This is a genomic window from Botrimarina mediterranea (assembly GCF_007753265.1).
GTDB classification, from domain to species: domain Bacteria; phylum Planctomycetota; class Planctomycetia; order Pirellulales; family Lacipirellulaceae; genus Botrimarina; species Botrimarina mediterranea.
This window is the reverse complement of the sequence record NZ_CP036349.1, coordinates 288358-749730: the sequence shown is the minus strand read 5'-3', so window position 1 is coordinate 749730 and position 461373 is coordinate 288358. Positions and strand designations below refer to the sequence as shown.

General features: G+C 65.3%; 370 protein-coding genes, 4 tRNA genes, 1 other RNA gene and 1 pseudogene (2 of these 376 cut by a window edge). 228 read left to right on the top strand and 148 right to left on the bottom strand.

What is annotated here, in order from left to right:
* A protein-coding gene (locus Spa11_RS02960) for an MGH1-like glycoside hydrolase domain-containing protein (protein ID WP_197529694.1) crosses the window boundary here: on the top strand, nucleotides 1-1071 show its 3' portion. Its footprint begins 552 nt before the window's first position; only the last 1071 of its 1623 coding nucleotides appear in the window; its start codon lies off the left edge, out of view; it ends in the stop codon at nucleotides 1069-1071.
* On the top strand, nucleotides 1068-2267 hold the full coding sequence (locus tag Spa11_RS02955; RefSeq protein ID WP_145107261.1) for a glycosyltransferase: 1200 nt from the start codon (nucleotides 1068-1070) through the stop codon (nucleotides 2265-2267). Before Spa11_RS02960 ends, Spa11_RS02955 begins: the two co-directional genes overlap by 4 nt.
* Nucleotides 2268-2383: 116 nt before the next feature.
* Here the strand turns inward: Spa11_RS02955 and Spa11_RS02950 are convergent, their stop codons facing one another.
* On the bottom strand, nucleotides 2384-3283 hold the full coding sequence (locus tag Spa11_RS02950) for an AraC family transcriptional regulator (RefSeq protein WP_145107258.1): 900 nt from the start codon (nucleotides 3281-3283) through the stop codon (nucleotides 2384-2386).
* Nucleotides 3284-3424: 141 nt separating this feature from the next.
* On the opposite strand from Spa11_RS02950, the gene Spa11_RS02945 reads away from it, so the two are divergent.
* The 5 genes from Spa11_RS02945 to Spa11_RS02925 all read left to right on the top strand — a co-directional run bounded on the left by Spa11_RS02945 (nucleotide 3425) and on the right by Spa11_RS02925 (nucleotide 11083).
* The gene (locus tag Spa11_RS02945; protein WP_145107255.1) at nucleotides 3425-4312 is read left to right on the top strand and encodes a phytanoyl-CoA dioxygenase family protein; all 888 of its coding nucleotides are present in this window, start codon (nucleotides 3425-3427) and stop codon (nucleotides 4310-4312) included.
* 89 nt (nucleotides 4313-4401) lie between these two features.
* Nucleotides 4402-5655: a Gfo/Idh/MocA family protein gene (locus Spa11_RS02940; protein ID WP_197529941.1), complete on the top strand. Its 1254-nt coding sequence runs from the start codon at nucleotides 4402-4404 to the stop codon at nucleotides 5653-5655.
* An 88-nt stretch (nucleotides 5656-5743) separates the two neighbouring features.
* Nucleotides 5744-6433: a DUF2461 domain-containing protein gene (locus Spa11_RS02935; RefSeq protein ID WP_145107247.1), complete on the top strand. Its 690-nt coding sequence runs from the start codon at nucleotides 5744-5746 to the stop codon at nucleotides 6431-6433.
* A 374-nt stretch (nucleotides 6434-6807) separates the two neighbouring features.
* Nucleotides 6808-9507, top strand: a complete 2700-nt coding sequence (ppdK, locus tag Spa11_RS02930; RefSeq protein WP_145107243.1) for a pyruvate, phosphate dikinase — start codon at nucleotides 6808-6810, stop codon at nucleotides 9505-9507.
* A 238-nt stretch (nucleotides 9508-9745) separates the two neighbouring features.
* The gene (locus tag Spa11_RS02925) at nucleotides 9746-11083 is read left to right on the top strand and encodes a redoxin domain-containing protein (protein ID WP_145107241.1); all 1338 of its coding nucleotides are present in this window, start codon (nucleotides 9746-9748) and stop codon (nucleotides 11081-11083) included.
* Between the two features lie 109 nt (nucleotides 11084-11192).
* Here the strand turns inward: Spa11_RS02925 and lpxA are convergent, their stop codons facing one another.
* Nucleotides 11193-12062 carry an acyl-ACP--UDP-N-acetylglucosamine O-acyltransferase gene (lpxA, locus tag Spa11_RS02920; protein ID WP_197529693.1) on the bottom strand — a complete coding sequence of 290 codons (870 nt, stop codon included), beginning with the start codon at nucleotides 12060-12062 and terminating at the stop codon, nucleotides 11193-11195.
* A gap of 284 nt (nucleotides 12063-12346) precedes the next feature.
* Here lpxA and Spa11_RS02915 point away from each other — a divergent pair, with 284 nt between their 5' ends.
* A complete protein-coding gene (locus Spa11_RS02915; RefSeq protein WP_145107228.1) occupies nucleotides 12347-12685 on the top strand; it encodes a scaffolding protein in 339 nt (112 codons plus the stop codon).
* A 146-nt stretch (nucleotides 12686-12831) separates the two neighbouring features.
* Here the strand turns inward: Spa11_RS02915 and Spa11_RS02910 are convergent, their stop codons facing one another.
* The 3 genes from Spa11_RS02910 to rsmG form a co-directional block, all read right to left on the bottom strand.
* Nucleotides 12832-13977: a cysteine desulfurase family protein gene (locus Spa11_RS02910; RefSeq protein ID WP_197529692.1), complete on the bottom strand. Its 1146-nt coding sequence runs from the start codon at nucleotides 13975-13977 to the stop codon at nucleotides 12832-12834.
* Between the two features lie 228 nt (nucleotides 13978-14205).
* Nucleotides 14206-14550 (bottom strand): DUF3467 domain-containing protein, encoded by a 345-nt coding sequence (locus Spa11_RS02905; protein ID WP_145107219.1) that lies wholly within the window; start codon nucleotides 14548-14550, stop codon nucleotides 14206-14208.
* Between the two features lie 156 nt (nucleotides 14551-14706).
* On the bottom strand, nucleotides 14707-15420 hold the full coding sequence (gene rsmG / locus Spa11_RS02900) for a 16S rRNA (guanine(527)-N(7))-methyltransferase RsmG (RefSeq protein WP_145107208.1): 714 nt from the start codon (nucleotides 15418-15420) through the stop codon (nucleotides 14707-14709).
* Nucleotides 15421-15684: 264 nt separating this feature from the next.
* On the opposite strand from rsmG, the gene Spa11_RS02895 reads away from it, so the two are divergent.
* Together Spa11_RS02895 and truB are read left to right on the top strand one after the other, a co-directional pair.
* The gene (locus Spa11_RS02895) at nucleotides 15685-16350 is read left to right on the top strand and encodes an O-methyltransferase (protein ID WP_145107203.1); all 666 of its coding nucleotides are present in this window, start codon (nucleotides 15685-15687) and stop codon (nucleotides 16348-16350) included.
* A gap of 116 nt (nucleotides 16351-16466) precedes the next feature.
* Nucleotides 16467-17366 (top strand): tRNA pseudouridine(55) synthase TruB, encoded by a 900-nt coding sequence (gene truB / locus Spa11_RS02890; protein WP_145107197.1) that lies wholly within the window; start codon nucleotides 16467-16469, stop codon nucleotides 17364-17366.
* A 216-nt stretch (nucleotides 17367-17582) separates the two neighbouring features.
* On the opposite strand, the gene Spa11_RS02885 is transcribed toward truB, so the two are convergent.
* A complete protein-coding gene (locus Spa11_RS02885) occupies nucleotides 17583-18749 on the bottom strand; it encodes a hypothetical protein (protein WP_145107194.1) in 1167 nt (388 codons plus the stop codon).
* A gap of 304 nt (nucleotides 18750-19053) precedes the next feature.
* Between Spa11_RS02885 and Spa11_RS02880 the strand changes: the two genes are divergently transcribed.
* The 6 genes from Spa11_RS02880 (at nucleotide 19054) to Spa11_RS02855 (ending at nucleotide 30928) form a co-directional block, all read left to right on the top strand.
* The gene (locus Spa11_RS02880; RefSeq protein ID WP_145107187.1) at nucleotides 19054-22041 is read left to right on the top strand and encodes a DNA translocase FtsK; all 2988 of its coding nucleotides are present in this window, start codon (nucleotides 19054-19056) and stop codon (nucleotides 22039-22041) included.
* 153 nt (nucleotides 22042-22194) lie between these two features.
* Nucleotides 22195-22944: a hypothetical protein gene (locus tag Spa11_RS02875; RefSeq protein WP_145107182.1), complete on the top strand. Its 750-nt coding sequence runs from the start codon at nucleotides 22195-22197 to the stop codon at nucleotides 22942-22944.
* A gap of 377 nt (nucleotides 22945-23321) precedes the next feature.
* Nucleotides 23322-24149: a glycosyltransferase gene (locus Spa11_RS02870; RefSeq protein WP_145107179.1), complete on the top strand. Its 828-nt coding sequence runs from the start codon at nucleotides 23322-23324 to the stop codon at nucleotides 24147-24149.
* The gene (locus Spa11_RS02865) at nucleotides 24139-25290 is read left to right on the top strand and encodes a glycosyltransferase family A protein (protein WP_145107176.1); all 1152 of its coding nucleotides are present in this window, start codon (nucleotides 24139-24141) and stop codon (nucleotides 25288-25290) included. The genes Spa11_RS02870 and Spa11_RS02865 overlap by 11 nt, the downstream gene beginning before the upstream one ends.
* Nucleotides 25291-25415: 125 nt before the next feature.
* The gene (cimA, locus tag Spa11_RS02860) at nucleotides 25416-26981 is read left to right on the top strand and encodes a citramalate synthase (protein ID WP_145107173.1); all 1566 of its coding nucleotides are present in this window, start codon (nucleotides 25416-25418) and stop codon (nucleotides 26979-26981) included.
* 713 nt (nucleotides 26982-27694) lie between these two features.
* Nucleotides 27695-30928: a valine--tRNA ligase gene (locus Spa11_RS02855; protein ID WP_145107165.1), complete on the top strand. Its 3234-nt coding sequence runs from the start codon at nucleotides 27695-27697 to the stop codon at nucleotides 30926-30928.
* 149 nt (nucleotides 30929-31077) lie between these two features.
* Here the strand turns inward: Spa11_RS02855 and Spa11_RS02850 are convergent, their stop codons facing one another.
* The 6 genes from Spa11_RS02850 to rpmI all read right to left on the bottom strand — a co-directional run bounded on the left by Spa11_RS02850 (nucleotide 31078) and on the right by rpmI (nucleotide 37188).
* Entirely contained in the window at nucleotides 31078-32466 is a 1389-nt protein-coding gene (locus Spa11_RS02850; protein ID WP_197529691.1) for an AMP-dependent synthetase/ligase, read from the bottom strand.
* A gap of 93 nt (nucleotides 32467-32559) precedes the next feature.
* Nucleotides 32560-34620 (bottom strand): phenylalanine--tRNA ligase subunit beta, encoded by a 2061-nt coding sequence (pheT, locus tag Spa11_RS02845; protein ID WP_145107147.1) that lies wholly within the window; start codon nucleotides 34618-34620, stop codon nucleotides 32560-32562.
* 38 nt (nucleotides 34621-34658) lie between these two features.
* Nucleotides 34659-35060, bottom strand: a complete 402-nt coding sequence (locus Spa11_RS02840; RefSeq protein ID WP_145107136.1) for an SMI1/KNR4 family protein — start codon at nucleotides 35058-35060, stop codon at nucleotides 34659-34661.
* Between the two features lie 84 nt (nucleotides 35061-35144).
* Nucleotides 35145-36251 (bottom strand): phenylalanine--tRNA ligase subunit alpha, encoded by a 1107-nt coding sequence (gene pheS / locus Spa11_RS02835; protein WP_145107126.1) that lies wholly within the window; start codon nucleotides 36249-36251, stop codon nucleotides 35145-35147.
* A 166-nt stretch (nucleotides 36252-36417) separates the two neighbouring features.
* Nucleotides 36418-36837 (bottom strand): 50S ribosomal protein L20, encoded by a 420-nt coding sequence (rplT, locus tag Spa11_RS02830; protein WP_145107118.1) that lies wholly within the window; start codon nucleotides 36835-36837, stop codon nucleotides 36418-36420.
* A gap of 147 nt (nucleotides 36838-36984) precedes the next feature.
* Nucleotides 36985-37188: a 50S ribosomal protein L35 gene (rpmI, locus tag Spa11_RS02825; RefSeq protein ID WP_145107114.1), complete on the bottom strand. Its 204-nt coding sequence runs from the start codon at nucleotides 37186-37188 to the stop codon at nucleotides 36985-36987.
* 314 nt (nucleotides 37189-37502) lie between these two features.
* Here rpmI and Spa11_RS02820 point away from each other — a divergent pair, with 314 nt between their 5' ends.
* The 3 genes from Spa11_RS02820 (at nucleotide 37503) to Spa11_RS02810 (ending at nucleotide 42316) form a co-directional block, all read left to right on the top strand.
* Nucleotides 37503-38903 carry an ammonium transporter gene (locus Spa11_RS02820; protein WP_391503302.1) on the top strand — a complete coding sequence of 467 codons (1401 nt, stop codon included), beginning with the start codon at nucleotides 37503-37505 and terminating at the stop codon, nucleotides 38901-38903.
* 400 nt (nucleotides 38904-39303) lie between these two features.
* Nucleotides 39304-41280 carry an acetate--CoA ligase gene (gene acs, locus Spa11_RS02815; RefSeq protein ID WP_145107107.1) on the top strand — a complete coding sequence of 659 codons (1977 nt, stop codon included), beginning with the start codon at nucleotides 39304-39306 and terminating at the stop codon, nucleotides 41278-41280.
* 436 nt (nucleotides 41281-41716) lie between these two features.
* On the top strand, nucleotides 41717-42316 hold the full coding sequence (locus Spa11_RS02810) for a Uma2 family endonuclease (protein ID WP_145107104.1): 600 nt from the start codon (nucleotides 41717-41719) through the stop codon (nucleotides 42314-42316).
* A 103-nt stretch (nucleotides 42317-42419) separates the two neighbouring features.
* Here the strand turns inward: Spa11_RS02810 and Spa11_RS02805 are convergent, their stop codons facing one another.
* Nucleotides 42420-43448 carry a hypothetical protein gene (locus Spa11_RS02805; RefSeq protein ID WP_145107101.1) on the bottom strand — a complete coding sequence of 343 codons (1029 nt, stop codon included), beginning with the start codon at nucleotides 43446-43448 and terminating at the stop codon, nucleotides 42420-42422.
* Nucleotides 43449-43688: 240 nt separating this feature from the next.
* Between Spa11_RS02805 and Spa11_RS02800 the strand changes: the two genes are divergently transcribed.
* Nucleotides 43689-43985, top strand: a complete 297-nt coding sequence (locus tag Spa11_RS02800) for a hypothetical protein (RefSeq protein ID WP_145107098.1) — start codon at nucleotides 43689-43691, stop codon at nucleotides 43983-43985.
* Nucleotides 43986-44009: 24 nt separating this feature from the next.
* Here Spa11_RS02800 and Spa11_RS02795 read toward each other — a convergent pair whose 3' ends face one another.
* From Spa11_RS02795 to Spa11_RS02785, 3 genes are all read right to left on the bottom strand, one after another.
* The gene (locus Spa11_RS02795) at nucleotides 44010-44693 is read right to left on the bottom strand and encodes a hypothetical protein (RefSeq protein WP_145107093.1); all 684 of its coding nucleotides are present in this window, start codon (nucleotides 44691-44693) and stop codon (nucleotides 44010-44012) included.
* 62 nt (nucleotides 44694-44755) lie between these two features.
* Nucleotides 44756-45598 (bottom strand): hypothetical protein, encoded by an 843-nt coding sequence (locus Spa11_RS02790; RefSeq protein WP_231933129.1) that lies wholly within the window; start codon nucleotides 45596-45598, stop codon nucleotides 44756-44758.
* A 223-nt stretch (nucleotides 45599-45821) separates the two neighbouring features.
* Nucleotides 45822-46517 (bottom strand): response regulator transcription factor, encoded by a 696-nt coding sequence (locus Spa11_RS02785; RefSeq protein WP_145107087.1) that lies wholly within the window; start codon nucleotides 46515-46517, stop codon nucleotides 45822-45824.
* A 251-nt stretch (nucleotides 46518-46768) separates the two neighbouring features.
* Between Spa11_RS02785 and Spa11_RS02780 the strand changes: the two genes are divergently transcribed.
* Nucleotides 46769-47359: a sigma-70 family RNA polymerase sigma factor gene (locus Spa11_RS02780; RefSeq protein WP_145107082.1), complete on the top strand. Its 591-nt coding sequence runs from the start codon at nucleotides 46769-46771 to the stop codon at nucleotides 47357-47359.
* Between the two features lie 13 nt (nucleotides 47360-47372).
* Nucleotides 47373-49874: a protein kinase domain-containing protein gene (locus Spa11_RS02775; RefSeq protein WP_145107079.1), complete on the top strand. Its 2502-nt coding sequence runs from the start codon at nucleotides 47373-47375 to the stop codon at nucleotides 49872-49874.
* 6 nt (nucleotides 49875-49880) lie between these two features.
* Here the strand turns inward: Spa11_RS02775 and Spa11_RS02770 are convergent, their stop codons facing one another.
* Both Spa11_RS02770 and Spa11_RS02765 read right to left on the bottom strand, forming a co-directional pair.
* Complete coding sequence (locus Spa11_RS02770; RefSeq protein ID WP_197529689.1) at nucleotides 49881-50483, bottom strand: NfeD family protein; 603 nt, start codon at nucleotides 50481-50483, stop codon at nucleotides 49881-49883.
* 145 nt (nucleotides 50484-50628) lie between these two features.
* On the bottom strand, nucleotides 50629-52962 hold the full coding sequence (locus Spa11_RS02765) for an NfeD family protein (protein ID WP_145107066.1): 2334 nt from the start codon (nucleotides 52960-52962) through the stop codon (nucleotides 50629-50631).
* A gap of 251 nt (nucleotides 52963-53213) precedes the next feature.
* Here Spa11_RS02765 and Spa11_RS02760 point away from each other — a divergent pair, with 251 nt between their 5' ends.
* Nucleotides 53214-54806, top strand: coding sequence for a prenyltransferase/squalene oxidase repeat-containing protein (locus tag Spa11_RS02760; RefSeq protein ID WP_145107061.1), 1593 nt, complete (start codon nucleotides 53214-53216; stop codon nucleotides 54804-54806).
* A gap of 367 nt (nucleotides 54807-55173) precedes the next feature.
* Here the strand turns inward: Spa11_RS02760 and Spa11_RS02755 are convergent, their stop codons facing one another.
* Entirely contained in the window at nucleotides 55174-56016 is an 843-nt protein-coding gene (locus tag Spa11_RS02755; RefSeq protein ID WP_145107057.1) for a hypothetical protein, read from the bottom strand.
* A 187-nt stretch (nucleotides 56017-56203) separates the two neighbouring features.
* The gene (locus Spa11_RS22720; RefSeq protein WP_197529688.1) at nucleotides 56204-60256 is read right to left on the bottom strand and encodes a hypothetical protein; all 4053 of its coding nucleotides are present in this window, start codon (nucleotides 60254-60256) and stop codon (nucleotides 56204-56206) included.
* A gap of 250 nt (nucleotides 60257-60506) precedes the next feature.
* Here Spa11_RS22720 and Spa11_RS02745 point away from each other — a divergent pair, with 250 nt between their 5' ends.
* The 3 genes from Spa11_RS02745 (at nucleotide 60507) to Spa11_RS02735 (ending at nucleotide 64401) form a co-directional block, all read left to right on the top strand.
* Nucleotides 60507-61874, top strand: coding sequence for an outer membrane protein assembly factor BamB family protein (locus Spa11_RS02745; protein WP_145107049.1), 1368 nt, complete (start codon nucleotides 60507-60509; stop codon nucleotides 61872-61874).
* A 195-nt stretch (nucleotides 61875-62069) separates the two neighbouring features.
* Nucleotides 62070-63590 (top strand): MATE family efflux transporter, encoded by a 1521-nt coding sequence (locus Spa11_RS02740; protein ID WP_145107043.1) that lies wholly within the window; start codon nucleotides 62070-62072, stop codon nucleotides 63588-63590.
* A gap of 334 nt (nucleotides 63591-63924) precedes the next feature.
* Nucleotides 63925-64401: a CBS domain-containing protein gene (locus Spa11_RS02735; RefSeq protein WP_197529687.1), complete on the top strand. Its 477-nt coding sequence runs from the start codon at nucleotides 63925-63927 to the stop codon at nucleotides 64399-64401.
* A gap of 605 nt (nucleotides 64402-65006) precedes the next feature.
* Here Spa11_RS02735 and Spa11_RS02730 read toward each other — a convergent pair.
* From Spa11_RS02730 to Spa11_RS02715, 4 genes are all read right to left on the bottom strand, one after another.
* A complete protein-coding gene (locus Spa11_RS02730) occupies nucleotides 65007-65777 on the bottom strand; it encodes a hypothetical protein (protein ID WP_145107036.1) in 771 nt (256 codons plus the stop codon).
* Nucleotides 65778-66115: 338 nt separating this feature from the next.
* Nucleotides 66116-67918: a TIGR03545 family protein gene (locus tag Spa11_RS02725; protein WP_145107031.1), complete on the bottom strand. Its 1803-nt coding sequence runs from the start codon at nucleotides 67916-67918 to the stop codon at nucleotides 66116-66118.
* Nucleotides 67919-67964: 46 nt separating this feature from the next.
* Nucleotides 67965-68492 (bottom strand): TIGR03546 family protein, encoded by a 528-nt coding sequence (locus Spa11_RS02720; protein ID WP_145107028.1) that lies wholly within the window; start codon nucleotides 68490-68492, stop codon nucleotides 67965-67967.
* Nucleotides 68493-68607: 115 nt separating this feature from the next.
* Complete coding sequence (locus Spa11_RS02715; protein ID WP_145107022.1) at nucleotides 68608-70791, bottom strand: pentapeptide repeat-containing protein; 2184 nt, start codon at nucleotides 70789-70791, stop codon at nucleotides 68608-68610.
* A 248-nt stretch (nucleotides 70792-71039) separates the two neighbouring features.
* On the opposite strand from Spa11_RS02715, the gene Spa11_RS02710 reads away from it, so the two are divergent.
* The 6 genes from Spa11_RS02710 to Spa11_RS23430 all read left to right on the top strand — a co-directional run bounded on the left by Spa11_RS02710 (nucleotide 71040) and on the right by Spa11_RS23430 (nucleotide 75867).
* Nucleotides 71040-72047: a TerC family protein gene (locus Spa11_RS02710; RefSeq protein ID WP_145107015.1), complete on the top strand. Its 1008-nt coding sequence runs from the start codon at nucleotides 71040-71042 to the stop codon at nucleotides 72045-72047.
* 174 nt (nucleotides 72048-72221) lie between these two features.
* Nucleotides 72222-73238: a flotillin-like protein FloA gene (floA, locus tag Spa11_RS02705; protein ID WP_145107009.1), complete on the top strand. Its 1017-nt coding sequence runs from the start codon at nucleotides 72222-72224 to the stop codon at nucleotides 73236-73238.
* Between the two features lie 27 nt (nucleotides 73239-73265).
* Nucleotides 73266-74060 (top strand): hypothetical protein, encoded by a 795-nt coding sequence (locus tag Spa11_RS02700; protein ID WP_145107005.1) that lies wholly within the window; start codon nucleotides 73266-73268, stop codon nucleotides 74058-74060.
* Nucleotides 74061-74099: 39 nt separating this feature from the next.
* Nucleotides 74100-74330, top strand: a complete 231-nt coding sequence (locus Spa11_RS02695) for an FmdB family zinc ribbon protein (protein WP_145107002.1) — start codon at nucleotides 74100-74102, stop codon at nucleotides 74328-74330.
* Nucleotides 74331-74888: 558 nt separating this feature from the next.
* Nucleotides 74889-75728: a hypothetical protein gene (locus Spa11_RS02690; protein WP_145106998.1), complete on the top strand. Its 840-nt coding sequence runs from the start codon at nucleotides 74889-74891 to the stop codon at nucleotides 75726-75728.
* A 4-nt stretch (nucleotides 75729-75732) separates the two neighbouring features.
* Nucleotides 75733-75867 carry a hypothetical protein gene (locus Spa11_RS23430; protein ID WP_261342281.1) on the top strand — a complete coding sequence of 45 codons (135 nt, stop codon included), beginning with the start codon at nucleotides 75733-75735 and terminating at the stop codon, nucleotides 75865-75867.
* Between the two features lie 674 nt (nucleotides 75868-76541).
* On the opposite strand, the gene Spa11_RS02685 is transcribed toward Spa11_RS23430, so the two are convergent.
* Nucleotides 76542-76625: transfer RNA gene (locus tag Spa11_RS02685), tRNA-Leu, on the bottom strand.
* A gap of 344 nt (nucleotides 76626-76969) precedes the next feature.
* Between Spa11_RS02685 and Spa11_RS02680 the strand changes: the two genes are divergently transcribed.
* Entirely contained in the window at nucleotides 76970-78088 is a 1119-nt protein-coding gene (locus Spa11_RS02680) for a DUF1559 domain-containing protein (RefSeq protein WP_145106994.1), read from the top strand.
* Nucleotides 78089-78521: 433 nt separating this feature from the next.
* Here the strand turns inward: Spa11_RS02680 and Spa11_RS02675 are convergent, their stop codons facing one another.
* The 3 genes from Spa11_RS02675 to Spa11_RS02665 form a co-directional block, all read right to left on the bottom strand.
* The gene (locus tag Spa11_RS02675; protein ID WP_145106991.1) at nucleotides 78522-79253 is read right to left on the bottom strand and encodes an exosortase-associated EpsI family protein; all 732 of its coding nucleotides are present in this window, start codon (nucleotides 79251-79253) and stop codon (nucleotides 78522-78524) included.
* A gap of 212 nt (nucleotides 79254-79465) precedes the next feature.
* Nucleotides 79466-80338 (bottom strand): hypothetical protein, encoded by an 873-nt coding sequence (locus tag Spa11_RS02670; RefSeq protein WP_145106988.1) that lies wholly within the window; start codon nucleotides 80336-80338, stop codon nucleotides 79466-79468.
* A 122-nt stretch (nucleotides 80339-80460) separates the two neighbouring features.
* Nucleotides 80461-81357, bottom strand: coding sequence for a polysaccharide biosynthesis/export family protein (locus Spa11_RS02665; protein ID WP_197529686.1), 897 nt, complete (start codon nucleotides 81355-81357; stop codon nucleotides 80461-80463).
* 73 nt (nucleotides 81358-81430) lie between these two features.
* On the opposite strand from Spa11_RS02665, the gene Spa11_RS22715 reads away from it, so the two are divergent.
* The 3 genes from Spa11_RS22715 to Spa11_RS02655 all read left to right on the top strand — a co-directional run bounded on the left by Spa11_RS22715 (nucleotide 81431) and on the right by Spa11_RS02655 (nucleotide 85771).
* Nucleotides 81431-81622 (top strand): hypothetical protein, encoded by a 192-nt coding sequence (locus Spa11_RS22715; RefSeq protein WP_197529685.1) that lies wholly within the window; start codon nucleotides 81431-81433, stop codon nucleotides 81620-81622.
* A 328-nt stretch (nucleotides 81623-81950) separates the two neighbouring features.
* A complete protein-coding gene (locus Spa11_RS02660) occupies nucleotides 81951-83135 on the top strand; it encodes an exosortase/archaeosortase family protein (protein WP_145106979.1) in 1185 nt (394 codons plus the stop codon).
* Nucleotides 83136-83464: 329 nt separating this feature from the next.
* Entirely contained in the window at nucleotides 83465-85771 is a 2307-nt protein-coding gene (locus tag Spa11_RS02655; RefSeq protein ID WP_145106976.1) for a tyrosine-protein kinase domain-containing protein, read from the top strand.
* Nucleotides 85772-86146: 375 nt separating this feature from the next.
* Here Spa11_RS02655 and Spa11_RS02650 read toward each other — a convergent pair whose 3' ends face one another.
* Nucleotides 86147-86566, bottom strand: coding sequence for an RrF2 family transcriptional regulator (locus Spa11_RS02650; protein WP_197529684.1), 420 nt, complete (start codon nucleotides 86564-86566; stop codon nucleotides 86147-86149).
* Between the two features lie 99 nt (nucleotides 86567-86665).
* A complete protein-coding gene (locus tag Spa11_RS02645; RefSeq protein WP_231933128.1) occupies nucleotides 86666-87454 on the bottom strand; it encodes a phosphoadenylyl-sulfate reductase in 789 nt (262 codons plus the stop codon).
* Nucleotides 87455-87734: 280 nt separating this feature from the next.
* Here Spa11_RS02645 and Spa11_RS02640 point away from each other — a divergent pair, with 280 nt between their 5' ends.
* On the top strand, nucleotides 87735-88451 hold the full coding sequence (locus Spa11_RS02640; RefSeq protein WP_197529683.1) for a YbaN family protein: 717 nt from the start codon (nucleotides 87735-87737) through the stop codon (nucleotides 88449-88451).
* Nucleotides 88452-88523: 72 nt separating this feature from the next.
* On the opposite strand, the gene Spa11_RS02635 is transcribed toward Spa11_RS02640, so the two are convergent.
* Nucleotides 88524-89375: a hypothetical protein gene (locus Spa11_RS02635; RefSeq protein WP_231933126.1), complete on the bottom strand. Its 852-nt coding sequence runs from the start codon at nucleotides 89373-89375 to the stop codon at nucleotides 88524-88526.
* Between the two features lie 273 nt (nucleotides 89376-89648).
* The gene (locus Spa11_RS02630) at nucleotides 89649-91451 is read right to left on the bottom strand and encodes a phospho-sugar mutase (RefSeq protein WP_145106961.1); all 1803 of its coding nucleotides are present in this window, start codon (nucleotides 91449-91451) and stop codon (nucleotides 89649-89651) included.
* Nucleotides 91452-91717: 266 nt separating this feature from the next.
* Between Spa11_RS02630 and Spa11_RS02625 the strand changes: the two genes are divergently transcribed.
* The 10 genes from Spa11_RS02625 (at nucleotide 91718) to Spa11_RS02580 (ending at nucleotide 103369) form a co-directional block, all read left to right on the top strand.
* Entirely contained in the window at nucleotides 91718-92620 is a 903-nt protein-coding gene (locus tag Spa11_RS02625) for a cytochrome c (RefSeq protein ID WP_145106958.1), read from the top strand.
* 418 nt (nucleotides 92621-93038) lie between these two features.
* Nucleotides 93039-93344: a hypothetical protein gene (locus Spa11_RS02620; RefSeq protein WP_145106953.1), complete on the top strand. Its 306-nt coding sequence runs from the start codon at nucleotides 93039-93041 to the stop codon at nucleotides 93342-93344.
* Between the two features lie 314 nt (nucleotides 93345-93658).
* Nucleotides 93659-94315 (top strand): RNA polymerase sigma factor, encoded by a 657-nt coding sequence (locus Spa11_RS02615; protein WP_145106947.1) that lies wholly within the window; start codon nucleotides 93659-93661, stop codon nucleotides 94313-94315.
* A 361-nt stretch (nucleotides 94316-94676) separates the two neighbouring features.
* Nucleotides 94677-95966, top strand: coding sequence for a complex I subunit 1/NuoH family protein (locus Spa11_RS02610; RefSeq protein ID WP_145106942.1), 1290 nt, complete (start codon nucleotides 94677-94679; stop codon nucleotides 95964-95966).
* Nucleotides 95963-96607 (top strand): NADH-quinone oxidoreductase subunit J family protein, encoded by a 645-nt coding sequence (locus tag Spa11_RS02605; RefSeq protein ID WP_145106939.1) that lies wholly within the window; start codon nucleotides 95963-95965, stop codon nucleotides 96605-96607. The genes Spa11_RS02610 and Spa11_RS02605 overlap by 4 nt, the downstream gene beginning before the upstream one ends.
* Nucleotides 96604-96951: an NADH-quinone oxidoreductase subunit NuoK gene (gene nuoK, locus Spa11_RS02600; protein ID WP_145106936.1), complete on the top strand. Its 348-nt coding sequence runs from the start codon at nucleotides 96604-96606 to the stop codon at nucleotides 96949-96951. The genes Spa11_RS02605 and nuoK overlap by 4 nt, the downstream gene beginning before the upstream one ends.
* Nucleotides 96952-96990: 39 nt before the next feature.
* Nucleotides 96991-99099 (top strand): NADH-quinone oxidoreductase subunit 5 family protein, encoded by a 2109-nt coding sequence (locus Spa11_RS02595; RefSeq protein ID WP_145106927.1) that lies wholly within the window; start codon nucleotides 96991-96993, stop codon nucleotides 99097-99099.
* 4 nt (nucleotides 99100-99103) lie between these two features.
* Nucleotides 99104-100840 carry a complex I subunit 4 family protein gene (locus tag Spa11_RS02590; protein WP_145106921.1) on the top strand — a complete coding sequence of 579 codons (1737 nt, stop codon included), beginning with the start codon at nucleotides 99104-99106 and terminating at the stop codon, nucleotides 100838-100840.
* On the top strand, nucleotides 100809-102449 hold the full coding sequence (locus tag Spa11_RS02585) for an NADH-quinone oxidoreductase subunit N (protein ID WP_145106914.1): 1641 nt from the start codon (nucleotides 100809-100811) through the stop codon (nucleotides 102447-102449). The genes Spa11_RS02590 and Spa11_RS02585 overlap by 32 nt, the downstream gene beginning before the upstream one ends.
* A 146-nt stretch (nucleotides 102450-102595) precedes the next feature.
* Nucleotides 102596-103369, top strand: a complete 774-nt coding sequence (locus tag Spa11_RS02580; protein ID WP_145106911.1) for a TatD family hydrolase — start codon at nucleotides 102596-102598, stop codon at nucleotides 103367-103369.
* A 145-nt stretch (nucleotides 103370-103514) separates the two neighbouring features.
* Here Spa11_RS02580 and Spa11_RS02575 read toward each other — a convergent pair whose 3' ends face one another.
* Nucleotides 103515-104246 carry a hypothetical protein gene (locus Spa11_RS02575; RefSeq protein ID WP_145106908.1) on the bottom strand — a complete coding sequence of 244 codons (732 nt, stop codon included), beginning with the start codon at nucleotides 104244-104246 and terminating at the stop codon, nucleotides 103515-103517.
* 314 nt (nucleotides 104247-104560) lie between these two features.
* A complete protein-coding gene (locus Spa11_RS02570) occupies nucleotides 104561-105418 on the bottom strand; it encodes a transposase (RefSeq protein ID WP_145106905.1) in 858 nt (285 codons plus the stop codon).
* A 258-nt stretch (nucleotides 105419-105676) separates the two neighbouring features.
* Here Spa11_RS02570 and Spa11_RS02565 point away from each other — a divergent pair, with 258 nt between their 5' ends.
* Nucleotides 105677-106741, top strand: coding sequence for a M42 family metallopeptidase (locus tag Spa11_RS02565; protein ID WP_145106900.1), 1065 nt, complete (start codon nucleotides 105677-105679; stop codon nucleotides 106739-106741).
* Nucleotides 106742-106784: 43 nt separating this feature from the next.
* On the top strand, nucleotides 106785-107024 hold the full coding sequence (locus Spa11_RS02560; protein ID WP_145106895.1) for a hypothetical protein: 240 nt from the start codon (nucleotides 106785-106787) through the stop codon (nucleotides 107022-107024).
* A gap of 12 nt (nucleotides 107025-107036) precedes the next feature.
* Here the strand turns inward: Spa11_RS02560 and Spa11_RS02555 are convergent, their stop codons facing one another.
* From Spa11_RS02555 to Spa11_RS02540, 4 genes are all read right to left on the bottom strand, one after another.
* Nucleotides 107037-107471 (bottom strand): TA system VapC family ribonuclease toxin, encoded by a 435-nt coding sequence (locus tag Spa11_RS02555; protein ID WP_145106890.1) that lies wholly within the window; start codon nucleotides 107469-107471, stop codon nucleotides 107037-107039.
* A complete protein-coding gene (locus tag Spa11_RS02550; protein ID WP_145106883.1) occupies nucleotides 107468-107719 on the bottom strand; it encodes a hypothetical protein in 252 nt (83 codons plus the stop codon). The genes Spa11_RS02555 and Spa11_RS02550 overlap by 4 nt, the downstream gene beginning before the upstream one ends.
* A 53-nt stretch (nucleotides 107720-107772) precedes the next feature.
* Nucleotides 107773-108927: a ribosome small subunit-dependent GTPase A gene (gene rsgA, locus Spa11_RS02545; protein WP_145106879.1), complete on the bottom strand. Its 1155-nt coding sequence runs from the start codon at nucleotides 108925-108927 to the stop codon at nucleotides 107773-107775.
* Nucleotides 108928-109040: 113 nt separating this feature from the next.
* Nucleotides 109041-109508: an FHA domain-containing protein gene (locus tag Spa11_RS02540; RefSeq protein WP_145106874.1), complete on the bottom strand. Its 468-nt coding sequence runs from the start codon at nucleotides 109506-109508 to the stop codon at nucleotides 109041-109043.
* Between the two features lie 389 nt (nucleotides 109509-109897).
* Here Spa11_RS02540 and Spa11_RS02535 point away from each other — a divergent pair, with 389 nt between their 5' ends.
* The 7 genes from Spa11_RS02535 to Spa11_RS02505 all read left to right on the top strand — a co-directional run bounded on the left by Spa11_RS02535 (nucleotide 109898) and on the right by Spa11_RS02505 (nucleotide 117570).
* On the top strand, nucleotides 109898-111166 hold the full coding sequence (locus tag Spa11_RS02535; protein ID WP_231933124.1) for a M16 family metallopeptidase: 1269 nt from the start codon (nucleotides 109898-109900) through the stop codon (nucleotides 111164-111166).
* Between the two features lie 205 nt (nucleotides 111167-111371).
* Nucleotides 111372-112604, top strand: a complete 1233-nt coding sequence (locus tag Spa11_RS02530; RefSeq protein ID WP_145106871.1) for a M16 family metallopeptidase — start codon at nucleotides 111372-111374, stop codon at nucleotides 112602-112604.
* A 238-nt stretch (nucleotides 112605-112842) separates the two neighbouring features.
* Complete coding sequence (locus Spa11_RS02525) at nucleotides 112843-113337, top strand: CbiX/SirB N-terminal domain-containing protein (RefSeq protein WP_145106864.1); 495 nt, start codon at nucleotides 112843-112845, stop codon at nucleotides 113335-113337.
* Between the two features lie 143 nt (nucleotides 113338-113480).
* Complete coding sequence (locus Spa11_RS02520; RefSeq protein ID WP_197529682.1) at nucleotides 113481-114548, top strand: hypothetical protein; 1068 nt, start codon at nucleotides 113481-113483, stop codon at nucleotides 114546-114548.
* Between the two features lie 514 nt (nucleotides 114549-115062).
* On the top strand, nucleotides 115063-115707 hold the full coding sequence (locus Spa11_RS02515) for a hypothetical protein (protein WP_145106861.1): 645 nt from the start codon (nucleotides 115063-115065) through the stop codon (nucleotides 115705-115707).
* A gap of 213 nt (nucleotides 115708-115920) precedes the next feature.
* Nucleotides 115921-116859: a cysteine synthase A gene (cysK, locus tag Spa11_RS02510; RefSeq protein WP_145106854.1), complete on the top strand. Its 939-nt coding sequence runs from the start codon at nucleotides 115921-115923 to the stop codon at nucleotides 116857-116859.
* A gap of 237 nt (nucleotides 116860-117096) precedes the next feature.
* On the top strand, nucleotides 117097-117570 hold the full coding sequence (locus Spa11_RS02505; RefSeq protein WP_145106844.1) for a YhcH/YjgK/YiaL family protein: 474 nt from the start codon (nucleotides 117097-117099) through the stop codon (nucleotides 117568-117570).
* Nucleotides 117571-117673: 103 nt separating this feature from the next.
* Here the strand turns inward: Spa11_RS02505 and Spa11_RS02500 are convergent, their stop codons facing one another.
* The 6 genes from Spa11_RS02500 to Spa11_RS02480 all read right to left on the bottom strand — a co-directional run bounded on the left by Spa11_RS02500 (nucleotide 117674) and on the right by Spa11_RS02480 (nucleotide 124084).
* The gene (locus Spa11_RS02500) at nucleotides 117674-119974 is read right to left on the bottom strand and encodes an NEW3 domain-containing protein (protein ID WP_145106831.1); all 2301 of its coding nucleotides are present in this window, start codon (nucleotides 119972-119974) and stop codon (nucleotides 117674-117676) included.
* 253 nt (nucleotides 119975-120227) lie between these two features.
* Nucleotides 120228-121328, bottom strand: a complete 1101-nt coding sequence (locus tag Spa11_RS02495; RefSeq protein WP_145106820.1) for a prenyltransferase/squalene oxidase repeat-containing protein — start codon at nucleotides 121326-121328, stop codon at nucleotides 120228-120230.
* A 177-nt stretch (nucleotides 121329-121505) separates the two neighbouring features.
* Complete coding sequence (locus Spa11_RS22710; RefSeq protein WP_197529681.1) at nucleotides 121506-121643, bottom strand: hypothetical protein; 138 nt, start codon at nucleotides 121641-121643, stop codon at nucleotides 121506-121508.
* Nucleotides 121640-122134: a Minf_1886 family protein gene (locus tag Spa11_RS02490; protein WP_231933122.1), complete on the bottom strand. Its 495-nt coding sequence runs from the start codon at nucleotides 122132-122134 to the stop codon at nucleotides 121640-121642. The genes Spa11_RS22710 and Spa11_RS02490 overlap by 4 nt, the downstream gene beginning before the upstream one ends.
* Nucleotides 122135-122229: 95 nt before the next feature.
* Nucleotides 122230-123288, bottom strand: a complete 1059-nt coding sequence (locus Spa11_RS02485) for a PSP1 domain-containing protein (RefSeq protein WP_145106810.1) — start codon at nucleotides 123286-123288, stop codon at nucleotides 122230-122232.
* A gap of 58 nt (nucleotides 123289-123346) precedes the next feature.
* On the bottom strand, nucleotides 123347-124084 hold the full coding sequence (locus tag Spa11_RS02480; RefSeq protein WP_145106801.1) for a response regulator transcription factor: 738 nt from the start codon (nucleotides 124082-124084) through the stop codon (nucleotides 123347-123349).
* 315 nt (nucleotides 124085-124399) lie between these two features.
* Between Spa11_RS02480 and Spa11_RS02475 the strand changes: the two genes are divergently transcribed.
* Entirely contained in the window at nucleotides 124400-124759 is a 360-nt protein-coding gene (locus Spa11_RS02475; protein ID WP_145106795.1) for a 4a-hydroxytetrahydrobiopterin dehydratase, read from the top strand.
* 346 nt (nucleotides 124760-125105) lie between these two features.
* Here the strand turns inward: Spa11_RS02475 and Spa11_RS02470 are convergent, their stop codons facing one another.
* Together Spa11_RS02470 and Spa11_RS02465 are read right to left on the bottom strand one after the other, a co-directional pair.
* Nucleotides 125106-125354: a hypothetical protein gene (locus tag Spa11_RS02470; RefSeq protein ID WP_145106787.1), complete on the bottom strand. Its 249-nt coding sequence runs from the start codon at nucleotides 125352-125354 to the stop codon at nucleotides 125106-125108.
* A 67-nt stretch (nucleotides 125355-125421) separates the two neighbouring features.
* A complete protein-coding gene (locus Spa11_RS02465) occupies nucleotides 125422-125697 on the bottom strand; it encodes a BON domain-containing protein (RefSeq protein WP_145106776.1) in 276 nt (91 codons plus the stop codon).
* A gap of 145 nt (nucleotides 125698-125842) precedes the next feature.
* On the opposite strand from Spa11_RS02465, the gene Spa11_RS02460 reads away from it, so the two are divergent.
* Complete coding sequence (locus Spa11_RS02460) at nucleotides 125843-126865, top strand: YhdH/YhfP family quinone oxidoreductase (RefSeq protein WP_145106767.1); 1023 nt, start codon at nucleotides 125843-125845, stop codon at nucleotides 126863-126865.
* A 186-nt stretch (nucleotides 126866-127051) separates the two neighbouring features.
* Nucleotides 127052-127687, top strand: coding sequence for a hypothetical protein (locus Spa11_RS02455; protein WP_145106762.1), 636 nt, complete (start codon nucleotides 127052-127054; stop codon nucleotides 127685-127687).
* 9 nt (nucleotides 127688-127696) lie between these two features.
* Here Spa11_RS02455 and Spa11_RS02450 read toward each other — a convergent pair whose 3' ends face one another.
* On the bottom strand, nucleotides 127697-128293 hold the full coding sequence (locus Spa11_RS02450) for an anthranilate synthase component II (RefSeq protein ID WP_145106759.1): 597 nt from the start codon (nucleotides 128291-128293) through the stop codon (nucleotides 127697-127699).
* 208 nt (nucleotides 128294-128501) lie between these two features.
* On the opposite strand from Spa11_RS02450, the gene Spa11_RS02445 reads away from it, so the two are divergent.
* From Spa11_RS02445 to Spa11_RS02435, 3 genes are all read left to right on the top strand, one after another.
* On the top strand, nucleotides 128502-129689 hold the full coding sequence (locus Spa11_RS02445) for a M20/M25/M40 family metallo-hydrolase (protein ID WP_145106754.1): 1188 nt from the start codon (nucleotides 128502-128504) through the stop codon (nucleotides 129687-129689).
* A 234-nt stretch (nucleotides 129690-129923) separates the two neighbouring features.
* Nucleotides 129924-130208, top strand: coding sequence for a (2Fe-2S)-binding protein (locus Spa11_RS02440; protein ID WP_145106749.1), 285 nt, complete (start codon nucleotides 129924-129926; stop codon nucleotides 130206-130208).
* A 139-nt stretch (nucleotides 130209-130347) separates the two neighbouring features.
* Nucleotides 130348-130965: a DUF4254 domain-containing protein gene (locus Spa11_RS02435; RefSeq protein WP_145106742.1), complete on the top strand. Its 618-nt coding sequence runs from the start codon at nucleotides 130348-130350 to the stop codon at nucleotides 130963-130965.
* 29 nt (nucleotides 130966-130994) lie between these two features.
* Here Spa11_RS02435 and Spa11_RS02430 read toward each other — a convergent pair whose 3' ends face one another.
* The 6 genes from Spa11_RS02430 to Spa11_RS02405 form a co-directional block, all read right to left on the bottom strand.
* On the bottom strand, nucleotides 130995-132425 hold the full coding sequence (locus tag Spa11_RS02430; RefSeq protein ID WP_145106739.1) for a hypothetical protein: 1431 nt from the start codon (nucleotides 132423-132425) through the stop codon (nucleotides 130995-130997).
* A gap of 122 nt (nucleotides 132426-132547) precedes the next feature.
* Nucleotides 132548-133729, bottom strand: a complete 1182-nt coding sequence (locus tag Spa11_RS02425) for a glycosyltransferase family 4 protein (RefSeq protein WP_145106729.1) — start codon at nucleotides 133727-133729, stop codon at nucleotides 132548-132550.
* Nucleotides 133726-135063: a nucleotide sugar dehydrogenase gene (locus Spa11_RS02420; RefSeq protein WP_145106716.1), complete on the bottom strand. Its 1338-nt coding sequence runs from the start codon at nucleotides 135061-135063 to the stop codon at nucleotides 133726-133728. The genes Spa11_RS02425 and Spa11_RS02420 overlap by 4 nt, the downstream gene beginning before the upstream one ends.
* A 109-nt stretch (nucleotides 135064-135172) precedes the next feature.
* Nucleotides 135173-136075, bottom strand: a complete 903-nt coding sequence (locus tag Spa11_RS02415; RefSeq protein WP_145106709.1) for a glycosyltransferase family 2 protein — start codon at nucleotides 136073-136075, stop codon at nucleotides 135173-135175.
* Between the two features lie 17 nt (nucleotides 136076-136092).
* On the bottom strand, nucleotides 136093-137073 hold the full coding sequence (locus Spa11_RS02410) for a polysaccharide pyruvyl transferase family protein (RefSeq protein WP_145106703.1): 981 nt from the start codon (nucleotides 137071-137073) through the stop codon (nucleotides 136093-136095).
* A 20-nt stretch (nucleotides 137074-137093) separates the two neighbouring features.
* Nucleotides 137094-138611, bottom strand: a complete 1518-nt coding sequence (locus tag Spa11_RS02405) for a lipopolysaccharide biosynthesis protein (RefSeq protein ID WP_145106700.1) — start codon at nucleotides 138609-138611, stop codon at nucleotides 137094-137096.
* 266 nt (nucleotides 138612-138877) lie between these two features.
* Here Spa11_RS02405 and wecB point away from each other — a divergent pair, with 266 nt between their 5' ends.
* From wecB to Spa11_RS02325, 16 genes are all read left to right on the top strand, one after another.
* Nucleotides 138878-140020, top strand: coding sequence for a non-hydrolyzing UDP-N-acetylglucosamine 2-epimerase (gene wecB, locus Spa11_RS02400; protein WP_145106697.1), 1143 nt, complete (start codon nucleotides 138878-138880; stop codon nucleotides 140018-140020).
* A gap of 341 nt (nucleotides 140021-140361) precedes the next feature.
* Nucleotides 140362-141096, top strand: coding sequence for a TerC family protein (locus Spa11_RS02395; protein WP_145106694.1), 735 nt, complete (start codon nucleotides 140362-140364; stop codon nucleotides 141094-141096).
* A gap of 148 nt (nucleotides 141097-141244) precedes the next feature.
* Complete coding sequence (locus Spa11_RS02390; RefSeq protein ID WP_145106687.1) at nucleotides 141245-142276, top strand: aldo/keto reductase; 1032 nt, start codon at nucleotides 141245-141247, stop codon at nucleotides 142274-142276.
* A 73-nt stretch (nucleotides 142277-142349) separates the two neighbouring features.
* Nucleotides 142350-143216: an RNA polymerase sigma factor SigJ gene (sigJ, locus tag Spa11_RS02385; protein WP_145106684.1), complete on the top strand. Its 867-nt coding sequence runs from the start codon at nucleotides 142350-142352 to the stop codon at nucleotides 143214-143216.
* 216 nt (nucleotides 143217-143432) lie between these two features.
* Nucleotides 143433-143897 carry a carboxymuconolactone decarboxylase family protein gene (locus tag Spa11_RS02380; RefSeq protein WP_145106681.1) on the top strand — a complete coding sequence of 155 codons (465 nt, stop codon included), beginning with the start codon at nucleotides 143433-143435 and terminating at the stop codon, nucleotides 143895-143897.
* Between the two features lie 225 nt (nucleotides 143898-144122).
* Complete coding sequence (locus Spa11_RS02375; protein ID WP_145106678.1) at nucleotides 144123-148319, top strand: lamin tail domain-containing protein; 4197 nt, start codon at nucleotides 144123-144125, stop codon at nucleotides 148317-148319.
* Nucleotides 148320-148537: 218 nt separating this feature from the next.
* Nucleotides 148538-149800 carry an RNA polymerase sigma factor gene (locus Spa11_RS02370; protein ID WP_145106674.1) on the top strand — a complete coding sequence of 421 codons (1263 nt, stop codon included), beginning with the start codon at nucleotides 148538-148540 and terminating at the stop codon, nucleotides 149798-149800.
* A gap of 248 nt (nucleotides 149801-150048) precedes the next feature.
* Nucleotides 150049-150630 carry a DUF1579 domain-containing protein gene (locus Spa11_RS02365; protein ID WP_197529680.1) on the top strand — a complete coding sequence of 194 codons (582 nt, stop codon included), beginning with the start codon at nucleotides 150049-150051 and terminating at the stop codon, nucleotides 150628-150630.
* A gap of 101 nt (nucleotides 150631-150731) precedes the next feature.
* The gene (locus Spa11_RS02360; RefSeq protein WP_145106665.1) at nucleotides 150732-151202 is read left to right on the top strand and encodes a VOC family protein; all 471 of its coding nucleotides are present in this window, start codon (nucleotides 150732-150734) and stop codon (nucleotides 151200-151202) included.
* 47 nt (nucleotides 151203-151249) lie between these two features.
* Complete coding sequence (locus tag Spa11_RS02355) at nucleotides 151250-151684, top strand: YciI family protein (RefSeq protein WP_145106661.1); 435 nt, start codon at nucleotides 151250-151252, stop codon at nucleotides 151682-151684.
* Entirely contained in the window at nucleotides 151681-152019 is a 339-nt protein-coding gene (locus Spa11_RS02350; RefSeq protein ID WP_145106658.1) for a YciI family protein, read from the top strand. Before Spa11_RS02355 ends, Spa11_RS02350 begins: the two co-directional genes overlap by 4 nt.
* Before the next feature lie 146 nt (nucleotides 152020-152165).
* Complete coding sequence (locus tag Spa11_RS02345; protein WP_145106655.1) at nucleotides 152166-152594, top strand: YciI family protein; 429 nt, start codon at nucleotides 152166-152168, stop codon at nucleotides 152592-152594.
* 15 nt (nucleotides 152595-152609) lie between these two features.
* Complete coding sequence (locus Spa11_RS02340; RefSeq protein WP_145106649.1) at nucleotides 152610-152903, top strand: hypothetical protein; 294 nt, start codon at nucleotides 152610-152612, stop codon at nucleotides 152901-152903.
* A 4-nt stretch (nucleotides 152904-152907) separates the two neighbouring features.
* Complete coding sequence (locus Spa11_RS02335) at nucleotides 152908-153645, top strand: DUF899 domain-containing protein (RefSeq protein WP_145106646.1); 738 nt, start codon at nucleotides 152908-152910, stop codon at nucleotides 153643-153645.
* 168 nt (nucleotides 153646-153813) lie between these two features.
* On the top strand, nucleotides 153814-154314 hold the full coding sequence (locus Spa11_RS02330; protein WP_145106642.1) for a VOC family protein: 501 nt from the start codon (nucleotides 153814-153816) through the stop codon (nucleotides 154312-154314).
* Between the two features lie 179 nt (nucleotides 154315-154493).
* Nucleotides 154494-154853 (top strand): YciI family protein, encoded by a 360-nt coding sequence (locus Spa11_RS02325; protein ID WP_145106640.1) that lies wholly within the window; start codon nucleotides 154494-154496, stop codon nucleotides 154851-154853.
* 210 nt (nucleotides 154854-155063) lie between these two features.
* Here the strand turns inward: Spa11_RS02325 and Spa11_RS02320 are convergent, their stop codons facing one another.
* The 3 genes from Spa11_RS02320 to Spa11_RS02310 form a co-directional block, all read right to left on the bottom strand.
* A complete protein-coding gene (locus Spa11_RS02320; protein WP_145106629.1) occupies nucleotides 155064-158102 on the bottom strand; it encodes a VWA domain-containing protein in 3039 nt (1012 codons plus the stop codon).
* Between the two features lie 25 nt (nucleotides 158103-158127).
* Nucleotides 158128-158811 (bottom strand): hypothetical protein, encoded by a 684-nt coding sequence (locus Spa11_RS02315; protein WP_145106621.1) that lies wholly within the window; start codon nucleotides 158809-158811, stop codon nucleotides 158128-158130.
* 94 nt (nucleotides 158812-158905) lie between these two features.
* Nucleotides 158906-160033 (bottom strand): prenyltransferase/squalene oxidase repeat-containing protein, encoded by a 1128-nt coding sequence (locus tag Spa11_RS02310; protein WP_145106613.1) that lies wholly within the window; start codon nucleotides 160031-160033, stop codon nucleotides 158906-158908.
* Between the two features lie 384 nt (nucleotides 160034-160417).
* On the opposite strand from Spa11_RS02310, the gene Spa11_RS02305 reads away from it, so the two are divergent.
* Nucleotides 160418-161305, top strand: coding sequence for a DMT family transporter (locus tag Spa11_RS02305; RefSeq protein ID WP_145106602.1), 888 nt, complete (start codon nucleotides 160418-160420; stop codon nucleotides 161303-161305).
* 309 nt (nucleotides 161306-161614) lie between these two features.
* The gene (locus Spa11_RS02300; RefSeq protein WP_145106591.1) at nucleotides 161615-163264 is read left to right on the top strand and encodes a hypothetical protein; all 1650 of its coding nucleotides are present in this window, start codon (nucleotides 161615-161617) and stop codon (nucleotides 163262-163264) included.
* Between the two features lie 7 nt (nucleotides 163265-163271).
* On the opposite strand, the gene Spa11_RS02295 is transcribed toward Spa11_RS02300, so the two are convergent.
* The gene (locus Spa11_RS02295; RefSeq protein WP_145106580.1) at nucleotides 163272-164561 is read right to left on the bottom strand and encodes an SBBP repeat-containing protein; all 1290 of its coding nucleotides are present in this window, start codon (nucleotides 164559-164561) and stop codon (nucleotides 163272-163274) included.
* A gap of 426 nt (nucleotides 164562-164987) precedes the next feature.
* On the opposite strand from Spa11_RS02295, the gene Spa11_RS02290 reads away from it, so the two are divergent.
* Nucleotides 164988-165515 (top strand): DUF4199 domain-containing protein, encoded by a 528-nt coding sequence (locus Spa11_RS02290; protein WP_197529679.1) that lies wholly within the window; start codon nucleotides 164988-164990, stop codon nucleotides 165513-165515.
* A 70-nt stretch (nucleotides 165516-165585) separates the two neighbouring features.
* Here the strand turns inward: Spa11_RS02290 and Spa11_RS02285 are convergent, their stop codons facing one another.
* Nucleotides 165586-166329 carry a class I SAM-dependent methyltransferase gene (locus tag Spa11_RS02285; protein ID WP_197529678.1) on the bottom strand — a complete coding sequence of 248 codons (744 nt, stop codon included), beginning with the start codon at nucleotides 166327-166329 and terminating at the stop codon, nucleotides 165586-165588.
* 97 nt (nucleotides 166330-166426) lie between these two features.
* Nucleotides 166427-167005, bottom strand: coding sequence for a TetR/AcrR family transcriptional regulator (locus tag Spa11_RS02280; protein WP_145106529.1), 579 nt, complete (start codon nucleotides 167003-167005; stop codon nucleotides 166427-166429).
* Nucleotides 167006-167177: 172 nt separating this feature from the next.
* On the opposite strand from Spa11_RS02280, the gene mddA reads away from it, so the two are divergent.
* From mddA to Spa11_RS02255, 5 genes are all read left to right on the top strand, one after another.
* On the top strand, nucleotides 167178-167936 hold the full coding sequence (gene mddA, locus Spa11_RS02275; protein WP_145106519.1) for a methanethiol S-methyltransferase: 759 nt from the start codon (nucleotides 167178-167180) through the stop codon (nucleotides 167934-167936).
* 299 nt (nucleotides 167937-168235) lie between these two features.
* Nucleotides 168236-168811: a hypothetical protein gene (locus Spa11_RS02270; protein WP_145106508.1), complete on the top strand. Its 576-nt coding sequence runs from the start codon at nucleotides 168236-168238 to the stop codon at nucleotides 168809-168811.
* Nucleotides 168812-168950: 139 nt separating this feature from the next.
* Nucleotides 168951-169307, top strand: coding sequence for a hypothetical protein (locus Spa11_RS02265; RefSeq protein WP_145106499.1), 357 nt, complete (start codon nucleotides 168951-168953; stop codon nucleotides 169305-169307).
* A gap of 204 nt (nucleotides 169308-169511) precedes the next feature.
* On the top strand, nucleotides 169512-170660 hold the full coding sequence (locus Spa11_RS02260; protein ID WP_197529677.1) for a phosphatidylinositol-specific phospholipase C1-like protein: 1149 nt from the start codon (nucleotides 169512-169514) through the stop codon (nucleotides 170658-170660).
* The gene (locus tag Spa11_RS02255) at nucleotides 170657-171058 is read left to right on the top strand and encodes a DUF2237 family protein (RefSeq protein WP_145106481.1); all 402 of its coding nucleotides are present in this window, start codon (nucleotides 170657-170659) and stop codon (nucleotides 171056-171058) included. Before Spa11_RS02260 ends, Spa11_RS02255 begins: the two co-directional genes overlap by 4 nt.
* Nucleotides 171059-171070: 12 nt before the next feature.
* Here Spa11_RS02255 and Spa11_RS02250 read toward each other — a convergent pair whose 3' ends face one another.
* The 3 genes from Spa11_RS02250 to metG all read right to left on the bottom strand — a co-directional run bounded on the left by Spa11_RS02250 (nucleotide 171071) and on the right by metG (nucleotide 174437).
* Nucleotides 171071-171415: a hypothetical protein gene (locus Spa11_RS02250; protein ID WP_145106471.1), complete on the bottom strand. Its 345-nt coding sequence runs from the start codon at nucleotides 171413-171415 to the stop codon at nucleotides 171071-171073.
* A 202-nt stretch (nucleotides 171416-171617) separates the two neighbouring features.
* A complete protein-coding gene (locus tag Spa11_RS02245; RefSeq protein WP_197529676.1) occupies nucleotides 171618-172289 on the bottom strand; it encodes a Uma2 family endonuclease in 672 nt (223 codons plus the stop codon).
* 39 nt (nucleotides 172290-172328) lie between these two features.
* Nucleotides 172329-174437 (bottom strand): methionine--tRNA ligase, encoded by a 2109-nt coding sequence (gene metG / locus Spa11_RS02240; protein ID WP_145106466.1) that lies wholly within the window; start codon nucleotides 174435-174437, stop codon nucleotides 172329-172331.
* A gap of 432 nt (nucleotides 174438-174869) precedes the next feature.
* Between metG and Spa11_RS02235 the strand changes: the two genes are divergently transcribed.
* Both Spa11_RS02235 and Spa11_RS02230 read left to right on the top strand, forming a co-directional pair.
* The gene (locus tag Spa11_RS02235) at nucleotides 174870-176294 is read left to right on the top strand and encodes a trypsin-like peptidase domain-containing protein (protein ID WP_197529675.1); all 1425 of its coding nucleotides are present in this window, start codon (nucleotides 174870-174872) and stop codon (nucleotides 176292-176294) included.
* 177 nt (nucleotides 176295-176471) lie between these two features.
* Entirely contained in the window at nucleotides 176472-177713 is a 1242-nt protein-coding gene (locus tag Spa11_RS02230; RefSeq protein ID WP_145106448.1) for a hypothetical protein, read from the top strand.
* A 91-nt stretch (nucleotides 177714-177804) separates the two neighbouring features.
* Here Spa11_RS02230 and Spa11_RS02225 read toward each other — a convergent pair whose 3' ends face one another.
* A complete protein-coding gene (locus Spa11_RS02225) occupies nucleotides 177805-178269 on the bottom strand; it encodes a RidA family protein (protein WP_145106445.1) in 465 nt (154 codons plus the stop codon).
* A 212-nt stretch (nucleotides 178270-178481) separates the two neighbouring features.
* Nucleotides 178482-178874, bottom strand: a complete 393-nt coding sequence (hisI, locus tag Spa11_RS02220; protein WP_145106438.1) for a phosphoribosyl-AMP cyclohydrolase — start codon at nucleotides 178872-178874, stop codon at nucleotides 178482-178484.
* Nucleotides 178875-179083: 209 nt separating this feature from the next.
* Between hisI and Spa11_RS02215 the strand changes: the two genes are divergently transcribed.
* Nucleotides 179084-179734, top strand: a complete 651-nt coding sequence (locus tag Spa11_RS02215; RefSeq protein ID WP_197529674.1) for a glycosyltransferase — start codon at nucleotides 179084-179086, stop codon at nucleotides 179732-179734.
* Between the two features lie 508 nt (nucleotides 179735-180242).
* Entirely contained in the window at nucleotides 180243-180806 is a 564-nt protein-coding gene (locus tag Spa11_RS02210) for a helix-turn-helix domain-containing protein (protein WP_145106430.1), read from the top strand.
* 391 nt (nucleotides 180807-181197) lie between these two features.
* Here the strand turns inward: Spa11_RS02210 and Spa11_RS02205 are convergent, their stop codons facing one another.
* On the bottom strand, nucleotides 181198-181998 hold the full coding sequence (locus Spa11_RS02205) for an inositol monophosphatase family protein (protein WP_145106422.1): 801 nt from the start codon (nucleotides 181996-181998) through the stop codon (nucleotides 181198-181200).
* Between the two features lie 852 nt (nucleotides 181999-182850).
* On the opposite strand from Spa11_RS02205, the gene Spa11_RS22705 reads away from it, so the two are divergent.
* Both Spa11_RS22705 and Spa11_RS02200 read left to right on the top strand, forming a co-directional pair.
* Nucleotides 182851-183531 carry a hypothetical protein gene (locus tag Spa11_RS22705; RefSeq protein WP_197529673.1) on the top strand — a complete coding sequence of 227 codons (681 nt, stop codon included), beginning with the start codon at nucleotides 182851-182853 and terminating at the stop codon, nucleotides 183529-183531.
* Between the two features lie 116 nt (nucleotides 183532-183647).
* Nucleotides 183648-184505 (top strand): PDZ domain-containing protein, encoded by an 858-nt coding sequence (locus Spa11_RS02200; RefSeq protein ID WP_197529672.1) that lies wholly within the window; start codon nucleotides 183648-183650, stop codon nucleotides 184503-184505.
* Nucleotides 184506-184821: 316 nt separating this feature from the next.
* Here Spa11_RS02200 and Spa11_RS02195 read toward each other — a convergent pair whose 3' ends face one another.
* Both Spa11_RS02195 and Spa11_RS02190 read right to left on the bottom strand, forming a co-directional pair.
* The gene (locus Spa11_RS02195; protein ID WP_145106408.1) at nucleotides 184822-186060 is read right to left on the bottom strand and encodes a hypothetical protein; all 1239 of its coding nucleotides are present in this window, start codon (nucleotides 186058-186060) and stop codon (nucleotides 184822-184824) included.
* A gap of 49 nt (nucleotides 186061-186109) precedes the next feature.
* Nucleotides 186110-186742 carry an ATP-dependent Clp protease proteolytic subunit gene (locus Spa11_RS02190; RefSeq protein WP_145106401.1) on the bottom strand — a complete coding sequence of 211 codons (633 nt, stop codon included), beginning with the start codon at nucleotides 186740-186742 and terminating at the stop codon, nucleotides 186110-186112.
* 287 nt (nucleotides 186743-187029) lie between these two features.
* Here Spa11_RS02190 and Spa11_RS02185 point away from each other — a divergent pair, with 287 nt between their 5' ends.
* The 5 genes from Spa11_RS02185 to Spa11_RS02165 all read left to right on the top strand — a co-directional run bounded on the left by Spa11_RS02185 (nucleotide 187030) and on the right by Spa11_RS02165 (nucleotide 191690).
* Nucleotides 187030-187773: a DUF4339 domain-containing protein gene (locus Spa11_RS02185; protein ID WP_145106396.1), complete on the top strand. Its 744-nt coding sequence runs from the start codon at nucleotides 187030-187032 to the stop codon at nucleotides 187771-187773.
* 17 nt (nucleotides 187774-187790) lie between these two features.
* Nucleotides 187791-188345, top strand: a complete 555-nt coding sequence (locus Spa11_RS02180; protein ID WP_145106391.1) for a hypothetical protein — start codon at nucleotides 187791-187793, stop codon at nucleotides 188343-188345.
* Nucleotides 188346-188491: 146 nt separating this feature from the next.
* Nucleotides 188492-189037, top strand: coding sequence for an HIT family protein (locus tag Spa11_RS02175; protein ID WP_145106386.1), 546 nt, complete (start codon nucleotides 188492-188494; stop codon nucleotides 189035-189037).
* 281 nt (nucleotides 189038-189318) lie between these two features.
* Entirely contained in the window at nucleotides 189319-190455 is a 1137-nt protein-coding gene (gene dgt / locus Spa11_RS02170) for a dGTP triphosphohydrolase (protein ID WP_197529671.1), read from the top strand.
* Nucleotides 190456-190613: 158 nt separating this feature from the next.
* Nucleotides 190614-191690, top strand: coding sequence for a PIN/TRAM domain-containing protein (locus tag Spa11_RS02165; protein ID WP_145106368.1), 1077 nt, complete (start codon nucleotides 190614-190616; stop codon nucleotides 191688-191690).
* Between the two features lie 59 nt (nucleotides 191691-191749).
* Here Spa11_RS02165 and Spa11_RS02160 read toward each other — a convergent pair whose 3' ends face one another.
* From Spa11_RS02160 to Spa11_RS02145, 4 genes are read right to left on the bottom strand one after another with little or no spacing between them, the layout of a single operon-like run.
* Nucleotides 191750-192745 (bottom strand): alpha/beta hydrolase, encoded by a 996-nt coding sequence (locus tag Spa11_RS02160; protein ID WP_145106363.1) that lies wholly within the window; start codon nucleotides 192743-192745, stop codon nucleotides 191750-191752.
* Nucleotides 192746-192750: 5 nt separating this feature from the next.
* Complete coding sequence (locus Spa11_RS02155; RefSeq protein ID WP_145106357.1) at nucleotides 192751-192960, bottom strand: AbrB/MazE/SpoVT family DNA-binding domain-containing protein; 210 nt, start codon at nucleotides 192958-192960, stop codon at nucleotides 192751-192753.
* A 37-nt stretch (nucleotides 192961-192997) separates the two neighbouring features.
* Nucleotides 192998-193921: a class I SAM-dependent methyltransferase gene (locus tag Spa11_RS02150; RefSeq protein ID WP_197529670.1), complete on the bottom strand. Its 924-nt coding sequence runs from the start codon at nucleotides 193919-193921 to the stop codon at nucleotides 192998-193000.
* Complete coding sequence (locus Spa11_RS02145; RefSeq protein WP_197529669.1) at nucleotides 193918-194760, bottom strand: undecaprenyl-diphosphate phosphatase; 843 nt, start codon at nucleotides 194758-194760, stop codon at nucleotides 193918-193920. The genes Spa11_RS02150 and Spa11_RS02145 overlap by 4 nt, the downstream gene beginning before the upstream one ends.
* A 131-nt stretch (nucleotides 194761-194891) precedes the next feature.
* Between Spa11_RS02145 and Spa11_RS02140 the strand changes: the two genes are divergently transcribed.
* The 3 genes from Spa11_RS02140 to Spa11_RS02130 all read left to right on the top strand — a co-directional run bounded on the left by Spa11_RS02140 (nucleotide 194892) and on the right by Spa11_RS02130 (nucleotide 199249).
* Nucleotides 194892-195875: an MBL fold metallo-hydrolase RNA specificity domain-containing protein gene (locus tag Spa11_RS02140; RefSeq protein ID WP_145106341.1), complete on the top strand. Its 984-nt coding sequence runs from the start codon at nucleotides 194892-194894 to the stop codon at nucleotides 195873-195875.
* Between the two features lie 198 nt (nucleotides 195876-196073).
* Nucleotides 196074-197918 carry a tetratricopeptide repeat protein gene (locus Spa11_RS02135; protein WP_145106338.1) on the top strand — a complete coding sequence of 615 codons (1845 nt, stop codon included), beginning with the start codon at nucleotides 196074-196076 and terminating at the stop codon, nucleotides 197916-197918.
* Nucleotides 197919-197938: 20 nt separating this feature from the next.
* Complete coding sequence (locus Spa11_RS02130) at nucleotides 197939-199249, top strand: polysaccharide biosynthesis/export family protein (protein WP_145106331.1); 1311 nt, start codon at nucleotides 197939-197941, stop codon at nucleotides 199247-199249.
* A 124-nt stretch (nucleotides 199250-199373) separates the two neighbouring features.
* On the opposite strand, the gene cutA is transcribed toward Spa11_RS02130, so the two are convergent.
* From cutA to Spa11_RS02115, 3 genes are all read right to left on the bottom strand, one after another.
* Nucleotides 199374-199688 (bottom strand): divalent-cation tolerance protein CutA, encoded by a 315-nt coding sequence (gene cutA / locus Spa11_RS02125; RefSeq protein ID WP_145106322.1) that lies wholly within the window; start codon nucleotides 199686-199688, stop codon nucleotides 199374-199376.
* Between the two features lie 88 nt (nucleotides 199689-199776).
* Entirely contained in the window at nucleotides 199777-201129 is a 1353-nt protein-coding gene (locus Spa11_RS02120; protein ID WP_145106312.1) for a hypothetical protein, read from the bottom strand.
* A gap of 261 nt (nucleotides 201130-201390) precedes the next feature.
* Nucleotides 201391-202551 (bottom strand): aminotransferase class I/II-fold pyridoxal phosphate-dependent enzyme, encoded by a 1161-nt coding sequence (locus Spa11_RS02115; protein ID WP_145106304.1) that lies wholly within the window; start codon nucleotides 202549-202551, stop codon nucleotides 201391-201393.
* A gap of 331 nt (nucleotides 202552-202882) precedes the next feature.
* Here Spa11_RS02115 and Spa11_RS02110 point away from each other — a divergent pair, with 331 nt between their 5' ends.
* Both Spa11_RS02110 and Spa11_RS02105 read left to right on the top strand, forming a co-directional pair.
* A complete protein-coding gene (locus tag Spa11_RS02110; protein WP_231933121.1) occupies nucleotides 202883-203617 on the top strand; it encodes a sigma-70 family RNA polymerase sigma factor in 735 nt (244 codons plus the stop codon).
* 157 nt (nucleotides 203618-203774) lie between these two features.
* A complete protein-coding gene (locus Spa11_RS02105) occupies nucleotides 203775-204725 on the top strand; it encodes an anti-sigma factor family protein (protein ID WP_145106295.1) in 951 nt (316 codons plus the stop codon).
* 62 nt (nucleotides 204726-204787) lie between these two features.
* Here the strand turns inward: Spa11_RS02105 and Spa11_RS02100 are convergent, their stop codons facing one another.
* Nucleotides 204788-206026 carry an AI-2E family transporter gene (locus Spa11_RS02100; RefSeq protein WP_145106291.1) on the bottom strand — a complete coding sequence of 413 codons (1239 nt, stop codon included), beginning with the start codon at nucleotides 206024-206026 and terminating at the stop codon, nucleotides 204788-204790.
* Between the two features lie 352 nt (nucleotides 206027-206378).
* Between Spa11_RS02100 and Spa11_RS02095 the strand changes: the two genes are divergently transcribed.
* Genes Spa11_RS02095 through Spa11_RS02075 form a run of 6 tightly spaced genes read left to right on the top strand, consistent with a single transcriptional unit; the run spans nucleotide 206379 to nucleotide 208507 of the window.
* Nucleotides 206379-206798, top strand: a complete 420-nt coding sequence (locus Spa11_RS02095; protein WP_145106284.1) for a CsbD family protein — start codon at nucleotides 206379-206381, stop codon at nucleotides 206796-206798.
* 46 nt (nucleotides 206799-206844) lie between these two features.
* Nucleotides 206845-207132 carry a hypothetical protein gene (locus Spa11_RS02090; protein ID WP_145106277.1) on the top strand — a complete coding sequence of 96 codons (288 nt, stop codon included), beginning with the start codon at nucleotides 206845-206847 and terminating at the stop codon, nucleotides 207130-207132.
* Nucleotides 207132-207683, top strand: coding sequence for a hypothetical protein (locus Spa11_RS02085; protein ID WP_145106268.1), 552 nt, complete (start codon nucleotides 207132-207134; stop codon nucleotides 207681-207683). Before Spa11_RS02090 ends, Spa11_RS02085 begins: the two co-directional genes overlap by 1 nt.
* On the top strand, nucleotides 207646-207846 hold the full coding sequence (locus Spa11_RS23545; protein ID WP_391503300.1) for a glycine zipper domain-containing protein: 201 nt from the start codon (nucleotides 207646-207648) through the stop codon (nucleotides 207844-207846). The genes Spa11_RS02085 and Spa11_RS23545 overlap by 38 nt, the downstream gene beginning before the upstream one ends.
* Complete coding sequence (locus Spa11_RS02080) at nucleotides 207843-208301, top strand: phage holin family protein (protein WP_145106263.1); 459 nt, start codon at nucleotides 207843-207845, stop codon at nucleotides 208299-208301. Before Spa11_RS23545 ends, Spa11_RS02080 begins: the two co-directional genes overlap by 4 nt.
* Complete coding sequence (locus tag Spa11_RS02075; protein WP_145106259.1) at nucleotides 208301-208507, top strand: hypothetical protein; 207 nt, start codon at nucleotides 208301-208303, stop codon at nucleotides 208505-208507. Before Spa11_RS02080 ends, Spa11_RS02075 begins: the two co-directional genes overlap by 1 nt.
* A 138-nt stretch (nucleotides 208508-208645) precedes the next feature.
* On the opposite strand, the gene Spa11_RS02070 is transcribed toward Spa11_RS02075, so the two are convergent.
* Nucleotides 208646-209548, bottom strand: coding sequence for a vWA domain-containing protein (locus Spa11_RS02070; RefSeq protein ID WP_145106254.1), 903 nt, complete (start codon nucleotides 209546-209548; stop codon nucleotides 208646-208648).
* Nucleotides 209549-209895: 347 nt separating this feature from the next.
* Between Spa11_RS02070 and Spa11_RS02065 the strand changes: the two genes are divergently transcribed.
* The 4 genes from Spa11_RS02065 (at nucleotide 209896) to Spa11_RS02050 (ending at nucleotide 214677) form a co-directional block, all read left to right on the top strand.
* On the top strand, nucleotides 209896-210351 hold the full coding sequence (locus Spa11_RS02065; protein ID WP_145106247.1) for a hypothetical protein: 456 nt from the start codon (nucleotides 209896-209898) through the stop codon (nucleotides 210349-210351).
* Entirely contained in the window at nucleotides 210351-211001 is a 651-nt protein-coding gene (locus Spa11_RS02060) for a hypothetical protein (RefSeq protein WP_145106236.1), read from the top strand. Before Spa11_RS02065 ends, Spa11_RS02060 begins: the two co-directional genes overlap by 1 nt.
* Nucleotides 211002-211663: 662 nt before the next feature.
* Entirely contained in the window at nucleotides 211664-211897 is a 234-nt protein-coding gene (locus Spa11_RS02055; RefSeq protein ID WP_145106230.1) for a hypothetical protein, read from the top strand.
* A 149-nt stretch (nucleotides 211898-212046) separates the two neighbouring features.
* A complete protein-coding gene (locus tag Spa11_RS02050; protein ID WP_145106225.1) occupies nucleotides 212047-214677 on the top strand; it encodes an alpha/beta fold hydrolase in 2631 nt (876 codons plus the stop codon).
* 321 nt (nucleotides 214678-214998) lie between these two features.
* Here Spa11_RS02050 and Spa11_RS02045 read toward each other — a convergent pair whose 3' ends face one another.
* Complete coding sequence (locus Spa11_RS02045; protein ID WP_145106220.1) at nucleotides 214999-215805, bottom strand: response regulator transcription factor; 807 nt, start codon at nucleotides 215803-215805, stop codon at nucleotides 214999-215001.
* A gap of 561 nt (nucleotides 215806-216366) precedes the next feature.
* Nucleotides 216367-217179 (bottom strand): CAAX prenyl protease-related protein, encoded by an 813-nt coding sequence (locus Spa11_RS02040; protein WP_145106217.1) that lies wholly within the window; start codon nucleotides 217177-217179, stop codon nucleotides 216367-216369.
* 406 nt (nucleotides 217180-217585) lie between these two features.
* Between Spa11_RS02040 and fusA the strand changes: the two genes are divergently transcribed.
* From fusA to Spa11_RS01990, 10 genes are all read left to right on the top strand, one after another.
* A complete protein-coding gene (fusA, locus tag Spa11_RS02035; RefSeq protein ID WP_145106214.1) occupies nucleotides 217586-219703 on the top strand; it encodes an elongation factor G in 2118 nt (705 codons plus the stop codon).
* Between the two features lie 255 nt (nucleotides 219704-219958).
* A complete protein-coding gene (locus tag Spa11_RS02030) occupies nucleotides 219959-221899 on the top strand; it encodes an NHL repeat-containing protein (protein ID WP_145106203.1) in 1941 nt (646 codons plus the stop codon).
* A gap of 187 nt (nucleotides 221900-222086) precedes the next feature.
* Entirely contained in the window at nucleotides 222087-222503 is a 417-nt protein-coding gene (locus Spa11_RS02025) for a hypothetical protein (protein ID WP_145106199.1), read from the top strand.
* Nucleotides 222504-222777: 274 nt separating this feature from the next.
* Nucleotides 222778-224139: a PQQ-binding-like beta-propeller repeat protein gene (locus Spa11_RS02020; protein WP_145106191.1), complete on the top strand. Its 1362-nt coding sequence runs from the start codon at nucleotides 222778-222780 to the stop codon at nucleotides 224137-224139.
* Nucleotides 224140-224449: 310 nt separating this feature from the next.
* Nucleotides 224450-227428 carry an excinuclease ABC subunit UvrA gene (gene uvrA / locus Spa11_RS02015; RefSeq protein ID WP_231933119.1) on the top strand — a complete coding sequence of 993 codons (2979 nt, stop codon included), beginning with the start codon at nucleotides 224450-224452 and terminating at the stop codon, nucleotides 227426-227428.
* 270 nt (nucleotides 227429-227698) lie between these two features.
* Nucleotides 227699-229144 carry an alkaline phosphatase PhoX gene (locus Spa11_RS02010; protein WP_145106177.1) on the top strand — a complete coding sequence of 482 codons (1446 nt, stop codon included), beginning with the start codon at nucleotides 227699-227701 and terminating at the stop codon, nucleotides 229142-229144.
* Nucleotides 229145-229192: 48 nt separating this feature from the next.
* Entirely contained in the window at nucleotides 229193-229390 is a 198-nt protein-coding gene (locus Spa11_RS02005) for a hypothetical protein (RefSeq protein WP_145106172.1), read from the top strand.
* Between the two features lie 293 nt (nucleotides 229391-229683).
* On the top strand, nucleotides 229684-230604 hold the full coding sequence (locus Spa11_RS02000) for a hydroxypyruvate isomerase family protein (RefSeq protein ID WP_145106169.1): 921 nt from the start codon (nucleotides 229684-229686) through the stop codon (nucleotides 230602-230604).
* Nucleotides 230585-231292 carry a 4'-phosphopantetheinyl transferase family protein gene (locus tag Spa11_RS01995; RefSeq protein WP_231933117.1) on the top strand — a complete coding sequence of 236 codons (708 nt, stop codon included), beginning with the start codon at nucleotides 230585-230587 and terminating at the stop codon, nucleotides 231290-231292. The genes Spa11_RS02000 and Spa11_RS01995 overlap by 20 nt, the downstream gene beginning before the upstream one ends.
* 371 nt (nucleotides 231293-231663) lie before the next feature.
* Nucleotides 231664-232722 carry a thioredoxin-disulfide reductase gene (locus Spa11_RS01990; RefSeq protein WP_145106163.1) on the top strand — a complete coding sequence of 353 codons (1059 nt, stop codon included), beginning with the start codon at nucleotides 231664-231666 and terminating at the stop codon, nucleotides 232720-232722.
* A 284-nt stretch (nucleotides 232723-233006) separates the two neighbouring features.
* On the opposite strand, the gene Spa11_RS01985 is transcribed toward Spa11_RS01990, so the two are convergent.
* Nucleotides 233007-234386 carry an MFS transporter gene (locus Spa11_RS01985; protein ID WP_145106158.1) on the bottom strand — a complete coding sequence of 460 codons (1380 nt, stop codon included), beginning with the start codon at nucleotides 234384-234386 and terminating at the stop codon, nucleotides 233007-233009.
* Nucleotides 234387-234828: 442 nt separating this feature from the next.
* Here Spa11_RS01985 and asnS point away from each other — a divergent pair, with 442 nt between their 5' ends.
* The 5 genes from asnS (at nucleotide 234829) to Spa11_RS01960 (ending at nucleotide 239928) form a co-directional block, all read left to right on the top strand.
* Entirely contained in the window at nucleotides 234829-236235 is a 1407-nt protein-coding gene (gene asnS, locus Spa11_RS01980) for an asparagine--tRNA ligase (protein WP_145106155.1), read from the top strand.
* Between the two features lie 61 nt (nucleotides 236236-236296).
* Nucleotides 236297-237106 carry a dihydropteroate synthase gene (folP, locus tag Spa11_RS01975; protein WP_231933114.1) on the top strand — a complete coding sequence of 270 codons (810 nt, stop codon included), beginning with the start codon at nucleotides 236297-236299 and terminating at the stop codon, nucleotides 237104-237106.
* Between the two features lie 152 nt (nucleotides 237107-237258).
* On the top strand, nucleotides 237259-238542 hold the full coding sequence (locus Spa11_RS01970; protein WP_145106151.1) for a glutamate-5-semialdehyde dehydrogenase: 1284 nt from the start codon (nucleotides 237259-237261) through the stop codon (nucleotides 238540-238542).
* A 126-nt stretch (nucleotides 238543-238668) separates the two neighbouring features.
* Nucleotides 238669-239772: a flagellar motor switch protein FliM gene (gene fliM / locus Spa11_RS01965; RefSeq protein WP_145106147.1), complete on the top strand. Its 1104-nt coding sequence runs from the start codon at nucleotides 238669-238671 to the stop codon at nucleotides 239770-239772.
* An 82-nt stretch (nucleotides 239773-239854) separates the two neighbouring features.
* Nucleotides 239855-239928: transfer RNA gene (locus Spa11_RS01960), tRNA-Arg, on the top strand.
* Nucleotides 239929-240094: 166 nt separating this feature from the next.
* Here Spa11_RS01960 and Spa11_RS01955 read toward each other — a convergent pair.
* Both Spa11_RS01955 and larC read right to left on the bottom strand, forming a co-directional pair.
* On the bottom strand, nucleotides 240095-240478 hold the full coding sequence (locus Spa11_RS01955; RefSeq protein ID WP_145106144.1) for a hypothetical protein: 384 nt from the start codon (nucleotides 240476-240478) through the stop codon (nucleotides 240095-240097).
* Between the two features lie 100 nt (nucleotides 240479-240578).
* Nucleotides 240579-241784 (bottom strand): nickel pincer cofactor biosynthesis protein LarC, encoded by a 1206-nt coding sequence (gene larC, locus Spa11_RS01950; RefSeq protein WP_145106140.1) that lies wholly within the window; start codon nucleotides 241782-241784, stop codon nucleotides 240579-240581.
* Nucleotides 241785-241990: 206 nt separating this feature from the next.
* Here larC and Spa11_RS01945 point away from each other — a divergent pair, with 206 nt between their 5' ends.
* From Spa11_RS01945 to Spa11_RS01930, 4 genes are all read left to right on the top strand, one after another.
* The gene (locus Spa11_RS01945; RefSeq protein WP_145106137.1) at nucleotides 241991-242860 is read left to right on the top strand and encodes a hypothetical protein; all 870 of its coding nucleotides are present in this window, start codon (nucleotides 241991-241993) and stop codon (nucleotides 242858-242860) included.
* Complete coding sequence (locus Spa11_RS01940) at nucleotides 242860-243264, top strand: nucleotide pyrophosphohydrolase (RefSeq protein ID WP_145106134.1); 405 nt, start codon at nucleotides 242860-242862, stop codon at nucleotides 243262-243264. The genes Spa11_RS01945 and Spa11_RS01940 overlap by 1 nt, the downstream gene beginning before the upstream one ends.
* Nucleotides 243265-243348: 84 nt before the next feature.
* On the top strand, nucleotides 243349-244512 hold the full coding sequence (locus Spa11_RS01935) for an ATP-grasp domain-containing protein (protein ID WP_145106131.1): 1164 nt from the start codon (nucleotides 243349-243351) through the stop codon (nucleotides 244510-244512).
* Nucleotides 244513-244539: 27 nt separating this feature from the next.
* Nucleotides 244540-245025 (top strand): YfcE family phosphodiesterase, encoded by a 486-nt coding sequence (locus Spa11_RS01930; RefSeq protein ID WP_145106128.1) that lies wholly within the window; start codon nucleotides 244540-244542, stop codon nucleotides 245023-245025.
* A gap of 86 nt (nucleotides 245026-245111) precedes the next feature.
* Here Spa11_RS01930 and rimI read toward each other — a convergent pair whose 3' ends face one another.
* Complete coding sequence (gene rimI / locus Spa11_RS01925) at nucleotides 245112-245636, bottom strand: ribosomal protein S18-alanine N-acetyltransferase (RefSeq protein WP_145106124.1); 525 nt, start codon at nucleotides 245634-245636, stop codon at nucleotides 245112-245114.
* A 432-nt stretch (nucleotides 245637-246068) separates the two neighbouring features.
* Between rimI and Spa11_RS01920 the strand changes: the two genes are divergently transcribed.
* On the top strand, nucleotides 246069-247877 hold the full coding sequence (locus Spa11_RS01920) for a hypothetical protein (protein ID WP_145106121.1): 1809 nt from the start codon (nucleotides 246069-246071) through the stop codon (nucleotides 247875-247877).
* 13 nt (nucleotides 247878-247890) lie between these two features.
* Nucleotides 247891-248796, top strand: coding sequence for a glycosyltransferase family 2 protein (locus Spa11_RS01915; RefSeq protein WP_231933112.1), 906 nt, complete (start codon nucleotides 247891-247893; stop codon nucleotides 248794-248796).
* Nucleotides 248797-248883: 87 nt separating this feature from the next.
* Here Spa11_RS01915 and Spa11_RS01910 read toward each other — a convergent pair whose 3' ends face one another.
* The gene (locus Spa11_RS01910) at nucleotides 248884-250041 is read right to left on the bottom strand and encodes a glycoside hydrolase family 18 protein (RefSeq protein ID WP_231933111.1); all 1158 of its coding nucleotides are present in this window, start codon (nucleotides 250039-250041) and stop codon (nucleotides 248884-248886) included.
* A gap of 193 nt (nucleotides 250042-250234) precedes the next feature.
* Here Spa11_RS01910 and Spa11_RS01905 point away from each other — a divergent pair, with 193 nt between their 5' ends.
* Complete coding sequence (locus Spa11_RS01905; protein ID WP_145106114.1) at nucleotides 250235-251062, top strand: hypothetical protein; 828 nt, start codon at nucleotides 250235-250237, stop codon at nucleotides 251060-251062.
* A gap of 118 nt (nucleotides 251063-251180) precedes the next feature.
* Here Spa11_RS01905 and Spa11_RS01900 read toward each other — a convergent pair whose 3' ends face one another.
* The 8 genes from Spa11_RS01900 to Spa11_RS01865 all read right to left on the bottom strand — a co-directional run bounded on the left by Spa11_RS01900 (nucleotide 251181) and on the right by Spa11_RS01865 (nucleotide 261339).
* Nucleotides 251181-252422, bottom strand: a complete 1242-nt coding sequence (locus Spa11_RS01900) for an endonuclease/exonuclease/phosphatase family protein (RefSeq protein ID WP_197529667.1) — start codon at nucleotides 252420-252422, stop codon at nucleotides 251181-251183.
* 124 nt (nucleotides 252423-252546) lie between these two features.
* Entirely contained in the window at nucleotides 252547-253488 is a 942-nt protein-coding gene (locus Spa11_RS01895) for an LOG family protein (RefSeq protein WP_231933109.1), read from the bottom strand.
* A 307-nt stretch (nucleotides 253489-253795) separates the two neighbouring features.
* The gene (locus Spa11_RS01890) at nucleotides 253796-255217 is read right to left on the bottom strand and encodes an MBL fold metallo-hydrolase RNA specificity domain-containing protein (RefSeq protein WP_145106108.1); all 1422 of its coding nucleotides are present in this window, start codon (nucleotides 255215-255217) and stop codon (nucleotides 253796-253798) included.
* Between the two features lie 95 nt (nucleotides 255218-255312).
* Nucleotides 255313-255681, bottom strand: coding sequence for a prepilin peptidase (locus tag Spa11_RS01885; RefSeq protein ID WP_145106105.1), 369 nt, complete (start codon nucleotides 255679-255681; stop codon nucleotides 255313-255315).
* A gap of 27 nt (nucleotides 255682-255708) precedes the next feature.
* The gene (locus tag Spa11_RS01880) at nucleotides 255709-256992 is read right to left on the bottom strand and encodes a TlpA disulfide reductase family protein (RefSeq protein ID WP_145106100.1); all 1284 of its coding nucleotides are present in this window, start codon (nucleotides 256990-256992) and stop codon (nucleotides 255709-255711) included.
* Between the two features lie 113 nt (nucleotides 256993-257105).
* Nucleotides 257106-259067: a UbiD family decarboxylase gene (locus Spa11_RS01875; RefSeq protein WP_145106097.1), complete on the bottom strand. Its 1962-nt coding sequence runs from the start codon at nucleotides 259065-259067 to the stop codon at nucleotides 257106-257108.
* A gap of 98 nt (nucleotides 259068-259165) precedes the next feature.
* A complete protein-coding gene (locus Spa11_RS01870) occupies nucleotides 259166-259798 on the bottom strand; it encodes a methyltransferase domain-containing protein (protein ID WP_145106094.1) in 633 nt (210 codons plus the stop codon).
* Nucleotides 259799-260103: 305 nt separating this feature from the next.
* Nucleotides 260104-261339, bottom strand: a complete 1236-nt coding sequence (locus Spa11_RS01865) for an acyltransferase family protein (protein ID WP_145106091.1) — start codon at nucleotides 261337-261339, stop codon at nucleotides 260104-260106.
* 224 nt (nucleotides 261340-261563) lie between these two features.
* Here Spa11_RS01865 and Spa11_RS01860 point away from each other — a divergent pair, with 224 nt between their 5' ends.
* The 4 genes from Spa11_RS01860 to feoB all read left to right on the top strand — a co-directional run bounded on the left by Spa11_RS01860 (nucleotide 261564) and on the right by feoB (nucleotide 273043).
* Nucleotides 261564-262739: a Gfo/Idh/MocA family protein gene (locus tag Spa11_RS01860; RefSeq protein ID WP_145106088.1), complete on the top strand. Its 1176-nt coding sequence runs from the start codon at nucleotides 261564-261566 to the stop codon at nucleotides 262737-262739.
* A gap of 278 nt (nucleotides 262740-263017) precedes the next feature.
* Nucleotides 263018-270490, top strand: coding sequence for a type I polyketide synthase (locus Spa11_RS01855; RefSeq protein ID WP_145106085.1), 7473 nt, complete (start codon nucleotides 263018-263020; stop codon nucleotides 270488-270490).
* A gap of 261 nt (nucleotides 270491-270751) precedes the next feature.
* Nucleotides 270752-271021, top strand: a complete 270-nt coding sequence (locus Spa11_RS01850; RefSeq protein WP_145106082.1) for a FeoA family protein — start codon at nucleotides 270752-270754, stop codon at nucleotides 271019-271021.
* A gap of 60 nt (nucleotides 271022-271081) precedes the next feature.
* Nucleotides 271082-273043, top strand: a complete 1962-nt coding sequence (gene feoB / locus Spa11_RS01845; RefSeq protein WP_145106079.1) for a ferrous iron transport protein B — start codon at nucleotides 271082-271084, stop codon at nucleotides 273041-273043.
* A 265-nt stretch (nucleotides 273044-273308) separates the two neighbouring features.
* Here the strand turns inward: feoB and Spa11_RS01840 are convergent, their stop codons facing one another.
* The gene (locus tag Spa11_RS01840; RefSeq protein ID WP_145106076.1) at nucleotides 273309-273890 is read right to left on the bottom strand and encodes a DUF6580 family putative transport protein; all 582 of its coding nucleotides are present in this window, start codon (nucleotides 273888-273890) and stop codon (nucleotides 273309-273311) included.
* Nucleotides 273891-274046: 156 nt separating this feature from the next.
* Entirely contained in the window at nucleotides 274047-274502 is a 456-nt protein-coding gene (locus tag Spa11_RS01835; protein WP_145106073.1) for a DUF4430 domain-containing protein, read from the bottom strand.
* Between the two features lie 125 nt (nucleotides 274503-274627).
* Between Spa11_RS01835 and Spa11_RS01830 the strand changes: the two genes are divergently transcribed.
* Nucleotides 274628-276907, top strand: a complete 2280-nt coding sequence (locus Spa11_RS01830; protein WP_145106070.1) for a 3-hydroxyacyl-CoA dehydrogenase NAD-binding domain-containing protein — start codon at nucleotides 274628-274630, stop codon at nucleotides 276905-276907.
* A gap of 67 nt (nucleotides 276908-276974) precedes the next feature.
* Entirely contained in the window at nucleotides 276975-278135 is a 1161-nt protein-coding gene (fadA, locus tag Spa11_RS01825; protein ID WP_145106067.1) for an acetyl-CoA C-acyltransferase FadA, read from the top strand.
* On the opposite strand, the gene Spa11_RS01820 is transcribed toward fadA, so the two are convergent.
* The 6 genes from Spa11_RS01820 to Spa11_RS01795 form a co-directional block, all read right to left on the bottom strand.
* Nucleotides 278132-278725: a hypothetical protein gene (locus tag Spa11_RS01820; protein ID WP_145106064.1), complete on the bottom strand. Its 594-nt coding sequence runs from the start codon at nucleotides 278723-278725 to the stop codon at nucleotides 278132-278134. The genes fadA and Spa11_RS01820 overlap by 4 nt on opposite strands.
* Before the next feature lie 127 nt (nucleotides 278726-278852).
* Nucleotides 278853-279518: a potassium channel family protein gene (locus Spa11_RS01815; RefSeq protein WP_145106061.1), complete on the bottom strand. Its 666-nt coding sequence runs from the start codon at nucleotides 279516-279518 to the stop codon at nucleotides 278853-278855.
* A gap of 108 nt (nucleotides 279519-279626) precedes the next feature.
* Nucleotides 279627-281036 carry a TrkH family potassium uptake protein gene (locus Spa11_RS01810; protein WP_145106058.1) on the bottom strand — a complete coding sequence of 470 codons (1410 nt, stop codon included), beginning with the start codon at nucleotides 281034-281036 and terminating at the stop codon, nucleotides 279627-279629.
* Between the two features lie 93 nt (nucleotides 281037-281129).
* Entirely contained in the window at nucleotides 281130-282851 is a 1722-nt protein-coding gene (locus Spa11_RS01805; RefSeq protein WP_145106055.1) for a zinc metalloprotease, read from the bottom strand.
* A 246-nt stretch (nucleotides 282852-283097) separates the two neighbouring features.
* The gene (locus Spa11_RS01800) at nucleotides 283098-284360 is read right to left on the bottom strand and encodes an MFS transporter (protein WP_145106052.1); all 1263 of its coding nucleotides are present in this window, start codon (nucleotides 284358-284360) and stop codon (nucleotides 283098-283100) included.
* Between the two features lie 18 nt (nucleotides 284361-284378).
* Nucleotides 284379-284969, bottom strand: a complete 591-nt coding sequence (locus Spa11_RS01795; RefSeq protein ID WP_197529666.1) for a methyltransferase domain-containing protein — start codon at nucleotides 284967-284969, stop codon at nucleotides 284379-284381.
* A 36-nt stretch (nucleotides 284970-285005) separates the two neighbouring features.
* Between Spa11_RS01795 and Spa11_RS22700 the strand changes: the two genes are divergently transcribed.
* The 5 genes from Spa11_RS22700 to Spa11_RS01775 all read left to right on the top strand — a co-directional run bounded on the left by Spa11_RS22700 (nucleotide 285006) and on the right by Spa11_RS01775 (nucleotide 293016).
* Nucleotides 285006-285236: a hypothetical protein gene (locus tag Spa11_RS22700; protein ID WP_197529665.1), complete on the top strand. Its 231-nt coding sequence runs from the start codon at nucleotides 285006-285008 to the stop codon at nucleotides 285234-285236.
* Nucleotides 285237-285425: 189 nt separating this feature from the next.
* Complete coding sequence (mfd, locus tag Spa11_RS01790; protein ID WP_145106045.1) at nucleotides 285426-288704, top strand: transcription-repair coupling factor; 3279 nt, start codon at nucleotides 285426-285428, stop codon at nucleotides 288702-288704.
* Between the two features lie 63 nt (nucleotides 288705-288767).
* The gene (locus tag Spa11_RS01785; RefSeq protein WP_145106042.1) at nucleotides 288768-289970 is read left to right on the top strand and encodes a peptidylprolyl isomerase; all 1203 of its coding nucleotides are present in this window, start codon (nucleotides 288768-288770) and stop codon (nucleotides 289968-289970) included.
* Nucleotides 289971-290124: 154 nt separating this feature from the next.
* The gene (locus tag Spa11_RS01780) at nucleotides 290125-292239 is read left to right on the top strand and encodes a DCC1-like thiol-disulfide oxidoreductase family protein (RefSeq protein ID WP_145106039.1); all 2115 of its coding nucleotides are present in this window, start codon (nucleotides 290125-290127) and stop codon (nucleotides 292237-292239) included.
* 438 nt (nucleotides 292240-292677) lie between these two features.
* Nucleotides 292678-293016: a hypothetical protein gene (locus tag Spa11_RS01775; protein ID WP_145106035.1), complete on the top strand. Its 339-nt coding sequence runs from the start codon at nucleotides 292678-292680 to the stop codon at nucleotides 293014-293016.
* 10 nt (nucleotides 293017-293026) lie between these two features.
* Here the strand turns inward: Spa11_RS01775 and Spa11_RS01770 are convergent, their stop codons facing one another.
* The 3 genes from Spa11_RS01770 to Spa11_RS01760 form a co-directional block, all read right to left on the bottom strand.
* Complete coding sequence (locus Spa11_RS01770; protein ID WP_145106031.1) at nucleotides 293027-294826, bottom strand: potassium/proton antiporter; 1800 nt, start codon at nucleotides 294824-294826, stop codon at nucleotides 293027-293029.
* A gap of 227 nt (nucleotides 294827-295053) precedes the next feature.
* Entirely contained in the window at nucleotides 295054-296454 is a 1401-nt protein-coding gene (locus tag Spa11_RS01765; RefSeq protein WP_145106024.1) for an excinuclease ABC subunit UvrC, read from the bottom strand.
* 159 nt (nucleotides 296455-296613) lie between these two features.
* Nucleotides 296614-297423 carry a c-type cytochrome gene (locus Spa11_RS01760; protein ID WP_145106021.1) on the bottom strand — a complete coding sequence of 270 codons (810 nt, stop codon included), beginning with the start codon at nucleotides 297421-297423 and terminating at the stop codon, nucleotides 296614-296616.
* A gap of 171 nt (nucleotides 297424-297594) precedes the next feature.
* On the opposite strand from Spa11_RS01760, the gene Spa11_RS01755 reads away from it, so the two are divergent.
* The 8 genes from Spa11_RS01755 to Spa11_RS01720 all read left to right on the top strand — a co-directional run bounded on the left by Spa11_RS01755 (nucleotide 297595) and on the right by Spa11_RS01720 (nucleotide 305374).
* Entirely contained in the window at nucleotides 297595-298098 is a 504-nt protein-coding gene (locus tag Spa11_RS01755) for a MarR family winged helix-turn-helix transcriptional regulator (RefSeq protein ID WP_145106017.1), read from the top strand.
* Between the two features lie 78 nt (nucleotides 298099-298176).
* Nucleotides 298177-298758 carry a YceI family protein gene (locus tag Spa11_RS01750; protein WP_145106013.1) on the top strand — a complete coding sequence of 194 codons (582 nt, stop codon included), beginning with the start codon at nucleotides 298177-298179 and terminating at the stop codon, nucleotides 298756-298758.
* 118 nt (nucleotides 298759-298876) lie between these two features.
* The gene (locus Spa11_RS01745) at nucleotides 298877-299830 is read left to right on the top strand and encodes a hypothetical protein (RefSeq protein ID WP_145106010.1); all 954 of its coding nucleotides are present in this window, start codon (nucleotides 298877-298879) and stop codon (nucleotides 299828-299830) included.
* Nucleotides 299831-299948: 118 nt separating this feature from the next.
* Entirely contained in the window at nucleotides 299949-300461 is a 513-nt protein-coding gene (locus Spa11_RS01740; protein WP_145106008.1) for an RNA polymerase sigma factor, read from the top strand.
* Nucleotides 300458-301837, top strand: a complete 1380-nt coding sequence (locus tag Spa11_RS01735) for a hypothetical protein (RefSeq protein WP_145106005.1) — start codon at nucleotides 300458-300460, stop codon at nucleotides 301835-301837. The genes Spa11_RS01740 and Spa11_RS01735 overlap by 4 nt, the downstream gene beginning before the upstream one ends.
* A gap of 116 nt (nucleotides 301838-301953) precedes the next feature.
* Complete coding sequence (locus Spa11_RS01730) at nucleotides 301954-303315, top strand: serine hydrolase (RefSeq protein ID WP_145106002.1); 1362 nt, start codon at nucleotides 301954-301956, stop codon at nucleotides 303313-303315.
* 136 nt (nucleotides 303316-303451) lie between these two features.
* Nucleotides 303452-304393, top strand: a complete 942-nt coding sequence (locus tag Spa11_RS01725; RefSeq protein ID WP_145105999.1) for a rhomboid family intramembrane serine protease — start codon at nucleotides 303452-303454, stop codon at nucleotides 304391-304393.
* Nucleotides 304394-304465: 72 nt separating this feature from the next.
* The gene (locus Spa11_RS01720) at nucleotides 304466-305374 is read left to right on the top strand and encodes a TIGR01777 family oxidoreductase (protein WP_145105996.1); all 909 of its coding nucleotides are present in this window, start codon (nucleotides 304466-304468) and stop codon (nucleotides 305372-305374) included.
* A gap of 379 nt (nucleotides 305375-305753) precedes the next feature.
* Here the strand turns inward: Spa11_RS01720 and Spa11_RS01715 are convergent, their stop codons facing one another.
* From Spa11_RS01715 to Spa11_RS01700, 4 genes are all read right to left on the bottom strand, one after another.
* Nucleotides 305754-308858 (bottom strand): hypothetical protein, encoded by a 3105-nt coding sequence (locus Spa11_RS01715; protein ID WP_145105993.1) that lies wholly within the window; start codon nucleotides 308856-308858, stop codon nucleotides 305754-305756.
* 38 nt (nucleotides 308859-308896) lie between these two features.
* Nucleotides 308897-309247 (bottom strand): hypothetical protein, encoded by a 351-nt coding sequence (locus tag Spa11_RS01710; RefSeq protein ID WP_145105988.1) that lies wholly within the window; start codon nucleotides 309245-309247, stop codon nucleotides 308897-308899.
* A gap of 48 nt (nucleotides 309248-309295) precedes the next feature.
* Complete coding sequence (locus Spa11_RS01705) at nucleotides 309296-309793, bottom strand: KdsC family phosphatase (RefSeq protein ID WP_145105983.1); 498 nt, start codon at nucleotides 309791-309793, stop codon at nucleotides 309296-309298.
* Between the two features lie 126 nt (nucleotides 309794-309919).
* Nucleotides 309920-311020, bottom strand: a complete 1101-nt coding sequence (locus Spa11_RS01700) for a KpsF/GutQ family sugar-phosphate isomerase (protein ID WP_145105980.1) — start codon at nucleotides 311018-311020, stop codon at nucleotides 309920-309922.
* Between the two features lie 804 nt (nucleotides 311021-311824).
* Between Spa11_RS01700 and Spa11_RS01695 the strand changes: the two genes are divergently transcribed.
* The 3 genes from Spa11_RS01695 to Spa11_RS01685 all read left to right on the top strand — a co-directional run bounded on the left by Spa11_RS01695 (nucleotide 311825) and on the right by Spa11_RS01685 (nucleotide 313861).
* On the top strand, nucleotides 311825-312367 hold the full coding sequence (locus tag Spa11_RS01695) for an RNA polymerase sigma factor (protein ID WP_145105976.1): 543 nt from the start codon (nucleotides 311825-311827) through the stop codon (nucleotides 312365-312367).
* A 17-nt stretch (nucleotides 312368-312384) separates the two neighbouring features.
* Entirely contained in the window at nucleotides 312385-312978 is a 594-nt protein-coding gene (locus tag Spa11_RS01690) for an anti-sigma factor family protein (protein ID WP_145105973.1), read from the top strand.
* Between the two features lie 238 nt (nucleotides 312979-313216).
* The gene (locus Spa11_RS01685) at nucleotides 313217-313861 is read left to right on the top strand and encodes a DUF4252 domain-containing protein (protein WP_145105970.1); all 645 of its coding nucleotides are present in this window, start codon (nucleotides 313217-313219) and stop codon (nucleotides 313859-313861) included.
* Nucleotides 313862-314117: 256 nt separating this feature from the next.
* Here Spa11_RS01685 and Spa11_RS01680 read toward each other — a convergent pair whose 3' ends face one another.
* Nucleotides 314118-315227 carry an aminopeptidase gene (locus Spa11_RS01680; RefSeq protein ID WP_145105967.1) on the bottom strand — a complete coding sequence of 370 codons (1110 nt, stop codon included), beginning with the start codon at nucleotides 315225-315227 and terminating at the stop codon, nucleotides 314118-314120.
* A gap of 195 nt (nucleotides 315228-315422) precedes the next feature.
* Here Spa11_RS01680 and Spa11_RS01675 point away from each other — a divergent pair, with 195 nt between their 5' ends.
* The 5 genes and pseudogenes from Spa11_RS01675 to Spa11_RS23540 all read left to right on the top strand — a co-directional run.
* A complete protein-coding gene (locus tag Spa11_RS01675; RefSeq protein WP_145105964.1) occupies nucleotides 315423-317369 on the top strand; it encodes an acyl-CoA dehydrogenase family protein in 1947 nt (648 codons plus the stop codon).
* Nucleotides 317370-317496: 127 nt separating this feature from the next.
* Nucleotides 317497-317751, top strand: a complete 255-nt coding sequence (locus Spa11_RS01670) for a DUF2442 domain-containing protein (RefSeq protein WP_145105962.1) — start codon at nucleotides 317497-317499, stop codon at nucleotides 317749-317751.
* A gap of 88 nt (nucleotides 317752-317839) precedes the next feature.
* Nucleotides 317840-319507: an amidohydrolase gene (locus tag Spa11_RS01665; protein ID WP_145105959.1), complete on the top strand. Its 1668-nt coding sequence runs from the start codon at nucleotides 317840-317842 to the stop codon at nucleotides 319505-319507.
* A 139-nt stretch (nucleotides 319508-319646) separates the two neighbouring features.
* The gene (locus tag Spa11_RS01660; protein ID WP_145105956.1) at nucleotides 319647-320477 is read left to right on the top strand and encodes a carboxylesterase family protein; all 831 of its coding nucleotides are present in this window, start codon (nucleotides 319647-319649) and stop codon (nucleotides 320475-320477) included.
* Between the two features lie 98 nt (nucleotides 320478-320575).
* Nucleotides 320576-322057 (top strand): annotated as a pseudogene (locus Spa11_RS23540) (DUF7453 family protein); the annotation flags it as partial.
* An 8-nt stretch (nucleotides 322058-322065) separates the two neighbouring features.
* On the opposite strand, the gene Spa11_RS01655 reads toward Spa11_RS23540, so the two are convergent.
* From Spa11_RS01655 to Spa11_RS01645, 3 genes are all read right to left on the bottom strand, one after another.
* Nucleotides 322066-323262 carry a GNAT family N-acetyltransferase gene (locus Spa11_RS01655; RefSeq protein WP_145105953.1) on the bottom strand — a complete coding sequence of 399 codons (1197 nt, stop codon included), beginning with the start codon at nucleotides 323260-323262 and terminating at the stop codon, nucleotides 322066-322068.
* Nucleotides 323263-323476: 214 nt separating this feature from the next.
* Nucleotides 323477-324454: a cupin-like domain-containing protein gene (locus Spa11_RS01650; RefSeq protein ID WP_145105950.1), complete on the bottom strand. Its 978-nt coding sequence runs from the start codon at nucleotides 324452-324454 to the stop codon at nucleotides 323477-323479.
* 224 nt (nucleotides 324455-324678) lie between these two features.
* Nucleotides 324679-325947: a hypothetical protein gene (locus tag Spa11_RS01645; protein WP_145105945.1), complete on the bottom strand. Its 1269-nt coding sequence runs from the start codon at nucleotides 325945-325947 to the stop codon at nucleotides 324679-324681.
* 305 nt (nucleotides 325948-326252) lie between these two features.
* On the opposite strand from Spa11_RS01645, the gene Spa11_RS01640 reads away from it, so the two are divergent.
* Complete coding sequence (locus tag Spa11_RS01640; RefSeq protein WP_145105942.1) at nucleotides 326253-327221, top strand: histone deacetylase family protein; 969 nt, start codon at nucleotides 326253-326255, stop codon at nucleotides 327219-327221.
* 115 nt (nucleotides 327222-327336) lie between these two features.
* On the opposite strand, the gene Spa11_RS01635 is transcribed toward Spa11_RS01640, so the two are convergent.
* Both Spa11_RS01635 and Spa11_RS01630 read right to left on the bottom strand, forming a co-directional pair.
* Nucleotides 327337-328437: a hypothetical protein gene (locus Spa11_RS01635; RefSeq protein ID WP_145105939.1), complete on the bottom strand. Its 1101-nt coding sequence runs from the start codon at nucleotides 328435-328437 to the stop codon at nucleotides 327337-327339.
* Between the two features lie 195 nt (nucleotides 328438-328632).
* Nucleotides 328633-329943, bottom strand: coding sequence for an MFS transporter (locus Spa11_RS01630; RefSeq protein ID WP_197529664.1), 1311 nt, complete (start codon nucleotides 329941-329943; stop codon nucleotides 328633-328635).
* Between the two features lie 580 nt (nucleotides 329944-330523).
* Between Spa11_RS01630 and Spa11_RS01625 the strand changes: the two genes are divergently transcribed.
* Nucleotides 330524-331384 carry a TIGR03009 domain-containing protein gene (locus Spa11_RS01625; protein ID WP_145105933.1) on the top strand — a complete coding sequence of 287 codons (861 nt, stop codon included), beginning with the start codon at nucleotides 330524-330526 and terminating at the stop codon, nucleotides 331382-331384.
* A 173-nt stretch (nucleotides 331385-331557) separates the two neighbouring features.
* On the opposite strand, the gene Spa11_RS01620 is transcribed toward Spa11_RS01625, so the two are convergent.
* Nucleotides 331558-332772, bottom strand: coding sequence for a glycosyltransferase (locus tag Spa11_RS01620; RefSeq protein WP_145105930.1), 1215 nt, complete (start codon nucleotides 332770-332772; stop codon nucleotides 331558-331560).
* Between the two features lie 624 nt (nucleotides 332773-333396).
* On the opposite strand from Spa11_RS01620, the gene Spa11_RS01615 reads away from it, so the two are divergent.
* The 10 genes from Spa11_RS01615 to Spa11_RS01570 all read left to right on the top strand — a co-directional run bounded on the left by Spa11_RS01615 (nucleotide 333397) and on the right by Spa11_RS01570 (nucleotide 354746).
* The gene (locus Spa11_RS01615) at nucleotides 333397-334509 is read left to right on the top strand and encodes a type IV pilus twitching motility protein PilT (protein ID WP_145105927.1); all 1113 of its coding nucleotides are present in this window, start codon (nucleotides 333397-333399) and stop codon (nucleotides 334507-334509) included.
* A gap of 78 nt (nucleotides 334510-334587) precedes the next feature.
* Nucleotides 334588-336312 (top strand): GspE/PulE family protein, encoded by a 1725-nt coding sequence (locus Spa11_RS01610; protein ID WP_145105924.1) that lies wholly within the window; start codon nucleotides 334588-334590, stop codon nucleotides 336310-336312.
* 103 nt (nucleotides 336313-336415) lie between these two features.
* Nucleotides 336416-337744: a type II secretion system F family protein gene (locus Spa11_RS01605; RefSeq protein WP_145105921.1), complete on the top strand. Its 1329-nt coding sequence runs from the start codon at nucleotides 336416-336418 to the stop codon at nucleotides 337742-337744.
* Between the two features lie 66 nt (nucleotides 337745-337810).
* On the top strand, nucleotides 337811-338980 hold the full coding sequence (locus tag Spa11_RS01600) for a type II secretion system protein (RefSeq protein ID WP_145105918.1): 1170 nt from the start codon (nucleotides 337811-337813) through the stop codon (nucleotides 338978-338980).
* Nucleotides 338977-340197 carry a type II secretion system protein gene (locus tag Spa11_RS01595; protein ID WP_315851339.1) on the top strand — a complete coding sequence of 407 codons (1221 nt, stop codon included), beginning with the start codon at nucleotides 338977-338979 and terminating at the stop codon, nucleotides 340195-340197. Before Spa11_RS01600 ends, Spa11_RS01595 begins: the two co-directional genes overlap by 4 nt.
* Before the next feature lie 118 nt (nucleotides 340198-340315).
* Nucleotides 340316-341728 (top strand): prepilin-type N-terminal cleavage/methylation domain-containing protein, encoded by a 1413-nt coding sequence (locus Spa11_RS01590; RefSeq protein ID WP_197529663.1) that lies wholly within the window; start codon nucleotides 340316-340318, stop codon nucleotides 341726-341728.
* A gap of 114 nt (nucleotides 341729-341842) precedes the next feature.
* Nucleotides 341843-343225, top strand: a complete 1383-nt coding sequence (locus Spa11_RS01585; protein ID WP_145105909.1) for a hypothetical protein — start codon at nucleotides 341843-341845, stop codon at nucleotides 343223-343225.
* Nucleotides 343226-343346: 121 nt separating this feature from the next.
* On the top strand, nucleotides 343347-352361 hold the full coding sequence (locus Spa11_RS01580) for a hypothetical protein (RefSeq protein ID WP_145105906.1): 9015 nt from the start codon (nucleotides 343347-343349) through the stop codon (nucleotides 352359-352361).
* A 32-nt stretch (nucleotides 352362-352393) separates the two neighbouring features.
* Nucleotides 352394-352915 carry a TlpA disulfide reductase family protein gene (locus Spa11_RS01575; protein WP_145105903.1) on the top strand — a complete coding sequence of 174 codons (522 nt, stop codon included), beginning with the start codon at nucleotides 352394-352396 and terminating at the stop codon, nucleotides 352913-352915.
* A gap of 433 nt (nucleotides 352916-353348) precedes the next feature.
* Nucleotides 353349-354746: an MATE family efflux transporter gene (locus Spa11_RS01570; protein WP_145105900.1), complete on the top strand. Its 1398-nt coding sequence runs from the start codon at nucleotides 353349-353351 to the stop codon at nucleotides 354744-354746.
* A gap of 112 nt (nucleotides 354747-354858) precedes the next feature.
* Here Spa11_RS01570 and Spa11_RS01565 read toward each other — a convergent pair whose 3' ends face one another.
* The 3 genes from Spa11_RS01565 to Spa11_RS01555 form a co-directional block, all read right to left on the bottom strand.
* Complete coding sequence (locus Spa11_RS01565) at nucleotides 354859-356559, bottom strand: GspE/PulE family protein (RefSeq protein WP_145105897.1); 1701 nt, start codon at nucleotides 356557-356559, stop codon at nucleotides 354859-354861.
* Nucleotides 356560-356846: 287 nt separating this feature from the next.
* On the bottom strand, nucleotides 356847-357812 hold the full coding sequence (locus Spa11_RS01560) for a hypothetical protein (RefSeq protein ID WP_145105894.1): 966 nt from the start codon (nucleotides 357810-357812) through the stop codon (nucleotides 356847-356849).
* 52 nt (nucleotides 357813-357864) lie between these two features.
* The gene (locus tag Spa11_RS01555; RefSeq protein WP_145105891.1) at nucleotides 357865-359940 is read right to left on the bottom strand and encodes a tetratricopeptide repeat protein; all 2076 of its coding nucleotides are present in this window, start codon (nucleotides 359938-359940) and stop codon (nucleotides 357865-357867) included.
* 248 nt (nucleotides 359941-360188) lie between these two features.
* Between Spa11_RS01555 and ychF the strand changes: the two genes are divergently transcribed.
* The 4 genes from ychF to Spa11_RS01540 all read left to right on the top strand — a co-directional run bounded on the left by ychF (nucleotide 360189) and on the right by Spa11_RS01540 (nucleotide 364812).
* Complete coding sequence (ychF, locus tag Spa11_RS01550) at nucleotides 360189-361277, top strand: redox-regulated ATPase YchF (RefSeq protein ID WP_145105888.1); 1089 nt, start codon at nucleotides 360189-360191, stop codon at nucleotides 361275-361277.
* A 506-nt stretch (nucleotides 361278-361783) separates the two neighbouring features.
* Nucleotides 361784-362587, top strand: a complete 804-nt coding sequence (locus Spa11_RS23185; RefSeq protein ID WP_231933106.1) for a hypothetical protein — start codon at nucleotides 361784-361786, stop codon at nucleotides 362585-362587.
* Nucleotides 362588-362647: 60 nt separating this feature from the next.
* The gene (locus Spa11_RS01545; protein WP_145105885.1) at nucleotides 362648-363493 is read left to right on the top strand and encodes an ATP-grasp domain-containing protein; all 846 of its coding nucleotides are present in this window, start codon (nucleotides 362648-362650) and stop codon (nucleotides 363491-363493) included.
* 137 nt (nucleotides 363494-363630) lie between these two features.
* Nucleotides 363631-364812 (top strand): acyltransferase family protein, encoded by a 1182-nt coding sequence (locus Spa11_RS01540; RefSeq protein ID WP_145105882.1) that lies wholly within the window; start codon nucleotides 363631-363633, stop codon nucleotides 364810-364812.
* 175 nt (nucleotides 364813-364987) lie between these two features.
* Here the strand turns inward: Spa11_RS01540 and Spa11_RS01535 are convergent, their stop codons facing one another.
* The 4 genes from Spa11_RS01535 to Spa11_RS01520 form a co-directional block, all read right to left on the bottom strand.
* Nucleotides 364988-366022, bottom strand: coding sequence for a glutamate--tRNA ligase family protein (locus tag Spa11_RS01535; protein ID WP_145105879.1), 1035 nt, complete (start codon nucleotides 366020-366022; stop codon nucleotides 364988-364990).
* 68 nt (nucleotides 366023-366090) lie between these two features.
* Nucleotides 366091-367626, bottom strand: coding sequence for an L-piperidine-6-carboxylate dehydrogenase (amaB, locus tag Spa11_RS01530; RefSeq protein ID WP_145105875.1), 1536 nt, complete (start codon nucleotides 367624-367626; stop codon nucleotides 366091-366093).
* Between the two features lie 122 nt (nucleotides 367627-367748).
* Nucleotides 367749-368873, bottom strand: coding sequence for a saccharopine dehydrogenase family protein (locus Spa11_RS01525; protein ID WP_197529662.1), 1125 nt, complete (start codon nucleotides 368871-368873; stop codon nucleotides 367749-367751).
* A 127-nt stretch (nucleotides 368874-369000) separates the two neighbouring features.
* The gene (locus Spa11_RS01520) at nucleotides 369001-369804 is read right to left on the bottom strand and encodes a DUF1338 domain-containing protein (RefSeq protein WP_145105872.1); all 804 of its coding nucleotides are present in this window, start codon (nucleotides 369802-369804) and stop codon (nucleotides 369001-369003) included.
* A gap of 371 nt (nucleotides 369805-370175) precedes the next feature.
* Here Spa11_RS01520 and Spa11_RS01515 point away from each other — a divergent pair, with 371 nt between their 5' ends.
* The 6 genes from Spa11_RS01515 (at nucleotide 370176) to rpoN (ending at nucleotide 375098) form a co-directional block, all read left to right on the top strand.
* A complete protein-coding gene (locus Spa11_RS01515; RefSeq protein WP_145105867.1) occupies nucleotides 370176-370436 on the top strand; it encodes a hypothetical protein in 261 nt (86 codons plus the stop codon).
* Between the two features lie 14 nt (nucleotides 370437-370450).
* Nucleotides 370451-370801 (top strand): hypothetical protein, encoded by a 351-nt coding sequence (locus Spa11_RS01510; RefSeq protein ID WP_145105864.1) that lies wholly within the window; start codon nucleotides 370451-370453, stop codon nucleotides 370799-370801.
* 107 nt (nucleotides 370802-370908) lie between these two features.
* Nucleotides 370909-371003, top strand: an RNA gene (ffs, locus tag Spa11_RS01505) — signal recognition particle sRNA small type.
* Nucleotides 371004-371139: 136 nt separating this feature from the next.
* Nucleotides 371140-372720 (top strand): DNA polymerase III subunit gamma/tau, encoded by a 1581-nt coding sequence (gene dnaX, locus Spa11_RS01500; protein WP_197529661.1) that lies wholly within the window; start codon nucleotides 371140-371142, stop codon nucleotides 372718-372720.
* Nucleotides 372721-372881: 161 nt separating this feature from the next.
* Nucleotides 372882-373247 (top strand): YbaB/EbfC family nucleoid-associated protein, encoded by a 366-nt coding sequence (locus Spa11_RS01495; RefSeq protein WP_145105861.1) that lies wholly within the window; start codon nucleotides 372882-372884, stop codon nucleotides 373245-373247.
* Nucleotides 373248-373589: 342 nt separating this feature from the next.
* Nucleotides 373590-375098 carry an RNA polymerase factor sigma-54 gene (rpoN, locus tag Spa11_RS01490; RefSeq protein ID WP_145105858.1) on the top strand — a complete coding sequence of 503 codons (1509 nt, stop codon included), beginning with the start codon at nucleotides 373590-373592 and terminating at the stop codon, nucleotides 375096-375098.
* 134 nt (nucleotides 375099-375232) lie between these two features.
* On the opposite strand, the gene Spa11_RS01485 is transcribed toward rpoN, so the two are convergent.
* From Spa11_RS01485 to Spa11_RS01475, 3 genes are all read right to left on the bottom strand, one after another.
* Nucleotides 375233-376021, bottom strand: a complete 789-nt coding sequence (locus tag Spa11_RS01485; RefSeq protein ID WP_145105855.1) for a WecB/TagA/CpsF family glycosyltransferase — start codon at nucleotides 376019-376021, stop codon at nucleotides 375233-375235.
* Nucleotides 376022-376114: 93 nt separating this feature from the next.
* On the bottom strand, nucleotides 376115-377419 hold the full coding sequence (locus tag Spa11_RS01480; protein ID WP_145105852.1) for a glycosyltransferase: 1305 nt from the start codon (nucleotides 377417-377419) through the stop codon (nucleotides 376115-376117).
* A 176-nt stretch (nucleotides 377420-377595) separates the two neighbouring features.
* Entirely contained in the window at nucleotides 377596-378162 is a 567-nt protein-coding gene (locus Spa11_RS01475; protein WP_231933104.1) for a PH domain-containing protein, read from the bottom strand.
* A gap of 160 nt (nucleotides 378163-378322) precedes the next feature.
* Here Spa11_RS01475 and nrdR point away from each other — a divergent pair, with 160 nt between their 5' ends.
* The 3 genes from nrdR to hemW all read left to right on the top strand — a co-directional run bounded on the left by nrdR (nucleotide 378323) and on the right by hemW (nucleotide 380531).
* A complete protein-coding gene (gene nrdR / locus Spa11_RS01470) occupies nucleotides 378323-378793 on the top strand; it encodes a transcriptional regulator NrdR (protein WP_145105845.1) in 471 nt (156 codons plus the stop codon).
* 337 nt (nucleotides 378794-379130) lie between these two features.
* Nucleotides 379131-379203, top strand: a tRNA-Ala gene (locus Spa11_RS01465).
* Between the two features lie 197 nt (nucleotides 379204-379400).
* Nucleotides 379401-380531, top strand: coding sequence for a radical SAM family heme chaperone HemW (hemW, locus tag Spa11_RS01460; protein WP_145105842.1), 1131 nt, complete (start codon nucleotides 379401-379403; stop codon nucleotides 380529-380531).
* A gap of 217 nt (nucleotides 380532-380748) precedes the next feature.
* On the opposite strand, the gene Spa11_RS01455 is transcribed toward hemW, so the two are convergent.
* Together Spa11_RS01455 and Spa11_RS01450 are read right to left on the bottom strand one after the other, a co-directional pair.
* Entirely contained in the window at nucleotides 380749-381315 is a 567-nt protein-coding gene (locus Spa11_RS01455; RefSeq protein ID WP_145105839.1) for a hypothetical protein, read from the bottom strand.
* 391 nt (nucleotides 381316-381706) lie between these two features.
* A complete protein-coding gene (locus Spa11_RS01450; protein ID WP_145105836.1) occupies nucleotides 381707-382522 on the bottom strand; it encodes a uracil-DNA glycosylase in 816 nt (271 codons plus the stop codon).
* A gap of 488 nt (nucleotides 382523-383010) precedes the next feature.
* On the opposite strand from Spa11_RS01450, the gene der reads away from it, so the two are divergent.
* Nucleotides 383011-384390 carry a ribosome biogenesis GTPase Der gene (der, locus tag Spa11_RS01445; protein WP_145105833.1) on the top strand — a complete coding sequence of 460 codons (1380 nt, stop codon included), beginning with the start codon at nucleotides 383011-383013 and terminating at the stop codon, nucleotides 384388-384390.
* Nucleotides 384391-384489: 99 nt separating this feature from the next.
* Nucleotides 384490-385659 (top strand): DUF1570 domain-containing protein, encoded by a 1170-nt coding sequence (locus Spa11_RS01440; RefSeq protein ID WP_145105830.1) that lies wholly within the window; start codon nucleotides 384490-384492, stop codon nucleotides 385657-385659.
* Nucleotides 385660-385949: 290 nt separating this feature from the next.
* Here the strand turns inward: Spa11_RS01440 and Spa11_RS01435 are convergent, their stop codons facing one another.
* On the bottom strand, nucleotides 385950-386945 hold the full coding sequence (locus tag Spa11_RS01435; protein ID WP_145105828.1) for a hypothetical protein: 996 nt from the start codon (nucleotides 386943-386945) through the stop codon (nucleotides 385950-385952).
* Between the two features lie 312 nt (nucleotides 386946-387257).
* Between Spa11_RS01435 and Spa11_RS01430 the strand changes: the two genes are divergently transcribed.
* The 7 genes from Spa11_RS01430 to Spa11_RS01400 all read left to right on the top strand — a co-directional run bounded on the left by Spa11_RS01430 (nucleotide 387258) and on the right by Spa11_RS01400 (nucleotide 395161).
* Nucleotides 387258-387623, top strand: a complete 366-nt coding sequence (locus Spa11_RS01430; protein WP_145105825.1) for a hypothetical protein — start codon at nucleotides 387258-387260, stop codon at nucleotides 387621-387623.
* Nucleotides 387624-387986: 363 nt separating this feature from the next.
* Nucleotides 387987-388994: a transglutaminase-like domain-containing protein gene (locus Spa11_RS01425; RefSeq protein WP_197529660.1), complete on the top strand. Its 1008-nt coding sequence runs from the start codon at nucleotides 387987-387989 to the stop codon at nucleotides 388992-388994.
* A gap of 394 nt (nucleotides 388995-389388) precedes the next feature.
* Nucleotides 389389-390369: a glycosyltransferase family 2 protein gene (locus Spa11_RS01420; protein ID WP_145105819.1), complete on the top strand. Its 981-nt coding sequence runs from the start codon at nucleotides 389389-389391 to the stop codon at nucleotides 390367-390369.
* A 39-nt stretch (nucleotides 390370-390408) separates the two neighbouring features.
* A complete protein-coding gene (locus Spa11_RS01415) occupies nucleotides 390409-392343 on the top strand; it encodes an ABC transporter ATP-binding protein (RefSeq protein WP_145105816.1) in 1935 nt (644 codons plus the stop codon).
* Nucleotides 392344-392425: 82 nt separating this feature from the next.
* Nucleotides 392426-393064: a class I SAM-dependent methyltransferase gene (locus Spa11_RS01410; protein ID WP_145105813.1), complete on the top strand. Its 639-nt coding sequence runs from the start codon at nucleotides 392426-392428 to the stop codon at nucleotides 393062-393064.
* Nucleotides 393065-393096: 32 nt separating this feature from the next.
* Nucleotides 393097-394119, top strand: coding sequence for a glycosyltransferase family 2 protein (locus tag Spa11_RS01405; protein WP_145105810.1), 1023 nt, complete (start codon nucleotides 393097-393099; stop codon nucleotides 394117-394119).
* 31 nt (nucleotides 394120-394150) lie between these two features.
* Nucleotides 394151-395161, top strand: a complete 1011-nt coding sequence (locus tag Spa11_RS01400) for a glycosyltransferase family 8 protein (protein WP_145105807.1) — start codon at nucleotides 394151-394153, stop codon at nucleotides 395159-395161.
* Nucleotides 395162-395198: 37 nt separating this feature from the next.
* Here the strand turns inward: Spa11_RS01400 and Spa11_RS01395 are convergent, their stop codons facing one another.
* The gene (locus Spa11_RS01395) at nucleotides 395199-395762 is read right to left on the bottom strand and encodes a hypothetical protein (RefSeq protein WP_145105804.1); all 564 of its coding nucleotides are present in this window, start codon (nucleotides 395760-395762) and stop codon (nucleotides 395199-395201) included.
* 256 nt (nucleotides 395763-396018) lie between these two features.
* On the opposite strand from Spa11_RS01395, the gene Spa11_RS01390 reads away from it, so the two are divergent.
* The 11 genes from Spa11_RS01390 (at nucleotide 396019) to Spa11_RS01340 (ending at nucleotide 409305) form a co-directional block, all read left to right on the top strand.
* On the top strand, nucleotides 396019-396585 hold the full coding sequence (locus Spa11_RS01390) for a sigma-70 family RNA polymerase sigma factor (RefSeq protein WP_145105801.1): 567 nt from the start codon (nucleotides 396019-396021) through the stop codon (nucleotides 396583-396585).
* Complete coding sequence (locus Spa11_RS01385) at nucleotides 396578-398368, top strand: LamG domain-containing protein (RefSeq protein ID WP_145105798.1); 1791 nt, start codon at nucleotides 396578-396580, stop codon at nucleotides 398366-398368. Before Spa11_RS01390 ends, Spa11_RS01385 begins: the two co-directional genes overlap by 8 nt.
* Nucleotides 398369-398408: 40 nt before the next feature.
* Nucleotides 398409-399362, top strand: coding sequence for a DUF1559 domain-containing protein (locus tag Spa11_RS01380; RefSeq protein ID WP_197529659.1), 954 nt, complete (start codon nucleotides 398409-398411; stop codon nucleotides 399360-399362).
* On the top strand, nucleotides 399355-399801 hold the full coding sequence (locus tag Spa11_RS01375; RefSeq protein WP_145105792.1) for a hypothetical protein: 447 nt from the start codon (nucleotides 399355-399357) through the stop codon (nucleotides 399799-399801). The genes Spa11_RS01380 and Spa11_RS01375 overlap by 8 nt, the downstream gene beginning before the upstream one ends.
* 138 nt (nucleotides 399802-399939) lie before the next feature.
* On the top strand, nucleotides 399940-400785 hold the full coding sequence (locus Spa11_RS01370) for a LamG-like jellyroll fold domain-containing protein (protein ID WP_145116881.1): 846 nt from the start codon (nucleotides 399940-399942) through the stop codon (nucleotides 400783-400785).
* A gap of 45 nt (nucleotides 400786-400830) precedes the next feature.
* Nucleotides 400831-401898 carry a LamG-like jellyroll fold domain-containing protein gene (locus Spa11_RS01365; protein WP_145116880.1) on the top strand — a complete coding sequence of 356 codons (1068 nt, stop codon included), beginning with the start codon at nucleotides 400831-400833 and terminating at the stop codon, nucleotides 401896-401898.
* Between the two features lie 56 nt (nucleotides 401899-401954).
* Nucleotides 401955-402950 (top strand): dockerin type I domain-containing protein, encoded by a 996-nt coding sequence (locus tag Spa11_RS01360; RefSeq protein WP_145105788.1) that lies wholly within the window; start codon nucleotides 401955-401957, stop codon nucleotides 402948-402950.
* An 83-nt stretch (nucleotides 402951-403033) separates the two neighbouring features.
* On the top strand, nucleotides 403034-404164 hold the full coding sequence (locus tag Spa11_RS01355; protein WP_145105785.1) for a dockerin type I domain-containing protein: 1131 nt from the start codon (nucleotides 403034-403036) through the stop codon (nucleotides 404162-404164).
* Nucleotides 404165-404286: 122 nt separating this feature from the next.
* A complete protein-coding gene (locus Spa11_RS01350; RefSeq protein WP_145105782.1) occupies nucleotides 404287-406557 on the top strand; it encodes a dockerin type I domain-containing protein in 2271 nt (756 codons plus the stop codon).
* A gap of 11 nt (nucleotides 406558-406568) precedes the next feature.
* Nucleotides 406569-408407: an MGH1-like glycoside hydrolase domain-containing protein gene (locus Spa11_RS01345; RefSeq protein ID WP_145105779.1), complete on the top strand. Its 1839-nt coding sequence runs from the start codon at nucleotides 406569-406571 to the stop codon at nucleotides 408405-408407.
* Nucleotides 408408-408516: 109 nt separating this feature from the next.
* Nucleotides 408517-409305 (top strand): 3-keto-disaccharide hydrolase, encoded by a 789-nt coding sequence (locus Spa11_RS01340; protein WP_197529658.1) that lies wholly within the window; start codon nucleotides 408517-408519, stop codon nucleotides 409303-409305.
* 174 nt (nucleotides 409306-409479) lie between these two features.
* On the opposite strand, the gene Spa11_RS01335 is transcribed toward Spa11_RS01340, so the two are convergent.
* Nucleotides 409480-410688: a TolC family protein gene (locus tag Spa11_RS01335; protein WP_197529657.1), complete on the bottom strand. Its 1209-nt coding sequence runs from the start codon at nucleotides 410686-410688 to the stop codon at nucleotides 409480-409482.
* A 661-nt stretch (nucleotides 410689-411349) separates the two neighbouring features.
* On the opposite strand from Spa11_RS01335, the gene Spa11_RS01330 reads away from it, so the two are divergent.
* Nucleotides 411350-412231: an ankyrin repeat domain-containing protein gene (locus tag Spa11_RS01330; RefSeq protein WP_145105771.1), complete on the top strand. Its 882-nt coding sequence runs from the start codon at nucleotides 411350-411352 to the stop codon at nucleotides 412229-412231.
* 130 nt (nucleotides 412232-412361) lie between these two features.
* On the opposite strand, the gene Spa11_RS01325 is transcribed toward Spa11_RS01330, so the two are convergent.
* A complete protein-coding gene (locus tag Spa11_RS01325) occupies nucleotides 412362-412664 on the bottom strand; it encodes a hypothetical protein (RefSeq protein WP_145105768.1) in 303 nt (100 codons plus the stop codon).
* A gap of 109 nt (nucleotides 412665-412773) precedes the next feature.
* Nucleotides 412774-412847, bottom strand: a tRNA-Val gene (locus Spa11_RS01320).
* 216 nt (nucleotides 412848-413063) lie between these two features.
* On the opposite strand from Spa11_RS01320, the gene Spa11_RS01315 reads away from it, so the two are divergent.
* Nucleotides 413064-413264 (top strand): hypothetical protein, encoded by a 201-nt coding sequence (locus tag Spa11_RS01315; RefSeq protein ID WP_145105765.1) that lies wholly within the window; start codon nucleotides 413064-413066, stop codon nucleotides 413262-413264.
* Between the two features lie 21 nt (nucleotides 413265-413285).
* Here Spa11_RS01315 and Spa11_RS01310 read toward each other — a convergent pair whose 3' ends face one another.
* The 3 genes from Spa11_RS01310 to Spa11_RS01300 form a co-directional block, all read right to left on the bottom strand.
* A complete protein-coding gene (locus Spa11_RS01310; protein ID WP_145105761.1) occupies nucleotides 413286-413714 on the bottom strand; it encodes a gamma-glutamylcyclotransferase family protein in 429 nt (142 codons plus the stop codon).
* Nucleotides 413704-415101: a M64 family metallopeptidase gene (locus Spa11_RS01305; protein WP_145105758.1), complete on the bottom strand. Its 1398-nt coding sequence runs from the start codon at nucleotides 415099-415101 to the stop codon at nucleotides 413704-413706. The genes Spa11_RS01310 and Spa11_RS01305 overlap by 11 nt, the downstream gene beginning before the upstream one ends.
* A gap of 81 nt (nucleotides 415102-415182) precedes the next feature.
* Nucleotides 415183-416157: a UDP-glucuronic acid decarboxylase family protein gene (locus Spa11_RS01300; protein WP_145105755.1), complete on the bottom strand. Its 975-nt coding sequence runs from the start codon at nucleotides 416155-416157 to the stop codon at nucleotides 415183-415185.
* Between the two features lie 177 nt (nucleotides 416158-416334).
* Between Spa11_RS01300 and Spa11_RS01295 the strand changes: the two genes are divergently transcribed.
* The gene (locus Spa11_RS01295; RefSeq protein WP_145105752.1) at nucleotides 416335-417750 is read left to right on the top strand and encodes an Nramp family divalent metal transporter; all 1416 of its coding nucleotides are present in this window, start codon (nucleotides 416335-416337) and stop codon (nucleotides 417748-417750) included.
* Between the two features lie 162 nt (nucleotides 417751-417912).
* On the opposite strand, the gene Spa11_RS01290 is transcribed toward Spa11_RS01295, so the two are convergent.
* From Spa11_RS01290 to Spa11_RS01275, 4 genes are all read right to left on the bottom strand, one after another.
* On the bottom strand, nucleotides 417913-419562 hold the full coding sequence (locus Spa11_RS01290) for a DUF4832 domain-containing protein (protein WP_145105749.1): 1650 nt from the start codon (nucleotides 419560-419562) through the stop codon (nucleotides 417913-417915).
* Between the two features lie 172 nt (nucleotides 419563-419734).
* Nucleotides 419735-420316: a 3-keto-disaccharide hydrolase gene (locus Spa11_RS01285; protein WP_145105745.1), complete on the bottom strand. Its 582-nt coding sequence runs from the start codon at nucleotides 420314-420316 to the stop codon at nucleotides 419735-419737.
* A gap of 306 nt (nucleotides 420317-420622) precedes the next feature.
* Nucleotides 420623-422779: a hypothetical protein gene (locus Spa11_RS01280; protein WP_197529656.1), complete on the bottom strand. Its 2157-nt coding sequence runs from the start codon at nucleotides 422777-422779 to the stop codon at nucleotides 420623-420625.
* Nucleotides 422780-422869: 90 nt separating this feature from the next.
* Complete coding sequence (locus tag Spa11_RS01275) at nucleotides 422870-423892, bottom strand: MJ1477/TM1410 family putative glycoside hydrolase (protein WP_145105742.1); 1023 nt, start codon at nucleotides 423890-423892, stop codon at nucleotides 422870-422872.
* Between the two features lie 134 nt (nucleotides 423893-424026).
* Here Spa11_RS01275 and Spa11_RS01270 point away from each other — a divergent pair, with 134 nt between their 5' ends.
* From Spa11_RS01270 to Spa11_RS01260, 3 genes are all read left to right on the top strand, one after another.
* Nucleotides 424027-425031: a DUF1559 domain-containing protein gene (locus Spa11_RS01270; protein WP_145105740.1), complete on the top strand. Its 1005-nt coding sequence runs from the start codon at nucleotides 424027-424029 to the stop codon at nucleotides 425029-425031.
* A gap of 103 nt (nucleotides 425032-425134) precedes the next feature.
* A complete protein-coding gene (locus Spa11_RS01265) occupies nucleotides 425135-426550 on the top strand; it encodes a PQQ-dependent sugar dehydrogenase (protein ID WP_197529655.1) in 1416 nt (471 codons plus the stop codon).
* A 70-nt stretch (nucleotides 426551-426620) separates the two neighbouring features.
* The gene (locus Spa11_RS01260; RefSeq protein ID WP_145105734.1) at nucleotides 426621-427199 is read left to right on the top strand and encodes a glutathione peroxidase; all 579 of its coding nucleotides are present in this window, start codon (nucleotides 426621-426623) and stop codon (nucleotides 427197-427199) included.
* A 203-nt stretch (nucleotides 427200-427402) separates the two neighbouring features.
* Here Spa11_RS01260 and Spa11_RS01255 read toward each other — a convergent pair whose 3' ends face one another.
* Both Spa11_RS01255 and Spa11_RS01250 read right to left on the bottom strand, forming a co-directional pair.
* Entirely contained in the window at nucleotides 427403-428359 is a 957-nt protein-coding gene (locus tag Spa11_RS01255; protein ID WP_145105731.1) for an alpha/beta hydrolase, read from the bottom strand.
* Complete coding sequence (locus Spa11_RS01250) at nucleotides 428356-429078, bottom strand: RsmD family RNA methyltransferase (RefSeq protein WP_145105728.1); 723 nt, start codon at nucleotides 429076-429078, stop codon at nucleotides 428356-428358. Before Spa11_RS01250 ends, Spa11_RS01255 begins: the two co-directional genes overlap by 4 nt.
* Nucleotides 429079-429227: 149 nt before the next feature.
* Between Spa11_RS01250 and Spa11_RS22695 the strand changes: the two genes are divergently transcribed.
* From Spa11_RS22695 to Spa11_RS01220, 6 genes are all read left to right on the top strand, one after another.
* Nucleotides 429228-430376, top strand: coding sequence for a peptidylprolyl isomerase (locus tag Spa11_RS22695; RefSeq protein ID WP_197529654.1), 1149 nt, complete (start codon nucleotides 429228-429230; stop codon nucleotides 430374-430376).
* Between the two features lie 523 nt (nucleotides 430377-430899).
* Complete coding sequence (locus Spa11_RS01240) at nucleotides 430900-431874, top strand: LysR family transcriptional regulator (protein WP_145105725.1); 975 nt, start codon at nucleotides 430900-430902, stop codon at nucleotides 431872-431874.
* 66 nt (nucleotides 431875-431940) lie between these two features.
* The gene (locus Spa11_RS01235; protein ID WP_145105722.1) at nucleotides 431941-436623 is read left to right on the top strand and encodes a glutamate synthase-related protein; all 4683 of its coding nucleotides are present in this window, start codon (nucleotides 431941-431943) and stop codon (nucleotides 436621-436623) included.
* Nucleotides 436624-436631: 8 nt separating this feature from the next.
* The gene (locus Spa11_RS01230; protein WP_197529653.1) at nucleotides 436632-437042 is read left to right on the top strand and encodes a four helix bundle protein; all 411 of its coding nucleotides are present in this window, start codon (nucleotides 436632-436634) and stop codon (nucleotides 437040-437042) included.
* A gap of 80 nt (nucleotides 437043-437122) precedes the next feature.
* Nucleotides 437123-438697: a glutamate synthase subunit beta gene (locus Spa11_RS01225; RefSeq protein ID WP_145105719.1), complete on the top strand. Its 1575-nt coding sequence runs from the start codon at nucleotides 437123-437125 to the stop codon at nucleotides 438695-438697.
* A gap of 154 nt (nucleotides 438698-438851) precedes the next feature.
* On the top strand, nucleotides 438852-439268 hold the full coding sequence (locus Spa11_RS01220) for a DUF4870 domain-containing protein (RefSeq protein ID WP_231933102.1): 417 nt from the start codon (nucleotides 438852-438854) through the stop codon (nucleotides 439266-439268).
* A gap of 119 nt (nucleotides 439269-439387) precedes the next feature.
* Here the strand turns inward: Spa11_RS01220 and Spa11_RS01215 are convergent, their stop codons facing one another.
* Entirely contained in the window at nucleotides 439388-439753 is a 366-nt protein-coding gene (locus Spa11_RS01215) for a hypothetical protein (protein ID WP_145105716.1), read from the bottom strand.
* Between the two features lie 359 nt (nucleotides 439754-440112).
* Between Spa11_RS01215 and Spa11_RS01210 the strand changes: the two genes are divergently transcribed.
* From Spa11_RS01210 to Spa11_RS01185, 6 genes are all read left to right on the top strand, one after another.
* Nucleotides 440113-440364, top strand: coding sequence for a hypothetical protein (locus Spa11_RS01210; RefSeq protein ID WP_145105713.1), 252 nt, complete (start codon nucleotides 440113-440115; stop codon nucleotides 440362-440364).
* A gap of 584 nt (nucleotides 440365-440948) precedes the next feature.
* On the top strand, nucleotides 440949-441623 hold the full coding sequence (locus tag Spa11_RS01205; RefSeq protein ID WP_145105710.1) for an ABC transporter ATP-binding protein: 675 nt from the start codon (nucleotides 440949-440951) through the stop codon (nucleotides 441621-441623).
* 116 nt (nucleotides 441624-441739) lie between these two features.
* A complete protein-coding gene (locus Spa11_RS01200; RefSeq protein WP_145105707.1) occupies nucleotides 441740-443272 on the top strand; it encodes an ABC transporter permease in 1533 nt (510 codons plus the stop codon).
* 195 nt (nucleotides 443273-443467) lie between these two features.
* Nucleotides 443468-445159: a hypothetical protein gene (locus Spa11_RS01195; protein ID WP_145105705.1), complete on the top strand. Its 1692-nt coding sequence runs from the start codon at nucleotides 443468-443470 to the stop codon at nucleotides 445157-445159.
* 289 nt (nucleotides 445160-445448) lie between these two features.
* Complete coding sequence (locus Spa11_RS01190; protein ID WP_145105702.1) at nucleotides 445449-446174, top strand: DUF4190 domain-containing protein; 726 nt, start codon at nucleotides 445449-445451, stop codon at nucleotides 446172-446174.
* Between the two features lie 83 nt (nucleotides 446175-446257).
* A complete protein-coding gene (locus tag Spa11_RS01185) occupies nucleotides 446258-446785 on the top strand; it encodes a DUF3299 domain-containing protein (protein ID WP_197529652.1) in 528 nt (175 codons plus the stop codon).
* A 32-nt stretch (nucleotides 446786-446817) separates the two neighbouring features.
* Here the strand turns inward: Spa11_RS01185 and Spa11_RS01180 are convergent, their stop codons facing one another.
* The 3 genes from Spa11_RS01180 to Spa11_RS01170 form a co-directional block, all read right to left on the bottom strand.
* A complete protein-coding gene (locus Spa11_RS01180) occupies nucleotides 446818-448332 on the bottom strand; it encodes a coiled-coil domain-containing protein (RefSeq protein ID WP_145105696.1) in 1515 nt (504 codons plus the stop codon).
* 359 nt (nucleotides 448333-448691) lie between these two features.
* Nucleotides 448692-449648: a C-terminal binding protein gene (locus tag Spa11_RS01175; protein ID WP_145105693.1), complete on the bottom strand. Its 957-nt coding sequence runs from the start codon at nucleotides 449646-449648 to the stop codon at nucleotides 448692-448694.
* A gap of 106 nt (nucleotides 449649-449754) precedes the next feature.
* On the bottom strand, nucleotides 449755-451830 hold the full coding sequence (locus tag Spa11_RS01170) for a thioredoxin domain-containing protein (protein ID WP_145105690.1): 2076 nt from the start codon (nucleotides 451828-451830) through the stop codon (nucleotides 449755-449757).
* A 613-nt stretch (nucleotides 451831-452443) separates the two neighbouring features.
* On the opposite strand from Spa11_RS01170, the gene Spa11_RS01165 reads away from it, so the two are divergent.
* Nucleotides 452444-453292 (top strand): TIGR01457 family HAD-type hydrolase, encoded by an 849-nt coding sequence (locus Spa11_RS01165; RefSeq protein ID WP_145105687.1) that lies wholly within the window; start codon nucleotides 452444-452446, stop codon nucleotides 453290-453292.
* A 514-nt stretch (nucleotides 453293-453806) separates the two neighbouring features.
* Here Spa11_RS01165 and mnmA read toward each other — a convergent pair.
* Nucleotides 453807-454961: a tRNA 2-thiouridine(34) synthase MnmA gene (gene mnmA / locus Spa11_RS01160; protein WP_145105683.1), complete on the bottom strand. Its 1155-nt coding sequence runs from the start codon at nucleotides 454959-454961 to the stop codon at nucleotides 453807-453809.
* Between the two features lie 161 nt (nucleotides 454962-455122).
* Between mnmA and prfB the strand changes: the two genes are divergently transcribed.
* Nucleotides 455123-456245, top strand: a protein-coding gene (gene prfB / locus Spa11_RS01155; protein WP_391503299.1) for a peptide chain release factor 2 whose coding sequence is annotated in 2 segments (ribosomal slippage) — nucleotides 455123-455191 and nucleotides 455193-456245 — 1122 coding nt in all. Because the reading frame shifts where the segments join, the coding sequence is not laid out codon by codon here.
* A gap of 44 nt (nucleotides 456246-456289) precedes the next feature.
* Nucleotides 456290-456901, top strand: a complete 612-nt coding sequence (locus Spa11_RS01150; RefSeq protein ID WP_145105677.1) for a hypothetical protein — start codon at nucleotides 456290-456292, stop codon at nucleotides 456899-456901.
* 278 nt (nucleotides 456902-457179) lie between these two features.
* Here Spa11_RS01150 and Spa11_RS01145 read toward each other — a convergent pair whose 3' ends face one another.
* Nucleotides 457180-457986: a 3-keto-disaccharide hydrolase gene (locus Spa11_RS01145; RefSeq protein ID WP_145105672.1), complete on the bottom strand. Its 807-nt coding sequence runs from the start codon at nucleotides 457984-457986 to the stop codon at nucleotides 457180-457182.
* Nucleotides 457987-458556: 570 nt separating this feature from the next.
* On the opposite strand from Spa11_RS01145, the gene Spa11_RS01140 reads away from it, so the two are divergent.
* On the top strand, nucleotides 458557-459606 hold the full coding sequence (locus tag Spa11_RS01140; RefSeq protein WP_145105669.1) for a hypothetical protein: 1050 nt from the start codon (nucleotides 458557-458559) through the stop codon (nucleotides 459604-459606).
* A gap of 88 nt (nucleotides 459607-459694) precedes the next feature.
* On the opposite strand, the gene Spa11_RS01135 is transcribed toward Spa11_RS01140, so the two are convergent.
* The 3 genes from Spa11_RS01135 to Spa11_RS01125 all read right to left on the bottom strand — a co-directional run.
* Nucleotides 459695-460132 carry a KOW domain-containing RNA-binding protein gene (locus tag Spa11_RS01135; RefSeq protein WP_145105666.1) on the bottom strand — a complete coding sequence of 146 codons (438 nt, stop codon included), beginning with the start codon at nucleotides 460130-460132 and terminating at the stop codon, nucleotides 459695-459697.
* 526 nt (nucleotides 460133-460658) lie between these two features.
* On the bottom strand, nucleotides 460659-460934 hold the full coding sequence (locus tag Spa11_RS01130) for a putative signal transducing protein (protein ID WP_145105663.1): 276 nt from the start codon (nucleotides 460932-460934) through the stop codon (nucleotides 460659-460661).
* A 104-nt stretch (nucleotides 460935-461038) separates the two neighbouring features.
* Nucleotides 461039-461373 carry the 3' portion of a hypothetical protein gene (locus Spa11_RS01125; RefSeq protein ID WP_145105660.1) on the bottom strand. It continues 34 nt past the right edge of the window, so only the last 335 of its 369 coding nucleotides appear in the window; its start codon lies beyond the right edge, outside the window; it ends in the stop codon at nucleotides 461039-461041.

The following is a 461373-nucleotide window of genomic DNA, read 5'->3' as shown; positions in this document are numbered from 1 at the left end:
CGTGACGACCCCGGCTGGCTAGGCGCGATGTACGAACCGCTCGCCGCCTATCACGAATGGCTGAAAGCTAATCGGCGACTAGAAGGCGGTCTCTATGCTTGGCTTCATCCGTATGAGTCCGGCATCGACAACTCGCCGCGGTTCTCGACGCTCGATGAAAGCCGCTTCGCCGACACGACGCATTTGGCGGCGCCCGACTTCACGACCTACATGGTGTTGCAGTGCGAGGCACTGGCGGAGTTAAGCGACTTGCTCGACCGCGAGGACGCGCCGACCTATCGTCAAGCCGCCCAAGGCCTCCGCGACGGGATGAACGATCGTCTGTGGCACGCCGGGGACGGGGTGTACTACGACCGTAACGAAACGTCGGGGGAGTTTGTCCGCTCGAAGACGATCGCCTCGCTGTTGCCGCTGTGGGCCGGCGCGCCGACGGACGCCTTCGCCGATCGGTTGCGAGACCAAGCGATGGACCCCGAAGCGTTCGGGACCACCGTTCCGCTGCCGACGGTTGCACGCAACGACCCCTTCTTTGCCAAGGACATGTGGCGCGGGCCGGTTTGGATCAACACGGCGTATGCGGTGTTGCAAGGGTTAGCGCGTCACGGCTACTTGGAAGAGACCGCGTCGCTGGCGTACCGGCTGTGTGATGGGGTCTATCGCACGTTCGGCGAGTGCCGGCGGTTCTTCGAGTTCTACGACCCCGACCGTTACGACATCGAAGAGCTCGGCCGCAAAGCGGGTAATCGCTGGAAGCACTTCACGCTCGGAAGCAAGCCGGTAGGCGAGTTCGTCGGCTGGACGGGCCTCGTCAATACGATCGTCATCGAGACGCTCGTCGGCTTCCACCATGTCGCGGGGCGCCGCGTGCTGCGGCCGCTGTTGCCGAAGGAGGCCGAGGGCGTGGCGTTGAACGTTCGTCTGCCCCAAGAAGGTCTCGATATCACGGTTGAACGAGAGGGGGACCGAGTGCTAGCGACGGTAAGATCGCTTGGTCTAACGCAGCGGCTGGAGATCGGCTTTGGCGAAACCGCGAACATCGACATCCCGGCCGGTGAGGAGACAACGCTATGAAGTTCTGCGACATCACGCTCTCGTACACCGAGACCAGCGGCGGCATCCGCACGTACATCGACGCCAAGCGTGAGTATCTCAATCGACACACAAATCATGAGCACGTGCTGATCGTCCCCGGCGAGACCGATGAGGTCATCGCCGAGGGACGCAATACGACGCATCGCATCGCCAGCCCCTACCTGCCCGGCTGCAAGCCGTACCGCGTCTTCTGGCGGCCCGACAAGATCAAGCAGGCGCTCGACGAGTCGGCGCCGGACGCGGTCGAGCTGGGCAGCTTCTACGTTTCGCCCTGGCCGGCGTTCCGTTACCGCCAGCAGCAGCGCGACGCCGGCCGGAACGTCGTCGTCGGTGGCTACTTCCACAGCGACATCGCCGACGCCTACGTCGGCGGCCCGATCCGTGACATGCCGCACTGGAACGACTTGACGGATTGGCTCGAAGACCGATTGGCCGACCTCGCTGAATCGGGCGCCGAGGCGTACGTCGGATCGGTCTTCGAGCGCTGCGACGTGCGACTCGCCGCGTCACCGGCGCAGGCGACTCGTTTGCTCGAGTACGGCGTCAACGGCTACGTGGACGTGGTCCCGCTCGGCGTTGATGTTGCGCGATTCCATCCCCACAAACGCAGCGAGGAGAAACGCGCCGAGCTTGGCGTCGCCCCGGAGGAAACGCTGTTGATGTTCGCCGGTCGGCTCGACGTCGAAAAGCGACCGCTGCACTTGGTTGAAGCGATCAAACAGCTCGACCCGAACCTGAAAGTGAAGCTAGTGCTCATCGGCGAAGGCCCGCAGCGCGAAGAGCTCGAAGTGCTCGACGACAATCGCGTCGTCGTGCTGCCGTATGAATCCGACCCCGAACGATTCGCCACGCTAACCGCGTCGGCGGATGTCTATGTCACAGCGGGCGCTCATGAGACGTTTGGCCTCTCCGTTGTCGAAGCACAAGCGTGCGGCTTGCCGGTGGTTGGCGTGGAAGGCGGAGCGCTAGTGGAGCGTGTGCCGAAGGATTTGGGGCGTCTAGCGCCGGTGGACGACGCCGCTGCATTCGCCAGAGCGATTGAAGAGGTGATCAAAGACCGCGAAGCGATGGGCGCAGCGGCGCGGCGGCACGTCGAGGAGAAGTTCAGCTGGGAGCCGTGCTTCGAGAAGTGGCTGGAGGCTTATGAGCGGGCGATGCGTTCGCAAAAAGCATGATCCTGTGGGAGGGGTCTCCAGACCTCGATTACGGCGTCGAGGCGAAGACGGCATGGTGCGCGTCATCGGGGTCTGGAGACCCCTCCCACAGCCATCGGCTCGATGACCAAGACGAATCACGCCGGCGCAACGAAACACTCGCTGCGATACGCGCGCGGGCTCTTGCCGACACTCTCTCGAAACCGCCGATTGAAATTCGAGAGGTTTGTGAAGCCGACGGCGAACGCGATCGAGGCGACGGCTTCGTCCGACTCGATAAGCCGTCGTTTAGCGTGATCGATACGCACCTCGTTGAGGAACTCGACGACGCTGCGACCCGTGTAGCGGCGGAACGCCCGGCAGAGCGTCGCCCGCGACACGCCGACCGCTTGCGATAGGTCGTCGAGCGACAACGGCTCGTGGAAATGATTGACCAGAAGATCGATCGTGCGTGACACGGTCTCCGCATGCGCGGCGTGGCTGCCGACGACGAACGGTTTGCTGCTGAGCCGTGTGGCGTGGCGTTCACCGCTGGCGAGCTGATCGAGGACGCCGAGCAAATCGGCAAGGCGGCGGAGATTGGAACGCCGCGGCATGTCGCGTAGGACTCCGCCAACAGAGATCGCGACGCGTCTTGGGAAGAGCAAGCCGCGTCGCGAAGCTTCCCACAGCGCGTTGAGGCGCGCCGTCTCGCGCAACGAGCCTAGCGGGCCGCTCGGGCCGATGTCCCACTGCAACGCGACGCCGCTCGACTGGCGGAGACCGCTCCAGTAGTGCGGCACGTCGGCGCCGATCAGCACGAGCTCGGGCGAATTGATCTCGCCGATGTGATCGCCGCAGAACCGCACGCCCGAACCGGAATGGACGTAGGTCAACTCAACCTGCCGGTGAGCGTGCCAACGGGCGCCGCTGCCGTCCAAGGGCGCCGATCTCCGGGGGCTGACGCAAACGCGCACGTCCGCCAGCGACGCACTCCAACGCAGCAGCCGGAGCGACTGGTCGGGGAGCGTTTCGATCGCTTCGCGGTAGATCGGCATCGGGGCGCTCAACCGGCGGAGAAGAGGGGCTGATCCGATAGTACCAGTTTCTGCTTCGATGTGTGGAGACTTTTCCCGGGCGAAAGCCCTACAAAGGGGTCCAACAACTCTTGGCCCCCTCCTCCCTTACGGCTTCAGCACATGGCGGCTCAGCACACGGCAACTCAGCACACGGCAACGGGGACCTCTGCCGACACGACCAGTCCCGTTCGCGGCGACGAGTACTTCCTCACGCCCGAACAGGTCCGCGCGTTCCATGAAGACGGCTACGTCGTGCTCGATGGCTTTCTCTCGGAGGAAGAGTTGGCGCCGCTCGAGGCGATCTACGACCGCTTCATCCGTGGCGAGGTGCTCGGCATGGGCCGCGACTTCTGCGACATGAGCGGGCCGTATACGCGGGCGTTCGAGGACTTCGAGTTGGTGAACGCGGTGCTGCCGCGGGTGTACGAGTCGGCGCTCATCGACAACCTCTACGAACGCCGCGCGGCGTCGGTATCGCGTCAGTTGCTAGGCGACGACGCGACGCTCGACTACGACCAGTTCCTCGCCAAGCGGCCTCGCAAAGGGGGCGCGCAGTTCGCTTGGCACCAGGACCTCGGTTACTGGCCGGCGACGCCCGACATGAACACGCTCACGGCGACTTGCTCGCTGGCGCTCGACGACGCCGACGACGACAATGGTTGCTTGCAGGTGGTTCCCGGATCGCACCTCGAGGCCGAGCTGCGTCCGCACCGCCCGGTCTTCAAGCCATCGACCAATGGCGAGCGGGACGGCGGGCACACGCTCGCGGCGCAGCTTGAGGCCGACGACAAGGTCGTCTCGCTGCCGGTGAAGCGGGGTTCGATCAGCGTGCACAACGAGCGGATCCTCCACGGGTCGCCCGGCAACGGCTCCGACCGCTGGCGGCGGACGTACATCGTCGCGTTCCGCCCGAAGGCGATCGTCGATTACGAGCGCGGCGTTGGCTTCACACACTCGCACAACGACAAGGTGCAGTGGCAGACTTTGCTCGAAGCGCTTGAGAGTTGATCCCGTCATTTAGCCCCCCGTCAATGACGGAGGGCTAAGTGCGCTCGTGGGCTTTAATGTCACTTCTCTTCTTCTCACAGGGCGGCCCTATGCACACTTCACGTCGTGAATTCTTGAAGCACGCCACGGCGCTCGCCGGCGTCGCTTGCACCGGCAGCGCTTGGGCGGGCGCCGCGAATGATCGTCTCAACCTTGCCTTTGTCGGTTGCGGCGGCATGGGGAGCGGTCACCTCGGTTGGGCGCTGCAACAGCCCGACTTGCGTGTTGTTGCGTTGTGCGACGTAGACGCCAATCACTTGAAAGGCGCCGCCGCCAAAGCGCCGGACGCTTTCACGAGCGGCGACTTCCGTGAGGTTGTCGGCCGCGACGACGTGGACGCGGTCTTCATCGCCACACCCGATCACTGGCACGCGCTGGTGGGGATCGCCGCGGCGAAGGCCGGCAAACACGTCTATTGCGAGAAGCCGCTCACCAACTCGATCGGCGAAGGCCGGGCGTTGGTGAACGCGGTGAAAGACGCCGGCGTTGTCTTGCAGACGGGGTCGCACGAGCGATCCAACCCCGGCGCGGCTGTCGCCAAGCGGCTCGTCGCCGAGGGTAAGCTTGGCGAGGTGAAGACGGTGCGCATCCATCTGCCCAACGCCGACCCGCACCTGCAAGAGGTCGAGAACTTTACGTCGCCGCCGCCCGACCGCGATCCGCCGGCGGGGCTCGACTACGACTTTTGGCTCGGGCACACGCCGGTGATGCCTTACAACGAGAAGCGTTGCCATTTCTTCTGGCGGTTCCACCGCGCGTACGGCGGCGGCGAGATCACCGACCGCGGCGCCCATGTGATCGACCTCGCGCACATGATCCTCGGCCTCGACGATACCGGACCCGTGCGAGTCAATGCCGTCGGCACGCCGCCCAAGGGCGACTTCTACGACGCGTTCATCACGTTCCGGTTTGAAAACGAGTACGCCAATGGCCTACGGATGATCGGCGACAACAGCGGCCCCCGTGGGCTGACACTCGAAGGTACCGAGGGAAAGCTCTTTGTCGCGGTGCACGGCTGCGCGCTGTCGGCGGAGCCGGCGTCGCTGTTGGAGGGCGTCTCGCTGCCGGGAATCGACCCGTACGCGACGCATCGGCGGAGCCTGCTCGACGCGATCCGCAGCGGCAGCGGCGAGGTCTCGGCCCCGGTCGGCGCGGGACACCACACAGCGGTTGCCTGCCACCTCAACAATTTGTCGATGCTGACGGAGAAGCCGTTCGCTTGGGACCCGGTGGCGGAACAGTCGGATTCGGACGAAGTGAACGAAATGCTCACACCGAAGATGCGGGCGCCGTGGGTGCTGTGACGGCGGCGAGAATGGTTGCGGTCGGAAAGCGTTGTCGCCTAGAAATGACAACGCTCCTCCCGCCACGCCACGTCAACGTCCGATACCCATGCCCACTTTCACCGGTTTCCCGCTCGGGCTGCTGCACTTCCTCGAAGAGCTGTCGCGGAACAACAACAAGCAGTGGTTCGACGCCAACAAGGCCAGGTACGAAGCGGAGGTGCGCGAGCCGGCTTTGGCGTTCATCGCGGCGATGGAGAAGCCGCTGCGGAAGGTGTCGCCGCACCTTGTCGCGGCGCCGAAGAAGGTGGGCGGGTCACTGATCCGTATCCACCGCGACGTGCGGTTCGCCAGCGACAAGACGCCGTACAAGACGAACGTCGGCGTCCAGTTCCGGCACGAGGCGGGAAAGGACGTTCACGCGCCGGGCTACTACCTGCACATCGCGCTGGACGAGTGCTTCCTCGGCGCGGGTGTGTGGCATCCCGACGCGCCGGCGCTCGCGGCGATCCGTGAGCGGATTGTCGAAGAGCCTGCGCGCTGGAAGCGGGTCCGAGACAACAAGTCGTTCCGCACGCGATGGTCGCTCGAAGGCGATTCGCTCAAACGCCCGCCGCGTGGTTACGACGCCGACCACCCGTATATCGAGGACCTCAAGCGCAAAGACCACATCGCCGGCATGCCGCTCGATCACGACGAGCTGTTTTCCGGGGGCCTCGTGAAGCATGTCGCCGACGCGTTTATGAAGACGAAGGGGTACGTCGGCTTCTTGTGCGACGCGCTCGGTTTGCCGTTTTGACTCGCAGAGCCACCGGCTGCATGGCAAGCCGGGAGCGTCAGCGACCCGAGTGACGGGGGCACACACTTCGATTCTGTGAGCCGTGTACCCGCTTCCCTCCGGTCGCTGACGCTCCCGGCTCGCCGTGGTTCGCTGTTGCTACGCGGGACCTCTCTCGCTGCCCCGGTTGACGGGGGCGGGGGGGCGTGGTTAGGCTCCCGGCTTATTTTCCCGAGATAATCGGGCCCGATTAGGGTGCGCGCGGCCCACGCCGCGGGACCACCCCTGCCAACGGGCCCAAAAAAGCAAGCGGCTCGATCGGCGAGCCCGCCTCCCAGCAACTGGCTCGTCGCAATACGGGCTCCCACCCTACAGCAGACAGGACACAGGCCGTCATGGCTAAGAAGCAGCCCACGAAGACCTCGGCCGGCAAGGCCGGCAAGATGGTCTACTACTTCGGCAAGACCCGCACCGACGGCGACGCGTCGATGAAGATGATCATCGGCGGCAAGGGCGCCAACCTGGCTGACATGACCTCGATCGGCCTGCCGGTGCCCGCCGGGTTCACGATCACCACCGAGTGCTGTGGCGCCTACAACAAGGCCGGCGGCAAGTTCCCCAAGGGGATGATGGACGAGGTCCACGCCGCGGTGAAGACGCTCGAGAAGGAGTCGGGCAAGAAGTTTGGCGACTCGAAGGACCCGCTGCTCGTCTCGGTCCGCTCCGGTGCGGCCGTGTCGATGCCGGGCATGATGAACACGATCCTCAACCTCGGCCTCAACGACGAGTCGGTCGCCGGCCTCGCCAACGCGACGGGCAACGAGCGCTTCGCCTACGACGCCTACCGCCGCCTGATCAACATGTACGGCGACGTCGTGATGGAAGTCCACCACGAGTACTTCGAAGAGGCATTCAGCAAGATCAAGACGAAGTACGGCGCGAAGGACGACAACGACGTCCCGACCGCGGGCCTCATCGAACTGGTGAACGCCTACAAGCAGGTCTACAAGAAGTACACCAAGAACGACTTCCCGCAGGACCCGATCGAGCAGCTCGCGCTGGCGATCGAGGCGGTCTTCAAGAGTTGGAACGCCGACAAGGCGATCAGCTACCGCCGCATTGAGGGCATCACGGGCCTCGCAGGCACCGCGGTGAACGTCCAGTCGATGGTGTTCGGCAACATGGGCGACGACTCCGGCACCGGCGTCGCGTTCACACGCAACCCGTCAAACGGCGACAACAAGTTCTACGGCGAGTTCCTCGTCAACGCGCAGGGCGAAGACGTGGTCGCCGGCATCCGCACGCCGCAGCCCGTGGCCGAGATGCCGAAGTGGAAGTGCGACGCCGACAAGACGATCGGCAAGAAGGTCCACACCGAACTGATGGCGATCAAGGACAAGCTCGAGAAGCACTACAAGGACGTGCAGGACATCGAGTTCACGATCGAGCGCGGCAAGCTGTACATGCTGCAGACGCGCAATGGCAAGCGCACCGGCATGGCGGCCGTGAAGATCGCCTGCGACATGGTCAAGGAGAAGCTGATCGACGAGAAGACCGCCGTGATGCGGATCCCGGCCGGCGACCTGACGCAACTCTTGCTGCCCTCGTTCGACCCGGCGGCGAAGAAGAAGGCCTCGGCTCTGACGATCGGCCTGCCGGCTTCGCCGGGCGCCGCGTTCGGCAAGCTCGCCTTCTCCGCCGACGAAGCTGTCGAGCGCGCTCACTCGGGCGAGAAGGTGATCCTCGTCCGCAAGGAGACGAGCCCCGAGGACGTCGACGGCATGCACTCCGCCGCCGGCATCCTCACCAGCACCGGCGGCATGACCAGCCACGCGGCGGTAGTCGCCCGCGGCTGGGGCAAGTGCTGCGTCGCCGGCGCCGGCGCGATCCACATCGACGAGAAGGGCAAGAAGATCACCGTCGGCGGCAAGACCTACGGCGTGAAGGACGTCCTCTCGATCGACGGAACGACGGGCGAGGTCTTCGCCGGTGAGATGCCGACGGTCTCGCCGAAGATGTCGGGCGACTTCGCCACGGTGATGGGCTGGGCGGACAAGCACCGCAAGCTGGGCGTCCGCACCAACGCCGACTCGCCCGAAGACGCCAAGCGCGCCCGCGAGTTTGGCGCCGAGGGCATCGGCCTGTGCCGCACGGAGCACATGTTCTTCGAGGGCGAGCGCATCCTGCCGATGCGCGAGATGATCCTCGCCGAGACGAAGTCGGCTCGTGAAGCGGCCCTGAAAAAGCTGCTGCCGTTCCAGCGGAAGGACTTCGAAGGCATCTTCAAGGCGATGGCCGGCCTGCCGGTCACGGTCCGCCTGTTGGACCCGCCGCTGCACGAGTTCGTCCCGCACGACGCCAAGAGCCAGGGCGAGTTGTCGAAGGCGACCGGCATTCCCGTGAAGGACATCGCCGCCCGGGTCTCGCAGTTGCACGAAGCGAACCCGATGCTCGGCCACCGCGGTTGCCGTCTGTCGATCACGTATCCGGAGATCCTCGTGATGCAAGTCACGGCGATCACCGAGGCGGCGATCAACTGCGTCAACAAGAAGATCGACGCCAAGGCGGAGATCATGATCCCGCTGGTGGGCACGGTGAAGGAGCTATCGATCCTCCGCGAGCTCGCCGAAGAGACGATCGCCAGCGTGATCGAGGCGAAGAAGTTCAAGGGCAAGCTCGACATCCTCATCGGAACGATGATCGAGATCCCCCGCGCCGCGCTGACGGCCGATGAGATCGCCGAGCACGCCGACTTCTTCAGCTTCGGCACCAACGACCTCACGCAGATGACTTTCGGTTACTCGCGCGACGACGTGAACACGTTCCTGCCGGACTACATCGGCCAGGAGATCCTCACGAAGGACCCGTTCCAGTCGATCGATGTGTCGGGCGTCGGCCAGCTCGTGGCGACCGCCGTCGAGAAGGGCCAGTCGGTCAACAAGAAGATCAAGCTGGGCATCTGCGGCGAGCACGGCGGCGATCCGGCGTCGATCCAGTTCTGCCACAACGTCGGCCTGAACTACGTTTCGTGCAGCCCGTTCCGGGTGCCGATCGCCCGCCTCGCAGCGGCCCAGGCGGCCCTGTCGAAGGCCTGATCGACGCGACTTTGATTTCGAGCGCAACGGCCCGTTCCGCCTCGGCGGAGCGGGCCGTTTGTATTGGCGGCGCTCTTGCGTGAGGCGCCGTACGCTGGCGGCTCTCCACCGCTCGCGGGGGGTGGCTATTTCTGAACTTTATGTCGCCTGCGGCGTTGGTAAAATAGAAGGCTCCGTCGGCCTCCTGTGCGAGCCTCCCTGGCCGGGGCTCTCTCCACCGCACACCGCTAAGGCAGATATGCAACGTCCCTTTACCCGCCACCTGACTCTCGCCGCCCTGGCGCTCGCTTGCGGGCTTACCGCCTCGCCGGCGCAGGCGGCTGATCCCGACCCGATGGCGCTGCTCACCGACGCCGCCCAGGCGGTCGCCGACGCGCCGTCAGCCTCGGTCGATCTGCGGGTGCAGACGAAGCTGGTCCGTGACGAGAAAGCCGACGAGCAATCGGCCTACTTCGTCTACCGCACGGCGCCCGAGGGACGGTTCGAGTTCAAGAACGTCGCGGAGGACGGCGGCGCGACGCCGACCGGTTATCACGTCGTCGGCAACGACGGCGTGACGATCACCGCGATCCTCAGCGGAAAGCGTCACATGCTTTCGGCGAGCGACGACGGCATGGCGGCGTTTGTCCGTTCGCCCAGCGCCTCGACCATCGGCAGCGGGCTCGGCGGCTTGGCCCTGGCGTTCTTCAGCCCCGCCGCGATCGCCGAAGTCGCCAGCGGCGTCACCGCGAGCGAGTTCGTCGGCGTCGAAGAGGTCGATGGCGAGAAACTACTCCACGCACGCTACACGGTGAACGACGAGTTCCCCGTCGATGTTTGGTACCAAGCCGAGGGCGAGCCGCTCGTCCGCCGTGTCCAGCCGAGTCTTCTCGACACGCCGGGCGTGCAGCAGATGGCGTCGCGCTACGAGACGTTTGACTTCTCGGTCACGTTCGAATTCACCGGATGGAAGACCGACGCCGGGCTCACGAAGAACGAGATCGCCGTGGTCGAGCCGCAGGACTCCCAATTACTCGACTCGCTGTACGCGCCGCCGAAGGAGCCGCCCCACGCGCTGCTCGGCAAGCCGGCGCCGCCGTTCGAGCTGCCGACGCCCACTGGCGAGACGGTGAGTTTCAGCAAGCCGGCCGGCGAAGGCGCGACGCTGCTAGAGTTCTGGGCGACGACCTGCCCGATCTGCGTCCAGGCGATGCCGGCGCTCGAGAAGCTGCACGAGAAGTACGCGGCCGAGGGCCTCGATTACTACGCGGTCAACGTCGGCGAGTCGGCCGAGGACGTGGCGACTTTCCTTGAGCGACGGGAACTCACGCCGCGGGCGCTACTCGATGAGAACCAAGAGGTCGCCGACGCTTTCCACGTCGGCCCGATCCCGCTGATCCTGCTGATCAACGCCGACGGCCGCGTGCAGGTCGCACAGGTCGGCTTCGACCCGAAGACCGCGGAAAAGCTCGACCAGCAGATCGGAGCCACGTTGCGTGGCGAAGACGTCGCAGCGGCGCAGCTCGAAGAGGTCCGCAAGGCGGAAGCCCAGCGCGTCGCGGAGCGAGAGCGGTTGCGTTCGCTACTCGACGGCTAGTTGGCGAGCCCACGATGTTAGTCGTGGGTGTGAAGCACGACCAAGACGTCAAATCGAACGGTGATGTCCACCCACCACTAACGTGGTGGGCTCGCCACGAAGCGGTGCTTCAGCCCGCGCGGCGCTTCGATTTTTGCTCGGTCATCTCGAGGACGGGAGCGTCCATCGCGTCGTCGATTACGCGGATCGTGCCGCCCGGCGGAGAGCGTCTCTCGCGAGCGTAGCCACGCGACGTGTCGCGAAGAAACGGTTCGAGCTCGGCAGCGGGCCCCTCCTGGAACCTTTCGGAGAGCATCATCAAGCGGTCGGCGAACGACTCGCCGCTGCGGTAGATGATCCGGTAGGCCTCTTTGATCTCGGCCATCTCTTCGCGGCTCATGCCCGAGCGGCGGAGGCCGACGCGGTTGAGTCCGACCACGGCGCCGGTGTCGCCATCGATGGTGACGAACGGCAACACGTCTTGGACGATGCGGGCCATGCCGCCGACCATCGCGATGCGGCCGACGCGGCAGTGCTGATGGACGGCGCTGCCGCCGCCGAGGAAGGCCCGCTCGCCCACGGTGACGTGGCCGGCGAGCATCACGTTGTTCGTGAGGATGACGCGGTCGGCCACCACACAGTCGTGGGCGACGTGCGACGCGACCATCAGCAGGCAGTCGTTGCCGATGCGGGTGACGCCCTGCTCAGTCATTGCCAAGTGGACCGTGACGTTCTCACGGAACACGTTGCGGTCGCCAACAACGAGCCGACCCGGAGGGCCGGTTGGGGCGGCGAGCTGGGGAAGGCCGCCGAGGACCGCCCCTTCCGAGAGCGCGTTGTCGCACCCGAGGGTAACGCCCGACTTCACGGTCGAGCGGGGTCCGAGCTTGCAGCGGTCGCCGATCTCGGCGCCGGCCTCGACCATGGCGAAGGGACCGATCTCGACGTCACGGCCGATCTGAGCCGTCGGATCAACAACCGCGCTTGGGTGTATCGACACGGGGAAACCCGCTTTTGCTGGCGTGCTAGCTTGCAGAGCCGCGATGGCCCTTGGCGGAGGGACTGTGAGCTCCTTCTCACAGCGTCGCCAGCCGTTGGTATCGGACGGCGTGGCGGCGCCGTGTGAGCCGGATCGGGTGATTCTCCCGAGCCGCCCTAGGACCCCTGCCTCCTCGCGGCGTCTCTCCTACAATCAAAGGCCTGTCGCGGTCCAGATCGGTCTTGAAGAACGCCGATTCGCCGCACCTGCTAGCACGCCCCCGCCTCCAGAAACGCTCCGCTACCATGTCCGATCCCATCGCCCTGTACGACGAAGCCGACAAGCTGAAGGCCGCCGGCGACCTCGAAGGCGCGGCCGCCAAGCTCACCGAGGCGATCGCCGCAGACGACTCGTACGCCCTGGCCCACTCGGCCATGGCGGTCGTGCAGCAGAAACTCGGGGCCCACGACAAGGCGATCCAACACGCCCAACGGGTCTGCGAGCTCGAACCGAAGGACGCCTTCAGCTACACGGCGCTGAGCGTCACCTACCAACGCGCCTACGCGGGAACCGGTGACACGAGCTTCATCCAAATGGCGGAAGACGCGATGGCCAAGAGTCGGATGATCGAAGCGGGCGGCTGAGTGTTAGGAACCACGGATTACACGGCGGGGCACGGATGAAGGGCCGAACCGGGGGCTGAGGCCCCGCGGCTGATGAAGATTGCCTGTCAACATCAGCCGGCACGCCTTAGCGTCCGGTTCTTCGATCCAGCACCGGGCGAGGCGAACTACGACCGCAGGCGTTCCCACGCCGCTAGCAGCGCGTCGGCGGCTGTTTCGATCTCCGATTCTTCGGTGTACCAACCGAGCGACAGGCGCATCGCCCCGGCGGCCTCGGCGGGTTCGGCGCCGATGGCGCGGAGCGTTGGGCTGAGGGAAACGCCGACGCTGGGGTCGCCACTCGCACACGAGGCGGCGCAGAGCTCGGGCACGGCGGCGAGTAGGTCCGTTGCCGCGACACGCGGCAGGGCGACGCAGAGCGTTCCCGCCAGCCGGTGTTCGATGGAGGGTCCGTAGAGACGCGAGTCTTCGGCGCCGGCGATCAATCGTTGTTCGAGTCGATTGGTGAGCGTCCGCAAGCGCTGCGTGGAATCGCCGAGGCATTGCTGGGCGACGCCGGCGATCGCGCCGAAGCCGACGAGGCCGGCGACGTTCGGCATGCCGGCGCGTTGGCCCGACTCGTGGCTTGCGCCCCAGAGCTGCGGCTCGACAGGGACGCCGCGTCGCACGTACAGCGCGCCGACGCCCTTGGGGCCGTAGGCCTTGTGGGCCGAGAGGCTCATCAGGTCGATGTCGAGTTCGCGAACATCGAGCGGCAGCTTCGCCAGCGACTGCGCCGCGTCGGTGTGGAAGAGGACGCCTTCGCTCCGACAGATCGTCGCGATCTCGGCGATCGGCTGCACGACGCCGATCTCTTCGTTGGCGTGGACGACGCTCACGAGCCGCGTCGAGGGCCGCAGCGCTTCGGTGATCGCGTCGGGCGATACGTGTCCGCACTTGTCCACTTCAACGACGGTTAAGTCGGCGCCGAGCCGTGACAAGAACCTCGCCGGGCCTTGGACAGCGGCGTGATCGACGGCGGAGACGATCAGGTGCGGCGTCTCGCCGGCACGGAGGACGGGTTCGACCAAGCCGCGGAGCGCGAGGTTCGACGCCTCGGTGCCGCTGGAGGTCCAGACGATCTCGTCTGGCGCGGCGCCGATCGCCATCGCCAGCTTCGCGCGAGCGTCTTCGATCGCCTCCGCGACCACGCGGCCGGCCGTGTGTTCACCGAGCGGGTCGGCGAAGCGGTCCGCCAGGTACGGCAGCATCGCCTCTTGCGTCACGGGCGCCAGAGGGGTGGTCGCGTTGTAGTCGAGGTAGATCGATCGCACAGCAAGTTGCCCCAGCCAACCAACGAAAAAAGCGGCCCGGGAACCACGGTTCCCGGGCCGCTACAAACGTAGGTCACGCTGAGGCGCGCTGGCCGCCCGACTGCCGGAAGAATCGTTTCAACCGGATCGACCAGTCGTCAGGGGTCAGTAATCAGTAGTCAGGAGATGTCAGCTCATCCGTGCGGTAGCACGCCCTGACTACTGACTCCTGATACCTGACTACTGATTTCAGTTCTGCTGTTTGACGACGCGCTTTTGGACGTCGGTCTCGAGCACGCCAAACGCCTGCTCGTGCCTCTGCACCGAGAGGTGCAGGGCCTGGAGCATCCGCTTGGCGGTGAAGTAATTGGTGACGATCCGCTGCTTGACCTGGACGGGCTCGGTCGGCACGCCGTAGGGCTGCGAGTTGAGGCCGAAGTCGAGGATCAACTCCTCGGGGGTGCCGGTCACGCGGCAGAAGTTGGCGTAAAGACAGACCGCGTCCTTGTCCTCGACCTCGACACGCTGACGCGCGGCGGTTTCGGGTTGGGCTTGGGCGGGCTTGGATTCGGGGGTTTCAGGCTTGTCGGCCATGGGGTTCTCCTTCGTGATGAGACGGAGTCGTAGGGGTCGGCCGACACCGGCCGCGACAACATCGACACCGCCAATCTACCGGAGCATCCGCCGGTTGGCCAGCAAAGGATTGCTTGCGGGGCGCCAGCGGATACACAACTGTTACATTCAATAAAACTAGCGCCGCTTGCCCGGCTTGCCAGACGCGGGCTTCTCAGCCCGGGTGACGGTCAGCACGGTTGTAACGGCGCCGTTATGAGGGTTCTCGTACTCGGCAATGCGGCGAAGGTCGAAGCCCTTCATCAGCCCGCGGTGCCGCGCTTCGCCGCGCTCATCGGGCCAACTCGGGCCCTTGAGCAACACCAGCCGCTTCCACTGCTCGTGGTGAGGTCGCAACCAGAACATGAACTTCCACAGCGGGCCGACGCCCCGCGCGATGAGCGTGTCAAACTTCGGCGCCTGCGAGCTGCGTTCGACAACGGCCTCGACCCGCGCGGCGTAAACCGTCACGTCGAGGCCCAGCTTTTCGACCATGTCGAAGAGGACGTTCGCCTTCTTGTTGACCGACTCGCAGAGGTAGACTTTGAGATCGGGCCGTAAGATCGCCAGCGGGATACCGGGCACACCACCGCCGGAACCGATGTCGAGCACCTTCTCGCCGTTAGGGATCAATAACGAGAGCTGCGCCGTGTCGAACAGGTCGCGCGTAACGAACTTCTCGACCGTCGTGTGGCGGGTGAGGTTGAGTTTCTCGTTCCAGTCCCACAGCAACTGGCGATAGTTGTCGAGGCGCGACATCGCCTCGCGCGAGAAGCCCAGCCCGCAACGGGCGGCGACCTCGGCGAGGGTTTCTTCGGCAACGGGTTCGTCAGATTTGTCGGCTTCGGCCAAGTCGGCTTCTCACAATCGGCTGAGGTTGAGATCGTCTCGCAAAATCATGTCTTCAAACTGTGGGAGGCGTCTCCAGACGCCGATGACGCGCACCATACCGTTTCGGTAGGGGCCGCTTCGGTAGGGATACCGTAATCGCGGTCTGGAGCCCCCTCCCACAATCAACATTGCAAGGTTTCTGCGGGACGCTGCCGCCCCTGTCGTCCCTCCGTTATCCTTTATTCAAAGCCGCTCGTACACTGACCCCTCTTCGCTCCCTGACGCATGTCTCACGAACCCTGGGCTGCCGTTGACGACTATGTCGCCCCCCGTCTCGCCGGGCACGACAACGCCCTCAGCAGCGCTCTAGCGTCCAGCGTCGCGGCGGGGCTGCCGGAGATCGCCGTCTCGCCGCTGCAGGGGCAGATGCTACATGTCTTGGCGAAATCTGTCGGCGCCCTCAAGGTGCTCGAGGTCGGCACGCTGGGGGGCTACAGCACGATCTGGCTCGCCCGGGCGTTGCCCGACGGCGGCCGCGTCGTGACGCTCGAAGCCGACCCGCACCACGCCACGGTCGCCCAGTCGAACCTCCAGAACGCCGGCGTCATCGACTCGGTGGACCTACGCGTCGGGATGGCGATCGATACGCTGCCGCAGTTGGAAGCCGAGGGCGCCGGGCCGTTCGACTTGGTGTTCATCGACGCCGACAAGCCGTCGATCCCCGAGTACTTCCAGTGGGCCCTCAAGCTAACGCGGCCCGGCAGCCTGATCGTCGTGGACAACGTCGTCCGCCGCGGCAAGCTCGCCGACTCCGAAAGCCGCGACGAGGACGTCCTCGGCTGCCGCCGCTTGATCGAGATGCTCGAACACGAGCCACGCGTCACTTCAACGGTCGTGCAGACGGTTGGGGCGAAGGGGCATGATGGGTTTGCGTTGGCGGTCGTGCTTTAGCATCGAAATGACGAATGACGAAGCACGAATGACGAACCTGTCGGCTGCGTCGTGATCCATCCGAGAGGTTCGTCATTCGTCATTCTTGCTTCGTCATTTCACAACCAATCTTCTAAGTGGCTAGTCTTTTTGGTCTGCTCAACATCAACAAGCCCGCCGGCGTCACGTCGCGCGACGTGGTCAACCGCGTGCAGTGGCTCTTGAAGCAGCACGCGAAGGCGACCGGCGAGAAGGCCGCGAAGGTGGGGCACGCGGGGACGCTCGATCCGATCGCGACGGGCGTTCTTGTGCTGTGCGTTGGCCCCGCGACGCGGCTGATTGAACAAGTCCAGCGGCAGCCGAAGCGTTACCGTGGCACGTTCCTCCTCGGCCGCCGCAGCCCGAGCGACGACATCGAGTTGCCGAGTGAAGAGCTGCCCGACGCTCCGATTCCGACGCTCGCGGAGATCGAAGCGGCGCTGCCGAACTTTGTTGGCGAGATCGAACAGACCCCGCCGGCCTACTCCGCGATCAAGATCGGCGGTGAGAAGGCCTACGACCTCGCCCGCGCCGGCGCCGCGCCCGACATGCAGCCGCGACGCATTCGTGTTCACGAGCTGTCGGCCGTGCGTTATGAGTATCCCGAGTTGGTGCTCGACATCCACTGCGGCAGCGGGACGTACGTCCGCGCAATCGGCCGCGACCTCGCTAACTCGCTCGGCACCGCGGCGGTGATGTCGGCGCTAGAGCGGACCGAGATCGGCGAGTTCCGCGTTGAGGATGCGTTGCACATGGACGCCCTCGACGAGGAAACCGTCACCGCCCTGCTCTTACCGGCCGCGCTGGCGGTTTCCAACTTGCCGCGGATCGAGGTGAGTTACACCGAGGTCCAAGAGCTTCACAACGGGCGCTTTCTCGATCGCCCCAAGGCGCCCCGCGGGGACGAAATGGCGGCGTTCGACGCCAGCGGTCGGCTGATCGCTCTGATGAAGCCCCGCGGCAACGGGCGTTTGCAGCCGACGCATGTGTTTAAGTAGTAAGTAGTCCCGTAGGGACGGCAGCGCGTAGCCAGGGGCGCAAGCCCCTGGGGCAAGTCGAGACATTCTGTGGAAGCCCCGGAGGGGCGACAGCAGCGTCGCGTCCAAGTTGCTGTCGCCCCTCCGGGGCTTCTACGTCGATCGAGCACTTCCAGGGGCTTGCGCCCCTGGCTACGCGCTGCCGCCCCTCCGGGGCTCTCTAAATGCGAACGCGTTCTAAAACTCGTACGTCAGTCCGAGCGTCCAGTAGTCGTAGAACAGGGTTTCGCCGTCGCGGGGGTAGACGCCGAAGTCGGGGGCGATCCACGCGGTCGCGAGGGTGGCGTTGTGGAACTGCGTGGCGAGCGCGCCACGCCAGCCGCCATCGATCCGCAAGTAGGGCGTCAGTCGGCAGCTCGCCATTAAGCGTATTTCGTTGAGCCACGCGACATGCTCTTCGCCATACGCGGTGAAGGTATCGGTAGTGCGAGCGGTCGCAGGTCGGTTCAGCGCTCCGGGAATCACTTCTTCGCCGAAGACACTCTGCTGCCGGTAGTCGATCCGCTGGTAGCCGAGCGTCGTCAACAGCACCGACTCGAACCGCCAGATGTCGCTCTCGGCGACGGCGCCGATTCCGACCTGCGGTCCGATCAGGTCGTGATCAACCTGCGTGGCGACCCAGGTCGTTCCCAGGATGCTTCCGGTGCCAACAAACGAAAAATCGCTTTCGAGTTTGGCGTAGCGAAGGCCGAAGGTTGTGTACGCGGCGAACTTGGTGGTTTCGAGCGCGCGGCGGACGCCTGTGCTGTGGGCCTCGGCTGGCGAGCGCCAATTGCCAACCACTTCGTCTCCACCCGAGACAGCGACCCCGTCCATGAGGGCTTCACCGCGCCAACCGGTCAAGAGCGAATTGGCGCCGGCGTCGCCGAACAGCACGTGCTGCTTCATCAACTCGCCGCCGCTAACCTTAAAAGTCTCCGTCGCTTCGATGCGATTGAAAAACACATTCCCGACGTCGTAGAGAATGAAGCTGGCTTCGTGATACGCAATCAGCCCATCGCCATCCGGGTCGTCATAGAGCCTCACCACTCCGGGGCTGCCGTTTCCGTTGAGGTCGTCGGCAAAGCGAGTATCGTTGCCTACGGCGACCATGTCCCAGTCGCTCTGGCTGTCTGCAAAGACATCATTGGAGAGGCTATAAGCGGCTCCGACCTCGATAGTCGATAAAGATAGCGACGCCGTGTTGCCCGACACTTCGTCGGTAGAGCAATAACCTGGCGTGGCCCCGATTTGAAAGAACGACCGGAACGCCGGCGACGGTACTTCGGCCCGAGCGAGGGCGCCCCCGATGACAATCGCCGCCACGATCACAACGCCGACGGCGGCTAACGTGCAGCATCGCATGCGTACGGTGAGTTCTCATTCGGGGAATAGACCAGAGCAGGCGTTCTAGCAGGCGCGGCGGCCCGCCGCAGCGGGAGTTTGCTACTAGTGCCGGCTGGGAGTGTCAGCCGTGTGGCGCCGGTTGTGACGCCGGCACGTTTTTCAACGTTGCTAGCGGCGCCGGCGATTTGCCTCTTGGGCGTGAGCTAGGGGGGCCGATCGTTAAGCGATGCGGAGGTGGTGCGCGCCGTGGTCGGGTCGACACGGCTCATGCCCTGCCCCCAAAGGTCTAGCCTCTAGCCTCTAGCCTCCAGCCACTCCCCTGTTGTTCGAAGACCGTAGTCCGAAGTTCGACGTGGTCGCCCTCACGCTCGCCGCTGTGGCGATGCTCGTGGCGATCGCGCTCGTGACTTACGACCCGGCCGATCCGCCGGGGGGACGCGTCTGGCCGCCGGTGGAGCAGGTCCACAACGGCTGCGGCGCCGCGGGGGCGTGGGTCGCCCACTCGTTGATCGAGATGCTCGGCCTCGGCGCCTACTACGCGGCCGGCACGCTCGGCGTCGTCGCAGGGTTGTTGGTGGGCAAGCGTGAGATCGACCAGCCCGTCTTGAGGTCGCTCGGCTGGGCGTTGTCACTGGTCGGCGTCTCGACGGCGTCGGCGATCGTGTTTCAAGGCTGGTCGCCCGGGCCGCTGGTTGGCGCCGGCGGCTACGTCGGGGCGATGGTGCAGACGTGGCTCAGCGCGAACTTCGCAACGGCGGGTTCGCTGCTGATCGCGGCGGTGATGCTTGTGTCGGGGCTGATCTTGGCGTCCGACTACGTTGTCTTCCGCGCCGCCGCGCAGACCGCGAGCGTCTCGGGGACCGCGCTGGTCGCCGCTGGTAAGCTGACGCAGGCCGTCACCGAGAAGCTGGGCGTGAAGCGTCTGGCGGGGCTTCGCACGGACCTTGATGGCGTCGCTGGCGAAGAAGCAGCGGACGGCGCCGACGCCGAGGAGGAATGGGACGAAGAAGTTGAGGACGAAGTGGAGGAAGGCGACGAGGCCGAATCCGACGAAGATGAGTGGGAGTACGAAGACGAAGAGGAAGACGAGGCCGAAGATGAAGGGCCTGCGATCTCGACGCCCGCGACGAAGCTGGCCGGCGCCGCGGCGGCGGTGGGGGGGATGATTGCGGGGGCGTTGCGGGGGAAAGCGGGAGCGGACGAGGAAGACGCTGCCTCTGGTGAGTCCGCCGCGGTCGGGGACGACGCGGCTCACGTTGAGGCGCCGCCAGAGAAAGAGAAGGTGGCGGTTCGGAAACCCAAGGCTAAGAGTGAGCGGGAAGAGATTCTCGAGTCGCTCGATAAGGCGGACTTGCGCACCGAGTACGCCAGCGATTACGAACTGCCGCCGATCGATCTCTTGTTGCCGCCCGAAGAGATCTCTTACGACCAGCACGAGAAGGAGGTCCGCCGCAAAGCGAAAATCCTCGAAAAGACGTTCCAGAGCTTCAACCTCAACGTCAAGGTCGTCGAGGTCGAGACCGGGCCCGTTATCTCGCAGTATGAGGTTGAGCTCGAGCCGGGCCTACGGCTCTCGAAGATCACCGGCCTGTCGGACGACCTGGCGATTGCGCTCCGCGCGCCGAGCGTGCGTATCGTCGCGCCGATCCCCGGCAAGAACACCGTCGGCATCGAGGCGCCCAACGACACTCGGCAGGTCGTCCGTCTGCGCGAGGTGATCGAAGAGACCGACGGCCAAGCCCGGCGGATGAAGATCCCGATCTTCTTGGGCAAGGACGTCGCCGGCAATCCGATGGTCGTCGATTTGGCGGCGCTGCCTCACCTGTTGATCGCGGGTCGTACGGGCACCGGTAAGTCGGTCTGTCTGAACTCGATCATCACGTCGATCCTCATGACGCGCGGGCCCGACGAGGTCCGCATGCTGATGATCGACCCGAAGATGGTCGAGCTCTCCGGCTACCGGAAGCTGCCGCACCTGATGCACCCGGTGGTCACCGACATGAAGAAGGCCGAGGCGATCCTCGGCTGGGCGGTGGACAAGATGGAGGAGCGTTACTCGCTGCTCGCGCGGGCCGGCGTGCGTCACATCTCCACCTACAACCAGCTCACTGAAGAAGAGCTGCGTGAACGGCTCGCCATGGCCGACGGCCAGCCGATGGACGACGCCGAATGGTCGCTCGTGCCGAAGCAACTGCCGTTCATTGTCATCGTTGCGGATGAGATCGCGGACCTAATGATGACGGTCGGCAAGGACGTCGAAACGCACATCATCCGCCTCGCGCAGAAGAGCCGGGCGGTCGGGATCCACCTGATCCTGGCGACGCAGAAGCCCACCGTCGATGTCATCACCGGCCTGATCAAGTCGAACCTGCCGGCGCGGATCGCGTTCCAGGTCGCCAGCCGCACCGACAGCCGCGTCGTGCTCGACGAGATGGGCGCGGACAAGCTGCTCGGCAACGGTGACATGCTCTTCTTGTCGCCAGGCACGAGCATGCTGCTCCGCGGTCAGGGCACTTATGTGTCGGACGACGAGATCACCGGCGTGGTCGACTTCGTCGGTGTCGGCGCCGACGACCAACGGTTCGCCAGCGAGCTGATGCAGCTCAAGACGAAAGAAGAGCAGGAGGCGATCGAAGCCAGCACGCCGCCGGCGTTGAAGAACCGTGATGACCTTTATGAAGCCGCGGTTGATGTGGTGGTGCGCGAAGGCCGCGGCAGCGTGTCGCTGCTGCAGCGCTGCCTGGGCATCGGCTACGGCCGCGCGGCGCGGCTGATCGACTTTATGGCCGAGGACGGCATCGTCGGCGAGTACAACGGTTCGCAGGCGCGCGAGGTGGTGATCTCGATGGAAGAGTGGGAGGCGATGACCGCCGGCGGCTCGGACGACGCGCCCGCCGCCCCGGTGATCAAGGCCGCCCCCAGCGCCGCTGCCCCCGCCGACGCCGCGCCGTGGGAAGATGAAGACGCCGAAGCAGAAGAAGAAGTCGAAGAGGAAGCGGCCGACGATCACGAGGAGGACGCCGAGGAATCCGAGGACGACGAGGCCTCCGACGAAGAGGACGAGTGGGAGTACGAAGAGGTCGATGAAGAAGAGCCCGAGGAAGAAGCCGAGGGCGAAGAGGATGGGTCGGATGAGGAGGAAGGTGACGACGAGTGGGAATACGAGTACGAGGAGGAAGACGCCGAGGAGGGTGAGGAGGCCGAAGGCGAGGAGGACGAGGCCGACGAGGAAGAAGGCGACGACGAATGGGAGTACGAGGAGGATGAGGACGAGGAGCCTCAGAGCGATCGGCTCGCCGACAGCGCCTAAGGCCCGGCCGACGGCCGACTTATGCCTCGAGAGAGGGCTAAGTTAGCGGCCTTTTCAGCGGCTTCGTGGCCAGGTTTAGAGCGCAAATGGCCACGGAATCCGCTATAATCGTAGGAGCACCTCACCCGTGTCACTCCTACGAAGAGGCCTCCCATGACGCTGCCGTTTTCCCGCTTCGCCTTAGCTCTAGCCCTTGCCGCGACGGCCACGCTTGGCGTTGTCGCCCAGACGCCCGACGAGCCCGCCGTCGAGGCGCCGGCCGCAGACGCCCAGCAAGCGGTCGAAGCCGCTGCCGACGCCCCCCCGACTCTTGAGACCCCCGCCGAGCCGACGCCACCCGCGCCAGCAGAAGCCGCTCCGGAGACTTCGGTTCCAGAGGCTCCGACCGAATCCGTGCCCTTGGCTGACGAGCCCTTGACCGAAGAGCCCGTCGCCGAAGTGGCTGAGGTCACCGAGCCCGCGGCGCCGGTTGAAGAGCCCGTCGAACAGTCGCCCGTCGAACAGTCGGTCGTCGTGACCCCTGCCGAGCCCGCTGCCCAACCCTCGGCTGAGCCCGCCCCCTCCGTCGTGGTTGCCGAGCATGCCCCGGCGCCCGCCGGGCCGGTCTGCTGCCCGATCAACGTCGTCGATTATCGCACCACCCTGTCAGCCAAGCGGGCCTACCGCTGCTACGGCCCCGGCGTCAACACCGCGGTCTGCGTCGACAATCCGGCCGACTGCACCGGCGCCCATTACGAAGTGCCGCTGTGTGTCCCGGCGTGCTGCACCGGCGCCCCGCGGGTCTGCAACGCCAGGCCCGGCCTGCTGGGCCGCGGCAAGGTCGACATCGTCTGGGATTGCGGTTTCACCGCTACTGTGGTGTTCCGCGCTCACGGCGGGGCGATTGTGATTTACCAGGGATGAGTCACGTCTTCGTCCGACACTGCAACAACGAAAGCCCGCGAGGCAATTGCCTCGCGGGCTTTCGCGTTTCTATTGGATCACCGCCTTCGACTGCTAGCGAACGAAGGCCGCAAATTTTGCCTAATCCTCGACGTGGTCGTTGCCGAATTCCAATTAAAGGGTCTCTCTCTTTTTTTCACACGTCGCCGCTCAGATTTCGCCTCGGCCTCGTGTTGATTTAGGCCGGATTGCGAGGGCCGAGGGGATGTTCTTGCTCCAAGCCGCCGCCAATGGACTGGGACGACGCAAAGCGCCTTGAGTCAATCAGTGGTCGGTTCCGTCCCTCACCATCCAGCATCTCGCAATTTCGACGCCGCATCGAATTGGGTCATCGAGAGATGGCGTGCAGCACCTGCGCGGTTGTTGGATTGGCGCGTAATGTTGCAGGTCATCTCCCTGCGACGATCGAGCGGATCGAACGACTTGGCGGTGGCTTCGCCGACTACCGTGTTTTCGTCTACGAGAATGACTCGTCCGATCTGACACCGGACATGCTGAGGGTCTGGGCGGCCGCCAACGAGCGGGTCCACGTGCAGAGCGAGCAACTCGGCGACCCGACTCACCCCCCACTGCGCTGCCTGACGCGGGCGGCATCGATGGCAAGCTACCGCACGCAGTGCCAGCGGTATGTCCGCGACAACTGGGCCGGCGTCGATTACGTCTGCGTCCTGGACCTCGACCTCGCAGGCGGCTGGCTCGAAGACGGCGTCGCGCACACCTTCGGCTCCCCAGGATGGGACTTCGTCGGTTCCTACGGTGTGATTATCCAGCGCCGGCGGCTCAGCCCGTACGTGCCGCTGCACTACGACACCTGGGCTTACCGCAGCGAGGGATCGTACGACGAAGTCTCCGGCCGGGAAGGCAACCTCTTGTCGTGGCGCCTCGGCGACCCGCTGCAACCGGTCTACTCCTGCTTTGGCGGCATGGGCTTCTACCGCACCGAGGCCTTTCTTTCCGCCACCTACGGCGGCGAGGACTGCGAGCACGTTGTTCTCCATCGCCGAATGCGGCAACGTGGCTATGGTCGGCAGTTCCTCAACCCGAGTCAGCTTTCGCTCTACGGCCGCAAGACGAAGAGGTGGGACCCCGTTGTGATTGCACTCGACCGGTTCCAGCAACGACTGCGGCGGCGCCCGCAATCGGAGGCGGACAGGCATGTCGCTTGATGCAACCCCGCCACTGCTAAGCGTGGTGGCGCCACTCGATGAACACCGCGGCGTGGCGATCGCTGCAATCAGCTCGTGGCTCGCTCAGGACTCAGCCTCCTTGGCACGCTGCGAACTCATCGTCGTTGCCGATGGCAGCGAGCCCGAGCTCGAGCAAGAAATCAGCTCGATGCTCCGGCAACAAGATCGGCTGCTGCGATCGGAGTCCGGCAATCTCTTCAGCAGCTACAACGCCGCGGCGGAGGCGGCGCGGGCTCCGGCGCTACTGTTCACGGAGTCGCACGTTGTCGCGGAAGAGGACTGCTTGTCGGCGGTGCTGCGTGAGATCGAGACGAGCGACCCTCCGACCGCCGTGCTCGCCAGTGGCGGACTCTACGCCGGGCGGTTCCCGGAAACGATCGACCGCCTATTTGACGACGAACTACCCCGCCGCCTCGCGCAGGGGTGGGACACGATGGTGGTCCGTGGCACGCTCGTTAAAAGATGCTTGTGGAAATCGCTTGGCGGATTTCAAGATCAGTACGGTCACTACGCGTCGCTGCTCTTCGGCGCGGCGATGTCGCAAGCCGGCGTGCCGTCGCGGATGATCGAGGAGGCTCGGGTGTTGCACGGGAACGAAGGCTCATTCGCCGAGTTGCGGGCGCCGCTCCTCGAATTCGGCCGGATGGAGGTGCGTTTCCGCGCGGAGAACCCACATAGCCCTCTGCTAGATCGACTCCCCGCCTGCCGCAACTGGGAACAGCGAGCGAAGTACGGCCGGCGCGGGGCGGCCGTGGCGATCGGCTCGGGCTTCGCCGCCTCGGTGAAAGCTCTGAGCCGGGGCCGACTGGCCGAGGCGTTCCGCCAAGCGGGTCGAACGCTCGCCGCGACGCCGAACTGGCTCTTCGGCCCGGACTGGGCTGTGGCGAAGGCGCGAATCCACTACCGCTGGGCCCTGGTGCGACTCCGGCTGTTCGCTAGGTCGCCGACCCTCTATTGCAAGGCGTTTCGCGACGCTTGGGGCGGGCTGATCCGCTGCGGGCGATTGGTCGAGGTGGCCGATCAACTCCGCCGAGCAGCTACTCCGCGAACCTCTTCTCCCGAGGCGGAGTCTTTAGACGCCACGGCCAAGGCGGCCGAACCGACACGCTCGGCCGCCTGAGCCCGCCGCCACGCAGCCCGTGGAAATCCTGCGCCCGTGTGTCGCGGAGCGGCTCGGGTTAGAATCGTGGCTTGCGGCGCCCGTGCGGCGGCCCGCCCCCAGCTAGATGGCAGAAAGTACGCGGTATGACCAAGATCGAACTCTACGACACGACCCTCCGCGACGGCGCCCAAGGCGAGGGCGTCAACTTCTCGCTCGACGACAAGGTGCTGATTGCCCGTCGGCTCGACGAGATGGGGTTCGATTTCATTGAGGGGGGGTTCCCGCTCAGCAATCCCAAGGACGCCGAGTTCTTCGAACGGCTCAAGAAAGAACCGCTGAAGAACTCGAAGGCCTGCGCGTTCGGCATGACGCGCCGCCGCGGCGTGAAGGCGGCTGATGATCCGGGCATGAAGGCCTTGCTTCATAGCGAGACGCCTGTCGTCACGATCGTCGGCAAGACCAGCGACTTTCACGTGGCCGAGGTGCTCCGCGTCAGCGAGCAAGAAAATATCGACATGATCGCCGAGACGATCGCTTACTTCGTCTCGCAAGGCCGCGAGGTCGTTTACGACTGCGAGCACTTCTTCGACGGCTGGAAAAGCAACCCTGCTTACGCTGCGAAGACGATCCAAGCCGCCGCGCAGGCGGGCGCACTACGCATCGTCATGTGCGACACCAACGGCGGCACGCTCCCCGAGGAGATCGCTCGGTTCACGAAGGAAGCCGCCGCCGCGGTCGATACGCCGCTGGGCATCCACACGCACAACGACTGCGAATTGGCGGTCGCCAACTCGCTCGCCGCGGTCGACGCCGGCGCCGTCCATGTGCAGGGCACCATCAACGGCCTCGGCGAGCGTTGCGGCAACGCGGACCTCATCAGCATCGCTGCTAACTTGGCGCTTAAGAAGGAAGGCTACGAAGTCCTCAGCCCAAAAAAGATCGCCCGCCTCAGCGAGCTGAGCGGCTACGTCTACGAGATCGGCAATCTCCTGCGGCGCATCAACCAGCCGTTCGTCGGCCCCAGCGCATTCGCTCACAAGGGGGGCATGCACGTCCACGCCGTCAACCGCGTCGCCCACAGCTACGAGCACATCCCGCCTGAGACCGTCGGCAACGAACGCCGCATCCTCGTGAGTGAGCTCTCCGGCCGGTCGAACATCATCGCCACCGCGACGAAGCTCGGCCTCGCGGAAGACGCTGACCTGATGAACCGCGTCCTCGAAGAGATCGTCAACCGCGAGAACCGCGGCTACCAGTACGAAGCGGCCGAGGCGTCGTTCGCTCTGCTCGTGCGAAAACTCGCCGGCACGTTCGTCCCGCACTTCACGCTCGAGAAGTACCACGTCACCAGCGAAAACCAGGGCGCCGGCGCCACGACCGAAGCGACCGTCAAGCTGCACGTGCACGATGAGGTCGAGCACCGCGTCGCCGAAGGGGACGGCCCCATTAATGCCCTCGACGCCGCGTTACGTAAGGCGCTCAAGGCCCATTACCCCAAGCTCGCCCAGATGTCGCTGGTGGACTACAAGGTCCGCGTCATCAACAGCGAAGCCGCCACGGCCGCGAGCGTCCGCGTCGTAATCGAATCGCGCGACGAGTCCGACGGCGAGACCTGGGGCACCGTCGGCGTGGACGAGAACGTGATTCAGGCGAGCTGGGAAGCGCTCGTCGACTCGATCGAGTACAAACTTTGTAAAGACGAAGGATGAGCGCGTCCACTTTGGGATTCGCCATCCGAGAGCCACTCGTGCATCCCTGCAATCTATTTCGCTGGCGAGGGATGAAGGTTCGCTTCTCGCTTGTGCTGCTAATCGCTTCGGTCTTCTGGGCCATTACTCCCTTTGACAGAGTCTGGGCGAACCGCCCTTTGTGGGAGCAGTTGTTCGCCTGCATGCTGGCAGGTATTGGTCTAGTTCTCTGCTACGAATACGAGTGCGGTGAAGCTGCCACATTTCACTCCAACCGTATTGCATTGAAGTTCAAAAACTCGCTCAACAGAGGTCCGCTTCGATACCTCTGGGGAAGGTCGGAATGGGTCTGGTCGGAAGTCGACTACGTCTCAATCGACGACGGGGAAGCAAGCCTTCGCCCCCCTCGGATCCGCCTCCAGTTTCGAGAAGGATCGGCTCTTGAGATTGGGCTTCTATGCGCCGCAGACGCCAATAATGTCAGACGGTGGCTCTCAGAAGCAGAGGTGGCAATTGAACTGAGGACACCCGGCTCTCCCGAACATTCCGGGCTCGGCTCCCGACTCACTCGCTTCTGGCGTGACGCACTAGCAAGCCACTCCCTAAAATATGGGCTGTCGGCTTGGCTCTTGTGAGTTCATCGACAAAATAAGGCCCCGCTGGTTGTTTGGGCCCCAATCGGCGATCCTGGTTGATCCTGTCGATCCCGTCTAATTCCCCCTGCTCGCGTCACGATGCCCGCCAAGACCGACCTCCAGTCGCTCCCCGCCGCCTACGACCACCACGCCGCCCAAGAGAAGTGGTACGCCTTCTGGGAGTCCAAGGGCTATTTCCACGCCGACCCGGCGCCGGTTTTGGCGGGCAAGAAGAAGCCCTACTCGGTCGTCATCCCGCCGCCGAACGTCACCGGCGCCCTGCACCTCGGGCACGCCCTCAACAACACACTCCAGGACATCCTCTGCCGCCGCAAGCGGATGCAGGGCTTTGAAGTCCTCTGGATGCCGGGCACCGACCACGCGGGGATCGCGACGCAGGCCGTCGTCGAGCGCCGGCTGCTGCAAGAGGAAGGCAAAAGCCGCCATGACCTCGGACGCGAAGGCCTCGTCGATCGCATCTGGCAATGGAAGGAACAGTACGAGAAGCGGATCACCGGCCAACTCAAGCAGCTCGGCGCGTCGTGCGACTGGCAGCGGCAGCGATTCACGCTCGACGACCAATGCGCCCGCGCGGTGCGTGAGACGTTCTTCAAGCTCTTCTCGGACGGCAAGGTCTACCGCGGCAAGCGGCTCGTGAACTGGGACACGTTCCTCCAGACCGCCGTCTCCGACGACGAGGTCTTTCATGAGGAGACCAAGGGGCATTTCTGGTCGTTCCATTACCCGGTAGTCAACCCGAAGGCTGGCGAACCAACGCACGTCACGATCGCCACGACGCGTCCCGAGACGATGCTCGGCGACACGGCCGTCGCGGTTCACCCCGACCCCGCCGCGCAGCTCGAGCGGGTCGAAGCCGAACTCAAAGAGAAACTCGCCGCCGCGCCTGCGAAGGAAAAGGCGCCGATCGAGAAGCAACTCGAAGCCCTCGCGGCTCGCCGCTTAGCGGTGCTCCCCACGCTCCTAAAGCTGCGCGACATGGCGAAGCGCGGCGTGATGCTCAAGCTTCCGCTGTGTGATCGTGAGATCCCGCTGATCGCCGACGAATGGGCCAAGCCCGAACTCGGCTCCGGCTGCGTAAAGATCACGCCCGCACACGACCCGAACGACTACGAGGTCTACCAGCGCCACACCGAGATCGGCGCGATCAACATCTTGAAGCCCGACGGGACGCTCAACGAGAGCGTCCCGGCGAAGTATCGCGGCCTGACGATGCCGCAGGCTCGCAAGGCCGTCATCGAGGACCTCGCCGCCGCCGGTTTCCACGACCCCGAGACCGATGTCGAAGACCGACTCATCGACCTCGCTCATAGCGACCGCAGCAAGACGCCGATCGAGCCGTACCTCGCGGACCAGTGGTTCGTGAAGATGGACGAGCTCGCCCAGTCCGCAATGGACGCCGTATCGTCCGGCGAGGTCCGTATCATCCCCGAACGCTACAGCAAGAGCTATCTCGATTGGCTTGGCGAGAAGCGCGACTGGCCAGTAGGCCGACAGTTGTGGTGGGGACACCGGATTCCGGTTTGGGCACGGTCTACCGCAGCCTCATCACCTACTGACCCATCCTCACTTGAGCAGTTGCTAGGAAGAAAGATAGCGTCGCAGTCGCTAACTTTCCCCTCACAAGAGTCAACTGAGACTAGGTCTATGCAGTGGCGAATTGATCCAAAGGAGGATCTAGTTCATGCCCTCATTTCGATCGCACCGAATGACACTGAAGGCGAAGCTAGAATAGAGTCGCAAGGCTTTGTCCAAGACGAAGAAGTCCTCGACACTTGGTTCAGCTCCGCCCTCTGGCCCTTCTCCACGATGGGCTGGCCGGAGCAGACCGACCTCCTAAAGGCGTTCTATCCGACTTCGACGCTCGTCACCTCGCGCGACATCATCACGCTGTGGGTCGCCCGCATGGTGCTGATGGGCGAGTACTTGAAGCCCCTCGGCGACGACCAGCCGGGCGTCCCCTTCCCCGAGGTCTACATCCACCCCAAGATCCTCGACGGCTTCGGCGAGACGATGTCGAAGTCGAAGGGGAACGGCGTCGATCCGCTCGACGTGATCGAGCAGTTCGGCGCGGATGCCTTACGGTTCGGCATCGCCTACCTCACCACCGAGACGCAAGACGTCCGCCTGCCGGTGGAGTTCGTCTGCCCACACTGCAACACGAACGTCCCGCAGACGAAGAAGAACCGCGTCCAGCCGACGGTCGAATGCCCCTCGTGCAAGAAGCCGTTCCGCACGCAGTGGGCCGAGAAGCCCGAGGACCTGGCGCTCGCGCGCGGCCCCGTCACCAGCGAGCGTTTCGAGTTAGGCCGCAATTTCTGCAACAAACTCTGGAACGCGAGCCGGTTTGCGCTGGCGAACCTCGAAGGTTATTCACCCGCGGCTAGCGCCGACGGCTCACCTTCGACCGCAAAAAAGGAGCCGTCGGCGCTAGCCGCGGGTAGCCTCACGGACAACCTCCGCATCGAAGACCGCTGGCTCCTCAGCCGACTCTCCACCGTCACCGCCGAGGTCTCCCAAGCCCTCAACGAGTACCGCTTCGCCGACGCCGCCCGCACGCTGTACGAGTTCGCCTGGAACGAGTTCTGTAGTTTCTATATCGAGATGACGAAGGCCCGCTTTAGTGAAGAGGGTGACGACAAACGTGTCGCCCAAGCGGTGCTCGCCCATGCGCTCGACGTGCTGTTGCGGCTGCTGCATCCGATGACGCCGTTTCTCACCGAAGAGGTTTGGCAGTTGCTGAACGAGGTCGCGCCGGTCCGGGGCCTTCCGGCCGCGGCTGAGGCGGGTGAATCGGTTTGCGTTGCGGCTTGGCCTTCAAGCGACGCCAAAGCGATCGACCCGCTCATCGAAGAGCAGTTCGCCAAGTTCCAAGCGGTCCTCGGCGCCGTGCGCGAGGTTCGGCAGGGACAGCAGATCCCGCCGAAGGAGACCGTCGAGTTTACGATCCGCTGCGATAAGGCGACCGCCGAGTTGCTCGCTCCGATGCAGCCCTACTTCACGCAGATGGCCCGCGCGACGGCCACGGCAATCGGCCCCGACGCCGCGGCGCCCGACATCGTCGTCACCAAGCCGCTCGGCGCGATCGACGTGCACGTCGACGTGGCGGCGTTCATCGACGTCGAAGCCGAGAAGGCCCGCCTCGCCAAAGAGCAGACGAACCTTACGAAGTACGTCGCCAGCGTGAAGGGCAAGCTATCGAACGAGAAGTTCGTCAACGGCGCGCCGGCCGAAGTCGTCGAAGCGGAGCGGGCAAAGCTCGCCGACGCCGAGGCGCAGCTCGTGGCGGTGGTGGCGGCCCTTAAGCGTCTGTAAGGTTGCGAAGCAACCTGTGGGAGGCGTCTCCAGACGCCGATTACGGTGTCTTGTCCGTGGTCGGCATGGTGCGCGTAATCGGGGTCTGGAGACCCCTCCCACAATAGAACCGCACCAGCAATTTTCGCTCAATTAGCGTCCCTTCGCGCTTACTCGCGGGCAAAGTTCTTCGCGATCACCTCGCGCCGCAAACTCAGCTTCGCCGTCATCTCGCCGCGCTCGCGCTCGAAGCCGCGGCCGATGAGCGTGAACGAGTGGACCTGCTCTTCGCGCGCGGCGCCCGCGAGGCACGCGTCGATCACTTCGCGGTAGAGCGACTGCACCGCTGCATGCCGCAACGCGCCGCGTTTCGACCACACCCACAAGCGGCGGCGTTTAATCTCGGCGCGGAGGCGCTGGGGGTTGGGGACGATGAGCGCCCGCAGGCCCTTCTCGCCATCGCCAAAGACACACGCTTGTTCGATCCACGGCGACGCGCACAGCAGGGCCTCGACGCGTGACGGCGCCACGTTCTTGCCGGTCGCCAGTACGATCAACTCTTTCTTACGGCCGGTGATTGTGAGGAAGCCGTCGCTGTCGAGTTCGCCGAGGTCGCCCGTGTAGAGCCAGCCGTCACGCAACGCCGCGGCGGTCGCCTCGGGGTCGTTGTAGTAGCCGAGCATCACATTCGGCCCACGCACAAGAACTTCGCCATCGCTTGCAATGCGGACCTCAACACCCGGCAAGGGACGACCCACCGTACCGAGCTTGTAAGCCGCCGGCGTATTAACCGTCACAACGGGCGACGCCTCGGTGAGGCCGTAACCCGTGAAGAGCGGCACGCCCTCGTCGAAGAACCGCTGCTCAACCGCCGGCGCCAGCGGAGCGCCGCCGCAGTAGCAGCGCTTAATCTCACCGCCGAGCAGTTGTCGAAGGGACAAGCCCTCCTTGTCCGCCAAATCGATCGCCTTCTGAAAGAAGTACGGCACGCCATTGATCACCGTCGGCCTAACAATCTTGGCGTCACGAAACACCGTCTTCGGACTCTCAGCCAGCACGAGCCGCGAACCCCGCACGACCCACGTGTAAAGGTCGCAAGTCCGCGCGTAAAGATGCTCCATCGGCAAAAACGAAAGCCGCAACTCATCCCCGTCGCCGCCGGACGCCTCGCTGAGCGCGATCGCGTTCGAAGCCAGATTCGCCTCACTAAGCATCACGCCGCGAGGCTCACCCGAAGTGCCCGCGGTCTCGACGATTGTCGATAGCTCTGGAGGGTATTCACTACGATACCGATCACCCTCGGGGATTCGACGCAAATGAGCTAAGTGAAGTGCAAGCGCGTCCCAGACCGGGTGCTCAAGATTCTTCTCGGACCAGCCAAGATGGGGCTCATCGACAGCCTCCCACCAATCGGCCTTATTGCGAGCGCCGACGCCCACCTGCGACCAATTCAGCCAGTTAACATCGTTTCCCTGCCAGTAGCCCAATGCCGCTCTATCGCTGCACCGACTAGCCGTCGCCTCAAGCAACTCAGCAATAGTTGGAATGTAAGACGACACGATATTTCATTGAAGGAACCACAGATGAACACGGATTAACACTGATGAAGACATCCGTGTTCATCTGTGTCCATCCGTGGTTCCAAAACTTTTCTAAGCGCGGAGCTTTCCGCCGAGTTCGCCCTCGAGCGCCGCGACGATGCGGCCCATCACCGCGTCGGCCTGGTCGCTCGTGAGCGTGCCGGCCGTTGAGCGGAGTTGCACGCGGAAGACGACGCTCTTCTTGCCTTCGCCCAGTTGCTTCGCGTCGCGGAACGTGTCGTCGGTGAACGCGATTTGTTCTACCAACTCGCCGCCTGCTTTCCGCGCGGCAGTTTCGATCGCGGCCCACGGCGTCACTTCATCGACGACGATATTGAGGTCGCGCGACACGGGCGGGTAGTTCGAGAGCGGCTTGGTGGTGCGAACGAGTTCAGCAGCGGCTACCAGAACCCCGAGGTCGAGTTCCGCCACCGACGACGCGCCACGCAGATCAAAACGCTCGCGGCCCGCCTTGCTCACTTCGCCGAAGAGGCACAGTGGAATGCCGCCCAGCAAATAGCCGGCGCTGCGGCCGCCGTCGAGCAGAGCGCCCTCGTCGGGGCCGCGGGCCGGGGCGACCGTCAACTCGGCCGCCGGCGCGATCGCGGCGACAAGGCCTTCGATGACGCCCTTCATTTCGAGGTAGCCGCCACCCGACGAGAGCGCGAGCACCCGCTTCTCCGCCGGCAGTTGCCCTTCGCGCGGCAGGTAGACCTTCGCGATCTCGAACAGCTCGACGACGGGGTTCGACAGCGTTTCGTTGGTGCGCCGACACGCCAGCAAACTCGGCACGACACTCTGCCGGAGGACGTTCGCCCGCCGCAGCACGGCCATACCGGTTGAGAGCGAGCCGCTCACCCCGACGGCGCCCGACCACGGCGCGAACGCGTCGGCGAGCTCGGGCTCGACCGCGCTGAGCGTGTACGCCTCGTCAAAGCCGGCGCCGATGAGCACCGCGCGGACCTGGTCGAGCACCACGTCTTCGCGCCGCTTCGCCGACGGGAAGATCGGCAGCGTCGTCGCGGCGGGGATCTTGTCGTAACCGTAAATGCGGGCGACCTCTTCGATCAGGTCACACTCGCGCGAAAGGTCCGCCCGCCACGTCGGTGGAACGACCTTCACGCACTTGTCGCAGTTGTGCGTCTCGGTGCAGCCAAGATCGGTAAGGATCTTGCGAACGTCGTCCGCTGGAATCGCGATGCCAAGCAGCCGCTCGATGCTCGGCCAGCGCAGCTTGATGTGATCGCGGCCTTCGTCGAACGTCCGCTCGTTCGGCTGGTGATTCACATCAATGACGCCCTCTTGCAACTCGCCGCCGGCGAGCTCAAGGATTAACTCGCAGCAACGGCGGCTCGCCCAGTCGATGCTCTCGGGATCGACGCCACGCTCGAAGCGGTAACTCGATGGGCTGTGCAGCGCGTGGCGCCGCGCGGCGGCGCGGATGGCGAGCGGGGCGAAGTCGGCGGCCTCGACCAGCACGTCCACCGTAGCGTCCGAGACTTCCGTATCGGCGCCGCCCATCACGCCGCCGAGCGCAACGGGCCGATTGGCGTCGGCGATGACGACCTCGTCGCCGGTAAGCTTGTATTCCTTGTGATTGATCGCCATGAACGGCTCGTCAGCGACCGCCTTGCGGACGATGATCTTGCCGCCCTGGAGCTTGGCGAAATCAAACGCGTGCAGCGGCTGGCCAATCTCCATCATCACGTAGTTCGTAACGTCAACGACGTTATTGATCGTCGCGACGCCGAGTGTCTTCAGCCGATCTTGCAGCCACGCGGGGCTGGGGCCGATCTTCACGCCCTTGATGAGTCGCGCCGTGTAACGCGGGCAGAGGTCGGGGCAAGACACCGTAACACTGGTTTGCGTTTCAGTGCTTCGGCCGCGGCCTGCCGGCTGCGGCTGAGGTTTTTTGAGCTTCGCGCCGAAGAGGACGGCGATCTCGCGCGCGACGCCGATGTGGCCGAGGCAGTCGGGACGGTTGCTCGTGACTTCGAGGTCGATCGCCGTGTCGTCGCCAACGGCGTGGAACTCTTCGAGGTTCAGGCCCGCGAGCGTGAGGCGCTCGGTAAGGTCCTCGATCGACTTCGGGAGTTCGACGTAGTCGGCGAGCCAGTCGGTTGAGACGATCATTGATTAGCCGCGGAGTTCGCGGAGGACGCGGAGTGATGTCAGCGGATTATCTGATCGATTGCCGCACAATATTCGGCCACGGAGGCAAACTTTTCTTCTTCGATACCAAGAGGATCGTGGCTCAACAGATGGACGACGGGGTCTTCATCGTCTCGCTCAATGATGTAGTAGTTGCCACAACCATCACCACCGATAGCAATGTAGTCTGATAAATCCCAGTCCTCCCACTCGGTATCCGAGAGACAATCCGAATCGATAAAGTTCAACGACTCGCCGATGATTTGTTCGGGTTGATTGTAGATATGTCCTATCTCTGTCCAGATTCGTTTACTTGTCGGGTCATCGAACTCGGAAGGCAATGTGAGCAGCCATGACCTGTAAGCCGGAGGCAACTCCACGCCTAGTTCCGACTCGATCAAGTCGATATCGCTCTCGGACATCTTGATTCCCGATATAGTGAAACGGCTGGAAAGAAGAGTCGCTTCCGTCTTCTCCGCGTCCTCCGCGCACTCCGCGGTGAATCTTCAGAACTGAGCCAGGAACCGTACGTCGTTCGCATACAAGTCGCGAATATCGGTGATCCCGTGTTGCCGCATGCAGATGCGTTCGATGCCGAGGCCGAAGGCGAAGCCGGTGACCTCTTCGGGGTCGTAGCCGACGGCCCGCAGCACGTTGGGGTCGACCATCCCGGCGCCGCCGATCTCCATCCACTTGCCGTCGTGCCAGATGTCGCACTCGACGCTCGGCTCGGTGAACGGGAAGAAGCTCGGGCGGAAGCGGACCTCGATGGGTTCGTTACTCTCCAAACCGAAGTACGACTGCCAGAACATCTGCAGCACGCCCTTCAGGTCGGCCATCGTCACGCCGGGGGCGATGCAGAGACCCTCGATCTGATGGAACATCGGGTAGTGCGTCGCGTCGGCCGTGTCGGGGCGGTAGACGCGCCCGAGCGACACGATCCGCACCGGCGGCGGCGTCCCACCGTCGGCTGAGGCGACGGCCTCTTCCATCGTGCGGATTTGGACCGTCGAGGTTTGGCTGCGCAGCAAGAGGGGCTTGCCGTCGGGGCCCAGGGCGGGCGTCCCCTCATATTTAGCCCCCGGTGACTCACCAGGGGCTAAGTGCGACCCCACCGACAAGTAGAAGTTATCGAGGGGGTCGCGCGCGGGGTGGATCTCGGGGATGTTCAGCGCGACGAAGTTGTGCCAGTCGTCTTCGATCTCGGGGCCTTCGACGGCGGTGAAGCCGAGGCGGCCCATGATCTCCTTCATCCGCTCGATCGTCTGCGTGATCGGGTGGAGACGGCCACGTCGCAGGGGGCGGCCGGGGAGCGTGATGTCGAAGGCAGCCCGCTCGACCGATTTGGCGCCACTCGCGAGACGCTCCTGGGCGGCCATAAAGGCCGTTTCTACGGCCGTCTTCACGGCATTGAGCTTCTGACCGCCGGCGGGCTTATCGGCCTTCTGAAGGCCTCCTAGGCCCTTCTGGATGGCCTTCAGGCGGCCCGCCTTGGCGCCGAGGAACTCCACTCGCGCCGCTTCCAACGCCGTCGTATCGCCAGCGTTGCCGAACGCCGCGGCGGCGTCGGACTCGAACGCATCGAGGTCGGTGAGGAAATCAGCGAGGGCCACGGGCACGCACAAGAACCAGGTGATGGCGCGCCTGGAGAATCCCCGTCCTCTTTAAAGGAGGAACACGGATAGGCGAGGGGCGAATCGGGTACCCGGGTTTCACCCCTCCCCTAGCCCCTCTCCATCAAGGGGAAGGGGATCCACTTCGGCTGCGCCGAGAAATCGCTCAGACCGCAGCCGCTTCGCGGGCCTGCTTTTCCTTGGCCTCGCGGGCCTTGCGATCGTCGTCCTTCTTCTTCATGACCGTCTCGCACTGGGCGAACACGACGTCGAACGCGGCGGCGTCGTTGATGGCCATCTCGGAGAGGCTCTTGCGATCCAGGCCGATGCCCACTTCGTGGAGGGCGGCGATGAACTCGCTGTAGCGGCGGCCGCGCATCCGGCAGGCCGCGTTCAGACGCGTGATCCAGAGGCGGCGAAACTCGCGGGCGCGGACCTTACGGTCGCGGTACGAGTAAGCGCCCGACCGAACGACGGTCTCGGACGCTGTGCGGAGGCAATTGCCGCGGGCGCCGACGTTGCCCTTAGCCGCCTTGAAAATCCGCTTCTTACGCTTGTGACGCGCTGGTGCGTTGGTTGTCCGCATCGTGGGGACTCCGGATTGTGCACAGCCCAGGCCGCGGAGATCAGTCCGCTGTTTTTACGCCCGGCTTGCTGGGTGACGTGGGTGAGGATCTGAGGGGCTAAGGGGCTGAGGGGTTAGGGAAAAATCCCTTAGCCCCTCAGCCCCTCGTCAGTAGCTATTTCCGGCCAGCACTTCGGCGATCTTCTTCGAGTGGCTGTCGGTCGTGGTCGTCGTGCCACGCAGGTTGCGCTTCCGCTTTTGGCTCATGCGGGCCGCAAGGTGGCTCGTGCCGGCGTGGCGGTGCTTCGCCTTGCCGGAAGCGGTCAGACGGAACCGCTTCTTGGTTGCTTTGTGGGTCTTTTGCTTGGGCATTTTGCGGCTCCAGGGCCGGGCGGTATTGGCCGTCGCGGCCCCTCTGTCAAACTAGAGAGTTTCGCGAGCCCCGCAGGATACCGGCTCCGGGGCGGGCGGGGAAGACCCAAATACATCGGCAGTTTGGCGGGCGGGTCTGTTGCAACTCTCGCCGGCGCCGCCCAAGATAGCGACCCAACAGGCGGACCGGGGTCGGTCCTTAAACGGCCCGCGGGTTACTAACCCTTACAACTCAGCTAGGCGGCGAAAAAATGGCCCAAGTAAAGGCTTGGATGGCTCGGGGACCGCGTTTGGCCCTACCGCGTTTGACCCTATTGGGACTCGGAATCCTCGCCTCGCTGGCGATCCTGGCGGGCCCCGCCCTCGCCCAAGAGGAGGCCACGGCGCCCCCCACGGTCGAAGAACTCGCCGAAGGCGTCGCCGCCGCCCAGCTCGCCGGGCACAACGCCTGGATGCTCACTTCGGCCGCCCTGGTCCTGTTTATGACCGTCCCGGGCTTGGCCATGTTCTACGGCGGCCTCGTGCGGCGGAAGAACATCCTCAGCATCCTGATGCAGTGCATCTTCCTGATGGGTCTGATGACGGTCCTCTGGGCCCTGTACGGCTACTCACTCGCTTTTGGCGGCGACGGCCCCTACATCGGCAACGGCGAGTACCTGTTCATGAACGGCGTCGCCCGCACGTGGGACGCCGAAGCGGGCGCCGCAATCGAGCCGATGTTTGGTGGCGAAGTGAAAATCCCCACGCTGACCCACATGGTCTTCCAGGGGATGTTCTTCATCATCACCCCCGCGCTGATCTGCGGCGCCTTCGCCGAGCGGATGAAGTTCTCGGCGATGGTCCTCTTCAGCATCCTCTGGGGGACGCTCATCTACTGCCCGCTCTGCCACTGGGTGTGGGACGGCGGCATTCTTGCGTACGGCGGCGAGCACTCGTGGGGCAACGGCGCCCTCGACTTTGCCGGCGGCACGGTCGTCCACATCAGCTCGGGCGTCTCGGCTCTCGTGTGTGCGATGCTCCTCGGCCGGCGCAAGGGATTCGGACTCGAGGACATGCGTCCCCACAACCTAACCTACACCGCGATCGGCGCCGGCATGCTGTGGGTCGGCTGGTTCGGCTTCAACGCCGGCAGCGAGCTGGCCTCGGACCACCTCGCCAGTAGCGCCTTCGTCGTCACGCACTTCGGCGCCGCGGCCGGCGTGCTCGCTTGGGCCGCTTACGAGTGGCTCACCCGCGGCAAACCGAGCGTCCTCGGCGCCGCGTCGGGCGCGGTCGCCGGGCTCGTGTGCGTGACGCCCGCAGCGGGCTTCGTCTCGCCCATGTCGGGTCTCATCATGGGCGCCGCGGCTGGCCTCCTCTGTGCGTATGCCGTGACGCTCAAGAACAAGTTCGGCTACGACGACGCGCTCGACGCCTTCGGCGTTCACGGCGTCGGCGGCACGCTCGGCGCAGTTTTGACGGGTGTCTTCGCGACCCGCGCGGCGTGGGACATCGGCGAGGGCAAGCCGCTGGGCCTGATCGAAGCCGGCTCGTACGGCGAGTCGGTGCTCGGAGGCCAGCTCTGCGCAACGGCCGTGACGTGGCTGTTCAGCATTGTCGGCACCTTCGTGATCCTCCAAGTGGTGAAGGCGATCACCGGCCTCCGCATCGACGAAGAAGGCGAACGCCGCGGCCTCGACCTGGCCGACCACGAAGAAGAGGGCTACCTGCTCTGACCACTGTGGTGAGTCGATTGCAGGAAAGGAGATACGTAGAACGGGGAGATATTGGGGATGGCGGGGTCGGGCTGCTGACCACTTCCACCAATTCGCCTGATCTCAGAAAGATAAAGAAATAGAACGGCCGGTGGAGGCGATTGCCTCCACCGGCCGTTCTATTTTTGAGGAAGCTAATGACTAGCCGCCCCGGTTCGCCCCTTGATGGCTCCATCCCCACCATCCCCTCGCTTGGTGGCCCGCCTCGCACCGCCGGCCCGAACAGCCAACGCGACTATCCCCAGCACCCCGCCATCCCCGCATCTCCTTCTCCCAATTGCGCCCCGTGGTTGGAACTAACCCTCCCCCGCGGATAGACTCGCTCTCTCTCCTTTCCCCCTTATCTCTCGGAGAAGCGGCGATGGCTGACGCGGCACGTTTGGGCGCGATCGATACGGTGATGCACGAGGACCGCCTGTTCCCCCCCTCGGCGGAGTTCTCCGCGAAGGCGCGGATTCCGTCGCTCGCCGACTACGAGGCCCTCTGGAACGAAGTCGCCGCCGACCCCGTCGCCTTCTGGGAAAAGGTGGGCCGTGAAGAGCTGCACTGGTTCGAGCCTTTCACCGAGACGCTCCGCTGGGACGAGCCGCAGAGCCAGCCTCAAGTGGCCGAGTGGTTTGTCGGCGGCAAAACCAACGCGTCGTACAACTGCCTCGACAAGCACATCGCCGAGGGCAACGGCGACCGCATCGCGTTGCTCTGGGAAGGCGAGCCCGGCGACACCCGCCGCATCAGTTACGTGCAGCTTCACAAGCACGTCTGCAAATTCGCCAACGCGCTGAAGAGCCTAGGCATTCAGAAGGGGGACCGCGTCTCGATCTACATGCCGATGGTTCCCGAGCTTGTGATCGCGATGCTCGGCTGCGCGCGGATCGGGGCGGTCCACTCGGTGATCTTCGGCGGCTTCAGCGCCGAGGCGATCGCCGACCGTAACAACGACGCCGGCGCCGTCGCCATCATCACCGCCGACGCCGCCTGGCGCCGCGGCAAAGTGCTTCCACTCAAGCAGACCGTTGATGAGGCGCTCAAGAAGAGCCCGACCGTCAAGCACTGCATCGTGCTCGACCGCGTCAACGAAGCCGTCCACTGGACGCCCGGACGCGACTACTGGTGGCGAGAGCTGACGCGCAACGCCTCGGACGACTGCCCCGCCGAACCGATGGACAGCGAGGCGCCGCTGTTCATCCTCTACACATCGGGATCGACCGGCAAACCGAAGGGCATTCTTCACACGACCGCTGGTTACACGCTGTGGTCGAAGAAGACCTTCGAGTGGGTCTTCGACCACCGCGAAGGAGACGTTTACTGGTGCACCGCCGACTGCGGCTGGATCACCGGCCACAGCTACGTCACCTACGGCCCCCTCGCCGCCGGCGCGACGTGCGTCCTCTACGAGGGCGCGCCCGACTACCCAGACAAAGACCGCTTCTGGGAGATCATCGACAAGTACAACGTCACGCTCTTCTACACGGCGCCCACCGCGATCCGCGCGTTCATCAAGTGGGGTGACGACTACGTCGACAAGCACGACCTGAGCTCATTGCGTGTGCTCGGTTCGGTCGGCGAAGGGATCAATCCCGAGGCGTGGATGTGGTACCACCGCAAGATCGGCGGCGAGCGTTGCCCGATCGTCGATACGTGGTGGCAGACCGAGACGGGCGGCATCATGATGTCGCCGCTGCCCGGCGCCATCGCCACCAAGCCGGGGAGCTGCACCAAGCCGCTGCCGGGCGTCATCCCAAAGATCATCGACGAGGTGGGCGACGAGTGCGGCCCCGACCAGGGCGGAATGCTCACCATCGCCCACCCCTGGCCCGGCATGCTCCGCGGCATCTGGAACGACCCGGAGCGTTATCAGGAAGTCTACTGGTCGAAGGTCCCCGGCAAGTACCTCGCCGGCGACAACGCGCGTTGTGACAAGGACGGCTACTACTGGATCATGGGCCGTATCGACGACGTGCTGAACGTCTCGGGCCACCGGCTCTCAACGATCGAGATCGAGTCCGCTCTGGTCTCGCACCCCGCCGTCGCCGAGGCCGCCGCCGTCGGCAGGCCGCACGAGCTCAAGGGCGAGGCGGTCGCCGTCTTCGTGACGCTCAAGAACGCCCCACCAAGCGACGAGCTACGAGACGAACTCAAGAAGCACGTCCGCAAAGAGATCGGCGCGCTAGCCCAACCCGACGACATCCGCTTCACCAACACGCTCCCCAAGACCCGCAGCGGCAAGATCATGCGCCGCCTCCTGCGCGACATCGCCGCCGGTAAAGAAGCGGTCGGCGACACGAGCACGCTGGAGGATTACAGCGTGCTGGCGAGTTTGCGGCAGGATGAGGAGTAAGTCGAAGGTATGCGCCCTATTGCTCTACGCGTAGCCACGGCCTTGGTGTTCGCGTTTTGCGTGCTCGATATGGGGTATGCAATCTGGGACTTCTTTAAGCATGACGGTGTGGCATTCTACGCCGAACAACCCGTCCGGGGCGCCTTCGTCGTACTGATCGCCGTAGCAAGTGGTGTCATTTGGCATTTGATTCTGAGGCGCTGTGCCACCGTTGAAAGCGAAGCGAGTCAAGACGCCTGAGTTCAAGCATGATCATTGAAAAGGAGCCGGGTTGCGTAAGCTCCCGGAGTCGAAGCGCCGACCAACGCTAACTCCGGGAGCTAACGCAACCCGGCTCTGTCCTCTATTGTGGCACACGAACTTCTAGGTTCGCTTTGACCCAGCGGCCATTCCGGGCGAGAATAGAGAGGTCTGACCTTTCTCGGGGACTGTTGCCATGACCCTTGCCGACCTCGCCGCCCCGCCGCCCGCGCTCGGCCCCGAGTGCAATGGCATGCTACTGACACCCGCGGAGTATGACGCCGTTGAGGATTGGGAGCCCGACTACCGCTACGAACTCGTCAACGGAGTCCTAATTGTGGCCCCTCCTCCCGGCTTTGGTGAACGTTCTCCCAACGATTACTTGGGCCATCTGCTGTATCGATACCAGGAGCAACATCCGTCGGGCAGTTGTCTCAATGGCACTGCACCGGAGCAAGAAATCCGTTGCGGAGAGAATCGGAGGCGTGCCGACCGGGCGATCTGGGTCGGTCATGGCGCCGCGTTTGATCCCGACAGCGATGTTCCATCGATCGCGATTGAGTTCGTTTCGGAGTCGAGCCGCGATCGCCGCCGCGATTACGTCGATAAGCGAGCCGAGTACGCCGCCGCGGGCGTGCAAGAGTACTGGGTAATCGACCGCTTCACGCGCGAGCTCACGGTCTTCCGCGGCGATGATGTGCAGGTGATTGGCGCGGAAGTGTCGTACGAGTCACCCCTGCTGCCGGGATTTGCACTAACGCTGGCAGAGTTGCTCAAGAGTTCCTTGCCGCGCTAAGTTGCGAATTGGTAGTCGGTAGGGTGGGTCGTGACCCATCGCGAAGCGGACGCCAGCTCTCGGTGGGTTGCAACCCACCCTACCCGCTAGGCTGGGGCTGGCGTCACCACGGCGTGTTCACGAGTATCCCCAGGTAAACCCCCAAGTCCGTCGAGTCCTCAAGGTCCTCGTCGGTCGAGAGCCCGCCCTGGACGCCCCCTTCGATGCCGACGCGCGTGCGCTCGTCGAGGCGACAGTCGCGCGTCGCCAGCACTTCCGCCGACGGGCGACCCAGGGGGAAGTCGTAGCGGATGCCGGCCGAGAGCGTGGAGATCGGCGCGCTGGACGCATTGTCGTTGCTCGATACGGCCGTCGTGATGCCCAGGCCCACGGTGCCTCCCAGTCGCCAGCCGAGGCCGCTGAGGTGGCTCGGTCGGCCCATCGCGCGGGCGAAACGCTCGGTGATGAGTGGCATTGGGAAGTAGAACTCCACCACGTCGAGCGACGCCAAGAGCGCGCCGTCGTCGAACATGTCGAACTCGCTGTCGTTGTTCCGCTTGAGGTCCGAATAGATCCGGGCCTTCGGCTGGAAGAACCGCACCTCCGGCAGGCGCAGGGCGCCGGGCTCGATGATCTCGCCGCCGAGCGGGGCGAGCTGCGTGTGCAAGCCGATCTCTTCGACCGGCACGTCGTAGCGCACGACCATCGCCTCGTCGGGTCCAGGGGTCGCCTCGTCGCCAACGAAGAACGCCGCGACGCGCGCCGAGTACTTGTCGACTTTCGAGTCCGCCTGAGCGCCGGCCTTGATCGGGACGGCGATCAACTCGCCACGGATGCCGTGGGCCGCGAAGAGGTCGTGCGTCGCGCGATCGCCAATCGCCGCCTCGTAGCGCACAACACGGCCCGAGCTCGCCGTGTCGCGCGGCGTCCGCTCGAAGATCGGCCTCGCCGCCGGTTCAAGCACCCGCAGCCCGGCGGCGGGCTCGGTCGGAGGCAGTCGTGCCGGCTCCTGGGTGGCGAGGTTGTCGGCTGCCTGCCAAACCTCGGCTTCATCGAGCCAGCCCGCCCAAGCCACGCCGCTCGTGTCGTCACCCCAGGCGCGCGGAGCCACACACGCTAGGAGGGCGGTCAGCAAGAGCACATGGATAAACACGGGCGGTCTCGCGGCAGGCGAGCAGGGAGAGATGCCTGATAGCAAACCGGACAAGTATGTGGAATGCCGACGCCAAAACCTGCGGCCAGCAGCAGTTCCTCCCAGATTTGGCTCCCCTTCAGCGAAGTTTTTCTTCCCCCCCACGGGTCGGGGGAACTATCCTGCGCTGCTAGCGGCGGAGACACGCGTCGCGATGTCTCGACGCCGCCCTTCTCTTCTCATTTGGGCGAGGCGACCACGATGAGTCCTGCGATCATCTCTCTGATCATCCAGTTGGTGAGCGGCGCGGCGGGTGGCAACGTCATCGGGGCGGTGCTCAAGAAGTTGCCGGTGGACAAGATTCTGGCGACGGTGCTCGGTGCGATCGGCGGCGCTGGCGGCGCTCAGTTAGCGCAACTGATCCCGCAGATTCAAGAACTGCTCGCCAATGCTGGCTACGGCGCCGAAGCCGGCGTTGGCGCTGGCGCCGGCGCGCTGCTGACGATCATCGGCGGCCTCATCAAGAAGGCGATGGCGGGCCCCAGCGCCACGGCCTGATCGCGACAGCTCTTTGGAAAGCCGCTACCAACCGAGTAGGGCCTTCCACACGAGTCTGGCCACGACGACGTAGGCGTTGTCCCACGCCTCCGGTCGGAGGAACTGCACCTCTAGTGCGGCTGAGCCGATGAACGGCCGCAATAACCAAGCTAACTGGACGGCGACGAAGACGTACGCAATCGCCCACCACCGCATCAAGAGTCGGTGCCGCCTGTCGCGCGCGATCAGCGGCCGCAGGTTGCGACGCAGCACGAACTGCCCCGCCACACTGGCGACTGCGAACGCGGCGCCGTTGAACAACAACGCCGTCCGGTAGTCCTGCGACGAGACGTAGAGAAGCACCGTCAAGGGCGCTAGTGAAGCGAGCGTCACCGCCACTGCGGCTTGTGCTGTAACCAGGGCGTGGGCGGCTCGGCTGAAGTCACGCCGCAATCCGAGCAGCGTGCTCAACACGAAGAAAGTCGGCAGGCTGACCGCGAACGCCCCGAGGATCAGCAGCGGGGCTTTGATCGCCGAGAAGACAAGCTGGACCTCCCATTGCGGCAATGAGTTGGAGGCGCGGTAAAGCCCCATGGCGGCGCCGTAAAGACCCCCGAACACCACGACGCAAGCGAGCCGTTCCACCAACCGAACGCCGCGGTCGGGCGCCATCGCCTCGCCACGCAGCACCGTGTCGGCAGTTTGCAACAGTGAGGGGGCAGGCTTCAACAGAGGCTACCAGCAAGGAATGGTTGCAAGACCACGGACCGACATCCCGCTCGGCCGATTTCTCAACCACCGAACAGCAACTCTCGCAACGCTCCCAGCACGGAGGCAAAGAAATTGGATTCACGCCCTCGGAAAAAGGCGAACGGCTGCTCGGGGTTGCCGATGAACGGGCGCAGCACCCAACCCATCTGGGCGCCGACAAGCGAGAACAACACGACCCAGCAGCGGAAGACTAGCCGTGTGTGGTCCCCGACAACTTGCCCCGTGGGCATCTCCAGCGCGCTAGGCGTGGCTTCGTCGTCTTCATCGTTGTGTTCCGACGCCGAGTCGTCTTCGGTCAGGATCACCCCGTGAGAAGGCGCCGGCGTCAACACTCGGTGCAGGGTCTGCAGCAAGAACGCCAACCCCAGCACGCCGGCGACGCCAAACGCGGCGACGTTCAGCAACACGACGAACGGATAACTCGTCGTCGTCAGTGAGAAGAACAGCACAATCGTACCCAGCGACGCGAGCACCGCTAAGTTGACGGCGATAGACGCGGTGAGCAGACGGGTCATCCCCAACAACGTCAGCCGCGACCCGATCAGCGCGTTGGCGACGTAGAGCGATGGGAGCGTTACGACAAGCGTCAACAAGAACAGCGCCGGAGTCTTCAGAGTCGACGCCGCCACCTGCAAGACGGGGCCCAACGGATCGTTAAGCCCCGGTGGCTGCGTCTTCAAGAGTGAGAACGAGCCCATGCACGCGCCGTAGAACATCGCCAGGAGCGCGGCGACGGCGGCGAGCCCCCGCGCCGAGACGTTCAGGCTTTTTTCCGAGAGGGCCTCGGGCCGGGTCATCTCGCCGCGCAACAGGCGGTCGAGGTCCAAGAGTCGGTCACGCAGATACGCGAATCGAACGTCCAATCGAAACTCGCCAATGAATTGCGGGGCGTCAAGCAAGCACGTCGAATACGACGGCGACGCCTCGGGCGAAGTTCCCACGGGAGCATTTGATTTCGGCGGCTGCGACCCGAGCAAGGCTCAGCAGCGAGTGCGGCGCAATGATCTCAATTGGCTCGGGCTACGCCGACGCCATAGCGGCGAAGCCCCGGCCGAACACGACGCGGGGACATCGCCGACTTCCGTCTTAGCAGCACACGCGCGCCGACTTGCCTCGCAGGTATCCCAACTCCGTGAGCAGATTGTACTGGGCGTACAAGCCGACCACTTCGCCGGTTGTCTCGGCGGAGAACTTCTCGACGATCTTGGCGCGGTCGCCTTCGATCGTCCGGACCGACACGTCAAGCGAGCGTGCGATCGCTTTGTTGAGCTGCCCCTCGACGATTGCCTGGAGCACCGTCTTCTCGCGCGTCGATAGCTGCGAGACGGCGACGCTGATCTGCTCGAAACGCCGGCGGATCCGGACGTGGAGCTGATCGTGCTCGACGGCCCTATCGATCGCGGTGATCAGGTCGTCGGCTTGGTAGGGCTTCTCCAGCACCGTCACGGCGCAACGCTCCATAAACTGGATCGCCGCGGGGACATCGGCCTGACCGATTGTCACGATGATCGGCATCGGCTCGTGCTGACCGGCGAGGCGGTCCTGCACGTCACGGCCGTTGACGCCCGGCACGTTGTAGTCGAGGACCAGCACGCCCGGCCGTGGCATCGCGCCGGCGGCTAGGAAGTCTTCCGCCGAGGCGAAAGTCTGGCAGCGGTAGCCGCGCTGGGTGACCAGATCGGCGACCGAGTCGCGGACATGCGGATGGCTTTCGACGATGTAAATGGTGGCCCGGGAAGAGTTGCTCTCGGCGCCAGCGGTAAAAGTGGTAATGTCAGACATTGCTCTGTTCGCCTTCTTTTGAGCCCTCCTTTCGGGGGGCAATAACGACGGCGCCCGATCCGTCGGGCATCGACGCCGGATGTAACCCTGTGGTTATCCGTCCTAGAAGTAAGCAATTCAGCGGGTCCCCGCATTACGCCTAGCCGAAAGATTTTAGGAGACAAGCGGGTCTTTTTCGCGTAAGTTGTTGAGCGGAAACAGCTTGGAAGAATTGGCGACAGCACCATTTTCCTAATTTTCCTGGGCGTCCCATGGGCGAGGCGACCCGAATCACGCTTCTCGACAGGGTTCGCCAGACGCAAGCTGGCGACTCGTGGGATGAGTTTGCCGCCGTCTACGACGCCCTGATTCTGGCCTGGCTCCGTCAGCAAGCCATCACCGACGCCGACGCCGACGACATCCGCCAGGAGGTCATGAAGACCGTCGTCCAGGAAATCGCCAACTTCGACCACAACGGCCGTCCCGGGGCGTTCCGCAATTGGTTGCGTAGAATCACAGCGAACCGAATGCGCAGGTTATGGCAGAAGCGCGGGCGTAGCTCGGGCGAAGAAGCCGGCGCCGACATCGGGGTCCTGGCCGAGCAACTCGAGGATGACGCCAGCCGACTGACGCATGTCTGGGACGCCGACCACGATCGGTTCGTGCTCAACCGCTTGCTCGCCTTATTGAATGGTAGATTCTCAGCAAAGAGCTTGGCCGCCTTCCGCCGCTTGGCGATCGGCCAGGAAGACGTGGAGGAGGTCTCCAAGGACCTCGGCATGAGCATCGGCGCTGCGCGGGTCGCGCAGCACCGGGTGCTCCGTGCGCTGAAGGAACTCGGAGCCGGGCTGATCGACGTATGACCGCCTGAGACGAATGACCACGAACGAAGAGCCCGGCGTAGCGCGCGGCGTCCATCCCGATGATGCGACGCTGGTTTCGTGGGTTCAGGGCGTCTTGCCCGTCGAAGCGGCCAATCGCCTCGAATCTCACATTGAGGCCTGCGACGAATGCGCCCGACGTCTTGAAGAGGTGACGGCCAAGCCCGACCCGTTCTTGCAAAAGCTCCGCGGCGCCGCCGGCCTCTCGGTCACGCTGCCCGGCGCCGATGGCCCGGAAGAAACGCTGGCCGACGCGAATCTGATGTTCGGCGCCCTAGCCCTTCAAGCGGGGCTGGTTACGGCCCAGCAACTCGCCGACGCCTGTGTGCTGTGGTCTTCCCGCGGTGGCAAACCCCTCGCCGACCTCATGGTTGAGCAGGGATGGATCGACGAAGCCGCCCGTAATTCCGTGAAGACTCTGCTCGCCGCCAAGGCCGCTCCGCGCCACCGCGTCGCCGCTGAAACGATCTCCAGCCGTGACCCGCACGGGCTCGACCTCAACGAGGCCATGTCACTCACGCCGCTGTCGAACGATCGACTGCGGCTGTTGCACCTGCACTCGCACGGCGGCATCGGCCAGGTCTGGCTCGCCCAAGACACGGTGCTCGGCCGTGAGGTGGCGCTCAAAGAGTTACTGCCCGAGCTACGCGGCTCGAAGCGCCACCGCGAGCGGTTCTTGCGAGAAGCCCGCGTCGCCGCGCAGCTGTCGCATCCCGGCACGGCGCCGGTCTACGAGTACCGCGAAGAGGGCGGCCGCTGCTACTACACGATGCGGTTCTACTCGGGCCGGACCCTCACCGAGGCGATCCAGCAGGCCCACGCCGAACGTGAGAAGCACGACGAGGCCGACGCGTTCGAAAGGCTCTTCCCGCTGATCGAGCAGTTCCTCACGGTCTGCGACACGATCGCCTACGCCCATTCCAAGGGCATCATCCATCGCGACCTCAAGGGAGAAAACGTCGTCCTTGGCGAATTCGGCGAAGTCACCGTCATCGACTGGGGCCTCGCCAAATCGATCGACGACAAGGAAGGGAGCGTCGCTCTGCATCGTGAATCGACCGAGCCGCACAAGACCATCGAGGGCGAACGCCTGGGCACGCCCGGGTTCATGTCGCCCGAACAGGCGCGGGGCGAGCAGTCCTTGATCGACGAGCGCACCGACGTCTACGGGCTCTCGGCGGTGCTGTACGAGATCCTCACCTCACGCCCGCCATTCACCGGCGAGACGGCGAACGAGGTGATGCACCGCGTCGAGACGCAGCCCCCGGTGCGTCCCAGCGCTTTGCATCCGAGCACGCCCGACGACCTCGAAGCGATCTGCCTCAAGGGCCTCGCGAAACAAAAGGAAGACCGTTACGCAACGGCGAGCGAACTGAGCGAGGCGATCCGTCATTGGGTCACCGAACGGCTGCGGAAACGCCAAGAGTTCGATCGGCAGGCCCGCTTCTACGCGCTCTCGCACGACATCTTCAGCGCGATGGACCACCAGGGATACATCCAGCAGGTGAACCCGGCGTACGCGAAGTTCTTTGGCTACTCAGACAACGACCTCCCCCTCGGTGAGCACTTCTCCCAACGTCTCCACCCCGACGACATGCCGCTGGTTTCGCGGCGATACAACAAAGCCCAGCGCGGTGAGTCCCAGGGAGAGGCGGTGCTGCGCTTCGCAGGGAAGGACGGCGTCTACCGCGCGGGGCGTTTCACGCTCTCGACCATCCCCGGCGACCCTATGATCTACTCGGTCGGGCGCCCCGTCGACGAAGAGAGCGAACGCCGCCGGCTCACCGACGAGCGCTCGCGGTTCTTCTCGTTGTCGCATGACTTGTGCGTCATCTACGATGAGCACTTCCGCATCGAGCAGTTGAACCAAGCGCTCCTCGATTTCCTGGAGACGGATGAAGACACGATGCTTGGCGCTGAGGGGCTGGGGTGCGTTCACCCCGAGGACAAGCCCGCCGTGCAGCATCACGTCGATTCGGTCCGTGATGGCGGATCGGCGCAAGACATTGTCTGCCGCGTCATTACGAAACGGGGCAAGACACACCTCACCAACTGGACACTGTCCCGCGTCCCCGGCGAGCAGACCCTCTACGCCCTCGGTCGGCCGCTCGATGAGCAGAGCGAACGACGCCGCGCCCACTCCGCCCGGGCACGCTTCTTCACCCTATCGCCGAACCTGTTTGTCATCTCGGACGAACGGGGACGCGCCGCCCAGGTGAATCCCGCTTGGAAGGAACGGCTTGGATGGGAGGCGGAAGAAATCATCGGCCAGCCTTTCCACAACTTCGTCCACCCCGACGACATCCCCACAGCCACACGCGCCGCCCGCCGCGCTCTGGTACGCGAGCCTGTAGTTGATCTGGACGTTCGGATGCGGTGCAAGGACGGCGCCTACAAGACCTTCACCTGGATGCTCACCCACGCCCCAGGCGAGAGAGCCAACTACGGCATCGGCAGGGAAGTCGTTACGGCAAGTCCCCCGCAATCGATGGCTTGATAGCACTCAAGCCTGCGGCGACTTCTCGTCGAAGTCGAAGTCGTCGAGGCCCAGTTCGCCGGCCGGCCGTGAGAGCAAGTCGCCGCTGCCGGTCGAACGTGTGGGGTCGGGGCGTTCGGCGGCGGGGGCCCGGCGGACCACCAACCGCGTGCGGCTCGCCTCGACGACTTTGACGTACTCGCCCGGATCGATCGCTTGGCCCTGGCTGACCGCGTCGAGCATCTGGCCGTCGATCTCGATCGACCCCGCCGGCAGCATCTTCGACCGCGCGACGCCAACGCGGCCCACCAAAGTCCGACGGTCGCCCTCGGGGAGCACTTCTTGTTCGGTCGGCGCAGCGCCCACCAGGACCTTGCCCAGCGGCGTGCTGGGCAAGTACGTAAACGCGAAGTAGAGCAAGACCGGCGTCAGCACCACCTCCGCCGCGGCAAACGAAAGCCCGTAGAACCAGCCGCCCGACGTGTAAGCGCTGTAGATCGCCCCGATAAAGCACGCCGCCGACAAGAAGCCCAACAGCCCGCCCGAGGGAAAGAACACCTCGGCAATAACGAGCAAACTGCCAACGAGCGTCAGCAGCACAGCGATCGAGATTCCGTCGAGGGCGTTCAATTCAGAGTGGGTGAGGCTTGAGGCAACAGGCTTGAGAGCAGGAGTGGGCAAACATTAACGAAGGTTAGGAGGGAGAGGGAAAAGACCATGGTTCGCTTGCGCTTCCCTCGTCCCTAGCCCCTCGTCCCGCGTCCCTCCTTTCAGCTTACCCCTGGACGCGGCGGACGACGACTCGGTTCGCGTGCGTTTCGACGACCTCGACGGCGTCGCCGCGTTCGACGAACTCGCCGCGCGTAACGACATCGACCAGCTCGCCGTCGATCTCCACGCGGCCCGTTGGCAACAGGTTGGTGGTCGCGACGCCGCGGTGGCCCAGCAGGTGCTCGTAGTCGGCCAGCTGTTCGCGGCGGTCCTGCTCGATGCGGTCCGCCTCCTCGAGCGGCCCCAGAGTCGCCCGGCGGAACAGGGCCGATTGCGGCAGGTACTGGCGCAGCACTCCCGCCAGGATCAAGAACGCGAAGCCCGCCCCGGCGACCGTCGCCAATGAGTTGCGTAGTTCGTAGAGCTGCGCTTCGGTCTGCGGCAGGATGAAGGTCTGACTCGCCAGCACGATCGACGCGATGATCAACAGCGACCCGCCGACGCCAAAAATGCCCAGCCCCGGCAGCACCAGCAGCTCCAGCAGCACGAACACCATACCCGTCACGAACAGCAGCACCTCGAGCCAGTCGGCCGTGCCATCAAGGAACTTGCTCCAGAAGAACAGCAGCAGCGCGACGGTCGCTACGAAACCACCGATGCCGACGCCCGGCGAGTGCAACTCGATGTAGATGCCGACGATGCCGATCACCAGCAGCAGCGCCGCCAGCCCGGGCGACGCGAGCGCTTCGACAAGCTCGAGCGCCCAATTCGGTTCCGAAGTGCGCGGCGGCTCGGTAAGCCCGTACAAGGCTTGCAGGTCGTCGAACTGCTCGACGGTCTGCCAGGCGATGCCCGAATCGACCGCCCTTTCGGCGGGGATGTCGAGGGCGACGCCGGCGGCCTTCACCTCCTCGCCCTTGCGCCACTCGGCCGCGGCGGGCTGCTCCTCGAGTTCCTCGGGGCTAAAGACCCGCTGGGCGCCCGTCTCGCGATTGGTGTAACGGGCGAGTTCGATGCTGCCGTCGAACGCCGCCGCCAGCAGCGACCAGGTTCGCGCCGTGGCGGGCGCTAGGGTCTCCCGCACCGTCGTGCGGGCGGCGTCGATCTCCGCCTGCGGGTCGGCGAGGAGCCCTTCGAGTTCCTTCTGGAGGTTGGGATCGAGCCTGCCCGGGTTCTCCTCGGCATCGCCGGCGATCGGCTCGGCGCCCCGCAGCACGGCGCCCTCCTGCATCACCAGCTGATCGCACGCCAGCGCCACCAGCGCCGCCGGCCCTTCGGCCCGTTTGGGGACGTAGGCGACGGTGCGGACCTCCCCGTCGCCCAGGTCCGCCAGCGTCTGCGCGAGCCGCAGCGCCGCGGGCAAGTCGCCGCCGGTCGAATCGATCCGGACGCCAACCCAGTTCACGTTGGTGCGTTCCAGCTCGTCACCGATCAGCGTCTCGATCCGGCGCACCAGTCGCTGGTTCACCGGCCCCGACAGATCGACCATTACCGGGCGCCATTCGCCGGCGATCGATTGGTCTTCGTTGAGCGACTCGCTTGGCACCGAAAGGGCCCGCGCCAGCGATTCACGATCGGCGACCAGGTACTTGGCGATCCCCTCCTCGCGCGCCTCGCGGCCGGTGAAGACGGCCAGCGTCCCCGGGGGGGCGAGCACGTCTTCGCTGACCACGGCCCGCTCTTCACGCAGCGCTTCGAGGTCTGCGCCCAACGCGAACTCGACGCCGCGATCGGTCTCCAATCGCACCAGCTCGGCGGCCCGATCGACCATCGCTAGAACCACCGCCGGCGGCGCCGTGCGGCGGGCCTCGGCAATCTGCTCGTACGAGGCGCGGATGCCCGGCTCCAGCGGGCGGGCGGCGTCCTCATCGGCGCCGGCGCGGCCGACCTGCGCCTCGGGCGCCATCGCGATCTCTTCACACGCCAGCGCCACCAGCACCGCGTGCCCCTCGATCGAATCGGGGAGGTACGCCAGCGTCTTCACCCGCGCCATCTCATCGCTGACCAGGAACCGCGCCAGCCGCAGCGCCCGCTCGAACTCCGTCGCGCCCCCTTCGGGGGTCGGGGCGAACTCGAGCACCAACAACGGCCGTCGGTCCCCTACGCCAGCGGGGGCCTTCCCGAGCTTCTCGATGGCGCGTTGCAGCCGCGCCTGGTACACCGTGTCGTCGTTGCCAGTGATCGGCAGCCGCAGCCGCACCAGGGCGACCTGCCTCGGGTCGGCCTTCGCTTCGCCATCGGCCCCCTCTTCCTCGACCTCTCCCGCCGCCGGCGGGACCTCGGCGGGCTCGGCTTCTGCCGCCGCTCGCCCCCTTACAGGGAGCAGCAGGGCCGCGAGCAGCAACGCGGCACGCACCCATCGCGGCAGACCGCTCGGCGATAATGACGCGACGCTCATCCTGGGGACGCCTCTCTCTCTTTGCCTGGTCGGTTTGAGTCCGATCGCTTTTCCGACAGCCCCGATTATACCGCCATCGGTGGCTAAATCGGAGAACATTGCGCCGCCAACGCCCGCGCGCCAACGTGGCGAATTCGGCGCCGGCGCCGTAGCCTAAAGACGTAGCGACGGCTCTCGACCGCCGCCGCTCCGCACTTCTCTGACCCTCCTTCGTTCGCGGCGCCGCTGGCTTGCCGCGAAACCGGCGAGCCGTGTCCGAAAACGTCCCCACCCCCGCCGTGCCGCCCCCCGAACTCCTCGACAGGTCGGCGATCGCCCCTCCCCCGCTGGAACCGCCATCGCACGCCGAGACTTCACCCGGCGACGGACGGGAAGCGTACGGCTGGATGATCAGTTTCGCGGCCCACGCCCTGGTCTGCCTGCTGCTGGCGGTCTCGACGATGCCGCCGCTACCGCTCTCGACGACGTTCACGCTACTCGGCGAGCCGCCGCCGGCCGAGGTGCTCGACGAGTCGCTCGACCTCGACGACGCGTCATTCGAGCTGGCGTCCGAGGACCTGTCGCAACCGCTCGAGAACGCCGCCGCGCCGCCCCTCGCCGCGCCGACGCCCGAAATGACCACCGCTCCGCAGCCAGCGGTGGACTTGTCGTCGCTGTTGGCGAGCTCGTCGATTTCGATGCCCACCGATACGAGCTTCGCCGTGGTGCCCGGCACGGGGACCGACGGCCGATCGGACGCCGGCCGCGCCGCGCTCGTGGCCGCCAAGGGGGGATCACCCGCCAGCGAGGCGGCCGTCGCCCGCGGCCTCAAGTGGCTCGCCGATCACCAGAACCCCGACGGCACGTGGAGCCTCATCCACACCGCCGGCGAGTGCCGTGGGCGTTGCGACCATCCCGCGAAGGTTCCCGGCAAGGACCCGTTCAACGACTCGCTCACCAGCGCCACGGGGCTCGCCTTGCTGCCGTTCCTCGGAGCTGGCGAGACCCACAAGCGCGGCCGCTACCGCCGCGTCATCCGCAACGGCCTGAGCGCGCTGGTGCGGCTCGGCAAGCTCGACGAAGACAACCCCGGCCTCACCTGGGCCGATAGCGGCAGGATGTACGCCCACGGCATCTGTGCGATCGTGCTTTGCGAGGCGTACGGCCTCACCAAGGACCCCGAGCTCCGCGCGCCGGCGCAAGCGGCGTTGGCTTACTTGGCGTACGCCCAAGACCCGGCCGGCGGGGGCTGGCGTTACCGACCACAAGAAGCGGGCGACACCTCGGTCACCGGCTGGCAGATCATGGCGTTGAAGAGCGGCATGCTCGCCGGCTTCCAAACGCCGCCACGGATCGCCAGCCGTGCAAGCCAGTTCCTCGACTCGGCCAGCACCGACAACGGCTCACGCTATGGCTACCTCGCCGCGCCCGAACCCGTCGACGGCGCCGAGCCGCCCCCTTACAACGGCACGCCGACGCTCACCGCGGTCGGTCTGTTGTGCCGCATGTACCTCGGCTGGGACCACGACGACGACCGCCTCGCGCGCGGCGTCGAGCGGCTGGCGAAGGAAGGCCCCCGCTCCGGCAACTTCTATCACAACTACTACGCCGCGCAGACGATCTTCCATCACACCGGCGGCGTCGGCCCCGTGTGGCGTGAGTGGAACGAGAAGGTGCGCGACCAACTCGTCGAGCAACAAGCGACCCGCGGCCACGAACGGGGCAGCTGGTGGATCGAGGGTCCCCACAACGACCGCGGCGGTAGGTTGTACGCCACGGCGTTGGCGACGATGACCCTCGAGGTCTACTACCGCTACCTGCCGCTGTATCAATCCGAAGCGATCCAAACCGCGCTGCCCGATTAGTGGCGAAGCGCCCTGTGAGCCGTCGGCGCTAGCCGCGGGTAACCCCGGTTGTAACGTCACCCACGGCTAGAGCGTGCTTCACTTGGCCGTAGCGTTTCTAGCCTAGCTCTGATCCACGGAGCAACGTGGAGAAGTCTCGCGCAGAGACGCAGAGCTGGATGCCTTCAAGACTCACGCAAAGCCGCGAAGGCGCAAAGACGAAGTCGTTGAGAAATGAGCGCAGCCGCAAACGATCAAACAGCAACACGTTCTTTGCGGCTTGGCGCCTTTGCGTGAATCTTCGCTGTCTACCCTCTGCGCATCCGCGTCTCTGCGCGAGACGCTACGGCAACATGAAGTACGCTATAGCGCCGACGGCTCACGGTCGCTACCGCGTCGCGTCGCGATAGCGCGCGGCGAGTCGCATCCGCATCCGACCGCGGCTATCGACTTGATGCGCCGTGACGCCGACGCCTTGCTGGCCGCTCAGCGCGATCGGGCCGGTCAGGTCGGCGCTCACCATCCGGCAGGTCGGTTCTTCGATCTCGAAGACGCCCTCGACAAACAGCCCCATCTGCCCCGAGCCGGTCGCGGACGCCTCGACATCCGCCGCGAACCGCGCGACGCGAAGGCCCTCCACGTCGCGCAACTCTTCGAGCGTGAGCGTGAACTTGTCGACGGTCCCGAACTGCTTATCGAACCCCAACGCTCGTTGGGCGAGCTCGGCGGGGATATCGAGCTTCTCGCCAACGGCGATCGTCTTGCCGGCGAGGAACTCCGCCAGCGGGCTCGCCGTGCCGAGCGTTTCCATCGCCCGGACCACCAAGGCGTACTCTTCCAACGTGGGCATTGTCCCCTTCTCGGTGAGGACCGACAGCTTGTCGTTCTCGCCACGCTCGCAGTGATACGTCTTGCCGGCGACGATATCCGCAGCCGACTCACCGTTGTGAGTGCTCGTCGCCTCAAAGAACCGCACCGCGGCGCCGACGACGCGGCCCTCGCGCGTGCTCGACGCGGTCACAAGTCGGCGCTGCACGCGCTCGACCTCACTCGAGTCCTGATCAATGACCTGCGTGCCCTGCCGCATCGTCGTGTCGAGCTTCATCTCCAGCCGCACCGATTGCTCCACGGCGTCGCCCACCACCGACTGCCGCCGACCGAACGTAGCGGTCTCGGCCAACCCAAGCGAAGGCGCCAACAGCGCTGCTAGCAACAAGAGACGGGGCGACATGCGAGGGCTCCATTGAGTTCCGTGGAGCCGATAGAGTCCCGCAACCACCAATCCCGCAGCAAGACCGATTTGCTACCCGCAAATTGCAGATGACTCTCAGCCGTTGGCGGCAGCCCACGGCGCGGCGGGCACCAGGATTCCGCCGTGGGCTGCCGCCGACGGCTGAGACCCGTCGCAGGGGACGACGTCACTCCTCATCCGACCCCAACTGCTCCTGCGTCTCTTCCCACGACAGCCTTACCTGCTCGACGCGGCGCAGCGGGTCGTCGAGCGGGTCGTCGCCGCGGCGCACCAGGCGCTGCTGCACGTCGGCTTCTTCTTCGAGCGTCTCGACCCAGTCCGGAAGGTCGAGCCCCGCGCCGCCCGCTTCGGCGAGCAGCATCTCGACTTCGATCTCCAGGGCGGCGAACGCCTCACTCGGATCGACGTCCTCATCGGCGCCCATCGCGGGGCCCACCAGCGACCGCAAAAGGTCGATCGTCAGCGGGCGGACAAACCGCTCGGCGAGCCGCTGCGACACCGTCGGCAGTCGCATGCCGTAGCGCTGCGCGAGTTGCTCCAAGCCCTTCTGGTGATTGTCGGCCGCTTCGCGCGTGCGCTCTTCAACGGCGCGGCGCCACAGCGCCGCGGCGGTCGAGCGGCCGCTCTCCACCAGGATGCGGTGGGCGAGCGCCACCGGTTTCAAGTTCCACGCCACGCGGTCGTAGGCGTTCTTCAGCCGCAGGAAGTCCACCAGGGCGTGGAGCATCTCGCCACGGTCCGACTGCGTGGTCGTCGCGTTGTAGTCGCGGTAGACGGCGTAGTTCTCGACGACCGCCTCGATGGCGACCGTCAGGTGGCGGATCGCCTCGTCGCGTGGGATCGCGACGTCGATCGCTTCGAGAAGCTTCGGCGCGTCGTCGGGCGGGTCTTCTCGCAGGTTGTCGAGCCAGACGCCGACCTTCTGGTGCAGGATCGCCCGCAGGTTGCTGAGCGTCAGGAAACGCTGCGTGAACAGGTCCTCGCCGTACTGTTCGACGAAGCGGACAAAGCGTTCCCACTCGCGCGGGTCGGCGAGGCGTTCGACGACGCTCAGCCGCACCGTCTTGCTGTGCGAGAGCCAACGCCCCAGCTCGGCCTCGGTGAGGTCTTGCAGCGACTCGACGAGCATGACGTCGGCCGCTTCGCCCGATTGCTCGGCGATACGCCACGTCTCGCTCGAGGCGACCAGACAACGCACGATCGACGCGTAGCCCGCCTCGAACAGCCGGTCGTACTCCGTCACCGCGCCGCGACCGACCGGGTGGTCGGTCTCCATCTTCTGCGCGACCTCGAGCAGGTCGGTCGTCTCTTCGATCAGGCCGAGCCGCGGCATCCACGTCAGCAAATCGCTAACAAGTCGGTGCAAAGCCCGCGCGCGGACGATCTTCCGCGGATCGCCGCCGCGACTGATGGGGATGTAGAGCAGTTCTTCGGCGGCGAGCGCCGTGCGGAGCGGCGGCCAGTGATTGCGGACGCCGTCGGGGTCGGCGAGCAACACCGCGCGCAGGATGCCGACCGCGGCGCCGACGGCCTTCGGCGTGTCGGGCGCGGCGGCGCTGTCGTCGACGGCCATCGCGCCCGTCGCGGCGCGGAGCAGCCGGGCTGCGTCGGCGGCTTCGACACAGGTGGTGATCACACCCTCGACGATCGCGTCGCGGATGGTCCGCAACCGGTCGTACTCGACCATCGACTCGTGGTCACCCATCGGCTGCGGCAGGTGGTGCGTATGGACCTGCTCCAGGAGCTGGGTCAGCTGCGCGCCGCGCTGCACCGCCATGCGGCGCCAACTGGCGATTGTCTCGGCGCGGTCGTCCGCCTTCCCGCTGCGGACACCCCACACAACGGCGGCGTGCTTCCACAGCCTCGACACCGTGTTGAGGAACGCCAGGCGCCCTTCGAGCCGCTCGGCCTCTTCCTCGAACTCCAGCCGCGTGTCGTCGCCACCGGGCTCGAAGATCGCGCTATCGATCCCATCGTCGGTGCTGTCTTGGAACGGCATCTCCTCATAAAGCGAGTCGAAGATGCCCCCCTCGTCCTCTCCTTCGTCGTCGAACTCGTCTTCGTCGTCGAACTCCGAGTCGTCGTCGCCGAAGCCAAACAGCTCGTCCTCGTCGTCGTCGAAGAGCTCGTCGAGCAAATCGTCATCGTCGTCGCTGTGCAGGCCGAGCTCGAACTTCGGCGCCTCCCACAGCTCTTCGGCGTTGGCCTCGAGGTGATCGAAGAATTTCGCCACCAGCGGCCACTGATCCTCGCCGGTCTCCTCGCCCTTTTTCTCGACGAGCCGCAGCCAACGCTCGGCGAGCGGGTGGAACGACGCGTCGCCGTCGTCGAGCGGCGTCAGGTCCACCTGGCAGACCCACCGCATCAGCAGCGCCATCGACGCCACGAGGTCGCCTTTCTCGAGCAGCGCTTCGACGACCTGCTGAAACGCCTTTGGCGAGTCGAACTGATCGACGAACATCGCCCAGAAGTTGATGTCCCCCGCGGCGGCTCCGGCCTTGTGCCAGGCGTTGAGGGCGCCGGCGACGAGGTTCGTCGAGACCTCGACCTCTTTTGCGAGCAGTCGTCGCACGCCACTCACCATCGGCGTGGCGAACTGGTCCCACCAGATGGCGATCCGCTCGAGCGTCGTCGAGAAGAACCGCTCGTACTCCGAATCATCGATCGCCGCCGCTTCGCTCCACGCCCGCGCGCAGAGGCCGAGCAACTGTTCGACGACCTGGATCAGGTCATCGACGCGGTAGTCGTGGATCGTGTTCTCGATCGACGGGAACAGGCTGTAGTTGCCGCCGAAGCCGACGACGTTCCACGGATCAACGAGCGCGCCGCACTCGATGCCACGCTCCAGCAGGTCTTCGATCTCGGGCGTCAGCTCCGCGGCGACCGCGAGGTCGTGGGCGTCGAGCGCTTGGTGGCCCGCCGTGAGTTTGCAGTAGATCTTGCAGAGGATCCGCGACGAGGCGACCCGCACCTCGTTCGCTTGTTCGAGCGCCGCGTTCGCCGCGCCCATGCGGGCGTAGACCCGCGCGAGCCGTACGCGCTGCAGCTGCTCGGCGCGGCGGCGGGCGATCGACTGGTTGAGGTGCTGTCGCGCACCGGCGAAGGGCTGGTGCAGCCGCTCCGCTTCGCGTCGCAGGCGCTCGCCATGGTGGCCATCGACGCGGGCGAGCAGCTCGGCGTAAAAGCGATCGCGGTACGCGGCGATCTGCGGCAACAGGGTGCCGAGCGTCTCGTCGCCGCTGTGGGCCGTCGGGCCCGAACCGCTGACGCCCGAGGCCATCAGGATCGTCCCGGCGAGGACCGCCGCCGCTTCATCGAGCAGCTCGTCGCGCGTGAAGCTGCCATCGGTGCGGTCGCTGGCGTCTTGCTCGACGCGTTCGCACAGCGCGTCGAGCACCACGGGCTGTAAGACGAAGCGCCGGTAGTTGCCGCTGCCGTCGATATGGTTGGGGTCCCAGAGCCCGAAGTGGTGATTGGGCCGCTTGTGCGCCGGGTGGTCGAAGTCGTACGCCCGCGGGTCGAGCGCCAGCTCGTCGAGCAGGGCCGGGTCGAAGTACGCGGCGCGGAGGATCCCCTCGTCAGTCTCACGGAGGATCTTGAGCGTGCGGACGATCAGGTCGTGCCGCCTGCCGTGAGCCGCCCCCGCCGAAGCGATGTAGAGCGGGATCGGGCGGATCCACTCGTGGCGGTAGGGCTCGATCTTCTGGTCGGTCTCCAGCACAGCGATCGGCCGGTAGCCGATGAAGTCGTCGAGCCTGTCGCGGGCCGCGTTGAGGGCCGCCTCGTCCCACGGGGGTCCCGAGGAGAGAACCGCCTCGAAGACCCGCCCCAAGAAGAACGGGCGCCACAACTCGTGGTCTTCCCGCCCCCAGAGGACGTCGGCGTGGAAGCGGCCGTAGGCCTGCCTGAATTGCCCTGTAAGCCGTAGAACGCCCAGGGCCTGCTCGGCGTCGGCAAAGGCCTTTCCCTCCGCTCGAAGGGCCTCCAGGCGATGCGAGAGGGCCGATAGGACGCGGTCCACCGAGGGCGGGTTAGCCCCCCCGGCGACGGTCTCCTCCAGGGCGAACAGCTCGTTGAGGGCCGCCAGGAACGCCCCGTCGCTCGCTCCGGACGAGAAATTGAGGTAGCCCAGCACCACCCGTTCGCACTGGGCTCGCCGCTCCCGCGGGTCGTGTGCCGCGGGTTCGCTGCCCATCGGGTCGTCGGGCTGAGAAGTCATAGGCGTCGCGGGCGGAGCGAAGAGTGGGCTACAGACCCCTCTCGAAGCGGAGCGCCCGGTAACGGTGGGCCGACAACAGTTGGGATAGGGCGCAATTTAAGAGTCGTGCGGGGCAGGGTCTAGCCGCTGGGCCCGCGGGACGCCGCGAAGCGTGCAGCCGCCGCCGCCCGCGATTACCATAACAAGACCGGTCGGCCCCTGCCGCCCACCGCCCATCCGCCACTAATGCCCCCGTCCCCGGGCTTCTCCCATGCTGCGCAGCCTCCGCTCATTGACTCACCGCCTGCCGCTGTTCGCCGCCCTGTTGGCGACCGCAAGCTCCGTCGTCGCCTCGCAGGTCGTCCCCCGGCACACGGCAGAGATGGCGGGCCTCGAGCGAGCTTGGTTTACCCAGGCGCCCCTCGACCCGGCGACGCAGACCGTAGTCGGCGTCAAGCTATCGGGCGGGTCGCTCTACGTGCTCACCTCGGCCGGTATGCTCCAGGCGTACGACGCCGAGACCGGCGCATCGCGATGGAACACACGGCTCGGTGATGGCGCAAACACCGTGGTGCTCGGCCCCGCGGTAATGCACGACACGGTCCATGAAGACGGCGGCCCCAAGACCCCACGCACGCTGGTCGCGGCAACGGTCGGCTCGACGCTGTATGTGCTCCGCGAAGTCGAAAAGGGCGTCGAAACCATGCTGAAGTTGAAGGTCAAAGGCTCGCCGGGCGCCGGGCCTGCGTTCGCCGAGGACGTGGTGTACGTCCCCGCCATTAGCGGTCGCATGACGGGCTATCCGCTCGACCAGGTGCTGGATGTCTCATTCATCATCGCCTCGCCAGGCGAACTCGCCGGCACGCCGGTCAGCGCCGATGGCAGCCTTATCTGGGCGACCGGCGGTGGACAGGTCTATGGCGCGCCGCTCAAGAACAGCAACGCGGACTACCGGTTCGACGCCAGCGAGCCCCTGTCGGGGCCTCCCGTGGTCGCTGGGAGACTATTGCACTTCTCCACCATTGAAGGCGTCGTTTACGGGGTATCTATCCTGCGGGGACGCGAACTGTGGCGGGCTAACTTAGGCGACGTCGTCCGCAAGCCGGTCGTCGCGGTCGATGGCGTGGTTTACGTCGCGACCGAATCGCAGGTGCTCTGGGCGTTGGACGCTAATACGGGCGAACAGCTGTGGAAAGTCGAGGGCCTGGGCGATTTTGTTTCGGCCTCGGACAAGCAGGTCTTTGCCGTCGCCCCCGACGGCGCGGTGGGCGTGCTTGACAAGGCGACCGGCCGGCCCATCGCCAGCTGGCCCGCCGTCGGCAAGCTAACGCCGATCGCCAACACCGAGAACGACCGCCTGTACTTCGTCTCGGATGACGGGCTCATCCAGTGCTTCCACGCCACGGGCCTCGCCGAACCCTACGTTCACGACGCAAAGCCCGTCGCCGAGGAGGAAGAGGCCGCCGCTCCGAGTGACGAACCCACCGACGAGCCGGCCGAAGAAGAACCCGGCTTTGGCGCGGAAGAAGAAGCTCCGATGGACGACGCGCCGGTCGACGGGTTTGACCCGTTCGCGCCGACCGACGAAGCCGAGGAGGACGCGCCGGCAGAAGACGACGACCCCTTCGCCGACTTTTGACCGCCCGGCCCCGTTCAGTCGGGGCGCGAACCTCGGGGAAGGCTGCCCTGTCCGCCGGGGACGCGGTACGCTTTGCTCCCCTCAGGTTTTGAGGACCGGGAACGCGTCAGTGCCCGGGTCGTAGCTTTGTGACGGACCGCAGTCAGTGCCCGACGCCCCCTCCGGCGTGGGCCGGATAACGAAGGAGTGTTGGCGTTGTCCGAGCTTGCCCTTTCCGCCGATGCGACGCCCGTAATCGAAAACGATTCCGCAGGCGAATCGACAGGCTCACCACGAGACGACTCTTGGTGGGGCCGTCCCGGCGGCGGCCGCGAAGTCCTCACCATCGCCACGCCGCTGGTGGTGTCGAGCCTGTCGTGGACGGTCATGACATTCGTCGACCGGATGATGCTCAACAACTGGTCGGGCGGGGCGATGGCGGCGGCCTTCGTTGGCGGCGTCCTCTGGTTCGCGGTGATCTGTCTGCCACTGGGGCTGTGCTCCTACGTGGGTACGTTCGTCGCCCAATACCACGGGTCGGGCCAGCCCGAGCGGATCGGCCCTTCGGTGTGGCAGGGCGTGTGGGCGACCGTCGCGGTCACCCCTCTGATGCTGGCGCCAATCTTGTTCTCCCAGGCGGGTTTCCAAGCAGCCGGGCACACGCCCGAAACCGTCGCTCTGGAGACGACCTACTTCGACATCCTTTGTTGGGGTTCGCCAGCCATGCTAGCCTCGGCGGCCCTGTCCTCGTTTTGGAGCGGGCGCGGCAAAACCTGGGTGGTGATGATCGTCGACTCGGTTTTCGCCGGGCTGAATCTGCTCCTCGACTGGTGGTGGATTTTCGGGCTAACCGCGACGATCGGTGGTGAGACGATCACGCTCTTCCCGGCGGCCGGCATCGCCGGCGCGGGCTGGGCGACGGTCGTCTCGTTGTGGCTGAAGACCTTCACCTACACCTTCCTGATGCTCTCGCCGCGTAACCGCGCCGAGTTCGGCGCGGGGGTCTGCGGGATCGATCGGCCGCTGCTGCGACGGGTGTTGACGTTCGGCTTCCCCGCCGGCGTGCAGATGCTGCTCGACGTGCTGGGCTTCAGCGCGTTCATCCTGATCGTTGGAAGGATCGGCGCCGTTGAGCATGAGGCGTCCAGCCTCACCTTCAGCCTCAACCACCTGTCATTCATGCCGGTGGTCGGGTTCGGCATGGCCGCGAGCATCCTGGTGGGCCAGCATCTCGGCGAGAACCGCGACCGCGTCGCCGCCCGCGCGACTTGGACCTCGTTGCAGATCTCTTGGGCCTACATGGCCTTGATGTCGATGGCGTTTATCTTCGCGCCGGGCGTCTTCCTTGCCGGCTTCTTCCAGACCGAGGGCGTCTCCGGCGACGCGGCGCATCGTGCAGCGGTGGCGTCCACAGCGGTGGTGTTGATGCGTTTCATCGCCGCCTACAACATGCTCGACGCGATGATGATCGTCTTCGTCAGCGCCCTCAAAGGCGCCGGCGATACGCGGTTCATCCTGTTCGCAAGCCTCGTGATGGCGTCGCTGCTCGCCCTGCTCACCTGGATGGCGGTCGAAGTCTTCGGCTTCGGCGTCTACGGCTGCTGGGCGTTGATCTCTCTATGGATCGCCAGCCTCGGCACGATCTTCTTCATCCGCTTCCAGCTGGGCTATTGGCGTTCAATGAGGGTCATCGAACGCACGCCGATCGTCGAAGCGGAAGCGTTATCGGCGGAGTGACGCCAACCCATAATCGATCAATTTGATGTGGAAAGAACCACATCGAGCCCTCAATTACCGCCCCATCCCCCCAACTCCTCGTGAAGATTTTCACGAAGCAGCGACCTCGTGACGGCTTTCACAAGGTCGCCCGAATACTGCCGGGAAATGTTCGCCCCGGCGTGGCGGGGTCGCTAGGTTTGCTAAGAGCGTCACGGCAAGGTCGCCGCGACGAACCTCTTCTCACAGCGGCGGTTGAACTTGGTAATTCAACGCAGGCGTCGGGGGCCCTCAGGGTCTTCGGCGGGCGATGAACGAGTTCCAGCGGCCGGCATACCCAACGGGAGCCCTCGCGATGATGGCCACAATCACCGCCCGCGACTTCATGGTCACGCGCCTGACGACGCTGACGCCCGACATGGATGTCCACGACGCCATAAAGCTGCTCTTACGGCATCGTATCTCAGGCGCCCCTGTTGTGGGTCCCCGCGACCAGTACCTGGGTGTCTTCTCCGAACGCTGCAGTATGCAGGTGATCCTCGACGCGGCCTATGAGCAGCTCCCTTCCAGCCAGGTCGGGATGTTCATGGACACCAAGGCAATGACCATCGCCCCTGATACGCAACTGCTGTCGATCGCCCAGGCGTTCTTACTCACCAACTACCGGCGATTGCCGGTGATCGACGAAGACGGCGTGTTGCTCGGCCAGGTAAGCCGGCGCGACGTGCTCAACGCGACCGTCGATATCCTCAAGCCGGCCAAGTCGGTTCGTGAGTCGTCGTTCCTCTACATCAGTGCGCTAAAGACGCGTGAAGAAGCCCCGGTGGGTTGATGCTGGCTGCCGCGGGGAGCTGCGCCACGATGCACGAAAGACGGAGCGCGGTTGAGAACTTCGCGTAGGATGGCGCCGAAGGCCCATCAACGCTACCGCCGCTCGAAGGGTCATGGGCCTTCGGCGCCATCCTACGTAGTTACGTCATGCCTCCCATGGTTTACCTACTATAGCGTACTTCATACTGCCGTAGCGTCTCGCGCAGAGACCCAGAGACGCAGAGACGCCGAGGGTAGGCGGCGAAGACTCACGCCAAGCCGCCAAGCCGCAAAGACAGATTCGTTGAGAAATGAGAAATGAGCGTAGCCGTAAACGATCGCACAGCAACGCGTTCTTTGCGGCTTAGCGCCTTTGCGTGAGTCTTGGAAAGCATCCAACTCTGCGTCTCTGCGTCTCTGCGCGAGACTTCCCCACGTTGCCCCGTGGATCAGAGCCAGGCTAGAAACGCTACGGCCGAGTGAAGCACGCTCTCATTGATGGGAATTGATGCGCCCGAGAAGAGTTGGTAACCCAATAAAGCAAAAGGGCCCCGCAGCACGTTGCTGCGGGGCCCTTTTGTGTTGGGGTGGAAACAGTTGTCGTCGGATCGACAGAACGTCGTCTGCTTAGCGACGGCGGGCGAGACCCACCAGAGCCAAGGCGGCGAGGGCCGCGGCGGTGGGCTCGGGGATGACATTGTCCGGGTCGAGGCTGCCGTCCGGCGTGATGTTGAAGTCTTTCTTGGCGATGAAGGCCAGCGAGCCTGGTTCGCTAGCGGCAACGAGCGTGTTGTTGAGAACAAAATCACCGGCGGTAACCAGCGAACCGGCGGCAAAACCGTTCAGAGACAGCGCCGGGCCGAACTCGAGCAGCAAGCCGAGATTCCAGGGCTGGCTCAGGCCGACCGAGTTGAAGGATGCGGAAGTTGAACCTTCGACCTCGAACTGATCGGCTGGAGCGAGAGCGATGCCATTGACCGCGGTTACGAGCACGTTTGCATAGATGCCGGAGTTGACCGTCGTGGAGCCGCTGCCGCCAACAATCGTGAAATCGCCGCCCTCGGAGATTTCCAGCGAGTCGATACCCGTTCCGGGGAGCGTCGCAAACGAAAAGTTGAGCTGACCGTCGGTGATCTCCAGGTCGCCATTCGACGCAGAGGAACCGAACGACTGCGGATCGAAGTCAAGCTTGTTGACATCGACATCAGGGGCGCCGAAAAGAGGGACGGCGTCCGTCGCGGACGACTCCGTCACATCTTGGTACTCAACAACCCCAGCAGGGAAGTCGTTGAAGTCGCCGTAATTGATCGAGGCCGCGAGAGCGGGCGATACGGCGGAGATAGCCAGGGCGCACAGCGCCGCCAGGCGAGGGAGAGAATCGATGGTGTAAGCCTTCATTGGATCTATGCTCCGCGTACCGCTTGTTGATCGTCTGGAGAGGTTTGACTTCCGCGACTATCTGCTGTGCTTGGCCCTGCGTTGCTGACCTTCAGCTCCGCTCAGCCCTGCGCATTCTTGCGTTCCGGTAATCCGCCCCTCGTTGGGCAGAGAGATAAGCGCGTCGATAAGACCCGTTTTAAGTCAACGGACCGACGCCAGCAATCTTTATCTGCCAAGATTTCTCGGAAATTCCAAGAGGCTTTGCCTTGACACCCCCCAAAGGGTGGTCAGGTCTGGCAAACCTGCGGCGGTACGCAACGAGGCCGTAGAGGATTCGCCCTAGACGGCCACGAGGGCTACTTCTTGAACAGCGACTCGGCCGCGGGGAGCCGCTTGCCAAGCTGTTCGAACGAGAAAGTCCCGCCGCCGAGTTGCTCGCCGATCCAGTTGCTAGCAAGCCGCTCGATCTCCTGGCGTGGCGCCTCGACCTCGGCGGTAAGCTTCTGCATCGCGTCGCTGACCTTGCGGTCGAGGGACGCCAACTCGCCGGCGAGCTTCTGCTGCGTCGATTCGAGGCGCTTTTGGGCCTCTTCTCGTGCCAGATTGGCCGCGGCAGTCTGAAGCGACTCGGCGACCGCCGGACCCAGCGTGGACCAGACCGCTAGCTTGGGGTCGTCCAGGGTACCGCCGAGCGTGACCCGCGTTGCTGGCTTCGGGAGGTTCGTCAGGCTGCCGCCGACGGCGTCGCCGAGGCGGCGTGCTAGCTGGCTGGCCGAGGGGCCGACCACCGGCGCCAAAGCGACCCGATCCTGCACCAGCTGGATATCGCCCGACAGCTTCTCGCCCTCGATCCGCACGCTGACCGAAAGGCTACCCGTCGATGGCGCCATCGCCAGACCCAGTTTCTCTGGATTGCCCAGCCGCCCCTCGGGCAAGTCGAACGCGGGGCAGTCAACGATCAGCTCGTCGGTCGCCACGCCGCCGGCCCGATCGACCGTCAGCCGCACTTCCATTGCCAGGCCGCCGGTCGAGCTGAACTCGGCGCGCATCGGCTTGCCGTGGATGGCGGGCGAGGTCGTGAAGTCCGTGACCGTGCCCGTCAGTTCGAGGGGCCGACCGGCCATCCGTGCCGAACCACTGACGGCCAGTTCCCGGATCAGCAGGTCGGGCCGCTGCCGCACGCCGGCGAAGTTGACGTCGACGCCGCGCGGGCGTGGCGTCACCACGGGGCGGACCTTGGTGCTCGGGACCATCTGCCGCGTCCAGCGGACCCAGCCGACGAGGCTGTCGATCGAGCCGGTCACTTGCTCGCCGAGCAGCTGGGAGGTCAGCGATTGCGGGTCGAGTTGATTCAGCTGGAGCCGCTCGCGGATCAATGCCTCGTCGCGGCGGCGGGCCTCGTCGATCCGCCCTTTGTCGGCTTTCACCTCGGCTGGCAACGACGTTAGCTCTGCATGCAGGTTCGCCAAACGCTGACGCAGGTCGGCGGCTCGCTGCGGCGCGGCGGCGAGGAAGTCGGCGCCGCGTAGCGGATTCGACCGGGCTTCCTTGGCTTGTTCGCGGAGCCTCTCGACCTCGGCCTGCAGGGCTTTGGCGTCGGCGTTTAGCCTGTCGAAGCGTTGCGGCCAGCTCTGCGAGAGCTCCCGCGCCAGCCTCACGGACTCGAAGTCCTCGGGCTCGCCGGAGAACTTCAGTTCGATGTCGTCGAGCCACTTGTCGGCCGCCTGACCGACCGCCTGCCCTGCGCCGCCGAACCAGCCGGGGGCGTCGCTAGCGATCGGCTCGTCTTTCGGTTGCAGGGCTCCGGAGTTTTCGCGAGGCGTGTTGAACTTAAGGCCGCGGACGACGCCGTGGTTGGCGATCACCTTCTTGCGGAGGAACGAGTCGGACTCGAAGTCGAGCTCGATCTTCTCCGCCTCGACGAGGTTCTCCATCGGACGCTTGGCGTTGGCCACCCTCAGCCCGGTGAGCGTCGCGCGGGCTTCGAGCACCGAGACGACCGAGCCATCGAGTTCGACCTTGGCGCCAGCGGCCGACTGACCACCGGCGATGACGGCGTAACGCAGGCCCCAGCCCGTGCCGTACTCCAGGGCGCAGTAGAGCACCACCAGCAGCACCAGCCGCGGCAGCAGGTAACCAAGGCGGAGGAATCGCGTCATGGGAGGGAGCACTTGTACGAGGACGAGAGACTCAGAGCCGCGGCGATCAGCTACGCAGCCCGAATCCAACGCTCAGCTTGTCGGTGAGTTGTGCGCCCAACAGGACGCGGCCCAGCTTGTACTTGAGGACCCACTTCACGGCCCGCGGACGGATGCGGTCAACGAGGCCGCGCGTTACGAGGAACACCGGGTACGTGAGGTAGAGGGCCACCAGCAACGACCCGCAGACGACCGAGTTGTGCAGCCCCCACCAGGGCCCCAGCGGCGTGTCATAGAGCCAGGCGTAAGTTGGTTGCAGGCTGGGGATCGTCAGGACCTTCAGGCCCAGCTTGTGGGTGAACGGGTCAAGCAGCGGCGCCAGCGGCGCGACGCAGGCCGCGACCGTGAGGCCGGCGCCCTTGTTGACCCGCAACGCGCAGAGCAGCACGCCGAGCACGATCGCCACGAGGGTCGCCTTCGGCACGAGGCCCAGGCAGATCCCGATCGCGACGCCGGCGGCGACCTGCCGGCTCGAGTCGTTCGCGACGAGAATCGACACTAGGCTACGGAGCGGAGCAAATAGCCAGTCGGACATCGTTGGGCTCGGATCACGGGCGTGACGGCGTGGGCGCGCACGGCGGCGCGCTTCTCCATCGGTCCGGATCGGCCGGTTGGGAGGTCTGGCTTGAAGAAATCGGTTATGCGGGTCGCTAGCGGCGCTGGCGCCGTCTCGACGGGGCAGCACAAATGACTGGCGCTAAACCAATGAAAGCCGTCGCGGGCTCGGGCACAACTGCGGCGTCGGAGGGCGAGGTTCGGCCGTAGTTGTCTCGCCAGGTCTCGTACTGGGCGGCGCCGATCGGGCCACTACCGGGGTCGTTAGGAAGCGACCCGGCGGGGGCATCGACGTTGTCGCGCCAGACCGTGTAGTCGGCGGCGTCCACAGCGCCGTCGCCGTTGTAGTCGCCATAGAGTGGCTGCTCCGCGCTTGTCAGCGTGACGACGCCCGTCGTGTAGAGCGACGAGAGGTCCCACTCGTGTTCGCTCACGACATTAAAGGCGCCCGTGGGCGCCACACCGGTCCAATCGAAGAGAGCGAACGAGCGGCCGACCTGGCCAGTGACATCCACGTCAGGCGTGAATGACAGTTCGAGTGTTCCGTCGAGCGTCACGGCGATGCCCGGCTCGAACGAGATCGTCGAGTCCCAAGCGTCGGCTTCGAGGCGGACTTCGATCGTGCTGTCGTCGTTGGTGCTGAAGCCGTCTTCGACGTGGATCGCGATCGGCGCGATCGGGTTGTACATGTCCGAGTCGCCGTCATAGTCACGCACGATCCACAGCTCTTCGGTCGTCAGGTCGATGCCGTGAACAACGCCTTGGGGACCGATCAAATTGACGCCTGCGGACGTGTCATCTAGATACATCCTGGCGCCCCGCGCGTCGGCGCCATGGAAGATGGCTAAGCCGATATTCGTGATGCCGGAGCTGTCGAATACCGCGTTGACTAGGTAGGCGTGGCGGAGATTCGTGCCCGTCAGGTCTGCAGAGAGTTCAGCGTGTTGGAGGTTTTGTTCCTCGAAGTCCCAGCCTGCCAAGTCGTTGATAAGGAAGGAAACGCCGCTCAGGTCGCCCTCTTGGTAGCTGGCGGTCGAGTAGAGCTGCTGTGGGGTGAAGCCGTTGAAAGTCGCAGCGTAAAAGTTGGCGCCGCGGATGTTGGCGCCGGTGAAGTCCGTGCCTTCCAGATTCGCGCCGCCGAACCCGGCCCGTTCGAGATTGAAACCGGCAAAACTGACATCCGACAGGTAGTTTTCACCGAGATTGGTCCCGGAGAGATCGCCGGCTTGATAGCTCGCTGTCGAGTAAAGCTGCGTCTCGGAGAGGGCTGTGTCGCCCAGAGACGCGTCGTTGATGATGGCCCCCGTCAGGTCGGACCCGGCCAAGTCCGCCCCGTTGAAATTCGCTCCCGTCAAGTCGATGCCCGCGAAGTTCCAGCCACTCATGTCGTTGAACTCGAGGTTCACGCCCCGCAACCCGCCCGCTTGGTAGCTGGCTGTGCTGTACAGCTGCGCCGCCGTGAAGCCGGAGTTGGTGACGCTGTAGAAACTGGCGTTGTCGATTATGGCGCCGGTGAAGTCGGCGTCGAGCAATGTGGCTATCTGCAGACTCGCGCCGGTAAGGTCTTGTCCGGCAAAGTTCCAGCCCGTGAGGTCGCTGTAGTTGAGCCAGACTTCGCGAAGATTCAGGTTCTGATAACTGGCGGTCGAATAAAATTGCGCGACCGTGAACCCGTTCGAGGTGGCGTCTTGCAGGATCGCACCGGTGATCGTGGCGCCGGTGAAGTCAACACCCGCTAGGATCGTGCCGTAATAACGCGTTCTCGAAAGGTCTTGCGAAGAGAAGTCCCAGCCGGTGAGGTTATTCCCATCGAAGAGGATGCCGGACAGGTCACCGGCTTGATAGCTGGCGGTTGAATAGAGCTGCGCTGCGCCGAAGCCACGTGAAGTGATATTGTTGAGGCCCGCCCCGCGCACCACAGCGTCGGTAAAAGTTGCGCCGGTAAGCGTTGTCCACGATAGTGTGGCGCTGGTCAGATTGGCGTTCGTGAAGTCGGCGTCGGTGAAGTTGGCTTGGTACGCGTAGGCGCCCGTCAGGTCCGCGCCGATCAGGTACGCCTTCGTCAGGTCTCGCCGGTAGAGGTACTCACCGGGAACCGCATCGACCCCGCCGCCGCCGGGGGTCAAGGTCGTGCTTTGCACCCTCCCATCACCAGTGTCCTCCCACTGGTAGATATGGGCCCGTAGCGGCGCCGCCGTCAGGAGCACGCCGACAAGAGCCTTCGACAGCCGGCCCAGTGCGTCCCGGGAATCTAATGCGTCCCGAGAATAGAGAAGCATCGGGTTACCCTCTGTACAGAAAAGAGTCAGCCGCCTCGCGCCGCGGCCGGCTCCGCAATGTAACGCATCGCGAAGGCAATGCTGACCTCGTGACGGGAATTTTCTGCGGCAAGCCGCCGCCAAGAGCCGCCGGGGGCACACGAATTGCAGCCTTGATTACGTCCGTCGCTGTCGCCGCCGCAACTCGACCAGACCGATTCCTCTAAATTGCCGCTAGTGTGACCCTTCCGTTTGCCGTGATGTCTTCGATGCCCTGGTTCGTTTGGCTGGGGTTCTTGGCCGCTATTGGCCTGATGGTCGCCCTCGACCTGGGCGTTTTCCACCGTCGCGACGAGACGCCTACCTTCCGCTCGGCGATCAAGTGGACCTGTGTTTGGGTCGCCGTCGCGTTGGCTTTCACCGGGGTCGTGTACCAGCTCTACGAGGGGCGCTGGTTCGCGGGCAGCGGCCTGGGAAAGACCGGCATGGGCGCCGAGGCCGTTGCGGCGTACCTCACCGCGTATGTCGTTGAGAAGTCGTTGTCGCTCGACAACATCTTCGTGATGGCGATCATCTTCTCCTACTTCCGGGTGCCGCTCGCTTCGCAGCACCGGGTGCTCTTTTGGGGCATCCTCGGCGCGGTGGTGCTGCGCGGGGCGATGATCTTCGCCGGCGTCGCCCTGCTCCACCGTTTCGAGTGGATCACCTACGTGTTCGGCGTGCTCTTGTTGATCTCGGCGGCTCGACTGCTGATGTCCGGGGACGACGAGTTCGAGCCCGAACGCAACCTCACCCTGCGTCTGATCCATCGCTGGCTGCCGATCTCCAAGGCCCGCGACACCAAGCACTTCTTCGTCACGGAGAACGGCAAGACCGCGGCCACGACGCTCTTTCTCGCCCTGGTGATGGTCGAGACGACCGACGTCATGTTCGCCGTCGACTCGATCCCGGCGGTGTTCGCGGTGACGCGGGACCCGTTCCTGGTGTTTACGTCGAACATCTTCGCGATCCTCGGTCTGCGGTCGCTGTACTTCGCGCTGGCCGGGTTCATGGACACGCTCAAGCACCTGAAGACGAGCCTCGTCTTCGTGCTGGCGTATGTCGGCGTGAAGATGCTGCTGGCGCACCACTACCCTATCCCCAACCTCGTGTCGCTGGCCGTGATCGGTGGCATCCTCGGCGTCGGCGTCGTGGCGTCGCTGGTGGGCAAGCGGAAGCCGGCGATCACCGGCGACCCAACCGCCGACGGCCCCGACGAGGAGAGCGTCGCCAACTAACCGTGGCCTCGCCCGGGCGCGGCTTCCCCGGCTCGGCAGGACTCCGCGGCAATAACCAGCGGGAAGTGGCGAACAGTATCGGTGGGCCCCGGCTAGTTGTCTTGCCCGTCGCCCCCCCCTACAACAGCGGGGTAGCGAAATCCCTCGTAAGCTCACCGCCGCGGATCGCCGCCGATGATGGAACTCCTCAGAAACCCGACGGTCTGGATCGTCATCACGATCGCAGGGATCATCGTCCTCCTGACGATCTTCGCGATCGTCGCCCGGTTCTTTCGGCTCTACATCCAGTCGGTCACCACCGGCGCGGGGATCGGAATCTTCGACCTTTTGCGGATGACCTTCCGGAAGGTCAACCCGACGGTGATCGTCCGCAGCAAGATCATGGCCACGCAGGCCGGCATCACCGACGCCGAGGGCGTCACGGCCCGGGCGCTCGAGGCCCACTACATGGCGGGCGGCAACGTGCCGCTGGTGATCCGCTCGATGATCGCCGCCCGCAAGGCGAAGATCATCGACCTCGATTTCAAGCGAGCCACGGCGATCGACCTCGCCGGCCGCAACATCCTCGAAGCGGTCCAGACGAGCGTCTACCCACGCGTCATCGACTGCCCGCCGAAGAACAGCAAGCGGCCGAGCCTCGACGCCATCGCCAAGGACGGCATTCAGCTGAAGGTGAAGGCTCGCGTCACGGTGCGGGCAAACCTCGACCAGCTCATTGGCGGCGCCACCGAGGAGACGATCGTCGCCCGCGTCGGCGAGGGGATCGTGTCGGCGATCGGTTCTTCGGAGCGGCATAAGGACGTGCTGGAGAATCCCGACCGGATTTCCAAGGCGGTGCTCGCCCGTCGGCTCGACTCGCAGACGGCGTTCGAGATCGTCTCGATCGATATCGCCGACATCGACGTCGGCGACAACATCGGCGCCCGCCTCCAGGCCGACCAAGCCGAGGCCGACACCCGCGTCGCCCGCGCCCAGGCCGAAGGCCGCCGGGCGATGGCCGTGTCGCAAGAGCAGGAGAATCTCGCCGGCATCGAGGAGATGCGCGCTAAACTTGTGGAAGCCGAGGCCGAGGTCCCGCGGGCGATGGCCGAGGCGTTCCAGACCGGCAAACTGGGCATCCTCGACTACTACAAGATGCAGAACATCCAGGCCGACACCGACATGCGCACGTCGATCGCCACGGCCAAGTAAGCGTCCTTGAATCGCTGACGGTACTTCATGCCCTTCGCGCCGCTAACCGCCGCTCTGCCGCCGGGCCTGTTCGCCGCGGGGTTTCTCGACGCGATCGGCCCCCTGCTGGTGGTCGCCTTCTGGGTGATCCGTCAGGTGCTGGTGGGGCTCAAGGAGCAGCGCGAGCTGGACAAGGCCCGCGGAGAGGCCGAGGAAAAAGGCCAGCCCTGGCCGCCGGATGAGGCGCAGCGCGTTGACGAGCCGATCCTCGAAATCGCCGACGAACCGGCGCCGAAACCTGCCGCCAAGCCGGTTCAGGCCGACCTGCGTTCGGAGGTCGAAGAGTTTCTCCGGCGGGCCGCTCAGGGAGACGCCGCTCCGCCTCAACCGCCCGCCAAGAAGCCGCCGCTCGACCCGTTCGAAGAGCCCCCCCGACGACAACGCCGGCAATCGCCTCCGCCGCAACAGGACCTCCCCAAGCCCGTAACGCGGCGTTCTCAATCCCCGACACGGGCGGCGAGCAACCTCGATGTTCAGGCTGAGTCGCCTCAGCCCGCCCGACGGGGTCCGCTCCGCCACCTGCCGGAAAGCCAGCTTGCCGAGAACGCCGCCCACCTGGGTGAGAACATCTCGACAGCCGACGACCGGGTCGAGGCCCGGCTTCACGAGAAGTTCGACCACCGGCTGGGAACGCTCATGAACCGCCCCGGCGGCGCCGAAGCGAAAGTCGCAGAACCCGCGAGCGCCGCGGCCCGTATCCGAAAGGCGCTCGTCACTCCCGGCGGCGCCCGTGACGCGGTGATCCTCAGCGAGATCCTCCGCAGCCCGGCCGACCGGACCTAACCATCTTCCAGCGGACCCTCTTCCAGCAGAATCGCTCCGATGCCCCTCTACGAATACCAGTGCAAGGACTGCGACCGGGACGTTGAGGTCCTGGTCCGATCCGAAGCGGAGAAGCCCGAGTGCCCGGAGTGCGGCAGCGGCAGGCTGGTAAAGCTGCTGAGCGTGTGTGCGTCGCCTACGACCGGCAGCGGCCCCGCCAGCCTCCCCACGAGCCTCCCCAGTGGTGGCGGCGGCTGCGGCGGCGGTTGCGCCTGCCACCCCCGCGGCTGACCCGCCCGTCCAGGCGACTAGTTGAGGCAACCACAGGTACCCGTCTGAGCCGTGGGCGGCACAGGATTATGCAAGGGCTAGCAGTTACTACGTTCAGATAAGGACTTAAGCGTCGTCGGACTGCTATCGCAGCAGTGCATCATCGACGTAAGTCCTTTGTTAAACGTCCATTTGCTAGCAGTTGCATAATCCTGGGCAGCCCTCGGTGGGCTCAGGGGTACCCGCTTCTCTCCGAGGGCTACCGCGCGGCTAAGGTCAAAGGTGGTGGTTTCGCCCCTGCGGGGCCTCATAATCGGCAGAGGCGCCGCAAGCCGACGTAAGTCCCGCATCGCAACGAGATTACGCAAATCGCGTAAATTGACACCCGTTTTCAACCGTGTCTATACTGCCCAGACGCCGATGGTTCGGCGGATCGTCGCCTGCGAGGCCCCTTCCGCCGGTTGCTAGCGACGCACCCGCCCCTTGTCGGCCCGCGGTCACCAGATACCCGGAACCCTGAACCGCGCTTGCTTCCCCCTCTGCTACGCTTCCCCCGCTGCTGAGAATAGGCGTCACACGATGAATTTCTTGGGCAAGATCCTGGTCGTCACGCTGTTCGTGCTCAGCATCGGCTACATGTGGCTGGCGGTCAGCGTCTACTCGACGCACCGTCACTGGAAGAACGAGGCCGAAGCCGCCCAGAAGCAGCTCAGTGAAGAGCGTGCCCGGTTCCAGGCCTTACAGAGCAGCTCCAACGCCCTGGAGAGCCAGCTCAAGGCCGAGGCCGAGTCGGCGTTGCAGCAGGTCCGCAAGCTCGAGACCGAGGCCACCCGCCTCGCCGAGGACAACCAGCGGATCCAGCGTCAGCTCAATGAGCTGAGCACCGACGCCCGCCAAGCGGTCGAGGCCGTCACCGCCACGCAGCAAAACAACAACCAGCTCGCCGAAGAGGTCCTGCGGATCCGCGACGACATCAGCAAGGCAATCAAGGAAAAGGACGACAGCTTCGACGTCGCCCTCAAGGCGACCGAGGAGTTGCAGTCGATCCGCAACGACCTCGAATCGGCCCTCGAAACGCAGCGTGACCTGGTGGCCGAGACCGGCCGCATGACCCGCGTCATGGAGTCCGAGGGCCTCGACCCCAACACCCCCGCCGACGGCATCACGCCGCGCGTCGATGGTTTCGTCAGCCGCACGCAGCGTAAGGGCGGCGTCCAGCTGGTCGAGATCAGCATCGGTGACGACGACGGCCTGCGGATCGGCGACACCGTCGAAGTGTTCCGCGACACCAAGTACAAGGGCCGTCTCGAGATCCTCAAGACGGCGCCCGACCGCGCCGTTGGCCGCGTCGATACCCGCTTCCAACAAGGTCCGATCCAGGAGGGCGACCGTGTCGCAACTCGACTCAACCTCAACTAGCCCGATGCCGGCTCGCGGCGGACTCGTCAAGAAGCCGCCCACGTCGATCTACACGGTGCTGATGATCCTGGCGACGATCGCCATGTCGCTGGGCTGCCTGTTCCTGGCCATGGAATACGCCAAGTACGGGTTCTCTTGAGCCGCCCGACAACGGCGTCGGGCCACCACTGAGCGTTCACGCTTCCGGTTGAGCCCCTATCGCTCGTTTAGCCCCGGTCCACAGTTTACTTAGCCCCCCGGTCAATGACCGGGGGCTAAATGCAACGACCGGGGACTATGTGCTGTGGCCGGCGTGCCGCGTCATCCGATCGATGCACGGTGCCCGCATCGCCAATCTCCCACGATATCTCTCACGGCGAGATATCTCTCACGGCGAAACGACCCACGAGCGCAGCAAGAAACGCGTAGCCCCCGACGTCGTGAGACGGCCGAAAGCCACGCGTTTCTGCGGGGTGGTCGGTATAGATCCGGCGTTCTGTTGCCGGGCTTTAGATCGATTTAAGAAGGGATCGACTTGAAGGGGTCGTTAGGAAACTGTTCGCGTCGGATCGCTGCGGTAGAGGAGTTCCGAAGCGGACCTCTCTAGGCTGCTACTCCGGTCTCACGCAGCATAACCAAATTCCGGCCTTCGCTGGGGAAAATTCCGAAAATATTCGGGTCGATTCTCTGGAATCCTGCGAAGCCTTGCCGGCAATCTGGTGGACTCCGCCTCAAAACCCCTCGTTTGAGGGGATTTGAGGCGGTAGTCTTGTCGCCTTCGCGCCGGAGACTCCCCATCGGAGCCGAGGGTCGGCGCGTCGCTTTTGCGAAAAGTGGGCCCGACTGGAGTCGAACCAGCACGCCCTTGCGGGCACATGCCCCTCAAGCATGCGCGTCTGCCAATTCCGCCACGAGCCCATTTTTCCCTGCCCACAAGGCTCTTAACCCGGTTGGCAGAACCCTAAGGTAACCTGCCGCCCGGCGGCGTCAACGGGCCTGTAGAGCCAATCCCAGACGCCCTCGGTTAACTTCGAGGTTTTGTGGACACCAGCCGCTTGCGCCGGCACAATGGGTGGAGAGAAAGCTTGCTTCCGCTCCCGCTGGCGTCAGCCCGGTCGGGAATACCGCCCCCCCTGCCGGACGAATGCCCGGGAGTGGACCGGGAGCTGCTCGCTGACGGTTGCCCCCTTCACTATCGCCCACGACGGCGACCCGGAACGTCCCGTCGTGGATTGCTTGTCACCTAGCTAGGAACTGTGACTATGAGGCGTCCCCTCCCCGCCACCACCACCGCTAGCCGCCCCGGCTTCACGCTGGTCGAGCTGCTGGTGGTGATCGCCATCATCGGCACGCTCGTCGCGTTGCTGCTCCCCGCGGTGCAGGCGGCGCGTGAAGCGGCGCGGAACAACACCTGCAAGAACAACATCAAGCAGCTTGGCCTAGGTATGGCCAACTACGATACGACGTTCAGCAAGCTGCCGGGACTCATCAACGAGATCCCGAACCAAGCCAGCATCAAGGTGTCGGCAGCGGGCCCTTATAAGGGTGATTACACCGTCGGTCGTCGCGCCACTTGGACCGTGTTGCTTTTCCCCTACATCGAACAGAACCCCCTCTGGGATCGATGGACTCAGGAGTTTGGGACGGATGCGTCGATCAACGACACCTTCACTCCCGAGATCGAAAACCTGCAGTGCCCGAGCGACCCCGCTGAAGCCGTCGGACAGCCGACCGCTTCGTACGTCGCCAACGCCGGTTGGGGATTTGCCGACCCGGATCGAACCGATGCGGATCAAAACGCCGGCGATACCGAGTTCGCTGCCAACGGCATTTTTTTTGACCTGAATAAGAAAGCGGCCGTCTCACCCATTCAGGCTTGGAACAACACTGCTGACGGGCGAGAGCTCGACCCCAAGCTCCAGATGTCCATCTCGTACATCTCGTCGGCCGACGGCACCAGCAAGACGATGATGCTCTCCGAAAACTTAAACGCAGTCTTCTACACCTACCCGGTCGAAGACTACCAGCCGAGTGGGCGTAGCGACGCCAAGCATCACTTCGGCTTCGTCTGGCATAACGCGCTTGGAGGAAATCTTCGCCCCGCTATTTGCAAGATCAACGGCGGACGTAGCTTGGACGTGATTCCCCCGACAACTCTTGCCGAACAGACTGAGGAGCTGGCGTATCCGTCGAGCAATCACCCTGGCGGGGTGAATGTCGCCTTCTGCGACGGGAGCATCCGTTACATTAACGAACAAATGTCCAGCCGCGTTTATGCACAATTGATGACGACGAGCTACAAGAAGTCTCGTTACCGTGATCTCGAAGACGCCGAAACCTTTGACCGCAGGCTACCTCAGCCGAACGATTCGGACTACTGATACTGATTCCACAGCAATAGTGGTTGAAATAAGAAGCCCGCCAGCGACACTCGCTGGCGGGCTTCTTTTCTTATCTGGTGTTTAGCGCCGGGTGGGGTAGCGGCCCGCAACGAACACATGAAGGGAGCCCTAAGCGCCAGCGCCGGGAGTGAACTCGGGACACGTTTGGCGACCTACGGGCAGGGAGCCGGAACGCCAAGGCTCGCTGCGCTCGCGCCAGATCGCCCAGGATGCGTCCTAGCGGGCCCCTGCGCTCTGGGTGGACAAATGCATCAAGCTCGCGACTGGCGAGAAATGCAAGCCATTGAGCAGCATCCGCTGTTCAGCGGTGCGATTGGCTCGCCAACTCGACCCATGGCGGGCCGGCGCGTCGTAAGTCGAAGAACCGGACGCTCCCGGTTCGCCGTCGCTTACTTGCTTGCAGCGGCCCGCCTCAGAGGTTCTCTTCTTTCGGCGTGAAGCCGTCGGGGATCTTGCCGTTGGCGGGGGCGATCACGGGTTCGACGGACGCCAAGAACTCACGGGCGAACTCCATCGCCACGCTCTCGTCACCGGCGGCCTCGGCGTCGGCGCCACTGACGGTGAAGTACAGCTTGTAGAGCGCCGGGGCGGCGGCGAACTCGTAACGGAGAGCGCTGGCCGTCATCCCGTCGGGGACCCGCCAGACGACGGGCTCACCGGAGTTTGCGTCGGGCTTGAACCACGTCCAGAAGACACGCTGCTTCATGCCGCTGCTCATCGCGTCCGGCTTGGCGAAGGTAGCCGTGAAGAAACTCGCCTGCTTGCCGTCCTCGAGCGGCAGCTCGTAACGGGTCTGGTCGCTCTGCATCTCGAAGCCGTTGCTGCCGTAGCAGATGTCGGGCGTGTGACGGAACGTGTCGCGGGCGTGGCCGACGATGAACCACACGCCGACGTCCTTGCCCTTGGCGTTGCTGTGGTAGGTGCGCGAGACGTAACCGCGCGCGCCGGCGCCCTTGCGCTCGACCTCGGTCACCTTGTTGTCGGTTGATTCCCACTGGCCGATCTTCGTCGGCACGTTGTCGAGCAGCGACGCGCAGTAGCCGCAGTGGCGGCTGTCGGCCCATCGCTCGGACATGACGCCCTCGACGACGGTCAGGGAGACGATCGCCAGGATCGCGATCACAATCGGGATAACGCGCGTCATCGTGCGCTCGGGGGAGTGAGCAGGGTAGGCGAGGCTAGGAACCGGGGGGCTAAGGCCCCGCGGCTAATGGTTCATCGTCGCGACGGCTTTCGGCCTTCGGGAACGCTAGGCCGTGCTTGCCGGTCCGTCAAGCGAACGGGCCGGCGCGTCTTTCGACGCCCGGCCCGTGCGGTTAGTTCCGTCATGCCGATTCAACGGCTCAGCTCAACGGCTCAGCGGGTGATCGGCAGGTTCGCCGACGCAGGCTGGATGGCCGCGTCGAACAGCGGCGTCTCGGCGGCCGGGCGGCCGAAGGTCGTCGGCAGACGCCGGGGCGCCGGGGCGACGCCGTTCTGCGTGAACCCGACCGGCAGCGGCGGCGGCAGGTCCCGCTTGCCCGCTGCGGACTTGGGCAGCGACGCCGGGACCGTCTTTTCAAACGCCGGGGCAGGCGGCCCGAAGGCGTCCGTTCCGCCCGCCGGTGGGGCGTACCCGAACGGCAGGGACGGCGGGGCGCCTTCATTGGCCGGAGCGGCTTCCCCGCCCGCGCCGGGCGTCGGCAAGCTCGGCCGCGGCAGCGGCGGCAGGGTGATGTCCATGCCCGGACGGTTCATCTCTGGGCGGTTCATCTCGGGTCGGCCCATCTCGGAACCGGTGGCGTCCCTCTCCGTGTTGGATTCGACGTCGGCGGACGTGGTGTCATCCAGCGAGGGGGGGGCCTGCTTGTCCTCGTCCTCGGGCGACGGCGGCTCGTAGGGCGGAATGAGGCTGCCCTCGGTGGTCGCCTCGGGGGGCGTCGGGCCGCCATCGTCGGTGCCCGGCCAGCGACGCCAATGCGGCTGGGCAAAGCCGTAAGGGCCCGCCGGGCTGCAACCGCCCTCGGGCGAACACGGCGGCGGAGTGGCGTGATCCACACAGGCGAAGCCAAGCCGTTTGCACGTGCTGCACCCGGCGATCGGCGCGCCCGTCGGGCCACTCGCAACAGGGCCGGCTGGCACGGGAGTGCTGGGCTGGTAGTACGAGACGCCCACCCCCGAGCCCATCGCCTCGGCGGCAACCATGCCGACCACTAGCGCCAGAGACTCGACAGCTCGAACTTTCATCATGGGTCTCTCCCTCATATCACCCGACCACGAGGGTCGGCGCGCCCCGTCGTGGGGCGGTGGAATGGATTCCTTCCGCTAAACAACCCGCTGTGGCCCCGGCCGTTTCCGACTCGAGAACCGCATTAGTTCGATATCTGCGTGAAGTTGACGGTTCGATCGACCGTCGCCACGCCCAGCGAGGCGAAGCCGAACACCCGCTCGAACGGCCTCGTCAGCTTCGACACCACCGCGTCGAGACGGATCAGCGAATCCTCGGCGATAAAGACGCGGTCGCCCGGGAGGATCTGGTAGTTGGTCGCGGTCAGGGCGCCGCTCGAGATGTCCTTCCAGTTGACGGGGAGGATCTGCTCGCAGCTTTGGCCGTTGCGGGCGGGGCGGGCGATCCAGATCTTCGTCGAAGAGACCTGGCTAATACCGCCCAGCGTCGCGATCGCGTCGAGGATGGTCTCGTTGCCGGTGATGGGGACCGGAACGACGTTGTCGCCGAAGCCGCCACCTTGAGTGATGATGTAGTACTTCTTGCTGTTGTACGAGAACATGTCGACGATCACCTCGGGGTCTTCGAGTTTGAGCGACAACTGCTTCTCGATGGCGACCTTTGCTTCCTCGAGCGTCAGGCCGGTGACGTAAACCGAGCCGTAAGTGCCGAGGTTCACGTAGCCGTCCGGGCCCACCAGGTGCTCGCCGACAATCTGTTGCGAACCCGAAGAAACGGCGAGCGAGACGCTCACCTCGGGCTCTTCGAGGATGGTGGAGAGCTGCTTGCGGATTGCGTCCTTGGCGCCGTCGATCGTGAGGCCGACGACCTTCACCTTGCCGTACGACGGGCCCAGGTCGATCATGCCCTCGGGGTCGACGAAGAAGGCGTCGGCGATGGGCTGGTCGGGCAGGGCGCCGGCGGCGCGGATCAACAGGCCGTCGAAGGGCTCGACGACATACGGCGGTTTCGGCACGACCTTGACCGCCTGCAACATCAGGATGTCCGGCGGCTCGATGGTGTAGCGCGGCAGCGACATCATTTCCAGTTCACGGGGAACGGGCGATGTCGGAGCGACCTCCGGCGGCGAGATTGGATAGGGCTCGCGCGGCTCCATGAAGGCGGTGCAACCGCTGCTGGCGGCCGTGACTACGCCGCTCAATAGCAGGAGCAGCCTGGCGGCGGTCCGGGGGCGGTTCGTCGAAGAGATATCGCCGATCATCACTTATTTCGCCTCTTCAAAGGGCGCAGCGGTACTGGCATCCGCCTTGCCGGCGGAGCGTCTGCTCGACCGGCGCAACCGTTAATGGCGGCACAGTCGTAATGATCGGACAGGTCGGTCCCGAACTTTGCCCCAGCCGTTAAATTCGCCCCAACTAGAGGGGTCGCCATCCGCTGGCGCCGGTGGCGCCGCTCGCGCGGGTTGGAGGTTCGCCCCTTGTTTGACAGCTTTCGAGCCGACGCCTAGGCTCGACCGGAGAGAGGGGGTATGCCGGAATCCGTGTCCGGCGCCGCCCGCTATTTTTTCTGCCTGCCGCCGGAACTTGTTTCCTGCCGGCGCCGTCCAAAGATGCACCGTCGCCCAGCTAGCACCGCGGGGCGCGAGGCGCAAAACGAGTGCCCCCACCGAAAGCTATGGCCCACGAATTCGTCAGCCCCGTCTCTCCCTTCGCCGGCGGCGCCGCCCCTAGCGCGGAGCGGTTCTCGTGGTCCGACTCGTACCAGAAGCACTCCTATCTGGGTCTGCTCGGGCTCACGGCGCTGCTGACCTATTCGTACTGGAACATGCTGGAGAACACGTCTGCCTTCTGGCAGTCGGACCAGTACTCGCACGGCTGGATCGTGCCACTGATCGCCCTCTACCTGATGTGGACGATGCGTCCGAACCCCGTGGCGCAAGACCCGCCCGAAGGGGTAGCAGAAGAGACCTTCCTGGGCCTGATGCCCGCTTCGCTGTTCGGGCAGGTCGCCGCCGGCGTCGGAGCCGCGACGACCGCAGGCGGACTTGCGTTGGGCAATCCGCTGATGCAGGGCGTCGGCATCGCGATTGTCTGTATGGCAGGGCTCGCCTACGTGCTGATCGGCCAGCCCTTCGATCGCGTCGCTGCGGGCGAACGCTGGATCGGTTTGGCGGTGCTGCTGATCGCCTACGCGCTGCGGATCTTCCTCGGCGCCAACCTGTACATGGAGCCGGTGAATCGGCTCTCGTTCCTGCTGGCGCTGTTTGGCGGGTTTATGATGATCGGCGGTTGGTCCCTGCTCCGTTGGACCGGCGCGGCGATCGGCTTTCTGATTTTCATGTACCCGCTCCCCAGCGTTATCGAGCACACGCTGCTGCTGGGCTTGCAGAAGCTAGCCGCGATCGCCAGCGAGGTCGTCCTCACGATCCTCAGCCAACCCGTGGTCCGCGAAGGCAGCGTGATCTCGGTCGATGGGTTGCCGCTGGCAGTCGCCGAGGCTTGCAGCGGCCTGCGGATGGTCACGATCTTCGGTGGCTTCGCCGTCGCCTGCGCGCTGCTGATCAAGCGGCCTTGGTGGGACAAGCTGATCGTGTTGCTCAGCGCCATCCCAATCGCGCTAATCGTCAACGTCGCCCGGATCGTCACAATTGCGTTGCTATTCCGGGTCTTCCCCGAGGGCGAGGCAATCCACACCGTGATCCATGACTACGCCGGCTTGGCGATGATGCCATTGGCGATGGGGCTGATGTACATCGAGCTGAAGCTGCTGTCACTGCTGAGCGTTGAGGATGAGAGCATCGATTCGGGTCACGGCGCCGCTAGCGCCTTTGGCGTCGGCGTGCCGACTTCCGCCCGCTGACTTTCCCCGCTCGCTTCGCCGACGGCGGTGTGGCCCGGAAGCCACATCCTCCTACGCAGTGACGCGGCTTTGCAACACTCGGGCACGAAGCCCGAGACCTGACGAAAGCTGTAAGAGTCCATCAATCAACGACTTACAGCTTCGTCGCCGCTAGGGACCGGGATTGGCCCTGGGATTGCTTCACTGGGGGACAACCACCGGCATAGCTCGGCCCCACGGACCGACTCGCCGACCGCCTCCTCCGCCCGCTAACGCCACTCGTCCCTCGCGCACCTCGTCCGACCGGCATCGCCGGCTAGCGAGCCGCCCGAACTGGAGAACTCCGCTCGATGAGTCAGAACGAAAACGGCAACGTCGCTTCGCCCCAGCCTGGCGCCTCCCTCGTGGCGACCGGCCCGGCCGCCACGCACCTCACCGCGCCCGGCATGCACGGCCCTGGCTTCGGCCAGCCGGTCGGCGCCCAGGGCCAGGACGTCCTCAAGGGAGGCATGGACCGCAGCGGTCTGTTCCACGCCCTGCGTCGCCGCTGGCTGCTCGCTACGTCGATGAGCCTCCTATTGGCCTCGACCGTCGCCGGTCTCCTCTACTGGCTCTTCCCCGAGACGAACTCGGCGACCGCCCAGTACAAGGTTTCTAGCAGCCCGCTAACGCTGATGGAGCGAGGCCAGAACGTCTACAAGGACGACTACGAGATCTTCAAGAACACGCAGCTGGCCTACATCAAGAGTCCGTTGGTGCTGATGTCGGCCCTTACGGCGAACCAAGCCGAGATCTCGCGGCTTGAGATGTTCAACGACGCCGACGACCAAGTTGAGTGGCTCCGCAATCATCTAGAGGTCGCCTTCCCGTCGCGCGGTGAGATTATGGAAATCACCCTGGCGGGTCCGCACCCGAAGGAGGACCTCAAGAAGGTCGTCGAGGCGGTCAGCAAGGCGTACTACGACGAGGTGATCTTCCGTGAGCAAGGCGAACGGACGCTGCCGCTACAGATCCTCAAGGGGAGCCTACGAGACCTCAGCGGAAAGGTCCGTGACAAGTTAGAGACCTACAAGCAGCTCGCCAAGGACAGCGGCACCAGCGAGATCTACAAGGGCTCGTTCGACCCAGAGACCGAGCTTCTGCTCGCCGAGGTCCGTGAGATCCAGAACCGTGAAGCGAAGCTCCGGGGTGAGCTAACCGAAGCGACCACCAACTACCGCATCCTCGAGGCTCAGATCAACGACCCGCAGTACATGGAGCAAGTCGTCGACGAGATGGTCAAGAGCGACCCGATGGTCGCCCAGATGCAGCAAGAGGCGATGTACTACCAGATGCAGATCCGCAGCCTCCGCTCGACCGTCAAGCGGGGCACTTCGGCCCAGATCCGCATGCTTGAGCAGCAGTACCAACAAGCTCAGCAAGAGATCGCACAGATGAAGCAGCAGCTTCAAGCTCAACTGTCCGGTCAGCAGTCCAACGAACCCAACCCCTACATCAAGGCCGCCCTTACCGAGTACCAGATCAAGCGACAGTTCGGCCAAGCCGAACTCGCCGAACTCAACAAGCGAGGCGAAGAGATTAAGCAGGAGCTCCTCCGCAAGGCCGAGAGCAACACCGACCTAATGCTCCGCTTGGCGGAAATCGATCAGCTGCAAGCCGTCGAGGAGAGCATCGCCACGAAGATCCAAAACCTACAGGTCGAGACCCAGGCGCCCAATCGCGTCCAGGCGATCGGCCAAAAGGGGGACGCGTCGGCAACCGCCGAGACGTTTGAGAACCGCAACCGGATGATGCGTTACGCCATCTCGGGCCTCGGCGGCTTGACGGTGCTCGGCCTCACTTGCCTCGGCATCGGTTACATGGAGTTCAGCAGCCGCCGTCTCAATGGACCCGAACAGGTCGATGAGGGTCTCGGCATCCGCGTCATCGGCACGCTTCCGGGCCTCACCGGCAAGCGGTCCCTGAGTGCGGGCAGCCCGATCCTGGCTCAGCTTAGCGAGTCGATCGACAGCGTCCGCACCGCGCTGATGCACGAGTCGACGTCGAAGAAGCGTCAGCTGGTGCTGGTCACGAGCCCCGAAACGACCGAAGGCCGCACGACCGTCGCCAGCCAGCTCGCCGCGAGCCTGGCCCGCGCCGGACGCCGCACCCTGTTGATTGACGGCGACCTGCGGCGCCCGGCCTTGCACACGCTGTTCAACTCGCCGCTCGAAGACGGCTTGTGCGAGGTGCTCCGCGCCGAAGCCGAAGTCTCGGACGTTGTCCGTCCGACCCAGGCCGAGGGCCTGTGGCTGATGACGGCGGGCTACTGTGACAGCGACGCGATCCGCGCCCTGGCCACCGACCAAGTCCAGCCGATCTTCGACAAGCTCCGTAGCGACTACGACTTCATCATCATCGACGGGGCGCCGGTCCTCGGCCTCTCGGACTCACTGCTCTTCGGCCAGCATTGCGACGGGGCGATCCTCTCGGTGCTCCGCGACCGTTCGTGCGTCACGAAGATCCACCAATCGGTCGAACTGCTCCGCAGCGTCGGCGTGCGGATGGTCGGCGCCGTGGTCAACGGCGTGTCGAGCAAGGCCGACCGCCGCGTCACCCACCTGCAACAGGTGACGCCGAAGAGCGCTCAGAAGAAGCTCGAGATGACCGAGGTCTGAGTCACGCGAACAGCGACGAGAAAGTTCGATCGACGGCGGGCTCCGGCAACGGAGCCCGCCGTTTTTTTGTTAACGGCGCTCACAGCAGCTTCTGTAGGAGGGGTCTCCCGACCCCGATTACCCGCACCACGCCGCACCGGCCAGCGCCTGCGGAAGACAAAGAGCCGCGGCGCGTCAGCGCCCGGAGTTGAAGTGGATACCCGCTTCACTCAGACGACTCACGTCGCCGGCTCGCCGCTGATTGTTTTAGCAACCGAGACGTGGCGCAACTCCGGGCGCTGACGCGTTCCGGTTACGTACCCTCTGCGGGTTCAAGCGATGACGGCATGCTGCGCGTAATCGGCGTCGGAGACGCCTCCTACAGACCGCTTCGCGCTAGATGTAGTACATCCCACCCGGCGCTGTCGCCTGGGCGGCGACATCGGCGAGCGTCACGCCACGCAGGCGCTGGCGTTCGGCGGAGGCCGACTCTATCAACGCTTCGGCGACCGCCTCGCCGAGCGGCGAGGGCTTCGCTACGCAGCCCGCTCCCGAGGGCGGACCGTCAACAAGGTCGAGCACTTCGCCGAGCGACAGCTCGTCGGGGTCGCGCGCCAGCCGGTACCCGCCGCAGGCCCCTCGTGTGCTCACGACCAGCCCCAACCGCTTCAGCTCTTGCAAGATCTGAACGAGGAACCCCTCGGGGATCCCCTCCTCGGCCGCCAGCCTGCGCCCTTGCACGGGCTGTCCCGAAGCGTGCTCAGCCGCGAGCCGCACCAGAGCAAGACAGGCGTATTCGGTTTTGGCGGAAAGCATTGTGCAAAAGGGGAATGCGGAAAGGGGAATGCGGAATGAATAGAGGACAGCGATGCGGGGTAGGTCATTCCGCATTCCACTTTCCCCTTTCCGCATTCATCAGATTCCGCTTCCATCCGTGTGCAGCCCGCACTCGGTCTTGGCTTTGCCCGCCCAGCGGCCGGCGCGCTCGTCGCCGTCGTCAGCGCCATTCGCGCCGGGAGTGACGGCTTGGGTGCAGGGCCAGCAGCCGATGCTGGGGTAGCCCTCGTCGTGCAGCGGGTTGTAGGGGACGCCCTCTTTGAGCAGTCGCGTCCAGACGCCTTGCTTGGTGGCGTTCGCCAGGGGGCTGATCTTCACCAGATGGAACTTGCGGTCCCAGGCGACGATCGGCTGCTTGGCGCGGACGGCCGACTGGTCGCGGCGGATGCCGCTCATCCAGGCGGTGCGTCCGACGGCGGCGCGCTCCAGGACCTTGATCTTGCGGTCGTGGCAGCAGCGGTCGGGGTCGGTCTTATAGAGCGGTCCCCCATGAAGCGCCTCGTACTCGGGGACCGCCAGCTCCGGCTGGAGCATGTCGATCTCGAGGCCGTACTTCTCGACGATACGGTCCCTCAGGTCGAGCGTCTGCTGGAACTGGTAGCCGGTGTCGAGGTTGAAGACGTAGGTCGTCGGCGCGTGCTTCGGCAGCAGCGACAGCAGGAGGCATCCCTCAGGGCCGAACGCTGTCCCCATCGCCAGGCCCGGCGCGTAGCGCTCGTGGGCCCAGGCGAGGATCTCGTCGGGCGTGGCCGACTCGAGTCGCTGGCTCTCGGCGGCGAGGTCCGCCAGGAAGGCGTCGGAGGGCTTCTCGCCCGGCGCCGGCGGGGCGGGGAGGGGCGACTCGTACAGGTGCAAGGCGGCGGACATGGCGGAATCTCGACCAGCAAACGGCGAACGACCCTCATACATTACTAGATGGGTCAACAAAGTCAACTATCGTCAGCCGGCGAGCCGCCGCTTGACCGCATCCCTCGCAAAAACCGGCGCCATCGGCCTAATCGGCAGCGAGCCGACCGGCAGCGGCTTCGTTTCGCCGGGGATTTCCCACCACTTAGCCCGCCGCGACGTAACAGCAACCGGCCGTGGTGTAACGTTGGGGGTTCGCGCTCGATCGGGCCGGACACCCCCGGCTTATGGGAATCAACCGATGGCGAGCCCGATTGTGTTACCGTCACTGCTCCGTCCGGCGGGCCCCGTCGCCGACCGAGAGTCGGTCGTGGGTCTGGAGATTGCCCGCCGCGTGCTGGCCGACGCCTCGGTCCGCTCGTTGACGCTCGATCCGGCCCGCGATGAGGCGACAGTCCGATACCGGGGCGGTCACCGAGGACCCATCGAGCAACGCGCGTCGCTAAGCTGGCTAGCCCAGCGATACAGCGCCGACGCGGCGCTGCTGGAAGCCTCGACCGTCGTTCCCCTTCCCGTAGAACTCGTGCAGCGCTGGCCCGACGAAGACGCCGCCCGCGAAAGCTACGTCCGCGCCCCGGAAGTAGCGACCGGCTGGCGCCGCGCGATGCACCTGACGCTTGCGGCCGTGTGGTTCACTCTGGCGGTGCTCGGCGCGATCCTGCCCGGACTGCCCTGCACATGCTTCTTGCTCTTGTGCAGCTACTCGCTCTGCCGCAGCTCGGACCGGCTGCACCAGAAGCTGCTCGACTCGAGGTGGTTCGGCCCGACGCTCCGCCACTGGCGCCTCCACCGCGGCGTCCGCCCCGGCGTCAAGGCCAAGGCCCTCGGCACGATGGCGGCGATGATCGGCATCACGCTCATCTTCGCGCCGCTGCCGTCCGTGGTGTGGTGGATCGTGGCCGCCGCCGGCGTGATCGGTGCGGCGGTGGTGATGCGGCTGCGGGTGGTGGAGTGCTGAATTAACCGCCCAACGTTGGGGCGAGTTTGCGCGTGGCGCTGCCGCGGTTAGCGCCGACGGCTCAAGTGGGAGTTACTCGGCGCCGGTGGCTTCTAGCTCTTCGCCGAAGCGGCGCCAGAAGGCCCTTTGTTCTTCGTACTGGTCGCGGGGCATTTGCTCTTTCTGGAAGTCGAGCGCGTCGATCATCGACTGGACCGTGTCGCGGTACGAGTAGCCCAACTCGGCCATCGGGTTGCGGTAGTCGGGGTCGCCCGGCTCGCGCTGGCCGATGAATTGGCCGTTGGCGTCAACTTCGATGTTCGCCAGCAGCGTGGGCAACATCATCTTCAACTCGAACTGGCTGCGCTCGCCCCACGACATGCCGGCGGTCGCCGAATCCCAGGCGTCGACGACCTCGGGAGGCGTGTTGCTATTGGGGAAGCGGATCCCCCGCCCGGCGCCGGAGTGGGTGATGCCGTCGGCATCGATGTCCACCTGCGCCGGTGGCGGCAACAGCAGGTTCAGCGCGCCCTCTTCGGTGAGGCTCTCGACATGGATCGGATCGGCGAGGCTGTGGACCGATTGCAGCGTCGCGAGCTCTTCACGGTTCAGCTTCGCCAAGAAGCCCTTCGGATCGGCGTAGCCCTCTTCGTTGATCGCCTTGCCGATGATGGCGCCGAACCCCTGCTGCAGTTTCTCCGGCGAAGCCTGCGAGGCGTACCGCTCGGGCCGCGTGCCGAACCAGTCGTCCCAAGCCTGCTGCGCGGCGTCGGCGACCGGAGCGCCGTCGGCGATCGGCGCCGCGGAGGCGTACCCCTGCCGACCGGCCGCTTCGAGCACGGCGCTGAAGGCGCTCTGCACTTGCCGTTCGATCTGGTTGCTAGCGGCGCCCGCCGCCGAAGCCAACGTGCTGGCGCCGAAAGCGGCGATGTCCGTCACGCTCATCGATAGCCCTCAAGCCAAAGAGAAGCCGGCGCAGCGTCGCGCCTTCGACACTCTCATCGGCTTCGCACGAGCAACGGCTTGATCGAGAGCGACTAACCGATCACTGCGAATAAGAGAAAGGTTTAACCACGACGGACACGACGACCACGACGGATCTTTCGTGAGTCGAACCCAAATCAATTTTTTCAGTCGTATAAGGATTGGGACAGCGTCGGGCCACCGAGTTGGCCGTCGTGCCCTTTGTGTCCTTTGTGGTGAAATCCTTTTCTTCCCTTAAACCCCGGCGAACTTGCGCAGGTCCGCTTCGATCTTGTCGAGCGCCTGTTCGATCTCAACCTTCGCGTCTTCCAGGTCGTGCAGCTGTTCGGCGGGGGTGTAGGCGAAGAGGTAGAACTTGATCTTCGGCTCGGTGCCGCTGGGGCGGCAGGCGACGTAGTTGCCGTCCTCGGTAAGGTCGAGCATCACCAGGTCGCCGGTCGGGCCTTCGAGCTTCGCCGGCGGGGCGGCGCCGTTCATCTGCAGCTTGACGCCGGTCTTGTAGTCACGGAGCTGGGCGACGCCGTAGCTGCCGAGTTCGGCCGGCGGCTGGCTGCGGAAGAGGCCCATCACCTCCATCATCCGCTCCATGCCGTCGGAGCCGGGCATCTGGATGTTGATCGTGCGCTCGGCGTGGAGGCCGTGCTGCCAGAAGAGGTCGTCGAGCTTCTGGTGGAGCGTCTTCCCCTCGGCCTTAAGCTTCGCCGCCAGCTCACAAGCGAGCATCGCGGCGAGCGCGCCGTCCTTGTCGCGGACGTACTGCCCCGCCATGTAGCCGTGCGACTCTTCGGTGCCGAAGACAAACTTGTCGGGACCGTTCTCGTCGATCGCGCCGGCGATCCACTTGAAGCCCACCAAGAGGTCGGTGATCGTGCGGACGCCGTACGAGTCGCCGATGCGGCGCGTGAGCTGCGTCGTCACCAACGTGATGAGATTGAAGTGCTGCGCGGTGAGTGAGCCCTTCTTCGATTCGAGCAAGAAGTCGGCAAGCAGCGCGCCGATTTGGTTGCCGCTCAGCGTACGCCACTCGTCACTGCCCGGCTCAACGGGCGCAGCGAGGCCGATGCGGTCGCAGTCCGGGTCGGTGGCGAGCACGAGGTCGGCGCTGACTTCCTTCGCGCGCTCGATGATCATGTCGAACACCTCCGGCCGCTCGGGGTTCGAGACGTGGCCGGGGACGTTGGGGAAGTCGGGCGACGGCTCGGCATGCGGGCCGAAGACCTCGACATCGGTGAAGCCGTCCTTCTCCAGCACGGGGCACACCGCCGTCGCGCCGACGCCGTGCAGCGGCGAGTAGACGATCTTCAGGTGACGCGGGCCGGGCTGCGCTTGCGTGAGCACGGCGTCGTAGAACGCGGGATCGATCTCTTCTTCGCAGTAGACGATCTTGCCCGCCGCGACGGCCTGTTCGAAATCAGTGCGGTGGATGTCTTGACAGCTCATCACCCGCTCGATGATCCCTTTGTCGTGCGGCGGTAGCACCTGCCCGCCGGTCGACCAGTAGACCTTCACCGCGTTGTCGCTGGGCGGGTTATGGCTGGCGGTGACCATGATGCCGCAGCTCGCCTTCTTGTAACGCACCGCGAACGACAGCTCGGGCGTGCTGCGAAAGCCGCGGAGGAAGTAAACCTTGAAGCCGGCGGCGACCATGATCTCCGCGCAGAGCTTGGCGAAGCGCTCGCCGTTGTGGCGCGTGTCGCGGCAGATGGCGCAAGAGAGGTCGCCCTCGCCGAGTTGCGACTTCACGTAGTCGGCGAGTCCTTGGGCCGATTCACCGATCGTGCGATCGTTGATCGCGTTGGAACCGAACGGATGCATCTTGCCGCGCCGGCCGCCGGTGCCGAACGGGATGATCGTCCAGAACACGTCGTCGAGCGTCTTCCAATCGCCGGCCTCAACCGCGGCGGCGACCTGCGGGGCGTAGTCGGCGTAGCGGGGCTCGACGAGCCAGTCGGTGAGGTTCTTGGCGGCCGACTCGGTGAGCTTGCCATCGGCAACGGCTTGCTGGACGTTGGAGAGCAGGGTGATGTCGGCGGGCATCGTTTCGCAGGGCTTGTAGAGGCGGTGGGACAGTTGTCGATTCGCGCCATAGACTAACACGAGAGGAACCGAGCGCGCAGCACGGCCCAAAGTCACCCAGAAAGAGGGCCCCAACAAAAAGCCCCGCAGCAAGGAGGGCCCTCAGCCGCGGGCGGAAGCCAGCGGCCGCAGCGGAGTGGGGCGTCCTCCTCGACAGAAAGCCATGTGGCGGGGCGGCCGGGGGCTTCCGCCCTCGGCTGAGAACCAACGATCGAGTGAGCGAGCTTATGCGTGTTTCGACCTTGCTAGTCTTGTTGATTGCGACGACCGCTTTCGCTGCGGAACCCCCACGCGCCCGGCCGCCGGAGTTCACCGACGAGGACCGCGCCGTGTTCTTCGACGACGCCTTTGCGACGCTCGTTGGCGAGCGGCCACAGCCCGCCGCCGCGGCGACGCCAGCCATCGCGCCCGACGCGGCGCCATCAGCCGCTCAGGTCGCATGGGCCGACTTGGTCGATCCCGACGTGCTTGAGACCGAGATCAAACGCCAGGCGACGGCGCTCGCGAAGACAACCCGCACGGCATCGGCCTACAAAGCGGGCGGCTTCAAAGAGGCCGTCGATTCGCTCGGGGTCGTCGCCACGGTGTTCGCGGTGATCGCGGACCATTCGGGTCAGCCGCGTTGGCGGGACGACGCGGCGGGTTTGCGGGACCTGTTCGGCGCGGGCGCGAGCGAAGCCGACGACGCCACCGATGCGGCCCACGCCGTCGCGGCGACGCGGGCGGCGGACCTGGCGGACCTGACGCGCGGCAGCCGCCCCGCCACCCCCGAGCCGGCTTCGGAGGTCGATTGGTCGCTGATCGCCAGCCGCAGCACGCTGATGAGGCGGATGGGGGCCGCGGAGGAGCAGCGGCTGCGCAGTTGGATGTCCAGCGAACGGGACTTCCGCCGCAACGCCGCCGACGCCCGGCACGAGGCCCAGGTGCTGGCCCTGCTGGCGGAAGCGATCCTGCGGCCCGAGGCGTACGACTACGACGACCCGGATTACCAGGCTTACGCCCGCCGCCTCCGCGACACGGCGGTGCGGCTTTCGGAGACGATCGACGCGGAGGACCAGCCCGCCGCCGCCGCGGCGATGGCGGAGGTGAGCCGGAGCTGTGTTGATTGCCATGCGGATTACCGCGGGTAGGGGGGTAGGGTCTCGCACGTTTATCAACGCGTCATTTAGCCCCCGGTCAATGACCGGGGGCTAATTGCGGGTGGGGGCCAATTACGGCGCTCCAAGAGAAATTTTCTCAATTCCCCGCGAACCCCTCCCGCCCCGCGGCTGTCTCAGGGGGCGTCGCAGGGATTGCCCAGCCAGCGGAGACGCTGTCTCTGCAGTCCGCGGCGCGGTTTCGGCCGGTGAATTTGCTTGACCGGGAACGGTTTTGCTGAAAAGCTGGCTAAAGAGGATCGCTCCGGCCGGGATTGGTTCCCCGCAAGGGAAACCCGCCCGCCCGCCGATCAACCCACCTAGACGGCCCGTACAGAAAGTTCACCTACCCGTCACGGGCCCTTCCATCCGTTCTCTCCACAGCCGCGCTCGCAGCGCAGCGGAGGCCACGATGCAAACGACGACCAACACGATCGCCAAGTCCTTCACCGCCGCCATTAAGGCAGCCGCGAAGTTCTTCACGGTGATTTCGGCCGCCGCTTCGTCACGCCTGCGCTGGCGCTATGTAGTAAGCGGCCCCGTTAATTCGGGATCAAGGCCCGGCGTAGTAGGCCAACGCCTCGCATTGCTAGTGCCGTCACTAGCGATGCATCACGCAAAACCAGCGATGGCGATGATTTGTCGCCCGCAGGGTGATGCGTGTCGCGGCAGCCGACCGAGCGATTCGGTCCGCAGCCGCCGGTTGGCCGGTTTCTAAACGCCGCGTGAGGCGCCGGACTCTCTCCAAGCGAGCGAGTCCCGAATTCAAACCTCACGCGTGAGTCGTCGCCGAAGGCGTGACTCCCGCTGCGCTTGGTTCGTTGGGTGAACCGTGTCGTCCTCGACAGGGTTTCGCCACAACGCAGCCGCACGGCCTCCTTCAATCGTGAAGGAGCCCCAAGCCCGGCCGTGGTCTCTCGCCCGACGCGATCCGCGGAACGCCCTCGCACGTCGCGTGGCTCCGCTCTCCGGGAACTATGGCTTCGCAGCGCCAGGGGGCGCGTGCGTGGCTCTTCAATAAGCGAGAGAACGATGACCGCTATCGCCACACCGCTGGCCGCTCGGCGATTCGATGCGACCGAGTTATTCGAAACCACCCCCACCTTCCGGGTCGTCACCGCCCAAGACCTGCCGCTCACCGAGTGGGAGACCGAGGACCTGGTTCGCGCCGCCCAGGACGGCGACCGCGACGCCTTCGGCGAGCTGGTGGCTCGCTTCGAGGGGATGGTGCAGGCGGTCGCCCTGCGTCGGCTCGGCAACTACGCCGAGGCGGCGGAGCTCTCGCAAGAGGTGCTGATCCGGGCGATGGATCGGCTGCACCAGTTGAGCGAACCGCGGGCGTTCGGCTCGTGGCTCAAGTCGATCACCGTCCGCATGGCGATCAACCGGCAGGTCCGGCGTCGGCGGTCGGTCGATACCGAGCCCTCGACGCTGGAAGCGACCTGCATCGACGAACGGCGGAGCCCGGTCGACGCCGCGCTCTCCGCCGAACGGGCCGAGCAGGTCCGTGACGGCCTGGCGCGGCTCGGCGAACTCGATCGCAGCACGCTCGAGGCGTTCTACGTCCGCGGGCAGTCGCTGATCGAGATGAGCGACGCGTTCCACGCCCCCGTCGGCACGATCAAGCGCCGGCTGCACGTGGCGCGGAAGCGGCTCGCCGCGGAGCTGGGCGACATGCTCGCTGTTTGATTTGTCACGTTGGCGGCGTCCCGAACTGGGTCCGGGGCGCAAAGCGTTGAGATCGGCGGCCGCCCGGAGTGGGACTCCAGGCGGCCGCCGTCGTTTTTGGGTTTGGGGGTTTAGGTAGGGTGCGATGCAGCGGAGCGGTGTCGCACCGCGACGGTCGCTGATTGGGCAGGCTTTGCCCCGGGGTTTGCCCTTAGGTCTTCGCTACATTCGAGCCAACCCATCGAGACGCCGCGAAGGTGCGATTTCGCTGCGCGGCATCGCACCCTACTTCGACGCGCGCCCGGTTGCGGCTTCGCCCTGACAGCGGGATAGTGCTGTATTCACGCTTCCCCGCCCGCGAACGCTTCCCCTCTCTGCCACGATGGCGCCGACGATCAATTGGGCGCTCGACCTGCTTGTGAGCGGAGCGGGGTGGGTCATCGGCTGGGAGGGCCTGTCCGTCCCGCCCGACGCGGCGGTCGGCTATGTGCTGGCCGCCCTGTTGCAAGTCGCGATGATCCTCAACCTCTCGGCGGTTGGGGCGCTGGTCTTTATTTGGTTGGAGCGCAAGGTCGCCGGGCGGATCCAGGACCGCCTCGGCCCGACGCGGGTCGGCGGCCGCTTCGGCTGGCTGCAAACGGTGGCGGACGGCCTGAAGCTCCTCTCGAAAGAGGACCTGATGCCGACGTCTGCCGACCCCCTGCTCTTCCGCGTCGCGCCCTACATCGGCATGGCGGCGGCGGTAGCGGCGTTCGTGGCGTTGCCTTTCGCGGGGGCGCCGCACCCGTTCGTCGCCCAGCACCTCGACGTGGCGGTCTTCTTCGTGCTGGCCGTCTTGGGCCTGGAGGTCTTTAGCATCATCCTCGCCGGTTACTCGTCGGCGTCGAAGTGGTCGCTCTTCGGCGCGATGCGCGAAGCGGCGCAGGTCGTCAGCTACGAGGTGCCGCTCGGGCTCTGCGCCGTGGTGCCGGTGATGCTCGCTGGCAGCATGGACCTCGTATCGATCGGCGACGTGCAGCGCGGCGGCGTTTGGAACTGGCACGTCTTCAACGACCCGTTCACGCTAGTGATCTTCGCCGTCTACTGCACGTGCGCCACGGCCAGTGTCAACCGCGCGCCGTTCGACCTCGCTGAGGCGGAGAGCGAACTGGTGGGCGGCTTCCACACCGAGTACTCCGGCTTGCGCTGGAGCTTCTTCTTCATGGCCGAGTACACGTCGATGCTGCTGGTGAGCCTGCTGGCGGCGATCCTGTTCCTCGGCGCGTGGCACGCGCCCATTCCGCTGGGGCTGACTAGTGACGGCTGGCTCGGCGCGGTGGTCGGCGTGAACGTGGCGAACTACCTGGGTAACCTGCTTGGCTTGTTGTGCCTGATGACCAAGGGCGTGCTCTCGGTGGTCGTGATGATGTGGGTCCGCTGGTCGATGCCCCGGCTGCGGATCGATCAAGTGATGACGACGTGTCTCAAGTACTGCACGCCGCTGGCGGCGGTCTGCTTCCTCGGCGCGACGGCGTGGCAGGTGGTGTTTCCGGGCGGCGTGCTGTGGCGACCGCCGGCGCCGTATGTGGAAATGACGAATGACGAAGCACGAATGACGAAGAACGGAGTCATGCCGTCCGTTTCGTCATTCGTCATTCGGGCTTCGTCATTCAAGCCGGAGGCGCACCAATGATCTGGCACTCCGTCCTCTTCGCCTTGTTCGCCACGCTCGCTTGCGGCTTTGCCGCGATGGTCGTGTTGTCGTCGAACGTTGTGCGGATGGCGTTCTACTTGGTGCTGAGCCTGTCGGCGACCTCGGGGCTGTTCTTCCTTGCCGGCGCCGACTTTGTCGGGGCGATGCAGCTGATGATCTATGTCGGCGGCACGCTGGTGCTGCTGATCTTTGGCGTCATGCTCACCGCGCAGCAGCGTTTCGTGAGCATGTTGCCGTCGCGGTCGGAGTTCTTGCTTGCGGGGCTGCTAGGAACATCGATGTTGGTGTTGCTCGCTTCGGCCGCGTTCAGCGTGCCCGCTTGGAGCGGCCAGGGTCCGAAGGCCGCCGCGCTCGACGAGGCGCCACGGACCTCGACGCCGCTGGCGCTCGGCCTCTTGGGTCTGCGCGTCGATCGGGACCCGAATAGCGATGAGCCGCTCGCCGGCTACCTGTTGCCGTTCGAAATCATCTCGGTCCATCTGCTCGTTGTGCTGGTGGGCGCCGCGTACCTCGCCCGCACCCGGGTGACGGCGGGGTCGCTCTCGGAGTTGCCGCCGGGCGGGTTCGACCCGGACGAGGTGGAAGCCGACCCCCAGACCGCGGAGCCCCCGACAGCATGATCGCCTCCCTCCTGACCGAACCGATCGGCGTCGCCCACTACCTCGTGGTCGGCGCGGTGCTGTTCATCACCGGCATCCTCTGCATGGCGACCAAGCGCAACCTGCTCGGCGTGCTGATGGGCGTCGAGCTGGTGCTCAACGGCGCCAACGTCAACTTCATCGCCATCGGCAGCCCCTACCTCCGCGGCGACGCTTCGTCGGTCGGGCTCGACGGACAGCTGATGGCGCTGTTCGTGATCGTCCTTGCCGCGGCCGAAGCGGCCGTGGCGTTGGCGATCGCGCTGAACTTCTACAACACGGTGCACACCATCGACGTGGACGCCGCGGATCAACTCCGCGGGTAACTCGGCTTGCCGCTTAGCCGCAAGCGGCGCGAAAGAATTATGCCTCTCGAACAACTCCTGCCGACGCTCTTGCTCGTCGCCTGGCTTGCGCCACTGGCGTCGTTCGTTGTGTCAGCGCTGGCCGGTTCGGTGCTGGCGCGCGGCAAGGGTTCTGTCGAAGCCAACGCCGCGCGGACGATCGGGCATGTCGCCACCGGAGCGATCGGCGTCAGCTTGATCGCGTCGGTTCTGGCGCTGGGCGGTTGGGTCTCGGCCCACCCCGTCGGAGAGGGGCACGGCGAAGCCGCGGCGCCGCTCGTGGGCGAGTGGTTCGGCGTGCTGGACGTGGGCTCATTGCACGTTGGGGCCGGCTACTACATCGACGCGCTGACCGTCGTCATGGCGGTCGTTGTGACGCTGATCGCGACTTGTGTCCACGTGTACTCGCTTGGCTATCTGGCCGACGAAACCGCCAGCGAAGGCGCCGACGCCGTCACGGATCACGAAGCGATCACCGCCGACGGCCAGCCGCTGCGTCGCGCGGGACGGCTGCACCGCTTCTACCAGCACCTGTCGCTGTTCTGTTTCGCGATGCTCGGCGTTGTGCTCGCCGGCAACGCGGTGATGACGTTCGCGTTCTGGGAACTCGTCGGCGCGAGCAGCTATCTGCTCATTGGCTTCTACTACGAACGCCCCAAGGCGGGCGCCGCCGCCACCAAGGCGATGCTGTTCAACCGCGTCGGCGATGTCGGCATGCTCGTGGCGCTCGCGGCGATCTGGGGTCTCGCGGGAACCTTCGACTACGACAAGCTCTTCGCCGCGGCGCCCACGTGGTTCACCAGCCACTACGGCCTGGCGACGCTCATCGGCGCCGGGCTCTTCTGCGGCTGCATCGGCAAGAGCGCCCAGGTCCCGCTCCAGGCGTGGCTCCCCGACGCGATGGCTGGCCCGACGCCGGTCTCCGCGCTGGTCCACTCGGCGACGATGGTCGCCGCCGGCGTCTTCCTCGTGGGCCGCATCTACCCGCTGCTTACCGTTGAGGTGCTCGTCGGCATCGCAACGGTCGGCGCCATCACGCTCTTGGTCGGCGCGACGCTGGCGACCGTCTCGCACGACCTCAAACGCGTGCTCGCTTACTCCACCGTTAGCCAGCTCGGCTACATGATGCTAGCGCTGGGCCTCGGTGGCTGGACCGCGGGGCTGTTCCATCTCGTGACGCATGCGGGCTTCAAGGCGCTGCTGTTCCTCGGCGCCGGCTCGGTGATCCATGCGGTCGGAACGAACGACCTCCGCGCGATGGGCGGGCTGCGGCGTACGATGCCGTTCACCGCGGGGCTGATGCTCGTTGGGTTGCTGGCGCTCGTTGGCGCTGGCTTACCGGTATTGGGACTGGGCCTGTCGGGCTTCTTCTCGAAGGACGCTATCTTCGAGCAGGCGATCGCCTTCTCACGGGCAAACCCTTCCTACGGCTGGCTCTTCTGGGCGCCGCTGATCGGCGCGGTGCTGACAGCGCTGTACATCACCCGGATGTGGCTGCTGGCGTTCGTCGGTCGGCCCCGAACCGAGGCGGCGGAGCACGCCCACGAGTCGCCCGAGTCGATGCTCGTACCGATGCTGGTCGTGGCGACGATGGCGATCGGGGCGGGCTGGGCGGTTCCGGGCAGCGGGGTCTCCGTGCCGGCGCTGCTGGAGACCTCGGCGCCCGCAACGACCCACCAGAGCCGCTCAGGCTCAATCTGGCGGGCTCTTTCGCTCCCAGGGACATGTGAGGCCCACGAGCCCAACGTCCGCTCAGCGGCCGCCCTAGCGGCCCTGGGGGCCACTCTAGCGGGCGCCACGATCGCTCTGGTGATGCACCGCGGCGGCCGCAAGTGCGAGACCCCCGCCGGCGAACCCCTCCGCCAGCTCGACGAGCACTGGCTGCCGGGCCTCAGCCGCGGCGCCGATTCGCTGACGCGGGGCCTGGGGGCCTTTGTCGCCGGCCCCGTGGACCGGGGCCTGGTGGATGGCGGCTTCCGCGGCGCGGCGGGCCTGCTGACGCTTGTCGGCGTCGCCCTCCGCCGGGCCCAGACCGGCAGCCTCCGGCAGTACGTCTTCTTCCTCGCTTTGGGGGTCGTCCTCGTGGGCGTCGCCTCGCTCGGCGCCGCCTACCGATGGATCGCGGGGTGACGCCATGAACGACCACACGCTCACCTTCCTGGTGCTGATCCCGCTCGTCGCGGCGGGCGCGATGGCGCTCGTGCCGAAGGGCGCCGGCGGCGCGGCGAAGAAGCTGACGGTCCTCGTCACCGCGCTCGTCGCGGCGATGGCGTGGTCGCTCGCCTTCGACGGCCGCGCGGGGGGCGCCGGGCTGTCGCACGTCGTCACCGCGCCGTGGATCCCGTCGCTTGGCGTGCAGTTCTTCCTTGGCGTCGATGGGCTGAGCCTGCCGCTGGTGATCCTGACGGCGAGTCTCTCGCTGCTCGCCGCTATCGCGAGCCTAGGCGTCGATCGCCACCCGCGCGGCTACTGCGCGCTGCTGCTGCTGCTCGAGACGGGCATGCTCGGCGTGTTCCTCGCGCTCGACTTCGTGCTGTTCTATGTCTTCTGGGAACTGATCCTGGTGCCGATGTACCTGCTGATCGCCGTCTGGGGCGGCAGTGGCGGGCGCAAGGCGGCGTTCAAGTACTTCGTCTACACGCTGGCCGCTAGTGTGCTGATTCTGGGGGCGGGGCTATTGCTCTACGGGCAGAGCGACCTGACGCGGCTGGCGCCGGCGGACTTGGCGGCGAGTGGAATCCTGGGCCCGAACGCGGTTAAAGCGCAAGCGCCGGCGAGGGAGTTAGGCGAGTGGATCGACCTGAGCGATTCGTTGCCAATGGAACTCATCGACGCCCAAGCGACCGGCGCGCCGCTGCGGACATTCAACCTCGTGGCGATGACGCGGCTCGCACAGACGACCGACGTCTTCACCGCGCCGACGTGGGGCGGGCATAACCTCGCTTGGTGGGCGTTTGTGCCGCTGGTGCTGGGCCTCGCCGTGAAGGTCCCGGCCGTGCCGCTGCACACGTGGCTCCCCGACGCCCACACCGAGGCGCCGACGCCCGTCTCCATGCTGCTGGCCGGCGTGATGCTCAAGCTCGGCGGCTATGGCATGGTGCGGATCGCCTGGCCGATCTGTCCCGAAGCGGCCCGCGACTTGGCGATGGTCGTCGCCGTGGTTGGCGTCGTCGGCCTCTTGTGGGGCGCGCTGGCCGCGATGGGGCAGCGAGACTTCAAACGGCTGGTCGCCTACAGCTCGGTGAGCCACATGGGCTACGTGTTGCTGGGGCTCGCCGCCGGAACGCTCGGCGCCGACGCCTGGGCCCTCGGCGCTAGTGGGGCGGTGTTCCAGATGGTCGCGCACGGCGTCACGTCGGCGGGGCTCTTCTTCGCCGTCGGCGTGATCTACGACCGCGTCCACCACCGCGACCTCGACCGCATGGGCGGCCTGATGAACCGCATGCCCACTGCTAGCGGCCTAGCGCTCGTCTTGGCGCTAGCCAGCCTCGGCCTCCCCGGCCTGTGTGGCTTCGTCGGCGAGCTGCTGGTGCTGCTGCCGACATGGACGTTCAATCCCTCTCTCGCCATCGCCACGGCAGCGGTCACGGTGCTCACCGCCGCCTACACGCTCCGCGCGGTGCGGTTGGCGTACTACGGCCCCGAATATATTGGCCCGCACGCCGACGGCCTCACGCCGATCAAGCCGCGCGAACTCGTGGTGATGGTCCCGCTGGTCATCGCCGCCGTGGTGCTCGGCGTGCAGCCGGGCTACGTCACCAAAGTCGCGGAACCGACGATCGCCGCGGCTGGTCAATCCTTTCGTCCCCCATTAACTACGGGCGTGACGCCCGTCGCCGATGCTGCCGACGCTGGTCGAACAACTCGTTAACGACACGGCGGGCCTCAGCCTGCCGCGGTCGGCGCCGGAGATGACGCTCGTCGTGACGATCGTCCTGATGCTGCTTGCGCGCGTGCCGGTCGCGTTGCGACGCATCGAGGCGTTCTGGATCGCGTTGGTAGGGTCGATCGTGGCGCTGGGCTGCTTAGCATGGGAAGCGAGCGGCGGCCTCGCCGCGATCGAACCGGTCGAGATCTACACCGGCATGCTGCGGCACGACGCGCTGGGCGTCTTCTCGCGCGGGCTGCTGCTGACGTTTCTCGTCTTGATGGTCGTGCTGTCGAAGCTGACGGGGCTCGCTAACCGCGAGGACGGGCAGGACTTCTTCGCGATGCTCTTCGGCGCGACGCTCGGCATGTGCCTGATGTGCCGCACGAATCATCTGATGATGCTGCTCTTGTCGATCGAGATGGCGAGCGTGCCGTCGTACGTGCTGGTGGGGATCGTGAAGGGCCGCCGCCGGTCGGGCGAGGCGGCGCTCAAGTACTCCGTTTACGGCGCCGCAGCGGCGGGCGTGATGCTTTACGGCATCAGCCTGCTGGCGGGGCTTACCGGGACGGCCCACTTGCCAACGCTCGGCGAACGCCTCGCCGAAGCGCACCTCTCGACAATGGCCGCCGATCCGGAGCAACGCGGCGTCGTGATGGCGCTGGCGCTGGCGGGCGTGCTGGTGATGATCGGCATGGCGTTCAAGCTCTCGGCGGCGCCGTTCCACTTCTGGGCGCCCGACGTGTTCGCCGGCGCGCCGGCCGAGGTGGGGGCGTTCCTGTCGGTCGCGTCGAAGACCGCGGCGCTGGTGCTGCTGCTGCGGATCGTCTCGCTGACGTTGCCGTTCGACATGCTCGCCCACGCCGAGGCAAATGAAGCGACGACGCAACTTGTCGCGCACTCAACGGCCGACCCCGCTTCTCCGGCCCGGTCCTTCGTCGTCGGGCTGATCGCGGTCGCCGCGGCGCTGACCTGCACGGTTGGCAACTTCGCGGCGCTGACGCAGACCGGCGCGAAGCGGATGCTCGCCTACTCGACGATCGCCCACGCCGGCTACCTGTTGATGCCGATCGCCGCGGCGGTGGCGCTCGCGGAGAACGATCCCGCCGGCGCCTCAGCGGCGGCGGGCGCCGTGATGCTGTACGCGGCTGGCTACTTGTTCCTCAACTTCACGGCCTTCGCCGCGGTCGCCGTCATCCGCAACACACGCGGCAGCGAATCGATCGACGACTACGCCGGCCTGATCCGCACCGCGCCCGTCACGGCGACGGCGCTCTGCCTGGCGATGATCGGCCTCTTAGGCCTGCCGCCGCTGGTGGGCTTCTGGGGCAAGCTCGCGGCGTTGCGGGCGCTGGTGGACGCCGGCGGGTTTTGGATGACGATGTTGCTGGTGGTCGCCGTGCTGAACACGGCGCTGTCGCTGGTCTACTACCTGCGAGTCGTTAAGACGGTGTGCCTCGACGCGCCACCAAACGACCTGCCGACCGATCGCCCCGAGCGGGCCTTGCAGTTGCTGCTGGCGATCGGCGCCGCTCCGATTGTGCTCCTGGGTCTCGCGCCGGAGTGGCTGGCGAGCGTGGCGAACGAGGCGTGCCGCGGGGTGTTTGGTTGAAGCGTGACGCGAGACGCACGATCACGAGTGACGGCGAGCCCACGATGTTAATCGTGGGTGTGAAGCGGGCACCGAGTTCCACCGACGACTAACGTCGCCGGCTCGCCATTAACTCAATGGTTCGCTGTTCTTGAGAAACTAAACGCATGTTCTACGACACCCATGCCCACCTCGATCAACCGACCTTCGCCGACGACTTGGCGGAAGTCCTCCAACGCGCCCGCTCGATGGGCGCGCTCGACGTGAACGCGATCGGCGTCGATGCGGCTTCGAGCCGCGCGGTCGTGGCGCTCGCGGCGGCGCATCCGATGGTGCACGCCGTGGTTGGCGTCCAGCCGAACGACGTCGCCGAGGCGCAGCCCGAGGACTGGGACGAGATCGTGCGGCTCGCTAGTGAGCCGGGGGTGGTGGGGATCGGCGAGACGGGGCTCGATCGCTATTGGGACTCGACACCCTTCGAGCAGCAGCAGGACTACTTCGACCGCCACCTACGGCTTTCACAAGCAACGGGCCTGCCGTTCGTGGTCCACATGCGTGAGTGCGAGGCGGACGTGCTGGCGATGCTCCGCGAAGCGCGCGAGCGCGGGCCGCTCGTCGGCGTCATGCACAGCTACACCGGCACAGCCGCCGGCGCCGCCGAGGCGATCGAGCTCGGCCTCCACGTCAGCTTCGCCGGCATGGTGACCTATAAGAAGTCGGACGAGCTGCGTGAGGTCGCCAAGACCGTGCCACTCGATCGTCTCTTGGTCGAAACCGACGCGCCGTACCTTTCGCCCGAACCGGTGCGGAAGATCAAGCGGAACGAGCCGGGGCACGTCGCGCACACGGCGCGGCTGCTGGCGGAGGTCCGCAGCGAGGCGTTCGACGCATTCGCGAAGCAGACGACCGCGAACGCGAAGCGACTCTTCGCACGCCGCTAGGCTGGATGGCAAACTGCGACGAAGTCGCTTGTGGGAGGGGTCTCAAGACCCCGATTTCGCGCTCCATGCCGTATTCGGCCATGAGACCGTAATCGGCGTCTGGAGACGCCTCCTACAATCACAACCTTTGGCACGTCGAAAGCGTTCAGCGCACCATCATCTCCGTCGAGGGCAGCGATGCGGCGCGTGGCGCGAACTCGTGGTCGTAGGGCGCCCGCATGCTGCGCGGGTCGCTGGGGCCAACCCAGTTGCCACAGTCGTCGCACGGGTCGCAGCAGCGCGGCGGGTCGCTGTGCCATTCGCTCCAGTAGAAGTCGCCGCAACCGCCGCAGCCACGGTTGCCGCACGGGCAGCACAGGCCCAGTGGCGCGCCGATCGGCCGCAGGATGTTGCCGACTTCTTGTCCGATAGCGTGCAGGCCGAAGCCGACGGTTTGCAACACGCCACAACCGCAGCGGCCCACGCCGCACGTGTCGCCGCAACCGACGCCGCACCCACAACCGGGCTCGACGCCACAGCCGACTTCAACGCCGCAACTGGCTTCGCAACCGCAACCGGGATCGCAACCGCCGCAGCAATCGGGTCCGGTGCAGACGTTGATCAGGGGCTTCACGGGGCCGCAGCCGCCTTCGCAGCCGCCGTCGCCGCACCACAGTTTACCGGCCCAAGCCCGGCCGCCGCAGCCACAAATCGATCCGCAGCCGCAGCCGGGTTCGACGGCGCAACCGGGCTCAACGCCGCAACCGACTTCGGCCCCACAGGCGCTACCGATGGCGCAGCCGCAGCCCGGGCGCATCACGGCACAGCCGGAGGCCGCCGCGACGCAGAGGGCGGCGATCGCTACGAAGGACTCGAGTCGTGATTTGGTAAGGGCCATCCCTGGAAGCTCCCGCAAAGGGGCACGCCGACGCCCGCAATCCCTGCCGGCGCCGATGTCATGACTAGCACGCGCGGGGCCACAAACAGCCCGCGCTCGGTTACAGGAATCGGCGGCGCAGGCCGGCGCATTGAGTCGAATCGTCAAGGTCGACGCAGTTTCACCCCGGCGACGGGCTTGGTAGAGTCGGCGTCGCAGACGATGGCGAGCCGGGAGCGTCACAGGATTATGCAATCGCTAGCAGTCAGTTGTTGCAAGTTCGATGAACTATCAGACTCGTTAGCGTCGTTTACTCCCCTCCCCCTTGTGCAACGTTATGCAGTTGCTATCACGAGCTTTTGTCGTTTGAGGACGCGGAGGGCGTTGAGGAGGAGCTTGGCTTGGACCCAGAGGTGGACGCGGTGAAGGCGTCGGACCCAGCTTGGCAGGGGGCCCAGGCCGCCGGCGAAGCTGGTGAGGTTGCCGAAGCAGCGTTCGATCGGGTCGCGGAAGGCGAGCACGGCTTGTCCGAAGGGACGGCGGAGCATCTCCAGGCAGTGCACACGGCTGGGCTCGTGGCGGCGATGCCCCAACGCCTGCCCCGGCCGCTGCTGCTGGGCGATGATCTGATGACGCGGCGAAGCCACGCGGTGCAGCGGGTTGCTGTCGTACTGACGGTCCCCCGTCACATAGCCCTCGCCCGGCAGCTCTTCGAGCAGCGGACGAGCGGCCGTCGCGTCGCCCGTGTTCATCGGCTCCACCCGCCACACCGAAGGGAGCGGGCCCTCGCCCCACACCACGTGCAGCTTGTAGCCCTTCGCGAAGCGGTTGGCCGCCCGCCCCACGCGCGCGTCGGGGTCCTTGCTGTAGGAACCGATCGGCAGCGGCTTGCTGTCGATCCGTTGCAACCACCAGCGCCGCGGGTCGCCCCCCAACGCCTGCTCCAGACGGCCCAGCAGCTCCCTCACGCCACGGCTCCGTAGCCGGCGGCTCATCGTCGATTGCGACGGGAACGGAACCGATAGCTGCGGCGGCCAGTTGTCGGGCTGGCAGGCCCAGCTGGTGGGCCGGTCGTGGACCACCGCCCATAAGAACACCGCCACGACCTCCGACGCCCGGTAAAACCCGCCCGACCAAGCGTTGTCCAGCCGCCTGGCAATCGCGTACAGTTGCTCCCAGAGTTCGCGTTCCATCTGGCTTCTCCCTTGGTTGGTCCCAAAAGAGATTCAGTAGAACGCGAACTCCCTTCGTTTAACCCCTGCTAGCAACTGCATAACGTTGCACGAGTGGGAGGGGGACACAACGCGCTAACGCTTCTTGGATTACATCGCCGAACCGACTTCACACTGCTAGCCATTGCATAATCCTGCTAACGCTCCCGGCTCGCCGCCCCGCTGCTAGCAGCGCCGCTCCCTCAACCCCTCAGCCCCTGGCCCCTAACCCCTCCCCCAATGACCCCCGCCGCCAAGAAGTTCTTCCAAAAGGTCCTCGAGTCGCCGAGCCCCTCGGGTTACGAGCAGCCCGTGCAGCGCGTCGTGCGGGAGTACGCCGGCACGTTCGCGGACGAGGTCCGGACCGACACGCACGGCAACGTAATCGTCTCGGTGAACCCGGGGGCGCCGCTGCGGGTGATGTTCGCGGGGCACGCCGACCAGATCGGCTTGATCGTCACCTACATCGACGAGCAGGGGTTCGTTTACTCCAAGCCGATCGGCGGCTGGGACCCGCAACAGCTTATCGGTCAGCGGATGACGATCCACGCGGATGGCGGCCCCGTGCCGGCCGTGATCTCGCGCAAGGCGATCCACCTGCTCGACGAAGAAGAGCGCAAGTTGGTCGTCAAGCAGAAGGAGATGTGGCTCGACATCGGCGCGCGGAGCCAGGCCGAGGCGCAAGAGCTGGTGGAGATCGGCGACCCGGTGACGCTCGAGCTCGGCTACAAGGAGATGCGCAACAACTTCGCCACCGCGCCGGGCATGGACAACAAGACCGGCATGTGGGTCTGCATCGAAGCCGCCCGCCGCGCGGCGGAACAAGGCGGCCTCAACGTCGCGGTGCACGCCGTCGCCACTGTGCAGGAAGAGATCGGCCTCCGCGGCGCCACGACCAGCGCGTTCGGCATCGACCCACACGTCGGCGTCGCGGTCGATGTGACGCACGCCACCGACTGCCCGACGATCGACAAGACGCAAGAGTCCGACATCAAGCTCGGCCACGGCCCGGTGCTCTCGCGCGGGCCCAACATCAACCCGGTCGCCTTCAGTCGCCTGCGCGCAGCGGGCGATTCCGCCGACTTGCCGATGCAATGGGCCGCGCTGAACCGCGGCGCGTCGAACGACGGCAACGCCCTCCAGCTCACCCGCGCCGGCGTCGCCACGGGCATCGTCGGCATCCCGCTCCGCTACATGCACTCCGCGGTGGAGATCATCTCGCTCGACGACATCGACAACGCGGCGCAACTGCTGGCGGAGTTCGTGCTGCGGCTGGAGCCGGACGCTGACTTCACGCCGCAGTAGTCGGCGCGCTCTTGGGGCGGAACGCAGGAAAGGAGATGGGGGGATGGATGGAGATAAGGGGGATGGCCTGCCGGTAAAGACACGGCCCAAGCTGACCGCTGAGTTCTACGAATGGGCTGCCGACATGACCCGTATCGGGAACGATGGTGTCCGCCGCGCCGGTGTGCCGTATGTTTATTCGATCAACGGCGTGCTGCACTGGGAGCTGCCCGATGGCAGCTTGACGACGGTGGACCCTTGGCAGGGGAAGACGACGCCGCCCGACGATGCTGGGACCAAGTAGCTATCGTCAGAATCACTCGCTGATCAATTCGATCACAGCTGAGAAATCGTCTCGCATCGCTGTAGCTATTCGCTTGTCGAATGTAGCGAGCTTCCCATGGTTGTGGTTAGCTAGTGCTGCGAGGTACATGTCGGTGATTTGCTGATGGCCACCAATCCCTAAGAGGAGTCGATCGTCCAAGTGGCGCACCGTAACGCTGTCCTCCCAGAAGGCATGCCCAGGTTCGCTGCAAAAGACGTTTAACTTGGCAACGGCATCGAGTATCGAAATCCTACCATTAGGATAAGCTCGATTCGTCACCACACGCACGAAGCCATTCTCAACGATGGGACAAGTTGCCCATCCAGCTTGGCCGACGCTTGCAAACCAGGAGTGTGCGGCCTCATGGTGGAGATGCTCGGAATCGAAAAGAGCGATCAGAACATTGACGTCGAGCAAGTAAGTCACACGCCGTCATCCCGCAGCGAGTTCACGATGTCGAGTGTGACCGCCATTCCGCCTCTTTTCGGGAATAGCGGCACGCCGTTGCGAATTGGAGCCTCCTTGTCGTCTGCCCGGTGATTGGGAGGTTGTTCCAAAACTTCCGGCTTCACGGTGACAGTCGTTCCCTCGGGAAGCGATACACCAGGCACAAACACAACCACGCCGTCGCGAACGACGCCCTGGTAAAGCGAATTGGTGAGTTTACTGTCCATGCCCAAATCATAGCATGGCGCCGTTGGGATGCGAATTATCCCCGCTGGGTGATTCACTCCCCCGACCTGATCTGCACATAGCTCTCGTAGCGTCGCGCGTCGATCCAGCCGTCGGCGACGGCGTATTTTACGGCGCAGTCGTCTTCGTGCGTGTGCGTGCAGTCGGGGAAGCGGCACTTTGAGACGTAAGGGCGGAGTTCGCGGAAGTAGCCCGCGACTTCTTCGGGGATCACGTCCCACAGCTCGAAGCTGCGGATGCCGGGCGTGTCGACGAGGAAGCCGCCGCCGAGGTCCTCGCCGAGCGGGTAGAGCACCGCGGTCGTTGTGGTGTGACGACCTTTTTCGCTCTCGCTGCTGACGGTCTGCACACGCAGCGCGAGGCCGGGCTGGATCGCGTTGAGGAGTGAGCTCTTGCCGACGCCGCTCTGGCCCGTGAACGCGGTCTCTTTGCCACGCAGGCGATCTCGCAGTCGGTCGAGGCCAAAGCCAGTGTCCGCCGACACGGGCAGCACCTCGTAGCCCAACTGCGACCAGACGCCGATGATCGGTACGAGGTCGGCGGGCTCGACGAGATCGACTTTGTTGAGGCAGACGATCGGCCGTAGGCCCGTCTTCTCCGCGGTGACGAGGTAGCGATCGACGAGGTTCGGCTTCAGCCGCGGCTCGGCAACCGACGCGACGACGACGATCAGGTCGATGTTCGTGGCGATCAGGTGCTGCCGATTGCGACTCGTGCGGCTGAGGACGCCGTGGCGCGGCTCGACGCGTTCGATGATGCCTTCTTGTGGCAGGCCCTCCTCGGGCGTCGGGCCTTCGGGCCGCACCCAGACGAGGTCGCCCGCGGCGACGACGTGTCGCAGGTTGGTGGCGAGCTGCTTCAGAAGCTGCCGCGTCGCGCAGGCGTAGAGACGACCGTTATCGCCGAGCACGCGACTCACGAGCCCCTGCACACGCAGCACCCGGCCGAGGACGCACGTCTCGCGATCGACCTCGGGGAGCACGATCTGTCCCGAGCTGTCCTCGGTCATCTCGGCGCCGGCGACGGTGCGGCGGCGGGTGAGCCGTCCCTTGCCGCTGACGCGATCACCGCGTTCCTGATGAGAGTCGGCGCCGTGGACCTCGAAGTGCCGCGTCAGGCCGCGCTCGCGCTTGGACGTGTCGTGGCCCTTACGAAAGGCAGCGCGGACGTTGCGGCGCTTCTTGCCCATAGAAATCAAAAAATGTGGGAGGCGTCTCCAGACGCCGATTACGCGCACCATACCCTATCGGCTGGCATACCGTAATCGGCGTCTGGAGACGCCTCCTACAAAGCCCGCTGGGCTTAAAGCTTGTCGCCGGGCAGTTTGATCTGGCCGGCGTTGTTGTTCGTCGGGTCGAACCGCTTGGTGCGGTCGCTGCCGCCGCGGATATCGGACTTCTGCAAGCCGGCCCGCGCCAGGAGCGACGTGCTCATGATCTCCTTGGTGCGGTTCTCGGTCGGCGGGGGACCGACGGCGCCAAGGTCCGCCGGCGAGTAATCGACGCGGTAGCTGTGCTTCGCGACCGAAAGCGTGTCGCCCGGGTCGAGCCGGCCTTCGGGGTTGCGAACGCCGTTGATCTTGACGCCGTTACGGCTCTGCAAGTCGCGGACGTAGAGATAGCCCCCCTCGATCCACAACTCGCAGTGGTGGGCCGAGACGTTAGCGAAACGCAGGACGATGTCGCAGCTCTCGCGGCGACCGACTAGCAGTTTCTTCTTGAGCAGCGGGATCGGGTCCCCGCCGCCGAGCGGCACGAGCTCGCCGTACATAGGTGGGTCTCAAGTGGGGGGCATCCGCGGGCCGTGGGAGCGCGGGCCGTGCGGGCGGGTGGATGGGAGCGCCTGATCATCCCCGGATAGGCCTTCATCCTGGACGGCAAAGTCGCCTCGGCCGTCGTCTTTCACCTTACGAACAGGGGGGGCAATCGTCAACGAAACGCCACAGCCCGGCGGCGTGCGGGCGTTGCCTTGGGGCCCTACGACCGGTACTGTCCCTAACTCCCCGAACTCCCCGCAGCCAACCGAGTTGGTGATTCGATACCAGTTGGGCAGCGGCGACCCCTCGGCGGTTCGCCGCAGGGCGGGTCGGTCGCCTATTTTCAGTAGAGACACCTCTTTCCGCCCGTCTCACCGCCATCCGTCCCCCAGGCCCCGCCCGCGTGCCCGTGACCACTTCCGCCGCTCCCGAAGCCCGTCAGGCGCGGGTCCACCGGCTCGCTAATGGCCTGACCCTCGTCGGCGAGCCCGCCGAAGGGTTCCAGTCGGCCGCCTTCTCGCTGATGGTCCCCGCCGGCTGCCGGCACGACCCCAAGAGCCAGCTCGGCCTGGCGAACCTGACCTGCGAGATGACCCTCCGCGGCGCCGGCGACCGCGACAGCCGAGCCCTGGTGAGCGACCTCGACGCCCTGGGGGTCGAACGCGGCGAGTCGGTCGGACTGTCGCATGCGTCGTTCTGGTCGAGCACGCTCAGCGAGAACCTCCCCGCGGCGATGGCGATCTACGCCGACGTCGTCCGCCGACCGCACCTCCCCGAGGACCAGTTCGAAGCGGGCCGACAAGTCTGCCTGCAAGAGCTGCGTGGCGTCGAAGACGAGCCCTCGCAGAAGCTGATGGAGGAACTCCGTCGTCGGCACTACGGCGACCCTTGCGGCCGCGCCGCCAGCGGCACGATCGAGTCGGTCGAGGCGCTGACGATCCGCGACGTCCGCCAGTTCCAGAACAAGCGGTACGCCCCCGACAGCGCAATCTTGGCAGTCGCCGGCGCGTTCGATTGGGACGCGATGGTCGATCACGTTGAAACGCTGTTTGGCGATTGGGTCAACAACGAATCGCCCGCCGAATTCACCGAGACGCCCGGCGCCGGCGATGGCCATGTCCAGTACGACTCGTCGCAGGCGCACATCGGGATCGCTTTCCCCTCGACGCCGTACAACCACGCCGACTACTTCCAGGCGTGGGGCGCGAGCGGCGTGCTCTCCAGCGGCATGAGCAGTCGGCTGTTCACCGAGGTTCGTGAGAAGCGCGGCCTCTGTTACACAGTCTATGCCTCGCTGCAAACGCAGCACGACCGGGCGGCCGTCTTCTGCTACGCCGGCACCACCGCCGAGCGCGCCCAAGAGACGCTCGACGTCACCTACGGCGAACTCGTGCGACTCGCCGAGGGCGTCACGGTCGAGGAGCTCTCGCGGCTCAAGGCCCGCATGAAGAGCGCCCTGATCATGCAGCAAGAATCAACGCACGCCCGCGCGGGCGTCCTGGCGCGCGACTGGCGCCACCTGGGCCGCATCCGCTCGCTGGCGGAAGTGAACGAGCTCGTCGACGCCGTCACCGCCGACACGATCAACGATTACCTGCGGCGTAACCCGCCGAGCGACTTCACGATCGTTACTCTCGGGCCTCAGCCGCTTTCAATGCCAAAGAAAAGTTAGCCGCAGATGAACACGGATGGACGGAAAGATAAGACAAGAACTGTTGTATCGAAGTCGAAAGTAGCCCCCGTTCTGTAGGAGGCGTCTCCGACGCCGATTACGCGCACCAAACCGAATACGGCCAAGAGACCGTAATCGGCGTCAGAGACGCCTCCTACAAAAGTCTTATCCGCGTTTATCTGTGTTCATCGGTGGTTCCAACCTTATGCAGTTCAATCGACATACTCTCCCGAACGGTCTCGAAGTCATCGCCGAGTGCGACCCGGCGGCGCTGTCGCTCGCCATGGGGTTCTTTGTGCAGACCGGCTCGCGCGACGAGGCGCCCCTCGAGGCGGGCGTCAGTCATTTCCTCGAGCACATGGTGTTCAAGGGGACCGCGCGGCGCACGGCCGAGGACGTGAACCGCGAGTTCGACGAGCTCGGCGCGCACTACAACGCGTTTACGAGCGAAGAGAGCACGGTCTACTACGCGTCGCTCCTGCCTGAGCACCAGGCGCCGGCGGTCGACCTGTTGGCCGACATTCTCCGCCCGAGCCTCCGCACGGAGGACTTCAACATGGAGAAGAAGGTCATCCTCGAAGAGATCGAGATGTACCTCGACCAGCCGCCCTACGGCATGGATGACTACATCAAGCGGCTCTGCTTCGGCGAGCACCCGATCGCCGGCAGTGTGCTCGGCACGGCCGAGTCGGTTAGCGCATTGACGCCCGAGGCGATGCGGTCGTACTTCGAGCGGCGTTACTCGCCCGGCAACGTCGTTTTGGCGGCGGCGGGCAAGGTGGATTTCGACGCGCTGGTGAAACAAGCCGAGGCGGCGTGCGGCGAGTGGAAGCCAGTCGAAACGTCGCGTCAGTTGCCGAAAGCAACGGTCGCGCCGAAGCGTGAAGCGATCGTGCAGTCATCGGCGATGCAACAGTACGCGCTGTTGCTTGGCGATGCGCCCGATGGCCGTTCGGCGGATCGCTACGCCGCGAAGCTGCTGGCGACGGTCCTCGGCGACGATTCGGGCAGCCGGCTTTACTGGCGGTTGATCGATCCGGGTCTGGCGGAGTCGGCGAGCCTAGGGCACTACGACTATCAAGGCATCGGCATGTTCTACACCTGGCTGTCGTGCGAGCCGGACGACTTTGAGGAGAACCTCGCCGCGGTCGAAGAGACGCTCGCCTCGATCCGCACGGAGCCGCCAACCGCCACGGAACTCGCGCACGCCAAGAGCAAGATCAAGTCACGCGTCGTGCTCGGCAGCGAGCGCCCGCGCAGCCGGCTGTTCAACGTCGGCGGCGGCTGGCAGATGCGCGGCGACTACCGCCCGCTCGAAGAAGACCTCGCCCGCCTCGACGCGGTGACGATCGACGACCTCGTCCGCGTCGCCGCCGAGCACCCGCTGGACCGCAACGCCGTCGTCACCGTCGGGCCCCGCGAAGGCTTGGTGCTTTGAGGACCGCGAATCTTCGCGGAGTTAAAAGCTTGAACCAAAAAGGGCATAAAGGACACAAGGAAAGGTTGGACCCTGCGATCGCTCTCGTAGGTGGCGCCGTACACCCTTCATCGCCATCGGTTTGAGATGAGCGTGGCGATGTGCCTTCGGCGCCATCTTACGATCAGCAAATTCTTCTTTGTGTCCTTTGTGCCCTTTGTGGTTCAGCCCTTTATCTGCGTTCATCTGCGGCTAAAAAATGCTGAGAGACCGGCTAAGCGACGGACTACGGCTCGACCCGGCGAAGGTCGGCGTTGTTGTTGTTGATCACGGTTCGCGGCGCACCGAGAGTAACGAGCTGCTGCACGATGTGGCGGCGTTGTTCGAGCGGGTGTCGCAGATGCCGATCGTTGAGCCGGCGCACATGGAGCTGGCGGAGCCGTCAATCGCCGCGGCGTTCGCACGGTGCGTCGAGCGCGGCGCCGAGACGGTCGTCGTCTTCCCTTACTTCTTGTCCCCGGGCCGACACTGGTCGCAGGACATCCCTCAGCTGGCGGCGGAAGCCGCCAGGAACCACCCGGGCGTCCGCTACCAAGTGACGTCGCCCCTCGGCCTGCAGGAGCTGATGGCGGAGGTGATGAGCCTGCGGATCGCCCAGTGCTTGCAACGCTCGCTGGGCGACGGCGAGGCTTGCGATCTCTGTCGGCCCACGGGAGGGTGCGTAATGCAAGAGGGCGGTGAGCCGTCAGCGTGAGCGCCCGGAGTGAGCCACGCGTGCGCATCGCTAACCGCACATTTGGCTCGACCCGCGAACTCAATCGGTCGATGCCTAGCAAAGCCGCGCGCCTGGATGCGTGGCCGCGCCCGCTCTGCTAGCACTCCAACGGAGGAGCAAGTATGCTCACCCGCCGCCTCGCTGTCGCCGCTTTCTGTTTCGTCCCAGCGCTGTCGCTCGCCGACAAGCCGTTCGTCCCCGGGACGGGCGATCACATCTACCAAGCGTTCGACGATTTCGAGGACGCCAACTGGTCGTACCGGCTCAACCTGCCCAAGAGCAGTTACGAGCAGGACGAGAACCAGCGCGCGCCCGGCGCGGTCTCGGCCAACAAGCTCTGGCATGAAGGCGCCAAGCGCGGCACGCCCGACGTGGTGAAGCGTGTCGCCACGCCGCCCGGCGGCATCCCCGGCAGCGAGGGCGCCCTGCTCTTTCAATCGAAGGACACCGGCATCCCCGGCCGCATCACCAACCAACAGCAGCAGGACGACCTGCTGATGAAGGTCGATCGGATGATCGGCCGCTCGATCCCTGTCACTTGGCAGCCGAGCTGCACGGTGCGCGTCTACCTGCCGCCGTTCGAGCAATGGGAGCAACGCAGCGGCGCCAGCTTCGGCATGCGCGCCGACTGCCGTGGCCGCATCCCCGAGGGAGAGACCGCCGCTTACTGGCCGGGCATGTTCATCCTGTTCCAGAAAGGCAACGCCCAGAACGGCGGCGCCGACCACGCCCAGATCACTGTCCGTTCCAACGGCAACGGCCAGGACATGCGGAGCACCAAGATCACCGAGCCCGGCTGGTGGACGCTCGGTATGTCGTTCACACCCGACGGGCAGATCCACTACTACGGCCACGCCGGCGTCGAGGACCTGACCGAAGAGGACTTCCTGGCGTCGAGCTTCCCGTACAACTACCGCTGCCTGGCGTTCGACAACTTCTTCTTCAACGTCGCCAACTGGGACAACGGCAAGTCGTGGAGCACCCCGTGGGTGATCGACGACCCCAAGGTCTTCGTGATCCCGCCCGCCGGCCAGTCGATCGCCAGCCTGCCGCGGAAGAAGGGACAGCGCGTCGAGACCTTCCCGATCACGCACATCCACGACGCCGACAAGCCGAAGTCGAAGAACCCGTTCAACTTCCTCTTCGGCGGGAGCCGCAACGCGGGTCGCTCGAGCCGCAGCCACCGCTGAGGCGGCTGGACGGCCATTCGTGGCGTGACGCAACTTACGCCCGTCGGTAATCGTGTCACGCCTCCCGGCTTCAACGCGATGAGGGACCAGGCCTGCTCAATGGCTTGAATTCGCGTCCCGCAGCGAGGCCGATACAAACGTCCACCGGCGGCGAGATCGTGCGTTAGGGAGCATCCTCGGCGATTTGGCGCGGGCCTGATGGGGTGTGCGAGAGTGAGCCGCCGGCGGGAGCTCAAGTCCAGTCCGAGGGTCCGCGTCCGAGGAGATCGGGTCAGAATAGAAGGCTTCGGCGCCCAAGGCTGAAGTCATCTTGATATCATCACCCGGCCATGGAAGTCATTGGGATATCTATTTCCCATTTCCATGAAGCAAGCGCCAACGGCTGCGAAAGACGTAAGTGAATAACTAGCAGCAACTTACAGGCATAGCACGGCTGCTTCGGCGCCGTCGTTGCTTCCCTCTGCGAGCAAGCCCCACACGGGGCGAATGCCACTCGCAAATGGGGGAAGCTACGATGTTCCGTACAACGCTCGCCGTCGCTGCCGTATCGCTGCTGACACTTCCCGCCGCCGCGAATCACAGCCACAAGCACGGCCCTGGCGGGGGCGGCCTTCACGGCTACGTGGACCAGGTCCGCTCGCAGATGGCCCTGGTGCAGGCCCAGACCGACGCGACGTTCGAGCGTAGCCGATTCAGCCGCCTGATCGCCGGCGATGTCTACCGCGACCTGGACGACCTGTGCCGCGAACTGGATCGGCTCGAGGAGATCACCGCTCGGCCGATCGTGTCGCGGGGCGACTACCGCCGGCTGGAGCGGGCCGTTGAGCGGGTCGATGATCAAGCGCGCGACCTCGAAGAGGCCGTCCGCTCGGCCTTGGCCGACCCGCGGCGGTTCGGAGGCGGTCCGGGCTTCCTGCCGACCACCCGGCCAGTGTACTACCCCGGCATCACCACGCGTCCCATTAGCAGCGGCGGCCTTCGTGTCGTGATCGGCGGCGGCAAGGTCGGCGTCAGCATCGGCGCCACGCCCCACGTCGCGGCCCGGCCGGTCTCGGTCGGCCGTCACGGCCACCGCGACCGCAACGGCGACGCCCTCTGTGCGATGACCGACAACCTCCGCCTGATGACGCGGCAGCTGGTGGCGCTGGTGTCTCGCTGAACAGCCAGAGCCCTTCACGGCTCTCCGTTAGATATCACTACAACGTCGAGACAACGCCCCGCCGCTGGCTTTGGAGCCCGCGGCGGGGTTGTTCATTAGTGAGGGCCGCTGGACAATCGGCGGGATCGTGGTTCACACCGAGGGCTAGCGCCCTCGGCTCAGACTGGTCCCGGGTTCCTACGCCTTCGTCCTTCCGCCTTCCCCCTTCTCGCCATGCCCCGCAATCGCACTTACGACAACGCCGCCATGGCGATCGGCGACACGCCGATGATCCGCATCAACCGTCTTGTGCCCGAGGGCCACGCGACGGTGTTCGCCAAGTGCGAGTTCTTCCAGCCGCTCAACAGCGTAAAGGACCGCATCGGCGCCGCGATGATCGAGGCGGGCGAGCGTGACGGCCATCTCAAAGAAGGGACGCACATCGTCGAGCCCACCAGCGGCAACACGGGCATCGCGTTGGCGTTTGTCTGCGCGGCGAAGGGTTACGCGCTGACGCTGACGATGCCCGAGAGCATGTCGCTCGAACGCCGCACGCTGCTGAAGGCGCTCGGCGCGCACCTCGTGCTGACGCCCGCCGCGGAGGGGATGAAGGGCGCCATCGCCAAGGCGAGCGAGATGGCCGCTCAACCCGGCTGGTGGATGCCGCAGCAATTCGAAAACCCCGCCAACCCGGCGATCCACGAGGCGACCACCGGCCCCGAGATCTGGGAAGACTCCGGCCATGACATCGACGTCATCGTCGCCGGCGTCGGCACGGGCGGAACGATCACCGGCGCTAGCCGCTTCCTCAAGAAGCAGAATGCCGAGTTCAAAGCGATCGCTGTCGAGCCGACCGACTCGCCGGTGATCTCGGGCGGCGCGCCCGGCCCGCACAAGATCCAGGGGATCGGCGCGGGCTTCATCCCTAAGAACCTCGACACGAGCCTCGTCGACGAGACCCTTACCGTCAGCAACGAAGAGGCGTTCCAATGGGCGCGTCGGCTGGCGAAAGAAGAAGGCATCATGGCCGGCATCTCGAGCGGCGCCAACATGTGCGCCGCCGCGAAGGTCGCCGCCCGCCCCGAGATGAAGGGCAAACGGATCGTGACGATCATGTGCTCGCTCGGCGAACGGTATCTGTCGACGCCGCTGTTCGAAGGCCTGGCGGGCTGACATTTATCCCCCTCCCTTTTAGGGAGGGGCTAGGGGAGGGTGAAATGCGTCCAATGGCGTGCGGCTAGGTTACCGATATCGCGTCGAAGTTCGTTCGCCAAATACGCGAAGACTTTACGGACAACGCAGACCCTCCCCTACCCCCTCCCTGAAAGGGAGGGGAATACAATCGCGAGTCGCGTTCTTTCCGCTTCATTCCCACGACTCGCGTCGTGGGCTCTCCATCTGCTCGATCGCATGATCCTCACTCGACTCGACGACCTCGCGCGCTACGCGTGTCTCGGCAAGAACTTCGCCGACGCGATTGAGTGGGCGCGAAGCGTCGATTGGGAAACGATCGCCGAAGGTCGGCACGCCATTGATGGCGATCGACTGTTCGTGATCTGCGAGCGAGTCGCCCCCCAACCCTTCGGGCCCGCAACGGTGTGGGAGGCGCACAACCGTTACGCCGACATCCAGCTCCTACTGGAAGGCGCCGAGCGGATGGGCTGGGCAGCTCGCACCGACGACCTGCCGGTCCGCACCCCCTACGACGCGGCGGGGGATAAAGTCTTCTTCGACCCGCTGGGCGTGAACGGCGAGTGGCTCGAATTCCGCCCCGGCCAGGCGATGGTCTTCTTCCCCGAAGACACGCACGCGCCGTGCGTCGCGCCAACGAACACCGCCGGCTCGACATCGAAGCGCGCCGTCATCAAGGTGCGGCTGGACTGAATCCAGGCGAGCCGGGGGCGTCAGCGACCAGAGAGAAGCAAGCACCGGCGTCCTCCGGTCGCTAACGCTCCCGGCTCGTCAGCACTCAATCCGCTATCGCGTCTCACTCGTCCGCGAAGACGCGGGTGCTCTCTTCGCGCCGGATCGGGCCCGAGAGGTCGTCGGACTCAACGAGCACGGTGACGCGTTGGTCGCCCGCTTCGGCGCCGGTGACGCGGACGCGGAACGCGGCCTTTTGGCCCGGTTCGAGTCGCGGCAACGCGGCGAACTCGGCGCGGCCGGCGTCGATGCGGTTGGCGGCGTCCCCTTGGGCGGCGACGACCCGCAGGCCGGTCGGCGCCTCGACGCGGACCTTCACGTTCGTGGCGGCTTTGGTGCCCTCGTTAAGGACCCGGATTTCGTACGTTGTCTCGGCGCCGATCTCGATGGGGTCGGCCATGTCGCGGACCTCAAAGGCCAGCGACGCGACGCCTTCGACACGGACGACGTGCGACTTCTCCGCCTCGAGCCCGTCGCGGGCTTCGCTCGCGACACTCAAAGTGTGCTCACCCGCCGCGACGGGCATGGCGACGACCTCGACCTCGCCACGCTGGCCTTCGGGCAGTTCGGCGAGGCTCCAGTAAACGCTGTGGGAGGTGGCGTCGTACTCGCCGAGGTTGTTCGCGCGGACGAACTCCATGCCGCGCGGCAGATGGGTGACGAGTCGCACGTCCTTGGCCGGCGCCGTGCCGGGGTTATCGACGCTGATGGTGTAGCTCGCCGGGCGTTCGAGGTAGCGACGCGACGGGCCATCGATCGATACGGCGAGCGACGGGGCGACCACGTCAAACTCGACCGACCCGTTGGCGCGGAGATCGCCGTCCGCGACCGCGGAGATGGCGTTGACGACGTGGCCCGCTTGGGCGGCGGCCATGTTCAGTTCGATGCGGCGAGTCTCGCCCGGCTGGAGGTCGCCGACCTCATACTCGAGCGCCGGTCCGGCGGCGTGACGCAGTTGCGGCGGCACGTCTTCGACGAGCATCACGCCCGTCGCGGCGCCGGTCCCGGGGTTGTGCAGTTCGATCGTAATGATCTGCTCTTCGCCGAGCAGCACCCGGTTGGCGGCGGCGACGCGGATCGCCAGCTGCGGACGGGTCACCTTCGTCTGGGCGCTGGCCGACGCGTCCATCGTCACCGTGGCGACGCTGCCAAGCGGTCCTTCGCGGAGCGGTTCGAATTGCATCTCGACGATGCGCTCTTCACCCGCGGCGAGCGTGCCGAGACGCCAGACGATCTTGCCGTCTTGCGGGGTGGCGGTGGGGTTGGTCTTGAGCAGGCGCGTCCCCGCCGGGGTTTGGTCGGTGAGGACGACGTTCTCCGCGGCGGCAGATCCCGTGTTGCGCACCTTGATCGCGAAGCGACAGGGTTTGCCGATCTGCGCCTCGCGCGGCCCGCGCTTTTCGACAACAAGCGACGCCTCCTGCGGGCCTTCGAGCTCGGCCGGCCCCGGCTGCCCGACGCCTTCGGCGGCCGGCATCGACGTCCCGCCAAACTCGCCGTCAAACCGCTTCGGCTCGTCGTAAGCGCTCGATGACGCAACGCGCGCCGCCGGCGGGCTTCCTTGTTGATAAACGTCGGAGCCGTCGGCGCTAGCCCTCGGAGCCGCAGCGCTATCCGCGTCATCGCGGCGATTCATCGGCGCCCGTTCGACCGGCGCCCGTTCGACTGGCGTCAGCTCCTGCATCGCTTCGGGGGCGATCGCAATCGCCTCGGGCTCGGCCTGCGGAGTCGGCTCTGGCGATACCGGCGTCGCGCCAATCTCGATGCGGTTGGGAGCGGCCGCCGCGGCTGGCGGAGGGACAGGCTCGGATGACTCGTGCTCGGTGGGGCTGTGCTCCGCGGGCCTGGCGACGGGCGTCGCAGCGACCGGCAGCGGCGCCGCACTACTCGAGAATGCGGCAAACGGGTCGTCGTTCTTTCGTTCGCTCGGCAGGTCACTCGTCGCGCCGACGCGGATCACTTGCTCGCCCGAGACGTTGCCGCCGCGAAGCGGATTGGTTTCGGAGAGTCGCTTCGCCCGCGAATCGCCCGCTTCACGCATGGCATTCGGGGCGGCCGTGTTCTGAGGGGCAGTGTTCTCTGGGGCCCTATTCAGCACGGCCGTCGTTGCCGGAGCGCCGTAACGGTCGCCGGCGGGTGCGGGCTTCGCCATGAACGAGGCGTCGAACGGCGCCGGCGTTTTCCTGCCCTCCGCCGCGGGCTTCGTCGATGCGAACTTCTGATTGGCCCAGTCGGCGACCGAGGCCTGAGAAGACGCCGACGAGGCGGCCCAGGGCGCCGGCGGCTTTTCTTCGGCGAAGGAAGTCAACGGCGCAGCGGCTGCCGCGAAGGCGACAAAGCGAACAATCAAGCGTTGGCGATCCATCGACGACGCTCACGCAGAGGTTACCGAAAGGGAGCGGAACGCCGCGACGCCCGGCGGGCGCAGCGGTTCCGCGGCGGTAACTAGCAGAAGGGCGGGAGCGTGCAAAGGTCACCGTAGGGTCCGCTGTGCGGACCGTGGATTCGATTTGCCGTCTTGCGCAGCGGTCACGTTACGCGATCGCGTCAGCAACGTTATTTTGTACCCGCGGTCTTACCTGGGTGCATTCCGCTAACTACGGTCCGCACAGCGGACCCTACTTGCAGTACGACAGGGCTAGCAGCACATACGCGGTCGACAGATTGGGGTCTGCTTCGAGCCAGCGTTCGTTCGTGTTGACCCAGGCGCCGGTGGGTTGCTGGTCTTCTGCTAGCTTGGCGACGAGTTCCGCGCGCCAGTCGTGCTCGGCGCCGTCGGCGTCGGTGAACGTGTCCTGGCCCGTGGCGTCGAGGGCCTTCGCGAAGGTGTGGTAGTAGTAATACAGGCCCGAGGTCCCCATGCCGGGATTCTCAACAAGGGTGTAGTGCTTCCGCAGCCAGCTCATGGCGGCCTTCACGCGCGGATCGTCGGCGTCGACGCCGGCGTAGATCATGCTCTTGAGGCCCGCGTAGGTCATCGAGCCGTAGCTGCGCAGGCCGCCGCTATCATCCTGGCCCGCCTGGCTCGTGCCGCCGGCGGCGGGCGTGTAGTAGAAGCCGCCGTCGTTCACCTTCGCGGCGAACTCCGTCGTGTTGTACTCCGACTCGAGGTTCTGCGTGCGGCTCACAAAGATCAGCGCCTTCTGCACGGCGGGGTCGTCGCCGTCGCGGCCGAGGGCGTGGAGCGTGTCGAGCAGGAACGACGTGTTCGACAAGTCGGGCCGGCTGTGGCTGCCGTAGCCCGCGCCGCCGTAGCTTGTGCTTTCTAGGCCGTGGCCTTCTTCGTCGTCCCACTGGATGCCTTTGAGATACTTCTCCGCCTTGTCGAGCAGCTCGGCATAGTCTTCCTTCGCGCCGGGGGCCGTGGCGGCCGCCTTGAGGCACTGCACAGCGATGCAGGTCTCGTAATTGCCGTGCTTCGAGCCGTCGGAGTAAATGCCGCCATCGGGCTTCGCGAAGCCCGCGACGTACTTCACGGCGTCGGCGACGAGCGGGTCGTTGACGCTGCGACCGTGCTTGAGGAGGCCGGTCGCGACGAGCCCCGTGATTGCGGGGCTGAGGTGCGGGCTGAACGCGCCTTGCTCGTCGCGGCTCGTCTCGAGGAACACGACGGCGCGATCGACCATCGCATCGACGCTCGGCGGGCTGTCTTGCGCGAACGAGGCTGAAACGAGCGTCAGCGTGAGGGCGAGTGCGACAGCGGTGCGGAAGCGGTTCATCGAATCGCCTTTGTGCTCAAGAAGCGAAGAGGATGTTTCTAATACCAAGCGTGGCGAGCCCACGACGTTAGTCGTGGGTGTAACGCAGGCGCCCTCTACGCACCCACGACTAACGTCGTGGGCTCGCCGACACTCGTAGTGGGATGCGTTCTGTAGCGCTACGCACGTTGCGTACGTCTATCGAAGATACGCCATCCAAGCGAGCAGGGCGATCCAAAAAAGCAGCGCAGCGGCGGCGGTGGGGACCTGCCAGCCTAGTGACCGACGCTCGGGTGTCGGCAAATCGGGCGCGGTGTCGGTCGGCGCGACGCTCATTCGTCGTCGGCGCCCGCTTCATCGACACAGAAGACATTGTCTTCGTTGAACGCCTCGGCGAAGTCGAACACGTCCTCGAAGTCTTCGCGGCGGTCGGAGTCGGTCTTCCGCATCTGACCGATGTCGATCAGGTTGAAGACGATGTCGCCGAAGTCGCCCGTCTTGGTGACGCCCCAGTGGCTGAGCACGCTGCGGGCCAGGAAGCCGTACTGGTGGATCGCGTACTGCTGGATCGCCCGGCAGAGCTCCTGGCCGGTGACATGCCGCTCGTCGTCCGGATCGTCGTCCTCCAATTCGTCAAGCTCGTCTTCATCGAGCTCGGAATCGTCGTCGGGCTGGCCGAGGCCGAGTTCTTCCTGTCCGTAGCGCAGTGCGTCGAACACGAAGACGTAAGCGTCGAAATGGAATCGCTGGTCGCGACGAAGCAGCTCGGCGAGGGGGTGCTTCGGGTCGAGCATAACGGACACGTGACGCTCGGGGCTGAGAGGCATGGAGTGGGGCGTCGGGGCGGGAGGGGCTGGTCGGGCCGCCTCCCTCTGAGTGTATCCGCCCAACGCCGATCTGGGGACGACCCGTTAAGAATCTATCAAGGATTCTCGCCGCCGTCGTCGGTCGGGGGAGGGGGGTCGGCCTGCGCCGGGGGCTCTGACGGCGATGTTGAAGGGCCCTGTGGTGCGGGCTCGGTCGGGGCGGCTGGTCCGGCTTGTGTGGGCGGTTGTGAGGGGCGACCGCCGCGGGGGCCTCGATTGCCGCGGGATTCGCGGGACCGTCGCGGTGACGAACCGCCCTCCTCTTCCGTGGCGTCCTGCTGGCGCTCGTCACTGCCGCGGGAAGGCTTGCCGACGACCGTCAGCACGTCCGACGCCTGGATCACGACCCGACGGCGGTCCTCGGTCTCGACCAGCAGCTCGCCGGTCAGGATCTCTTGCGAGAGCACCTTCGCCTTGCCGTCGCGGGTGAGCACCTCGTAGCCGACCCGCGGCAGCTCGCGCTGCAGCTCTTGGTACGTGTCGTACTCGTAGCGCAGGCAACACTTGAGCCGCCCGCAACGGCCCGAAATCTTCGTGGGGTCGAGCGTCGCGCGCTGGAGCTTCGCCATCTTCATCGAGACGGGCGGCATCTCTGAGAGGTGCGTGTTGCAGCAGACGGGCTTGCCGCAGTCGCCGTAATCGGCCAGCAGCTTGGCCTCGTCGCGGACGCCGATCTGCCGCATCTCGACCCGTGTTTGCAGGTCGCGGGCGAGCAGCTTCACCAGTTCGCGGAAATCGACGCGTTGTTCGGAGAGGTAGTAAATGATCACCCGCTCGCCGCCGTAGAGACGTTCGACTTGCACCAGCTGCATGTCGAGGCCCAGCTCGGCGATGCGGCTGCGGCAGGTCTCGAACTCGCCAACCTCCTGCTGGTGCAAGCGCCGCATCTCGACGTGGTCGTCGGGCGACTCCACACGCAGGATCTGCCCCGTGTGCGGGTCGGGACCCATCTGCGACACCACGTGTTCGGTCGCTTCGCAGAGGACCTCACCGAGTTCCTGGCCGCGGCCGGTGCGGGCGATGACTTTCTGGCCGCGCGCGTAGGTATCGCGGGCCCGGCTGGAGAAGACCCCCAGGTGGCGCATCGAACCGTAGCGGACAACGTACTTGGGCATAGAGCCGGAGGAGCGACGGGCAGGCTTCGCGATCCGCCCGAAGGGGCGTCCCTCCAGCCTACCGGTCCGCGACCCCGCCGCCCAGGTGATCCAGGTCGCGGGCTGGGGGCGTTGGGCCCCCGTGATCGGCGTGCCCCGGTTCCGGGCGGCCCTGCTCCAAATGCCTCTGCTCCAGATGGCTCTGCTCCGGCAGGCAACGCTCGGCGTGCTCCGAAGGGCCGTGGTTCGTTGAACCGTTTTCCGTTGGGCCATGCAAGTCGGCTAGGCCGTGGCGGACCGCGATCCGCAGCAACTGGAGCGAAGTCGTCACCCCGAGCTTCCGCATCAGGCGGTACTTGTGGTTGCCGATTGTGCTGGGTGTGACGCCGAGGGTTTCGGCGCACTGGTTGACGGTTTTTCCCAACCCGACGAGTCGCAGCACTTCGAGCTCACGGCGTGTCAACGCGGATAAGGCTCCACCGCCGCTGCGGGTAACTTCCTCGTGACCGGCCACCTTCCGCAACGCCTGCGTCAATGCCGACCAATTCACGGTCCGTGCGATCGCCGGGCAGCACTCGCAGGGGCGAGTGGAAGTAGGCGACGCCACCAAGACGACGGTCTCGATCTCCGGAGTGCTGAGGTCCATGCGGCAGCGGCTGGCCAGCCGCACGTCGGGAACATTGGCGCCCACCGGGCCCTGCACCGCGTCGAAGCCGGGTTCGAGGCTGATGCGTGCGAGGTACGCGTCGCGGTCGAGCGCGTGGTCGAGACACACCTGAACTCGTAGCGGTCGTGACGAAGCAGAGAAGTCGGCCATCGATCATCCTCGTGACAACAGAGCATTGCAGCGACGGAATCATGGCCCGAATTGCATCCGACGCAACCTCGGTTGAAACATTTGACCAATCGCAGAAGAAAACTAGGTTGAAACCTCTAAGTGCTATTCACGCCGCGGTTTAAGCAGGGCAATTGGTTTCGGTTACGGCGACGGCAGCGACACACAGTTGGCACTGCGATGGGCGCAAATTCGCCGAAAAAATAACCGTCGGCGATACGATTCCGTCCCGTTGCCTTTCGCGGCGATCGCGAGAGGATGAAGAGGTAACTGTTCCTATCCCCCGGAGTCCGCAGCATGGCCACCCACACGCCCGACGAGCTCGTGAAGAAGAAGTGCCTCCCTTGCGAGGGCGGCGTCGAGCCCTGCACGCTCGACGAGTCGCAGGATCAGCTGGCCCAGCTCGACGGCTGGCGGCTCACGAACGACGGCAAGCGCATCCGCAAGGACTGGCGCGTGAAGAACTTCCTGGCAGGTATGGCGTTCTTCAACCGCTGCGCGGAGGTCGCCGAGGCCGACGGGCACCACCCCGACCTGCACCTCGAGGGCTATCGCAACGTCTCGGTCGAGCTCTGGACGCACGCCATCGGCGGGCTCTCGGAGAACGACTTTATCCTCGCCGCGAAGATCGATCGCTTGCCGATTGAGTTGCAGTAGTGGGAGGGGCGTTGAGGGGTTAACAGGCTGGGGAGGCGCTTGCGCTTTCATTTTGCGCGGCTGCTCTATTGCGGTCGCGAAAGCCGGTGGCTTTCTCGTTCGGTTATGGCCGCGCGGTCAAAAAAATTACGGGGGTTGTGAACCGGGTTGCGGTGGTCTTGTGGGTTGGGGCGAGCCGGTAGCGTGAGCGACGGAGTTCTTTGAGGAGGGCGCGCGGACGGTCGGGGTGGCTGCTTGGTGTCGGTGCCTGCGTCGGATTGGCGCTTTCGTCGCGCTATTGATCTGCCTGACGGCTCCGACGGCGCAGGGTGTCGCGCTGACGTCGCATGACGGCGATATTCGCCACTTACCGATCGCTTGCTTGAACAATGGATCCGCCGGCAATCACGACTGCGCGACTGTTCGCCGCGGGGTCGACAACCGCGGCGTGGCCTTCAAGCTGACCGACGCTGAAGTCGCAAACGCCCTGAAAGCCGGACAGTGTGACGACGCCGATGATGAATTGGGCGGTTACCGACAGAGCTACGCCGCGAGGCTTATGTCCGATGACACCGCAAACCAGCCGCTTAATCTGCGGTATTGGGGCGCAACTCATAGCGCACTCCGGTCGCTGACGCTTCCGGCTCGCTATCTTGACGTATCGGCGCTAGGCGTCGAAGACGCTACTCGTCCGCGGCGCTGCTGACGCCGTAGGCGTTCACCACTTCGAGGCGGTTGATGACGCGTTCGACGCCCTCAACGGATTGAAGCAGGCTCTGGGCCGCTTGCTTGAGATAGAAGCTCGGCACTTTGCCTTCGAGGCAGAGAGTCCCTTCTTCAACGTGGCACTCGACGTGCCTGAGGAACAAGTGCGAGCTCTGACCGAGCCGCCCCACCGCCTCACGAACAACATGATCTTCGCGTCCTGCCACCATTTCTCGCACTCCGTAGACAAGCATCGCGGGGGAGAAGAGGCCCTCCGCAATCGGTTAAAATGACGCATCGACCACAGGGTCGTAAAGGTTGAATTTACGAAAACGATGAAGCGCCCGGCGATAGCCTTGATAGCGACTGACCGCTGGCCTCTGACTCCAACTGCATGAAATGATTCCAACGAACGACTCCTTCGCCGCGTGGGTCGTGCGTGAAGACGCGCAAGGGAAAGCGGAAGGGAAATCCGAGTTTTTGTCGGCGGAGGATCTGCCCGCCGTCGATGGCCCCGCCGTGCATATTGCGGTTGAGTACTCGTCGCTCAATTACAAAGACGCCCTAGCTTGCCGAGGTCACCGCGGTGTCGTCGGCCAGTTGCCGCACGTGCCGGGCATCGACTGCGCTGGAACCGTCGTGCAGAGCGACTCCCCCGAACTTAGGCCCGGCGACGCGGTGCTTGTCACGGGCTACGACCTCGGCGCCGCGCGGTGGGGAGGGTACTCGGGACTCGTGCGGGCGCCGGTCAAATGGCCTGTGAAGCTACCGCCGGGGTTCACGCCGCGAGACGCCATGCTGTTTGGCACGGCCGGTTTTACCGCGGCGCAGTGTGTCATGGCGATCGAGGAACGCGTCGCGCCCGACGCGGGTGACGTCGTCGTCACCGGAGCGACCGGCGGCGTGGGCGTCTTTGCCGTTGCGCTCTTGGCAAAACTGGGGTACCGCGTCACGGCCATCACGGGAAAGCCTCAGCATGAAGGGCTGTTGCGGAAATTGGGAGCAGCGGAGGTGCTTGGGCGCGACGCCGTCACGGATGATTCGGACAAGCCGATGCTCACCGAGCGCTGGGCCGCGGCGGTCGATACGGTCGGCGGGGCGCCCTTGGCGATGATCGTCCGCTCCTTGCGTTACCGCGGCGTCGTGGCGGCGTGTGGACTGGTCGCGGGGACGGAACTACCGCTAAGCGTGTACCCGTTCCTGCTCCGGGGGGTGACGCTGGCGGGGATCGATTCGGCGAAGTGTCCAAGGGAACCCCGCCTGGAAGTATGGAGGCGTCTGATGGGCCCGTGGCGTGTCGAGCTGCCCGAAGAGTTGGTGACGACCGTGACGCTCTCAGGACTTCCTGAAGCGGTCGAGCGAATCCTCCGCGGCGGCGTTGCTGGACGGACGCTGGTGCGGCCCGTGGGGGAAACTCTCTAGCGGCGGGCTGCCCCGGATGAGCGGGACGTGCGGGTCGTGACGGCGGTAAGCTGTTTCACCCCGGGGTTAGCGAGCCGCTGGCGCCCGTCCAGCGGGTAGAATAAGGCAGCGGCTAAATGGCGAATCCATCTTGGCGCCAACGCCGCAATTCCTCTCGCACGACGCCCCACCCCGTCGCCGCAAGCCATGACCAACACCAACTCGGCCATTACTTCTGCAGCCGTTGCCGCGTTCGCACTGTCGCTGCCGACCATGGCTTCCGCCCAGTCAGTGCCAGTCGGCGGGGGCCAAGTGAGCCTCCCGGTGGCGGCGGCTGCCGCGTCCGATTCGGCGATGCGTCAGATCCGGACCGAGTCCGTCGGCAGCGGCTACACCGTCGAAGCCATCAAGAATGGCATCATCAACCAAAACCGTGCATTCGGGGCTTCGACCGGCTTTTTCCCCGTAGCGACGGCTAATTCTTCGCTGTCTTCCGGCCCGGTAAGCAGCGGGCTGGTCGGCGGGAGCAAGCCGTTCTCTGGATTGCAACCGAGCTCGACGGTGAGCCCCTACCTGAACCTGTTCAACCAGGGCCCTACGGGGCGTTCGCAGACGCTCGATAATTACAACCTGCTAGTGAGGCCGATGCTCGATCAGCAGCGGACGAACTCACAGATGCAGCGTCAGCAGCAGCAAATGAACATGAAAGTTCAGGCCATCTCTGCCCGGCCCGATTTCGAGGCCGCTGGCTCGCAGAACATCATTCCCACCGGCCACCAGACCGGCTTCGGATACTACTCGCACTTCTATCCCGGCAAGAACATCAATCGCCGCCAGAAGTGAGCCGCCGCTTTAGTTGACTTCCAAGAACCGCCGCAAAAGGTCGGTCCCTTGGTAGGTCAAGAAGCTCTCGGGGTGGAACTGCACGCCGTAGAGCGGCCAGTCGCGGTGTTCGACGGCCATGATGACGCGTTCAACGCCGCCCTTCGCGGCGGGGTCTTCGGTCCACGCTGTCGTGCGGAGGCAATCCGGCAACGTGTCGGGCTGGATCACGAGGCTGTGATAGCGCGTCGCTTGGAAAGGGTTCTCGAGGCCCTCAAGAAGCACGCCCCCTTCGTGGTGGATCTGGTCGGTCTTGCCGTGCATCAGGCGGCCGGCGCGGACCACCTTGCCCCCCAAGGCCTGACCGATCGACTGGTGCCCCAGGCAGACGCCTAGCACCGGCACGCGACCGCCAAAGCGGTGGATCGCCTCGACCGAGACGCCCGCCTCGGTCGGCGTGCAGGGGCCCGGCGACACGACGACCCGCTCGGGGTTCATCTCCACGAGCTCGTCGATCGAGTATTCGTCATTCCGCACCACCCGCACGTCGATCTGCGGGTCGATCTCGCCGAACCGCTGGACGAGGTTGAACGTGAACGAGTCGTAGTTGTCGATGACCAGGAGCATGGGCGTCTCGTGTACGGCGCGGAGGGCGTCATTGGCCCCCGATCGTATCTGGCCCTCGGTCATTGACCGGGGGCTAAATGGGAGTGGCGGCCTTTCAGTAGAATCCGTCGCGGCGGGGATGGCGAGCCGGGAGCGTCGGCGACCGGAGTGACGCGCCGCACCGAGCCGGGGTTCGCACAACCGCCGCCCTGCGGTCCAATAGGCCCCTATGAGCACCCAAGAACTCGCCGTTTCCGACGCCGAAGCCCTCGACCTCGTCTGCCAGCTGATGGCCATCCGCGGCCGCGGCGGGGAGGAAATGGGCGTGATGGAGTTTGTGGGCCGCAAGCTCACCGAGGCCGGCGCCGGGCCCGACCCGCTGATCTTCGATCACGCCAACCAACGCAGCGAACTGGGCGGCGGCATCGGCAACGGCATCCTACGCCTGGAGGGCGACCCGGCGCTCGGACCGCGGCGGTTGCTCATGGCCCACACCGACACGGTCCCGGTGTGCCTCGGGAGCCAGCCAACCGTCGAAGGCAACCTCGTCCGCTCGGCCGATCCGACGACGGGCCTGGGGGCCGACGACCGCTCGGGGACGGCGGTGCTGCTCACCACGGCGATGGCCCTCTTGCGGAGCGGCGCGCCGCATCCGCCGCTAACGTTCCTCTGGACCGTCCAGGAAGAGGGGGGGCTGCACGGGGCCAAACACGTCGATACGAGCCTGCTGGGGGAGCCCGCCCACTCGTTCAACTTCGACGGCGGCGACCCCGCGAAGCTGCTCATCGGCGCCACCGGGGGCTACCGGATGTGGGTCCACGTCCAGGGCTACCCGAGCCACGCCGGCATCGCGCCGGAGAAAGGCGTCAGCGCCGTGGCGATCGCCTCGATCGCTATTGCCGACCTCGTAGAGAACGGCTGGCACGGCTTGGTCGTGAAGGGAGATCAGACCGGGACCTGCAACATCGGCACCGTCGAGGCAGGCGTCGCCACGAACGTCGTCGCCGAACACGCCAAGCTGCACATCGAGGCCCGCAGCCACCTCCCCGGCTTCCGCGCCCAGATCGTCGCGGCGATCGAGGCGGCGTTCCTGCGGGCGGTGGACAAGGTTGTCAGCAGCGAGGGCCGCCGCGGGTCGGTTACTTTCACCGGCGGCGCGGTCTACGAATCGTTCCGACTGCCGGATGAAGACCCGTCGTTGATAGAATTGGAACGCGTCCTCCGCAGCACTGGCGCCGAACCGCGGCGGGCGATCTCCAATGGCGGGCTCGACGCCAACTGGATCACCTCTAACGGCATCCCGACGATCACCCTCGGCACGGGCCAGCACGACATCCATACCGTGGACGAGACGCTGAACATCGCTGAATACCAATTGTCGCGGCAGGTGGCGTGGCGGCTGGCGACGGGGCAGTGAAGTTTGGTGGGGCGAGTCCAACAGGGACGCACTGGTGGCTCCGACGCCACGGGGGGCCATCGCTTGCTCAATGGCTTGAATTTGCGACCGGCCAACGGATCGATACATTCGTCCACTCAGGTCGAGATCGTGCGTTAGATTGCATCCTGGGCGATCTGGCGCGGGTCTGAGGGGGAGCATCTCAGCGAAGCCGTCACTCATTCCGCCATCCGAAATCCCCAATCTGAAATCGCCTTGAATCCCGACGACGAGCTCTGCCTCTGCTTCCACGTCACCCGGCGGAAGGTCGAGAACTACCTGCGGCTTGAGCGGCCGGCGGCGCCGTCGCAGCTAGCGGATTGCTACGGCGCGGGGACGGGCTGCGGGTGGTGCCGCAAGCTTCTGGTGAAGCTCTTCGAGGCGCACAAGGCAAAGGCCGAGGCAGAACTACCCGACGCCGCCGAGCATGCTAGCGGCCGCGGCGAGTACGTGCGCGCGGGAAAGGGGACGCCGCCGGCGGGGGCGACGCCGGTGATCTGAAAGGGGAAAGCGGAAAGGCGAAAGGGGAATGCTTGGCTACCGTCATTTCCCATTCGCCATTCCCCTTTCGTCTTGTCGTAAATCGCCTCTTCGGCGTAAGGTCTGCGCCCCGCAACCGCTCTCCGGAAAGGATTCCGACATGCCTCTCGATAGCGCCACGATCGTCCGCCAGGTCCTGCAGCTTCACGCCGACGCCGTTGAGCGTTGGCACGGCCAGCCGCTCGACAATCCTTACACGGGCCTGTTGGGCGTGGTCTGCCAGCAGCACCAGTACAATTTTCAGCTTTGGCACGAAGAGGACATCGCTCGGCGGACGGACGTCACCGACGCCCAGATCGCGCAGGTGAAGCGGAACATCGACGGCTTCAATCAACGCCGCAACGACTGGATCGAGCGCATCGACGAGACGCTGCTCGAGATGCTCGAGTCGCAAGGCGTTGCCGCCCCCGAGTCGGCGCCGCTGAACACCGAGACGCCCGGCTCGGCGATGGACCGGCTGTCGATCATGTCGCTCCGCGTCTTCCACATGGAAGAAGAGCTGGCCCGCCCCGACGCGACCGAGGAGCACCTCTCAAGAGTCGAGCCGAAGCGGCAGCGCTGCGTGCTGCAACGGGCCGACCTGTCGAACTCGCTGCAAGAGCTCTTGGGCGACATCTTCGCCGGCAGCAAGCGGTTGCGGGTCTACCGCCAGATGAAGATGTACAACGACCCGACGCTCAACCCGCAGTTGTACAAGACGCAGCGGAAGGCTGGTTGAGGCGGAGGCCGCCTCGCTGCTCTAGGGCGTCAGTCCGCTTGCAAAGTCTGGCGGCCTGCGCCGGGCGCGACGCCAGAGTAGGAGCCCATCCAGCGCTGCCAATCTTTAGCGGAGCGAAGAATCGGGTAGTCCGCGATGTGACCGGTGCGGGGATAGATCAGCTTCGTTCCGAACACCATCCGCGCAATCCAGGCCGTTAAGAGCACGAGGATCACGGATTGGACGATCTGCATCCCCATGAGTCCGATGCAGCCGCGAGTCCAACCGATGAGCTGCGAGCTCATCGCGACGAGCCCTCCGATAAGGAGAGGGTTTCCTGGACGGCGCACAAGCAGTTCGTCGTAGTAGCGAAGGAATGCCCCCATCATAACGGCGTAGAGGATCAGCACTGGAATCCCGCCGTCGTAGTAGCACTGGCCAACGACGTTCAGCCCGAGATTAGCGGTCGTTCCGCGGAGGCCGAAGTAATTGACGAGGTGCAGACCGACGCTCTCGGGCTTTTCTTCCCACATCGATCGTGGGATCGGGTTGGTGACCATCAGCCACAGCGAGGCGAGGGGCTCGACCTCCATCTGTCGTGAGCCGTCGTTCAAAAGCTGTATCACTGACAGCGCGCACTCGACGGAGTCCTGCCCCATAAATCCCTCGGACGACCCGCCCTTCTTGATGGCGTTGGGGAGCGCCATCAACACCAAGCGGGCGCGATCCACCGCGTTGGTCTTTTCGGAGAGGTCCGCATGCCGCACGGCGCCATAGCCCGCAAGGACTGGCACGACGACGGCGATCGCGACGCCAACGGTCGTCAGGATTTGCGAAGTTGGCTTGTATCGCAGCCAGACCCAGTACATCGAGACCGGCACCGCGGCGAGCATACTCATCAGGTATCGCCGCGAGCCTCCGACCGCCACCGAGGCGCCCACCGCCACCGGGATCGCCATGATCAGCATCGCGAGTAGCAGCATGTTGGTGCGGTCGCGAAACCACGCCACCGTTAGTACCGCAACAGCAATTGCCGGCGCCACAAGGCTGAACTGCATCATCAACTGGCCGATGAACGGGATCGGGATCGGCACAATGATGCCCACGATCAACGACATCAGCCCAATTGCGATCAGCGGCGCAGTGACCGAGGAGATCTCGGGCCAATTCAACAACGTATTCCCGGCCAGCCGCCGGGGCGCCTTAAAGGCGTAGTACGTGAGCGAAGCCGTGCCATAGAACAACACCACTCCGAGGTAATACAGCAGGTAGGTGCTGCGCGACAAAGACGGCAAGTACTCTTGAAACGTCGCAGCGCTCAAGCCCGACATGCCGTTGAAGACGAAGGCCCCGACCAGGAAGAAGTTCCAGGCCGTGAAGATGTCGCTCTTCCGCCGCACGATCGGCACGATGATCATCAGGGCGATGACCACCGCGAACGCGGCGCTGAAGACGTACAGGAGTTTGTCTTGGGCGTTCATCGGCTTATCGCGGGCTGCCGCGGGTCGGCGGCGGGGGTCTAGCTGAGTCTAGCCCAGGAGACGGCGGGCGCTCGGATTCGGTTTGAGACGCTTGAACGGGGCTTGGGGTTCCCAACCCTCCTTCACGACATCCCCCGCTCGATCGCTGCGACCATCCCGTCCACCATATTCCGGACGTTGTACTTCTGTTCGACCGTCCGGTAGGCCCCCTCGCCTAGGTGGTCTCGCAACGATCGATCGTCGAGAAGTCGGCCCAGCTTCGCGGCGAAGTCCGCCGGGTCTTCCGTCCTGTACGCCAACCCGTTGGCTTCGGGACGCTCGGGGTCGGGCTGGAAGGCGACGATCTCCGGGCCGTGGCCCGTCAGGTTGTCGTTGGTCACCACCGGCAACCCGTAGCCAAAGGCGTGCAACAGACTCAGCCCGATAGTCGACGGGTAGGCGAACGCCTCCGCGGTCAGAAACCACGGCGCCAGTTCGTGCTGATCGTAGATCGGCCCGACGAGTTGGAAGTGGTGTTCGACGCCCGCCTCACGAATAAGGCCGCGCACCCGCTCCTCTTCGGCCCCACCACCAACCAGCACCGCCAGCACGTCGGGGTGCTCCCCCTTCAAGAGGCGAACCGCTTCGATGAGCAGGTCCAAGCGGTTCTCAGGCGTCAGCCGGCTCACGAACAGCAGCACCTTGCGCCCGGCGACGCCCTGCGCTTGTTGGAACGCGGCGAGTTCGTCGGGACGCGCTAGCCAGTACTCGCGGGCGGCGCTGATCGCTGTCTGGTCGAGGGCGTTAGGCGCTACGAAGACCCGATCCGCTGGGACGCCGTAGTCGATTGCGGCTTGGGCGTTCACGTCGTCGTAGAAGAGCAGCGCCGTGGCGTTACGCGTCATCCGATTGCGGTTCCAGCGGCGGAGGAAATTGTCCCGCTTGGAGACGCCATGCCCCCACAGAACGACCGACTTCCCCGCACGGCGAGCCCGCCGCAGCGCTGGCGCCAGCGACAAGTAGCGGGCGTTCCAGCCGAGGACGATCGCGTCCGCGTCGTCGCGGATGGCGGCCTCGATCTGCGCGGCGTGCCACAGCACTTCTTGGCCGGCGAGGCTCCAGGTGCGGATCGGCTTGAACTCAGCGGCGAAGCCGTCCGGCGTCGCGTTGCGGATCGCCTTCTGCTCGCCGTACCAGACACGAAGGTCGATCTGCGGCCGCGCCGCTAGCTCGCGATAGACCGCTACACGGTACGACGCCAGCGTCGGCTGGACGACGATTGTTCTGATCGGAACGCCGGTCGTCTTGTCATCGGGGGTCGTCATGCCTTCCAGACCCGGCCCGCCGGCGCCGTAACTCCGGCCGTCACGTTGCGAGTGTCAACGATCAACTGCGCCGAATCCACCAGCACCTGCGGGTCGAAGGCCGTGTGGTCGGTCACCACCACCGCGCAGTCGAGCGACTTGAGATACTCGGGCGAATACGGTTGCGCTTCGAGCGGCAGCACGTTGTAGCGTCGGGCGTCGGGGAGCGTGGGAATCTGCGGGTCGCAGTAGCTGAGGTCGGCGCCACGCGCGTGCAGCAGCTCCATCACCTTGTAAGCGGGACTCTCGCGCGGGTCGTCGATGTCTTTCTTGTAGGCGACGCCTAAGACGCCGACCTTGCTTCCCTTGATCGGCTTGCCGACGCTGTTGAGCGCCTCGCCGACGCGTGTCACGACGTACGCGGGCATCGAGGAGTTGATCTCGCCGGAGAGTTCGATGAACTTCGCCGGCAGCTCGTGCTTGCGGGCGACCCACGAGAGATAGAACGGGTCGATCGGGATGCAGTGCCCGCCGAGGCCCGGTCCGGGATAGAACGCCTGGAAGCCGAAGGGCTTGGTCTTTGCCGCGTTGATGACCTCCCAGACATCGATGCCCAGACGGTCGTAGATCATCTTCAGCTCGTTCACCATCGCGATGTTGACGCTGCGATAGGTGTTCTCGAGGATCTTGCAGGCCTCGGCGATCTCGCAACTTGAGACGGGGACCGTCTTGGTCATCGCTTGCTGGTAGAACAGGTCGGCGAGCTTGAGGCACGTCTCGTCCATGCCGCCCACGACCTTTGGGATGGTGCTGGTCGAGAAGTCCTTATTGCCGGGGTCTTCACGCTCGGGGCTGTACGCGACGAAGTAGTCCACGCCGAGCTTGAGGCCCGACTTGTCGAGGATCGGCACGACCACGTCGCGCGTCGTGCCGGGATAGGTTGTGCTCTCGAGGATCACGAGCTGGCCCGGCCGCAGCGCGGCGGAGATCGCCTCGGCGGTGGACTCGACATACTTGAGGTCCGGGTCGCGGCTTTCCGACAGCGGCGTCGGCACGCAGATGAGTAGCACGTCCGACTCGGAAAGCCGCTTCATGTCGGCCGTCGCCTCGAAGCGTCCCTTATCGAGCCAGCCCCGAATAATCTGCGGGCGGATGTGGGCGATGTAGGTCTCGCCGCGGTTGAGCTTCTCGATCTTCTTCGGATCGACGTCGTAGCCCATCGCCGAGTAGCCCGACTCGACATAGGCGTTGATGAGCGGCAGCCCGACGTAGCCCAGGCCGATGATGCCGACCCGGGCTTCTTTGGACTGGATCTTCTTTTCGAGCTGATCGGCTTGGGAAACGGCGGCGGTCATGTTGGCCTGCAAGGAAGGGGAGATGCCGTTGACGGTATCGTGTCCGTTTACTGTATCGGGGCAGTCGGTGATCGAACTAGCGAGCGTTGGAGGGTGGTCCTGGGGAGAGTCACGCCAATCGGCGGCGAACCTCGTCCAGCGGCTGAGGCCCGCCCCGGCGGAGCCACTCGAAGGTCTTGAAGACCTTCTGCGAGGGGGCTTGGCGACTCGCCAGGTCGGTGAGCCCTAGCCAGTGCCCCGCGGCAATTCCGCGGAGCGTCGTCAGAGGGAAACCAATTCTCAGTCCGAGCTTCAGCAGGTTCCAAGTCCTAACGACGACGTACAGCGGGATCGATCGCCAAGGTAAACGCCACCAGCAGAACAACATGGTGTTCCGAGCCCGGTAGTAGACGGCGGTCGATTTCATCGGGTGTGGCGCCTCGTAGTGATGAACCGGCGTCGCTTGCGCCATCGCGACGACGTAGCCTGCGGCGTAGAGGCGGATGGCAAGGTCCATCTCCTCGCCCTGTCGGTACAATCGAGCGTCGTAGCCGCCGAGCCGATTGAAAACGTCGCGACGCATCGCCACGACGCCGCCACGGTACTCGGCCGTCGCGTAACGCCGATCATCACTCGGCGGATCGGAGAGCACTCGCGGTCCCTTACGCACGTCGATGCTCGGGAACGTGACCGCTGCGATATCTGGCGCGTCAAAGGCGGCGACAACGCGAGACACGGTGTCGTTTGCCATCAGCTCGATGTCGTCGTCGATTGAAATGACGATGTCGCCCGTTGCGAGTTGCCCGCCGCGGGTACGCTGCCCGATCAGACCGACGTTCTTTTCGACGCGGTCGATACGCACCTGGGGGTAGTGCTCGTGTACGTATTCCATCGTGCCGTCGCTCGACGCGTCGTCGAGAACGAGCACCTCGCACGGGTAATCCTGGCGCAGCACCGAGTCGAGGCAACAGCCGATCTCGGCCTTGCGGTTGTAGGTGGTGACGAGGACGGTGACGCTCGGTGATCCAATCATGGGTTGAGCGGCGATCGCTACGCCGACTTCTCCTCTGGGTCGAGAGGATTGTCGAAGTAGCGTACGCAGTCCATTTCGGTCATCGATTGCTGATAGATTCCACTGATTTTTGCGTACTTGCGATCGCCGCCGACCATGACCGTTGGCTTGTCGAGCAACGCCGCGAGGATCCCGACGTGCAACCGGGTGGTGACAACGGCGGCGGCATCGGTGATCAGGCTGAGAAATCGGTCGAACGACACGATGCTCTGTTGACTGATATCGATCGGCACAACGGGAACATCCTTTGGGGAAATACCGAGCGATCGCTCCGATTCTTCGACCGCCCAACGGTAAAATGACGTGTCGGTGCGGCTACGCATATGAGACGAAAGCTTCACCCGGCGTTTCAGCCACATTGGAGCCAGCCGCTTGAGCGTCGAGGGGGCCCGCACCGTCGCTTCCGGCTGGCCGCCAAGGGATTCGGCGTCACGGCGTTCTACGATCAACAGATGTCGCGCCCGGGTGCGGCTCTTCAGCGACTGCAGCCAGTCGGTGTCCCTGAGATGGAACGCCGTGTCGTCATCCAACCCGAGCAGCACGCGCGGCCCCCAGGCGACTGCCTGCGCTCGCTCGAGCGACGGGCGTTCCCGCGCGAAGAGAACTGTGGCGCCTGGACGGTGGTTAATGCGATCCACGAAGTCAGATGCTTCGAACGAGAGCGTGCTCGGGAAGATGACGAGCGGCTTCGCGGCGAGGCTCCCTTCGTAGTAGCGCTCGAGCTCGCAGTAGGCGCCTCCCCAGACCGACGACAGGCCAGCGCCGCCCACGACGAAAATTGCGTCCGCTTCCTCCGGCGTATCGACAATGCGGCAACCGGCGCGCCGGCATGCCTGCTCGGCCCCCATGACAATGAGAGCGTCGCCATGATTGCCGTGGAGTCGGTCAAGATAAACCGGCCGTCCCGCATAGGGGTTTAGCGTCTCGACCAACGAGTTCAGTAGCTTGGCTGATTGCATCTGCCCGTATGGAGTCGGTGTCAAGAAATTCCGCTCAGCCGTCGGCGCGCGCCCTGGACAGCTTCCCACAGGCGGCGGCGCTCTTCGGCATCGAATACTACGATGTACGTCATAAAGGCCGAGACCAAGGCAGTGCCTGCCACAACTAACACCAGACGTGTTACAGTTGGCTCAAGCAGACCAATCAGCAATGCCGACACGATGGCGACGCCGGCGGCAACTGAGGCCCATGGAGCAAGGACTGAAGAGGCCCAGTCGCGAGGCGTCAACGCGGCGACGTCGGAATACAGCATCACCCGCATAACGCCATGCCCGATTACTGCCAGCATGGCGGCCATCGGCAGTACCCATACCGGCGCGCCAGAGATTGCCGCCGCACACCCTGCCGTGAGGGCGACAAGATCGATGCCAAGCACCAATGCCTCGTGGCGCGCAACGCGGCCGTCGGCATGGATCGCCGTTAGGTGTCCTATCGAAAGGTCTTTTAACGCAATCCAGCCGACCAATAATCGCGCCATGGTGACCATGTCGTCGGGCGCTTCGCCGATCCAATAGGTCAAGATCGTACGCGTCTCAAACAGCAGCGGGCCGGCGGCGATTAAGGTTCCGATCGAGATCAGCTTGCTGGAACTAATCGCCAACTGCCGCACATGCTGGGTCTTCCCTCGCCCTTGGGCCGAGATCGTCGCAGGCCGAACAGCCCTGTAAACGGCCGAGCTAAGGTTGTTTTGGTAGAGTGCAAGCTGCAGACCAACGTTGTAGCTCGCCGTCTCCGCGGCGCCGTACAGCGTATTGATTGCGACTTGCACGCCCTGGGTGCGGAGTTTCCATCCGGCCAATCCCAGGGTTATCCATGCCCCCATAGCCGCAATGAGACCGACGCGTGTCGGCGTTGTCGGGCGGCAAGCAGAGTAGCGGATTGTGCACCAAGCCAAAACGAACATAGTCGGAATCCCGACCGCGATAGTCGTGTACCGGGCGTAGTCGACAATCGTCGGCCCTACCTTCCACAGCAGCATCGCCGCCGCGCCGAATCGGGCGATCGATTCCAGCATCTCGAAGCCGGTCAAGAGGGCAATTGACTGTCGCGCGATGAGGTAGGACCTGTAAGGAGCTTGGGCGATGACGAAGGACGTCATGACGCCGATCCAGACCAACGCTGCCGACAGTCGATCGGCGTGCGGAGGCGCTGCTTGCAGAGGCGCGGATAACAACGGCGCTGCCGTGAAGATTACAGCCGCGAAAACAGCCGCCGCAGCCAATGAGAGCGTCACGAAGGTGCCGGAGACCTTGTGGACTTCGTCGGCGTCCGCCGCGCCAATCGCGTAGGCGATGTGCCGCTGGGCGCTGGAGCTGAACGCTTCAAGCAGCACCGGGAGCAGCATCACCACCGCCAGCGCCGCCGCATAGGCGCCGAAGCCTTCGCGACCCAATTCCTGGTAGGCAATCCTCGTCGTCCACAGACCAAGCACCACACTCGCCGCCATCCGGGCGAAAGTGGCGCCGGTATTTAGCAGCAGGAGGTTGGCTTGGTTCAACGTAAGCGACGCCGGCGATAGACGGGGGAAAGGCGAGAGAGACGGTGCGCGAGAGCCGCCATAGGACGAGCCGGCCGCTAAGCGAGTTCCATTCTCCCCCGCTCCCGCACGTCCCGCAACGGAACCCCGGCGGCGGGGACCCCTGCCGAGGACGCCCCAGCCGGCCCAGCCCGCACATCCGGCCCAAGCGAAACCTTCTCCACGAGGCCCCAGCAGCGTCCGGCGTTGGGTTAGACTTGGGGGCCCCTCCCTCCCCCACGACCGCCATGAAGCACCGCACGCTCGTCCTGATGGGCACCCGCCCCGAGGCGATCAAGCTCGCCCCCGTCATCGCCGCTCTGGAGGCCGACGACCGGTTCGAGCCACTCGTCGTCAACACGGGGCAGCACCGCGAGCTCATCGATCAGGTGATCTCCCTGTTCGGCCTGCGGGTTGATCGTGACCTGGCGGTGATGCAGCCGAATCAATCGCTGGCGTCGCTCACCGCTCGGCTGCTCACCGCGATCGACGACGCCCTGGTGGCGCTCGACCCGAAGCTCGTGCTCGTTCAGGGCGACACCTCCACGGTGCTCACCGGGGCCCTGGCCGCGTTCTACCGCCGCGTGCCGGTCGGGCACGTCGAGGCGGGCCTGCGGACCGGCAACCTGCAATCGCCCTTCCCCGAGGAGGGCAACCGCCTGCTCACGACGCAGCTCGCCGCCCTGCACTTCGCGCCCACCAACGAGTCGCGCGACAACCTGCTCCGCGAACACATCGACCCAGCGTCGGTGATCGTCACTGGCAACACGGTGATCGACGCGCTGAAGATGGAGCAGCGTCGTCAAGAAGACCCCGCCGTCGGCGTTGAGCTCCGGAAGACGCTGTGTAGTGTCGGCGGCGCCGACCTCTTCGAGGGGCCGATGGTCCTCGTCACCGGCCACCGCCGCGAGAACTTTGGGACGGGCTTCGAACAGATCTGCGAGGCGATCGCGACGCTCGCTGCACGGTTCACCGACACGAAGTTCGTCTACCCGGTCCACCTCAACCCGAACGTTCAAGAAGTCGTCCACGCACGGCTCGGCAATCTGACGAACGTGCGGCTGTTGCCGCCGCAGCCGTACAGCGAGTTCGTCGCGCTCTTGGCCGCGAGCCGCGTGGTGCTGACCGACTCGGGCGGCGTGCAAGAAGAGGCGCCCAGCCTTGGCAAGCCGGTCCTCGTGATGCGCGACACGACCGAACGCCCCGAAGGCGTCGCGGCCGGCACGGTGCGGCTAGTAGGCCCGTTCGCCGACAAAATCGTGGCGGGCGTGGCGGAGCTGCTCAGCGACGAAGCCGCGTACCGCGCGATGGCGGAGGCTTCGAACCCGTATGGGGACGGGCAATCCGCTCAGCGGATTGTGGAGGCGTGTGCGCGGTATTTAAGGAAGTGAGCGGGCGACGCGTTGCCCTAGCGCCCTCCGGGAGCCGACGCTTCCCGGCTCGCAGGCGGCCGCGTCGGTGGGGCGGACCGTTCGGCGCTGCCCTCCGCGATCGACTTCATGCGAGCCGGAAAGCGTTAGCTCCCGGAGTTCGGTTGTGAAGGGAATACATGGCCGCCTCCAGACGTCACCCGCCGCTAGCGCCGACGGCTCTTGTGGTCGCGGGGCGACCGGCGCCGGCTTTGCTCTCTTGGGCCCGCTAGCTCTCTTGGGAAGGGGGCCTGTCTTCGCTTACCATCTGGCGGCTGGCTTCATCCTGCGCCCGATTCGCCCCCATCTCCGCCCCACCGATCATGCCCGACTATCTCGGCACGCTGCTTTTGCTCCTCGCGCTCGAACTGGTGCTGGGCGTCGACAACATCGTCGTCATCACGATCATTGTCTCGAAGCTGCCCGAAGCGCAGCGGAAGGTGGCGCGAATCTTGGGGCTAGGGCTGGCGCTGGTGGCGCGGCTGGCGATGGTCGCCGGGTTCGGGTTTATCCTTCAGCTTGAGGGCGACGTCATCAATGGCATGTCGGTCCACGACCTGATTCTGTTGGCGGGCGGTGGGTTCTTGCTCTGGAAGGCGGTGCGAGAGATCCATCACACCGTCGAGATGATCGAGCACCACGGCGAGGACCGCGCTTCGCCGAAGGGAGCGTTCTGGTCGGCGATCGCGATGATTGTGGCGCTCGACTTGGTGTTCGCCCTCGACTCGGTGATTACGGCCGTGGGGCTCACCGATAACATGTACGTTATTTGGGCGGCGGTGATTCTGTCGTTCGTCGTGCTCATGTTCGCGGCGGGGCCGATCGGCGAGTTCGTCATCAAGAATCCGACGTTCAAGATCCTCGCGCTGTCGTTCCTCGTGACGATCGGCGTCGTGTTGGTGATGGAGGCGTTCCACATCGAGGTGCCGAAAGCGTACATGTACCTGCCGATGGGCTTCGCGACGCTAATCCAGCTGTTGCAGTGGCGGCTGGCGACGAACCAAGCCCGCAAGCGGGAGCGACTGAAGGCGAAGAAGGAAGCGGCCGCCGACGCCTGACGGCGCGGGGTTTGCCCCAACCCCGTCAAGAACGCTTTACGCGGCCGCCAGTGGCTGCTGCGCGTACGATCAGGCCGCTTGCCCGCCGGGCTGTCTCGGCGGCGGTCAGGCGTTTTGCTTCGCCCTACGTCTTCAATGGAGCCCCGCGATGCCCTCGCCATTTGATTCCGCTAGCGACCGCCGCGAGTTCTTGAAGCTGGGCGTTAAGACGAGCCTCGCCACCGGGGCGATCCTAGCGATGGCCGACGACGTCTTCGCCCAGCAGCGCGATACGGGCGCAGGCGTCCCGAAGCGGCCGCTTGGCAAGAGCGGCGCGGAAGTGTCGATCGTTTCGCTCGGCGGCCATCACATCGGGCAGGTCGGCAAGAAGGACGAAGACGACGCCATCCGTCTGATGCACCGCGCGATCGACGAAGGCGTCACCTTCCTCGACAACGCCTGGGACTACCACGAGGGCTACAGCGAAGAGCTGATGGGCAAGGGGATCGAGGACCGCCGCGATCGGGTGTTCCTCATGACCAAGGTCTGCGACCGCGATTATGAGGGCGCGAAAAAGCAACTCGACGAAAGCCTCAAGCGGCTGCGGACCGACCACATCGACCTGTGGCAGTTCCACGAGATGGTCTACGACAACGACCCCGACTGGGTCTTCGACAAGGGAGGCATCCGCGCCGCCCTCGAAGCCCAGCAGGCCGGCAAGGTGAAGCATATCGGCTTCACCGGCCACAAGGACCCCAGCATCCACCTCAAGATGCTGGGCAAGCCGCAGCAGTGGGCGTCCGCCCAGATGCCGATCAACGTCTGCGACTACCACTTCCGCAGCTTCCTGCACAAGGTTGCGACCGAGTGCAACAAAGTCGGCACGGGCGTCATCGGCATGAAGTGCATGGGGGGCGGCAACGGCAAGCTGCCCCGCTCGGGCGTCGTGACGGGCGAGGAGTGCCTCCACTTCGCGCTGTCGCAACCCGTCGCCTCGGTCGTGACCGGCATGCTCAACGACCGCGACCTCGATCAGGCACTCAAAGTGGCTCGCCACTTCAAGCCGCTGTCGGCCGACGAGCAATCGGCGATCCTGGCGAAGACCAAGGACGTCGCCGCCGACGGCCGTTACGAACTGTTCAAGACCTCCAAAGAGTTCGATGGGCCGTACCACCGCAAGCAGCACGGCTTCGCGGTCTAGATCGGTGGGAGGCGAGGCGGGTCGCTCGACGTCGCTAGGGACGGGTATAACGGGGCGTTAAATCCCTGCTCCGTTGGCTGGCACGCCCGCGATGTCCGACGCCCTGCAAGAACTCCGGCCCCGCCTGATGTCGGTGGCCTACCGGATGCTGGGGAGCGTCGTCGACGCCGAGGACGCCGTGCAAGACGCGTTCTTGCGCCTGCACAACACGGCGGAGGTCGCCTCACCGGAAGGGTTCCTCGTTAGAGCGACCACGCACCGGTGCATCGACCAGCTGCGCGCCGCCAAGCGTCGCCAGACTTACATCGGCCCGTGGGTACCCGAACCGATCGACACTTCGACGGGCGGTCGTAGCCAAGCGCTTGAAGAGTCGCTGAGCCTGGGCTTCCTGCTGATGCTCGAACGCTTGTCGCCGACCGAGCGGGCGGCGTTCGTTTTGCGGACGGTCTTCGACTACGAGTACGCCGAGATCGCCGACGTCCTCGGCAAGTCCGAAGCGAACGCTCGCCAGATCGTCAGCCGCGCGAAGACGCGGCTCGGCGACGCGGCGCCGCGGTTCCGTCCCGATCCGAAGGAGGCCGAGGGGCTCACCGAGCGATTTATGGCGGCGTGCCGATCGGGCGACGTGAAGCTCGTGGAACAACTGCTGGCGCCCGACGTCGAGATCCACTCCGACGGTGGCGGCAAGGTGACGGCTGCGCGGGTCGTGATCCAGGGCGCCGAGCGGGCCGCCAAATTCTTGGCCGGCGTCTTCCACAAGAAGCAGCCAAACCTCGAGATGCGATCGACGATGGTCAACGGCGAGCCGGGCGTCGTTTTCTTACAGGAGGGCGCCGTCGCGATCGTGCTCTCGCTCCGCATCGAACAGTGCGTGAAAGCCATCTACATCACCGTCAACCCGGACAAGTTGACGCGTTGGTCGCTGGTGCAGATCGATTGATCCCGCGCGCAATCTGTAGGAGGCGTCTCCGACGCCGATTACGGTATCCATTCCGCAATGGCATGGTGCGCGAAATCGGCGTCTGGAGACGCCTCCTACAATCCGATGGATTTTTCTCCCGCCTGTCACAGGCCGGGCCGCTCGATCGTCCTTGTTGTTGAAATGCGGGACTTTTCCCGTGAGAGGACATCAACCGATGGAACAAGGAGAAGAGAGATGAGCGCCACCACCACAACCGCCCCGGCGCCCAGCGACGCCTACCGCGGCATGCTCAGCCTCGAGCGCGCGATCGGCAAGGGCCGCATCGAGCTCTCGCTGCGTGAGCTGATCAAACAACGTGTCTCGCAGATCAACGGCTGCGCGTTCTGCATCGACATGCACTGGAAGGACGCCCGCGCGGCAGGCGAGACCGAGCAGCGGCTCTACAGCCTGCCGGCCTGGCGTGAGTGCCCGTACTACAGCGAGCGCGAACGGGCGGGACTTCTACTCGCCGAAGAGCTGACGCGTCTCGCCGACAAGCCGGCGCCCGAAGCGGCAATCGAGCGCGCCCACGAACATTTCGACGCTCAAGAACTCGAGGACCTTCTGTGGGTAATCGCGGCAATCAACACCTGGAACCGCATCAGCATCGGCTCGCGGAAGACGCCGGGGGATTACCAACCGGAGGGCGCGACGCATTGAACGAATGGGAAAAGTCTATTTAGCCCCCGGTCATTGACCGGGGGCTAAATAGATAGGGACTGAGGGCTAAATGGATAGAGCGACTCAAAACGGGGCGGCGGGGGGCGGGTCACGGCCGGAGCGGGCGATTAGATTGGAATCGGAGCCTTGTTCTCCAAGGCTACCTGGCGCGCCGGGGCCGTCTGCCCCGAGTCCTCTTCCGCACCCACCGACGCTCTTCTCGCAATGCGACTGCCTTGCTCCCCGCGGCTCATCAAGGCGCCGCGACGATCCGCTCTCCGCAGCTTTCAGCCGCGAGTCGAGACGCTCGAACCCCGTCACCTGATGGCGGTGGTGCTATCGGAGTTCGTCGCCGACAACGAAAGCGGCATCCGCGACCTCGACGGCCAGCGGCAGGACTGGATCGAGATCGCTAACACCGGCGCCAGCGTCGTCGACCTCGGCGGCTACTACCTGTCCGACGACGCGGTAACGCCCGCCAAGTGGCAGATCCCCGCCGGCGTCACACTGGCGGCCGGTGAGCGGCTGGTGGTGTTCGCCTCGGGTAAGGACCTAGCGAGCGGCGAACTGCACACCAACTTCTCGCTCAATAACGCCGGCGAGGACGTGCTGCTCGTGGCGCCCAACGGCGTGACGGTCGTGGACGCCTATCTCGATTACCCGGCCCAAGAACCCGACGCCGCCTATGGCGTCGGCGTGCTCCCGACCACGCAGCCGCAAGAGACGCTCATCGGCGTCGGCACGCCGCTGCGCGCGCACGTGCCGACGGGCGAGAACGCCGCGATCGACGACCACTGGCGAGAACCTGGCTTCAACGATGCCGCGTGGCTCTCGGGGACGCGCTCGGTCGGCTTCGACCGCAACTCGGACGGCGTCAATCTGGCGCCGTTCATCGGTCGGACGCTTACCGCCGGCGAAATGTCCACTACGCAGACGACGGCTTACGTACGGTTCAATTTCGATGTCGAAGGCGCCGCGCAGCTCACGTCGCTGGAGCTCGACCTGCGCTTCGACGACGGTTTCATTGCCTACCTCAACGGCCGGGAGATCGCCCGAGCGAACTTCGCCGAAGACTTCATCCGGCCGCAGCCGCAGTGGGACTCTTCCGCCGGCAACCAGATGGGGTCGAGCTCTTCGTCAGGCGCCGCGAATCGCCTCGGTGAGACGCTCGATATCGCTTCGTTCGACCTGTCGGCTTACCTGCCGTCGCTGATCGAAGGGACGAACGTGTTGGCGTTCCACGTGGTGAACAGCACGAGTTCTTCGTCGAACAACGCCAACCGCCAAGACCTGCTAGTCGAGCCGGTGCTGAAGACGACCCGCGCGACGGGCGCCACGGCCATCGGCTACCTGCCAACCCCCAGCCCCGGAGCGGTGAACGGCGTCGTCGCGGAAGGCTTCGTCGCCGACACCAAGTTCTCGGTCGATCGCGGCTTCTTCGACGCGGCGTTCCCGGTCGAGATCACCACCGCTACGGCCAGCGCGTCGATCCGCTACACGACCGACGGGAGTATGCCGACGCCCAACAATGGCGTGCTCTACACCGGGCCGATCAACATCGCTTCCACGACCACGCTACGCGCCATCGCTTACAAGGGGGGATGGGTCTCAACGAACGTCGATACGCAGACCTACCTCTTCCTCGACGACGTCCTCCAGCAGAGCGCGGCGGATGTCACTCAGCCCTACGCGACGTGGGGGCACGACAAGGGGGACGCCGACAACGCGTCGGGCTACAACCTCGATGACGAGTCCGACTGGGAGATGGACCCCGATGTCGTCAACGGCAACCAGGCGGCACTGAAGGATGCCCTGAAGTCGATCCCCACCGTTTCGCTGGTGATGAACTGGGACGACCTCTTCGGCGGGACGCCCCAGCCCGGCACGTTCCCCGCCGGTTCCAACGTCGCTCCGCAGCCGCAGGGGATTTACATCCACGGATCGTCGAACGAACGCGGCGCGTCGTTCGAGTACTTCGATCCCAACTCCGCCGGCGACCAGTTCCAGACCGACGTGGGCGTCGAGACTCAGGGCCATTCCAGCACGCTGCGTTGGAACTCGGACAAGTTGTCGATGCAGGTGAAGTTCAAATTTCCCTACGGGCCAACAGAGTTGAACTACCCAGTCTTCGCCGACGCGGTCTTCGGCGAGGGAGCGACCACCGAGTTCGACACGCTGATCCTCGACGCGATGTTCAACTACGCGTGGCACCACGCCAACCCGATCCAGCGCGACTACGCTCGATTCGTCACCGACCAAGCGATCTCCGACCTCCAGAACCTAGCGTCGGGTCAAGGCGCGCCGCATGGCGAGTACGTCCATCTCTACCTCAACGGCATGTACTGGGGCCTCTACAATCTCCACGAACGACCCGACGACTCGTTTGCGGCCGCGTACTACGGCGGCGACAAGGACGACTACGACGTCGTCAAGCACGCCAACCAAGACGTGAACCACGAGTTCACGTGGGTCTCGGGCGGCGTCGCCGCGGAAGACCGGTTCTCGGCGCTTCTCGACGCGACTCAAGCGGTGCAGAACAACCCGGCGAGTAGCACGGCCTACAACGCCGTCACGCAGCAACTCGATGTCGATCAGTACATCGACTACATGATCGTGCACTATTACGGCGGTAACGCCGCGGACTGGTCGCACAACAACTGGTACGCCACGCGCGATCGCAACGGCGGCCTTTGGCGCTTCCACGCCTGGGACCAGGAGCACGCCTTCCCGACGACCGACAACGGAGACGCGTTCACCCAGTTTGTCGATCTCACCACGAAGGACGACTTCGAGGCGCCCACGTCGATCCACAAGAACCTCATCGGCAACACCGAATACCGCCTTCGGTTCGCCGACCGCGTGCAGGCGCTGATGCAGAACGGCGGCGTGCTGACGAACACGGCGGCGCAGTCGGTCTATCAGGCACGCATCGATGAGATCACCGAGGCGATCCTCGGCGAGTCCGCGCGGTGGGGCGACAACCGCAATGAGAATGACCCGTACACGCAGGCCGACTTCTTGGCGGTGAACAACGCCGTCATCGCCGACTTCTTCGTTAACCGCACCGAGACGGTGTTGACGCAGTTTGCGAATGCCGGCTGGCTCGTGCCGCTCGCGGCTCCGATGCTGAGCCAGTACGGCGGCGCCGTGACGGGGGGCTACGACCTCACGCTTTCGCTCCCCTCGGGCTCGCCGGGGGGGTCGCAGATTTACTACACCCTCGACGGCAGTGACCCAAGGCTCGCCGGCGGCGCGACGAACCCTTCGGCTCTGAGTGGCGCTGGCCCGATCGTTGTCGATGTCACGACGCCACTGCGAGTGCTCGCGCGCGTAAAGAACGGCGCCGATTGGAGCCCGTTGATTGACGCGACGTTCACGCTCACCGATCCGCCGGCGTTGCGTGTTGTCGAGGTGATGTACAACCCGCCCGGTTCGGGTGATCCGACCGAGTTCATCGAGCTGCTGAACTTCGGCGCCGAGACGATCGACCTCACCGGCTTCCGGCTGGAAGGCTTTTCAGCAGGGGGCTACGACTTCACCGGCGGTTCGCTTGCGCCGGGCGCGCGGGTCGTCGTCGTTGCAGATCAATCCGCGTTTGCTGCTGCTTACCCTGGCGTGACGAACGTGGCGCTGGGCGTGTTCTCGGGAAGCCTCGCAAACGAGGGCGAGACCATCTCGCTGCGGGGCCCGGTTGGTGAGTTGATCCAGTCGTTCGTCTACGGCGATAGCAACCTCCCAGGCTGGCCCGCGGCGCCGGACGGTGACGGGCCTTCGCTGGAATACATTGGGCCTTTCGACATGGACGCCGCCGACCCGGCGCTGGTCGCGGACGATCCGTACGACGACCCCGCCAACTGGCGTGCGAGCTTTGCGATCGGCGGCAGCCCCGGAGCGAGCGGCGACCTGCCGGGCGATTACGACCGCAACGGCGTCGTCGAACAGGCCGACCACCTCGTGTGGCGCACCAGCTACGGCGCGACCGTGACGCCCTTCATGGGCGCCGACGGCAACGGCGACGGCCGCATCGACGCCGCCGACTACACCGTCTGGCGCGACAACCTGACGCCGCCGACCGTCGCGCTCGTCAAGCAAGCCGCAGTCGCGACCGGCGAACCTGTGACGCCAGCGACGGACGAAGCGTTCGCAGTCGAAGCAGGGCCGGATACTTTTGACGATGTCACGCCGCTAATAAACATTACTGCGACGCCGATTCGCAGTCGCTTCGCGCCCGTCACGCGTCAAGCGTTTGCAATCAGTGAATCGGCGAGCGATCAAGCACTGCTACTACTCAGCGCGATGACTGCACGAGACGCCGAACGCTCCGACATTACGCCGTTGAAGAGTGAGGAAGCCACAACGGCTGAACGCCCTGAATCGATGGCTGGCGTTAGAGCCGCGTGGCGAAAGACGGTGGCTGGTTAGCAGTTTCATTGCAGGAGGCGTCTCCGACGCCGATTACGGTCTCCTGGCCGAACACGGTGTGGTGCGCGTAATCGGCGTCAGAGACGCCTCCTATAGAGGTGACCGCTGACCACAGAGTGACAGACTGCTGGCATCGATCTAGCCTCTCGCCCTCGTGGCGACGCGGCTGCCGGGGGCTTAAACTCGGGGCAATCCAAACCGCCCCGCGTCTGGCCGCCATGTCCCTCCCCCCCAGCGCCGCCCTCGAAGCCGCGGTCGCCGATGTCTATCGGCGTGAGTCGCGGCGGGTCTTCGCGACGCTGATCCGCTTGCTCGGCGACTTCGACCTCGCCGAGGACGCGATGCACGAGGCGTTCGCGTCGGCCATGACGCAGTGGGCCGCCGAGGGCGTGCCGAAGAACCCCCGGGCGTGGCTCGTCTCGACGGGGCGGTTCAAAGCGATCGACACGATCCGCCGCCGCACACGCTTCGACGCGGCCGCCGGGGAGATCGCGCAGCAGCTCGAGCAATTGAGCTTCAACCCCGAAGAACTCGACGAGGCCCGCTTCAACGACGACCAGTTGCGGCTGGTTTTCACTTGCTGCCACCCGGCGTTGACGCCCGAGACGCGCGTCGCGCTGACGCTCCGAGAAGTGTGCGGGCTGCGCACCGAGGAAGTCGCCAGCGCGTTCCTCACCACCACGCCGACGATCGCGCAGCGGATCGTCCGTGGCAAGGCGAAGATCCGCGACGAGAAGATTCCCTACGAGGCGCCAACGCTCGCCGAGCTCCCCGCCCGGATCGACTCGGTGCTGAGCGTGATCTACCTCGTGTTCAATGAGGGTTATTCGGCGTCGCACGGCGACTCGGCGGTCCGCCAGGAGCTGTCGCACGAAGCCATCCGTCTCGGCCGACTGCTGCTGGAGTTGCTGCCCGATCCCGAAGTGATCGGCCTCGTGGCGTTGATGCTGCTGCACGAGTCGCGGCACGCGGCGCGGACGGACGACAACGGCGACCTCGTGCTGCTCGAAGACCAAGACCGCTCGCAATGGGACGCCGCCCTTATCGAAGAGGGAAACCAACTCGTCGAACGCGCGTTGGCGACACGGCGCTTCGGCGCGTACACGATACAGGCGGCGATCTCCGCAGTGCACGCCGCGGCGCCGAGCGCTGCCGCGACCGACTGGTCGCAGATCGTCGCCCTGTACGACGTGCTGCTGCGTGGCGAGCCGCTGCCGATCGTTGAGCTGAACCGCGCCGTCGCCGTCGCGATGCGTGACGGCGCCGAGCAGGGCCTGGCGATCATCGATTCCCTGGTCGAGCGCGGCGACTTGGTGGACTACCACCTGACGCACGCCGCACGGGCGGACTTGCTGCGTCGATTAGGTCGCCATGGCGAAGCCGCGGCCGCGTACCGCCAAGCGCTCGCGTTGGCGAAGCAGGCGCCGGAGCGGCGGTTCTTGCAACGGCGGATCGACGAGTTGGCAGAAGCTTCAAAGTGACTGGCGAGCCCACGATGTTAATCGTGGGTGGAACCCGGGTACTTGCTTCCCACCCCCGATTGACATCGGGGGCTCGCCTTTTCTTTCAAGAGAGGCTGGGGTTCCGCAGGCTTTTTCGACGCTTTGGACTTTTCTCGAAAAACTTATCCGGGCCCTGTCGATTTGCATGGGACCCATTCGACAACTGGGTGTTCGACGCAAATTTGTCGCCCGTAATCTGCACTTTTCCTCACTATTGGAGAGAAATCATGAGACGTTTCACGACTGCTTTCGGCCTCCTCACCGTGTTCGCCCTCACGGCGTTCGCCCTCACGGCGTTCGCCCTCACGGCGCCCGCGATGGCTCAACAAGAAGAAATGGCGATGCCCGAGCCTCAGGCCGAGCACCGTTGGCTCGAGCAGCTCGTCGGCGACTGGTCGAGCGAGGTCCATGTCTACATGGAAGGCCAGGAGACGACCTCCCAGGGGTCCGAGCACGTCCGCCAGATCGGCGAGTTCTGGACCGTCGCCGAGAACCAGGGCGAGTTCGCGGGGCAGCCGTTCACCGGCGTTCAGACCCTCGGCTACGACCCCGAGAAGGGCAAGTACGTCGGCACGTGGGTCGATTCCGTTTCGGGCTACCTATGGGTCTACGAGGGCGAACTCGACGCGTCGAAGAAGAAGCTGACGCTCCGCACCAAGGGCCACTGCCCAATGAACCCCGGCGAGCTGAGCAATTTCGAAGAAGTGCTTGAGCTGAAAGGCCCCGACCACAAGGTGTTCACGTCGTCCGTGCAGGGCAAAGACGGCAAGTGGACCAAAGGGATGATGATCGAGTACCGCCGCAAGTGAGACCATGGATCGATTCGATCACTACCCACTTCCTCACCGATCGATTGGCGCGGTGGGTCACGACCCACCCTACAACTTCCAACCTCCAACTTCCAAATACCATGACTCAACCCATCCCTCTGGGCCGCTCGGGCATCACTCCGCACCTTGTTCTCAACCACGCCAGCGCGGCGATCGACTTTTACAAGGCGGCCTTCGGCGCCGTTGAGCACTGCCGGATGCCGGGGCCCGACGGGCGGCTGATGCACGCCGAAATGACGATCGGCGATTCGCTCTTCATGCTCGCCGACGACTTCCCCGAGTACTGCGAAGGGGCGTCACGATCGGCCAAGACGCTCGGCGGCACGCCGGTGGGCCTGCACCGTTACGTCGCCGACTGCGACGCCGCCGTGAAGCAGGCGACCGACGCCGGCGCCACGGTGCTCGTGCCGCCGCAGGACATGTTCTGGGGCGATCGGTATGCGGTTGTCGTCGATCCGTTCGGCCATCAATGGGCGCTCGCGACGCACATAAAGGACCTGACGCCGGAAGAGATGATGGCGGGCATGAACTCTGCTTTCCAACAGAGCTGAGCAAGCCGCCTCGTTCTCTCATCACTCACCCACAAGGAGTGTTCCCGATGAAGTTCGTCTGTATGGGGTATCTCGACGAGGCGACCTTCGCCGCGATCCCCGAGTCCCAGCAGCTGGCGATGATGGAGGAGTGCTTCGCCTACGACGACGAGCTGCGTCGCGGCGGGCACTTCCTCGGCGGCGAGGCGCTCGAGGGCGCCACGAGCGCCGTCACCCTCCGCCCCGAAGCGGGCAAGGTGACGGTCTGCGACGGGCCCTACGCCGAGACCAAGGAGCACCTCGGCGGCATCCTGCTTCTCGAAGCCCGCGACATGAACCACGCGATCTCGCTGATGTCGAATCACCCCGGCGCACGGATGGGGCCCTTCGAGATCCGGCCCGCCGATGAGTCGATCAACGCTCTGGTTGCCGAACGCAATAAAACGTTTGCTACGCAGGCTAAGCCGCAAGCGGCGCCACAAGCGGCGGAGGTGGAGCGATGAAGTTCTTGCTTCTCATGTACAACGCCGAAGACGCGTTCAGCGACGACGATCTGAAAGTCGAACAACGCAACGCGGTGGCGCTGTGTAACGAGATCCATGCGAAGGGGCAGTTCGTCAGTGGCACGCCGCTCTACCCCGTCGAGACGGCCAAGAGCCTGCGCGTCCGCGATGGCCTGCGGGTCGTGAGCGACGGGCCATTCGCTGAAACAAAAGAACAACTCGGCGGCTACGTGCTGGTCGATGTGGACACGATCGAAGAAGCGATCGACATCGCCAGCCGCTTCCCGTCGGCAAAGGTCGGGACCGTCGAGGTCCGGGCGATCGAAGAGATCTAAGCCGGCTCGCGTTCAAACGGTTTGTGGGAGGCGTCTCCAGACGCCGATTACGCGCACCACGCCGATACGGCCAAGAGACCGTAATCGGCGTCTGGAGACGCCTCCCACATTTTCACCTTCTATCCCTGTAACCAGGAGTCCACACCATGCGGGTCATGGTCTTGGTCAAAGCCTCCAAATCATCCGAAGCGGGCGAGATGCCGAGCACGGAGTTGCTCACCGCAATGGGCGCGTTCAACGAGCGGCTCGTCGAGGCGGGCGTGATGCTCGCCGGCGAGGGGCTCAAGCCCAGCTCCGAAGGGGCGCGGGTGCTGTTCAGCGGCAAGGACCGCGTCGTCACGGACGGTCCGTTCGCCGAGACGAAGGAGCTCGTCGCCGGGTTCTGGATGTGGAAGGTCGCGTCGATGGAAGAGGCGATCGACTGGGTTAAGCAGTGCCCCAACCCGATGATCGAAGACTCGGAGATCGAGGTCCGACCCGTCTTCGAGATGGACGACTTCGGCGACGCGATGACCGAAGAACTGCGCGAACAAGAAGACGTGATCCGCGCGAAGACCGACGCGATGGGCGCCTAATCACCGGAGCCGACGATGCGTGCTTGCCCGTGCCAATGCCGGAAGAACTCGACGCGCCGTCGCTGGGTCAGCGGCGTCGCGTGGTTGGCACCGACGGTGGCGCTGGCCGTCATGCCGAAGTGCCCCGCGTGCGTTGTGGCCTACGTCGCCGTGCTGACAGGGCTGGGCATGTCGCTCACGGCGGCGGCGTACCTGAGGACCGGCGCCATTGGCGTGTGCCTCCTCGCTCTAACGTGGCTTGTCGTTGCCGCAATTCGGCGACGCCTACGCCGCACCGCTTCCCCTGCCAAACATTCCACCTCAACGTAAGAACATGAGCACGACAGCCACCATCCCGCATCCGCCCATCGCCACGCGCGCCGAGTGGCTGGCAAGCCGCCGCGAGTTACTCGAGGCCGAGAAGGCGCTCACCGCGCAGTACGACCGTGTCAACGCCCAGCGTCGCCGGCTGCCGATGGTGAAGATCGAGAAGGACTATCGATTCGACGGGCCCGAGGGCGAGGCGACGCTGCTCGACCTGTTGGCGGGGCGGCGGCAGCTGATTATCTATCACTTCATGTTCGATCCCGAGTGGGAGAAGGGCTGCCCCGGCTGCACGGGCTTCGTCAACGGGCTCGGCGACTTGTCGATGCTCGCTAAGCGTGACACGACGATGGCCCTCGTCTCGCGGGCGCCGCTGGCGAAGCTCGAGGCCTACCGCGATCTGAATGGTTGGACGCTGCCGTGGTACTCGTCGTTCGGCAGTCCCTTCAACTACGAATTCCACGTGTCGCTCGATCGGACCGTCGTGCCGCTGGAATACAACTACCGCAGCGAGAAGGAACTCGACTCACGTAAAGGCGAAGAGCCCTGGTTCATGCAGGGTGAGTCGCACGGTCTGAGCGTCTTCTTCGATCTCGACGGCGAGGTCTACCACACCAACTCGACCTACGCCCGCGGCGTAGAAGGCCTCACCGACTCGTACCGCTTGCTCGACCAAACCCCCTACGGCCGGCAAGAAGACTTCGAGGACTCGCCTGCAGGCTGGCCGCAAAAGCCAACCTACGGATGAGCCTTGGTTCTCAACTGTGGGATCAACTGTGGGAGGGGTCTCCCGACCCCGACTACGGTGTCCATGCCGTTCGACAATGGGGCGCGTCATCGGCGTCTGGAGACGCCTCCCACCTAGAGGACGCCGCGGGTAGCCCCTGAACCGATTCTCAACCACGTACCGACGACCATGCCGATCACCAAAACCCCGATCGTCCCCTGCCTGTGGTTCGACAACCAAGCCGAAGAGGCGGCGGCGTTCTACACGCAGGTCTTCCCCAACAGCGAGATCACCGCCGTCTCACGTTACAGCGAGGTCGGCCGCGAGTTCCACGGCAAAGAGCCCGGCACGGTGCTGACGGTCGAGTTCGCGCTCGACGGCCAGAAGATGACGGCGCTCAACGGCGGGCCGATCTTCAAGTTCAACGAGGCGGTCTCGCTACAGATCATGTGCGACACGCAGGAAGAAATCGATCACTTCTGGGACAGGCTCTCCGCCGGAGGCGATCCGGCCGCCCAGCAATGCGGTTGGCTCAAGGACAAGTACGGCCTGTCGTGGCAGGTGGCGCCCAAGTGCATCGCCGAGATGATGACCAGCCCCGACGCCGACAAGACCGCGCGGATGATGGCGGCGCTATTCGGGATGAAGAAACTCGACAAGGCGGCGCTCGAAGCGGCGTTCGCCGGGTGAGCAAACGGGTTTGATAAACGGCGAGAGGGGTCTCCTTTGATAAACTGTGGGAGGGGCGCCTCCAGACCCCGATGACGCGCACCACGCTCTACCGGCATGGACACCGTAATCGGCGTCTGGAGACGCCTCCCACAGAAGAGTCACGTTCTTTCTAACGCGTCCTAGCAATCGATCTTCCCATGAAATTCATGCTGCTGGTTTACGGTACCGAATCGACTTGGACCGAAGAAGAACGCGACGCCTGCATGGCCGAGTCGCAGGCGATGTGCCATGAGCTTGCCGAGCAGGGCAAGTTCCTGGCGGCGTCGCCGCTGCACCCCGTGGCGACGGCGCGCAGCGTCCGAGTGCGTGGTGGCGAGCGCCTCGTCACCACCGGCCCGTTCGCTGAGACGACCGAACAACTCGGCGGCTACTACGTCATCGATGTCGAGAGCATGGAAGAAGCGCTCGACTTTGCCAGCAAGATCCCGCCCGCAAAGAAGGGGACAATCGAGGTGCGGCCCGTGTTTGAGTTAGAAGGCTTGCCGCCACTAAAATGAGCCGCCGGCGCTAGCCACGGGTGACCCCCGCACGGGGGGGCCTGATCAATGGCTTGCATTTCTCGCCAACCCCGCGGTCGATACATTTGTCCACCCGACGCGTAATCGCTCGTTAGAACGCATCCTGGGCGATCTGGCGCGGGTCTGAGGCCACTTAGCCCCCGGTCAATGACCGGGGGCTAAGTCCGCGTTCACGATTCGTCGATTAGGCTACGAACGGTTCTTCTTGTCGTCGTCGTTCGACTGCTTCGTCGCGGCGCGCTTGGCGGCGAGCAGTCGCGACGTGTAGCCCGCCTCTTCGTCGGGCGCCTTATCGCGGGCGATCGAGGGGCTGGGCTGGGCGGGCGGCCTGGGCTTCGACGCGCCGCTCGGCTGTTTGAGTTCGGCGACGGGACTCGCGCCCGTGGGCGCCTCTCCGTCGGACGCCCGCTGGGCGGCGTAGCCCTCGCGCACCGCTTGCTTGCGGCTGTGCAGGCGCTCGAGTGTCGGCGCCGTCGCTTCGACTTGCGTGCGTCGCAGGCGGCTCCGCAACGCGCCGAGAAAACCAAACGGGTTGATCCGTAGCCGCCGCCACGCGACGTCGCCGACGAACAGCACGCTCGCCAGCAGCACCATCAGCGGCCACGCCTCTTGCGAGTGGACGACCGGCGGCATGTCGCGGCGGAAGGGATCGAGCTCGCGCGCCGCTTCGTCGCCCGCGGCGGTGACGAACGGCAGCGGCGCCTCGCCGCCCACGAGCCGGCCCGCGTCGCCCCGCGGCGGGGCGTACTCGGCGAGCCGGGTCAGCAGCGGGACGTTGACTTCTTTGTCCTCATACTCCGCCGACCGGCTGACCGCGACGCCCGCGCGGAGCGTCGGCCCGCCGACACGCGGCGTCACCGTCAGGAAGTAGACGCCCGGCGCGCCGGTGGCGAACTCGCCGACCACCCGCCCGGGCGCCGTCTGCCGCAACGTGAACGGGACCGACTCGCCGCCGGGGCCCGACGCGTACCCCGTCGCCAGGTCGAGCTCCGCTTCGCGCGAATCGTCGCCGATGGCGTCCACGATGACGCGCGTCACGTCACCCGACTCTTCGGTCGTCAGCAGGTAGTCGTCCTCGCCGCCGGTGGGCCGCATCGACCAGCGCACCAGCTGCGCGAAGAACCGGTCGTAGTGCTCCCAGCCCGTCCACGAGTTGGCCCAGTCGTGGCCGGCGTCGGTTGCGAAGACCGCCGTCTTGCCGAGGCCGTAGTTCCACGTCGCCAGCACCGTCGCGTTGGCGGCGAGCTTCGGCTCGGGCGAACGCAGCAGCACATCGACCAGCGAGCTCTCCTTGACGGTTGTCTGCACAAAGCCGCTGATCGCGGGGAAGCCGCCGCTGACGCCCGAGAGGATCTCGTGTTCGAACACGCGCTGTGGCGACCGCGGCGGGCTGAGCGGCTTCACCACCGGCATCGCGACGCGCATCGCCTCGCGCATGAAGATCCGTGGCACGGCGCGCGGGTTCCGCACCGAGTAGAACTTGCCGCCGCCGCGTTTGGCGATCGCGTCGAGGAGCCTGCCGTCGGCGTCGGGACCGACCGCGACGGCCGTGACGGTCGTCTTGTCGTCGCGCTTGAGCCGGGCGGCGAGCTGCTCGATCCCCTCGGGAGGCGTTTGGCCGTCGGTGAGAACGATCATGTGCCGGGCGCTGGCGTCGGTCGCTTTGCGCAGCTCGCGCCGCGCCGCCTCCATGCCGGGCAGCAGGTTGGTGCCGCCGCTGGCGGCGAGCTGCTGGACGCGTCGCCGCGCTTGCTGGCCGTCGCCGACGCGGGCGATCGGCACGACGCTGCTGACGCCGTCATCGAACGCCACGATCGAAACGTAGTCGCGCGGCCCGAGGACGCGGATCGCCTCGTGCGCGGCCGCGCGGGCGAGCACCATCTTCTCGCCGTCCATCGAGCCCGACTTGTCGATCACCAGCGCCAGCGCTCCGGTCGGCATCACCTTGAGGTTCTTGATCCGGAAGTCGACCGGCATCGCCTTCTCGAGCGCCGTGTCGGCCCAGCCGCCGGCGCCCAGCGCGCGGCCGCCGCCGATCATCACCAGGCCGCAGCCCATCTGCTCGGTGTTGCGGACCAGCATCTCGACCTGCGGGTCGGTGAGCGTTGCAAACAGCGAGCCGGCGTCGTCGCTGGTGCGCGGCAGGTTCGCCAACAGCACCGTATCGAAGCGCTGTAACTCGGCTAGCGAGGCGAACGTCGCGTTCGACGGTTCGACGATGACCTCGAGCCCTTCTCGGCGGAGCCCTTCGACGAGCCGATCGAACTCGCCTTGGTGGCTGTGGTCTTCAATCAACAGCACACGCCCCGGGCCGCGGACATCGACGAAGCCCGCCGCCACGTTGTTGCGGGCGTGGGCGTCGGCGCGCGGGTTGTTCGGGACGAACCGCGCCTCATACGTGTAGAAGTCGGCCGAATCGGGCTCTTGGCGGATCGTGAAGACGCGCTTGCCCGGCGGCAAGGTTACTGGTGACTCGGAGATCACCTCTTCGGTAGCGCCGGCGCGACGCACCACCCGCAACTTCCCGGCGGCCTGCGACGACGGCGAGCGGTTGGCGAGGACCACCCGCACGTCGAACGGCTGGTCGCGGCTGGCGACGGTCGGGGCGTAGACGCTTTCGACGGCGATGTCGGCCGAGCTATCGACCGGCGCCGCGATCACGTCGATGCTGAGTCCGCCCTCGGCGGCCGCGGCCGCTTCGCGCGCGGCGGCGCCGAGGTTCTCGTTGCCGTCCGACACGAGGACCACCCGCCGCGCCGCGTCGCGCGGCAAGATGCGGTCGGCGACACGTACGGCGTCGGCGACGTCGGTCGCGGTCGCATCAACGGAGCTCTCGATCCGCGCAAGCGCCGGCGTGTAATCGACCGGCGGGTACTCGACGACCGCCTTGCGGCCGAAGACGACGACCGCGGCCCGGTCGCCCGTGTCGGCGTGGCGGCGCTGGTCGATGTTGTCGATCACCAGCCGCCGCATCCGCTCGCGCGTCTCGGCGGGGATGCTCTCCGACTGGTCGAGCAGATAGGCGACGTTGACCGCCTTGCTCTCCCGATCGAACCGGGCGCCCGCGAGTGCGAGCACCACCGCCGTGAGGACCAGCAGCCGCAACAAGAGCGCGACGCGCGAACGCCAGCGGTCGAGGCCCGACAGCGAACGCCGCGCCGCTAAGACCAACAGCGGCGCCAAACCGAGCGCTAGCAGCCAGTAAGGGTAATCGACTGCTAGCCGCATCACATTCCTCGGGACGGACGGGCCTCTAACCGGACGGGTCGGGCGAAGCTCTCATCAGTTTATACCGGACCAGCCACCAGTGGGGAGCGAGCCGCCGCTGGCTGGCGACGGCGTACTCGCCGCCCAGGCCGCTGGCGAACGCCGCGGCGGGGGCGTCCTCCGCCCGCCAAACGACCCAGGCCGGCCGCTCGGCGCCCGATAGCTCGAACCGCACCGCGCCGTCCGAGCGCTCGACCGCACTCACCTGGAGCGATCCGCCGGGCGGTTTTGCTTGGCCAAGCAGAAGAAGACACGTCGGCCTCCCCTTGGGGTACGCCATGAAGGGCCCGAAGCCCTCGGCCGTGCCGTCGTCCGTGGGCCAATCGGCGTCGAGCCGCTGGGCGACCGCCTCGAACGCCGGGAGGTCCGCCAGCACCCGCCGCGCTTGACCCCAGTCATAAACGGCCTCCCACCCCGTCACCAGCGCCAGCCACCCGCCAACGAGCGCCGTGAACGTTAGATATCCAGCGATCGAGCGCTGCCGCGGAGAGCCCCTCAGGAGGCCCCAGGCGGTCGCCAGAAGCGTCGCAGCGGCCAAGACGACTCCAATCGCCACCCACCAATCCGTCGCCGTACGGAGGCCCCCAGGCGACGACAGGGCCAGCCGCTCAACCGTCTGGTAAGAAGCCGGCGATGACCACAGCCAGACCGCGCCAACAACCAAGAGCAATGAGTTCAGCGCTGGCGCCAACCGACCCCACCGAGCCGGCGACCCTACCGTGGCGTTTGAGCCGCGCCCGTCAGGAGGCGGAGTATCGAGCGACTCAGTCACAATACGAAAGCGCCAATAGCGCGAACGCCGTGCAGAGATTCGGATCGTTCTCGAACCACTGTCGGTTGGTGCTCACCCACGATCCGTTCTCCTTCTGCCGCTCACCGAGTTCGGCGACCAGATCATCGCGCCAGTTGTGCGACTCACCGCCGTCGGTTGTGATCTCTTCGAGATCCGACGCCGCCAGCGCCACGCCGAACGTGTTGTAGTAGTAGTAGAGGCCGGCGTCCCCTTGGCCGGGGTTGTTCTCAAGCGTGTAGTGCTTGCCGATCCAGTCGAGCGCCGCCTTCGCGCGGGGGTCGTCCTTCTTGAGGCCGGCGTAGACCAGGCTCTTGAAGCCCGAGTAGGTCATCGAGCCGTAGCTCCGCAGCCCGCCGTTGGCGGTGTAGCGCTCGTCTTCGGACGGATCGACCGCTTCGGTGGGGATCACGTAGTAGAAGCCGCCGTCGTCTACTTTGCCGGCGAACGGGGTGTCGTTCCACTGCGCGTCGAGGTTCTGGCAACGCGACACGAACGCCAGCGCGCGCTGCATCGCCGGGTCGTCGCCTTCGGCGCCGACGGAGTGCAGGGCGCTGATGAGATAAGCCGTGTTCGACAGGTCGGGCCGTTCGCGGCCGCTGTAGCCGACGCCGCCGTACTCGGGGTCTTCGGGGCCCACGGCGCCGTCGGAGCCGATTTGTAGGCCGCGCACGAACGCCTCGGCGTTCTCGAGCGCTTCGTCGTAGCGGCCATCGCCCGCCGCCTTGTTCGCCTCGGCGAGGCACGTGATCGCCACGCACGTTTCGTAGTTCTTGAGGCGCCCGTTGCCGTAGATGCCGCCGTCGTCCTGGATGCTCGCCACGATCGCCTTAAGGCCGTCGGCCACCAGCGGGTCATCGACGGGCCGGCCGTGCCGCAGCGCCGCGGTCACCACCAGCGAAGTGATGCCCGACCCCATCTGAGGCGTGAACGCCCCGCTCTTGTCCTGTCCCTGCTCGCGCAGAAACGTGAAGGCGTCGTCGGCGATCGCCTTAACCTTCGCGGCTCGCTCCGAAGAAGCCGCTTCCTTCTGAGCAAAGGCTGACGGTGTGGAAGCGAGTAACGCAACGCCAATCAGCAAGGAGCAGAGGGATCGATTCATATCTGATATTTCCAATTGGGTGAGATTGGTGAACGGTGGGAGGCGTCTCCAGACGCCGATGACGGTGTCCACTCCGAAACGGAATGGAGCGCGTAATCGGGGTCAGGAGACCCCTCCCACAATCTGGCCTCAAGGTAAATCGCTTCTTCGGTCAAAAGTCCTTCGGCGCCTCGCCGTCATTGTAGACATACAGGCCGCTGAGGACGGCGGCGGGACGCCATGAAAGCGGGCCGTTAGCGGCGCCGGTTATCGCGGACCCACGACGCGTCGCTCTGCGCGACAGGCGGTGTCGCGGCTTTCGACACCTCCGCCAACCGCCGAGCGAATGCTCCGCGACCTTGTGCCGGATACCGGCGGCGGCCCGCCGTCGCTACGCTACTCGGCGTGCCCCACCTCGCCCTGCTCGCCGGTTGCCTCGCTTGTTCCACCTCGGTGTTGTGGATCAAGCTCTCGCACGTCGAGCCCGTCCTCTTGACCGGCCTGCGGCTGGCGATCGCGGCGCTGTTTCTCTCGCCGTGGGCGTTCCGCGATTGGCGGCGTCACCGGGCGCAACTCAACTGGACCCACTTGCGTGACTCGGCTATCCCGGGGCTCGTGCTGACGGCGCACTTCATCAGTTGGATCAACGGCGCGCGGATGACGCTCGCCACCAACGGTTCGCTCGTGGTGAACCTCACGCCGATCGCCACGCCGTTCCTCCTCGCCGCGCTGTCGGGCGAGCGCGTCACGCGCCGCGAGATCGCCGCCACGCTGCTCGCCTCGGTCGGGTTGGCGATCATGTTCGTCGCCGACTATCGGCTCGCGCCCGAGACCTTCTACGGCGACCTCGTCTGCTTCGGCTCGATGCTCCTCTTCGCGCTCTACCTGGTGCTAGGGCGCAAGTTCCGCCACCACCCCACGACGATGCTCTACGTGACGCCGCTGTACGCGTTCGCAGCATTGGCGGCTTTGATCATCGCGCCGTTAGTTGGCGAGCGCTGGCCGAGCGATTGGCAGGCCGAGGCCCCGTGGGTGCTGCTGCTGGCGCTGCTGCCGACGATCATCGGGCACTCGCTGCTCAATCAAGCGATGCGTGTGCTCCGCGGCCAGGTGGTGGCGATCGTCAACATGTCGCAGTTCCTCTTCGCCGGCCTCTTGGCGTGGGCGGTGCTGGGCGAACAACCCGCTGCGCCGTTCTACGCCGCCGCGTTGTTCGTCGTCACCGCCGGAGCGGTAGCGGCCGGAGCCGACCGCCGCTGGCGGACGGCGCGCGTGGTGAGCGAGGCGACGTGAATGTGGGAGGGACGAGGGGATAGGGACGGGGGACGAGGGATCTTTTTTGCCTCCCTTTCAGGGAGGGGTTAGGGGAGGGTGAAACGCTTGAGCCCTACCTGCCGCTTCGTGTACTGACACCGGTGCGAGGTCCACTTGCCAAGTGAGTCCAAGGAAACGGACAACGCAGTCCCTCCGGTCGCTGACGCTCCCGGCTCGCCTAAAGCTTCTCCCCTCGTCCCCCGTCCCTAGCCCCCCGTCCCTCAACTTGCAAAACTACCCCTGTACACATAACCACTGCGCCGCCGGTTGACGCAAGGAGCCCCCCCGATGCCGCCCAAAGCCCAGCACGCCTTTCCCTTTGGTCCCGACGCTCCCGGCAACGGGGCCGACGGGCCGAACGACGACGACACCGCCCTCGACGACGGCTCTTTTGGTTGGACACCCGGTGAAATTCCGCCGTTCCTACCGCTAAATCTCATTCTCAGAGATCCGGCGGTCATCGCCGCGCTGTTGGCGCAGCCCGAGGGGCGCCGGCGCGACGAGTTCGCGGCCGACGCGCTCCGGATCGGCGTCGCGGCGCTGCGGCACGCGTCGAGCCGGCTCGATGCGGAGCAGCTGGGCGCCGCCAGCGAGAAGCTGCTCGCCCAACTCAAGGACGCGCTCACCGCGCACGCCGACCATTCCAACCAGCAGACCGCCGCGGTCCTCAAGGAGTACTTCGACCCCAAGAGCGGCCGGCTCGCCGAGCGCGTCGAACGCCTCGTCAGCGCCGACGGCGAGCTCGCCACGCTCCTCCGCACCCAACTGCACGGCGACGGCTCGCCGCTCGCCCGCCTGCTCGCCACGCAGCTCGGCCGCGACAGCCCGCTGATGCGGCAGCTCGACCCCGACCAATCGACCGGTCTCTTCGCTCGCTTGCAGAAGACGGTTGACGAGCAACTCCGCTCGCAACGCGACCACGTGCTGCGCGAGTTCTCGCTCGACAACCCGCAGAGCGCGTTGAAGCGATTGGTGGATGAGCTCACCTGCCGGCACGGCGACTTGCAAAAGGGGCTCGGCGACAAGATCGACAACGTCGTCAAGGAGTTCTCGCTCGACAAGGAAGACTCGGCCCTCAGCCGGCTGGTGCGGAACGTCGATCGCGCGCAGCGGACGATCACCAGCGAGTTCTCGCTCGACAACGACGAGTCGGGCCTGTCGCGGCTGAAGCGCGAGCTGCTGACGATCCTCGGCGCCCACGTCGAATCGAACGCCAAGTTCCAAGAAGAAGTGAGCGTCGCGCTGGGGAGGCTCGTGCAGAAGCGCGAGTCCGCCGCCGTGAGCCCCGAGCACGGGCACGAGTTCGAGGGCGCCGTGCTGGCGTTCCTCGCCACGCAGGCCGACCAGCGCGGCGACCTCTGCGAGGTGACCGGCGCGACGACGGGCCTCGTCAAAAACTGCAAGGTGGGCGACGCCGTGCTGCGGCTCGGCCCCGAGACGCCGGCGCCCGGCGCGCGGATCGTCTTCGAGGCGAAAGAGGCCCGCGGCTACACGCCCGCCAATGCGATCGACGAACTCGAGACGGCCCGCAAGAACCGCGGCGCCGACTTCGGCGTCTTCGTGTGGAGCCGCCAGACCGCGCCCGAATCCGCCAAGCCCCTCGCCCGCTTCGGCCAAGACCTGCTGGTGATCTGGGACGCCGAGGACCAGTCGACCGACCCGTACCTGCTGGCGGCGATCGAGATCGCCCGCGCCTGCGTGGTCGAACAACACCGCGGCGACGCCCGCGAAGACATCGACGTCGAAGCGATCGACCGAGCGATCAACGCGATCGAGAAGTCAGCGCAAAGCCTCGACAAAATCCGCGTCCCCGCCGAGTCGATCAAGTCCTCGAGCGAGAAGATTCTCGACCGCGTGCGAATCGAACAGACGGAGTTGGAGCGGCAGGTGGCGACGCTGCGGCAAAAGCTGGTGGGGCTGCGGGGGGCGGAGGGGTGACCTCAAGTTAAACACGGATAGTTCGCCTAGCAACCAGCAAGGTAATTGTAGACAACGTTATAAGAATGACGCCGAAGCCCGGTTCTGGAACGGTCGTTGGAACCACCGTTTTCGCTACGAAGGCGTTTGAGTCCCTTGTTCGATCCCTTCCAATTCCGCCGTTTAGTGTGCCTGCCACATAGACCAGACCGCGGCCATTTGTCGCTAGGTCCGCCGTATAGTCGCCAACTGTCGTAGACAGAACTTTTTTCCATATAAGGTCGCCCGCCTCATCGTATAGACTCACAAATGCATCTGTTACATAAGAGCTATAGGGGCGGGGGATCAAGCTGACGCCGGTCACAAGTAAGCCGCCATTTTGGTCCGTTTCAATTGCTGCAGGTAAGTCATCTAGTGGATGCATCCATTCGATCCGACCGTCCGACGAGTACTTGCTCAGGAATGCGGTCCCGCCAACATATTCGCCTGTTCGTACGTCGAGCGTCCCGTAGTCGGTGCCGGTCACATAGAAGTCGCCCGATAGACTAGCGGCCATTCCAGTAATGGTCCCCAATTCCGCGTATCCGTCATCCCCAAGACGTTTCTCCCATTCAACATCGCCAGCGCTGCTGTATTTGACTAAAAAAGGTTGGGTGGCTGCACTGAAATCGTCCTGAGCATTGCCGGCAGCGACCACTCCACCCTCGTTAGTCGTAGCAACCTCGTAGAAAGTTTCCGGCTGGTAGTCGCTATACTTGTTAAACTGGTTTTCCCAAAGCAGGTCACCAGTGAGGCCCAACTTGGCGATAAACCCGTCGCCATTTTTATTCCCCACCATGTAGAGACTCCCTAGTCCATCGATAGCAATAGCCTCTGCCGAGTCGCCGCTAGAAGACCCGATCGCCCTCGACCAGCCTCGATTACCGTCGCTGTCGTATTGCATGACGAAGGCGTCGGACGAGCCAGCATACTCTGGTAGCGTCGAATCAAAGCTATTTCCAACGATGTACACACCGCCATTAGGGCCGACCGCGATATCTTTCCCAAAATAGCGAGCGCTTGCCCCGAGCTGGTCGACCCATAGGAGCTCACCTGAGCTGTTGTATCGGGCGACAAATGCCTTGTCTGACGGGCCAGCGAAGCCGTCGAAGTCGCCTTTGGTGTTACCCGTTACGAAGACGTTCCCGTCGCTATCGATTGCGATTCCGTACGAAAAGTCGTCGGTATTCGTTCCTAGCGGTCGCATCCATTCGCTACTCTGCGAAAATGCCGACGAAGCTACGAATAGAAACGCAAGCGAGGAATAGTAGTACGTCATGGAACTATGGGCCTTCTCGGCAGCATGCAGCCGGTACGGAGGGGGTCGGCAGCATGCAGCCGGTACGGAGGGGGCGTGTCGAAGCACATCCCGCCAATAACAGTGATAGCGACACTTAGGGTTGCTAACGTGCCATCCTATTATTCCTGGCCGAAGTTGTTCGTCGATGTCACGTAGATTCCCATTTCCATTCGTGGCAGGCAGTTATGCGGACGAATACGCACGTTTCTTCAAGTGTCGGATGAAGCCGGGCGCCATGCCCACACGCGCAGCGGATGGGCATGTGAACCAGGATCGACAGATTTCTCCACTTCCCATGCTCATCCCCTATCGGGTGTGAGCATGGCGCTCGGCCGGGTCCACCCAAGGGCTTGCCGCCAACCTTCTCATCAACTTTCTCTCATGTGCCGCTCGGAGGTCCTTCGGATGCGACGCGACCTTTTTCACGCCCTGGACTGGGGCGCCGCTATCGGGCTGGTGAATCTCGTCTGGTTGTACGCCGCCTACTACCTCGGACTTCACACCAATGGCATCGCCGTCTTTCAGGTCTTCATGACCGTCTGGCTGCTGCTGACGTGCATCGGGTTCGTGCTCGCCCTGCGGAGCGCTAAGCGGAGAGACCCTCAGCGCGGCTACCTGTCGGGCGTGTTGTTCGGCGCCGTTGCGGCGTTGGCTTCGGCGGTGATGGCGGTCGTCGCGCAGGTCGGCTACTTCAAGGTGGTGCATCCCGAGTGGCCCGAGTACATGGCGCAGCAAACGCGCGAGCATTTCGCCGCCCATGGCGCGAGCGCCGAACAGATCGCCCAGTTCGAGGCGCAGGCGCGGGACTACTTCACGCTCTCGAACTACGCGGTGTCGTCCGCAATCACGGCGTTTGTCCTGGGGATGCTTGTGTCAGCGATCGCGATGCTCTTCCTACGGCGGCGACCCGTGGCGGAGGCGCCCGTCCCGTAGATCACCGATACGAGCGGCACGAATCTGGCTCCCTCAGCGCTAATGGCTCGGCTACGCTGTCGCTCGGAGGCTACGGCTTCAGTTTGCTGAAGAACCGACGGACTCTCCCCACCTGACGGGGCCGTGGCCGCACGATCGCGACGCCCCGACCGACCAGCGGCAGGTCGATCACGTCGATGCGACGGGATCGACGCAGCTCGTTGACGACACGATGGACGCCGCAGCTCCGCTCTTGCTCGTGCAGCGACGTGTCATGCAGCGTGATGACGCCTCGCTCAGTCAGCAGCGGCAGGCTCAACTCGAAATCGCGCCGGCAGCCTCCGTAGCTGTGGTCGCCATCGACGTGCACGTAGTCCACCGAACCCGGGGCAAACGACGGCAGGGCCTCGTCCGAACGACGCAGGTGAAGCGTCACGTCGGGGAACTGCCGGCGGAAGAACGAATCATCGTCGAGCCAGTGCGGGCTCCCCCAGCCGCTCTGAGGGAGGTTGGCGTCGATGAGGTGCGTCTCGGCCTCTTCGAGGACGCCAGCTCGCAGCAGGTCTCGTTGCGCTTGCCGCATCAACCGCGGGACGAACCCACCGCCCGAGCCGATGCACACGCAGCGTTTCGCACACAGCAGGTGCGTGAGGGCGTAGTAAAGCATCCCGCCACCGAGATGGCCCGGAGCGGCGCCGTGCCCCTCGGACCACGGGGCCTCGCGCATCAGGTGGGAATCAATGAGGCTTGTGTTTAAAAGGTTCTCCGCCGCCATGCCACCGTCCTGGGACTCGTACGCCTGATCATCCGTGCCGATGAGCTGCAGGGTAAACAATGGCGTGGGGGGTGTCTCCCCACATGGGGTTGCGGACTCCCACGAATGGCGCAGTCCGAGGATACGGTGCGTCGCAAACCACTCTGCTGGCGACATGCTACTGGGGACATGCGCCGCAGCGGCTCTTGATCGCCAATCGCGCCAGCCGTCGCGCCGCAGAGATGGTGTCCCCCTCGCAGCCGACGCTGCGGGTGACGTAAGCGCCCTCCATGATCAGGCACAACTCGTGCGCGAGCGCGGCGGGGTCGTCGGCGCCCGCTTCGGTCGCTAAGTCGCCCACCATCTTTTCGACCGCCCGTTTGCTATTGGCGGCGGCGACGTGGGCCGGGTCGTGGGGCAGGGGGAACTCGATCGCGACGTTGACGAAGACACAGCCGTGAAATTCTTCGTCGCCGATGATCTGCTCCACCACATCGAAGAGCGCGTAGAGCCGGCCTAGCGCGGTCGGCCCGCCGACCTCGCGCGTGACGCGGTCGAACATCTCCTGGGCCTCGATGTCGTGCCGCTCGAGGCCCAGCAGCACGAGGTCTTCCTTGCACTCAAAGTGCTTGTAGAACGCGGTCTTGCTGATGCCGACATCGGCGAGGACCTGGTCGATGCCGACATTGCGGAACCCGTCGCGGTAGAAGCGTCGCAGGGCGGCGTCGGCGAGCTTTTCGCGGGTCGTGGCGGGCATGGCGGGCCGTCCCGGCGGGGGGGTGTACTTCAAGTCCACCCAAGGTGTACCCGAAGTCCACTCTCGGCCTCCAGTAACAAGGCGTAAATTCCGCCGCTTAAACCTTTCCCGGCGCCGCGTGGCGTCGCTCGGAACGAGAACCGCGATCCCCCGAAGTCAGGCGAGAGGCACGATGAAACGTTGGATTTACTTTGCGTACGGAGTGGGCTGCTACCTGCTGTTCATGGCCGTTTACAACTACATGGCGGTCTTCGTCGGCAACCTCGTCCCCGCCGGATGGCGTGATTCGGTGAAGACGATCGACTCGGGCGCCGGGCCCCTGACGGCGTTCGCCGTCGCCTGGGACGTCGCCTTGCTGGGCCTGTTCGCCGTGCAGCACTCGGTGATGGCGCGGCCGGCGTTCAAACGGGCCTGGACGCGGATCGTTCCGCAAGAGATCGAACGCAGCACCTATGTGTTGGCGTCGAGCCTCGTGACGGTCGTCGTCATGGCGCTATGGCGGCCGATCGACATGATCGTCTGGGACGTGGCGAACCCCTCCGCCCGCGCTCTCGGTTGGACCCTGTTCGCGATGGGCTGGGCGATGGTGCCGCTGGTGAGCCTGCTCATCAACCACTTCGACCTGTTCGGCCTGCGGCAGGTGTGGCTGCACCTCCGCGGCCGCGAGTACACGGCGTTGCCGTTCCACGAGCCGCTACTCTACAGCCGGGTGCGTCACCCGCTCTACATCGGCTGGGCGATCGCGTTCTGGGCGACGCCGACGATGACGGTCGGCCACCTGTTGTTCGCCGGCGTGCTGACGCTCTACATGGTTGTCGCGGCGATGATCGAAGAGCGGGACCTCGTGGCCCACTTCGGCGACGTCTACGAGGGATACCAACGACGCGTGCCGATGTTCCTGCCGCGGCTGCGAGCGGTGGAAGAGGATTGAACTGGATACGGTTCGCGGCGCACCAGGGGCGGCCGCCCCCGGCTGCGACGTGTCGCACTGGTCGGCGAATCGCCGTTCAACACCCCGACCGATTGGGTCTCAGCCGCGGGCCGAAGCCCGCGGTGCGCAACGAACCACCCCTCCAACCCGCACAACCCAATCCTTTGAATCCCCGATAACGAAGGACCCGCACTCAAAAGCCCGACCTCTTCGCAAACCGCGACGTAGTTTTTAGATGCGAAGCGTCCCGTAGGCGGTAGGGGACGCCCCTTATCTCCATGGATTGGCCCCCGACGGCGATGTCCGTAGCCACGATCGAAGCGCCGGTTGATGAACCCCTGCGCGAACTCGTTGACGACTGGGCCCGCGCCGAGGCGGGCCGCGCCGAGGACCTGCAACGGCTGCTGGAACCGCTGGAACAAGCCGTCGGGCAGCTCAGCGAGTGGGCCGACCGGATCGCCGCCGCTGAAGCGGCCGAGGCCGAGGCCCGCCGCGACGCCACCGCCAAGGAACAGGCCGCCGACGCCCGCCGCCGACGGCTCGAGCACGACCTCAAGCTCGCCCGCGACCGCGTCACCGAGCTGGAGCAACTGCTGCTCGACCGGACCGAAGAGCTGTTGCGTATGCAGGCCGCCAACAACCGCTTGGCGGCCGAGCTGCGCGAGATCGGCGATGACGAGCCGCTCTTGGCAGAGCCGATGGCGGAAGAGTGTCGTACGGACGCGCCCGCACCCGACGGGCCCCTCTCGTATGACGAAGCCCTGACGAATGATGACGGCGATCTGATGGCAGGAGCCGACGGCGGTGAGCCGCTGCCCGACTTCGCCGCCGTCGAGCACGTCGCCGAGCGATTCGCCCGGTTGCGCCACAATTAACGGCGCCGCGGTTTCCGCAATTTCAGGCCCCGGGACCGCGCGAACCCGATTGCGGTCCTAGGTTGTCATTCCCCTGAACTCAAGTTCCTTCCTCGACTCCCTCGCCATCCCGGACCACCCTCTCACCGCCGTCCCGATCATGGTCGCCGCCACGCTAAATCGCCGTACGCTCCCCACCCAGCCCGCCGGGCCGGTGTGTGGTTCGCACGTCGTGACGGCGGGGGGCAGACAGATCCCGTGCGAGTCGCTCGAAAGCCTCGAACGGCTCGACGACACGGTGTTCGCCGCTCTGTCGGGCGACGCCGCGGCGCTCGAAGCGCTCCGCAAGCTTTGGCGTGAGACGAGCCGCGAGGTCGACGCCGATTTGCTCGACGAGACACGTCGCCACTACGTCGATCGAGCGCAGTCGCGCTGGCGTCGCAGCCAGCAGTCGGTCAGCGAGCGGCTGACGCTCGGCTTCGCGGCCCTAGAGGTCCTCGCGCTCTTCGGCGAGTGAGCCGCCCGGTGAGTCACCCGCGGCTAGCGACGACGGCTCACGATGCAAGCCAGCTACGGAGCCGTCGGCGCTAGCCGCGGGTGGCGCCGCCATCGAGCCGTCATCTGTCGTGTCGGAGAGTTCAACGCTGCGGCACTGTCGATTAGGGTGGTGGGGCGTCGGGCGCCGCCTGACCTACAAGACAGGCTCCACTTCATCCGCTGCATGACATTGGCATCCAGAACGTTCGCCGCCGCGATAGCAATCTTCGCCTGTGGGATCGGCTTCGCGCGCGAGCCGTTCGACACGAGCGGCCTGCGGCTGAATCAGTTGCAGGTGATTGGCTCGCACAACAGCTACAAGCAAGCGATCGACGCGCCGCTGCTGCGGCTGATGTCGTTGGCCAACGGGGACGCCCGCGCGCTCGACTACGCCCACCCGCCGCTCAGTGAGCAGCTCGACCTGGGCCTGCGGGCATTAGAGCTCGATCTCTTCGACGACCCCGACGGCGGGCGTTACGCCGCGCCTCAAGGCCTAGAGCTTCAACGACGGATGGGCTTCGAGCCCGCGCCGTACAACGCCGATCGCAAGATGCAGACGCCGGGCTTCAAGGTGCTGCACGTCACCGACGTCGACTTCCGCAGCAACTGCGCGACGCTCGACGACGCGCTCGTCGAGCTACGCGAATGGTCGCAGCGGAACGCCGGACACCTGCCGGTCATCGTCACGATGAACCTCAACGACCAGCCGGCTCCGTTCCCCAACGCCACCGAACCGGCGCCGTTCGGCGCCGCGGCGCTCGATCGCCTTGACGAAACGATCCGCGAAGGGCTCAGCGAAGATCGGTTGATTACGCCCGACCTCGTGCGCGGCGACGCCGAGACGCTTGCAGCGGCGATTCGTGATCGCGGCTGGCCCAGGGTGGATGACGTACGCGGGCAATTCCTTTTCGTGATCGACGAAGGCGGCATGAAGCGGCGGGATTACGTTGACGGCCACCCTTCTCTGTGCGGTCGCGCGCTATTCACCACTTCGGAACCGGGGACTCCCGAAGCGGCGGTGCTGATCATCAACGACCCGCTGCGCGACGGCCAGGCCATTCGCCAACGGGTCGAGCAAGGTTATCTCGTCCGCACCCGCGCCGACGCCGAGACGGCCGAGGCCCGCGCGGGCGACCACTCACGCTTCGACGCGTCAAGGGTCTGCGGCGCGCAGGTCATCAGCACCGACTACCCCCTTCCGGACGAGCGGCTCGGAACCGGGTATAGTGTGGCCTTCGAGGGCGGCGCGTACGTGCGTCGCAATCCCGTGACCGCCACCAAGACTCCTGCTAGCGACCCCGCCGCTAGTGACCCACCCGCTTCGAGCCCATGAGCACTCCCGCCTCTGGCCGCAACACCCAGCCGAAGAACGTGTTGGGCGAACCGCTAAAGCCGTGCTGCGCTAATCCCAACGAAGGCCCGGTGACGGGCTTCTACCGTGACGGCTTCTGCCGCACCGGCGCCAGCGATGTCGGCATCCACACCGTCTGCGCGCAGATGACGCCCGAGTTTCTCGAGTTCAGCCGCGAGCGCGGCAACGACCTCAGCACGCCGGTCCCCGAGTACGAGTTCCCGGGCCTCGTCGCCGGCGACCGGTGGTGTCTCTGCGCCGCGCGTTGGAAAGAAGCCTACGACGCCGGCATGGCGCCCCCGGTGGTGCTGGCGGCGTGCCACATCTCGTCGCTCGAGTTTGCAACGTTGGAAGAGCTGCGCGAGCACGCGGTGGAGTGAGCCCGTACGACACTACTCCGGTCGAATCTTAAACTTGGCGTACTCATTCCCTTCTTCGTCGAAATAAACGTAGACCAGGGTAACGCCGGATTGCCGGTAGCACTCCATGTCACTTGAATTTCGGTAGTTGTTCTGACTGCGTTCCTTCACCATTTCAACGAATCGGCCCTTGTCCGGAAAGACGCCTTCGACCGGCCCATTGGTTACTAAAGTGTAGCGGTAGACCAGTTCCTTACCTGGAGCCGCCATCGTGGCGTCCAGGCGCGTCCACTTATCCACGAAGGTAGGCAAAGTCCGATTGATTGCATCTGCTGCTTTGGCAAGTTCGAGGTCAATCTTGGCTGCACTGGCGGGCAAGCTTCGGACAACCCATGAACCCGCGACGCTTGAGACTGCCGCAGCTACACCTGCTATAACCCCAAACCAAATTGCGTTTCGCGGATTCTTCTGCGGTAGCGAGTGAGAGTCTGTCGAGGACACTGTCGTCACATCGTGAGTGTCCATCGGTTGCGCCCACTTTCGCTGGAATTAGAATCAGCGGCCAACAGTTCTGAACGCCTCACGCCTTCGCCGCGTCGAAGCACGCCTTCACGTCGACGACAAAGCCATCGAGCAGCTTCGAGGTCGCCGTCTCGCCGGGGCGGAATATGCCGTGCTCGGCGTACACGCTCTTGCCCTCGGGGAGCGTCAGGACGGTGATCTTCGATTCCTGCGGATCGACGATCCAATACTCAGTGATGCCAACGGCCGCGTAGATGGCGACCTTCTCACGGTAGTCTCTTATGATGCTACGGTCATCGGGGCTCACAATCTCGACAACTAGATCAGCACCATCGACATAACGATCACCCTTAAAACTCTTCGACGCCTTTCTTAGGTAAACGAGGTCGGGCTCGCGGAACTTCTTCTCCGGAGCGCGAACCCGAAGCCCGGCGGGAAGCACCCATGCGGGATCGTGCTTGTCAGCATAGGCAGTGAAAAACCGTAGCAGCTCTGCAAGCAAGACTTGGTGGAGAAATGTCGGCATCGGCAGAAACTCCACTGTGCCGTCGGTGAATTCGATCAGCCGATTGGTCGAGTCGGTTAGTGCTAAATACTCTTCCTCGGACCACTCTCCTTGCACAGGAAACATGGTCACCAATTCCCAGGCATACTCCGGATCGCCTGCCTTCATGCGGGGCACGAGGGCAGGGTCGAAGTCGTTGGCGTAACCGAAGGTCGGTGTGAGCATGGCAGTTGCCGACGGTTGGGTCGTAGAAATCCGCTACCCCTAGTGTACTCGCTGCCCCGGCTTTGCGCCGCTGTCGGGCGACAGCAAAAAGACCTCTTCGCCGCCGGGGCCGCTGGCGGCGACCATGCCGGTGCTGACGCCGAACTTCATCTTCCGCGGCGCGAGGTTCGCCACGTACATCACGAGGCGGCCCACTAGGTCCTCTGGCTTATATGCCTTCTTGATGCCGGCGAAGACGTTGCGAGTCTCGCCGCCGCCGAGCGACAGCGTCAGCTGCAGCAGCTTATCGGCGCCCTCGACGTGGTTCGCTTCCACGACCCGGGCGATGCGCAGGTCGACCTTCATGAAATCATCGTAGACGCAGTCCTCGGCGAGCGGCTCGGCGGCGAGCGGCTCGGGCCCGTCGTCGTACTTCGCCAACGCGGCCGCAAGACCGTCGTTGACTTCTAAGCCGGCGGCGGCAGCCTCCGGAGCAGCAGAACTCGCTTTCGTTTCGTCAATCATCGCTTGGACCTTCTCGGTTTCGACGCGTTGCATCAGGTGTTGGAACTTGGCGACCGGCGTGCCGACGAGCGGCGTTTGCGATTGGTCCCAAGAGGTAATCGGTTCATTGAGCAGCTCGCCCGCCTGCTGCGCGAGTTTTGGCAGGACCGGCGCCAGGTAAACGGCGATCTGCCTAAACAAGTTCAGCGCGATCGTGCAGACATCCTGCACCCGCTGTGAGTTGGCGGGGTCCTTGCGTAGTTCCCACGGCTTCTCGTTCTCAACGAACGGGTTCGCCCGGTCCGCGCAGGCAAGCACCAGCCGCATAGCTTGTGAGTAATCGCAGCGCTCGTACGCCGCGGCGATCTCGGCGCCGGCCTTGGCGGCTTGCTCGAAGAGCCCGCCGTCATCGGGGTACTCTTCCGACAGCCCCGTCTTCTCGACAAACTTCGCCGCGCGGCTGGCGAGGTTCACCACCTTACCAACGAGGTCGGTGTTCACCTTCGTGACAAAGTCGTCGAGCGTCAGGTCGAAATCGTCGACGCGGCTCGAGAGCTTCGACGCGTAATAGTATCGCAGCCACTGCGGGTCGAGGTGCTTGAGGTACGTCCGCGCATCGACGAACGTCCCCTTGCTCTTCGACATCTTCTCGCCGTCCACGGTGAGGAAGCCGTGGATGTGGACCTTCGTTGGCAGCGAGAGTCCCGCCGTCTTCAGCATGCCGGGCCAGAAGAGCGTGTGGAAGTAGGTGATGTCCTTGCCGATGAAATGGTGGACTTCGCACTCAGGGCTCTTCCACCAATCGTCGAGCTGCTCACCGTTCTTGTCGCACCATTGCTGCGTGCTGGCGATGTAACCGATCGGCGCGTCGAACCAGACGTACCAGTAGTTGCCCGGCGCGTCGGGGATCTCGAAACCGAAGTAGGGCGCCGGCCGGCTCACGTCCCAGTCACGCAGCTCTAGCGGTTTCTCCTTGGGGCCGAGGAAGTGCCCCTTCAAGTAGTTGGCGATCTCGGGCTGCAACGCGTCGGCCGTCTCGACCCATTCGCGCAAGAAGGCGTGTAGCTTTTCCAGTTCGATGAACAAGTGGGGCGCCGCGCGTAGCTCGGGCGTCGCGCCGCTGAGCGTGCTGCGCGGGTCGACGAGATCGGCCGGCGTGTAGGCGCTGCCGCAGCTGCTGCAGTTGTCGCCGGGCTGGTCCGTCGCGCCGCACTTGGGGCACGTGCCGCGGACGAAACGGTCCGCCAGGAACGTTCCCGCTTCGGGGTCGAACAGCTGCTGCACTTCTTCCTCTTTGACGAGGCCCGCCTCGCGGATCGATTTCCACAGCTCGCCGCACAGCCGCTCGTTCTCGGGGCTGTTGGTGCTGCCGTAGTTGTCGAACTCGATCAGGAAATCCGCAAAGTCCGCCTCGTGCTGGCGCTGCATGTCGGCGATCATCTCGACCTCCGTACGACCCTCCTGTCGGGCGCGGATCATGATCGCCGTGCCGTGCGTGTCGTCGGCGCAGACGTAGACGCAGCGGTTGCCGGTGAGCTTCTGGAAGCGGACCCAGATGTCGGTCTGCAGGTACTCCACGAGGTGCCCGATGTGGATCGGGCCGTTGGCGTACGGCAGGGCCGAAGTGACGAGCAAGCGGCGCTTAACAGGGGATTCTGCGGGCATTTACGGCGGGCGGTGGGCGGTGACAGCAAGAGCGTGGCCGGCATTCTATCGGCGTAGCGTCGTCCCCACGACCCGACCGCCAGCGGCCCCTCTGGCACGCCAAGTGCAACCAAGTGACGGCGAGCCGGGAGACGTCCGTCCCCGGAGTGCAGCGGGTACCAGCGACTTGAGCCAAACTCGCTAAAAACTCCGACGACTAACGTCGCCGGCTCGCCACGACGGCCGCCAGCCGTGCTAGCAGGTTTGAAGTTTTGAGGTTGTAACAATTACCGGACTGGAACAAATTTGCCGAGCTGACTGACTTGCCCAGGTCGCCAAAGATTGGCGACCAGCGCAAACCACGAGTTTTTCTCGTCGCAGGATGCGGCGCTCGCTCGTGGTCGTCGGTCCACTCACTCGCCGCCAGACCACGTCGTCCAAGGAGGGATGCGGATGGTCACTCGAAGGTTCGTCTCGTCATTTACCCAGAGCCTTGCGCTCGTCCTCTGCCTTGCGCTCGCTACGAGTGCGTCGGCTCAAGAAATCGAGTTACTCGATTTCTATCTGCCGACCTGCGGGCCGTGCCGCGCCATGGCGCCCACGGTCGAGCGGCTCGAAGCCGAGGGCGTCCGCGTCCGCCGCGTCGATGGCTCGCGCGAAACACAGCTCGCCGCGCAGCTACGGATCGACAGCTACCCGACGTTCGTCGCCGTCGCGAACGGCCGCGAAGTGGGCCGCATCGTCGGCGCCACGCAGTACGAGTCGCTGAAGCAACTCGTGTCGGGCGCCTCGCAACAGCAACAGCAACCCGCCGCCGCGCCGAAGCACACCTTTGCGCCGGTCTCGGGGCGTGAGAACTCGTACGCGATGGCCAACCGTGAGTTCGGCGCTCCGCAGCCGCAATCGGGACCGGTCTCTGGGGCAAACGCCAAGCTGCTCTCGACCACCGTGCGGTTCACGATCGTCGAACCGAATGGCCGCTCGTTCGGCACCGGCACGATCATCGACGCCCGTAGCGGCGAGGCGCTGGTCGTCACTTGCGCTCACCTCTTCCGCGGGCCCGACGGCAAGCCGATCGACCCCGCGGGCAAGATCTCGATTGAACTCTTCGACACGGCCACCGGCGCGGTGCGTGTCGCCGAGAAGGTCGAGGGTCAATTGATCAGCCACGACTTCGACGCCGACGTGGCCCTCGTCGCGATCCGCCCAAGCGTCGCGGTTCCTTCGAGCCCTGTCGCGATGTCGCCCGGCGACTTGCAAGTCGGCGCGCCGGTACGGAGCGTCGGCTGTGACCTGGGCGCCGATCCGACCGTGCGTGAGAGCCAGATCGTCGACCTCAATCGCTACGACGGCCCGCCGAACATCGAATCCTCCGGCGCCCCGGTCCAGGGACGCAGCGGCGGCGGCTTGTTCAACGCGGCGGGCGAATTGATCGGCGTCTGCAACTTCGCCGACGAACCCGCCAATGAAGGGATCTACGCCGGGCTGGCGTCGATCCACGCCCAGCTCGACCGCATCGGCCTCAGCGACCTCTACCGCAACCCGCAGCCGTCGGCGCCCGTCGAGGCTCCAGCCCCGACGCCCGTTGTCGCTGCAACGCAACCGCCGGTTCCGGCGTTCGCTTCGGCGTCTCGTGACCTCACGCCCGTCGAACGCACTCCAGTGATCCGCGGCCAGAACGCCCTCACCGCGCCGGACGAATCCGCGCTCACCACCGGCGAGCGCGCTACGCTGAGCGAGATCGTCTCGCGCGGCGAGAAGTCGGAAGTCGTCGTCCTCATCCGCGCCGACGAACCCGGCGGCCGCACCGAGGTGCTGACGCTCGACGCCGCATCGCCCGAGTTCGTCGCAGCGCTGCGACGGCTTGGGGCGAAGTAGTTCGAGAACCCTCTGATCGCGATGCGATTGATCCCTTCCCCCTCTGGGGGAGAAGGACTCCTACAACCCGCACAATCATCCCAGCGGCGGTCCTACAACCTGGTCGCTTCGCCGCCACCCGTGACCTACGCTTGTCGCTGATTAGAGGCGTCACTCCCTCCTATCGGCCAAGGCCTCATGGGCATCCTGCTGTTTGTGCTATTCGTCGCGGTCCTGAACCTCGCGGTGGGCTACGCCCTCGGCGCCGGGATCGGTCTGTCGTCGTTGATGCAGCTCTTGCCGCAACGCGACGAGAAGCCGGTGATCGCCGACATCGACGACGCCGCACCGCTGAGCCGGGCCGCGCCGTCGCCCGTCGCGACGCCAACGCCCGTCACCGAGACGACTCCAGTTGCCGAGCCGACGCCAGCTCCGGCAGCAGAAGCCTCAACGCCCGCTCCGTCCGCGGTCGACTCGAGCGCCGTCAACGTGATGGCGAGCCTCAGGGACTTCCGTGAGAAGCTCAACAGCGCCAGCGTCGAGTTGAAACTCAACCAGGAAGACCCGGAGAAGTTCGGCGCGAGCGCGACGAAACTCCAAGAGGCGAACCACGACTACCTCGAAGAGGCCGGCGAGGCGATCAAAAAGCTCGACGAACTCGGAGCCGCCGGCGATACAGCGGCCAGCGCGACTCGAGAAGCGGTCACCACCGGGGTCACCGAGGTCGAGGCGATCAGCCACGAGATCGACGACCTCATCGAAAGCGGCCTCGAGAACGAAGAGACACGGCAGAAGCTCGTCGACAAGTCGGAGACGCTCTCCGAAGTCGCCATCGTCGCCGAGAAGACCGTCACCGAGGCGGCCGAACTCGACGCCCCCGATCCCGAGACGAGCGAGACGGCCGATCACGACCCCCACACGGACGAGATTGATCGCTTGTTCGATCACCTCGAATCGTTGCTCGCCGAAGCGCAGGACGACGCGGTGAGCCACGTCGCCGTCGTGCGGGTCGATGCGCTGACCGACTCCGAGCCCGACGAAGCGCTGACGCTCGCCCTGGAAGAATCAATCGGCGCTATCGCCAAGGAGCTCTTGGACCCGGGCCAAACCTTTGTCCCCGGCCATCCGGCGATGATGCTCCTCGAAGGGGATGTCTACGACCAAGCGCTCGAGCGAGTCGAGCAGCTGCGCCAACAGGTTGAGGCCACCACGTTCGCGTTCGGCGAACAAGAGGTCCGCGCGACAGTCACCTGCGCGTTCGCCGACGCCCGCAAGGGCCACGACCGCGACCAGGTGATGCGTTACCTCGACGAGGCCCTCGGCGAATCAACCCGCACCGGTGGCAACAAGACGTTCCATCACGACGGCGCGTTCCCCACCGAGACGCCCCGCGCGAAGGTCGCCGTCGAGCCGCGGACGCTGGCGTTGTCGAAGGCTTGAACGTTGAAGCCGCTCACTTAGCCCCCGGTCAATGACCGGGGGCTAAAGGCAATGACCGGGGGTTCAATGCGAAGTCGAGCCGACGAATGGCTCACTTCTTCAGTTGGAACACGGCCTCGACCTCAACGGCCCATCCCGCAGGCAACGCCCCGGCGCCGAACGCGCTCCGCGCGCCGACGCCCGCGTCGTCGCCGAAGACTTGCTTCATCAACTCGCTGAAGCCGTTGATGACCGCCGGGTGCGCGGTGAAGTCGGGCGCCGAGTTCACGAGGCCCAGCGTCCGCACGAGACGCTCGATACGGTCGAGGCTCCCTAGCTCCGCCTTCAGCGAAGCGAGCATCGCGATGCCCACCAGCCGCGCCGCCGCAGCGCCGGCGTCGGCGTCCAGGTCCACGCCGAGCTTGCCACACACAAAGCCCCCCTCCGCTTGCAGCGGCCCATGGCCTGAGGTGTAGGCAAGTCCGTCCACCACAAGCACGGTCTTATAGAGACCCAGCACCTGCGGCGCTTCAGGGAGGACGATGCCGAGTTCGTTGAGACGCGATTCGATGGACATGGGTGGGGCCCTCTTGGTGGGAAGTCGGTGGGTGGTGGGAGCGTTACGGCAGCGAATAAGTGATCGCAGGGCGGGCAGTCACTAGTCAGTAGAGTGGCGAGCCGTGAGCGTCAGCGACCGGAGTTGTGGCGGGTACCAACTTCACCTCCGGTCGCTGACGCTCACGGCTCGCCTAAACTCTCGCTTCCTGATTACTGACTACTGACCCCTGCTCACCCGTACGTCACTTCCGGATCAAACGTCCGCTCCGCGACGACGCGCAGGCCTTCGGCCGTTGCTTCGCGATAGAAGCAGCTTTCGTAGCCGTTGTGGCAAGCCCCCGGGCCGAGTTGATCCACCTCCAGGAGGATCGTGTCGCGGTCGCAATCCACCAGGAGGCGGCGGACCTGCTGGTGGTGGCCGCTGGTGTCGCCCTTCCGCCACAGGCCCTGGCGGCTGCGGCTGTAGTAGACCGCCCGGCCCGTGCGGAGCGTCTCTTGATACGCCTCGCGGTTCATGTAGGCGAGCATCAGCACGCGGCCTGTCGCGGCGTCCTGGGCGATCGCCGGGAGCAGCGTCTGGTCATCGGCGAACGCGGGTTCGGTCGGTTGTTCGGGCTCGGGCATCGTCTCGGAAGCGTTGCAGGGCGGCTCGGGAGGGCTGTGAGGCGCCTGCGGCCCGCGCGATAGGCGCTGCCGGACCAATCCGGCTAGCCGCCGCCACCGGCGCGGGCAGGCGTAACCGGAAGACTCGCGGGTTGATTCGAAATTGTCCACGGGGTGCGCCGATCAACCATGCTAGCAATCCTCCCTGTCCTTTCGTCGGAGCCCGCGACGTGCAGTCCTCCCTTACCGTCGTCCTGCCGGTCCATAACGCGGAGCGTTCGCTCCGTCGCGATATCCTCGACGTGCTCGACGCGGCCGCCGAGTTGACCTCCGACGTCGAGGTCCTCGTGGTCGATGACGCCTCGACGGACGACTCGTTCGAGACCGCCTCGGAGATGTCTCGTGAGTACCGACAGGTGCGGGTGCTGCGGCGTTCGCGGCGGCAGTCGCTGCAAGAGACGCTGCGTGAGGTGCGGGCCAGCATCCGCTCGGACGTGGTGATCGTCCACGACGGATCGTCGCGGGTGAACCCCAATCAACTGCGGCTGATCTGGCGGCAACAGCAGGTGCTCGGCGCCGTGCGTAGCGCCGAGGGCGGACGCGATGGCGTGTCGTTCGCCGACCTCCGCCGGCCGTCGATGACGCAGCCCGCGATGGAAGCGGCCCACCGCCGCCTGTGGGGCTTCCAGCGTAGCGAGAACAGCGAGCCCGCGGCGACGCCCGCTCCCGCCGCCACGGCCGAGGCCGCTCAACGGGACGCCAATCTCCGCGCAGACGACGCCTCGTCGCCACGGCCGGCGAAGCGTGGCGTGGGGATCATCCCGCCGCTCCCCCGGGCCAACGTGCTGGGCTCACTCGCCGACTTCGCCCTGGGTGAGTGAGTCGCGTTACGTGGCGATTGAGAGCGATTGACGCCGCTGAACCGGGGGCTAAAGCCCCGCGGCTGATACGGGGCTAGGCGACAGGAATCAGCCGGCACGCCTTAGCGTCCGGTTTGTTCGGCTCTGCTTCCTGACGGGCGCGGCTCAATGGTGACTCGGGTCGCTGACCGCCGTCGTGACGTCGAGACAGGGCTGCGCGGGGGCGAGAGTCTCTCTTCGGTAAAATTGTTGACGAAAATTTTACCGCGCTCTTTTCATACACCTGCGCGTAGCGATACGGCACACCCCCGCGGTTTGTAGCACAGGGGTAACTGGGCGCCTTGTCGCATTCTGCCTAGCGGAAATTATTGCATCCGTAAGATGTTTTTCTGTAACGACTTACGGTGTTGACGACGGTCGGTGCGACCCTACGATTCAATCGCACTGGCGAGAAGCTTGGCCATTCCGCGGGCCCTGCTTCAAGACCTTCTCTCAAGAGCGCGGAACCGGAAGAGGAAGGAGGCATACGATGAGCGTTGCCGACGACTTCGTGATGAACACGCACTTCTGCCCCGGACCCACCAGCGGCGGCGCTCTGCCCCGCCGACAGGAGCGCAATGGGGCTCCCAAGCGGCCCGTTCGCTGTCACCGCATCGCCGAGGTGCGGCAGCAACAGGGCGTCTCGGTCCGCAGCGCGGCCCGGCGGATGGGCGTGCCGATGGAACAGGTCCGCCGCGAAGAGCGACCCGACACGAACCTCACGCTCAGCGACCTGGCCCGCTGGCAGAAGGCGCTGGAAGTGCCGCTGGTCGACCTGCTGGTGGACAACAACGCCCCGCTGAGCGAGCCCATCCTGAAGCGGGCGAAGTGGCTGCGGCTGATGAAGACCGTCAAGGCATTGGGCGAGTTGAAGGCTTCGCCGGCCGTGTCGCGGATGGCGGAGATGCTTGAGCAGCAGGTCGTTGAGATCATGCCCGAGCTGCAGGACGTCGGCGCCTGGCACTCGGTCGGCCAGCGTCGCACGCAGGACGAGCTAGGCCGGATCGTCGAGGACATCGTGCCTACGACCTTCGCCCGCGATGGCCTGCACTGAGTCGTATCCCGCTCAGGAGACGCGACCCTCAGCGGCGGTCGGAGCCGTGGGCGCGAGCCCATTGAAGGGAAGCGGGCCCCCGCGCCACACCGAGGGCTTCCGCCCGCGGCTCAGACGTTCTCTGAAGGTGACCGGGTGACGACGCCGTGGACATGCGTTTAGGCGGCCGTAGAGGGCCCTTGTGACGCGTCTTGCGCCGCCTTTGATACTTTTGCCCACCTAGGGGTAGGGATGCTGTAAACGGCCTTCTGGATCGTCTCAGGGGGTGTCGCCAAAAGCCCAACGTTTTGCAGGGTCCGCTGTGCGGACCATGGTTGGCGGTTTGGAGTGTTCAGCCGATCCGCCACGGAGAATCTGCCGGGCGGTCCGACCAGCGGACCCCACCAACCGTCTACCGCAGCCGCTGGAGCACGTCGCGGTGCAGCGAGTTCGTCGCGGCGACGAGGTAGTCGGCTTTCCAAACGTCGAAGGGTTGGCCCGCGCAGTCGGTGACGACGGCGCCCGCCTCTTGGCAGATCAACACCCCGGCGGCGGCGTCCCACGGGTAGATCGAGAATGCCCAGTGGGCGTCGAGCCTGCCGGCGGCGACATACGCCAGGTTCAGCGCCGCGGAACCCGTCCGACGCACCGCCCGGCTCGCTTCGACCACCGCGACGAACGCCCGCAGGTCGGGCGAATCGATATCGACCCGTGGCGGCAGGCTCACCGCGACGAGTGACTCGCCCAGCTCCGCCGCCTCGGTGACGTGGATCGGCGCCTCGCCGAGGAACGCCCCGCCGCCCTTCGCCGCGGAGAACATCTCGTCGCTCACCGGGTCGTAGATCGCCCCAGCGACCAGTTCGCCATCGAAGACCACGCCGACGCTGGTGGCGAACATCGGGAAGCCGTGGACATAGTTCGTCGTGCCGTCGAGCGGATCGACAATCCAGCAGACGCGGCCCCCACGGTCTTCTGGCGCGCCGGCGGGGCTCTCCTCGCCGACGAACGCGTCGTCGGGCCTGGCGCCGAGCAGCACCTCACGCACCGCCCGCTGAGCGGCGATGTCGGCGTCGGTCACTAGGTCGGCCGGGCCTTTCTCCCGGGTTGTGAACTTGTCCCGCCACGCCAGCAGTGTCCGGCCGCCGGCAAGGGCCGCCTCCATCGCCAGCAAGCGGAGGGCGGCGGGATCGTAGGGAGCGGGCGTCTCGGACATGTCGGACCGGGTTGGCGACGGGGCGTCGGCGACGAAAGCGGGGCGTCAGCGGCGGAAGCCTAGTAATAGCCCAGCTTCGCGGCCCTGGCGGCGAGGTCAACCCGGCGGTTGCCCGACCCTTTTGCCTAGTCTGAGTCTCTCTCCAGACATTTCGCAGCTTTTCGTCCCGGCGCGTGACAAAAAGCTGGACACGGGTTGCGGCTTTGTTAGGATTACGTGTGGTTACAGGAGAGTCGTGGCTGAGGATTATTCCCGCCCATCAGCGGGAGGCGATTGCCTAATCCTGATCATCCCCGGTTCCGATAGCGACGGCCTCTTCTCTGTTCCGGCCCCGTCGTTGCACCCTCGGGTGTGCGGCGGGGTTTTTTATTGGTCTCACGCCATCTTGCGAGACCCCCGCAGCGGACTTCATTGATTCCAGCTGCGCCCCTGTTGAGCCGCGCCCGTTAGGAAGCGGAGTTCAGGAGAAGGAGATAGGGGGATGTTTGGTGATCGGGGGGATCGCAAGCGATGCTTCGAGCGAAGGGTAGCGCGAGCCGTAGAGATACCCCCACCCACCCCGTGTCTAGGCGAGCCGGGAACGTGAGCGACCGGAGTGCGGCAGGCACACGGCAGAGATCATTTGAATCCGCTTCACTCCGGTCGCTCACCAGGATCATTCAAGGGCTAGCAGTGAGAAGTGGGGTCGGTAGTTCAATCGAAGAAGCGTTAGCCGTTGCATAATCGTGTGACGCTCCCGGCTCGCCTCCATCCCCCCGATCTCCTTCCCCTCGGCACGGTTCTCCAAGTCGTCGACGCGCGAAATGCTGCTAGGATGCTGCTTGTTGATTCCACGGTGCGAGAGAGGACGTGATGAGCGACGGAACGAAAACTAGTGAAGCGATCTGGTGCCTCGGCGACGCCCGACAGGCCGGCGAACGGGTTGAACTCCGGTGTGGCGCCTTGCACGGCGTCCTGTCGTCGGACGGCGTGGCGGGGCTAGAAGCTTTGGCGTTTAACGACACGCCGCTGCTCGCCAAGCTGCTGACCGTCGAGACGCCCGCCGGCCCCCTGCCGCCGGCATATGAGTCGTATGTCCGCGGCGCCGACCACGTGACGACGCACGCCGAGACCGAGGCGTTCCCGTTCCGCACCCAGCTGTATTGGTCGGCCAAGCCGCTCGCCGACGGCGCGGTGGCCGCGACACTGAGCGTCTCACTGCAAACCGACCTGCTCGACACGCGCCCCGATCTGTCCGTGCAGACGAGCGTCCCCACCGCGACGGCGCGGCTTTGGAAAGAAGACGTCTGCCGGCTCGATCTGGCCGACGGCGTAACGATCCTCGTCACGCCCCACCCGAGCGACGCCGAGGAATGCGTGCTCGACACCAGCGACGACGCCTGCCGCCTGCGCGTCTCGCCGCCATTCCTCGAGAAGGGCGTCATCCGCCGCATCCGCCTCGCCGCGATCGTGCTGCCCGGCCAAGCGAGCGACGAAACGATCGCCGCGGCGCTAGCGGACCTCGCCGACGACCCGCCGCCGCTGACAACGTAGGGCCCGCTTGGCGGACCGTGGTTGACGGCTCGCACCTCCACCCAACTCGTCACGGCGATTCCAACGAACGGTCTGCACAGCGGGCGCCATGGAATGACGCACCCAGGAGCCGTTACATGCTTGGAAACGAATCTCTCATCGCAGCCGTCATCGCGTTCGGTGGTGAAGTAACCGCGACCCCAACGACCGCGGATACGTTGATGGCAAAGTCGCCCGATCAGCCCGAAGTCGCGGGGATCGGAGTGCATCTTCGGGAGAAAGCAGGGAAGGGTTTCGTCGTCCGTGTGTTGCCGAATACGCCGGCGTCTGAGGAAGGGTCCTTGCAAGCCGGCGACGAAATTGTCGCTATCGCCGAAGGAGAGGCGACGCCTGTAGGTCTAGCAGGCAAGGATTTGGGCGACATGTCATCACTCATCCGTGGTCGCGTCGGTACGGAGATTCGTCTCACGGTTATTTCCGTCAACGGTGAGACGGAGCGTGTGATCCGCCTTGTCCGTGGCAGTATCGAAGAACTGCTCGTACTCGGCCAAGACCCGCTGCCGGTAGGTGCTGAAGCGCCGCCACTAGTTGAGTTTAGGAATCTTGAATCCGACGCAACACTTTCGCTCGCCTCTCTCGACGGAACAATGGTGGTTCTCAAGTTCTGGTCAACCGGATGCCGCCCCTGCCTCCGTGGTATCGATGACGCCTATGGATCACCGTCAGACGTTCCTGAGGAGCATGCGGTCGCTGCTCGTGTCCTCTTGGTGAGCATTGACGACAAGATCGAAACCGCCCGCAAGACCGTCGAATCGCGAGGCTGGACTGGGGGCGAGTTTGTGTGGGGTGGTTACGAAGCGTCGAAGCAATTCCGACTGCCAGGGCTCCCTTGCACGATCGTCATCGACGCCGAGGGCCGCATCGAAGCGTGTGTTCTCGGCGCGGCGTATGACGCGCAAAGCGAGCCAGAGAACGCCGGCGATTCAGAACGCTAGAGCGTGCTTCACTTGGCCGTAGCGTTTCTAGCCTCGCTCGGATCCACGGAGCAACGTGGGGAAGTCTCGCGCAGAGACGCAGAGACGCAGAGTTGGATGCCTCCAAGACTCACGCAAAGGCGTCAAGCCGCAAAGAACGCGTTGCTGTGCGATCGTTAGCGGCTACGCTCATTTCTCAACGACCTTGTCTTTGCGCCTTGGCGGCTTGGCGTGAGTCTTCGCTGCCTACCCTCGGCGTCTCTGCGTCTCTGCGCGAGACGCTACAGCAAAATAAAGTACGCTATAGGGCTCCCTTTGTAGGGTCCGCCAGCGGACCCTACTGCAATAAGAGCGGCAGACTCACGAGCGCTTCTTTGCCGTCGTACACCGTGATGCGCTCGGCGCCCTGGTCGACATCGAACGGCTTGCCCGTGAGCGGGCTCTCTCCAAACGGCGGGGGGATGAGCTCGGCGGCGGCGGCTAGCGCGAGCGTCCACGCCTCGACGGTCGCTCGGTCGAGCGCCGCGGTTTCGATTGCGGCCGGCAAATCCTTCGCGAACAGCGTGGCGGCGAAGAGCGTGGGCGTCGAGTTGATCTCCGTCATCGCGGCGCCGATGTCCGCCGCGCGGCGTGGGTAAGGCGACTCGGACGCAATGATCAAGCGCTGCATGGCCCGCAGGTAGCGGGCCTCGTCGGCGTCCAGCTCGGCGCGCGTCGCCGATTCCAACGCCTTGATGCGATCGCCAAGCCGGCGGCGTTCTTCGAGCGTCACGATGCGTTGCAGCATCCCTGCGCGGAGCGCCTCGTAGGCGTGGATCACGGTCGCCCGTTCGCCGATGAGCATCCTGGAGTCGGCGGGCCAGTCGGTCAGCTGCTCACGGAGCGCGCCGTACAGCTGGTCGGCCTCGTGGCGGCGCCAGAGGCCCGTGCTGAAGTACTCGGTCGTCAAGTCGAGCGACTCGTAACGCAGCGAAGCGGCCAGCACGCGGGCTTCGACGCGGCGTTCGCGCGACAACGCGTGGCTGACGCGCAGCGCGCGGAGCACGTCGGCGAGCGCCGCGGGTCGGTCTTTCTTCGCCGCGGCGTCGAGCGATCGCAGCAACAGCAGCCGCACCGCCATCGAGGCGTCGTCGAGATAGTACATCGACGCAAAGAAGCCCAGCTCGTGACCGATCTCGAAAACACAGCGGGGCAGGTCGGCCGCGTCGGCGGTGCGCTTAACCAGCTGCCGGTGCTCTTCGAGGAACTTGTGGCGTTCCTTCGGCGCGGCCGTGGGGAGCAGCAACTCGGCAACCGTCGGCGCCAACTTCACGTGAAGCGCGGGGTTGTAGATCGCCGCCAGCGCCTTGGCCGTGTTGATCTCGCCGGAAGTGGCGACCGTCCCGGAGAGTTGCAACGGCAGACCGCGTTGCTGTTCGACCGCGCGGATGAGCTTGGGGAGCTCGGGGTCGGCGGAGTTGAGCGCGCCGTTGGGGGTCGCGATGGCGCGGACTCGTTCTTCGAAGGTCGGGCCGCCGCAGCCGGCGATCGCGGCCACCCAGAGGGCAGCGAGCAAGGGGCGATGTTTCGCGCGCATCGGAGGAGCCTTCCTGTGCTCGTGACGCTGCCGCTCGGCGCCGCGACGCTTAGTTGCCGCGGCGGGCGGCGGGGCGCCGGCTCTTTTGCCGGGCGGCAGCCGCGGCGTCGGCGACGCGGAGGTCGGGGCCGCCGGTCGGGCAGAGCTTCGCCAAGTCGGAGAACTCGACGATCTCGGCGATCCCCGCTTCGGCGATCTCACGGCCCGTCACGTACTTGCCGGGGTTGATCCACTCGTCCATCAGTTTCTTATCGACGCCGAACATCTGGGCGAGCAGTTCGTCCATCTGTTGTTCGAGGTCGCCGAAGTGGCGGGCCCACTCGGCTGCCTCGGCGAGGCCGACGTTCTCTTCGCTCTGCCACCGCATGGGGTGGAACAAGAGCACGCTGTAGGGGGTGACGATCCGGCGTTCGCAAGCGGCGAAGGGCCAGAGCGTGGCGCTGGAGCACTCACCGGTGACGATGCCGGTCGCCTTGAGGCGGCGGAGCTTGATGAGCGACATCAGCGACATCGCGCAGTAGGGGCTGCCGCCCGGCGAGTCGAAGTAGATGGTGCACTCTTCGCCCGGGGCGACGCCCAGCAGGCGGTCGGTGAGGTCAGCCTCGGAGTCGGTCAGGTCGCCGACCATCGCGATTTCGAGGGGGGCGTCGTCGCCGTAGTCGTCGTTGGGTCGAGAGCTCATGTTGCGTTGACTCACTCTGGGTGGCTTTTGCCGAACCATCGGCGGGGCCGGGCCAATCAGCAAATGGGTGTCATGGGAAACGTGACGAGGCCGCCACAGCGAGCCCTTTGGCGCCGTTGCCGCCGGGGGGTGGGAGACTGTAGCGCAAGTAGCAGTCTAGGGAAGAACCTTGAAAAGCGATAGTTTTGTACGGGGGTTTCCGGCGGCAAAATCGACAGCGGGGGCGGCACAAACCGCCCCAGCGACATAACCTACAGCTACCGACGCCCCTATTCTGCCGCAACGCTATGCCAATCCTTTGCGCCTGCCCCAACGGTCACTCCCTACGGGTCAAAGACAAGCTGGCGGGCAAACGGGGGAAGTGCCCCACCTGCGGGGCGGACTTCGACGTGCCGGCGCCGCCGGCCCCACCGACCGAGGGGGGGCCGCCCCCCGAGCCGGTTCCGGCCCAGCCCACCTCACCCCCTCCCGCGGGGGTCGCTAGCGAGCCCGCCGTCGAGTGGCGGATGGCCCGTGCCGGCGGCGAGCAGTACGGCCCCACCGTGCCGGCGGTCTTCGCCCAGTGGATCGCCGCCGGCCGGGTGACACCCGACACGCTGGTGTGGCGCACCGGCTGGCCCGACTGGCGGCGTGCCGACGCCCCCAACGCCGACCTCCCGGCGCCGCTCCCCGGCGCCCCAACGGAGCCTCCCCCGTTGCCGGCTCCCGGCGCCACGCTCCCACCGCCCGCCCCGACCGCGTCGCAGTCCCCGGCCCCGTCCCCGGCCCCGGCGGAAACGCCGACGCCGGCGCCGACGCCCACCATCAAGCCCTCTCGGCCCGTCCCGCCATCGACGGCCTATACGTTACGAAAACGGCAGCAGGCGAAACGCCGCCGGATCATCACGATCGCGCTGGCGTTGGTGTGCGTGGTGCTCACCGGGCTGTTGGTCATCGCGACGATGACCAACAGCAGCGAGGAAGCTACTGCGCCGCCTGCTTCACAGGCCCGTAGAATGGCGCCACAGGCCCGTCGTTACTCACCAATCTAGTCCACCGAGATATCACGATGATCCGAACCGCTTGTGTCGCCCTGCTGTGCCTTGTTGCTTCCGTGGCGGTCGCCGATGACAAGGCGCCGCGCGAGGTCGCGCTCGCTGACGGCGCGCTCATCTTCACAGCGCCGGCCGGGTGGAAGTCGGTCGAGCCCGCCAATCGGATCATTGAGCATGAGCTCGCCGTCCCCGCGCCGGACGGCAAGGCGGAAGGCGCCGCGCGGCTGACGATCATGGCGGCGGGCGGCAGCGTCCAGGCAAACATCGCCCGCTGGGTCGGCCAGTTCCGAGGGACCGAAGGGGGCGCCGACCGCTCCGCCGCGAAGACCGAGAAGCTCGACATCAACGGCATGCCGGCGACGCTGGTCGATCTCTCAGGAACCTACCTCGACAGCCCGCGCGGCCCATTCGGCCCCAAGGTCGAGCGCCCCGACTACCGCCTCGTCGGCGCGATCGTCGAGACGAAAGGCGAGGGCGTTTATTTCTTCAAGCTGATCGGGCCGGAGAAGACGGTGGAAACGGGAGCTAAGCGGTTTCGTGAAGTGATCGCGACACTGCGGAAGAAATAACCCAACACCGACAACTGTAGGAGGGGTCTCCAGACCCCGATTACGGCATCCAATCCGAATCGGCATGGTGCGCGTAATCGGCGTCTGGAGACGCCTCCCACAAGTCGCGGATCGCTCCCACAGAATGGACTTAAGGTGACTGCGGTATGCACGACAACGATCGCCTCTGGGCCCCTTGGCGGCTGGGATACATCAAGGGGACCGAAGCCGCCGACGCGCCGCCGGCGCCGTCGTCGTGGATCACGGGCGCCGACCAGCGTTGCTTCCTCTGCCAAGCGGCTGCGAACTACGACGACGCGACCGCCGATAGCTCGCTCCTAGTCGCCGCGCGGGACGAGCACGTCGTCACCGTTTTGAACCGCTACCCGTACAGCAATTGTCACGTGCTGGTGAGCCCCAGGCGGCACGCCGCGACGCTTGCTGAACTGACCGACGCCGAACACTTGGCGGCGATCCGGACGCTCACACGGCTCACGGAGAGCCTCTCAGCGGGCATTGGAGCCCAGGGTTTCAACATCGGCCTCAACCTCGGCGCCATCGCCGGCGCCGGCGTCCCCGGACACCTCCACTGGCACCTCGTCCCCCGCTGGCCGGGCGACCACAACTTCATGCCGACGCTGGCCGGCGTCCGCGTCATCCCCCAGTCCCTCGAAGCCGCCTGGGAGATCGTGCGCGACTGCTTGGTGAGATGATTCTAGGAAAGGGAGATAAGGGGGAGGTTGGTGATAGAGGGGATCGCAGGCGGGCGATTCAGCCAACACCTATTTCATGCCGTATTGACGCGTTTAGTCGCGCCAATTGCCAACTAGCGATAAAACGCCAGCCGCTGCGCGGTTGGCGATCCATCTCTACCAATCCTCGCCCGGCTTCCACCAATTCAAACCTTCCTGTAGAGCTACGCTCAAGGCTCCGCTTGCGATCCCCTCTATCACCAACATCCCCCTATCTCCTTTCCTTAATCCAGCCCCAAGAGATGAACTACGTCGAGCGTGAACGACTGCTGCTCGCGCCTTACGCGATGCACGCGGCCGACTCGGCGGGTAGGGCGGTGGCGGAGAAGGACCATCCCTACCGGTCGCCTTATCAGCGCGACCGCGATCGGATCACGCACAGCTCGGCCTTCCGGCGGCTGTCGCACAAGACACAGGTCTTTACGCGCGAGTTGGGCGAAGGCCGTGGCGACTACCACCGCTCGCGATTGACGCACACGCTAGAGGTGACTTCCGTCGCACGGACGATCGCTCGGGCGCTGCGGATCAATGAGGACCTCGTCGAAACGCTCGCACTGGCGCACGACGTGGGGCACCCGCCGTTTGGGCATGCGGGCGAGGCGGTGCTCGATGAGCTGCTGCGCGGCGTCGGCGGCTTCAATCACAACGCCCAAGCCGTGCGGCTCTTCACGCTGCTCGAACGCCGTTACCCGGATCGCCCGGGGCTCAACCTCACGGCCGAGGTGCTCGATGGCCAGCGCCGCCGCGCCACGAAGCCCGCACGGAGCATCGAGCAGCTCGAACCCCAGCCGATTGATGCCGAGACGCCGCTCCTTGAGGTGCAGGTTGTGGACGCCGCCGACAGCATCGCTTACGACTCACACGACGCGGACGACGCGCTCGAACTCGGGTTGCTCACGCTCGGCGAGCTCGACACGATCACGCTGTGGCGCGAGTCGGCCGACAAGATGCGGCAGCGCTACACGGCGCTCAGCGACGCCGACCTCCGCCGCGCGACGGTGCACGAGTTAATCGATCGACAAGTGAACGACCTCTTTACCATGGTCACGCAGGCGATCGAGGGACGGGGGATCGACTCGGTCGAAACATTGCGAGCGGCCGGCGTCATCGCCCGGCACTCGGACGCTATGGCTGAGCAGAAGCTGGAACTCGAGTCATTCCTCTTCCGCGCGGTCTACCGGCACCCCTCGGTGCTTGGTCACCGGGCCGAGGCGACCGCGGCGTTGGAGTACTGCTTCGCTCACTCGATGAAGGCGCCCGAGACGTTGCCGGCGCCGTTCGCGGCGATCGCGGCGGAGGACTCGCTGCCGCGGGCGGCGGGCGACTACGTGGCGACGCTGACCGACCGGGCCGTCCTGGAAGCCTGGCGACCGGCTTGAGCGGGGCCGGTCGCGCCATCTGGCGCGGTCCTACGGCCAAAGGGGCGGGGCGGGTCCACTCACGGCGGGCGGGGTTCGGTGTAACTGAGCCGCCGGCCCTGTAGACTAAAGACCCAGTCCCGAACCGTTCCCGACCCTCACACCGACCCAAGCCCACGATGGCCCTGATCATCCTCAGGCTGGTCTTCCTGATGGTCGCGGTGGGCCTCGGCATTCAGATCGCCAGCTCGGAACTGTTGCCGAAGTACCCGCCCAACCTGCCGCCGCTGGCGTTCGGCTTGGTGGTGGTGGTCGCCGTCGCCGTGCTGGTGATCGACGTCCTCATCCGCCGCAAGCGTATCGAGGTTATCACGGCCGTCTACTTCGGCCTGATCATCGGCCTGTTCCTGACGTACATCGTCAAGCTCGCACTAACGCCGGTCCTCCCCGAGGAGGGGACGCTGCTCGCGACCTACGTGCCGATGGTCCTGGGTCTCGCGCTCTGCTACACGTGCACGAGCGTCCTGCTGCAGACGAAGGACGACTTCCGCTTTATCATTCCCTACGTCGAGTTCCAGCGCAAGGCGAAGGGCAACACGCCGCTGATTCTCGACACGAGCGTGATCATCGACGGCCGCATCGCCGACGTGGTCGAGACGCGCGTCCTCGAGTCGCAGCTGGTGATGCCGCAGTTCGTCATCGCCGAGTTGCAGACCATCGCCGACAGCAGCGACAAGCTCCGCCGCAACCGCGGCCGCCGCGGCCTCGACGTGCTCAACCGCCTGCGGAGCGACAAGCAAATCGACATGGTGATCTTCGACCGCGATCTGCCCGAGTTCGAGGGGCAGCCGGTGGACCAGAAGCTGGTGCTGCTCGCCAAGCACCTCGACGGCAAGGTTGTCACCAACGACTTCAACCTCAACAAGGTGGCGAAGGTCCAGAACGTCGGCGTCGTGAATCTTAACGAGTTGGCGAACTCCCTCAAGCCGATCTTCCTGCCGGGCGAAGAGGTCACGGTGCGCGTCATGAAGCCGGGCGAAGAGACGCACCAGGGCGTCGGCTACCTCGAAGACGGCACGATGGTCGTCATCGAGAACGGCCGCCAACACCTCGGCGAACAAGTGACGGCGCTCGTCACGAGCGTCCTGCAAACCAACGCGGGGCGGATGGTCTTCGCGAAGTTCGACCGCTCGGTGGCGAAAGCGGCGCCATCGAAGCCCGAAAACGGCGAAGCTCAGCACGCGGATTCAGCGTAGCGTCACCGAGTGACCGTGAGCCCCCGATGTTAATCGGGGGTGTTGCGCCGCGAGTGGGATTACTCTGGGGTTCCACCGACGACTGACGTCGCCGGCTCGCCAGCACTCGCTCGCTGCGCGATCGCGTTTGCGACTTCTTCCCATTGCCAGTCGAGGGTCACTTCGTGGCCGCTGTTGTCGAGTCGCACGAGGTCTTTGTCGGTTGATCCCAGGTGCTCGTAGAACCGCTCGGCCGCAGGCGTATCGACGATTGGGTCGTCGATGGCGACCACGACCGTCGTCGGCACGGTGATCTCTTCCGCGCGGCCGCGGTTGCGGTCCATCAGCTTGAAGAGTTGATCGACGATCGCCTTTGGCGTGAACGGCGTCCGGCCCGGGTGGTCCGACCGCTCCGGGTCGCGGCAATCGAGCGGGTAGGGCGAGCTCAGCACGTTGACGAACACGAGCGAGCGTTCGGAGACCTCGTGCCACGTACGGGCCGAGAGGACCGGGCTGCGCGCGTCGGAAACTTCCACCGCCGGCGCCAGCAGCACCGCGAAGTCGGCCGCTTGCGGGTCGTCGAGCAACACGCCGATCGTCACCGCGCCGCCAAGCGAATGGCCGACGACGCCGACGCGGTCGTGCTCCTTCCGCAGCGACGCCAGCTCACTCCGCACCTTCTCAAGCCATGCCTTTGACGTCGATTCGCGGTACTTCGCCACCGGCTCGGCAAACCCCGGCAGCCGCACGGACCGGCAGTGGTAGCCGCGCTCGGCGAGGTCCTCAGCGATGAACTCGTAATGTTGCGGTGAAGCGCCGAGCCCATGCACGAGCAGGATCGCCGTGTCGGTATCGGCATCACCGCTGGGCGGCACGTCGAAGGTGTCGCAGCCTTCAATGACGCCGTTCAAGTCGCGGGTGATCGTCTCTTCCCATGCATCGATAGCGCACGCGACATAGGCCGTGTAGACCATGTCGGCCAAGAGATGCAGCGGCACAAACGCCACGGCGGCGATCAGCAGAATGCGCAGCCAGCGACGGCGTTTGGGGGCTTCGTCAACAGTCGTATCTGACATCGGTTCTACTTTGCGAGATCGCGCAGAGCCTCACTGTCTTCACGCATGATACTTCTAGCGACCTGCATTTGCCGCTCGTGCTCGGCAATCGGTCGAAAGTTCGCATCGTCGATTTCGACTTGGCTTCCTTCAACCAATCCCAATCGATCAGCAAGTTCCGTTGGAAGAACTAACGCCGGGTTGCCTTCGATGATTGTTACTTCTAGAACCATCATGAGTTATCCCTCGGTGTCATCGAAAGAGTATACCGCCCTACCGAGGCCAGCGGGCCCACACGCCGCTCTCCAGGCGCCGGCCCGTCGGAGTGGCCAGCCACAAGCGGCCGCTCGCCGGGGGTTGGCCGCAGTGGCCGACGACCGCGTCGGAGAGGTACGCCGACAGTTCCGCGGGGCCGACGCCGGGCGTGTGACACGTCGCCAGGAAGAACTGCGGGGCGCGGTCGACGAGCGTCGCGCAGAGTTCGAGCAGCACAGGCAGGTCGCGCCCGAGGCGCCACGCTTCGCCCTTGGGGCCGTGGCCGTAGGTTGGTGGGTCGAGGATCACCGCGTCGTAGCGCGAGCCGCGTTTCACTTCGCGCTGACAGTAACGCAGCACGTCCTCGACGATCCACCGCACCGGCGCGTCGGCGAGGCCCGAACGCTCGGCGTTTTGCTTGGCGAGTTCGACGGAAGGCTTTGACGCGTCGACGTGCGTCACCGCGGCGCCGGCGACCGCGGCGGCGAGCGTGCTCCCGCCGGTGTAGGCGAAGAGATTCAGCACCCTTGGTGGGTCGCTAGGCCGCAGAGCGGCGAGCCTTGCGGTTCGCTCCGCGATCCAGCGCCAGTTCACCAGTTGCTCAGGAAAGACGCCGATCTGCCCCGCGGGTGTGGGCGTTAGACCGAGCGTGAACTCCCGGTCACCGCCGAGCGGGACGCTGATTGCCGCATCGTTTGCCCACTTCTTCGGCTTGGGTGTCCAATCGCCGTCGGTCGCGCGGGCGCCGTCGTATCGCGCGATCGCGTCGCGCCACGCGGCGGGCGTTTGCTTGGCGCCGTCGATCGCGGCAGGGCAGGGGCGGTCGAGCAGCCATTCGCCAAAGCGCTCCAATCGCCGGCCGGCGCCGAAGTCCACCAGCTCGTAGTCGGGCCAGTCGCTCCCCGCCCTGTCACCCGCCGTGTTGTCGCTTGCGCTGTTCATCCTCCCGTCGCCACCTCGCCGGCGAAGCCCCATTGCGACACAAGACCCAGCTGCCACACGAGCACCGCGATCCCCAGCGGGACGAGGTACCAAGCGAAGACGGCGAGCCTGCCGCGTTTCACGAACTGTATCAGCAGCGCGAGCGCCGCCAGTCCGACGACGAACGAGACCACAAACCCCACCGCGAGCCGCGCGACAGGCGTGCCCGTTGTCCCCTCCTTAAGCACGTCGAGCATCTCCAGCACGCCGGCGCCGAGAATCGCGGGGATCGCCATCAAGAAGGCGAACGTCGAAGCGCTCTCGCGCGTCAGCCCGGCGCCGAGGCCCGCCGCGATCGTCGAACCACTCCGGCTGACGCCTGGCAGGATCGCAAACGACTGCGCCACGCCGATCGCGAGCGCTTGGCCCCAACTCATTTGCGGGTACTCGGTCGTTCCCGCCATACGGCGCGAGGCGGCGACGAGGATCATCGCGGTCACCGGCAGCATGAAGCCCACCAGCACGATGTTGTCGAGCACCTGTGTTTGCACCGTTTCGGGGAGCCCCTTCTTGATGCCGACGCCAACGATCGCTGCGGGGATCGTCGCCAAGATCAAGAGCGGGATCACTCGCCGATCCGTTCCGAGCATCCGCGCGATTTCGCGGCGGTAGTACACCAGCACGCTCGCCAGCGTCCCCATGTGCAGCGCGATGCTCACCTCCACCAAGTCCTTCGCCAGCGGATAACCGAGGGCGCCCAGCAGCGCGTTGCCGACCACCAAGTGGCCCGACGAACTCACCGGCAAGAACTCCGTGAGACCTTGGACGATGGCGAGCAGGAGGATTTCGGTCCAACCCATGCGGGAAAAGGGGAAAGCGGAAAGTTGAAAGGGGAACGACGCAAGCGGGGGGCGCCGATTAGGCGGGGCCGTATTATGCTCGGCTGCGAAGCTTTCCGCATTCCCCTTTCCACTTTCCCCCTTTCGCGACATTGTTTGCTTACGAAGACGGACTGCTTCTCACCGGGGCGCGCCTCTGGCTCGACGTTCGCCGTCGTCAGGCGCGGTCGTTTGTGTCGCATGCCCATGCCGACCATATGGCCCGGCACGAGCTGGCGCTCTGCACGCCCGAGACCGGCCGGCTGTACCAGGCCCGGATGGGGCGGCGGGCGGTTCGGGAGATGCGGCTGGGCGAGGCGATCGACTTCGGGCCGCTGCGGCTGACGGCATTGGGGGCGGGCCACTGCCTCGGGTCGGCGATGCTGCTGGCGGACGACGGCGAGCGGTCGCTGCTCTACACGGGCGACTTCAAGCTCGGCGAGTCGGCCACGGCCGCCCCCTGCGAGCCCCGCCACGCCGACTGGCTGGTGATGGAGTCGACCTTCGGCCGGCCCGACTACCGCCTGCCGCCACGCAGCGTGGTCATCCAGCAACTGCTCGAAACGGTCCACGGCGCCTTCGCCGACGGGCGCACTCCCGTCATCCACGCTTACGCCCTCGGCAAGAGCCAAGAGGTCACTAAGCTGCTCACCCAGCACGGCGTCCCCGTGATGCAGCACCCGGTGGTCTGGAAGATGAGCCGCGTCTACGAGGCCTGTGGCGTGACGCTAGCAACCGGCGACGCCGACGTGACCTGCTACGAGGTCCGCAACGGCGCCCGGCCGCTCGCCGGCCACGCCGTGGTCACGCTGCCTCAAGGGATGAAGGCTTACCGATTGCCGGGACTCGGGGCGGTCACGTCGATCGCCGTCACGGGCTGGGCCGCGGCGCCGAACGCCCCTTATCGCCTGAACGTGGACCACGCCCTCCCGCTCTCAGACCACGCCGACTTCGACCAACTGATCGAATTCGTCGAACGCGTCGAACCCTCGCGCGTGCTCTGCACGCACGGGCCGCGGTCGTTTGTCGACGAGCTGCGCACCCGCGGTTGGAACGCCGAACCGCTGGCGCCCGAACCGCAGAAGCGGCTCTTCTGAGCTGTCGCTGCTGGCAGCGTTGGGGCGTTGCTAGCAGCGCCCGGGCAAGCTTTGCCGGATGCGCCACGACGGGCTAGCAAACGGCGTGAAGCGGTTGCCGGTTTTGCTAGTCGCCCGGGTTGTGTGCTTCCGAACCTACAGGCGGACGACCGCGCCATTATGTCGGTGGAACTGCTGCATCCGCAGTAGCCCCATCGATTGAAAGCCCGCCGTTCGCCGCTTGGCAAGGACGCCGGCGGACCGCGTCGCAACTCCGAGCTGTCTGGCATGGAAGCCGCGAATCCGAAGCGAGCAACCCTCCGTCTAGCCGCCGCCTTGGGCGGCGTGCTGATGACGCTGGCGTTCGGCGTCGCGACGGTGGTCGTGCTCGCCCAGCGGTACGGCGGCGCGCCGGTAGTCGCAGTCAGCGAAGCGCCGATCGACGTCTCCGCCGAGCCGATCGCGTCGTACCACCTGCCGGAGGGCGCCGTCTCGCCGCTTGGCGACGACGATCTCGCAACGGCGATGGCCACGCCGCCTTCGTTCGAGCCGCCGGCTTACGAACCCGTCACCCCGCCGACGGTCCCGGTGACGACGCCCGTCGCCGCCCGAACGGCCGACTACCCGATAACGGCCCCTTTCCCAACGACCAACGTCGAAGGGGGCGCCACCATGATCTACAACCCGGCGGCGTTCGGCCCTCCCGAGGACGACTCGATCCCCGGCTTGCCGACAATGCAACCCCCGCCGCGCGTGGCGGCGCGCGCCGCCGGAGGCCCTGCTTTCCCGAAGACGCTGGACCCCAACCCGGGCCACTGGGAAGGGCCTCCGAGCTTCAAGTCCACCACGGCGTCAACCTCGATCGAAGCCGCGGCGCCGCCGTCGGGTGGCGCCGAGACGTCGGCGATCAATGAACCGGCAAAGCCCGTCTTGAAGGCCATCGTGCCCGACACAACGCCGCGCGAGCTCCTCGAACTCGCAACGGCCGACAACGAGGCGTTGCTTAGCTACACCGCGTCCACCAAAGACCTCAGCCGCCGACTCGAGCCCGAGGTGCAGGCCGGCTTCGAGCTCGGCAAGAGCGGCGCCGTCTATGCGGCCCGCGCGAAGTTCATCGAGGTGCTCCGCAAGGTCGCGCTCGCGAAAGACGCCACCGAAGGCTCGACGCGGTGCGCGACGGTCCTCGCCGAGGGCTTGCGCAAGCTCGACGAGGCCGACGACTTCGTCCCCAAGGGGACCGCGCTCGAGGCCGAACTCGACGTCGCCGCGATCGCCAGTTCGCACGGCGTGCGGCTCACGAACGAAGCGGGCCCCGTCGCGCCGCACGAGGCGATCGCCCAGTACTCGCAGCACGCCGCGGTGTGCCTCGCCGAAGCGGTCGCCGACGAGCCCGCTGGTTCGATGGCGTTGTATGGCCTCGGCAAGTCGTACGCCCGGCTCGAGGCCCAGGGCGGCGACGCGACCGCCGGCCGCAAGAGCCTCGTGATGTACCGCGCCGCGGTGGATGCCCACTCGCAAAACTTCCTGGCGGCGAACGAGCTCGGCGTGCGGCTCGCACAAGACGGGCGCTACGAACAAGCAAGCCGTGTGCTGCAGGCCGCCGCGTCGCAGCCGGGCGCGATCGCCACGGTGCACGCCAACCTCGCCGCGATCGAAGACAAGCTCGGCCGCGAACAAGCCGCCGTCGCCGCCAAGCAGGAGAGTGAGAAGCTCGCGCAACGCGAACGCGCGGCGGGCGAAGTGTCGCGTCGCCACGGCGTCGAGTGGGTCGATCCGAACGCCTTCCGACAATCGCCACCCGCGGGTCGGGCGCCGAGCGTCGCGGCGGCGACGCCCGCCGCCGCTCCCGTTGGATCGTCCAACACCCGGCAGGTCTACGCCCCCGCGTCGCAGCAGGCCCCGGCGCCGCAACAAGCCCCGGCGCCGCAGCGGGCCCAACCGAGCGGGTGGCGGGGCTTCGTCGAGCGCGCCAAACGGGCGACGGGCTGGTCGAAAGAACCGGCCTTCCAGCCGCAGCCCACCGCGCCGCCCGCCGTCGCATCGCAGCCACGCGTCTACCGCTAACCGAGGCCTTTGGTCTGACGATGACCCTTCGACTCTCCACGACGAAGCCCGCGATCGCCCTGCTCGGCTTGCTTAGCCTGGCAGTGAGCGCGCTCGCGGCGCCGCCGGCGATGCTCGTCGATCCGATGCCCTGCGCGACCCAACCCTGCGCGACGCAGCCCTGCGTCGAGCAGGACGGCCCCGGCAGTTGCGTCGCGGGCCCGTGCGCGAACCCCGCCGCGCCGCACGCCATCTGGGGCGTCGATGGCACAACGGCGTGCAACGGCTGTGACGGTGGCGGCGAGGTTGGCTGGGACTCGCGCGGCGCCATTGACTGGCAACGCTACGCCCAAGGCGAATACGTCGGCCACGCCCGTACGGCGCACGTCCCCGAGTACCGGCTACGCGTCGACGACTCGTTGACGCTCCGCTTCATGCGCAGCCGTCAGGTCCTGTCGAAGCCTTACGAACTCGAAGTCGGCGACCGCGTCCGCGTCGAGTCCTTGACGGCGGGCGTGTCGGCATCGGCTAGCGCCGAGACGGCCGGCGCCACGTCGCAAGACAGCCTCAGCCGCGAGGTCGTCGTCCAGCCCGACGGGATGATCACGCTGCCGCTGGTGGGTCGCGTCCCCGCGGCGGGTCGCGGCATTGTCGCTCTGCAAGAAGACCTCGAAGAGCGATTCAAGAAATACTACAACGTCCCCGCGATCACCGTCACGCCGATCCAGGTCAACACGAAGCTCGAGGACTTGCTCGAGACCGTCGACGGCAGAGGCGGCATCATCGGCGGGCGGCAGATCACGCAGACGATCACGCCGTCAGGAACGATCCAACTGCCGTCGATCGACGGCGTCTACCTGCAAGGTCTGACGCTAGAAGAGGCGTCGCGCGAGATCGACGCCCGCTACGCCTCGGTCATCCCCGGCGTGACGGTCACCGTGGCGCTCGAGAAACGCGCGCCGCGATTCATCTACGTGCTCGGCGAAGTCGGACAGCCCGGTCAGTTCGAGCTAAAAGGCCCGACGACTGTCATGCAAGCGATCGCGTTAGCCGGCAGCTGGACCAATGGCTCGAACCTGCGTCAGGTCGTCGTCTTCCGCCGCGGCGACGACTGGCGTCTGATGGCGACGATGGTCGACGTCCGCGGCGCGTTGTACGGTAAGCGGCCTGTCCCCGCCGACGAGATCTGGCTGAACGACTCCGACATCGTGCTCGTGCCGAAGTCGCCGATCGAGGTGCTCGACGATTTCATCGAGCAGGTCTTCACCCGCGGCGTTTACGCGGCGGTCCCCGTCGAGGTCTTGTGGGGGCAGGGGTTCGGGTCGGTGAGCTCGATCATTACGACACGGTGAGGTTGAACGCTTGCCGTGAGGTTCTCCGAGGGCTACCGCCCACGGCTAGGACGCCTTCGAGTCGCGAACCCTTCGTTTGATTCTTAGCCGGTGGCGGCAGCCCCCGGCTAAGAATCAAACCAACTCACTCTGCCGAAACCTCCCCGCGCACCCAAACCTCGTACGCTTCCGACGCCTGGTCTATCGGCGTCGCGATGATCTCGGGCGTCTGGTACGGATGCATCTCCTGCACCAGCGCCATCAAGTCGTGCCAACGCTCGACGGTCGTCTTCGCCGTGCAGAGCCACTCCTCGCTCGTTTCCACGGCGCCCTGCCAGCGATAGACACTGGTGATCGGCCCCGACACCTGCACACAAGCCGCGAGCCGTTTTTCAACAAGCGCCGAGGCGATCGCGTCGGCGGTCGCCCGATCGGGCGTCGTGGTCGTCGCCAACAGCATGGCGGAACTCCTGCGGTGTCGCATTCAACGATCAGCATCCAACTCACGGATTGTACCGCAAAGCTGACCGCTGAAAGCTGACCGCGATCTACAGCGCGTCCACGTCGAGTTCGCCGGGGCCGATCGGAGTGAGCGAGCCGCGTTCTGAGAGGCGCGCCGAGGCGAGTTGTGCGTTCTGCTCGAGGGTCTGGTCTAGCAACCGCCGCGCGTTGTCGACCTGGGCGAGCAACGCCGCCTTGTGGCTATTGATGGCTTGTCGCTCGCGTTCGACCGCGGCAAAGTCGGCTTGCCACTTCGCCAGCTCTTGTTCGCGATAAGCGGTCAGCTCCTTGGCGCCGGCGAGGGCCGTGTTGAGCTTGGCGATGTCCGACTCCAACGACAGCCGGCGCGACACCAGCTCGGCCCGCTGGGCTTCGAGGTTGTTGAGGATGAGGGCGTAGTCGCGCATCCGGCGGCGATAGATCTTCGCGACGCCGCGCTCTTCGGCCTCGTCGGGCGGGACAATGTTGCCGTCGGCGTCGATCGAAACGAGGCGCGCCTCGGGGTCGTCTGGCTGGGCCGGGGTTCCATCGCGCAGGTACTCCTCGACCACTTGCTCGGGGAGTAAGCGGCGGAGGGTCTCCTCGTCCATGCCGGCGAACAGGTCGCGGTCGTCGGCGGGCATTGATCGGTAGACGATCCAGGGGGCGTTGCGTTGCGAGCTCTTGATGAGGCGGTCGGTCGCGTAGGGGTCGGTCGCCAAGTGATCGAGTGGCTCTAACACCGCTGTGCGTGCTGCCGGCTCGACCGAATCGATGCGGAATTCGCCGAGGTATTGGTTCGTGGACTGGCCGTCGGTTCCCTCGAGTGGACCGGCCTCGAAGACGTAGACGATCGAATCCGGCTCGAGTTCGAGCGGCGTCCGCTCCGCGGGCTCGGCCGCGGCCTCTTCACCTTCGATCGGCGGCTCTTCTCCTTCGATGGCTTCACCTTCGGCCGCCGCGCCGGCGGGACGCTTCTCGTTGAAGCCCACTTCGACGGCGCCGGTCTCGGGGTTCGGCGCGCCCAGCGGAATCACGTTCCGCCACACGCGGCCACGTGATCGGTTCTGCATCCGCAGCACGTGCTCTTGCTGCACGACACCGGGGAACGACTCGGCATCCTGCGCAGCGAGGATCTCTCGCGCCGCGAGCTGATTCACGAGTTGCGGGTCCTGCGTGCCGCGCTTCATCGCGTCGTTGAGGACAACTTGCTGCTCGAGATTCACCTCGGCTTCGGCGAGCTGCTTCTGATACTGCAGTCGCGTGTCGAGCGACCGGGCAGCCAGAATCGCGTAGCCAACGGCTGCGAAGTAGAAGGCGACCAGCACGAGCACGTGGGCCCAGTGCCAGTACTTCGAGGCGAAGAACGCCCCCACCAGGACGAACAGCGTGACGACGCCGAGCAGGATAGTAACGATCAAGGCGGGGCGTTCCGTTCCGGGTGGGGCTTAGGGTCGCAACGGACCACTAGCCCACGTCAGCCACAGCCCGGCGGAAAGGCCGTCTGCGGGTTTTGGGAAAGACAGTGAACCAAGACCGATCGTAAACACGCCGGCCTTGCCGGTCAACGAATCGCCAGCAGGGCGTTAAAGAACGTAAGTCCCCCCGCGGCAAGTACTTGCCTCTACCGAGGGGCTTTGCCCCTGGTTCTGGCGCACCGGTCCTGAATCGGGTCGGAACGATTACTCCGTTTTCCGGGGCGAACCAAGGGCTTCGACCAACCGCCGCAGGTCCTCCGCCGAATGTCGAGCCGACACCGACACCCGCAGCAGCGACTCGCCCACTGGGACCGATGGGGGCCGGATCGCGGGGACGTAGAAGCCCCGCTCGGCGAGTTGGGAAGAGAGCGCAAGGGCGACCTCTGCTTCACCGGCGTGGATCGGCACGATCTGACTCACCGAGGCGCCGGTGCTCCAGCCGGCGGCGTGCAGCAGCTCGCGGAGCAATGCGGCGTTGCGGTGGACCGCTTCGCGGCGTTCTGGCTCGGCCTGGACGATCTCGAGGGCCGCGATCGACGCTGCCGCGACGGCCGGGGGGCTCGCGGTGGAAAACACGTAGGGCCGGGCCCGGTTGTAAAGCCAGTCAATCAGCGCGCCGCTGCCGCTAACAAAGCCGCCTGCCGAGCCGAGGGCCTTGCTGAGCGTCCCCACGTGGACCGCTACCTGCCCCGGCAGCCGCGGCGATTGAACGGCGGCGTGCTCGATCGAACCCCTCCCGTGGGGGCCCCAGACGCCCGTGGCGTGGGCCTCGTCCACCAGGAGCATCGCGTCGTGCCGCTCGGCTAGCTCGCCTAACTCCGCCAACGGGGCGAAGTCACCGTCCATGCTGAACAGGCCGTCGGTCACGATCAGCCGGCGGCGGGATTGGCCCGAATCCCGCTTCAGCATCATTTCCAGCACAGCGACGTCGTTGTGCGGGTAAACCCGCCGCTCGGCCCGCGTTAGCCTGCAGCCATCAATCAGGCTAGCGTGGTTTTTAGCGTCGGCGTAGACCACGTCCCCCTCATCGACGAGGGCGGGCACAACGCCGGCGTTGGCTGCGAATCCGCTGGGGAAGACGATGGCAGCCTCGGCCCTTTCAAAGGCCGCCAGACGCCTTTCTAGCTCGTCGTGGAGCGAACTGCGTCCCGAGACCACCGGACTCGCCCCGGCCCCCCAAGGGCCCTTTTTGGACGCCTCAGCAGCCGCCAGCGCGAGCCGCGGGTCCCCGGCGATGCCCAGGTAGTCGTTCGACCCAAAGTCGATCGCCCCCGCCGGCAGCCCCGATCCAACCCGCCGCTCCCGGCGCAGCCCCTCCTGGGTGAGCCCGTCGAGGGCTTCCGACAACCAGTCCAGTGAGCTCATTGCAGGAACCGCCAAGTCGCCAAGAGCGCCAAGGATCGCCAAGAACCATCAATTAGACAGGATTTACAGGATCAACGGGATGAGCGACAGCATCCCGCCAATCCTGTTCATCCTGTCTAATGCCCCCTGGCGACCCTAGGCGCTCTTGGCGTCTTGGCGGTTCCAAATTGGCAGTAGACCTTCCAAACTCAACGATTCGGCTGCCGTAAACCACTGCGGCGTCTCGCTTTACTCGCTGTCTCAACCTGCGGCGGCGGGCATTGGGAACTTGTCCCCCGTGGGGGGCGTCCCAGCTGACGACGCCGCTCTCTCCTTCGCTGTGCGGAGCGTCGTGACCGATCCACCCCCTTCCGACGAATCGCCCAAGGACGACGATTCCGACCGCGAGAACGACGGCTTGTCGAGCGTATCGATCCCCCTGTCGCACGCCCTCGGCGCGGCCTTCGCCGGCGCCATCGGGGAGGGTGCGACGTCCGACCAAGACGTCGCGAAGCCGCTCGACGCCGAGCAGGTGATCGACGACCGCCTCATCGACCGGACGCTCTCGGGCCAGTCTTCCGCTTACGGCGAGCTGGTCGCTCGCTACCAAGACCGGTTGCGGGGCTCGCTGCTGCGGCTGACGGGCTCGGCCGAAGAGGCCGAAGACGTCGCCCAAGAGGCCTTCGTCCAGGCGTACCTCAAGCTGTCGAGCTTCCAACGCTCCAGCCGGTTCTACACCTGGATCTACCGCATCGCGTTCAACCAAGCGATCAGCAAGAGCCGCAAACGGCGACCGCGGGTGTCGTTGAACGTGGTGCAAGAGTCGGGCGGCGTTGAGCCCGTCGCCGAAGCCGATGGCCCGACCGAACCGGCCGTCCAAGTCGAGCGCGCCGAGCTGCTGCACGCCGCGATCGCCGAGCTCGAAGAGGACCACCGCCAGGTGATTGTCCTCCGTGAGTTCGAGGACATGGACTACCAGCAGATCGCCGAAGTGATCGGCGCCCCCATCGGCACCGTCAGGAGCCGGCTGTTCCGAGCACGAGCGCAGTTGCGCGATCGCCTCGCGTCGCTGCTGGGCGAGGATTGAATGAGCGAGACAGCGACAACGTGATTCACCGGCGGCTAGCGGCGGGAACCAATTTTCAACCAACTGCGACCAATGCCCTAGGAACAAAGAGAGCTCGCCACGAGCGATTCGTGGCACGGATTAGCAACTCTCATGGAACCCGATCGGGAAGCGACCGATGAGCACCCCTCCCAATAGCACGACACTCCCCGAAGAGCTGGGCGAACGGATCAGCGCCTACCTCGACGGCGAGCTCTCGCAGCGTGAGGCGGCCGACGTCGAGCGGCTGCTGGCGAGCGACCCCGCTGCGCGGCGGTTCGCCGACGATTTGCGTTCGCTGGGTCAGCTCTGCCATGCGGCGCCGGCGCCGACGTTCACCCGCGACCTTTCGTCGAGCGTCGTGGCGGAGGCGCTGCGTCGTCAGGCGACGGGTCAAGCTAATAACGACGAGGACCTCGCCGAGCCGGAGAGTTACTACGGCCTGCCGCTCGGCAAGGGCTCGCGCGGCTGGGTGTGGGCCGTCGTGGCGGCGGCGGCGGCGGTGATGATCGGTTTCTTCGGGCGTCCTGAGGCGCCGCAGGGCCGCGCGCAGATCGCCCAGCAGAACGCCGCGGTTCGCTCGCAGCAGCTCGCCTCGTACCTCAACGCGATGAAGCAAGCGTCGCCCGGCATGCAGGTGGTCAACTATCAAGCGACGCCCGAGCGATTGCGGCAACTGCGTCAGCGGCTGGCGTTCCAGCAGCCGCAGCGTACGCAGCTCCCCGGCGCACTGATGGCCGTCAGCGAGCCCGCCAATAACGCCGACGCCGAGGATCAACTCGTTTACGTCGAAGGCGAACAGGCCGAACTCGACCGCCTCCTCAGCGAACTGGACGATGGCGAGGAGGGCTCTCTCGTGACGGTCGCTCCAAACCAGTCGGCATCCGGCCAAACCGCCAAGCCCAAGACCGTGCCGCAAGCCGTCCCCCAGCCGGCGCCGAACGTCCGCGCCGTGCCGCTGCGGGTGAAGCTCACGCCCGAGCAGATCGCGGCGCTGCTCCAGCAACAGCAACTCCGTCAGCAACAGCACCCCGGCGCCACGCAGCGACGCTTTGTGATCCTGCGGATTCAGCTAAAGCCAGCGCCGTAAGACGCAGCCCTGACTAAAGTCGGCGAGCCGGCGACGTCACTCGGTAGGCAGTGTCTTTACTGCTATCTTGCCAAGTAGACCGCCACGGGGTGCAACGACTCGACGCTCTCGCAGATTACCCGGGCGATGATCAGCAGAGGGACGGCGAGGAACATGCCCACCACGCCCCACAGCCAGCCGCCCAACAGCGCGGCCAGCAGGATCACGACGGGGTTGAGGTCGATCGAACGGCCCAGCAGCATCGGGGTCACCAGGTTCGCTTCGATGGCGTTCGCCACCAGGTAGATCAGGGGCGCCAAGAGAGCGTGCGGCAGGCTCTCAAACGTCGCGATCCCCGTGACCGCCATCAGCGCTGTGCCGATCGCGAGTCCGGCGAATGGCAAGTAGTTCAGCAGCGCGGCGATGACGCCCCAGAGCAGGGGGTTGGGGAAGTCGATCACCCACAGGCCGAGGCCGATCGCCACGCCGAGGCCGGCGTTCACTAGAGTGATCGCACCGAGGTAGCGGCCGATCCGGGCCTCGATCTCGCGCACGGTGGCGACGACTTCGCGTTTGCCGCGGAAGGTCGGCGCAAGCGTGACCGTCTTCTCAAGGAAGCGATCGCCCGACACTAGGAGGAAGTACCACAGCGCGAGCGTGATCGTGACGCCCGCGACGTACTCGCCGGTAGTGTTGAGCATCTCGCCGCTTAGGGCGGGCTGTTCTAGACGCACGGGAAGAGGATCACGCTCGCCGGGCGACTTGGTGATCTCGTCCATCTCGACGCCGGCGCTTTGCAAGTCTTTCAGCGGCTTGAGGTAGCCCTGCAACCGGTCGGTGACCGAGTCGAGCGTCATCGGCACTTGGGCGAGCACGGCTTGCGCAGGGGCGCGGAGCGTCGTCACCGCCACAACGCCGGCGCCGAGCAGCAGGGCGAACAGCACCGACGCGCCGACCACGTTCGGCACGCCGTAGCTCCGCAGCGCCGTCACCGCCGGCCGCATCACGAGGCTCAGCACCACGGCCATCGTCAGTGGCAGCAGCACCGGACGGGCGAAGTACATCGCCGTCAGCACCGCCAAAGCTGTCAACACCACAAGGCACACCATTACTGTGTAGGAGCGTGTCATCGCCTTTTCCGACAGGCTCGCCGAGACGCCGTCGATCCGCGTCAGGTCCGCAAGACGCTCCGCGGCGGGGGCGACAGAGGGGCTTACGGTCATGATCCAGAATCTCCCGATGGCGAAGTGCAACGCCAGCGAACAAGCTGGACGCTCCGCCATCAGCAAGTCGCGTACCCACCGCTGCGAGAACGGGATCACCCTGGCGGAAAGGGCAAGTTAGTCTGGTAGGGAAGACTCGCGGAATCACGCCTGTCCGAATACTGGAGTGACCGACTTCGGTCGAGCTCTTTGCTTCTTAATGGTTCTCTTTAGCTCCGCGAGGCCGTCGCTGGCGCCCGCGCTAACGCTGGCTCGACGGCGACCAGTGCGAGCGATGCGCGTTCAGCGCTGACGCTGTGAGCCAAAGGTCGCCCTCGGTTTCTGCGGGTTTATCGATTGGCGCGGCAGTTGCCCCAGGTGGGTTGCGTCGAAGCGAACGCCCTCTCGTCCAGAAGCGCGTCGCTCACCGATCGTCGATTAAGACTCACAATTCATTGGGGATGCAAGGATCATGGTCACCGAGCAAGAAATTCAAGGCGGTTGGAACCAACTTAAAGGCGAAGCCAAGAAGAAGTGGGGCCAGCTCTCCGAAGACGAACTGCTGCAGTTCGAAGGCTCGACCGACCAGTTCATCGGCTTGCTGCAGCGCAAGACGGGCGAGGCCAAAGAGTCCGTCCAGAACTGGGTGAAAGAGATGAACGACCAAGCCGGGCCGATGTTCGATCGCGCTAGGCAGACCGCGTCGCAGTACGCCGAGTCGATCGGCCACGCCGCCAGCGACGGCGTCGAACGGGTCCGCGACAACATCGCCGCCGGTCAGACCGAAGCGGTGCGGATGGTCCGCCGTCGCCCCGCCGAGTCGGTCGCGATTGCCTTCGGCGCCGGCCTCATTGCGGGCGTCATCGTCGCGCTGACGACGCGATCGCGCTGAGTGAACCGCGTCGCCCCCTGCTCAAATTCTCCTAGGAGCTAGAACGATGGACGCTCAGAAAGAAGCGTGCGACACGTACACCGCCTGTGCAAACACCGCGCAGGAGTGGATCGAAGAGGCGCCGCTGGCCAGCGTCTGTGTTGGCTTGGCGGCAGGTCTGGCGACGGGCCTTTTGGTCGGTACCGCCATGAGCCGGCATGAGAGCGGCTACACCAAACACCGCCGAGAGACGGGCAACCTCGCCACGCGGCTCGGCTCCCAGTTCCTCAACTCGATGGAGGAGGCGGCCAAGTCGGGTTACAGCGCCTTGCAAACCCAGTTTGGAGGCCATTGATGGATGGCTCGCACCGACCTTCACGGCTGCCGCCCGAGGCGCCGCTGACGAATGGACGTCACGACCCGGATCAGATTCGGCAAGCGATGAAGGAGCTCCGTCGGGAGATCCATCGCGACGCGCAGGCTACCAGTGAAGACGCTCATCGTCTCGTGGATTGGAAATCGCATGTGCAATCGCATCCCTTTCTTTCGGTTGGCTTGGCGGCGGCGGCGGGCTTCCTGCTCGCCCCCACCGCCAAGCGTGTCGTCCAACTCAGCGACCGTCAGGTCAGGAAGCTCGCGAAGAATGAGAATATACAACTGAAGGTGGACCAGCCCGACGCTCAGTCGGCTGGCCTCATGTCGAGCGTGATGCTGGCAGTCGGCGCCTTCGCGGGTCGGGCTCTCTTGAGCCACGCCGCGGCAAGGATCGAGTCGGCGTTACTCAATCAACAGAAATCAAACGACCAGAAATCAAACGGCCGGGCCCCTGATCAAAGGGCCGGACGGCTTCAACCAGATACTTCCCTTTATGAGCCCCGTGATCCCGACGAGCCCCGCTTCTTCTGAAACCCGGCCAACCCGTGAGTCCACTGGACCAAGTGGCGGCCTGCATCCCCTTCAAGGGAAAGCGGTGGAGTTCGTTCGTAGCAACTTGCAAGAGCGCCCCCTCGTAACCCTAGGCGTCGCGGCGGCGGTCGGACTCCTCATCGGGCGATTGGTGAAACGATGATACGTCACCCAGCAGAGAATTCGAGTTCGCTCCAGCAAGACGTGAGCCGTCTGTGGACGCATCTGGTGGACCTTGGGGCGCTGCAATGCCGGCTGTTCGCCGTCGAGTTCCGCCGCAGTTCGGCCTCGCTACAGAAGGCCGTCCTGCTGACGATAACCGGCGGGGTGCTGCTAATGGCGGCGGTTCCGCTGTTGCTCGCCGCCGGCGCGTTGCAACTCAGCGCTAGCGCTGAGCTGCCGCTCGCCGCGTCGCTGGCGATTGTCGCGGTCATCGCGATGGTCCTGATGAGCGTCGCGATGATTGCCGGCTATCGCATCGCCCGTCGTTCGGCCAAAGCGCTCATCAGCCCGGTCCGTGACTTAGAACTCAACCTGCGTTCGCTCGCCGGCGAGCCCGCTTCCACTGTCCGCACAAGTGCTTCCTCCAGTGACCCCTATCCTAACGGAGCTGAATAATGGGCAACGCCGCAACGCAATCCATTCCGCAACAAACCTCTGACGCAGCTAGAAGCAGCCACGTTGTCAATCAAGACGAGACGTGCGAAGCCTTGCCGGACCTCGTCACGTACGTCACGACTTACGCGCGCCAGAATCCCGACGTCGCCGCGATGTGGTGCTTCGGCGTGGGCTTCGTCCTCGGGTGGAAGTTGAAGCCCTGGTGATCGCAGGCGTTCACGGTTGAACAAGCAGAACTTGGAGAGCCGGGAGCGATAGCACCCGGAGTTGAAGTGGGTCAACATGCTTGAAAGCGTTGATCGCACACAACTCCTGGCGCAAACGCTTCCGGCTCTCTTCTTGTTTTATGGCTGCTCAAGCGGCGCGACGAACTTGTACGTCCCGCCCGACAGCCGTGCTAAGAACTTCATCATCCCTTCGGTCTGCCGGGTGTAGAACGAGATTGTGTGGATCGGAACTTGGTCGCGACCGGGGCGGTTCTCCTTGCGGATGGTCTCGATTACCAGCGGCTCGAAGCGGCCGTCGGAGAGAAAGAAAACGGCGCTGGGCTCAAGCGACAACGCGTAGAGCAACGCCGGCAGCGGATTGGTGCCCCCTTCGGGCTCCAGCGCGTACAGCCACTGCGCCGTCTTGTCGAGGTTTCGCTTGTTCGCCTTGATGGGCTCGAGGTCGTCCATCGGGTAGGCGCCATCGCTGAACAGCACGATCAGGTACTTCTGGCTGGGCTGAAGTGCTCGGAGCGATCGCATGAGTTCTTGCTTGGCGTGTTCGAACTTGCCCTGCTCGATCATGCTCGTTGAGCAGTCGATGACGTAGACGAACGATCGTCCGCCCGACCCCACGCCGAAGAACTCGGCCTGGGGGGCGCCGGGAACCGATGACGACAACGAGCCGGAGTCGTTCGCCGAGACCTCTCCGGGCGAAGCGCCGCTGGGCAGCAGGCCGACGTCAATGCGAGGCGCCTCGACAGGCGATTCTTCGAGGAGTTCGCTCAGCTCTAGGGCAGCGGGCGTTTCGAGTTCGGACTCGAGTTGGACCGATGGCACGCCTTCGAGGCTCTCTTCGGCGTCGAGGCCGTCGTCGAAACTCGCCAAGAGCGTCAGCGGCCCGTCGCCTTGTCCCGCGCTGGTAAGCAACGCCAAAAGCAGCAACAGCGCCAAGTGGCACAGCACCGAGAACAGCACCGCGGGCCCGCGGTCGGCGTTGTTCGGTTTGTCGGCGGCGTGATTATCGAAGACTGCAAACACGGGCGGTTCCGGGCGCCATCCAATGCGATGCGAAGTAAGCCTTGATTGGAGCGATTCAAGTAGAGCAACTTCCGCGCCGCGACACTCACACCGCTACCCCGCCGTGATTGCACACGACGAACCCCTTCCGACTCGTCTATCCCAAACCAGGTCGTGTACGATCCTGCACAGCGAATGTCGCAAGCTGCGACACCTTAACGAGCCATCGGCGCTAGCCGCGGGTGGCGTCACGAGCGAGTTACCACAACGATCGCCGGCTCGCCCTCTGTTTAGAGGCGACGCGACATCGGGGCTGCTGGCCGGTATTCTTAATAGGACGCCCTTCCCTGCCCTACGCCCGTATGCCGATGCTCGCTACATCGATCTTGTCGCTCGTGCTGCTCGCCCTGGCGGGCGTGCTACTCGACTCGCATCGGCGCGAGTGGGCGGTCGCGCGGGTTGAGAGGCAGCGCGGTGACGACGCCTCGCCCCAGTGGCGCTTCGCTCGGCGGCGTGTGGTGCGTCGCAACTCGGCCACGGTCGCGATCGCCGTTGTTGGGGTGCTTGTCGCCCTCTGGCCGGTGACGCCGCGGGAGCCCTTTTGGGTGGCGGCCTACATGGCCGTGCTGGTTTCACTTGCCGGGCTGATCTTCCTGCTGGGGGTCGGCGACGCTTGGGCCTCGAGCCGGTATTACCGGGCCGAAGGCCGTCGACGGCTCGCCGACGAGACCCGGTCGCTGGCCCAGCTCGTCGAGTCTCAACGGAAGGCCCAACCGAAGGCACAGTACAAGGTGTCTAGCGACACGGAGGGGAAAGGTCGCTGATGGACCCTCTGCGTTTTGCCATTGTCGCCGTGCCGCTCGCGGCCTACCTGATCCTACTGGGGCTGGTGAACCTCCGCCGGCGGCCGACGTTGGCGACCGGCGGCGGCGACCTCGGGGCTTTGGGCGTCGCTCTCGGGGGGTTGGCGTTCGTTGGCCCGATCGCCCTGTTCCGCCCCGACGCGGCCACGGTCGAGCTAGGGAACTACGTCTGGCTCTTCCTGGCGGCGTTCTACCTGCTTTGGGTGACCCTGACGGCGATGCTCTGCCGGCCGCGGTTGGTGGTCTACAACCTGTCCGCCGAAGAGCTACGGCCCGTCCTCTCCGAGGCGGTCCGTAGCCTCGACAGCGCCGGCCGCTGGGCGGGAGACAACCTGACGCTGCCGACGATCGGCGTGCATGGCTATGTCGAGCCGTTCGCTTGGATGCGGAACACGAGCTTCATCGCCGGCGGCGGCCGGCAAGACCTGGCGGGCTGGCGTCGCCTCAATCGTGTCGTTGAGAGGGCCCTACGTGGCGTTGTGACGCGTCCTAACCCGCGGGGGTGGTTATTGCTGGGCGCGGGCGTTGCGATCCTTGCCGCGGCCGTTGTGGGCCTTGTGGGCGATGCGACAAGGGTCACCACGGCGTGGGGGCAGGTGTTTGCGTTCTAGAACTCCGCTAGCTGAGCTACCTGGGCGGCGCGGCTTAAAGCGCTATGGATCTCGGCGCCTCTCTTTTTGAGCCGCGCCCGTCAGGAAGCGGAGTCGCAGCGCTCCCCGACTCCCCCCAGTCGGCGCCCCTTGACAGCGCGCCGGCGTTGGCGGCGCATCCCCCCGGGTTGACGCCCCTAAAAAACTTGACTTCACAGTTGCGGCAGTGATAATCGCTCGACCTCACAGCTGGTGGGATTCGCCATAGAGCGGCTCCCCGAAGGCCGATGAGGTCTACTCGCGACAATTGGCCCGTAGGCGACCAAGCCCGGGCCGAACCGTCGCGGGAAGCCCGTCCCTTGGTATTTACCGCCGCAGGTGCGGGCGTTTTTTGCCGCAGTAGATTCGACTCTTACGGAACAGCGACGACTCCCAGCGGATAGTCCCCGGTATTGAACGCTCGCGACCGCCCGAGATTGGGAACCTTTTCGGGGAAGGCAGCGTAGCGGCGAGTTGAAAAGGAGTTTTGGCGATCGACGCATGGATGTGTCACTGCGAGGCGGAAAAAAGCCGTCAGAGGCGTAATAGTCGCGCCCCGGCGATTGCTTGACACATAGGACACCCCCCCGGCGGCCTGACAGGCGGCCCGTCCGGCGGTTGTCCGCTACTGAAAAGGAGCCCCCATGCCCGACCCCACCCTCAGCAACGTCTTCGAGGCGATCCTCAAGTACGGCCATGACGAGGACTTTGTCCCCCGCGCCCACGACGAGGAGTTCGTTCCGACGGCGGCGCCGGCCGGATCGCCCGAGAAGCTCGAGATCCTCGCCGAGCGTGTCCGCAGCGGCTTCCCGCTGTGGCACGAGGCCGACCGCGTTGATTACAGCGGCCTGACGGGCGCTGTGCGTCCGCGTGACTGATCGCGAATAATAATTTAGAGAAAGCCCTCCCGACGGGCCGTCCACTTGGACGGCCCGTCGCTTCTTTTGCCCCTCGCTTTTATCGGGGCTGCGACGGGCTAGGCTGTAGGGAGCGACTTCCGACGCCCTTCTTCGCACCGGCCTCCCCCGTGACGCTCTTCCGCCGCCCAGCCGCCCTCGTAGCGACCGCCCTCTGGCTGGTCGCCCTCGCCGCCCCCGCGGACGACGCTCCCCAGCCGGCCGCTAGCGGGGCCGCCGCGGAGTCAACCGAGGCGGCTGAGTCAACCGAGGCGGAAGGGACGCCCTCCGAGCCCGCCGCCGAGCTCCCGTCCGAGATTACCCCCGCCCCCCAAACGGTCCTTCCCCGTGTCGGTGACTACCACCGAGCCGCGCTGCATGTCGATCCGGTCGAAGCGGCGATCGCCCGCGGCGACTGGGAGGCGCCCGCTCCTGGGGACGAGGTCACCGACGCCACGGGCGTCGAGACCGCCTGGCGGGCCGACGCCGGCCCTCGGGGCCGCGAACTGGCCGGCGGATACGCCTACGCCACGTTCGAGGCGCCGACGGCGGGCGTGATGCTGCTGCAAGCCCCCGGCGCCGCGGCGGTCTGCGTCAACGGCGAGTGGGTCCCCGGCGACCCCTACGGGTACGGCTGGTTCCGAGTCCCCGTCAAAGTCGTGGAGGGGGAGAACTGGCTGGTGACGCACCTCGCTTCGCCGACGGCGGCGCCCAAGCTCGTGAGGCCCACGGCGCCGCAGGCGTTCGTCCCTGCAGCGGCGACGCTCCCGAACATCGTTGTTGGACGCGCCGAGTCGATGGCTGTGTCGGTCCCGTTCTGCAACGCCACGACCGAACGACTCGCCGGCTGCCGGCTGCGGGTCCGTTGGGGCGACGGCGAACCAACCATCACCCCACTGAGGGCGATCGACTCGCTGCTGTTGACGCCGATCGTCGTGACCCTGCCACCGCCGAACGGCAAGCTGGAGGCCGGCGAAACTCTGACAGTGACGCTCGAGGTCTTGCCCGCCGGCGCCGACGACACGCCGCTCGCTGCCGTCGAGCTCGACTTGAAAGTTGTTAGCCCCGTCGATGCCCGGACCGACACGTTCGTCAGCAAGTTCGACGGCTCGGTTCAGCCCTACGGGGTGTTGCCGGCCGCGGGGAAAGCGACCGAGCGCGGCGTCGTCCTCTCGCTGCATGATGCGGGCGAGTCGCATGCCGAGCGACTGGCGAAGCACACCGCGCACCCCGACGCCGACATCGTCGCGCCGTTTGGTCGGGGGCGGTGGGGCTTCGATTGGGAAGACTGGAGTCGCGACGATGCGCTGGAGGCGCTCGACGATTTCATCACTCGCCAGAAGTCACGCGGCGCGGCGGTCGATGAGAGCCGTGTTTCGGTGATTGGCGAAGGGATGGGCGGCCACGGCGCCTTGCGGCTGGCGACGCTCCGTCCCGATCGCTTCGTCGCCGTGGGCGTCACCGACGGCTGGTTGAGCTTCTACACGCAGGGGGGAGCCCGCGTCACGCCGTCGGACGCAACCGCCGTCGCCCGTCTGCTCGGCCGTGCGCCGTCGGCGGACGACCCGCTCAGGGTGATCGAGAACTTGAGCGGCATGGGGGTGTCGCTGCTGCACGCCGGCCACCGCGACGTGTCGCCGAGTGAGGCGCAGTTCCTCCGCGAACGCCTCGGCGAGTTCCACAACGACTTCGCTTACCGTGACGCCGCTGGGGGCGACCAGCGCGCCTTGCTCAGCGAACAAGTCGCTTGGCTCACGAGTCGTACGCTGCTAGACAATGCGGCCGCCGACGCCATCGACTTCGCCACGCCGAGCGTTGGCGCCGCGTCGACGCTCGGCTGGGCGACGATCGTCACGCCCGTCGTGCAAGGCGAGGTCGCCCGGGTGCGGCTGACGCGCGACCTCGAGAGCCGTGAAGTGACCGGCACAACCGCCAACGTGAGGCGGTTGCGGATTTCGCTCGATGCGTTCCGCACCGGGAGCCGTGACCGCGGCGCCGTGACCGTGCGGCTCGACGGCGGCAGGCCGATCAAGTTCCGGCCGGGCCGCAGCGGCGAGGTGCTCTCGTTGGCCCGCTCGGTGTCGGGCGTGTGGCGCGCCACTCCCGGCGACACGGCGATCGGTGGTTTCTTCAAGAACCCCGAGCGCGCCGGCGCGCTCAAGTCGGCTTTCTGCTGCCGGCCACAGCTCGTCTATGGCACCCGTGGCTCGCAGGACGAAGACGCCTGGATGGCGGCGAAGGCGCGTTACGACGCCCACCTGTTCTTGTACCGCGGCGCCGGGCTGCTGGAAGTCGTCGCCGACAACGACATCCGCAATTCACTCCGTGTCGGTGGCGACGCGAGCCGTTCGGTGGTGCTCTACGGCGCCGCGCAGACGAACTCGGCGTGGTTCCTGTTGCAGCAGGAAGCGATCTTCCACCGCAGCCGCACGGTCCGCGTTGAGCGTGGCGCCGCTTGGCTCGGCGAACGGCCCGAGTCGGGCGACGACCTCTCGGTGCTCGCCATCCGCCCGCGGCCGGGCTCGAGCGAGGCGGCGATCGCCATCGTCGGCGGGACCGGCGTCACCGGCATGCGAATGACGACGCGGCTGCGTTACTTCTGGTCGGGCGTCGAGTACCCCGACTTCTTGCTCTACGGCCCCACCGCGATCGACTCACCCGACGAACCGGGCCAAGCGAAGGACGTCCGCGCCGCGGGCTATTTCGACGCCGACTGGGGCGTTGATGGAGGCGACATCGTTTGGCGTGATTTGGCGATCTAGAACGCGCTTCGCATAGCCGTCCGTTTCTAGCCTCGCGCTGATCCACGCAGCAACTTGGATAGGTCTCGCGCAGAGACGCGGAGACGCAGAGTGGGATGTCTTTAAGACCCTCGCCAAGGCGTTGAGCCGCAGAGAACGTGCTCCTGCGCAATCGTTGCGGCTGCGCTCATTCCTCAAGGACTTTGTCTTTGCGCCTTGGCGGCTTTGCGTGAGTCTTCGCTGCCTGCTCTGGGCGTCTCTGCGCGAGACGATACGGAAAAAAGAAGTCTGCTCTAACGAGGGCATCAGACCATCGAAGACGCCAAGCGCGCCGATGCGAGGCTACCGGCCCTTGAGATTGCCTTCGATGGCTCGGGCCATCAGCTCGGCCCGGGTGCTGACGTTGTAGTGGCGGTAGATCGCGCGGAGATGGCTATTCACGGTGTGTTGACTGCGGTGGATGCGGTGTGCGATCTCTTTCTCCGTTAAGCCGCTGAGAGCGTGACTAAGCACACGGGCCTGGGCTTCGCTAAGGCCATTGCTAATTGCTTCCTTAACTCTCGAAGTGGGGTCGCAAGGCGTCTTCGATACCAATATCGGGGCGAGCACATGGGGGAGATTCAAAAGGAACTGGAGCTGGTCCGAGGTGGGGCGCGGACGATCACAATGGAGCGGGATGAGGACACTGAGAAACGAGTCCTTTCCGACTAAGGCGGTAGCTCCCCAAACGTCTTCGATGCCGACCGGGTGGAGTTGCTCTCGACGCCACTCTGTCACATCAACGCCGGCCGCGGCGGCAGTGTCACACAGCCACATACCGGAACTCTTACCGTTGTCCCGAACAATCCGGTCGGTCCACTCTGGGAACGCCTGGTCCATCCGTTGAAGAAAACCAGGGGCTCGCAGCACTTGGTAGATTGACGCGTCGATATCGGCGCGAACGGCGCCGACAGGCAGCCCTAGAATCAAATGGCGGGCGTCAAAATCGAACTGGTCTTGCGAGACAAGGACGGCCTCGCAGTCGTCAAGCAGGCGCCTGCGGACATGCTCCAGCACCGCCAGTACGCGTTCCTCTAGCGTGCCATCAAGCGTCAATGCGAGGGCGAGGAGATCGACAAATCGCTGGTCAGCGCCAAAGGAGAAGGACATATCCCGCGCGACTTCCGAGGAGGTTCGCCTGCGTGCCTTTTTAGTCTACCAAGACCCGCATGTCCACTTATCGGTTCCGATACTAACGTTTAAGGGCAGCAGAGCTACTCGATGTTCATTCAATGAAGTTGGCAATCACCGCACAACAGAAGTAACGACCCAATCCGTGCAAAATGGTCTCGTAAGTACCGCCGAATAATGCACTGCGAAATCACTTGAACTGGTGATTTCACCCCGGCTACAAGCGGGCGATAGATAAACTTGAGGCGACGCTCTCTGGCGACGCCGTAGCCGCGCGGGGGTGCAGGTGGCTGGTTCGTTTTAAATAACGGGCTTCCTGGGGCAGCCCCCCGTGCGGCTCTTTTTGTTTCCATCTCCTCGTCACATCGCAAGCCGACGACTGAAAGCGCTTCGAGCTCTCGCGCCGACGATGTGAAGCTGTCGGAGGCTGTGGGAAACGCCGGCTGATCGGTCGGGCATGGCGACGAAACCGAGGGCCTTCGCCCGCGGTTGCGAGCTTGGGTCCAGCTTGCTGAATGGCGCTGCTCCGAAGCGGTGGTGTCACCAGAGATGCCACTGGCTGAACCAGAGCACGTAGAGGCCCAGCAGCAAGTTCGTGACCGCGTGCGCGGCGACGCAGTCCCAATAGTTCTTAGTACGGACCATCAGCCACGTCACCAGCGAGAACCAGACGAGCGACGCCAGCTTCTCCGGGTGGTAGAGCATCGGGAAGGCGGTGCCAACGACGACCGACAGCAACGTCACCCGCCCGAAGGGGACCCGCCAGAGGTTGGGGCTGATCACGGTCCGCATCAGCCAGCCGCGGAGCATCAGCTCCTCGAAGATCGGCACCAGCAATGCCAGGCCCAGAAACCGCACGCCGAGGAAGGTGTACCGCTCGACGGGGCTCTCAAGCCGCTCTAGCGGGTTGAATGCGGGCCGCTCGGCGCCGAGGCCTAATAGACCCAGAACGCTCATGGCGGGGCTCTCAGGGCCTCCTACGGCCTCTACGAGGCGGCTCTCGAGCCGGACCTCGCAGCAGGCGACCCACAGGACGACGCCCACCACGCCGACGGCGATTGCTAGCGGCGAGACCTTGAACCGCCACTGCATCCAGGCGGCACGGCACATCCAGAGGGTGATGGCGGTGGCGACCAGCTTGAAGGCGTAGATCGCCGGGTAGTGATCGTAAGTCAGTCCAAACAGCCCTGGCTCGGGCGCCTGCCCCGGCAGGGGGGCCGAGGGCTCGTAGCTGGTGATCAGCATGTAGACCGCCATCGGGAGGATGTAGGTCCACGGGTTCTCGGCGTCGAGCCAGCGGCCGGAAGGGGGCGGCGGGGAGTCGAGGTCGTCTTCGGACGTGTCGGCGTGCATTCAGAACCTGATTACGAGGCAGAGCGTAAAGAGTACCTCACTCCCGACGCCGGCGCTTAGGGCTCCCCTGCGACCCCTTCGCTAACCGGCGGACGGAGAGTCCAAAAAGCCGGCGTCGGGAGTAGCCTGGGGCGCCAGCGCCCCGTCGTAAATTCCCTCTGCCGGCCGCGACTTCGTCGCGAAGTTTGCCCTATCGCCCCGGCGGGAGGTCGGTAAGATACGGGGCTCCGGCCTGTTGGTCGGCCTGCGCTATCGGTGCGCGGGTCGGGCAGACGCCCTCGTGGGCGGATCAGCCGGATCGCTCCCCGATTGCCTTCCGCTTCCTACCCCCTTCAGCAAGCTCGCTTGCGACGCCCGCGCCGGCTCTTCCCGAGCCCGCCCTGGGCGCCGCCCAAGGACCCCGAACATGAACCTCGCGAAAGTCCGCAACATCGGCATCTCGGCCCACATCGACTCGGGCAAGACGACCCTCAGCGAGCGGATCCTGTTCTACGCCGGTCGGATCCACAAGATCGAAGACGTCCGCGGCGGCGGCGACGGCGCCACCATGGACCACATGGAGCTCGAGAAGGAGCGTGGCATCACGATCACCTCGGCGGCCACGTCGCTGGAGTGGAAAGAGCACAAGATCAACCTGATCGACACCCCGGGCCACGTCGACTTTACGGTCGAGGTCGAGCGTTCGCTCCGCGTGCTCGACGGCGCCATCCTCGTGCTCTGTGCGGTGGGCGGCGTGCAGTCGCAGTCGATGACGGTCGACCGCCAGATGAAGCGTTACAAGGTTCCGCGCTTGGCGTTCATCAACAAGATGGACCGCACCGGCTCGAACCCGTTCAGCGTCGTCAAGGCGGTCCGTGAGAAGCTCGGCGCCGACGCCGTGCTGTACCAACTGCCGATCGGCAAAGAAGACAACTTCAAGGGCGTCGTCGACCTCGTGGAGATGAAGGCCTATTACAACGACGGCGAGAAGGGCGAGACCATCCGCGTCGAGGACATCCCCGCCGACCTCAAGGAGCAGGCCGAGGAGTACCGCCACGAGTTGCTCGAGGCGATCGCGATGTACGACGACGCGCTGATGGAGAAGATGCTCGGCGACGAGCCCATCAGCAACGAGGACATCCACAAGATCACCCGCAAGGCGGTCATCGAACAGGCGTTCACGCCGGTGTTCATGGGCTCGGCCTACAAGAACAAGTCGGTGCAGCCGCTGCTCGACGCGGTCATGCGTTACCTCCCCTCGCCGACCGAGGTCAGCAACTACGGCAACGACCCGGCGGAAGAGGGCAAGAAGGTCAAGCTCGAGCCGGACGCCAACAAGCCGCTCGTGGCGATGGGCTTCAAAATCACGGACGACGAGTACGGCCAGCTCACCTACACCCGCATCTACCAGGGCAAGGTCGAGAAGGGCGGCTCGTACTTCAACCAGCGTACCGGCAAGAAGGAACGCTTCAGCCGCCTGGTGCGGATGCATTCCGACAAGCGTGAAGAGATCGACACGGCGTCGGCCGGCGACATCATCGCGGTGATGGGCATCGACTGTGCGTCGGGCGACACCTACTGCAGCGAGCCCAACTACATCTCGCTGGAAAACATCTTTGTCGCCGAACCGGTGATCAAGATGTCCGTGACGCCCAAGAGCCGCGACAACACCGACAAGCTATCCAAGGCGCTGCAGCGGTTCCGCAAGGAAGACCCGACGTTCCACGTCTTCACCGACGACGAGACCAACGAGACGGTCATCGCCGGCATGGGCGAGTTGCACCTGGAGATCTACGTCGAGCGCATCCGCCGCGAGTATGGCGTCGAGGTGCAGGTCGGCGCCCCGAAGGTGAGCTACCGCGAGCAGGGACAACAGGCCTTCAGCTTCGACCACAAGCGGAAGAAGCAGACGGGTGGTTCGGGTCAGTACGGCCACATCGTCGGCGAGATGCGCCCAACAACTCCCGAAGACCGCGAGGCCGCTGGGGAAACCAAGCAGAAGGGTTCCACGGAGCTGACGTTCCTCGACAAGGTCACCGGCGGACGCATCCCCAAGGAGTTTATCCCGGCGGTGCAGAAGGGTTTCGACGAGATGATGGAGAAGGGCCCGCTCGCCGGTTACCCGGTGGTCGGCCTGACGGTCGAGTTGCAAGACGGCTCGTACCACGACGTCGACTCGTCCGACATGGCGTTCAAGCTCACCGCGCGCGAGTGCTTCCGTGAGAACTTCGCGCGGATGAAGCCGGTGCTGCTCGAACCGATCATGAAGGTCGAGATCGAGTGCCCCGAGTCCTTCCAGGGTTCGGTGGTCGGTCAGGTCAGCTCCAAGCGTGGGATGATCGTCGAGACCGAGACCAACGGCGGCGTCTGCAAGATCATCGCCGAAGTGCCGCTGTCCGAAACGTTCGGCTACTCGACCGACCTGCGCAGCCAAACGCAGGGCCAGGGGACGTTCACGATGGAACTGGACAAGTACGCCCCGATGCCGTCGAACCTCCAGACCGAGATCGTCGAAGCCCGTAAAAAGGAAATGGCGGAGGCTTGATCTGGAAGGTAAGTTTAGGAAAGACCTATGAGAGGGCGGCTGCGGAAGCAGCCGCCTTCTTTTTGTTGTGGTCCTTCGTGCGGTCGAAGAACCGGACGCTAAGGCGTGCCGGCTGAATATCTGACCGCGACTATCAGCCGCGGGGCGTTAGCCCCCGGTTCGTTTTCGTTTGTTGAGCTAGTACGTTGCGGGTAAGGTGGCTGGACGGACGGAGGCTGTACCTTGCTGGAACATCTCATCAATCAGTGAATCGCTTTGAACCGGTTGCGCCATCTCTCAGCGCTCGTGGGCGCGTTAGTCCTGTCGTCTGCCTCGCTGGGCGTGGCGCAGAGCGTCTTGCAGCAGCCGCTCGAAAGTCTGGCGTTCGCCCCAACGCAGATCGCGGTCGCGCCCGATGGTTCCTTCTACGTCGCTGATGAAGCTACGGAATCCATTCGACGCTTCACGTCGGCGGGAGACTTCCTCGGCGCGTTCGACTCGCCGACGAAAGGGACGACCAACAGCATTACGGGTTTAGCGATCGACAGCTTAGGCGCCGTCCATGCGACGTGGACGACGGTTGACGACTATGGCCGAGCCACGCAGGCCGCGGCGAGTGGCTTGGCGTCTTATTCGGCGACAGGCGATTTGTTGCACGACCGGCGTTACACGGGACACGGGCTTAGCGGCGTGGTCGTCGGGCCGAACGATCAACTCGTGGTAGTCGGTCCACGGATCGTAGCGTCCGCAGACGTATCGAATGTTCTGACGCCGATCGTCCAGCGCCCGACCGACGCGTGGCGAGACATTCTCTACGGCGCCGACAACCAGCTCTACGTCCGTCGCGACGATAGCTCGGCGGCGGTTGACGTTTACGACATGGGGGGCGTTCTGAACCGCTCGTTCTCCATTGAGAACACGAAGATCAACAACGAATTAGTGCGAGGCTTCAGCTTCGCTCCGAACGGGTTCTACGTGACCGACGACGTGTCGGGCACGATTCGGAATCTGTCGCCGACCGGTGAGCTTCTCAACACAGGTTACGCCGTGCCGTTTGCAACGGACTTGGCGATCGGACAAGACGGCTCGCTGCTAGCGACGATGCCGCAGAACCGTCTCGTCGAGTCGATCGACGCTGAGCGCTTCAATCGCAACTACGTCGGCGTCACGACGCTGAATGAGAGCGCGAGGGAGTTGCTTCAGGGGCCGAATCGACTGTGGAATGAGTTCGATGTCTCAACCGGCTGGGAAGAGACGACGGCAAGCACTTTTCTTGTACCGGGTGAGCCTGGTGAGATGGTGGACCTGACGTTCCGATTTCTCCGCGGTCAATCTTCTCTCGTTGCCGTGTTTCCGGTGGCGGAAGTCGCCGCTGATCCGATCAACGAGCCGATGGCTTACTGGAAGCAGGCCTTCGACGCCGCGTACACGACACTTAATCTGAGCCGAGGTTCTAACTGCGCCTTCGGGTCGGACCCCAATGGCTGCGGCGACTTCAACGACGGCATCGTAGACACCATCACCGTTGGGGCAGGCGTCGAGATAGGCTTTTTGGAGTTCGAGACGGACAGATCGACTAATTTTTCGCCTCACGGAACGATTCGCTTCCTAAATTATCGACAAGACATGAACCCGGCGGCACAGAGCATTCGGGCCAGCACTTATGCGACGCTGGAAAAACTCTCGGCAGTCGATGAAGACGAGTATTTGCGACTGATGTCGAATGCAAGGTATAGCTACGTCCAAGAGGGAACCGCTTTCGTCTTCCCAAATGCTTCCGATGCGAGAGCGAATTGGGGCCACTTGGATCAGTTCGCCTTCTTGCAGAATGAAGAGTGGACGCTGATGGCGATGGAGGACCTCAGCCTCGCCGGAGCGAACGATCTGTCTTATCACGATTCGCTGGTGCTGATCGATTCCAAGCTTATCCCCGTCTTCGAGCCCAGCGGCGGGATTGTTGGCGACTACAACGTCGATGGCGTGGTGGACGCCGCCGATTACACCGTCTGGCGTGACAACGTTGGCGCCGCTTACTTGCCCAATCGCAGGCCTGCGACCGTCGGCCCTATTGGTGAGAGAGATTACCAAGTCTGGGCCGACCACTACGGCCGAAGCAGGACGTCGAGCGCCACCCACGCCATCCCCGAGCCCGCCGCCGCCGCCGCGCTTCTTTGCCTGCTTGGCATCGCGATCGGCGCTGCCCGCCGGAAGAACTAGCCCCCAAATCGCAGGCCTCCGCATCCCTTGCGATCCCCCTATCACCAACCTCCCCGTATCTCCTTCTTGTGAACTGCGTTTCGTGAACTCCGCTTCCTGACGGGCGCGGTTCAAAGACTTTCTTGACGGCGCAGGTGATTTTCGATGTTTTTTGCCCTCGGCGGGGGGACTCGTTATGCTGGGAGTCATGCACCACCCGTATACCGACGCGCTGCCGGACCGCATCAGCCAGGCTGCGCCTTGGTGGATCGGGATTGGCATCACCGGCGTGGCGATCACGCTGTCGAGCGGTTCGGGGCCGCTGCTGGCGAGCTTTGCCCTGATCGGGATCGGGTCGGACGCCGACATCGCTCGGCGGCTGCGTGAGGCGATCGCCGCCCAGGGGGACGACCTCCCACGGGGGATGAACCCCTCGATCGTCGCCGGCTTTGTCCGCCGCTTTCATGCGGCGATGTACTTGCTGCTGATCTCGGTCGCATGGGCGGCGATGCTGCACCTCTCCGGGCAATCTTCCGATCCGGACACGGCCCGGTGGTGGCTCGCCAGCGATCTAGCGGCGGCGACCGTGCTGGGCTTCGGCTACTCGCGGCTGGCACGTCGCTAGACCTAGCGAGTTCGCTTGTTGGAGGCGTCTCCAGACGCCGATTACGGTGTCTTGACCGTATTTGGCATGGTGCGCGTCATCGGGGTCTGGAGACCCCTCCCACAATAGCCCCACACAAACGCGCCTCCGCCACAAAAGCGGCATTTGGTTACTCGCGGCGGATTCTGGCCATCGCACCGTTCGGGGGCGAGCCAAATCGTCCCGGCTTGCGTAGGATGCCGATCGGCTCGCCTCGGGTGAGCCTGACTCGACCCGCCTCTTGGAGTTCCCGCCCATGGTCCGTGATTGGCTCTTGCGGTTTGCGCTGTCGCCTGCCTGCTTGCTGTCCGCCGCTATCGCGGACGCTGACGATTGGCCGCAGTGGCGTGGGCCCGAGCGTGATGGCGTTTGGCGTACGGAAGGTCTCGTCGAGACGCTCCCCGAGGAGGGGCTCGACTACGTCTGGCGCATCCCCGTGAATTACGGCTATGCCGGCCCCGCGGTCGCCGACGGCGCTGTGTATCTGTTCGAGTACGAGAAGACGGAGGGCGAGGTCACCGACCGGCCCGGCGACCGCGACAAGCTGACGGGTATCGAACGCCTCCGCAAACTCGACGCCGACACCGGCGATGAGCTGTGGCGCTATGAGTACGACCGCGATTACTTCATCTCGTACCCGAGCGGCCCGCGTTGCACGCCGACCGTTGATGGCGAGCGGGTTTACATCCTCGGCGCCGAAGGGGACCTCGCCTGTTTGAAGACGGCCGACGGTTCGGTCGTCTGGAAGAAGAGCTTTGTTGACGACTTCAAGGCGCCGACGCCGCTGTGGGGGCACTCGTCGCACCCGCTGGTGGACGGCGACACGCTGTATTGTCTCGTCGGTGGTGAAGGGAGTGTCGTTGTTGCTTTCGACAAGCTCACCGGCGAAGAGAAGTGGCGGGCGCTGTCGACGCCATTGATGAAGAATGAGGTGGGCTATTGCCCGCCGTCGATGATCGAGCACGACGGCAAGAAGGTGCTGGTGGTCTTCGACCCCGAAGCGGTCTGCGGTCTCGACCCGGCGACGGGCGAGGTGCTGTGGAGTGTGCCGATCGAGCCGTCGTACGGCATGTCGATCGCGCAGCCGTTGCCGATGGGCGATCGGCTGTTCGTGACGGGGTACGGCGGGCCGTCGGTCTTCTTCTCCGTCCCGGATGGGGGAGGCGAGCCCGAGGTCGTATGGTCGGGGACGCCGAAGACATCGGCGTCATCGGCGAACGCCTCGCCGATCGCCGGACCCGATGGCCAGGCAATCTACGCCGTCGAAGCGAACGGCAGTTCGCTCGTGGCGATCGACCCCGAGAACGGTGAGCGTCTCTGGGAGACGCAAAAGCCGACATTCGGCAAAGAAGGCCGCGACCGCGCGCGGCACGGCACGGTGTTCGTCGTCCGCCAAGGCGAGACCGATCGTTACTGGCTCACCAGCGAGACGGGCCACCTGATCCTCGCGCGGCTGACGCCCGCAGGCTACGAAGAGATCGCACGCCAACCGCTGGTGGAACCCACGGGCGACGCCTTCGGCCGCCCCGTGCTGTGGAGCCACCCGGCGTTCGCGAACAAGGCAGTGTTCGCGCGGAACGACAAGGAGTTGGTGCGGGTGAATCTGGCGGCGGAGTGAGGGTCTGCTGCTGACAGGCGTTGCTTGTGATTCACTCCGGTCGCGGACGCGTCCGGCTCGCCTTGTAGGGTCCGCTGTGCGGACCGTTCGTTAGATTCACCGCAATGAAAAAGCAAAGCGAAAGAACCGGACGCTAAGGCGTGCCGGCTGATTTTTCCTGGCGAAGGGCTTACCAGCCGCGGGGCCTTAGCCCCCGGTTTAGCGACAGGAGTTTGAGCATCTAGCCACGGCGCGGTACCCTAACCGGATTACCCAGCGGGCCGCGGGGTCTGTAGGGGGAGTCCTCGCCGCTAGCGACGCCGCCACGCCTGTGATTGACGCCTTGGACGACACTCCGACGACGGGCTCCCCGATGAGGGACGTCGCCGGCTCCCGGACTAACGGAGCGTTGACCGGCGGCGCGATTCGCATTCGTGGGGCGCGGGTGCATAACCTGCGTAGCGTTGATGTTGACATCCCGCGTAACAAGCTCGTTGTCATCACCGGCGTCAGCGGCAGTGGCAAGAGCTCGCTGGCTTTCGACACGCTGCTGGCCGAGGGGCAGCGCCAGTACATCGACTCGCTGAGCGTTTACGCGCGGCAGTTCTTTCAACAGCGCGAGCGGCCCGACGTCGATCGTATCGATGGGTTGCAGCCGGCCGTTGCGGTCGATCAAAGCCAGGGGTCGCATAGCCCGCGGAGCACCGTTGGCACCATCACCGAGGTCCATGACTACCTGCGGCTCTTGTTCGCGCGGGCCGGGTCGATGGCGTGTCCCGAATGCGACCAGCCGATCACGCAGCAGTCGTCCAGCGAGATCGAGCAAGCAGTGGCGGCGCTGCCGGTCGATTCGCGCGCGATGCTCTTGGCGCCGCTGATCCACGGCCGCAAAGGCAAACACGCCGAGGTGATCGAGACCGCGCGCAAGGCGGGCTTCGTCAGGCTGCGGATCGACGGGCTCGCCTATCCGATCGAGGACGTCCCGGAGCTGACCGCGCAGAAGCTGCACGACATCGAGGCGGTCGTCGATCGCATCGTGATCCGCGAAGGGATCGACACCCGGCTCGCCGAGTCGGTGCGGCTAGCGATCAAGCACGGCGACGGCGTCGTGCGGATCGTCTATCAGACGCCCGAGGCAAAAGCGGCGGCCGCGACCAGCGGCGCCAATGGCGCGGCGGCTTACAACGCCCAGAGCGGTTGGGAAGAGCGGCTCTTCAACACCCGCTACGCTTGCCCCGACTGCAAAGTGGGCGTCGCCGAGGTCGAGCCGCGGACCTTCAGCTTCAACAGCCCGTACGGCGCTTGCCCGGGGTGCGACGGCATGGGCGTTGTCGAGGCGTTCGACCCCGAACTGGTTGTGCCCGACTTATCGAAATCGCTCGCCGAAGGCGCCGTCGCGCCGTGGCGGTCGGCGACAGACGCGGGGCGGAAGAAGCGCTTCGACATCGTGGAGCCGCTGCTGACTTCGCTGAAGGTGACGATCGACACGCCGCTCGCCGACTGGCCGCGCGGCGGCGTGCAGAAGCTGCTCACCGGCGACGGCAAGAGCTTTGCGGGCGTGCTGCTGCACCTGGAAGAGGAACGGCTCGCCACCAAGAAGGACGACGCGCGTGGCAAGCTCGACGCCTTCCGCGACGCGATCCGCTGCCCCGATTGCGAAGGGACCCGCCTGCGGCCCGAGGGCCGGGCGTGCCGCATCGCGGACCAGCGCATCTTCGACGTCGGCGCAATGCCGATCAGCGAGGCGACCCAGTGGTTCGCGGGCCTGGTCGATGGCGCCGCCTTCGAGGCGGACCGGTTGCCGATCGCCGAGCCGCTGGTGCGTGAGATCCATCGGCGGCTGGCGTTCCTCGACAAAGCGGGCGTCGGTTACCTGACGCTCGAGCGTTCGGCCGACACGCTCTCGGGCGGGGAGCTGCAACGCGTTCGGCTGGCGACGGGCGTCGGCAGCGGGCTCGTCGGCGTCATGTACCTGCTCGACGAGCCATCGATCGGCCTGCACCCGCGCGACAACGACCGACTGCTCGACGCGATCCGCGACCTGCGCCGGCAGGGCAACACGGTGATCGTCGTCGAGCACGACGAAGAGGTGATCCGCGCCGCCGACTGGGTCATCGACATCGGCCCCGGCGCCGGCGCGCGGGGTGGTTATCTCGTCGCCGAAGGGACGCCGACCGACATCGCCGCGTGCGCCGAGTCGGTGACGGGACGCTACCTGTCGGGCGCCGAACGGATCGCGACGCCAACCGAGCGCCGCATCACCACCAGGCTCAACGGCAAAGCCGTCGCCACGTGCCCCGAACCGACGCTCGCGCTGCGCGGCGCGACGCTGCACAACCTGCGCGGCGACGACTTCGAGTTGCCGCTCGGAAAGCTGGTCTGCGTCAGCGGCGTCAGCGGGAGCGGCAAGACGTCGCTCGTCGTCGGCACGCTGGCGCGGGCGCTCGCCCGCAAGCTCAGCGGCGCCGGCGCGAAGCCCGGGCCACACACAGCGCTCGAAGGCGTCGAGCACCTCGACCGCTTCGTCGAGATCGACCAATCGCCGATCGGCCGCTCGCCGCGCTCGAACGCCGCGACCTACACGGGGGTCTTCGACGAGGTCCGTAAGCTGCTCGCCAAGACGAAGTTGTCGCGGCAGCGCGGCTACAAGCCGAGCCGGTTCAGTTTCAACGTGCAAGGCGGCCGTTGCGACGAGTGCCAGGGGCAGGGGCAGCGGAAGATCGAGATGAACTTCTTGCCCGACCTCTACGTGACGTGCGACGCGTGCCGCGGCGCGCGGTTTAACCGGGCGACGCTCGCGGTGCGCTACAAGGGCCTGACGGTCGCCGACCTGTTAACGCGGCCGCTCGAAGAGGTCTTGCCCCTGTTCACCGAGACGCCGGCGATCCACGCGCCGCTCGAGGCGCTCGTCGCGGTGGGCCTTGGTTACTTGTCGCTTGGTCAACCGGCGAACACGCTCTCGGGCGGCGAAGCGCAGCGGGTGAAACTCGCCGCGGAGTTGGGTGGTTCGAGCAAGGGGGGCGTGCCGGCGCGGACGCTCTACCTGCTCGACGAGCCGACGACGGGGTTGCACGCCGACGACGTACGTCGATTGCTCGGTGTGCTGGGGCGGCTCGTCGATGCGGGCGCGACGGTCCTGGTGATCGAGCATCACCTCGATGTCATGCGTGTCGCGGACTGGATCATCGATCTCGGACCCGACGGCGGCGCGGGCGGCGGCCGCATCGTCGCGGCGGGGACGCCGGAGCATGTGGCCGCGAAAGGGACGGGGCCGACTTCGGAGTGGTTGGGTCGGGCGCTGGGCGGTTGAGTGGGCCACGAGAATGCACAAGAAGCACGAAGGGCCTTCTCGATGTGGGCGGGGTCTCCCTCGATGTGGGAGGGGTCTCCAGACCCCGATTTCGTGCACCATGCCGTATCGGAATGGATGCCCTCATCGGCTTCTGGAGACGCCTCCCACAGCCGAATCACGGCTCTTCATTCTCGCTTAACGCGGCTGCTGTCTAAAGTCTCTCTTTCAGAATCACGGAGTGGTCACGGATCCCAGTTATACTGAGCGCCCCTCCACCGCCCTGCCTTGATGCCCCGCGCTGTCATGCCCGCCTCTCGTCGTGAGTTCTTGCGTTCGTCCGCTGCGTTTGCCGCAGGGTTTGCTGGGCTGCGGATGGCGATTCATCCGTCGCTGGCGCGGGCGGCGGCGACGCGTGGCGCGGTGGGCTTTGGCGACTTGGTGGCGGACCCGAAGGGCCTACTCGACTTGCCGGCCGGGTTCTCTTACCGCGTCGTCAGCCGCACGGGGGACGTGATGGACGACGGGCTGTTGGTGTCCGGCGCGCCGGATGGCATGGCGACGTTCGCCGGGCCGGAGGGTCTGACGATCCTCGTTCGCAACCACGAGACGAAGCCCGGCGACGACGGGCCGTTCGGCGCGAACTACGAACGCCTCGACAAGAGCCTGCTGAGCCGCTTCTACGACGACGGCGCGGGGCGCACGCCGGGCGTCGGGGGAACCTCGACCGTCGTCTACGACACAAAGAACCAGCGCGTGGTGCGGCAGTTCCAGAGCCTCGCCGGCACCGAGCGCAACTGCGCGGGCGGGCCAACGCCGTGGGGGAGTTGGGTCACGTGCGAAGAGACCGTCGATAAGCCCGGCTTCTTGCTCGACACGGAGGACACCTTCACGGTTGCGAAGGAGCACGGCTACTGCTTCGAAGTCCCGGCAACGGCCGACGCGAAGCTTGCCGACCCAATTCCGCTGGTGGCGATGGGCCGGATGCGGCACGAGGCGATCGCGGTCGATCCGCGCTCGGGCGCTGTTTATGAGACCGAAGACATCGACGAAAGCGGCGTCTATCGGTTCTTGCCCGACCAGCCCGGCAAAGACGGCCAGCCCGGGAAGCTCGTTGCCGGCGGCAAGCTGCAAGCGCTCAAGGTCCGCGGCAACCAGGCGCTCGACACTCGCAACTGGGAGTCGCACGACGTTTCGGTGGGGGATCGTTTCGAGGTCGAGTGGGTCGATCTCGATCACCCCGAAGCGCCCGACGACGACTTGCGGAAGCGGGCGTTCGCGAAGGGCGCCGCGCGGTTCGCGCGCGGCGAGGGGATGTGGCACGTCGGCGACGACACGAGTGGGTCGATCTACTTCGCCTGTACCTCCGGCGGCGTGAAGCGGATCGGACAGATCTGGAAGTACACGCCGAGTTCGGTTGAAGGGCAGTCGGGCGAGAAGACCGAGCCGGGCGTGCTCGAGTTGTTCCTCGAACCGAACGATTCACGGCTGATCCAAAACGCCGACAACCTTACGGCGGCGCCGTGGGGCGATCTGGTGGTTTGCGAGGATCGGCAAGAGGACGTCGTGCGGCTGGTCGGCGTGACGCCGGCCGGCGAGTGCTATACGCTGGCGCACAACCATGTGAAGGGTGAGTTCGCCGGCGTGACGTTCAGCCCCGACGGCTCGACGCTGTTCGTGAACTTGCAGACGGCGGGGATGACGCTGGCGATCACGGGGGCTTGGCCTAAGTTGTAATGGGGCGCGGGTCGGAGCCGCCGCTAAGCCGCAAGCGGCTGGGATGATATGGAAACGAAGAACGAAGAGTTGTCGCCGCGTCTTCAGCGGGTTAAATGGCCGGTGCTAACGATGGTCGCCATCGCGGCGGGGATCGTCTTCTCGCAGTGGTTGGGGGCGGTGTGGCGCGGCCCGCAGCCGGCTGAGAAGGCGGCAGTTGAACCGCAACAGAAAGCGGCCGAAGTCAGCGAACCCTCGACGCCATAGGCGGCGCCCATGTTCCCCTCCTTTTTAGGGAGGGGCTAGGGGAGGGTGAGGACGTATCCGGTAGTATGCGGGCTGTGTACCGACGATGCGAAATCGACCAGCCAAATTAGCGTGGGTGCGCCGGATGCCGCCGACCCTCCCCTAGCCCCTCCCTGAAAGAGAGGGGGAATACTGGATCGCTTCGCGATTCTCTGCTTATTGGCTTCTTCGGCGCCCCTGCCCTTTTCGTCTTGCCGGCAATTATCATGGCATGCCTCTCGACCCCCTCCTCTTCACCGCCCGAGATTGCACCGATGAAGCGCCGCGACTTCCTAACTGCTGCCGGGGCCGCGACTGCGGCGGCTACGACCTTCGCCACCGCCTCGGCCGACGACGCTTCGTCCGCGGACAACAAGCCCTTCAAGCTCGGCTACGCGCCGCACTTCGGGCTGTTCGAGAACGTGGCCGGCAAGGACCGCGTCGCGCAGCTGGAGTACGCCGCGTCGGTCGGCTTCCGCGATTGGGAAGAGAACGGCATGGCGGGCTTCCCGGTCGAGGAGCAGGAGCGGCTCGCTAAGGCGATGGAGCGGCTCGACATCCGCATGGGCGTTTTCGTCGCCTACGGGATCGGATCGTTCGGCAAGCTGTCGTTCACCGGCAGCGACAAGAAGCTCCAAGACGAAGCGGTCGAAGAGGTCCGCCGGTCGATCGAGGTCGCCAAGCGCGTCAACGCGAAGTGGATGACGGTCGTGCCCGGCGCGTACAACAACCGACTCGAAGAGGGCTATCAGACGGCGCGGTGCGTCGACCTCTTGCGGCGCTGCGCCGAAGTGCTCGAGCCGCACGGCCTCGTGATGGTGCTCGAGCCGCTCAACTGGTGGACGAACCACCCGGGGCTCTTCTTGCGGAAGATCGCGCAGGGCTACGAGATCTGCCGCGCGGTCGATAGCCCGTCTTGCAAGATCTTGTTCGACATCTATCACCAGCAGATCCAGGAAGGGAACCTGATCCCCAACATGGAGATGGCGTGGGACGAGATCGGCTACTTCCAATCGGGCGACAACCCGGGCCGCAACGAACCCGGCACCGGCGAGATCAACTACCGCAACGTGTTCAAGTTCATCAAGTCGAAGGGCTTCGACGGGATCATTGGGATGGAGCACGGGAAGAGCAAGGGCGGCCGCGAAGGGGATGAGGCGTTGTTGGCTGCGTATCGTGAGGCGGATAGCTTTTGATGAGGCCGATATGACAGGAGAGGGGGGACGGGGGACGGGGGACGAGGGAAATGCAATCGCTGTCGCGACTTGGTCGCTTAGCGAACCCGCCGAGGTGGTTGATTCGCTGTTCGCTCTTCTTAGCGAGGATGAACGCGTCCGCGCGGCGGCGTTTGTGCGGGAGGAGCCGCGGCGGCGGTTCATCGTTGCGCGGGGGCGATTGCGCGAGCGCCTTGGCGAGCGGATCGGCGTGGCGCCGGCGGATGTCGCCTTTCGCTACGGCCCCAACGGCAAGCCCGCGGCAGAGGGCGTTCAATTCAACGTCGCGCACACGGGCGACCTTGCGTTATGCGCGTTTGCCGATGCGCCGGTTGGCGTCGATGTCGAGCGGATCCGGCCGATAAAGAACGCCACGGCGCTTGCGGAGCGTTGGTTCCATGCGGACGAGGTCGCCCGCATCGCCGCGGCGCCGGAACCACTCGCCGAGTTCTTCCGTACTTGGACGATGAAGGAAGCGGCGCTGAAGCTTGTGGGCGTTGGCGTCGGCGAGTCGCTGCCGAAGGTGCTGACGCCGGCCGAAGGCGCCGGCTGGGCGACGGGGCTGCCAGGAAACGAGCTGGGGATCGACCGCTGCTGGGTCGAACCGCTGGCGATCGACATGGAGCACGTCGCGGCGCTGGCGTTTAGCCCACCACCCAGTAGCGTCTGAGCCGTGGGCGCCGGCCGTCCTAGCCCACCGATACCTGGCGCGCAGCAAGGGGGACCAAAAAAAGGCACAAGGGTCACAAACGGACTGTCTCTAGGTCGGAGATTGCTTGTGAAGCTAAGCCTTTGTGCTCTCTGTGCCTTTTTGTGGCTGAAGTCATTTCGCGCCGTGCACCGAGGGCTCGCGCCCACGGCTCAAACGCATCGTTGGGGATGCGGCGATGCGTGGGATGCATGCGTTCTATGCGGTTTTGGTGCTGTAGGCGTACGTTCCCGATCGCCGAAGAGGCCACTATACTCGGGGGTCTACCCCCCCTCGGCCGACGGCCGTAGTCCCCGCCTCCGCGTCGCGATCATTCTCAAGGATTTGCTCCCGTGCCCGAACACGTTGTCATCATCGGTAGCGGCCCCGCCGGCTGGACCGCCGCTGTTTACGCCGCCCGTGCGAACCTGAACCCCCTGGTGTTCGAGGGCGCCATCAGCGAGGAAAACCGTCAATCGGGCACCCTCCCGCTGGGGCAGCTGGCGCTGACGACCGAGGTCGAGAACTTCCCCGGCTGGCCCGCCGGCGACCTTTCGGGTTACCTCAAGAGCGCGCTCGACGAGGAGCACAGCTGGCTCGCCGACATGCACCACAAGCAGGGCGTCAGCGGCCCCGAGCTGATGCACCTGATGCGCCAGCAGGCCAAGAACTTCGGCACCCGGATCGTCACCGACGACATCGCCGAAGTCGATTTCAGCCAACGGCCGTTCAAGCTCAAGAGCGCCGGCTCGACGGGTGAGGTCCAGGAGATCGAAGCCCACTCGGTCATCATCGCCACCGGCGCCAGCGCGAACTACCTCGGCCTGGAGTCGGAGGAACGATTCAAGAACCGCGGCGTCAGCGCCTGTGCGGTCTGCGACGGGGCGTTGCCGCGGTTCCGCAACAAGCCGTTGGTGGTGGTGGGCGGCGGCGACTCGGCCGTCGAGGAAGCGGACTACCTCACCAAGCACGCCGAGAAGGTCTTCTTGGTCCACCGTCGCGATGCGCTGCGGGCGTCGAAGATCATGGCCGAGCGCGCCGAGAAGAACCCGAAGATCGAGCTGGTGTGGAACACCGAGGTCAGCGAGGTCTACGGCGACGACGAGAAGGGGATGACGGGCGTGAAACTTACTTCGACCGTCGGCGAGCCCGACCGCGACATGGACGCCGCTGGCATGTTTGTCGCCATCGGCCACACGCCCAACACGAAGTTCCTCAAGGGCCAACTCGAGATGAACGAGAAGGGCTACTTGAAGTGGACCGTGCCGTTCCGCACCAACACGAGCGTCGAGGGCGTCTTCGCCGCGGGCGACGTGTCGGACGACTACTACCGCCAAGCCTGCACCGCCGCCGGAACCGGCTGCATGGCGGCCCTCGACGCGGAGCGCTGGTTGGCCGCGCAGGGGATCTAACCAGGAGAAGGGGATAGGGGGATGTTGGTGATAGGGGGGGATCGCAAGCGGACGGTTGCGATCCCTCTTATCCTCAGGTCTGCCTTCGTAGAGAGCGCATCGAGAAACCATTGGGGATTTTGATCGCCAGCCGCATAGCGGCTGCTCGTTTACCTCCAACGGTATTACGACTCGCGTTCTACGGCGGACAAGCGTCCCTTACGCAAACGGTTAAACGACCGCTTGCGATCCCCCCTATCACCAACCTCCCCTCATCTCCTTTCCAAAACTCACCGCAATGAAGACTACTCCGGCAGGGGTTGGTCTTTCGTTTCGGGCGCAAAGGGGAGGGCGGCGAGGCCCACCAGGAAGATCGCGCACATCGCTACGGCGGCGTAGCGCTCGCGGAGGGGGGAGTCGTACTGGCCGAACATCTGGGCGGCGATCCACGCCGAGACGAAACTCCCGCCGGCTGCGGCGAAGCGGCCCAGATTGTAACAGAAGCTCGTGCCGGTGCTCCGCAGGCGGCTAGGGAACAACTCCGGTAGGTAGATCGCGTATCCGGCGAAGAGACCGAGCTGCGTCGCGCCCATCAGCGGCATCATCCAGTACGCGTCGGTGGGCGTCTCCATGTAGAGGTAGCTGTAGGCCGTCACCACCAGCGCCAAGGTAAAGCCGATCGCGAAGGCCGGCTTGCGGCCCAGACGGGTCGCCATCTGCGTGAAGACCCACATGCCCAGCGCGGCGCCGAGCATTTGAGCGAGGAACGCCCAGCCGCGTGCGTCCTTGACGGTCTTGGCTAGTTCGGCGCCTTCGAGTCCTTGTGCGCTGTAGTAGTCATCAAAGACGACTTTCTGCAAGTCGGTCGCATACTCGCCGATCGCCCACAGGCCGATGACGCCCGCCGAGGCAATCAGCGAGCCTACGACCAGGTTTCGCCGCCATCGCGACTCCGCCAACAGATCGGCGTACGGGGCGATGATCGCCCCCTTGGGAAGCGTCCCCGCCTCCTTTGCGCGGAGCCAAGACTCGGGCTCTTTGAGGAACAGCTGGATGAACACGACCAGCACCGCGGGGACGGCTCCGACCAAGAACATGTAGCGCCACCCTTGGCCCATCTCGATCGTGCCGGCGATCTCGAGCGCGTCGATCTGTTGCTTGACGAACACCGACGTCACGTTGCCGATTGTCGAGAGAATCTGCAGCATGCCGAGCGCGCCGGCTCGGGCGCCTGACGGGACGGTCTCGGCGATCAGCGCCACCGCGAGCCCGAACACCCCTCCCACTCCCAATCCCGTGAGAAATCGAAACAGCCCAAACTCCCAGACATTCTGGCTGAAGAAGTTGGCGCCGGTGCAGACCGAGTAGATGAGCACGGTGATGGTGAGCATCCGCGCGCGGCCGTAGCGATCGCCCATGGCTCCAAAGATCAGCCCGCCGATGCCCCAGCCGACGAGGAAGACCGCGGTAACGATCTTGCTGAGGTCCTGCACCTGGCCGGCGGTGGCGTCGGCGGGGCTCAACTCAGCGATAGCGGCGACCCGCGCGAGCGAGAACAGACGCTGGTCGAGGCAGTCGAAGAACCACGCCAGCGACGCGACAACGAACACGAACCAGTGGTAGGCGGTCAACTGCCGGAACCAGGGGCGGTTATCGACGACGGTCTCGGTAGCGGGCGCAGACATAGATCATCCGTCTTGAGAAGCAACGAGGGGGCCGGGGGGCCCGGGAAGGTTATCGCCTGCTGGCGCCAGCGGTTCAACCCGAGAACGCCCCTCGTCGGCGCTGCCCTGAGACGCGAAGATAGAATCTCAGCACCTAATTCGCAGCGTGATGGCTGAAAACGCGGGCCTTCGGGAAAGGAGATAATGGGGATGTTGGTGATAGGGGGGATCGCAAGCGGACGGTTCGGTCTCCCTCCCACCAAACCCAACTGACGTAATGAGCGCATCGAGACGCCGTCGGAGATTGTTTGCCAGCCGCGTAGCGGCTGGCCGGTTATCCCCAAACAGCACGTCAAACGCCCACCACGCCGATAGCGTCTCGATCTCACAGCCTGGTTCCCTATTCGCTTGCGATCCCCCCTATCACCAACATCCCCCTATCCCCTTTATCAAAAACGACGCCATGAAGAAGTTGTCGGTCAAGGAAGCCCGGCTTGCCGGCGCGATTGGCGCCGCCGCTAAGGTGCAGGGCTGGGTCCGTACGCGGCGTGACTCAAAAGGGGGCTTTTCTTTCGTCGAAGTGAACGACGGCACCTGCCTCGGCAATCTGCAGGTGATCGCGCCGGCGGAGATCGCGAACTACGAGAGCGAGGTGAAGCACCTCACGGCGGGGTGCAGCGTCACCGTTACTGGGGAGATTGTCGCCTCCGCCGGCGGCGAGCAGGCGGCCGAGCTGCGCGCCGAGTCGATCACCGTTCACGGCTGGGCCGAGCCCGAGACCTATCCACTACAGAAGAAGCGGCACTCGCTCGAGAAGCTGCGTGAGTGGGCCCACCTGCGGCCGCGGACCAACGCGATCGGCGCCGTGATGCGAGTTAGGCACCGCGTTTCGAAATCGATCCACGACTTCTTTCATGAGGACGGCTTCTTCTACGTTCATACGCCGATCATCACCGCCAGCGACTGCGAAGGCGCCGGCGAGATGTTCCGCGTCACGACGCTCGACATGGCCAACCCGCCGCGCGACGACAAGGGCGCGATCGACAACGCGAAGGACTTCTTCGGACGGCCGGCGTACCTGACCGTGTCAGGACAGCTCGAAGGCGAGATCTACGCCAGCGCGCTGGGCAAGGTGTACACGTTCGGCCCGACGTTCCGCGCCGAGAACTCCAATACGTCGCGCCATCTGGCCGAGTTCTGGATGGTCGAGCCCGAGGCGGCGTTCTTCGAGCTGACCGACAACATCGACCTCGCCGAGCGTTTCTTGAAGCGAATCGTCAACGACGTGCTCGCCGATTGCCAAGAGGACCTCGCACTCTTCCAGCAGCACATCGACAAGACGGTGCTGGAGCGGCTCGAAGGCTTACAGAGCGGCGCCTTCACACGATTGCCGTACACCGAAGCCATCACGCTGCTTGCAGGCTCAGCCGAGAAGTTCGAGTACCCCGTCGAGTGGGGGACCGACCTGCAAGCCGAGCACGAGCGTTGGCTTACCGAGAAGCACTTCAAAGGGCCGGTGGTGCTGACGGATTACCCGGCGTCAATCAAGCCGTTTTACATGTTCGTGAACGAGCCGGACACCGAAGGGCGCCTGACAGTGCGGGCGATGGACGTGCTCGTGCCGGGCGTCGGCGAGATCATCGGCGGCAGCCAGCGCGAGCACCGCCTCGACATGCTGGAAACGCGTATGGCGGAGCAAGGACTCAACCCGGCCGACTACTGGTGGTACGCCGATTTGCGGCGCTACGGCACCGTCCCGCACGCCGGCTTCGGGCTGGGCCTCGAGCGGATGGTGCAGTACGTCACGGGGATGGCGAACATCCGCGACGTGATCCCCTTCCCCCGCACGCCGGGATCGGCGGAGTTTTGAGGGTCACGGCTTGCCAAGATGCGGTTCGCTTGAGACCTCTGCCTTTCTATGCTCGTCGTGTATGGACCGCTCAATCCCAGTTGTCATGGGTGTCGTCAACGTGACGCCCGATTCGTTCTCGGATGGCGGGCGGTTCTTCGACGCCGACCACGCGGTTGAACACGCACTGCAACTCGCTGCCGAAGGCGCGGCGATCCTCGACATTGGCGGTGAGAGCACCCGTCCCGGCGCTGAGTCCGTTTCGGTCGATGAAGAGTTGCGGCGTGTCGTGCCGGTGATCGAGCGGGTTGCGGCGCAGTCCGACGTTGCGATCTCGATCGACACCAGCAAGGCCGTTGTCGCGCGCGATTCATTGGCTGCCGGCGCTACCCTCATCAACGATATCACGGGCCTGGCGGGTGACGCAGAGATGCTCGATGTCGTTGCTGCGAGCGATTGCCGCGTTTGCGTCATGCACATGCGGGGCACGCCGCGGACGATGCAAGACAACCCGCAATACGACGACGTCGTCGGCGAGGTGATGGGCTACTTGGCCGAGCGGCGCAACGCGCTCGAAGTCGCCGGCGTTAGCCGCGATCGCATCTTGCTCGATCCGGGGATCGGCTTCGGCAAGAACGGCGCGCACAACCTCGAGTTGCTGCGGAGGATCGGCGAGTTCCACGAGTTGGGCTGCCCGCTGCTCGTAGGGCATTCTCGCAAGCGGTTCCTCGGCGAGGTCCTCGGCGACCCGACCGCCGACCGAACCGCCGCGACGCTCGGCGTGTCCCTGTGGCTCGCTTCACAAGGGGTGCAAGTGATCCGCGTCCACGACGTCCGGCTAACCGTCGAGGCGCTGAAGGCGTTCCACGCGGTTGCTTCTAGCGAGCCGTAAGCGTCAGCGCCCGGAGTGTGTCTGGTACTCGCTGCAACTCCGGGAGCTTACGCTTCCCGGCTCGCATAGACGTTTCCCATTTGGTTGTTGGTTTTAGCCACCACATCGGCGATAATGGGAGGAATTCGCTTTCAAAGTCTGCAAGAACCGTTATGTCCCTTCTCGACACCCCCGCCGTGAAAGACCTAGCCGCTTACTGCCGTGACGTCGCTCAGCGCGCCAAACGCGCCTCCGCCGCCCTCGCCACAGTGCTCGGCGAGGTGAAGATTGCGTGGCTGCTGCGGTCGGCCGAACTGCTCCGCGCCAGCTCAGAGCGGCTCGCCGAAGCGAACCAGCTCGACCTCGACGCGGCGCCGGGCTACGGCCTCACCGACGCCGCGATTGACCGCCTGCGGCTGACGCCCGAACGCATTGAGTCGATCGCTGCGGCGCTCGAAGAAGTGGCGGCGCTCCGCGACCCGATCGGCGCGGTGATCGACTCGACGGTGCGGCCCAATGGTCTGCGGATCGACAAGGTGCGGGCGCCGCTGGGCGTGGTTTTTTTCATCTACGAGTCGCGACCCAACGTCACCGCCGACGCCGCGGCGATTTGCGTGAAGGCGGGCAACGCCGTCATCCTCCGCGGCGGCAAGGAAGCGATCCATTCGTCGCAGGCGATCGTCGATCTGCTCGCCCAAGCCGCACAAGAGATCGGCCTCCCCGAAGACGCTGTGCAGCTAGTGAGCACCACCGACCGCGAGGCGGTGGGCCACTTCCTGTCGATGAACGACTTCATCGACGTGGCGATCCCGCGTGGCGGCGAGGGCCTCATCCGCCGCGTCGCGGCCGAGGCGACGATGCCTGTCATCAAGCACTTCGACGGCAACTGCCACGTCTACCTCGACGCGTCGGCCGACCCGGAGTTCGCCGAGCGGATCACGCTCAACAGCAAGACGCACCGTTACGGCGTCTGCAACGCGGCCGAGTCGCTGCTGGTGCACGCCGACGCCGCCGAGCGGCTGCTGCCCCGGGTCGCTAAGGCGCTAACGGACGCGGGCGTCGAGGTCCGCGGCGACGAGCGTGTCCGCAAGCTCGTGCCAACCGCGAAGCCGGCGAGCGAGCAAGACTTCGGCGCCGAGTACCTCGGGCCGATCATCTCCGCCGCAGTGGTCGATTCGCTCGAAGCGGCGATTGACCACATCAACCGCTACGGCTCGCACCACACCGACGCCATCGTCACAACCGACCTGGCCTCGGCCCAGCGGTTTACAGCCGCGGTGGATAGCGCTGCGGTCGTCGTCAATGCTAGCACCCGCTTCAACGACGGCGGCGAGTTCGGTCTCGGCGCCGAGATCGGCATCAGCACCGACAAGTTCCACGCCCGCGGCCCCTGCGGCGTCGACGAGTTGACGACGTACAAGTACGTGGTGACGGGGACGGGACAAATCAGAGGCTAGAGGTTTGCTAGCAGACGGCCTACGAGAGGGCTGCGCGGGCCGGGGCGGCACAACTGACCGTGCAATGTTGTCGGCAATTGCCTAGCCTCTAGCCTCTATCATCTAGCCTCTGTCGCGCAGCGACCCGTGTCCGACGAAGTCCTCAGCCAAGACGAGATCGAGAGCCTGCTCGGCAAGGCGGCCCCGGCTGCGCCGAAGAAGGCGGAGTCCAAAGCGGCGTCAAAAGCGGCCGTTACCCAGCCCGCGCCGTCTTCGCAGCCGGTCTCGTTCGGCGGCCAGGGGATTGTTCCGACAATCGCGCCGCTGCCGGCGCCGACCGAGAAGGTCACCACCTACGACTTCAAGCGTCCCGAGCGCGTCGGCAAAGAGCAGATGCGCGCGCTCCAGACGATGCACGAGGGTTTCAGCCGTAACTACGGCGCCGCCCTCTCGGCGTTGCTGCGAACCATCGTCGAGGTGAAGCTCACGAGCGTCGACCAACTCACCTACAGCGAGTTCGTCTTTAGCCTCGAGAACCCCACCTGCTTCAACCTGATCAACGCCCCGCCGCTCGAAGGTCAGTTGATCCTCGACATCAACCCGTCGCTGCTGTTCCCGATCATCGACCGCTTGCTCGGCGGCACGGCCGACGCGTCGAACCCCGCGCGGCGGCCGCTCACCGAGATCGAACTGCGTCTGGCGAGCCGCGTGACGTCGCTCTTCCTTAACGAGATCAAGATCGCGTGGATGAACGTGATCGAGCTCTCGCCGGAGATCGATCACGTCGAGAGCAACCCGCAGCTCGTGCAGATCGTGCCGCCGAACGAAGTGATCGTGCTAATCAGCTTCGAGCTGACGATCGGCGACGTCCGCGGCATGATGAACCTCTGCATCCCGTTCAACTCGATCGAGCGGATCGGCGGCAAGCTCAGCGCCAACAGCTGGGTCACTTACAGCAAGAAGCCTTCGACGCCGGAGTCGGTGCAGCAGATCAGCGACCGGTTGGGTCATTCGATCGTCGAGCTGTCGGTCGATCTGGCGACCTCGCAGATCTCAACGGCGGACCTCGTGGGCCTGCGAGTCGGCGACATCATCACAACCGAGAAAGACATCCACGCCCCACTGGTGGTGTCGGTCGAGGGCCGCAAGAAGTTCCACGCGTCGCCCGGCGCCTTCAAGGGCCGCAAAGCGGTGCAGATCACCGAGCCGATCGTCGAACGGCATGTCGCCGTCGGCAAACAGGCCGGCTGACCGCACGAAACCGCCCACTCTGTGGCCTCGCCGCCGGCGTGCTAAGCTATGGCGACGGCGTCACCCTTTAGACGCCCGTCACGCGCCCGTAGCTCAGCTGGATAGAGCAGCGGACTTCTAATCCGCAGGTCGCAGGTTCGAGCCCTGCCGGGCGTGCTATGTTGACGCGGCTTTCTACCATCGGCCCCCCGCTGAGTGGCTCGGGCTGCCGGCAGAAGGCACGGTTGGCTTGCGAGGATTAGTCTCGTAAGACCTACGGTAAACGGCCCGCGACACTAACCGTCTCCGATGTGAGGCAGGCGCCATGTGACCCGGCTTTCGCTCAATCGGTCGTCCCTTGGCCTCCCTTCTTGACCTCGGCCTCGTGCAAGAGCGTCTCGAGTCGTTTGATCTGTTCATCGCTTTGAGCGAGGAGCTGTTGCAGCAGAACAAGCTTGGTGTCGATCTGGCCGGTGAGGTCGCGGGCCAATTCGTGCAGTTCGACTTGTTGTCGGTCGAACTTCGCCGCCGTGTCATTTTGGGAGCCGTCCCACTGGTGCGTTGGACGAGGCTGGGCGTCGAGCGGTGGCCCGGACCCGCCGCGAGTGCGTTTGCTCTGCCGGCGCCAATTGATCCGCAGCAGAATAAAGGTGAGCGCTGCGCACCCGGCGGCGAACATCGCGGCGGGAAGCCAGGGCGTATCGGCGGCTAGCAACGCCAGGGGCATAAAGAGCTCACCACAAAGGAACGAAGGAACAAAGAAGCGGAATCGCCGCCTGAGCTGTGGCCTTCCTTCGTTCCTTTGTTCCGTCGTGGATCATTTAGTCTTACTGTCCGCCCCAAGCGGCGCTTGCGGCTTGGCTCACATCACGGACCGTTACGCCTGCGCCGTCAGCGAGGGCTTTGCAATCCTCGTACTCGGGCGTGAATCGTTCGCCGGCCCCGCCGGGGAGCGTGGCGACGACACCGGACGTCTCGCCCCAGGGAGTGGTAACCGTCACCTTCCGCCGTGGCAGGACGATCCGCTCGACCGTTTGGCGACGCATGCCTAGTGCCGTGGTGTGACGGAAAACGATGGTGGCGAGCCGTTCGGCATCGGCGGGCGTCGCTTGCACGGTGAGCAACACGCCCGGGCGGTGCTTCTTCATCTGCAAGGGCGACAGCGCCACGTCGAGCGCGCCGGCGGCCCAGAGGCGTTCGACGCAGTCGCCGATCGCCTCGCCCGACGAGTCGTCGAGATTCGTTTCCAACAGGACGATCGTCGATACGGGGTCGCTCGATGGCGCCGCTTCGCCGCTCTTCGTGCCGACAACAAGTCGCAACACGTTCGGGTGATCGAAGTCCTTCTGGCCCGCGCCGAAGCCGATGCGCTCGATCGTCATCGCCGGCAGCGGACCGAACGACTTGGCGAGCTCTTTGACGATGGCGGCGCCGGTGGGCGTCGTGAGCTCGCCGACGACCGGACCCGTGGGCGGGTGCTCGGCGAGGGGCACGCCCATCAAGAGCTCGGCCGTCGCCGGCGCGGGGATTGCGCAGCGGCCGTGGGCGATCTGGATGAAGCCGCTGCCAGTTGGCACCGGCGCGCAGTGGACTTCGTCCACGTTCAAGAGGTCCCAGCCGATTGCGGCGCCGACAATGTCGGCGATCGAGTCGATGGCGCCGACTTCGTGGAAGTGGACCTTCTCGAGCGTCGAGCCGTGGACCTTCGCCTCGGCCTCGGCGATGCGGCGGAAGATGGCGGTCGCTAGCGTGTGGGCCCGCGGCGTGAGCGACCCGCCGTCGATCATCTTCTGGATGTGGTGCAGGTGCCGGTGGGCGTGCTCGGGCTCGTGCTCGACGACGACCTGCGTCGCCCGGAAACCCTGCTTCTTGACCTGTGTGGCGATGAGGCGGCAGTTGGGCGTGTTGTCGGGCCAGGCGAGCGAGTCGAGCCCGGCCTGGATCGCGGCGAGATCAACGCCGGCGTCCACGAGGGCGCCCAGCGTCATATCACCGCTGACGCCGCTAGCACAGTCGAGGTAAGCGATACGCATAGAAGCAGTTGGCGGTTAGTCGTTAGCGGTTAGCGAGCAATGGCGGAGTTTAGCAAACTTTGAGCCGCGCCCGTCAGGTAGCGGAGTTGCTAGCGGGGCGGCTCCGCTACCTGACGGGCGCGGCTCGAACGGGAGCTTCGCCGTTGACCCACCCTCATCGATTTCCTAGCGTCCATGAGCTTTCCGTCTCGCCCGGACCGATGCCGATGCCGCTCGATCACCAACCGCCGCTCCGCCTGGTCGCCGTCGCGGCCGACGTGCGTCGTGCGCGGTCGTTGGCGGCGAGTGTAGCGTCGGCGTTCGACGCGGCGGAACCGGTGCTGGTGGCGACGGTGGCCGAGGCCCTGGCTGCGCTGCGTCGCGAGCCGTTCGACGCGCTGGTGGCGTTGCATGAGCCCCCAACCGTCGACGCCTTAGTCTTGGCTCGCGCGTTGCGTGGGGCAGGGGACGAAACGCCGGTCGCGATTCTTGGCGCTGCGCGGGCGATCGACCTGGAAGCGGCGTCTTGGGACGCCGGCGCCGATGAGTACGCCTGTCTTGCCGAGACGACTGCCGCGCAACTCGCCGGCCGGATGCGGCGGGCAATCGAGGCGCGTGAGCGACTGCGAGAGATGCGGCGGGCGTTGCTCGCCGAGCAACAGCAGCTCGCACGCGACGAAGAGCAGTCTCGGCGGCTCGTCGAGTCGCAGCAGCGTTTGGTGGCGGAGTTGCGGATGCTCCCCGATCAGCCGCTCGCCGACGTCGTGACGACACTCCGACTCAATCGCGACGCGGGCGCCGCTTACTCCGACCTTCTGCGGCGGGCGGTGGTTTCCGGCTCGCCACGGAGCGACGAACTTACGCGACTCGCGGATGACCTCGCCGACGAGGGCATCACCGGCCCGCGGCTCTTGGAGCTGCATCTGGCGGCGGTGAATGACACGGTCGCCGGACTGGCCCCTCGGGCGGCCCAGGCGGTCCGTGACGAGGCCGATCGGCTCCTCTTCGAAGCGGTCGTTCACTTGGCCGAGGCTTACCGGCGGCGTTATCTTCGGGCGGTTCCCGCCCAAGTAACGCCAGCCTCGAAAGCCGCTTAATGCCAACCGAACGAACCGAAGCTAACAGGGCCGATCGCGGCGACGACGCCACCACCGTCGCCGAACTCCGTCAGCTTGTTGAAGACTTCGTCGCCGAGCGCGACTGGTCGCGTTATCATTCGCCAAAGAACCTGGCGATGTCGATCGCGATCGAAGCGGCCGAGCTGATGGAGCACTTTCAGTGGCTCGACCCGGCCGAAGCCCAGGCCGTCGTCGCCGACCCAACAAAGCGTGCCGCCGCCGCAGAAGAACTGGCCGATGTGGTGGGCTACTGCTTCGCGATGTCGGGCGCGCTGGGCGTGGACCTCTCGCAAACCGTGCGGGCCAAAATGCGCCGCAACCATGAGAAGTACCCGGCGGCGGTGTTCCGCGGGAAGCCGAGTTATGAGCGCCCGAAGGATTAGAACCACGGATGACACGGATGTCGAGTGACGTGTTTGATCTGTTGTGACAGCGAAGCGGCTTGTCTTTTTTCATCCGTGATATCCGTGTCATCCGTGGTTCCTTCAGAACGACCAACTCGCCTCGCGATCGTCGGCGCCAGTGTCCGCGCCGCGGCGCAGTCGGCGCTGCGGGCAGGGTTTGAGGTGGTTGGCGCCGATCTGTTTGCCGACGCCGATCTTGATGGGGTTTGTCCGATCACGAAGATCGAGGATTACCCGCACGGCTTCGTCGATTGGCTTGCGAAGCAGGATGTCGATGCGTGGATGTACACGGGGGCGCTGGAGAACTACCCGGACCTTGTCGATCAGATGGCGGCGATTAGGCCGCTGTGGGGTGTGAGCGGTGAGGCGCTGCGGCGATGCCGTGATCCTTCTGAATACGGCTACCATCTCTTCAAGGCGGATGTTCCCTATCCCGCGACGATAAGAGCAACTCCAGGTAAATCCTACAAAACTTACTGGCCATGGGGGCCGTCACTGGCCAAATCGTACCGGCAAAGTAACGGGGCGGGCGTATGGCGGATCAACAACCAAGACGACTACGATCGAGCAGTCAATCTCGGAATGTATATCCAGGATCACCTGCAGGAGGGCGAGAGTCTCTCTGCCTTGTTTGTCGCCGATACCCAAGGCGCAACGCTGCTTGGACTGTCCGAACAACTTGTCGGAGATAGTGACAACGAATTCCATTACCGAGGGTCGATCGGCCCGCTGGCGCCTTCTGTTTCTCACGCGATCACCTTGGACAACCTTGGCCGTTGCCTAAGCAGTTCGCTCGGTCTTCGAGGGGTTGTCGGTGTCGATCTCATTCAGTTTGAGCAGCTTCTTTGCGTAATCGAGATCAACCCTCGCTACACGGCGTCGGTCGAAGTGATCGAACGAGCGAACGGCGTTTCGGCGGTCGCGGCGCATGCGGCGTGCTTTGCTGAGGGGCTTGAACCGGGTACTGAGTCACAACCCGGTAAGCACGTCGGCAAACGCATCCTTTACGCTGCGGAGCCGATCCAGGTTGGAGAGTCGCTCGCTGGCGAATTGCTCGAACTTCATCGCGCGGGTCGCGTGGCGGATGTCCCTCGCGCGGGGACGGCGATCGGGGCGGGAGAACCGATCTGTACGATCTTGGTAGAATCAGAGTCTTGCTCAGCGGTTGCGGAAGGGCTGGATGCTCTCGCTGAAATCTTGCTTGCCCGGTTCGCTACCCGCGGCTAGCGCCGACGGCTCAATTCAGAGACTCTTATGCGTATTGGCGTTGTTAGCGACACCCACGGCTCGGTCGATCACACGCGGCCGGCGATTCGGATGCTTGAGTCGCTGGAGGTCGAGGTCGTGCTGCATTGCGGCGACATCGGGTCGGCCGAGCTGGTTGAGATGTTCGCCCCGTGGCCGACGCACTTTGTGTTCGGCAACTGCGACTACGACCAGGCTGAGTTGCGCCGCGCGATCGAGGCGGCGGGCCAGACGTGCCACGAGCTGTTCGGCGATATCGAGCTAGCCGGCGTGCGGATCGCGCTGCTACACAGCCACGACCGCGGCGCGTTCCGCAGCGCCATCCAGTCGGGCGATTACGCCCTCGTCTGCTACGGCCACACGCACATCGCCGCGGCCGACAAGCAGGGCGACACGCTGGTGCTCAACCCCGGGGCGCTCTATCGCGCGGACCGGCACACGATCGCGGTGGTAGAGCTGCCGACAGTGGAAGCGACACACGTGGGTGTCTCGTGAGGGGATAGATGGCAGATGATAGATGTTAGAGCGCAAGCGACGCCTGGTGCTCTACCTTCTGCCATCTATCCTCTGTCCTCTTCCACTCAGCCCGCCATCCGCAAATTCGCCCCATCGACCGGCAGGAACTCGATCTCGCCGGCGCGGTGGTAGTACTGCATCAGGTAGGCGTCTTCCGGCGAGTCGTCATAGAAGTCACGGAGGACGCTCGTGGCGCGGAAGCCGGTTTGCTTGAAGAAGAGCTGCGCGTCGAGGTTGGTCTCACGCACTTCGAGCGACAGACGCGTCCGGCGCTGGCTGCTGAGCTTGGCGATCAGCTTCTCGACCATCTGCGAGCCGACATGGCGGCGGCGTGTGTCGGCGGCGACGGCAAAGTTCAGCAGGTGGAGGCGCGTTTTGTGGAGTTCATAGATCATGAAGCCCAGCACGCGGTCGCCGCGTTCGGCGACCATGCCGATGCAGTTGCGGCGGCGCAGGCAGGCGACGAAGTCTTCCTCGCTCCATGGGAACTCGAACGCCGACTTCTCGATCTGGAGCACCTGTTCCATATCGCGGCGGATCATCCAGCGGATGTGGACGTCGAGCCGCGTGTAGGTTTCGGTGATCGGCATCGTTGAGCTCCTGTCTCGATAACCGGTGCGTCGCTGAGCGGCGGGCCGGGTGGTTCCGTCCATTCGATTAGGCCGGCGGAGATCGTAGTGGGCAACCCATCCGTTGGGGCCCCGACGTCCGCGGCAGGGGGGAAACTATCAGAACCTCCTTGAGCGTGCCAAGGCGAAAGAATCGTTAAGACGCCGGCGCCTCAAAGCATTGCGCCAGTTGCACTTGACGCCGCCTGACAAAGGCTTCTCGACCGCGCCTTTCCGGACGTGTGGGCGGCGCCGATTCGCCAGCTTGGGGGCTTTGCGCAGCCTGGCGTTTGGCGGGATTTACCGCTTGGGGACCGTGCGCCGCCTGGGAGTGTCGTACGCTTTCAAGTCGCGGTGCGCCTCGGGCGTACGCAGGCGGTCCGCCGCGGCCCACGATTCCGTTCAGGCCGTTTGATGACCCCGTCCCCCGCCGCCCTGCCGTCCAGCGCCGACGACGGCGGCGCTCGGCGCGACTACCAGGTCTTTCGCCGGTTGGTGATTGCGCTGTTGGTCGTGGCGTGCGCGGGACCGCTGGCGCTCAACGTCGCCGACCCCGACCTGTGGGGCCATGTCCTCTACGCCGAGGAGTGGATTGCCGACGGCAAGCTTCCCCGCACCGCGACCCACACGTACACGGCCGAGGGTCACCCGTGGGTCAACCACGAGAACCTCGCCGAGTTGGCCCTCGCCTACGGCTTCCGCACGCTCGGCGTGCCCGGGATGCTGGCGGCGAAGGTCGTGCTGGGGATGGCCATTTTGCTGCTGATGTCGCTCGCGGCACAGCGGCAAGGCGTCCGACCGATCGCTGCCTGGGCGACGTTCTTGCTCGTCTCGTACAACCTGCATGCGTTCTTCCCGCTACGTCCCCAGTTGCTGAGCTTCTTGTGCTGCGCCGTCATGCTCTTCGTAATCGAGCGGGCCTTTGACGCTTGGGGATATCGCCGCACCGACTTCACCAACACCCGTCGCAAGTCCGACAACTCCCCGATCGAGTGGCGTTGGCTCATGGGGCTGCCCGTGCTGTTTGTGGTGTGGGCGAATTCCCACGGTGGGTTTGCCCTGGGTCTCGTGCTGCTAGCAGCAATCCTCGGCGGCAGGGCGATCGAGCTGGTGTACCGATTGGGCGCCGCTGGCGTCGGCCGTGCGATGGGGCTGCTTGGCGTGGGCGCCGCTTGTGGCGCCGCTACGCTGGCCACGCCCTATGGCTACGGGCTCCACTTATGGATGAAAGGGTCGCTGGGACAGCCCCGGCCGGAGATTACCGAATGGCTCGCGCCGCAGCCGGGCAACCCGGTCTTCTGGCCGTTCGTCTCGCTGCTCGCCCTTTCAATCGCTGCCTATGCCTTCACGGATCGCCGCCGCGACGCGGTGAAGATGGTCGTGCTCGCGTTGGTCGCCTGGCAGGCCGCCTCGCATCTCCGTCACATCGCCTTCTTCGCCTTGCTGTGCGGTTTCTGGCTGCCGCCTCACCTCCAGTCGATCGCCGGGCGCCTACGGAACCGGGCGGTGGAAGGACTGCCCACGGCGCACCTCAACTCGTGGATGCGTGTAGGAATCGCGTCGGCGCTTGCCGGCGCGATTGGCTTGCAGGCATTGTTCCTTGGACAACGGATCGCTGCTTTCCCCGTTTATCGGTCCTGGTACCCGGTCGATGCGCTGCAGTGGATGTCCGAGCAGCGTGCTGCGGGCAACCTGCTGGTCTCTTTCAACTGGGCCCAATACGCCCTCGCCGCGTTGGCGCCGGAGATGCGGGTGCAGTTCGATGGTCGGTTCCGTACTTGCTACCCGCAGGAAGTCATCGATCGACACTTCGACTTCCTGCTTGGGGACGGCTCTCCGCGTTTCCGCAGTGAGACCTCGGGGCCTATCGACGGCGCCCGCACGCTAGAGATCGATCGGCCCGACTACGTGCTGGTCGATCGCAAGTACCAGAACGCCGTCAGCGTGATGGCAAACGCTGGTGAAGCTGAGGACTCCGAGTGGACCCTCGTCTATCAGGACGCGGTCGCTCAGGTCTGGGGCCGGCGCGACGTGGTTGACGAAGTGTCGTCCTCGCAATTCGTGCCGCCCGACCGGCGTTTCGTCTCGGAGCACCTGTCACACACGGCCGTTCAGTGGCCAGCCTTGCCGCGGCTGAAGACGCCTCAGCCCTCCACGACGGGCCTCACTGAAGTCGCGGGCCGCGGCGCCGACGCCCCCGCTAAACCGTACAATGAAGGGTGAGTGAGGAATCAACATGAGTCTGCTAGAACAGCTTGAGAAAGAAGTCGCCGCCACTGTCGCGACGCCCCATTCCGCTGCTTACGAACCGCCAGCAGCGGAAGAGGCGATTCATAGGCGGATTGAACGGACTCTCGCCGAGGCCGAGGCAGCGCTCGAAGAAGCCCGTCGCCACGGCGACTTGGCCCTCGACGTTCCTGCGCGTCGCAAGACCGACCGCCCCGTTAACACGCGGCTCAAGGTCTCGGTCTTGATGCCGGTCTATAACGAGATGGCGACGATCCGTGAGATCGTCGCCCGCGTCCGCGATCAAGCGCGGCACGACGAGGTCCTGATCGTTGACGATTGCAGCACCGATGGCACGCGCGATGTGCTGATTGAGTTGGACCGCGAGTGCGACGACGTGCGTGTCGTCCTGCACGGTTACAACAAGGGCAAGGGCGCGGCGCTGCGGACGGCGCTGTCGCATGCGCGAGGCGATATCGTCCTGGTTCAAGACGCCGATCTCGAGTACGACCCCGCCGACTACGCCAAGCTGATCGAGCCTATCCAACGGGGCGAGGCCGACGTGGTCTATGGCTCGCGGTTCCTCGTGAACGCCGAGCAGGACCCGTCGCGGATGCACCGGTTTGGCAACTGGATGCTCACCGCCGCGTCAAACCTGACGACGGGGCTCCACCTGACGGACATGGAGACCTGTTACAAGGCGATGCGCCGAGACGCGCTGCGCGGCGTTCTCATCCGCGAGAACCGCTTCGGCTTCGAACCCGAGATCACCGCGAAGCTCGCCCGCCGCGGCTGCCGATTCAAAGAGGTCCCGATCGCCTACAACAGCCGCGGGTGGGAAGAGGGGAAGAAGATCGGCCCACGCGACGCCTTCCGGGCGCTGTGGTGCATTGGACGCTACGCGTTTTGGGATTGAAAACGTGGGCGATCCGGCGACGTTCGTCGTTGATGGAACCTTGGTGTGCTCGCCTCCCACCGACGACTAACGTCGCCGGCTCGCCGTCTATTCCTTGGGCCATGCGTTGTTTGCGGCGTCGATGAGCCAGTGGCGGCCGTCGGGCATGCGGTCCTGGTGGATCGCCCAGAAGTACATGCCGCGATAGCCCTGCTCGTTGGCCCAGACGGCTTTGCCGTGGACCGAGTTGCGGTCGTCGTAGCTGATTAACACCGGCCCGTCGTAGACATTCTCGTCGACGGTCCTGAGCGGCGCGTCACTCTCTGCATTCGGCTCGTTCGGCGGTTCGGGGCTGCTGAGCCACGGCGCCCGGCTCTCGTTGTCCCACTCGGCGCGCCAGCCTTCGTCGACAAGCTTGCGAACCGCCGAAAACGCCATGACTTGGTGACGCCGTCGCTGCTCGGGATCGAGTTGCTCAAATGGCTTCGCCACCGGCATCGAACGGCCGTAGAAGGGGACGCCGACGACGAGCTTGTCCTTGGGCACGCCGCGCTGCCGCTCCCAGTACCGTGTCGCCGTAGCGACGCTGCGTTTCTCTCGCTCGGGGTCGAGCGACGATGGGAAGAGCGGCGCGTGGTGGGCGGCGTGTAACGACCAGGGATCGGCCATGTCGTACGCCATGACGCCGAGCCAATCGACAAGCGGGACAATCCTCTTGGCGTCGATCCACTGACCGAAGTCAGGCGAAGCGCTGACAGAGGTCGTCATTAGGTAGGGCGACTTGCGTTGCATCCGCTTCGCCTCGGCATTGAGTTGGCGACGCAGCTCGGCGAGCAGGCGGGCGTGGCCCTCGCTTGTGGCGGCGTCGCGCGGGAACTCCCAGTTGAGATCGACGCCGTCGTACTTGCCGTCGGCGACGACCTTCACGATGTCGGCGGCGAGTTGCTTCGTCGAAGATTCGGCAGCCGTTGCCTTTTCAAGCCCCGCCACGGAGTTCCCGCCGCCCACCACAACGAGCACGGGCACGCCGTTCTTGCGGCCCTCAGCGGTGAGCGCGCCGTTGGGAACCGCATCGGTCGCGAGGACCTTCCCCCCGGCGTCGAGGCTTAAATAGCAGTGGCTTAGGTGCGTGAGTCCGTCCCACGGGATCTGTTCGACGGCGAGATTCCCGAACGTGGCGAAGTAACCAACCATGACCCGTTCGGCGGCGGCGGGCAGAGCGGAAAGAGCAAGGAATAACGCGAGAGTGCGGACGAAAGAAGTCATCAGCGATATCACGACGTTGAAGGAATTGAATGACTGTGCGGGTCGGCTCACCATCGCAGCTACCGTCGCCCGGCGCGCGGGTTGCTCGCTCCCTTGCGGCCGTCAGGCTTCTCAAGATAACGACTCACACCTATCGTAGCTGGTGGCGGACTACTTCGCCTCTCACCTGCGACCCTCAAGGAGCCCCCTCATCATGGCGAACGTTCCCCTCGCGAAGGTCAAAGCCCTCTGCACCGCGGCCGAATACGATTTAGTGCAGGCTAGCCGCCGGCCCCAGATCGGCCAACACGACGCCGCGGCGCTCAAGCAGCACGTCGCCAAGGCGCGGAAGCTCCGCGACAAGTGGCGTGATCAGGCGACCAAGCAGCGGCGCGACACGCAGCAGCGCCACAATGCCCGCGTAGCGGACGGTGAGAAGCGGAGCGAGCAGAAGGTGGAGGTATTTGACGCCGCGCTCGCGGCTTTTGAGAAGCAGCTCGCGAAAGTTTCCGCGTCGGGCGGCGGTTCAAGCAAGGCCGCGCCGAAGAAGAAGTCCACCAAATCCGCGCGGACACCTGATCATCGCGCCGACCGGGCGTCGAAGCGAGCGACGCTCGAGGCCCAACGCGAAGAATTGAACGCCGCCACGGCAAAGAAGAAGTCGGCAAAGAAGAAGACCGCCAAGAAGATCGCGGCGTCAGACGCTGTTAAGAAGAAGCCCTCGAAGAAGAAGGTCGCGAAGAAGAAGGTCGCCAAGAAGAAGGCTGCCAAGAAAGGCGCTTACGCCGCTCGCGCGAAAAAGGCGGTGAAGAAGAAACTCGAAAAGTCGGTGAGTTCGACCGCCGTCGACGGTGGCGCGCCTTCCACCGAGTCCGGACCTGTCGGGCCGGTTAACAAGAAGACTCAGCGTCGGGCCAAGACCGTCGCCAAGCAGGAACGCATCGACCGAAGCGGCCTGAATTCGCGGGTACGCGGTCATGTCTCCGCCCGAGAACGCCGTGCGCAGGGGCGACGCGATTCGCGGAGCGACGCGAGGAAATGACCTGGCCCTCCTGACTAGCATCGGACGGAGAATCATTCCTCCGCCGCTGTCTCTTCTCTGTGAGAAACCTTCGTTGCTGCCCGTCGTTACGTGGGCTGGGACGCCCTGTGGAGCGGCGTTAGGCTTCGTCACGGGCACGGAATCTGCGATCGCCGGTGGGGCAAACGACCAATGCAATCGCAACAAGCGATAGGCTGCATGGCTCCGGCAATGCAGACGCCATTAGAGAAGCGCTATGTGCGTCGCGCCAGACCGTGTAATCGGCCGCGTTGACGACGCCATCTCCATTGCCGTCGGCCGGAGGCGCGCTCACCGCATTGAACTGGAGGCGCCAAGTATCGTAGTCGGCTTCGTCGACGAAACCGTCTCGGTTAAAGTCACCCACCATCGACAACGGACGCTCGCGAAAGTCGACAACCAGCGGCAGGTGATCGTAAAAACCCTGAGAAGTCGTGATCATAACATCTTCGGCCTCGAGAGAAGTCGCCAACAGTTCCACCTCATTCATCGCCATCGTGTTGAGAACGAAGCGGTTCGCCGTCTCGAGAACACTGTCGGTGTAAATGATGTGGTCGAGGACGCCCGGATCGAAGACGTCTGAGTCGTTGCGCCATGTGTAGCGATCGGGTCCTACGCCGTTATGAAGTGGCGTAGCATTTGAAAGAGGCGTGCCGTCCCAGTCGGGGGGAGAGTCGGCTCCCAGGGACGCGTCGACAATGTCGCCTGTCAGTAGAGTCCGTAGAGGCTGACCGCTTCCAACCGTGTTTAGATCGCCCACCACGACAAAGGGGGTCTCAGTAGCAAGTCCGTCGGGACTGCGCAATCCGTCGATCCAACGGACCATGCGGTCCGCCTCCCTCTGCCGTCCTATCTCGTTGGTGCAGCAGGGCCAGTGATCGTTCATCACGTAGATGTCCGATGCGTGCCGATCGTCGGGCAAGTCGATCAAAGCGTCGGCGTGGCCGACGCTGCCCGTCGTCAAGAGAAAGGGGTGCCGGCTGGCGATAACGTTGTCTGAGACTTGGTGCGTTTGCCAGCCGGCGCTTCCGGGTAATGGGATTAATCCGTTGAGCAACGTCGCGACCTCCTCGGCCGTCCCGGGCGACATCTCCTGAAGCGCGAGTATGTCCGGGTCCATCGCCTTGACGAGCCGCTGAAAGCGGCTTGGCGTCGTAGGGTCAGCGCCGTTGTTAGAGAACAAAGCGCTATTGAAGTAGACGTTGTAGCTGACGACTCGCAAGTCGTCAGGTCGATGGCGATCGATGAAAGTTCCCGTTGACGTCATCGCGCACGCCGCCGACAGCGATGCGGAGCCAACACTAAGCCACGTCGCAATCTTCGTCGTTTGTCGGTGCAACAAGTTGCTTCTCAACGTTGTTGTCGTTGAAAGATGGGTTGTCGTTGGGATATGGGCACTAGCCTCGAAGGCAGCTGAGCCTTGAGGCCGCATCGCTGAGAATCAGTGTAACTCGAGCCGCAGCGGATCACACCACGTTGTGGAACTTCGCGATGAGGTCCCATGCCTCTTGGGGTGTCTCGGCGTAGCTGATCAGGTCGAGGTGCTCGTCGGCGATGACGCCCTCGTCGGCGAGCGCCTGGAAGTTGATCACCGAGTCCCAGTACTCTTTGCCGTAGAGGATGATCGGGATCGCCTGCATGCGGCCGGTCTGACGGAGGCAGAGCGTGTTGAATAGTTCGTCGAGCGTGCCGAAGCCGCCAGGGAAGACCACCAATGCCGCCGCGCGGAGGATGAAGTGGAACTTCCGCATCGCGAAGTAGTGAAACTGAAAGCACAGCTCCGGTGTGATGTAAGGGTTTGGCTCTTGCTCGTGCGGCAGCTCGATATTGAGGCCGATCGTCTTGGCGCCGATCTCGAACGCGCCGCGATTGCCCGCCTCCATGACGCCCGGCCCGCCGCCGGTGGTGACGACGAACTCGCACTTGCCGTCGAGCTGGCAACGCCCGCTGACGATCTTCGCGAACTCACGGCACTCGTTGTAGAAGCGGCTCTTCTTGAGGCGGGCTTCGGCGCGGACGACGGCGCGCTTTGCGGTTTGGCTGTCGGGCGCTGCGGCGAGCTCCGCCTTCGCCGCGGCGAGCTTCGACTCGGCCTCTTCGCGCGGGACGATCTGTGTGCCGCCAAAGACAACAACGGTGCTCTTGATGCCGGCCCGGACCAGCAAGAGCTCGGTCTTCTGCAGCTCCAGCTGCATCCGCACCGGTCGCATTGAAGAGTCGCGGAGCCACTCGGTGTCTTTCTCCGCTAGCACGTAGGTGGGAGAAGCGAGGATCGCCTCGCGGTTGGCCTCGACTTCGGGCGGGAGCACCTGCTTCCGCGCATCGAGCGAGAAGTCGGGCGCGACGTCCATCGGCTCCGCGGGCTTACGGGCGGAGGGGCCGATGTGCTTGGAGGGCTTGTTGACCATAAGGTGCTAGCAGGCAGGGGCAGCGGGCAGACCGCAGCAGTAAGGAAGGGCGAGAGCCGCGTCGTCCTCGACTGCGGCGGGGCTAGCATATCGCGCGGAGACGCGGAGACGCAGAGGAGTTAGTTGGGGAATGACCAATGACCAAGCCCAAATGACCAAGGCGACCGCGGAATCGATGTGAGCCGTCGGCGCTAGCCGCGGGTGGAAGCGGCCTTGCTTACCGTTAAACGGCGGGCTCACCCGCGGCTAGCGCCGACGGCTCACCTTCGTTGCCCTCATTGGTCATTGGGGCTTGGTAATTGATCACTCAGCCCAACTCCACCGAGTCCGCCATCGCCGGCACGGTCACGCTCCATCCTCGCTCCGCCCGCAGCGTTTCGGCGAGCGCCGCGGCGCTGTCGGGTTCGCCGTGGGTTAGGAAGGTTTGCTTCGGTGGCTGCTTGATCGCGCTGAGCCAACGCAGCAGGCCGTTGCGGTCGGCGTGGCCGGAGAGGCCGGGGACTTTTTCGATCGCGGCGCGGACGGGGACCTCTTGGCCGTGCATGCGAATGAACGGGGCGCCCTCTTCGAGGTGGCGACCCCGTGTGCCGACCGCCATATAACCGCCAAGGATGACGGTCGTCTTCGGGTCGGGGAGGCGACGCTTCAAGTGATGGACGATCCGGCCGGCGTCCATCATGCCGCTCGAGGCCAGAATGATCGCGGGACCGGTGATGTTGTTGAGACCCTTCGACTCCTCAGCGCTGCGGCAGAGGTGGACCGCGTCGCCCCCGAGCACGGGACGGTCGCCGACTTGGCAACTGCCGGTGACGCCGCAGAGTTCGGTCTCGCTGAGGTCATGTTCGGTGCAATGCTCTCGATAGATCTTCGTCGCGTCGACGCTCATCGGGCTGTCGAGGTAGATCGGCAGGTCCGGGATCTTGCCCTGGCACTTGAGGATCTGAAGCAGATAAATGAGCTGCTGCGCGCGACCCACCGCGAACGACGCCATCAGCATCACGCCGCCGCGTTCGACGCCACGTTTGATAACGGCTTCGAGCCCATCAACAAGGTTGACATCGGGGTGCTCGCGGTTGCCGTAGGTGCTCTCGCAGATCAGGTAGTCGCACTCCGGCGGCGGAGACGGGTCGTGGTACAGCGGCCCGTCATAGCGGCCGACGTCGCCGGAGAAGACGATGCGTGTCGGCTTCTTCGACGGGTCCTTCTCGCGCCGAATCTCGATCTCGATTAATCCCGATCCCAACAGGTGCCCCGCGTCGTGCCACCGCGCCCAGATCGGGCCGGCGATCTTGCGCCAGTCGTCGAGCGGCGTCTGGTGGAAACGCTTGATGGCGTTCATCGCGTCCTGCCCTGTGTAGAGCGGCAGCGCCGGCTTGTGCTTGCTGTAGCCTTTCTTATTGGCGTAGGCGGCGTCGGACTCTTGGATCTTTGCCGAGTCGAGCAGGATGATCTCGGCGAGCTTGGCCGTCGCACTGGTGCAATAGATCGGCCCCGCAAAGCCTTCCTTACAGATCTTCGGGAGATAGCCGACGTGGTCGAGGTGGGCGTGCGTCAGCAGCACGGCGTCGACCGCCGGCGCCTTGAAGGGCGTGCCCGCCCAGTTCAGCTCACGCAGCGGCTTGAGCCCCTGAAAGAGCCCGCAATCGATCAGCACCGAGGCGCCGTCCGCTTCGAGCAGGTACTTGCTGCCGGTGACCGTGCCGGCGGCGCCGTGGAAGGTGAGACGCATTGGGGAGGGGCCAGGGGCTGAGGGGATAAGGGAGGGTCTACGGCTACCAGCTTAATCCGAGTCCGAACCATCGACTGAAGACGGAGCCGTCGGCGCTAACGGAAGAATCTCCCGACGCTCCACATGCCGACGACCGCGAACAGCACGGCAAACGCCAACTCCCAAAGGAAATAGCGGATTGGGATCGGCGTGTGGCAGTCGCGGCAACGGCCTCGCAGCAGCAGGTAACCGAGGATTGGCAGGTTATGCCACGGGCGGATGCGATGGCCGCACACGGGACAGCAGCTCGGCTGGGCGACGATGTCCTCGCCCTTGGGGCTACGTAGGGCGACGACATTGAGAAAGCTACCGACGCACCCGCCCACCGCCGCGAACCACAGCGCGGCCGCCCACCACGGCGCGTGCTCCAGCCACCACGGCGAGCGCTCGATGCCTTCGAAGAGTTGAGGGAGCCAGTCGCTCATGGGGCGAGGTTGTAAGCCGGGCGGGGCTCACTCCTTTGCGGGAGCATCGGCGCCATCGGCTTCGCCTTCGAGCTGTTCCAGGAACTGTGTCATCTCCTCGATCATTTCGTCGGGCAGCTGGCTCGACCACTCGGGCGACTTGGCTACCTCGACAGCGCGGCGCTGGTTCTTGATGGCCTCGGCGATATCGCCCTTCGCGTAGTAGAGCCGAGCGATCGTGTCGAGCATCGGCGGCACGGGCGACTTTTCATCGACGGCAGCGGCAACGCCCTCGGCGGCGGCCTGGAGCAGTTCCTTGTTATCGATCTGGTCGTTCTGTGCGAGTTCGACGATGTGCCATCCGATCTGGTTGACCATGGAAGGGCCCATCTCGGCGGCTTGCTCCATGACCTTCGGCAGTTCCTTCGCAGCGGTCGCTTGATCTTCGCTGATTGAATTGACGAATTGCTGCACCATCACAACTCCCTTGAGCCGTGAGGCGAGCATCGTGAGCTGTGGGTCGGAGTTGTCCTTATTGATCTTTTCGATCAACTCCATCGCCCGCTCGTAATCCCCGGAGCCCAGAGCACGTTGGACCTGCTGCATGGCGAGGTCGCGCATCTGTTGTTGCTTGAACTCTTCGAGGAACGCCTCACGGTCCCAAGTGTCGGCGACCACGCTGGCGAGCGCGTCGTCGATCCCCATGGGATGGCCGATCCACTCGATATAGCCCGACTTGCCGACGATGAACGAGCAGGGAATGCCGCTCTGTCCGGAGGCTTCCATGTAGTCGGCGCTCGTCGATCCGTCGGGGTCGGCGGTGAGTTGATACGCGCTGGTTAGCTCGCGGTAGGTCGGCGCCTTCTTCTCTTCGGCCCCCTCCTCACCCTCGGTTTCCTTCTCCGTGGCTTCCTCCTCCCTACCACGCACCGTGGTGTCGAGAAACGCTTCAACCGTCTCTGTGTCTTCGTCGCTAACGCTGATAATGGTCACGCCCTTGTCGGCGTACTGCTTCTGCAGTTCGGCTAGGTGCGGCATGCTCGCCACGCACGGCGGACACCATGTCGCCCAGAACTCGACCACGTAGACTTTGTCTTTCTCAAACTTGATCGGCTGCTCGGGCGTTTCGCTGCTAAACCAGTGCTCGATGTCGAGGTTCGGAGCCTTCGTGCCGATGGTGAGGGCGGGCTCTTCGGGCTGGCCTTCCTCGGGGGCCTCCGGCCCGGCGCCCTGTATAGGGACCACCTTGGCGGCGGGCTGCTGGGCAAGCGACGGCGCCATGACGCCCATCGTCAACGAGAGGGCAAGGAGCGAAACAACTGACTGGCGCATGTTGCGTTTTCCGATCGGGAGGCGTTGGGAGCCGCAATAAATTGCGGGTTTTGCTTCTAAAGAGACTACGCCGCCGGCGCGGGCTGGGAAAGCCAGGAATCAGCCCGCGGGCCCTAGAACAGCCCGTGCAGCGGCCCGCCCTGGGCGGCCATTGCTTCGGTCTTGGACGTCACTTGCGGGTCTTCCTCCAGCACCGGCGCGTGGTGCGGCTTGATGCGGGCATCGATCACCAGCGGGCCGCGGCAGCCCCAGTGCTTACGGTCGGTGAACGCGGCGACGCCGTAGAGGTCCGCCGCGGGGTTCGCGCGGGTGAAGGCCGTCCAGAGGAAGTTACCGATCCCTTCGCGGCCGCTGGCCGCGGCGACGAAGTCGGGGTCGTCGGCCACGATGATCAGCCGGAAGCGGGAGAGGGGGTCGCTAAGCGGCAAGGATTTGACGAAGCGTTCCATATCATGTTCGGCCGCAGCTTGCGGCTTAGCGAGCCCCTCCGCCTCCACCACTTCACCAGACACATCCCCGCGCCACGCCGCGTCGTAGTCAAACGACGGCGCCGGCAACTTCGGGCCCCGTAGGACAACAACACCGGGCGTCACGACACGTGCGTCGTCGAAGCCATCCGGAAGAGAAACACCCTTACCGATCTGTGTCGCCAATTCGAACTTAGCCGGCCCCGCGGCGGCGATGATGACCTTCGACCCCGCGTTGAGCGAATCGCCCGAGTAGTCGAGCGTGTCGATCGTCGTCCGCGTATGGAAATGCAGATCGCGGGTCCAATCAGCGCGACGTAGCACCGCTTCGAGGAACGGCCGCACGGCGTGCAAGTCGTGCGTCGCCTCTTGTCGGCTTTGCCAGCACCCCGCGTCGGCGATGAAGAGGAACTTGGCAAGTGACAACTGCCCTTGCCCGAGGATGGCGCTGGCCTGCGTGAGAATCTCTTGGGGCCGCGGCTCGCCGTTGAAGGGCATGTAGCGTTCGCTGCCCACTGCGAGCAGCAGCGGATGCACGCCGGCGGCGTCAACAGCGTTGACGCCTAGCACGCCTGGGAGAACCGTCGGGATCACCGGACCGGTAAGGTCGTGAATGAGTTCGCCAAACGCCGTGTCTTCTTGCGGCGGGCGACCGACCACCGTAAACGGCCAGACCGCATCGCGGCGGTGATAGACGCGCTCGACCCGCAGCACGGGGAACGGGTGCTGCAACGAATAGTAGCCCAGGTGATCGCCGAAGGGGCCTTCGGGCTTCATGCGAGGCAAGCCGCCCGCGCCGTTCTCGCCGGGGACCACCGTGCCGCAGATCGCAAAGTCGGCGTCGGCGTAGACGGGTAGCCCTTCACGACGCTTCACCATGCGGATGCGTCGCCCCGCTAGCGCGCCGGCGAACGTCAATTCGCTCATCCCCTCGGGGAGCGGCATCACCGCGGCAAGCGTCATCGCCGGGTGGCCACCGACGAACGTATTCACACGGAACGGCTTGCCGAGCCGCCTCGCCTCGGCCTGATGGACGCCGATTGAGCGATGCAGCTGATAGTGCAGGCCGATCTCGCTGTCGCGCTCGTACTCGTTGCCAGCGAGTTGGATGCGGTACATGCCGAGGTTCGACTTCATCAGCCCCGGGGCGTGCGGATCCTCGGTATAGACCTGCGGCAGCGTCACAAACGGCCCGCCATCGCGGGGCCAACTGACGAGGTTCGGCAGTGAACTGATCGTGGTCTCGCAGGCCATCACCGGGCCGCTACGGACGGACTTCGGCAGCATCCGCAGGGCGGCGAACGGCGTCGTCGCATACTTCAGGGGCGACTTCAGCGCTCGCGTCGGATCGACCTTGAGGTCGATCAGCCGCTGCACCGATTCAAAAGTGTGGCGGAAAAGAAACTTCGAGCGCTCGAGCGTGCCGAACAAGTTGCTCGCCATCGAGAACCGGCAGCCGGTCACGTTCGTGAACCACAGCGCCGGCCCGCCCGCCGCAAAGACCCGCCGATGAATGGCCGCTGCCTCAAGATAAGCGTCCACCGGCGCGTCGATCCGCCGCAGATGGCCGTGACGCTCGAGGTCGAGAAGGGTAGAGCGAAGCGACATTCTCAATAGGGGAAAGTTGAAAGGGGAATGCGGAAAAGATTTGCTGCGTCAGGCGGTAACTAATTACTTTCCACTTTCGGCATTCCCTTTCCCCTTTTCTACCTTCGCTTCCGCTGCAAACGCATCCCCTCCTCGCCGTGGTGCGTCATCAGCAAGGCTCCGACCGAGGCGAACTCGGCGAAGAGGTCGAACACCGTGTCTTCCTCACCGGGCCAGGGGTACGCGAAGATCAAGTCGAAATCATCGGGTTCGAGGCCTAGATCGTCGTACGCACTGGCGACATCGTTGCGGAGCCAGGTGATGGTGCGGGAGAGGTTGTAGGCGTTGGCTTCGAGCACGTCGTCACCGCCGTCGGGGACGAAGCTGCCGCAGAGGAACTCGGCCTCGATGCCGTGGTCCTCGGAAAGTGAGTTGGCCTCATCGACCAAGTCCTCCTCGATCTCAATGCCGATCGCGTCGAACCCCAAGAGGCTTGCCTGGAGGGTGACGACGCCGATGCCGCTCCCCCACTCCAGAAACCGTCCGCCGGGGGCAAGGCTTAACTCGGCCACTTTGGAGAGGGCCCGATAACTTTCGACAAAGTCGCTCGGCACAAAGGCCGGGGCGGGGTTGTCGCGGCGGCGGTGGTGGAACCGCTCGATGCGGTCGTCGGCGTCGTCAAGCAGGTCCTTCACGCGCCGCGGCAGCGGCGTCGCGGGGACATCGAGGTCGATTTCAATCAATCGGGACATCGTAACGACGCCATCCCTAAAGGAAGTCGGGGAGCCTTAATCGCCACTGGAAAAATGCAAGAGTTAGCACGGCTCGCTAACTCAATCGAAGAAGCGTTAGCGCCTTTGGTCCCCCTCCTTCTTCAGAGGGAGGGGCTAGGGGAGGGTGTTGAAACGGGCACCCACTTCTCCCCCTCCCCTAGCCCCTCCCCCGAAAGCGGTGGAGGGGGATCAAACGCGCGACGCTTCTTTCAAACGCCACAATTAATCTGTTAGCCGTTGCAAAAATCCTGTGGCGCTTAGGGCTCTCTTTGGAACACCGTAACTCAGACACGAATCGACCAGCCACGCCGCCACATCCCCCACAGCACCAGCCACCAGCACGCCACGAATCCTACAGCAAACACCAGCGAGGCGAGCTTAGGGTCACCCCATCCGATGGCGTTGAGCGGCCCGGTAATGAGGTTCTCGTAGACCCAGCCCTTTACGGTCTCGTCACCGAACTTGAACATCGACATTGCCCTCGCCACGAAGCCCGAAGCGACGAAGACGAAGATCGCGTTGACGCCGACCATTTGGAACGCCGTCGCGACGCGTTTCAGCGCCGGCGAGTTCTTCCCCGCTAGGTCGAACACGAAGAGACAGCAAGCGAGCATCACCATGCCGAGGCCGCCCGCGAGCAGAACGAAGCTCGGCGTCCACAGGGCTTTGTTGATCGGTAGGCCGATTACTGGCGAGGCGCCGCTGCGCCACAGTTCGTGCCACCCCTGCCCTGCCGCCGCGATCGCCAGCCCCGCGATGAGCAGCTTGCCCACTCGCGCTGGTGTGATTGGCTGCGACTTGAGGCGCCGGCCCACCGCGTAGCCAATCAGCGCCGTCACGATCGCCGGTAGCGTACTAAGCAACCCCTCGGGGTCGGTGGGACGTGCCGACCACATGTGTTGGCGACCGATCACCGCTTCATCGACGCGTTTTACAATGTTGTCGTTTTGCTCGATCCGCTCGGCGAGCGGCACATCGGTCGGCAACGTCTTGAGCATCAAGGTGTAGCCCATCAGCAACACAATCGCTGCAATCCATCGGCCGCGCTTTCCAAGGCTCAAGACGATGATCGAAGCGCCGAGGTATGCCAGCGCTATCCGGACCAGCACGCCCGGCCAGCGGAGCGTGCCGAGATTCCAGTTCTCGTCGAATCCAAACGTCACGCCAATGAGCCGGCCCGATCCGCTACTGAAAACGAGTCCGAGCAGAACTAGCACGAGCGTGCGCCGGAACACCCGCAGCCAAACGGCCCGCGTTGGCGACCCTTCGCCGTCGGTGTACTTGGCGAAGCTGTACGCCATCGCCACGCCGACCATGAACAGAAAGAACGGGAAGATCAGGTCGGTGGGCGTCCAGCCGTGCCAGTCGGCGTGCGCAAACGGCCAGTAGAGGGTGCCCCAGTCTCCCGGGTTGTTGACCAGGATCATCGCCAGGATCGTCAGCCCCCGCATCACGTCGAGCGACAACAGCCGGTCGGCTTTGGCGGCGGGGGGAGCGGTCGTGTTCGAATCATTCGCCATGGCGAGAAGATAGCGTCTGCCCGCCGAATTGCGACGGCTTCCAAGCAGGGAAACGAGGCGATCTGCGCAAGCCAACGGCTTTTCCGCGCAGTCGGATTGATCTGGCGGCGTTGTCGATTGGATATCTCACCTGCTAGCAAGACTGCCCCTCCTTAGACACGTCTGGTACGATTCGGGGCCCAGTCGCTAGCCCTCCTCTCGACCCTCACCGACCCAGCCAAAAGATGTCCAAGACGATCAACGTCGCGATGATCGGCGCCCGCTTCATGGGCAAGGCCCACTCGAACGCCTACCTCAATGTGGGCAAGTTCTTCGACCTGGAACTGCAGCCTGTGATGAAGTCGGTCTGCGCCCGCGACGCCGCCGGCACGCAGGCCTTCGCCGACCAGTGGGGCTGGGAACGGGCCGACACCGACTGGCGTGAGGTCGTCGCCGCGGGGGACATAGACCTCGTGGACGTCTGCACGCCGGGCGACACCCACGCGCCGATCGCCATCGCCGCCGCCGAGGCCGGCAAGCACGTCTTCTGCGAGAAGCCGCTCGCCAACACGCTCGAAGACGCGCGGACGATGCTCGCGGCTGTCCGCAAGGCGGGCGTCCGCCATATGGTCAATTTCAACTACCGTCGCTGCCCCGCCGTGTCGCTCGCGCGGCAGATGGTCGAGGCGGGCGAGATCGGCGAGGTCCGCCAGTGGCGGGCCACTTACCTACAAGATTGGCTGGTGGACGCCGACAGCCCCTACAGCTGGCGGATGGATAAGAAGATCGCCGGCTCTGGCGCCCACGGCGACCTCAACGCCCACGCCATCGACTTGGCCCGCTTCATCACCGGCGATGAGATCGCCCAAGTCGTCGGCGACATGAAGACCTTCGTCACCGAACGGCCCTACGCTGACGGCTCGGGCTCTGGCGTCGGCGCCTCGGGGGCTGCTGGTAAGGGTGGGATGGGCAAGGTAACCGTCGATGACGCGTCGATTTTCCTCGCCCGCTTTGCTAGCGGCGCGATCGGCACGTTTGAGGCGACCCGCATGGCGCCCGGCCGCAAGAACTACAACCGCTTCGAGGTTTCGGGCAGCCGCGGAACGCTCGTTTGGAACTTCGAGGACATGAATGTCCTGGAGTACTACTCGAAGGACGATCCGTCCAATCGCCAAGGCTTCAAACGGATCATGGCGACCGAGGCCGATCACCCCTACGTCGCCGCCTGGTGGCCGCCCGGTCACGTGCTCGGTTACGAACACGGCTTCGTCCACGGCGTATACGATCTACTGCAAGCGATCGCTAACGGCACAGAGGTTGCTCCCGACTTCCGTGACGGCGCCCAATGCGTCGCGGTGCTCGAAGCGGTCGAAAAGTCGGTCACCGCGGGTTCGTGGCAGACCGTCGAGACCGTTGAGTGACGTAAGAAAGGAAATTATCCACGGAGGCACGGAGGGCACAGAGCTAAGCACAGAGAAGACTTCTCTGTGCCTTACTCGGTGGACTCAGTGACTCTGTGGTTAATTGTTCGTAGCAATGCGCCAAGCGCTGCGCTAACAATTACCTACCCACCTCACGTCGGGGGTCGAAAGACTTCACTCCCGTACGATCGGCCATCCCCTGGCCGCCGTCAGGACGACGGACCCCTTGGACCGGCCGAAGAGGCACATAGGCCGCGTCGTTCGTCGCACTACCCTTCATGGCTGACCTCGATCGTCTGGCGAAGCTCTCGCCGGAACAACGCACGCGCTTGCAAGAACGGCTCGTCTCCCGGGCCGCGTCGAAGCTCCGCGCCGCCGCCAGAACCGGTGCGGCTGCTAGCAACGCGCCGCCGCCGCGCCTCACCGAGCCCGGCGCGCCAGTCGCGATCGTCGGAATGGCGTGCCGCTTCGGCGGCGCGCCGAATCTCGACGCCTACTGGCGGCTGATCCGTGACGGCATCGAAGGTGTCGTCGAAGTGCCCGCCGACCGCTGGCGCGTGGATGACTATTACAACGCCGAGGGTGGTCCGGGCAAGACGATCACACGCCGCGGGGCGTTCGTCGAAGGGATCGACCAATTCGAACCGACGTTCTTTGGGGTCACGCCGCGCGAAGCCTCGCGCATGGACCCGCAGCAGCGGATGCTGCTCGAAGTCGCCTGGGAGGCGATGGAGAACGCCGGTTGTCCCGCCGACCGCTTGGCGGGCACAGCGACGGGCGTCTACGTCGGCGTTGGCGGCACCGACTACAAGTCCGTGCCAATCCATACGGCCGAGTACTTCCAGCTGATCGACGCGCACGTCGGCACGGGCAACGCGTTGTCGATCGCTTCGAACCGCGTATCGTACGCGCTCGACCTGCGTGGGCCGAGCATGTCGGTCGATACCGCCTGCAGCAGCAGCTCGCTGGCGATCCATCTCGCCGTTGAAAGCCTGCGGCGCGGCGAGTGCTCGTCGGCGCTCGCCGGCGGCGTCAATGCGATCATCACGCCCGAGACGACCATCGCCTTCAGCCAGGCGCACATGCTCTCGCCCGAGGGCCGCTGCCGTTCGTACGACGCCGGCGCCGGCGGCTACGTCCGCGGCGAGGGCTGCGCCATGGTGCTGCTCAAGCGCCTTGACGATGCGCAGCGAGACGGTGATCAGGTGCTCGGCGTCATCCTCGGATCGGCTGTGAACCAAGACGGCCGCACGCCCGGCATCAGCGCGCCCTCGGTGACGCAGCAAGAGGCGTGCCTGCAGTCGGCGCTGGCCGACGCGGGTCTCCAGCCCGACGACGTCGATTACATCGAAGGGCATGGCACCGGCACGCCGCTCGGCGACCCTATCGAGCTGCAAGCCCTCGCGCACGTCTTCCGAAAGAAGGACGCCGATCAGCAGCCGCTGTGGGTCACGAGCGTTAAATCGAACATCGGCCACACCGAAACCGTCAGCGGCGCCGCGGGGCTCATCAAGACCGTTCTCCTCATGCAGCACGAGGTCGTCCCGCCGCAGCTGCACCTCGAACGCCTCAACCCGCACGCGCACCTCGAAGGCTCGCGCGTCACACCGCTTACGGAGCGTCAGCAGTGGCCTTCCCAGCAAGCGAATGGCGGACGCCGCCGTGTGGCGGGCGTGAGTTCGTTCGGTTTCGGTGGCACGAACACGCACCTCGTCATCGGCGAGGCGCCGCTGCCTGTCGCCATCGAGCCGAGGCCCGAACGCACGGCGCACGTCCTCAAACTCGCCGCCAAAACGCCTGACCGCATCCCCGAGCAAGCCGCTCGGCTTGCCGCGTGGTTGCGCAGCGACGTCGGCGGCGACGCCACGGTCGCCGATGTCGCGTTCACGCACACAACGGGCCGATGCGACTTCCAGCACCGTGTCGCCGTCGTCGCCGACTCGACGCAAACGTTGTTGACGCGACTCGACAACATCGCCGCCGGCGACATGGCCGACGATGCGCTCGTCGCCCGCGACAAGCCCGGAGTCGCTTGGTTGTTCACAGGCCAGGGCGCGCAGCGCGTCGGTATGGGCCGCGGGCTCTACGAAACCGAGCCCGTCTTCCGCCGCATCATCGACCGCTGCGACGCGGCGCTCGCCGACGTGCTGCCTGCGCCGCTCGTTGAAGTGCTGTACGGCGGAGAAGACGACGCCCGCATCCACCAAACGCTCTACACCCAGCCTGCCCTGTTCGCCGTTGAATGCGGATTGGCGGCGTTGTGGAAGTCGTGGGGCGTCGAGCCCGACGTGCTGCTCGGCCACAGCATCGGCGAGTACGCCGCCGCCGTGACCGCCGGCGTCATGCGCCTCGAAGACGCCGCGAAGCTCGTGGGCGAACGCGCCCGGCTCATGCAATCGGCGCCCGGCGATGGCGGCATGGCCGTGGTCTTCGCCGACGAAGCGACGGTTGCGCCGGTGCTCGTCAGCCGCGAAGCACGTCTGGCGATCGCCGCGGTCAACGGCCCACAGAACACGGTGCTGTCGGGCGACATCGTCGAACTCGAAGCGGCGTTAACGGACCTGCGTGGGCAAGGCGTCGACGCAAAGCGCCTCGTCGTCTCGCATGCGTTCCACTCACCGTTGATGGACAGCGTTCTCGACGAGTTTGAGCGCTTCGCGGCGCAATTCGAGTACGCCCCGCCGCTCGTGCCGATCGCGTCAAACGTCACCGGTCAACTGCTCACCGACGCTACGCAGCCCGAGGACTGGCCCCGCTACTGGCGAGACCACCTGCGTGGCACGGTGCGCTTCGCCGACGGCGTCGCCGCCGCCGCGAAAACGCGCGCCACGCACTGGATCGAGATTGGGCCCGCCCCGGTGCTCGCCGGCATGGCCGCTAAGGGTGAGGCGTCGTTTGCCGATCGCCCGCGGTGGTTGCCGTCGCTGCGCCCGAGTACGGACGACGTTCGCACCATCGCCGAGGCGCTCGCCGCGCACTGGGCGGGAGGAGGCGTCGTCAACTGGCGGAACGTCTGGCGAGGTCGGGAGGCGAAGCGGCTGCCGCTCCCCAACTACCCTTGGAAGCGTGAACGCTTCTGGTACGACAATTTGCACCCGCGCGGCGGGGCGATCGCCCAAGCGGCGTCTGATGCGTCGCCGGTGCTCGGGGGCCGCGTGCCGGTCGCCGCAGGGGGCGAGTTGTTCGAGGCGCCGCTCGACGCCAAGACGCCGGCGTGGCTGGTGGACCATCAAGTGCGAGGCTCGATCGTCGCGCCCGCTGCGATGTTCGTCGAGCAAGCACTCGCTGCCGCGGCGGAGATCGCTCACGACAAAGCGGCGCCGCTACGCATCGATGGCCTCGCCGTGTGGCATGCCCTCGTCGCGCCGAGCGAGGGCCGCCTGCGTTTGCAAACGAGCGTCGCGCGCGCCGCCAGCGGCCGCCGTCGTGTAACGATGCACTCGGCGCCAAGCGACGAGCCGACGCCGCGCTTCGTCGAACACGCCGAGGCGACGATTCTTGAAGTCATCAAGGATTCACCGCAAGCGCCGCACGAACGCGACGGCTTCGACAAGCGTGTCGTCGAATCGCTCGACCGCGCCAGTTTCTACCAACAGATCGCGTCTCGCGGCCTCGAGTACGGCCAAGCGTTCCGCGTCCTCGACGACATCAAGCGATCCTCTTACGACGCGACGGCGACGCTCTTGCCGAGCAAAGCGGTCGCGGCGGAGCTGTCGCGTTACCGCCTGCACCCTGCGATCGGCGACGCGCTGCTGCAAACCATCGCGGGGACGCTGCCGCTCGAAACGGACGGCTCCAGCAGCCCCTACACGTACCTGCCCGTGCGGATCGAATCGGTGCGGTTGCATCGACCGATCGAGAAGGGCGAACCGTTGTCGTCGTACGCAATCCGCCGCCAGCCCGCGCCCGACGCCAGCGAGCCGAGCCCCGAGTTGGTTGAGGCCGACGCCTTCCTGCTCGACGGCGGCGGCAAACCGATCGCCTCGCTCTTGGGCGTGCGCGTGCAGCGCCTCGCCGGCAGCGCTGGTGAAGTAGCGAAGGCGTCGGAGCCCGCCGATTGGCTCTATCAGATCGAATGGCGCCCCGCGCCGCTCGACGAGAGCGCCGAATCGCCGTGGCCCGCCGGCCCAACGATCGTCTTTGCCGACGCCGATTCCGGTGGCATGGGCGTCGGCGACAAGCTCGTCGATCTCGTCGAGGCCCGCGGCGGCGCGTGCGTCGTGGTTCGGCCGGGCGCTACCTTCACGATGCGCGTCGAAGACGGCGGCCCGACGCCGCGGACCACGGTGACGATCGACCCCGCGGACGCGTCGCATTACGAGCGGCTCATCGGCCTTGTCGCGGCGAACCCGAGCGGCAAGCCCGTCGCGTTGGTTCATGCGTGGTCGCTCGACGCTTCCAACTGGGAAGCCGCCGAAAGCCTCGGCGTCGGCGGGGCGATGCGGCTCGTGCAGCAGCTCGCGCGACGCGGTCTGGCCACGCAACGCGGCGTGCTCTTCGTCACACGCGGCGCGCAGTCGGTTGGCTCCGAAGGCGACGCCTTCCAAGCCGCGACGGTCGGCCTCGGCCGCGTCGCGATGATGGAACACCCCGAACTCGGCGTGCGGCTGGTCGATCTCGACGCCGCTGCGGGCGGCGATGAGTTGCTCGCCGAGCTGACCCTCGCCGACAAGGCGGAGAATCAGGCAGCTTGGCGCGCCGGGCAGCGTCATACGGCACGACTAGCCAAGGCCGGGGCGTTGGCTGACAAGGTCCGTGAAGCGCGGGACGAAGGGACGCCGCCGCCCGACGCGCCGAGTTGGCGCCTCGAGGTGAAGCGAGCCGGTTCGTTCGACGCGCTCACGTACAAGCCGACGCCGCGGATCGCTCCCGACGCGGGGCAAGTCGAACTCGAGGTCCACGCCACGGGCCTCAACTTCAGCGACGTGCTTAAGGCCCTTGGACTGTATCCCGGTCTCAAGCCCGGCGAGGTTCCGCTGGGCATCGAGGCGTCGGGCGTCGTCACGGCGGTTGGCGAAGGCGTCGAGCACTTGCAGGTTGGAGACGAAGCAATCGGCGTCCTACCGCACGCCTTCGGATCGCACGCGACGACCCGGGCGTACGCCGTCGTCCGCAAGCCCGCAGGCGTTACACACGAGGAAGCGGCGACGATCCCGATCGTTTTCCTCACCGCCCACCATGCCTTGGTGCGGCTCGCGCAACTCGAACGCGGCGAACGCGTCTTGATCCATGCGGGCGCCGGCGGAGTGGGACTAGCGGCAATCCAGATCGCACAACATGTCGGAGCCGAGATTTTCGCCACCGCTGGCAGCGACGAGAAGCGCGAGCTGCTGCGCTCGCTCGGCGTGAAGCACGTGATGGACTCACGGTCGCTCGACTTCGTCCACGAAGTGCGCGAAGCGACCGGCGGCGAGGGCGTCGACGTCGTGCTCAACTCGCTCCCCGGCGAGGCGATCGACGCCAGCCTCGGCCTGCTGCGTGCGTACGGCCGGTTCTGCGAGATCGGCAAAATCGATATCTACCAAGACCGCAAACTCGGCCTGTTGCCGTTCCAAGACAACTTGTCGTATTTCGCCATCGACCTCGACCGCTTGTTCCGCGAACGGCCCAAGCAGGTCGAGCGCCTGTACGCCGAGGTGATGCAGCGCTTCGCCGAAGGCGTCTACCACCCGTTGCCGTTAACGCGTTTCGCGGCGAGTGAAACCGCCGACGCGTTCCGCTACATGTCGCTGCGGAAGAACATCGGCAAAGTCGTCGTCTCTATGCGCGAAGCGAGCAAAGGAACGGTCTCCACCCCCGAGAGCCCCGCCGTGCCGGGCCGGGGCTACCTTGTAACGGGCGGCCTCGGCGCCTTAGGCCGACAAGCGGCGCAATGGCTCGTCGCCCAAGGCGCCGCTGGCGTCGCCCTCCTCTCCCGCCGCGAACCCGACAGCGAGGCCGAGTCGTTCCTCCAAGGACTCCGCGACGCCGGCGCGCAGGCGGTCTGCTTACAAGGCGATGTCGCCGACCGTGCCTCGCTCCACGACGCCCTCGCTAGCCTGCCGAGCGACTTCCCAAGAGTAACGGGCGTGCTCCACGCTGCGGGGGTGCTCGACGATGGACTACTAGGCGACCTCAGCGCCGAACGTCTCGCCAAGGTCCTCCGCCCCAAGGCGATCGGCGCCTGGAACTTGCATGAGGCGACGCTCGACGTGGATTCGCCGCTTAGCGGTGTGACGCAGTTCGTCCTGTTCTCCTCCGTCGCCGCGACGCTCGGCTCGCCCGGCCAAGCCAATTACGCCGCAGCGAACGCGGCGCTCGACGCCCTCGCAGCGCAGCGTCATTCGCTCGACTTGCCAGCGACGAGCATCGGTTGGGGCCCGTGGGCCGGCGGCGAGGACGGTTCGAGCGGCGCGGGCATGGCCGCTGGCGAGACCGCCGACGCCGTGCGAGCCAAGGGCATGGACCTGTTGCCGCCGCGTGCGGCCTTCAAGCTGATGGGCTCGCTCGTCGAGAGCGCCGCCGCATCGGTGGCGGTGTTTGACGCCCGTTGGGACGCGATGTCGCGGCTGTTGTCGGGCCGCCGGACGCCGCTGCTCGATGACCTGCTGACAGCGGTCGAAGGCGCGTCGTCGAGTGACGGCGCGCTGCGTCAAAGATTGCTCTCGGCGACGCCCGACGAGCGCGAGACCTTACTAGTGGAGATGGTCCGCGGCGAACTGGCGCGCGTGACGAGCGTGGCCGCCGAAGAGATCGACGTCGCCGCGCCGCTGACGGCGATTGGCATCGACTCGCTGATGGCGCTCGAGCTGAAGAACAACCTCGAAGCGAAGCTCGCCATCATGCTGCCGATGGGCAAGCTGCTCGCCGGTCCGAGCGTGCGCTCGCTCGCACAAGCGGCAGCGGAAGAGCTGGTCGGCGAAGCGATCGACAAGACGCCGCACGCCTGGCAGCCGCTGGTGACGCTCCGCGAAGGCGCGGCGAGCAAGCCGGCACTGTTCCTGATGCCGGTGCTCGGCGGCGACGCGGGCGCTTACCGCCATGTCGTCGAGGCCTTGCCCGCGGAGATGCCCGTCGTCGCGATCCGGCCGCGCGGCCTCGACACGGACGACGCGCCGCACGACGACGCCCGTGACACGGCCCGCGACTACGCCGCCGCGATCCGTGAGCGACAGCCCACAGGCCCCTATCACTTGGCCGGTTGGTCCACCGGCGGCATCACGGCGCTGGCGGTGGCCGAAGAACTCGAGGCCGCTGGCCAAGAGGTCGCACGCGTCGCGCTGTTCGACACGCCGCCGCCGGCCGTCTACCACGACACCGACGTTCACGACGACGCCAGCTTCCTGGCGGCGATCCTCGATTTCTCGTCGCGGTTCTCGGGCGTGGAACGGCCGTCGCTGTCGACGGACCAACTCGCCGGCCTGCCCGAAGCCGAACGGTTCACCGCCGCGCTCGAAGAAGCCAAGCGTGCAGGCGTGATCCCCGCGGAAGTGGACGAGTCTTACGTCCGCCGACTCGTCGCGGTCGCCGAGGCGTTGGTGCTGGCGAGCCGCGGCTACGCGCCCCAGCCGCACAAGTTCGGCGTGTTGTTCTTCAAGCCAACCGTCGAAGGGGGCCTCGCCGAGCTGAGCGAGCAGACCGGGACGAACCTCGCAGCGTGGCGGACGCTGTTGGGCCGTGAACTGCACGAGGTCGAAGTCCCCGGCGACCACTTCTCGATGGTGAGCGGCGACGGCGCCAAGCGCATCGCGGCGGTGCTGGCGGAGGGCTAGGCCGAACTGATTGGCAAGGAACCGGACGCTAAGGCGTGCCGTCTGATGGGCAGCAAATCATCCGCGGGGCTTTAGCGCCCGGTTCCTGCCTCGTCCTCCCGACTTTCCACAACCTGCTCTGTGGAAAATCTCCTGAAAACCGCTCGGCCCGGCTTCTCGCCGGGTTGTTGCGTGGTCGAAAGAGAGATAGGCTTTGCTTGTAGGTGATGAGATTCATTCTCAAGACAGTCGAGCCCCGCTCGCCGTAACCGCCAGCCGCGTATGGTCGCCATCAATTCCCAAGCCCCGGCCCTCACTTCGGATGGGTCCGCCGAAATCACGCTTCTGGAGCTCCGTAGAGGGGCCTGTGGACGCGTCGCGCGGGTGCTGGGGGAATCGGTCGAGGCGGCGCGCCTGAAGGCTCTAGGGGTCTGTGAGGGCCGTACGATTGAGGTCCTGCGGACCGGCGACGCCTGGGTGCTGCGGGTCCTTGGCTCACGGATCGGCATCTCGCGCGAGCTCGCCGCTAGCGTACTCCTCACCGCCGCCTGAATCCGCCGTTGAGCGGCATCGCCGGGCGGCCCGTTTCGCTTTCGAGTTAGCGGCGCATCCGTGGAAGCCGGCAAGCCAGCGGTCACTCTCCCTGTCATCGCCCCGCCGTCGGGTGGGGCCCGGGTCGCGCTGGTCGGCAACCCGAACGCCGGGAAGACCTCGCTCTTCAACCGCCTGACGGGCCAACGCGCCCACACGGCCAACTTCGCCGGCACGACGATCGAGCACCGCCGCGGCGCGCTCAAGCCCGCGGCCAACGCCCCGTTGCGGGGCGAGCCGATCACGCTGGTCGACCTGCCCGGCCTCTATAGCCTCCAGCCGACCTCGCCCGAAGAAGAGGTCGCCTGCTCGGTGCTCCGTGGCGCGCACCAGGGCGAACCCGCGCCCGACGCGGTGGTGATCGTCATCGACGCCACCAACCTCGAACGCAACCTGCCGCTGGCGCTGGAAGCTCTCGAGCTCGGCAAGCCGACGCTCGTGGCGCTCAACCTCAGCGACCTCGCCGACAAGCTCGGACTGCGGCTCGACATCGAGAAGCTCAGCGGCCGCGTCGGCTGCCCCGTCGTGCGGGTCTCGGCGCGGACCGGCGAGGGGGTCGATTCGCTCGTCGCCGCGGTGAACGCCTTAGTGGACCACAAGCCGCTGCCACAACTCGACGCGGCGGCTTGCGCTTGCACGAGCTGCAACGGCTGTGGCTATGCGTCAAGGTTCAACTGGGCCGAGTCGGTCCGCGCCGACTCGCTGTCGGGCGACCTCGCCGCGCCGAGCCGTTTCACGGACGCGCTCGACAGCGTACTCACCCACCGCGTCGGCGGCCTCGTGACGTTCGCGCTGGTGATGTTCGCCCTGTTCATGACGATCTTCTCCGTCGCCAGCACGCCGATGGACCTGATCGACGCGATCTTCGGCTGGGCGGGCGAGACCGTCGGGCAGTGGCTCCCCGAGGGGGACCTTAAAAGCCTCATCGTTGATGGCGTCATCGCCGGCGTCGGCGGGATGCTGATCTTCCTGCCGCAGATCTGCTTGCTGTTCTTCCTGCTCGCCCTCTTGGAAGACTCGGGCTACCTCGCGCGCGCCGCGCTAGTCATGGATCGGCTGATGCAACGCGTCGGCCTGCCGGGCAAGGCGTTCGTGCCGATGCTCTCGGCGCACGCGTGCGCAATCCCGGCGATCATGTCCACGAGGGTGATCGACGACCGACGCGACCGGCTCGTGACGATCCTCGTCGCGCCGCTGATGTCGTGCTCGGCGCGGCTGCCGGTGTACGTGCTGGTGGTGGCGATGCTGTTTCCCAACAGCCCCGTCGCGGCGGCCGCGACCTTTGCCGGGGCGTATGCGCTGGGCATCACCGCGGCGCTCGGCGCGGCGTTTGTCTTCAAGCGGACTCTGCTTAAGGGCGAGCGGCGGCCGCTGGTGATCGAGCTCCCCAACTACCGCTTGCCGTCGATCCGCGACGCGCTGCTCCGCACCGTCGATCGGGCGTGGATGTTCATCCAGAACGCCGGGACGACGATCCTCGTGATCTCGATCGTCCTCTGGGTGCTGGCGACCTACCCGAAGACCGACCCGGCAACCCTGCCAGCCGACGAGGCGCTTGCCGCGCAGGTGCAACTCGAGAACTCGTTCGCCGGCCGCATCGGTCAGACGATCCAGCCGGTCTTCGCGCCGCTGGGCTTCGACTGGAAGACAACGGTCGGCGTCGTCACCTCGTTCGCCGCGCGCGAGGTCGTGGTCTCGACGCTCTCGATCCTCTACGGCCTCGGGGACGAAGCCGACGAGAACTCGCTGCTAGCCGCGCTGCAGAACGCTGAGCACCCCGACGGGTCGCCGGTCTTCACGACCGCGACGTGCCTCAGCCTCCTCGTGTTCTACGTCCTGGCGATGCAGTGCCTGCCCACGCAGGCGGTGACGCGGCGCGAGACAGGCTCGTGGAAATGGCCGCTGTTGCAGCTCGGCTACATGAGCGCCATGGCGTACGTCGCGGCGCTGGTGACGTACCAGGTCGCGCGGCTGTGGGCGTGAGGGGACGAGGGGGGAAGCGAGTCGCGTCGTGCCGACGCGTAAAAGGCGACCCTGCTCAATGGCTTGAATTTGCCCCCAACCTCAAATTCGGTACAAGCGTCCACCTAGAGCGAAAGCGGCCCTTAGGACGCATCCTCGGGGGTCTGGCGCGGTCCGAGGAGCCTCCCCCAAACGCATTTAGCCCCCGGTCGCATTTAGCCCCCGGTCATTGACCGGGGGCTCAGTGGGGGGTGGGCGTTAAGTGAGGGCAGGAGCCAAGTGACCCTCAAACCGTCGCGGTCTCGGCGGCGGTCTCTTCCGCCACGGCGCCCCGCAGCGAGAACGCCCCCGCGGCCAACGCCACGCCGAACACCGCGCCGACGTACGCCAGATCGCCCACGAGCATCCGCCGCAGGAACGGCAGGGCGGCCGTGTAGCACTCGAGGAGGCCCGCGGCGGTCTTCGGGTAGTGCGTCTCGAAGGCCCAGACGGCGAAGTTCGTCACGACAAAGAACAGCAGCGCCGGCGTCAACGACAGGCCCACCAGTCGGGCTGCGCCGGCCGCGTGGCTTGGCAGCTGGCGACGCAGCAGCGCGCCTAGCAGCGGGGCGGCCGTCATCGTCGCGTAGACGGCCACGGCGACTTGCCATGAGCCGTAGGAGGCCAGCAGGGCGTCAGAGAGCAGCATCGCCGACAGCGTCGTCGCCATGGCCCAGCGCCGCGGCAGGGCGTAGCCCGCCATCAGGCCCACCGCGGCCATCGGCGTGACGCACCAGTCGGGCTGGCCCCAGCGTCCCACGACGGCGATCGCCACGAGGGCGACAAAAATGGCGGCGGTAGCGGCGATATTGCGGTTGAGCATCGACATCGAAAACGGTGTCAGGAGTCAGAGGTCAGGTATTAGGCAGGGGCCAGGGGCTGAGGGGCGAGGGGCGAGGGGCTGAGGGGACGCGCAAGCGGCCCGCCAATCTTTCCCATAGCCCCTAATCCCTCAGCCCCTAGCCCCTCGCTTCTTCCCAGAAACCTACTCGTAAGGGGCCAGCTTCCACAAGACGCTATCGCCCGGCCGCAGCTCGACGGCGCCGGCGCTGCGGGTGGCGTACTCGCCGTTGACCTCGAACTGCCAGTTGAGGCCGCTGGCGCCCTCGTTGGGCCGCCCCCTCAGCGAGGTGAGCATGGCCATCGCGCCCTCGCCCTGCCACTCGGTATCGACCGCCCCGGCCGTCGCCTCCGCCACGGTTAGCCCCTCGGCCCAAGGAATCTTCGCCATGGTCGGCTCGGCGTCCGGCAGCCGGAAGAGCAGCGTCACGGTCCCCGACTGCCCCGGCAGGGGCTCGGAGCGGGCGGGCGGCGCCGTCGGCGTGCGGGTGGCCTGAAAGATCAAGAGGCCGATCAGAACGCCTCCCAGGGCCAGCGCGAGCCTCAGGCGGGGGTTGAAGGGCTGGGCGGCGGCGGGCGGTGGGGAAGCGGGGGCGGTCACGCGGTGGCTTAAATGGGGGTAAGGTTTAAGCAGCCCCCTCCCAAGGGGAGGGGAACTCTGTGAACGGCTCGGGGGGCGCCAGCGTACCAGATACCGGCCCTCTCCCTCTTCCCCGCATAGCAACGATGACGGCGACTCGGCTCGATTGGACAGACACCGAAGCCGGCCGCGTGGCGGTCGTGACGCTCGACCTGCCGGGCAAGTCGGCCAACCTGCTGTCGTCGGCGATGCTCGATGAGATCGCGCAGCGGCTCGACGAAGTGGACGCCGCGGACAACGTCGCGGGGCTGGTGATCACGTCGGCGAAGCCGGGCGTCTTCATCGCCGGCGCCGACCTGACGGAGTTCGCCGCGGGTCTCGACCGGCCCGCCGAAGACATCCTCGCCACGTGCGAGCGCGGGCAGACCCTGCTCGGCCGGCTGGCGTCGTGCAACTACGTCACGGTCGCGGCGATCGACGGTGTCTGCGTCGGCGGCGGGCTCGAACTCGCCGTCTGGTGCGACCGCCGCGTCGTCACCGACTCGCCGAAGACGCAGCTCGGTTTCCCCGAAGTGAAGCTCGGCCTGATGCCCGGCTGGGGGGGCACGGCGCGGACACCGCGGATGATCGGGCTAGCGAACGCCGTTGAGTTGGTGACCGGTGGGGAGAGCGTGGGGGGGCGGGATGCTTTCCGCCTTGGGCTGGCGGACGATGTTGTTGATGCGAAGTTGGATGTAGGAAGTGGGAAGTGGGAGAAGCTTTCGGGTATCCCACTTCCCACTTCCTACTTCCCACTTCTCGCCGCCGCGGTGCGGCTCATTGAAGCGGAACAGCTCTCCGACGCATGGCGTGCTGACCGCGAAAAGCGTTCCTCGGCGATCGCTCTTTCCGAGACCGAGCTCATGTTCCTCGGCGCGACGGCCGCCGCGGTCATCCAGCAGCAGACGAAAGGGCACTACCCGGCGCCGGTGGCGGCGCTGGAGGTGATGCTCGAAGCGTCGCAGATGGATTTTGATGGCGCGCTCACGGCCGAGCGCGAGGCGTTCGCGCCGCTGTTCGGCTCGCCAATCAACCGCGCGCTGCTCAACGTCTTCTTCTTGACCGACCGCGCTAAAAAGAGTGGGCAGTCGGCAGAGGGCAGTCGGCAGAAAGAGGCGAGCCCTCGACGCCCTGAACTAGAAACGCAGTCGGGGGAGGAAGTGGCAATCGCCGGCGTCATCGGCGCGGGCATCATGGGCCAGGGCATCGCCGCCGCCAACCTCAAGCGTGGCGTGCGTGTGCTGATGAGCGACAACCGCCCCGCCGCGCTCGCCGCGGGGATCGAGGGCGTCATCCGCGAGGCTTCTTACGACAAAGCGACGAAGGGCGTCAGCGCTGATCTGGCGATTGCGCGGGCCGCGCACATTAGCGGCGTTAACGGTTCGGCCGGGCTCGCTGAGTCTAACGTGGTGATCGAGGCAGTTGTCGAGAACGCCGACGTGAAACGCAAGTTGTTCGCAGAGATCGAACGGACGTTGAGCGACTCCGCGATCCTCGCCTCGAACACCTCGACAATCCCGATCACGACACTCGCCGAAGGATTGAAGCGCCCGGAGAACTTCGCGGGACTGCACTTCTTCAACCCGGTCCGCAAGATGCCGCTGGTGGAGGTGATCCGCGGCGCGAAGACTGCCGACAAGACGGTCGAAAGGCTCGTCGCTTACTCGCGCAAGCTCGGCAAGACGCCGGTTGTCGTGAACGACGGGCCGGGGTTCCTCGTCAATCGCCTGCTGATGCCGTACATGAACGAGGCGGCGTTGCTCGTCAGCGAGGGCGTCTCGATCAAAGCGATCGACCGCGCCGCGAAGGAGTTCGGCATGCCGATGGGGCCGCTCGAACTGCACGACGTGGTCGGCCTCGACACCTGCTTGCACGCCGGCGAGGTGCTGCACGCGGCGCTGGGCGACCGCATCGAGCCGGCGGCGATCGTCGGCAAGCTCGTCGAAGCGGACCGCCTCGGCCAGAAGAACGGCAAGGGCTTTTACGATTGGACGCCGGGCAAGGGGGGGAAGCCGCCGAAGGGCACGCCGAGCGGGGAGGTGTTGCGGATTGGGGATTGCGGATTGCGGAATGAAGCAGATGGCAATTCGCAATCCGAAATCCAAAATCCGCAATCGCTCATCGATCGGTTGCTGTTTCCGATGTTGCTTGAAGCGACACGCGCGCTGGAGGAAGGGATCGTCGATGACGCTCGCGATGTCGATCTTGCGTTGATCCTTGGCGTCGGTTTCCCGCCGCACCGCGGGGGGCTCTTCTTCTGGGCCGACTCGGTTGGGGCGGCAAAGCTCGTTGAGCGACTGGAGCCTTTGCAACCGCTCGGCAAGCGTTTCTCGCCGACACAGCTGTTGTTGGAGAAGGCGAAAGAGAGTGGGAAGTTTTATGGTTGATCTTCGCGTCGATGACGACGCGGCTCACTACGGCATCTAATCCGCAATCCGAAATCCCCAATCCGCAATGCCCAAGTCCGCCGTCATTATCGACGCTGTCCGCACACCGATTGGTCGCGCTCACGCCGAGCGCGGCGTCTACCGAGACGTGCGCGCGGACGACCTTGCTGTTGCTGTTGTGAAGGCGATCGTTGAGCGGACGGGGATTGACCCGCAGGTGATCGAGGACGTGCTGCTCGGCTGCACGCAGCAGCAGGGGGAGCAGGGGCTCAACGTCGCGCGGCTCGTGGGGCTCATGGCCGACCTGCCCGCTTCAACCGCCGGGGCGACGATCAACCGACTCTGCGGCAGCAGTCTGCAGGCGCTCAATCAAGCGGCCCACTCGATCCTAGCGGGCGGCGAGGACGTGCAGATCGTCGGCGGCGTCGAGCACATGGACCACTACCCGATGGCGGACGGCGTCGATCCGAACCCGCGGCTCTTCCAGTACACGAGCAAGGGCGCGCTGATGATGGGCGTCACGGCCGAGTTCCTCGCTCAGTCGCAAGGCATCTCGCGCGAGGACCAGGACCGCTTCGCGCTGGCGAGCCATCAGAAGGCGGCCGCCGCGCACGACTCCGGTGAGTTCCACGCCGAGCTCGTTCCCGTTTGGGGCCGCAACGAGGCGGGCGAGCGTGAGCTGATCACCGCCGACCAGTGCGTGCGCCGCGACACGAGTCTCGAGGCGCTCGCCGAACTCAAGCCGGCGTTCATGCCCGTCGTCGGCACGGTGACGGCGGGCAATAGCTCGCCGCTCAACGACGGCGCCGCGGCGATGCTCGTGATGTCCGAAGAGCGGGCGGCCGAGCTCGGCCTCGCGCCGCTGGCTCGCATCCGCGCGACCGCCGTCGCGGGCGTCGATCCCTGTGTGATGGGCACAGGCCCCGTGCCGGCGACGCTGAAGGCGCTCGCCCGTGCGGGGATGAAGCTCAGCGACATCGATGTGATCGAGCTGAACGAAGCGTTCGCTGCGCAGGCGCTGGCGTGCATGCGGATGCTCGAACTCGACGAAGCGAAGGTGAACGTCCACGGCGGCGCGATCGCGATCGGCCACCCGCTAGGAGCCAGCGGCGCACGGATCGCCACCACGCTGCTGCACGCCATGGTCGCCCGCGACGCCGCCGTCGGCCTGGCGACGATGTGCATCGGCGCGGGGCAGGGGATCGCGACGATCCTCGAGCGGGTTTAGCGCTCGGTGTCGTCGAGCAACTCCTGTAGACGCTCGGCTAGCGGTTGTGAGTACCGATCCTTCCAGGTGGCGTCGATGAGGCCGACATCGATCATGTCGAGAAGGTGCACGCGATCTTTTAGCCGGTAGCTCGTCAACTTCATTCGCACAAGCGCTTCGAGCGAGAGCGTCTTGATGTCGTTGATCGTTTCTACTTCGGCGATATCCGGAACGGGTTCCGCGTAACCCTCTCGCACCTTCTCGCCAGAAAAGACAACGTGAACGGCGTCTCTCGCCTTGGCGTCGGGGCCATCCAGGAAGGTCGTTACGCCGGCGGAGTGGCGGTAGAGAAAACCGGCCGCTTCGAGTGCGACAATTGCGTCGGTAAGCCGATCACGCGACAGGATGATATCGACATCCTTCGTATTTCGGACGGCGGACTCGTCCACTCGGGCCACCCACACCTGAACGGCGTTGCCGCCGATAATGGCGTACGGGATACCAGCCGCTTCTAGCGCTTTAACGACCCGATCGAGTCGGTCTTTGACTTTCTGCACGGCTCGCTCGATTCGGTCCCAGAGGGCGTCGCCAGTGTAGATGATTTCGACCATGCGGCAATTCTACCACACAGCGGCGCTGGCAAGCGAGTTTAACGGCGAGCCGGCGACGTTAGTCGTCGGTGTGTGCCCGGTACCCGCTTCACACCGACGACTAACGTCGCCGGCTCGCCTCCGTTCTCTAACGGAAATCGCTCAGCTTGTTGACGTCCACCTGTTTGCCGACCACCAACAGGATCTGGTCGGCGGAGAGGCGGTAGTCGCCGCCGGGGAACATCTGCAGCTTGCCGGTGAGCGCGTCCTTGACGCCGACGACCCACACGCTGTGCTTGCGCCGCAGGTCGAGCTCCTGCATGGTCTTGCCCGCCCAGTTATCGGGCGACGCCACCTCGACGAAGCTGTATTCGGGGTCGATCGGCAAGAAGTCGAGCACATTCGGCCAGGTCATCTGGTCGGCGAGCTGGCGGGCGATCTCTTCCTCGGGGAAGATCACCCGGTTCACGCCCAGGCATTTGAGGATCCGGGCGTGCTCGTCGGTGACGCCCTTCACCACGACCTGCTTGGCGCCGAGTTCGCGCGCGTGCAGCGTCGCCAACAGCGACTGCGTGATGTCCTCGCCCATGCTGATGATTACGGCGTGGGCAGTCGCGACGGGGAGGTGAGAGATCGACTCGCGGTCGCGGGCGTCGCCGATGACGGCCTCGTAGAGCACGTCCTTGAGCGACTCGACACGGTCCTTGCTCTGGTCCATGCCCGTGACGCGGCAGCCGTTCTCGCCGAGGCGTTCGGCCAGCGCGCCGCCGAACGAGCCCAGGCCGATGACGACGAATTGCTTGTGATCAGCCATGAGGGAGGGGTGAGACTAGAGTCGGCAGGCTTGAGGGAGAGGGGGGACGCTTGCTCGTCCCATCATGGCTCGATTCGGCTTGGCTGACGAGGGCTTGCCCCAGCGCCGTTAGCCGACGATCGGCTCGGCGGTCGGGTACTCGACGCGTTCGTTGCGCTCGCCGTGGGCGAGGGCGGCGAACGTCGTGATCGGGCCGAGCCGGCCCATCAGCATCAGCACGATGATAATCACACGGCTGGGGCTAGAGAGGCTGGTCGTCAGCCCCGTGCTGAGCCCGACGGTGCCGAGGGCCGAGATCACCTCGAAGAACGTGTCGATAAACTTCCCCTGGCCGCTGTTGTGGCTGATGGTTGATTGCTCGATGACCAGCAGCGCCGTCAGGGCGATCGCGGCGATCGCCATGAAAAGCATCGCCGTCGCGACGGCGCGTTCGATGCTGCGGGGCGAGATCGTCCGGCGGTAGAGATTCACGCGCGCGTAGCCTTGAAACGTGGACCAGGCCCGCAGGCAGATGATCGCGGCCGTCGAGACCTTGAACCCGCCGGCCGTGCTACACGGGCCGCCGCCGATCATCATCAACAGGATGCTGATGAACAGCATCGCATTGGTGAGGTCGCCCGTCTCAACCGTGTTGAAGCCCGCCGTGCGGCAGGTGACGCTATGGAAGGCCGCCTTGAAGACCTTCAGCAGCGCTGGGTCGCCCTTAAGGACGCCGTCCGACTCGAGCGTCAAGAAGCTGGCGAACCCGAGCACCAAGAGCACGCCCGTGCCGATCAGCATGATCTTGCTGTGCAGTTGCAGCGAACCCCAACGGTCAGGCGCGGGCCGCTTGCGGCTCTTCCAGAGGTCGTTGACGACGGGGAAGCCGAGGCCGCCGACGATGACCAGAACGGCGATGGTCGCGTTGACGACAAAGCTCTCGGCGAATGGGATCAGGCTGCGGTCGTGCAGCGCGAAGCCGGCGTTGCAGAACGCCGAGATGCTGTGGAACAGCGCGTGCCATGTCGCTTCGCCGTGCGACGACCAGACGCCGGCGTCGGCGTAGTGGGCGTAGTTGATCTGGTTGTAGGCCGCCAGGATCATGAAGCCAGCTGTCTCGAAGAACAGCGTCATCATCAAGACGTTGCGGAGGATGACGCGGAGGTCGCCCCCCTCGCCGGCGCCGAGCGTGTCGGCGATCACCTTGCGTTGCCGGAGATTCCCGGTGCGGCTGAACTGCACGACGATGAACGTGGTGACGGTCATGATGCCAACGCCGCCGAGCTGGATCAGCGCGAGGATCACCGCTTGGCCGGTGTACGAAAAGTCGTGGACCGTCGAGCGGACGCCGAGCCCCGTCACGCACGCCGCGCTGGTCGAGGTGAACAACGCGTCGAGCAGCGAGATCGGCGCCTCCGGCGACGCCGCACAGGCGGGCCACAGGTACAGGGCCGCGGTCCCCGTAACGATCAAGATCGCGTACCAGATGAGCGACGCCCGACCGGGATACTGATTGACGGAGCTGGCGAACTGCGGCATAGGACGAAAGGCGGCGCCGGATGGGGGCGGGTTGATCCGCCTCCAGCATATCCGGCGCCGCCTTGGAACGTCATGGCGGTTAGCGAAGTCGGCCTACCGCGTCCTACGACGTGACAGCCCGACGGTCGCCGCCAGGGCCGCCATGACAAGCCCGGCGGGCTCGGGAACCATCTGTCCGACGATCGCCGCCGAGTTGAGCAGGCTGAATGACCCGACCGAACCCGCTTGGCCCGTGGTGCGGGCGTACACCAGCACCTCACCGGCTTCCATCGCCTCGGCGAACAACGGGTTGCCGGCCATCAAGAAGTTGCCCGCTGCCTGGAGGTCGGCGGGCAAGTCGTCGACGAGGCCGTCGAGCACGACGAAGAGGTCTTCGTACGCCCCGAGTTGGACCGGCGGGACACTGATGGGGCTGAGCGCGCCGGTCGTTTGCAGCATGGCAAGCGTCTGTGGGGTGAGGTCGTCGCCGTCAAGGCCGAGGCCCTCCACCGACGCGAAGGCGAGTTCGACGAGGGTCGCCGGTTCGGCGCCGGCAGCGACGCGGATCCCTTCGACCAGTTTCGTGTAGACGCCCGACGTCGTGGTCATCCCATGAGCCACGTCGTCCGCGCCGTGCCCCGCAAAATGGTCGTGGTCGTCGACGTCGGGACTGGCGAAGCCGCCGTGATTGAAGCCGTGCAGGGCCACCACGGGGAGCGGGATCGGATCGCCGCCCGTGGTGATCGCCGTCGCGCGATCGACAGTCCAATCCCACACGTCGAGCTGCAGGCCAAACTGCACGCCGCCGCTCACCGGGATCGATCCACCCGAAGGGTCGGAGAAGCCGTGACCACGATTCTCTAAGGCGTGGAGTAAGACCGTGTTAGCAGGTTCATAGCTGTTGAAGCGATTGGAGCCCGAGCTGTAAACGGCCAGCGGATTGCGGGTGCTGGTCCCCTCGCTACGAACGTTGATGCCCACGAGCGCCTCGCCCGTGGCGTTGTCGTAGTACCACGAAGAAGTACGCGGCAGGATGCCTAGCGGCTTATTGGCGTTGTTGGTGATGCCGATCGACGAGGTGAGGATTCGGCGGCCGTCGGCAGAGTTGGAGCCGTTGCGATTGACCCAGGTGTCGGGACCCGCGACACCGAGATTCGATCCGCCACTCCCTTGGAACGTGCTGACCGTGATCATCGCGTCGTCGTTGGGTCCCACCTCCTGAAAATCGATCGGGGCGCCGTAGGCGTAATCGAGCCCGGCAATCTCGTCCTTCGAGAGCGTCCGCCAGTACTCGCCGGCGCGGATCCCGGTGGGCGACTTCTGGGCGGGCATGAAGCCATCTCGGTTGCCCTCGTTCATGACCTCGCCGCCGAGCGGCGCCGCCGCGGTCAGCACGCCGTTGATGTAGCGGTAGTTCCGGTTCCATGCCGAACCATCGGGCGCAGTTTCGTTGAACCAAGCGGCGTCGCCGTGCTGGAATCCGATCGCGTGCCCAATCTCGTGCGTCAGAACGGACTTGAGATCGATCACGTCTTGCTCACCATTGAACCGATTCCAGCGATAACGTGGTGATGAACGTCGCTCGGCGCTGGCGGAGGCGGTCTGCCACTCGGCGAACGCCAACCGTACTTGGTTGAGAAGTTCGGGATCGGAGTACGTGCCGCGGAAGCTGTTGTCCATCTTCCAAGTGACGACGCCGGGATCGAACGAATAGTAGCGATCGGGCTCGTTGATGAGGTCCGCCGGCTCACCGGGGGCAATCAGGCTGAACGCTTGCGACAGGCTTGCCGTCGCAAGCCAACAAGCCAATGTGAAATACTTAGTCGAGTGATTCATCGCCTTCCCCTTTCCTTCGTCCGAATGAAACAAGGGCGCCGCCAAATGGGCGCCCGTAGGAAGCGGATCAAGAGCGAGGGCAAACGCCCGACAGGCGTTTTTAGAGCACGCTTCGCCAAACCTTAGCGTCTGAGCCGTGGGCGGCAGCCCTCGGTGTGCCGCGCAACTCGTGCTCCACACCGAGGGCTGCCGCCCACGGCTCAGACGTTCACGGTTGGGAGCCGCAAAGCCTGGGCGTAGCCCGCACTAGTCGGCGCGCAGCGATCGGCGGCGGAGTAGCGCGGCGGCCACGAGGCCGAAAACCGACAGCCCCGCTAGCGACAGCCACAGCCGCTCGTAGCCGGCGAGTGGGTCGCCCGCTTCGTGGGCCGCGGTGATCAGGCCGCCGGCGAAGAGGGGCCAGAAGATGTCGGGCGTGAAGCCGAGGAACGACACCACGCCCGCGGCGCTGCCGGTCAGCGTCCGCGGAATGTCCGACTCGGCGAGCAGCGCAAAGTAGACGCCGCGCAACGCGCAGCTGGCGGCCCAGGCGATCGCCATGTTCGCGACCGCCACGAGCAAGAAGTCGCTCCGCGGCGGCAGCACGGCCAAGGCGCCGAACGTCGCCGTCAGGACCGCGAAGCTCGCCAGCACCATCGTCACCGAGCTGAACCAACGGTCCGCCAGCACGCCCGCGGCGATCGCGCCGACAACGCGGAGGATCGTCAGCCACGCGGTGAGCGTCGCCGATTGGGACTTCGTGAGGCCGTAGGCGTCTTCGCAGTAGTGGCCGTAGAAGTCGAACGTCTTGAACGCGCAGTACGCGGCCAGCACCACGAGGCCCATCAGCCAGATCGCCGGCGACCGCAGCAGCTGGAAGACTTCGGCGGAGGTCGCGCGCGGCTCACGCTGAGCGCCGGCGCCCAGAGTGGGCGGCAATCCGAACCACACGACCACCGCGACGACGCTCGTCACCGTGAAGTAGCCGAACATCAGGGTGCGCAAGGCGCCGTCGGTTGCGCCGGCGGTCAGCGACGCGCCTACGGCCCACGCCGAGACCGCCGCGATCGCCCAAGCCACCAAACCGCGGCCGCCGTCGAGCAAGCCGAACGCGCGGCCTTGGCTCTCGCCGCCGCCGATCTCGCTGGTGGTGCGGATCAGCGGCGACCAGAACGCGAACACCGTCGACGCGCCCCAGAACGCGAAAAGGCACTTGAGCCCCAGCAGGCTGGGGATCGTCGCCATGTAGAGGCTCCCGAGCCCCGTGATGAAGAGTGACAACGCCATGAGCACCCGCGGCCCAACGCGGTCGGCAAGCGGCCCGCCGAGCGCGTAGCAAATCATCGCCGCGATGCCGTACCACGCCTGGGCGTCGCCGAGTTGGCGCTCGGTGATGCCGAACGAATCGAGCACCGTCGTGCGGAAGTAGCGACCGGGGTGGAACGGCGGGATGAAGATCGCCTCGCCGGCGAGGACAAGCGTCCCCAACGCCACGGCTCGACGCAGCGGGCTCAACTCGGTGGGTGGCACGGCCGCTACCTCAGAGGGCTAAAGACCGGAGAGGCCGTGCTGTTCGAGGAACTCCACCGGGATGTCGGCGGTCTTCTTCGCCACCAGCGCGAAGTAGAACAGCGGCGAGCCGTCCATCCCCAGCCGATGTCGGTAGCGTTGCAGCTGGTGCAGGTCGAGGTACTCCGAGAAGATCAACTCACGGATCAACCGCGAAAAGCCCGACTGATCGCTGGCGTCGAGGAAGGTCTCTTTAATGTTGAAGGCGACCCACCCGCCGGGCTGCACAAGCTGCGCCGCTTGCAGGAACGCCTGCGCCGGGATGTCGCCGAAGCCGAGCGCCGCCACGCACGTCAGGCAATTGAAGGCCCACTCGGCGAGCTGCTCGTGATCGCTGGGCTGCAAGTTAGTGAAGTCGCTGACGTAGTACTCGTCGTAGACGTGCGGCCGGTCGCGGTACGCGGCGTCGCGGGCCTCGGGGATGATGTCGGCGCCGACGGCGCGCGACATGCCATGGTGCTTGAGAACGTCCCCCATGATGCCGTTGCCGGCGCCCAGGTCGAGCGCCCGCAGCTCGGTGAGGTTCTCGCCCGCCGACTCGACGGCGAACTTCAAGAGATCGCCGACCACCTTCGGGGAGTTGCACTTGAGCCGGTCGTAGAAGACTTGCTCGTAAAGCCCGGGCCGGCGGTAGATCTCGTCGTAGTCGTGAAACCGCAGACGGATCCTTTCACCACGCTCGACGAGGTAGAAGAAAACCTCGTCCTGGCCGAGCGAAGCCGATTCAACAGGGGGGAACTGGATACGATGTCGAGAGTTGATGACTCACTCCGGGGTTATTCCGCGGCGAACATGGGCATTGTAACGCATTTCACGGTGACCGTCACCGTCGAGTGATAGGGCAGCCACATGGCTCCTGTAGGAGGGGTCTCCAGACCCCGATTAACGCGCACCATGCCGTTTCGGGTTGGATACCGTCATCGGCGTCTGGAGACGCCTCCCACAACCGTCTCGTCGCCGCGTCCATGTCATTCGTTCCAATAAGCTCCCCTGGGTGGCCGGCCGCGGGGCGCCTACACTTATGCCGTGAGCACCGAGGCTCTCGCAGCCCCTCCCGGAGCCGCGGCCGTGCTGGCCCGGCTGACCGAACAACTGACCCACGACGCGGACTTCGCCCGGGTCGCCGATAGCCTGCAAGCGGGCCACGGCGGGACGCTCGGCGGCGTCTGGGGGTCGTCGCGCGCGCTGGTCGCGGCGGCGCTGGCCGAACGCTGCCCCGGGCCGCTGGTGGTGTTGCTGCCGCACCTCAGCGACGTCGACCCGCTGGCGCTCGATCTGGCGAATTTCGTTGAGGATGTCGGCACGGTGGCGACGTTCCCCGCCTGGCAGACCGACGCCGCCGACCGGCGCGTCTCGGACAACGCCTTTGGGGCGCGGTTACGCACCTTGAAGGCGCTCAGCGGCATGCCGTCGGACGCGCCGAAGATCATTGTCTCGTGCATTCAGGCGATCTTGCAGCCGACGCCCGCGCCGGAGGCGATCGGCGAGGCGACGCGGCGGATCGCGGTGGGGGATTCGCTCGACGTCGAAGAACTTTGCAAGTGGCTCGTCGCGCACGGCTGCCACCGCACGACGGGCGTTGAGTTGCCCGGCGAGGTCGCGGTGCGCGGCGGCATCGTCGATCTGTTCGCGCCGGAGGCGGAACGGCCGGTGCGGATCGAGCTGTTCGGCGACGAGGTCGAGTCGATCCGCTCGTTCGACTCGGCGACGCAGCGCAGCGTCGCGACCTTGCAAGAGACTTCGGTGACGATGCTCGACCCGACCCAGTCGGGCCGCGCGCACTTCACGGCCCACCTGGCGGGCCCCGCGGGCGAGAGCGCCTGGTTCACGCTCATCGAGCCGGCCGACCTGGAAGAGGAGGGCAAGTTCTTCCACGAGCGCGCCGTCGACCCCAAGTCGCTGCACAGCGTTCGCCTCACGCTCGCCGAGGTGTTCAAGCGCCCGAGCGTGACGCTCGCCGGCGTGCCGATGGGGTCGTTCGAAGAGACCGGGCACCTCGCCTTCGAGTCGGTCGAGCGCTTCAGCGGAGACGTCAAAAAAGTCCGCGAAGAGATCGAAACGATCGGCCAAGGGCAACGCGCGATCATCGTCTGCCCCACCGAGGGCGACACCGCGCGTCTCGGCGAGTTGCTTGGCGAGACGACGCTCGCCAAAGACGGGCGCCTCGAGTTGGTGCTCGGCAACCTGTCGGAGGGCTTCCGCTTTGTCGGGCAGAAGACGCTCGTCCTCAGTTCTGCCGAGTTGTTCAACCGCCGCGACATCGCACGGCAACGCGGGCGGGCGATCACGGGGCGGGCGATCGATTCGTTCCTCGAACTACGCGAAGGGGACCTCGTCGTCCACGTCGCGCACGGCATCGGCCGCTACCGCGGCATGAAGCTAGTCGAGAAGGAAGGCCGCGCCGAAGAGCACCTCGAAGTCGAATACGACGGCGGCACGCGGATCTTCGTGCCGTGCTCCAAGATCGAGCTGGTCCAAAAGTACGTCGGCGGCAAGAAGCTCAAGCCACCGCTGGCGAAGATCGGCGGCAAGGCGTGGCAACGCCAAAAGCAGGCGGCCGAAGAAGCGGTCAGCGACCTCGCGGCCGACATGCTCGAGGTCCAGGCCCGCCGCGACGCGCGGCCCGGCATCCGCTTCCCGGACGACACGCCGTGGCAGCGCGAGTTCGACGCCGCGTTCCCCTACGACCTGACGCCCGACCAGAAGACCGCCGTCGCCGCGATCAAGGAGGACATGCAGTCAACCAGGCCGATGGACCGCCTCCTGTGCGGCGACGTCGGTTTCGGCAAGACCGAGGTCGCCATGCGCGCGGCGTTCAAGGCGATCGACGCCGGCTACCAAGTCGCCGTGCTCGCGCCGACGACCGTGCTCGCCGAGCAGCACCTGCGGACGTTCCGCCAGCGGATGGCCGAGTTCCCGTTTGTGATCGAAGGATTGAGCCGCTTCATCTCCGCCGGCAAACAGACACGCACCCTCGCCGCCGCGAAGGAGGGCGCCGTGGACGTGTTGATCGGTACGCACCGGCTTGTCTCGGCGGACATCGAATTTGCTAACCTGGGCCTGGTGATCATCGACGAGGAGCAGCGCTTCGGCGTTGCGGTCAAGGAACGACTCAAGGCGCTGCGGTCGATGGTGGACGTGCTGACGATGACCGCCACCCCGATCCCGCGGACGTTGCACATGGCGCTCTTGGGCGTGCGGGGAATCTCGAACCTCGAAACGCCGCCCGCCGACCGGCTGCCGGTCGAGACCCGCGTCACCCGGTTCCAAGAAGAGATGATCCGCCACGCGCTGCTGCGTGAGCTGGACCGCGACGGCCAAGCGTACTTCGTTCACAACCGCGTCCACGACATCCTCAACGTCGCCGCGCGGCTGCAACAGATCGTTCCCGAGGCGCGGATCGGCGTCGGGCACGGGCAGATGGCGGACGGCGAGCTCGAAGAGGTGATGACCCGCTTCGTGCAACACGAGTACGACGTGCTGCTGGCGACGACGATCATCGAATCGGGCCTCGATATCCCGAACGCCAACACGATGATCATCGACGACGCCGACCGCTACGGCCTCTCGGACCTGCACCAATTGCGCGGCCGCGTCGGGCGTTGCGACCGGCGGTCGTACTGCTACCTGCTGGTGGACGAAGACCGACGGCTCTCGCCCGAGGCGGCGCGGCGGCTGCGAGCGATCGAAGAGTTCAGCCAGCTCGGCGCCGGCTTCGCACTGTCGATGCGGGACCTCGAGATCCGCGGCGCCGGGTCGTTACTGGGCACGCAGCAGTCGGGGCACATCGCCACGGTCGGCTACGAGTTGTACTGCTCGCTGCTGGAGAACGCGGTGCGCCAGCTGAAACAGCTGCCGCCACGGCTGAGCGTCGACGTGAACATCGACCTGCCGAGCGAGGCGTTCTTGTCGGCGGGGTACGTCGGCCATCAGCGCGACCGCATCGACCTATACCGTCGCCTTGCGCGCGCTGCTAGCGAGGCGGAAGTGGACGACTTCCGCAATGAGTTGATCGACCGCTTTGGAACGCCGCCCCCGCCCGCTGAACGGCTGGTGGAGCTGGCGCGCCTGCGTGTGGCGGCCCACGCCTGGGGCGTGCAATCGATCCGCCGTGAGGGGAAGTATCTCGTGTTTGGCTACACCCGTCGGCCGGCGATCAGGCGGCTTGTCGAGTCCTCGAAGGGGCGACTGCGGATCGCGGACGACAGCGAGGCCTACCTGCCGATCCCGCCGGATGCGGATACCCCCGACGGGCTGCTGCTGCTAGCGGAATCGCTCTTGCGGGAGGAAACCGTCGCCGCCTAGACTCCGCCACAATTTTTTGGGGACGCAGTTTTCGACGCGCCACTCACGGAAGAAGGGCCGGCATTGTCTACGCATCGCTCATCGAAGGTCACGTCCGTCGCGCGGCTCGCAGCCGCGTTGTCGTTGGCGTTCGCCGCCGTCGCTGTGGCGCAGGCGCCATTCACCGCGACGTCCGCCGCGCCTGCTCAACAAGAGGCCGCGGCGCCAGCTCCGATGTCGCTGACGGGTCCGGCGGACGTCCAGCCACTCGAGGAATGCAAAGTCGTCGCCCGCGTCAATAGCGAGGTGATCCTGGCCTGCGAGTTGGATTGGCAGATGCGGCTGATGTTCGAGCAGCGGTTCGGGCCCGAGCGCGCCCATCAGATGATGACATCGCCACAGTTCGCTCCGGCGCGCGACGAGGTGATGAAGGGCATGATCGTCAGCCGCATCGAGATGGCCCTGCTCTACGCCGACTTCCGCAGCAAGGCGCCCCAGGCCGACTTGGCCTCGATCAAGAAGCAGATCGATATTCCTTTCGAGGAGACCGAAGTCCCGCGGCTAATCGAGACCCTCCAGGTCGAGGATCGCGCAGCGCTCGAGGCAAAGCTACTCGAACTCGGCACGTCGCTCAACGAACGCCGTGAAGACTTCCACCGCACGATGATCGCCCGCAGCTGGCTTCAACAGGCGGTGAAGATCGATCGGGAGGTCACGCACGAACAACTCATCGAGTTCTATCGCGAGCACGAGTCGGACTACGACCAGCCCGAGCGGGTCCGCTGGGAAGAGTTAATGGTGCGGTTCGACAAGCATCCCTCGAAGAGCGAGGCTTACGCCGCTCTCGCGCTGCTCGGCAATGAAGCCTACGCCGCCGCCCAAGCGGCGTCGGCCGGTGAGCCGGCCTTCGCCGCGATCGCGCCGACGAAGTCGGACGGGTTCACCGCCGACGACGGCGGCGCTTACGACTGGACGACGCAGGGATCGCTCGCGTCGGAGCAGATCGACCGAGCCTTGTTCGATGCGCCTGTGGGCGAGATGAGTCCGATCCTCGAGGGGCCGATGGGGTTCCATATCGTCCGCGTTATCGAACGCCGCGAGGCGGGTCCCACCCCCTTCCGAGACGTGCAAGCCAAGATCCGCGAAGACCTCTTCAACCTACGCCGGGACCAAGCCATCAACGAGAAGATGTCGGAGATGAAGAGGAACGCCCGGCTCTGGACGGTCTTCACCGGCGATATGAGCTATGAACAACTCGCCGAGATCACCCAGACCCAGCGCAAATGAGCCACTCCGCAGGCGACGAATTGGTCGCGGACGAACGTGGGCTGCGGCGTTCTGCCCCGACTAGCCCGATCGGCGGGGGGTTAATCTTGCTGGCGTCGGGCGGTTGATTAGCTTGGGACGCATCCTTCCCTCCGCCTTCCGCTCCCCCGCCCGTATGCGTCGGCCGCCGCTGAGCCCGCTCCAACGCGTCCTGCTAGTCCTCCTGGGCGCCGGTTGGCTCTTCGCGGCGATCGGGAGCCACTTCGTCTTCGAGCCCCAGGTGGCGGCCGCTTACGACGGCGAGTCGTTCGCCTGGCTCAACCAGAAGATCGCCGGCCACAAGGCGCACCGCGCCGGCGCCGGGCTCGACGCCAGCCGCGAGTGGTACGCCGCGCGGATGCAGCGTTACGCTTGGAACGTCTCCGCCCTGGCGACGCTGTACGCCGCCGGCGCCGCCGCGGTGATCGCCCTGCCCGCCGTGCGGCGGCGTTTGAAGAAGTTTTTCTTCGCGTCGTCGGCGCCGCTGAACCTTGCCGTGTTGCGGATCGCGGCGTTTGGCATGCTGCTTTACCTGCTGCGAAGCGAACGGATCCTCACGTACGCCGCTTGGCCGAGAGAGTTGTACGACTTCCCGGTCGTCGCGGACTGGCTCTACAAGTTCCTGCCGATCTCGGCCGAAGTCGCCTCGCCGCTGCTGATGGTCGCCACCGTGACGACGGTGCTGGCGATCCTCGGACTCTTTACGCGCGTCGCAGCCGTCGTCAGCGTGTTGCTGGCGATCTATCTGATCGGCATCCCGCAGTTGTCGGGGAAAGTGAACCACCTCCATCACGTCATGCTGATCTGCGCAGTGCTCGCCTGCTCGCGCTGCGGCGACGCGTTGTCGATCGACTCGCTGATCCGCGCGGTGCGCGGCGCCGACCGGGGCGTCGTGGCCCCGCCCCGACGGGGCGTGCGTTACGGCCTGCCGATCCGGGTGGCGATGATGGTGCTGGCCACCGCTTACTTCTTTCCGGGTTTCTGGAAGGTCGCCTCCAACGGCCCGCAATGGGTCTTCAGCAACAACCTCGAGAACCACATGCTGCAGAAGTGGTTCGAACTGGAGACCTATACGCCGCCGATCCCGCTGCACCAGGCGCCGTTCTCCGGGCCGATGGGCGCGCTGTTCGCGGTCGTCTTCGAGCTCGGCCTACCGCTCGCGCTCTTGTGGAAGCCGACACGCATCGCCTGGGCGGCGATGGGGCTGACTTTCCACAACCTCACCAACCTGCTGATGAACATCAGCTTCGTGACGCTCCAAGTCATGTACGTGATGTTCGTCGATTGGCAGCGGCTGCTGCGCTGGCTAGGCCGGGCGATGCTCGGTGAGCCGATCCGCGTCCTCTACGACGGCAACTGCGGCATCTGCCGCCGGACGATGGCGGTGCTGGGCGTGGTGGATTGGCTACAGCAACTGAAGCCGGTGAACGCCCTCAATCGCGAGGCTGTCGAGGCCGAGGGGCTTGGCTTCTTGGAGGACGCGGCGCTGGTGACGGATATGCACGCGGCGTGGAGGGAAAGCTCGAGGGACGGGGGAGTGGATGGCTGGCGTACGGCCAAGGGCTACAGCGCTTATCAGCAGATTGCTTGGCGGGTTCCTGTGTTGTGGCCTTCGCTGCTGGTGATCTACTTGCCGCCGGTCGTGGCGATCGGGTGGAAGGTTTATCGGCGGGTCGCCGACAGCCGGGCTTGCAAGCTGGCGTCGCCGCACAAGCCGGCGGCAGCGGTGGCGGCCCACGCCTGGTCGTGGAAGCCGCTGGCGATCGTCACGGCGGTGATCCTCACGGCGCAGGTCGCCCTCGGCACAGCGCGGCTGCATAAGGCGTGGCCGGTTGCTTGCTACCCCCTCTTTGACCAGATCGAGCAACCCTGGGTCGTGTGGCCCGAGTTCGAACTCGTCACGAAGAGCGGCGAGCGCTTGCCGCTCGACGACGACCCAATCCGCGACCACTTCGGCTCAGCCCGCTACGTGGCGCCGATGAAGCTGCTGATTCAAGAGCCGATCGATGAACCGAAGGCGGCGGAAGTGCTCAACGAGTTCGCCGCCATCTGGCGCAACGCGGGAGACCTTCCCGAAGACGAAGCGACGATCAATCGCCTCGTCGTGACACGATCCCGCTACGACCTTACCGGCCCCCAACGCCCCGCCGAACCGACAGAGCGAACGACGGGTTTCGAAATGCCTTGGCGCCAAGTTACGGCGCGCCACCAATTGGCGCCGATCCCTGATGCACAAGGGCGGGAACACTAATCAACGCTATAGCTTACTTCATGTTGCCGTAGCGTCTCACGCAGAGACGCGGAGACGCCGAGGGTAGGCAGCGAAGACTCACGCCAAGCCGCCAAGGCGCAAAGACAAAGTCGTTGAGAAATGAGCGCAGTCGCAAACGATCGCACAGCAACGAGTTCTTTGCGGCTTAGCGCCTTGGCGTGAGTCTTGAAAGCATCCAACTCTGCGTCTCTGCATCTCTGCGCGAGACTTCCCCACGTTGCTTCGTGGATCAGAGCGAGGCTAGAAACGCTACGGCTAAGTGAAGCATGCTCTAATGACGCGGTAGTGTCCGTCTTCTTGATTAGTGCTGATTAGCGTTGATTAGTGTTCTCAAGAAAGCCCTGTAGAGAACGACAAGATCGTGACCCCTGCGGCGAATAGGTGGCGTCTCGTTGCTCGCGTTGTGAGGATTCGCCGATGAAAGCTCCCGACTGTCTGCTTCCTACGCTGCGGTTGTACGGCCTGCCGGTCCTTGGGATGGCGCTGTTTGCCCTGGCTGTCTGGCGACGCTGGCCGCTGAACGACCTTGTCGGCGACGGGGGCGTGCTCTTGTGGGCGCTCGTCGGACTGGCGTGTGTGGTGGGGCCGAACGAGGTGGTCTCGATGGGCACGCTCCGCGGCGGCGGCTACTCGTCGTTCACCAACGCCGAGGCCCGGACCTTCGAGGACGCCGACGTCGTGCGGGTCATCGGCTTCGTGATCTTGCTCGACGCGCTAGCCGGCGTCGGACGATGGCTCGTCTGGACCTGGTGGTAGCCGCGGCTGGCTACGCTGTCGATTCGGCGTCGTTGCTAGGCGGTTTGTCGCTCGGCGCTGAAGGTCTGGCAGGCGCCGGTTGCGGCGGCTCGGTGATGACGGACATCGCAATGATCTCGACCGCCCCTTCGGGCGAGAGGCGATCGACCCGCAGCGTGGTGGCGCCGTAGCAGACGGTTTCACCGAGCTTCGGCGGATGGCCGAGGTGGTGCTGCATCGCGTCGACGAGCGTGCAGTCGGGCGGCCCGTCGAACGACAACTCGTAGACCTCGACCAGCTCGCGCAGCTTCGTGCCGGCGCGGAGCGGGAATTCCAGTGACGGCAACACGTGGTCGCGCTCGCCCTTCGGCGCGAAGACCCGGTTGACCAAGGTCCGGGTGTTGGGACGCAGCACGAGGATCACGTGGTCGCCGGCCTCGATGCGCGTCGCGCCTTGCGGCGGGATGATCTGGTTGCCGCGGGCGATCATCGCGATCACCGCGCCCTCGGGGAGGCCGAGGTTCTTGACCTTCCTCCCCGTCGCGCGTGAGTTCGCGTCCACGGCGTAATCGACGATGTCCCCTTCGACGTGCTTGAGGGAGCTGATCTCGAGCGTCACCGGCGCCACCGGCGCGGGCGGGTGTTCCAAGCCCAGCCATCGCGCGGCGGGCGACAGCCCGACGCCCTGCACGATCGCCGACACCACAACGATGAAGAAGACCACGTCGAACACGACCCGCGCCTGCAGGGCGTGGTCGGGCGTCGCGAGCATCAGCGGGAAGGTCGCCAGCGTAATGGGCACGGCCCCCTTCAAGCCGACCCACGACATGAACGCCGTCTCGCGCCAGGAGAACTTGAACGGGAAGGTCGAGGCGATCACCGCGATCGGGCGCGCCACCAGGATCAGCACCGCCGCCAGCAGCATCGCCCGGCCCGACACTTCCATGAGCCGGCTGGGGAAGCAGAGCAGGCCGAGGACCACGAACATCATGATCTGCGACAGCCACGCCAGCGAGTCGTGGTAAGCGAGCACGCCGCGCTTGAAGACCAGCGGCCGATTGCCGATCACAAGGCCGGCCAGATAAACGGCGAGGAACCCGCTGCCGCCGAGGCTCGCCGCGGCGCCGAAGGTGAGGAAGCAGGTCGAGGTGACGAGCACCGGGTACATGCCGGCGGCGGCGAGTTCGATGCGGTCGACGATCCACGCCGCCATATAGCCGCCGACGAGACCACAGGCGCCGCCGATTGCCATCTGCGCAACGAACATGCCCAAGAGGCCGACGCCAAGCGGCTGATTCCCGAGCAGCAACTCGATGCAGCCAATCGTGAGGAAGATCGCCATCGGGTCGTTCGATGCGCTCTCGACCTCGAGCACGGCGGCGAGCCGGCGAGAGAGATGGACGCCGCCCGACCGCAGCACCGAGAACACGGCCGCCGCGTCGGTCGAGCCGACAATGCTGCCTAGGAGCAGACCTTGCAGCGGCGACACGCCCAAAATCCAGACCGCCGCGAAGCCGACAATCACCGAAGTGATTAACACGCCGACCGTGGCGAGCGTCACCGCCGGCTTCCACGCCAGCCGGATCGACGTCATCGACGTGCTCAACCCGCCGTCGAACAGGATCACGGCCAGCGACACGGTGCCGATGGCGTGCGCGAGGCGGTAGTTCTCGAACTCGATGCCGCCGATCCCCTCGGAGCCGGCGAGGATACCGAGCAACAGGAACAGCACCAGCACCGGCACCCCCAGCCGCGACGACAGCTTGCTGGAGACGATCCCCAACAGCAGCATGACGCCCACGCCGAGGATTAGGGTGTCGATCAGGAACATCGCGGGCGGCAATGGGGGCGGGGCCAAACGTGGTGGGCCAGCAAGTCTAGCCGACCCCGGCGCCGCTGGCGAACGCCACACCGACGGTGAGAGGGGTCTCCAGACGCCGATTTCGCGCTCCATGCCTCAGCGGAATGGATACCGAAATCGGGGTCTGGAGACCCCTCCGACAAAAAAAGTCTGAGCCGTCAGCGCTAGCCGCGGGTAGCCCCGTCATCGACGCCCCATCACTCCCCCAACGTCCGCTTCCGCCGCAGCAGGTGGTGGTAGTGCTGGGCGAAGCGGTGCGACTCGTCCCGGACGTATTGCAACAGCCGCAGCGCGAACGAGTGCCGTGAAAGCCGCAACGGTTCGCTGTCGCCGGGGCGGTAGACGAGCTCCTCTTTCTTGGCGAGCGAGATCACGGTCGGCGGTGTGATGCCCAGTGACGCGAACGCCTCCATGCCGTGCGAGAGCTGACCCTTGCCGCCGTCGATCAACAGGATGTCGGGGAACGCCTCGCCCGCTTGTTCGAGCCGACCGAAGCGTCGGGCGACGACCTCACGGATGCTGGCGAAGTCGTCGATCCCTTGCACGTCGCGGATGCGGTAGCGGCGGTAGCCCGGCTTGAACGGCAGGCCGTCGATGAATTGCACGAGCGACGCCACCGTCTCGTTGCCGCCGAGGTGGGCGATGTCCACGCCCTCGATGACCCGCGGCATCTCCGGCAGCTTGAGCACCTTCTGCAAACCGGCGAGGCCTTTCTTAGGATCGACGTAGAAGACCTCGGGCTGCACGTCCTCCTCGAGCTCGCCGCGTTCGTCGAGTCGTTCAAGCAGTCGGATCTCGTCCCGCAACCGAGCGGCCTTCTCGAAGCGCAGCGACTTCGACGCCTCCTCCATCTCGGCGTTCAGCTCCTTCAGCAGCCGAGAACGGCCCCCTTCTAAGAACGTCTTTAGGCGGGTGATGTCCTTGCGGTAGTCCTCTTTAGAAACGCGCAGATTGCACGGCGCAGTGCATTGGTCGATCGACGCCAACAGGCACGGCCGGAACCACCGCCAGCGCTCGTCGTTCTCTTCGATGTCGAGGCTGCACGTGCGGAACTTGAAGATCTTCTGCAGTACCTGCAGCGCGCCGCGGAGGGCGTAGACGTTCGTGAACGGCCCGTAGAGCTTCGCCGCGGTGGCGCGCGGCTCGCGGGTGATCTCGACCCGGGGGAAGTCCTCGTAGGTGGTGATCTGCAGGTACGGGAACGACTTGTCGTCGCGCAGGTCGCGGTTGAACTTGGGCTGGATGTCTTTGACGAGCCGCGACTCCATCAAGAGCGCGTCGACTTCCGACTCGGCGTCGATGAAGTCGATGTCGTACGCCTCGGCCACCAGCTGCGCGGTGCGGCTGTCCTCGGCGGCGGCCTTGAGGAAATAGCTGCCGGCCCGGGCCTTGAGGTTCTTCGCCTTGCCGACGTAGAGGACACGCCCCTTCTGATCCTGAAACAAATAAACGCCGGGCGTCGCGGGGAACTTGGTCCGCACCTTCTCGGCGGCGCGGGCGAAGAACTCTGGTTGCGTCTTGGGTAACGTCTGCGCAGCGGCGCCGTCGTCCCCGTCGGGAGTGGTCTCGATCGTCGTGCTGTCGCCTTCGTCCGCCATAAGGCAAGCGTAGGGAGCAAGGCGGGCACAGAGAAGGGGAAGCGCCGCCGAACCAACTCACAGAGTCGATCTGCCTGCGAGCCGCGCTGGCGTCAGCCCCCGGAGGGACCCTAGCACCCGCTGCACTCCGGGGGCTAACGCCACCCGGCTCGCCTTTTGCTACGGCGCCGCATGCGGCTTTTGCGTCCCCAGGTGCTCCTCCAGCACGAACTCCGGCCGCTCTTGCGAATTGACGTACGCCGCGATGTCGAGCGCCTCTTGCTCGGTGAGGATCGGCTCGCCCAGCGGCATCGCCACTTTCAGCCACGACGCTAGCTTGACGTTCTGGCTGAGTCCGGCGCCACGGTTGTACGAGCGATCGCCCCACACGGGCGGCCCGTCGTCCGAGCCCAACCCGTCTTCACGATGGCACGCCGCACAGTGCGTCTCGTAGAGATCGGCGCCGCGATCAACGTCCGCGGTGGCCGGGTCCAAGCGGACCGGCTCAACCGCGTTGGGGCCGAGCGGCTGATCGGGATTCATCGCGATGGACTCTCCCTGGGAGAGCCACGTGATGTAGGCGCTGATGGCGACGGAGACTTCGCTCCCGTTCGGCGGTCGGATGCCGTTCTCGCTCCGCATGAAGCAGTTCAAGACGCGGTCCTCGAGAGTGATCACACGATTCTCGCGCGGCGACCAGGCGGGATAGGCCGTGGCGACACCGAGGAAGCTTCCGGCGGTTGGATGCTCGCCGTCGTCGAGGTGGCAGGAGGTGCAGTTCAGGTCATTGCCGACGAAAGGCGCCGACAACGGATGGTCACTGGTCTCGTTGACGAGGCGCCGCCCTAGCTCGACGGCTTCGCCCAACGGACCCGGGGGTAGTTGTCGCGATGGCTCGCTCGACGGGACTTCCGCGCCCAAGGCGGACACAAAAGCGACCGCGAGAATTGGCGCCAGCAAGGCGGCGTTGTGGAATGTCTGCCTTCTCATCCGGTCGTTCTCAGCTGGCTGGGAGGGATCGGTCATTCGTTGCTTGCATCTTATCCCTGTCTTATCCCTGCGATCCGTATTTCATGTCACCCTCCGAAGACCCGCCTTGTCAAACCCTCCGCAAAACGATATTTGTTAGAACAAATAATCGGCCGCCGCCGTACCCCTGCCATGCCTAGCCTTGCCCAAGAGCTCCGCAAACGCCACGAGTTCGCCCTGCCCGAGCAGGAGGCGACCTTGAACATCGTCCGCACCGCCACCCGCTTGATAGAGGCCGGCGAACGTGTCTTGAAGCCCCACGGGATCAGCGGCCCGCTCTACAACATCCTGCGGATCGTCCGCGGCATCGGCGGCGACGGGGTCCCTTCGGGCGAGATCGGCGTCCAGATGGTCACTCCCACGCCCGACGTGACGCGGCTCGTCGACCGCCTGGAGAAGCTCCAGCTCGCTGCCCGCTCCCGCAAGGAGGGCGACCGCCGCGTCGTACTTGTCCGGCTGACGCCAAAAGGCCGCCGGCTGCTTACCAAGCTCGACCCGATCATCGAACAGATGCACCGTGACACGCTCGGCCACCTCACGCCCAGCGAGCTCCGCTCGATCAACGAACTGATGGTCCGCGTCCGCGACTCGCCGGCGCTCGGCAAGCCGAGCGGATGCCAACCAACCAAGGATTAACGCGGCCACAACGTGGACGCTCCTGCCGTGCTGCCCCTACCGTGCTGCTTAGTCGTTTCCCAACCGGAGATTTGAAGGATGCTCACTCGCCAGTTGCTGTTGTCCGCGGTCGCTGTTGTTGCCGCCGTTCCCACCACCCGCGGGGCGAACTTCGAGGTGGATCCCTCGCACACGTCGGTCGTGTTCAGCGTCAGCCACCTCGGCTACAGCTACACCTACGGCATGTTCCGCGATGTGAAAGGGACGGTCGAGTTCGACAAGGCCAGCCCCGAGGCGAGCAAGTTCAGCTTCACGATCGACGCGGCCAGCCTCAACACGATGAACGAGAAGCGGGACGAGCACCTCAAGGGCGCCGACTTCTTCAACGTCAAGCAGTTCCCGCAGATCACGTTCGAGAGCACCGCGGTCGCGCCCGCCGCGAGCTCCGATGGCAAGACGCTCTACAACGTCACCGGCAAGATGACGATGCACGGCGTCGAGAAGGAAGTGACGCTGCCGATCGAGCTGCTCGGCGAAGGCGAAACGCCGTTCAACGACTACCGCGCGGGCTTCATGTGCCAAACAACGCTGAAGCGTTCGGACTTCGACATGGACTTCATGGTCGGCCCGATCGGCGACAGCATCGGCGTCACGGTGAGCTTTGAAGCCGTCAAGAAGTGACACACGAGCTGTAGGAGGCGTCTCCGACGCCGATTACGCGCACCACACCGTTTCGGCCAGGAGACCGTAATCGGCGTCGGAGACGCCTCCTACAGATTCAAATTTGGAGATGTAAGCGATGTTAGGACCGGCCGACATTCTGGTGGGGGGCGTCCTGCCCGGCGCCGCGGCGCTCTTGCTGCGGCAGGTGCTGCTCCGAGCGGGATCGTCGGACCGCGTCGCGTGGCCCGTGGCGGTTGGCGTCGCCTACATCGTGGGACAAGCCGCGCTGACGGCGCCGCTCGGGAGCGGCGCCGCCGGTTGGGTGGCCGGGTTGCCGCCGGCCTTCACGAAGTTCTTCTCGCCGAGCGAGGCGAGCCAGTGGCTCCCCGCCGCCGTGGTTGTCGCGGCGATCGTTGCGATGCTTGCCAGCGGCGGCCGCACGACGCGCTACGTCGCCCTCACGCTGGGCGCTCTGCTCGCGATCGGCTTGCCGCTGCGGATGTTGTGGGGGAGCGTCTACACGCTCTCGCAGTGGTCTACTGGCGAAGCGATTGCTTGGATTGCCAGCTTAGCCGTGCTGCTCTTCGCGACGGGGTGGCTGCTGACTCGCCAAATGAGCGACGCAACACCGCGCGTCGCGTTGCTCCGTGACTGGTTGCCGGGCTTGGTGATGGTCGGCGTCGCGATCGTGCTGGCGACCTCCGGTTCATTGTCCTACGCAAGACTCGCCGGCGCCGTGGCGGCCGCGCTGCTCGGCGCCGCGCTCGGCGGCGCCGGCATCCAGGGGGAACGCCGCCTCGGCTTCGCAGCGGCGGGCCCCCTCGTCACGACGCTCGGCGGCGGGATGCTGCTGCTCGGGTACTTCTTCGCCGAAGTGACGACCGCCAACGCCCTGCTCCTCCTGGCCGCACTCGCCGCGACAGGTCTGCCGTTGCCGACGCTGGCCGCCAACGGCTGGTCGAACTTCGCACTGCGAGGCGCGTTGTGCCTGGTGCTCACCGGCGCCGCGGCGGGATCGGCCGGGGTCGCCTTCTCAAAAGCCATGGCCGCCCAGGCCGCCGACCCTTACGCCAACTGGAAATCGGAGTAGGGGCGGCTTGTCATTCGACTTTTCTTTGCACGCCGTGTAACAACGGTGGCCGTCGCGCTACCAATGCGGGTAGAGACGACCGAAACGGCCGCCCGGCCGCTCCCTGCAAGGCCGGCGGATGCCCGTCCCCGATCGACAAACCCGATTCCGCGAACTGCTTGAGCGGAGCCACGCCCGCTGGGTGGGGATCGCGCGGGCGTACGCCCCTCCGGACGACCGCGAGGACTTGTTGCAGGAGATCGCGCTACAGGTCTGGCGAAGCCTGGAGAGCTTTGCGGACGCCTCGAGCCTCGACACCTGGGCGTACCGGGTCGCCCTCAACACCGCGCTAGCTTGGCGTCGCAAGGCGACCACGCGGAGCACGAAGTTGAAACAGGCCAACGACGACGTCGGTCAGCTCGCCGGCGCCGCCGGTGAAGCGGGCGAACCGAACGTCACCGCGGTGCTCGATCGATTCCTAGCTGCGCTGAACGAAGCGGACCGGGCGGTGATGCTGCTGCATCTCGACGGCGTCGCCCAGACCGATGCGGCCGAGGTGCTCGGCGTCGAGTCCGGCGCGTACCGGACGCGTCTGCACCGTATCCGGAAACGTTTCGAAGAGGACTACTGTCAAGCGGAGGGCGAGCGATGAACTTCGACCAGCTCGGCCAGTCTTGGCGCGATGAGAACAAAGCAGCAGTCAGCGAGGCTCCCGCGGAGGAGAAGCGGCTGGAACAGTACGTCGCGACGACTCGCGCAACGGAGCGGTTTGCGGCCAAGGTCTTTCGTCGCGACCTGATCGAGACGGCCGCAGGCCTGTTCGTGATCTATGCGTTTGGCTCGATGCTGTGGGAAGGGAAGGTGATCGCCCGAGCCACGTTGCCGATGGTGTCGGCGGCCGGCATGGTGATCAACATCCTCGGCGCGATTTACGTTATCTATCGCCTCCATCGCACGAGAACCAGCACGCCGACACCGCGACTCGATGCGTCGATGCGGGAGTATTGCGACAGCGAGATCGAGCGGGTCGAGAAACAAATGGCGATGCTTAGGTCGGTCCACATCTGGTACTTGGGACCGTTCTATGTCGGCGTGCTGCTGGTTTTTCTTGGCGTCGATGGCCCCGGCGTCGAGTTCGTCATCATGTCCGCCGTCGTGACGGTTCTTTACGCGTTCATCGCCGCGTTGAATCGTTTCGCCGCCTCAACCGTGATGACGGACCTGCGCGATCAACTCGCATGGCTGCGTGATTCGCTGGGCTCGGCGACAGCGCCGGTGGGCGAGTTGCCCGAGACGGCGGATCACTCGAAGGCCGCCAAACGGTTCGCGTTTCGCTGGTTTTTCGCTTGCCTAGGAGTGGGGCTCGGCGGGATCCTTTTCGGGTGGCTAATGGACGTGGAGTACCCGAAGCGATCCCCCTTCGACGCGGTCCGCTGGCAAGGTGAGGCGCCCGAAGTGCGTCTCGAGGAAGAGTGGTTCCGGCTCGTGTCGATCGATGGCGTGGCGGTTGATGAAATCCTCGCCTCCGGGAAGCAAAACTACCATGACAGGTGGCGGATGCGCTTCGAGGAAGACCTTGTCGAGTTGCTAGCGCGAATGGGCAACAAACCGGGCGACACGGTTCGTCTGGTGGTTCTACCGCTCGGATCCGATGACGAAATCGTTCTGGAAGCGGTCCCGATGACCGAAGAGAAACGCCAGTCGATCAAGCGATCTCCCCAGAGACGAGAGGTCGCATATCGTTGGTTCGCGGAAAGTTTCCCAGAATCGTCCGACGTGATGCGACGCCACGTTGGCAAGTACCAGTTTCCTTCGGGACATGTCCTCAACATTGCGGAATCGGACGGACAGCTTACGGCGCAGCTAACAGGGCAGGAGCCTTTGGTGCTTCTCCCTCGCAGCGAGTCCGAGTGGGACGTCCAGCTCGTCGACGCCACTCTGACCTTTAAAGTCGACGGTGCGGGCAAGAGCGCCGCCGTCGAGCTGTTTCAGAACGGCGGGCGGCAGATCGCCAAACGGTTCGAATAAGCGCGATCGACGCGCAGGCGCCCATACTCAACGGATTCGTTCCCAAGACCAATCGCAAGTCAACGAACAAGCTACCATCAAACCAACGCCCCCTTCCATTTACACCGGTTGACGCCATGCGACTGCCTCTGACTTTTGCCCTTCTCGTCGCAACTGGAACCGCCGCCGCCGAGCCGCTCGAGACGACGATCGACCGCCTCGCTAAGCCCTACGTCGATAGCGAGACCGTCGTCGGCATGACCGTCGGCATCCTCCGTGGCGACGACCAAGCCGTGCGTGGCTACGGCCGATTCTCCGCGGACGACTCGCGCACGCCGGACGGCAAGACGGTCTATGAGATCGGTTCGCTCTCCAAAGTCTTTACAGGACTGTTGCTCGCCGACGCGGTCGTGCAGGGACGCGTAACGCTCCACACGCCCGTCAACCAGCTCTTGCCGAAGGGCGTCGAGCTGCAGCCGCATGGCGATCAGTTAGCCGAACTCTGGCACCTCTCGACGCACACGTCGGGCCTACCCCGCCTGCCCGACAACCTGGCGCCGAGCGACCCCAACAACCCCTACGCCGACTACGACGGCAAACGGCTCGGCGCGTTCCTCAATTCGTACCGGCCACGCAAGCGCCCGTGCGAAGTGATCGAGTACTCGAACCTGGGCGCCGGCCTGCTGGGTCTTTGCTTGGCTCGTGAGCAGAAGACCGATTACGCGTCGCTCTTGCAGAAGCGCATCGCCAAACCGCTCGGGCTCAGCGACACAACGATCAAGCTCGACGAGGAACGTCGCGATCGCCTCGCGCCGCCGCACACCGAAGGGGGCGTGCCGGACCACAACTGGGACTTCGAGACGCTCGCCGGCGCCGGCGCGATCCGCAGCACCGCCGACGATATGCTCACCTTTGCCAAAGCGTTTCTCGACCCGCAGGAGGGCGAACTGCGCGAAGCGATCGGCCTCTCGTGGTGCGTCCATCAGAAGCCGATCGAGGACAGCGACTTCGCGATGGGTCTCGGCTGGCACGTCGCCCGCGACGACCAGACGCGGTGGCACAACGGGCAGACCGGCGGCTACCACTCGGCGCTGTTTATCAACCGCCCGCTCAAGGTCGCCGTCGTCGTGCTCACCAACACCGCGACGATGGAAGTCGATACGCTCGCGCAAGACTTGGTGCGGGCGCTCGCCGGCGCCGATGTGAAACCGCGCGAGTTCGAAGTCAGCGACGACGTGCCCGCAGAGGTCCTCGAGCGCTATGTCGGCAAGTACCGGCTCGCCCCCGGCGCCGAGTTCACCGTCACCACCAAGGGGGGCAAGCTACTGGTCGGCCTCACCGGCCAGCCCACCTTCCAGGTCTTCTCGCGCAGTGAGACCGAGTGGTTCTACAAGGTCGTCGAGGCGACGCTCACCTTCAAAGTCGACGGCAAAGGCAATTGCACGGCGGTCGAACTCTTCCAGAACGGCGTTCGGCAAACCGCGGAACGGATCGAATAGCCCGCCTTACCAAGGGCCTTCTGGCCCGTAGCTGCCCTTTCCGAGCTAGGCTCACTACGATAGGACCGTGCCGACGGCCGCCCCCACTCCGGGAGGCGGCGGAGGTCCCCGGAGACAGTAGGCAAGCAGCCGAGAGATGGGCATCTACGACCGCGACTACGAACGGAGCTACGACACGGGCAGCGGCTGGCGCGACAGCTATGGCGGCGGCCGGGGCGGCGGCTTTGCTAGCTGGACCGCCAACAGCAAGCTGCTGGCGGTGATCGCCGGCGTCTACGTCGCCCAGGTGCTGCTGAACCGTCCCCTTCAAGGACAGTTCAGCGATTACCTCTCGCTACCGGCCGACGTCTGGCGCGAGCCGTGGCGTGTCTACTCGCTGGCGACCTATGCGTTGTTGCACAGCACCCAGAACGTCTTCCACGTGTTGTTCAACGGGCTGGCGCTGTTCTTCTTCGGTCGCATTATCGAGATGCGTCTCGGCGGGCGCGAGTACCTGACGTTCTTCTTCGCCGCCGCGATCTTCGCCGGACTGACTTGGTGCGTCGTCGAGAACATTACTTCGGGCGGCAACCCGCGCGGAATCTTGCTCGGCGCCTCCGGCGGCATCGCTGGCATCTTGGTGCTCTTCGCGTTGTGGTACCCGCACGTTCAGGTCTACCTCATGGGCATCCTCCCGGTGCCGGCTTGGGTGATGGCAATCCTGTTCCTCGCCCAGGACATCATGGGCGCCGTCAAGCAATCGGGCGACGTCGCCTACACCGCGCACCTTGGCGGCGCGTTCTTCGGCTTCGTCTACTTCCGTTACGGCATGCGGCTGTCGGACTCGCTGCCCCGGTGGAACAACGGGCCGGGGAAGGGCGGCGTCGGCAAGTCTTTCAAGTCGCTGCTCAAGCGCAAGCCGAACCTCCGTGTCCACCGCAACGACGACGATGACGACAGCGCGACGAGCGATCCCGCCGAGGACCGCGTCGACGAGATCCTGCGGAAGATCCAGGCCCACGGCCAGGCGAGCCTGACCCGCGAAGAGCAGCGGATCCTCGAACAAGCAAGCCGCCGCTACAAACAACGCCGCCCCTGAGCGGCTATAATCCCGACCGGACGAGCCGATCGCCCCCCCGCCCGCTCCCCCGCCCTCCTGGAGCAACCGACCATGTCTACCTCGCGCACGATCGCTATCACCGGCGCCTCGGGACTCGTTGGGACCGCGCTAGCCGAAGCCTTCGCCGCCGACGGCGTGCGTGTGCTACGGCTCGTGAGGCATCCGGTCTCCTCCTCGGCTGTTGACGAGGTCTACTGGAAGCCGTCGTCGGGCGAGATCGACGCGGCCAAGCTCGAGGGCGTGGACCTCGTCTTCAACCTCGCCGGCAAGGGGATCGCCAACGACCGCTGGACCCCGGCGGTGAAGAAGCTGATCATCGACAGCCGCGTCAACAGCACACGGCTGATCGCTAAGACGGTCGCGGGTTTAGAGAACAAGCCCCGCGCGCTGGTGTCGGCGTCGGCGATCGGCTTCTACGGCGACCGTGGCGACGAAACGCTCGACGAGGACTCGCCCCCGGGCGAAGGCTTTCTCACCGAGACCTGCCAGTGGTGGGAGAACGCGGGTGCTCCGGCCTGGGAGGCGGGCGTCCGCGTCGCGCAGATGCGGCTCGGCATGGTGCTCAGCCCCAAGGGGGGCGCGCTGGCGAAGATGCTGCCGATCTTCAAGCTCGGCGCGGGAGGCGTCATCGGCAGCGGCGAGCAAGTGATGAGCTGGATCGCGCTGCCCGACCTAGTGCGCGCGTTGCGATTCGTCGGCGACGTCGAGGCGATGCATGGCGCGATCAACGCCACGTCGCCCGAGCCCGTCACCAACCGCCAGTTCACCAAAACGCTCGGCCAACATCTGGGCCGCCCGACGCTGCTCCCCGTGCCCGAGTTCGCGCTGAAGATGGCGATGGGCGAGATGTCGGAGCTGCTGCTCGACAGCGCGCGGGTGTTGCCGAAGCGACTCAGCGAAGCGGGCTTCGAGTTCGAGACCCCGGGACTCGCCACGGCGCTGGAGCGGTTGTTGAAGTGACGGCCGGCGCGACGTCGGACTCCTCACTTAGCCCCCGGTCATTGAACGGGGGGGAATTGGGGCGCCCGTGGTCCATTGAAAAGGTCCCGACGGACCCCGCCGGACCCGACCGCGCCACATCGATTCTGAGGGCCATAACGGACCCTAGAACGCGTCCGTTCGCGCCCTCTGGGTAAACCCTCACCTTGGACCGCAACGCACGCCAGGGGCCTCTACGCGGCTCCTGCGCGACGCCCGCTTTTTTAGGGCTTTTTGTCGCTTCTCGCCGGCTTTTGCGTTGCTTTTAGCCACGTCATTTAGCCCCCGGTCAATGACCGGGGGCTAAGTGTGATGGAGGGCAAGTGCGATTGGGGATCAATCGCGGCGCCGCGTTCCTCACTCAACGCGGCGGCGGCGCGGGGCGAGTCGCGCTTACCGGCGGTTGGTACTCGGCGCCGCGGATGTCTTCGAACGTGGTCCGGCCGAGCGTGATGTAGTGCGTCAAACGCTGCCCCGACATCGGGACGGGTTGCTGCTGCCCGTTCTGTTGGAGCCAGAGCTTGGCCAGCTGCGTGCCGTCCCCTTCGAGAATAGCGCGGTCGGCCGCTTGCGAGTAGCTCGCGCGGACCGCCTCGGCGATCGCGCCGCCGCCGTCGGCGCCCATCGCCGCGTCGATCCGCACGCCGCGCATCGCCACCAGCTCGATCGGCCCGAACGGCGCGCCGGTATCGCCGCCGCGGCGCACCGAGAAGGCGGGGTCTTCGAGCACCCGCAACTCTTCGCAGCGCAGCTCGACCGAGTCGGGCGGCACGCCTTCGGGCGAGTGTAGCGGCAGCTGATGGTCCCACGCCAACACCGGCCCGTAGACCACCTGCACGTTGCCGGCGAACTGCGCGCGGCGTTCGAGGTAGTTGCCGGCGATCCCGTTGTTGAAATCCACCCGCAAGAAGCGGAGCCCGCCCTTGTCTTTGTCTCCCACCGCGGGGCCGCTGAACGGGCCGCCGCCGGCGCCGGCGAGCCGCACCGAGCGGATCGTCCCCGGGCCGCGGCCCGTGACCGCGCCGGTGAGCCGGTTGATCGCCAGCGTCTTGGTCTGCGCGCGTTCGTGCGAGGTCTGGCCCGCCTCGTCGGCGCCGCGGTAGTCGATCGTCACGCCGCCTCCGCACTCGACCTGCGCGACCTCGACCGCGCCGCCGCCGGCGTGCGCGCCGGTCCGCAAGTCGATCGGTTGGGCGAGCGTCGCGGTCATCTCGGTGCAGCTGAGCCAGCCGCCCGCGGACTCAGCAAAGACCTCGTCGGAGAGAACCAATTTAGCGCCGTCGAACCGCATCCCGCCGCGCCAACGCAGCGTCGCCTCGCCGGCGAACGGCGTCGCGCCGTTCTGCGAGGGGAGCAGCAGGCGGGCGTCGCCGTGCCCCTCGGTCCACGCTTGGCCAGCGGCTTGATCGACGTGCAGGTCGTGGACCCAGACGTTGAGGCCTTGCGACTTGATCTCGGCGAGCCCGTGATGCTCGGCGCCGGCGGCGGGCGGAGCGTCGCCGGCCCCGGTGAGCGTCAGCCGCGCGCCGCCGGGACGGTCGAGGCGATCGACACGCAGCTGCTGCCCGGCGATCTGGAGCGGCTGCTGGCCGTCGGCGCGGGGCTCTTCTTCGATGCGGACGCCGCCGTTGCAGATCATCGCCACCGGCGTCGCGCGACGGCCGGCGAGACCGACATCGATCTGGATCGACTTGGTGCGCAAGCGATAACGCTGGCCGTCCGACGTGGCTAGTTGCTGCTGGGGTGTGGCCGCGGCCGGCGCTGGGCCAAACGACGGGCCCGTGACGACGTCGCCGTTGTCCCGGGGCGTCTCGCTCGGCGGCAGCGGCCGCATCAACGCCACGAGGTCGTCGGCATAGCCTTCGACGTCTTGCCCGACGAACTCCACCGCGCCGATCGCATCGACGCGGTTCACCAGCACGGCGCCCTGCTGGCCGTTGCCGGCGGTGAGCTCGATCGCGGGCCCGTCGGGGCCGTCGGCGGCGACTTCGCTGAGATTCGCTACGACGCGGTCCGCGCGGATCTTGCCGAGCCCCGCGGCGGCGAACTCGGGACGCCCGAGCATCGTCAGCATCGGCTGACCGCGGTTGTCGCGTCGCAGCACGACCGCGGGCTCGCCCTTGGGGACCTCGTTCCATCGCGCTTGGAAGTTGCGCTCGGGCTCGTCGGGCGAGGGCGTCAGCTTCAGCCAGCCCGGTCCCGCGGCGAGCAGGTCGCCCACCACTTGTGGCGAGTCCGCCGGTGGCGACGTGTACTCCAGCACCGGCGCCGACGCTTCGCTCAGGCCGTGCGCCAGCAGCGCGGGCGAGCCTTCGATCCGCAAGCGGCGATCGGCGATCCAGCCCCGCAGCCGCCGGCCGCGCACCGACGCCTGCCGACTCGGCGAGTCGAACCGCACCGGCGCGCCGACGGCTTCCACGAGTCGCGGCGTCATGCCCGAGAGGAGCTTGCCCTGGCGACGGGCGATCTCTGGTTCGTCGGCCGGGTCGATCTCCGCGGCGCCGCCATCGGCGTCGCCGAAGTGCAGCCGCAGCTCGCGGCAGTACAACTGGTCGGGCTCGGCGCCGGGGTTGCGCAGCGTCGCGCGGACGTCGTCCTGCAGCGAGGCGATGAAGCGGGTGAAGTCGAAGCGGAAAGGCCCCTGCGACGTCAGCTCGAGCGGCCCGGAGGACGCGGCCTCGTCCTGCGCGGCGCCCCTCGGCATGCCGACATTCGTGTCGAGCTTGCCCGTGCTGATCAGCGCCTGAACCTGCTCACGGATCTCGAGCGTATCGACGCCGGTGATCGGCATCGACGAGCCGCTCGCGCCGGCGTGGGGTTCGGTCAGCAGGCGGACCTCGAGCACCTTGCCCCGCGCGCGGTGCGGACCGATCCGCAAGTCCACGGCGGCGTTGGTGGTGATCATCGCTTGGTTGAACCGCACGTCGCGGGTGACGATCCGCAGGTCGTCCGCCGGGCCCGCTTCCTGCATGTCGCTGTGGATCAGCACCTCGCCGGTGAACTCGCCGGCGACGGGGCGGCCGATCTGCGTGCTGGTGAAGCTGAGGCCGTCGGGGCTGTCGAACTGGATGCGCGAAGGGTTCGGCGCCTCGGCAATGATCGCGTCCCGCGGCGGCGGCTGGTTATGCACGTACGGCGTCGGGAACGCCACGAGCACGCTGCGGCTAATCTCGATCCGCCCGCCGCTGATCGGCTTGAAGTCTTCCAGCACGAGCACCAGCGGGCCGTACTCGTACACCTGCGGCGTGCCACGCAACGCCCAGTGTTCGGTCGGCAGGTAGCTAGCGAGGAGCTTCTGATACCGCTTCACCGCGCCGCCGCCGACGTCCCACTCCGGATCGCTTGCCGGGTCAAAGGCGCGCAACGCGACCCCCGGCTCGACAATTGGCACAACAGCCAGCACGTAGAGCTGGTACGCCACGAGTGTGGCGGCCAGGGCGACGGCGGCGTTGACGAATCGCTTCAAGGGATTTACCGCGGAGTGCGCGGAGGACGCGGAGATGCTTAAGAGACCGCGAGATGGTTCGGCAGCGGCTGGTTCTCGCTAGGCGACGGCGTTTCAAGCCGCGGCATCTTAAAGTCGGATTTTATGGGTTGGGGCGCCATTGGTGGAAAAGTGACCCGAAGTCCTTTTCCAGGCATGACTCGGTAGCTGTTTTGAAGTCCGTTCCCCCACTCATCCGTTAGGAGCATCGGTTCAATGACTTCACGGGTGAGTGGGTAAAGATTGCTGAGCACTTCTTCACGAAACGAGAGGGACTCGTCTGCTTGGCGGCACTTGCACTTCATCCCTTCATGGGCGTAAGCAACCGACCCCGGAACAACCATCACCGCGACAAGTAGAAGCCGAATCATCGCTTACTCTTGGTTTACGAACTCCGGGTCCTCCGCGGTGAATCCCCTTCACCCGTGCAGTGGCCCCGTCGCTTCCTCCCAGCGCCCCGACTCCTTCAGTAGCTTCTCGACCACTTCTCGGAACGCCCCACGGCCGCCGGGCTTATGCGTCACGTAGTCGGCGGCGGCGAGCAGCTCGTCGGCGGCGTCGGCGACGGCGACGCCGAATCCCACGGCCTTGATCGCCGTTAGATCAGGTAAGTCGTCGCCGATGAACGCCATTTCTTCGAGCGAGACGCCCTCCGCGGAGGCGATCTGCTCGACGATCGGGAGTTTTTCTTTCACGCCTTGGTGGATGATCGCAATCCCCAAATCGTTTGCGCGGTAGGCGACGACTTGCGATGAACGACCGGTGACGATCCCCACCAGGCCGCCTGCCCGCTGGAACAGCTTCACGCCCAGCCCGTCGCGGACGTTGAAGGTCTTCAGCTCGCGGCCCTCCTCGTCGAACGTCATGCCGCCATCGGTCAGCACGCCATCAACGTCAGTAAGGAGGAGGCGGATCATTGAGGAGGGGTTAGGGGCTGAGGGGGTAAGGGGATGAGGGAAAGCTTGAGTACGCATTTAGCCCCCCGTCATTGACGGGGGGCTAAGTGAAACTTGGGGCGATGTGAAGGTTCAATCACCATCGAATCACCCCGCCGCGAAGACATCTTCGCCCGGGAAAATCCGCACCGCGGGTTTCGCCGGCCGTTTCGGCACGGGCGTCTCGATGTCGCCGACTTCGCGGGCGACCACGTCGGTCACGTCGACGAGGCCGACCGCCTTGCCGGCTTCATCGACGACCGGCAGTTCGCTGAACTTGCGGTTGGCGAGCACCGTCACCGCTTCGCTCATCCGCGCGCCGGCGTGAATGGTTGTCGGCTTGCGGACCATGTACTCGCTGACCGGGTGGTCGAGCGCTTGCAGGTCGCACTGTTCGAGCAGTCGCGCGAGGTCGCTGTCGGTGAACAGGCCTTCGAGCAAGCCGTCGTCGTCGACCAGCATCACCGCGCCGGTGCGTCGGCCCGGCTTGCCGGTGGCGACCAGGATCTCACGCACCGTTTGTGTCGCCTTCGCGACGCGGCACTGCGCCAGCGGCCGCATCTCGTCTTCCACCAGCGCGAGCTTGCGACCGAGCGCGCCGCCCGGGTGGAAGCGGGCGAAGTCTTCGGCGCGGAAGCCGCGGATCGAGCTGAGCACCAGCGCCAGCGCGTCGCCGACGGCGAGCATCGCGGTGGTGCTGGTCGAGGGCGCGAGGCCGAGCGAGCAGGCCTCGTCGAGCTGACCCAGCGGCAGCACGACCTTCGCCGCGCGGCCGACGGTGCTCTGCGTGCTGGCCGTGATCGCCAGGATCGGCGTGCCGAACTCGCGCAGGCTCGGCAAGAGTTGGATGACTTCGCCCGTCTCGCCCGACTGGGTCAGCATCAGCACGACATCGCCGCGGCTGATGCGTCCGAGGTCGCCATGAAACGCTTCGGCGGGATGCAGGAAATGGCTGGGCTGTCCGGTGGAGGCGAGCGTCGCAGCGATCTTCTGGCCGATGAGGCCGGCCTTGCCCATGCCGGTGACGATCACCGAGCCCTGGCACGACTCGAGCAGCTCGATCGCGGTGGCGAACTCGTCGCCGAGTTGCTGCGAGAGTTTCCAGAGGGCAATCGCCTCGAGACGCATCACCTCGCGCGCCGCGGCGATGCGTTGGGGTTTGGGGAGCGAATTGGCTTCGCTCGCAGGGGTACGCAGGACTGCGTTCATGGCTTCGTCGTCCGTGACGGCGCCGGGGTGGGACGGATAGAGGGAGGGCCCCGCAGGGGAGCGGGCGTCGGAGTGTAGAGGGAGCGCTCCGTTCCAACAACGCCGACGCGGAAGCGTGCTAGCAAGAAGAGTGAGGCGAGCCGGCCACGGCAGTGGTCGGTGTGAAGCGGCAAAAAACACCAACCACTAACGTGGCCGGCTCGCCGTCAGCGCATAAAAAAAGCTCCCAGAAAAGCACACGTCCCAGGGGGGCAAAGGACGGGCAACTTTTCCGGGAGCGATTGGACGCGTTGGCCGGTCGGGCGAAGGGGGGAGAATCGCTTCGACTGACACTGCGTCAAGGGAGTGGACGCGAGCGGCGGCAGGCTTCCGTGCCTTGTCCGGCGCTGACGCGGGTCCCGCCTTTGTAGGGCGGGCCCTCCACGTGGCTTTCGTGTTCGCTTTTAGGTTCCGGGCACAGCCGCGGGCTGGCGTTTCCGACCGCCCTCAGCCGTGTGGCGGGGAAATTAGGGGCCCCGCCGAATCCCATCAAGGCCGGTTTGAGGGATTTTCTGGAAAGTCGAGATCCTGCGGGATGGCTGTGTTCACCGTGAAAGCAAATGACCAATGACCAAGCCCCAATGACCAACGGCGTGCTGCCGCACAAAATTCTCCTCAGCCCCTAAACAATGGCCCCTTCCTTCATTGGTCATTGGGGATTGGTCATTGGTCATTCCCCGGCGGACCCGGCGGTCCGTTAGGATCTAGCCGTTAGATTCCCCCGGCCTGTAACTCGGCGGGGCCCGCGGGCGTCCTTGGTGCAGCATGGCGACCTTCCCGACCATCGAGCGCGTCATCGACCAGCACGCCGACCGCGTCTTTACGCTGGCCTGCTACACGCTTGGATCCCGGCAAGACGCCGAGGACGTCACGCAAGAGGTTCTGCTGCGCTGCTGGAAACACCAGGACCGCATCGACCCCGACAAGGTCGAGGGCTGGCTGGTGCGGGTCACGACCAACGCCTGCCGCGACCTGCTGCGGCGCCGCCGCCGGCGGCGTGAGGTTGTCGGCGGCGAGGCGTGCGACGCGGCCCTCGACGAGACGCCCTGTGGTGAGTTGACGCCGGACGCCTCGCTCGAGGCGTCCGAGAAGACGCAAGAGATGCAGCAGCTCTTGTTGCAGCTGAAAGAACCTTACCGCAGCGTTGTCGTGCTGCGTGAGGTGCAAAGCCTGTCCTACTTGGAGATCGCCGAGGCGATGGAGATGACGCTGGCGAACGTCCGCGTCACGCTGCACCGCGGCCGGCGCCTGCTGGCGGAGATCGTCGCCAACCGCGCAGCGGCGGAAGACCTCTGCCGCGCGGATTGAGAATACCCGAATACCCAATGAACCACTTCCAATCATCGAACGTGCACCACGACCGCGACTGCGGCTGGATCGATCAGCGCCTCGACGCGTACGTCGATGGCGAGCTGTCGGCATTTGAAGAGGCACGCGTCGAACGGCACTTGCCGCATTGCGACGCTTGCCAAGCGGTAGCGGAAGGACTCCACGGCGTGAAGGCGTCGCTCGGCGCGCTTCCCGTGCTGCGTTGCCCCGAGCGCGTGCTGGAAGCCGTTCGTAGCGAGACGTTGAAGTCCCCAGTCGCGTCACGATCGACATCTCGACGAAGAGCGCCGAGTTGGGCGATCGGCTTGGCCGCGTGTGTGTTGGTGGCCGCCGGCGTGGGGACGATCCGCGGCGTTGTCGAACGGAGGCAGGCCGAGCTGCGTCGCCAGCAGATCGAAACAACGCTCGCCGACCTGCAAGCCACCTTGCAGCAACGAGCCGCGGAGGTAAGTCGCGAGGCTTTTGTGCAGGGTGTCGCGAAACCAACGCGGACCGTCGTCACCGCGGTGCAGGACAGCCCGCTAGGGCGCTGGGGCGCCGCGGCGGCGAGTTTGCTGGCGCCCGTAGCTGATGAAACCGATGCGACCTGATGCTTTCACTTCTCTGTAGGAGGGGTCTCCAGACCCCGATGACGCGCACCACGCCATTTCGGCCAAGAGACCGTAATCGGCGTCTGGAGACGCCTCCCGCATTTAGTTGAACCACGGAGACACGGAGGGCACGGAGGAAAGCACCGAGGCGATCTTCTTTCTAGGTGCGTCCTCAGTGCTCTCTGTGACTCTGTGGTAAATCAGACGCCGTCCAAATCGTTAATAAGGAGCTCTCCGTATGATCCGTTCACGAATGATGACAAGCGTAGCGATCGCCTTGTCGCTGACGCTTACCCCCTTCGCTGGCGCTGAGGACCCCCGCGAACATCCCGGCGAAGCCGTGATCGACTGGAGCGAACAACTCGGCGTCGAACCCAAGGTGGAGGTTCACCTCAACCAGGCGCTGATGAGGTTCTTCACTTCGGCGGCGGAGGGAGCAACCGAGACCCCAGGGATCCGTGAGATCATCGGCCAGCTGTCGCTGGTGCGAGTCGAGGTTTACGAGGGGGTGGCCGCTGGCGCGCTCGCCACTGCCGCCGATTCCGAGGCCGAGAAGCTTCAAGAGCTCGGTTGGACCACGGTCGTTCGCGCGGTCGGCGACGACACGGAACGGGTCAAAGTGATGATGTTGTCCAACGGCGACTCGATCGCCGGTTTGGTGGTCATCGCCGCCGGCCCCGGCGAGATGGCCTTCGTCAACGTCGCCGGCGAGCTCAACCCCGAGACCCTCGGCAAGCAATTAGGCGTCGTGGCCCGGTTGATGCACAACGGCAAAATCAAGTTGGAAGACCTGATCAACCCGAAGGTGCTGGAGGCGCTGATCGAAGAGTCGGGGAAGAAGGCCGACAACACCCCGCCAAGCCGAGGAGGCGATTTCCGCTGATGAAGGAAAAAAGTTAACGCTACAATCAATTAGCCGCGGGGCCTTAGCCCCCGGTTCGATCACATTTTTGTGGGAGGGGTCTCCAGACCCCGATTACGGTGTCCATACCGAATCGGCGTGGTGCGCGTAATCGGGGTCTGGAGACCCCTCCCACAGCTTTTTTTTGCGAGCCGGAAGCGTCAGCGCCCGGAGTTGAAGCTGGTGCCCGCCTCACTCCGGTCGCTAACGCTACCGGCTCGCCTTTTCATTTGGGGGATTACAGCCCCTTGTTCAATCCCTGCAGATCGTCGGGCACAAAGAAGCCGTCCTTCCGCAGCAGCTCGCCGTCGAAATAAATCTCGCCGCCGCCGTAATCGGCGCGTTGGATCAGGACGAGGTCCCAGTGGATGCGGCTGCGGTTGCCGTTGTCGGCGTCTTCGTACGCGTTGCCCGGCGTGAGGTGGAACGAGCCGCCGATCTTCTCGTCGAACAGCGTGTCGAGCATCGGGTGCCGCACGTGGTTGTTGGTCCCGAGCGACCACTCGCCGCAATAACGGGCGCCCTCGTCCGAGTCGAGCAGCTGGTTGATGCGGTCGGCGTTGTTCGCGGTTGCGTCGACGATCTTGCCGTCCTTGAACAGGAACGCGATGTCGCTGAACACGGTCCCCTGGTAACGGCTCCCCGTGTTGAAGCGGATCGTGCCGTTGATGCTGTCGCGGACCGGGGCGGTGAAGACCTCGCCGTCGGGGATGTTGCGCTCGCCGCTGCACGGGATGACGGGGATGTCTTTGATCGAGAACTCCAGCTCGGTCCCCGGCGCCGTGATGCGGACATGGTCCGCCTTCTGCATCCGTTCAACAAGCGGCTTCTGCGCCTCACGCATCGCGGCGTAGTCTGCCGTGCACACCTCGAAGAAGAAGTTGGCGAACTCTTCGGTCGGCGTGTCGGCGGCTTGGGCGAACGAGTCGGTCGGGTACCGCAGCACGACCCACTTGGTTTTCGGCACGCGGTAGTCGTTGACGTGGCGTAGCCAGTGCTCTTGGTAGAGGTCCATCCGCTCGGGGGCGATGCCACGCAGCTCGCTGCCGTTGGCGGCGCCACGGACGCCAATATAAGCCTGCACCTTTTCCATGCGGTGGCGCTCCAGCCCACCGGCGAGCTTCATCGACAGCTCGGTGGCGTTGGCGTACAGCGCCCGCTGCACCTGCTGGTTCTTCATCTCCACGAGCGGGATCGCCCCGCGCTTCGCGGCCCCGTTCACGAGGGCCACGACGAGCTGCGGCTCCGGAAGGTCGATCGCTTCGATGAGGATGGTCTCACCCGCCTGCAGCTCGCAGCTGTGGTCGAGCAGGACTTCGGCGAGCTTGTCGATGCGGGGGTCGTGCATGGGGAGGGGCGAGGGACCGGGGGACAGGGACTAGGGAGCACGCGGGTCACGTCGTGCCGACGCGGTACAGCGCAGCCCCCTTTATCGGGCGACTTCGTGCCGCTGAGAAGGGTCGCCCCACCGAACAGCCCCCCCTACAGTGGCGTACAATTAAGTGGCCCCAGATTCTCTCACCACCGGCAGCGAGGAGGCGACATGGCAAGCCCTACCCAGACGCCCCCCGTCAACGACCCCCACGCCGACGAAGCCTCCTTCGCCGAGACCGCCCTCAAACTCGGCGGCAAGAGCGACGACGAGGCCCGGCGCACCGGGGCGATCGACAAGGCGGACGACCAGGTCGAGTCGCTGTTCGCGCCCCGTTACCAGACCGTCAACAGCCCCGCCCACCGGGCCGTGTGGGAACGCCGGGTCCCGGCGGCGGAGTTCGTCGGCACGCCCGCGGGGGTTCCCGAGGAGGTCGAGCACATCATGCAGGCGTCGCTCGATGTTGTGCGCCGTCACAAAGACGCCGGCACCCTCTACAACGAAGATGAGCGTGTCCGTGAAGAGGTGCTTGATGAGTTGGGCCAAGCGGGCTACTGGGGCCTGCTCGTCGATAATGAGTACGGCGGCTTCGGCGCCGAGTTCACCGCCGTCGCGCGGTTCTTGACGCAGATGGCGACGCTCGACGGCACCATCGCCGGCCTCGCCTCGATCCACGGCTGTATCGGCGCGGTCGATCCGGTGAAGACGTTCGGGACCGAAGAGCAGAAACGCCTGTGGCTGCCAAGACTCGCCTCGGGAGAACGCCTCAGCGCGTTCGCGCTGACGGAGCCCGGCGCCGGCAGCGATCTCACGGCGCTGAAGACCACCGCGGTGCTCGATGGCGACGACTACGTCATCAACGGCGAGAAGCTCTTCATCTCGAACGTCCGGCCGGGGCGCACGATTGGCCTCGTGTGCCTGGTGGATGGCAAGCCAGCGGTGATCATCGTCGATCTGCCCGACGAAGAGAACGAGCACTTCCAACTCAAGAAGTACGAGATCTTCGCGCTGCGGCATCTCTACAACCGCGGCATCCTCTTCAAGGACTTCCGCGTTCCGCGCGGCAACCTGCTGACGCCGCCGAAAGGGGACGGCCTCACCATCGCGTACCACGGCCTCAACCTGGGCCGCGTGTCGCTGTGTGCGAACGCGGCGGGCACCATGCGGCTGATGCTCAAGTCGATGCTGCCCTGGGCCGAGTACCGCGTCACGTACAGCGAGCCGATCGTCCGCCGCGAGCTGGTCGAGCGCCGCCTCGGCGAGATGGCGGGCCTCATCGTCGGCGCCGACGCGCTGGTGACCTGGTGCGCGAACCTGCTCGACCTCGGCTACCGCGGCGAGATGGAGTGCATCATCGCCAAGATCTTTGGATCGGAGGCGCAGAAGCACGCGGCGATCGAACTGTTCATGAAGACGCACGGCGGCCGGTCGTTCCTTGCCGGGCACCCGTTCGGCGACAACGTGCACGACTACCTCGCTCCCTGCATCTACGAGGGCGAGGGCGAGATGCTCGGCATGGCGTTCTTCAAGTCGCTCGTCAAAGACCATGGCAAGCGTTACTTCGAGCCCGTCGGCAAAGCGATGGCCGCCGCCGGCATCAAAAAGCCCAACCCGCTGAACCCGCGGCACGCCTGGGTGTTGTCGAAGGTCGCCGGCCCGTATGTGCGTTGGCTGCTGGGCCGAAAGCTCGGCGGGCAGGGCGCAGCGGAGTTGCCGGCGACGATGGCCCCCGCGCTTCAGCATCATGCCAAGTACGCCTGTTACCAGCTGCCGCGGATGGCGCTGGAGATCGACGCGGCGATGCAGAAATTCCAGCTCAAGCTCGCCGACCGGCAGTGCAAGATGGCCGATCTCAGCCTGCGGACGCAGAACCTCATCACGATGCTGGTGACCGCGCTCTACGCGAATCAGCAAAGCGACCCGATCGTCCGCGACGCCGCCGACATCCTCTGCCAGCAACTACGTCGCAAAGTAAGCGGCGGCCTCACCCCCGACCGCTACTACAAGCAAGTCACGGACCTCGGCCGACGAATCGCCGCAGGCGAAGCGGACGGCGTGGGGTCACTAGGCCTGGGGGCAATCACTCCGCCGCCGATTCTGGAGCGTTACGACAGTTAGCATTGCTCGATCATTCTTGTAGGAGGCGTCTCCGACGCCGATTACGCGCACCATGCCGTTTCGGAATGGATACCGTAATCGGCGTCGGAGACGCCTCCTACAGACATTTTCTAGAAGAGTGAACACGATGCTACGAGTTATCGAAGCCGACTACCTGGGCGACTTTCGAGTCCGGCTCGCATTCAGCGACGGGTTCGCAGGCACGGTCGATTTAGCCGGTCTTCTTGATGGACCTGTGTTCGTTCCGCTGAATGACAAGAATGTCTTCCAGCACTTCGAGCTCACCGACCACACCCTCCAGTGGGCTTGCGGCGCCGATTTCGCGCCCGAGTACCTGCGAGAGATCGCCCGTGCCGAGTCATTGACAACGGCTCACCCGTAGGTTCGCGCACCAACGCGGAACGTCTGCGCACAAACTGTATCTCCGCCATGCTAAAGTCGGTTCCGATTCCAACCACCAGGAACCGACGATGCTCCGCCAGCTCTTTGCGATTGTCTGCTTTGCTACAGCGCTGATTGGCGCTATCGAGGCGCCCGCCGCGCCGTCGGCGCTGCTCATCACCGGTGGCCGTGTGTGGACCGCTGACGCCGAGCGCCCTTGGGCCGAGGCGGTGCTTTGTGTTGATGGCGAGATCGTTGCCGTCGGCGACCGTGCCGATGTCGAGGCGAAGGCGCCCGAGGACGCCACCGTCATCGACGCCGCGGGCGGGCTCGTCACGCCCGGTTGGTGGGACTCGCACCTCCACCTGTTTGTTGGCGGCCGCAACTTGGCGGGCGTGCAACTCCGTGGCGCCAAGTCGCCCGAGGAGTTCACGCAGCGGATCGCCGACTTCGTCAAGACACTCAAGCCGGGCGAGTGGGTCCGCGGCGGCGAGTGGGACCACACGATCTGGGGCGGCGAGCCGCCGACGCGCGACTGGATCGACGCCGTCTCGCCCAACAACCCGGTATGGATCAACCGCCTCGATGGTCACATGGCGCTGGCGAACTCCGCGGCGTTACGGATTGCGAAAGTCGACGACTCCGCCGTCGCGCCGGAAGGGGGCTCGATCGACCGCGATGAATCGGGACGGATCACTGGCCTGTTACGCGACAATGCGATGGGCCTCGTCGCCGCGGTAGCCCCGGGCCCCACGGCGGCCGACCTGATGAAACACCTCGACGCGGCCAACGAGTACCTGCTCGCCCGCGGCGTGACGTCCGTCGTGCAGATGGGCTCGCTCGAAGAGCTGACGGCCCTACGCGCGGCGCAGGCGAACGGGCGCCTCAAGGTCCGTATCCGCATGGCGACGCCGCTGCATCAGTGGAGACAGTTGCTCCTTGAGATCGAAAGGAACGGCAAGGGAGACGACTGGCTGGCGGTCGGCATGCTGAAGGGCTTTGTCGATGGCTCACTTGGTTCGCACACCGCCGCGTTCATCGATCCCTACGACGACAAGCCTTCGGACCGTGGCCTGATGGTCAACACCGAAGAGGCCCTCGAGCGCTGGACGCAGGCCGCCGACGCAGCGGGTTTGCAAGTGGCGGTCCACGCCATCGGCGACCGCGCGATCCGCACCCAACTCGACGTGTTCGAGCGCGTCGCCAAGGCGAACGGCCCGCGCGACCGCCGCTTCCGCATCGAGCACGCCCAGCACATCGCGCCGGCGGACATCCCCCGCTACGCCGAGCTCGACGTCATCGCCAGCGTGCAGCCCTACCACTGCATCGACGACGGCCGTTGGACCGAGCCGCTGATCGGCGTGGAGCGTAGCAAGACGACGCACGCTTACCGTTCACTGCTCGACGCCGGCGCACGGATGGCGTTCGGCAGCGACTGGTACGTCGCGCCCGCAACGCCGATCGAGGGCATCTACGGCGCCGTGACGCGGCGGACGCTCGACGACAAGAACCCCGACGGCTGGTTCCCCGAGCAGAAGATTACCGTCGAAGAGTCGCTGCGGGCCTACACGGCCGAGTCGGCCTACGCGGCGTTCGCCGAGAACCATCGCGGCATGCTCCAACCCGGCATGGCGGCGGACCTCGTCGTCGTTGATCGCGACTTGTTTGCGGTGGCGCCCGAGACGCTTAACCAGGCGCAGGTGCGCTACACGATTGTAGACGGGCGCGTGGCTTACGACGCCTCAAATAGCCAATAAATGAACCACTGAGCCAGTGAGGACGCGGAGGAAAGCACAGCGACGACCCCTCTGTGCGTCACTCTGTGGCTCTGTGGTTAACCTAGGCGGCTTGAGGTTATGCTGCAGGCGCCCCTCTCTCTTCTTTGGAACTGTCGCCATGATCCGATCCTTTCTCGTTGTCCTCCTGCTGATGTCCGCCGCTAACGCCGAAGAAGCCGTTGACCCCCGCGTCACGCCCGAGTTGCTCGAAGCCTTCGCGGCTCACGAGTTTGACGACGACGGGTTCACGTTGCCCTATCGGTTGATGTCGCCCAAGGAAGTGGACCCGGTCGAGAAGCGGCCGCTGGTGGTGTTCTTGCACGGCTTTGGCGAACGGGGCGACGACAACCAGCGGCAGCTCATCCACGGCGGGCCGTCGTTTGTCACGCCGGAGTTCCGCGACCGCCACCGGGCGTTCGTCCTCGCGCCGCAGTGCCCGGCCGGCAACAAGCTCGATTCCGATGGTAACGAGAGCGACGAGCCGATCGTCTGGTCGCTGCGGCTCCGGCCCACCAACGAAACGCTCGCCGAGAGCATCGACGATGAGCCCACCGCGCCGATGCACGCCGTCCGCGCGCTGGTCGATCACTTGATCGAGATGCACCCCATCGACACGAAGCGTCTCTACATCACGGGCCTCTCGATGGGCGGTTACGGCACGTGGGAGCTCGCGTCGCGCGAGCCGGACCTCTGGGCGGCCGCGGCGCCGATCTGCGGCGGCGGCAACCCGGCGTGGGCCGAGCGGCTCAAGGGCCTCCCGCTGTGGTGCTTCCACGGCGACGCCGACGGCGCCGTCCCCGTCGTCCGTTCGCGCGAGATGATCTCCGCGATCAGCGCCGCCGGCGGACGCCCGATCTACACCGAGTACCCGGGGGTCAACCACGACAGCTGGACCCAGACCTACAAGAGCCGATACCTGTGGGACTGGATGTTCGCGCAGAGCCGTTAGAACGGCGTGCTCGTGACCGCAGAAGAGAGGTAAGCAAAGACTTCGCCACCGTAGACTCGGATAGCCGTTCCGGGCCTTTCGACGGAAGGAATGTGCTCATGAGAAGACAATCATTGGTCGTGGCCGCGATACTCCTGGCGTGCGGACACGCCGTGGCGAGCGGTGGGTTGCGGACGGTCGTGCTCGCCGGCGCCCCCGCGCCGGGGACCGAGTCGGTCTTCGATGATTTCTTCCAAGGTCGGCAGGGGCCGACGCTCAACGAGCAAGGCCGCGTTAGCTTCCTTGCTTTTTCCAGCGGCCCCGACAGCGTTTGCTGCGGCACGGGCGACACGCGCTCTGGGTGGTGGCGGGAGACGCCCGTGTCGGGGTTGGAGCTGGTCGCGCGCTCGGGGGACCCGGCGCCGGGGACCGACGACCGGTTCGCGGTGTGGACCCAGTCTTCGCGACCTTTCTTCACGGAGTCGGGCGACACGGCCGCCTACAGCTTCACCGGGAGTAACTTCCGCCGCGGCGTATGGCGTAGGCCAGAGGGCGGCGACCTCCAGCGGATATTTTACGAACAGAGCCCGCTGCACGAATTGGGGCTCGACGTCGTCTTTCTCGGCCAGCCAGCTGCAGACGCGCAAGGCGGGATCACTATCGACGCGAGTGCCCGGCCGATCGGCCAGCCGGACGCGGCCCGAGTCTCGACGAAGTTGCACTGGAACCCGACCGACGGCTATCGCGAGGTCGTACGCAACGGCTCCCCCGCCCCCGGTACCGACCAACGCTTCAGCGAGACCTTTTCGATCCCCTATCAGCTCGGCCCGACCGGGCGCCACCTGCTTTGGGCCATGCTCGACGGCCCTACAGCGAAGTCGCACGGGCTCTGGTTCGAGCAGGCGCCCGGCGACCTCCGGCTTGTCGCGCGGACCGACGAGACGGCGCCCGGCGGCGGCGACTTTTATGATATCGCTCGTCCGGGACTGGGGGCGGTCGCGAACGGCGCGGGGGAAGTGGCTTTCAGCGCCTCCATCGGTGACTCTGGCGGGGGGGCCGGTGAACGGGGCATTTGGCGCGAAGACCCCAACGACGGCTTGCGCCTCGTCGTCGAGCAAGGTGACCCGACGGGGGAGCCCGGGGCGACCTTCCGGTCGTTCCGCCCAACCGACATGAACTCACTCGGCGATATGGTTTTCCAAGCGGCGCTCAGCGGCCCCTCGACGCGGGGAGAGAACACCGAGTCGATCTGGCTGCTCCGCCGGGGGGAGGTGCCGCAAAAGCTCGGACGCCGGTTCCAGGCGTTGCCGACCGAGGACCCGAATCGGAACTTCCTCCCCGAATTCTTCGGGACGCCCGTCATCAACGAGCGTGGCCAGATCGCCTTTGGGGCGTCAACGGTCACCACGGGCGGACTGTGGGCGACTGACCCCAGCGGCGAGCTGCGGCTCATCGTGCGGCAAGGCGGCTTGCTCGACGTGAGCGAGGACCCGTCGACCCCCGACCTCCGCGAAGTCAACCTGTTCGGCGCAATCCTCGATCGGGACGGCGCCAGCGGCTTCAATGAGCGAGGCGAAGTCGCCTTCGCGGCCCGCTTCACGGACGGGTCTCAGGGAATCTTCGTATCGAGCATCGCGGCGATCCCCGAGCCCGCCTCGGCGGGGTTGGGGATGCTGGCGTTGGCGTTGTGCTCGGCGGCCGATCGGCGGGCGTCGCGGGCCCAGCGGTAGGCGGCGCCCGCTAGTCGCTCTAGCGTGCCAGCCGTGTCGCGTGGGCGGACGTGGAGCGTGGTTGCGGGGCGATGGGCAGCGCCCCAGCTGAGCTTGTAGGGCTCGTCGCCGCGCAAGAGATCGACTTGCGTGCGGCCCTCGGCGAGGGAGGTGCGCGACGAGTCGAGCTGCAGCAGGTGGCCGGCTTCTAGCTCGACGCCGGCGTCGGAGATGCCGCCTTGGTAGACGTACAGCGAACGGGCGTCTTGCAGGACGTAGTCCACTGCCGCGGGCTCGCCGTCGAGTTCGAGCAGCGCGAGCCGCAATTGCCCCGCCGCGAGCAAACGCTCGCTAGCAAGTTGGTGGAATCGGTTGAATCGCTGGTCGTCGAACACGCCGACGTATCCGAGCGCCGCGCGGCGCTCGTGATGGAGCTTCACAAGGAGCGGCCATAGCTCAGCGCGCTCGGCTTCCGTTGCTACGACACGCACCACGGCGCGGCCCGTGTCGAACCACTCACGCTCCCAGCGACGCAGCCGCTTGCGGCGGTTCTTCGAGAGGGTCGCCAGGTAGTTGTCCCACGCCGGCTCAACGCCGTCGGGCGCCATCTCGACGTGAAAACTGCCGCAGTCGTTGACGCGCTCGGCGTCGAGGCCCGCCTCGACCAGCAACCGCTCGAGGTGATTCAGCGCCCGATCGTCGGCGTCGATCGACTCGAATCGCAGCCGACGCCAGGCGTGGCCCGCGTTGTCGGCGAGCCACTTGGCGACCGCCGTGACGACCGCCGGCTCGTCCTCGGGCGAACGACAGATCAGCGTGTGGTGGTCGGTAGCGGCCCGGCCATCGCCGAGGAACCGCAGCGTACCGCCAGCGATCGCCCGGCTCTTGAGGCACCACGGCGCGAGGCCGATCAACACGCCCGTGTCGTCGCGAACCGCAAGCGTCGCCAACTCGCAGCTTGGGTCTTGCTCGCCAAACGCTTCCCACCAACTCACCAGCCAGTCGGGCGACTGCATCGGCGTCGGGAGCGCGAGCGTACGCCACTCGCTTTCGAGACGGCGGAGGGCGCCGAGTGTGTTGAGGACTTCGAGGGGCATGTCTCTAAAGCGAAGTTGGCGATCAAAAGTCCCCCTCCCTTTTTAGGGAGGCCGGTCTACCGAAGAGCGGGGGGAGGGTCTGCATTCACCGTTACGAGGATCGCATTAGGCGATTCGCGGTACGCAAGGGCATAGGTACTCAAAGCGGTGATGCGATTGACGCCGCAAACCCTCCCCCTAGCCCCCTCCCGAAAAGGGAGGGGGAACGCTCGCGTCAAACCTCCATCAACTCATGCGCCGCCGGCGCCGCGTCGCCGGCCGTGTCAAGCAAGCGGAAGCCGTCGGGCTCGCTGGGGTCGAGCGCGAACGTGATCGGGTACGTCCACTGCTCCTTCTCTTTGCCGAACAGCTTGCCGGCGTAGCGATCGAGCCGCGCGACGAACTGCTTGAAGTGCGCCGCGACGCCATCGACTTCGATGCTGCTGCAAGCTTTGCCGAAGCGCTTGCGGAAGACGTAGTTCCCCGTGTGGACATTTAGGCGGCGACGCGCGCGGGCGTTTTTGTGCTCGGTCGATAGCGAGACGTTGAGCCCTTCGAGGTTCTCGACCCGGTGCGGCGCCAGTTGCGGCCACGTGATCAGCTGCCCCGGCTCGGCGTCGAAAACCAAGGCGTACTTGTCCCAGTCGCTATCGTAAGGGACTTCCTCCGACCACTCGCCGTAGCAGACCTTTTCCAGCACGTAGCCCGAGGCGAACCGCTTGTCGAAGTGCGGGTAGACCCACGCACGCTTGCGGCCGCGGATGTGCCACAGCATGTTGACCGGCATATCGACGTGGTACGGCACCCACGCGTCGGGCGAGCTGATCAGCAGGTTGGCGGTGCGGTCTTCGGCGCTGAAGTGCGCGGCGTTCGCTTCGAGCTCGTCGTACAGCGAGTTGACGACCTCGGCGTAGGCGGGCTGGCACGACATCATCCGCCGACAGTTGATCCAGAGGTGCCCCTCACGGACCATCTGCACCAGCTCGGCGCCGGGGACGCCGTTGCGGTCTCCTTCGCGCCAGTCGAACTTGTCCTTGGTCTTGCCCATCGTGTTGATGGACAGGTGCTCGGCGGGGTGCGAGTCGAGGATCTCCGCCAGGGCGTCGTCGGTGAACAGCCCCGTCTCAGCGAGCCGGTGCCGGGCGACGATGACGCCGCGCTCGAGCGTCTCGAAGTCTTGCGGTTGCCAGTCTACGAGCAGCGAATCGGCCATGGCGGTCGGCGTTGTTTCGGGAGGAAGAGAGCGCGGGACCCGGGACGGTCCGAGGGCGCGGCTATGGGTTCTCAACCCTAGCTCTCCAGACTCTCAGAGCTCGTTCCCGGCGGACATTACGCACGGCGCGTCGCCGGCATATCCGTTACGAAGAGAAAGACCCCGCTGCCATGCGGCGCGGGGTCGGGCGTTTCCGGGATGGGAGGCGTGGGGCGAGCCGCGGCTCACTCGGCGTTCGCCAGCGGCTGAACCGTCGCTTCTTGGGCGGTGGAGGCCATCTGCTTGATGGCCTCGGTCACGTCGAGGTCGATCGTGCCCTTGTCGGCTGTCTTGTTCACAACGTTTTTGATGGCCTCGTTGATCGCGGTGAGGGCCGGCTTCTGGTCCTCGGGGCTGATGTCCGCGGCCGCTGCGACGCCCTTTTGCAGATCATTGAACAGGGCGAGGATCCCTTCGCGGTACAGCTGAGGGCCATTCTCAGGCGTGACCGTCACACGGCGCGACATCTTACCCCGCGCGCCGACGAAGCCGACGCCCGCCTGCAGCTGCATGTCGTCGAACTTCTCGGCGATCTCGGCCTCTTCCTCGCCGATGTCGGAGGCCAACTCGATTGCGGCCTTAGCGATGGCCGCGCCGTAGTCTTGGCCCGCTTCGGCTTCCATCTCCGCCAGCTCACGGAGGATGGTCGCCCGCGCTTCGAGCGAGAGCGTGTCGTCCCCGACCCGCTTCGCTAGGCCTTTGACGAAGACGCCCTGGGGCCCGGGGGTCTTCATGCTGGCGATCGCCGACGCTGTGCGTGTGAAAATCCACTCGCGCACCTCGGGAGTGAACTCGCCTTCGAGCTTCTCCACCGTCAGCACGTCGTAGAGCGTCCGCATCAGCTTCGCTTGCTGGGGACGGGGGAGCTGCTGGTAGTAGTTGGCGTGCCTCTCCAAACCGAGCAACGCGCCGACGAGCAGGTAGTTGGGCGTCCGGGGGCTGCTGATCGAGGCGGAGGTCAGGGAACACAAGAGGTCCGTTCCCTTGGCGGCGGGCGTGGGGTCTTCGCCGCCGGCGGGGTACTTGTCGTTGAGCCGGCCGAGCATCAGCAGCGCGTTGTAGCGCACGCTGGGATGGTACTTGCGGTTGGCGACGACACGCGTCGAGAAATCGAGCGCCTGCTCGTGCATGTACCTCTGGGTCGCGGCGGGGACGCCGGTGAGGAACGACTTGAAGAGGTCGCCCTGCATCTTTTCGAGGTCGGCGAGCCCCTCGGGCGTGGTCTGCGTCATCGCCGGAAAGAAGTACTTCTCGATGTACTCCTTGAACTCGGCGCCGTCGCCCTGGCCGGTCTTCGCGTAACGGCGCGCGATGACGCCCTTGTTCGACAAACGGCTCTCGATCGCGTCGGACTCGTACCGCTGGGCGAGGGTCGGCGCAGCCGTGGCGGCGATCGCCAAGGCGATCAAGCCGGCTAGGGGACGCAGGGGACGAGCGGCGGAAAAGTAACGCATGCCTATCGGTTCCGGTTCGTGGGCCGGCGGGCGTTGAGCGATGTCGCTCGTAAACGCCGCCGACAAAAGGGCTTAGACCCGCGCCACGAGAGCGCGGAGGTCCATCGCCACACTAGCAACCACGACGCGAAAGTGTCAACTTTCGGGGGAGAAACGGCCGTTACCGACCCCCACAACCCGCACTGTCATCTCCGTCGACGCCTTAGTCGGGGCGGCAGCCCACGGAGACGCCTCTCAGCAACGCCGTGGGATTCCGCCCTCGGCCGTGACTGAACTTCGACATTGAACGACCAAGCGGCTCTCCTATGACGCTCCTGTACACCGATCCCCGCTTCCGCGACCACGAGACGGGCGGCCACCCCGAGTGCCCGGCTCGGATCGAGCAGGTCGTCGGGCGGCTGGAACGGGGCGGGCTACTGGCCCGCTGCGAGCGGCCCGACTGGCGGCCCGTAAGCGACCAGCGGCTGCTGCTCTGCCACGACGCCGACTACCTCGCCGCGGTCCGGGCCCTGGCGGCCCGCGGGGGCGGGCGGGCGGAGGTCGATACGGTCGTCAGCCCCGCATCGGTCGATGTGGCGGCCCTTGGCGTTGGGGCGGCTTGCGACGCCGTCGAACGCGTCGTTCGCGGCGAAGCCAAGCGGGCGTTCTGCGCTGTCCGGCCGCCGGGTCACCACGCCATCCGCGAAGGGGCGATGGGCTTCTGCCTGTTCGGCAACGCCGCGATCGCCGCCCGCGTCGCCATGGATGAACTGGGGCTCGACCGTGTGCTGGTCGTCGACTGGGACGTCCATCACGGCAACGGCACGCAGGCCGAGTTCTACAGCGACCCGCGCGTCGGCTTCCTCTCGATGCACCGCTGGCCGTTCTACCCCGGCACCGGCGCCGCGGACGAGACCGGCACGGGTGACGGCCTCGGCACAACGGTCAATCTGCCAGTCACGATGGGCACGTCGCGCGACCGCTGCACGAGCCTGTTCGCCCGAGAGCTAGGCGACCTCGCCGACAAGCTGCGGCCGCAACTGGTGATCCTCAGCGCCGGCTTCGACGCGCACCGCACGGACCCGGTGGGTTCGCTCGGCTGGGAAGTCGAGGACTTCGTCAGCCTGACGCAGTCGGTGATCGACGTCGCCGCCGCGCACTGCGACGGACGATTAGTGAGCCTCTTAGAAGGGGGCTACAACCCGCCGGTGCTCGCCGATTGCGTCGCGGCGCATGTCGGCGAGCTTCTGGATCGGGATCAAGCAGAAACGAGTGACGCTCAGTTACTTCAATGAGGGACCACTAACTCTGTGGGAGGCGTCTCCAGACGCCGATTACGCGCACCATGCCGTTTGGGAATGGATACCGTCATCGGGGTTTGGAGCCCCCTCCCACAGTTGAATCGACGCGTTACCAAGTCAGACCGGTGCTGAGCGCCAGACCGATCAGCCGCGTGTCGCCGAGGCCCGCCGAGGCGAAAGAGTTGGTCGTCAGGTCGTTGATGGTGCCGCCGAATCCGGCGCCGCCGGTCGGGCGGCCACTAAGCTCCCAGTACTGGTACTCGCCGGCGACGCGGAAGAAGGCTTTCGCCCGGCAGCAACGCAGCTGGTGCTCGATGTCGAGGCCGATCTGGGTCTCGATGATCTCCATCCGCGCGTCGGCGTTGTTGCGTGTCACCGTGGCGGCGCCGACAAGCGGAGAACTCGGTGAGCTCGCCACCGCCCCCGCCGAGCGACCGAACGAGTCGGTCTGGCCGTAGGCGTTGGTGCCGCGAAGGGTGGCGAAGAAGTAGATCGGCGAGCGGCCGAGCTGGCGACGGCCGGTGAGGCTCATCGTCACGCCGGTCCCTTCGAACTGGCTGCCGTTGGCGAGCAGCAGGTTGGCGAAGTTGCCCGACGTGATCACGCCGAACGCATGGAACTGCGACTCGTTGAGCATCGACAAGTGCCGTGCGCCGATCGTGCCGTCGAACGTCCACTTGCCCGGCCGGAAGGTGCGGACGCCTTCGACGTCGATCGTGTAGCCCTCGACCCGGTCGCGTTGTTCATACGTGCCGAAGGTTGGGAGGGGCGTTGGCACCAAGTCGGTGTTGAGGTCGGGACGCGACAGTTCGCTATCCTCCAGACGCCAGTAACGACCAACGACGCCCCAACGCTCGCCAAATTGACGGCCCAGCCAGAAACGCGGGGCGAGCGAGACGGTGTCGATCCCTTCGCCGTCACGGAAAGCGATCTCCGTGCCGGCCGTGTCGCTATCGTCGAACGACGCGGTGATCCGCCCGCCGGTGCGCGAACGCACGTCGAGGAACGTCGCCTCGACGCCAGCGAACCACAGCGGGTCGCGGTTGCGGAGGCGCTCGCCAAGATTGAGCGAGCAATCGCCGAGGAGGGCGCACTCTTCAACGACGGGCGCTTCTTCGATCTCCCCCAGCAGCAGGTCGATCTCTTCCGCAGCGTTACAAGCGCCGGCGACCGCGAATGCGAAGCCGAGCGCCAATCCTTTGGCGAACATGTTTCCTCGACGGGTCGTCCGGTGACCTGGTCGTCGGGCGGCGGTTCTGCGGAGAACGCGATGACCACCCGCGGCTCGGCGCCTCGATGCGCCGGGCAACAGCTGGGTTCGGCAACCCGTACGCCAGAAAACGAGTCGCCTAGGTCGACCCTGCCGCCGGCGAAACAATCGCCACAGTTGCTGACCGCCAAGCAGTCAGGACGACGCCGGCGACTCTTCCGCCTGTGCCGGTTGCTCCACGAGCTTGGCGATTAACGGCGCCGCCAGCAGACGGCAGGCGAAGCCCGCCAGGAACAGCCCGCCGAAGACGCGCATCGCGTTGGAGTCGGCCCGCTTCAGCGTGTCGTAGAGCAGCCCGCCGGCGAGCGTCGTCAGGCCGTTGATGATGTCGCTGGTCGCATAGTAGACCGCTAGGTACGGCGCGTTGTTCTTTGGGTCGGCGAGGCCGAGCTTCAGCGTGTCGAGCCCCACGTTGATCGCGGCGTAAGCGATCCAAGTCGCGAAAGCCACGCCGATCAACCAGGGCCGGTCGGGCGTCGCCAGGAAGAACCAGAGCGGGCCGGTGGCGACGACCAACTGCGCCGGCAGCATGACGCGCTTCGCGCCGAAGCGGGCGACCATCCGGCCGCACCACGGGGCGATCGCCGACTGCCCCGACCACATGCCGACGCGATAGGCCTGCAACTGCTCGTACGGGATGCCGATCGCCCGGGGGTAGATCGCCTGCGCGGTGGAGGTGACGCCATTGGCGAAACCGAACCAACAGCTGTAGATCAATAATCGGCGGTAGGGCCGTTCGCGCAACGCTTCGCGCAAGGTCCGCCACGGCGCGGCGGGCCGGGCGCTGGGCCGCGACGCCAGCGCCGTCACAAAGGCGAGCGGCACGAGGGCCAGCACCATCAACGCCGTGCCGACCGACGCCGACGCCGCCAGCGGCGCCCACCGTGAAGAAGCGGGGAGCGCCACATGCCACAAGGCGGCGAGCGACACGCTAACGCCGATGCCGATGACGCGACCCAGCGTCAGCCAGCGCTCGCGTCCACCCAACAATCGACTCCGCAACCGCCGTGGGTAGAGATCGCCGATCCAACTCCAGAGCGCGACCCCGCCGACGTACTCCAACAAGTGATAAACGCACCAAGCGGCGACGAGCGCGGCAATGCGTAGGCCTTGCTTGCCCGGCCCATCGACGTCGTCGTACCCCCATGCCACGGTCGGCACGAGGGCCAGCACCACGCCGCTGGCCGCGAAGCAGCCGAGGCAGAACGCCTTGCGACCCCACCCGATTCGCGCCCCCGCGGCCACCAGCGCCGGCGCCGCGACCCTTAGCGCCCCGGCGAACCGTGGCGCGGCAAGCAGCCAAGCGATCGCGACGCCGCTGGCGCCAAGGTCGAGGGCCAGGTAGGTCACCAGCGTGGTCGAGACGAGCCCGTTTCCCAGCGACCAGACCAAGCCGTTCGCATACGTCAGCAGAACGTCGCAGCGGCGGGAGCGAGGGATGGGCACGAGGCCAGCGTAAACCGCCGCCGCGATGCTTTCGTTAGGTCTTTTCCACTAGCCGGCAAGACGACATTCGCGATCACGAATAGCGCCGGGCCGATCCTTCGCAGTTGGAACGATCCTGGCGAAATCGCTCCCACCGATTCGCCAAATGCCCCCGTCTGGACCCAACCACCCCGTTGGATCTGAGCCGTGGGCGCGAGCCCTCGGTGGGAAGCGGGTCTCAATCTTCCCACCGAAGGCTACCGCCCACGGCTCAGCCAAACACCTCCGCAGGGGGGTGTTCAGGTAGAGTCCGCCACCCCGCGGGTTGGGCGAAGCCGTGCACATGCGTCCAGGAGGCCAAAAAGGGCCCTTAGAGGCACTCATGCGCGTCTCCTCAGGGTTTACCTAGGCCCCCGCGCCCGAAGGCTTAAATTGCCTCCTAGGGCCCCCGAGAAGCATCTCGACGAAACCACTCTTTCGGGGGGATGCATCCGTCTTCCCCCCGACGTCCGGCGATCGGCATAGAGCGGCTTCGGCTGCCCTGCTAAGCTCCGCGGCCCCGCAACCACCAACCCACTGCGTCCCCGCCAAGGAACGCCCGATGCTCGTCCGCTCGATCACCGCTCTGTTGTCGCTCGCCCTCGTCGCCGGAGCCGCGCTCGCGCAGGCGCCGGCCGGCTTCACGCTCACGGCGATCGAGCAGGCCTACCTCGACGACGTGCTCACCAAGTGGGAGCAAGAGTCGGGCAAGATCAACACCTTCAACTGCGACTTCACGCAGTTCGTCTACGACCCGGTCTTCGGCCCGGGCAAGGACGAGGCCGGCCAGCCGATCGCCAAGAGCGAGGGCTACGGCGCCGTCAGTTACCAGAAGCCCGACAAGGGGAGCTTCCACGTCAAGGAGCTGCTCACTTGGGACGCCGCGCAGAGCAAGCGGGTCGCTAACTCGAACCTGATTGGCGAGCACTGGGTCTGCGACGGCGAGAAAGTCTACGAGTACCGCGCCAAAGAGAAGCAACTCGTCGAGACGCCCATCCCGCCCCAGATGCAGGGCCAGAACATCGCCGACGGCCCTCTGCCGTTCTTGTTCGGCGCGAAGGCCGACATGCTCAAAGAGCGCTACTGGCTGCGGGTCGACCCGCGCGCGCCGGAGGGGTCGATCTGGCTCGCCGCGATGCCCAAGCGTCAACAAGACGCCGCCAACTATCGCCTCGTCGAGTTGATGCTCGACTCCCAGCGGATGCTCCCCAGCGCGATGCGCGTCACCGCGCCGGACAGCAGCCAGACGACCTACACGTTCAAGCTGTCCGACGCCTCGATCAACAGCCGCGTCACCGCGATCTGGAACAGCCTGTTCCAAGCCCCACGGACGCCGATCGGCTGGACCCGCGTCGTCGAGCAACCACAAATGGCCGCCGCCCCGGGCCAGGGTCAAGGACCAGCGCCTGCCGAACGCCGCTGAAGCGGTGTGAGGCCTGAGGCTTGAGAGGGTGAGGGTTGCGCCGCGAGACCGATCTGAACCGCAGAACCGGTGGCTAAGGCCCCGCGGCTGATAGTGGCGTGGCAGCGACGATGGTCGGTCGGTCGGACGCGTCAGCGTCTGAGCAGTTTCCCCTCGTCCCTTGCCCCCCGTCCCTAACCCCTGCTGCGCAGCAGCCCGTCATACACCCCCGCGACGCTCCGCGCCATTGCTTCGGTGCTGAAGTGGTCGGCGTGGCGTTCGCGGGCGGCCAGCGCCATGCGGGGGTAGTCGGTATCGCCGTTGAAGAGTTCTTCGAGCGCGTCGGCGAGTTGGTTGACGCTGCCGGGCTCGACGATGAAGCCGGTCTCACGGTGGAGGATCGCCTCGGTGGTCCCTTCACAGCGCGTCGCGACCACCGGCAAGCCGGCCGCCATCGCCTCCAATACGACCATCGGCAGGCCCTCGCCGAACAGGCTTGGCAACGCCAACGCGTCGACTCCGGCCAGCGCCGCGTTCACGTCGTCGGTGAAGCCGCTCCAATGGACGTGCTCCTCGAGGCCGAGCTTTTTGACGCGGGCCCGGACCTGCTGTTCGTACTCGGGGGTCTCGAACGGACCGATCGCCTCGAGACGGACATCGAGCTCGCGCGCCCGCAGCGCGGCAAGGGCGTCGAGCAGGACCTCGACCCCCTTCCGCGGACGGAACAGCGCGATCATCGCCACGTTGAACGGCGCGATCGGCTGGCGGCGGCGGCGGGCGACCTCCTCGGGGAGCCGGGGCACCCCATTGAGGACGCAGTGCAGCTTGTCGGGCGAGACGCCCATCCGCCGCATGTGCTCGGTCAGTGTCGGCGAGACGGTCAGCAGCCGGTCGGCCCGGTTCGCGCAGCCGCGCTCGACCCAGTGGTTGGCCCAGTTCGCCAGTCGGCGGGTCGAATCGCGGCTCGCTGGGCTGTGGACGTGGTAGACCAACGGGACGCCCGCCAGCCGTGACGCTAGGTACGAGACCAGCAGCGACCGGGGCGTGTGGGCGTGGACCAGCGAGTATTCCTCCTGGCGGATCACGTTTGCTAGCCGGCGGGCGACCCCGAGGTCCCAGCGGCCCCGCATCGGGACTTCGTACAGTGGTGAGTCGATTGAATTACGGTGGTCGCCGAACTTGCCCGGCTTGAGGCTCGCGAATCCGACCGCATAGCCGAACTGCGGCAGCGTCAGCCCCAAGAGGTCCTGGACGCGTTCGGCGCCGGAGTAATGCTCGCCGTTGACGACATGCAACACTTTGACCGTGGCGGCGGGCCGCTCCGGGGGCGGCGCGGGCGCACGGGACGGCCCCGGCGGGAGGACGCCAATAGCCGGCGGCGTGAGGATCGGCGCAGGGGAGAGCGACATGGCTCTTGGGGGGAGTCGCGAGGAGGGAAACGGAGGAGGGAGACCGAAGGGCCCCTTCGGGACGCGCCGGTCTGTTGAAACCCTAGCTCACGGCGGGGCCGGGGGGGCGCGATTGGCGTCGCGCCGCAATTAGCCCCCCGTCAATGACGGGGGGCTAAATAAGGGTGGCGGCTCTTCCTTGGGGCCCGTTTGGTCCACCTTTGCGGGCTGGGAGGGCCGCCGGGGCGACGGGCCCGGCCTGCGCGCTAACCCCAGGGCTGCAAAAAACTTGTGCGATCGGCGTGACGAGCAGATAATGTGGCTGCCGACGGCTGGCCCCCGCCGGCACAGGAACAGAGCCTTCTCGACCCGCCGCCCCAGCGCCCGATCCGGCGTATGGAGGCGATCCGGGAGGCCCGCCGGCGGCCCAACGGCCGCCTTTTCCCGGTGCGGGCAAGCCCCGGGCTGAAGCGAACGACGCGCTCGCGCGCCGAATGGGGTGTGGCTGCGCCTTCCGGGCGTTTCCCTCCAACGGCGCGGGGCAGAGCCGCCGTTTGTTGTTAAACTATGGAGACGGGGGGCGTGCGCGCCCGCTCGGCGACGAAACACCTTTCAAGCGAAACCTAGCGGCGAAGATAAAGCGGTATGGGCACGATTCTCATCGACAAGCTGCTCTCGGCGGTGGTGAAGCAGGGCGCGAGCGACCTGCACATCACGGTGGGCCAGCCGCCCGTGCTGCGCCTCAGCGGCCGGATGCAGAAACTCAAGACCAAGGTGCTCGATGAGGCCGACACCATGGGCCTGATGAAGAGCATCACGCCCGACCGCTGCCAGCAAGAGTTCCAAGAGACCGGCAGCACCGACTTCGGCTTCGCGTTCGGCGATCAGGCGCGGTTCCGCGTGTCGGTGTTCCGCCAACGCGGCAAGGTGGCGATGGTCCTCCGGCAGATCCCGGTCGACCTCTACACGATGGACCAGCTGAAGCTGCCGGAGATCTTCAAGAAGATCATCCAGCGGCCCCGCGGTTTGGTGCTGGTGACGGGGCCGACGGGTTCGGGAAAATCGACGTCGCTCGCGGCGATGATCGACTACCTGAACGACAACGTCGATCACCACATCATCACGATCGAAGACCCGATCGAGTTCCAACACAACCACAAGAAGTCGACGATCAACCAGCGTGAGGTCGGCACCGACGTCACGAGCTTCTCCGAGGCGATCCGGCGCGCGTTGCGTCAGGACCCGGACGTGATCCTCGTCGGCGAAATGCGTGACCTCGAGACGATCGAGGCCGCCATCACCGCCGCCGAAACCGGCCACATCGTGTTCGGCACACTGCACACCAGTAGCGCCGCGGGCACGATCAATCGCATCATCGACGTCTTCCCGACCAACCAGCAGGACCAGATTCGCACGCAGCTCGCTTCGGCGATCATCGGCATCCTCTCTCAGCAACTGCTGAAGAAGGTTGGCGGCGGCCGCGTCGCGGCGTTCGAGACACTGATCGTCACGCCGGGCATCGCCAACCTGATCCGCGAGAACAAGATCTTCCGCATCACCTCGGCGATCCAGACCGGCGCCAAGATGGGCATGCAGTTGCTCGACGACCACATCTACAAGCATTACACCGAGGGAAGCATCACCAAGGAGGCCGCCCTCGAGAAGTGCAACGAGGCCGAACAGCTCGCTGTGCGGATGGCCGCCTGGGACCGCAACGAGGGCGATCCCTTCGCCGACCGCGAACAAGAAGAACACTGATCCGCTGCGTAGGCTGCACTTACCCGATCTTCCACCGCTAGACCCGCACTCCTCCCCCAACCCCCACGCGAATCCGTTATGGCGATGCGACGGCTCGGCCAAGTCATGGTCGATATGGGCTTTATCGACGACGAGCAGCTCGACCTGCTCGTTGACGAGCAGAAACAGCAGCCCGGGCTGCTGATCGGCCGCGTCGCGATGGACATGGGCCTGATCGATGAGGAGAAGCTCACGCAGGCCGTCGCCGAGCAACTGGTGCTGGAGGTGGTCTCGCCGCACGAGGTGAAGATCGCCAAGCCCGTGCTGTCGATGGTCTCCACGCCGATGGCGCAGATGTACCGGGTCATCCCGATCCACTTCGACGAAGGGACGGGCACGCTCACCATCGCGATGGCCGACCCGCAGAACCTGGGCGTCCAGGACGAGTTGCGGACGTTCCTCGGGCACAACATCAAGATTCAGGTCGCGAGCGATTCGAGCATCAGCGCCGCCCTCGAGCGGTACTACGGCGAGAACACCGATAGCGTCGAGTCGATCGTCGAGTCGCTCGAGGACGACACCGAGTTGGCCGCGGCCGCCGCGGCGCTCGAGAAGGAAGGTCCGATCGACCTGACGAGCGTCGAGGCCCTCGCCGACAGCGCCCCGGTTCGCAAGCTGCTCAACATGGTCCTCTTGATGGCGATCAAGGACCACGCCAGCGACCTCCACTTCGAGCCCTTCGAGGACGAGTTCCGCATCCGCATCAAGGCGGACGGCGTCTTGTATGAGATGGTCCCGCCGCCGCGTCACCTGGCGTTCGCCATTACGACGCGCATCAAGGTGATGGCGAACCTCGACATCGCCGAACGCCGCCTGCCGCAAGACGGCCGCATCGAACTCACCGTCGGCGGTCACCCGGTCGACCTGCGGGTGAGCGTGTTGCCGACGATGTTCGGCGAGTCGGTCGTGATGCGGGTGCTCGATCGTTCGGTGGTGAACCTGAGCTTGGAAAACGTCGGCCTCGATAAAGAGACGATGGAGAAGTTCCGCCGGGCCATCATCAAGCCCAACGGGATTGTCCTCGTCACCGGGCCGACGGGCTCGGGCAAGACGACGACGCTCTACTCGGCGTTGTCGGAGCTGAACACGATCGAGGACAAGCTGATCACCTCCGAGGACCCGGTCGAGTACGACATCGACGGCATCGTCCAGGTGCCGATCGACTCGGCGATCGGCAATACGTTCGCGGCGATCCTCCGCGCGGTCCTCCGCCAGGACCCCGACAAGGTGCTGGTGGGCGAGATCCGCGACCTGGAGACCGCCGAGATCGCGGTGCAGGCGTCGCTGACGGGCCACCTCGTGTTCTCCACGCTGCACACCAACGACGCGCCGAGCACGATCACCCGCCTCAAGGACATGGGCGTGCCGACGTTCCTCATCACCGCGACGGTCGAGGCGATCCTCGCCCAGCGACTGGTGCGGCGCATCTGCAAGAACTGCAAGGAAGAGTACCACCCCTCGGCCGAGCTGCTGGCGGACCTCGACCTCACCCCCGCCGACGTGAAAGGGAAGAAGTTCTACCGCGGCGGCGGCTGCGAAATCTGCAACAACACCGGCTACAAGGGCCGCGTCGGCCTGTTCGAGCTGTTGATCATGTCGAATCACCTCCGCGACCTGATCATGCAGAATTGCCAGACCGAAGAACTCCGTAACGCGGCCGAGAAGGAGGGCATGGTCACCCTCCGCTCGGCCGGCATGAAGGCGATGTACGAGGGCACCACCACCGTGGACGAAGTCGTCCGCGAGACGGTGCTGGAAGCTTAAGAAGCAATTAGCGGTTGGCTGTTGGTCGTTAGCTGACGACAGACGAACCGCACAGTAACTGGCTAACCGCTAACTGCTAACCGCTGTTTCCGAAGGAAACACCATGCCGACGTTTCAATTCGAAGCGATGGACGCCACCGGCGCCGAGATCAAGGACGTGATCGAAGCGCCCACGGAGGAAGAAGCGCAGGCGACGATCCGCCAGATGGGCTATTTCGTCACCAAGATCAACGTCAAGAAGGTCCGTAAGAAGGCCGAGACGGCAAGCGCGAAGAAGAAGAACCGCGGCTTCGTGTTCGGCGGCGTGAAGTCGCGTGAGCTGACCACGTTCACCCGCCAACTCTCGATCCTCCAGGACGCGGGCCTGCCGATCGTGCGGAGCTTGCGCATCCTCGCCGAGCAGGCCAAGCCCGGACGCCTCAAGTACTCGCTCGAAGACACCTGCGAAGAGATCGAGGGCGGTTCGACGCTCTCCGAGGCGATGTCCAAGAGCCCCAAGTGCTTCGACCGGCTCTACGTCAACATGATCAAGGCGGGCGAGGCGGGCGGCGCCCTGGAGCTCATTCTCCAGCGTCTGGCCGACTTCAAAGAACGATCCGAGTCTCTCAAGCGTAAGATCAAAGGGGCGATGATCTACCCGGTGGTGGTCGTCACCGTCGCGGTCGGCATCTTGACGTTCATCATGATCGCCATTGTCCCGGCGTTCGAACAGATTTTCGACGACTTCGGCCTCGAACTCCCCACCGCGACGCTGTTCCTCGTCGCGGTCTCGAACTGGACGGTCAACTACTGGTACCTGATCCCAGGCATCCCGGTCTGTATCTGGCTGTTCATCAAACTCCTACGAAAATTCAGACACGGCCGCATCGGCTGGGACCAGTTCACGCTCAAGGTGCCGATCTTCGGCCCGCTAGTGGAGCAGAACATCCTCGCGCGGACGACGCGGACGCTGGGCACCCTGATCGCCTCGGGCGTGCCGATCCTCGAGGCGCTCAACATCACCCGCGATACGGCGGGCAACGCGATCTTCGAGCGGATGTATCAGAAGATCAGCGACGCCATCCGTGAGGGCGAAGCGATCGCCGCCCCGATGAAGCTGAACTCGGTGCCGGGATTCCACCCCATCGCGGCGCTGTTCTGGTTCTGCTTCGTCGGTGGCCCGATCGGCCTGCTCTTGTACCTCCTCAAGTACAAGCAGCGGATCGTGGACGACCTCGTGGTGAACATGGTCGACGTGGGCGAAGAGACCGGCGAGCTCGACACGATGCTCTACAAGATCGCCGACGTGTACGACGAGCTCGTCGCCGTGCGGACCGACTCGCTAACGAAGCTACTCGAACCGCTCTTGGTGATCTTCCTCGGCGGCGCCGTCGGCTTCATCGTCATCGCGCTGTTCATCCCGCTGGTGAAGCTGATCGAGGGCCTCTCCTGAATGGGGAATGTGGAAAGGGGAAGGCGGAATAACTTGAGACTTTTCAATAACGGAAGGAACGAAACCATGCGGATCGAAGAACGAGAGCGGCCTGATCGCGGACATTCCGCATTCCGCATTCCGCATTCCGCATTGGCGTCACGGACCAGCGCGCCTCGCCGTCCCGGCTTCACCCTCGTGGAGCTCCTGGTCGTCATCACGATCATCGGCATCCTCACGGCGCTGTTGCTCGTGGGCGTGCAGCAGGCGCGGATTGCGGCGCAGCGGGCGGCGATCACTACCGAGATCAACCAGATCGACGCCGCCATCAAGGACCTCAAAAACTCGTCCGGCAGCTTCCCGCCGAACGCCCAGACCGATGCGGGCGGCCCGATCAATGAAAACACCGTCCTCACCGACTTCAAGCAGTTCATGCTGAAAGCCTTCCCGCAGCACCGCGAGCACGAGGCGCTGATCAAGGCCTTAGTAGGCGTGGCAACGACCAGCGAGCAGAACATCGCCACGAACCTCCCCGGCGGCATGACCGCGGCCGAGGCGGCCGTGTTCTGGGTCGGTGGATTCAGCAGCGACCCGAAGTATCCGATCACCGGAAGCGGCGGCCCGTCGTACCTCATCTCGACGCTCCCCAACGGCGTGACCGACGCGAGCGAAGCCGACCCGATCGACCAGCGGTCGTGGCAGCTGGGCATCAAGGTCGAGAACCTCGGTCCGCGCGGCAATGACGGCTACTTCTCCAAGAATTACACCCGGTTCATCGACTACGCCGACCCGCGCGACCCGAGTGGCAATACGAGGCGCCGCATCAACATGTGGGTGCTGACGCCGGGCAACTCGCCCGCGCCGTACGTCTACTTCGACGCCTCGCGCGGCTCGGGCGTCACCGCCGCGAACGACGTCCCGGCGGCCACCGAGCCGGTCAGCCACAACGGCTCCGAAGGGCTTCAAGAACTGCTCGACCAAACGAAGCTCGTCTACGCGATCAAGCAACGCAAATCGGTGGGCGCGGGTTACGATTTCGCCAACAAGGGCCAGTTCCAAGTCCTCCACGCCGGCTTCGACCGCGAGTGGTTGTTCATCGACCCCAATAGCGGCGCATCGCTGGCGTTCCCGCATGTTGTCAACGACGGAACGATGGCCCCGACCGAGACGCTCTACCCCGAAGGCCCGTGGACGGCGGAGCTCGCCGACACGCAGGCCAACTTCACCAACGGCATCTTGGAGGGGGCACAGGAATGATCGAAATCGGAAAGGGGAATGCGGAAAGGGGAATGCGAAGCTATCGCCTAGCACAGTCCCCCTCTGCGCGCTCCTTCCACTTTCGCCTTTCCCCTTTCCACTTTCGCCGTCGGGCGCTCACCCTCGTCGAGCTGATGGTCGCGATCGCGATCATCGGCATCCTGGCGTCGCTCCTCTTGGGCGCCGCGGCGGTCGCCAGCGAAGTGGCGCGCAACGCCCGGACCAAGTCGTTGATCGCCCGGCTGCACACGCTGGTGATCGAGCGCTACGACGGGTACCGCAATCATCGGGTGGAGATTCAGCCGTTTACCGACACTGCCGTTTACCGCACAAGTCTCGCGGCAGTTACAGGGTTCGTCTACCCAACTGGCCCGAACGGCTTGAATCCGCCACAACCCGGCGGTCCCGGCGATCCTCGGATGCGCGCCTACGCACGTCTCGCAGGACTGCGCGAGCTCATGAAGTTGGAGATGCCCGATCGCTGGAGCGACATACTCAACGGTGCCGTGCAGAATCCGCCGCAGATCATACCTCCTAGCTCGGGCCGTCCCGGCGTCGTGCTCCAGCGAGTCCCCGCTCTCTACGAGACCTACGCCAGGGCTTACAACCAATTGGTTGGGCGTACCAACACGGTGACGGGACTACCCAACACCGACGACGACATTCTCGCAAACGAATCGGCCGAGTGCCTGTACCTGATCATTATGAACGCCACGGGCGACGGCGAAGCGCGGGGTATGTTCAAGCCCAACGACATCGGCGACACCGATGGCGACGGCGCGTTTGAGTTCCTCGACGGCTGGGGCAAGCCGATCGCGTTCCTCCGCTGGGCCCCCGGCTTCGACTCCGACGCGCAGCTGAGCTTCCGGTCTCTCGAGCGCACCGCGAGCAACCCCCGCCTGGGCCCGAACGTCGTCGCCGAACAGCTCCTCGAAGACCACGACCCGTTTGACCTCTTCCGCTTGGACCCGCCCGCCGGTTCCGGCTTGCTACGCGGCTGGCGGCTGACGCCGCTGATCATTTCGGGCGGCGGCGATGAGGAGATCGGCGTGCGAACCCTCAGCGGAGCTAACTACATCGCGACGCTCAACCCTTATGCCGACGTCTTGTTAGGTGAGGCGACGGATACCCCCGACGACGCTGCTCGGGACATCGAAGCCGAACTCGCCGGCGACGACATCACCAACCACAACGTGGGCGAGCTCAGTCGCAAGTAACTGGGGTCGCAAGTAAACGGGGTCGCAAGTCATCCAGGCCACAAGTATTCAAAACAAGATGAATCCACCTTGGCGAGCCGCCGGGCCAATGGCGACTCCCAACCAACAGGACGAAGCGATGCGCTTCGAAAGAGCGGTTAGCAATCAGCGGTCAGCGGTCAGCTTTCGAAAGCTGCAATCCGCAATCCGCAATCGCCAATCCGCAATGACGCTCGTCGAGCTGCTGGTCGTGATCGTCTTGGTGACGACGCTCGTCACCACGGTGATCCCGATCCTCTCGCCCGGCGGGGACAACAAACGGATCCGCGAGGCGTCGCGGAATCTCAACGCCTACTTGCAGGGCGCCCAGGCGCGGGCGATCGAGACCGGCCGGCCGTTCGGCGTCGCCTTCCAACGCCTGTCGGCCGACACCGAGCGTGGCGCCGACAACGCCGTCTGCGTGCGGGCCGAGTACGTCGAGGTCCCGCCGCACTACTCGGGGATGGATAGCTCGTCGCTGGCGAGGGTCTGTATCGACAGCAATAGCCAGCAGTTGGCGCTGCAGTTCGTGCGTCTAGGAACGGCGAATGCTCCCGGGACTGACATGCTCCCCGCCGGTTACGACGTGGACCTCGTCCCCGATCGCTTCTTGCGCCCGGGCGACACGGTCGTCGTCGGCAAGCACACGTTCGTGCTCGGAGCGGCGACTGGCAATTTCGCCGGTCGCGCCTACACGCCGATCGACTCGACCAGCAGCGGCCAGGGCTACTTCAATACGACCGGCAACTACACCTCAGCCAACTATCCCGTCTTTAGCGTGACGATCGCCGGCCCCGACTCGGCGAATCTGAGCTTCCTCTACGACTCCGAGGGCGTCGCCGTCGGTCAGCAGCAGTTGCAGGCCAGCGGCGCAAGCTCCACCTTCTTCGCGACGGCGCCGACACCGTACCAAATCCAGCGCCAGCCCGTCCCCGCGGGGGGCGAGCCGCTGGAGATGCCCGGTAGCGTGGCTGTCGACTTGCAGGCGAGCGTGTTCACCTCCGGGCTCAGGGTCTTTCGCCCCAGCTACGCCTCGATCGATTCCGCCACCAACGACTTCGTCGCGATGCGGAACCCGGTGATGGTGTTGTTCTCACCGCAAGGCAACATCGATCGCGTCTATGGGTTGTTTGACAACGCCGGTCAGCCGATGACGCCGCAGAACGTGACCAGCACACTGGCCCTGTGCGTCGGCCGCCGCGAACTGATCCCCCCCAAACAGACCGAGGGGGCCGCCGCCCTAACGGCGCCGATGAATCACAACGAGCCGATCAACCTCGAGCGCGACATCGTCGCCCGCAACCTCAGCGAAACCGAGGCCAAGGTTGTTATGGACCAGTACAATTGGTTGAACCTCGACAGCCGCTGGGTGCTCGTCGGCGGGCAGAGCGGGGCGGTCTCAACGATCGCCACGAGCGGCGTCTACCCGGGCCCGCTAACGGCGACGGTGGATCAGCAACTCGCTGCCGCCATTGAGAACGCCTCGTCGCGGACGACGGCGGGGGGAAGGTGACCTGGAAGGGGAATGCCGAAAGGGGAGAGGGGAAGGGGGCGCCGGCCAGCCGCCTTGAACGATGCCGTGGAAACCGAGGGGCGATTGCCGTCAAAGTCAAAACCCATGTCGCGTGTGAGTTCTAACATTCCGCATTCCGCATTCCGCATTCCCCTTTCGCGCCGCGCGCTCACCCTCGCCGAGGTGCTGATCGCGATGGGCCTGCTGACGCTCGGCCTGTTGGGCGTGGCGGCGGTGTTCCCGGTGGGCGGTTTCTACATGCAGTCGGGCGACATCGCCGACCGCGGCGGCGCGGTCGCGCAGGCGGCGCTGGAGGACGCGATTATCCGCGGGCATTTGGACCCGAAGAACTGGGTAACCATCGACATCAGCGCTATCGCCACAACAAACTTCAATAGCATGCCGCTATTGGAGAAATCACTGCCCGTCAAATTCCCTACGGCTGCCGGCGCAGCGGTCAGTGGCGGCTCGATGCCCGTTTATCGGAACCGCATCGCCGGCGGCGCCTTCGTCATCGACCCGATTGGCATGTCGCGGGCCCTCGAAGAGTCGTCGATGGACGCGTTTCGGAGGTTTGCGGGGACCGGCATCGACTCTCGTGTCGGTCGCCGATTCCCTGCCTCTCGTGGGATCAGTTACCAAGCAGATAATTGGAGTCCTTGGACAGCGGGGCCGACTAACGGATCAGACCCTAACGGCCAAATGTGGCCCGTAAGGCGCATTACCACCACGGTCCCATCAGCGACGGCGGCTATCCAGCAGTACAACCGCTTAGGACCGTCAGCGGCCAGGGGCTTCTCGGCTGCGGACGACCTTGCTCTCTCGCTGCCCGAGAGCGGCGATGAACCAGCGCAAGGCTTATGGGAACAACTCCCCGGCGGTCTGGCGAGCGTCCGACAAGCGCGAGGCGAGTACTCGTGGGTTATCTCGGTGTCGCCAAGTTCGTCGCCGGCGCGCGACGCCCTGGTGGCGACGCCCGACGCTCATCCCTACGAAGTGTCGGCGGTGGTCTTCCACAAGAGGGTCGTCGGTAGTGGCAACGATGCCGCTCTGAGCAACGAACGCCTCGTCAGGGCTAGCGTTGTCTCGTCAAATCCGAATGGAGGCGATTTGCTACTAGAACGTCGTCCCGTGGCTGAGGACACAATCACTACAAGCCCGTTCGAAAACCTCCGTGTGGGGCAGTATCTGATGCTTACTGGCCCGCACCCGATCAGCACCCCGACGCAGCCGCGGCTCGTACTGAACTGGTATCGCGTATTGTCGATCGAGGACTCTGGGACTGTCGGTTTATCCGCCGGATCGACAACGCTTGCGCGTGATACTCGTGTGCTTGTGTCGCTTCGCGGTCCAGATTGGCCGTGGCAACCCGCGGCGAACCTCACGACGCCGACGCTGCTCTCGAACGACCTCCGCGTCGGCATCCTCCCCGGCGTGGTGGCGGTGCACACCAAGACGATGCGGTTGGAGTCGGCCACCGAGTGGTCGATTAAGTGACGATCCCGACGGGGCCGCTCTACATCATCCAAGCTGAAACCACGCCGGCGGTCGGGCAAGCCGCCGGCATGATCGATAAGACGATACAGGCATGAAACGACGCGACCAATTGAACCGCCGAATGAAGGATCGCCGCCAACGAGGACGCGGCCGCGCCGAGCGGCGCGGCGTGCTCTTGCTGGTGGTCCTCAGCATGCTGGTGCTCTTCCTGCTCTTGGGGACGACGTTCCTGCTCACCAGCGGACAGTACCGCACGGCCTCGAAGATCGTCGAGAAGGCGCACCGCACCACGTTCCAGCCCGCCGACCTCTTGGAGCGGGCGCTGATGCAGCTGGTGCGCGACACCAACAACTCCAGTTCGGTGATCCGCTACCACAGCCTGCTGCGCGACATGTACGGCGTGGATGGGTTCGTCGGCCGCGTGATGGTGGACCCGCGGCAATACACCGGCGGGAACACGACCCCCGGCATGCCCGCCGTCATCAGCCCTCGTTATGCCGGCGTCGACATCGTCGCTAACGGCGGGCGGGGTTCTACGATGGGGCAAGTCGTTGAGTTCTATGTTGTCGACATGGAGCCGGAGAATCCGACGACCGTAGGTTCGACACTCGCCGACGACAACGCCGTGGGTCTGGTGCTCGACTCGAATGGCCTCCCGGTCGAACACCAACTCGCAACAACCGACGGTTACTACGAAGGCTGCTTGCTGACGATGCTCAGCGGCCCTTGCCGCGGTCAGACCGTCCGGGTTCTCGACTATGACTATTTTGGGGAAACGACGGTCAGCAACTTTCGCCGGCGGATGGCTCGCTTCCGTGTCCTCACGCCGCAGCGCGTCGATGGCAAGCCGTTGTCTATTGCGGCGGGTAATGTGCTTAGTGACTTCATACAAAACACCAACGCACGCACGATCGGCACGCCGCCCCAGCCCCTCACTGGTATCGGCCACTCTTTCATCGTCAACGGCCGCCCCTTCAGCGGCGCCGGCGTGGGATTGAACCCGCTGGCGATGTCGAGCGCCAATCCCGAAGCGCCACTGCCGCGGCTCTCGGCGCTGGAGCTGTTCGCATATGACGGTTCGAATGGTTACGGGTTGGAACGTGCCCTGATTCCGAACCCAGTGCATTATTTTGAAGCCGCTAATGTGTCATTGAACCCAGCAATGGGGATCGATCCGTGGCTCGCGCCAGCCAGCCTGGGCCGTAATTATCAATCTGGAGACTTCCTCCCTATAACCCGAGGTTTCGTCGCTTCTGGCGAACCTAGTTACAACGCTGCAACAACGCCGCTCTACAAGACCTTCGCCGGACCCGGCGACACCAACGAATCCTACGACGCGCCCGATACACAGAATATGGCGCTCGCGATGCAGTCGCTGGAACCGCGCATCCGGGGACGAGTTGTCAATTCCAACGGCGTGTCGCAGGACCCCGACGCGTACTACGCGTCGGCGTCCGGAGCCCCGGCCTACCTCGACCTCGAAGGCGTGACGATCCCGTCGTTCCACCGCCCCGGGCTGGCGAACTTCTGGTTCCACCGCTTTTGGAAGAGCAGCTGGCTCCAAACAATCATCCCGGACCCCGACGATCGCGCCCGCGCTATTCTTGAACCCTACAACGCCGCTGGCCTGGCGCAGCACGGACTTAACGAGGCGCAAGCCGCGCAGATCGCGCTGCTCAAGCGCAAGTTCCTCCTCCGCCCGCTGCGCGAAGATCACCCCAACTTCGACGGCAGCAACCCGCTATCGCGCTACGGCACGGAGGCGCTTAGGGCTGTCTTAGGAAACGGGACCACTCTCCCGGGCGGCGATCTCGTCAACGGCGCCACTGGCGAAATCACCTTCCCCTTCTGGGAAGCGGTCGGGCCGTGGGACGTGGACAACGACGGCGACGGCGTTAACGACAGCATCTGGGTCGATATCGGCCTTCCCGTTCAGCAGACCGAGGATGGCCGCTGGTACAAGCCGCTGGTGGCGATGCTGGTCGAGGACCTCGACGGCCGGCTGAACCTCAACGCCCACGGCAACGAAGCGGACATGGCGCAAGAGAACCATGACGCGTCGAGCGGCTTCGAAAGTGGAGGCAATCCCGTCTCTCAACTGAATGCTGCACAGGATTTGCGTTGGCTTAACAATGCGCCGGCGCTTCGGCCGCCGCTCACCTCGTCCAACCAGTTGCCAGGCGGCGTCGGCTGGGGCGTCGCGGAGACATCGCTGCGTCCGGTTCTCTCGCCGTCGCTGCCGACACTCGACGCGATGAACGGCTCGGCGCTCACCGGCAACGCGCAGTTCGACGACTACGCGCGGATGCTCTACGGCCGCCCCGACCCGGTCGCGGCCGGTCGCACCGCGACCGCCGCGCTGCGCGAGTCGGTGACGTTTGGGCGGCAGGGGACCTTGCCCGGTTCGACGCCGATGCTGCCGCTCACCAAGCCGGGGCGCACGTTCCCAATCGACCCCATGCTAACAGCCCCGGCGACGAGGGCGCAGACTTTGAGTGCCGTGCGCGACCAGCGCACGCCGTACGACTTTGCCGGGACGCCGCGTTACACGGCGGCAGAGACGTCAGCGAACGGATACGAGGCGTTGAGCGGCTTCAGCTCGGCGCCCGACTTCGGCGGTCGCTACGCCGTCGGGTTATCGGGCGCCGGCGCTTCGGTCGACGAGCCGCGTTCGACGGCGAACATACGCAGCTTCGACCCAATGTTGAGTCGAACCGCCCCGCTGACTTGGCGTGAACTCGCCACCTCGGCGCCGGACGACTCGCCCTACGAGCTCGACCTGTCGATCGGCGCCCGCAACCGCCCGCCGACGAGCCTCGACGACGTCCGTCGCAGCTACGACCCCAACGGGACGGGCCTGATCCAGCCGGGCGCGACGCCGATCTCGGACGACGCCCCGTTCTCGGCGGCCGAGCTCGAGCGCATCCTCCGCGCGTTCGACGGCGACGCCGAGAAGCTGCCCGACCGGTTGTGGAAGTTGGTGGACGGTTTCGACCCGGTGAAGAAGGCGGCTGCGAACCGTCTATTGACGGCGGGTAACGACGAACCGGGATTCACACCCAGCTCCTTGCAACTAGTGATCGCCGGCGCCGAGGCCGCCGTCGCGCGGCGACAGGTGACGACCGACAGCTGGGACCTACCGGTCCCGAACGAGAACCTCTACGACCGCCTGCTGCTCGGCGCCGACGGCAAACCCGGCGTGCCGGAGTTTCAGTCGCTCGGCACGTGGGTCAACTCGATAACGCTCCCCGCCGACGACGACGGCGACGGTCTCATGGACGAGGGCGATGAAGCCATCGCCAACTACAACGCTGCCGGCTCGCATATTTTTGTCCGCGCCGATGGAACACAAACGCCACGGACGTACGACGAGCTCTTCAACGCCGGCTGCGATGACTACGTCGTTGTCATGCGGCGAGACCCGCCGAAGAACGGACGGTTGATCGACTACCTGAAGTACCGCATCACGCTGGAGATGCTGCGGAACGGCGGGGTAACCTTCAACGACATCCTCACCAACCGCCCCGCGGTGGACCAACTTGTCGATCGCATCTTGTTCGGCGGTGAATTGGCGGCGTCGGCGCCGGCGGAGCGCAGCTCGGTTGGCGGCCTGCTCTCGCCGGAACTCCTCGCCGGCCGCCGGATGGACCTCAACCGCCCCTTCGGCGACGGCCGCGACAACAACGGCAACGGCATCGTCGATGAGGTGGAGGAAGCCGGCGAACCCTTTGCCGACATCAACGGCAACGGGCGTTGGGACGCCGGCGAGCCTTACCTCGACCTCGACCGCAACAATCAATACACCCAATCGCAGGACTACCTCTGGGTCGATACGAACGGCGACGGGATCGAGACCCCTGGCGAACGCCGGTCCTTCCGGCACATCCCGCTCCACGAGACGTTCGTCGATCGCAACGGCGTGCGGATCTACAACCCGCAGATGGCCCGCCAACTCTTCGCGCGGCACCTCTACTGCCTGATGCTCGCGCTGACGGACGAGAACTACCTGGCGCCGTACGACTCGGAAGACCCGCAGGTGCTGCACTACCTCGACCCGCTGAGCGGTTCGGTGGTGGGCACGGGCGGCGCGTCGCAGGAGTCAAGCGAGGCGTTCCGCATCGCCTTCGACCTGCAGGCGGTCGTCTTCGCGACCGAGATCGCGGACGGGTCCGTCACGGCGAATCACACGGCGCCACTCCCAGACCCGCTACTCGAGAGCCGTCGCCTGTTGGTGATTAACCGCGCTCGGCAGCTCGCGCAGCGCAAGCTCACGTGTCGGAGGATCGCGCAGTGGGCGGTGAACGTCGTCGATTTCCGCGACCCCGACTCGATCCAGACGGCGTTCGAGTACGACGAGAACCCATGGGACGGTTGGAACGTCGTCGACACGTTGCACAACCAGGTCTACCCGCTCGATGGCGACCTGACGACCGACGAGAACTGGATGCAGCGTCGTGAGATCACCGGTGGCGCCTTCACACCGCCGACGCCGACAAACGTTGAGATCGACGATGTCGTCCGGAACGGCGCACCTCTCACGTTTTTCCCTCCGCATAAGGACCGCACGCGCGGGGTCGTCTGGGGCGCGGAGCGCCCCGAAGTGCTGCTCACCGAGGGCGTCGCCTGGCACGACCGCCGGCTGGAGGATCGTGAGAACGCCGAACCCGATCCACTCAAGAAAAATTATCGCGTCACCGAACTACAAGCGCAGAATCGGGACGATGATCTTGATCAACTCCGCAAGCCCAAGGGCTACGCTTACGTAGAGGCGTACAACCCGCACCTCGGCGACGATCAGCGGCCGGCCGAGTTGTATTCGCACGTCAATCGGCGGGGCGAAGTTGCGTCATCCCCTGGTGTACGCCTCGACCGGTTGTCAAACGGCGTGCAGGACCCCACCGCCACCGTCACCGACGCCCAGGGCCGCATTCTCAACCGCACCCATTCACCCGTCTGGCGGATCGCGGTCGTCGAAGAGCACCCGCTGGTGCGTAACGCGTCAGTACAGACGGGACAGGCGGGGCTCGCTGGGGAAGCCTCGGACGACCCTCCGATGCAAACGAACAGCAACAGCTACCGAGGTATTTCGATCTTGAATGGGCCGTGGATCTACGGCACTGACGCGCTCGGAACGTCACAGGACCCGACCCTCCCAGCGCCAGTCCTTCCTAGCGCATACGTCGATTTCTACGAGAGGAAGTTGAATGAGGCCAACTTTGCTCTATCCACCAAGGTCGAGCAGGCGGCTGGCGTCGCGCTTACCGACGCCGATGGCGTCGGCGTTTCGACCGGCGTGATCGAGCGCGCGCCGACGGTCCCCGACACCTCTTTCCCGACGTTCGACCGTTTCGCTCAGCCGTCGTCCCCGACCCGCTTAACAAAGAACCTGCCGATCACCGGCAAAGTCTTGGGACCGGGCGCTACGCAACCGAGTCAAATTACTCGCGGCTTCCTCCAGAAGCCGACGACCTTCATCGAGCGCGCTTATTACATGACCGGCGCCGAGCCGGCCGTGGTCTCGGGCACGGACAAGGCGACTGGCGATCCGACCAACCCTGGGCTCTGGGTCCCGCTGCTCACCTACGATGTCCCCGCTCTCTTCCAAGGCACCCAGGGGCGGATCGATACCGAACAACGGCAAGTAGGCGTGGTTTACGATTCCGGGACGGGATTGGCCCGAGTTCATGCGAGCAAGTTTGCCGCCGCGTTCGATCGCCTCGGTGTCGTGGACGGCGCGCGCACCCAGTCCTACGAAGAGATCCTGGCGGGCGATTCGAATGCTCCCGTCGGCTTCGCCCCTCTCCTGCCCGGACGGCGGGCGATCATCGGCACGACTGGTGATCAGTACCGTATCGAGGACCCTGCGAATGCGATCGAGCCTGCCGACCGCGTTAACCCGTTTGATGGCGATATGGCCCGGCGCTTGATCGGTCGATACGCAACGATTTTTTCGATGGATACCTTAACACCTGGCGACCCAAAAGAACCGCCAGCCGTTAGGTCCGTTCGCCGATTGGAGATGATTCCGAACCCCGATCCCAATCGCCATCAATTCGCGATCCGGATGAACGGCCTCAACGAATCAACCTCGGTCGTCACCGGGGGTAACGCCGCGAACCCGAGCGGCTCCTTCAATCTGACGGGCGGCGAGGCGACGGGGCAGGCGGACGCCACCCTGGCGGCAGCGCCGCCCGTAATCGTTATCCCCATCGATCACTTCTCGATCTCCGAGCCCCTCGACGAGTACCTCGTCCGCCAGTTCGAACTCGACCCGACCCTCTCGCTCTACGCCACGCCTAACTATGATCGCCTCCACAACTCTACCACTCCGGTAGAGGAATATTTCGCTCGTCAAGGAGTGAATGGCGATCCCACTTTCTTCGACGAGCCGTTCGACGTGCTGCCGGAGTTGATCGAGAACCAGACGACGCCGAACTATCGCTCGGTGCACTTGGAACGGCTTGCCAACCCGCTGTTGCCGTGGAACCCGCCGCCGATGCGTCCCGACGGCAAACTCATCGCGCAGCACAACGCTGCGCTGCCGGTGAACCCCTATCTGCCGGTCGATGCGCAATCGCTCGACCTGACGGCGTTCAATAGCTACACCAACGCGGAGGGGCTAATACCGCAGAACCCGGGCAACGCCCCCACCCAGGGCCCCGAGCAACGGCACAAGTACAAACGCGATTTCAACGCCAATCTGAATTCCCACCAGACGGTGATCGGCTTCGCGTCCAATGAACGGGGCCGTCCGTCGGGGCCGTTCCCATTGATGTGGCTGATGGAGCCTTCGCGCCTGATGTGGAAGCAGTCGCGGGGATCGACCCTCTCGGAGATCGCGCACAACCTCGCCGCCAAGGCGGACTACAACGGCTATCTCTCCCGTGAGGCGGATGAGCTCACCAACATCGGCACGGAGGGGACGGCCTACGATTCAGCGCAACTCAATGACTCCTATTACCCTGCCCCTTACTCCACCACGCAATACATCGAAGTGGCGTGGCGGTTGACGCTGGGGTTCTCTGATTGGATGTCGGGTGAGTTCCACACCGGGTCCGCGTTGAGGTGGCTGAACGAAGGAGGCGGAGAGGGGCCGATCGAGTCGATCGACCTCGACGGCGACCGCAACGGCGGCGACCTCGCCTCGCGGCCTGAGATCAACACCGAATTGCCCACCCAGACGCTCGCCGCCAATGGCCGGCCCGACGCCTTCAGCGGCGCCGGGCCCAGCGGCAGCGACGCGAAGGCGTTCATGCAATCGTATCTACTGCAACGCGCGGCCGAGCAAGGGACGACGCCCGAGTTCGCGTGGCCCAACCGGCCGCTCGCCAGCGCGGGCGAACTGCTGCAAGTGCCGGCGTGGGGCGGTTCGCGGATGCTGACCTACTACTCGGTCTTCAACTGGCAGTTCACTCAGAACCCGCACTTCAGCCGCCGTACGCAGGTCAATCCGTACGACGGCGAAGGGGTGATCTTCCACGACGGACTCGACTTCGTCCCCAATGAGAACCCGATCTTCGACGGCGACTTCTCCAATGACGGCCCCACCGACACGATCACCGACGTCAACGGCGTTGTGCGTCCGCAGGCCGGCTCGACCAACGTTATCCGCTTCCGCGACATGCTCGGCCACTTCGGCCACTTGATGAACTTCTTCCAAACGTCCCGGTTCCCCGCGATCGCGGGCGCTTTTAAGTACTCAACCGACGCCGGGCCAGACGGCGCCCCGAATAACGAGGACGACACCTACGAGGAGTACGTTGTCCCCCGCGGCGCGTCGCACTTCTACCGGGTGCTCGATTACGTCTGTGTGCCGTCGCGGTACACGGCGACCGACACGATCCTCAACACGGAAGCGTTCAGCGACCCCGCCATGGCGGTGGGCGACGCGCGGCAGGAACTCGCGGCGCCGTTCAACCGTGTCGACAACTACCGCGAGCCGGGGCGGGTGAACCTCAACACGATCGCCGGCCGCCGCAACCCGGCCCAGCCCCGTGATCACTGGTCGGAGGTCTACGACGGGCTGATGCAGCGCGTCCACGACGACTCGGTGGTCGCGTCGGGCTCGCTCATCAAGCAGGGCCATCTCGGCCCAGCTTGGCGCGACGTGGCGCTGAGCCGGCGGGGGTATGTGCAATCGCGATTCGACCCGACTCGTGTACCGACAATCGACAACGCCGGGCTCGCCGCGGACGCGCAGAACCAGGTCGATTACTCGCCGATGCGGATGCACCCCGATTTCCCGACGCTGTTCGCCAACCCGTTCCGCGCGCCGGGCGAAGGGGCAAACGTGCCGCTGGCCAGCATGGTGCAAACGGGCGTCGACGCCACGATGCTCCGCGCCCACCCGTTGTCCCCCGGCGCCGACGGCGCTTGGGGCCGGCGAGGGTTGGATAACCCAGCGTTCACGAGTGGGCAGAACAATGGCAACCGCAACGACGCCGTCGAGGCGGGGAACCTTGCGATGCAACTGCCGTCTCCGGATGTCGTCCAACGACTTCACGCCGATACGGTGCTGGCTCGTCTGCTACCCGATCCTTCGGGCGCCGACTCTAGCCGCCGAGGCGCCGTTCCTGACACGTTTATGGACGATGCGTTCCGATCATCGACGGGGCCTAGCAATGGCCCTTCACCGAACCCTCGCAACGTGCCGCCACAGAACCCAGTGCTCAACACTGAGATCAGTAAGCGTTCCACCGCCGTGCCGCTGTTCTCTGGCGCGTCGCTCGAGCCTTCGATCGACACCGAGCGCAACTCGACGCAGCGTTACCTGCCGATTCAGCGGATGGCGAACCTCGCCACGACGCGCTCGAACGTCTATGCCGTCTGGATCACCGTCGGCTTTTTCGAGGTCAAGCAGGTGAACACCAACTCGACGATCGCAGAACGTTACGCCATGACTGACAACAACGGTGATAACGTTTACGAGACGTTTACCAACGATGCATTGCGCGACCTCTTCTTCCGCGTCTACCCCGACGGCTGGACGCTCGGCCAAGAGATCGGCCGCGATATTGGGGAAGACGTCCGTCACCGCGGGTTCTATGTCATCGACCGATCGCGGCCGGTGGCGTTCAAGCCGGGTGACGACGCGAACGTCTCTGAGACGGTGCTCGTACGGAGACGCATCCAGTGACGCAAACGGCGTCGGGAAAACGCAGGAGCAAGTTGGAAGGCCTGGCGGGCCTGGGCATGGCGCTGCTGGCGGCGATCGCCGGCGCCGTGCTGGTCGAACGCCTGACGCGGCCCGGCGAAGGGGGCGAGCGCATCGGTCCGCTCCCGCTGCCCGAGTTGCTCGTCGAGGGCTGGCTGAACATCGACGGCGCAGCGCCGCCGACGCGCGAGTCGCTCGCCGGGCGGCACGTGGTCCTCTACTTCTGGTCGACCGACTGCCTGCCGTGCTTGCAGACGCTGCCATCGCTCGCGCGTTTCAACGAACGCTGGCAAGAGCGCGGCGTCGAGGTCGTGGCGTTGGCGTCCGACCCGTCATCGCGCGTCGGCGCGGTCGAGGCGGCGATCCGTCGCGTCCAGGGGATGGACTGGCCCGTCGCCTACGGCGCCGGCATGGTCTTCAATCAGCTGGGCGTGAACGCAACGCCCACCTATCTGCTCTTCGATAAGAAGGGCGTCGGCGTGTGGCGCGGGCACTCGGTGCAGGGGCTCGAGGACGAGCTTTCGCTGCGGCTGTAAGACCCGCGGCGCCTTTAGCCCCGGTCCATGACCGGGGGCTAAAACGTGCTTCACTTAGCCGTAGCGTTTCTAGCAACGCGCTGATTCACGGAGCAACGTGGGGATGTCTCGCGCAGAGACGCAAAGGCGCAGAGATAAATGCCTTAAAGCGCTAAGCCGCCAAGGACGCGATTCTACGCGGTCGTTGGCGGCTGCGATCCTTTCTAAGAGACTTTGCCTTCGCGCCTTGGCGGCTTTGCGTGAGGCTACGCTGCCTACCCTCTGTGTCTCAGCGTCTCTGCGCGAGACGATACGGTTTGGCGAAGCTTGCTCCAAATGGGGGCGCCCGGTCTGCCCTCACCCCGCGAACCTCCCACGCTAGGCGGCGGTCTGGCGTTCGCTCTAATAGCGGGTTCGCCTTGCTGTTGCCGGTCTCTATCCGTTGCGTGCCGCCGTGTCGAGTTCTCTGATCCAGTCGCCCGGCACGATCCGGCCGCTCTTGCGGCTGTCGATGCCGGTGTTGGCGGAGCAGGCGCTGCACATGACGGTGGGGCTTTCGGACCTCGTCATCACGGGGCGATTCCTCGAGGGGACCGCCAACGTCGCCAGCATGACGCTGGTGATCTACCTGCTGTGGCTGGTGGGGATGCTGTTCGCGGTGATCGCGACGGGCTCGACGCCGCTGGTGGCGCGGTTCACCGGCGCCGGACAGCGCGACCTGGCGAACCTGGCGACGAACCAGTCGATTACGGCCGGCCTGGTGTGGGCGGCGCTGCTGATGGCGGTGGGCCTGCCGATCGCGGCGCCGGCGGTGGGGTTGATGGGGCTCGAAGGCGCGTCGGCCGCGGGCGCGACGCGCTACCTGATGATCGAGCTGTGCGTGCTGCCGGCGATCATGCTCGAGCGCGTCGGCATCGCCTGCCTGCGCGGGGCGGGCGACACGATGAGCGGCCTGTGGGCGATGATCCTGGTGAACATCGTCAACATCGCCGTCAGCTACACGCTGGTGACCGGCGCCGGCGGGCTGTTCCCCTCGTTCGGTTACGACGGCGTCGCGCTGGGCACCGCGTCGGGGCACCTCGTCGGCGGCGGGCTGCTGCTGGCGATGCTCGTCGTCGGCCGCGCGGGGTTGCGGCTGCGGCTGCCGCAGATGAAGCCCGACCCCGCCATGATCCGGCGTCTCCTGCGGATCGGCATCCCCGGCGGCGTCGAAGCGATCCTGATCGTGACCTGCAACTTGATTTACCTGCGGATCGTGCTGAAGCTCGGCGACGTCGCCGCCGCGGCGCACGGCGTGGCGATCCAGGTCGAGTCGCTCGCCTTCATGCCGGGCGGCGCCTTCCAGATCGCGGCCGGCACCATGACGGGCCAGTACCTCGGCGCCGGCGACCCCCACCGCGCGGCGCGCAGCGCATGGATTGCCACGGCTATCGCGTCGGCGATCATGGTCGCGGCCGGCGCGTTGTTCTGGCTCGACACCGAGACGTTGATCGGCTGGTTCCTCAAGGACAAGCCCGAGGTCGTCCCGCTCGCCGCGCAGCTGTTGCGATTGATATCGCTGGCGATGCTGCCGCTGGCGATCTCGATGGTGCTCGCCGGCGCGCTGCGCGGAGCGGGCGACACACGCTGGCCGCTGGTGATCACGGTGATCGGCTTCGGCCTCTTCCGGGTGCCGATCGCAACCTACTTCGCCCAGGACACCGTGACGCTGCCGCTCATCGGGACGACGTTCGCCGGCGCGGGCCTGGGGGCGGTCGGCGCGTGGTACGGCGCGGTGAGCGACCTCTGCGTCCGCGCGGCGCTGATGCTGGGCCGCTTCCTGCACGGCGGGTGGAAGCACGTGGAAGTTTGACGACTTACGTGGGGTGGCGCCGTAGGCCCAACGATCGAGATGCGTGATGGGCCCGCGTCACCCAGAGCGAACCATCCTCTCGTTCACAACTCGATTCCGCTTGCTACGACGCTCAGTCTTCCGTCTTCTTTGCGACGCGGAAGACTTCGTCAAGCGTTGTGACGCCGAGGCACACCTTGCGGATCGCGTCGTCGTAGAGCGTGGTCATGCCGAGCTTGCGGGCCTCGCGGCCGATCTCTTGCGTCGCCGCGCCTTGGAAGGCGAGTTCGCGGACGCGGCTGTTCATCGTCATCAGCTCGAATACGCCGAGGCGGCCGCGGTAGCCGCTGCCGCCACAGTTGTTGCAGCCGCGGCCGCGCATGAAGGTGGCGCTGGCGGCCATCTCGGGGGTGATGCCGGCGGCGTCGAGGTCGGACTGCTTGTACTCGAAAGGCGCCTTGCACTTCGAGCAGTTCACCCGCACGAGGCGCTGGGCGAGGATGCCGATGACCGAGCTCGCCACGAGATAAGCCGGCACGCCCATGTCGATCATGCGCGTCACGGCGCCCGGGGCGTCGTTGGTGTGCAGAGTGCTAAAGACCAAGTGACCCGTCAGCGACGCCTGGATGCCCATCGACGCGGTCTCGTAGTCACGCATCTCGCCGACGAGGATCACGTTCGGCGCCTGGCGGAGCATGGCCCGGATGATCAACGCGAAGTCGAGGCCGATCGAGTGCTTCACCTCGACCTGGTTGATGCCCGGCAGGTAGTACTCGACCGGGTCCTCGGCCGTGATGATCTTGCGGTCGGGGCGGTTGAGTTCGTTGAGCGAGGCGTAGAGCGTCGTCGTCTTGCCCGAGCCCGTCGGCCCCGTCACCAGGAAGATGCCGTTGGGACGCTTGATGAGCTGGTTGAAGACCTTGAAGTCGCGCTCCGACAGGCCGAGCTGGCGGACGCCGACCTTGATGTTATCCTTGTCCAGCAGCCGCATCACACAGGTCTGGCCGTGGTTGGTCGGCATCATGCTCACCCGCAGGTCGAGCTCCTTGCCGCCGGCGGTGATCTTGATGCGGCCGTCTTGGCAGCGGCGGCGCTCGCTGATGTCCATCTTGGCGAGGATCTTGATGCGCGACAGCAACGCGCCCAACAAACGCCGCGGCGGGCTGTCACGCTCCACCAACACGCCGTCGATCCGGTAGCGGATGCGGATGCGATCCTCGAACGGTTCGACGTGGATGTCCGACGCGCGGAGCTGCACCGCTTCGCCGATCATCAGCTGCACAAGCTTCACGACCGGCGCGGAGGCCTCGTCGACGTCGTTGTCGTCCTCGGTGTCGTCGTTCTCGGTCTCGGTGAAGTCGATCGCCGTGTCGGTAAACTCTTGCAGCATCGAGTCGGCCGACTCATCGCCCATCTGGCCGTAGTTGCGGTTGATCGCTTCGAGGATGTGCTCGCGCGTCGCCAGCGCGATGTCGATCTTGCGGTTGAGAATGAACTGCAGCTTCTCGATCGTCTCGAAGTCGTCGGGGTCGCTGACGCAGACAACCAGCGAGTCTTCCTTCTCTTCGATCGGGATGACCGCGTTCTCGCGCGCGACCGACTCGGGGACGAGCTCCACCACCGCCGGCGGGATCGGCACGTCTTGCAGGTTGATGAAGTCGAAGCCGTTGAGGTCCGCGCGGGCCTGGGTGATCTGCTCGGCGGAGGCGTAGCCGAGGTCGATCAGCACCTCTTCGGGCTTCTTGCCGCTTTTCTTGGCGATGCCCTCGGCCTCGGTCCATTGGTCGGGACCGATGACCCGCTTGTCGATCAGAAACTTGCCGAGCTTCGTCATAGGGAGCGCGCAGAAGGAGCGTGTCGATGATCGGAGTCTTAGCCGGGGGCGGAAGCCCACGGCCGAAGGGGGAGACAACTCGACTGCTCCGCTGGCTTCCGCCCGCGGCTGATCAGCCTGCGTGTGGATCGATTGCGGCTGGGCGAGTCGTAACCCCTTGCTATTTACAGACTAATGGCGGTCTGCGGGGGTGTCAAACTGCGGGAGCCGCGGGGGTTAATTAGCGTAGGGCCCCAGGGCTCGTAATTTAGCCCCCGGTCATTGACCGGGGGCTAAGTGACCGGGGGCTAACTGGGCGGTGGCGGTGGGTCCGTAGGACCGCCATAAACGCCCCTAGGCGGCAGTTCAGAGCGATCCCCACCACTACGGTCGGGGCGACGCTCACGGGGCCGTAGGAGGCCTTCTAGGGCCTCCTGACGCTCTCGCTCGTCGCTCTTCGTCCCCCCCCGCGCCCGTTCCTGCAACTGCTGCAGCCGCCGGCGCGTTTCTGCGGCCTGTCGCTCGATCCGGGCCTCCATTTCGGAGACCTGTCGCTCCATCTGCCGGACCCGCTCGTTGGCCTCCTGCACGGCTCGGCGAGCCCGCTCGGCAGCGTGAGGGTGCTCAGTCGCATCAGGGCTGGGGCCGGGCAGCTCTTGCAGCGCCGGGAAGTTGTCGGCCGGCTTCCCCTGCCGAGGGGCGGTCTGGTTCTGTCGGCGGGCGGTCTGGCGGAGCCGGTCGGCCGCGTCGCGGAGGGCGTCGGCCTCTTCGTACAGCTCGGCCTTGTCCAGCTCGTGGGCCATCCGCTCCAGGTCGAACGCCGAGTCCTCCAGCAGCACCTTCGGCGGACGCGGGCCAGCGTGGTGGCCGGGGTGGGGGCCCTGATGCGGCGGCGAGACCGGCTGGGAGTACGGCGCCTGATAGGGGTTGTTGACCGGGGTCACGTAACCCCGCGGCGATTGTGATTCAAAGGCGTTCCACGGGTTCCGCGTCGGCTGCGGCATCGGCTGCGGCGCGCCGTCGGCAATCCATGCCTCACCCGACGGTTCCGTTGCAGAATCGCTCCACATTCCGCCGGCGGCTCGACGCTTCTCGGCCACGTCACGGATCGCCTGGGCGAACTCGGCTTGGGTGCTCGGTGACGGACCGACCTGCTGACGCAGCTCGCTGAGGTCTTCGACGAATTGCTGCGGGACGGGCTGTTGCGACGGCGGGTCGGCCTGGACCACACCGCCCATCGTCAACGCCACAACCGCGAAGATGCCGTTACGCATAGTGGTCGCTCTCGGGGGTTCCGGGAGAAGTAGAAAAGAGATCAGCCGCCCGTCAGAAATCGATCGACCGCGCCGGCGTGTCGTCGATCGTCGCCGGCGGCGTTGGGGCGTTGGCCTTCGGCTCGGTCGTCATGGGCTTATCGTCGGCGGACTTCTCGGCCTCCGCGATCTCCTTGTCGGCTTCGCTCGCCGGGCCCGCGACGTCGAGCTTCTGCAACTCGCGCCAGGGCTCCCCCGACTTGTAGCATTGCAGCTCGGCCTCGAGCTGGCCGTCGTAGTCGTCGAGCGTCTTCAGTTCGTCCGCCTTGGCGATCGCTTCCTCGGCGCGTTTCACCGCTTGCTCGAAGTCGCCCGCCTCGGCGTACGACGCGGCGAGTGTGCTGAGGATGTGCGGCGCGGCGTACTCGGTCACCTCGGCCGCCTTGGTCGCCAGCTCGACCGCCTTCTTGCCGTCGCGGACCGACGCGTAGGGGCTCGTGGCCAGCGTCCAGGCGTAGTTGTTGAGCACGCCCGGCTCGTTCGGGTTCTTCTCTAGCGCCTTCTCGAAGTCGGCGATCGCTTCCTCGTGATCGCCGGCATAGAGGTACATGTCGCCACGCAAGCGCCGCACAAGGTCGCTGGACTCACTGGCACCGTTCTCCCCGGCAGCTTCGGCGGCTTCAAGGATTTTCGTCGCCAGCTCGATCGCCTCGGGCGCCATCTGCTTCTCGGTATAGATGCCGAGCAGCTGTAGCTGGAGCTCGGTCAGGTTCGGGTCGATGCCGATCAGCTTCTCGAGCATCGCGACCGCTTCGTCCGTGCGGCCGAGTTGGTTGAGCAGCTGGGCCTTCATTTGGTGCGCGCGGACCAGGGCGGGCTGTTGCTTGAGAATCGACTCGACGTCCTGGAGCGCCTTCTCGTACTCCTCGTTCTCGGAGAGCAGCTGCGCGCGGATCAAGAGCGACGCCAAGTTGTTCGGTTGCAGCTTGAGCGACTTGTCGAGTTCGGCGATCGCCTCGTCGACCTTGCCCTGCTGGCTGAGCAGCTCGCTGCGGTATTGGTAGGGCGTGAGCAACTCCGGCGCGAGTTCCGACGCCTTGTTGAACGCCTCGAGCGCCTCTTCCTGCCGATCGAGCATCAGCAGGGCCAGCGCCTTCAGCTCGTAGGCTTTGGGATTCTCCGGCGCCGTCTCGATCGCCTTCTCGATGTCCGCCAGGCACGCCTTGCCGTCGCCGTCGGCGCGGTGGGCTTGCGCGCGGAGCAAGAGGTACTCTTCTTTCTCGGGGTCGAGTTCGATCGCCTTGTTGAAGTCCTCCAACCGGCTGGCCCCGTCCTTCTGCGCCGCGCCGCGGAGCGCGTACGCTTGGGCGATAGCGGTGGGCTCGGGCGTCTCGGCCTCGGGGTCGTTGGCCGCTTCTTCGGCGAGACGGATCACCTGCGTCAGCGCCCGACGCGCCTCGCTCGAGCTGCCCAGCGGCAGCGACTGCAACCGCCCCAACAGCAGCCACGCCTGCGACTGCTTCGGGTCGAGCGCGACGACGCGCTGCAGGTCCGTTAGCGCGTACTGGCGGATCTGGATCCAACGCGGGTCACGCCTCGGGTCGGCGATCGGCTGGCTGAGCACCACCTGCGAGAAGCTCGCCGCGCGTTGCAGCAGCGTGGCGACGAGCATCTCCTCGGCGAAGTCGGAGTTCTCCGGGTCGAGGCCCTTGGAGAGGCCTTCGTCCAAAAGATCGACGACCTCGTTGAGGTCTTGCAGGTCGTCCGCGTCGAGCTTGAGCTCGATCGCCCGGTTCAGTTCGGCTGCGCCGGGGTTCTCGGGGTCCTCGGGCTCGGCGGGATTTGCGGCCGGTTTCTCGTCGGCGGCCTCTCCTTCGGAGGCCTTGTCTTCAACGGCGCCGTCCTCGGTGGGCTCCGCCTCTTCCATCGCCGCCGCGTCGTCTCCCTCCCCGGGCTCCTCTTCATCAACGGCGTCGCCGTCTTCCACGGCCGAGTCGTCGGCGGCTACATCGGCAGCCGGGGCGGCTTCTTCGGCCGGTTCTGCAGCCGGGGTCTCGGTCGGCGCCGCTTCTTGGGCCAGAACGGGCGCTCCCCCTGCTAGCAGGAGGACGAGCGTCAGGTAGACGGAGAGCAACTTAGAAGTTGACATCGCAGGAGTGTCCCTCGTGGGCGATCGATACAGCTTCCCCATTATGACGGCACGAGGCCGCGGAGACTACGCGCCTTTGGCGGAGGGGCTAGGGATTAGGAGCTAGGCGATAAGGGGGCGGAATGCGGCCAGGAGCCCACGACGTCATTCGTGGGAGCAGTGTCGCCCGGGGCCTCGGCGGCCTAGAATCGTGCCCCGCCCCAAGTTTTCCCTCAGCCCCTCGCCCCTCAGCCCCTAACCCCTCTCCTATGGAAGCTGGCATCGTTGGCCTGCCGAACGTCGGCAAGAGCACCCTGTTTAACGCCCTCACCTCGGCCGGGATCGCCAGCGAGAACTACCCGTTCTGCACGATCGAGCCCAACGTCGGCGCCGTCCCCGTCCCCGACTCGCGGCTGGACACCATCCAGTCCTACATCAAGACGCAGAAGGTGATCCCCGCCATCCTCCAGCTCGTGGACATCGCTGGCATCGTCCGCGGCGCCAGCGAGGGCGAGGGCCTCGGCAACCAGTTCCTCACCCACATCCGCAACGTCGACGCCATCCTGCACGTCGTCCGCTGCTTCGACGACCCCGACATCATCCACGTCGAGGGCTCGGTCGATCCGATCCGCGACATCGAGACCATCGACACCGAGCTGATGCTGGCCGACCTGCAATCGGTCGAGCAGCAAATCCACAAAGCACAGAAGAACGCCCGCACCGGCGACAAGGACGCCAAGCGCAAGGTCGAGATCTTGCAGGAGTGCCACGACCGCCTCGCCGAAGGCACGCCGATCCGTGGCCTTGTGTATGAAGACCCGGCCTCAGCAAAAATCCTCCGCGAGTTGCAACTGCTCACGTCGAAGCGTGTGTTGTACGTCGCCAACGTCGAAGAGGACGACCTTCTCGGCGAAGGCGAACTCGTGAAGCGCGTCCGCGAACGGGCCGCGGCCGAGGGGGGCGAGGTCGTGGCGGTCTGTGCACGGCTGGAAGCGGAGCTCGCCGAACTCGACGAAGCGGACCGCGCCGAGATGCTCGAGTCGGTCGGCCTCACCGAGCCGGCGCTGGCGTCGCTCGCGCGGGCGGCCTACAAGCTGCTCGGCCTACAGAGCTACTTCACCGCCGGCGAGAAAGAAGTCCGCGCCTGGACGATCCCCATCGGCGCCACCGCCCCCCAAGCCGCCGGCGTGATCCACACCGACTTCGAGAAAGGCTTCATCCGCTGCGAGACGTACTCCGTCGATGACCTCGTCGCCCTCCACACGGAGAAAGCAATCCGCGAAGCGGGCAAGATGCGCGTCGAGGGGAAGGCGTATGTGATGCGCGACGGGGATGTGTGTCACTTTTTGTTCAATTAGGGACGAGGGGTTATAGGGCTGAGGGGATAAGGGACGGGGGACGAGGGAGCGCAAGCGACCTATTGAGCCGTCGGCGCTAGCCGCGGGTGGCGCCACGCAGCGTTTTTCCAACGCCAATTGGCTGGCCAAAAGCAAGCAAAAAGGCCGCAAGAAGCCGGTAAAGAAGACCCCCGCTACAAGCCCCAGAATGGGCCCTCTGGCGCCCTCTTGCCCGCGGTCGACCACTTTGCCGCCTGTGCCCACAAACGGCCCGCAGACGGCCTTCTAGGGCCCTTCCTGGGCCTGCTGTGACCTGCGGAGTGCGAGGCTGTGTGGTCGGGGGTCGAAGGCGCTAGACGGACCCTCCGAGTGGCGGAATGTACGCCGCGAGGACGCATCCCCCGGGGGGTCGTTGCGACCCTGAACCCCTTCGATTGCATCGTGTGCTACAAAGGTAGCCAACATCAGCTGGCCGCGATTGCTTGCATATCGCCGCACTCATCTCGGTAGAGTGAGAGGTTATAAAAATGAGAAAGGACCGTATCGCCAGTGTCTGGGTTCTACTTGTCCTTGCCTTGGGATTCGTCGAGACGTGTGAAGCACAGTCGCAACTCAGCGCCCTTCAGGTCTTGGTGCGCGACGTCAATCAAACCACGGGGCAAGTAACGAGGTTCGAGGGGCTGCCTGAAATCTCTGAGAGCCTCCCTCACGTTTCAGCATTAGCAAACGCCAACAAGCTAATAGCATCAGCTGAGAAAGCCGACCCACTGGGAGGCGTGCTCGCACTGGCAGAGGCCGGGGATTTGCTGGAGTTCAACGGCCTTCCCCCGATCCCATGGCCTTATGATCCGGGAGTTGAACACATGGTCGAGTTCACTTGGAGAGTACGGGGAGTAATTGAAGGGAATGGGTCGGCGAACTTCGGGATGCGATTTGTTCCTGGACGCGGCGCGAGTCCATCAAGTCACCATTATCAACAGCTAGCAGAATTCGGTTCTGCCGGCGTCGTGGATGAAGTAATCACAACGACCTTTCCCGTGGATCAAAGCGGCATCACGTACGTCGGTTCTCGCCTCATCGCCCGTATCGACGAGGGCGCTACGGGGCGTGTTGACTTCTCTGAGGGAGCCACCCTGCAGAACGTACGCGTTCTAGTGAATGGTCTGCCACACCCGTTCCAAGCAGTGGGTCGATTCGGCCTGCAAAAATTTTCGTCTATCCCAGAACCAAATTCGTTCTCATTACTTATGTGGGGAATATTGGTTACGGCATACGCGAGGCGCCCACTCGTGTCAGCAACGACCTCGTATGTTCGCTGCATCCCTCACTAGTGTGCACGGTGAGTCGTGAGCATGGCGCCCTGAAGCGAGCGTCGGTTACGATCCGAACCCATGATCTACCTCGCCACTTGCTCCGATCACCCCGCAGGGGTCCCCGAAGACCACCTGCTGCTCGATGCCCTGTCGTCGCAGAGTCAAGCGGCGGCGATTCGGCCTTGGGACAGCGGCGATTGGCGGCTGGCGAGCGAGGACCTCTGCGTCATTCGTTCGACTTGGAACTACATCGCTAAGCGGGACGCGTTTGTTGTGTGGCGGCGGGCTGTCGCCGAACGGGGGCGGCTGGTGAATCCGCTCGACGTGATCGAGTGGAACATCGATAAGAAGTATCTGCTCGAACTCCAGTCGCGGGGGGCGCCGACGGTCCCGACCGTGCTCGTTGCGGAGGGCGTGGCGTGTCGGCTTGAGGAGCACTTCGCTGCCTTCGGTTGTGAGGAACTGGTCGTCAAGCCGACGGTAGGCGCCGGGTCGTCGGGCTTAGAGATCCATTCGCTGAATGACCTGGAGCCCAACGCAGACGGCGTGCGGTCGTGGACTTACGACGTGCTATTCCAACCGCTCGTGCCGGCGATTCGGACCGTAGGGGAGTGGTCGCTGGTCTTTGTGGCGGGCGAGTTCCAGCACGCGGTGCGGAAGCGGCCGACGCGGGGCGATATCCGTTCGCAGCCCGAGTTCGGCGCGATCGTCACCGCCGAAACGCCGCCGCGGCATGTTTTGGACGCTGCTAAGCAAACGATTGAGGCGGGGCCGGCGACGACGTTTGCGCGGATCGATCTGGTGGACAACGGCGGGACGGCGTTGCTGATGGAGGCGGAGTACATCGAGCCGCAATTGTTTTTGGAGGGGCAGCCGGGGACAGTGCGGGCGTTAGCGGAGGCGTTGGCGGAATTGCATGGCTAACGGAGAGCTTTTGCTCTCTGTGGGAGGGGTCTCCAGACCCCGATTGCGGTGTCCATGCCGTTGCGTGATGGTGCGCGCCATCGGGGTCTGGAGACCCCTCCCACAAAAGGTGGAACCTATCGGTTACGCTGCTCCGCATGGAGAACGTATCGCCCGCCGTTAGTGTCCCCACCTCGACGCCGCAGCGGCTGGAGTCGCTCGACGTTTATCGCGGGCTGACGATGCTGCTGCTCGCCTTCACCGTACCCAACTGGGGATGGCAAGAACCGATTGCTCACGCTCATCCTTGGTTGCGGCCGGTGATGGATCAGTTCGAGCACGTGGTGTGGCGCGGACTGACGCTGTGGGACATGATCCAGCCGTCGTTCATGTTCATGGTCGGCGTGTCGCTGCCGTACTCGTACGTGTCCCGCAAACGCCGCGGCGCGAGCGACGCCGAACTCTGGCGCCACGCGGCAGTCCGAGCGCTGCTACTGGTGCTGCTGGGAATCTTCCTGCGATCGGTCGGCCGCGACGAGACGCACTGGACGCTGGAAGACGTGGTGTCGCAGATCGGCTTGGCATACCTGCCGCTGTTCTGGTTGGCGACTCGTACGCCGCGCGTTCAGGTGATCGCCATCGTCGCGATCCTCGTCGTGTCATGGTTGCTGTTCGCGCTTTGGCCCGTGCCGACGAATGCCCCCAACGTCGTCGCGCACTTCACCGGCTTCTGGTCGCACTGGAACGAGAACGTCGGCCCCGGGGTGGCGATCGACCGCTGGCTCCTCAACCTGCCGCCGCGCAGTGAGCCCTTCGTCATTAACAACGGCGGTTACTACACGCTGAACTTCCTACCATCGCTAGCGACAATGGCGCTGGGCTTATTGGCTGGACAAACCCTTAAGAGAGACCGGACAGCGCAAGCCAAGCTGCTGTGGCACTTCGGCTGGGGAACCGTGCTCATCGGGATAGGCGTTGCGCTCGATCTCAGCGGCGTCTGCCCACTGGTAAAGAAGAATTGGACGCCGAGCTTCACCCTCGCATCAGGCGGGCTTTGCTTGTGGATTCTCGGCGCCCTCTACGGCCTGATCGATGTGGCGGGCGTGCGGCGCTGGGCCTGGCCCGCGGGCGTGGTCGGCCGCAACCCGCTGGCGATGTACGTGATGACCTGGACGCTGGCGTCGTGGGTGCTGATGAATCTGACGACGCACCTCGGAGCCGATGCCTTCGCGGTCTTCGGCGAGACGTTCACGCTACTCGTGGGCAACCTTGCGGTGGGCCTCGTGTTGTGGCTGATTTGTTGGTGGATGGATCGCAATAAGGTTTATCTACGTGTGTAATGAACCGGGGGCTAAGGCCCCGCGGCTGATAGCGATGCGGCTGCTCATCAGCCGGCACGCCTTAGCGTCCGGTTAAAAAAATGCACCACAACGGGCACGAAGGACACGACGGCCGTACTAGCGGGACAACGCTAGTCCCAGTGACGAGCCGTCGTGTTCTTTGTGTCCGTCGTGGTTAACTCTTTTCCGTCAGCCAAGCATCGTCGGCGGTTGTGAAGACGACTTGCTCGTGCGACAGGCGTGAAAGGTCGAAGCGCTGCGCGAACTCTTTGGCAGTCATCTCGCTACGTGGACCGATGCCGCTCCATTCGGCAAGCAAACCGACGACTCGTTCGGGCGTGGTTCCGAGGTCGCGGTAGTGTGACAGTCGCGTATCGCCGTGGCGTTTGGCGAGGCGGCGGCCGTCTTCGCCGATGACGATTGGGAGGTGCAGGTACTGAGGTGGCGCGCCGAGCTTGAGACGTTCGTAGAGCAAAAGCTGTCGCGCGGTGCTTGGCGCCAGGTCGGCGCCGCGGACGACGTGCGTGACGCCTTGCCGCGCGTCATCGACGACGACGGCGAGCTGGTAGCTGGGCTGGCCCCCTTTGGTGGCGACCAGGTAATCACCGACCTCAAGTTGCGGGTTGAACCGCTGCGGGCCGAGGAAGGCGTCGTTGAACGCTCTCTCTTCGTCAGGTGCGATGAGGCGCCAGGCGACGCTGGGGTCGTGGAGACTTTTTTGGGAGGGGTCTCTCGACCCCGGTTTCGCGCTGCGGGCCGTTGCGGGATGGGCCGCGTCATCGGGGTCGGGAGACCCCTCCCACAGAGCGCCTTTGGCGTCTGATTTTGTGGGCCGGCATGTTCCCGGATAACGCAGCTCGTGGTCGCCCGCGTTGGGGGCGCTGAGGCTGGCCGCCAGTATCTGGGTGCGTGTGCAACGGCACGGATACGCCTCGCCCGCTTCAATGAGCTTGGTGAGCGCGGTCCCGTACGGCATGAGGTCGGATGATTGGTAGATCGGGCCCTCGTCCCAATCCATGCCGAGCCACTGCAAGATATCGATCGCCGCTTCGGTGGCGCCCGCTTTGATGCGCGGCCCGTCGAGGTCCTCAATCCGCAGCAGCACACGCCAACCACGCTGCCGCGCGATGGCCCAGTTCACCAAGAACGTCCGCGCGTTCCCCAAGTGGAGGGCGCCGGTCGGCGACGGGGCGAGTCGGGTGGTTGGCATAGCGGTCAGCTTTCAGCGGTCAGCTGCACCAAGATAGCTGAAAGCTGATCGCTGACAGCTGGTCGCTCTCAAACGTCAAACTTCACTCCCTGCGCGAGTGGCAGGGCGGCGCCGTAGTTGACCGTTGTGGTCGTGCGGCGCATGTACTGCTTCCAGCTGTCGGAGCCACTCTCACGGCCGCCGCCGGTGTCCTTCTCGCCGCCGAAGGCGCCGCCGATCTCGGCGCCGCTGGTGCCGATGTTGACGTTGGCGATGCCGCAATCGCTGCCGGCGGGGCCGGTAAAGCGGCCCGCTTCGCGGATGTCGCCGGTGAAGATCGCCGACGACAGGCCTTGCGGCACGCCGTTGTGAATCGCCATCGCTTCATCGAGCGTGTCGTAGGTGACGATGTAGGTGAGCGGCGCGAAGGTCTCGTCGAGCATCACCTCGGTCTGCTTAGGCATCCGCACCAGCGCTGGCGTGACGTAGAATCCGCCAGCCGGAACCGCGTCGGTGACGCGGTCACCCCCACAGAGGACCTCGCCCCCTTGGAGCTTGGCGGCGGCGAGGCTGGTCTGCATGTTGTTGAACGACGCTTCGCTGACCAGCGGGCCGACGAGGACGCCTTCCTTCGTGGGGTCGCCGATCGGCAGCGACTTGTACGCCTTTTCGAGCCGCGTTGTTAGCTCGTCGACGATCGAGGAGTGAACGATTAAACGCCGCAGGCTCGTGCAGCGCTGGCCGGCGGTGCCCACCGCGGCGAAGACGATCGCACGCACCGCGAGGTCGAGGTCGGCTGTCGGCGTGACGATCATCGCGTTGTTGCCGCCGAGTTCGAGCAGTGAACGCCCGAGCCGCTGACCGACGGCGACAGCGACCTTGCGCCCCATCGCCGTCGAGCCCGTCGCCGACACCAGCGGCACGCGCTTATCGGCGGCAAGCGCCGCGCCAACGTCGGCGCCGCCGTTGACGACACACGACAGCGCGGCGGGCGCCTCGGGCATGGTCGCGGCAGCGCGGACGACCATCTCGTGACAGGCCAGTGAGATCAGCGGCGTCTGCTCTGACGGCTTCCAGACGATCGAGTCGCCACAAACCAGGGCGATCATCGCGTTCCACGCCCAGACCGCGTTCGGGAAGTTGAACGCCGAGATCACGCCCACGACGCCGAGCGGGTGCCACTGCTCGATGAGTTGGTGCTCGGGTCGTTCGCTGGCGATCGACAGGCCATAAAGCTGGCGGCTGAGACCGACCGCAAAGTCACAAACGTCGATCCACTCCTGAACCTCGCCCTCGGCTTCGGACGGGATCTTGCCCGCCTCGAGCGTGATCAGCTTGGCAAGCTCCGCCTTGTGCCGGCGGGCCATCTCGCCGATCCGCAGCACGAGCTGACCACGCACCGGCGCGGGGACGGTGCGCCACTGGAGGAACGCCTCGTGCGCCGCCGCCACCGCGGCGCCCACGTCGGCGGGCGACGCCGCGCCGCACTTGCTGGTCAGCTCGCCGTCGATCGGTGACAGGGGCTCGAACGCCGCGCCGCTGCCGAGCTGATAGTCAGCGCCAATCGCCACGCCGGGCCGGACGCCATCGATCAGGGCGGGGAGCAGGTTGGTGGGGAGTTCCATGGTTTAGCCTGTTTATTACTTCTAGTTTTGTAATTTTGGGAACCACAAAGGAACAAAGGAACGAAGGCAAATACAGGAAGCCAAATCTTGTGACTTCCTTCGTTCCTTCGTGGTGAATCCTATCAAGTCGAAGCGATCGGCGCGCGGACGCTCGTCGCCTTCGCGTAGGGCTCGCCGAAGGGGTTTGCTTCGAACTCCTTGAGCGACACGTCTTCTTGCCGCACGAAACCCTTCGACGGGAGCTTGCCGAGACGGTGCAGGTCGACCACGCAGCACATGCTCGTTGCGGTCGTGATCTGGATCGAACTGGCTTCCAGGCCGTGAACGTTGCCGTGGTACACCTTGCGGGCGTCGGCGACTTGCTCGAAGCGGCCGCCTCGCCAGCCGGTAACGGTGCTGAAGATCAGCACGACGTCCTGGTTGGTGCAGGGGATCGCGTCTTCCATCAGCTTCTTCAAGAGATCGCGGTGGTCGTAGAAGCGCAGTCCGTGCAAGAGGAACATCATCAGCTCGCGGTGGCCGACGTAGCGGACCGTCTTGTAGTCGAGTTCGTTGACGCGGCCTTCGAGCGTTTCGCAGAGCGTGCCGAGACCGCCGGACGTGTTGAACGCCTCGTAGTCAACGCCGTCGAGCGCGAAGTGCTCGAGACCTTCCATCGGCTGGAGGTCCATCCGCTTACCGTCCGAGATCGCCTCGCACGGGTTGCAGTACTCATTGATGAGGCCGTCGGTCGACCAAGTCAGGTTGTACTTGAGATGGTTCGTCGGGTAGAGCGGCAGCGCGCCGACACGCATCTTGACGCGGTCGAGCTTGTCGAAGCCCTGGCAGAGGCTGTGGGCGAGGATGCCGATGTAGCCCGGCGCCAGGCCGCACTGGGGCATGAAGATCTGCCCCTCGTCGGCGCGCTTGGCGATGGTCCGCACGGCGTGCGTCGTGGCGACGTCTTCGGTGAGGTCGAAGTAGCTGACGCCCGCCGTTAGCGCCGCGACGGCGATCCCCTCGTTCTGATCGAACGAACAGGCCGAGATCACCGCCTTGCGGCCCTGGCACGCCTTCACGACATCGTCATGGTTGGTGACGTTGACCACCTTGGCGGTGACGCCCGGGGTCTCTTTCACCAGCGCGTCGCACGCCTCTTGCGAGATGTCGCCGACGAGCACGTCGTACTCGCCCGATAGGTGCAACATCCGCGCGATGCCACGACCAATCTTGCCGGCGCCGAGAATGGTGACGGGATACTTGCTCAAGGGAAAGCCTCTTAGGCGTTCGGACTCTTGTGGATTAAATGACGAATGACGAAGCCCGAATGACGAACCCGTCGGAGGGGTCTATCTGCCCCCGACAGGTTCGTCATTCGAGCTTCGTCAGACCGCGTTAGCGCTTCGCGTCCGTCGATTCGAAGATCTTGTCCGCGCTGGCGGCGACGAACCCGGGGTAGAGCTCACCCGATTCGGTGGGGTAGCGCTTGGCGAACTCGTAGTAGCAGGTGGGGACTTCGTGCGTCTCACCGCCGGCGAACTGGATCGGCATGCGGTCGGCCAGCGTCGAGCCTTGCTCGAGAAGCACCTCGGGCGTTCCCTTCACACGGCCGCCGGACGCGTTGACCTGGTAGCCCAGGCTCTCGACGACTTGCAGCACCTCTTCGACCGACGTGGTCTGCGTCAGGTAGTTGACGCCGATCGTGAAGTGGTTCGGGCGGATGCCGATCGACGCGACCCAGGCGGCGTACTCGCTCTCATCGACGAGGGTCTGGTAATCCTTATAGCTGATCGGCTCCCACAGCGGGCCGGCCCAGAGGATGCTCGGGTCCTCGACTCGCTTCGGATCGACCTGGGCGGCGAGGCCTTCGAGGATCTTTGCCGCGGCGGGCGACAACTCGTTCACGCGCAGCTCGGAGACGAACACCCGTGGCATCTCCTGCTCGGGCGGCAGGTAGCCGTAAGCAGAGAGCTTCTTGTCTTTGAAGTCGTAGGGCTCGTACGGCGTGTAGCCGACGGCCAAGAGGTGCGGCTCGAGCGACTTGAGGCGGATCGGCTCAAGGGCCAGGGTGCGGAAGGCGACGTGGTCGTTGACGACACGCTCGCCACGCTCCTCGAAGGCCGCCTTGATGCGTTTGGCCTGCGGGGTCATGGCGACGTAGTCGTCCCACAGCCGGTCGAAGAACTGATTGATATCCATCGCTTAAAGCCCTGGAATTGCGACCGAAGGAACCGTAACCGCCTGCCCCTATCGTACTTTAGCGCACAACAGCGACAAACCATCGCCACTGCGCAAAGAAACCGCGCCGGTGCGTGATGGATGTGAAGAAAGGAGATGCGGGGATGGCACATTTTGTACCTCGGCCAACGATCGCCGTTCGGTCCTCGCAGCTGAAATGAGCGCAAAGTCTGTAAGGGGTTGAAGCAGTCTTCATCGCCAGCCTAGGCGCCCATTCTTGGGCGGTGGGAAAATCCCACCTTGAGAAAAGTGGGTGAAAGCTGATGCGATCGAGTTGCCTTGGACGTATTGTTAACTGGGAAGCTATCAACCCTCCTCGCGGAGACCCGGCTGTGACGACAAAGACTCTCGATTCGAAGGGACGTCTGACCCTAGGACCGCAGTACGCTGGGCAATTGGTCATCATTGATGACAGCGACAGCTCGCAGATTGTGATCCGGAGGGCAGTCGCCTTGCCGGTAGAAGAAGCCTGGCTCTTCCAGAACGAGAAAGCTCAGAAGTTAGTGGCCGCCGGTCTCCGCGATGCAAAGGCCGGCGAGTTTGTGGAGGGACCCGACCTGGACGCGGACTTAAGCGCGTTTGATGACGAATAGGACGGGAGGGTCCGATGGCCTATTCGCTGGTTTGGGCAAAAGCTGCCCGTAAAACCTACGACGAGCTAAAGGCCGCGGCTCAAAAGCAGCAAGTCACCGCGAAGAAAGCCGGTAAACGCAAGTCATCGCGCCAGATCGGGACTTTCAAGCAGGTCGCCAAGACGCTGAAGCTGCTCTCGGATAATCCCAGGCACCCGGGCCTGAACACCCATGAGTACAGCGGTCTGATTAGTCCCTTCGACTCGAAAGCCCGTGTTTGGGAGGCGTACGCTCAGAACAATACTCCTGGCGCCTACCGGGTCTTCTGGGCCTACGGGCCCGATCGAAAGCAGATAACCATCGTCGCGATAACGCCCCACCCATAGCGTCGTCCTCGCCATCCCCCTATTTCCTTTCTTCAAATCGCCGCGCCCCAGGCCGTTTGACGGCCACCAGAGGGGAGCGTCATACTTCAGGGCCCGATGGCGGTCGGCGAGGGGTCCCTGTGACGGGGGCCGCGCGAACCTGGTCAGGGTGGAAACGCAGCAGCCATAAGCATGCGTCAACGGGTGCGGGGACCTCTCGCCCGCCGCCATCGGATTGAAAACAACAGCGACTCTTAGCCGCCGACGGCAGTCGGCGGTTTTCGTTTGGGGCCGTTCGCGCGGCCGGGGGCTGCCGCCCGCGGCTATGGGCCATTCCGTAGGAGACGGCGGTTTAAGGGATGTCGGATCTGCAGACGACCGCCGCCGAGGTGTCCACCGCTGGCGCCGACTACATGGTCGTCGCCCGCCGCTACCGGCCGCAGCGCTTCACCGAGCTGATCGGCCAGCAGCACGTCGCCGGGGCGTTGCAGCAGGCGATCCGCACGGGCCGCATCGGCCACGCCTATCTGTTCACCGGCGCCCGCGGGGTGGGGAAGACCTCCGCCGCGCGGATTCTGGCGAAGGCCCTCAACTGCGAGTCGGGCCCGACGCCCGAGCCCTGCTGCCAGTGCGACGCCTGCGAACGGATCGCCACCGGCGACGACGTCGACGTGCTCGAGATCGACGGCGCCAGCAACCGCGGCATCGACGAGATCCGCCAGCTGCGGCAGAACGCCGGCGTGCGGCCGAGCCGGTCACGGATGAAGGTCTACATCATCGATGAAGTCCACATGCTCACGAAGGAGGCGTTCAACGCCCTCCTCAAGACGCTCGAAGAGCCGCCCGAGCACGTGAAGTTCATCTTCGCGACGACCGAGCCGCAGAAGATCCCGATCACGATCCTGTCGCGCTGCCAGCGGTTCGACTTCGCCGGTGTCGACACCGTCTCGATCAGCGAGCGCCTCCGCCAAATCGCCGACGCCGAAGGGGTTGGCATCGACGAGGAGGCGTTGCAGATCCTCGCCGTGCGTGCGGCCGGCTCGATGCGGGACAGCCAGTCGCTGCTCGAGCAGCTGCTCGCCGTTGCCGACCACCACATCTCGGCCGACGACGTCAACTCGCTGCTGGGGATCGCCCCCGCGGCGCGCGTGGCGGAGCTTGCGGAGCGTTTGGCGGATCGCGACGCGGCGACGGGGCTCGCGCTGCTCGACTCGGCGGTCCGTACCGGCGCCGACCCGGGGCAGGTGCTCGACCAGCTGATGGGCTACTACCGCGACGTCATGGCGGTCACCGTCGGCTGCCCGCCAGAGCAGATGCTGACGGCCCTGCCGGGCCAATACGACGCGGCAAAGGCCCTCGGCGAGCGATTGGGCGTCCACACGCTGCTGGCGGCGATGCAAGTCCTTGATCAGACCGCCGCTCGCATGAGAGTGAGCGTTCATGAGCGGACGCTCGCCGACATGGCGATCGTGCGGCTGGCGACGCTCGAGGACCTCGATAGCCTCGCGCAGGCGGTAGCGGATGTGCGGGCGAATCCGGGCGCTGCGGTAAAAAAAAACGTTGAGCCGTCCGTAGGGCCACCGGGGCTGCCGCCCGCGGCTAGACCACAAAGCACTCCACCGCCTTCGAACGGGGCCGCAAAAGCGCCTTCGCTTCCGCCGTTGCCTCCTACTCCCGCGCCGCGTCCTGTCGCGCCGCCGCAACCGGCGGCTACCGCCGAACCCGCCAACGAAGACAACGACCCGAACAGCCTGATGGCGCAGTTCGCGGCGATGCGCGAGTCGGCGGCGGAGTCGCGGCCCGGCGCCCCGGCGTCGCGCCGCGTGAGCCGCCGGCAGCAGCAGACCGAGATCGCCCAGCACCCGTACGTCGCCAAGGCGATGGAGCTGTTTGGAGTGGAACCGGACCGTCTCCGCTACATGCCTCCGCGCGAAGAATGAGGTTTTTCAGACACATCTGTGGGAGGCGTCTCCAGACGCCGATTACGGTGTCCTGGCCGAACACGGCATGGTGCGCGTGATCGGGGTCTGGAGTCCCCTCCCACAAATCCGACAAACCATCGGACTTCACCCCCCGTCCCTAACCCCCCGTCCCTCCCGTTATGTTCAAAGGCCTCGGCAACCTCGCCAACCTCGGCGAGATGATGAAGCAAGCGTCGCAGATGGGCGCGCGCGTCCAGGAAGTCCAGGAGCGGATGAAGTCGCTCCGGGTTACCGGCGAGGGGGGCGGCGGCATGGTCCAGATCGACATGACCGGCGCGCAAGAGGTGCTCGCCGTGCGGGTGGACCCCGGCCTCGTCGAACGCGGCGAGCGGGAGATGATCGAAGACCTCACCGTCGCGGCGATGAACGACGCCATCGAGAAGGCCCGCGTCCTCCATGCCGAAGCCATGCAAGAAGTGACCGGCGGCATGAACCTCCCCGGCATGAGCGACATGCTGGGCAAGCTCGGCGGAGAGCAGCAGTAGACCGATCGGGTGACATCGATGACCGGCAGCAAAAAGCCGTCGGCGAGCCGGTAGCGTGAGCTCACGGAGTGACGTGGGTACCCGCTTCCCTCCGGGCGCTCACGCTTCCGGCTCGCCGTCTAGCGTCCGCCGCCTGTGGCCGCCCACAAGCTACACTTGCAGCGACCCCGGTCGTTGACCTTACGGCCCCCCAGGCGGTATGGTACACGAGTTGCTAGGGCCGCGGCGGCGGACCTCAACGTCTACCGCCCGCCGTGGCTCTTCACACGGATCGAACACCAGCGTCGGCGTCAGGGCCTCTCCTGCGCCGGACAGGCGGCACACAAGGGCGGAACGATAATCATGCGAATGTCCTTCGGGCAATCGATGCAGATGGCGCAAAAGCAAGTGCTTGCGCCACGCATGATTCAATCCATGGAGATCCTCCAGCTGCCGATCCTCGCGCTGCAGGAACGGATCGAGCAGGAGCTGCAGGACAATCCCTGCCTCGAGCAAGTCGAGCCCGACGGCGAGGACGTCTACGAGCCCGAGCGCGTCGAGCGCGAAGAGGGCGAGCGCGAGTTGGTCGTCAAAGAGGACTCCAACAACGAGGACGATTTCGAACGCCTCGTGAACATGGCGGAGAACTTGCCGGACGACTACGAGGAACGCAGCCGGCCGTCGCAGGGCCAGATGGAGGCGGACTCCGATCGGGCGTTCGACCAGATGGCGAACATGACCGCCCGACCCGAGACGCTGTGCGACTACCTGCAGCACCAACTCTCCTGGTTCAACCTCGAAGAAGAACTCCGCCGCATGGCGGAGCGGATCATCTACAGCCTCGACACCAACGGCTATCTCAAGTCGCCGCTCGAAGAGCTGCTGCCGCCCGTCCCGCCCGACCTCAACGGCAACGCGGACGTGTACCGCAAGGCGCAGCTGGAGCTGGCGCAGAAGGCGCTGACCGTGGTGCAGCACCTCGACCCGCCGGGCGTCGGCGCGCGGTCGCTCAAGGAGTGCCTGCTGCTCCAGCTGCCGCCGGGCCACCCGTTCGAGCCGGAGATGCGTGTCCTCATCGAGAGCCATCTCGAAGACCTGCAGAACAACCGGCTCCCGCAGATCTCTAAGAAGACGGGCATGTCGCTCGACGACATCAACGAGATCTGGGAAGAGATCCGCTTGCTCAAGCCGAAGCCCGGCGCCGAGTTCGCCGAGTCATCGGTCCCCAGCGTGCGCCCCGACGTGTTCCTGGAGAAGGACGACGAGGGCAAGTACGTCGTGCGTCTCGAAGACGGCGACCTGCCGAGCCTGTACGTCTCGCCCTACTACCGCAAGCTGCTCAAGCAAGCGGCCGACGCCGACGAAGAGACGCGCGAGTACATCAAGCGCAAGATCAACTCGGCCCAGTGGCTGATCGAGGCGATCGAGCAACGCCGCAGCACGCTCAGCCGCGTGTCGCAAGCGATTGTCGATCACCAGACGCGGTTCCTCGACGAGGGGCCCGAGTCGATCGAGCCGCTGAAGATGCAGCAGATCGCCGACCGCGTTCACGTGCACGTAACGACCGTCAGCCGCGCCGTCGACGACAAGTGGATCCAAACCCCGCGCGGCATTTTCCCGCTGAAGCGGTTCTTCGTCGGCGGCACACAGAACGCCGACGGCGAGGACGTCGCCTGGGACGTGGTGCGGATCAAGCTGCAAGAGATCGTCGACAAGGAAGACAAGTCGAAGCCTCTCTCCGACGACGCCCTGGTAAAGGAGCTGGCGAAAGCCGGCATCGAAGTCGCCCGCCGCACCGTAACGAAGTACCGCAAAGCCATGGACATCCCCAGCAGCCGGCAGCGCAAGGACTGGGCGGCGGAGAAGAAGTAGTCGCAGCTGTTTTTAGCCACAGATGAACACGGATAAACGCGGATGCCTTGTACGGGCAATCTCTCCTCCTGATTGCGAAGTCTTGTAACTAGAGCAACCCAGAGTAGATGGAAGCCCTGAGCACGCATCCGTGTTCATCTGTGTCCATCTGTGGCTAAATCACTTCGGCGCCACCAATAGGCTCGCCAGAGGAACTGCGGGTTGCCTAGTACGTAGCGGCGCCAGAGGCGGCCAGGGTCGGCGATGAGGCGGGCGGCCCATTCGTGGCCGGCGCGCCGGAGCCACTCGGGGCCGCGGGCTTGTTCGCCGGCGTAGTAGTCGAACGTCGCGCCGAGGGCCCAGACGACCGGCGCGTTGAGGCGGTCGCGGTTCGTTAAGACCCAGTGCTCTTGGATCGGCGATCCCATGCCGACAAGGACGACATCGGCATTGAACGCGTTCGCAGCGTCAATCGCCGAGGCGGTCTTCTCGGGACTAGCGACGTAACCATCGTGCGAGCCGATTGGGTCGAGGCCGCCGACGAGACCGCCAATTCGGCTATCGATTTCGGCAACGGCTCGCTCAACGACACCAGGTTTTCCAGCGATCACAAAGACTCGGAGGTCCTTCTCTTTGCAGCAGCCCAACAAGTCCGGCAGCCAATCGGCGGCGGTCATGCGCGGCGGCTCGGGCAAACCTTGCAGCCGCGCGCCCCAACCAATGCCCTTGCCGTCGCAGTAGACGAGGTCGCACAACTCGTTGAGGTACTGCCGCAGCAGTGCGTCGCGCGCGGCGAGGTTGGCGACGTGGACGTTGAGATAACCCACCGTCCACCGCGCCGACTTGTCCCGCGCCGCGGCGACGACGTAGTTGAACAGCTGTCTTCGATCGACAGGATCGACGGCGAGGCCGGTGACTTCGATTCGCGGCGGTAGTTCTTGCATTGGCTAAGAATGGGACGCGGATGACGCGGATTTAAATGGATTCACGAAGATGAAAAGCAAGAACTCAATCCGTGGAAATCTCTTCTATCCGCGTCATCCGCGTCCCATTCTTCTTAATCGACTAGCCCAGTCGAGCAGTCGTTGCGATTGGACGAGGCGGTCGTACTCGGCGGGGACGCCGGTAAAGGCGTGGCGGGATTCGTCGGTGCTCGTTAAGTAACGTTCAAGCGCTGCGACAATCGCGGGTTCGTTGTCTTGGTCGGCGATGAGCGGGTCGGCGACATGCTCGCGCACTAGGCGCACCGTGGCTGAGTCTTCGGGGCCGAGCACCAGCACGGGGCGGCGCACCGCGGCGGCTTCGAAGATTTTGATTTTGATGTCTTGCGACTCGGGGCCCGTGTGCACGAGCAGCAAGTCCGCTTGCCGCGTGGCGGTGAGCGATTCCTCGTAGGGCTTCCAGCCGGCGGTGAAGATCTCGACGCGTTCAGCATCGGGCGTCGGCGGCACGGGCTGAATCACACGGCCGGCGAGCTCGAAACGGAAGCGCTGGCCCGTCTTTGCCGCAACGTTTCCGAGCGCAGCGACGAGCGCCTCCAGTGGATGCCCCTGCCAGAGCGTGCCACTGAAGAGCAGTCTCACCGGCGCCGACGGATCGCGCGGCGGAACCGGCGCGTTCAGAATCGCTTCAACGCCGGTCGCATCGAAGCCGTTCGGAACCCAGCGCCACTTGCCGCTCTCTTCGGTGCTCCAAAAGTCCACAGAGAAATCCGCGTGGCGCGAGCGCACTTTGTCGAGCGTGCTGCGGCTGACGATCGTTAGACCGTCGGCGTCGCGCAAAACCTTGGCTTCGAGTCCGCGGTTGTACGCGCGGTAGGCGGCGTTGGGGAACGGGAAGAAGACGGGGTGGAACCAGTCATCGCGGAAGTCGGCGATCCACGTCGCGCTGTCGCCGAGACGCTTTTTGATCGCCCGTCCAGCAAGGTGGACGCTGTTGTAAGGGCTCGACGTGAGCACGATTGCTGGCTCGTCGCGGATCGCCGCGAGCGCCGCGCGAAACAGCGGGCCGTTCGCCAATCGCCTTTGATCGGGCATTAGCAACCACGGCCGCAAGCGCGCCGCGAGGCCGCGCTTCTCGGACGGTGGTCCTTCGCTGACGACGGGCTTGCCGTCGCCGCCGCGGGCGAAGCGCGCGGGGTCGAAGATCGCTGGCGTGACGACCGTCGCGGGGCCGTCGTAGCTTTCGCCAGGCTGGTAGTAGGGGTCGCGCGGATGGGCCGCGGGCGTGACGATCGTCACCCGGGCGCCGGCGGCGACAAAGCCGTTCACCCAACCCAACATGCGCCGGGCGCCGGGGCCGCCGATCGGCGGGAAGTAGTGGGTGACGACGACGACGTGCACGGAGGGCGGGCTCGCACGGCAAGAGGCGGGAGGCCTCTAGCATGCGCGGGCCGCAACGCGGGGGCAACGACGCCGCGGCGAGTCCGGTGGTCCGATAGACGGTTAGTCCGTCAGAGAACTCGCAGCCGGCGCAACCCTACCGGTCTATCGGACTCCCCAGCTACCACCCTCCGTCGTCAGACCGACTCGATGTGCAACCCGCGGCTGCGCCGTTCCTTGCGTCGGGCGTCGTCGATGATGTCGGCGACCTTTGAGACCTCTTCAATTCCGGGCAGTCTTAGTTCGGGGGTGGTGACATCGCTCGAAGCGATGACGATCGTGCCGACCCCCAGCAGGCGTTCGACGGGGCCTTGGCGGTAGGTGACGTCGTCGATGTCGATCAGTTCGACGCGGTCCACCTTCCGCCAGAGGAAGCCGTCCTCGTGGATCAGTCGCTGCGTGCTGAGCCTGTAGTGGACGCTCAAGCGGCGGTAGCCGTACCACGCCGCCAGGGCGAGCCACATCACGCCGATGCCCGAAAGGACCATCAGCCAGCCGCCGCCGGGCGTGTTCATCAGAGCGGCGACGACGACCGCGGCGATGGTGACGATGGCGCCGCCGACCCACGTGCCGAGCATCGCCAGATGCGAATAGCTGCCGGCCCAGAGGGGCGCCTCGGGCTCATGGGCGCTCGATTGGCGGTCGGCCGCGGCTTGTTGAAAGCGGTCGCGGGGAGTGGCGTCGGTTGGCGTTGGGTCCGGCATCGGCATTGCTAGCTGGAACAGGGGGCGGGACGGCGGCACGTAGGCCGAGTATAGCGTTCTTGGCGCCAAAGTGGCCTTCGCCGGCGCCAGCCGGACCTTGCCCAAGAAATCCGCGGCAGAAGTGAATGACCGGCGGCGGCCCGTCGGCTATCTTCACGCCATGAGGTGCCCTTATTGCCGCAAAGACAACGACCGGGTGATCGACTCCCGGGCCAGCCAAGACGGCTTGGCGATCCGCCGCCGGCGCGAATGCGTGGCGTGCGGGCGGCGCTACACGACCTACGAACGGCCCGAAGAGACGACCATCAAGGTCATCAAGCGGGACGGCTCGCGGGCGCCCTTCGACCGCGAAAAGATCCTCCGCGGGCTCGAGCGGGCCTGCTGGAAACGGCAGATCTCGACCCACCAGATCGAGGCCACCGTCACCAACATCGAGAACGACGTCTACCAGAGCTTCGAGACCGAGGTGGAGTCTGCCGCCCTCGGCCAGCTGGTGATGGAGCACCTCCGGGAACTCGACCAAGTGGCGTTCGTCCGCTTCGCCAGCGTCTACCGCCAATTCAGCGACGCCCAAGACTTCGTGGAAGAGCTGCGGCCCTTCCTCGAGAACCCGCGGAAGACGCCGCGTTAGGGGAGGCGTTTTTTTGAAGGGGATAGGGGGATGTTGGTGATCGGGGGGATCGCAGGCGGAAGGTTAGGCCGCTTTTTGGTTCAAGCCGCACCGACGTCGTAGGTGTCATCGAGTCGCATTTTGGAGATGGACCGCCAGCCGCTCCGCGGCTGCCTGTTAATCCCCAAAGGCATCACGTTCGACAATTTGCGTCGTCCCGTCCCGCCGCATGAGGGGTTACGCCCGCTCGCTTGCGATCCCCCCTATCACCAACATCCCCCTCTCCTTTCGTAAACGACCCACCAGGACTCAGTAGACAGCCCCGGGCGGAGGATTTAGGATTTCGGGTCTGCGACATGGGGCGGTAGCTCAGTTGGGAGAGCGCTGCGTTCGCAATGCAGAGGTCGAGGGTTCGACTCCCTTCCGCTCCACTGTTTTCTTGCGAGGCTCGGCTTGGCGATGCCAAGACCTTGCTCGCTGAGGTATTCCGGGCGCGACTTCGCCTGGTTAGCGCCAGGATTTCGTTCGCTCGCAACCTAATGCTTGCCGCCGCTTGCGGCTTAGCGATTTTCTCGAGCAGCTTTACTCGAGCCGCGCCCGTCAGGAAGCGGAGCCGCTCCGCGGAGCAATGACTCCTCCCCGCTCCGCTTACCTCCACGTCCCCTTCTGTCGGCATCGCTGCGGGTACTGCAACTTCGCCGTCGTCGCCGGCCGGGATGATTTGGCCCCGGCCTATCTGCGGGCGCTTGGCGTCGAACTGGCGCAGCTCGATACACCGCGGCCCGTCGAAACGCTCTACCTCGGCGGCGGAACGCCGACACGGCTCGTGCTGCCGCTGCTCGACGAATTGCTGACCCTCGCCCGGAAATGGTTCCCGGCTGTGGAGGGCGCCGAGCCCGAGTTCACGGTCGAGGCCAACCCGGGCGACCTATCTGCGGAAGCGATCGCCCTGCTCGCCGACCGCGGCGTCACGCGCTTGAGCCTTGGCGTCCAGTCGCTCAACCCCGCGAAGCTCCGCCACCTCGAACGCGACCACACGCCCGAGGACGTTCACCGCGTCGTGCGGGCAGCGCAGGACGCGGGTCTCCACGTCGCGATCGATCTGATCTTCGCCGCGCCCGGCGAGACACTGGACGAATGGCGTGCCGACCTCGACGCGGCCGTTGCGCTCGAGCCGACGCACGCCTCAACTTACGGCCTCACGTACGAGAAGGGGACCTCCTTCTGGTCCCGGCGTTCGCACGGCGATCTTGCGGAACTCGACGATGAACTGCAGCGTTCCATGTACGAGCTGGCGATCGACCGCTTAGCGGAGCGCGGCTTTACGCACTACGAAGTCTCGAACTTCGCGCGGCCCGGTCGCCGCAGCCGCCACAACGAGGCCTACTGGACCGGCCGTGAGTGGTTCGCCGCCGGGCCCAGCGCGGCGCGCTACGTCGATGGCGTCCGTGAGACGAATCATCGCAGCACGACGACGTGGATGCGCCGCCTCGAAGCGGGCGAGTCCCCCGTCGCCGAGCGCGAACAACTGACGCCGGAGGAGAAGGCCCGCGAACGCTTGGTGTTCGGCCTTCGCCGGCTCGAAGGCGTGCGTCGCCAGGATTTCGCGACCCAGACGGGATACCAGGTCGAACAGCTCGCCGGCAAAGAGATCGAGCGGTTCACGTCACTCGGGCTGTTGAGCAGCGATGACGAGTGCGTGCGATTGACGCGCGCCGGGCTCCTGGTGAGCGACGCAATCTGGCCCGAGCTCTTGTAGGGTCCGCTGTGCGGACCGTGCGTTAGTTTCTCCACACCAGTGGATCACGCACTCCGGCTCACGGTCCAATCGTTGAGAGACTGGTTGATTGCTGTGAATCAATCGTGCGGTCCGCACAGCGGACCCTACGTAAGACGGCGAGCCGGAAGCGTTAGCGACCGGAGTAAAGCTGGTACCCGCTTACACTCCAGCAACCAACGTCACCGGCTCGCCGTTCTCACATCGGCGCCTTCGGCAGTTTTCGCACGAAGGGCGCTTCGCTTGCTGGCGGCAGGTCCTCGCCGGTCTCTTCCTGCCACATCTGGCGTTCGTCTTCGCTGGCGTAGTAACGCAGCCACGCCTCGGGGTCTTCGCCGAGGTTGGCGCAGTCCCAGTGGAGGTACGTCCCCTGGCGGTCGAGCTTCTTCTCGAACGCCGGCAGGATGTCGCGGGCGATCAGCGTGTAGAGCTGACGGTCGGTCAGATGGTCGGTGAAATCGAGCACGACGTTCTTGGTGAACAACGCTTCGACCGTTTGGGTCAGCAGCTGCGCGATCTCGTCGGGCTCGAGGCCATCGGGCTCGGGGAGCGTGAGCTTCGGATCGAACCACTCGCCGATCGGCAGCATCGGCGCCCGCTCCCAGGCGAGCATCGACTCCAGGAAGTCGTTCTCGTGGACCGTGGACATCCGCCCCGTGTCGACGATGTCGATCGACTCGTCCAACAACGGGTCGAGTTGGTCGCGCAGCTCCGCGTTGCGCAACAGGCAATCGACGGGATCGAGGTTTTGTTTCGGGGCGATCATCGCGCTTCTGCGGCGGCAGCGGGGTCGATCTGTGGCGTAGCGGTGGCTCTCGGCACAACCGCCGACGCCTGAATCTGACTTTATCAACACCCCCCAACTGCCGAAAGCAATTGGACGCCAAGAGGACACGGGATGCGCGATCGCCAATTCGCGTGACCGTCACGAACGGCAGGGTTCCGCGCCTTAGCTTGCGCAATCGCTACAACCCGACCGCCGCCAATGCTTGCGAAGAAAAAAACTCAAGTCGGGCGACCCCGGAGCGATTCGTGAGGCAGCGAACGCGAACCATCTCGGTGCGTCTGAGCTGTGGGCGGTAGCCCTCGATACGACCCTGGTACCCGGCGCGCCGTGGGCTGCCGCCTACGGCTGAAGCCCACGAAGGGGTTTGCGGCTATAGCTCCACGCCCAGTTGCCGCATTAGCAGCTTGAGGTCGTCCCAGGCGTACTTCTTCGCCGAGGGGTTGCGCAGCAGGTAGGCCGGGTGGTAGGTGCAGACCACCTTGCGGCCGGCGTGTTCGTGGACGCGGCCGCGGAGTCGGCCGATCGGCGTGTCCGTTTGCAGGAAGTTCTGGGCCGCGACGGCGCCGAGGCAGCAGATGTACTCCGGGTCGATCAGCTCGAGCTGCCGCTGCAAGTAGCCGCGGCAGTTGCGGGCCTCGTCGGGCGTCGGGTTGCGGTTCCCCGGCGGGCGGCACTTCAGCACGTTGAGGATATAGACCTCGCCGCGGCTGAGGGTGCAGGCCTCGATCATCTTGTCGAGCAGCTGCCCGGCCCGGCCGACGAAGGGCTCGCCGAGCCGGTCCTCGTCGGCGCCCGGCGCCTCACCCATGAAGCACAGCCGCGCCGTTGGGTTGCCGACGCCAAAGACGGTTTGTGTCCGCGTCGCGGCCAACTCGGGGCAAGCGGTGCAGCCCGCGACCTCCGAGCAGAGGACCTCGAGGGTGGGGGCGGCTGACGCCGCGGGGACCGGGGAGGGGGGAGGGGGGACGAGGGGCGCGCTGGTCGCCGCCGGAGGGGCGGGCGAGCCGGCGACGTTAGTCGTCGGAGGAACCCTAAGAGGGGCTGTCGGAACCGCCTCTCTCGTCGCCGTAGGGGCCTCTAGAACGCGTCCCTCACGCCGCGGCAGCAAAGTTACCCCCGCCGCCTGCAAGCTCTCCAGACGCTGCGTGAGGGCCCGTGGCGACGGCAGAGAAGGCGGCTGGTCCATGCCCCTCAGGGTACTGGCGCCAAGAGTGTCCGGCGAGCCGGGGACGTTGGTCTCCGGTGGAACCCTGGCGCCCGCTCCCCACCGACGACTAACGTCGCCGGCTCGCCTTCGCCCACTTGCTTAGGCCGCGCCAGACCAGCGCCAAATCGCCGAGGATGCGTCCTAACGAACGATTGCGCTGCCAGTGGACAAAAGTACCGACCCGGCCATCGGTGCGAAATTCAAGCCATTGATCAGCGTTCTGGATCGCGATCGCGATCCGCAAGCCAATTCGACCGACGGCGAGCCAGGGACGTTAGTCCTCGGTGGGAAGCGGGCGCCAAGGTCCCTCCGAGAGCTGAAGCGTCCCGGCTCGCACCGATGCTTTTCTGTGGGGGGGGTCGCCGGCGGTTTACCCCTTTGTCATCCCGGCGGGCGCCCCTGGGGTCGCGAACCAGCTACGATGGGGGGTCCCGCTCCCTTCCCCGCCTAACGCCTCTCCCCACCCCATGGGCATCCCCCAAGTCGCCATCGTCGGTCGGCCGAACGTCGGCAAGAGCAGCCTGCTGAACTGGCTCGCGGGGCGGCGTGTCGCCATCGTTGATGACAAGCCCGGCATCACCCGCGACCGGGTCATCTACTTGATGCACCACGACGAGCGGTTCTTCGAGCTCGTCGACACCGGCGGCATGGGCCACATGGACGCCGACGAGCTCACCGAGGACATCGAGTCCCAGATCACGCAGGCGATCGACTCGGCCGACCTGATCCTGTTCGTCGTCGATACCCGGCATGGGCTGATGACGATGGATCAGGAAGTCGCCAAACGGCTGCGGTACCTGAAGACGCCGATCCTCTGCATCGCCAACAAGACTGACGACGAGACGTTCGACCACGCCGCCGACGAGTTCGGCAAGCTCGGCCACGGGGCGCCGCTCAAGGTGAGCACCTTGCAGAACCGCGGCAAGGCGGTGCTGCTCAACCGCATCGCCGAGACGCTGCCGCCCGAGTCGGTCGACGACGTCGATCCGGGCGAGCCGGAGATGAAAGTGGCGATTGTCGGTCGCCGCAACGTCGGCAAGAGCACGTTCGTCAACACGCTCGCCGGCGCCGAGCGGATGATTGTCAGCGAGGTCCCCGGCACCACACGCGACAGCGTCGACGTGCGGTTCGAACTCGACGGCAAGGGCTTTGTTGCGATCGACACTCCCGGCGTGCGTCGCACCCGCGCACAAGCGAAGTTCGACATCGACTTCTACGGCGCCCACCGCGCGCAGCGCTCGGTCCGCCGCGCGGACGTGACGCTGCTGTTCCTCGACGCGGGCGAGCGGATCGGCAACGTCGACAAGCAGCTTGGCGACTACATCACGACGGAGTACAAGCCGTGCGTGATCGTCGTCAACAAGTGGGACAAGTACGCCGGCACGATGCCCACCGAGAAGTGGGTCCATTATATCAACGACCAACTGCCTGGCCTGCGTTACGCGCCGATCGCCTTCATCACCGGCAAGACCGGGAAAAACGTGAAGGCGCTGTTGAACCATGCGCAGATGCTCTTCAAGCAATCGCGCGAGCGTGTCGGCACGGGCGAGCTGAATCGCCTGGTGCGCGACGCGGTGAAGCGGAACCCGCCCAGCGTCTACCAGAACCGCCGGCCCAAGCTGTACTACGCGACCCAGGTGGGCGTGCAACCGCCGACGATCGTGCTGTTCTGTAGCAACCCGGCCGCGTTCCAGAAGCCGTACCTGCGTTACCTGCTGGGCCGCTTCCGCGACGAGCTGCCGTACGCCGAGACGCCGATCAAGATCTATCTCCGCAAGCGTGAGAAGAGCGACGCCCGCGACGATATCAGCGGCGACGACGACCATGGCATTGAGGTCGAGCTCTGAGACTCGGCTGCGTGTCTCGGCGAACACGTAGGTAAGCCCATAGCGTCTCGGGGAAGATCGCGGTCGTCACGCGGGCTGTGTGTGGACTAAGCTAGAGGAATGCCCCGCCCGCTCTTCGTCGCCGTTCTGCTGCTAGGCATCGCCCCACTTGCCGGCGCGATGGACACGCTCACGTTCCGCTATCGCCCCTACCCTGACGCGGACGCGGTGACGGCGACCGCCACGGGGCGGGTGCTGATGAAAGACTCGTCGGGCAACTGCTTCTTCGAGAGCGTCGACGGCGCGCGGCGGTTGATCGCGGCGGACGACGTCCTCTCCGCGTCGAGCGACGATGCGCCCTTCGCCCCGGCGACGGCCGATGAACTCGGCGAGCGATTGCTGGCGGACCTGCCGGCGGGCTTTCGATTGCACCCAACCAAGCACTACGTCATCGCCTACGACACCAGCCGCGAGTACGCCGAGTGGTCGAGCTCGCTACTGGAGGGATTGCAGAAGGCGCTAGTGCGCTATTGGAAGCGCGCGGGGATCGAACTTGAAGAACCCGAGTTCCCGCTACCAATCGTCATTCACTCAACGGCGGCGGCGTACAACGCGGCCAGCCGCGCCGAGGGCGTGCCCGCCGGCGCCGTGGGTTACTACCACATGACCACCAACCGGGTGCGGATGTACGACATCACCGGCGCGCAACAGCTCCGCGCCGGTGGCATGCGGAGCGGCTCACGGCGTGAGATCACCCGGATGCTATCGCTGCCGGCCGCCGAGCCGCTGGTCGCGACCATCGTCCACGAAGCGACCCACCAGGTCTGCTTCAATACGGGCCTGATGCAACGCTACGCCGACCTGCCGATCTGGCTCGTCGAAGGCATGGCCGCGTACTTCGAGGCGCCCGGCGCCGGCACGAGCCGCGGCTGGAGCGGCATCGGCCACGTGAATCAACGGCGTTTGCAATCGTTCCGCCGCAACCTGCCAAAGTGGAATGGCGCGTCGCTAACGAGTCTGCTGGCGTCCGACGATCGCTTGCGCGACTCGCGCACCGCTGGTGAGGCGTACGCCGACGCCTGGGCGCTCAACTACTACCTGATCAAGAAACACGGCGACGACTACGTCGCGTATGTGAAAGAGTTGAGCAAGTACAAGCCGTTCGACGGCCCGCCCGCGGATGAGTCCGACGCGGAGACCTCTCGGCAACGTCTGAAGGTGTTCACGGAGCACTTCGGCCCGCCGGCGGAACTGGAGCAGGACTTCTTACAGGTGATGTCGCGGTTGTAGGCGATATCAACCAGCACGCCTTAGCGTCCGGTTCTTGACGCTAGAGCACGGTTCACCAAACCGTCGCGTCTTAGCCGTGGGCGGCAGCCCTCGGAGTGGAGGACGGGTTGCGCTGCACTCCGAGGGCTGCCGCCCACGGCTAAGGCGTTCACGGAGGGGAACCTCGACGCCTGGGCGTATCCCGCGCTAACCGGGGGCTAAGGCCCCGCGGCTGGCGGCTGGCGGTTGGCGGTTGGTGGTTGGAAGCGTCGATGGCGGCGCTACCCGCGGCTAGCGCTGACGGCTCATCTTTATTCGCCGATGGCATCGGCGTCGGCTCCCGCGGCTTCGGGCTCGAGCGACACATCGGCGAAGGCGACGCGGCGCCAGGCGGCCCGCATCAGGCCGGGGGCGGCGAGGTAGTCGTAGACATCGTGGCTGCGGCCAACCGAGTTGGCGACCGGCATCAGCCGCACGCGCGCCGCTTGCTCTCGAGAAAGACCTCGGGGACCGACGCCGCCGACCGCGGGGGGCTTCGAATTGATCGGCACCCACTTGTAGTACTTCATCGCCGGGTCGATCGGGTTGGTCGTCGAGAGGAGCGTGTCGATCCGGTTGAGCGCGAGCCCGTGGTAGGCGCGGGGTGAGTTCCAGCAGGCGTCATAGGCGGCCGCAAGAAACACCGCGCGGACCGAAGCGACGCCACAAGCCGGGCAGTCGGCGCCGAGCGTCAGCCCGCCGAGCGAACCGCCCGCCAGGAGGTGCGCCGCGCCGCTACAGACGCGGGCGCCGTAGCTGTAGCCGATGAGGCCGACATGCGAGCCTTGCGGCAGGCGGCTGATCACCCAAGCGAACTGGTAGCCCACCGGCTTTGTGCGGGCCGCCTTTTCACGGAAGTCCTTGAGCAGCCCCGGCACCTTGTCGGAGCACCACGAGAAGACGACGAATTGGATCGGCCGGTCGTCTTCGGCGCAGCGCACGAGGCGCGTATAAACGTCGAGCCCGCAGCGGCGCGCTTCCGAAGCGGTGATCTGGTTGCCGTGGACGTAGAAGACGATCGGCAGCGTCGGGTCGAGCGACGCCATCGCGGCGCTAAAGTCGGTCGCGTTCCAGCGGCAGTCGGCGCGCTCCGCAGCCGTGACGCCCTTCGCCAGCCGGGCGGGGTCGGTCGTGCAGCCGACGGGTCGGGTGCTGACAAGCAGCACACGGTCGCCCGGCCGGACACAGTCGGCCGTTGCGATCGACGCAATCGCTACCAACGCGAGCGCGCGGAGAGCGGTGTTAATCGTGGGGAGGGTACGACTCATCGGCGCGTAGTGACGGACGTCGCGGCGTCGAATGGGGGGGTGGGACCGGACAACTGCCGTAACTTACCCGCGCAACCGAGGCCGCGCCGGAACTATGTTGAAAAAAATCAACCGTTTCATTTGCACACCACGCGGCGTGAGGTAGTGTTTCGCGGCTTCAACGAGACCCCTCACGAAGGGCGCGTCTCGCGGCTGCGTCACGGGAAGTGACGCCTACGCCCTCCCCCCACAAGTCACGACGGTGGCGTGTCGCGACACCCCCACGGCGCTGCGCCCCTAGCGCATGCGCCGCCCCGCCGAAAGGATGCCGCCATGAAGAAAGTAATCGCCCTCTGTATTGCAACGACAGTCATCACCAGCGTGACGGGCTGCGGCTGCTGCCGCCGGTTCCGCGACTTCATCTGCCGCGGGGCCTTCTGCGGCGGCAACTCGGCCGTCGCCGCGCCGGCGCCGGTCGCGTACGCCCCGGCTCCGATGCCGATGGCCTACGACCCGGGCTGCAGCTACGCCGGCGCCGATCCGGGCTGTGGCTATATGACCGCGTACCCGCAGATGGACAGCGGCTGGACCTCGGGCCAAGCGTGCGAGAGCTGCAGCGGCGGCTACTCGATGCCCTCCAATGGCGTGCTGATCGATCCAAACGCGGGATCGCTTCCGGGCCCAGCGCCGGTCCAGTAACACGACTCCCCACTTAGCCCCCGTCACTGACGGGGGGCTAAGCACGAACACGAAACGCGTCACGAGTCGCCGCCCTCCCCGCTTCGCTGCGGCTCTTGACGATCCCACAGCCCGCCATCCCTTCGTCTGTCCTGAGCGAAGGGGTGGCGGGCTGTGTTTTTTTGTGGGTCGTAAACTTCTGGGTTTGCCGCGGGCTGCCGCCAGCGGCTGGGTGGGCCGGTTGTGCGCGATGTTGCGGTTGAATCGACGGCGGTGGCCGGTGACGCCGCGCTGGGCGGGTTTCTCCCTCTTCCCTCGGGCCGGTGCGTACACTGGTGCTAGCGTCCCAGTTGGGTCATGGCGAATTCTCTGAGGGGGGTGCGGATGCGTGCTTGTCTAACGGCGGTTGCATTATTGATCGGTAGTGTTGCGTCGGCGCAGTTGCTCGACACGCCCGTGGGCGAGGCGTCGGCCTCGGTGGAAGAGGCCCAGGTGACGACCGTCCGCTTCCGAGTCGGCGCCGTGGTGACTGCCAAGCGTGGCGCCTGCCGCGACATCCTCGGGATGGTCGCCGTGCCGATCGCTTGCGACGAGCAACAAGTGCGCGTCGTCGAAGAGGACTTCTCCCCGGGCGTGACGGCGACTTTCCGCGACCTCGCCGATGGTAACGCCCGGCAGATGCTGTTCGCGCTGCCGTACCTGGAGAACGGCGCCGAGGCCCGAGCAGTCCTTACCTATGAAGTGACCACCCGGACCACGCCGCCGCCGAGCGACGCCGAAGCCGTGGAACTTAAGATCCCCGAGCGTGTCCCCCGAGGCATGCGGGGATACGTTAGCCCCAGCTCGTTCATCGAAGCGCGGCACCCGAAGATCAAGAAGCTGGCGCGCGAGATCCAAAAAGACCTGGAGGAGTCGAACCCCGACGCCAGCGACTTCGAGCGTGTCGAGGCGGTCTACGATTACGTGATGGAGAACATCGAGTACCTCGAGGGCCCCGACACCAGCGCGGTAACGACGCTCGAGACCGGCTCGGCCGATTGCCACGGCCGCAGCGCGCTGATCATCGCCCTGTGCCGCTCGATGGACATCCCGGCGCGGATGGTGTGGGTCAACGATCACGTCTATCCCGAGATCTACTTCGAGCGGGGCGAAGACGACGGCGTCTGGCTGCCGTCGGAGAGCGCGGGGACGATCGCCTTTGCCGAGATGCCGATCACCCGGCCCATCATGCAGAAGGGGGACGACTTCCGTGTCCCCGAGCGTCGTGGCGAGAAACTGCGTTACGCTAGCGAATTCTTGATGGCGTACCCCGCTGCGCGCGGGGGCCGTACGCCGAGCGTGAAGTACATCCGCGAAGTCGTCTCGGATGGCGCCGGTGTGATGGCGCAATGAGCCTTCTTGGTGGAACAGAGTTAGTTCCCGGTCAATGACCGTGGGCTAACTGAAGAATTCGGCTTCTCCGTGACCATCGCTGCCGGCGCCGCTAGCGGCCACTGGTCTGGCGGGCATGCGCCGTTCCCCCTATAGGGAGGCCCGCGTTTAGCAGCCGCTTTGCTGCACAAGTTGGACTAGCAGCTAGCGGCACGATGGCGTCACATTTTACCCAATCGGAAATTTCGCCCAACTTTCGCCAATTGAATCCCGATGGGGTTCATACGCGGGAATTTTTCGGCCTAGGTCCGGAGAGGTTGCGCTGGAGGGATTCGGCGGACGTTTGCAAGCAACCGACGCCGCCGGCTCGACAGGATGTCGAGCGAACCAAAATGCAACATTGTGGTGTGGCGTCATGCGACTAAGTTGTCTCATCAACAACTACAACTACGGCCGCTTCGTCGCCGAAGCGGTTGATAGTGCGTTGTCGCAATCGGCGCCGTTCGACGAGATCATCGTCGTCGATGACGGCTCGAACGACCAATCGCTAGCGGTGCTGTCGGCGCTCGAGCAGCGCTGCCCGCGACTGAAGGTCGTGCGGAAACCCAACGGGGGCCAACTCTCGGCGTTCAGCGCGGGACTCGCCGCCTCGACGGGCGACGTCTTGTATTTCCTCGACGCCGACGACCTCTTCGAGCCCAACTATGTCGAGCGGACCGCCGGCGTCTTTCAGACGCGGCCCGATGTCGGCTATGTCTTCAGCGGCCGCCGGCTGTTCGGCCGGATCGAGCGGGTCGAGCGTCCGTTCTCTGACGAGATCGATCTGGGCTACTCCGTGGCGGTTCTGGCGACGGGGGGCGTGTGGTGCGGGGCGTCGACTTCGTGCGTCTCGATGCGGCGCTCGACCCTCGAGAGACTCTTGCCGGCGCCGGACATGGACCCGCTGTGGAGGATCAACGCCGACCTCTGTTTGGCGTATGGCGCATCGCTAGCGGGGGTACGGAAGTACTGCGTTCCCGAACCGCTGGTCGCCTACCGCGTCCACGACCACAACGCCCACTACGGCAAGCCCGAGGACGCCGCCGGCAAGTACCAGCGACGCCTCCAAGCGCAAACGCTCATCGAACACTACTCGCGGCGCCTGGGGCTCGACCGAGCGCAGCTGGCCGAACTGCTGCACCTCGAGTTCATGACGGTTCCGAAGCCGACTCACGCGATGCTGAAACGCTACTTGCGAACGACGCTGGCGTCGCGGTCGCGCCTGACACGGCGGATCGGGCTGGCCTGGACGATCTGGAGGCACTATTACCGGTCACGCCACGCGCCCGCGCCGATTGCGGCCCGCTACGAACAGCGTCGTGACCTGAACCTCTACACGCCGGCGAAAGCCTCTTGAGCGTGTGACAAGCAACTGAGCTGACGGCCTGTTTGACACATGAAGTACTTCTTACGAGCGCTGGGCGAAGGGACTCGCCACTGGCCGGCGTTGGTGGCGGCGATCGCCTGCTCGCTGGGCGTCGCGGTGCTCTGGGGCGCCAACATCGCCGCGATGTTCCCGCTCATCCAAACCACGCTCAGCGGTCACTCGCTGCAAGAGACCCACGCCATGCGGGTCGAAGAGCTCCGCGAAAAGGTCGCGGCGGGTGAGACGAAACTGGCGGCCCTGCAAGCGGCCGACGGGGCCGCCGACAACGCGATGGAGCCGGCGTCAATCGAAGCGATCGAAGCCCGTCTCCAGCTGGACCGCGCCGCACTCACCTCGGGCGAATGGATGCAAGCGAGGCTCGACGCTTGGCTCCCGGCGGGCCCGTTCTCGACGGTCGTCTTGGTGGTGAGCATTGTCTTTCTGGGGACCGTGGTGCGTGTTTTGCTGATGATGGCGAACGCGATGCTCGTTGCGCACGTGACACAGAGCACGATTCGCGACCTTAGAAACAGGGTCTTCAACAAGTCGCTCGAACTCGACCGCCACGGCTTTCAGGTCATGGGTATCAGCGGCTTCCAAGCGCAGATCACCCACATCTCCGACATGCTGTCGATGGGCATCACCAGCTTCTACGGCGGCGCCATCACCGAACCGCTGCGGATCCTCTCGTGCCTCATCGGCGCGTTCTGCGTTTCTTGGCGGCTGACGCTGGTGTCGCTGATCTTCGCACCGGTTGCGGCCTACCTCGTGCTGACGCTCAACCGCCGCGTCCGTTCGCTCTCGTCCCGCGTGCTCGGTCGCTCCCTCGGTTTCCACCACGTGCTGCTCGAAGTGCTTGGCGGCCACCACACGGTGCAAGCCAACACGATGGAGAACTTCGAGCGGGAACGCTTCGACGAAGCGACCGGCCAGATGAAGAGCACGGCGATGCTGGCGAACTTCTACAATGCGCTCTCCGGCCCGATTACCGAGTTCTTCGGCATGGGCATGCTGTGCGTGGGGCTCTTGGCATCGTCTTACTTGGTGCTCAACAAGCAAACGACGCTCTTCGGCATCCCGATGACGGACGAGCCGCTCAGTATCCCCGCGGTGACGGTGTTCTTCGGCCTGCTGATCGGCGCCGCCGACCCATTGCGGAAGCTGTCCGGCGTCGTCACTGGTCTCAACAACGGCATGGCGGCGGCGACCATGCTTTACCCGGTGCTCGACTGGGAGTCGGCCCTCTACGAGCCCAAAGAGCCGCAGCCGATGCCCGACGAGATCCAGCGGATCGAACTCAAGGGCGTCACGTTCAGCTACGACCGCAAGCACGACGTGCTACGCGGCGCCGATGTGGTGATTAACCGACTCGACCGCTTGGCGGTTGTCGGCCCCAACGGCGCCGGCAAGAGCACGATGGTCAACCTCATTTGCCGGTACTATGACCCGCAAGCGGGAGAGGTGCTCATCGATGGCAAACCGGTGAAATCGTACCGCCTCCACGACCTGCGCTCGCGGTTCGCCGTGGTGTCGCAGCAAACCGAGCTGTTCAACGAATCGATCCTGCACAACATCCGCTACGGGCGTTGGGAGGCAACGGAAGAGGAAGTCTACGAGGCGGCACGGCTTGCCCGGGCGCACGACTTCATCAATGCGCTCCCCGACGGCTACAACACGGTGATCGGCTCCAACGGCCACCGGCTCAGCGGCGGGCAGCGGCAACGCGTCGCCCTGGCGCGGGCGTTCCTAAGGAATGCCGAGGTGCTGATCCTCGACGAGGCCACTAGCCAGATCGACGCCCAGAGCGAACGCCTGATCCACGACGCCCTCAACGACTACGGCGCCGACCGCACGATCCTGTTCATCACTCACCGTGAGAGCACGCTGTCGCTCGCGACCCGCGTGGTCCGAGTCGAGGACGGCAAGCTCGTCGAGGTCAACGCAAAGGCCGCCATCGCGGCATAATCGAACGAGATAGCGATCGGCTTCCCATTGGTCGTTCCGCTGAGAATCGAAGACTCACCTACCCAGCGCACGGAGGCGCTCGATGAGCACAACCGCAAACGTCCCCCGCCCGATCGCCAACAAGCTGTGGCGCGAAGTCACTAGGCCCGTGCGCCGCCTGACGGGCCGCCCTAGTGAGCCTGCCCCCATCGCCCTACCAGGCCTGCATTCCTTCGACCCCGCCGACTGCACGGTCGAGCCCGAAGGGGTGGAGCTCCTCCGCGAACTGGTCCGTGAGTCGAGCCGCTACGAGGGCCCGATCATCGAGGTCGGTACGCTGCTAGGCATCACCGCCACCGAGATGGCCCTGGTCAAGGCGCCACACCAGCAGATCAAGACGGTCGATCTCTACTGCTGGAACCCGTGGGGACTGGCGCCCGACGTTCACGCCGCCCTCGCCGGACAGGTGTTGTACTACCTGATCGAAAAGGGCGACGTTGAGATGATCCGCGCCGACAAGAACGAGTACTACCGCTCTTACAACGGCCCGGCGCCGGCGATGGTCTTCCTCGACGCGATGCACGACTACGAGGAAACCAAGAAAGATATCGAGTGGGCCAAAGAGGCGGGCGCAAAGATCATCTCCGGCCACGACTACTGCGACAAGTTTCCCGGCGTCATTCAAGTCGTCGATGAGTTCGGTGGACCGCGTCGCTTAGGCGGTTCGGTCTGGGTCCTTTAATCGATATTGCTTGCGCCGCGCGAGGAGACGCCATGCAGCCGCTGACCTTCCAACACCCCGAGACGCCCGGCCTGGTTTCGATCATCACGCCGATGCGCAACGGCAGGGCCTACCTACAAGAGGCGCTCGACGGGATCGCGGCGCAGACCTACGACGCCTGGGAGTTGGTGATTGTCGAGGACGGTTCGCCCGAGCCGGCGGAAGACGTGGTGCGTGCGTTCGCCAGCGCTCACCCAAACCACCGGGTGACCTACCTGAGGAACGATCCGTCGTGCGGGGCCGCGTACTCTCGCAATCGCGCCTTCCTGGAGTCGCGGGGCGAGTACATCGCGTTCCTCGACTGTGACGACCGCTGGCTCCCAACGCATCTCGACGCCTGTGTCAGCTCGCTGGTTGAGTCGGGAGACGACTTGGCCTATTCAACGGTAGTCATGTTCTCCAGCTCTGATCACGCCTTGCTTGGGCTCTGGGGCCCGACGCCGGAAGAGGTGCAGAGTTTTCCAACCTCACTCTTCGGACGCAGTTTCGTTACACCGTCGGCGACCGTCGTGCGGCGCTACGTGGTTGGCGAAGTCGGCCCTTGGGACGCGGGGTACCGATGCTGCGAAGACGCCGACTTTATGATGCGGGCCGCTTCCGCCGGCAAACGATTCCGATACGTCGGCGGCGCCCACTGCCTCTACCGCAAAGAGCACGCCGGCGCGACGACCCAGCGGCTCGCCGAGACCATCGAGGAGTTCGCGGCGATCTCGACGAAGCACCTCGGCATGCCGGGCGCGCGACGTGGGCGCTGCTCCCGCGCCATCGCCTCATCGCTCGAGTTGGCGGCGAAGCTTCACACCAGTCAGCGTCAAGCGTCGGACCCATCGGTGCAACCCGCACGGGCTGCGCTACTGTATTACACAGCTTGGCGGATGCGGCCGAAGCGTTGGAAGAACCTTGTCAGAGCGGGCTACTGCCGGCTGCGGCACGGATTCGACGCAGGTGTGCAGCGAGTGGACCGGCCAAGCCTCCCGGGCTCCGTTACGGCGACGCCGCAACGCCACGCCGCTTAACACGCCGTTTCACTCTTCGGTGAGCAAACCGATGCCTACAAAAGTCGTCGTCGCTACGGCCGCGGATGAGAACTACGCGATCCCGCTGGCGGTGACGGTCCGCTCGCTCATTGATAGCCTGGCGCCATCGACACAGTTGCGTCTGGTGATTCTCGATGGCGGCATCTCCACAACAAGCCGTGAGCGACTTAAAGCTTCGTGGGACGACCCACGGCTGGAGATCGAATGGCAACGCCCCGACACCCGCACAATTGCCGGCGCGCCCGTCAGTGGCCACGTCTCGGCGGCGGCTTACTTACGGCTGTTGTTGCCGACGATCCTCGACAGTGACCGCGTCATCTATCTCGACTCGGATATGCTCGTACGGCGCGACGTGACGGCGCTGTGGGACGAGCCGCCGGGCGACTCGCTGATCCAGGCCGTGCAGGACCTCGCGGCGCCGTGGATCGACGCGGAGGTGGCAGCGGACCGTTACGCCGAAAGGCTGCCGCTGCTGGCGGCGGCGCGGCCGGTCGCGAACTATCGCGAGCTAGGACTCCGTCCCGAAGCGCCGTACTTCAATTCGGGGCTGATGGTGGCGAATCTCGCGCTGTGGCGTGAAGAACGCATCGCCCAGCGCGTGCTCGAATGCCTCCAAGAGAATTCCGAACAGGTTCTGTGGTGGGACCAGTACGCCTTGAACGTCGTTCTTGCGGATCGTTGGCGGCAGCTCGACCATCGTTGGAATCAAGGCGCGCACATCTACAACTACCCATCGTGGCGGCTGAGCCCGGTCGGCAAGGACGCCATCGGGCCGTTGCGGCGTGAGCCGTGGATCGTCCACTTCTGTTCACCAATCAAACCGTGGCAAGACGGCTGCCGACACCCCTTCACCAGCGCCTTCTTCGAAACGCTCGAGCGCACCGAGTGGCGGGGCTGGCGCCCCGCGCCCGCTCCGGAATTGCGGCTACAAATCGTCAAGGAGCAACGCCGGCTGCTCAAGCAGAAGCTGCGCTGGTCGCTACGCAACGCTGTGCAGGGTTTGTGGCGCAAGGCGGGTTGAGGAATCGATGGCGCCACCCGCGGCGAGCGCCGACGGCTCACCTCGGATCGTATTGCCACAGCGAATTCTCCGGCGCGACCCTCCGCACCGCCTGGGCGATATGGGCCGTCTGTCCGAGGGCATCGGCTATGACCTTACCCCAGGCGCCCTCAAACGCTCGCCGCCAGGCGGTCTGCGCCATCGCGATCGCGGGATCGTCGCCGTCCGCCAACGGGACATCTGGCAGAGCATCGTAGTAGGGGCGGAACATCGTCGTCGAAGCGAAGAAGGCCCGCATGCCAGCCAAGTCGGCGAAAGCCGCCTGGAGCCGCAGGCAGGCATGCTCGTGGGCTTTCTTGTCGGGGTTGTTCAGAAGTCCCCAGTCGAGCTTCGCGAGGCTCTCTGGGCCTTCTACGAGCGCGTGGCAGGCCTCGTGGAGAATCATCTGGGCGAGCGAGTCGTCCGGGTCGAGCGTCTCGGCCGTGCCGATCGTGAGGACGCCGTTGCCGCTCCACGAGGCGTTGACCTCAGCGCTCCGCTCGACGCGCATTCCCATCTGCTTGGCGGCATGGAGCCAGACAAGGTCGAGAGGGTCGGCGTAGGTTTTGGTGATCGGACGCATGCATCTCGAGCCAGCTGGCGGCTTCGCTTGCCGCGACCATTTCGCCGCAAGTCGTTAGTGCCCCGTAGTTTACCCAGGTCGGCGGCGATTGCTTTGGGGCCCGGGAAGTTCGTCGATCCGCAATCGGACAGGCTTTCTCCTAATTATTTCCGAATCTTCCTCAGATTCAGCGCGAAAAAAGCAACCGGTGGCGGATTCTTCTGCGTGCGGGGTGATCACCCTGCGCTCTTGTCTCCACGTGCCGCTGCGCCGAATCTTGTCGAAACTGCTCCCAATGACGCTCGACCCGAACGAATCCGCTGAGTCGGAGGCGGACCGCCAGGACCGCTTTGTGCGTCTGCTCTCGAAACATTCGAGCGCACTGTACGGGTACGTCCTCGCCCTGACGGCCAACCGTCACGACGCGGACGATGTTTTCCAAGAGACCAACGTCGTCTTGCTGCGGAAATGGGAGCAGTTCGAGTTCGGCACCGACTTCCTGGCCTGGAGCTGCGCTATCGCCCGCTACAAGACGCTGTCGCACCTTTCGCGTAGCCGTCGCCAGCACGCGCTGGACCCGCAGTTGATCGAGGCGCTATCGGAAAAGGCCCTCGACGCGGCTCGTTCCGCGGACCAGCGGCGTGACGCTCTGCTGGAGTGCATCGGCAAGCTCGGGGCTTCGCAGTCGCGCATCGTGCAGTCGCGTTACTACCACCAATACAGCGTGAAAGAGATCGCCGAGAACCTGGGGATGTCGTCCGCCCGGGTTTACCGCTCGTTGGCGTCGATTCACCGCAGCCTGCACGAGTGCGTGCAGCGCAACCTAGGAGGGGTCGGTGGATAAGCAGCAACGAGAACAACACGACGTGCTCCGTCGTTGGCTGCTCGTCTGTGACGGGCAGGCGACGCCGGATGAAGAAGCTAGACTCTTCGCGCAGATCGCCGCCGACGAAGAGTTGCAGGCGATCGTGGCCTGCGTTGCGCAAGATCAAAGCACGCTCGAGCGCTGCTTGAGTGAGCGGCAGCTTGAGAATCAGCAGCTTGGGGATCAACTCGGCGGGGTGGCCGGAGAGGGCGCGGCGGCCCGGTTGTACGGCGGAGCCGCCGACGCCCTTGCCGGCCGCCATGCCGTCCCGGCGCGGCGCAATCAAGGCACGACGCCCCGCGCGAACGCCTGGAGCCTGTTCCCGCTTCCTGCCGGAACCGGCGCCCTGGCGGCGACGCTGCTGATTGGCGTGGTTTTTGGCGCTTGGCTTGTCGGCGGCCGCGGCGGTCCGACGCCAGTGGCTAGCGTCGATTCGCCGCAGAGCGTCTTCGTCGCGAAGGTCTCGAATTGCGTGTGGGGCGCGGCGCCCGAGGGCATCGGCGCCAACTCGCTGAAGCTCCGCGATGGCGAGGTCGTCGAGCTGCTGGAGGGCTTCGCGGCCCTGTCGATCGAATCGACGGGCTGGCGGGCCGACGTCCAGCTCGAGGGGCCCGCGGCGATCGTCCTCAGCTCCGAGGGGCTGCCGATCTTGCGGTATGGGAAGATGCTCGTCGACCTCTCCTCAAGCGTCTCCTCACGCGGCGTGACGCTCGACCTGCCGCTGTCGCGACTGCACCTGTCCGCTGGCGCGAAGGTGGGGATCGCTTCGCTCGACAACGAGAGCGAGATCCACGTCTTCAGCGGCTTCGCCACGCTCGAAAGCCGGCGCGACCTCAGCAACACCGATCTGCTCACCGTGAAGGGGGGGCTGCTCATCTCCGCCGGCGAGTCGTGCTCGATCACGTCGTCGCAGGGGGTCGTCACCAAGGCCGAGCAGGGCGACGCCAACCCCGGCCTCTTCGACGCGGAGGGGCTGATCCGCGGCGGCGACATCCGTGTCACCGACGATTACATCGGGGCCGTCAGGCAATCCTCCCCGATCGCCTACTACCGCTTCGAGACCTTCAAGGACAACTCGTTCGTCAACGAGGTGCAGGACAAGTTTCACCTCCACGCCAAAGGCCCTGTGCGGGTCGCGGGGCTTCCTGGCAATCGCTACGTGAACTTCTACGTCGGCGACATCGGCTCGAGGTACCTGGCGACGGAAGAGCCAATCACCGACGAGCTGCCGGCGGACTACTCGGTCGAGTTCTGGATGAACCCGAGCCACCACCACACCGCGACGATCGTGTCGTTCCTGGTCCCCGAGCTCGAGCCGTCGATCGAAGCGGCGCAGCCGCCGACCACGTCGAAGCACGGCCTGTTGATCGAGATCGGCGGCTACAGCGGCGACGCGTTGACGATGCGTCCGCAGAAGCTGCGTTACTTGCACCGGCACTCGCCCGACTCCGTCGGCGGCACGCAGCTCTTCAGCGACGGCAATCACGCCGTGCGTGAGTGGCAGCACGTGACCTGCGTCAAGTCGGCCGACCAGATGCGTCTGTTCCTCAACGGCAAGCTGGCCGGCCAGACGCAGGAGGTCAGCGACTTGGCGGAGGGGCTGGCCGCGGTGGTCGGTCAGATCTCCGACGCCCGCACCAGCCGCATGTACTTCGGCGAACTCGACGAGCTCGCCATCTACGACCGGGCGCTTTCGGAAGACGAGATCGGGTCCCATTACCGGGCGATGGGCGCCTTCGAGGGACACTCCAATGGACTTTGAACAAGGCCGAGTCGCGACAACGGACTCGAGGCAAAACACAATGAATCGCAAGTCGACGCAACGGGGCTTCACGCTCGTCGAACTGCTGGTGGTGATCGCCATCATCGGCATCCTGGTGGCGTTGCTCTTGCCGGCGGTGCAGGCCGCGCGCGAGGCGGCCCGTCGCAACCAGTGTGTCAACAACCTCAAGAACATCGCGCTGGCGATCCTCAACTACGAGGACACCAATGGAGGATTACCCCCGGCGACGCCGTTCTTCGACCAGTGCCCAGAGACGGGGAAGGTGTCGGAGATCAACAAGCATCGCATCAGCGGGTTTGTGCTCATTCTGCCGCAGTTGGAAGAGGGCGCGTTGTACGACCAGTATCAGTTGGACAAGTCTCCCTATGTCTGGATGTCGGACAACACCGGCAACAACTGGCACAGGCTCCCGGGCCGTGAGGGTCTCCCCGAGGCCCGGCCGGACATCTACGTCTGTCCGAGTGAACAGTCGCCCGCGATTCATGAAAACCCCGACCCAGGTCCGATCCGTAACGGCCTCAAGCCGGCCACCGGCACGTATGCTTTCGTTACGGGGTCGATCGGCCCGCCCGAGGTAGGCGTCAGTGCAAAGTGCGACAACACCGGCGCCTTCCGTTACGGCAACCCCATCGCGCTTCGCAAGGTCATCGACGGATTGTCGAAGACGTTCTTTGTAGGCGAGGTCATCGATCCCCACACCCGCAAGGGCTCCAACATCTGGTCCTTCGCGGCTCGCCACGCCGACTCGATGCGCACCACGACCAACCCGCTGAATACAGCGCCTGGTCTGGGCTTAGTAATTGATTTCGGCGCCACGCAAGGGAGCAACGGCGCCTTCGCCAGTCGGCACCCGGGTGGAGCGAATTTCGCCTACGGCGACGGTCACGTCGAGTTCTTGCCGGAAGAGATCGACATGGATTCGTATCGAGCTCTCAGCACGATCGCGTCGGAGGACTTCGTCACCAATGATTGATCGCGTCAAGAACATTGGTCGGATTGCCGTCTCGGGACTGTTGGTCGCATCCTTCGCGTTTGCCTCGGGGTGTGGCGACGGACGGCCGCAGCGAGTGCCCGTCTCTGGCGTGGTCCTCATCGACGGCGCGCCGGTGCAGCACGGCTTCGTGACGTTCACGCCCCCGAAAGGCCGCAGCGCGTCGGGCCAGATCGACGCCGAGGGACGATTCACACTCGCCTCTTACGAACCCGGTGACGGGACGTTGCGTGGCCCGAATCGCGTCGCCGTCATGGCGCGGGAGTCGCTCAGCGAAACCCAAACGAAGTGGCACGCGCCCGAAAAATACGCCGACCCCAACTCGTCGGGGATCGAGATCGACATCACTGGCCCCACCGACGACCTCAAGTTGGAACTCACTTGGGGCAACGGAAAGCCCTACATCGAAACGAACGGTTGAATCCCGTTTCCTTTAACGACCAACAGCCCACCCATGGCTGTTGGGTGGCCTACGGTCCGCCCACGGGGCGACCACTCCTCACTTGCTTTTCTCTATTCTCTTCTTTTCCACACCCGCTAATGCGCCCGAGGTTGAACGATGCACCACATGAACCCGCAACGACTCACACGACTGCTGGCCGCCGCGATGCTCGTCGCCGGCACTTCAGCGCAGGCAGCGCTGATCGCCCACTACCCCTTCGATGAAACTTCTGGCGGCACGGCCGTTAACCAAGTCGCCACCGGCGACGGCGCCGTCGGCGCCAACGTGACGCTCGGCGCCGCCGGCGTCGCTGGGACGGCCTACACGTTCAGCGGCGGCGCCGCACAGGCGGACATCGTCGATATGGCCGACGCCCAGGGCGTCTTCGCGCCGATCGTCGCCAGCAATCAGTTCACCCTCTCGTACTGGGTGCAGAGCATGGACACCGGCAACCGCAACGTCGCGGTCTTCATGGGCAACAACACCGCCAGCAACGACTACATCGACTCGGGCGTTCTCGGCAACAACCAGTTCGCACCGGCTGGCTCGACCTACGGCCGTAGCCGGAAAGCCACGAACACCAACGTCGGCGACATCGGCGGCGGCCCCGTTGTCAACGACGGCAGCTTCCACCACGTGGCGTTCGCGATCGACTACACGACCTCGACCGGGTCCTTCTACGTCGATGGCGCGCTGGTCGACACGGAGACCGGCTCGTTCTTCGCAGCCCTGCCGACGCTGAACAACTTGGAAGTCGGTCGGTTGGGACGCTCGTCCCCGGTCGACGGCCTGGCGGGCACGGTCGATGACCTGCAGATCTACGACGTGGTGCTCGGCCCCGCGCAGATCAGCGCCTTGTACGCCAACCCGGGCGTTGCGCTCCCCGAGCCAACCACCCTCGGCATGATCGTCGCCGGCGCCGGTCTGCTCTCGCTTCGCAAGCGCCGACTCGCGGCGTGCTAGGCCCCATCATCACTCACAAGCGTGACCATCCTTGGAGCTACTCTGATGACATGGAGTGAATACAACTTGCCACGCCGAGGCCTCGCGGCTTTGGCGTGTCTCACGGCGGCGACGTGCTGCCAGGCGGACCTCGTCGCTCACTACCGCTTCGACGAGGCCTCCGGTTCGACGGCCGTCAACGAGGTCGTGGCCAGCGGCAACGACGGCGCGATTGGAGCGAACGTGACCCTCAGCGCGACGGGCGTCGCGGGGTCGGCGTTCACCTTTAGCGGCGGCGCCGCGCAGGCGGACATCGTCGATATGGCGGACGCCCAGGGCGTTTTCGCGCCGATCGTCGCCAGCAATCAACTCACCCTCTCGTACTGGGTGCAGAGCGTCGATACCGGCAACCGCAACGTCGCGGTCTTCATGGGCAACAACACCCTGAGCAACGATTACATCGACTCGGGCGTTCTCGGCAACGGCCAGTTCGCACCCGCTGGCACGGGCTACGGCCGTAGCCGGAAGGCCACGAACACCAACGTCGGCGATGTCGGTGGAGGGCCGGTCATTACCGATGGCGAGTTCCATCACATCGCCCTGAGCATCGACTACGCCACATCGACCGGCAGCTACTATGTCGATGGCATGCTCGCCGACGCGGCGACGGGGTCCTTCTTCGCTCAGTTGCCGACGTTGAACAATTTCGAGATCGGCCGGCTGGGGCGCTCGTCCCCGGTCGATGGGCTCGCCGGGACGGTCGACGACGTGCAAATCTACTCCGCGGCTTTGAATGTCCGTGAAGTGGCGGCCCTCTTTTCGAGCCCGGGCAGCACGCTCAACGACCTGCCGCCCATCGTCGATGGCGACACCAACGGCGACGGCGTTGTTGACGTCACGGACTTCAACAACGTCCGCAACAGCCTTGGTTACACCGGCCTGCAAGCGGGGCTCGGCGTCGACATCGCCGGCGAAGATGGCGCTGTCGATTTCCGTGACCTGCGGTTCTTCCAGCAGAACTACCCGACGGTGTTCGCCCTCGGCATGAGCCAAGCGGTTCCCGAGCCGGCGTCGCTGCTATCGGCCGCCTTCGCGGTGGCCGGCGCGATGTTCGGGCTGCGTCGCGCCCGCTGAGATCATTTCACCAACCACCCGATCCGCCGCAGGGCGGTCGCAAGGAGTATTCACCAATGTCTCTTGGACCCTTGTCTTTAAGGAACGTCGCCGTCGCGGTCATGGCGTCGACGGCCTGCGCGACGGCGCTGGCCCAGAAGCCGGTGACCTACGTGGACGCCGACTCGCTGGGACCGATCCTCACCCCCGGCGAACAGACCGACCGATCGACCGGCAACACGGCGCAGCTCTTCGGCGCCGGGTTCGACGATTGGGTCGTGCGTGACAACGGCGTCGGCGGCGATGTCTACCAGTTCATGAGCTCCAACGGCGTCGATCCGACCGAGCTGGTCACGACCATCACGGGACTCACGCCGGGCGTGGAGTACAACTTCTACGCCTTCTTCTGGGAAGGCGCCGGCGGGACCGGCAACTGGTACCTCGATGCTTCGCTACAGGGCCCCGGGGCCGCGGACTCGGCGTTCACCAACTACAGCGTCGCTGATCTCAACAACGCGACCGGTCCGGTCTACGAAGCGGCGGAGTTGCCATTTAGCAACTACGACGACATCAACACGACCAATGAGTACGTCGCCTCGAATCCCGGCGTGTTCTATACGAACGACCTGAACCCGGGTTTTAGCAACGACCAAACCCGCACCAACGGCGTCCCCTCCGACCTCGACCTCCTCTCTGCCCGTGTCGGCACAGCCGTCGCGCCGGGGAGCGGCCAGATCGATATCTACATCCGCAATCTCACCGCGGGGAATCGCGTCTGGTACGACGGCGTCGGCTATCAAGAGGCCGGCGGCGTGACGGGCGACACCAACGGCGACGGCCAAGTCAACATCGCCGACTACAACGAGATCGCCAGCCGCATCGGCGGCCCCGCGGTGACGCCCGGTTCACTCGGCGATGTGTTCGGCGACGGCGTGATCGACCTCAAGGACTTCAGCGTCTGGCAACAGAACCGCACCGACGGCGCTACCAGCGCCGTTCCCGAGCCGGCCGCGTTGCTCGTCGCCGGCCTGGCGGTCGTCGGCGCCGCGACCCGCTCCCGTCGCGCTGGCTGACCAGCGCGGCCCGGCCGCGCGACACAGCTGAGCGGTTACCAATCCACCCCCGCATCTCATGCCTACCTCTTGAGATATCTCCAATGAACAAGCACGCACTCCTCTTCGCGACGGCGGCCCTGACGTCCCTGGCGGCGCCGGTCTCCGCGCAGCTGGCGCTGAATATCGATCAAGCCACGGGCCTCGTCCGGGTCGTCAACACGAGCGACACCGAGACGGTCGAACTGAACGGCTACGACCTCGCCTCGCTGCAAAGCAGCGCGGCGAACGACGGGCTGCTCAACCCGGCCGGTTGGGCGCCTCTGGAAACGGCCGTGGGCGACGGCTGGCAAGCCACCAACTCCCCCAGCAGCGAGCTGCTGCTGGAGACCAACCCCAACAGCGTCCTCAGCCTCGGTCCCGGCGGCTCGCGCAGCCTCGGCGCCTCGTTCACCACCAACGCGTCACGGATCGCCTCGGCGCAGACCGCGGCCGGCTTCGGGAACGAGTACCGCGACGTGTCGTTCCGCTACACCGACGCGCTCAACAACTCGGCGGTCGAGGTGGGCGCTGTGAACTACGAGAACGCCCGCTTCAACAACTTGGTGCTCGACGTCGATTTCGGCACGGGCGCCGTGACGCTGACCAACGAGTCAGCGATCGCCGTCGAGATCGAGGCCTACATCATCAGCTCGGCCGCGGGCTCGCTCGACCCGAGCTGGAACGGCCTGCGTGACACGGTCGCCAACTGGGAACAGAACGTCGGCACGGCGAACGCGTTGGCCGAGGTCTCGCGGCTCGACACGAGCAGCAGCCCCGGCGCTCCGCTGGCGCCGCTGACGATCGCCGCGGGGGCGAGCTACGACCTCGGTTCGGCCTACACGGTCGGGGGGCTCCGCGACCTCGACTTCTCGTTCTTGCTGACTTCCGACACGGCCGGCGACGGCTTCGCCGGCGAGGTGCGTTATGTCGGCCTCCACGGCGACTACAACGGCGACGGCTCGGTCAACGCGGCGGACTACACGGTCTGGCGTGACACGCTCGACTCGACGAGCGACCTCCGCGCCGACGGCAACGGCGATGGCGTCATCGACCAGGCCGACTACGGCGTCTGGACGGCCAACTACGGCGCCTCGTCTGGTTCGAGCTTCGCTGTCGCCACGCCCGAGCCGACGACAATGACGTCGCTCGCCGTGGGGCTCGCGCTCGCGGGCCTCGGCAAGCGGCGGAGCTAAGCGGGCTGAGCGAGGCGGGCTGAGCGGCAGGGAGGAAGGTTCGAAGGTCGGATCGGCCATGCGTAGGAGGACAGGGAACTTGCAGGCAACCGAGAGCGGGGGCGCGACGACGCGTTACTTCTTTGAGCGATTTACGATTTGAACGGCGCGGCGTTGCGACTCGATTGACGGCGGCGTTGGCGTGCTGCGTTGCGAGCGGATTCGTAGCGGTAGGCAGTGAAGCGGTGGGCGACGACGTCGAGTTGCTCGTCAACCGCGCGACAGGCGGGGTTCTCCTCGCCAACAACTCGACCGAGAGCCTGCCGATCGCGGGGTACTCCCTGACGTCGGACGCGGGCTCGTTTGCGCCGGCGGCGTGGACCCCCGTGGCCGGCGCCTACGACGCCGACGGCGATGGATCGATCGACAGCGACGACCACTGGTCCGTGCTCTCGCAGGGGGGGCCTCACGACCTCAGCGAGGCCGAGCTCGGCGGCGGCGACGGCGGCGTCTTTGGTCCGGGCGGTGTGACAATCGACTTGGGGACGCCGTGGCTACGCAGCCCTTACGAGGACGTCCGCGCCGAGCTCCTGCTCAACAGCGGCGAGGTCTTGCCGATCGCGGTGACGTATCTCGGCGACCCCGTCGCGCCCGGCGACCTCGATGGCGACGGCGCCGTTGACGCCGCCGACTGGCGCGCCTTCCGCAACGCTTACCGCAGCGACTTGGGCGCCTTCAACCAGGTCGAGGCCCACGCCCACGGCGACATGAACGGCGACGGCAAAACCGACGCCCGCGACTTTGTCCTCTTTAAAAACAGCTACGAAGCCGAGCATGGCGCCGGGTCGCTGGCGACGCTGACAAGCGTGCCGGAGCCTTCCACGCTTGGCGTCGCGGCGTGCGCGGCTCTGGCGTTGGCGTTCCGCCGTCGCGTTCGTTGGAACTTGCGGCGGCACGGGGCGCGCGTCATCACGCCCAGCCTCTGCATCGTCGCGGTCCTAGCGCCAACCATCGTTCAGGCGCAAACCGTCGAGTCGTTCCACTACAGCACCGGCGGGCTCGCCGGTCGCAACGGCGGCAGCGGCTGGGGCGGCGCGTGGCGGAACAACTTCTCGCGCTCCGGGGCCGATTGGACCCTTGCCGGTCCGGGACTCGATTACCCGACACTGGCGAGTGAAGTCGGCATCGCCGCGACAAGCCTCGGCGACGGCTCGCGCTTTCAACGCAACCTGCCGCAGACCTACAACTCGGGCGTGGCGTACCTCAGCTACCTCTCGAGCAACAGCACGGCGAACGGTGACCCTTACTCCGCGCTCGAGCTTCAAATGGGCGGCGACGCCGATCCGTTCCGCGTCTTCCAAATCGGCTTGCTACGCAACGACGACGGCAATCCCAACGGCGGCTCCGAGAACGCCTTCTACGCCCGCAGCCGGGGCAGCGTCGGCGGCGGCGGCGGGGACGAGGCGCGGCTGGGCGACTTCAACACGGACACAAACCTGTTCGTCGTGCGGTTCGATCTCAACGCCGACACGGCCAACATCTTCTTCAACCCCAACGACCGCGACGACCTGACGGGGCCGGGCGACGCGACGCTCGACCTGTTCACCGGCTTCGCGTTCGACCGCATCGGGATCGCGAACTTCGCGGGAACGAACGCCTATAGCATTGACGAGGTCCGCCTCGCCACGGCGCCGCCGACCCTCACCCCCGCGCCGGAGCTCGAGCTCGTCGTGGATCGGGCGCGGGGCGTGGTGCGGCTGCAGAACCGCAGCACGGTCGACATCGACATCGACTTCTACGAGATCACCAGCGACGGCTCGTCGCTGAGCAAGGCCAACTGGCGCAGCCTGCAAGAGCAAGACTTCGAACAGCAGGGCGACCCGCAGACGCCGCCGACCGGCGACGGCTGGGAAGAGTTCGACGGCGGCGACGCGTCGTTCGTCGGCGAGGCCTTCCTGCAAGGGAACTCGACGATCGCCGCCGGGACCCGGGTCACGCTCGGCAAGTTGTACGACGCCGAGGTCGACGCCCATGACTTGCACTTCACCTACCACGACGCCGACAAGGGGCTCGTCGAAGTGCCGGTCGTCTACGAGAGCCTCGACGCGCCGCTCGGGGACTTCAACGGCGACGACGTCGTGAACAGCGCCGACTACACGGTCTACCGTGACAATCTGGGCGGCTCGCCGACGGCGTTCGCGCCGGGCAGCCGAGCGCCCGGGCACACGGGATCGATTGGCCAGCAAGACTACCTGACCTGGGCGCAGAACTACGGCGCCAGCGCATCGACCGCCGCGGCCAGCTCCGCGACGGTCGTGCCCGAACCCTCGGCGGCGGCCATCGCGATCGGCGCGTCGGTCGGCGTGCTGGCGCTCCGAGCGGACCAGCGACGCGTGCTTTCAACGGAACACTGAAGCTCTACAACATGATGAAGACAATCTTTCGATCGATTCGGGCGCTGGCGATCGGCGTCGCCGCCGTTGCGGCGCCGCTGCCGTGCCTCGCGCAGGGCGAGGCCTGGCGCGACGAGGTCCCCAAGCCCATCTACGACGCGCAGCCGGGGCTGGTGGACTTCTACTGGCGCGCCTGGGAAGGGGCGGCCGACCACGTCGTCGTCGACCCAAGGCTCCCGCAGTCGCCCTACATGGACGAGGCCCACAGCGCCAACATCATCTGGCCGTGGGACACCGCGTTTATGTCGCTGTTTACGAAGTACGCGCCACAGAGCTTCCCCGGTATCGAGAGCCTGCAGAACTTCTACCAGCCGATCCACGACGACTTCGACAGCTTCCCGCTCGTCAACGGCCACCCGGACAACCCACCGCTCTACGCGTGGACCGAGTGGGAGAACTACAAGGCGCAGAAGAACACGGCCCACATCAGCGAGCTGATCAACGAAGATCAGTACTTGCAGAAGCACTTCGAGTGGTTCGACACCGTGCCGGTTGGGACCAAGGTCCCCGGCAATGAGAACACCAACTCGCTCCGCTGGACGCACAACGAGCGGGTCAACGACTCCCAGGGCAACCTGCTCGGCTACCACTGGGGGAACATCGGCAACTACAGCGGCATGGACAACACGCCGCGCGGCCGCAACGAGAAAGGCGACATGCTTTGGGTGGACGCCATCGCCCAGCAAGGGCTCAGCGCGCTGAGCATCGCCCGGCTGCACGAGGCGCTCGGCAACAACGCCGAGTCGGCCCAGTGGATGAACACCTACAACGAGATCAAGGACGTCGTCAACACGCACTACTGGGACGAAGAGGACGGGACCTACTACGACATCAATGTCAACACGCTCGAGCCGATGCGGGTGAAGACGCCGGCGTCGTTCTGGCCAGTGCTCGCCGAGATGGCGAGCGACGAGCAGGTCGCGCGGATGGCCGAGATGGTGAACGACCCGAACCAGCTCGGCGGCGCCGTCCCCTGGCCGTCGGTCGCACGCAACGATCAGGACTACGACCCCGACGGCGACTACTGGCGGGGAGGCGTTTGGCTCCCCACCGCTTACATGGGGGTCAAGGCTTTGGAGAAGTACGAGCGGTTCGGCGAGGCCGACGAGACCGCTTACAACCTGATCCAGCACATGTACAAGACCTGGACCGAGTACGACGACCCGGAGCACGGCGCGTCGATCTGGGAGGTCTACGACCCCGACGAGGCCCGCCCCGCGACGGGGCCGAACAACATCAGCCGCCCGAACTTCACGGGGTGGTCGGCGCTGGGGCCGATCTCGCTGTTCGTCGAGAACGTCCTGGGCTTCGACGTGGACGCGACGAGCAACACGGTCACGTGGCGTCTCGAGCGGCCGGGCAGGCTGGGCATCGAAGGGCTCCACATCGGCGACGTCACCGCGGACCTCGTCAGCGACGGCGAGGGGAACGTGGTCGTCACCTCGGACTCGCCTTTCACGCTGGTCGTCAACGGGACCGAGTACGAGATCATCGCGGGAGAGAACGAGATCAGCGGCTTCGACTTCCGTCGCATTTACGGCGACCTGAACTTCGACGGCGCGATCGATCAGGCCGACGCCCAGCTCTTCCGGCAGGGGTGGCGGTCGTCCACCAGCGGCAACACCGACCTGGCGTGGTCGCTCGGGGACCAGAACCTCGACGGCGTCACCGACCTGCGCGACGTGGCGATCATGCGAGCGGCGCTCGCGAAAGTTGGCCTGAGTCTATCCTTGCGATCGATCCCGGAACCGTCCTCCGTAGGGCTCGCGGCAGTCGCGGCCGCACTTTCCGCGCGCAGCCCCAAGCGGTAACAACAGTAGTCCGATTCGGGTAGGATAAGGGTTTCATACACACTACACGCCGGGCGTCTCCGCCACACAACGAAGCAAACGAATGATGAATGCCTTACCGACACCCTTAATGGCGATATGCCTCGCATTGGTGGTCTCGACAGCGACTGCCGCAGACCCGCGTTCTACCGACGCCGATGCCCGCGAGGTTCAGAAGGTGGCGGCGGCAACGACCTCCGAGAAGGCCGCCGCCAGTGAATGGGTCACAATCATCGGGAAGGAGGGCGCCTCGGGTGTCACAGGGTTGGGCGGGAATCTGGTCGAATGCCAAGGCGTTAAGATCGCTGACGACGCGAGTCACCTGAAAACTATTCCTGGCGTGGGGGTTGTCGCCGCTAGTAGGAAATTCGCCTACGGGGATGACAACAACCTTAACTCCGTCGAGCACTTCGCAGACTGCGAGGTCGTGCTGGAGTTCGTTCTCGGCGAAGGGTGCAACTCGGGGGTCAAGCTTCAAGGGCGGTATGAGATCCAACTCTACGACAGCTGGGGCAAGGAGGCGCTCAGCGGAGTCGAATGCGGCGGCGTCTATCCGCACTGGGTCAGCGCGAAGCGAGGAATCAAATACATCGACGAGGGCGTCGCCCCTTTGCGCAACGCCTCCAAGAAGCCCGGCGAATGGCAGACGCTGCGGATCGTCTTCCAAGCTCCACGCTTCAACTCCGAGGGCAAGAAGGTCGAGAACGCACGCTTTCTAAAGGTTACGCTAAACGGAGAGCTCGTCCAGCGCGACGTGGAGGTCGATTCGCCCACAGGGAACACAACGGACCCATTGCCTGAAGTTGAGAAAGGACCGCTCTACTTGCAGATGGATCACGGCGCCGTGGCGTTCCGCAATGTCCGAGTGAAACCTCTCTGATACGAATACAACGAACTCGTTGCTTCTCGTAGAGTCCACAGTAGATCCCTCAATCTGGTTGGGCGTCGGGAATGCGGCGCCAAATCAAGGGAATCGACCTCGTCGAGAGAGGCTTACGATACGGCTTCCGAGTGCCATTGCGAGCGGATCGGGCGGGCCCACGATCGCTCAGCCTCACTGTTGACTGAAGGCCTGACCGCGAAGGCTGTCGTCACCGCTGTCGTCACGCACCGCGTCGAGTCCGCCGGTGAGCAACACGCCCTCGATCTTCGCCCGGGCAATCGCGAGTTGGGCCTGCGCGTTGATGTACTGCACGTTCGAATCGTAGAACGTCTTTCGAGCGATCAGGATTTGCACGAAGTCCGCTTCGCCCGCTTGGTACGCCTTCTCCGCAAGCTCCATCGAAGAACTAGCGCTGGGGAGAATTTCCGACACGTACTGCTCGATCGCAGCCGCCGCCGTCTCATACTCCTGAGAGACAACCGCGAGGCGCGCCTTCACGTCGTTCTCGATCCGCTCCGCTTCGAAGATCGCGCGGCAGACCTCCGCACGAGCGGCAGCGATATTCCCACGATTCTTGTTGTAGAGCGGGATCGGAACGCCCACTTGGACGTTGAGCATCCCCGAGTCCGTACCGTTATCGACGCCAGCCCCCATCTGGACGGCCAAATTAGGCGTCTGCTGAGCGAGTTGTCTCTCCACGGCGGCTCGGGCGCGGGCGACGCGAGCGCGTGCGGCGGCGTACTCGGGGCTCGTGGCGACGACCGTGTTAGCAAGCGAGTTCCACTCCATCGACGGAGTCTCGGTCGGTAGCGCCCCGGCAAGCGGCGCCTGCGCCATGTTAGGCTGTCCAGCAAGGGCTGCGATCTCACGCCAAGTCGCCGCCAGCCGTGCGGTCGCTTGCCGTCTCGACAGGCCCACTTCGCTCTTTTGAATGCGGGCCTGGAGTGTGTCGATCTGCGAGCCTTCCCCCGCCTTCTTCCTTTGCTCCGCAAGGGTGTAACCCTTCTCGGCGACAATCGAGAAGTCGTCGATCAGCTGCAGCTGGCGTTGGATCGCTAGCGCCTCGTAAAAGCGGATGCGGATATCGGTTGTGACGCGGAGCCGTTGCGCTTCTAGCTCCTGTAGCTGTGCGCAGACGGTCGCGTTCAGAACCCGATGATTGAGCTGGAGTTTTCCGCCCGTGACAATCTCTTGCTCAACAAACGCGAGGTGCTGATCCGTCCCCTCGTCAGCAAGCTGTTGGCCCTGGTAGCCGACGCGTGGGTTGGGGCGGGCCGTAACCTGCGCCCTGTAACCGGCGGCCTTCTGCGTCGTCGCTGTCAGTTCTTTGATGGCCGGGTTATGGGCGAGCGCGATCGCCTCCAGGTCTTCCAAGCTCATCTCTGGCGCCGTTGAAGTCTCAGCTTGGCCTGTCGCCGATGTGTAGCCCGTGACCAGTAGGATATGGGGCTGCCCTGTCTCACAACCAGCCGCGGATGCGGTCGAAGAGAACTCTCCGGACGCCGACGCCAGGGGGCCGGACTCCGTGTCAAAGTCAGCCGACGGGGTGCCCGCTATTGGAATCGCCGGCGTCGTCGTCGCGCAACCTAGGCACGTCGTGGCGAGCAAGACGCAGGCAGGTAGTGTGTAGCAACGCATTCGGAATTTCTCGTTGCGGCAGCAGACGACCGACCCTTCATCCGGAGACCGTCAATGGCACACGGGTCGCCGCATCACTCATGTTCGGCACTTCCGCCGAGGCACGCCGTCGCGATAAACGGGATTCTGCGGGACGCGCCGCCGCACCTCGTTGCCCTATCGTTAGCGTACGAAAAGTCGCCTCTCGTGCTAGCAGAGACGGCGGCGATCAGAGCACCCGGCGGGTCGATCAAACGCTAGCAACGCATCGTTTGAGGGTGTAAAGTCCCCCGACATCCGGTCGCAAGCTAAGATAGAGACTTGCGCTACCCGAGCCTCACCGTTGGGTCATCAATCGCTGCTAGCGTTTAGTACCTTCCGAGCATGTCGCCTGATAAATGAATCGGGGATTGGCCATCAGCGCGTGAGATCGACAGAAATCGCTCGCAAGAGTTCCTCGATCGAACCGGTGTTAGAAACTCTTGCCGACAAGATGAACTCCCCATCGTTAGTTATCCGCCGGTCAACTTTCACGACGCTCTTTGTCACGATTTGCATCGTTGCCCTTGCTTCTGGATGCATGCCGGTGGATCGCTATCGCTCGTCTGCGAAAGTCCTATTCCCCAATAAGCGTGTGCTTGCCCTCGTACAAGCCGCGGAAGCGGGTGACGCCCCCACGATTAAGCGACTAGTCGCTGAGGGCGTGGACGTAAATTCTTCGGGCCGCGCCGGTGTAACTCCTCTGTTTCGAGCTGTTGTGGCGTCGAACAAGGTGGGTTTCGAGACTCTCCTTGAGTTGGGCGCCGACCCCAATCAACGGGACAACTGGGGCGACGCGGCGATCCATACGTGCGCTGAGATGAACGACGGCTGGTGGGTCGAGAAGGCGATTCAGTATGGCGCTGATCCCAACCGAACGAACAAAGGCCATCCGTACTACCCGGGCGAGACCCCTATCTTCTACTCATGCCGCATTGAGGCCGCAAAAGCTGCGAAAGCACTCATCGACGCCGGGGCCGATGTCGATCATCGTGACAAAATCGGCGCAACGCCTCTGGAAATTGCTTCGGAGTACGCGGAGTACGATATAGCTTATATGCTCCTGAAAGCAGGAGCCAACTTTCGTAACGTGCGGGAAAACGGGGTCGACTACGTCGGTTGGTTTTACCGCAACCGACCAATTGATGCGGCCCCCGACGAGCAAAAGCCTTGGTTGAAGAAGGTGATGGACTTCTTGTCGGATCACGGGATGGACCTGGGCGACACCTCCCCTGTGGCCGAGCGAAGAAAAGCAAAGTCGCCCTAGGGATCGCGGTTGGGAAGCCGTACTTATTGGTGGTGAGGGTCGAGTTGGACCCAGAGAACGCCAATCCTTCAAACCGGACGAACATCAAGTACGGCTACGACAACGCGAATCGCCGCATCCGGAAGGTGACCTACGCCGGCGACTCGGCGACGAGCGACCCAACGAACTGTCGACCCTCCAGGTGGAGCACTACGTCTGGGACCGCGACCACTTGCGAGAGTGGTCGATAGCGCGGGGAGCCGATCGGACCGACCGGCAGCGGCCCGCCGGGCGCGGCACTTTTCGGCTGCCGATCACAATTCTCGCTGCCGTACGCCCCAAGATAGACGAACTTGCCCGCGACCCTCACGAACGCTTGTTCGGTCGGCTTGTGGAGGCAGCAGGCGGGGACGCGGGGCGGTTTGCCCGCTCCCTCAGGGACGGTTTTGCCCATCGAATTGGCCAAATGGTGTAGTAACGACACCCGTTTCGGCTCGCGGGCAGCTCCCGCGACCATCGCGGGGATCGGCCTAAGGTCCGACGCCTTCACCGTTTACAGCTAGTGGGCACGACAGAACTCGAATCTGTGACCTCTTGCATGTCAAGCAAGCGCTCTAACCAACTGAGCTACGCGCCCTTCGGCCGTTGCGGTGGGGCCGCGACGGCGAGTCTCAAAGTATACCGCCGGTTTGGCGGGCCGCCAGCCCCTTTGACGCCCCCCAGCGGGTGGTCTAGATGAACGATTCGGGCGGGTCTACGATTGATCTTGCCCGTTTCGGGGCCGTGCGGTGTAATCTCCCCACGCGCCGTCCCCGCTTGGCGCACGACCTGCCCGCTATCCACCCGCCGTGACATGTCCCGCCATTCCGCCACCGTCCCCAATTGGATGAGCTGGTCAGGCCTCGTCTATTACGGCGAGACGCTCGGGTTTGTGCTCGCTTGGATCGCGGGCTTCGTCGCGTTGTCCTACACGGCCTCGCCGACGCCGGCGACTCCTGAGGTCAATCAGGTTGCATCGGTTGGCAACTCCGCGGTCACTGTCGATCGCCAGTAAGCGAGCTCGTCAGAAAGCCGACTAGCGGAACACGCCGTCCGCAATTCTTGGCAAGCGGTCGGCGGTCCCTTGAAAGACGTAGATCATCGCTGACGCCGTGTCGCCGTCTTGGGGCGTCACCTCGGCGATCACACGTCGGTACTCATGAGGTCGCGGGCTGTCGGCGGCGCAGCCCTCGTACACGTCGAGCCGATCCAGAACGCGTCGGTCGGTCACTCGATAGAGTTCGCCATGAACGGCTTCGGCCGCGTCGACGGACGGAACCACCACCGGGTAGACGAGCGAGCCACGCGGCCCCGTCACGCGGTGCATGCGGCCGCGGTAGGTCGCCGGCCCAAGCAGCGTCGCCGCTTGGCGCAGGGCGATGGCGTGGACGTTGTAGAAGCGGCTCATCAATGTGCCGTAGACAAACAGCAAGTCGCACGGCGGATCGGCGCTGTTACGCATCATTCCGGAATCTTACAGCGTTACCTGTTAACACCACCATCGAGACCAACAGGACGCAGCCGGCGGGCTCGGGGATCCTGGATGCCGAAGCGGCGGCGGCAAAGGCGTCGCGCCACACGACGTAATCCGCCGCATCGATGACGCCATCGCCGTTGCCGTCGGCATTAAGCAGTTCAGTCGATCCGTACGCGCTGCGCCAAACTTCGTAGTCGGCCGCGTCGATGACTCCGTCGTGGTCGTAGTCTCCCGTGGCCGGGATCACGATGTCCCACGAAACAAATTGCTCTAGCTCCGAGTAGCCGCTACGCACCAGGTCCAAGGCGCCGCCGGTGTTGGCGAAGTCGAGGACTTCGTCGTACGCCCGGGCGGAGATTGCGTAGCTGCCGGGGGCGAGTCCTTCGAGCGAGACGTCGAAAGACTCCCCGCTGTTCGCGGCGCTCGGCGTCCCGTCGATCGACCACTCGACGAGGATCACTTCGGAATCGACCACGTCGACCCATAGTTCCTCCGGCGCCACGAGCGTCTGGCTGTTGCCGAGGAATCCATCGAGTGGATCGACGTAGCGGTAGATGTCCTGGATCAGCTTCTCCCGCGACACCGCGTCGAACGGCCGGTTGAGCGACCGCATCTTACTGTCGAGCGACGGGCGATAGACCCCGGACTCGTAGTAGCGGGCGCCCTCGTAAACGCCGATGTCGAGGTTCGAGCCGCGCGGGTCGTCGTAACCGAGCCAGTGGCTCCATTTGGCTCCATTGGGGTCCTTGGTGACGTTCACCTCGGTCGGCTCGCCACCGGTGTAGGGGCTGTTGTAGCTGACGTACTCGTCGGCGAGGCGTGAAAACGAGTGGGCGACCTCATGCAACGCAATCTCTTTGGAGCTCGAGTTGCCGCCCGCAAAGACCGCGTACGTCCCGCCGGAGCCGCCGTACTTCGTATCGTTCACCACAACGTACTGCGTGTCGGCCGTGATCCCCATGCCAGCGAGGCCGAGATTCCGCTGTTCATTGGTCTTCGACGTGCTAACCGTCAGCAGCCGCTCGGTGCCGCTGGTGAAGTAGGTGGCGTCGAGGGCCGTGTCGTAGAAGATCCCGTTGGGCGGCTGATCGGCGCCGGACTCATTGCTGACGACCTCGATCGCATGGGCATTGAAGAAGTTGCGGTACCGCGGGAACGGGTCCGCGAGCGCCGACGGCTCGAACTTATAATCCAAGTACGCATTGACGTGCGACGTGTAGAGGCCCGCGTCGAGGTCGGTCTGCGTGTAGCCATCGCCGAGGAAGACGATATCGACACGGTTAGATGACGGGCCGTTGTCGATCAACGTCGTCAGCGCCGGCGCAGCCGCGGGCCAGAACAGGACGGCCAACACCATTAAGCTGCAACGCACCATCGAGCCCTCTCCACCCGAGCCCCACTTAGGCAACGGCGTCAGCCGTCGAAATCCCTTCTCATCTCAGCCCTAACCCGTCCCCTAGTAATTCGGCGTCGGCGCGCGGAAGTCGCTAAGATTCACCGACTTGAACCACTCGATCGTCTTGTCGAGCCCTTCGTCGAGTTTCACCTTCGGCTCCCAGCCGAGCTTTGCCTTCGCCAGCGTGATGTCGGGCTGACGCTGCGTCGGGTCGTCGGAGGGGAGCGGGCGGTGGACGATTTTCGACTTCGATCCCGTCCGCGCGATCACTTTCTCGGCCAGCTCGAGGATCGTGAACTCGCCCGGGTTGCCGATGTTCACCGGTCCGACGAAGTCGTCCGGCGCGTTCATCATCCGGATCATGCCCTCAATCAAATCATCGCGGTAGCAGAACGAGCGCGTCTGGTTGCCCTCGCCGAAGACAGTGATGTCCTCGCCCGCCAGCGCTTGGCGGATGAAGTTCGACACCACCCGGCCGTCGAATGGGTGCATCCGCGGGCCGTAGGTGTTGAAGATCCGCACAATGCGGACGTTCACGCCGTTGTGGCGGTGGTAGTCCATGAACAGCGTCTCAGCGGCGCGCTTGCCTTCGTCGTAGCACGCGCGGAGGCCGATCGGGTTGACGCTGCCGCGGTACGACTCGGGCTGCGGATGGATCTCGGGGTCGCCGTAGACCTCGCTGGTGGAGGCTTGCAAGATCTTCGCACGGCAACGCTTCGTCATGCCGAGCAGGTTGATGGCCCCCATGACGGAGGTCTTCATCGTCTTGATCGGGTTGTACTGGTAGTGGCCCGGCGCCGCGGGGCAGGCCAGGTTGTAGACCTCGTCCACCTCCAGCCACAGCGGGTGGGTGATGTCGTGGCGGACCAGCTCGAAGTTCGGTTTGTCGAGCAGGTGCGTGACGTTCGACTTCTGCGACGTGAAGAAGTTATCGACGCAGATCACGTCGTGGCCATCGCCTACCAAACGCTCGCAGAGGTGCGAGCCGAGGAACCCGGCGCCGCCGGTGACGAGGATGCGTTTCAGTTGCGACATCGGGAGATCGTGGCGGGCGGGGCGGGGCGATCGGCGGGAACTTGCTAAACTCTCCCGTCGGGAGAGCCCGGTAGTGTGATCGACTCGACGGCCCAGAGCAAACCACACAGAGCCAACGACGGCCCGGTCCGTTACACTGTCCGGACCTTTTCCCCGCTCTTTTCCGCCGCCGATCGTATGTCGAAGCCAGCCGACCCACCGAGACCCGCGATCGCCCTCCCGCCGCGGGGCGCCGCCCTTCTGCTAGCGGTCGGCCCGGCGATCGTCTGGTGCGCCGAGTACATCGGTTCAGGAGAGGTGATCCTCGCCACCCGCACCGGCGCCGTCCTCGGGAGCGGCGTCCTCTGGGCGGTCTTCATCGGCGTCTTCCTCAAGTACCTGATCGGCTTGGCGGGCGGCTGGTACACGGTCGCCACCGGCGAAAGCATGATCGACCTCTTCGGCCGCCTCCCGGGCCCGAAGAACGCCTTCGTGTGGGTCGTCTTCTTTGTCCAGCTCGTCGCGTCGATCTTCGCGATCGGCTCGATCGCTTCGTCGGCCGGCGTCTTCATCGCCGAGCTGACGCCGATCCCCGCCTACCTTGCCGGCTGGATGGTGACCCTGTTTGCGGTCACGATCGCCTGGATCGGCGAGTTCCGCATGATGAAGTTCGTCATGGCGGCGCTGATCTCGCTGACACTCGTCGGCGTTGTCGTTATCGCGGTGCAGGTGATGCCGCCGCTCGGAGAACTCTTGGCCGGACTCGTGCCGAAAGTCCCCGCCGTCCCCGACTGGGCCGTCGCGCAGAAGGCCAACCCCAACGGCTGGTCCGAAGTGCTCCCGCTCTTGGGCTGGGGCGCCGGCGGCTTCGCCAGTCAGGTCTGGTACACCTACTGGGTCATGGGAGCGGGCTACGGCGCCGCGGCGGGCAACCGTCAGGGCAAGCCCGCCGACGAGGCCCTACTCAAGACGCTCAATAGCGAAGACGCCCAACGAATTGCCGGTTGGCGCCGGCTCGTGACATTCGACGCCACCTCGGCGATGGTCGTCGGCATCGCCGTCACCAGCGGCTTCCTTCTCGCCGGCGCGGGGGTGCTCGGCGCCAATGAAGTCGCGCCCGAAGGAACCAAAGTCGCCTTCACCCTCGCGTCGCTCTTCGGCAGCCAGTGGGGCTCGACCGGCGCGACGCTCTTCCTTGTCGGCGGCGCCGCGGCACTCGTCTCGACCCAGCTCGCCCAAGTTGCCGGCTGGCCCTACTTGCTCGATGACTGCGTGCGGCTCTGCCTGCCCAAGACGGTCGCCGCTTGGTCGCCGATCACCCGCCGCCGCGCCTGGCTGGTCTTTTATCTGATTGCAAGCATGGCCATCGTCTATAGGCTTGGCTACAACCCGGTTGCCTTGGTGCAGTTCGCAGCCACCCTCGAAGGCCTCGTCCTCACGCCGCTGCAAGCGCTGGCGATGATCGTCGGCCTCTATTGGATCTTGCCGAAGCTCTATCAGCCCGAGGTCGGCGCCCAACTGAGACCCGGCCCCTTCATCGGCGTCGGCCTCGTCGTCTGCTTCCTGTTCTTCACCGCCGCGGTGGTGATGTCGCTGGTGATCGCGATGAAGTAGGCCCAAAATGTGAGAGGCGTGTCCAGACGCCGATTACGGTGTCTTGGTCGGAATCGGTATGGTGCGCACAGTCGTAGGGTGGGTCGCGACCCACCAGCAGCTAGGTTGATACGGAGCTAAATAACCGGACGCTAAGGCGTGCCGGCTGATACGGACACTGAATCAGCCGCGGGGCCTTAGCCCCCGGTTTTGCTGCTTTGCCAACAAGCAACCACTGACAATGGCGATCACTAGCGTCCCCGGCTCCGGGACCGACAACGCCGCCGCCGGCAACACGGCCCCGTAATTCGCCGCCCACTGCCCGTATTCCGCGGCGCCCATGCCCGCGTCCCGCCACACGGTGTAGTCAGCCGCGTTGACCACGCCGTCATTGTTGAAATCGCCCAGCAGCGACAGGCTCCCCGGCTCGATCGCCTCCGCAAACTCCGCCGCCTCGAAGAGCGGCCCCGGCGCCATTTCCGAAATCGCCAGTGTCGTCGTCAGCACGTTGTATCCCGTCGCCGCCTCCCACACGCCCGTGTTGGCGAAGCGGATCGCGTAACGCACGTCGTCGCGGATCGAGGCGTCCGCGTCGGGCATCCACAGCGCGACCGTGTACTGCCCCTCGGCAAGGTCCTCGGGCAGCACCAGCTGCGTCTCGACGCTGGCCATCTCGCCGCCGGCCCACCAGCGGGGATCGACCGATAGCTTGGCGGTCGTCACCTCACCCGTCGTGTTGTGACGCAGCACTACCTCGACAGGCCGCGGGTTGAACAGCTCGCCGAAGCCGACGTTGTCAATCGTGAACTCTAGCGGTAGCAGCCCCGCGGGCTTCGCCATTGTCGGCAACGCCGCCTCCTTCAACTCGAAGCGATAACCCAACCGCCGCGCGATCTCGTCGAACGCGCCCGCGTCGCGCCAGTGCTGGATCACGTCGGGGTGATAGTTGATATTCAGATAGTCGGTGTGCAGCGCCGTCATCTCGGCGATCGCGTTCGGCGCATCGTTGCACTCGTGCCGCCCGCATGTCTCGCCGCCGTGCGCCGCGTACCGACTCTCGCCGCCGATGTAGCCGATCTCCCGCGCCCGGCTCCAGCCCGGCGTAACGTAGGTCCCCACGTCGTTCGGCGACGACAAGAAACAGTCGTTGAGGTGCCCGACGCGCGACAGGTCGCTCCCATCAAACGCGTTGGCCGCGGTGATGACGGCCGACTCGCTCCCCGACGATCCGCCGAAGATCTGCCGCTTGTAGTGCGGCGTGCGGATGCCGACGGTCCGGTCCACCGGCAACGCGTCGAGGATGGCGCCGAGGATCTCGGTCCGATTCGACACCGTGTCGTTCCCGTTGGTCGAGCCGTGCCACTCCCCCCAAGCGCCGATGAAGCCGGCGTCCATGTGGAAGATCACGTCCTTGTTCGCTTCCCAAAGCGGGCGCAGCTGCTCGATGTGGCCGAGAATGACGCTCTTCGGGGCGTCGGCGCCGCCGTCGTTGTTGTAGTTGAGGCGGAACTTGACCTTGATGCCGTGCTCCCGGGCCTCGTCGAAGCCGTTCTGAATCTGGTTCAGAAAGCTCTGGCTCAGCGGCGCGTTGCGGAACGCGCTCGCCGTCGCGCCGGCGTACACGATCGAAACGCCCTGCGCCCGGGCGTTGCCGTAGTTCCACGGGTCGAGCAGATTGCTGAACTGCATGAACCCCCGCTCGGGGTTCAGAAAGGCCGCGTCGGTCGCCTGGTACTGCGTTGTCTGGCTCGGCCCCTGGGCCGCCGCCGGCGAAGTAATCGCCGCCGCAACAAGAAGGGCCAGCGGCAGACGCGACAAGAGGTTCCAGGTCATGGCGGGCGGTTCGCTGAGGTCGAGTCACGCAACGGCTATCTTAGCCACGCCGCGGACCGGCCGCTGGTTACGCAGAAACCGCCACAAATTCCCCCTCCTCCTTTAGGGGGAGGGGCTAGGAGAGGGGGAGCCCTGGGTGCCCGCTCAACCTCTCGCCTACTGGCCCCCAGCTCTACTGGAGTTCGGCCAGCCGGACGTTGCGGAACTGGACCACCATCTCATTCCCCGGGTGCAGCTGCAGGCCCACCGGGCCGCGCTCAACGGCGGTGTCCGACTCGTAGTGGCAGACGTGCTTGCCGTTGAGCCAGACGTCGTAGTCGTTCCCCACGGCGACCACCTTCATCGCGTTCCAGCCGTCCGCTTTCAGCACGTCGGCCACGCCCGTCGCCTCGACCGGGTAGCCCTTCCCGCCGATGTAAGGCGACGCGGTCATGTCGCGCTTCAGCGACCCCGAGATGCCGATCTGGATCTGGTCGTTCTCTTGCCGCAAGAACACGCCCGAATCGACCGTCCCCGAAACCGACTTGAACTCCAGCTCGATGATGAAGTCGTCATACTCCTTCTCGGTCCACAAGGTCGAACCCTTCCTGCTCTCGTCGCTCGTGACCGTAAGAACCCCGTCCTCAAGCTCCCAGCAATGCGCGAGCGTCGAGGGCTTCCACCCGTCGAGGCTCTTCGTGAGCGTCGGCGGCAACTCGTCAGCGAGGGCGACGGTGGCGAGAACAGCGACGATGGCGAGCGACAGGGGTTTCATCGAGAGGCCTCGAAAGAGTGGCGACGAGTGGTGTGGCGACATGATAACCCGCAACGCGAGCGGGTTGCGGATGGATGACGCGATACAGGCCACGTGTTGGGAGAACGGTACGGCTCGGTAATTCTCCTCCCTTTTGAGGGAGGGGTTAGGGGAGGGTGAAACGCGTCCAACGGAGTGCGGGTTTTTGGCGAATCAACTTCAAAAGCGCTAGTTGCCAAATAGACGTTGCGTAACGGACAAGTCAGACCCTCCCCCCGTTTTCCGAAGAAGTGGCCTCCCCAAAAAGATAGGGGAATAAGCAGACGCTCACTCCGCTCGCCGTAGCCCCTCATATCGCACCACCCACGACCCATCCGCCGGAAACCCCGGCGCGTGCTGCGACGCGTCGGCGCCCTCCCAGCCCGCCGCCATCATCGCGGCCGCGTACAACAGGCCGCCGTTTGCCGGCAGATAGACCGGCAGGCGGTTCTCTTGCCAGCAGTGGCCGCTCGGCAGGTAGCCGTTCTTCGGCGTGTCGCGCAGCAGCAGTGCGACCGCGTCCTCGGGCCGGCCTAGCCGCGCCGCCGTCATCGCCGCCATCGGGCAGTCCCAACCCCACGTCGATTGCCAGTCCCAATCGTCGAGCACGCCGGTAAGCGTCCGGTCCATCACCTGGCGGTCCACGAGGCCCACGTCGGGCAGCATGCCGAAGGCCGCGAGCATCGAGGGGTGGTCCTCACGGATCGTGTACGGCGCCGTCTCGATCGCCGCGTACTCACCGTCGCGTATTGTGGGCTTCGCGATCTTCTCAGCCACGTCAATCCACTTCTCGTTCTTCGGCAGCGCCATCCGCTCACGCCACTCGCTCGCCACGCCGAGCGCCCACCGCCAGTAGGCCAGCTCAAACGTCGGGTTGAGCACGCCGCCTTCCTTGAGCCCGCTATAACTCTCCTGCGCGGCGACCAGTAACGGGCCGAGCACATAGCGATCGCCCTCCGCGTCGTCGTGGGCGTAGTCCGCCATGAAGTCGGCCGTCGCCTCGACGATCGGCCAGTAGCGCTGGAGCGTCTCCGGCGTCGGGTCCGCGTCGTACAGCAGTTTCACGAGCCAGATCGGGTGCGGCTGCTGCCAGATCAAGAGTTCGCCAACCGAGCTCGGGCTGCTAACGCCCTCGGGATCGGTCATCTTCGGCCAGCGAACGCCCGCGTAACCCTGCCGCTCCGCGATGCGTCGCGCAGCGGGCAGGATCTCCTCGTACCAGCTGAGGCTCCGCTCCAGGAGGTCCGCCCGACCCCACAGCGCAAAGTGCGCCGCGTGCCACCAGTGCATTTCGAGATGGTGTTTGCCAAACCAAGAGTTGCACACGAGCCCCGTCTCCTGCGGTGGCATCGTCCCCGCCGAGTGCAACGCCGTCAGGTACTGCGACAACACGATACGACGCTCCAGCTCCCGCCAACGCGGATCGGTGCTCTGCGACAGATCGATCGCCGCGCCACGCTGCCAGAAATTTTTCCAATGGTCGGCGGAGGCTTGAAGGTTTGCCGCGTAATTGGAATCGCCGCCACCACTGATCGAGCCTTCTTTGAATGCAATCAACACTTCATTCTTTTCAGTACGCCATCCAATCCGCCAGGAATGCGGATCGGCGCCGTAAACATCGCCGTCGACGTGTCGCTGTGTTCGAAAGACACCGTAGCGGGACCCATCTAACTCACGCACAGAGTGTGCGTTGACGCTACCGTCACTTATCAACGGTTCTGTCTTATGCCGCTCCGGCTTCGACCAGTCATCCATCCGCGGGCCCCATTCGCCCGTGGGATAGCTAAAGGTCACGTCGATCGCCACACGACCTTCAGCGCCAAGCGGCGACTCGATCAACACGGCCACCGCATCCATCTTCGGATGAGCAACCGTCCGCACCGTCACCGGCTCGCCATCGAACTCAAACTCGCTCACCGCTTCGCCCGTCCACAGGTCGAGCGTCTGCCGCGGTGACTTGATGTCGTCGCGGGTCGCCGCGCTGCCGTCCTTGTGCGTCAGCCGCAGGGCGATGCGGCCCAAGTTGAACTTGTGGGGATTGGCGCGCAGCGACTTGGCGGCGTCGCTCTTCATATCGGTCGCGTACGAAACCTTGCGGCCGTGCACGGTGTACTCACGCAGCGCCGCCTCGTACGGCACGTCCTCGCTGCCGGGGAACGAATGCCATGCCCACTCGGCCATCGTCGCTAGAGGCACGGCGCCCGGCTCTTCGCTCGGGAAAGTCTGCAAACCTGTCACGTCGAAGTTGAACGCGAACGTCCCGTTGCCCACCGCCAGCGGTGAGTCGTCGTGGAACTCGGTCAGCACGATGTTGTGCCGCCGGACCAACGCCTCACGATCAATGGGGTCCTCACGATCGATCGGCGCGTCGCGATCCGTCCGCTCCGCGGCATGGCACGCGGCTGCCATCAGGACCGCTAAGAGGGAGAGCAAGCCGTGTCGCATCGGTCGCCTTCTGCCGGAGGAAAAAGGCGTTCCGCACGACGCCTTTTAGCCCCACATTATAACCGATTTTGAAACGCCACGTCGGCTAAATTAGCCACCCCCCGGCGGACCTAAACGGTCGAGCCCGCGCGTCGGCGCAGCGTACGGAATAAACCCGTCCGCACGAGCGCGGCGGCAGAAGTCAGCGACCAATTCACCATCGTTAACGTAATCCACAACGAGCACCACCTTGCCCTCTTTTAGGAAATCAGACTTCAGCACCTCGACCTTGTCGCCGTCGGTCGCCAGCGCGTTGTTCTCATCCTCGTCGCCGCGGTAGTACGTGTCTTCGATCGCGATCGCGCCCATCGCGTCCAGATAGTCCCCGGCGAGCTGTGCGTCATCTGGTTGGGGATGCTTGCCGTGCCGCAAGTCGTTCAACATGAACTCGCCGTTCTGCGGGATCACAAAGAACTTGGGGTTCACCTCCCGAGCGTGCGCGGTGAATGAAACAACGAACGTCGCCATCCGCCGCGCGGCGTCTTGTTGGTCGATCGGATCACCATCGCGGCGATCGCGCTGCTTCGCCTTCGCGCCCCAGAAGTAATACGCATCGACGATGTCGAGGTACGCCCCGTCGAATCCCTGAGCGACGATCTGATCGAGCCAGCCGTTGCGCGCGTCGTTGAAGACGATCGCCTGCCACGCCGGGTCCCAGTAGCGGACCTTCCGCGACTCGGGCCAATCGGGGTTCACCGGTCCCAGCCAAGCCGGTGCGGCGCCGGTCAGCGCGCCCCGTGCGCGACCGCTGCGGGTCCACTCACGGCGCCAATGGGCGCGGAACTCACTTGCCTCGCCAATCGAGAGATAGGCAACCACCACACGCCGGCCCCCGTCGACCCGGCGCTGCATCTCGGCGACCTCGTCACTTGTGAACTTGCTGGCCTCGTCGCCATGCCTCGCGAAATCCACCACCATCAAGTCGTGCGGCGCCGCGGCGATCGCGACGGGCTCGTGCCGCTGGAGCTGGTAACCCCAGGTCCGCACCGAGACGGGTCCATCCTTGGTTTCAAGGTCCTGGGCAGACGCAACAGCGGCGGCGAGCGAGAAAGCGACGGCAAGCAGGCGGGGCATCGTATATCTCGGGCAGGAAGGACCGGGAATCCGTTTGCTACGTCACAGGATCGTCAAAGGCTACTCACCACACGGGCGATTCGCTGGCCTATACTGACGTCTCGCCCGCTTGATCCTCCCTGCGACACCACGCCTTGAAGACCCCGCCACGCCGCCGCCCCTCCCTCGCCGGCTTCACGTTCGCTGCCGCAGGCTTCACGCTCGTCGAACTGCTGGTGGTGATCGCCATCATCGGCGTGCTCGTGGCGATGCTCCTCCCCGCGGTTCAAGCAGCCCGCGAAGCGGCCCGCCGCGGGACCTGCCAGAGCCACTTGCGGCAGTTCGCGATCGCGATGCAGACGCACCACGAGCAATTCGGCCGCTTCCCCACCGGCGGCTGGAGCTACCTCTGGACCGGCGACGCCGACCGCGGCTCCGATCGCAACCAGCCCGGCGGCTGGCTCTACAACGTGCTGCCCTATGTCGAAGAGTCGGCGGTGCACGACATGGGCAAAGGTCTCACCGGCGACGCTAAGCTGCAAGCCGCCGCGCAGATGGCGCAGACCGTCGTCGGCATTGCTTACTGCCCAAGCCGGCGCGCGGCCGCGCTGTATCCGTTCACAAGCAGCAAGCCCATCGTCAATGCTGAACCCTCGCCCTTCGTGATGAAGACCGACTACGCCGCCAGCGCTGGCGACGTCGTCACCAACAACGACGGCCCCGCGACGCTCGACGGCGCCGACACGCACGACTGGGGCAACGCCTTCGACGCCACCGGCCTCTTCTTCGCCCGTAGCGAAATCCGCATCCCGCAAATCACTGACGGCACAAGCAAGACCTACGCCGTCGGCGAGAAGCGAGTGCAGTTCGGCTCGTTCGAAAAGACGGTCGAAAGCGGCGGCCCCTTCGACTGGGGCGACGACGGCCTCGCCTTCGTCGGCCATGGCGCCGACGTCGCCCGCTTCGCCAACGTCGATTCGCCGCTCGGCCCCGATAGCGCGACAGCCTTCCACCGCAGCTTCGGCAGCGCCCACCCCACCGGCTGCGGCTTCGCGATGGCGGACGGCTCGGTGCAGTGGATCGCCTATGACATCGACCCCGAACTTCACCGCCGCAACGCCAACCGCGCCGACGAATCAACAACGACTTCAACTCCTTAATGAGACGGCCCACGAATCACACGAATCAACACGAATACCCCCTTATTCGTGCCAATTCGTGTGATTCGTGGGCAATGAAATGCACCTTCGACGGACAACAGAAATGCAAAAGTACTTGTTAATCGCCATCGCGATGGGTTTCGCTACGATCGCCACGGCGCAAGACCGTGGCGAGGCGATCTATCTCGAGAAGTGCGCCTCGTGCCACGGCCGCGACCTGCAAGGGGGCAACGCCCAGAGCATGGTCGATGGCTTCTGGCAGTTCGGCGGCGGCGACGGCGAGTTGTTCCGCAACATCAAGTTCGGCATCTCGGCCGTCGGCATGCCCGCCTACGGGGCGACGCTCTCGGACGAGGATGTCAACAGCGTCATCCGCTACATCCGCGACGCCGCCAAACGCGAAGGCGCCGAGCGCCCGCCGCTCCCCGAACAACTCGCAACGCGCGACTACGACGTGAAGGTCACGAAGTGGATCGAGGGCGGCCTCGAACTTCCGTGGGCGCTGACCTTCATCGACGGCAACACCGCCCTCATCACCGAGCGCCCCGGCCGCCTCCGCATCGTGCGTGATGGCAAGCTCGACCCCAAGCCGATCAGCGGTACGCCCGAGGTCGTCACGTTCGTTCAAGGCGGTCTCTTGGACGTCGCCGTTGACCCCGACTACAGCGAGAACGGCTGGCTCTACCTGAGCTACTCGCACGGCAGCGGAAAGAAGGATCGGCACAACAACCCCGGCGCGATGACGCGCGTCGTCCGCGGCAAGATCAAGGACGGCGCCTGGATCGACCAGGAGGTCCTGTTCGAGGCGCCCGAGGAGACTTACAAGTACACCGGCCTGCACTTCGGCAGCCGCATCGCGTTCGACAAGCAGAAGCGTCTCTACTTCTCGATCGGCGAGCGCGGCCATCAAGACGATGCGCAGGACCCCAAGCTCCCCAACGGCAAGGTCCACCGCATCAACCGCGACGGTTCGATCCCGACCGACAACCCGTTCGCCGACGGCAACGAAGGCATGCCCTCGGTCTTCACCTACGGCAACCGCAACCCACAGGGCCTGGCGACGCACCCGCGGAGCGGCGCCATCTGGGAGACCGAGCACGGCCCGATGGGCGGCGACGAGGTCAACATCCTCAAGTCGGGTGCCAACTACGGCTGGCCTAAGATCACGTACGGCATCAACTACAACGGCCTGGCGATCAGCGACCAGCAACGCGCCAAGGGGATGGAGCAGCCCGTCTACTACTGGGTCCCGTCGATCGCCGTCTGTGGCGTCGAGTTCTGCCGGGGCGAAGAGTTCCCCCGTTGGCGGAACAACCTGATCGTCAGCGGCTTATCGTACGAGACGGTGCAGCGACTCGCCATCGCCAATGGCCGTGTGATGCACAACGAGCAATTGCTCAAGGGCGCCGGCCGTGTCCGCGACATCGCCATCGACCCCAGCGGCGCCATCTACGCAGTGCTCAACGGCCCCGACATGGTGGTCAAACTCACCAACGACGGCGCCGCCTTAAGACAGTAAGGGCTACCCGCTCCGGACTTGCGCCTACAATCGGTTCGACAACCAACCAACCTCTAACTCCGCTAGCGCCATGCAACGCCTGCTCGGCTCCGCCCTCGCCATCGCCCTCCTCACCCAGGCCGCCATCGTGTCCGCCCAAGACCTCCTCGCCGACTCCAAGGCGCCCGCCGCGCTGGCGTTCGAGATGAAGACCCTCGAAGGCGAGCCCGTGAACCTTGCCGACGAGTACGCCGGCAAGGTGGTGCTCTTCGTCAATGTCGCCAGCAAGTGCGGCTACACCCGTCAGTACGCCGGCCTGCAAGCGCTCAACGAGAAGTACGCCGACCAGGGCCTCGAGATCGTCGGCGTCCCCTGCAACCAGTTCGGCGGCCAAGAGCCCGGGACGGCCGAAGAGATCGCGACGTTCTGCTCGACCAAGTACGGCGTCGACTTCGACATGCTCGAGAAGGTCGAGGTCAACGGCGACGGCCAAGCGCCGCTCTACAAGTACCTGACGAAAGAGTCGCCCCACCCCGGCGCGATCAAGTGGAACTTCGAGAAGTTCCTCGTCGGCCGCGACGGCAAGGTCGTGGGCCGCTACGCGTCGGGCGTCGCGCCAGGAGACGCCGACTTCGTCGCCGACATCGAGAAGGAATTGGCGAAGAAGTAGGGAGTGAAGAATCCCCCCTCCCTTTTAGGGAGGGGTCGGGGGAGGGTGTCGATCGTCTGCAACGATGTCGTCCGCCTTTGGAGCGACACGCAATCTAGTTGTAGCGCGACCCAGTTGTGCGCGACATCGTTGAGGGAGTATCAAGACCCTCCCCTAAACCCTCCCTAATAAGGGAGGGGGACAGCGCACGTCGCTGACGCTCGTTAGTTGGCTGCGGTGGCCAACCCACGTCCCACCAGCCACCCCTCCAGCACCGCGGGCCAAGCGGCTACCGACCCCTCGGTCGCCCACATGCCATAGCCGTGGCCGCCCGTCTCGTAGAGGTGCATCTCAACGGGCACGCCGTGCGCACGGCACGCTTCGTAGTAGCGCTGCGCGTTGGCGACGGGCACCGCGCCGTCGTCGATGCTGTGGACGATCAGCGCCGGCGGTGTTTGGGCGGTGACTTGTTCGTCAGCAGACATTTGTACGACGAGCGCCTCGTCGGGCGATTCGCCGAGCAGATTCCGACCCGACCCGCCGTGCGATACTTCGGGGCGCATCGAGATCACGGGATAAACGAGGATCGAAAAATCGGGCCGGGCGGAGACTTCGGCGAACGTATCGTCGATCCCTTCGAGTGGCCCTTCCAGCGGCAGGTCGAAGAGGGTCGATGCGGTCGCGGCAAGATGCCCGCCGGCCGAGAAGCCCATCACACCGATCTTCGCGGTATCCACTCCCCATTCCTCCGCACGGCTGCGCATCAGGCGCACCGCGCGCTTCGCATCGGCCAGCGGGACCGGATGCAACTGCTTGCCGCCGCCGCAGCGGTACGGGACCACCATTGCGGTGACGCCGCGCTGGCTCAACCACTCGGCGACGTAGTGCCCTTCCTTGTCGATCGCCTGCCCTGCGTAGCCGCCGCCAGGGAAGACCACGACCGCCGCGCCGGTCGCGTTCATGGCCTCGGGTCGATAGACGCTAACGACCGGGTGCTCGACGCCCGTCAGCCAGCGATTCGGTCGATCACTCTCACGACCCTCGTACTTGCCGATGTCGTCCGCGGCGAGTTGCGTGTCGCCCCACAGCGCGATTTCGATTGGCTCCGAACCCGCCGCTATCGTCGTAGCGACCGACAGCGTCCCCGACATCAGCACCTGAATAATCATTCGGCAGATCATACGGACTCGTCTCCGATACGAAGGACACCCACCACGGCCGGTGCGTATTCGCGGACGTCCCAACCCGATTCCGAGCGATGCTCTTTCACCCGACCGGGAAGGAGTGAAAAGTCGAAGCGCTGGTCCGCTTCGATCACCAGCATGCTCTCCGGCGGCGCGTGCTTCAACAGCGCCTCGATGAGCATCAGCATCTCGTCCTGCCGTTCGATGAAGAACGAGTATGGCGGCGAGATGAACGCCAGCCAGGGCGATTGCGGGTTGGGGATGGCGGATGGCGGATCGGTTTCCCTCGTCCCCCGTCCCCCGTCCCTCTTCCCTAAGTCTCTTTGCGCCCACACAAAGGCGCTCGCCATCATCAACTCGCACACCCCCTCCACGCCCATCGCCTTGATGTTCTGCTTGACGATCTCGGCGGTGGGGACGTGGCGTTCGATGAACAGGCAGCTAGCGGCCCCGCGGCTCAGGGCCTCCAGGCCCAGCGCGCCGGTCCCCGCGAACAGGTCCATGGCGTGCTTCCCCTCGGCGTCCGTGCCGACAAGGTTGAAGATCGCCTCTCGCACCCGGTGCTTCATCGGCCGCGTGACCCGTTCGCCCGCGACGGCGCCCGACGTGTGCAGCAGGGGCTCGCTGGTCAGTTTCGTACCGCGATACTTGCCGCCGATGATCCGCAGATCGATCGCTTCGGTGGGGATGTCACTCTTGGGACGTCGCTTGGCCATAGGGGGAGAGGCTAGATGCTAGAGGCTAGAGGCTAGAGAATGGGTGGGAACCGCCTCTCGGCGCCCGACGTAGAAATCGCTTGATCAACCGCATTGGCTAGACCGCCATCATCTAGCCTCTAGCCGCTAGCCTCTAGCCTCTCCCTCCCATGTCCATGTTTCGCTCGCTTGTCGCCGCGATGCTGCTAGGCTTTGCCGTTACGGAGGTCCGCGCCGACGCCGCGGCCGACTACAACGCGGCCCTGGCGGATTACCGAGCCACGTTCTCGGAGATCGAGAAGCTCTTCACGGAATACCAAGCCGCCGGCCCGGACCGTCGAAAAGTCATCAACGAACAGCTCAAGCCCCTCGGCATCAAGGCCAAGACCAAATTGAACGCTATGACCCAAGCCGCCCTCGAAGTCTACAAGGCCGACCCCAACGGCGATCCGAAGATCACCGAGTTGCTGCTGACGGTCGTGGATTTCGACATCGTCGGCGGCCCCAATGGCGGCGGCGATCAGTACGAGGAGGCCCTGCCGATCATCGAGGCCCTTGTGGAAGGGGGCGAGGACAAGCCCGTGCTGCCATTGTGGGGCGTGCTGGCCGCGATCTGCACAAACGACTTCGACAAGGCCGACGAGTTCGCCAAGAAGGCCGTCGAGATGAACTCACTGAAGGCCGACCCGGGCCAGTCTGAAGCGGCCCAGGACGTCTTTTCTCAGGCGGTCCGCTACCTCCAGGAGAAGGACCGCTTCCGCAAGCGTTGGGAAGCGGAGAAGAAGGTCCGCGACGCCGAGGCGGCCGCCGACAACAACCCGCGGGTGAAGTTCACCCTCGAGAAGGGGGACATCGTCATCGAGCTGTTCGAGGACCAAGCGCCAATCGCCACGGCCAACATGATCACGCTGGTGAAAGACGGTTTCTACGACGGCATCGTCTTCCACCGCGTCCTCCCCAACTTCATGGCCCAGGGCGGCGACCCCACCGGCAAGGGCTCTGGCGGCCCCGGCTACTCGATCGCCTGCGAGTGCTACCGCCCCGACGCCCGCAAGCACTTCCGCGGCTCGCTGAGCATGGCCCACGCCGGCAAGGACACGGGCGGCTCGCAGTTCTTCCTCTGCTTTGTGCCCACCGACTTCCTTGACGGCAAGCACACGGCGTTCGGCCGCGTCGTTGAGGGGATGGAGCTCTTGGGCGAGATCCAGCGGATCGACCCGGACAAGCCGACCGGCGCCGAGCCCGACAAGATCGTGAATGCCGAGGTGGTCCGCGATCGCGGCCACGCCTACGAGTTCAAGAAGCTGCCCGAACGGTGATCCGCCGCGGCTGGATCACGACGTTCCCGCCACCACCCCGTTGGGTCTGACCCATCCGTCGGGTCTGAGCCGTGGGCGGGAGCCCTCGGTGTGAAGCGGGTACCAGCCACCCACCGAGGGCTCGCGCCCACGGCTCAGACGAACACCTCCAGGGAGGGGTTTCGGTCGCTTTCTCCCCCCACCCTCTCGGCGCTGTCGTATACGTGCGTTCATGCGGCCATAAAGGGCCCTTACGCGGTGCTTTGCGCGCCGCTTGATGGTTTGTCCCTCCGGCGTGCTGGGACGCCGTAGATGGCCTTCTAGCGGCTCTCAGCGGGGGTTGAGTAAAACCACCCGTTCGGGTGGCGCCGACTTTTCTACTTTTCCGGCGCCCGCCGCTAGCACTTTGCGGCCGCGAACCGTTGACGCATGGCGTAGGTCTTGCCTACGCTACTTTGCTCTGGCCTATGCTGCGACTGCTCCTATTGGCCGGCCTAATTGACTACCCCGGCAATCCGCCGCCAATCTCGGTTTTGCGTTCTCGATGCACCTGAAATCACTCAAGGTGTTCTGCGACATCATCCGACTAGGCAGCTTTTCGAAAGCTGCCGAGCTGAATCATGTCTCGCAGCCCAGCGCAAGCCAGCTGGTGAATCACCTCGAAGAGCGCTTGGGCGTCGAGCTCATCGACCGCTCACGGCGGCCGTTCCTCGTCACCGACGCGGGGACGGCCTACTACGAGGGCTGTCGCGAGCTCGTGCAGCGCTACGAAGAGCTGGAGAGCCTCGTCCGCGGGTTGCAACAGTGCCCCGGCGGGCGACTGCGGGTGGCGGCGATCTACTCGGTCGGCCTCGGGCAGATGCACCGCGTCGTCGAAGAGTTCCGGCGCGAGCAAGCCGGCGCCGAGCTGCGGGTCGATTACATGCACCCCGACCAGGTCCGCGCCGCGGTCCTGTCGGGCGAAGCCGAGCTGGGCATCACCAGCTTCCCCGAAGCGGGCCGCCAGCTCGGCGTCACGCCGTGGCGTGACGAGGCGTTCGCCCTTGCGGTTAACCCCGATCACGAGCTCGCCACCGCCGGCAAGGTGGCGGTCCACACCCTCGACGGTCAGTTCATGGTGATGCCGCAAGCGGGCCTACGCGTGCGCGACGAGATCGACCGCTGGCTGGCGTCGCACAACGTCTCGGCCAAGGTCGCCGCCGAGTTCGACAACCTTGAGTTTGTTAAACGCGCGATCGAAGTCGGCGAAGGGATCGGCCTGCTCCCGGCCCAGACCTTCCTCAACGAGACCTACTCCGGTTCGCTCGTGCGGGTCGACCTCGTCGACGACGAGGGGAAGCCCGAGACTTTCGTGCGCCCGCTGGGCGTCATCCATCTGCGTGACGAAGAACTGACCGAAGCGGCCGAGCATTTCTTGCGGCTCTTGGCGAGACACGCCAACGACCTGCCGGCGCCGATCCCGCGCAACGGCCTCGGCAAGGGCTCGGCCAACGGCTCGCCGCGAGCCGGCGCCACCTGACCGCCGCCGCTCGAGTCCCCTCTCCCTCCTTACGAAGTCACCGCGACCCCTTTCTTGATTAACGCGATGTCGACGAAAAAGCCGCTGATCCACCTGCCCCAGGCGCAGGGCCTATACGACCCCCGCAACGAGCGCGACGCCTGCGGCGTCGGCTTCATCGCGAACGTCAAAGGCGTGGCGTCGCACCAGATCGTCGTGGACTCTGAGGACCTCCTGCGCCGCATGGATCACCGCGGCGCTTGCGGTTGTGAGGAGAACACGGGCGACGGCTCGGGCATCCTGACCGCTGTGCCGGACCGCTTTTTGCGTTCGGCGATCAAAGAAGATCTCAAGATCGATCTCCCCGAGGCGGGCCGCTACGCCGTCGGCAACGTCTTCTTCCCGCAAGTTGAGGGGGCGCGCGCCAAGTGCAAGGCCGAGGTCGAACGCCTCGTCAAAGAGGAGGGCCAGCGCCTGCTCGGTTGGCGCAAGCTGCCGGTGAAGGCCGAACTGGCGAACCTCGGCGAGACCGCCCGCAACGCGGAGCCGGCGATCGAGCAGATCGTCATCGGCGCCGCCGACAACTGCGAGGGAGAGGCCTTCGAGCGCAAGCTCTACCTGATCCGCAAGCGCGCCAGCAACCTGCTGCGCCGCGACGTGTCCGTCGAGCAGCGCGAGCTGTTCTACTTCTGCTCGCTCTCGACGAAGGTCCTCATCTACAAGGGCATGCTCACCACCGAGCAGCTCTACAAGTACTACCCCGACCTCAAGGACCCGACCTTCGAGAGCCATCTGGCGATGGTCCACTCGCGGTTCGCGACCAACACGTTCCCGAGCTGGGACCGCGCGCAGCCGCTGCGCTTCATGTCGCACAACGGCGAGATCAACACCGTCAAGGGGAACGCCAACTGGATGTTCGCCCGCCAAGGCGTGCTCAAGAGCGACCTCTTCGGTGACGACCTGAAAAAGCTGTTCCCGATCGTCGAGCCCGATTGCAGCGACTCGGGCACCTTCGACAACGCGCTGGAGTTCCTGTTGATGACCGGCCGCAGCCTCCAGGGCTCGGTCATGATGATGGTCCCCGAGGCGTGGCAGAACCACGCCACGATGAGCGAGACCAAGCAGGCCTTCTACGAGTACCACTCCGCCCTGATGGAGCCGTGGGACGGCCCCGCGTCGATCGTCTTCACCGACGGCAAGTACATCGGCGCCGTGCTCGACCGCAACGGCCTACGCCCCTCGCGCTATTACCTGACGCACGACGACCGCGTCATCATGGCGAGCGAGGTCGGCGTCGTCGATGTCGACCCGGCGAACGTCAAGGCGAAGGGCCGCCTCCAGCCGGGCAAGATGTTCCTCGTCGATTTCGAGCAGGGGCGCCTGATCCCCGACGAAGAGCTCAAAGAAGACTTCGCCGGGCGTCAGCCTTACGGCAAGTGGCTCACCGAGAACCGCATCGAGCTCAACGACCTGCACCCCGAGAACGAGAAGCACGGCTTCAAGAGCTCGACGCTGCTGGAGCGTATGCAAGCGTTCGGCTACACGGCCGAGACGATGAACTTCATGCTGCTGCCGCTGGTGAAGGTCGAGAAGGACCCGATCGGCTCGATGGGCAACGACAGCTGCCTGGCGGTGCTCAGCGACAAGCCGCGGATGCTGTACGACTATTTCAAGCAGCTGTTCGCGCAGGTCACCAACCCGGCGATCGATTCGATCCGGGAAGAGGTGATCATGTCGCTAGAGTGCTACATCGGCCCCGAGCTGAACCTGCTGGAGTCGACGCCCAAGCACGCGCACCGGTTGCGGCTGCCGCACCCGATCCTCTCGAACGAACAGCTGCGTGCGATCAAGCACATCGACCGCGGCGACAACGTCGGCAACTGGCGTTCCAAGACAATCGACATCACCTGGGCCCGCGAAGAGGGCGTCGCCGGGCTGCGGCCGGCGCTGGAGCGCATCTGCGCCGCGGCGGAGAAGGCGGTCGATGAGGGCTACGCCATCGTCATCCTGTCCGACAAGAAGACCGACGCGGATCGCGTCCCCGTGAGCGCGCTGCTCGCCGTCGGGGCCGTGCATCAGCACTTGGTGAAGACCAACAAGCGCACCCGTGTCGGCATCGTCGTCGAGACCGGCGAAGCCCGCGAAGTGCACCACCACTGCTTGCTCGTCGGCTACGGCGCCGACGCGATCAATCCCTACGTGGCGTTCGAGTCGCTATGGCGGGCGCGGCGCGACGGACTGCTCGACGACGGCGCCGAGCAGCTGCCGGCCGAAGAGTCGGGCGAGGGCCTCGAGCACCCCACCATCGAAGCCGCCGCCGACGGCGAGGCGATCGACCCGGTCACCGCCGCCGACCACGAGCTGGTGCGAAAGTACCGGACCGGCGTCGCCAAGGGCATGCTCAAGGTGATGGCAAAGATGGGCATCTCCACGCTCCAGAGCTACAAGGGCGCGCAGATCTTCGAGGCCCTCGGTCTCAAGGACGAAGTGATCGACCTCTGCTTCACCGGCACCGCCAGCCGCGTGCAGGGCGTCGGCTTCGAGGTGCTCGCCGAAGAGTCGCTCCGCCGCCACAAGCTTGGCTATCCCGGCGAAGGCCAGCGCCGCTTGCCGGTCCTCCCCAACCCGGGCGAGTACCACTGGCGCGCCGAGGGCGAGCGCCACATGTGGGACCCCAAGAGCATCGCCGACATCCAGGTCGCCGCCCGCAACGGTGACAAAGATTCCTACAAGCGGTTCGCCGACCACATCAACTACGACAGCCGCACCCGCTGCCAGCTGCGTGGCTTGCTCGAGTTCAAGAAGGAGGGCAACGGCGGCCCGATCTCGATCGACGAGGTCATGCCCGCCAAGGAGATCGTCAAGCGCTTCTGCACCGGCGCGATGTCGTTCGGCAGCATCTCGGCCGAGGCGCACGAGACGCTCGCTATCGCCATGAACCGCCTCGGCGGCAAGAGCAACACCGGCGAGGGGGGCGAAGACCCCGCGCGCTGGACGCCCGACGACAACGGCGACTCGCGCCGCTCGGCGATCAAGCAGGTCGCTTCGGGCCGGTTCGGCGTCACGATCAGCTACCTCACCAACGCCGACGAGATCCAGATCAAGATCTCGCAGGGCGCCAAGCCCGGCGAGGGCGGCGAGCTCCCCGGCCGCAAGGTCGATGAGAACATCGCGCGCATCCGTTACTCGACGCCGGGCGTGGGCCTCATCAGCCCGCCGCCGCACCACGACATCTATTCGATCGAGGACCTCGCCCAGCTCATCTACGACCTGAAGAACGCCAACCGCGCCGCGCGGGTGAGCGTCAAGCTGGTGTCGGAGGTGGGCGTCGGCACGATCGCGACCGGCGTTGTGAAGGGCCATGCCGATCACGTGCTCATCGCCGGCGACGGCGGCGGCACCGGCGCTTCGCCCCTCACCAGCATCAAGCACGCCGGCCTGCCGTGGGAGCTGGGCATCGCCGAGACCCACCAGACCCTGATGGCGAACGACCTCCGCAGCCGCGTCGTCCTGCAGACCGATGGCGGGCTCAAGACGGGCCGCGACGTCGTCATCGCCGCGATGCTCGGCGCCGAGGAGTTCGGCTTCAGCACCGCTCCGTTGATCACGCTGGGCTGCATCATGATGCGCAAGTGCCACCTCAACACCTGCCCGGTCGGCGTGGCGACGCAAGACCCCGAGCTGCGGAAGATGTTCCGCGGCAAGCCCGAGCACGTCGTCAACTACCTGTTCATGGTGGCCGAGGACGCCCGTGAGCTGATGGCCGAGTTGGGCTTCCGCGATATCGACGAGATGGTCGGCCGCATCGACATGCTCGACGCCACTAAGGCGATCAAGCACTGGAAGGCGGACGGCCTCGACCTCACGAAGCTGTTGTCGCCGGGCCCGCGCCCCTACGACAACGCCGGCACGTACTGCACCCGCAAGCAAGACCACGGCCTCGAGAAGACGCTCGACCTGCGTCGCCTCGTCGACCTGGCGAAGCCGGCGCTCGAGCTGGGCGAACCCGTCTCGGCGGAGCTGCCGATCGTCAACACCGACCGCACCGTCGGCACGATCCTCTCCAACGAGATCGCCAAGCGGTACGGCGAAGAGGGCCTGCCGGACGGCACCATCCACTTCAAGTTCGAGGGGCACGCCGGCCAGAGCTTCGGCGCGTTCCTGTCGCACGGCGTGACGCTCGAGCTCGAAGGCGACTCCAACGACTTCGTCGGCAAGGGCCTCTCGGGCGGGCGCGTGATCGTCTACCCGCACAAGACCTCGACGTTCAAGGCCGAGGACCAGATCCTCGTCGGCAACGTCTGCCTCTACGGCGCGACGCGTGGCGAGGCGTTCTTCCGCGGCCGCGCGGCCGAGCGGTTCTGCGTCCGCAACTCGGGCGCGACGGCCGTCATCGAGGGCGTCGGCGACCACGGCTGCGAGTACATGACCGGCGGCCGGGTCGTGATCCTCGGCCCCACCGGCCGCAACTTCGCGGCGGGCATGAGTGGCGGCATCGCCTACGTCTGGGCGAAGGATCGGGCTGCGTTCTCCCTCGACTGCAACCTCGGCATGGTCGAGCTGGAGGACGTGATCGACGAAGAAGACATCGCCGAACTGAAGGCCCTGATCGCCAAGCACCAAGACCTAACCGGCAGCCCCGTCGCCGCCGCCCTGCTCGCCCGCTGGGACGAAGCGCAGGGCGAGTTCGTGAAGGTCATGCCGACAGACTACAAACGCGTATTGGAGGAGAAGAAGGCGAAGCGAAGCGCCACGCCTGTCACGGTGTGAGGATCAGAATGACCAATGACCAAGCCCCAATGACCAATGATTCGATTGGCGCCGCTGTGCCGAAGCGAGACTTTGATCTTGCGGAGCGTACGGCGGTGTTTGGGGAGGCAGTCATTCGGTTCGTTAGAGGATTGCATCGCGACGATGTTAATGGCCCTTTGGTACGTCAGTTGGTTCGGTCGGCAACGAGCATCGGCGCCAACTACGCCGAAGCCGACGAGGCTGGGTCGCGGAAAGAGTTTCAATACCGAATCAGTGTTTGTGTCCGTGAATCGCGCGAAACCCAGTATTGGCTCCGTATGATTGCCGCCGCATGTCCCGATTCAAAAGAACTGGCTAGGCGGCATTGGCAAGAGGCGAAAGAGCTGACTCTGGTCTTCGGAGCCATCTACAGAAACACTAAACCCACAGCTAAATGATCCTTCACTGACATTGGTCATTGGGGCTTGGTCATTGGTCATTCAGAAACAAGCTCTCCCTTTAGTTGAGACAGCGGTCGATGGGAAAACCCACCGGATTTAAAGAGTTCCAACGCCAAGCCGTTCCCTACCGGGACGCGCTCGATCGTGCCGCGGACTACCTCGAGATCTACACCCACGCCCCCGAGGAGCAGCTCAAGACGCAGGGCGCTCGGTGCATGGATTGCGGGGTGCCGTTCTGTCAGTCGGATACCGGCTGCCCGATCGACAACCTGATCCCCGAGTGGAACGACCTCGTCTACCACGGGCGGTGGAAGGACGCGCTGGCGCGGCTGCACAAGACGAACAACTTCCCCGAGTTCACCGGCCGGGCTTGCCCCGCACCGTGCGAGGGGTCGTGCGTCCTGGGCATCACCAGCCCACCGGTCACGATCAAGAACATCGAGAACGCGATCATCGACAAGGGCTGGGAGATGGGCTGGGTCGTCCCCGAGCCCCCCGAGTTCGAGTCCGGCAAGAAGGTCGCGATCGTCGGCTCGGGCCCCGCGGGCCTCGCCGCCGCGCAGCAGCTCCGCCGCGCCGGCCACGACGTCACCGTCTACGAGCGCGCCGACCGCATCGGCGGGCTCTGTATGTACGGCATCCCCAACATGAAGCTCGATAAGGGGACCGTCGAACGCCGCGTCAACCAGCTGCGGGAAGAGGGCGTCAAGTTCGTCACCGGCGTCCACGTCGGCAAGGAGGAAGAGTTCGCTCCCGGCCACATGACGGCCATCATGCAGGAGCGCAAGGTGCCGGTGAAGTTCGTCGATCCGCAGCATCTGGTCGACGAGTTCGACGCGGTGCTCCTATCGACCGGCGCCGCCAAGCCGTTCGACCCCACCGGCAATTGCCCGGGTCGCGACCTGGAAGGCATCCACTTCGCGATGGACTTCCTGACGCGCAACACCAAGAGCCTGCTCGACTCGAAACTCGGCGACAAAGCCTACCTGTCGGCCGAAGGGCTCAACGTCATCGTCATCGGCGGCGGCGACACGGGCGCGGACTGCATCGGCACCTCGCTCCGCCACGGCGCAAAGAGCATCGCCAACTTCGAGGTCGTCCCCAAGCCGCCCGAGGAGCGTCGCGCCAACAACCCCTGGCCGCAGTGGCCGATGGTCTACCGGATCGACTACTCGCACGCCGAGATGATCGCCAAAGAAGGCGAGGACCCGCGCAAGTACTCGGTGCTCACCAAGGAGTACGTCGGCAAGGACGGCAAGCTCACCGGCGTACGGACGGTGACGGTCGATTGGTCGAAGCCGATCGTCGGCGGCGCGCCGTTCAGCGAGGTCGAGGGGAGCGAGAAGGTCTGGCCGTGCGAGCTGGTGCTGCTGGCGACGGGCTTCGTCGGCCCCGAGCTGTCGCTGGCCGAGGGCCTCAACCTCGAGACCCAGGCCCCGCGCGGCGGCTGGAAGACCATCAAGGCCGAGCACGGCAAGTTCGCCACTAGCGTCCCCGGCGTCTTCGCCGCGGGCGACTGCCGCCGCGGTCAGTCGCTGGTGGTGTGGGCGATCAACGAGGGCCGCGGCGCCGCCCGCGCGATCGACGAGTACCTGATGGGCTACACGTCGCTGCCCGCGCCGGGTGTGAATCTGCCGCAGCAAGTGGTGTAAGTAGCGGTCAGCGATCGGCTTTCAGCGATCAGCTAATAAGGGACGAGAGCCGCTGCCGTGGTACGGCGGCGGCTCTTGCCTTATATCTAGCTAACAGTTGACCGCTGAAAGCTCCCTGCTGACCGCCTTTTCCAACCTCGGAGGTCGCTGCGCTGTGGAACAAAAGAACCCCTACGCTAATTTCGGCGCCGAACCGGCCGAGCCTCCCGCCTCCCCCCATCACTCGCAGCCGGTGGGCCCCGCCGCGGACATGACGTGGCCGATCTTGCTGCATCTGTCGCTCTTCGCCGGCTACGTCGTTCCGCTCGCCGGTTTCATCGCTCCGCTGGTGATCTGGCTGACGATGAAGGACGAGTCCCCCGAGATCGACGCCCACGGCCGCGTTGTGGTGAACTGGATCATCACCTCGGTTATCTGGTGGGCGATCGCCCTCGCGCTCTGCTTGGTGTTTATCGGCATCCCCCTGGTCATTTTCCTCGGCGCGATCAGCGTGATCTTTCCGATCATCGGCGCGGTGAAGGCAAGCAACGGCCAGCTCTGGAAGTACCCGACCTCGATCGCGTTCTTCTGACTCCCTCCGAGAAACGCCGCGGCGTCCAACAAAAAGAGGCCGCGACCCAAGGGTCGCGGCCTCTCTTTCGTTTGTCTCATTCGCTAACTGCTAACGACTAACCGCTAACAGCTTCCGCCTCAGCTGAGCTTGCCGAGCGCCTTGAGCAGCGCTTGGGCCTGCTCGACGCCGCCGACCTTCGCGGCGAAATCTTGGGCCTCGATCAGGTGCGACAGGCTCACCTTGTCGGTGGGGCCGGCGGGACGACCGGCGGGACGGCCGACGCGACCGGTCTTCGGGCCGGGCTTCGCGCCCTTCTTCTTCTTTTTCTTCTTCTTGCGGCCGAGCATCGCGGCCTTGACATTGCTCACCAGCGCCAGGGCGACGTCGATGCCCTTCTTCTTCAGCTCGGTGGCGACTTCGGTCGGGCCGGCGTCCGGATGCGACTTCAGATACTCCCGGATCGCTTCACTCTTGTTGGGCCCGGAGGCCTTCTTCTTAGCCACTGCTTACGCTCCGCTCGTTTCAAGTTAGTCGTTGGCCACGTTTAACGCGGCCATCATGTAGTAGATTTCTACTACTAAACACAAAGTTGATACTAAACACCAGCCCTAGCCGTAGAAACCACTCCAAGTCCGATTACTTTTTGGGCAGGAAACGATGTGCATGAACAATCGATGGCAGGTGATTAGCCCACGATTAGTTTAGGATCTATCCATTCATGAAACGGCAAGAACCGCTGCTGAATCGCCGACCTCGGCCCTACGCGGCGCATTGGCGACGATAAGGGAAGTGATTACGATCAGCCTGCCGCGCTTAAGGCAAGTGCGGGATTCTCGTGCGCAATTCAGTGGTGGAGTCTCCTATGGCCTGGTTGTTCGAGCGGACCGTTGAGGCAGCGGCCTGGGTGGCGTTTGTCGCGGCCTGGGTTTCATTAGGGCTGGCGATCTATTGGTTCTACCTGTTCCTCGCGACTTGGCAGGCCGACGCCGATTACGGCCTGTTGCGTGACGCCGCAATGTCGGCCGGCTCGGTTGTCGCATTCGCTTTAGGTCTTGGCGGACTCGCTTGCGTCGATCGCTTCCTCTTCGACGCCGACGACCACCCACGGGTTTAGTCGCGCCCGGGGGCGAACCGGACGCTAAGGCGTGCCGGCTGATAACACCATCAGCCGCGGGGCCTCCGTCTCGATAGAACTGGGCCCGGTTCATGCCAGGCAGTGATTCACCAACCGCGCAAGAAAAGGGGCCGTCGAGTTGCGGGAAACTCGACGGCCCGTGAAGCGGTGGTGGGAGTCGGCCTAGCGAGGGAGGCAAAGGGCCGACTATCAGGCGGGTCTGTTGTCTTGTGGCGAGGGTCGCTCGAGTTGGGTTCTCAGTGAAAAATCGATTCCCCGAGACGGCCCCAATACAGGGGGTCGAGGGAATCGGTTGGCGACCATCGCCGGTCTCTTATACCGAAAGCCATCTAAGGCAGGTCGCGTGCCAAACCGTGTCCCAACGCGACGGCACGCCGAACCACGGCGTTTTTCCGCCGTACAACCGGGTTAAGCCCCGACGGTTTGCAAAGTTTACAAGCCCGTCTTGTAGTTTGTTCCGCCCGCGGGGCCGGCTGGCAGGCGTCGGTGGATGCGTTGATAATGCCGCTCCGTCGTTTGCCGCACGCTAGCACGCCCGTCATTGCCCCCCGCCACTGGTCCCGATGCTGCTTCTCGAAGGGGTCCGCAAGTCGTACGCCCAGCCCGGCGCCGACCGGCTGCCGATCCTCGACGTCCCCCGCCTGGCGGTCGCCGCCGGCGAGCAGGTCGTCATCCGCGGCCGCAGCGGCTGTGGCAAGACCACGCTGCTGAACTCGATCGCCGGCCTGACGACGATCGACGCCGGCAAGATCACGCTCAAGGGCGTCGAGCTCACGCGTCTCCCCGAAGCGGCCCGTGACCGCTTCCGCGCGCGCCACATCGGTTACGTCTTTCAGACGTTCAACCTGCTAGCGGGCTTCACGGCGTTGGAGAATGTCCTCCTGGGGATGACCTTCACCGGCCAGCGTCCCGACCGCACCCGGGCCGCCGACCTGCTGGAGCGCGTCGGCCTCGGCCACCGCGGCCACCACAAACCCGCCGCCATGAGCGTCGGCGAGCAACAGCGCACCGCCGTCGCCCGCGCGCTGGCGAATCGCCCCGCGCTGCTTTTGGCCGACGAACCGACCGCCAACGTCGACCCGGCCCACCAGCAACAAATCATCGACCTCCTCCGCGGCGTCTGCCGCGACGAGAACGTGGCGATGCTGCTGGTGACACATTCGAACGAAGTGTCGGGCCAGTTTGATCGGGTCGAGCAGCTCGAAGAAGTCAACCAAGTGATGAAGGCGACCGTGTGACGAGGTCGTATCGCCTCCGAAATGACCAATGACCAAGCCCCAATGACCAGTAAAGAATCCTGATCGCCTTCATTGGTCATTGGGGCTTGGTCATTGAACATTACGAGATGTAATCGATGTCCCTTTGGCGAATCGCCTGGAAGAATATGCAGCAGCGGGGCCTTGCCTCGTCGCTGACGGTGTTGTCGATGGCGCTGGGCGTCGCGGTGATGGTCGGCGTCATCGTGATCCACGCCGTCACCGTCAAGCAGTTCACGGCGTACGCCGGCGGTTACCAACTGATCGTCGGCGGCAAGGGCGGCGATTTGGACCTCGTCCTCAGCACGGTCTACCACCTCGGCGAGTCGCGCTACACGCTCCCCTACAGCTTCTACCGCGAGTTCATCGACGGCAAATACGCCGACCTCACGATCGCGGCCATCCCCTACTGCATGGGCGACAGCTTCGACCCGCGTCCCCAGGAAGACGGCCCCAGCGGTGAGCTCTTCCGGGTCGTGGCGACGACCCCCGACCTGTTCGACAAGCTCGAGTACGGCGTCAACCGCGACGGCACGCCGCGCAAGTACCAGTTCCAAGAGGGCGGCCGCAACTTCCGCAGCGACCACGCCTTCGAGGCGGTGCTCGGTTCGGTTGTCGCGGCGAAGAGCGGCGTCAAGGTTGGCGAGACGATCCACCCCACGCACGGCATCAGCGGTCGCGGCGATACGCACGACGCGTTCCTCGTCACGGGCATCCTCGAACCGACCGGCACGGCCAACGACCGCGCCGTGTTCGTGAACATCGAGGGCTTCTACCTGCTGGAAGGGCACGCCCTCTCGGCGAAGACACGCAAGACCGAGCTCCCGCCGCTGGTGCTCGGCTCCGACGCCGCCGCGCGGGTGGGTAAACAGAAAGACGACACGCTGCGGGTCGGCGACGCCAACTACGAGGTTGTGGCCACCCTCGCCGAGACCGGCACCAATGTCGACGAGATCGCCTATGCCCCACTCGACGGCTTCGAGTTGCCCGAGAAGAACGTTGAGGATGCTGAAGCATCGACGGCGATCCCCGCCCAGCTCTACGACAACGACGACAACCTCATTACGCCGCTCCCCGAGCCGCAGCGTGAGGTGTCATCGATCCTCATCCTCAGCGACGACCAGATGGGTCCTACGATCCTCACCACGCAGATCAACAAGGACCAGAACGTCTCCGCCCAAGCGATCGCCCCGATTCGGACCGTCTCGAACCTCCTCGAAAAGATTATCGGGCCGGTCCAAATTGTTCTCCTAGTGCTGACAGTCCTGATCGTCGTAGTCGCCTCGATCAGCATCCTGGTGAGCATCTACAACTCGATGAGCGAACGCTCGCACGACATCGCCGTGATGCGGGCGCTGGGGGCGAGCCGTTCGTCGGTGATGCTGATCGTGCTCAGCGAGTCGATCCTGCTATCACTCGCCGGCGGCGTGCTGGGGATCGTGCTCGGCCACGCCCTGATCGCTGCCGCGGCGCCGTATATCGAAACGCAGGCCGGCATCCAACTGGCGTTCTGGGAGTTCGACCCCTGGGAGGTCGCGGTCATCCCCGCCCTGGTCGTGCTCGCAACCCTGGCGGGCCTCCTGCCAGCCATCTCCGCCTACCGCACCGACGTCGCCCGCTCGCTAGGGTGAAGGAGGGGATGAAGGAGGGGCTAAGGGGCTGAGGAGTTAAGGGGCTGAGGGAAGACGGGGGAACGCTTGCGCGTTCCCTTAGCCCCTCATCCCCTCAGTTCCTCAGCCCCTCCACTTACCGATTTCGACAGCCGCGACTAGAAGCCGTAGAATCGAATCCGTTCATCCTGCCGATCCAAGCTGAGAAAGTTGATCATGTCCGCCCTTCGTATCCTCGCCGCGATGCTCACGCTGAGCGCCGCCATGACGGCGTCGGCGTGTCCGTTCTGTTCGGCCGAGCAGAAGACGCTCACCGAAGAGATGAACGACGCCAGCGTCGTCTTGCTCGGTCGGCTCAAGGCGCCCTCGGAGGCGGCGCAGAAGCTCGCCGAGTCGGGCGTGCCCAGCGGGTTCATCGACCCCGAGACCGGCGCCGCCACGTTCACCGTCGAGCGTGTCCTCAAGGGCCAGCCGCTGGTGGAGGGCGTCGAGGAGGTCCAGGCGATCTACTTCGGCGCCGCCGACGCGCAGGAGTTGTTCTTCATCCGCGGCGTCGCCGAGCCGCCCGACTGGGCGATCCCGCTGCCGCTCTCGCCGGTCGCCGCAGAGTACGTGCCCAAGCTGCTCACGCTCCCGGAGTCGGGCGTCGACCGGATGGCGTTCTTCCAGGACTACCTCGAACACCCCGACCAGCTTTTAGCGCAAGACGCCTACGACGAGTTCGCCCGCGCTCCTTACAAGGACGTGGTCGATCTCGGCCCGCGGATGAATCGCCAGCAGCTGCGCGAGTGGATCGAGGACGTCCGCGTCAGCCCCAGCCGGCGTCGGCTCTTCCTGACGATGCTCGGCGTCTGCGGCGAACCCCAGGACCTCGAGCGGATCGAGCAGCTGCTGACGTCCGACGCCCGTGTGCTCGGCCCCGCCGTCGACGCCGGCGCCACCGCGGCGATCCTTGCCGGCGGGTCGCCCGTCTTCGGCATGTCGGGCGAGATGGTCCGCTTCGCCGAACGCCAACGCAAGCTCGGCCTCGACGCCCTGATCGCTTGCTACATGACCCTCGCCGGCAAGCACGGCGACCCCGTCGAGGCGCTCGACCTGATCGACGAGCGTTACCTCGAAGACCGAGACGTCGATTACTCGCACGTCTACGCCGCGCTGCAAGCGCTGCGGTTCCTCGCCGAAGAGCAGCGCGACCTAGTGCCGCTCGACCGGGTGCTCGCTTCGGCCCGGCTGCTGCTGGACAACCCCGAGTTCGCCGACCAGGTAATCCCCGACCTATCACGGTGGGGGGACTGGAGCGTCCTTGAACGGCTCGCCGACATGTACAAGGCGACGTTCGACGAGGACAACCCGGACGCGCCGGTGAAGTACGTCCGCGAGCCGGTGATCAGCTACCTCGACGTGGCGAAGACGCAGGAGACGGGCGACGTTGCCGAGCGGGCCGAGAAGGCGCTGGCGACGATCGAGCCGCTCGACCCCAAGGCGGTCCAGCGGGCCCGCAGCCTGCAGTCGTTCGGCTTCCTCGCCGGCGCCCGCGCGAAGCCGGCGCCGGCCACCGTGGACGACCCGATGGCCGCCGCCACGGACGACCCGGCGGGCGACATCGCCGTCGATCCCCCGGCCGAGCTGGCGGAAGAGCTGGCGGCGCAGGAGGAGGCTGCCAAGGGCCCCTCAGAGGCTCCAGGAGCCATGGAGACGGCCGTTTCCGCGCCGTTCGAGTCAAATGCCGCCGACGAAGAGGCGCCGCCAGAAGGCCCTCCTATGGCCCCAGAGAGGCCTGCTGTGGCAGACACCGAAGTCGCCCCCGCCGAGCCCCCCAGCCGCGTCCTGCTGGTCGGCGCCCCGCTCGCCGCGGCGGCCCTGATGGTCGGCCTCTTCTGGCTGATCCTCCGCAGCGGCGTCGCCTAGAGAGGCCGACCGCAAGTTTGGGGGCGAACCCGGGCCGGCTGCTACCGTAAGATAGAAAGTCTCAGACCCCATCGATGGTCTGTAGGAGGCGTGCTGACGTTCATAGGCGACGATGTCGCGTGAGATCCCCCGCCCCCTTTAGGGGAGGGGCTAGGGGAATGGGGGGCGCCGGGTACCCGCTTCAGCACCCTCCCCTAGCCCCTCCCTCTGAAGAAGGAGGGGGATCTAAGCGACTGCGTCGCCTAGCAACGTCACACGCCAAAGGCCCCACCGCGAACTCCATGCTGCCATGTCCGCGACAACGATGACCCAATTCGAAGCCCCCGCCGAGGCGGACGAGCCGCTGGAGTACCGGTCCGTCCACACCTTCGCCGTGCTCGGCCTGTTGCTGGGGCTGTTGTCGGTCGTTGTCGTCTTCATGGCCCGGATCAGCTTCGAGTCGACGATGGTGCTCGCTCCGATCCCGATCGCCGGGATCATCGTCTCGCTGATTGCCCTCCGCGGCATTCGCGCCACGCCCGACCTCTACACCGGCAAGCCCCTCGCCCAAGCGGGCGCGGCGCTTTCGGCGCTGTTCCTCGTCACGGGCGTCGGCTACGCCGGCTACGTCTACGCGACCGAGGTGCCGGACGGGTACACCCGTACGTCGTTCCTCGAGATGAAGCCGTCCGAAGCCGACACCGTCAACGGCGACATTATCCCCCCCGAGGTGGCCGAGTTCATCAAGAGCGGCGAGCCGGTCTTCATCAAGGGCTACATCCGGCCCGACTCGATCAAGTTCAAGCAGAACCTCAATAACTTCCTGCTGGTGCGTGACAATCAGCAGTGCTGCTTCGGCGACTTGTCAAAGGTGATGTATTTCGACCAGGTCCAAGTCAAGCTCGGCACGGGCCTCACCACCGACTACCACAGCGGCCTCTTCCGCCTCGGCGGCAAGCTGAAGGTGGCGCCAGGCGATCCGCGCGTCGGCACGCCACTCACGTACGAACTCGTCGCCGACTACGTTAAGCCGTGAACGGCGGCGCGGTTCGCTGGAGGCGCTTCGGAATGGGATGCGTTGTGAGATTCAAAGTGGGAAGTAGGAAGTGGGAAGTGGGAATGCGTTGGCCAGCCTATCTCCCACTTCCCCCTTCCCACTTCCCACTTCTGCCCCTCGCTACGCTCGCCCTTCTCGCCGGGTGTGAAACGGCTCCGCCACCCGTAGCAACGCCGCCAATCGCTAAGGAATCCTCGCCGCAAGAGCCCGCGCCAGCGCGCATCGAAGACCGCACCTTCGACGACATCAAGTTCGACATCGAGCCCGACGCTCCATTCGATCGTTCGATGCTCACCGAAGAGGTCCGCCAGCTCGACGGCGAGCGCATCCGCATCCGCGGCTATATCCTGCCGACGTCGCAAGCGAGCGGCATCAAGAACTTCGTCCTGGTGCGCGACAACCAGGAGTGCTGCTTCGGCCCCGGCGCCGCGTTGTACGACTGCATCCTCGTGACGATGCAGGGCGACAAGTCGGCCGAGTTCTCGGTGCGCCCCGTCGCGGTCGAGGGCAAGTTCAAGGTCGAAGAGTTCTACGGCCCCGACGACAAACCGCTGGCGATCTACCGCCTCGACGGCGAAGCGGTGAAGTAGACGTATTCCCCTTCCACTCGTGGGGAGGGGAGTTACGACGGCTTGCCGTCGTTGCCGAGCCCGAGCTTGTTGAACCAGTTGCGCCGCGCTTCGCCCGGCGCCAGGCCGTTGCCGGACGCGGCCCGCAGCGTTTCGAGCTCCATCTGCTGCTCGGCCAGTTCGGACTGAGCTCGGGCGATCTTCGCCCGTTCGACGGAGAGCTCGAGCTCGGCCGAACGCAGCTTCTCTTCCCACTCCTGTTCGAGCTTGGCGATCCGCTCGCGCTCGGCGCGGATGACCTCGTCGTTGTCGAGCACCGCGGCGTCGATCGCGGCGGCGGTCGGCTCGACGTCCTCGATACTTTCGAGCTGCTGCTTGAGCCGCTGGATCTCGGCGTCCTTCTCGGCGACGACCGCGTCGGTGATCTGGATGGTGCCGGCGATCGCGGCCCGCTCTTCACGCCGCGGCGCGTCGATCTGCCCCTCGCCCTCACTTTCGAGCGCCGCGAGCAACCGCCGCTTCTGAGACTCCCAGTCGTTGCCGTCGCCGCCACCCGTCATGGCGCCGCCTCCGCCGCCGCTGGCGAGTTGATCGCGGAGGTCGGCGTTCTCGGTCTTCAGCGCCCGCAAGTCCTCGACCGCCATCTGGAACCGCGCGCGGAGGTCTTCCATCTCCTGCGATGGGTCGGCGAACTCGTTGGCCTCATCGAGCCGGCGGGCGAGGTCGTCACGCTCATGCCGCAGCCGCTGGATCTCTTCGCTGTCGTCGAGTTCCAACGCGGGCCGGTTAGCGATCTCCTGCTCCAGCTCCGCCACGCGCGCGCGGTGCGACTGGAGGTCCGCCAGCGCCATCTCGAACTTGCCGCGCAGCGCCTCGAGCTCGTCGCCCAGCTCCGCCGTGGCGCTCAGGGCGTTGGTCGATTCTTCGAGCGTCTCGCTGAGCTGAGCGATCTGCGTCTGCGCGTCGACGAGTTCTTGCTTGGTGGCGGCGAACCCCTTCTCGGCGGCGGCGAGGCTCTCCTCCGCGGCAAGTCGGGCGTCGTTCGCCTCTTGGAGCTGCGTCAAGAGCTCGCCGTTGGAAGGGCCCGCTTCGCGTTCGCGCTGCAGGCTCTGGGCCTGCTGCACGAGGCGATGCTCCATGGCGGAGAGCTCGGCCTCGATCTCCTTGCGGACCGATTCCCACTCGGTGCGTTCGGTCTCCCACGCCTGGCGTTCCGTAGCGAGCTTGTCGCTTTCTGCGGCCAGCTGTTCGCGATCGGCGGCGAGTTGTTCGCGTTCAGCGGCAAGGGTCGCGCCTTCGGCAACCAGTGCGTCACGCTCTCGGTCGATCTCGACCCGCAGGGCGTCGGTGGCGAGCTCGTGCTGCCGAGCGATGTCGGAGGCGAGTTCGTCGGCGATCTTCGCCGCCAGCTCTTCGACGAGTTGCGTCGCCCGGGCGCCGAGGTCGCTCACTTCACCGCAGCGCGTCGCCGCGGAAGTCAGCAGACCCTCGCGCAGCTGCCCGAGAGCTTCGCGCGCAGAATCCGCCGTCTGGCGGAGTTCGTCGGCGGCGGGGCCTCTGGGGTCCATCGCAGTGGGGTCGTTCGGCGTGGCAATCAGTCGGTGAGCGCGGACCGGTGGCGGTCCAGGGGTATATAGGTCGCCCCCAGCGGCGCGGCGATGCGCTATCCGAACAGGTTCCGAAGAATCCGATTACGCCAAAGACGCGGCGCCTTCTTCAGGCGGTTTGCCGCAGTTGCATGGCTAGTCGCTCGCGGCCTTGGGGAGGGAGCCACGAAAGGGCACAAGAAGCACAAAGACAAGAAGTGATAAAGAACTGCTGATGGGCACGCCGACAGGACCGGGTCTCAGAACGCCTATCCAGCTATCCACCAATCCTCTTTGTGTCTTTTGTGCCCTCTCGTGGCTACCGACAACAGACAACAAAGCTAGCCAGAGAGGACCGAGGGATTGACGATCTGCTCCGGCGTGCGGCCTTGTAAGAAATCGACGGCCTGGTGAGCGACGCGGGTTCTTAGCTCGGTGGTCGCTTCGGTCGAAACAAACGCCGTGTGCGGCGTGACGATCACCCGCCGGTCGTTGTAGGGCGGTTGCGAGAGGTCGGGCGGTTCGCGGTCTTGCACGTCGAGCGCCGCCCCGGCGAGCGCGCCGGCTTCGAGCGCTTCGGCAAGCGCCGGATGGTCCACCAGACCGCCACGCGACGTGTTCACGAGGAACGCCGACGGTTTCATCTGGCGAAGGCTCTTCGCGTTCATGAGATGACGCGTCGCGTCGGTGAGCGGGCAGTTGAGCGAGACGTAATCGCTCTGCGCGAGCAGTTCATCCAGCGTGACCCATTTAACGCCCTCGGGCGCCTGCCGCGAGCGGTTCGTGCCGATCACCCGCATGCCGATCGCGCGGGCCTTCTTGGCGAGCAGCGTCCCGGTGCGCCCGAGTCCGACAACGCCCAGCGTCTTGCCGCCGATCCGCTCGATCGGCAGCGACCCGACGAGGCTGTACTCGCCGCGCTTGGTGGCGAGGTGTCCGTCAGCAATCTTCCGTCCCAACGCGAAGATCAGCGCCAGCGCGTGCTCGGCGACCTCTTCGATGCAGTAGTCGGGGACGTTGGTGACCAGGACGCCCTTCTTCGTCGCGTGACCCACGTCGATATTGTCCAGGCCGATCCCCGTCCGGCAGATGTGCCGACAGTTGGTCGCCGCGTCGATCACCCGCGCCGTCACCGGGGCCCAGCAGGTAAGGATTACATCGGCGTCGCCCACGTGCTCGGCAAGCGTCGCTTCCTTGTTGTCGGGCGACACGTCGATCGAACACCCCGCCTCGGCAAGGATCACCCGCTCGATCTCAATATCCGGCCAAGGCCAGTCCGTATAAAAAGCGCGAGGCACCGTCTCTCCCTCCTTCTTTCAAATAACCACAGATGAACACGGATGAACGCAGATGAAGGGCATCTCTTTCAGATCTCCATCCGTGCTTATCGGTGTTCATCTGTGGCTACTTCATTTGCTGCTGATTACGGATCGCCATCGCGCCGACGAGGGGTTCGCCACAGGCATGGTCTTGGCAGACGTAGAGCGTGGCTTCGCCGTTGATCGACGACTTGCCGGCGAAGGCGGGTTCCATCAGCGGCGTTGGCTGGCAGGGCCCGATACGGCCGGCGAGCACCGCGCGCGGCACGGGGCGGCGGCGTAGTTGACTGGTGACCTCCGTCGCGTCGGGGCCGATGCCCAGCAGCACCAGTTCCTGCGTGGGGCCGACCCAGAGGTCGAGCGCCGTGAGCATCTGCCCCATCGCCGTCGGCGCGCGCTCCATCAGCGGCCCGGCGGCAACGAGCGTGTGGTGCGCGGCGTCGTGGTACTTCGTGACGCTCGTCAGCTTGCCGAGCCGCACCAGCGCCGTCGCCGCCAGCGAATTGCCGCCCGGCGTGGCGTTGTCGGTGAGGTCCTTGTTGCGGACGATCAGCTGCTCGGCGTCGTCGGCCGTGTAGAAGAACCCGCCCTTCTCCGCATCGGCGAAGTGTTCGAGCACAACGTCGAGTAATGCCGCGGCTTCAACCAGCCAGCGTTCGTCGAATGTCGCCTCGTAAAGCGTCACCAGACCGTTCGCCATCGCTGCGTAATCATCAAGGAAGCCGGTCGCCTTGGCTTGCCCCGCGCGCCACGTGTGCAACAGGCGCCCCGATTCGTCGCGCATCGCCGACAAAACAAAATCCGCCGCCCGGCCCGCGGCGCCGATGTACTTCTGCTCGCCAAACACGGCCCCGGCCCGCGCCAGCGCGTCGATCGCCAAGCCGTTCCAGCTGGCGAGCACCTTGTCGTCGAGCCCCGGTCGGGGCCGCTTCTCGCGCGTAGCGAGCAGCTTCTTCCGCCAGGCAGCGAGGTCGCGTTCGAGCTTCGCCGGGTCGAGGCCGAGCAGCGTCGCTTGCGTCGCGATCGACTTCGGCAGCGACAGGATGTTGCGGCCCTCAAAGTTGCCGATCGGCGTCACGTCGTAGACGCGGCAGAAGAGGTCGGCCTCTTCCTCGCCGATCACTTTCCGGATCTCCTCGGGCTTCCAGGTGTAGTAGAGCCCTTCTTCGGCGTGGCCCTCGGGGTCGTTGGCCGGCGCGCTGTCGGCGTCTTCTGTCGAGTAGAAGCCCCCTTCGGGCGCGGTCATGTCGCGGAGCACGTAGTCGAGCGTCTCGCAGGCGACCCGCTTCAGCGCCGCGTCGCCCGTCGCCGCGAACGCTTCGGCATAGACGCCCGCCAACAGCGCGTTGTCGTAGAGCATCTTCTCGAAGTGCGGCACGAGCCAACGCTCGTCGACCGAGTAGCGTGCGAAGCCGCCGCCGAGGTGGTCGTAGATGCCGCCGGCCGCCATGCGGTCGAGCGTCGTGCGGACCATGTCGAGCCACGCCCCGCGGCCCGACTCGCGCCACAAACGCAAGAGGACGACGAGGTCCATCGTGTGCGGAAACTTCGGCGCGCCGCCGAACCCGCCGTGCGTCGGATCGAACGTGCGTTCGAGTTGCCGGCCCGCGTTCTCGATCAGCGAGCGATCGAGCGCGACGTCGGCGGCCCCATCGACCGTGGCGAGGTCCGCCAGTCGCTCGGTGAGTTGATCGGCCATTTGGTAAGCCGACTCGCGACGGTCGCGCCACGCATCGATCACCGCTTCGAGCACTTGGTCGAACCCCGGCATGCCGCGCTGCGCGGACGCGGGCCAATAGGTGCCGCCATAGAAGGGCTTGAGTTCCGGCGTCAGGAAGACGCTCATCGGCCACCCGCCGCGGCCCGTCATCGCCTGCACGGCGTTCATGTAGACCTGGTCGAGGTCGGGCCGCTCTTCGCGATCGACCTTGATCGGTACGAAGTGATCGTTGAGCACCGCGGCGATCGCCGCGTTCTCAAAGCTCTCGTGCTCCATGACGTGGCACCAGTGACACGCCGAGTACCCGATCGACAGGAAGATCGGCTTGTCCTCGTCCTTCGCCAGCCGCAGCGCCTCCGCCCCCCACGGCCGCCAGTCAACGGGGTTGTCCTTGTGCTGGAGCAGGTAAGGCGAGGTCTCGTTGGCGAGCGCGTTGGGCATCTTCTTCCGTGATCCGTTTTGTAGCCGCAATGACGTTAACCACAGATGGACACAGATGAACGCGGATATTCCTGCTGAAAGCTCGAAGCCATTCTGCTAGCAGGCCGTATTCGTCCCATTGATTCCGAATTTCAACGGGGATCGTTCTGTCATCTGTGTTGATCTGTGTCCATCTGTGGCTAAGTTTTTCAAACGTCTGTTGTAGCGGACGAGGCGGGGTTCGCGTACCGACCCCAAGCGACATCGCTGCCCGCAAAGTTGGCGCCCTCCGCTCAACTTCCCATCGCGATGGCGTCGGCTGGGAGACTGTCCGTCGGCTGCGGATATCCCTTCGATCCCTGAAAGCTCTGCGTTTTAGCGGCCTCTCGCTGCAACGAGGGGCGCCAGCACACCGCATTCGGCGCACGGCTTGCGTACCGTAGCGTTGGCTCAGTGGTGACCGCCACCTGCGCCCTCACCCTCGCTTGGGCCTCACCCTTGCTTGAGTGAGCCCCCCAACTCCCGCGACGGGCGCCGTGTCCGTCGTCCCGCCTTTTGCCGACGTGACCGACCAACGCGCTCCGTGCGTCCGAGGGTTCGTGCGCGTCCGCCCCCTTTCATGAGTCACCCTGCGATGAAGCGTGGATTTCTGATCGACATGGACGGCGTCATCTACCGCAGCAGCCAGCTGATCCCCGGCGCGGTGGACTTTGTGAAGATGCTGCAGCGGATGCGCATTCCCTTCCTATTCCTCACCAACAACAGCCAACGCACCCGCCGCGACGTGGCGATGAAGCTCAACCGGATGGGGATGCCCGTCAACGAGAGCCACATCTTCACCTGCGCGATGGCGACCGCGCGGTACCTGGCCCGCCAGAAGCCCCACGGCACCGCCTACGTCATCGGCGAAGGGGGCCTGCTCAACGCGCTGCACGAGAACGGTTACGCGATCGTCGACAAACAGCCCGACTACGTGGTGGTGGGCGAAGGCCGCACGCTGAGCTTCGAGATGCTCGAGGCGGCCGTGCAGATGGTGCTCGACGGCGCGAAGCTGATCGCCACGAACCTCGACCCCAACTGCCCCACCCAGCACGGCACGCGCCCCGGCTGCGGGGCGATCGTCTCGCTGATCGAAGCGGCCACCGGCCTCAAAGCCTTCAGCCTCGGCAAGCCCAGCCCCGTGATGATGCGCGCCGCTCGCAAGGAACTCGGCATGGCGACCTCCGAGACGATCATGATCGGCGACACGATGGACACCGACATCCTCGGCGGCGTGCAGATGGGCTACCGCACGGTGCTAGTGCTTACCGGCACGACGAGCCCCGACGACCTCTCCAAGTTCGCCTACCAGCCCGACATCGTCGTCGATTCGATCGCCGACCTCTGCGACCACGACGAACTGATCGACGAAATGGTGCCGACGCTCAACCGAGAAGACGACACCCCGCACGACATGCGCGAGTGGATCGCGGCTCACTCTTGATTCATTTTGGAACCACAGATGGACACGGATAAACACGGATGCTAGTCACCGTGTTCGCCTGTGACTTGATGGTTGCTTTGGTGGCGTTTTCGCGCAGCCAGCGAGAAAGGTATCCCAGCGATCGCCCAAATTGGAATCGCTATCATAAGTATCCGAATCACGCCACTTACAGTGTAGGCTCGTGCGATCCGCCAAAGCCATTCGGGAATTGGGCGGTACCATTGGATCTCGTACCGGACCATGCAGACGATCCACAGGGAAGCAAGACTCCACAACACAACGCCCATCGCCGCCCATATCCTGACCCACACTGCCAACTTCGCGTTCCGAGCTGCCAAATAGCAGCCGACGGCGACTAGGAATGTCAGAACAGAGCATTCAATGACCCCGCCGTATGAGGCGATCACAGGGATCATCTCTCTTCACTCCCGTAGATGAGTGTTATCAGCTGGAAGTCTCTTCAAGCCGCCTCCGGCTCCGCCATCAGCGTCCATCCGTGTTCATCTGTGGTTCCTTATTCAATCCAGCCACCGCCAAGAACACGGGCTGCATCATCCGCGGCGTAACAGACGACGGCTTGGCCTGGCGTGACGCCTTGCTGTGGCGAGTCGAATCGCAACTGAAACCGCCCCTCACCCTGTGGCTCCAGCGTCGCCGGTGCGGCGGCGGAGTTGTAGCGGATCTGGGCTTCGCAGCGCATGGGCTCTGTCGGCGGTTCGATGAGCCAGTTCGATTCGCTGGCGGTTAGTTCGCTGCGGTCGAGTTCGCTGCGCTCGCCGAGCACCACGCGGCGGGTGTCGGGGTCGATCGAGACGACGAACACCGGTTTGCCGAGCGCGACGCCGAGGCCTTTGCGCTGGCCCACGGTGAAGCCGTCGACGCCTTCGTGGTGGCCGACGACTTCGCCGGTGGTGGTGACGATCTCGCCGCTGCGATCGGCCGTGGACGAGACGTCACGGCTCTCACGCAAGCGACGCTTGACGAATTCGTCATAACGGCCTTGCGTGACGAAGCAGATCTCTTGGCTGTCCTTCTTCTCCGCGACGTTCAGACCGATGCCCGCCGCCAGCTCGCGGATGCGCGACTTCTCGTAGCCGCCGACGGGGAGCAGCATCCGCTTCAAGAGACCGCGCTGGATTCCCGCAAGCACATACGACTGGTCTTTCGACGCGTCGACGCCGCGCAGAAGGGCGGGGCCGTCATCGCGCTCTTCAAGCCGCGCGTAGTGCCCCGTCGCCACGTACTCGGCGTCGATCGAGTCGGCGTAATCAAAGAGCTTGCCGAACTTGATCCAGTTGTTGCACTGCACGCACGGGTTGGGCGTCCGGCCGCGGGCGTACTCCGCGACGAAGTAGTCCATGATCCGCCCGAACTCGTCGTTGAGGTCGAGCGCGTAGAACGGGATCCCCAATCGATCCGACACGCGCCGCGCATCCTCGGCGTCGGCGGCGGTGCAGCAACCCTGCTTGTGGTCGAGACGGGAGACAACGGAGAGTTGAGGAAGCGTGCTCGACTTCGTGTGAGCCGCGTCGCTCGTCGCACACACCGCGGGGCTCTGCTCCCCATGGCGCATAAAAACGCCCACCACCTCGTGCCCCGCCTGGAGCAACAGGTGCGCCGCGACGCTCGAATCGACGCCGCCGGACATGGCTAGGACAACGCGGGACATGCAGTAGTGGGCGGTGGGCAGTCGGCGGTGGGCAGGAAGCAAGTAGGGACGGGCAGCCGCAGCGAGACTGCCCACTGATCACTGCCCACTATCCTACGCACTCTGCTAGTCGATATAACTCGGGGCCACGAAAACCGCAGCCACCTTCAACGGTGATGACGATGGACAAAGAATGGTACGATCGCGCCGAGGCGATCCGGGAGGCCCTGCTGCAGCTCAGGGACTCTCTTTGACTACGCCGGCAAAAAAGAACAAATCGCCGCGGTAGAGGCCCAGCAGGCCGCTCCTGACTTCTGGAACGACCAGGAGAAGGCCCAGGCATCGATCGCCGAGCTCAAGGGCCTCAACTCGGTCGTTAGCCCCCTCGACGCCGCCATGAAAGCGGCCGGGGACCTCGACGCCGTTCTCGAAATGGCCGAGGAGGACGAGGCCTTCGCCGAGGAGGCCCAGGCCGAGATTGCCCGCCTCGAGGCCAATCTCGAGAAGCTCAAACTCTCGGCCCTGCTCAGCGGCCCCAACGACGCGGCAGGCGCGATCATCACGATCCACGCCCGCGACGGCGGCACCGACGCCAACGATTGGGCCGAGATGCTGATGCGGATGTACCTGCAATGGGCCGGTAAGAACGACTACTCGGCCGAGCTGCTCGACCGCTCCGACAACGAGCAGGCCGGCATCAACGACGCCACGATCGTCATCCGCGGCCCCATGGCCTACGGCTATCTCCGCGGCGAGACCGGCATGCACCGCCTCGTACGGATCAGCCCGTTCAACTCCGAAGGCAAACGCCAGACGAGCTTCGCCGCCGTGGACGTGACGCCGGAGATCAACGATTCGGTCGCGATCGAGATCGACGAGGCCGACGTCCGCATCGACACGTATCGGGCGAGCGGCGCCGGCGGCCAGCACGTCAACAAGACCGACTCGGCCGTGCGGCTGACACATATGCCGACGGGCGTCGTCGTGCAGTGCCAGAACGAGCGTTCGCAGCACAAGAACAAGGCCAGCGCCTGGAAGATGCTGCGGGCCAAGATGGCGCAGCTCGAAGAAGACAAGCGCGACGCCCAAGAAGCCGCCGCCCGCGGCCAGCAAGCGAAGACGGGCTTCGGCAGCCAGATCCGCAACTACTTCCTGCACCCCGACCAACGCGTCAAAGACACCCGCACGAAGTACCAGCAAGGCAACTTCCACGCAGCGCTGGACGGCGACATCCAGGGGTTCCTCGAAGCGGTTCTCCGCTGGCGCGCGGGGCAGCCGATCGAAGACGACGGCGACGACGATTGAGGATTAACCGCGGAGTGCGCGGAGGACGCGAGGAGAATTGGGAGATGCCGTCAAAGACAAGCACCGCAAAGTATGTAGACTCTTGCGGTTACGGCCTCGAGATCGAATTTGAACTCACCGGTGACCGCTTCGAGCACGTTATCTTTGGGATTGCGGGGGATCAACGAGTCGCGTTACTTCGAACGATTGAGTCTGCAACCGACCAGACCCAGTCTCGGTTTCCGGCTTTTCAAGAGATCGTAGCCCAACAGGACCGCGAGGGGCGGGATATCTTGATGCTCGTCGGTAAAGCGGGTGATCGTTACTGGTCGGCCACCGTTACAGGAGAGACCGACCACAAATTTTCCCTCCTTCGATTCGAACTCGCTTGCCGTGGGCCGCAGCCTCACTCCGATCTGTGTGCTCTCTACGAAGCTGGGTCGATGGGTGAATTGACGTTCGCCAATGAAAGGGCGACGTGTTCCGTCATCGCCGACGCGCTTATTCAAATCATCGGCGGCGTGATTGAGACCAGCGTGGCTAGCGGACTGGTCCCTACAGCTACTGTATCTCAGTGGGAAAGGGACATCTTGATCCGGCCCACACTTGCACCTCATGTGACGGACTCGCAAGCAACTCGATTCGCTTATGAACTTCAGATGACACGACGAGTTTAATGCTTGCTGTCTACCGCGGCGCTTGCCTCCGCGCCTTGAAAAGTCCCGGAGGGACGGCAGCGCGTAGCCAGGGGCGCCAGCCCCTGGAGAGAATCGCATAAGAAACGACGAGCCCCAGAGGGGCGGCAGCAACTCAAGTGACCGAGTTGCCGTCGCCCCTCCGGGGCTCTGAACTTATGTCATGCCGCAATCCAGGGGCTCGCGCCCCTGGCTACGCGCTATCGCCGCTCCGGGGCTTTCCCCATCACTTTGCTTCTCCTCCGCGTCTCCGCGGTGAATCAGTTCTCTTCCGCATCCAGCTCCGCGAACGTCTTCGTCTCCCCCGTCCCGTGATCGATCACCATCGGCTCGCGCTGCTCGCCCACCGCGGGCTTGATCTCACGGACCCAGATGTTGCGGAATCGCACCGGGTTGCCGTGGTCTTGGATCGCGATCGGGCCCTTCGGTCCGATGTTCACATAACGCGGCGGGCGCGCCCACGGCGTGTCGCCGCGGAGTGGGAAGTGGTTTTGCACCAACACGCCGTTGTGGACCACCGTGATGTAGGCCGGCTCGACGAGCTGGTTCGACGAGTTGAACCGCGGGCACGTCCAGAAGATGTCGTACGTGTTCCACTCGCCCGGCTTGCGCATCGCGTTCGCTAGCGGCGGCGTCTGCTTGTAGACCGACGCGGCCTGGCCCTCGAAATAAGTCGGGTTCTCGAACGAGTCGAGCACCTGCAGCTCGTAACGCCCCATCAAGAAGATGCCGCTGTTGCCGCGTCCCTGCCCGTCGCCCTTCACGTTCTCGGGCGCCGACCACTCGACGTGCAGCTGGCAGTCGCCGAACTTCTCCTTGGTGGTGATGTAGCCCTTCCCCGCGAAGGCGATGCCGTCCTTCACGGGCCAGTTCTCGCCGTTCTCCCATGCCGACAGGTCCTCGCCCCCAAACAGCACCACTGCGTCCGACGGCGGCGCCCCGGGCTCGTCCCCAGGCGTCACAACCGGCGGCTCCTGCCACTCCATGCCGGGCAGAAACTCCACCTGTGCGGAGCCCACGGAAACCAACGGGCCGACCAGAGCCAGCAATGCGACGAGACGAGTCATGCGTTTCTTCGATCAACAGGGGAAGCTTGGAAAGACGGGCAGATTATGGCTACTGAGGCGGTGCTAAGCAAAGGTGATGGGGGGATGGCCTTTTCGAAAACGGACGAGCGGTGAGCTGCCTTACCGCGTCCGGCAGCAAGCCGGCTATGAGGAGATATTGGGGATGGCGAGATGGTGGGGGCGGGGAGCCACTGGTTGCAAAATAGAAGTCTGAAGCCGCTATGGCGTGTGACATTCCTCGGCGACGCAGTCGCTTTTTATCCCCCGCCCCCTTTAGGGGGAGGGGTTAGGGGAGGGGGCGAAGTGGGTACCCGCTTCAACACCCTCCCCTAGCCCCTCCCTCTGAAGAAGGAGGGGGATAAGCGCGACTGCGTCGCCAAAGAATATCAACGCGTCCTAGGGCCCCAACCACCCCATCTGGCACCGCCCCATGAAGGCCCCATCCCCATTATCTCCTCGGAGAAAACACCGTCACAAAACCGCGGCTCGAACTGCCCCGTCACCCCGTGTTCCAACCAGCCATCCCCCCAACTCCTTCTCCTAGAGCCTCCTTCGGGAGATACTTCGAGGATGCCCGACCTTGCCATCGAACGGCTCAAGCGCGAGCTGACCGACAAGTACGTGATCGTCACCGGCGGCCGGCCCGATCTGGCCCGCTTCGCTGGCGTTGTGGGCCAGGTGAAGACCGTCAATTTCAGCGGCCGGGCCCTCGTGGAGTTCACGGGCTATCTGAACAACCCGGCGTGGTTCGACATCGAGCCGGAGTGCCTGCGGGTCGTCGACGCCCCGCCGCCGCCCGACACGCTGGCGAAGAAGGCGCCCCGCCCCGCCTCGAAGGTCCCCGCGAAGGCCGCCGGCGCCTCGGCCGCCGACGTGCTCGCCGCGGTCCGTGGCGGCGGCAAGGCGGCCCCCAAGCCGGACGCCGCCGGCCGCACGCCCGCGCCCGCCGCCCCGGTAGCGAAGGCCGAGGCGTCCAAGAAGTCGGACGCCACCCCGAAGGGCGACAAGAAGGCCCCCGACAAGAAAACCAGCCCCGCGGTCGGCCAGAGCACGGCCGACATCCTCGCCGCGGCGCGGGGTAAGAAAACGCCCGACCCCCCGGCTACCGAAGTAGCTAAAGTGGAAGGGACTCAAGCAGAAGGCAAGCGCACGAGCCCCTCGGTCGGTCTATCCACCGCCGACGTGCTCGCCGCCGCGCGTGGCAAGAAGCCGGCGCCGACGGCCGACTCCTCCCCCAGCGACCCGTCCGCAGCGGCTCCCACTCCTCCCGCATCCCAACCCAAAGCGCCCCGTCCGAGCGGTATGACGACCGAAGAGATCCTCGCCGCCGCCCGCGGCGCGAAGCAGCCCGCCCACGAAAAAGCCAAGCCCTCGGCGATCGACTCGCTCGACGAAACGGCGAAGGGGCCCGAGCCGCGCCGCCATCTCACCGCGGCCGACATCCGCGACATCGGGCTGGGCAAGCTCTCGATCCGCCGCGAGCCCGTGGTGGCGACAACGCCGCGCGAGAAGAAGGTCCGCCCCGAGTCGACCGAAACGCAAGTCGACGCGCTGCCAAAGAAGCTCGATCACACCAAGCTCACCGCCGCCGACATCCTAAAGATGGGGTTGCGGAAGTAGGGAACCGCCAAGACGCCAAGAGCGCCAGGCGCCGCCAAGGATGCTGTAGAGTGTAGGCTGTAACAATCGCAGCGCAATTACGGCAACTCTACTTGCTGGATGTTCGAGTTACCTGCACCGCGCAGAAAATGTCGGTAAAGGACTTCTTCGCCTCTTCACCCAGAGCAAGCCGGACCTGGCCCCGTTCCTTCCACACGTCCGATTCATAGACCTGTGCGACGGTCCCTTTGTACTTGCCAGACAGAACGACGACTTCTTCACCATCGTTGAATGGCCAGCCTTGCAGCCATGCAGCGAGGTTGCCGATCGGCATCCAAAGGAAAAACGCTCCAGCAACAAAGCCCGCCAGTGATGCCGGCGCCGCAGCCAGTATCACCCACAAAAAGACTGGCGCCCCAGCAAGCACGATGCCCTCTTTGTGCATTCCCCAGAAGAGAATGACTGTAGCTAGTGCAGCACCAGCGCACCCTGAAAGCAACCAGCTGTGCGCCAGAAAGTAGCGGTAAAAGGCTGGCTGATTCATCATCTAAGCACATGTCGGGTGACATGCCCTTGCGGAGCATGGGCATGTGAATTGCCAAGAAACTCTGCCCTAACGCACATGCCCCATGGTCTACAACAGCTAATCCATCGGTGTAAGGTGCTCTATCTTCGAGTGGAGTTCTACTTCCATCTCTCGCCAGATGGGATCGTAGAAAGTCTTTGCCTTCGAGACGGCTCGTGGATTCTCGGACTGCTCCAGCCACGCTAGATACGCCCGCCGCTCTTGATCCCAAAAGTAAGCGTGGCGGCGGAGATTGGACTCACCTATCAAGGACGGGACATTGTGAAGTAGCTCGGCTTCTGCATGCGACCACGCGGTATCACGACATGCCGCAGCGTCTCTCAGAATCTGCAAGCCATGGTGAAGCAGCCGGATGTAAAGCTGATCTAGCACATTCATATCATCGTGTATTGCTTTACACGCACGACGGATGGCAGGGGCGATCCCGTCACCTAACCGTCCCTCTCTGCGTCTCCGCGCGAGACTTGATTGCCGGAACCGCGGACGCCTATTCCTCCGTCGCGTCCCCAACGTCCACCTGTGACCAATCGATCTCACCCGCCAATTCAAGGTCGTGATCGGCGAGCAGCGCCTTGGCGGTCTCGAGGTCGGCCTGCGCCACCAGCACCCGCGCGCCGGCGTTGATCGCGATCTGGAAGTCGGAAACCGCGTCGCCATCGACCTCCGCGCGGACGCCGTTGTCGGCAAGATAGCCCTGCACGAGGTGCGCGTCGGCCAGGTGGCCGCAGGTCGTGAGCACGACGATGTCGGTAGGGTCGGTCATTCGGATAATCCTTCGGTACTCGATGCGGGTTGAAGCGGGATGCGTTCAACCCTCCCCTAGCCCCTCCCTAAAAGAGAGGGGGATACAACGTTCCTGACCCGTAATTACAGGATCAGCAACACCAGCAGCCACAGCGCCACGACCACCGCTGTAGGACGCATCCACGAGAAAGGCGTCGCGCCCCGCATATCGGACTCGTCTTGCCCTTCTTCGACGTCGCCGACATCGACTTGTGACCAGTCGACTTTGGCGTTCTCGAGACCCTGCTCAGCGAGCAATCGCTTGGCGAGATCGAACTCGTCGGCCCGCACCAGCACGCGGACCATCCCCGGCGCCTCGGCGCGAAAGCCCGCGACCATATCCCCGTTGTAGACAGCCCGCACGCCTTGCTCCGCGAGCGCGTCGCAGATGAGGATCGCGTCGGCCTCGGTGAGCGTTT

Excerpts from the sequence above, each read along its gene's own strand:
- Spa11_RS02955 (WP_145107261.1), top strand. The coding sequence starts at position 1,068 with ATGAAGTTCTGCGACATCACGCTCTCGTACACCGAGACCAGCGGCGGC.
- Spa11_RS02950 (WP_145107258.1), bottom strand. The coding sequence starts at position 3,283 with ATGCCGATCTACCGCGAAGCGATCGAAACGCTCCCCGACCAGTCGCTC.
- Spa11_RS02945 (WP_145107255.1), top strand. The coding sequence starts at position 3,425 with ATGGCGGCTCAGCACACGGCAACTCAGCACACGGCAACGGGGACCTCT.
- Spa11_RS02940 (WP_197529941.1), top strand. The coding sequence starts at position 4,402 with ATGCACACTTCACGTCGTGAATTCTTGAAGCACGCCACGGCGCTCGCC.
- Spa11_RS02935 (WP_145107247.1), top strand. The coding sequence starts at position 5,744 with ATGCCCACTTTCACCGGTTTCCCGCTCGGGCTGCTGCACTTCCTCGAA.
- ppdK (WP_145107243.1), top strand. The coding sequence starts at position 6,808 with ATGGCTAAGAAGCAGCCCACGAAGACCTCGGCCGGCAAGGCCGGCAAG.
- Spa11_RS02925 (WP_145107241.1), top strand. The coding sequence starts at position 9,746 with ATGCAACGTCCCTTTACCCGCCACCTGACTCTCGCCGCCCTGGCGCTC.
- Spa11_RS02915 (WP_145107228.1), top strand. The coding sequence starts at position 12,347 with ATGTCCGATCCCATCGCCCTGTACGACGAAGCCGACAAGCTGAAGGCC.
- Spa11_RS02905 (WP_145107219.1), bottom strand. The coding sequence starts at position 14,550 with ATGGCCGACAAGCCTGAAACCCCCGAATCCAAGCCCGCCCAAGCCCAA.
- Spa11_RS02895 (WP_145107203.1), top strand. The coding sequence starts at position 15,685 with ATGTCTCACGAACCCTGGGCTGCCGTTGACGACTATGTCGCCCCCCGT.
- Spa11_RS02885 (WP_145107194.1), bottom strand. The coding sequence starts at position 18,749 with ATGCGATGCTGCACGTTAGCCGCCGTCGGCGTTGTGATCGTGGCGGCG.
- Spa11_RS02875 (WP_145107182.1), top strand. The coding sequence starts at position 22,195 with ATGACGCTGCCGTTTTCCCGCTTCGCCTTAGCTCTAGCCCTTGCCGCG.
- Spa11_RS02870 (WP_145107179.1), top strand. The coding sequence starts at position 23,322 with ATGGCGTGCAGCACCTGCGCGGTTGTTGGATTGGCGCGTAATGTTGCA.
- Spa11_RS02865 (WP_145107176.1), top strand. The coding sequence starts at position 24,139 with ATGTCGCTTGATGCAACCCCGCCACTGCTAAGCGTGGTGGCGCCACTC.
- cimA (WP_145107173.1), top strand. The coding sequence starts at position 25,416 with ATGACCAAGATCGAACTCTACGACACGACCCTCCGCGACGGCGCCCAA.
- Spa11_RS02855 (WP_145107165.1), top strand. The coding sequence starts at position 27,695 with ATGCCCGCCAAGACCGACCTCCAGTCGCTCCCCGCCGCCTACGACCAC.
- pheT (WP_145107147.1), bottom strand. The coding sequence starts at position 34,620 with ATGATCGTCTCAACCGACTGGCTCGCCGACTACGTCGAACTCCCGAAG.
- Spa11_RS02840 (WP_145107136.1), bottom strand. The coding sequence starts at position 35,060 with ATGTCCGAGAGCGATATCGACTTGATCGAGTCGGAACTAGGCGTGGAG.
- rplT (WP_145107118.1), bottom strand. The coding sequence starts at position 36,837 with ATGCGGACAACCAACGCACCAGCGCGTCACAAGCGTAAGAAGCGGATT.
- rpmI (WP_145107114.1), bottom strand. The coding sequence starts at position 37,188 with ATGCCCAAGCAAAAGACCCACAAAGCAACCAAGAAGCGGTTCCGTCTG.
- acs (WP_145107107.1), top strand. The coding sequence starts at position 39,304 with ATGGCTGACGCGGCACGTTTGGGCGCGATCGATACGGTGATGCACGAG.
- Spa11_RS02810 (WP_145107104.1), top strand. The coding sequence starts at position 41,717 with ATGACCCTTGCCGACCTCGCCGCCCCGCCGCCCGCGCTCGGCCCCGAG.
- Spa11_RS02800 (WP_145107098.1), top strand. The coding sequence starts at position 43,689 with ATGAGTCCTGCGATCATCTCTCTGATCATCCAGTTGGTGAGCGGCGCG.
- Spa11_RS02785 (WP_145107087.1), bottom strand. The coding sequence starts at position 46,517 with ATGTCTGACATTACCACTTTTACCGCTGGCGCCGAGAGCAACTCTTCC.
- Spa11_RS02780 (WP_145107082.1), top strand. The coding sequence starts at position 46,769 with ATGGGCGAGGCGACCCGAATCACGCTTCTCGACAGGGTTCGCCAGACG.
- Spa11_RS02775 (WP_145107079.1), top strand. The coding sequence starts at position 47,373 with ATGACCACGAACGAAGAGCCCGGCGTAGCGCGCGGCGTCCATCCCGAT.
- Spa11_RS02765 (WP_145107066.1), bottom strand. The coding sequence starts at position 52,962 with ATGAGCGTCGCGTCATTATCGCCGAGCGGTCTGCCGCGATGGGTGCGT.
- Spa11_RS02755 (WP_145107057.1), bottom strand. The coding sequence starts at position 56,016 with ATGTCGCCCCGTCTCTTGTTGCTAGCAGCGCTGTTGGCGCCTTCGCTT.
- Spa11_RS22720 (WP_197529688.1), bottom strand. The coding sequence starts at position 60,256 with ATGACTTCTCAGCCCGACGACCCGATGGGCAGCGAACCCGCGGCACAC.
- Spa11_RS02745 (WP_145107049.1), top strand. The coding sequence starts at position 60,507 with ATGCTGCGCAGCCTCCGCTCATTGACTCACCGCCTGCCGCTGTTCGCC.
- Spa11_RS02735 (WP_197529687.1), top strand. The coding sequence starts at position 63,925 with ATGATGGCCACAATCACCGCCCGCGACTTCATGGTCACGCGCCTGACG.
- Spa11_RS02730 (WP_145107036.1), bottom strand. The coding sequence starts at position 65,777 with ATGAAGGCTTACACCATCGATTCTCTCCCTCGCCTGGCGGCGCTGTGC.
- Spa11_RS02725 (WP_145107031.1), bottom strand. The coding sequence starts at position 67,918 with ATGACGCGATTCCTCCGCCTTGGTTACCTGCTGCCGCGGCTGGTGCTG.
- Spa11_RS02720 (WP_145107028.1), bottom strand. The coding sequence starts at position 68,492 with ATGTCCGACTGGCTATTTGCTCCGCTCCGTAGCCTAGTGTCGATTCTC.
- Spa11_RS02715 (WP_145107022.1), bottom strand. The coding sequence starts at position 70,791 with ATGCTTCTCTATTCTCGGGACGCATTAGATTCCCGGGACGCACTGGGC.
- Spa11_RS02710 (WP_145107015.1), top strand. The coding sequence starts at position 71,040 with ATGCCCTGGTTCGTTTGGCTGGGGTTCTTGGCCGCTATTGGCCTGATG.
- floA (WP_145107009.1), top strand. The coding sequence starts at position 72,222 with ATGATGGAACTCCTCAGAAACCCGACGGTCTGGATCGTCATCACGATC.
- Spa11_RS02700 (WP_145107005.1), top strand. The coding sequence starts at position 73,266 with ATGCCCTTCGCGCCGCTAACCGCCGCTCTGCCGCCGGGCCTGTTCGCC.
- Spa11_RS02695 (WP_145107002.1), top strand. The coding sequence starts at position 74,100 with ATGCCCCTCTACGAATACCAGTGCAAGGACTGCGACCGGGACGTTGAG.
- Spa11_RS02690 (WP_145106998.1), top strand. The coding sequence starts at position 74,889 with ATGAATTTCTTGGGCAAGATCCTGGTCGTCACGCTGTTCGTGCTCAGC.
- Spa11_RS23430 (WP_261342281.1), top strand. The coding sequence starts at position 75,733 with ATGCCGGCTCGCGGCGGACTCGTCAAGAAGCCGCCCACGTCGATCTAC.
- Spa11_RS02680 (WP_145106994.1), top strand. The coding sequence starts at position 76,970 with ATGAGGCGTCCCCTCCCCGCCACCACCACCGCTAGCCGCCCCGGCTTC.
- Spa11_RS02675 (WP_145106991.1), bottom strand. The coding sequence starts at position 79,253 with ATGACGCGCGTTATCCCGATTGTGATCGCGATCCTGGCGATCGTCTCC.
- Spa11_RS02670 (WP_145106988.1), bottom strand. The coding sequence starts at position 80,338 with ATGATGAAAGTTCGAGCTGTCGAGTCTCTGGCGCTAGTGGTCGGCATG.
- Spa11_RS02665 (WP_197529686.1), bottom strand. The coding sequence starts at position 81,357 with ATGATGTCGCTGCCGCGCTACACCATCGAGCCGCCGGACATCCTGATG.
- Spa11_RS22715 (WP_197529685.1), top strand. The coding sequence starts at position 81,431 with ATGAAGGCGGTGCAACCGCTGCTGGCGGCCGTGACTACGCCGCTCAAT.
- Spa11_RS02660 (WP_145106979.1), top strand. The coding sequence starts at position 81,951 with ATGGCCCACGAATTCGTCAGCCCCGTCTCTCCCTTCGCCGGCGGCGCC.
- Spa11_RS02655 (WP_145106976.1), top strand. The coding sequence starts at position 83,465 with ATGAGTCAGAACGAAAACGGCAACGTCGCTTCGCCCCAGCCTGGCGCC.
- Spa11_RS02650 (WP_197529684.1), bottom strand. The coding sequence starts at position 86,566 with ATGCTTTCCGCCAAAACCGAATACGCCTGTCTTGCTCTGGTGCGGCTC.
- Spa11_RS02645 (WP_231933128.1), bottom strand. The coding sequence starts at position 87,454 with ATGTCCGCCGCCTTGCACCTGTACGAGTCGCCCCTCCCCGCCCCGCCG.
- Spa11_RS02640 (WP_197529683.1), top strand. The coding sequence starts at position 87,735 with ATGGCGAGCCCGATTGTGTTACCGTCACTGCTCCGTCCGGCGGGCCCC.
- Spa11_RS02635 (WP_231933126.1), bottom strand. The coding sequence starts at position 89,375 with ATGAGCGTGACGGACATCGCCGCTTTCGGCGCCAGCACGTTGGCTTCG.
- Spa11_RS02630 (WP_145106961.1), bottom strand. The coding sequence starts at position 91,451 with ATGCCCGCCGACATCACCCTGCTCTCCAACGTCCAGCAAGCCGTTGCC.
- Spa11_RS02625 (WP_145106958.1), top strand. The coding sequence starts at position 91,718 with ATGCGTGTTTCGACCTTGCTAGTCTTGTTGATTGCGACGACCGCTTTC.
- Spa11_RS02620 (WP_145106953.1), top strand. The coding sequence starts at position 93,039 with ATGCAAACGACGACCAACACGATCGCCAAGTCCTTCACCGCCGCCATT.
- Spa11_RS02615 (WP_145106947.1), top strand. The coding sequence starts at position 93,659 with ATGACCGCTATCGCCACACCGCTGGCCGCTCGGCGATTCGATGCGACC.
- Spa11_RS02610 (WP_145106942.1), top strand. The coding sequence starts at position 94,677 with ATGGCGCCGACGATCAATTGGGCGCTCGACCTGCTTGTGAGCGGAGCG.
- Spa11_RS02605 (WP_145106939.1), top strand. The coding sequence starts at position 95,963 with ATGATCTGGCACTCCGTCCTCTTCGCCTTGTTCGCCACGCTCGCTTGC.
- nuoK (WP_145106936.1), top strand. The coding sequence starts at position 96,604 with ATGATCGCCTCCCTCCTGACCGAACCGATCGGCGTCGCCCACTACCTC.
- Spa11_RS02595 (WP_145106927.1), top strand. The coding sequence starts at position 96,991 with ATGCCTCTCGAACAACTCCTGCCGACGCTCTTGCTCGTCGCCTGGCTT.
- Spa11_RS02590 (WP_145106921.1), top strand. The coding sequence starts at position 99,104 with ATGAACGACCACACGCTCACCTTCCTGGTGCTGATCCCGCTCGTCGCG.
- Spa11_RS02585 (WP_145106914.1), top strand. The coding sequence starts at position 100,809 with ATGCTGCCGACGCTGGTCGAACAACTCGTTAACGACACGGCGGGCCTC.
- Spa11_RS02580 (WP_145106911.1), top strand. The coding sequence starts at position 102,596 with ATGTTCTACGACACCCATGCCCACCTCGATCAACCGACCTTCGCCGAC.
- Spa11_RS02575 (WP_145106908.1), bottom strand. The coding sequence starts at position 104,246 with ATGGCCCTTACCAAATCACGACTCGAGTCCTTCGTAGCGATCGCCGCC.
- Spa11_RS02570 (WP_145106905.1), bottom strand. The coding sequence starts at position 105,418 with ATGGAACGCGAACTCTGGGAGCAACTGTACGCGATTGCCAGGCGGCTG.
- Spa11_RS02565 (WP_145106900.1), top strand. The coding sequence starts at position 105,677 with ATGACCCCCGCCGCCAAGAAGTTCTTCCAAAAGGTCCTCGAGTCGCCG.
- Spa11_RS02560 (WP_145106895.1), top strand. The coding sequence starts at position 106,785 with ATGGATGGAGATAAGGGGGATGGCCTGCCGGTAAAGACACGGCCCAAG.
- Spa11_RS02550 (WP_145106883.1), bottom strand. The coding sequence starts at position 107,719 with ATGGACAGTAAACTCACCAATTCGCTTTACCAGGGCGTCGTTCGCGAC.
- rsgA (WP_145106879.1), bottom strand. The coding sequence starts at position 108,927 with ATGGGCAAGAAGCGCCGCAACGTCCGCGCTGCCTTTCGTAAGGGCCAC.
- Spa11_RS02540 (WP_145106874.1), bottom strand. The coding sequence starts at position 109,508 with ATGTACGGCGAGCTCGTGCCGCTCGGCGGCGGGGACCCGATCCCGCTG.
- Spa11_RS02530 (WP_145106871.1), top strand. The coding sequence starts at position 111,372 with ATGCAGTTCAATCGACATACTCTCCCGAACGGTCTCGAAGTCATCGCC.
- Spa11_RS02525 (WP_145106864.1), top strand. The coding sequence starts at position 112,843 with ATGCTGAGAGACCGGCTAAGCGACGGACTACGGCTCGACCCGGCGAAG.
- Spa11_RS02520 (WP_197529682.1), top strand. The coding sequence starts at position 113,481 with ATGCTCACCCGCCGCCTCGCTGTCGCCGCTTTCTGTTTCGTCCCAGCG.
- Spa11_RS02515 (WP_145106861.1), top strand. The coding sequence starts at position 115,063 with ATGTTCCGTACAACGCTCGCCGTCGCTGCCGTATCGCTGCTGACACTT.
- cysK (WP_145106854.1), top strand. The coding sequence starts at position 115,921 with ATGCCCCGCAATCGCACTTACGACAACGCCGCCATGGCGATCGGCGAC.
- Spa11_RS02505 (WP_145106844.1), top strand. The coding sequence starts at position 117,097 with ATGATCCTCACTCGACTCGACGACCTCGCGCGCTACGCGTGTCTCGGC.
- Spa11_RS02500 (WP_145106831.1), bottom strand. The coding sequence starts at position 119,974 with ATGGATCGCCAACGCTTGATTGTTCGCTTTGTCGCCTTCGCGGCAGCC.
- Spa11_RS02495 (WP_145106820.1), bottom strand. The coding sequence starts at position 121,328 with ATGAACCGCTTCCGCACCGCTGTCGCACTCGCCCTCACGCTGACGCTC.
- Spa11_RS22710 (WP_197529681.1), bottom strand. The coding sequence starts at position 121,643 with ATGAGCGTCGCGCCGACCGACACCGCGCCCGATTTGCCGACACCCGAG.
- Spa11_RS02490 (WP_231933122.1), bottom strand. The coding sequence starts at position 122,134 with ATGCCTCTCAGCCCCGAGCGTCACGTGTCCGTTATGCTCGACCCGAAG.
- Spa11_RS02485 (WP_145106810.1), bottom strand. The coding sequence starts at position 123,288 with ATGCCCAAGTACGTTGTCCGCTACGGTTCGATGCGCCACCTGGGGGTC.
- Spa11_RS02480 (WP_145106801.1), bottom strand. The coding sequence starts at position 124,084 with ATGGCCGACTTCTCTGCTTCGTCACGACCGCTACGAGTTCAGGTGTGT.
- Spa11_RS02475 (WP_145106795.1), top strand. The coding sequence starts at position 124,400 with ATGGCCACCCACACGCCCGACGAGCTCGTGAAGAAGAAGTGCCTCCCT.
- Spa11_RS02470 (WP_145106787.1), bottom strand. The coding sequence starts at position 125,354 with ATGAGTTGCGCCCCAATACCGCAGATTAAGCGGCTGGTTTGCGGTGTC.
- Spa11_RS02465 (WP_145106776.1), bottom strand. The coding sequence starts at position 125,697 with ATGCTTGTCTACGGAGTGCGAGAAATGGTGGCAGGACGCGAAGATCAT.
- Spa11_RS02460 (WP_145106767.1), top strand. The coding sequence starts at position 125,843 with ATGATTCCAACGAACGACTCCTTCGCCGCGTGGGTCGTGCGTGAAGAC.
- Spa11_RS02455 (WP_145106762.1), top strand. The coding sequence starts at position 127,052 with ATGACCAACACCAACTCGGCCATTACTTCTGCAGCCGTTGCCGCGTTC.
- Spa11_RS02450 (WP_145106759.1), bottom strand. The coding sequence starts at position 128,293 with ATGCTCCTGGTCATCGACAACTACGACTCGTTCACGTTCAACCTCGTC.
- Spa11_RS02445 (WP_145106754.1), top strand. The coding sequence starts at position 128,502 with ATGAGCACCCAAGAACTCGCCGTTTCCGACGCCGAAGCCCTCGACCTC.
- Spa11_RS02435 (WP_145106742.1), top strand. The coding sequence starts at position 130,348 with ATGCCTCTCGATAGCGCCACGATCGTCCGCCAGGTCCTGCAGCTTCAC.
- Spa11_RS02430 (WP_145106739.1), bottom strand. The coding sequence starts at position 132,425 with ATGAACGCCCAAGACAAACTCCTGTACGTCTTCAGCGCCGCGTTCGCG.
- Spa11_RS02425 (WP_145106729.1), bottom strand. The coding sequence starts at position 133,729 with ATGACGACCCCCGATGACAAGACGACCGGCGTTCCGATCAGAACAATC.
- Spa11_RS02420 (WP_145106716.1), bottom strand. The coding sequence starts at position 135,063 with ATGACCGCCGCCGTTTCCCAAGCCGATCAGCTCGAAAAGAAGATCCAG.
- Spa11_RS02415 (WP_145106709.1), bottom strand. The coding sequence starts at position 136,075 with ATGATTGGATCACCGAGCGTCACCGTCCTCGTCACCACCTACAACCGC.
- Spa11_RS02410 (WP_145106703.1), bottom strand. The coding sequence starts at position 137,073 with ATGCAATCAGCCAAGCTACTGAACTCGTTGGTCGAGACGCTAAACCCC.
- wecB (WP_145106697.1), top strand. The coding sequence starts at position 138,878 with ATGAAGCACCGCACGCTCGTCCTGATGGGCACCCGCCCCGAGGCGATC.
- Spa11_RS02395 (WP_145106694.1), top strand. The coding sequence starts at position 140,362 with ATGCCCGACTATCTCGGCACGCTGCTTTTGCTCCTCGCGCTCGAACTG.
- Spa11_RS02390 (WP_145106687.1), top strand. The coding sequence starts at position 141,245 with ATGCCCTCGCCATTTGATTCCGCTAGCGACCGCCGCGAGTTCTTGAAG.
- Spa11_RS02380 (WP_145106681.1), top strand. The coding sequence starts at position 143,433 with ATGAGCGCCACCACCACAACCGCCCCGGCGCCCAGCGACGCCTACCGC.
- Spa11_RS02375 (WP_145106678.1), top strand. The coding sequence starts at position 144,123 with ATGCGACTGCCTTGCTCCCCGCGGCTCATCAAGGCGCCGCGACGATCC.
- Spa11_RS02370 (WP_145106674.1), top strand. The coding sequence starts at position 148,538 with ATGTCCCTCCCCCCCAGCGCCGCCCTCGAAGCCGCGGTCGCCGATGTC.
- Spa11_RS02365 (WP_197529680.1), top strand. The coding sequence starts at position 150,049 with ATGAGACGTTTCACGACTGCTTTCGGCCTCCTCACCGTGTTCGCCCTC.
- Spa11_RS02360 (WP_145106665.1), top strand. The coding sequence starts at position 150,732 with ATGACTCAACCCATCCCTCTGGGCCGCTCGGGCATCACTCCGCACCTT.
- Spa11_RS02355 (WP_145106661.1), top strand. The coding sequence starts at position 151,250 with ATGAAGTTCGTCTGTATGGGGTATCTCGACGAGGCGACCTTCGCCGCG.
- Spa11_RS02350 (WP_145106658.1), top strand. The coding sequence starts at position 151,681 with ATGAAGTTCTTGCTTCTCATGTACAACGCCGAAGACGCGTTCAGCGAC.
- Spa11_RS02345 (WP_145106655.1), top strand. The coding sequence starts at position 152,166 with ATGCGGGTCATGGTCTTGGTCAAAGCCTCCAAATCATCCGAAGCGGGC.
- Spa11_RS02340 (WP_145106649.1), top strand. The coding sequence starts at position 152,610 with ATGCGTGCTTGCCCGTGCCAATGCCGGAAGAACTCGACGCGCCGTCGC.
- Spa11_RS02335 (WP_145106646.1), top strand. The coding sequence starts at position 152,908 with ATGAGCACGACAGCCACCATCCCGCATCCGCCCATCGCCACGCGCGCC.
- Spa11_RS02330 (WP_145106642.1), top strand. The coding sequence starts at position 153,814 with ATGCCGATCACCAAAACCCCGATCGTCCCCTGCCTGTGGTTCGACAAC.
- Spa11_RS02325 (WP_145106640.1), top strand. The coding sequence starts at position 154,494 with ATGAAATTCATGCTGCTGGTTTACGGTACCGAATCGACTTGGACCGAA.
- Spa11_RS02320 (WP_145106629.1), bottom strand. The coding sequence starts at position 158,102 with ATGCGGCTAGCAGTCGATTACCCTTACTGGCTGCTAGCGCTCGGTTTG.
- Spa11_RS02310 (WP_145106613.1), bottom strand. The coding sequence starts at position 160,033 with ATGAATCGATCCCTCTGCTCCTTGCTGATTGGCGTTGCGTTACTCGCT.
- Spa11_RS02300 (WP_145106591.1), top strand. The coding sequence starts at position 161,615 with ATGCCGCCCAAAGCCCAGCACGCCTTTCCCTTTGGTCCCGACGCTCCC.
- Spa11_RS02295 (WP_145106580.1), bottom strand. The coding sequence starts at position 164,561 with ATGACGTACTACTATTCCTCGCTTGCGTTTCTATTCGTAGCTTCGTCG.
- Spa11_RS02290 (WP_197529679.1), top strand. The coding sequence starts at position 164,988 with ATGCGACGCGACCTTTTTCACGCCCTGGACTGGGGCGCCGCTATCGGG.
- Spa11_RS02280 (WP_145106529.1), bottom strand. The coding sequence starts at position 167,005 with ATGCCCGCCACGACCCGCGAAAAGCTCGCCGACGCCGCCCTGCGACGC.
- mddA (WP_145106519.1), top strand. The coding sequence starts at position 167,178 with ATGAAACGTTGGATTTACTTTGCGTACGGAGTGGGCTGCTACCTGCTG.
- Spa11_RS02270 (WP_145106508.1), top strand. The coding sequence starts at position 168,236 with ATGTCCGTAGCCACGATCGAAGCGCCGGTTGATGAACCCCTGCGCGAA.
- Spa11_RS02265 (WP_145106499.1), top strand. The coding sequence starts at position 168,951 with ATGGTCGCCGCCACGCTAAATCGCCGTACGCTCCCCACCCAGCCCGCC.
- Spa11_RS02260 (WP_197529677.1), top strand. The coding sequence starts at position 169,512 with ATGACATTGGCATCCAGAACGTTCGCCGCCGCGATAGCAATCTTCGCC.
- Spa11_RS02255 (WP_145106481.1), top strand. The coding sequence starts at position 170,657 with ATGAGCACTCCCGCCTCTGGCCGCAACACCCAGCCGAAGAACGTGTTG.
- Spa11_RS02245 (WP_197529676.1), bottom strand. The coding sequence starts at position 172,289 with ATGCTCACACCGACCTTCGGTTACGCCAACGACTTCGACCCTGCCCTC.
- metG (WP_145106466.1), bottom strand. The coding sequence starts at position 174,437 with ATGCCCGCAGAATCCCCTGTTAAGCGCCGCTTGCTCGTCACTTCGGCC.
- Spa11_RS02235 (WP_197529675.1), top strand. The coding sequence starts at position 174,870 with ATGGTCACTCGAAGGTTCGTCTCGTCATTTACCCAGAGCCTTGCGCTC.
- Spa11_RS02230 (WP_145106448.1), top strand. The coding sequence starts at position 176,472 with ATGGGCATCCTGCTGTTTGTGCTATTCGTCGCGGTCCTGAACCTCGCG.
- Spa11_RS02225 (WP_145106445.1), bottom strand. The coding sequence starts at position 178,269 with ATGTCCATCGAATCGCGTCTCAACGAACTCGGCATCGTCCTCCCTGAA.
- hisI (WP_145106438.1), bottom strand. The coding sequence starts at position 178,874 with ATGCCCGAGCCCGAACAACCGACCGAACCCGCGTTCGCCGATGACCAG.
- Spa11_RS02210 (WP_145106430.1), top strand. The coding sequence starts at position 180,243 with ATGAGCGTTGCCGACGACTTCGTGATGAACACGCACTTCTGCCCCGGA.
- Spa11_RS02205 (WP_145106422.1), bottom strand. The coding sequence starts at position 181,998 with ATGTCCGAGACGCCCGCTCCCTACGATCCCGCCGCCCTCCGCTTGCTG.
- Spa11_RS22705 (WP_197529673.1), top strand. The coding sequence starts at position 182,851 with ATGAGCGACGGAACGAAAACTAGTGAAGCGATCTGGTGCCTCGGCGAC.
- Spa11_RS02200 (WP_197529672.1), top strand. The coding sequence starts at position 183,648 with ATGCTTGGAAACGAATCTCTCATCGCAGCCGTCATCGCGTTCGGTGGT.
- Spa11_RS02195 (WP_145106408.1), bottom strand. The coding sequence starts at position 186,060 with ATGCGCGCGAAACATCGCCCCTTGCTCGCTGCCCTCTGGGTGGCCGCG.
- Spa11_RS02190 (WP_145106401.1), bottom strand. The coding sequence starts at position 186,742 with ATGAGCTCTCGACCCAACGACGACTACGGCGACGACGCCCCCCTCGAA.
- Spa11_RS02185 (WP_145106396.1), top strand. The coding sequence starts at position 187,030 with ATGCCAATCCTTTGCGCCTGCCCCAACGGTCACTCCCTACGGGTCAAA.
- Spa11_RS02180 (WP_145106391.1), top strand. The coding sequence starts at position 187,791 with ATGATCCGAACCGCTTGTGTCGCCCTGCTGTGCCTTGTTGCTTCCGTG.
- Spa11_RS02175 (WP_145106386.1), top strand. The coding sequence starts at position 188,492 with ATGCACGACAACGATCGCCTCTGGGCCCCTTGGCGGCTGGGATACATC.
- dgt (WP_197529671.1), top strand. The coding sequence starts at position 189,319 with ATGAACTACGTCGAGCGTGAACGACTGCTGCTCGCGCCTTACGCGATG.
- Spa11_RS02165 (WP_145106368.1), top strand. The coding sequence starts at position 190,614 with ATGGCCCTGATCATCCTCAGGCTGGTCTTCCTGATGGTCGCGGTGGGC.
- Spa11_RS02160 (WP_145106363.1), bottom strand. The coding sequence starts at position 192,745 with ATGTCAGATACGACTGTTGACGAAGCCCCCAAACGCCGTCGCTGGCTG.
- Spa11_RS02155 (WP_145106357.1), bottom strand. The coding sequence starts at position 192,960 with ATGATGGTTCTAGAAGTAACAATCATCGAAGGCAACCCGGCGTTAGTT.
- Spa11_RS02150 (WP_197529670.1), bottom strand. The coding sequence starts at position 193,921 with ATGAACAGCGCAAGCGACAACACGGCGGGTGACAGGGCGGGGAGCGAC.
- Spa11_RS02145 (WP_197529669.1), bottom strand. The coding sequence starts at position 194,760 with ATGGGTTGGACCGAAATCCTCCTGCTCGCCATCGTCCAAGGTCTCACG.
- Spa11_RS02130 (WP_145106331.1), top strand. The coding sequence starts at position 197,939 with ATGACCCTTCGACTCTCCACGACGAAGCCCGCGATCGCCCTGCTCGGC.
- cutA (WP_145106322.1), bottom strand. The coding sequence starts at position 199,688 with ATGCTGTTGGCGACGACCACGACGCCCGATCGGGCGACCGCCGACGCG.
- Spa11_RS02115 (WP_145106304.1), bottom strand. The coding sequence starts at position 202,551 with ATGAGCTCACTGGACTGGTTGTCGGAAGCCCTCGACGGGCTCACCCAG.
- Spa11_RS02105 (WP_145106295.1), top strand. The coding sequence starts at position 203,775 with ATGAGCACCCCTCCCAATAGCACGACACTCCCCGAAGAGCTGGGCGAA.
- Spa11_RS02095 (WP_145106284.1), top strand. The coding sequence starts at position 206,379 with ATGGTCACCGAGCAAGAAATTCAAGGCGGTTGGAACCAACTTAAAGGC.
- Spa11_RS02090 (WP_145106277.1), top strand. The coding sequence starts at position 206,845 with ATGGACGCTCAGAAAGAAGCGTGCGACACGTACACCGCCTGTGCAAAC.
- Spa11_RS02085 (WP_145106268.1), top strand. The coding sequence starts at position 207,132 with ATGGATGGCTCGCACCGACCTTCACGGCTGCCGCCCGAGGCGCCGCTG.
- Spa11_RS23545 (WP_391503300.1), top strand. The coding sequence starts at position 207,646 with ATGAGCCCCGTGATCCCGACGAGCCCCGCTTCTTCTGAAACCCGGCCA.
- Spa11_RS02080 (WP_145106263.1), top strand. The coding sequence starts at position 207,843 with ATGATACGTCACCCAGCAGAGAATTCGAGTTCGCTCCAGCAAGACGTG.
- Spa11_RS02075 (WP_145106259.1), top strand. The coding sequence starts at position 208,301 with ATGGGCAACGCCGCAACGCAATCCATTCCGCAACAAACCTCTGACGCA.
- Spa11_RS02065 (WP_145106247.1), top strand. The coding sequence starts at position 209,896 with ATGCTCGCTACATCGATCTTGTCGCTCGTGCTGCTCGCCCTGGCGGGC.
- Spa11_RS02060 (WP_145106236.1), top strand. The coding sequence starts at position 210,351 with ATGGACCCTCTGCGTTTTGCCATTGTCGCCGTGCCGCTCGCGGCCTAC.
- Spa11_RS02055 (WP_145106230.1), top strand. The coding sequence starts at position 211,664 with ATGCCCGACCCCACCCTCAGCAACGTCTTCGAGGCGATCCTCAAGTAC.
- Spa11_RS02045 (WP_145106220.1), bottom strand. The coding sequence starts at position 215,805 with ATGTCCTTCTCCTTTGGCGCTGACCAGCGATTTGTCGATCTCCTCGCC.
- Spa11_RS02040 (WP_145106217.1), bottom strand. The coding sequence starts at position 217,179 with ATGCACGCCGACACGTCCGAAGACGACCTCGACTCCCCGCCGCCCCCT.
- fusA (WP_145106214.1), top strand. The coding sequence starts at position 217,586 with ATGAACCTCGCGAAAGTCCGCAACATCGGCATCTCGGCCCACATCGAC.
- Spa11_RS02025 (WP_145106199.1), top strand. The coding sequence starts at position 222,087 with ATGCACCACCCGTATACCGACGCGCTGCCGGACCGCATCAGCCAGGCT.
- Spa11_RS02020 (WP_145106191.1), top strand. The coding sequence starts at position 222,778 with ATGGTCCGTGATTGGCTCTTGCGGTTTGCGCTGTCGCCTGCCTGCTTG.
- Spa11_RS02010 (WP_145106177.1), top strand. The coding sequence starts at position 227,699 with ATGCCCCGCGCTGTCATGCCCGCCTCTCGTCGTGAGTTCTTGCGTTCG.
- Spa11_RS02005 (WP_145106172.1), top strand. The coding sequence starts at position 229,193 with ATGGAAACGAAGAACGAAGAGTTGTCGCCGCGTCTTCAGCGGGTTAAA.
- Spa11_RS02000 (WP_145106169.1), top strand. The coding sequence starts at position 229,684 with ATGAAGCGCCGCGACTTCCTAACTGCTGCCGGGGCCGCGACTGCGGCG.
- Spa11_RS01985 (WP_145106158.1), bottom strand. The coding sequence starts at position 234,386 with ATGTCTGCGCCCGCTACCGAGACCGTCGTCGATAACCGCCCCTGGTTC.
- asnS (WP_145106155.1), top strand. The coding sequence starts at position 234,829 with ATGAAGAAGTTGTCGGTCAAGGAAGCCCGGCTTGCCGGCGCGATTGGC.
- folP (WP_231933114.1), top strand. The coding sequence starts at position 236,297 with ATGGACCGCTCAATCCCAGTTGTCATGGGTGTCGTCAACGTGACGCCC.
- Spa11_RS01970 (WP_145106151.1), top strand. The coding sequence starts at position 237,259 with ATGTCCCTTCTCGACACCCCCGCCGTGAAAGACCTAGCCGCTTACTGC.
- Spa11_RS01955 (WP_145106144.1), bottom strand. The coding sequence starts at position 240,478 with ATGCCCCTGGCGTTGCTAGCCGCCGATACGCCCTGGCTTCCCGCCGCG.
- larC (WP_145106140.1), bottom strand. The coding sequence starts at position 241,784 with ATGCGTATCGCTTACCTCGACTGTGCTAGCGGCGTCAGCGGTGATATG.
- Spa11_RS01945 (WP_145106137.1), top strand. The coding sequence starts at position 241,991 with ATGCCGCTCGATCACCAACCGCCGCTCCGCCTGGTCGCCGTCGCGGCC.
- Spa11_RS01940 (WP_145106134.1), top strand. The coding sequence starts at position 242,860 with ATGCCAACCGAACGAACCGAAGCTAACAGGGCCGATCGCGGCGACGAC.
- Spa11_RS01930 (WP_145106128.1), top strand. The coding sequence starts at position 244,540 with ATGCGTATTGGCGTTGTTAGCGACACCCACGGCTCGGTCGATCACACG.
- rimI (WP_145106124.1), bottom strand. The coding sequence starts at position 245,636 with ATGCCGATCACCGAAACCTACACGCGGCTCGACGTCCACATCCGCTGG.
- Spa11_RS01920 (WP_145106121.1), top strand. The coding sequence starts at position 246,069 with ATGACCCCGTCCCCCGCCGCCCTGCCGTCCAGCGCCGACGACGGCGGC.
- Spa11_RS01915 (WP_231933112.1), top strand. The coding sequence starts at position 247,891 with ATGAGTCTGCTAGAACAGCTTGAGAAAGAAGTCGCCGCCACTGTCGCG.
- Spa11_RS01910 (WP_231933111.1), bottom strand. The coding sequence starts at position 250,041 with ATGACTTCTTTCGTCCGCACTCTCGCGTTATTCCTTGCTCTTTCCGCT.
- Spa11_RS01905 (WP_145106114.1), top strand. The coding sequence starts at position 250,235 with ATGGCGAACGTTCCCCTCGCGAAGGTCAAAGCCCTCTGCACCGCGGCC.
- Spa11_RS01895 (WP_231933109.1), bottom strand. The coding sequence starts at position 253,488 with ATGGTCAACAAGCCCTCCAAGCACATCGGCCCCTCCGCCCGTAAGCCC.
- Spa11_RS01890 (WP_145106108.1), bottom strand. The coding sequence starts at position 255,217 with ATGCGTCTCACCTTCCACGGCGCCGCCGGCACGGTCACCGGCAGCAAG.
- Spa11_RS01885 (WP_145106105.1), bottom strand. The coding sequence starts at position 255,681 with ATGAGCGACTGGCTCCCTCAACTCTTCGAAGGCATCGAGCGCTCGCCG.
- Spa11_RS01880 (WP_145106100.1), bottom strand. The coding sequence starts at position 256,992 with ATGCGCCAGTCAGTTGTTTCGCTCCTTGCCCTCTCGTTGACGATGGGC.
- Spa11_RS01875 (WP_145106097.1), bottom strand. The coding sequence starts at position 259,067 with ATGTCGCTTCGCTCTACCCTTCTCGACCTCGAGCGTCACGGCCATCTG.
- Spa11_RS01870 (WP_145106094.1), bottom strand. The coding sequence starts at position 259,798 with ATGTCCCGATTGATTGAAATCGACCTCGATGTCCCCGCGACGCCGCTG.
- Spa11_RS01865 (WP_145106091.1), bottom strand. The coding sequence starts at position 261,339 with ATGGCGAATGATTCGAACACGACCGCTCCCCCCGCCGCCAAAGCCGAC.
- Spa11_RS01860 (WP_145106088.1), top strand. The coding sequence starts at position 261,564 with ATGTCCAAGACGATCAACGTCGCGATGATCGGCGCCCGCTTCATGGGC.
- Spa11_RS01855 (WP_145106085.1), top strand. The coding sequence starts at position 263,018 with ATGGCTGACCTCGATCGTCTGGCGAAGCTCTCGCCGGAACAACGCACG.
- Spa11_RS01850 (WP_145106082.1), top strand. The coding sequence starts at position 270,752 with ATGGTCGCCATCAATTCCCAAGCCCCGGCCCTCACTTCGGATGGGTCC.
- Spa11_RS01840 (WP_145106076.1), bottom strand. The coding sequence starts at position 273,890 with ATGTCGATGCTCAACCGCAATATCGCCGCTACCGCCGCCATTTTTGTC.
- Spa11_RS01830 (WP_145106070.1), top strand. The coding sequence starts at position 274,628 with ATGACGGCGACTCGGCTCGATTGGACAGACACCGAAGCCGGCCGCGTG.
- fadA (WP_145106067.1), top strand. The coding sequence starts at position 276,975 with ATGCCCAAGTCCGCCGTCATTATCGACGCTGTCCGCACACCGATTGGT.
- Spa11_RS01820 (WP_145106064.1), bottom strand. The coding sequence starts at position 278,725 with ATGGTCGAAATCATCTACACTGGCGACGCCCTCTGGGACCGAATCGAG.
- Spa11_RS01815 (WP_145106061.1), bottom strand. The coding sequence starts at position 279,518 with ATGGCTGATCACAAGCAATTCGTCGTCATCGGCCTGGGCTCGTTCGGC.
- Spa11_RS01810 (WP_145106058.1), bottom strand. The coding sequence starts at position 281,036 with ATGCCGCAGTTCGCCAGCTCCGTCAATCAGTATCCCGGTCGGGCGTCG.
- Spa11_RS01805 (WP_145106055.1), bottom strand. The coding sequence starts at position 282,851 with ATGAATCACTCGACTAAGTATTTCACATTGGCTTGTTGGCTTGCGACG.
- Spa11_RS01780 (WP_145106039.1), top strand. The coding sequence starts at position 290,125 with ATGCGTCGGCCGCCGCTGAGCCCGCTCCAACGCGTCCTGCTAGTCCTC.
- Spa11_RS01775 (WP_145106035.1), top strand. The coding sequence starts at position 292,678 with ATGAAAGCTCCCGACTGTCTGCTTCCTACGCTGCGGTTGTACGGCCTG.
- Spa11_RS01770 (WP_145106031.1), bottom strand. The coding sequence starts at position 294,826 with ATGTTCCTGATCGACACCCTAATCCTCGGCGTGGGCGTCATGCTGCTG.
- Spa11_RS01765 (WP_145106024.1), bottom strand. The coding sequence starts at position 296,454 with ATGGCGGACGAAGGCGACAGCACGACGATCGAGACCACTCCCGACGGG.
- Spa11_RS01760 (WP_145106021.1), bottom strand. The coding sequence starts at position 297,423 with ATGAGAAGGCAGACATTCCACAACGCCGCCTTGCTGGCGCCAATTCTC.
- Spa11_RS01755 (WP_145106017.1), top strand. The coding sequence starts at position 297,595 with ATGCCTAGCCTTGCCCAAGAGCTCCGCAAACGCCACGAGTTCGCCCTG.
- Spa11_RS01750 (WP_145106013.1), top strand. The coding sequence starts at position 298,177 with ATGCTCACTCGCCAGTTGCTGTTGTCCGCGGTCGCTGTTGTTGCCGCC.
- Spa11_RS01745 (WP_145106010.1), top strand. The coding sequence starts at position 298,877 with ATGTTAGGACCGGCCGACATTCTGGTGGGGGGCGTCCTGCCCGGCGCC.
- Spa11_RS01740 (WP_145106008.1), top strand. The coding sequence starts at position 299,949 with ATGCCCGTCCCCGATCGACAAACCCGATTCCGCGAACTGCTTGAGCGG.
- Spa11_RS01735 (WP_145106005.1), top strand. The coding sequence starts at position 300,458 with ATGAACTTCGACCAGCTCGGCCAGTCTTGGCGCGATGAGAACAAAGCA.
- Spa11_RS01730 (WP_145106002.1), top strand. The coding sequence starts at position 301,954 with ATGCGACTGCCTCTGACTTTTGCCCTTCTCGTCGCAACTGGAACCGCC.
- Spa11_RS01725 (WP_145105999.1), top strand. The coding sequence starts at position 303,452 with ATGGGCATCTACGACCGCGACTACGAACGGAGCTACGACACGGGCAGC.
- Spa11_RS01720 (WP_145105996.1), top strand. The coding sequence starts at position 304,466 with ATGTCTACCTCGCGCACGATCGCTATCACCGGCGCCTCGGGACTCGTT.
- Spa11_RS01710 (WP_145105988.1), bottom strand. The coding sequence starts at position 309,247 with ATGATTCGGCTTCTACTTGTCGCGGTGATGGTTGTTCCGGGGTCGGTT.
- Spa11_RS01705 (WP_145105983.1), bottom strand. The coding sequence starts at position 309,793 with ATGATCCGCCTCCTCCTTACTGACGTTGATGGCGTGCTGACCGATGGC.
- Spa11_RS01700 (WP_145105980.1), bottom strand. The coding sequence starts at position 311,020 with ATGAACGCAGTCCTGCGTACCCCTGCGAGCGAAGCCAATTCGCTCCCC.
- Spa11_RS01695 (WP_145105976.1), top strand. The coding sequence starts at position 311,825 with ATGGCGACCTTCCCGACCATCGAGCGCGTCATCGACCAGCACGCCGAC.
- Spa11_RS01690 (WP_145105973.1), top strand. The coding sequence starts at position 312,385 with ATGAACCACTTCCAATCATCGAACGTGCACCACGACCGCGACTGCGGC.
- Spa11_RS01685 (WP_145105970.1), top strand. The coding sequence starts at position 313,217 with ATGATCCGTTCACGAATGATGACAAGCGTAGCGATCGCCTTGTCGCTG.
- Spa11_RS01680 (WP_145105967.1), bottom strand. The coding sequence starts at position 315,227 with ATGCACGACCCCCGCATCGACAAGCTCGCCGAAGTCCTGCTCGACCAC.
- Spa11_RS01675 (WP_145105964.1), top strand. The coding sequence starts at position 315,423 with ATGGCAAGCCCTACCCAGACGCCCCCCGTCAACGACCCCCACGCCGAC.
- Spa11_RS01670 (WP_145105962.1), top strand. The coding sequence starts at position 317,497 with ATGCTACGAGTTATCGAAGCCGACTACCTGGGCGACTTTCGAGTCCGG.
- Spa11_RS01665 (WP_145105959.1), top strand. The coding sequence starts at position 317,840 with ATGCTCCGCCAGCTCTTTGCGATTGTCTGCTTTGCTACAGCGCTGATT.
- Spa11_RS01660 (WP_145105956.1), top strand. The coding sequence starts at position 319,647 with ATGATCCGATCCTTTCTCGTTGTCCTCCTGCTGATGTCCGCCGCTAAC.
- Spa11_RS01655 (WP_145105953.1), bottom strand. The coding sequence starts at position 323,262 with ATGCCCCTCGAAGTCCTCAACACACTCGGCGCCCTCCGCCGTCTCGAA.
- Spa11_RS01650 (WP_145105950.1), bottom strand. The coding sequence starts at position 324,454 with ATGGCCGATTCGCTGCTCGTAGACTGGCAACCGCAAGACTTCGAGACG.
- Spa11_RS01645 (WP_145105945.1), bottom strand. The coding sequence starts at position 325,947 with ATGCGTTACTTTTCCGCCGCTCGTCCCCTGCGTCCCCTAGCCGGCTTG.
- Spa11_RS01640 (WP_145105942.1), top strand. The coding sequence starts at position 326,253 with ATGACGCTCCTGTACACCGATCCCCGCTTCCGCGACCACGAGACGGGC.
- Spa11_RS01635 (WP_145105939.1), bottom strand. The coding sequence starts at position 328,437 with ATGTTCGCCAAAGGATTGGCGCTCGGCTTCGCATTCGCGGTCGCCGGC.
- Spa11_RS01625 (WP_145105933.1), top strand. The coding sequence starts at position 330,524 with ATGCTCGTCCGCTCGATCACCGCTCTGTTGTCGCTCGCCCTCGTCGCC.
- Spa11_RS01620 (WP_145105930.1), bottom strand. The coding sequence starts at position 332,772 with ATGTCGCTCTCCCCTGCGCCGATCCTCACGCCGCCGGCTATTGGCGTC.
- Spa11_RS01615 (WP_145105927.1), top strand. The coding sequence starts at position 333,397 with ATGGGCACGATTCTCATCGACAAGCTGCTCTCGGCGGTGGTGAAGCAG.
- Spa11_RS01610 (WP_145105924.1), top strand. The coding sequence starts at position 334,588 with ATGGCGATGCGACGGCTCGGCCAAGTCATGGTCGATATGGGCTTTATC.
- Spa11_RS01605 (WP_145105921.1), top strand. The coding sequence starts at position 336,416 with ATGCCGACGTTTCAATTCGAAGCGATGGACGCCACCGGCGCCGAGATC.
- Spa11_RS01600 (WP_145105918.1), top strand. The coding sequence starts at position 337,811 with ATGCGGATCGAAGAACGAGAGCGGCCTGATCGCGGACATTCCGCATTC.
- Spa11_RS01595 (WP_315851339.1), top strand. The coding sequence starts at position 338,977 with ATGATCGAAATCGGAAAGGGGAATGCGGAAAGGGGAATGCGAAGCTAT.
- Spa11_RS01590 (WP_197529663.1), top strand. The coding sequence starts at position 340,316 with ATGCGCTTCGAAAGAGCGGTTAGCAATCAGCGGTCAGCGGTCAGCTTT.
- Spa11_RS01580 (WP_145105906.1), top strand. The coding sequence starts at position 343,347 with ATGAAGGATCGCCGCCAACGAGGACGCGGCCGCGCCGAGCGGCGCGGC.
- Spa11_RS01565 (WP_145105897.1), bottom strand. The coding sequence starts at position 356,559 with ATGACGAAGCTCGGCAAGTTTCTGATCGACAAGCGGGTCATCGGTCCC.
- Spa11_RS01560 (WP_145105894.1), bottom strand. The coding sequence starts at position 357,812 with ATGCGTAACGGCATCTTCGCGGTTGTGGCGTTGACGATGGGCGGTGTG.
- Spa11_RS01555 (WP_145105891.1), bottom strand. The coding sequence starts at position 359,940 with ATGTCAACTTCTAAGTTGCTCTCCGTCTACCTGACGCTCGTCCTCCTG.
- ychF (WP_145105888.1), top strand. The coding sequence starts at position 360,189 with ATGGAAGCTGGCATCGTTGGCCTGCCGAACGTCGGCAAGAGCACCCTG.
- Spa11_RS23185 (WP_231933106.1), top strand. The coding sequence starts at position 361,784 with ATGAGAAAGGACCGTATCGCCAGTGTCTGGGTTCTACTTGTCCTTGCC.
- Spa11_RS01545 (WP_145105885.1), top strand. The coding sequence starts at position 362,648 with ATGATCTACCTCGCCACTTGCTCCGATCACCCCGCAGGGGTCCCCGAA.
- Spa11_RS01540 (WP_145105882.1), top strand. The coding sequence starts at position 363,631 with ATGGAGAACGTATCGCCCGCCGTTAGTGTCCCCACCTCGACGCCGCAG.
- Spa11_RS01535 (WP_145105879.1), bottom strand. The coding sequence starts at position 366,022 with ATGCCAACCACCCGACTCGCCCCGTCGCCGACCGGCGCCCTCCACTTG.
- amaB (WP_145105875.1), bottom strand. The coding sequence starts at position 367,626 with ATGGAACTCCCCACCAACCTGCTCCCCGCCCTGATCGATGGCGTCCGG.
- Spa11_RS01520 (WP_145105872.1), bottom strand. The coding sequence starts at position 369,804 with ATGGATATCAATCAGTTCTTCGACCGGCTGTGGGACGACTACGTCGCC.
- Spa11_RS01510 (WP_145105864.1), top strand. The coding sequence starts at position 370,451 with ATGGCCTATTCGCTGGTTTGGGCAAAAGCTGCCCGTAAAACCTACGAC.
- dnaX (WP_197529661.1), top strand. The coding sequence starts at position 371,140 with ATGTCGGATCTGCAGACGACCGCCGCCGAGGTGTCCACCGCTGGCGCC.
- Spa11_RS01495 (WP_145105861.1), top strand. The coding sequence starts at position 372,882 with ATGTTCAAAGGCCTCGGCAACCTCGCCAACCTCGGCGAGATGATGAAG.
- rpoN (WP_145105858.1), top strand. The coding sequence starts at position 373,590 with ATGCGAATGTCCTTCGGGCAATCGATGCAGATGGCGCAAAAGCAAGTG.
- Spa11_RS01485 (WP_145105855.1), bottom strand. The coding sequence starts at position 376,021 with ATGCAAGAACTACCGCCGCGAATCGAAGTCACCGGCCTCGCCGTCGAT.
- Spa11_RS01475 (WP_231933104.1), bottom strand. The coding sequence starts at position 378,162 with ATGCCGGACCCAACGCCAACCGACGCCACTCCCCGCGACCGCTTTCAA.
- nrdR (WP_145105845.1), top strand. The coding sequence starts at position 378,323 with ATGAGGTGCCCTTATTGCCGCAAAGACAACGACCGGGTGATCGACTCC.
- hemW (WP_145105842.1), top strand. The coding sequence starts at position 379,401 with ATGACTCCTCCCCGCTCCGCTTACCTCCACGTCCCCTTCTGTCGGCAT.
- Spa11_RS01455 (WP_145105839.1), bottom strand. The coding sequence starts at position 381,315 with ATGATCGCCCCGAAACAAAACCTCGATCCCGTCGATTGCCTGTTGCGC.
- Spa11_RS01450 (WP_145105836.1), bottom strand. The coding sequence starts at position 382,522 with ATGGACCAGCCGCCTTCTCTGCCGTCGCCACGGGCCCTCACGCAGCGT.
- der (WP_145105833.1), top strand. The coding sequence starts at position 383,011 with ATGGGCATCCCCCAAGTCGCCATCGTCGGTCGGCCGAACGTCGGCAAG.
- Spa11_RS01440 (WP_145105830.1), top strand. The coding sequence starts at position 384,490 with ATGCCCCGCCCGCTCTTCGTCGCCGTTCTGCTGCTAGGCATCGCCCCA.
- Spa11_RS01435 (WP_145105828.1), bottom strand. The coding sequence starts at position 386,945 with ATGAGTCGTACCCTCCCCACGATTAACACCGCTCTCCGCGCGCTCGCG.
- Spa11_RS01430 (WP_145105825.1), top strand. The coding sequence starts at position 387,258 with ATGAAGAAAGTAATCGCCCTCTGTATTGCAACGACAGTCATCACCAGC.
- Spa11_RS01425 (WP_197529660.1), top strand. The coding sequence starts at position 387,987 with ATGCGTGCTTGTCTAACGGCGGTTGCATTATTGATCGGTAGTGTTGCG.
- Spa11_RS01420 (WP_145105819.1), top strand. The coding sequence starts at position 389,389 with ATGCGACTAAGTTGTCTCATCAACAACTACAACTACGGCCGCTTCGTC.
- Spa11_RS01415 (WP_145105816.1), top strand. The coding sequence starts at position 390,409 with ATGAAGTACTTCTTACGAGCGCTGGGCGAAGGGACTCGCCACTGGCCG.
- Spa11_RS01410 (WP_145105813.1), top strand. The coding sequence starts at position 392,426 with ATGAGCACAACCGCAAACGTCCCCCGCCCGATCGCCAACAAGCTGTGG.
- Spa11_RS01405 (WP_145105810.1), top strand. The coding sequence starts at position 393,097 with ATGCAGCCGCTGACCTTCCAACACCCCGAGACGCCCGGCCTGGTTTCG.
- Spa11_RS01400 (WP_145105807.1), top strand. The coding sequence starts at position 394,151 with ATGCCTACAAAAGTCGTCGTCGCTACGGCCGCGGATGAGAACTACGCG.
- Spa11_RS01395 (WP_145105804.1), bottom strand. The coding sequence starts at position 395,762 with ATGCGTCCGATCACCAAAACCTACGCCGACCCTCTCGACCTTGTCTGG.
- Spa11_RS01380 (WP_197529659.1), top strand. The coding sequence starts at position 398,409 with ATGAATCGCAAGTCGACGCAACGGGGCTTCACGCTCGTCGAACTGCTG.
- Spa11_RS01375 (WP_145105792.1), top strand. The coding sequence starts at position 399,355 with ATGATTGATCGCGTCAAGAACATTGGTCGGATTGCCGTCTCGGGACTG.
- Spa11_RS01370 (WP_145116881.1), top strand. The coding sequence starts at position 399,940 with ATGCACCACATGAACCCGCAACGACTCACACGACTGCTGGCCGCCGCG.
- Spa11_RS01365 (WP_145116880.1), top strand. The coding sequence starts at position 400,831 with ATGACATGGAGTGAATACAACTTGCCACGCCGAGGCCTCGCGGCTTTG.
- Spa11_RS01360 (WP_145105788.1), top strand. The coding sequence starts at position 401,955 with ATGTCTCTTGGACCCTTGTCTTTAAGGAACGTCGCCGTCGCGGTCATG.
- Spa11_RS01355 (WP_145105785.1), top strand. The coding sequence starts at position 403,034 with ATGAACAAGCACGCACTCCTCTTCGCGACGGCGGCCCTGACGTCCCTG.
- Spa11_RS01345 (WP_145105779.1), top strand. The coding sequence starts at position 406,569 with ATGATGAAGACAATCTTTCGATCGATTCGGGCGCTGGCGATCGGCGTC.
- Spa11_RS01340 (WP_197529658.1), top strand. The coding sequence starts at position 408,517 with ATGGCGATATGCCTCGCATTGGTGGTCTCGACAGCGACTGCCGCAGAC.
- Spa11_RS01335 (WP_197529657.1), bottom strand. The coding sequence starts at position 410,688 with ATGAGCTTGGAAGACCTGGAGGCGATCGCGCTCGCCCATAACCCGGCC.
- Spa11_RS01325 (WP_145105768.1), bottom strand. The coding sequence starts at position 412,664 with ATGGGCAAAACCGTCCCTGAGGGAGCGGGCAAACCGCCCCGCGTCCCC.
- Spa11_RS01315 (WP_145105765.1), top strand. The coding sequence starts at position 413,064 with ATGTCCCGCCATTCCGCCACCGTCCCCAATTGGATGAGCTGGTCAGGC.
- Spa11_RS01310 (WP_145105761.1), bottom strand. The coding sequence starts at position 413,714 with ATGATGCGTAACAGCGCCGATCCGCCGTGCGACTTGCTGTTTGTCTAC.
- Spa11_RS01305 (WP_145105758.1), bottom strand. The coding sequence starts at position 415,101 with ATGGTGCGTTGCAGCTTAATGGTGTTGGCCGTCCTGTTCTGGCCCGCG.
- Spa11_RS01300 (WP_145105755.1), bottom strand. The coding sequence starts at position 416,157 with ATGTCGCAACTGAAACGCATCCTCGTCACCGGCGGCGCCGGGTTCCTC.
- Spa11_RS01295 (WP_145105752.1), top strand. The coding sequence starts at position 416,335 with ATGTCGAAGCCAGCCGACCCACCGAGACCCGCGATCGCCCTCCCGCCG.
- Spa11_RS01290 (WP_145105749.1), bottom strand. The coding sequence starts at position 419,562 with ATGACCTGGAACCTCTTGTCGCGTCTGCCGCTGGCCCTTCTTGTTGCG.
- Spa11_RS01285 (WP_145105745.1), bottom strand. The coding sequence starts at position 420,316 with ATGAAACCCCTGTCGCTCGCCATCGTCGCTGTTCTCGCCACCGTCGCC.
- Spa11_RS01280 (WP_197529656.1), bottom strand. The coding sequence starts at position 422,779 with ATGCGACACGGCTTGCTCTCCCTCTTAGCGGTCCTGATGGCAGCCGCG.
- Spa11_RS01275 (WP_145105742.1), bottom strand. The coding sequence starts at position 423,892 with ATGCCCCGCCTGCTTGCCGTCGCTTTCTCGCTCGCCGCCGCTGTTGCG.
- Spa11_RS01265 (WP_197529655.1), top strand. The coding sequence starts at position 425,135 with ATGCAAAAGTACTTGTTAATCGCCATCGCGATGGGTTTCGCTACGATC.
- Spa11_RS01260 (WP_145105734.1), top strand. The coding sequence starts at position 426,621 with ATGCAACGCCTGCTCGGCTCCGCCCTCGCCATCGCCCTCCTCACCCAG.
- Spa11_RS01255 (WP_145105731.1), bottom strand. The coding sequence starts at position 428,359 with ATGATCTGCCGAATGATTATTCAGGTGCTGATGTCGGGGACGCTGTCG.
- Spa11_RS01250 (WP_145105728.1), bottom strand. The coding sequence starts at position 429,078 with ATGGCCAAGCGACGTCCCAAGAGTGACATCCCCACCGAAGCGATCGAT.
- Spa11_RS22695 (WP_197529654.1), top strand. The coding sequence starts at position 429,228 with ATGTCCATGTTTCGCTCGCTTGTCGCCGCGATGCTGCTAGGCTTTGCC.
- Spa11_RS01240 (WP_145105725.1), top strand. The coding sequence starts at position 430,900 with ATGCACCTGAAATCACTCAAGGTGTTCTGCGACATCATCCGACTAGGC.
- Spa11_RS01235 (WP_145105722.1), top strand. The coding sequence starts at position 431,941 with ATGTCGACGAAAAAGCCGCTGATCCACCTGCCCCAGGCGCAGGGCCTA.
- Spa11_RS01230 (WP_197529653.1), top strand. The coding sequence starts at position 436,632 with ATGACCAATGACCAAGCCCCAATGACCAATGATTCGATTGGCGCCGCT.
- Spa11_RS01225 (WP_145105719.1), top strand. The coding sequence starts at position 437,123 with ATGGGAAAACCCACCGGATTTAAAGAGTTCCAACGCCAAGCCGTTCCC.
- Spa11_RS01210 (WP_145105713.1), top strand. The coding sequence starts at position 440,113 with ATGGCCTGGTTGTTCGAGCGGACCGTTGAGGCAGCGGCCTGGGTGGCG.
- Spa11_RS01205 (WP_145105710.1), top strand. The coding sequence starts at position 440,949 with ATGCTGCTTCTCGAAGGGGTCCGCAAGTCGTACGCCCAGCCCGGCGCC.
- Spa11_RS01200 (WP_145105707.1), top strand. The coding sequence starts at position 441,740 with ATGTCCCTTTGGCGAATCGCCTGGAAGAATATGCAGCAGCGGGGCCTT.
- Spa11_RS01195 (WP_145105705.1), top strand. The coding sequence starts at position 443,468 with ATGTCCGCCCTTCGTATCCTCGCCGCGATGCTCACGCTGAGCGCCGCC.
- Spa11_RS01190 (WP_145105702.1), top strand. The coding sequence starts at position 445,449 with ATGTCCGCGACAACGATGACCCAATTCGAAGCCCCCGCCGAGGCGGAC.
- Spa11_RS01185 (WP_197529652.1), top strand. The coding sequence starts at position 446,258 with ATGCGTTGGCCAGCCTATCTCCCACTTCCCCCTTCCCACTTCCCACTT.
- Spa11_RS01180 (WP_145105696.1), bottom strand. The coding sequence starts at position 448,332 with ATGGACCCCAGAGGCCCCGCCGCCGACGAACTCCGCCAGACGGCGGAT.
- Spa11_RS01170 (WP_145105690.1), bottom strand. The coding sequence starts at position 451,830 with ATGCCCAACGCGCTCGCCAACGAGACCTCGCCTTACCTGCTCCAGCAC.
- Spa11_RS01165 (WP_145105687.1), top strand. The coding sequence starts at position 452,444 with ATGAAGCGTGGATTTCTGATCGACATGGACGGCGTCATCTACCGCAGC.
- mnmA (WP_145105683.1), bottom strand. The coding sequence starts at position 454,961 with ATGTCCCGCGTTGTCCTAGCCATGTCCGGCGGCGTCGATTCGAGCGTC.
- Spa11_RS01150 (WP_145105677.1), top strand. The coding sequence starts at position 456,290 with ATGCCGTCAAAGACAAGCACCGCAAAGTATGTAGACTCTTGCGGTTAC.
- Spa11_RS01145 (WP_145105672.1), bottom strand. The coding sequence starts at position 457,986 with ATGACTCGTCTCGTCGCATTGCTGGCTCTGGTCGGCCCGTTGGTTTCC.
- Spa11_RS01140 (WP_145105669.1), top strand. The coding sequence starts at position 458,557 with ATGCCCGACCTTGCCATCGAACGGCTCAAGCGCGAGCTGACCGACAAG.
- Spa11_RS01135 (WP_145105666.1), bottom strand. The coding sequence starts at position 460,132 with ATGATGAATCAGCCAGCCTTTTACCGCTACTTTCTGGCGCACAGCTGG.
- Spa11_RS01130 (WP_145105663.1), bottom strand. The coding sequence starts at position 460,934 with ATGACCGACCCTACCGACATCGTCGTGCTCACGACCTGCGGCCACCTG.